Genomic DNA, 459,430 nt, shown 5'->3' with positions numbered 1-459,430 from the left:
CGCGGTCCACTGCGCGCGGTGAGCTCACCGACCAGCGCGCGCAGACCGTCCTGGTCGCCGCTCTCGTGCGTGGCCCGCAGGAGCTCGTTCCACAGCCGCTCGTCCGACGGGGAGCTCGCGAGGGCGGTGCGCAGCACACCGATGGCCTTGCCCGGCGTCTCCTGTTCTCGGTGGTGGGCACAGAGCGCGAGTGCCACATCGGCCACCAGGAGCGGGAGTTGGGTGTCGATGATCTCGTGGCCGAGCCAGCCGTAGCGGCCCTCGGCCCGGTCGGCCAGCAGCGGGCCGCGCACCAGGCCGAGCGCGTCGGTGAGCAGCCGTTCGCGCACCGAGGCGCGCCGGGCGCCCCGTCCCTCGGTCGCCTCGTAGTGCAACGAGCGCAGCACGTCGAGGTCGGAGACGACGGAGGGGGCCAGGGTGAGCCGGCCCCGGGCGTCGGTACGCAGCCGGGGCGAGCCGTCCTCGTCGGTGCCGAGCCAGTCGCGCAGCCGCCCGAGCAGGGCGTCGCGCACCTCGTCGGTCACCCCGCGCGGCCACATGGCGGAGGCGAGGACGAGCGGGTGCACGCCCTCGCGGTGCAGGAGCAGCAGGGCAAGCGCCTCGTGCAGCAGGGCGCTCCGCTCGTCGTCCGGCGCGTCGAGCCCGATGATCTCGTACGTTCCGACCAGGCGGGCGTAGACGGCGGGGCGGCCCCGCTCGGTGATGTCCACGAGGAAGGCGTGAGTGGCGGGGGCCGGGTCGTCGCCGTCCGGGCCGGGCATGGTGTCGGCGGTGGCGAAGAGGCGTACGACCGCGTCGTGCACCTCGGCGGGGAGCAGTTGCGCGGTGAGTTCGAGGCCGAGCAGGGGCGCGGTCAGCCGGCCCTCCCCGGTGACCTCCAGGTCCCAGGCGGCGCCCAGCTCCGGCGCCGCCGCGTCGACGCCGACCAGGCAGCCGATGCCAAGACGCCCGGCCCCCGCGGTCAGTTCGGCGAGCGCGGCCGCCTCGGCCTGGGTCGGGGTCTCGGCGATCATCACCAGGTGCGGGGCCCAGCGGGTGTGCTGGGCCGGTCCGGTGCGCCCGGTGAGGACCGAGTCGTGACCGGCCGCGCCGAGTGCGGACCGGCGCTGCTGGATCTCCGCGCCGAGGTCTTCGATGAGCACCGCCACGGATTCGAGGTGGCGCAGCCGGGTCGGGGCGAGGGCACCCAGTTCGCGGCCGAACCCGACGACGGTGACGGTCATGCGGTCGGACCAGCCGCTGGTGGCGAGTTCGGCCGCGACCGATGAGAGCACCGCGGCGCGCGCACCGGCCGGGCCGCTGAGCGAGACCGGGCCGGGGGCGGCCTCCAGGTTGAGGAGGAGCCGGGCGCCGTCGAGCGTGCCGAGGCTGACCAGGCCGGGGTAGGGCGCCGCCGCGGTCTCGGGCGTCATGTCCTGATAGCCGGAGGCCGCGGTGCGCTCAAGGCGCCACACGGTGGCGTCGCGGCCCTGCTGCCAGGGGGCGGGCGGCTCACCGGACGGCTGGGCCAGCTGGAGGTGCAGCTCGGTGGCCGTGAACCAGGCCGCGTACACCACGGGCAGCGCACGGCCGGCCTCGTCGAGGGACGCGGCGAGGCCGCGAAGCGCCAGGTCGAGGAAGCGTACGGCCTCCGGGTCGGCGCCGATCAGCAGGGCGTCGTGGACGTCGGCGTCGGCGCCACTGGGCACCGGGGGCTCCATGCCGCGCCGTCCCGCTACGGCCGTCATCGCGGACTGCCACAGCGCCATGCGGCGGCGCCGGCCGAGCGCTCCGAGCACGCCCGCGGCGAGCAGCGGCGCCCCGATGAGCGCGTCGGCGAGCCCGAACCCGCTGTCCGACGAGGACGCGGTGGTGTCCTCGTGGGCCTGTTCCGCCGCCGGGGCGGGCGTGGGGGCCGCGACGGCCGGGGCCTGCTGTTCCGGTACGGCGCCGGGGGGTGCGGGCGTCTCGGCCGGCCGCGCCCCGACTGCCTGGCCGGCGGGCTGCGCGTGGCCACCGGACTTCGCGTACTCGGCTATCTGCCGCTGGAGTTGGGGCGAGGCCTTGGGCGCCTGGACCGGCATCTCGACCAGGTCGCCGCCGTGGGCGTCGGCCGGCATCTCCATGATCCAGCCCGGCCGGATGAGGCTGGCCTCGGACAGTTTGGTGCCGTCGGGCTGCACCCGGTCCTTGTTGAGCTGGTAGATCTCGTGGTAGCGCCGCCCGTCCCCGAGGTGGCGCTCGGCGACCTCCCACAGCGAGTCGTGGTGGCGTCCCTCGGGCGGCTGGATCCGGTAGAACTTGGTGGCTCCTTCGGCCGCCGCCCCGTCCTGCGTCTCGGCCGCGTGGTGCGCCTGCGCCGCCGCCTGCTTCTGCATCGCCTCCGCGACGGTGGCCGCCTGGTGCTGTCCCGGCAGTTGCTGGGCCGCTGCGACGGTCGGCCTGCTGGTGTGCTCGATCTGCTGGCCGTGCCCGAGCCCCGGCGTGAAGCTGGCGGCGGTGGCCGTGATGAGCAGCACCGCCGCGATCAGCTGACGCGCGAGCAGTTGACTGGGGCCCGCGCCCGGCACCCGCGAGGGCAGCCCGACCCCGGACACGGCGGCCTTGACCTCCACGAGCACGCACGCGGCGAACTGCGCCCAGGCCAGCCACACGACCAGCGTGAGGATCTTCACGAACACGTTCACGGAGATCTGCTGGCGCACCATGTCGAGCGAGGGCATCCGGTGCGGCAGCGGCCACCCCACGCTCGCCACGAGCGCCGCGGGCACACCCACCACGAGCCCGAGCAGCGCGACGAAGGCGAGGAACGCCTTGGCGAAGTCACCGGGCGTACGCCGGCGCGGCAACGGCTGCGGCGTCCGGTTCGCCGGACCCGCGGGGCGGGAGGGGGTGCGTGCCATGGGGTGGGTTCCTGAGGGTGAGTACGGGCCCTGCGGGCCGGTCCGGCAACGGGGCCGGGGGCTCGATGGCCCCCAACTCCCCTGAATCTGCTAGCGGTTGATGGACTGGATTTCCTGGACGGTGACGGGTTGGGGCGGGGCGGTGTAAACGCTGTCGGGCAGCGCGCTGCCGTCACCCGTCGAGGCCGACCAACTGATCTTCCAAGTGACGCTGGCCATCAGCCGATACGTGCCGGCCCGCTGGTAGGTGACACCGCAGGACGGCGTTTGTCCGGCCATCCCGGCCGCGAACGGGGTCCCGATGCTGCCGTCGGCATTGATGGGACAGGTCCCCGAGCCCGGGAACATCGTGGCGTCCGGCGACCCCGGGTCGAGATGCAGGGCGACCGGCTTGGCGGTGGCCGTCGCGGTGATGCCGGCCACGGAGGCGGATGCGTGCTTCTCCTTGAAGCCGTTGCCGGGTGTCCAGACCCAGGTCGGCAGATTCACGGTGGACGTGGCACTCGGCGCCATGGTGATCTCGGTGGGCGTCAGCTCGACCGTGCCCGCCGCGGCCTCCCCGAGGACCCGGGGGCTCACGGCCAGGGGCTCCTGCGGCGTCTGGCCGTTGTCCACCCAGAAGGGCGGCTTGTCGCACAGGTTCGCCTCGGGGTCGTTCTCGCGGTCGGGGTTCTTCACCGCCGCCCAGAACATCCCCTTGCCCTCCTTGTCGAGGTTGTAGTCCTTGTACCCGCCGTCCTTCGGGTCCCCGCTCTTGTACTTGCTGTCGTACAGATTGCCGATGAGGTCGCCTATGCCGAAGATCTTGATGTCACGCCATCCCTTGACCATGGCCTCCATCTCCTTCGGCGAGTACGTCGGTTCGTACCAGCAGGCGGGCGGCGTCCAGGTGCCGTCGACCGACTTCAGGTCGCCGGTCGCCTGCGTCCCCTTGCGCTTCGTGTCGCCGGAATACTGCACCTTGGAGACGCCCACGGTCACCTGCTTGCCGTCCGTCGCGGCGCTCGCCGAACCCTGGGCGGCTCCCTTGGGCCCCACCTTTGCCTGGGCCGGGCTTGCCTGGAGGGCGAGGATCGCTCCCACGGCGACCGCCACGGCTGCGCTCCTCCAGTTCCTCACCGCTGACACTTCTTGTCCCCCCGCACCGAAGAGAGTTTGGTGGTCTGCCATACGCCCTTGTCGTTCTTGCGCAACACCAGGGCGTACGAGACGTAGGAATCGCTGTCGGGCGGAGTGACGTCGACCTTGCCGGTCTTACGGTCCTTGGTGAACCCCTTGGTCTCGTCACCGCAGTAGGTGAGCATCGCCGCGCCGTCCTGACGGACGGTCACCTGCCGGTCGAAGTAGTCGATCGTCCCGGTGATCGAGACGTTCTGCTTGGTGATCAGGCCAATCCACTGCATGGCGCCCACCAGGGCGTCGTCCTTGGCGTAGAACGCCACCTTCGGCGCCTTGAGGTCCTGATTGTCAATCGCCTCATCGACGGCACGCACGTACTCCGCGTTGTCCCTGAGCACCGCGTCCTTGACCGGGTCACCGGTCGTTTCCGGGTGGAAGGTCAGAACCTCATCCGCCGGCAGCGTGATCTTCGGCCGGTCGGCGGCGTCCGCGGCCGCCGACGCGGAGGCCGAAGGCGTGGCCGACGCGGACGGCCCGGAGTCCGCGCCCGCGATCTTCTTCGAGTCACCCCCCTTTGTCCCGCCCCCACCGCACCCGGTGAGCAACAGCACGCCCGCGGCCAGGGCAGCCGCGGCCGTCGTGGTTTTGTGGTGACGCATCAAGGGTCCTACCTCCGTGAGAAAAATGGGATGCACCGCGGTCCCGCGCCGCTTCACCGCTGACACTTCGCGTCCCCGCGCACCGAAGTCACCCGGGTGGTCTGCCACACGCCCTGGGTGTTCTCGCGCAACTGGGTCACGTACGAGACGTACGAGTCCCTGTCGGGCGGAGTGACGTTGACTCTGCCTGTCCTGCGGTCCTTGGTGAAGCCCTTGGTCTCGTCACCGCAGTACGTGAGCCGGGCGGTCCCGTCCGTGCCGAGCGTGACCTGACGGTCGAAGAGGCGCGTCGTCCCGGTCACCGTGGTGCCGTCCTTGGCGAACCCGCCGATCCACTGGGCGTCACCGATCAGATTCTGGCCGACCGAGTAGTACGCGACGCTCTTGGACGCCGGGTCCTGCTGGTCGATCGCTTCCTCGATGGCCCGCAGATAGTCCGCGTTGTCGGCGAGAACGGCGTCCTTGACCGGGTCCCCGACCCGTTCCGGCTCGAAGATCAACTCATCTCCCGCAGGCAGCGTCACCTTCGGCCGGTTCGTGGCATCGGCGGGCGCGGGCGCGAACACCGGCGGGGTGGCCGAGGCCGGGGCGGAGGGTCTGTCGTGCGAGGGGGTCGCCTTCTTGGCTTCCCCCGCTCCCCCGCCGCAGCCGGCGAGCACAAGCACACCCGCCGTCGCCAGAACAGTCACGGCCGCAGCTGTCACGCGCACTTGTCGGCTCCAGGTCCCGAGGTCACATCGAAGGACTGCCACACACCGTTGTCGTTCTTCCGCAGTCGCTCGGTGAAGAACGTGTAATCGGACGCCGATCCGGGCACGGACCGGTCCACCTTGCCGGTCCTGCGGTCCTTCGGATAGGTCTGGGTCGCGTCGGCGCAGTAGGTCAGCGTCGCCGTTCCCCCGCCCACCGTGACGTCGCGCCGGTAGTAGCGGGTCGTCCCGACGAAGCTCCGGTTCTCCGCGTAGTAGGACTCGATGTAGTCGGCCACCGCGAGCAGGGCCTTGTCCTTGTTGTAGAACCGCAGGGCCGGCTCGGTGGACGCCCGGTCCCCGGTGATCGCCGTGTCGATGGCTTCGAGGTTGCGCGCGTTGTCCGCCAGGACGGCGTCCTTGACCGGGTCGCCGGTCCGGCCGCCCTCGTACACGTGCCGCACATCCGCGGGCATGACGACCTTCGGCCGGTCCGTCGCGGCCGCCGCAGCGGAGGACGACGGCGTGGAGGATGACGGCGCGGACGACGGGGTCCCGTCGCTCACCCCCGCGCTCTCCTTGGGCGCCGCGTCCTTCGAACCGGCGCCACCGCACCCCGTGAGGACAAGCGCGCCCAGGAGCGTCAGAGTGACGCCGCCCGCCGCGAGCTGGTGATGACGCCTGCGCATCGGGGAAGCGGACCTCCGTCGTCGAGGGGAAGGGTGGGGGAAGTGCGGGGAACAAGCCATCTCAGCCCACCTCGTTCTTGGCCACGGACCGGCCGTGCACCACGACCTCACCGCCGTAGAAAAACCCGGTGAACACGGGCTTGTACGTCAACTGGATCTCCACCTCGACCTGTTGGGCGTTGCCGGCCACGCAGCGGGACGCCGCGATGTCCGCGCCGGAGAGGCCGGACGCCCGGGCGAACGCCTTCACGCGGGCGCCGCAGTTCTCGTAGCGGATGGGCGCCCCGGCGCCGGAGCCGTCGTACAGCGCTTCCTTGTCGATGTCCTGCGCCGCGTAGCGCGCCGCCTGTTCGGCGATGTCCGCGGCGCGCTCCCGCTTGGAGATGGAGAGGCCTCCGTCGATGACGAACGCGGCCAGGCCGAGGAAGAGCAGCGCGAAGATGATGACGGCGGCGGCGCCCGAGCCCCGGTCGTCGAGCCGGTCACGCCGGGCCCGGAACCAGGCGTACGGGAGCCGGGCGTACGAGAACCGGGCGTACGGAACACGGGCCCGGGCGGTGTCGCGCGCTCCGCTCATGCCGTCTTCCTTTTGAACGGGTCGAGCGGGGACGTCGACGTACCGGTCAGAGTCTTCGGGATGTCGAGTCCGAGCATCGAAAGGCCCCGGACGCGGCAGCTGACCTCGACCGTGAAGAAGTCCGCGTCGGTCCAGCCCGCGCTGGTCTGCCGCACGCTCACCGGCCCCGAGCAGACGTCCGCGAGATCGGCGTCGGCCGCTGCCTGGGCCTCGGACAGCGCCACGCCGTGGTCCTTCTGGATGGAGCCGGCCCGCGCCGCGTCCCGCGCCGCGCTGTCCACCGCGCCCCGCCCGTCGACGAGTTGCCCGAACGCCACCAGGACCAGGATGAACAGGATCATCACCGGGGCGAGGATGACCACCTCGATGGTGGAGAGCCCCCGGTCCCGTGCCGCCGCGGTCCGACGGGACACGGCGGCGGCGATCCGGTGGCATGCGGCGTCGAGAATCCGGTGGCGTACGACGACGGTCCGGGCCGCCACGCCGTGTGCCGGCTGCGTGCCCATCAGTTCGCTCCCTCACGTACGAATCGCTCGACCGGCCCCTGCGATCGCGCGTGCACCGTCAGCCGCAGGCCGGGAAAGACGGTCGGCACCTTGGCCGTGATCTCCACGCCCACCGTGTTGGCCTTGGGCTCCACCGCCCGGACGTCGGGGGCGAGCACGAGCCGGGGGCCGAGCTGGGCGATGTAGCTGGACGCCTGGTCCCGTGCCTCGCCTCGCCAGGCGCCGGGCTGTTCGTCGGCCATGGCACGTGCCTTGCGGGCGCCCGCCTGGGCGGCGGCCTGTGCCACGTGGTCCGCGAAGAAGTACAGGCCGAACTGCACGGTCGCGAAGATCATGAAGAACAACACCGGGGTCAGCAGCACGAACTCGATCGCGGTCATGCCGGAGTCGCCGCGGGTGGAGGCTGCCTCCACCCGCCGGCGTACGAGAGCCCGGAGTCTGTCGCGCAAAGTAGCCGCGCCTCAGCAGGTCTTGTCGGCGCTCGCGCCCTTGATGCAGTCGCCGACCTTGGTGGCGCCGCTCTTCAGGGCCTGGTTGATGACCGCGGCGACCACGCCGACGATCGCCACGACGACGGCGGAGATGATGACCCACTCGACCGCGGACGCCCCCCGGTCGAGCTCGCCGGAACGGGCCCGCTGGATGCGGCCCTGAAGGAAGGTGACCAGGAAGTCGACGGCCGGGTGGCTGTTCCTGGGGAACTGCGGGCGGTTCATGACGGTTGGTTTCCTCTCAACGGAAGTGGGGGGCGCGTGCTCAGACCTGGAAGACACGCATGGCGGCGGGGAAGATCAGAAAGACCAGGAAGCCTGCGCAGAGCAGCAACTGGGCGACGAGCATCGACTGGGACTTCTCACCCGCCGCGCCCTCGATCTCGGCCATCTCCCGGTGCCGCATCGTTTCGGCGCGGGACGCCAGGGACTCGCGTACCTTCGCGCCGTCGTCCGCCACCAGGGCGAGCGAGGAGGACAGGTCTTTGAGCTCCTCGACGCCCAGTTCCTCACCGAGCCGCCCGAGGGCGAGCCACTGGCTTGTGCCGGTGATCCTGGCGTCGGCGAGGGTGTTGCGCAGCCGGCGCAGGGCCCATCCGTCGCTGACCTCTGCGGCCGCCATCAGCGCCTCGGGCAGCCCTCGCCCGCCCGCCAGGTTCATCGCCACCAGGTCCAGATAGGCGCCGATGACCCGGCGCAGATCACGGCGCTTGTCCGTGGCGTCCCGGCGGATCTCCAGATCGGGCAGGAAGAAGAAGACCGCTCCGCACACGAGCGCGAGCCAGACCGGGATGATCGGGCTCTTGCTGAAACCGAGTACCGCGACGATGACGAAGAGCAGCGGGCCGAAGACTAGGCCGGCGACGCCGAGCAGCACCTTGGTGGCCAGGAACCGCTCCCAGCTCCGCTCCAGCACGGCCAGATCGGCGCGCATCGAGCGCTGCTCCCAGCCCTGCTTGAGGTACAGCTCCGCGACCCTGGCGCCGATCCCCGCCCGCAGCCCCGCGAGCCCACCCGAGGCCCGTGCCTCGGAGGGCGGGGTGTACACGCTGCCCGACGAGCGCAACGCGTCGATCCGCGCCACCTGCGAGACCGCCGAACGCCTCGTCCGCGTCAGCGCTCTGATCAGGACGTAGACGCCGAGACCCAGAACCGCGCCGATCAGTACCGGCCCGGTGATGATGTCGCTCACCGCGCTCCCTCCCCAGCGGTGACAGGACGCGCGCCGTCCCCGTCCTGGTTCCCGGCCCGGCCCGTGGGGGCGTCGGGGCGCACGAAGCGGGTCTCGGGTTCGCTCCGCACCAGGAAGCGGTCCGGCGTCTCGATCACCGACAGCTTGCGCAGCCACCAGAAACCGAGCGCGAACAGACCGCAGACACAGGCGAGCACGAGCTGGCCGACCGCCGAGTTGTACGGCTCGACGAAGTCACGGTTGAAGACGGAGAGCCCGAGGACGAACGCGATCGACACGCCGACCACGATCTGCACACTGCGCCGGGTGGAGGAGCGCTGCGCCATCACGCGGTGGCGCATGTCGATCTCCTCGCGGGCCGACTTGGCGAGCGCCCCCAGCACCTGGCGCAGGCCGGGGCCGCGCAGCCGCGCGTTGAGGATGAGCGCCGCGACGATGATGTCCGCGGACGCGTCGTCGATCTCGTCGGCGAGCAGTTGCAGCGCGTCGGGCAGCGGCGTGCGGGCCCGCAACCGGTCGACCAGCGCGTCGAGATGGGGTCGAAGCGCGGGTGCGGCGGCCCGGGCCGACGCGGGGATGGCCTGTTCGAGGCCGACCGCGCCGGCGATGGTGTCCCGCAGCGACTCGGTCCAGGCTGCCAGCGCCTCGACCCGCTTCATCGCGGCCTTCTCCTGCGCGGCGCCGCCGAAGAGCCGGTCCCAGAAGAAAACGAGCAGGCCGGTGGCGACACCGGCCACCGTCCACCGGGTGAGCAGCAGCACCAGTAGGGCGACGCCGACGGCCACCGAGCCGCGCTTGCCCACGAACTGCGCCAGTTCACCGACGCGTTCGCGCCGGCGGTCCTGGCCGCCCGGCTTCGCCTCGACGCCGCGGATCGCGACGACGAGCAGGGCGAGCCCGCAGCCGACCGCGAGACCCGCCGCGAGAGCGAAGAGCGTCTGGGCCTCGAAGAGACCGCCCATGGAGGGAATGTTGTTCATGCGGCCCCGCTCACCCCCAGGCCCCGGAAGGCCGGTAGCCGTGCACGGCAAGGTCCTCGACGCAGGAGACGGGGGCGTGCGGAACGACCCGCCCGTCCGGCGTCTCGGCGAAGACCTCGCTGGACAGGACGCGGCCGTCGCAGCCGTTCACCTCGCGGACCGAGGTGACCATGCGCTGAAGACGGCCGCCGCTCTCGTAGTTGTTGCGCCGCTCCACGAACACGACGAAGTTCACCGCGCCCGCGATCAGCATCTGGCTGGCCTCGATGGGCAGCCGCTCGGCCGCCTGGAGGGCGTAGGTGGAAATACGGTTGAAGACCTCGGCGGAGCTGTTGGCGTGGATCGTGGAGAGCGAACCGTCGTTGCCCTGCGACATGGCGTTCAGCATGGTGACGATCTCGTCGCCGAGTACTTCGCCGACGATGACGCGCGAGGGGTTCATACGCAGCGAACGGCGCACCAGGTCCGCCATCGGGATCATGCCGAGCCCTTCGGAGTTGGGCAGCCGCTCCTCGAACGCCACGACATTGGGGTGCAGTTCGGGGAACTGGTCGAGTCCGAGCTCCAGGGCCCGCTCCACCGTGATCAGCCGCTCCTGCTGGGGGATCTCATTGGCGAGCGCCCGCAGCAGCGTGGTCTTTCCCGCGTTCGTCGCGCCCGCGATCATGATGTTCTTGCGGGCGCGGACCGCACAGGCCAAGAAGTGCGCGACCTCCGGCGTGAGCGTGCCGTTGCCCACCAGGTCCGCCATGAAGACCTTGCCCATGCGGGCCCGGCGGATGGACAGGGCGGGCCGGCGGGCGACCTCCATGACGGCCGACAGACGCGAACCGTCCGGCAGCCGCAGGTCCAGCTGCGGGTTGGCCGAGTCGAAGGGGCGCGAGGAGAGACCGGAGTAGGCACCGAGCACCTGAATGAGCTCGATCAGTTCCTCGTCGGTCTCGGCGACCGGGTCCGCCCGGGCCTCGCGGCCGTCCGCGTACCCGACGAAGACCTGGTCGCAGCCGTTGATGTCGATGTTCTCGACCTCGGGGTCATCGAGCAGCGGCTGGAGCCGGCCCACGCCGAAGAGCGCGGCGTGCACGGCGGCGGCGTACTGCTCCTCGGTCTCCGCGTCGAGTGGAGTACGCCCGGAGTTGATCTCCGTACGGGCGTACTCCTCCAGTATCTGGGCGATGACGGCGCGCGCGTACTGGCGCTCGTCCTCGCTGGACATGGCGGCGACGCCGCGCACCTGGTCGAGGCGTCGCTGTTCGGCGATCCGGTCGCCGGCCTCCTGGCGGAACCGTTTGACCAGCGCGTGGTCGACCACGCTCATCGGGCCGCCCCGGCCCAGGCGGCGCCGAACTGCTGGTAGAGGTCGGTTGAGACCTTCCGCGCGCTGCGGATGAGCAGGGACTTGTCGAGGCGCCCGCGGCCGCGGCCGGCGAGCAGGGCGGCGCCCGAGGGGTCGTGTGCGAGGGTGCCGACGACGCGTGCCCCCACCTGGCCGGCCACCAGCATGTCGTTGACCTGGTGGGCGAGTTTGACGGACGCACCGGCATCGGCGATGAGGATCACGCCGATGAACGGCGTCGCGAGCGCGTTGCCGCGCGGGCCCCCGTGCAGATGGGTGGAGAGCGCCGCGGCCCGGTCCCGTACGCGGGCCAGATGTTCGGGCTCGGTACGCGAGACGAGCAGAGCCAGCGCGGCGTGCGGCAGCAGGTCGAGGGCGGGCGAGCCCCCGCTGATCCGGCCGATGTCGGCGATGACGTCGGCCGGGGCGTGCGGGGACTCCCCGAGCGAGGCGAAAGCCCGGCCGAGCGTGGGCCAGCTGCCGGCGAGGCCCGCGGCCTGCTCGGCGGTGCCGAGCCCGACGAGCAGTTCGAGGCCGCCGGCCATCGGCTGGGCGTGGTCCCACAGCTGGTCGGCGGCGAGCCCGCGACGGGCGGCCGCGGCCAGCGAGAGCAGCCCGGTGTTCGGGTTGAGGGGACCGCCGTGGGTGGCCGTGCAGCGGTACACCAGATCACCGCCGGCCGGGTCCGTCTCGGCGAGCAGCACGCGACGGGGCCATACGGCGGCCACGGCGAGCGCCGCGGTGGTGACACCGGGAGAGCCCTTGTCGGATGCGAGTGCGATGAGCGCCATGTCTTCCGCGTCTTCTGTCTTGGCCGGATCGCCGCGTCGCCGCGCGACTCAGCCGTTGCCCGCGACGCGCACGACGGCGACCTCGCCGGCGGACGCGGCCTGGGCGAGGGCGGCGGCGTCGGCGGTGTTCACGGTCAGGGTGAGCGCGAGGTTGCCGCTGCCGAAGGACTTGTCCTGGGCGGCGGTGTCGCTGACCACGGCACGCTGGACCAGCGGTGAACCGCCGCCGGTGGAACCGGAGTTGGCGGCGCCACCGGACGTCCCCTTGCCCGAACCACTGGAACCACTGGAACCACTCGAAGCACTGGACCCGCCCGACCCGGCGGAGTTGCCGACGCGGTAGACGGCGACCGTCTCGCCGTCCTTGAGGTTGGTCGGGTACTGGCCTTCCTTGAGCGAGACACCGACTGCGGCCTGACCGGCCTGGAGGCCCCCGTCCGGCGCGAACATCTGGCCCACGAGGACGGAGCCCGCGTAGAGGTTGGACTTGGCCCGAAGCTTGGTCAGGGCGTTGTACTGGCTGGGCGAGATGTAGTCGACGCCGTTGTCGGCGGCCACCATCACGGTGGTGAGCTGGCCCTTGGACACGGAGTGCCCGGCGGCGACATCGCCCTTGAGCTTGTAGACCTCGACCCGGTCGCCGGCCCGCAGCACCAGAACGGTCGCCCCGAGGGCGCCGATCAGGATGAGCAGAACAGCGAGCGCCGCGAGGGCGGGCTTGCGTTCGCGCGGCGGCGCCGGAAGCCGCTCGCCGACCCCCTGGCCGGGCGCCGCCCCCCGGTGCGTCCCCGCCCCGCCGCGCTCCTGGACCTTCACGTCGCTTCTCCCCGTGGTCATTCTTTTGCGACAGCGTCGAGTTGAACAAAATCGGCCATACCCCGCAGGGGACCGATACGAGCCACTTCAGGCCATTACGACTTGAACCGGTCCGGCCGCCCCGGCCCTTCGAGCCGTTCGCGGAGCCGTGACCACACTGTCAGATCACATGATCGCACCGTAGCAGCAGCCCATAGTCACCTCAAGGCGAGTTAAAGATCGCGAACATCGCACGCCCCATCAACACCGCCACAACCCGGACGGAAAGGCCCTCCCATGACCGCGCCGCCGTGACCTGTTATCACTATGCAACCTACGAGACCGGGCGCGACGTCCGGCCCCGTGACCAGCGCCCACGCCGCCTGCGCCGGCCGCCGAGCCCGTCCGCCGCCGGCCCCGGGAGCGGCCCGAAGGGCACGGCCCTGTTCAGCGGCCCCGCACCCCACGCACCCCGCCCAACCGGGCATATCCGGCCAACGCGAACGCGGCGACCGGATGCCACCACCCTCGGCGCCGACCGCCTTTCTGTCCTGAGTACCCGTACTCATTCGTCGGTCTTGCGGACGCCTCGGCCACGACAAGGTCAAGGATCAACGTTCGTTTGCCAAAGGAAGCGGAGTAAATCCCCTCACACCGTACGATCGCGGGCCGTTGCCCGCCGGGCGGACGCCGGGCCGCACCGCATATCGTGGAACAGGCCGAAGGTCCACGGGGCGTCAGGGGGCATCGCGCGCGGCGAGTCAGGGAGCCCGACACGGCCGGCATCGCCCGCCAAAGCCGCGTCCCGGGACGTCGTGCCGCCGTAACAACAGCGAAGTGAAAGGCATTGTCCTCATGGGGGATTACGTCGGCGTCGATCCGGTGCGGGTACGCAAACTCGCGGACCGCCTCCAGGACTTGGAGGGCGCGCTGTCCAAACACGGGGCGCTGATCCGGAAGAACTTCACGTCCTGGGAAAGCGGCCTCGACCTGTCCCTGCTCGGCCAGCAGACGCAGGCCGTGGGCGACGACGCCCGCAGCATGTCCAAGCGCGCCGATCTGGCTCGCAGCCTGCTCCTCGAAGGCGACGCCTCCGGCCTCTGCACGCCGGACGGGAACATCATCAACATCCCGTGGGACATGACGGACGTCAACGCCCAGAGCGCCAAGGAGGCCAAGCAGGAGGCCGCCACGCTCAAGAAGGCGCTGGACAACCCCAAGGACGCGAGCTCCCGCGAGGACATCGAGGCCATCGCCCGCTCCCTCGCCGACCACCAGGACGACCCCACCTACCTGGCCGCTTTCGCCAACGCGGGCGGTGTCGTCGACGCGGCCCGCGTCCCCCGCGCGCTGCACGAGGAGGACGGAACGCACGGCGGCGACGTCCTCAGCAAGGACTCGCAGAACGTCGTCGCCCAGTACGCCACGGGCATCAACCGCATCTTCACCCTCCAGACCGCAGGCAAGATCCCCCCGAACCCCGAGTACGCGAAGGCCCTCACCAACCCGCCCGGCGACGACATGTGGTCCGTCGGCATGCTCTTCAAATACGGGCCCAAGGGCGACGCGTGGGACACGGACGTGCTGACCAAGGTCGGCGGGGCGATGCTGGACTGGCGCAAGGCCCATCCGATGCGACCGAGGTATTTCAAGGGTCAGGTCACCATGGCCGGCTACACGGGAGCCGCGTTCGTGGATCCCAAACACGCTTGGTACGACTCGATCGGACTGTCGGGCAGCCCCAATAACGAGAACTTTTTCGACGCACAGAAGCGCGTCGCGGCCATCGAAGCCAACGACCCGACTCTGGCCGTCATCAACCGTCTCGGAGAGAACGCGGATGCCTCGCGGCACCTGCTGGGGAACAACGATTCCGGGAAGCGCTTCGCCGAGGAACTGGTCGACTTCCGGTGGCAGACGCCCGGATCGATGTCGGACGACGATTCGGACGGCGTGCGCCGGGTGCTCACACTTGCGGCAACCGATCAGACGCCGGGGCACATCGACGAGTCCGGGATGGCTGCCGCCAATGTCATTGCCGCAGCGGCGAAGCAGAAGGACCTCTTCGACGCACGCTCGGGCAGCGACAAGGAGGAATACCCGAAGTTCCCCAATGGCACCGCTGTCGCTCTGGCCGGCATCACGGCGACCTGGGCCGACGACCTGGGGGGCACCGGGATGTCCACCGAGGGCGGCACCGCTGGCTACTCCACCAGATATCACTCCCTGATCGGCAACAACGCGGACACGGTCAAAGTCATGCGGCTGTTCGCCAAGGACAACCCGGGCGCGGCGGCGATGTTCGACGTGGCGCTGCACGAGAAGGTCTCGGAGGCCGCCGCAAGCAAGGACCCGAAAAAGGCACTGACCGCCATCGGCAATACCGCGGGAATGCTCACGAAGGCGAAGGTGAAGGAGAGCTACACCGAGGCACAGCAGATCGACGAGGAGCACAAGACCAACAAGATCATCCTCGACACCGCAGGAACCTTGTTCGGCTTTTTGCCCGCCCCCAACCTCGGCGAAGCCGCGTCGAAGATCAGCCAGAAGATTGCCGAGAAGAGCCTCAAGTACTCCCAGAACCTGGCGGTCATCGGAAGGACGATCGTCGCTCCCCAGACGGACCCCTTTTCTACGGACAATGCTGGGAAGCAAGAAGCACTGAACGTGGACAGCGCAAAGGATCAGAAGGTTGCCTTCACCTCTTCGATTGCCCAGGGATTGATCAGGTCGGGCGCGGTTCCTCCGCCCACGGGAGCATCCTGGTACGACCCACAGACAGGAACCGTCGCCGCTAATGCCATCAAAGACACCGACTTCCAGGGCTGGTGGAATCGTCTGCCGTCTTCAGCGGGCAACGATTACCAGGGCGCCTTCTATGGAGGCTTCGACCACGCCGAGGTGTCGCCTGATGGTAAATAAGAATCACACTCGGGGAATGCTCGCGGCCGCCATGGCCGGTGCGCTCGCGCTGTTCTTGGGTTCCTGTTCGGCCGACAAGACCGAGAACGGCCCCAAAATTCCCGTGGCAGAGCCCGGAAAGGTGGCCAGTTTCGCGCTGAGCGACGTGAGCACGGAGTACGACCTGAACCGCGCCTCCTCCATCACCAGCGGCCATGTCGCCTCGGACGGGAAGGGGAATGTGTTTCTGGCCGACGGCTTCAAAAGCCCTGACATGCCCATTCTGCGCATGACATCGGACGGCAGAGTCACCCAGTTCGCGAAGGTGGCGACGCGCAGCGCCGACTCCGGATTCGCCGTCGCCCCGGACGGCTCCCTGGTGACCGGCGGACGCGACGGGCTCTCGCGGGTCCGTCCCGGCGGCGCCGCGACCCCCCTCCCGTCTACGCACACGTTCACCCGTCCCGAGCCGATCGGGGTACGACCGGACGGCGCTGTCATCGTCACCGACAACTACAGCGTGTGGTCCGTCAAGGACGGCAAGGCGGACGAGATCTTCGCCTTCCCTACCGAGCGAGGACTATCGCGCGGAACCGTGACGGCGAATGGAACGGTCTACGCGACCAACGGCCTGGTCTCTGGCCTTCACGTGCTCGCTCCGGGCCGCCCACCGTCGGCCGTGACGGTGCACGGCAGCCTGCCGGGGGCCTCCACGCCACTTTCCGACATGGCGTTCGAGGGCATGACCCCGGCTGGTGACGGCGGTCTTTATGCGCGCGTGCTGAGGGATCCGCAGAAGGGCCCCGCCGATTTCGTGTACCTCGTGCACATCGACCCTTCCGGCGGCCTGACCGCCATGGCACGAGGTTTCGGCAAGGCCAAGTCCTGCTCGGCGGGGCAGCAGTACCCCGCGCTGGACAACCCGTGCCAACTGCCCTGGTTCCTCGCGCGCAGCGGCGACCAACTGCTTGCTCTGGGTTCTGTGGTGGACCTGGAACACGTGCCGCCGCCGGCTCTCGCGATCCGGGCCACCTACAAGTGAGCGACCGGCCGTCGGCCGCGCATGGATTGCCGGAGAGCGGGATGACGCCAGCGAACCCTGCCAACAGTCAACAAGGGAAATGAAATGGGCATACCGCAGGAAGACCGCCTGGATTACAACTGCCGTAAGGACATGAACGCCATAGAGACCGCCGTGGGCGAGATCCGCACGGCCATCAGGAACGTCGAGTCCATGATGCCGAAGACGTGGATAGGCAAGAAGGCCGACAATTGGCGCACCGACCACGACGGCCGCATGAAACGGCTGAAGACGCTCTTCGACTCGTTCCCGGCCGAGGAGAACCGGTTGGTGGAGAAAGCCCGTCAGGACCAGTCGAAGATGGACCAGAAGATGCACGGCGGAGGCTGAACTTCCCTTCTGTTCCGGCCCCCGAGCGTGGACTGCGACCCGGTCCACGCCTCCGAGGGGAAGATCACGTCACATTTCCCGCCCCACCCGCCCCAATTGTGCTGTTTCCTGCTGGAGTTCGCTCTGGTGAACCAGGCGGCGTCTCGCTAGCGTCGGCCTCTCAGACCACACCAGCCTCACCGGGAGCTCCAGTGAACCGTCGCACCTGGCCGGCCGCCGCCGCACTCACGGCGACGGCCACCCTCCTACTGACCGCGTGCGGTGGCGGCAACTCCGGCCCCAAGAACGCGGACAAGATCGCCGGGGCGGACCAGGGAAGCGCCAAACCGTCCGCGTCCGCGAGCGCGTCGGCCTCGGCGGCCGCGAACGGCCGGCCAACAATCGAGTTGCCTGCGGACCTCACCATGAAGTTCGAGGCCACGAACACCGGCGACCCCGTCAAAGACGCCGTGTTGGCGGACGGCGCGGAACGCATGCGTGCGGTCAACAGCGCCGTCACAGGAACCGACCCGAAGTACGTCGCGCTGAATTACTACAACACCGGAAAGGCCCTGGAAGCGGCCTCGACCTGGGTTGAGCAGTTCAAGAAGGACGGGCTGTCCATGACCGGCTCGGTGAGCTATTTCGACCGCCAAGTCAGCCTGAATGCCGACAAGTCGGCGTCTCTCACTTTCTGCGCCGACGAGAGCAAGGGCTACACCAAGGACCTCAAGTCCGGCAAAGTCAACGTCACCGCCCCGTCGAAGAACGACTTCATCCTCTACAGCACCAGGCTGGAGAAGAACGCCGCAGGGGTGTGGCAGACCACTCGGATCGTTTCCACTGCGGGGGCAGCGAAATGCGTGAAGTGAGCCGGGGAAAACTCGGGGCGCTGATGGCGTCCCTGATACTTACCGTCGTAAGCACACCGCCCGCCTGGGCCACCTTCACGCCCCCGGGCGGACAGCGAGAAACTGATACGCCGTCACCCCACGGCAGCTCAAACCCCGACGGCACCCTCTCCGCCACAGCCGGCGGCGTGGTCTACGACCGTTCCAAGAACGGCTCCGGCCCCACCGCCGGGCCGGTCGCTCCCATCGGCAACTGGACACCCCCCGCCTGCTGGTACGCCCCCAAGTACACCCCCGCCGAGTTCAAGGCGTACGTCGAGCCGATCTGGAACGCCGACTCCACCGGAGCCTCCTGGGACGCCGCGCAGCGCGACCGGTACGTGAACGGAAAGCCGTACACCGACTTCAACCTGGACAAGGCCGACCAGGGCTACTGGTGGGACTCGTACGTCAACAAGAGCTTCCCGCCCGGCTGGGACGCCTGTGACAAGCCCTACTTCTGGGTCGACAAGGGCGCACCCCCGCCGGCCGACGTACCCGAGGCGATCACACCCGAAATCCTCGCCAAGCTGGCATACGCCGAGATCCGCGTGCCGACCACCCAGGTCACCCTGAAGCCCGACGGCGCCTCCAAGGTGAACCTGCCGACCTGGGCCTGGCTGGACAAGGCCGACTTCCACCCGGTCTCGGTCACCGCCTCCGTCCCGGTACTGAACATCTCGGCGACGACGACCGCCACCCCGGTCTCCCTCAAACTGGAGCCCGGCACCGGCGACGCCACTCTCTTCCCCGCTTCCGGGGAGTGCCCCATCAACGCGGACGGCTCCATCGGCGCCCCCTACCAGGCGGGCAACGCCGACCAGACACCGCCATGCGGCGTCACCTACCTCCGCGCCACCTCCGGCACCCCCTACAACCTCAAAGCCACCATCACCTGGAAGATCCACTGGACCGGAACCGGAACCGCTGGCGGCGACCTCCCCGACGGCACCTTCGGACATGACCAACAAGTAACCGTCCAGGAAATCCAATCCGTCAACCGCTGACCAATGGCTCACGCATTTCCGCCCGCTCCACGGGCGCAGAACTTTTGAAGGGGAGCAACAACCGTGTCCTTTAGGGGAATGAAGAGCGATCTGGCACGGGACCTTGCCGCCGCCGTCTCGGTCGCGGGCGGCGCCCTTTCCGTCCAGGGTAATCTCATCAGCAGCCTCCTCACTCAGTGGAACGGCGTGCCGGGGAAGCTCTCCGAGTTCGGCAAGAGGGCGTCTTGGGCGGCGGACCAGGCCAAGGACATCAGGCGTCGGCTCGGCATTCTGGATGCGGACCCCGAGGCCGAACTGCTCTATGCGAGCCTCGCCGGTGTCCTGGACGACTGGAAGGAATACAAGGACTTCGTCGACGGGCTCAAGACCAGCGACGATTACAAGAATTACCAGGATGCCAAAAAGACCCTCAAGGCCATGACCATACCCACGGCGGTCGAGGCATCCCTTAGTCTGTACGATCGTTGGCAGCAGGGACAGAACGTCGCCGGCGCACGAGCGGTGTTCGAGCTCAATAAGTACTTCGGCGTCGAAGGCGAAAAACTCAAGGCCAGTCGCGGCGAGCTGCTGAAGGAGCTGCTTGAGGACCAGCGGCTGCGCAACGCGTACAAAGAGCCGTGGAAATGGCAGCAGGCGGTGCAGAAGGTCGGCGCCAAGCTGCGTATCCCGGCCGTCGGAAGGATTCCGAAGGTCGGCCAGTACCTGGAGCGCCCACTGGCCAATATTTTCGGCAAGGCGCCAGGAACCGGCTTCCTCGCCACCCGTGTTCTCCTTCCCCTCAACATCGTGACGGGCGTGAAGGAAATGGCCCTGCCGGATCACGCGGGCCCGCAGGGCTGGGTGGACCGGGGAATGGGTGGCGTTCAGGCCGCCGGCGCCGTTGCCGTCCTGGGCGGCACCAGCATGGGGGGCCTCTTGTTCGGGGCCGGCACCGCGGCGGCCGCCGCGGTCCCCGTCGTCGGCTGGGTGGCCCTCGGCGTCGCCGGTACTTATTTCCTGGGAAGTATGGTCTGGGACAGGTACGGCGACGACATCAAGAAGGGCGCGAGCAAGGCCTGGAACGCCACGAAGAAGTGGGGCGGCAAGACACTCAAGAAGCTCAAATTCTGGTGAGAGTCCGGCCTTGGTGGGGCCACTTGACGGCGGCGTGCAGAAATAGAGGATGAATACCATGGCGCAGCAAGAACTTGACATGGAGCTGGACAAGTTCCGCTCCTTCATCGGCGAAGCCCTCGCCGAAGGCGGAACACAGCACCTCATCAACTTCACCGATGAGGAGCTGGCCGTACTCGACCCCGATTCCCTGGTAGAGGTCGTGGCCCCCACTCCTCATTTGGACGCGATGTCGGACACGGAGCGGGAGTGGGTGCTCGCGACCGCGCTCCGCTCCCTCGTCGCACGCGACCTGGTGGAGGTCCAGAACATCGAGGAGCTGGACGCGGTACTGAACGCCTCCTCGCAAGACGGCGCCGAACCCGGGGCCGAGCAGGCCGAAGGCCCCGGCACCGCGTCGGGCGCGACGTTGAAGATGAAGACCTCCCCGGAGGTGGACCTCGCGCTGGTTCTCCGGCGCACGGCCGGACACATCGTCGTGGCGGAGCAGCAGACCGTACGCGGCAGCATCCACGCTCTCGTGTACGTACATGCCCGCGACCTCCTGCTCGTCGAGCGCATCACGGGCGGCGGCATGCACATCTTCACGCTGGCCAGCTCGGCCACCGACGCGGCCGAGATGCTTCACTCCCTTACGGATCCGTTCGGGGTGGCCGACGAGGACGGTCCGGTTCGCCGGCTCGACCCGCAGGCCCTCGACGGCGCGGGCGTGGGCGAAGCTCTGAACAACGCCATCGAAAACGCTCTCGTGGTGACCCAGCTCGTCGTGCTCTCGGACCCGCCGGGTTCCCTACTGACCACCTACGCCACGGAGAACGCGGTCTGGACCGTCCTCGTCGACAAGCCGCATGACCCCAAGGGCATTACGGCCCGATCCGTCGGCACTCGTTCATTGAACCGCAGCATCAGGGACCTGATCCTCGCCAAGGGCGAGTAGCACGGGGGAAAGACATGAGCCGAGAAGAAGACTGCCTGGCCGACGTCCGTCGCATCAAGCGCTATGCCGACGAGATCGAACGGACCCTGGACAGCGTCGAAGCCCTTAAAGGTGAGAAGACTTGGCAAGGGCCGGCCGGAAACAATTTCCGAAACGATTGGAAGGGCCACAACCAGGCCATCCGTGACGCTCTCTCCGCGGCCAGGGCCGAAGCCGACAGGGTGTACAAGCAGGTCCAGGAAGAAGAGGGAAAGAAGAAGGCCGCGGCCAAATAGAGGGCCGTATCGGCGGAGCGGCGGGGGCGGGGGTCACACGCGTCGGGCATTGTGCCTCGACGTGACGTGAGTTCCCCTCCTGGGTAGGGTCCTTGTATGCCTGACTCGATCCCTCCCGTGTACGAGACCTATCTCCCGCGCACCCCCATCCAACTCCTTGGTGGTGTCGGCTGGAAGCGCCTGGTCGCCTTCCGGGTCGACGAACGAGGCGTGACCTTGGGAGGCGCGCCGCTGCGCTACAAAGCCCACACCACCCTTGTCCCGTGGGCGGACATTACGGAATTGTCCTTGTGGCAACTGCATTCGGCGGGGGCCACGTTGGACCATGTGGGCATGCGCAGGCGCCCGGGACTGCCCGCGCTGCCCGGTCCCAACGAGGGGCGGCTGACGCCGGAGAAAGCGGCCAAACTGGCGCCGCACGTCGACTACGAAGTCGTCATGTCGAGCCGCGCCATCACCTTCTGGAAGCTCGACCCGGCCCGACTCCAGGCGGCCGTCGACGCGTTTGCACCCAATGTCCCCGTCATCGTCTATCAGGCGCACTGACACCGCGCCCATACAGCACGACGCCAACTGCCGTGCCCGGCAAGCGGGTTCGAGCTGTCACGCTTTGCCACGTCGACGGCCCTTTACAGGTGGTGCGGGCGGTGCGATAGCGTCGCTTGGTATCAGATAGGTTTTCTGATTACTCAGTAAGAAGTGACACGGGGAGGAACCCTATGGAACGCGGTGCAAGTCTCAAGGAACTCAGGGACCTTGCGAAGCTGTTCGGTCGCAGCGCGCACGACCTGCAGACGATCATCACCAACCTGAACTCGTCCACGTCCGGCAGCACCGGCTACTGGAAGGGCCCCAAGGCCGACCAGTTCCGCAAGGACTGGGAAGACGCCCGTGCGACGTTCTCGAAGTGGGTCGACACGCTGAACGACGCGCAGAAGTCCGCGTCCACCAACGCCGACAACATCGAGCGCGCGACCTGATCCGTACCCTCGCGGTCGGATCAAGGGCATCGCAGGGGCGTCCACCACGGGTGGGCGCCCCTTCGGCTTGCCCTGCCGGGGCGTGAAGCGGGCGTCGGCCCCACCCGCAAGCCGCGGCGCCGCCTCAGGCCCCCGCTCACCCCCGCAACACCCCCTGCACCGGCCGGAACGCCCCGCCCGAGACAAGGAGTCCGCCGCCCGGCCTGCCGCCGCCGGTGTTCGCGGGCAGGCGGATGCTGAACAGCTCGCCCTCCTGGGAGTTCTGGGGGTTGAGGAGCAGGCCGTTGCGGGTCTTGCGGGCGGCGGTCACGAAGCCCCGGTACTGGGAGGCCAGACTGTCCGTCGTGCCCGCCGCAATCAGGCCGAGGCCACCATCGACGCCCTTGCGCAGGATCGCCTCAAGCGCCTCGTCGAGCCTGGTGTCGTAGAGCAGTTCGGCGTCGTCCGCGATGATCACGTAGGGGCGGCCCTCCGCCTTCTCCGCCAACTCCTCCAGATCGTCCTCCCTGGCCTCCCCGTCGAGGACGCCCAGAACCCCTTCGCGGCCCTCCAGGTCGCGCAGCGGGGAGCGCCGGGGGGTGACCAGGACCAGCGGCGTGCCCTGGGCGAGCAACGAATCGGCCGCGCACATCAGGGCCGTGGAGCGGCCCGACTTCGGCGGCCCGCCGATGACGAAGCCGGGGCCCGACTCCTCCAAGTCGATCCCGACGGGCGCCAGTTCGTCCCCGCCGACGGCGAGCAGCGCCCACAGCTTGGACGGCACCGCGAAGTCGGGATCGAGCGCCATCGCCTCACTGGCCGTGATCCGGGCGGGAAGCGCGTCCACGCGCATCGGACGCAACCGGGCCGGCGTACGGCCGTGGTCCTTCCGCGCCTGCTCGGCGATCTCGCGGAGCGTCCGCACCTGGGCCTGGCCGCTCGGGTCCTCGTCGAGGAGAGCGATCTGCGTCTCCTCCGTGCCGGTGTCGGTGATGCGCAGAGCGCGGCCGGGCGGCATGTTCTTGGGTACTTCGCGTGGTTGCAGGCCCGCCATCGAATAGTCGTTGGGGTCGGCGAACCGCAGGATCAGACGGTCCTGGAAGGCCGAGGCGACCATGCCGCTCAGGCCGCTGCGGTCGGACGTCATGACGACCTTCAGGCCGACCGCGGAGCCTTCGCGGAAGATGCGCTGGGCCTGCTCGATGAGCTGGCCGTAATTGTAGTTCTCGAACGTGGAGAAGTAGCCCTCCCAGCTGTCGAGCAGCAGCACCATCCAGGGCAGCTTGTCCTCGGGCGCGGCCGAGGCCCGCTGTTCGGCCGCGCTGGACGCGCCCTGCATCGCGAGGAGTTGCTGGCGCCGGCTGATCTCGCCGAGCAGCCGGTCGAGGAGCCGGCGCACGCGGTCGGGTTCGTCCCGGTTGACCACCGCGCCCACGTGCGGCAGACGCACCAGCGGGAGCAGGGCATTGGAGCCGCAGTCGATGGCGTAGACGTGGACGTCACGCGGCGAGGCGGTCCTGGCGAGCGAGCCGGCCAGGGTGCGCAGGGCGGTCGAACGGCCCGAGCGGGCGCCGCCGGCCAGCATCGTGTGTTCGCCCGCGACGAGGTCGAGCGCGAAGGGCTTGCGGGCCTGCTGGGCCGGCAGGTCGGTGAGGGCGAACCCGATGGGCGGGACGTCGCCGTGGGCGGGGGCGGAGCCCGCCGCGGCCGTGAGCGCTTCGAGCGTGACGTGCTCGGGCAGCGGGGGCAGCCAGGGACTGCGGGGCGGCGGGAACCCCATGGTGTCGGAGCCGCCCCTGATCGCGTCGACGAGTACGGCCAGGTCGGTGACCATCGTGCCGTCGTCCTCCGACTCCGCCGATCTCGGCAGCGGACGACTGAACGCGGTCCAGGGCAACGGCGAGAGCACCGCCTTGGGCCCGCTCTTGCCTGTGGCCGGACGGCGGCCACCGATGCGGGCGGACTGGACACCGACCAGGGACTGCGCGCCGGAGCGTACGTAGGCGCGGCCCGGGGTGGACTTGGCGATGGCGCCCGCGTCCGCGGCGTCGATGACGTCCATGGACTCACTGCCGTCCGTCACGCGCAGCGCGATGCGCAGGTTGGTGTTGGCCCGGATGTCGGCGCTGACGACACCGGCCGGACGCTGGGTCGCCAGCACCAGATGCACGCCGAGTGAACGGCCGCGGCGGGCGATGTCGACGAGGCCCGCGATGAAGTCGGGAAGTTCGGCGACCAGCGAGGCGAACTCGTCGATGACCAGGACGAGCCGCGGCATCGGCTCCAGTTCGGGGCGGAATTTACGGGTGTCGTTGTAGTCCTCGATGTCCTTGGTGCCGGTGTTGAAGAGGATCGTCTCGCGACGGTGCAGTTCTGCCGCGAGCGAGGCGAGGGCCCGCTCGGTGAGGTGGGCGTCGAGGTCGCTGACCATGCCGACGGTGTGCGGAAGCCGGGCGCAGTCCATGAAGGCGCTGCCGCCCTTGTAGTCGATGAGGACGAAGTTGAGGGCGTCGGGCCGGTTGGCGACGGCCAGCGAGGCGATGATCGTCTGGAGGAGTTCGGACTTGCCGGCGCCGGTCGTACCCGCCACCAGCGCGTGCGGGCCGTCCCTGCGGATGTCCAGGGTGAAGACGCCGTCGGCCGCGATTCCGATGGGAGCCGCCGTGGTCGAGCCCCCGGCCCGCCAGATCCGTTCGATGTCGGCGCCGCTCGGGTCGGGCATGTCGAGCAGGCTGAGCAGCCGGGCGGCGGTGGGCAGAGCTCCGCCCGCGTCGTCCCGGCTGACGTCGCGGACGGGGGCGAGGGAGCGGGCGAGCAGATCGCACCAGTCGGGGCCGACCTGATCGGCCAGCACATCGCCGACCGATTCCAGGCCCGAGCCCCGCAACTGCACATGGGTCGGCGACCGCGGCGTCCAGCACACGACGGCCTTGCACTCCTCGGGGAGCAGCCGGTCGTCCTCGTCCAGGCAGAGCGCGAAGATCCCGTGCCGCGGCCCCTCCTGGAGGAGCTGCGGTACGCCGGGCATGCGGCGCAGCAGCCGTGCTCCGTCCAGGACGAGCAGAATGTGTGGCTCGTCCCCCGGGGCGCCGCTCATCATGGCGCCCGAACTCTCCTGGGCGGCCTTGCGCCGGGCCAGCTCGTTGAGGAGTTCGTTCACGCGTCGCGCGATCGCCTCGCTGTCGCAGCCGACCAGGGCGACACAGTCCTGACCCTGCTGCGGCGCGGCGTGCGGCAGCCAGTGCGCCCAGTTCCAGTCCGCTCCGGCCTGGGCGGAGGCCGCCAGGAAGACTATGGAGAGCTCACGGGGGCTGTGCAGCACGGCGGCCTGGACCGCGAGCCAGTGCGCGGTGGCGAGCGCTCGCGGACGGTCGCCGGAGACACCGACGACGCCGAGCCCGGGGAACGACAGGGTGACCGGCAGGTGGGACAGGAGCGGCGGTTCGGGCTGCTCCTCTCCGTAGGCCGCGCCTTGTCCGTGGACGAGTTCGATGTCGGCGTACAGCGTGCCCACGCCGACCCGCAGCCGCATGACGTCGACGTCGGTACGGCGTCGCTCCCACAGCCGGCGGCGGGGACCGGTGGCGAAGAGCAGCACCTCCGCGGGGTCGGGGTTGTCGGCCCTGCGGTTGCGCTGGTCCTCCTTGCCCAGACGGGCCAACTCGGCTTCGTAGGCGGCGAGTTCGCCCCTGTACTGCTTGAGCGACTTCTTGTTCCGCTGCTTGCCGTCGCGATTGTCGCTGATCCACTGGCCCAGCATCATCACCGGGGACATCGCGCAGAACAGCAGCATGTAGACCTGTCTGGTCACGAAGTACATGACCAGGCCGAAGATCATCGGGGTGAGCGCGGAGATCGTCTGGAAGCGGGTGCGCTCGGTTTTGGACGGCTCGACGGGCACGGAGAGCCGGGGACGGGGCCGCACCGGGGAGAGCCGCGGCGGCCGGTTGTAGGCGAGACCTCCCTCACCGGTCGCGGACAGGTGGGCGTCCGGTTCACCTACCCGGTCCAGGACGAACAGCGAGTCCCCCGCTCGTACGACGCCGCCGAGCGGCCAGTCCTGGGCGGCCTCGACCGGCTCGTCGTCCAGGAGCAGCGTGGAGCCGTGCTGCGGGGTGAGACTCGCTCCGCCCCGGACGTCGACGGTGATCTGTCCGGCGACGGGCGCCAGCACGGGGTCGGGGGCCGCCAGGGTGCAGGTCGTGGCCGACCCGAACGTCGCGGTGCCGACCGCGAGCCGGGCGATCCGCCCCGCACCGGGGCCGCCGGCGACGCGCAGTTCGTACCAGCCCACGGGCTCGCCCTTGCGCAGCAGCGGGCCTATGGAGTCGTCGACCGAGACCCGCATGCCGTCCCGGAGGATCCGGCCGGCCGGGGTGTCCGGATCACAGCGATGCCCGTCCGCCCACAGGACCGGCTCGGCGCTCCGGCCCCCGTACCGCTGATCGAGAACGGTCCCGGGCAGCGCCACGACCACCTGCGACGGGCGTTCGGCCTGCCACGGCCCCGCGCCCGACGCGGCCAGCGCCTGCGCCACGTCCCGGGCGACCGCGTCGTCGTCGGCGTTGACCATGACGTCGTACGGAGGTGCACCCTCCTGTACGACGGTCACCAGGACTCGCATGGTCGTCTTCCTCCCCCGCCGGCCACCCGGCCCTTCGCCCTGCTCTGGCCCACCCGAGGCTAATGGCTGCCCCGGGCGCGGAAGGACCGAGGGTGCGGGGCCGGGGCCCGGGCGGCCCCGGCCCCCGGTGTCCCGTCCCCGGCACACCCCTTCACCCCCCCACGTGCGCGGGATCACGTCCGGATGGGGCGGGTGGAGGGGGAGGGTGGCGAACCGAATGGCGTATTCCGCACTCTTGACTGGTGTAGTTCATGCTGAATCGCCCCTACCTTCGCGCGGGCCCGCCCGGACGCCCCGCCGCCTCTCCCTTCCCGTCGTCCGCTGTCCCCGATCCCAGATGCACGGAGCCCCCGAAATGAACCGTCGCCGTCCCGCCGCTCTGATAGGGGCCGCCGTCATCGGCTCGGTCGTGCTGGTCACCGGCTGCTCGGACGAGGGCAAGCCGGTCAGCTTCGACTCGGGGACGAGCGGCCCGTCGGCCCGGGCCTCCGCCCAGGCGCCGGCGCAGAGCGGGGAGAAGAACGGCGACGCCTCCGCCAAGGACGGCGCGGCCGCGCAGACGCTGCTGCCGACCGGCCCCACGGCCGAGTTCACCACGCAGAGCACCCTGGGCGACGGCACCAAGATCGGCGTGACCACGCTCAAGGGCGCGAAGTCGGGGTTCACGGGCAAGGTGTGGGTGTGGGCGCCCAAGCAGTACTTCGACCCCCAGTACCAGAACAGCGGCTTCCCGGTGCTCATCGCGCTGCCGGGAGGAAACGGTTACCCCAAGAACTACTGGATGGGTACCGACCTCAAGCTCCAGAGCAGCATCAGCGCCTGGTCCAAGACCGGCAAGAGCCTGCCGTTCATCGTCGTCATGCCGGTCCTCAACCCGGACGCCAAGCACTACTACGACGGCAGCGACATCCCGGGACAGCCCAAGATGGGCACCTGGATGACCGAGGACGTGCCGGACCTGGTGCGGGCCAACTTCCGCACCTTCAAGTCCCGCGACGGCTGGGCCTTCATGGGCTCCTCGTCCGGCGGGTTCGTCGGCCTGAAGTCCGTGCTCGAACGGCCCGACCTGTTCAAGGCCGCGATCGCCTCGGGCCCGGACATCGTGCCCGACTCCCCGCTGTGGGCCGGCCACGACGCCGAGAAGCAGGCCAACAACCCGCAGAAGCTGGCCCAGGACCTGATCGACAAGAAGGGCCCCGAGGTCGCGCTCGCCTTCCAGGTCGGCACCAAGGAGACCACGGTCATACCCAAGGTGAAGCAGTTCATCGAGACGTACGGCAAGGGCCCGGTGAAGACCCGACTCCAGATGATCCAGAACGGCACGCACAACGCCCACACCTACGTGGAGGGCATGGGCGAAGGCACCATGGAGTGGATCAGCAAGCAGATGCTGGCCCCGGCCCCGTCCTCCTGAACCGCGTCCCGTGACGACCGCTTCCGCTCACGGCGCGTCCCTCACGGCGCGAGCAGTTCCACGCTCACGTCTGCGGGAAACCCGGTCGTCGGGCCGGTGCGGCGGGCGAACTCCCGTACGCCGTCGAGCTGTTGGGCCCCGAAGCGGAAGTCGAGCGTCGTGAAGTAGCGCTCCAGGAGTTCGGCGTCGAAGACCTCCCAGCGGGCCGCCTGCTCGGCCACCTTCGTGACCTCTTCGAGGGAGAGGTCACGCGAGGCGAGGAACGCCTCGTGCACCTGCTGGACAAGGCCGGGCTCGCGGGCCAGATAGTCCTTGCGGGCCGCCCACACGGCGAAGACGAACGGCAGTCCCGTCCACTCCTTCCACATCGCGCCCAGGTCGTGGACCTGGAGCCCGAGCCGGGGGGCGTCGTGCAGCGAGGCGCGCAGGGCCGCGTCTCCGATGAGCACGGCGGCGTCCGCCTCGCGCATCATCAGGCCGAGGTCGGGCGGGCACGTGTAGTACTCGGGGGCCACCTGGTAGCGCTCGGCGAGCAGGAGCTGCGCCAGGCGTACGGAGGTCCGCGAGGTGGACCCGAGCGCGACGCGGGCGCCGTCCAGCTCTTCGAGGGGACGCTGCGAGACGATCACGCAGGACATGACCGGCCCGTCGCAGCCGACCGCGATGTCGGGGAAGGCGACCAGGTCCTCGGCGTTGCGCAGGAACTCGACGAGGGTGATCGGCGCGATGTCGAGGTCGCCGTTCACCAGCTGCTCGCTGAGCTTTTCCGGGGTGTCCTTGGTCAGCTCCAGGTCGAGCAGGGTGCCCGTTCTGGCCAGGCCCCAGTACAGGGGCAGGCAGTTGAGGAACTGGATGTGGCCGACGCGGGGCCGGTCGCCGTGCTGCTGGGGGCTGGTTGAATTGTCCACATGCCGAGGCTAGACCCGTCCCACTTCGTGGACCGCGCCGGGCCTGGCGGGGCGTCGCCCGAAGACGGCGGGCGGGGTGGTTCGCGGGGGCGTGGGCGGGGTCCCGGGCCTGCTCAGGGGGCGGACAAACGTCCGAGCCGAGTGATCTTTCCCTCTACCGCCGGGCCCGAGCCGCGTGCTACGCTCAGCGCAAGTTGCAGTTTGGTTTCCCTTGCAGTACAGAGCCTGCGGAGCATGTAACCCGCAGGCTTTTGTAGTTTTCAGACTTGTTTGCAGGTTCTGGAGCAGGGCAACCCTTTGGCCCAAGGAGGGCTTATGGCTACCGGAACCGTGAAGTGGTTCAACGCTGAAAAGGGCTTCGGCTTCATCGCCCAGGACGGCGGCGGCCCGGATGTCTTCGTCCACTACTCCGCGATCAACGCGTCTGGTTTCCGCTCCCTGGAGGAGAACCAGGTCGTGAACTTCGACGTCACTCAGGGTCCGAAGGGCCCGCAGGCGGAGAATGTCACCCCGGCCTAACCTTCTCCGGGTTGGCGATCGCTGACTTAGCAGTACCCAAGGAGCCCCGTCCGCTTGGACGGGGCTCCTGCCTTTTGCCTCACGGGTGCGGATGCCTTCCGGCGCGGCCCGGGGTGCGGATGCCTTCCGGCGCGGCCCGGGGTGCGTTGTGCGCAGTTCCCCGCGCCCCTGGGGTGGGTCAGGTGTGCGTTCGCCCGCTGGCCGTGCTGGGTTGCCCGCGCAGTTCCCCGCGCCCCTGTAGGGCACCCCGGGCCGCTGGAGTCCCGCCGCACCCCAGTACCGCCAGGGGCGCGAGGAACTGCGCGAGCAACCCCGCACGGACCGCACCCGAAGACCCACGTGGCGCACCCAGGGGCGCGAGGAACCGCGCGAGCAACCCCGCACGGACCGCACCCGAAGACCCACGTGGCGCACCCAGGGGCGCGAGGAACCGCGCGAGCAACCCCGCACGGACCGCACCCGAAGACCCACGTGGCGCACCCAAGGGCGCGAGGAACTGCGCGGGCAACCCCGCACGGACCGCACCCGAAAACGCACGTGGTGCACCCCCAGGGGCGCGGGGAACCGCGCGGGCGGGGTCGGTGGTGGCCCGGGTCAGGGGTACAGCGTGTTGATCTCGGCCCCGTACCGCTCCAGGATCACCGCCCTGCGTACCTTCAACGTCGGCGTGAGCTCACCCGCCTCCACCGAGAAGTCCCGCGCCAGCACCGCGAAGTCCCGGATCCGCGCGGGGCGGGAGACGCGCGCGTTGGCCGCCGCCACCGCCTCCCCCACCAGCGCCCGCACCTCCTCCTCGTCCCGGCCGGCCACCTCCTCCGCGGCCACCGTGATCAGGGCGACCGGGTAGGGGCGGCGGTCGCCCACCATCACCGCGTGCGAGACGAAGCGGGACCGTTCGATGGCCAGCTCCACGTGCGAGGGCGTCAGGTTCTTGCCGGCGGACGTGATGATCAGGTCCTTCTTGCGGCCCGTGATCGTCAGGAAGCCGTCCGCGCCGACCGCGCCGAGGTCCCCCGTGCGCAGCCACCCCTCCGCGTCCAGCGCCTGCGCGGTGCCCCGGGCGTTGGCGTGGTACCCGGGGAAGATCATCGGCCCCCGGGCCAGCACCTCCCCATCGGCCGCGATCCGCACCTCGCACCCCGGCACCGGCCGCCCCACCGAGCCGTACCGCACCGCGCCGGGGTGGTTGAGCGAGATCACCCCGGCCGACTCGGTCATCCCGTACCCCTCGAAGATTCCGATCCTTGAGGCCCGCAGGAAGTCGAGTACCGCCGGGTCGATCGGGGCGCCGCCGGTGAAAGCCCACCGGAGGCGGCCGCCGAAGGCCGCTCTGACCAGGCTGAACAGCGAGGCGTCCGCGGCTTCGTACGCGGACTTCCGCTCCGCCGGAAGCCGTCCGTCCGCCGCGAGGACACCGAGCTCGACCGCCGCGTCGAACCGCTCGGCGCCGCCCTCACGCGCCTCGGCGAGCGAACGCGCCGCCGCGTACACCTTCTCGAACAGGCGCGGTACGGACGGCAGATGGGTCGGCTGCGTTTGGGCCAGCTCGCCCAGCACGTCCTCGATCCGGCCGCCGAAGTAACACAGCTCCCCGCCGTTCAGGAGCGTGGAGAACTGGATCAGCTGGGCGAACAGGTGGGCGAGGGGCAGATAGAGGTAGGTGCGGTCGCCCGGGCCGCCGTCGATGAGGTGCAGGGTCGCGTCCTGCACGGCGCCCAGGTTGCCGTGGGTGAGCCGGCAGCCCTTGGGCGGCCCGGTGGTACCGGAGGTGTAGACGAGCTCGGCGTCGTCCTCGGGCCGCACCGCGCGGGACCGGGCCAGCAGGTCGTCGACCGGGACGGCGGACCCGTCCGGCCCGCCGGGACCCGTCAGCGGCAGCACGTGGGCGAGCGCGGGCAGCTCCGGGCGCAGCCGCGCCACGCGGTCCGCCGCATCGGGCCCCTCGCAGAAGACCGCCCTCGCCCCGGAGTCGGCCAGCACCCACGCCGTCTCCTCGTCGCCCGCCGTCGGATACACCGGCACCACCACCGCGCCGACCGCGAGAGCGGCGAAGTGCGTGTACGTCCACTCGGGCCGGGTCTCCGCGAGGATCGCCACCCGCTCACCTGGTCCGATGCCGAGCGCGAGCAGCCCGCGCGCGGTGCGGCGTACGGTCTCGCGCAGCTCGGCGTAGGTCACGACGGCCCACCCGCCGCCCGCGTCACGGAACCGCAGGGCCGGCTCGCGGGGATGGCGCTCGGCGGTCCACTCGGTGAACACGGCGAGCGTACGGGGGCGCGGGGACGGCTCCTGGTGCGGGCTGCGGAGGGTCATGACCCGACGGTAGGTACGGGTCCCGGCCGCGCGGGATGACGGGAAACGTCACCCCGGCTGACCTCAACGCTCAACCCCGCTAGGGTCGTTGACCGTGGCGGAGCCGACGATCAGCGTGCACCATGTGCGGGCCGTGCTGCGCGGCGCCGAGCGGCACGGCATCGACACCGTGCCCCTGCTCCAGGCGTCCGGCATCCCGCCGCTGCTGCTCGGGGACGACCGGGCGCGGGTCACCCCGGCCCAGTTCGCCCGCCTCTTCCGCGCCCTGTACCGGGCGACGGGGGACGAGTTCCTCGGCCTCGGCGGCGCCCCCAGCAGGCCCGGCACCTTCGCGATGATGTGCCACGCCGTGCTGGGCTGCCGCGACCTCGGCGCGGCGGTGCGCCGGGGCACCGCCTTCTACGGCCTGTTCGCGCACGGCCCCGATCTCGCCCTCGAAGTCAGCGGCCCCGACGCCGTGTTCGCGGTCCTTGGCGATCTCGCGGGCCGGGACGAGGACCGCTTTCTGACCGAATGCCTCGTGATCATCTGGCACCGGCTGTGCAGCTGGCTCGTGGGCCGCAGGATCCCGCTGGCCCGCGCCGCCTTCGGCTATCCGGCGCCTTCGCACCAGGGGGAGTACGAGTCGCTGTTCGGCTGCCCGGTCAGGTTCGGCGGCGCCCGCACGGAGGCCGTGTTCGACGCGCGCCTGCTGACCGCGCCGCTCATCCGGGACGAGGCCGCGCTCGGGCGGATGTTGCGCCGCTCGCCGTTCGAACTGCTCAGCCGGCACCCCTACGGCTCGACGGTGGGCGAGCAGGTGGGCCGCGCGCTCGCGGGCTCGCTGCGCTCCTCGCCCCGCCTGCCCACCCTGGAGGAGACGGCGGCCGGGCTCGCCATGTCGCCGGCCACCCTGCGCCGGCGCCTGGGCCGGGAGGGCACGTCCTTCCAGCAGCTCAAGGACGCGGTGCGGCGCGACGCGGCGATCGCGGGGCTCGCCGCGGGGCGCGAGCCGATCGCGGAGATCGCGGCGCGCCTCGGCTTCTCGGAGGACACCAGCTTCCACCGCGCCTTCCGCCGCTGGACGGGGACGACACCGGGCGCCTACCGCCTGGAGCACTGAGGGACGGGGGCGGCACAGCAGCGCGCGGATGGGGGGCACGGGGACGGCGCCGCGCCATGCGGATGGGCACAGGGGCGGCCCCGCGACATGCGGATGGGCACGGGAGCGACCCCGCGCCATGCGGATGGACACCGGGGCGACCCCGCGCCATGCGGATGGTTCCCGCGTCTGTGAGGCCCGGTCAGTGAAGGTGAGCGGTACGGTCAGCTCCGGGGGCGCCCGACAGTCATTACCTTCTCCTCAACTGCCAAGCCCCATCGGACCGTTGGGAGAGCCGCATGCACATCCGTACCCGAGTCGCCGGTGTCGTGGCCGCCGTACTCCTCCTCTCGGCAGCCACCCCCACCGCATTCGCCCAGAGCCCCGCGTCCCCGGTGTCCCCGGTGTCCCCGGCGTCCCCGTCATCCCTCACACCCGGCGACATCGTCACCCAGTCCCCCACCGCCTTCCACCCGCTGCCGGGCCAGTGGACCAACACCCGTGCCTGGCACGTCACTTACCGCTCCACCAGCGCCACGGGCGCCCCGAACGTCGTCTCCGGCACGGTCATCGTGCCCGCCGACGGCCACACCGGCCCCCGCCCCCTGGTGACGTACGCCGTCGGCACGGTCGGGCTCGCCGACTCGTGCGCGCCGAGCGCCAACTTCCCCCAAGGAACGGCCGTCGAGGCCACCCTGATCAACCAGGTGGTGCAGAAGGGCTGGGCGGTCGCGGTCACCGACTACGAAGGGCTCGGCACGCCCGGCGACCACACCTACACCGTCGGCCGCGCCGAGGGCACCGCCGTCCTGGACGCGGCCCGCGCCGCCGAACACCTCGGCGTCCCCGGCGTCGACGCGGCCTCCCCCGTCGGGATCATGGGCTACTCGCAGGGCGGCCAGGCCGCCGCCTGGGCCGCCGAGCTGCACCGGACCTACGCGCCCGACCTCTTGGTGAAGGGCACCGCGACCGGCGGCGTCCCGGCCGATCTGATGAAGGTCGCCGCCGCCAACGACGGCGGCCTCGGCTCCGGCCTCATCCTCATGGCGGCGGCCGGCCAGGACGCGGCCTTTCCCGAGCTGAGGCTCGACACGTATCTGAACCCGGCGGGCAAGGCGCTCGTGGACTACTTCAGGAACAACTGCGTGGCCGTCGACACCACGGTGGGCTCCTTCAAGCACATCACCGACCTGACCGTGCGCAACCCGCTCCAACAGCCGGACTGGCAGGCCGCGTTGGAGCGGTCCCGGCTCGGCACGGAACGTCCGGACGCGCCGGTGTACCTGTACCACGCCACCCTCGACGAGCTGATCCCGTACGCGGTGGGCCAGGGGCTCCGCTCGGACTGGTGCGCCCGTGGCGCGGACGTGGAGTGGCACGCGCTGGCGCTGCTCGGCCACATCGGCGGCGTGACGGTGGGCGGCGTACCGGCCGCGAACTGGCTTGCCGACCGTTTCGCGGACCGGTCCACCCACGCCAACTGCTGATCGCCGCAGGGGCGTTGGGGCCGACTGCCACCGGACGCCGCACGCGATGACCACCGCGCCCGCCCGGGCCGCCCGGGGCGGGCGCGCACCCCGCACCAAATCGAACGCACGGGGTATGTACTAGCGTGCAGGAAGAACCCAGGTCATCGCACTCGTACACAGCGCCATCCCCGAACCGACCGGAACGGCCGCGACCGGCTCCGGCTAGGATCCCCGCCTTGTCAGACACAGCTCTGCGTTCCACGCTCCCCCGCCCGCGCACTCCCCAGGCGCTCCCCCAGGCCCCGGCCGCCAAGGCCGGACCGCCGCGGCTCTACGTACTGGACGGGCTGCGACTGATCGCGGCGCTGATGGTGGTGGCGTTCCACTTCCTCGGCTACGACCGGTACGGCGACCGGGGGGCCTGGGGCCGGAGCACGGCCGAGCTCTTCCCGCTCGCCCACAGCGTCGCCGGATACGGCTGGCTCGGCGTCGAGCTGTTCTTCATGATCAGCGGGTTCGTCATCTGCATGAGCTGCTGGGGACGGACCCCGCGCGACTTCTTCGTCAGCCGCGTGGTGCGGCTGTACCCGGCGTTCTGGGTCTGCGTCCTGACCACCGCCGCCGTCCTGTGGTGCGCCGGCGACCGGACGATCACGCTCTCGCGCGTCCTGACCAACCTCACGATGGTCCACGAACCCCTGGGCGTGGCCCATGTGGACCCCTCGTACTGGTCGCTCTGGGCGGAGATGCGCTTCTATCTGCTCTTCGCGGTCGTCGCGTACGGCGGCCTGACCTACCGGCGCGTGGTGGCCTTCTGCGGCCTGTGGCTGCTGGGCGCCATCCTCGCGCCGAGCTCGGGCATCCCGCTCATGACCGTCGTCTTCCAGCCACAGTTCGCCCCCTTCTTCGTCGGCGGCATCGTGCTGTACCTCATGCACCGCTTCCGGCCCGCGCCGGTCCTGTGGCTGCTCCTCGGTGCCTCGTGGCTGCTGGCACAGCACCGGCTGACCGGGCTCGTCCACGACGAGAACTGGGTGGGGCTGCGCCCCTCCTGGACGGTAGCCCTGGCCGTCGTCACCGCCTTCTACGGGATCCTGCTCGCCGTCGCGCTCGGAAAACTGGACTTCCTCAACTGGCGCCGCCTCACCACCGCCGGCGCCCTGACCTACCCGCTCTACCTCCTGCACGAGTCCATAGGCTGGGCCGTGATCGAACGCCTCCACACGCGGGTACCGGCCCATCTGCTGCTGGCCGGCCTCGTCGCGGTGCTGCTCGCGGCGGCCTGGGCGGTGCACCGGGGCGTGGAGCGCCCCGTCGGCCGCCGCCTCAAACGCTGGCTGACCGGCGTCACCATCACGCCCCGCACCACCCCCGCGACGACGCGCCTGGACGGGACGCCGCCGCCCCGGTGACGTCCCGGGCCGCGGCGGGACCACCCGCACAGCCCGACGCCCGCGCCCCCGGCAGGCGGGGCGCGGGCGTCGTGGGAGGAAGGGCCGGGGTCAGGCGGCGACCGGGACCGGGGCGTGCTCCTGGGCGGGGGCGGGCTCCTCGACCGGGGAGGCGGAGGCCCGGTTGAAGGCGTCCAGGTCCAGGATCTTCTCCCGGGCCGACACGATGACCGGGACCAGCGCCTGGCCCGCCACGTTCGTGGCCGTACGCATCATGTCGAGGACCGGGTCGATGGCCATGAGCAGGCCGACGCCCTCCAGGGGCAGGCCCAGGGTGGAGAGGGTCAGCGTCAGCATGACCGTGGCGCCGGTCAGGCCGGCCGTGGCGGCGGAGCCGATGACCGACACGAAGGCGATCAGGAGGTAGTCGCCGACACCGAGGTGCACGTCGAAGATCTGGGCGATGAAGATCGCCGCGAGCGCCGGATAGATCGCGGCGCAGCCGTCCATCTTGGTGGTCGAGCCGAAGGGCACCGCGAAGGAGGCGTACTCCTTGGGGACGCCGAGGCGTTCGGTGACCTTCTGGGTCAGCGGCATCGTGCCCACCGAGGAGCGGGAGACGAACGCGAGCTGGATCGCGGGCCAGGCGCCCTTGAAGAACTGGAGCGGGTTGACCTTGGCGACGGTGGCGAGCAGCAGCGGGTAGACGCCGAACATCACCAGGGCGCAGCCGATGTAGACGTCGGCGGTGAAGGTGGCGTACTTGCCGATGAGGTCCCAGCCGTAGTCGGCGATGGCGAAGCCGATGAGGCCGAGGGTGCCGAGCGGGGCGAGCCGGATGACCCACCACAGGGCCTTCTGGAGGAGTTCGAGCACGGCCTCGCTGAGCGTGAGGATCGGCTTGGCCTTCTCACCGAGCTGGAGCAGGGCGATGCCGGCGACGGCGGCCATGAACACGATCTGGAGGACGTTGAGTTCGGTGAACGGCGTCACGACGTCGGTCGGGATGATGCCGGTCAGGAAGTCGAGCCAGCTGCCCGTGTGCTTGGGGAGCTTGCCGTCCTTGGGGGTCAGGCCCGTGCCCGAGCCCGGGTTGGTGAGCAGCCCGATGGCGAGGCCGATGGCCACCGCGATCAGCGAGGTGATCATGAACCAGAGCAGGGTGCGCGAGGCGAGCCGCGCGGCGTTGTTGACCTTGCGCAGGTTGGTGATCGACACCAGGATCGCGAAGAAGACGAGCGGCGCGACGGCCAGCTTCAGGAGCTGGACGAAGGTGTCGCCGATCTGCTCGAGCGTGGACTTGAGCCAGCTGATGTCCTGGCTCCGGGCGAGCCAGCCGAGCAGGCCGCCGAGGACGAGGCCCGCGATGATCTGGGCCCAGAACGGGAACTTGGCGGATATGGAGAAGCCGGACTTGGGCTGCTCCGGGGCGGTCGCGGAGGACACGAAAGGACTCCCTGGTGGGCAAGGGCGGGGATTTGTCGACGTTCAGAGATGAGCGCGGCGCCCGTACACGAGGGACTGGCCGGTGAGGACCGTCACGTAAGGCTGGGGACACCGCCGCATGGTGCCGGGATCAGACGTCGCGGCAACAGACCGCGGACATGCAGCGGCAGAGGTCGACGTGCAGACGCGCCACGAGCGGAACGGCTCCGCCGGTGGGGTGCTGGTGCACAGCTGCTGTCGTCATGTCGGACACGTTAACACTTGAACTTTGGGAACCCCAAAGCACTTCTTTTACTCCGCGATGGCCGACGCCCCGCCGCAGGGCCCCGCCAGGCACCCACGACGAAGGCCCAGCCCCGAAGCGGTGAGCTTCGGGGCCGGGCCGTGAAGGGTTGGGTGCGGGGCCTCACGCGGCGCCCGCGCAGGGCCTCACGCGGCGCCGCGCGGGCGCCGGCGCGCGCTACTGGATGACGCCGTCCTCCTGCGAACGGTTCGCCTCCAGCTTCGCCTTGGCGTTCTCCACCTTGCTGACGATCTGGGCGGACATCGCGTCGCGCTGCTTGCGCAGGAGCACGTAGCTGAGCGGCGCCGAGATGACGAGCGCGAGCAGGATGACCCAGATGAGGTTCGAGTTGCCGTTGCCCTTGGGCACGATGCCGAACTGGACCAGCAGGGCCACGAAGACCAGGCTGCCGATGAAGATCCCCACGCGCAGCATGGTGTACCAGATGGTGGCGCTCGGCTTTGCGGCGTTCACGATCGACCTTCTCTCTACGGTGGCACCTGCCCGACTAGTGAAGCACGCCCACAAATGGATCAGTTCAGCGGGAGCAGCATGATGACGTCGTCCCGGTCGTCCCCCTCGGCCACCCGGATCGCGCCCGGCACCCGTCCGACCTCCTTGTAGCCGCACGCGGCGTAGAAGCGGTCGGCGCCGGTGCCGCCCCGGCAGGTGAGCCGGATCGCCTCGATGCCGTCGAGGGTCCGTACGGCGTCGGCGACGGCCGCCATCAGGTCCCGGCCGTACCCCTTGCCCTGGTGGGCCGGGTGCACCATGACCGTGTAGAGCCACACCCAGTGGGTCATGAGGCGATGGGTGTTGTACGCGACGAACGCGGTGGCGGCGATTCGCCCCCGCCCGTCGAACCCCGCGAGCAGCCGCATCCGCCCCTCGGCCATGGCCGCGAAGTGCTTGACCAGCTCGGGCCTTACGTCCTCCACGGTGACCGGCGGTACGAAGCCGACCGCGCCGCCCGCGTCGGACACCTCGGCCCACAGGGCGAGGAGTCCGTCACGCAGGGCGGGGGTGACCGGCGGGTCGAGCCGGAACGTCAGAGCCACGGGGCCGCTCTCAGAAGCGCATCGGCTGCGGGCTCTCGCGCAGCTCCGGGTCCGGGCCCGGGTACTCGCGGATGATCTCGTAGCGCGTGTTGCGCTCGACCGGACGGAAGCCGGCCTCACGGATGAGGTCGAGCAGGTCGTCGCGGGTCAGCTTGTTGGGCGTGCCGTAGTTGTCCGCGTCGTGCGTGATCTTGTACTCGACGACCGAGCCGTCCATGTCGTCCGCGCCGTGCTGGAGGGCGAGCTGGGTGGTCTGGAGGCCGTGCATGACCCAGAAGCACTTCACGTGCGGCACGTTGTCGAACAGCAGGCGCGAGACGGCGAACGTCTTCAGCGCCTCGGCGCCGGTCGCCATGGTGGTGCGCGCCTGGAGCCGGTTGCGGATCTTGCCGTCCTTCATGTCCACGAAGTCGTGCTGGTAGCGCAGCGGGATGAAGACCTGGAAGCCGCCGGTCTCGTCCTGGAGCTCGCGCAGGCGCAGCACGTGGTCCACGCGGTGGCGCGGCTCCTCGATGTGCCCGTACAGCATGGTCGAGGGGGTCTTGAGGCCCTTCTCGTGGGCCAGGCGGTGGATGCGCGACCAGTCTTCCCAGTGGGTCTTGTGGTCGACGATGTGCTGGCGCACTTCCCAGTCGAAGATCTCGGCGCCGCCGCCGGTCAGCGATTCGAGACCGGCCTCGATGAGCTCGTCCAGGATCTCGCTCGCGCTGAGCCCGGAGATCGTCTCGAAGTGGTGGATCTCGGTCGCCGTGAACGCCTTGAGCCCGACGTTCGGCAGCGCCTCCTTGAGGGCCTTGAGCGAGCGCGGGTAGTAGCGCCAGGGCAGCGTCGGGTGGAGCCCGTTGACGATGTGCAGCTCGGTGAGGTTGTCGTTCTCCATCGCCTTGGCGAGGCGGACGGCCTCCTCGATGCGCATCGTGTACGCGTCCTTCTCGCCCGGCTTGCGCTGGAAGGAGCAGTACGCGCACGACGCCGTGCACACGTTGGTCATGTTGAGGTGACGGTTGACGTTGAAGTGGACGACGTCGCCGTTCTTGCGGGTGCGCACCTCGTGGGCGAGGCCGCCGAGCCAGGCCAGGTCGTCCGACGCGTACAGCGCGATGCCGTCCTCGCGGCTGAGCCGCTCACCGGCCCGGACCTTCTGCTCCAGCTCGCGCTTGAGTCCCGCGTCCATCAAGGCCGCCTCCCATATGTGTGTCTTTCAGGCCCCACCCACGGTACGCCCCGCCCTACTCGGGAAGTTCCCCGACCCGGTTCTCCCACTTCGTGGAGAGCACGATCGTGGTACGGGTGCGCGAGACGCCCTTGGTGGAGCCGAGGCGGCGGATCGTCTTCTCCAGGCCGTCCACGTCACCGGCGCGGATCTTGAGCATGTAGGAGTCGTCGCCCGCGATGAACCAGCAGTCCTCGATCTCGGCCAGATCGCGCAGGCGGCGGGCCACGTCCTCGTGGTCGGCGGCGTCGGACAGGGAGATGCCGATCAGCGCGGTGACGCCGAGGCCGAGCGAGGCGGAGTCCACCGTGGCGCGGTATCCGGTGATGACACCGGCCGCCTCCAGACGGTTGATGCGGTCGGTGACGCTGGGGCCCGAGAGGCCGACGAGCCGGCCCAGTTCCGCGTACGAGGCCCTGCCGTTCTCCCGCAGTGCCTGGATGAGCTGCCTATCGACGGCGTCCATATGCCTGAAGCCTTCCATTGTTCAGCGATACCGCGAGTTTACGTGTAGAATCTAAGGCATGCAGGGGCGACACCCTGCGAATCATTCAGCTGTGTGGATACTTTTCCAGCAGATCAAAGACGATCTTTCAGGAGTTGTCACCGTGTACACGATCGAGATGGCCTACGCCCGGATGCGCGAGCTTCAGGACCTGGCCAACCGGTCCCGTGCTCACAAGCCCGCGCCGAAGGACCGCGCCCCCAAGCGCGCCGCCAAGAAGCGCTAACCCCTCCCTGAGCCTCCTTCGAGGTCGCGGCCCCGCTCACCTGGGGCGTGCCCCGAGCCGAGCTCTCCCTCCCAGCGGCGGTACAGGCCGTGCGGCACCCCTGCCGCGTCCAGCACCCGCCCCGCGACGAAGTCCACCAGATCCTGGATGTGCGTCGCCCCCGCGTAGAACGCCGGAGAGGCGGGCAGCACCACGGCGCCCGCCTCGTCCAGTGTCACCAGATGCTTGAGCGTCTGTCCGTTCAACGGCGTCTCGCGCACCGCGAGGACCAGTCGGCGCCGCTCCTTGAGCGTCACGCTCGCGGCCCGCTGCAACAGGTCCTTCGAAAGCCCGAGCGCCACCCCGGCCACACACGCCGTCGACGCCGGCACGATCAGCATCCCCTTGACGGGATACGAGCCCGACGACGGCCCCGCCGCCAGATCCCCGGCCGCCCAGTGCCGTACGCCCGACACGTCCACAGCGCCGAAGGCGTCCGGCTTGCCGTCCGCGCCCCGCGCCAGCCACGCCCGCAGATCGTCGCGCCAGTGCGCGTCACGGAACGCGATGCCCGTCTCGTCGAGCAGGGTCAGGCGCGAGGCCCGCGAGACCACCAGGTCCACGCTCTGCCCCGCCGCGATCAGCGCGCGCAGCACCGCCGCCGCGTACGGCGTCCCCGAGGCACCCGACACCCCGACGATCCAGGGCGTGCGCTGCTGACTGTGTACGTTCACGTGCTCCACGTGTCCGAGCCTATCCGCCGCGCCGTGCCCCGGGCGGCGCCAGGTGCTAGACCGTCAGGCCCCGCACCAGCAGGTCGAGCAGCGCGCAGAGGAAGAGTGCGATCCCGATGAAGCCGTTGACCTGGAAGAACGCCCGGTTCAGCCGCGAGAGGTCATGCGGCTTGACCAGCGTGTGCTCGTAGAGGAAGGCGCCGAGCACGATGAGCAGACCCAGCCAGAAGAAGACACCGGCGCCGGTCGCGAGCGCGTACCAGACGAGCAGGGCCATCGTGACGGTGTGGCAGCCACGGGCGCCGTGGATTGCGGCCGGGATGCCGAAGCGGGCCGGCACCGACTTCACGCCGTGGCCCCGGTCGGCCTCCACGTCCTGGCAGGCGTAGATCAGGTCGAAGCCGCCGATCCAGATGCCGATGGCCAGGCCCAGGATCACCGCGTCCCACGACCACGAGCCGGTGATCGCGATCCACGCGCCGACCGGACCCATCGCCTGCGCGATGCCGAGGATGGCCTGCGGGAAGTTGGTGAACCGCTTCCCGTACGGATAGACCACCATCGGCACCACCGCGACGGGCGCGAGCGCCAGACACAGCGGGTTAAGGGCGGCGGCGGCGCCGAGGAAGACGACGAGCGCGATGAGCGCGCCGGTCCACGCCGAGCGCACCGACACCGCGCCGGTCACCAGCTCGCGGCCGGCGGTGCGGGGGTTACGGGCGTCGATCTCGCGGTCGATGATCCGGTTGCACGCCATCGCGAAGGTCCGCAGCCCCACCATGGCGAGCGTGACCAGGAGCAGGCGCCCCCAGTGGATGTTCCTGTCCAGCTGGAACATCGCGGTGAGCGCGGCGGTGTAGGCGAAGGGCAGCGCGAAGACCGAGTGCTCGATCATGACCAGGCGCAGGAAGGCCGGAACGCCCCCGCCGCGGCGGGGATCACGCTTCGCGCTGCCACCGCCCAGAATGGCTTCACCGCTCACAGCCCGTACTCCTTCCAACGCTTCGTCACTCGCTCGGCCGTCTCCGCGTCCGACTCGACCATCGCCGGCCAGCCGCCGTCGCGGGTGTAGCCCTCCTCGGGCCACTTCGCGGTCGCGTCGATGCCCGCCTTGCCGCCCCAGAACTGCTGGTAGGAGGCGTGGTCGAGGTGGTCGACCGGGCCTTCGACGACGGTCAGGTCGCGGGCGTAGTCGGTGTTGCCGAAGGCCCGCCAGGACACTTCGTGCAGGTTGTGCACGTCGCAGTCGGCGTCCACGATCACGATCAGCTTGGTCAGCGACATCATGTGCGCGCCCCAGATCGCGTGCATCACCTTCTGCGCGTGCTTGGGGTACTTCTTGTCGATCGAGACGATCGCGCAGTTGTGGAAGCCGCCCGACTCCGGCAGGTGGTAGTCCACGATGTCCGGCACGATGATCTTGAGGAGCGGCAGGAAGAAACGCTCCGTCGCGCGGCCGAGCGGCCCGTCCTCGGTGGGCGGACGGCCGACCACGATGGACTGGAGCAGCGGGCGCCTGCGCATCGTCACGCAGTCGATCGTCAGCGCGGGGAACGGTTCCTGCGGGGTGTAGAACCCGGTGTGGTCGCCGAACGGGCCCTCCGGCAGCATCTCGCCCGGCTCGAGCCAGCCCTCGATGACGACCTCGGCGTTGGCCGGGACCTGGAGCGGCACGGTCTTGCAGTCCACCATCTCGATCCGCTTGCCCTGGATGAAGCCGGCGAAAAGGTACTCGTCGATGTCACCCGGCAGCGGCGCGGTCGAGGCGTACGTGACGGCGGGCGGGCAGCCGAAGGCGATCGCGACCGGCAGCCGCTCGCCGCGCCTGGCGGCGACCGCGTAGTGGTTGCGGCTGTCCTTGTGGATCTGCCAGTGCATGCCGATGGTGCGCTTGTCGTGGCGCTGGAGGCGGTACAGGCCGAGGTTGCGTACGCCCGTCTCGGGGTGCTTGGTGTGGGTGAGGCCCAGGTTGAAGAACGAGCCGCCGTCCTCGGGCCAGGTGAACAGCGCGGGCAGCTGGTCGAGATCCACGTCGTCGCCCTTGAGGACGACCTCCTGCACCGGGGCCGCCTCCTGCTTCACCTTCTTCGGCGGCACGTGCACCATCGAGCCGAGCTTGCCGAAGGCCTCGCGGATGCCGACGAAGCCCTGGGGCAGTTCGGGCTTGAGCAGCCCGCCGATCTTGTCGCTGATCTCCTCGTACGAGGCGAGGCCGAGCGCCTTGAGCAGGCGGCGGTCGGTGCCGTACACGTTCATGGCCAGGGGCATGGACGCGCCCTTGACGTTCTCGAAGAGGAGGGCCGGGCCGCCGGCCTTGTTGACCCGGTCGACGATCTCGCCGACTTCCAGATACGGGTCGACCTCGGCCTTGATGCGCTTGAGGTCGCCCTCGCGCTCCAGCGCCCTGAGCAGCGATCGGAGATCGTCATAAGCCATGGGGTCCAGTATCGGGCACCCGATACCCTGGGCCGGTCACCGGGGCCGAGGCACGGCCCGAAACCGTTCCCGGGGGGACCGTTAGAACATGCTCAGGTATCTGCCGTTCCTGCTGGTCCTGGCCGTGTGGGTCTACGCGTTCATCGACTGCCTCAACACCCCCGAGGAGGACGTCAAGGGCCTGCCCAAGGTGGTGTGGATCATCGTGGTGCTGCTCTTCGGCGAGGTGCTGGTCGGGCCGCTCGCGTGGCTGATCGCGGGCAAGGTCCGCCGGGCGCCGGCGCGCTGGACGGCGCCGGACGACAACCCGGAGTTTCTGGCGTCCCTGGAGGACCGCAAGCGGGACCTCGGCGAGGAGGCGTAGCCTCCTCGCCTCCGAGGTGCTGCTGGGGCTCCACCCCGGGCCCACGCCGGACGGGCTGACTATGCCCATGCAGGCCGGCACCGGTCCCGTCAGGGGCGCGGGGAACTGCGCGACGAGCCACCCACGGTCCGCAGCCGAACTCGCGTCCAGCCCTCCCGCCCCCGGAGGGTTTCGGGAAGGGGCGGGGCGGTGCAAACCGGGGTCGCTGGGGCGGAGCCCCAGCGACCCCGGCCGCCTTTCGGGTGCGGACCGTGCTGGGGCACCCGCGCAGTTCCCCGCGCCCCCGTAGGGCCTCCGGCATGCCAAGCCGCCCGCGCCCACCGCGGCGGAGCCGGCAGGGCGCCCGGAGTTGAGAGCGGCCCCGGGTCAGACGCCCGCGTAGGAGTGCTTGCCGTTGACGAAGATGTTGACGCCGTAGTAGTTGAACAGCCAGCAGCCGAACGCGATCAGCGCCAGCGTCGCCGCCTTGCGGCCCTTCCAGCCGGCCGTGGCGCGCGCGTGCAGGTAGCAGGCGTACGCGACCCACGTGATGAAGGACCAGACCTCCTTGGGGTCCCAGCCCCAGTAGCGGCCCCACGCGTCCCCCGCCCAGATCGCGCCCGCGATGATCGTGAACGTCCACAGCGGGAACACCGCGGCGTTCACGCGGTAGGCGAACTTGTCGAGCGAGGACGCGGCCGGAAGGCGCTCCATGACCGAAGTCGCGAAGGTGCCCGGAGTGCCGCCCTCGGCGAGCTTGGACTCGTACCGGTCGCGGAAGAGGTACAGGATCGTGGCGACCGCGCCCACGTAGAAGACCGCGCCGCAGAAGATCGCGGTGGAGACGTGGATCCACAGCCAGTAGGAGTGCAGCGCCGGTACGAGCTGGTCGCTCGCGGTGTAGAGGACCGTGACGGCGAGGCCCAGGTCGAGCAGGACCGTGGTGACCAGCGGGAGGCCGAGCCAGCCGACGTTCTTCTTGAGGGCCAGCAGCGTCAGGTACACGCCGACCGCGACCGTGGAGAAGGTCAGGTTGAACTCGTACATGTTGCCCCACGGCGCCCGCTGCACGGACAGCGCGCGGGTGAGCACACCGGAGAACTCGATGAGGAAGGCGAGCACCGTCAGGGAGATGGCGATGCGACCGTAGAGGTCGCCCTTCTCGTCCCCGCCGGAGGCGCCCGGCCCGTCCGGCACGTCACGGGTGCCGGAGACGGAGCGCGTCACGACCTTGGGGCGCTCCAGGACCGCGGTGCCGCCGTTCTTGGTGGCGACCTCGACCTTGACGGTGCCCGCGTCCACGGCGTCCTGCCCGGCGCCGGTCAGCGCGGCCGCCGTGCGGGCGACCTTGCTGCGGCTGCCGAAGAGCCATTCGGCCATGTTGGCGAAGAAGGCCAGCAGATACACGGCCATCGACGAGTAGATGAGGTAGTTGCTGGTGTGCGCCAGGCTCTCATTGGTGGTGGCGGCGAGATTCACTTCTCAGCCCCTTCGGCAGGAACTTCTGAGGGTTGGGGTTCTGGATCCGGCGCGGTCGGCGCCTGCGGGATGAGCGTGACCGCGAGATCGGCCAGCTCCTCGGGAAGCTTCGCGGACTCACTGCGGCCGAGCCCGGCCATCTCGACGACGGTCACCCCGTCGTCGCCCCTGACGGCCCGGACCCAGACCCGGCGCCGCTGGATGAACAGCGAGCCGGCGAGCCCCGCGATGGCACCGATCGCGCCGGTGAGGGCGAGACCGCTGCCGGGCTGGTGGGAGATCTGGAAGCTCGCCCACTGCTTGATGGGGCCCTTGTCGAAGGTGATCGACCCGGCGCCGTCCGGCAGTTGGAGGCTCTCGCCGGGCAGCAGCAGCTTCTTGAGGATGGTGCCGTTGGCGTCCTTGAACGGCTTGATGGACCGGCTCGCCGTGTCCAGCTGGTAGACGTTCTTGGGCAGACCCGAGTTGACGCCGAGGTCGCCGTGGTAGGCGCCGACGTTGAGCACCGGGAAGTCGGGCGCGGGGAACTTGGAGAACATCTGGGTGGCGCCGGTGCCCTTGCCGCCGAACGTCGGCACGAAGAACGCGGCGAAGCCCAGCTGGTCCTTGTCGCCCTGGGCGTCGCGGTAGCCGTCGAGCACCTTGATGGCGCCGCTGGACGTGAGGTTGTTGTCCATCGGCAGCAGCGGCACCGCGCCGTGGAAGACGACGTCGCCCTTGCCGTCCTTGACGGTGACCGAGGGCGCGTAGCCGTGCGAGAGCAGGTAGACCTTGGAGCCGTCCACCACCAGCGGCTTGTTGACCTCGATGGTCTTCTGCTGCGGCTTGCCCTCGGCGCCCTCGGAGTAGGTGACGTGCGCCTTGAACTCGCGGGCCGTGCCGAGTTCGGGCCCCGAGCGCTCGTACGTCGCGTCGAAGCGGTCCAGGGTGAAGCTGAACGGCGCCAGGTCCTCGCTGTTGAACATCGAGCCCGACTTGAAGTCGTCGTACTGGGTGAGCGTGTTGGAGAACCCGTCGCCCTGGACGATCAGCTTGCCGCCCTCGGACTTGAAGAGCTGTCCGGTGGCGAACGCCACCAGGATCACGATCAGCGAGACGTGGAAGATCAGGTTGCCGGCCTCGCGCAGATAGCCCTTCTCGGCGGCGACGGCGTCCCCGCTGATCCGGGAGCGGAAGCGGCGCTTCTTGAGCAGGGCGAGCGCGGCCTCGGTGACCTGCTCGGGCTCGGCGTCCGTACGCCAGGTCGTGTAGGCGGGCAGCCGGGTCAGACGGCCCGGCGCGGCCGGCGGCTGTCCGCGCAGCTGGCCGACGAACTGCCAGGTGCGGGGCACGATGCAGCCGATGAGCGAGACGAAAAGCAGGATGTAGATCGCGGAGAACCACACCGAGCTGTAGACGTGGAACAGGCCGAGCTTCTCGTAGATCGGCGAGATGGTGTCGTGCCGCTTCTGGAAGTCGGCGACCTTCATCTCATCGACGGCGGTCTGCGGGATCAGCGAGCCGGGGATGGCGCCGAGCGACAGCAGGAACAGCAGGATGAGCGCGACCCGCATCGAGGTCAGCTGCCGCCAGAACCAGCGGATCCAGCCGATCACGCCGATGCCGACGGGGCCGTTGGAGCGTTCCTCGGTGGGGGCGGTGGAGAGCTGTGCCCCGGCCTCGCCGAGGTCGGGCTCCGGAGTCGGTTCGGTTTGGTCGATCTTGCTCATGCGTCAGACACCCACCTGAAAGCCTTGGGACCAGCCCTGTACCTGCTGGACGAGCTCCGCCCAAGCGCCGGTGAGCAGCAGCACGCCGGTCACGATCATCATGCCGCCGCCGATCCGCATCACCCATACGTAGTGCTTCTTCACCCAGCCGAAGGCGCCGAGCGCCTTGCGGAAGGCGACCGCCGCGAGCACGAACGGCAGCCCGAGGCCGAGACAGTACGCGACCGTCAGTATCGCCCCGCGCCCGGCGCTCGCCTGGTCCATCGCGAGCGCGTTGACCGAGGTGAGCGTGGGCCCCAGGCACGGCGTCCAGCCGATGCCGAAGAGCGCGCCGAGCAGCGGCGCCCCGGCGAGCCCGGTCACGGGCCGCTTGTGGAAGCGGAACTCCCGCTGGGTCATCCACGGCATGAGGCCCATGAAGAAGACGCCCATGAGGATCATCAGGACGCCGAGGACCTTGGAGAGCGTGTCGCCGTAGTCCTGGAGGTTCTTGCCGAAGTAGCCGAACAGCGCGCCGCCGGAGACGAACACGGCGGTGAAGCCGAGCACGAACAGGCTGGCGCCCGCGACCATGCGTCCGCGCTTCGCCTCGGCCAAGTCGGTGCCGGTGACCCCGGTGACGTACGAGAGATAACCGGGGACCAGGGGCAGTACGCAGGGCGAGAAGAACGAGACGAGGCCGCCGAGCACGGCGACCGGCAGAGCCACGAGAAGGGCCCCGCTGAAGACCGTCTCGTTCATCGAGCCGACGGCGGCCAGTGCCATCACGCGATCACTTCTCCGCGATCAGCGGGTCGATCATCTGGTGCAGCTTGGTGTCGTCCAACGCCATCAGGGCGCGCGCGGCGATCTTTCCGTTCCGGTCGAGAACGATCGTCGACGGAATGGCCTGCGGATTCAGGCTGCCCTTGGGGAAACGCAGAATGAGCTTGCCGATCGGGTCGTACAGACTCGGATAGTCGACGCCGAATTCCTTCTCGAACTGCTGGGCCGGGCCCTTGTCCGTGTCGCGCGTATTGATCCCCACGAACTCGACGCCCTTGGCCCGCGTCTCCTTGGAGACCTTGGCCAGATACGGCGCTTCGGCCCGGCAGGGCGCGCACCAGGAGCCCCATACGTTCAGGACGACGATCTTGCCCTTGAGCGAGGCGACGTCGAGCTGCTTGCCGTCGACGGTCGCACCGGAAAGCTCGGGTGCCTTCTGCCGGTCCCCCTTGGCCACGGTGGCGATGCCGCCGGTGCCGGTGACGAACTTGGTGTCACCGGAACCACCGGACGTGCCACCGGAACCGCAGGCCGTCAGGGTCAGCGCGCCGGCGGCCGCGGCGGCCGCGGCCAGCGTCAGGGTGCGACGGCGTCGGAAAGCAGGACTCACGGACATGTGAAAAGTTTCGCATGGCGGTTTCGGGGATCTTGCGCGCCCCCCTGACTGCCCGTAAAGCCCCTTGTCAGGAACGCCTAAACGGTCTTCAGGAACGTGTTCCAGCCACCTGCGGGCGCCTGTCCCACCCCGAGCGTACGGAGCTTGGCGAGCACCTTCGGGTCCTGGACGTCGAGCCAGTCGCAGTACTGCTTGAAGGAGACGAGCCTCACATCCTTCTTGGCGTCCCGCTGCGCGGCGATGCCCTTGAAGGCCTCTTCGACGGCGTCCATGTAGATGCCGCCGTTCCACTGTTCGAAGTGGTTTCCGATGTAGAACGGCGCGCGATTGGTTTCGTAGGCGCGCTTGAATCCGGCGAGGTAGGCCTCGGTGGCCTGCTTGCGCCAGCCGGGATAGTTGGCCGGCGGGGCCTTGGTCGAATTCTTCGACTGGTTGGCCAGGATGTTGTAGTCCATGGACAGGACCTGGAAGGAGTGGCCGGGGAAGGGTATTTGCTGGAGCGGCAGGTCCCACAGCCCGTGCCGCTTGACCGGCCACACCTGGGTGCCGCCGGGCGACGAGGCGTCGTAGCGCCAGCCCAGCTTCTGCGCGGTGGGCAGCAGGTTGTCCTGGCCGAGCAGGCAGGGGGTGCGGCCGCCGGCGAGCTCGCGCCGGTAGTCGAAGGGCAGTGGGTCCTCGTCCGTCCACCCGGTGTTGGTCTTCCACTTGGTGACGAAGTCGATCGCCTGGTCTATCTCGCTCTGCCACTGAGCCGGGGTCCAGTGCTCGACGGTGCCGCGCCCCGAGCAGAAGTGGCCGTTGAAGTGGGTGCCTATCTCATGGCCGTCGGTCCACGCCTGGCGGACGTACTTCAGCGTCTCCTTGAGGTGCGGGTCGGAGAGGTAGCCGATGTCGGAGGCGCCGACGGGGTTGTTCGGCGGGCGGTAGAGGCGCTTCTTGTCCTCGGGCAGCAGATACAGACCGGAGAGGAAGAACGTCATGCCCGCGCCGTGGTCCTTGGCGAGCTGAAGGAAGCGCGGGAAGAGACCGTTGCCGACCTCGCCGGCGCCGTCCCAGGAGAAGACCACGAACTGGGGCGGGGTCTGGCCGGGTTCCAGGGGGACGGGCTTGTCGGGCTGGTGGGGCTGCTTGCCGGTGTCGGCGGTGGAACCGTCGCCTATGAGTTTGGCGTCGGCCTTCTTGCCGGCCGCGTCACCGCCCTTGTCGCCGTTGCCGCTCTTCGCGCCATGGCCCCCGTCCGCGCTGCCGCAGCCGGCGAGACCGGCCGCCGCGGCCGCCCCCAGACCCAGTCCCAGCATGCCCCTCCGGCTGAAATTCCGTCCGTTCTCCCTCATGAACCCGTCCGTTCCCATCGCGTCGCACCGTCGTCTCGTCGTCCGCACGCCCAAGTGCGTCACCGCAGTTGGGCAAGGTGTGAGATGCCGGGTGAAACCGGGATGGTTCCCCACAGCTCGCACAAACCTTCGTAAACCGTACGAGATGGGGAGTGCGGGTCGCGGGGTCGGGGGGTGGGGATCGCGTGAACGGTACGGGGCGGGGGGCGGACCTCGCGGGCCCGCGGGGCGGGGGCGGACCTCGCGGGCCGGCGGGGCGGGGGCGGACCTCGCGGGCCGGCGGGGCGGGGGCGGACCTCGCGGGCCGGCGGGGCGGGGGCGGACCTCGCGGGCCGGGCGTCGGCACCCGGGCCCGGGCTGGCTGTGGTGCCGGGCCTGGGTGGTCCGGGCCGTGGTGGCCGGGCCTGGGTGGTCCGGGCCGTGGTGGCCGGGCCTGGGTGGTCCGGGCCTAGGTGGTCCAGACCCGGGCCTGGGTGGCGGTCCGGCCCGGGGCCGGGTGATCCGTGCCGGACCGGCCCAGGTGGCCCGCCCGGGCCCGGGCGATCCGCGCCGGGGCCGGGTGGTCCGCGCCCGGGCCTCCGCGTCAGGCGCCGAAGGCCTTCGACTTCCCCTTGACCGGCTTGGCGCCGGCCAGCAGATGCGCCGGAACGAGATCGCGCGCGGGCTCGCTGTAGCCCACCGAGACGATCTTGTCGCCCTGGTAGGTGAAGCTGGTCAGCGAGGCCAGCGTGCACTGCCGCTTGCGCGGGTCGTGCCACAGACGCCGCTTCTCGACGAAGCTGCGCACGATCCAGATCGGCAGCTGGTGGCTGACGCAGACCGCCTCATGACCGCGTGCCGCGTCCCGCGCCGCATCCAGCGCGCCCATCATCCGCACGACCTGCTCGACGTACGGCTCGCCCCAGGACGGGCGGAACGGGTTGGTCAGGTGCTTCCAGTTGGCGGGCTTGCGCAGGGCGCCGTCCCCGACTCCGAAGGTCTTGCCCTCGAAGACGTTGCCCGCCTCGATCAGGCGTGGGTCGGTCGCGAGGTCGAGTCCGTGCGCCTTGGCGATCGGGGTCGCCGTCTCCTGGGCGCGCTCCAGCGGCGAGGCGACGACATGGGTGACGTCACGGCCCGCCAGGTGCTCGGCGACCCGGTCGGCCATCTGGCGGCCGAGTTCGGACAGGTGGTAGCCGGGGCGGCGCCCGTAGAGCACCCCGTCCGGGTTGTGCACCTCGCCGTGGCGCATCAGGTGTACGACGGTGAGCTCGTTCCCGCTCGGCCGGTTCTGCTCGCTCATGCCGTGGCCTCCGCTGCGGCGCGGGCGGCGGCGGGCAGCGCGGCCGCGATGCGCTCGATGGCGCGCTCGTCGTGGGCGGTCGACACGAACCAGGACTCGAACGCCGAGGGCGGCAGGTAGACGCCCTGCGACAGCATCGAGTGGAAGAACGCGTTGAAGCGGAAGGCTTCCTGCTTCTTCGCGTCGTCGTAGTCGGTGACCTCGTCCGGCGTGAAGAAGACGGAGAACATGTTGCTCGCCGTCTGCACCCGGTGAGCCACGCCCTCCTTGCCGAGCGCGCCGGTGACGAGCCCCTGGATCTCGGCGGACACGGCGTCGACCTTGGCGTACGCCGCGTCGTCGAGCAGCCGCAGCTGGGCGAGGCCTGCGGCGGTGGCGACCGGATTGCCGGACAGGGTGCCCGCCTGGTAGACGGGGCCGGCCGGGGCGAGGTGGCCCATCACGTCGGCGCGGCCGCCGAACGCCGCGGCCGGGAAGCCTCCGCCCATGACCTTGCCGAACGTCATGAGGTCCGGCTTGACGCCATCGACGCCGAACCAGCCCGCCTTTGACGTACGGAACCCGGTCATCACCTCGTCGGAGATGTAGAGCGCGCCGTTCTTGGCGCACGCCGCCTTCAGACCGGCGTTGAACCCCTCGGCGGGCGGGACGACGCCCATGTTGCCGGGCGACGCCTCGGTGATCACACAGGCGATCTCGCCCGGGTGGGCGTGGAACGCCGCGTGCACCGCGTCCAGATCGTTGTACGGGAGCACGATCGTGTCGCCGGCCTGGGCGCCGGTGACGCCGGGGGTGTCGGGAAGGCCGAAGGTGGCGACCCCGGAGCCGGCGGCGGCCAGCAGCGCGTCCACGTGCCCGTGGTAGCAGCCGGCGAACTTGATCACCTTGGCGCGGCCGGTGAAGCCACGGGCCAGACGGATCGCGGACATGGTCGCCTCGGTGCCGGAGGACACCAGGCGGACCTGCTCGACCGGCTCGACACGGGCCACGATCTCCTCGGCGAGCGCGACCTCACCCTCGCCGGGCGTACCGAAGGAGGTGCCGCGGCCGACGGCCTCCCGCACGGCCGCGACGACCTCGGGGTGCGCGTGTCCGAGGATCATCGGGCCCCACGAGCACACCAGGTCGACGTACTCACGGCCGTCGGCGTCGGTCAGGTAGGGCCCCGTACCGGACACCATGAACCGGGGCGTACCGCCCACGGCCCGGAAGGCACGGACGGGGGAGTTCACACCGCCGGGCGTCACGGCGGACGCGCGGTCGAAGAGGTTCTGCGAAACTGGGGCGTCGTATTCGTACGGATAGCTCACACACGCCATGGTGGCAGAGGCCCGGACGTTCTTGCGGACTGGTGTTTCACCGCACCCGCGCGGGGGAGGTCAGTGACACGATGATCCGCAGATGATCGAGTTGCATCGACGGATGATCGGGTTGCGCGGCGGGGCGCGCGCCGTCTACAAAGCAGTCGGGCTACAAGCAGTCGGGTGAAGGATATGCATCGCGGTGGCGGACTGGGCGAGGGGACCGATGACCGGGGCCCCGAGCGCGCCCACCGTCGGGGACGGCACCGGCGACGTGACGGCCAGGACCGGATCGACCGGATCGAGCAGGTCGCGGGTGGCGCGGGGGCGGGGAACGGAAGTGGCCGGATGGGGGTGACCTACAAGTACTTCGGCGCGCCCGACGGCGCGACGGCTGCCCGGGTGCCCGTCACCATGCGCCCCGAAGAGCTCGGCGGTGACGAACTGGGCATGGGCGGCATGTTCACCAAGATCAAGCCGGAGACGATGGCCGCGATGGTCCTCACCGGTATCCAGGGCATACCGCTGCACAAGGTCCCGCCGCTGGAGCTCGTGGTCCTGCACCCCGATTACGCGGTGGTCAAGCTCCCCATGACCGTCGTCGATCCGCTGCGCGGCGTCGGCGAGGAGACGGTCGGCGCCGCCGCCTTCATCTGGTCCACGGTCCCCGACCGCGGCGGCCCGCGCGACGCGTTCAACGTCTACCAACTGCTGCACGAATGGCAGGACTTCAGCCACCGGTTGCATGAGGCGGGGCATCAGCCGTACTGCTTGGTGTGGCCCTGAGAGGGCTGCTCTGAGGGGGTGGCTCTGAGGGGATGGCTCTGAGGGGGGCGTTGGGCGGCCCGAGGGGGATTTGAACCGGCCGTCATACGAGGGCGGGCGCGGGGGCTGGGGCGGCCGCGGGGGCTGGGGCGGGCGCAGGGGCTGGGGCGGGCGCGGGGGCTGGGGCGGGCGCAGGGGCTGGGGCGGGCGCAGGGGCTGGGGCGGGCGCAGGGGCTGGGGCGGGCGCAGGGGCCGGGGCGGGCGCAGGGGCCGGGACTGGGCGTGCGTGGGGTGTGTGCCGGGGCTCTACGAGGGCGTTCCGGCGGCTTGGAGCTTCGCCCATGCGGCCGCGCAGCTGCGGCGTATGTTCCGACGGAACCTTTGTGCATGCGGCGCGAAGGCGCCTATCTTGTCGCACATGCAGTCCTACACCATCGGCCAGGCAGCGCGTCTGCTCGGCGTCAGTCCCGACACCGTGCGCCGCTGGGCCGACGGCGGCCGCGTCACGACCCATCGTGACGAAGGCAGCCGCCGACTCATCGACGGGCGGGATCTGGCCGCGTTCTCCATCGAGGTCGGCCAGTCCTCCCAAGGCGAGGACGAGGTGCCCTACACCTCCGCCCGCAACGCCTTCCCCGGCATCGTCACCGCAGTCAAACTCGGTGATGTCGCCGCCCAGGTCGAGATCCAGGCCGGCCCGCACCGCCTGGTCTCCCTCCTGACCCGGGAGGCCGTCGAAGAGCTGGGCCTCGAGGTGGGCATGCAGGCCACCGCGCGGGTGAAGTCCACCAGCGTGCACATCGACCGCGCCTAGGCCGGTCCCGGGCCGTCGATCCCAGGCCACTCCCGTACGTCCCCGCGGCGTCGCCCTTCTTCTGCCTCCCACGCATCCGGCAACGGAGGTCCAGCAGCGGAAGCCCTCATCTCCCGGCGCGGCTCGACACGCATCCGAAGGAGCTCCACCCATGTCTGTCATGGCCCTCAGCACCCAGCGCCGCCGCACCGCCACGGCCGCCGTCTGTGCCGCCCTGCTCATCCCGCTCGCCGCGGCCTGCGGCGGCGGCAAGGACAGCGGGGACGGCGCGTCCGCCTCGCCGTCCGCCGGGACCGGTTCCGCCAAGGCCGCCAAGCTGACCGTCCTCGCCGCGTCCTCGCTCACCGACGTCTTCAAGACGGCCGGCGCGGCCTATGAGAAGGAGCACCCCGGCACCAAGGTCACGTTCTCCTTCGCCGGTTCGCAGGAGCTGGCCGCGCAGGTCAAGCAGGGCGCGCCGGCCGACGCCCTGGTGACCGCCGACACCAAGACCATGGACGGCCTCAAGTCCGATGTGAACGACCCCTCGGTCATCGCCAAGAACCGCCTGGTCATCGCCACCGACAAGGGCAACCCGAAGAAGGTCGAAGGCCTCAAGAACCTGTCCGAGCCGAACCTGAAGGTGGTCCTGGCCGCCCCCGAGGTGCCGGTCGGCCGCTACAGCAAGCAGGTTCTGGACGCCCAGAAGATCACGGTCAAGCCGGTCTCCCAGGAGCCCAATGTGCGCGCCGTGCTCAGCAAGGTGGAGCTGGGCGAGGCCGACGCCGGCATCGTCTACAAGACCGACGCCGCCTCCGCGAAGGGCAAGGTCGACACCGTCGACATCCCGGACGCGCAGAACGCCGTGGCCCAGTACCCCGCCGCCACGCTCAAGACGTCCAAGAACGCCGACGCCGCCGCCTCGTTCGTAAGGTGGCTGTCCTCTCCCGAGGCGCGGAAGATCCTCACGGACGCGGGCTTCCAGCAGCCGTAACCCGACCGCGTCATCTCCCTTGCGGGGCCTGCCTGTCCGGCCTTGTCCGTCCGGCCTTGTCCGTCCGGCCTTGTCCGTCCGGCCTTGTCCGTCCGGCCTTGTCCGTCCACGGCGGGCGGGCCCCGCACCCTCAGGACACCCGGGGAACCTCATGCCTCGCAGCCGCTTCCGCACCCGCCGGCGCCCGCCCCTCGCCCTGGCGCTGCCCGCGCTGCTCGCCATCGCCTTCCTCGCCATGCCGCTGCTCGGCATCCTGGCCCGCACTTCATGGGGCGACCTCGGCACGCATCTGACCAGCCCCGACGTCACCGAGGCGCTGCGGCTCTCGCTGGTCGTCTCGCTCTGGGCACTCGTTCTCTCCCTCCTGCTCGGTGTGCCCCTCGCCTGGCTGCTGGCCCGGGTCGACTTCCCCGGCAAGGCCCTGGTGCGCTCACTCGTGCTGCTCCCGATGGTGCTGCCGCCCACCGTCGGCGGCGTCGCCCTGCTGCTCGGCTTCGGGCGGCGGGGGCTGCTGGGGCCCTGGCTGGAGGACACCTTCAAGATCACGCTGCCCTTCCACACCTCGGGCGCCGTGGTGGCGGCCACGTTCGTCGCGATGCCGTTCCTCGTGATCAGCCTGGAGGGGGCGCTCGGCGGACTGCGGCCCCGCTACGAGGAGACCGCGGCCTCGCTCGGCGCCTCCCCCTTCCGCGTCTTCCTCACCGTGACCCTGCCGATGGTCGCGCCGGGCCTCGCGGCGGGAGCGGCGCTCACCTGGGCGCGCGCGCTCGGCGAGTTCGGCGCCACCATCACCTTCGCCGGCAACCTTCCGGGCACCACCCAGACCCTCCCGCTCCAGGTCTATCTGCTCCTCCAGGACTCCCCGCAGGCCGCGACCTCCGTCTCCCTGCTGCTGCTCGCCATCGCCATGGCCGTCCTCGTGGCCCTGCGCGGCCGCTGGACCGGTGGCGCCTCCCCCCGCGGCGCCGCGCCCCACGCCACCCTCGGGGACCCCGGCCCCGCCGCTCCCCAGACGGACCCGTCCCCGGCCGACTCGGTACCAGCCGATCGGGTACCAGCCGACCCGGCATCGGCCGACCCGGCGCGGCTCGCGAAGGGTGCCAACTCGCCCAGCTCCGCGCCGAGTTGGGCCCTGCACGCCGACGTGTCCGGGTTCAACGAGCTCACTCTCGACGCCGAGCCCGGCACCACGATCGCGATCGTCGGTGAGAACGGCGCGGGCAAGACCACCCTGCTGCGGGCACTGCTCGGCCTCACCCCGCGCGCCCACGCCGAACTGCGCCTGGGTCATCTCGACGTCACCGGCCTGCCCCCGCACCAGCGCGGGGTTGCCTGGGTCCCCCAGGACGGCGCGCTGTTCCCGCATCTGAGCGCGCTCGCCAACACCGCGTACGGGCTGCGCGCCCAGGGCGTCGGGCGCGGCGAGGCCCGCGCCTCGGCCCAGCGGTGGCTCGACCGCCTCGGCGTCGGCCCACTGGCCCACCGCAAGCCGGCCCAGCTCTCCGGAGGTCAGGCCCAACGCGTCGCCCTGGCGAGGGCGTTGGCGGCCAGGCCCCGGCTTCTGCTCCTCGACGAACCTCTAGCCGCGCTCGACCAGACGACCCGGGCCCAGGTCCGCCACACCCTGCGGACGCATCTGGCCGGGTTCTCCGGGGTGTGTCTGATCGTGACGCACGACCCGGTCGAGGCCGTCTCCCTGGCCGACCGCGTCCTCGTCCTGGAGGCCGGGCGCGCGCTCCAGGACGCGCCGCCCGCCGAGGTCACCCGCCATCCGCGCTCGCCCTGGGTCGCCCGGATGCTGGGCCGCAACGCGTGGGCGGGGCAGGCGCGCGGCGACGGGCTGGCGCTGGCCGGCGGAGGGCGGATCGTGGCGGCCGAGCAACTTCCCGAAGGCAGCAGGGCGTTGGCGATCATCGCGCCGGAGTCGGTGTCCGTGCACCGCAGGCGTCCCGACGGCAGCCCGCGCAACGTCTGGCCCGGCACCGTGCGCGAGATCACGGCGAGCGGGAGCAGACTGCGGGTGCTCATCGGATCGGCCGAGTCGCCCGACCTGATCGCGGAGGTCACCCCGGGCGCGGCGGCCGAGCTGGGACTGGTGGAGGGCGCGGCCGTATGGTCGAGCGTGAAGGCGACCGAGGTGACTCTCGTGTCCCTGTGAGCCGCCGCCCCTAGACTGGCTGCCCGGGAGCGACAGGAACGGTCATGCCACAGCGACGGGAGACGACGGTGACGACGAGCAGCGCCGACCCGTCGGCCGACGTACTCGGCGAGGCAGCGGGCGTCTTCGGACTCCTCGCCTCGCCCGCGCGCCTGCACATCATGTGGATGCTGAGCCATGGCGAGTCCGATGTGTCGGGGCTTGCCGAGAGGGTCGGCGGTGCGCTACCGGCCGTCAGTCAGCACCTGGCGAAGCTGAAGCTCGCGGGACTCGTCCGCTCCCGGCGGGAGGGGCGGCGGGTCGTCTATCTCGTCGACGATCCCGATGTGGCTCAGATGGTGCGCTGGCTGGTGGACCGGCTCGGCGGGGGCGTGAAGCTGCCGGGACCTTCAGGACTCGTCCGTGACCTGGGCGCCTGAGCGGGTCTCCACTCTGCAGTTGTCAAAGAGCACTCCTCTGCAATTGCTGCGTGCGCTCGACTCCGGCCCCCGGGGGCTCGTGGACTCCGACGCCGAGGCACGACTCGCGCGATATGGGGAAAACGTCCTTCCCGCCCGCCGAGTTCCCGCCCTGCCGATCGTTTTCCTACGCAGCCTGCGCGACCCGTTCACCGCCGTGCTCGCCGGGCTCGCGCTGGTCTCCGCACTGGTGGCCGCCTGGGCCACGGCCTCGGTCATCGTGGTGCTGGTGGTGGTGAGTTGCGCGCTGCGGGCCGCGGGCGAGCACCGCGCCGACCGTTCGGCCGCCCGGCTGCGGCACCTGGTGGCGAGCACCGCGACCGTGCTGCGCAGGGCGGATGAGGACGCGGCGCCGGTGGCGCGTGAGGTCCCGGTCGACCAGGTGGTGCCCGGTGACGTGGTGCGCCTCGCGCCCGGCGATCTCGTACCGGCGGATCTACGGCTGCTGCGCGCCAGCGGCCTGACGATGCATCAGGCGGCGCTGACCGGCGAGTCCGCGCCGGTCGCCAAGTATCCGGTGGACGAGCCGGCGCGGACGCCGCCGCCGGCCGGGGGGCGGGCGGACGAGACGCGGACGGGGGCGGGGGCGGCCAACGCGTCGCCGTCCGGGGCGCGGGCGCCCGCGCTGGGCGACGAGGACTTCGACCGGCCCGAGGTCTGCTTCCAGGGCAGCAGCGTGGCGTCCGGCAGCGGCACGGGCGTGGTGATGGCGACCGGCGTGGACACCCGGTTCGCGGCGGCCGACAGGGCGCCGCGCGACGACCGGCGCACGACCGCGTTCGACCGCTCGGTCTACGGCATCTCCTGGATCCTGATCCGCTTCATGCTGCTCACTCCGCCACTCGTCCTGATGGCCAACGCGGCACTGCGCGGCCGGGGCCTTGAGACCCTGCCGTTCGCGGTGGCGGTCGCCGTCGGGCTCACCCCGGAGATGCTGCCGGTCATCGTGACGACGACCCTCGCGCGGGGCGCGTCCGCGCTGGCCCGCACCCACCAGGTGATCGTCAAGCGGCTGCCCGCCCTGCACGACCTGGGCGCCGTCGATGTCGTCTGCCTGGACAAGACGGGCACTCTGACGCAGGACCGGCCGGTCCTGGACTGCGCGCTCGACATCTCGGGCGCCCCCGACGACGCCGTGCTGCGCTGGGCCGCCGTCAACAGCCTGTGGACGCTTCGGCTCGCCGACATGCCGTGCCCCGACGCGCTGGACGAGGCCCTGCTCGACGCCGTGGAGGAACGTCTCACCACGGGGCTCGCGGCCCTGGAGTACGACGCGGTCGCCGCCCTCCCCTTCGACCCGGTGCGCCGCCTGTCCACCGCCGTCATCGCCACCCCGGGCCGGCTCGGACACCACACCCTGGTGGTCAAGGGCGCCGCAGAGGACGTCCTGGAACGGTGCGAACTCACCGAGGAGGAGCGCGGGCGGGCGCGCGCCCTCGCGGACCACCTGGCCGCCGATGGACTGCGCGTCCTCGCGGTGGCCCTGGCGGAACGTCCCGCCACCGCGCGCCCGTACGGCGCCGCCGACGAGCACGGGCTGACCTTCAGGGGTCTTGTCGGGCTGCGGGACGCGGCGGACGAGTCGGCCGCGTCCGCGCTCGCCGCGCTGTCCCACCGGGGCGTCGCGGTCAAGGTGCTGACCGGTGACCACCCCGGCACGGCCGCACGGGCCTGCCGCGAGCTCGGCCTGGACCCGGGCGACGTCGTCGCGGCCGCCTCCTCCGACGCCCTCAGCGACGCCGAACTCGGCGAACTCGCCGCCAGTACTACTGTCTTCGCTCGCTGCTCCCCCGCCCACAAGGCGCGGCTCGTCCGCGTCCTGCGCGAGCGCGGACATGTCACCGGATTCCTCGGCGACGGCGTCAACGACCTGCCCGCGCTGCGCGCCTGCGACGTCGGCATCTGCCCGCCGGGCGCCGTGGACGTGGTTCGCGAGACGGCGGACGTCGTGCTCGCCGCGAAGGATCTGACCTCGCTCGACCACGCCATCGCGGCGGGACGCGCGGGCGGCGCCACCATCGCGAGCTATTTGCGGATCACTCTGTCCTCAAACCTCGGCAACGTCATCGCGATGCTGACCGCCGGACTGCTGCTGCCGTTCCTGCCCATGCTGCCCTCCCAGGTCCTGGTCCAGAACCTGTGCTTCGACGCCGCCCAGTTGGCCTTCGCCCACGAGCGCCCCCAGGCGGCGGCGCTGCGCCGGCCCCTCAAGCTGCGCCCGCGCGAAGTCCTCTTCTCCGTCACCGGGTTCGGCGTGCTCAACGCCGCCGCCGACCTCGCGACGTTCGCGGTGCTCGTGTGGGCACTGAGCGGCACCCGGGCCCAAACGCCGTTCCACGCGGGCTGGTTCACCGAGAACCTGCTGACCCAGGCGCTGGTGATGGTGCTGCTGCGCACCGGGCGCGGCGGCGGCATCCCGGCCACCGCCGGGGTGCTCGCGCTGACCGGCCTGCTGCTCCCGCTCTCGCCGCTGGGGCCGCTCATCGGCATGGGCGCGCTGCCCCTGGCGTACTACCCGCTCCTCGCGATCGTGCTCGCCCTGTACGCGGGCGCGCTGCACTGGCGCACGCGCGGAGCCCGCTGGCCGGTGCCCCCTGCTTGAGGACCGGCCCACCGAGCGGCCCCGGATGCCTTCGCCCCTGGTCAGGGCCATTGTCAGACCCGGCGCCTACCGTGGGGGACATGAACGACACAGCCCGTGAAGTTCCCTTGCGCGTCCGGCTCGAAGCGTGGTCGGACGACGACCTCGACCTGCTCCGCGCGGCCAACGCGCCGGAGATGACCGACCACCTCGGCGGCCCGGAGTCCGAGGAGAAGGTGCTGTCCCGGCACCGCGAGTACACAGCCATGAGCGCCGGTCCCGCCGACGAGGGACGCATGTTCAAGGTCCTCGTCGCCGGGACGGACGAGGTGGTCGGGACGGTCGGTTACTGGCGGCGCGTATGGCAGGGCGAGCCGGTGTACGAGACGGGGTACGGCATCCTGCCCGCCCACCGGGGCCGAGGCCTGGCCGTCGCCGCGCTGCGGGCGGTGGTGGCCGAGGCACGCGCGGCGGGCGGCCCGCGCACGCTGCACGCCTATCCGTCCGTGGACCACGCGGCCTCCAACGCCACCTGCCGGGCGGCGGGGTTCACCTGGGCCGGCGAGGTGGCGTTCGAGTACCCGCCGGGCACCCGGCTGCGCTCCAACGACTGGCGTGCGGACCTGGCGGAGGGGGTCAGTCCAGGTGCTTGTTGAAGTTGAAGGCCGTCACGGCCATGCGCTCACGGAAGTAGAAGCGGTGCGCGTCGGTGCGGTGCGTGCCGGAGTCGAGGTTCAAGGAGGTGCAGCCCGCAGCCCTTGCGTGGGCTTCGAGGTGGGCGAGGAGGGCGTGGCCCACGCCGGTGGAGCGGGCGGTCGCGGCGGTGACCAGGTCGTCGACGTACAGCTTGCGGCCGGCGACGGTGTTGACCACGACGCGCCAGCCGGCCGCGCCCACGCAGGACCCGTCGTCGGCGTAGGCGGCGGTGAAGCGCAGGCCCTGGGCGTGCCCCTCCCCGTAGATCCCGGCGAACAGGTCCTCGGTGAGGTGCGGGCGGAGTTCGAGGAGCACCGGCAGCAGGTCGGCCGCCAGACGCGGGTCGCCGGGCTCAAGGTCAATGATCTTCATGCGGCGAAGAGTAGAGCGCACGGGGCGCTACCGGCCACCGCGATAGTCGCCCCGGCGACCGCCCCCACCTCACGGTGACACACCCACGGTGACCACTGGCATCGTGACCACGCCCACGGTCACCACCGGCACCATGGCCACCGGCACCGTAACCACCTCGACCCGGTGCCCACGCCCACCGTGGCCACCGGCACCGCGACCGCCGGGGGCACCGTGACCACCTCGACCCGGTGCCCACGCCCACCGTGGCCACCGACACCGCGACCGCCGGGGGCACCGTGACCACCTCGACCCGGTGCCCACGCCCACCGTAGCCACCGACACCGTGACCGCCGGGGGCACCGTGACCACCTCGACCTTGACCAGCGCTGTGGTCGCCCCCCAGGCCGTCCCTTTCCCTGCCCGTCCCCTCCCCTGCCCGCCCCCTTCCCGTCCCCCGTCCCCGTCGCCACCCCTGGCCCGTCTCAGTCCCCCGTCCCCGAAACGCGTTTGACGGCTCCCCGTCCGGCGGGGATATTTATCTGCGTGTCGCAGATATTGCCTGACGCAGGTTATCGCTCACCGTCCGACAGGCAGGGCGCATCGCCATGCGTCACCGTGCCCGTGGCCGACCGCGACGTAGGCTCGGTCTTCGTACGTGAACGTGAACGAACAATGCCGCACGCCTCAACTTCCTTCACCCGGAGGGCATTCGCCTCATGACGGTCCTGATCACCGGCAGCCGCGGCAAGGTCGCCACCATCCTCATCGGGCTGCTGCGAGAGCACGGCCTCGCCGTGCGCGCCGCCTCTGCGAGCCCGGACAAGCTGACCGTTCCCGACGGCGTGGAGCGCGTCGTCTGCGACCTCGACGACCCGGCGACGTTCCCGGCCGCCCTGGCCGGCGTCGAGTCGGTCTTCCTCTACGCCAACCCGCAGCACATCGAAGCGTTCCTCACCGAGGCGAAGGCGGCCGGGGTCCAGCACATAGCGCTGCTCTCCTCCAGTTCCGTCCTGGAGCCCGGCGCCGACACCAACGCCATCGCGGCGATGCACAGCGCCGTCGAACGCGGCCTGGCGAACTCCGGAATCCAGTCGACGTTCCTGCAACCCGGCGCCTTCGCGGGCAACGCGCTGGGCTGGTCCTGGGCCGCGAAGTCCGCCGGCACCGTGGACCTGCCCTACCCCGGGACCCAGGCCAGCCCCATCCACGAGGCCGACATCGCCGAGGCCGCCCTCGCCGTCCTCACCCGGCCCGAACTGCGCGGCCGCTCCTACCACTTGACGGGCCCCGCCTCCCTCAGCGCGGCCGAGCGGGTGGCGATCGTCGGCGAGGCGTCGGGGCGTCCGCTGACTGTCAACACCGTGAGCGGCGCGGCCTGGAAGGAGTCGGTGGCCGAGTTCATGCCGGAAAGTGTCGCGGACGCGCTGCTCGGATACTTCGCCTCACACGACGGCCGCCCAGATGCTGTCACATCGGCCGTCGAGGAGCTGACCGGTCACCCGGCCCGCACGTTCGCGTCCTGGGCGCGGGAGCACGCGGATGCCTTCCGGCCCTGAAAAGCGCTTCCCGAACATCCGGCCCGGGGAGCGCACCGGGGCGCGCGCCTGAAATACCTGGCCCGTACCCCCGTCCCAATGCGATCCTGGCGGCGTGAACGGACCGGAGATCCAGATCGACTTCGCCCCTGAGCTGCGGCTCTTCGTTCCGACGAAGCGCCGTGACGGCCGCAGCACCGTGGTGACCGACGGCGTGTCCACCCTGGGCCACGTCGTCGAGTCGCTGGGCGTCCCCCTGACCGAGGCCGGCCGGCTGCTCGCGGACGGCCGCGAGGTCCCGGTCTCGCACATCCCGGTGGCGGGCGAGTTCATCGAGGTGCGCGCGGTCGAGCGCCCTCAGCGGGTTCCGGGCGCCCCGCTCCGGTTCCTGCTCGACGTCCATCTCGGCACACTCGCGCGGCGGTTGCGGCTGCTCGGCGTCGACGCCGCGTACGAGAACGAGGACATCGGCGACCCGGCGCTCGCCGCGCTCTCGGCGCGGGAGCGGCGTGTGCTGCTCTCGCGGGACCGGGGTCTGCTGCACCGCAGGGAGTTGTGGGCGGGGGCGTACGTCTACAGCCACCGCACCGAGGACCAACTGCGGGACGTACTGGGCCGGTTCGCGCCCGAGCTCGCGCCCTGGAGCCGCTGCACCGCCTGCAACGCGCCGCTGCGCGAGGCGGACAAGGAGTCGGTGGGCGACCGCCTGGAGCACGGCACGCGCACCGCGTACGACGTCTTCGCCGAGTGCGGCTCCTGCGAACGGGTCTACTGGCGCGGGGCGCACCACGCGAGCCTTGAGGCCATCGTCGACGACGCCGTCCGCGAGTTCGGCCACGTGAACGCGGCCGCCCACCGCCCGGAATGACCAGCCCGGGCCGCGCCTCCACCTCGGTCAGACCAGGCCGCCCCTGAGGCGTTCGGCCTGGGACGCGCTGAGGTCGATCGTGCGGCGCATGTGCGTGGCGATGAGCGCGATCTCGTCGTCCTCGTACGCCTCGAACATTTCCCACCACGCGCCGTTGAGCCGGCCCCAGACCGCGCCCAGCTCCGCCATCCGCGCGGGCACCACCTCGACGAGCACCTTGCGGCGGTCCGCGGTGTCGCGGCGCCGCGTCACATACCCGGACTTCTCCAGGCGGTCGACGAGCCGGGTGGCGGAGCCGGTGGTGAGGCCGGTCAGCTCGGCGATCCGCCCCGTGGTGACGGGCCCGGGTTCGAGGCCCAGCAGGTTGAGGCACTGCAAGTCCGTCGGATGCAGGCCCAGATGGTCGGCGAGCGCCTGGTTGAAGAGCGCGTACGACGCCATGTAGCGCCGGGCGACGGCCCCGAGGTCACGCATCAGATCGCCGCGCGGGCCGGGGCCGGACACGCCGCCGACGCTCCTCTTCTGTGGCATGCGGAGAGTGTACGGCGCAGGGATCGGCGCCAGGGGGAGGCCGTCGGGCAGGCGGCGGCGACCAGCCCGGGCCCGGCCCGCCCTCAGCATCCGTCGCCCCCAGCACCCGTCGCCCCGGCACCCCTCGCCCGCCGCGCCCTCAGGCCCTCTCCACCCTCAGGCCCGCTCCACCCTCAGGCCCGCTCCGCCGTCAGGCCCGCTCCGCCGTCAGATAGCGCTGCACTGTCGGGCCGAGCCATGCGATCATCTCGTCGCGGGGCATCGCGGCCGTGGGCGGGAACCGCAACACATAGCGGGTCAGGGCCATGCCCAGGATCTGCGAGGACACCAGGGCGGCCCGGCGCGGGGCGTCGTCCGGGTCCGGGCAGACGGCGGCGGCGAGCGGCACCATCTGCTCGGCGAAGACGGCCCGCACCCGCTCGGCGCCGGTCGCGTTGGTGACGCCGACCCTGAGCAGGGCGGTCAGCACGTCGTCACCCTCCCAGCGGTCGAAGAAGTGGGCGACGAGCGCCGCGCCGAGCCCGTCGGCGGGCAGCTCCGCCGGGTCCGGGAAGCCCAGCTCGATCTCGGAGGCGGCCGCGAACAGGCCCTCCTTGTTGCCGTAGTACCGCATCACCATCGACGGGTCGATCCCCGCGTCCCGGGCGATGGCCCGGATGGTCGCGCGCTCGTAGCCGTCGGCCGCGAACCGCTCGCGGGCGGCTTCGAGGATCGCGGTCTTGGTGGCTCCGGAGGTGCGGCGGGGGCCGTCGGCGGCGGCTTCGGTCGTCATGCCAACAAATGTAGGCCAACACCTGTTGACACGCCAGCGACGCCGGTTCTACATTTCCCACACAGGCCAACAAGCGTTGACCAACACGCGTCGACCCGCACTCCCGCACGCATCGACCCGCACGCATCGACCCGCACGCGTTGGCCAACACGCGTTGTCCCGCACTCCCGCACGTATTGCCCCGCACGTATTGCCCCGCACGCATTGCCCCGCACGCATTGCCCCGCACGCGTTGACCCCCACGTATCGACCCGCACGCGTCGACCAACACGGCCGGCACCAGGAGGCAGTCATGAACGACTCCACCCGCGCACTCGACGCCGCGTTGACCGCCGACGTCCTCGTCATCGGCTCAGGCCCCACCGGACTGCTTCTCGCCGGCGATCTGGCCGCGACCGGCCTGAGCGTCACCGTCGTCGAACGCCGCCCGCACGGCATCAGCAACCTGACCCGCGCCTTCGGCGTCCACGCGCGCACCCTGGAAATGCTCGATGCCCGGGGCCTGGCGGAGGAATTGATCAAGGGCGGCACAGCCGTCGACCACATGGACATGTTCGGCCGGGTCACCCTCGACCTGACCCGGCTGCGTTCGCGCTTCCCGTTCCTCCTGGTCACCCCGCAGTACGAGATGGAACGGATCCTGGAGCGGCGCGCACTGGCCGAGGGCGTCCAATTCCGTTACGCCACCGCGCTGCTGACGCTCCATCAGGATGGCAACGGCGTCACGGCCACCCTGCGCGACGCCGAGGACGGGCGGCACCTGACGGCGCGGGCCCGCTACCTCGTCGGCGCCGACGGCTCGCGCAGCGGCGTGCGCGAAGCGCTTGGACTGCCCTTCCCCGGCGCGGCGGTGATCCGTTCGATCGTCCTGGCGGACGTGCGCCTGGAGCGGGAGCCGGACACCATGCTCACGGTCACCGGCTCAGGCGACTCCTTCGCCGTCGTCGCCCCGTTCGGCGACGGGTACTTCCGGGTCATGGGCTGGAACCGCAAGCGCCAGGTTCCCGACACCGAACCCGTGGACCTGGAGGAGATCCGCGCCATCGCCCGGGAGGCCCTGGGCGCCGACCACGGTCTGCACGACCCGCGCTGGCTCTCCCGCTTCCACAGCGACGAACGCCAGGCGCCGTCCTATCGCGTCGGCCGCGTCTTCCTCGCCGGGGACGCCGCGCACGTCCACTCCCCCGCCGGCGGCCAGGGCATGAACACCGGCCTCCAGGACGCCGCGAACCTCTCGTGGAAGCTCGCCGCCGTGCTGCGCGGCCGGGTCGGCGACCCCGAGGCGCTGCTCGACAGCTACCAGGCGGAACGCCATCCGGTCGGCGCGTCGGTGCTGCGCAGCAGCGGGGTGCTGGTCCGGCTCGCGATGGCCCACAACCCCCTTCAGCGCGCGGTCCGTTCGCTGGCCGTCTCGATCCTCAAGACCGTACGCCCCGCCGCCGACAAGGCGCTCGCGATGATCAGCGGCGTCGGCATCGCCTACCGGGCCGAGCGCGGCGCGCACCCGCTCACCGGAAAGCGCGCACCGGATTTGGAGCTCGCGCGGGGGCGTCTGTACGAGGCGCTGCGGCAGGGCAGGTTCGTCCTGGTGACACCCGAGAACGCCCCGCTCGTGGCGCCCGGGGAGGTGGTCGGCGCGCACTGGAGGAGCGGGCGCGCGGGCTCGCTGCTCGTGCGGCCGGACGGTTACGTGGCGTGGGCGAGCGACGGCCCCGACCCGGCCGGGCTGCACACCGCGCTCCAACGCTGGACGGGACACGCCTAGGAGCAAAGACGCCCAGCACAACCCGTGCCCCACACCCAGCACCCAGGGCACAACCCGTGCCACCCTGAACCCCATGCTCGTCGCACGCTCCGCGCTCCTGTTCGTCCTGGCCGCCCTGTTCGAGATCGGCGGGGCCTGGCTCGTCTGGCAGGGGGTCAGGGAGCACCGGGGCTGGGTGTGGATCGGCGCGGGGGTCCTCGCGCTCGGCGTCTACGGTTTCGTGGCGACGCTCCAGCCCGACGCCGAGTTCGGCCGGATCCTCGCCGCGTACGGCGGTGTCTTCGTGGCGGGCTCGATCGTCTGGGGCATGGTCGCGGACGGCTACCGCCCGGACCGCTGGGACATCACCGGCGCGCTGGTCTGCCTGGCCGGGATGGCCGTGATCATGTACGCCCCGCGCGGCCGCTGAGACCGGGACCGGACCGGCCCGGCCGGGTGTCGTACGCCCCGCCTATCCTGGCGGCGTACTCACCACACGCGCGCGAGGAGCACGAATGACTGCCGCCGGGACCCCGATCGCCGTCGTCACCGGAGCGAGCAGCGGGATCGGTGCCGCCACCGCCCGCGGCCTCGCCGCCGCCGGTTACCGCGTGGTGCTGACCGCCCGCCGCAAGGACCGCGTCGAGGCGCTGGCCGCCGAGATCAACGAGGCGGGCCACCAGGCGACCGCGTACCCGCTCGATGTGACCGACCGCGCCGCCGTCGACGAGTTCGCCACCGCGTTCCGCACCATCGGGGTGCTGGTCAACAACGCGGGCGGCGCGCTGGGCGCGGACCCGGTCGCGACCGGCGATCCGGCGGACTGGCGCCAGATGTACGAGACGAACGTCATCGGCACGCTCAACGTCACCCAGGCCCTGCTGCCCGCGCTGGAAGCCTCCGGCGACGGCACGGTCGTCATCCTGTCCTCGACGGCGGGCCACGCCACCTACGAGGGCGGCGGCGGTTACGTGGCCGCGAAGAACGGCGCGCGCGTGCTGGCCGAGACGCTGCGGCTCGAGATCGTGGGCCGTCCGGTGCGGGTCGTGGAGATCGCGCCCGGCATGGTGAAGACGGAGGAGTTCGCCACCACCCGCTTCCGCGGCGACACCGAGAAGGCCGCCAAGGTGTACGCGGGCGTGGCCGAGCCGCTGAGCGCCGAGGACGTCGCGGACACCATCACCTGGGCGGTCACCCGTCCCAGCCACGTCAACATCGACCTGCTCGTCGTCCGCCCGAGGGCCCAGGCCTCCAACACGAAGGTCCACCGCGAGCTGTAGCGGACCCGGAGCGCGCGGCCCCCGGCACCAGCTTCGGCCCGGCCCGGGCACCGGCCCCCGCCCCGGCCCCCGGCGTCGGCCCCGGCCCCAACTTCCGCCCGGCCCGGGCGCCGGCCCCACCCCGCCCTACTCCACGGCCGCCCGCAGCATCGGCATCCGCGTGTGGCGGCGCTTCTCGCCCGGGTGGAAGACCAGGATGATCAGGCGGGCGCCCGGCGCGGCCATCGGCTGGGCGGCGCACATCGTCACCCAGCCCGGGCCGCGCGAGGCGTGGTTGAGGGGGCGCTCGTCGCCGTCGAGGTGCAGGTAGGCGCTGGCCCGGTTGTAGATCCGGGAGGCGAGCGGGTCCTCAAGGACCTCCTTCTCGATCTGCGCCAGCGTCTGGTCGGTGGGGTCGGCGGCCAGCGCGGCCCGCAGCTGAGGCAGCACGAGCGGCGCCCAGGAGTGCTCCCAGTCGGCCAGGGTCTCCCGGGCGCCCGGGTCGAGCGCCATCCACCGCATGGTGTTCCTCGGCACGCGCCGGTCGGGGAACATCTCCTCCCAGCACGCGTTGTGCGCCAGCAGGTTCCACGAGCGGTCGTTGACGTACGCCATGTGTCCGATGCCGTCGACCGCCTCCTGCCACACCCCGGGGATCTCCTCTCCCGACTGCGAGTGCAGGGGGAAGGGCGGATCCTGGCCGAGGCAGTAGCGCCAGAGCGCGATCCACTCCTGCTCGTTCATGCCGAGCAGCCGGGCCACGTCCTGGAGCAGGTCGGCGGGCGGGTTGGGGTAGCGGCCGGACTCCAGGCGTCCGTAGGTGTCGGGGGCGCGGTGCAGGATCTGGTCGATCTGGGCCTGCGAGAGGCCGGGCGCCCGCCGGCCCTGCCGGGTCGGTCTGCTCAGCCCATGACTCTCGGGCGTGATCAGCGCGCGGCGCTCGCGCAGCAGAGAGCGCAGAGCGGGCTTGTCCATCTGTGGTTCTCCCCCGGTGACGGGCGGCCGGCGACGTCTGCGTCGGCCGCGCGGTTGGAACAGCCGCTCCCGGTGCGCGGCCCCGACTCTGCCATCGGACCCGGGCCGGGTGGCCGGCGCCGGCCGGGTGGCCGGCGCGCGTCCTCTCGTCGGCGTACGTTCCATTGTCGGTGTACGCCCCATTGTGGGAGCCGATCGCCTCTCCCGCGCACGCCGGGTGACCCCGGGGCGCGGGCCGGCCGTCGTAAACCGGCGTCGGCGCGGCCCTTTCGGCAGCACGACGGCCCCGGGCGCGGGCGTCGGGGCAGGGGGAGCGGGACCGAGGGCACGGCGGGGACGGTGGCCGTCACGACCGGGGCGTGGGCCGGGGGGCGGTTGGCGAGGCGTGCCCTTTCATGGAACGGGTCGGGGTGGGGGCGTCCTCCGGGCACCGCTCTGGCGGCCGAGCCGTGGCCGGTCGCCGAGGCACCCCCGGGAGAGACCCCACAGGTACGCTGGCTGATGGGGCATGCACGGATCAAGCGGTAGCGGATGCGCACGTACGCAGGGCGCACACACGCACCGGCGCTACGGGGGCAGACATGGGCGAAAGGGACAGTCGGGCGGCCGATGCCGATGCCCGGGCGCTGTCGCCCGAGGCCGTCGAACTCTACGGCCGGGTCACCCGTCATGAGCACATCGATCCGCACCGTGACGCCGACGCGCTCGCCGAGCTCACCGAGTGGGGCCTCGTCAGCACCGATCCGCACCTGCCCCACCTGGTCATCGCGCTCGACCCCCAGGAGGCCGGCCGACGCCGCCTGGACGACGAGCTGCGGCACCTGGCCGCGCGGGCCGCGCTCGCGACGCGCATCCCCCAGCTCACCGACGAGCTCGGCCTGCACTTCGAGCGCGCCAAGTGGCGCTCGGGCCGGGGCTCGGAATTCCTCGGCGAGCCCGAACTGGTCAACGCCCGGATCGACCAGGCCGTGGGCCGGGCCCGCGCGGAACTGCTCACCGCGCAGCCCTGCGGCCCGCGTGACCAGGGCCGCAGGGAGGCTGTCGAAGCCAGGGACAGCGCGGCGCTCACCCGGGGCGTCCACATCCGCAGCCTCTGTCTCGACACCGGCCGCGACGACGCGGTGACCCGCGCCCACGTGGCCACGATGACGGCGCGCGGAGCCCAGTTCCGTACCCAGGTCACCCAGTTCCAGCGCTGCGTGATCATCGACCGGCGGCAGGCGTTCATCTCCGACCACATCGTCAATTCCGCGCCCGGACATGCCTTCTGGCACGTGCGGGACCGGGCCGTGGTGGCCTTCATCGCCGAGGTCTTCGAGGAGGGCTGGCGGCGCGCGGACCCCTGGGACGGCGATCCCCACAGCGGCACGTCCGGCGCGGCCGGCGGCTGCGCCACGCGGACGACGCCGCTCCAGCGCGAGATCCTGCGCGACATGGCGCGCGGCATCGAGCAGCGGCTCACCGCGCAGCGCCTGGGCATCGGACTGCGCAGCCTTTCCAAGGAGGTACATGACTTGCGGGAGCTGTTCGGGGCGTCCACGCTTCAGGAACTCACCTATCAGTGGGCCCTGTCGGACGAGCGTCTGATCGACGACCGCCCGCCCGCTCAGGGTCAGGCCACGGCCTGACCCGCCGCGGTCCCCGCGGTCCGCGCGGCCTCGCGGTCCGCGCCGGGCGTCTCGGCCACCGGACCGCCGCTATCCCGCCCACCGGGCCGGATCTTTTCCCATTGCACTTTTCAGCGGATAAATCTTCAGCGGAAAACCGGGCGCCCGTCCTGCATCCTGGTGGAGGACGATCACTGGTTCCCCCCGTACCGGGAGGAACCGGCCGTCCAAACGTCCGTAGTCACGAGGACGTTGTCCGCGTACGCCAGAACCGGCAGTGCAGGGCATGGGCAGACGATGCCCTGCCGGGCGTCCCGCGGACACCGAGCGGCTTCTGCCAGTGCCGCCCGGACGAAAACCGGACCCCCTCCCCGGTACGTCCTCGTGATACGGGCAGTGCTCGGCAGGCCACGGCTCGCCGATGGCACAGCCGTGCGCCACACCGGCGCTTTCCCGGCATGCGGGCCGGGAAGAGGCGGCGGCCGGGGGCCCAGGCCCCCGGCCCGGCCGCGCCCCCCAGGCCCGTGACGCCGATCACCGCTCGCCCGTGACCCTGATCACCGCTCAGCCCGTGACGCCGACCCGAGCCCCCTCGGCCCGCCGTCACGCCGGTCACCGCTCAGCCCTTGACGCAGATGACCTGCTTGAGTTTCGCCACGACCTCCACCAGATCGCGCTGCTGGTCCATGACCTGCTCGATCGGCTTGTAGGCGGCCGGGATCTCGTCCACCACACCCGCGTCCTTGCGGCACTCCACGCCCCGCGTCTGCTCGGCCAGGTCCCGCGCGGTGAACGCCCGCTTGGCGGCGCTGCGGCTCATCCTGCGGCCCGCGCCGTGCGATGCGGAGTTGAAGGACGCCGCGTTGCCGAGGCCCTTGACGATGTACGAGCCCGTGCCCATCGACCCGGGGATGATCCCGAGGTCCCCCGCGCCGGCCCGGATCGCTCCCTTGCGGGTGACCAGCAGGTCCATGCCGTCGTACCGCTCCTCCGCCACGTAGTTGTGGTGACAGGAGATGACCGGCTCGAAGGTGACCCGGGCTTTCTTGAACTCCTTGCGGACCACGTCCTGGAAGAGCGCCATCATGATCGCGCGGTTGTACTGGGCGTACTCCTGGGCCCAGAACAGGTCGTTGCGGTACGCCGCCATCTGCGGGGTGTCCGCGACGAAGACGGCGAGGTCGCGGTCGACCAGGCCCTGGTTGTGCGGCAGTTTCTGGGCCTGCCCGATGTGGAAGTCGGCGAGTTCCTTGCCGATGTTGCGGGACCCGGAGTGCAGCATCAGCCAGACCGCGCCCGACTCGTCGAGACAGAATTCGACGAAGTGGTTGCCCGAGCCCAGCGTCCCCATCTGCTGGGCGGCGCGCTCGGCACGGAATTTCACCGCGTCCGCGATCCCCTCGAACCGCTCCCAGAAGCCGCTCCACCCCGCCAGCGGGAAGCCGTGCAGCCGGCCCGGTTCCACCGGTGAGGCATGCAGGCCGCGCCCCACCGGGATGGCCTGCTCGATCTTCGTGCGGAGCCGGGAGAGGTCGCCGGGCAGGTCGTTGGCGGTCAGGGAGGTCTTGACGGCGGACATGCCGCAGCCGATGTCGACGCCGACCGCCGCAGGGCAGACCGCGCCGTGCATGGCGATCACGGAGCCGACCGTGGCGCCCTTGCCGTAATGGACGTCGGGCATCACCGCGAGTCCCTTGATCCACGGCAAAGTGGCGACATTGTGCAGCTGCCGCATCGCGCCGTCGTCGACCGACGCCGGGTCGGCCCACATCCTGATGGGCACCCGCGCCCCGGCCAATTGCGTGTACGACATAATTCTTCGATCCCCCGTGAGTGAAACCTGTAAGCGAAAAACGGCACCAAGGCCCTGAACCGCACGTATGGCAAAAACCGCCGCCAAAACCCACAACCAGGACAGTGGACCGGCGTTCACAGGTGCACGTGCGATACACATTGTGTCCGGCCGCCGCCCAGCGGCGGCAACCGTTTTTCCCACCGTCGTCCTGCTGGAAGGAGCCTTCGCACCGTGCAGCGCAAGGCGTACGTGCCCGGTCTCGCCCTCCTGGTGGCGCTCGCCTCCGGCTGTTCCTCAGGGTCGGGACCCGCTGGTTCCAGCGCCGACGCCAAGGGCGGTACGACCAGGGCGGCGCCCGCGCCGCCCGGCAAGTACCGCACTCTGCCCGAGCCCTGCCACGCCGTGAGCAAGAGCGTGCTCAAGGACATGCTGCCGGGCGCCGCGTCGCTGGCCGACGCGGACGCCGCCAAGGAGTACGCGGGCGTCGCCGACCTGACCTACGACACCGACCGCCGGGTCGGCTGCCGCTGGAAGGACGAGACGCCCGAGGGGGTGCGCAGACTCTCGGTCGACTTCGAGCGCGTCGTGTCGTACGACCCCGCGGTGAGCGACGACGACCAGACCAAGGAGCTGTACGGCAAGAAGGAGACGGCGGCGAATCTGCCCGCCCCCGCGAGCTCGGCGCCCGCCGTACCCGTGTCGCCCTCCCCCTCCGCGACGCCCTCCCCCGCCGGATCCCCCGCCACCGGCACCCGCGCCGCCTCCGGCGCACCCGCGCCCGGCACCTCGCCCTCCGGCGGTCCGAGCGGCGCACCGGCCGGCGCCACCCCCGGCGCGCCGAACCCGTCGGGCAGCGCCGACACCGGTCTCCAGCCGCGCCGGCTCAGCGGCCTCGGTGACGCCGCGTTCCTCAACGACGTGGCCTCCCCGGCCGGCACCGGCGGCGCCACGGGCGCCGGACAACGTACCGTCACAGTGATCTTCCGTACGTCCAACGTCATCGTGACCATCGAGTACGCCGCCCAGGCCATGGCAGCCGCCGCGGTCCCCGACAGCAAGGAGCTGCAAGGGCAGGCCCAGGCTCTGGCCGGCCGGCTCGTCGAGCAGTTCAGCGAATAGCGCGCCAGCGCGAAGAACGAAGAGCGAAGGAATCATGCACCGATCAGCCCCGGCCACCCCCCAAAAGGCACCCGCCCCGGCCCAGCGCATCCGGCTCGCCCGCGTCCTCGCCTGTGCCGCCGTCCCTGTGATGCTCGTCGCAGTGGGGTGCTCGTCCGACTCGGGCGCCAAGAAGAAGACCGACACCTCTTCGGCGTCGTCCTCGTCCTCGTCCGCCTCCTCCTCGGCCTCCGGCGGCAAGCAGGCGTCGGCCTCGCCCTCCCTGGCCCCGGCGAAGTTCGCCAAGCTGCCCGAGGCGTGCCAGTCGGTCAGCGAGAAGACCATCGACACCTACGTTCCCAAGGCGAAGACGAAGGCGGGCGAGGTCGGCAAGACCGCGGACCCGCAGTCCCAGGCGAGCTGCACCTGGAACGGCCTGGACGACAAGGGCGTCGACGGCTCGCAGTACCGCTGGCTCGACGTGGACCTCAAGCGCTACGACTCGACGCCCGGCCTGGGCAGCGGCGAGGCGCTGGCGCAGAAGCAGTTCGACCACGCGGTCTCGTCGGCCCGCTCCACGAGCGACGCCACCAATGTGAAGACCGCCCCGGTCTCCGGTCTCGGCGACCAGGCCACCGCGATCGTCTTCAACCTGAAGAAGAGCGACGCGGACTTCAGTTACGCCGTCGTCGTGGTGCGCACCGCCAACGCCGTGGTCACCCTCGACTACAACGGCGCCGGGTTCCAGGGCGCCGACGGCCCGGACACGGGTGACGTCCTGAAGGGCGCCACCGATGCGGCCAAGGAGGCCGTCGCGGCGGTGGCCACCGCCAACAACAAGTAGCGCTCGCACGACCGTACGGAGTCCGGCCCTCCCCTGTGGGCCGGACTCCGTACGTATGTGCCAGGCTGTGCCCGCCAATTGCTTGACAAGGGGAGGGGACGCGGGTGGCCGCGACTCAGCTGACACGGACGCACCGCATCCTGATCGGGGTGGTGGTCGCGGGTGCCGTGGTGATCGCCGGGATCGGTTTCGCGGGTTCGTACGCCGCGGTCCGCGAGCTCGCGCTGCACAAGGGCTTCGGAAACTTCTCCTACGTCTTCCCCATCGGCGTCGACGCGGGCATCTGTGTGCTGCTCGCTCTCGATCTGCTCCTGACCTGGATGCGGATCCCTTTCCCGCTGCTCCGCCAGACCGCGTGGCTGCTCACGGCCGCCACGATCGCCTTCAACGGCGCCGCGGCCTGGCCGGACCCGCTGGGCGTGGGCATGCACGCCGTCATCCCGGTCCTGTTCGTGGTCTCCGTCGAAGCGGCCCGGCACGCGGTCGGCCGGATCGCGGACATCACCGCCGACAAGCACATGGAGGGCGTCCGCCTCACCCGCTGGCTGCTCTCGCCCATCCCCACCTTCCGGCTGTGGCGCCGGATGAAGCTGTGGGAGCTGCGCAGCTACGAGCAGGTCATCAAGCTCGAACAGGACCGCCTGGTCTACCGGGCGCGCCTCCAGGCCGTGTACGGCCGCGCCTGGCGCCGCAAGGCTCCCGTGGAGTCCTTGATGCCGCTGCGGCTCGCCAAGTTCGGCGTGCCGCTGGCCGAGACCGCCCCGGCCGGTCTCGCCGCCGCCGGCATCGAGCCGGTCCTGCTGCCGCCCGGGCCGCCGGCCGCCCGCCCCGAGGCACAGCCCGAACTGGCCCCGGCCCAGGCCGCGCCCGAGGCCGCCGCGCCCGAGGCCCCCGCGCCCGAGGCCCCCGCACGCCAGGACCCGGCCCCCGCGCCGCAGGAGTACGCCGGCCCCGAGCAGCCCACCACGCACGAGAGCCCGTGGTTCGCCGCACAGCACGTCTCGCCCGAGGTGTACGAGGGCACGTACGACCCGGCCTTCGCCGAGGGCGCACCTCAGCAGCACGGGCCCCAGCAGGACCCGGGGCAGGACCCGCGGCAGGGCCCGCAGCAGGAGCCGGTCATGGTCCCCTCGGGTCCCGGCCGCGAACGCCCCCTCGGCGTCCCGACGGCGCGCGCGGCGGACCCGGGGCCCGCGCCGGTACCGACGGAGGACGAGTTCGCCCAGTTCGCGGAGCTCGCCTATGAGGTCTTCCGTCAGCACGAACGCACCGAGGGCGCCTACCCCACCGTCGAGACGCTGGACATAAAGCTCACGGACGAGCACGGTGTGCGCTATCCCGACAGCGCCGTCGTGCTGCGCAAGCTGTACCCGCAGTTCAAGGCGCACTTCGAAGCGAACCAGGACGTCGAGGACTACATCGCCTGACGGTACGTCAACAACCGCACGCACGCGCCCACTTGGGCCGGTGAGAAAACGCCGAGGGCCGTCACCCGCACCGGGTGACGGCCCTCGGTCGTTGTTCGACGATCAGGCGGCGAGCAGCTTGCGCACCCGGTCGGCGCCCACGGCGAGCAGCAGCGTGGGCAGACGCGGACCCGTCTCCCGGCTCACCAGGAGCGTGTAGAGCAGCGCGAAGAACGAACGCTGGGCGACCTTCAGCTCCGGCGTCGGCTTGGCGTCCGGCTCCAAGCCCGCCATCACCTTCGGCACGCCGTAGACCAGCGTGGTGAGCCCGTCGAGCGACCAGTGCGAGTCCAGGCCCTCCACGAGCAGGCGCAGCGATTCGCGGGCCTGCTCGTCGAGCGAGGCAAGCAGCTCGGTGTCGGGCTCCTCGCGGACCAGCGTGCGCTGGTCGGCCGGGACCTGGGTGGTGATCCAGTTCTCGGCGCGGTCAAGACGCGGGCGCACCTCGTCCAGCGAGGTCACCGGGTTGGCCGGGTCGAGCTCGCTCAGGATGCGCAGGGTCTGGTCCTCGTGGCCCGCCGTCACGTCCACCACGGAGGCCAGCGTGCGGTAGGGCAACGGGCGGGCGGTGCGCGGGAGTTCACCGGCGGCCGTGCGGGCCGCCCGGGAGTGGGCGGCGGCGTCGGCGGGCAGCGCCGTGCCGTCGGCGACCTTCGCCTCCAGCTTGTCCCACTCGTCGTAGAGCCGCTGGATCTCCTGGTCGAAGGCGATCTTGAAGGACTGGTTGGGCCTGCGGCGCGCGTACAGCCAGCGCAGGAGCTGCGGCTCCATGATCTTCAGCGCGTCGGCCGGCGTCGGGACCCCGCCCTTGGAGGAGGACATCTTGGCCATGCCGCTGATGCCCACGAACGCGTACATCGGGCCGATCGGCTGGACGCCGCCGAAGATCGACACGATCTGGCCGCCGACCTGGAAGGAGGAGCCGGGCGAGGAGTGGTCCACGCCGGAGGGCTCGAAGACCACGCCCTCGTACGCCCAGCGCATCGGCCAGTCGACCTTCCACACCAGCTTGCCCCGGTGGAACTCGCTGAGCAGGACGGTCTCCGAGAAGGCGCACGCGGAGCAGGTGTAGGTCAGCTCCGTGGTGTCGTCGTCGTAGGCGGTGACGACCGTGAGGTCCTTGCCGCAGCCGCCGCAGTACGGCTTGTACGGGAAGTAGCCGGTGGAGCCGGTGCCGTCGTCCTCGGCCGCCGCGCCCGAGCCCTCGGCGGCCTCAAGCTCGGCTTCGTCGAGGGGCTTCTGCGACTTCTTGCCCGGGGCCTTCTTGGTCCGGTACTGCTCCAGGATCGCGTCGATGTCACCGCGGTGCTTCATCGCGTGCAGCACCTGGTCGCGGTAGACGCCCGAGGTGTACTGCTCGGTCTGGCTGATGCCGTCGTACTCGACGCCGAGCTCGGCGAGCGCCTGGCCCATCGCGGCCTTGAAGTGCTCCGCCCAGTTCGGGTACGCCGAGCCGACCGGCGCGGGGACCGAGGTCAGCGGGCGGCCGATGTGCTCGTTCCACGACTCGTCCACGCCGGGCACGCCGCTGGGCACCTTGCGGTAGCGGTCGTAGTCGTCCCAGGAGATGAGGTGGCGCACCCGGTAGCCGCGGCGGCGGATCTCGTCCGCGACCAGGTGCGGGGTCATGACCTCGCGCAGGTTGCCCAGGTGGATCGGGCCGGAGGGCGAGAGACCGGACGCGACGACGATCACCGGGGCCTCGGCGGGCGATTTCGCGGCGTCAGGCGCACGTCGCTCCGACTCGGCGATGACATCGTCCGCGAAACGGGAGACCCAGTCGGTCTCGGTGCTGCTCTGAGCCACGGTCGGCACGTCCTTCTTTCTCGTAATGCCCTCGTCATGCCCTCGCCGGCCTGGCAGGGCCGGCCCGCCCATTCTCCCAGACGGAAGGAGCCCCTCCGGGGTTGCCCACAACTCAGGAGAAACGGCCCCGGGCCGCGTGGGAGAATCGGAGGGCAATCGTCCTCACTCCCGACAGGAACGGCACCTCATGGCCTCGGTCCATTCCCTCGCTTCCACTGTCCAGCAGCGCCTGGCGGACGCCCTCACGGCTGCCCTGCCGGAGGCCGGCTCCACCGACCCGCTGCTGCGCCGAAGCGACCGGGCCGACTTCCAGGCCAACGGGATCCTCGCCCTGGCCAAGAAACTCAAGGGCAACCCGCGTGAGCTCGCGACCCAGGTCGTCGAGCGGGTCGAGGGCGACACGATCAAGGACATCGAGGTCTCAGGCCCCGGCTTCCTCAACATCACGCTGGCCGACCGGGCGATCATCGACACCCTCGCCGCGCGCGCCGCCGACGACCGGCTCGGCGTGCCGCTGAAGGAGAACCCGGGCGTCACCGTCATCGACTACGCCCAGCCCAACGTGGCCAAGGAGATGCACGTCGGCCACCTGCGCTCGGCGGTGATCGGCGACGCGCTGCGCGCCATGCTCGACTTCACCGGCGAGCAGACGATCGGCCGCCACCACATCGGCGACTGGGGCACCCAGTTCGGCATGCTCATCCAGTACCTCATCGAGAACCCGGGCCAGCTGGCCCCGGCCGACGAGGTCGACGGCGAGCAGGCCATGTCGAACCTGAACCGGGTCTACAAGGCCTCGCGCGCGGTCTTCGACGCGGACGAGGAGTTCAAGGAGCGGGCCCGCAAGCGGGTCGTCGCGCTCCAGTCCGGCGACCGGGAGACCCTGGACCTGTGGCAGCAGTTCGTGGACGAGTCGAAGGTGTACTTCAACTCGGTCTTCGGCAAGCTCGACATGGAGGTGCGGGACGAGGAGATCGTCGGCGAGTCGGCGTACAACGACCTGATGCCGGAGACCGCCCGCCTCCTTGAGGAGTCCGGCGTCGCGGTGCGCTCCGAGGGCGCGCTCGTCGTGTTCTTCGACGACATCCGGGGCAAGGACGACCAGCCGGTCCCGCTGATCGTGCAGAAGGCCGACGGCGGCTTCGGCTACGCGGCCTCCGACCTCTCCGCGATCCGGAACCGCGTCGGCGAGCTGCACGCCACCTCGTTGATCTACGTCGTGGACGTGCGGCAGTCGCTGCACTTCAAGATGGTCTTCGAGACGGCGCGCAGGGCGGGCTGGCTCGGCGACGAGGTCACCGCGCACAACATGGGCTACGGCACCGTGCTCGGCGCCGACGGCAAGCCGTTCAAGACCCGCGAGGGCGAGACGGTCAAGCTGGAGGACCTGCTCGACGAGGCCGCCGAGCGGGCCACCGCCGTCGTGCGCGAGAAGGCCGAGAAGGTGGGCCTGAGCGAGGAGGAGATCGTCGAGAACGGCCGCTACGTCGGCATCGGCGCCGTGAAGTACGCGGACCTGTCGACCTCGGCGAACCGGGACTACAAGTTCGACCTGGACCAGATGGTGTCGCTCAACGGTGACACCTCGGTGTACCTCCAGTACGCCTACGCCCGGATCAAGTCGATCCTGCGGAAGGCCGGCGCCACCGTGCCCACCGCCCGTCCCGAGCTCGAACTCGCCCCGGCGGAGCGGGCGCTCGGCCTGCACCTCGACGCGTTCGGCGACACGGTCTTCGAGGCGTCGGCCGAGTACGCGCCGCACAAGGTGGCCGCGTACCTCTTCCAGCTGGCGTCGCTGTTCACGACCTTCTACGACCAGTGCCCGGTCCTCAAGGCCGACACCGAGGCGCAGGTCGAGAACCGGCTGTTCCTGTGCGACCTGACCGCGCGGACGCTGAACCGGGGCATGGCCCTGCTCGGCATCCGCACGCCCGAGCGCCTGTGACCCCGGCCCCGGCCTGACCCGGGGTCAACTCCCGCGTGGGGCAAGCCGGTTCATTCCTGAGTCAGCTTGTCCCACGCGTTGGTGTCCGTGTTGTACTCGAACGCCGGCCGGCCCTTGACCGCGCTGGTGCGGAACGGCTTGCCGCCGTCGTTCACGGTGACCTTGCCGGAGCGCTCGCCGCTGCTCCAGCCGACCTCCAGATACCAGCTGACGTCGTGCCCCTCGGTGTGCACGTCCAGGTCGAAGACCTCGGGGTCGTGCGTGGAGACCTTGAAGGGGAAGTCCTTCGCCGGCACGGCCGCGTCGCCCTGGTGACCGGCGACCGGCTTGCTGACGGGCTGCGGCGCGTCCAGGTCGATGTCGAAGGACTGCGGCACGACACCGCCGCCGCACCCCGAACCCATCGAGTACGCCGACCAGTTCAGCGGCGCCTCGCGCCCCACCACCCGCACGTTGATCCCGGTGATCACCACCGCGTCCTCGCCCTTGCCGGTCGCGGTCAGCTCCAGCTTGAGGTTGCCGCCGTCGATCCCGCCGAGCGCCCGCGACCAGGAGCGCCGGTCCTGCTCGTTGGGCGGGGGCGGCGGCACGGCGGTGGGCTTCTGGTCGAGCAGGTAGAACTTGCCGCACGGCGTGTCCCAGTCGTACGAGCTCACGCCCACGCTGACCGGGGTGCCCGCCGCCGGGGGGTGCTGGGACCGGCTCATGGCGGACGGGGTCGCGGACGAGGACGAGGACGAGGAGGACGACGCGGAGGCGGAGGGTGCGCCGGACGGGCTCGCGCTCCTGCCCGCGCCCGGGCTCGCGGTCTCGGGCGTACGCGCGCCGCCGGTGGCCGGGGACGCGGAGGTCCTGGCATCGGCGACGGTCTCGCTCGCGTCGGGCCTGCCGGTTAGCGCCGCGACTGCCGTGACCGGCACGGCGACGGCGACGACGGCCGCCCCGATGAGCACGAGCCGGGTCCGCCGGGCCAGGGGCCGCCCGGGAACGAGCCGCCCCAGCCACCCGCCCCGCGCGTCGGCCGCCCCGGCGCGCTCCACGACGGGCAACTCGTCACCGGCGGCGTCGGCGTCCGGCCGGGCGGAGAAGGCGGATGCGGAGGCAGGAGCGGAAGCGGAAGCGGAAGCGTTCGCGGACGCGGGACCGGGCGTACGAGTGGCCCCGGAACCGGCACCGGTTCCGTCACCCGGGTCGGTCCCCGTGCCGGGGCGGCCCGGCCCGCCCGCCGGACGCGCCTCCGGCACGGCGCTGGAGGGGTTCGCCGCGTTCGCCGCGTTCGCGACGTGCGGCGCATTCACCGCGTCGGCCGCACCCGGAGCGTCCGTCACGCCTGCCGCGTCCGTCACGCCCGGCGCGCTCACCGCACCCGGCGCACTCGCCGCATCGGGCGTGTTCGTTCCCTCCGGCGCACTCGCCGCACCCGCCGCGCCCGCCGCGCTGGTCGCCCCTGGCGCACTCGGCGCACTCGCCGCACTCGCCGGCTGGCCCGCGCCCCGGGCCCGGCGTCGCGCCTCGTCCGCGACGATCCAGCGCCGGTGCAGTTCGACGGACTCCTCGGGGCTCGCGCCGCACAGCCGGGCGAGCCGGTCCACGGGCGCGTACTCGGTGGGGACCGCGTCCCCGTTGCAGTACCGGTGGAGCGTGGACGTACTCATGTGGAGTCTGCCCGCGAGGACTCCGTAGCTGCGCCCCGAGCGGTCCTTCAACTCCCGCAGCAGCACCGCGAACTGCTCGGACTCAGTTGTCGCCATGCCCCGGTACCCTCCCCATCCATCCCAGGAACGCATTCCAGGGACAGGTCGTTTCCCCAGGTCAGTGGGTGTTCCAGCGTTCCAGCTTCCCCCATTGTCCCTTGCTCGTTGCCGGGTCGTCGGACCGGCCCGCAAGGTAGGTGCAGCAAGCAGCCGAACCGCTCGCTCCGGGGAGCACGACATGCGATTGCGCATCCGGTTCAACGTGGCGGACTCCCTGGCCGTGGTCGTCCTGGCCGCGTCCATCGCCACCCTCATCACCCTGATCCACCACTACCACCGCTGACGCGATCACGCCGTCGAGCCGGCCCACTCACTCACTCACACGGGGAGCACCAGTCATCATGCGTACCAACTTCCGTATCGCCGCCGCCGCGGCCACCACCCTCGTCGCCGCCCTCGCCCTGACCGCCTGCAACGGCTCGGACGACGCGGCGGCGGGCGACAAGCCGGCGGCCGCCGCCTCCGTCCCGGCCACGGGCGCCCCGCAGACACCGGCGCCGGGCGACACGTCCGGCAGCACGGCGGGCAGCGGCAAGGGCTCGGGGTCGGGCTCGGGGTCGGGCTCCGGCAGGGGGACGGGCCCTGGCTCTGCCAAGCACACCGGCACCGGCACCGGCGGCAGCTCGGGCGGCAAGTCCGCCAACAAGCCGGGGTCCGGCGGCAGTTCGGCCGACGCGCCCTGCACCGGCGCGGACGTGAAGCTGACCGCGACCCCGGTGACCCGCCCCCTCAACCACGTCCTCCTGACGGTCACCAACACCGGCAAGACCCTGTGCAACGCCTACTACGCGCCGGCGGTTTCCTTCTCCGACGACCAGCAGTCCCCGATCGCGGTGGACAAGGACACCACCCCGCAGGCCGTGGTCTCGCTGTCGCCCGGCGCCTCCGCGTACGCGATGGTCCGCACCCTGGGCGAGGACGACGGCAGCGAGCCGCAGAAGTCCGCGCACATCACGGTGTACTTCACCGGAAAGGACGACAAGGGCTCCACGGGCCCCGCCGCGTACGCCTCGCTCGCCAAGCCCGTGGCCGTCGTGAACAGCCAGGCCAGGGTCACCTACTGGCAGTCGGACCTGTCGTCGATCGACGCGTGGTAGTCACGGCGAACGGCAAGGAGCGTTGCCACTTCCGGGACGTTCGGGATGGAATGTCCGCATGGCGCGCATGGAACACCCCAGGCCCGAAAACGCCCGTCCCGGCGACCCCTCGCCCGCCGGGCCCGCACCCGCCGAGCCCTCGCCCCACCAGGCCGTACTGGACGAGGTCGGCCCCCGGCTCAGGCGGCTGCGGGCCCGGCGCGGGCTGAGTCTGTCCGGCCTCTCCGCGCGGACCGGCATCTCCAAGAGCACCCTGTCCCGCCTCGAATCGGGCCAGCGCCGCCCGAGCCTCGAACTCCTGCTCCCGCTCGCCACCGCGTACGGGGTGCCGCTGGACGATCTGGTGGGCGCGCCCGAGGTCGGCGACCCCCGCGTACGCCTGAGCCCGCGCCCCTCGCGGGACGGCGGCACGTTCGTCCCGCTGACCAGGGCGCCGGGCCCCCTCCAGGCGTACAAGCTCCTCATCCCCGACCGGGGAAGCGAGCCGGACCTGCGCTCGCACGAGGGGTATGAGTGGCTGTACGTCCTGGACGGCAGGCTGCGGCTCGTCCTCGGGGAGCACGACCTGATGCTCGGCCCCGGCGAGGTCGCGGAGTGGGACACCAAGGTGCCGCACTGGTTCAGCAGCGCGAACGGCCGCCCGGTGGAGGTGCTGAGCCTGTTCGGACGACAGGGCGAGCGCATGCACGTACGGGCGAAGCCGAGGGCTTGACGCACGGGCGATGGCGGGTTGCCGCGCTACGAGCGGGCGGGTGCATACGTCGCCTTGTGCCGCGTTCCTGGGGTCACTGTCCGATGATCCTGCCGTCGGGGGTCAGGGCGATGCGGGTCCCGTCCATCTCCGTCGTGGCACTGGCGCGCGTGCCGTACGCCTTCAGGGTGAAGTCCTCCGCTTTGCCCATGTGCACATACGCTTCAGCGGCGTTGCCCCACGAGTTGACCCGCACCCGCACTCCCCACTGGTTCACTTGCGGCTTCTCCCGCCACGGCCCCCAGCTGCTCTGCGGAAGCAGCCCGGCGCCTCGGCCCGAGAACACGTACCAGCTCGCGAGGCCGAGCAGGAGCACAGCGACGGCGAGCGCGAACGCGCTCGGCCGGCGACCGATGCGCGAGGAGAGAGCCACGTGATGGGTTCCTTCACGGTTCGGGGAGGGCTTCGCGCACTCCAAGACGGTCACCGGCCGGGCCGCGTTCCCGACCGCCTCGGCGGGTCCCTCACCCCTTGAGGGCCTGGCCGAGCCGGGTGAGCCCTTCGCGGATCTCGTCCGGCGCCGAGGTGGCGAAACACAGGCGCAGGGCGGCGGGGTCGGGGGTCCCGGCGAAGAACGGCGCGCCCGGGACGTACGCGACGTCGTACTCGACCACCTTGCGCAGCAGGTCAGTCGCGTCGAGGCCGTCCGGGAGCTGGACCCACAGGAACATGCCGCCCTCGGGCCGGTTCCAGGTGGAGCCGTCGGGCAGGGCGTCGGGGAGGCCGGCGAGCATGGCGTCCCTGCGCTCACCGTAGGCGGTCCGCAGCCGGGCGAGGTGGGCGTCGAGATCGCGGTCGACGAGATAGCGGGCGGCGGCGAGCTGGTTGACGGTCGGGGTGTGCAGGTCGGAGGCCTGCTTGGCTATGACGCAGGCGCGCAGCAGGTCGTGCGGGGCGCGCATCCAGCCGATGCGCAGGCCGGGCGCCATGATCTTGGAGTAGCTGCCGAGCAGGACGGTACGGTCGGCGGCGGCCTCGTACGCGGAGATCCACGGCACGTGCGCGCCCTCGTACCGCAGTTCGCCGTACGGATCGTCCTCGACGATCCACAGCCCGCGCCGCGCGGCGACGTCGGCGACGGCCCGGCGCCGCTCGACGGTCATGGTGTGGCCGGTGGGGTTCTGGAAGGTGGGCACGGAGTAGAAGAGCTTGGGCCGCTCGCGGACGACGAGGGCGTCGAGGGCGTCCGGGTCGGGCCCTTCCTCGTCGCAGGGCACGGCGACGACGCGGGCCCCGGCGAAGCCGAAGACCTGCAACGCGGCGAGGTAGCAGGGGTTTTCGACCAGGACGACGTCACCGGGTTCGAGCAGGGCGGCGGCGAGGAGGGTGAGCCCCTGCTGCGAGCCGGACGTGATCAGCAGGTCGTCGGGTTCCGTGGCAAGCCCGCGCCCCACGAGCCGCGCGGCAGTGGCGGCGCGCAGCGCGGGGCTTCCCTCGGTCGTGGAGTACTGGAGCGCGGTGGCCGCCTGCTCCTCCATGACCGCGCGGAACGCGGCGGCCAGGCCCGCGCCGTCGAACAGCTCGGGCGCGGGAAGTCCGCCGGCGAAGGAGATCACTTCGGGCCGGGCGGTCAGCGCCAGGATCTCCCGTACCGGGGAGGCTCCGACGGACGTGGCGCGGGCGGCGAGCGGGGGCACGGGGGCGGCGGGCATGGGGCGGGGCTCCTGTCGGTTGCTCGGACGTCCTACTACCCGGCACCCTACGCAGCGGCCCGCCGACGGCATCCGGCCATTTCAGCATGCGGTCCCTCGTCTCATTCTGGACCGTTGTCGGCGGGGCTCACTCCTGGGCCCGCTCCTGGGCCCGCCCCTGGTCCCGGACAGACGAACTCACACCACACCGACTTGCCCGGGTCCCGCTCCCCCACGCCCCACTTGTCGGCCAACGCCTCGACGAGCAGCAGCCCGCGCCCGCCCTCGTCGGCCATGTCCGCGCCCCCGTCCGCGACCCGGGGGATACCGCCCCCGCTGTCCTGCACCTCGACCCGCAGCACGGCCCCGTCGCACAACGCCACCCGCAGCAGAAAACCCCGCCCGGGCGGCACCCCGTGCAGCAGCGCGTTGGTGGCCAGCTCACTGACACAGAGCAGCACGTCGTCCCGCCGGTGCGCGAACCCCCAGTCGGACACGGCCCACTCGGCGAACTCCCGCGCCCCGGGCACGGATTGGCGCCGCGTGGGGTAGAAGCGTTCGCGGATTTCGTTCTCGTTCATGGGGGGAGGGTTGCGGAGGGGAGGCCGCCGGGGGCAGTGCGCCGACCCGTACAGCTTTTTTGTACGGGTCCGTCGTGCATGACTTGCCGTCAGTGGTGGGGAGTTGGGGGCCATGGCCACCCGAAAAAACACGTCGGCGATGCGCATGCTGGGCGCCCAGCTCGCCTGCTTCCGCCGCGCAGCCGGTTACACCCAGCGAACTCTGGCCGAGGCGGTGTGCGCGGACCTGGAGACGATCGCCTCGATCGAGCAGGGACGCCGGGTCCTGAAGCCCGAACTGGCCCGAACCTTTGACCGGTTGCTGGACACCAAGGGTGCGCTGGAGGTGGCGGTCGAAAACATGCCGGAGGTGGACAAGTACCCGCTGTGGGCCGAGAAGTACATGGATGAGGAGCGGGTGGCCATCGCCCTCTGCTTCTACGCGAACCAAGTCCTACCGGGCCTGCTCCAGAACGAGGAGTACGCCCGCGCGGTGTTCAGCAGTCGCGTACCGCCATACAGCGAGGACGAGATCGCCTTCCACCTCAGCAACCGCCTCGATCGGCAGGCCATACTGCACCGCAGCGAGCCACCGACACTGAGCTTCGTGCTCTCGGAGGTGATCGTCCGCGACCGGCTCGGCGGCCAGACCGTATACCGGGGAATGCTCCAGCACCTCACGGAGTGCGCCCGTCTCCCTGGGCTCGCCCTCCAGATCATGCCACTGGGGCGCGAGACCCACGCTGCCCTCGCCGGCGCCTTCATCCTCTTGGAAACCCCGCGATTCCAGCACCTCGCCTATACGGAAACTCAGCGTGGCAGCCAGTTCGTGGCCGACCCCGATGAGGTAAGCATTCTGGCGCGCAAGTATGCGATGCTGCGAACACAGGCCCTCAACACCGAAGAGTCGATGGCCCTGTTGGAGCGGCTGCTAGGAGAGCAATGAGCAACGCACTGGAGTGGTTCAAGTCCAGCTACAGCAGCGACGAGGGCGGCGAGTGCGTCGAAATCGCCTGCGCCTGGCGCAAGTCGAGTTACAGCGGAAGCGAGGGCGGTGAGTGCGTCGAGGTGGCAGCCCACCCGTCCGCGATCCACATCCGGGACTCGAAGAACCCGAAGGGCCCGACCCTCACCCTGAACCCCACCGCCTGGCAGGGGTTCCTGAGCACCCTCTGACGGGAAGGCTCGTGACACCCGGCTTCAAGGAGGGACATGAACACCCAACGCGCGTGGTTCAAGTCCAGCTACAGCAGCGACGAGGGCGACGCTTGCATCGAGATCGCTCACGCCTGGCGCAAGTCGAGCTACAGCGGCGATGAGGGCGGCGCCTGCGTCGAGGTGGCGACCCACCCCTCGGCGATCCACGTCCGGGACTCCAAGGACCCCGAGGGCCCGACCCTCACCCTGAACCCCACCACGTGGCAGGGCTTCCTGCATACCCTCTGACCACGGCGACGCACGTCAGTTGGTGTTGTGCGTGGGGTAGACCTGCACGTCGGCGTAGGAGCCCTTGACCTGGCCCGCACCGGACGGCCAGTCCAGGGTGATGGTGTGGGTCTCGTTCGGCGGCGTCACCAGGATGTTGGTGGGGTGCGAGAGGCTGTTGCCGCTGGAGTCAATCGTGTACGCGAGGTCGAAGACGGCGGCGTCACCGGGCTTGAGCGTGGTGACGCGCGGCTGGGCCTGACCCCGGGCTATGGGGTTGGAGGTGTGGTCGGCGTCCTTGATGTCGACGCCGGCGAACCCGGTCGCGGAGCAGGTCGTGGAACCCCGGTTGATCATGGTGATGTTGACGCGGCCGGAGGTCTTGTCGGGCGCGGCGTTCTGCGCGTCGATGGCGAGGTCCGCGGTCTTGCAGAACGTGGTCTTGCCGTCGCCCTTCGCCGTACCGTTCACGGCACCGTTCGCGGCACCCTTGCCGGAGCCGGACTTGCCCTTGCCGGCGGACGATCCGCCGCCCGAGGAGGCCGAGCCGCCGTTGGAGGACGTCGAGCCGCCGCCCGAGTCATTCGAGCCGCCGTCCGGGGCCGCGGCGGAGGGGGCGGAGGCGGCCGAGGAGCCGGTGGCGGCGGAGCCCGACGCGGAGTCGTCACCGTTGCAGGCGGTCAGGGAGAACGTGGCGGCGACACCGAGCGCGGCGACTGCGGCGATGCGGGTGAGCTTCATGGTCTTCCCCTTGGAGAGGCGTTCGTTCGTTCGGACAGAACTATTTGTAGCCCGCAGCGAGTTACGAGCGGTCTCCCACGACGTCTTCGTTCTGTCACAGGCGTCTCATATGAACGGTGTTGAGGGGCAGTCATTTGCCGGGCCGGGCGGTCGCGCAACTGCCGCGCGCACTCGGCCAGTTGGGGACGTCCCCCGCGCTGCCGTCCACGACAACGATCAGAAAGGCTGCCCCAACCGGGGTGACAAGTGATGCGACCGGGGCCGGAGCGCGGCCCATGCGCGGTGTTGCCCCCACCTGTGATGATCACTAAAGTCGGCCGGGTGACTGCCGGGTCGGCCATGGGCCACGCACGAGTGAGGTTCCCGGCCTCGGCGTGAGCCCGAGGCGGGCAAGAGGCCCGCCCCCCTTTCTTCGAGTCTCAGCTCCCGGCGCCCCGCATCCGGCGCGCCGTTCCAGCGGATCCCAAGACCGGAGATACCCCACCGATGTCCCATGACCAGCAGTACCCGCATGGCTCTGCCCTGCCGACCACCGGCGTCCACTTGAACCACACGGCCATCTACGCGAGCGACCGACACCTGTCAGCCGAGTTCCTTGCCGTGGTCCTTGGTCTGAAGGTCGCCGCTCCGTTCGGGCCGTTCCTGCCCGTCGACCTGGGCAACGGCGTGACCCTCGATTACTACGAGAAGAGGGACGAGCCGATCCAGTCGCAGCACTACGCCTTCCTCGTCCCCGACGAGCAGTTCGACGGTGTGATCGCCCGTCTGGAGGCGGTGGGGGTCACCTACTACGCCGACCCCAGCCATACCGAACCCGGGCGGATCAACCGCCTGTTCGGGGGTCGCGGCGCCTACTTCGACGACCCGGACGGTCACAACATGGAGGTCATGACCCGGCCCTACGCCCGCCCCTAGGGGCACGCCAGGCCCGTAACCAGGGCGCGCCTCGGGCGAGGCCGGCGGCCCGGGACCTTGTCGCACGGGTCCCGGGTCCGGCCGGTGTGGCAGCGGATGGAGCGTCGCACGGACACGCGCAGCTTGGGCTGCTTGCCATTCAGTTTGCCCTTGCGCTTGGCGATGGCCATGCCCTCGCGGGTGCGCAGGTGGTTGAGGTTGGCCTCGAACTCGGCGACCATCGCCAGGGTTTGCAGGAACAGCCGGCCGAACGGGTCGTCCCAGCCGTAGACCGAGGCGCCCAGGCCGAACAGCACACCGCGGCCGCCTTGGTGACCGTGAAGACGGTGCCGTCCCACACCGCGGTCAGCGCCTGGTCCACTCCGGTGCGGTTGGTGCGGGTGGTGCCGGAGAAGCCGCGGTCGATATAGATGCGGTCCGGCTCGACCCCGAGCGCGAGTAGCTGCTCGGTCTGCACGAGCACGTCCTGCTCGTCGGTGGAGCACGGTCTGCGCGAGCGGCACGACGAGTCCGTGGCGAAGGAGGGTGTGTTCGACGAGCGCGCGTACCCGACTCGCGTCCCGTTCACCCTGCCGGTGTTCCGGATAACCGCCCATCACCGGAATGACACGCGGAACACTCTTACGGAACACCCCCATCAACGCGCGTGATCATCCACACCGGTGTTCCGGTAGACGATCGCCCTACGGAACACCGCACGATGCACGGATTGGTCCAGTCAAGGTCCCATGACGATGGCGCCATCGCAGTGCGTTCGGCTAACGGAGGAATCCTGTACCACTGCTACTCGCACCCGTCTCTTAAACCGGCCATAAATGGCATGTTCATGGCCTGGTGCTCTGCGTGGCCCGACACGATCCTGAGCCCAACACCCGAGTCGACCTCGCCCGGCGGTGTCGGCATCCGGTGCTCCGCGTGGATGTTGAGGAGGGGCCATGGTTTCGGGGGGTCGGGGTAGCACTGGGGCGCGTGCGCGGGGGTGGTCGCGTGCACGGGTGACCGCGGCGGCGTTGACGGTGGTGTTGGTGGCGTCGCTGACGCAGGTGGTGGCCTCACCACTGGTGGCGTCGGCGTCGGCGTCGGCGTCGGCGTCGGTGGTGCGGCGGGATCTGCCGTTGATGACGTCGGCACCGGCGCCGGCGAGTGACCTGAAGCGTGCCGAACCCCCGCAGCCGAAGGCCGATTTCGCGCCGCTGGCGGGCAAGCCCGCGTCGAAGGAGCAGGTGCGGGCGGGGGAGGCGGCGCCGGAGACCAGCTGGTCGGTCCGGTCGATGAGAGTGTGGTGTCCACGGAGACGCCGACGTTGAAGGTTCGTGACCTCGGCCAGGGGGTGTTGTACTGCTTCAAGGTGTCGACCGGGTTCGACGGCCGGTCCGGCAGTGTCGCTGATTCGGGATGCCTGTCCACGCCGGAGTGGACGGTGCCCTGGCATGTGCTGAACGACGGCGGCAGGTATACCTGGGCGGCCGCCACGACTTTGGCAGCGGACAAGCCGGTGACCTCGCCGTCGTGGGTCGGGCATTTCACGGTCAACCAGCGGGTGGGTGATCCGGGGCCGGCCCCGTCCGACACGTCGGGGCCGGTGGCCGTCAACCTGTTCAACGGCAATGCCCAGTACAAGAATGCCGGTCCAGCGTTCGAGGCGGTGGGTGGCTCGGCCGGGGTGACGTTCGGCTTCAACTCCCGGCAGGGCGGTGAGGCGCATGGGGTGCGGGCGTCGTACTTTAACGATTCGCGGCACAACGGCACCCCCGACGATGCTCCGGTGCTGGTGCGCAACGAGCCGGCGGTGAACCTGAACACGATCCGGGATTCGTTGCCGGACAATCCGTGGTTCGACCCGTTCCCGGCCGCGTTGGACAAGAAGAATTACGTCATCCGGTGGGAGGGGCAGTTCACGGCTCCGGTGAGCGGGGACTTCCAGTTCGCCGGTGTCCATGCCGATGGCGCGAAGATCTGGGTGAACGGCCGACTGGTCTATGACAACCCCAACTCCGCGGGCATCAGTTTCGAGTTCCTGAACGACGCAGGTCCCAAGACCGACCGGGACACGACGCTGACCGCAGGTCAGCGGGTGCCGGTCAAGGTCGAGTTGTACCACCATTCGGATGACAAGCCGCAGATGGTGTTGTGGGCCAAGGGCATTGGCGCTGACTATGCGGGCCGGCGCTTCCGCAACTGGATGCCGCAGTTCGTGTCGACCGAGCGGTTGTATGCCCAGGACCCGCCGCCGCTGCCGGCCGGCTGGACCCTCGGACTGGCGGGCAGCGCCTACACCAAGGCCGAGATGCTGGACGGGTCGGTGGTGCTCACCGACGGCTCCGGCCGCAAGCACACCTGGGGCAAGGCCTCCAACGGTGGCTACAGGCCGCCGCCCGACGAAGACGGCGTGCTCGCCTTCGACACCGGCGGCCGGATCTCGGTGACCCAGACCGACACGGTGTCGGTGTTCAACGTCGACGGCACCCTGGCCACGGTCGCGTCGGTGCTGGACAGCAAGAAACCGGCCGCGCTGCAGTATCACTACAGCGGCACGGTCCCGCGGTTGGCCGAGATCACCGATCCTGTGTCGGGCCGGTCGCACCAGCTGCTCTACAACACCGACAACAGTGACAGCTGCTATGGCGGGACGGCCAAGCCGCCGGGCGCTGACCCGGCACCGGCGAACATGCTGTGCCGCATCAGGTATTGGGACGGGACCGAGACCCGGCTGTGGTACCTGTTCGGCACCCTGGCCCGGATCGAGAACCCCGGCGCGTCGATCTCCGACTACGACTACCTGGACCGGTCGGCCAACCAAACGGAGTACAACAAGTCCGGAACCAGCGAGCAGGACAAGGAGAGACTGAAGGAGAGCGTCGGGCCGATCACCGTGATCCGTGATCCGCTGGCCTATGACTGGCTGGTCCGGCAGACCTCGGGGGTCTTCGCTGAGCGCACCGTGATCCGCTACCAGGCCGGTTACGAACCCGAAGCCCGCCAGACACTGTTGCGGGCGGTCCAGGTGGCGCTGCCGTGGGCGAATGGCAGACCCGGGATCGGGTTCCCCGGCGGGCATTCCTACTCCTACGACCTGGCGGGCAAGAGCGCCTCTGTGGATGTGAGTGGGCTGAACGATCCCCTCCATCCAGGCCACAACCGCACCGTCACCTACGACGACGCCGGCCGCGCGTTGAGGTCGACCGACGCCGACGGGGTCACCACCGCGCAGGAATGGAACGCCAAGGACAAGCCCATCGCGAGCGTCGACGCGAGAGGGAAACGCAGCACCATCATCTACGACCACGCCGACCGTCCCACCGACGATTTCGGGCCCGCCCCGGCGTCGTGCTTCGATGGCCAGGCCCCGACCGCCGCGTGCGCGGGGACGATCCCGCACAGCCATGTCGGCTATGACGAGGGCATGACGGGGTTGCAGGCCGCGTTGTACGGCAACCCGGGCTTGTCGGGTGTGCCCGCGGTGTGGCAGACCGGGGTCGGCGCCAGCGATGGTTCCCTGGCCGGCACCTGGGGCGGCAACCCGCCGGTGGCGAACACTGACGGCTGGTCGGGGCGGTTCACCGGCGAGATCCAGTTCCCCGCCGCCGGCGAGTACCAGCTCGGGTTCACCGTCGTCGACGGGGTCCGGCTGTGGATCGACGACGTGCTGACCGTGGACAGCTGGACCGACAAACCCAGCACCACCGCCCCCGGCACCTACAAGAACACCACCGCCGGCAGCTGGCACCGGGTCCGCGTCGACTACTACAACCGTGCCGGCACGACCGGTGCCCTGAACTTCACCTGGACACCTCCCGGCGCGGGTGCCGCCGTGACCGTGCCGGGGACGAACTTGGCGCCCCGCTACGGGAACCAGACCAGCAACGTCACCGACAGCACCTCCGGGGGCAATGTCGAACGCGCGCCCTCGACGAGCGCCGCGACCGGCTACTCCGATCCCACGGCGGGGATTGATCCGGTGTTCGGGCTGGTGGTGTCCAAGACGGGCGACCCGGGCGGCCTCAACCTGACCCGGCGCAACAGTTTCGAGAAACCCGGTACCGGGTTCCTGCGTCAACTGGCCACAGCTTTGCCGGCCGGGGACATCACCGATCCGGGCAAGCGCGGCACAACCGCCTATTACGGCGACACCGAAACCCGCGCCAACCCCTGCGACCCACACTCGCAAGCGGTCCACCAAGGCGGCATGGCCAAAACCATCACGGCCGCCCGTAGCGCCGACGGGTCAGCCAACACAGCCGAACAGGTCTACGACGTCGCAGGCCGGGTCATCGCCTCCCGGATCAACACCCAGCCCTGGTCCTGTATCAGCTACGACACTCGCGGCCGGGTCACCCGGAAGTCGTTCCCGGCGATGGACGGCCAACCCGCCCGCACCATCAGCTACGACCACGCGGTCGGCGGCGACCCACTCACCGGCAAGGTCAGCGACGAGTCCGGATCGACCACCACCGTGATCGACCTGCTCGGCCACGTGGTGTCCTACACCGACGCCAGCGGCGTGACCACCACCAACACCTACGACGTCGCCGGCCGCAAGACCAGTGAGACCGCAACGGTCAAAGGCGCCTCGACGACCCTGGCCTACCGGTGGACCAAAGCGTCCCGCCTGAGTGGCCTCGACCTGGACGGGACCACGGTGGCCACCCCTGCCTACGACGCGGGATTCCTGCAGGGCGTGGCCAACGGCAACCAATCGAACCTCGCGATCACCTACAACGACGCCGAAACACCGACCGCGCTGACCTGGCAGACCCCGGCCTCGACGGTCACCGACACCGTCACCCGCTCCCGTGACAACCGGGTCACCGACGACACCATCGCCGACACCGCCACCCCCGACACCAAATACACCTCCGGGTACACCTACGACGGCGTCGGCCGGCTGGTCGCCGCCACCGTGCCACACCACCAGCTCACCTACGCCTACGCCGCGGACGGCGGCTGCGGCCCGAACACGAAAGCCGGGCAGAACAGCAACCGCACCACGTCCACCGACAGCCTCAACGGCGCGGCCCCGACCAGCACCCTCTACTGCTACGACCAGGCCGACCGGCTGACCTCCACCAGCGGCGGACTCGCGCTGTCGTTCGGCTACGACGCCTACGGCAACGCGACCAAGATCGGCACCGACACCCTCGGTTATGACTCCACCCGCCGACACATCACCACCAGCTCTGCCGGGCGGACCGTGCGATACACCCGCGACGTCACCGGTCGCATCACCGCACGAACGGTCACCGAAGGCGGCAAACCCGCGCAGGTCACCCGCTACGGCTTCACCAGCGGCTCCGGCGGCCCGGACATCATTCTCGACAGCGGCGGAAACCTCCGGCAGCGCGTACTAGGGCTGCCCGGCGGGGTCGTGCTCACCAAGACCTACACCCAGAACCCGACCACCAACTGGGCCTATCCCAACATCCACGGCGACATCCTGTTCACCACCGATGGCGCTGGCGCGCGCACCGGCGCCATCCATCTGTACGACCCGTTCGGGCAGGACATCGATCCCGCCACCGGCGCCATCGGTGACATCCCCATCCCCGCCACCGCCGAGGGCGGCATGGACTTCGGGTACCTCGGCCAGCACACCGTCCCCATCGAACACGTCGCCAACCAGCAAGCACTCGAAATGGGAGCCCGTACCTACCTCCCCGCCCTCGGCCGCTTCCTGCAAACCGACCCCATCGCCGCAGGCTCCGCCAACGACTACGACTACACCAACGCCGACCCCGTCAACAACCACGACCTCACCGGCGAATACCCCAAACGTGCGGATCCGGATGATTGGGATGTATACGATCCCAACGCTCCGCCGAGTCGCACTATCTCAGCCAGAGCCGCATTCCTGGGTGTTCTATTGCCTCTGGCTGTGGCCGGGTACATTATTCTCGATTCAGGCAGGCTCGCGCATGAAAACGACGTGAAAAACGGCGTTCCGATAAAAACAACTCAAGATGAAATTAACCGTGCCGGGCCCCCGCGCGATCCCGGTCGCCCTTGCGGAGAGGCATGTGTGAAGGTGTTCCCTGACCCCACACTGGACGCGCCAAGTGGTCAGGGCGAACCGGTGCCAGTAAGTAAACCAGAGCCAGTTCGCGAGCCCGACGGGCGAATCCACTGCGGCTGCCGGAATTCGACAGGAGGCCCAAGCTTCTGAGATTGCGACCCGGTGTCAGCGGATATCGAGAAGATGAGGAGGCCGCACTGCCGACCGGGGTTCCGGGGGTTCGTTTCCTTCCCCGGCCCCGGAACAGACTGAGCACAGACGCGTTCCTCGATCGCTTGCAGTCATACCCGGCCAAGTACCAGTGCCCAGCAGTAGTGGCAGGGGCCGCCAGTGGTTCTGCTCACCCCGATGGTCCGGTATCCGCAGTCTCCGGCTGCGGTCCGGCCGGATAGGGGGTCGAGGCTGTGTTCGGCGGTCTCGGTGGACGCGGCTACTGCCATTGCGGTCTGTGTAGGAGCCAGCGTCTCGTACGTCGGTGGCCAGGTCGTCGCCGGTAGGTCCGGTGAAGGCGATGTAGTCGTGGCCATGTCTTTGCTGTGGTGGGCGGTCCCGTGAGTCAGCCGGGTGTCGGTGGTTAACGGGGGGCAGCCGTTGCCGGTCCGGCGCTGGACCCCCCGCAGGGCCGGCTAACCGCCCCGGCCTTTGACCCCGTCGCCGGGACCTTGCCGCTGCCGCTGCCGCTGCCGTCACCCATACAAACCCTCCCCCACGGCCGCCGTGCCCTGCGGGGGCCCGCGCCGGTCGCTGTGCGGCGCAACGCGAACCCCCTTGTGCAGGCGGCCAGTTGGAGCCCCCGCACGCCAGGGCGAGCCCGCACGCCCCGGGCAACCGACGCCGGGCCGACGGCAGACCCCGCTCAGAGACCCCGCGCGACCTCGGTCGCCCAGTACGTGAGGATCATGCTCGCGCCGGCCCGCTTGATGCCGGTCAGGGTTTCCAGGATGGCCCGGTCGCGGTCGATCCAGCCCTTCTCGGCGGCGGCCTCGATCATCGCGTACTCGCCGCTGATCTGGTACGCCGCGACCGGCACGTCCACCGACTCGGCGACCTTGGCCAGGATGTCGAGGTAGGGACCGGCCGGCTTCACCATGACCATGTCCGCGCCCTCGGCCAGGTCCAGCGCCAACTCCCGCATGGATTCACGGGTGTTGGCGGGGTCCTGCTGGTACGTCTTGCGGTCACCGCGCAGGGAGGAGCCGACGGCCTCGCGGAACGGGCCGTAGAAGGCGGAGGAGTACTTGGCGGTGTAGGCCAGGATCGACACGTCCTCGTGCCCGGTCTGGTCCAACGCGTCCCGGATGACGCCGACTTGGCCGTCCATCATGCCGGAGGGGCCCACGACGTGGACGCCCGCGTCGGCCTGGACCTGGGCCATCTCCGCGTAGCGCTCCAGGGTGGCGTCGTTGTCGACGCGGCCGTCCGCGTCGAGCACGCCGCAGTGGCCGTGGTCGGTGTACTCGTCCAGGCACAGGTCCGACATGATCACCAGGTCGTCGCCGACCTCTTCGCGCACGGCGCGGATGGCGACCTGGAGGATGCCGTCGGGGTCGGTGCCCGCGGTACCGGCCGCGTCCTTCTTCTCGTCCTGCGGCACGCCGAAGAGCATGATCCCGGCGACACCCGCGCCGACCGCCTCCGCGGCGGCCTTCCGCAGGGTGTCCAGGGTGTGCTGGGCCACGCCCGGCATGGCCTGGATCGGAACGGGTTCGGTGATCCCTTCCCGTACGAAGGCGGGGAGGATGAGGTCGGCGGGGTGCAGCTGGGTCTCCGCGACCATGCGGCGCATGGCGGGGGTGGTGCGCAGCCGACGGGGCCGGGCCCCGGGGAAGGATCCGTACACAGTCATGCCGTACACGCTACGCCGCCGCGCGGGTGGCTCTCCCCCACCCCGCCCCTTCCCGAAACCCGCCGGGGGTTGAAGGAAGACCCTCGGGCTCCGCCCCAGACCCGGTTCGCGCCTTCAAGGGCGCTCGTCCTCACGCCGGACAGGCTGAGTTGCCGATACGGGCCGGCACGGCCCCGCCAGGGGCGCGGGGAACTGCGCGAGAAGCGAGCACGGCCCGCAGAGCGGGTTCACTCTCGGGCAGCGGAGCCCCAGCGCAGGGGCCGGGGCTCCGGGTAACCCGAACTACGTCGTGCGGCGGCGCCTCGCGCCCGGGCGGCGTTCGCTGGGGCGGGTCACGTGCTCGCCCGCCGACATCGCCGCGTCCCGCCGGGCCGCCCCGAAGTCCGCCAGCGCCTGCGCCAGCTTGTGCACGGACGGCTCGGGAGCCATGACGTCCACCCGCAGCCCGTGCTCCTCGGCCGTCTTCGCCGTGGCCGGGCCGATGCACGCGATCACCGTGACGTTGTGCGGCTTGCCCGCGATGCCCACGAGGTTGCGCACCGTGGAGGACGACGTGAAGAGCACCGCGTCGAAGCCGCCGCCCTTGATCGCCTCACGGGTGTCGGCCGGCGGCGGCGAGGCCCGCACCGTCCGGTAGGCCGTGACGTCGTCGACCTCCCAGCCCAGCTCGATCAGACCCGCCACCAGTGTCTCGGTGGCGATGTCGGCGCGCGGCAGGAACACCCGGTCGATCGGGTCGAAGACCGGGTCGTAGGGCGGCCAGTCCTCCAGGAGACCGGCGGCCGACTGCTCGCCGCTGGGCACCAGGTCCGGCTTGACGCCGAACTCGATCAGTGAGGCGGCCGTCTGCTCGCCGACCGCGGCGACCTTGATACCGGCGAACGCGCGCGCGTCGAGCCCGTACTCCTCGAACTTCTCGCGCACCGCCTTCACCGCGTTGACGCTGGTGAACGCGATCCACTCGTAGCGGCCCGTCACCAGGCCCTTGACCGCGCGCTCCATCTGCTGGGGCGTGCGCGGCGGCTCGACGGCGATCGTCGGCACCTCGTGCGGCACGGCCCCGTACGACCTGAGCTGGTCGGAGAGCGAGGCGGACTGCTCCTTGGTACGCGGTACGAGCACGCGCCAGCCGAACAGCGGCTTGGACTCGAACCACGAGAGCTGATCACGCTGAGCGGGTGCGCTGCGCTCGCCGACCACGGCTATCACGGCCTGGTGCCCGTCCGGCGAGGGCAGCACCTTCGCCTGCTTGAGCACCTGGGCGACCGAGCCGAGCGTCGCGGACCAGGTCCGCTGGCGCGTGGTGGTGCCCGCGATCGTCACGGTCATCGGGGTGTCGGGCTTGCGGCCCGCCGAGACCAGCTCGCCGGCGGCGGCCGCGACGGTCTCCAGCGTGGTGGAGACCACCACCGTGCCGTCGCTCGCGCCGACCTCCGCCCAGCACCGCTCGGAGGCGGTACGGGCGTCGACGAAGCGGACGTCGGCGCCGCTCGCGCCGCTCAGCGGGACACCGGCGTACGCGGGTACGCCGACCGCGGCGGCCACGCCGGGCACCACCTCGAAGGGGATGCCCGCCGAGGCGCAGGCCTGCATCTCCCCCGCGGCGTCGCCGTCGAGACCCGGGTCACCGGCGACGGCACGGACGACCCGCCTGCCGGAGCGCGCGGCCTCCATGACAAGATTGGCGGCATCCCGCAACACGGGGATCCCGGCGGTTGTTGACGCCTCGTCAATGACCGTCAGCTGGGGTGTGTCCACACCCGCCCGCGCATGCGCGCGAACAACGTCGAGCACAGCGGGCTCGGCGATCAGGACGTCCGCCGAAGCCAGCGCCTCAACGGCGCGCAGTGTCAGCAGCCCGGGGTCACCGGGACCGGCACCGAGGAAGGTGACGTTTCCGGCTGCGGTGGGGTGGGTCGTGGGGCTCAAAGTGCTCGCTCCCCCATAAGACCGGCCGCACCCTTGGCGAGCATCTCGTCCGCGAGTTCGCGTCCGAGGGCCATCGCTTCGTCGTGCGACGTGGGTACGGGACCGGTGGTGGACAGTTGCACCAGCGAGGAACCGTCGGTGGTACCGACAACTCCGCGCAGGCGCATCTCATGAACAGCCTGCCCGTCGGCCATTGGGGTCTCCCCTGCTCGAGCGAAGTCGAGAGCTTGGGGAAGGTCGGCCAGCGCACCAACAGGTGCACTGCAACCGGCCTCCAGGGCGGCGAGCAGGGAACGCTCGGCGGTCACGGCGGCCCGCGTGAACGGGTCGTCGAGCTCGGCGAGCACGGCGGCGAGGTCGGCGTTGGCCGCCGCGCACTCGATCGCCAGGGCCCCCTGGCCGGGGGCGGGCAAAACGGTGTCGACCGACAGGAGCTCGGTCACGACGTCGCCGCGTCCGATGCGGTTGAGCCCGGCGGCGGCCAGGACCACCGCGTCGAGCTCACCCTTGGTGACGTAGCCGACGCGGGTGTCGATGTTGCCGCGGATCGGCACCGTCTCGATCGTCATCCCGTGACTGCGGGCGTACGCGTTGAGCTGCGCCATCCGCCGGGGCGAGCCGGTGCCCACGCGGGCGCCGGCGGGCAGCTCGGCGAAGGTCAGCCCGTCACGGGCGACCAGCACATCGCGCGGGTCCTCGCGGACCGGCACGGCGGCCAGCACGAGATCGGGGTGCTGGGCGGTGGGCAGGTCCTTGAGGGAGTGCACCGCGAAGTCGACCTCGCCGCGCAGCAGCGCCTCGCGCAGGGCCACGACGAACACACCGGTGCCGCCGATCTGCGCCAGGTGCTCGCGGGAGGTGTCCCCGTACGTGGTGATCTCCACAAGGTCCACCTGACGGCCCGTCAACTGCCGTACGGCGTCGGCCACATGGCCCGACTGGGCCATGGCGAGCTTGCTGCGCCTGGTCCCGAGTCGGAGTGCTTTCTCGGTCATGACCGCCCTCGGTTCTTGACATCGGCGTCGTTCACATCGGCCCGGGAGACGGCGGCCACCGCGTCCGGGTCGAGGTCGAAGAGAGTGCGCAGCGCGTCCGCGTACCCGGCGCCACCGGGCTCCGCCGCGAGCTGCTTGATCCGCACGGTCGGCGCGTGCAGAAGCTTGTCCACGACGCGGCGCACGGTCTGGGTGACCTCGGAGCGCTGCTTGTCGTCGAGGTCCGGCAGCCGGCCCTCAAGACGCGCGACCTCGCCGGCCACCACCTCGGCCGCCATGGCGCGCAGCGCGACCACGGTGGGCGTGATGTGCGCGGCCCGCTGGGCGGCGCCGAAGGCGGCGACCTCGTCCGAGACGATGGCGCGCACCTGGTCCACGTCGGCGGCCATCGGCGCGTCGGCGGACGCCTCGGCGAGCGATTCGATGTCCACGAGACGCACCCCGGGCACCCGGTGCACGGCGGCGTCGATGTCGCGCGGCATGGCGAGGTCGAGCAGCGCCAGCTTCACGGGCCCGGCCGGTACGGGGATGTCCTTGCGCTCCCGGGCGATCCTGCGCTCGGTGTTCTCGGCCCAACTCCCGTGCAGCTCAAGGGAGTCGGCGTCGGGGGCAGCGGCGGCGTCCGGGGCGGCGGCGGTCGCGCCGTCGGCCCGCAGCGCCTCGTCGACCAGGCCGAACCCGGCCATCGCGGCGCCCGCGGCGGCGGTGGCGGGGAAGGCGACCGGGCAGCCCTCGGCGATGGCGGCATCGGCGGACGCGGCATCGGCGGGCGCGGCCGGGGCCGACAGGCTCTCGCCGACGGCCAGGGCGACGGCCTCGCCGGTCAGTACGAGGCCGGTGGCGCCGGTGCAGGAGACCGCGATGTCGACTCGTGTCAGTTCGCGTGCGACATCGGCCATCGCGATCGCCCGCGCGGCCGTGCCCGACTCGCCAAGGATCTCCACAAGCCGCTCGGCGCGGGCGTGCGTGCGGTTGGCGACGACGATCTCGTCGATCCCGGTCCGGCCCAGCGTCGCGGCGGCGAGCGAGGACATCGAACCCGCGCCGATGACCAGCGCCCGCTTGCCCTTGGCCCAGTCACCGACGGGCGCGCCTGCGGCCAGCTGCTCGAGACCGAAGGTGACGAGCGACTGCCCGGCCCGGTCGATCCCGGTCTCGCTGTGGGCGCGCTTGCCGACCCTGAGCGCCTGCTGGAACAAATCGTTCAACAGCCGCCCGGCGGTGTGCAGTTCCTGCCCGAGCGCGAGAGTGTCCTTGATCTGGCCGAGGATCTGGCCCTCGCCGACCACCATCGAGTCCAGACCGCAGGCCACCGAGAAGAGGTGGTGGACGGCCCGGTCCTCGTAGTGCACGTACAGATAAGGGGTGAGCTCTTCGAGGCCCACGCCGCTGTGCTGGGCGAGCAGCGTGGAGAGCTCGGCGACACCGGCGTGGAACTTGTCCACGTCCGCGTACAGCTCGATGCGGTTGCAGGTGGCGAGCACCGCGGCCTCGGCGGCGGGCTCGGCGGCGAGGGTGTCGTGGAGCAGCTTGGCCTGCGCGTCCGCGGACAGGGAGGCCCGCTCCAGGACGCTGACGGGGGCGCTGCGGTGGCTGAGGCCGACGACCAGGAGGCTCATGCCGGCATCACGGCGGGCAGATCCCCGTCCGGTCCCTTCCGGCCGGGGCCGGTGGCGCGCACCGGCGGCACCACGGCGGCGGCCGCGGCGCCCGCCTCGGCGACGGCGGCTTCCTCGCCGGCCTTGCGCTGCTCGTGGAAGGCGAGGATCTGGAGCTCGATGGAGAGGTCGACCTTGCGGACGTCGACGCCCTCGGGGACCGAGAGCACGGTCGGCGCGAAGTTGAGGATGGAGGTCACCCCGGCCGCGACCAGCCGGTCGCAGACCTGCTGAGCGGCGCCCGCCGGGGTCGCGATGACCCCGATCGAGACGCCGTTGTCGCTGATGATCTTCTCCAGGTCGTCGGTGTGCCGCACCGGCATCCCGGCGACCGGCTTCCCGGCCATGGCGGGGTCGGCGTCTATCAGGGCCGCGACCCGGAAGCCGCGCGAGGCGAAGCCGCCGTAGTTGGCGAGCGCGGCGCCGAGGTTGCCGATACCGACGATCACAACCGGCCAGTCCTGGGTCAGACCCAGCTCACGGGAGATCTGGTAGACGAGATACTCGACGTCGTAACCGACTCCCCGGGTGCCGTAGGAGCCCAGGTACGAGAAGTCCTTGCGCAGCTTCGCGGAGTTGACCCCAGCGGCGGCCGCCAGCTCCTCGGAGGAGACCGTGGGCACGGAGCGCTCCGAAAGGCCGGTGAGCGCACGCAGATACAGCGGAAGCCTGGCGACGGTGGCCTCGGGGATTCCTCGGCTTCGGGTCGCCGGTCGGTGAGTTCGGCCAGTTGCCACGGTGCTCCTGCGGGATGAGCGGGGCTGTAGGCGGCCACACGTTCCAGGGCCGCCCCGTCGGATGCAGGCTATGTCTTTGTGAACGCGTGCACAAAGATGGTGTCCGCTTTGTCCGAGCAAAGTGACCGGGCTCACGCGAGTCGGGGAGGAAATCGCGGAACCACCGAGGGGTTCGGTCCGTTCAGGACCCAAAGGGGGCAAAGCCGCACACTCTCCTCACAGCGATACCCCCGAATCACAGCAAAACGACCATGATGGTAACCGCAACCATCGCGATCGCCCTCATTTCGCTGCTCAGCGGCCCCTGCCGGAAGGTGCCCCGGGACGGCGCGCCCGGCGCCGCCCGGGCCGGCGGTGGGGCGCGCCGTCCCGGACCTCAGTCGGTCAGGGCGCTCCTGAGGCGAGCCGGGTCCACCCGCCAGAAGGTGTGCTGCGCGCCGTCGATCAGGACCACCGGAATCTGCTCCCAGTACTCCTTGTGCAGCGCCTCGTCCCGCGTGATGTCCTTCTTCTCCCAGACCGCACCCGTCTCGGCGCACACGGCCTCGATCACCTCCTGGGCGTCGTCGCACAGATGGCACCCGGGCTTCCCGATCAGCGTGACCACCCGCTCGGCGGGGTTGCCGCCCGGCTTCTTCGTACGTCGCAGAAAGGGACTCATGCCGTCCATTCTCCCGCCACGGGCCGCCCATGGGACCCATAAGTCCGGAACATCCGTTTAACGTGCCCGCCGCGCAGAGTTCACGTCATGGCACCCCGGCGCGTCCGGGCCCCTGGAAGGGACTGGCTATGCTCACGACATGGCCGTACTGGGATGGTTCACCCGTCGTGGGCGCTCGGCGACAGCACGCAGTGTGCTGGCCGGCGAGGCCGCAGCCGAGGCCGCCCGCAAGACCTCGCGTGAGCTGGCGGAACTGGCGCAACCGGCCGGGCAGGCCGCAGGGCGGGCCGGGCAGGCCGCAGGGCGGGCCGGGCAGGCCGGGACCGAGGCGGACGGGAAGCCGTCCGAGCCGGAGTTCCCCGTCGTCGGCGACAACCTGGCCGCCGCCTTCTTCGACCTCGACAACACCGTGATGCAGGGCGCCGCTCTCTTCCACTTCGGGCGCGGCCTGTACAAACGGCAGTTCTTCCAGCGCCGCGAACTGGCGCGCTTCGCCTGGCAGCAGGCCTGGTTCCGGCTGGCCGGGGTCGAGGACCCCGAGCACATGCAGGACGCCCGTGACAGCGCGCTGTCCATCGTCAAGGGCCACCGCGTCTCCGAGCTGATGTCGATCGGCGAGGAGATCTACGACGAGTACATGGCCGACCGCATCTGGCCCGGCACCCGCGCCCTCGCCCAGGCCCACCTCGACGCGGGCCAGAAGGTGTGGCTGGTGACGGCCGCCCCGGTCGAGACCGCCACGATCATCGCCCGCCGGCTCGGCCTGACGGGCGCGCTCGGCACGGTCGCCGAATCCGTGGACGGTGTCTATACGGGACGCCTGGTGGGCGAGCCGCTGCACGGGCCCGCCAAGGCGGAGGCGGTACGGGCGCTCGCCGCCGCCGAAGGGCTCGACCTGAACCGGTGTGCCGCCTACAGCGACTCGCACAACGACATCCCCATGCTCTCGCTGGTCGGCCACCCCTATGCGATCAACCCGGACGCGAAACTGCGCAGGCACGCGCGGGACCGGGAGTGGCGGCTGCGGGACTACCGGACCGGCCGCAAGGCCGCGAAGGTGGGCATTCCGGCGGCGGCCGGCGTCGGCGCCCTGGCCGGCGGCACTGCGGCCGCGGTCGCACTCCACCGCCGCCGCCGCTGAGACCCGGGCGGACGCGTCTTCCGCGGGCCGCGAGGTGCCGGTTCGCCTTCACGCCTGCGGGCCGTGCGCGATCGCTCGACACCGGATTCCGTCTTGACGCCCTGCGGGGCCGTGCGTGGCTGGTCGCGCAGCTCCCCGCGCCCCTGGGCATCCGGCGCCGGTCCGCACGGGCGTCTTCAGCCCGCCCCGGGGTCTCCCCCGGCCCTTGACGCCTCGGGCGAGTTCGAGGACGAGCGCCCTTGTGGCGCGAACGGGGTCCGGCGCCCGGCCCTTCATCACCCGGAGGGTTCAGGGAAGGGCGGGGAGGGGCCCACCTGGGTTCGGGGCGGAGCCCCCGGGCCCGCGTCCGGCGCGGCGACCCGCCGCCACTGTCCGTCACGCGGGCCCGCCCGGCGCCGGGATTTTCGATTGCGGGGGTTTCGCCCCGCCCCCCATGGCCCGCCAGCCCCGTTGCCCCTGCTCGGGCACAACAGATCCCCCGCGCGGGCAGATCCGAAAGCAACTCGATCAACTTCTGGTCACCTTGCGTGCCTTGAACAGCCGCATAGACGTAACAGAAGCGACGTAATCGACGATTTGAGCAACTGGGTGTAGCGCTCCCTGTACGAAGCGTTATTCTCCTCAGACGCAATCCGGAACCCGTACATCGCCACGATGGGTGAACGGTTCCGCACTGCACGTGATGGAAGCTCTGCCTCTGGGAGTCCCGTGTACCCACACGTCGGGGTTGACGCCTCGGGCCTGGCTACGCTGCGCGGGGCGGTCGTCGACCGCCTGCGCGTCTTCGTCCCCACCGCGTACGCCGGCGCCCCTGCCTTCGCCACCGCAACACCCGTCGGGCCCTGCTACGCCCTGGCCGACGGTGGTGCCGCAGTCGGTAGACGGAGCGGCGGCCGCAGCACGGGCACGTCCGCGACGCCCACCGCCCGCCGGCCCACCGCCGACAGCGACAGCGCCCGCATGATGGACCTCGTCGAGCGCGCGCAGGCCGGCGAGGCCGACGCCTTCGGCCGGCTCTACAACCAGTACAGCGACACGGTCTACCGCTACATCTACTACCGCGTCGGCGGCAAGGCGACGGCCGAGGACCTCACCAGCGAGACGTTCCTGCGCGCCCTGCGCCGGATCTCCACCTTCACCTGGCAGGGCCGCGACTTCGGAGCCTGGCTGGTCACGATCGCGCGCAACCTGGTCGCCGACCACTTCAAGTCGAGCCGGTTCCGGCTCGAAGTGACCACCGGCGAAATGCTCGACGCCAACGAGGTCGAGCGCTCACCCGAGGACTCCGTCCTGGAGTCGCTGTCCAACGCGGCCCTGCTCGAAGCCGTACGCAAGCTCAATCCGCAGCAGCAGGAGTGCGTGACCCTGCGCTTCCTCCAGGGCCTCTCGGTCGCCGAGACCGCCCGTGTCATGGGCAAGAACGAGGGCGCGATCAAGACCCTCCAGTACCGGGCCGTGCGCACGCTCGCGCGGCTCCTGCCGGAAGACGCCCGCTGACCGTCCGGCGCCGCCGGTCCACATACGCCGGCCCGCCGGCCCGCTCACCCGCCCACTCGTCGAAGGCGGGTCCAACTCACCGTCCGCGAGCACTCCATGACGCTCTGGTCCGATCATCTTTCGTCTCATCTTTCGTCCGTAACCCAAGTGCCGCGTCCGTCGTTGTGCGGGATGAAGGCTCCCTGTGGTCACGCCATGCCCATGGCCACTCACTCGATCGTGTGGATGGGCTCAAGGCGTGCAACCTTCCAGGCCCCTTGGGGAGTCGACCGTGATGACGAGAGGAGGTGCCGCCAGTGATCGCGAACGTATCGGCGCACCGGCGGGCGAACGCCTTCGCCCAGGCCCTGGAAGAAGCCTCGGCGGCCGACCAGGAGACACCCGAGACCGGCGCGGCCGAACAGGCCGAGACCGGCAGGCTGTTGACCCTGGCGGGTGGGCTCGGCGAACTGCCGAAACCGGAGATGGACCCGCAGGTCAAGGTCGAGCAGCGGGCGCTGCTCATGGCCGAGATGGAGCGGATGTTCGCCGGCGGCGGTGCCGCCGACCCTCAGGTGCCCGAACAGCGGACCGGCCGCGGCGCCCACCGGGCGACGTCGCTCCGGAAATTGCGCCCCCGCTCCCGCTGGTCCAAGGGCATCGCGGCGGGCGGCCTGAGCATCGGTGTGGCCGCTGGAGCGTTCAGCGGCGTGGCCGCTGCCAGTTCCGACGCCCTGCCCGGTGATTCCCTGTACGGGCTCAAACGCGGCATGGAGGACCTCAAGCTCGGCATGGCCGACGACGACGCCGCCCGGGGCGAGATCTACCTCGACCAGGCATCGACCCGGCTCTCCGAGGCGCGCCGCCTCATGGAGCGGGTCCGGGCGGGCGACCTCGACCATGAACAGCTCGGCGAGGTCAGACGGGCGCTCAGCGGCATGGAGCACGACGCAGCGGAGGCCCACCGCCTGCTGCACCAGGCCTATGCGAAGGACGGCTCGCTCGGCCCCATCGCCGCGCTGAACTCCTTCTCGCAGGCGCACCGCGAGAGCTGGAGCAAGCTGCGCGGCAAACTGCCCCCGCAGCTGTCGGACGTGGGCGACAAGGTGAGTTCGGTCTTTGCCGCCATAGACCAAGAGGTCGGGCCGCTCCAGTCGCTGCTGCCCAAGTCGACGTCCACGACCCACACCCGGCAGGGGCAGAACACCTCGCACCCCGCCGGCACTCCGGGCGCGACCCGCCCGTCCACGCCGTTCGCGCCCTCATCGGGCTCCGCCTCCCGGCACGGCGCCCCCGCCACCAGCGGAAAGCCGCAGCAGCCCTCCGGCACGCCCTCCAACGAGGGGCTGCTCGGCGGCAACACGGGCGGCCTGTTCGAGCCGGGCACGGGCAGCACCACGCCCGCGCCCTCCGGCAAGACGGCCAAACCCCCGGTCCCGGACGTCACCTTGCCCCCGCTCCTGCCCGGTCTGCTCCCGGGCCTGGGCATCGACGCGGACAAGGCGGAGTAGCGCCAGGAGGACACCCGTAACGCACGCGGGAAGGGAGGGGCCGGGACAGTCCGGCCCCTCCCTTCCCGCACGCATCCCCTTCCGTACGAAGATGAACGATTCCGGCCGGCCCCGAGGAGAACCGCTCAGAAGAACACGGACCGCCGCTGCACAAGCAGCTTGTACAGCGTGTGCTGGATCTGCTCCCGCACCTGGTCGGTGAGGTTGAACATCAGCATCGGATCCTCCGCCGCCTCCGGCGGGTACCCGTCCGTCGGGATCGGCTCGCCGAACTGGATGGTCCACTTCGTCGGCAGCGGCACCAGGCCCGCGGGCCCGAGCCAGGGGAACGTCGGCGTGATCGGGAAGTACGGGACGCCGAGCAGCCGGGCGAGCGTCCTGGAGTTCCCGATCATCGGGTAGATCTCCTCGGCCCCCACGATCGAGCACGGCACGATGGGCGTACCGGCCTTCAGCGCGGTCGACACGAAACCGCCCCGGCCGAACCGCTGGAGCTTGTAGCGCTCGCCGAACGGCTTGCCGATGCCCTTGAACCCCTCGGGCATCACCCCGACCACCTCGCCCCGCTCAAGCAGCGCCTGCGCGTCCTCGGAACAGGCCAGCGTGTGCCCGGCCTTGCGGGCCAGCTCGTTGACGACCGGCAGCATGAACACCAGATCGGCCGCGAGCAGCCGCAGATGGCGCCCGGCGGGATGATGGTCGTGCACCGCCACCTGCATCATCAGACCGTCGAGCGGCAGCGTCCCCGAATGGTTGGCGACGACCAGCGCCCCGCCGTCGGCGGGGATGTTCTCGACGCCCTTGACCTCCACCCGGAAGTACTTGTCGAAGAACGGCCGCAGGATCGACATCAGGACCTGGTCGGTCAGTTCCGCGTCGTAGCCGAACTCGTCGACGTCGTACTCGCCGGTGATCCGCCGCCGCAGGAACGACAGGCCGCCCGCGATCCGCCGGTCCCAGTCGCCCCCGCGCCGCTCCTCCGGGGCCCCGGAGGCCTCGGCCGCCGCGTTCACCCTGTCCCCGGGCCCCCGGCCGCCGGAAGGCCGCTCTCCGGGCCCCTGTGCGCCCGGCAGAGCGCTGACCGGCGCGGCGGGGGACGGGACCTGCGCGGCGCCGGTCTCGGCCGTGCGGCGGCCCGCGGGGCGCCTGCGGCCGGCGCGCTGCGCGCCCTGGCGCGAGCGGTCGTCGTCGAACGGGATGACCTTGGCGTCCGCCATCGTTGGTGCGCTCCTCATTCCGCGTGCGAAGGGGTGGTGGCTCCGGCGAGGTCCTTGCCGGGGAAAGGCGCGAACGGCAGCCCCGCCACCCGGTCGACCGCCCTGGCCAGCGCGTCCGGCGGCAGCAGCCCCGGTCCCCTGCTGCGGGCGAAGTCCGCGAACGCCTCGGCGGTCGTGTACGTGGGCTCGTAGGCCAGTGTCTCGCGCATCTCGGTGGTGCTGACCACCCTGCCGTGGGTGAGCAAACGAATCTGCTCGGGTGAGAAGTCCGTCACCCCGACCGTCCTGAGCGCGCTGCCCACCCAGCGGACCGCCGGAAGCAGCACCGGCACGGTGGGCCGCCCCAGCCGCCGCGAACACTGCGAAAGCAACAGCACGCCCTCCCCGGCGACGTTGAAGGTCCCGCTGTTGAGCGTGCCACGCCGGGGCTCGCCCGAAGCGATCCGCAGCACGTCGATCACATCGTCCTCGTGCACGAACTGCAACCGCGGGTCATAGCCAAGCACCGTGGGAAGCACCGGCAGCGAGAAGTACTCCGCGAGCGGCGAGTCGGCGCTCGGCCCCAGGATGTTGGCGAAGCGCAGCACGCACACCGCGACGTCGGGCCGGCGCCGCGCGAAGCCGCGCACATAGCCCTCGACCTCGACGGCGTCCTTTGCGAAGCCGCCGCTGGGCAGTGACTTGGGGGGCGTGGTCTCGGTGAACACGGCGGGATCGCGCGGCGCGGACCCGTACACGCTCGTACTCGACTTCACGACGAGCCGCTTGACCGTCGGCGACTTCTGGCAGGCACCGAGCAGCTGCATGGTGCCGATGACGTTGGTCTCCTTGACCGCGGTGCGCCCGCCGCCGGAGCTCAGCGGCGTCCCGGTCACATCCATGTGCACGACGGTGTCCACGCCGTATTCCGCGAGCACCTTGGCGATCGCCGGGTGGCGGATGTCGGCCGCCACGAAATCGGCGTCCCCCAACGAGTGCTCCGGCCGGACCACGTCGACCCCGATCACGCGGTCGACCTCGGGATCCCGCTGGATCCGCCGCACGAGACGGCCCCCCAGTTGCCGGGCCACTCCAGTGACGAGCACGACCTTCCCCAAGATCAGCGCCTTCCTTCGGCCTCGGTACGCCCCTGCGCCCGCTGCCCGCAACCGTAGCGGCTGGTGGCCGCGCGGCGGCGACCACGGGCGCGTCCATGGCCGAGAAACCGCGTCCGGACACGCCACAGCCCTCCCGCCGATGATCCGGCGGGAGGGCTGTGTCTCACGAACCGCGTTCGCTTACTTCTTGTTGCGACGCTGAACGCGCGTGCGCTTGAGCAGCTTGCGGTGCTTCTTCTTGGCCATCCGCTTGCGCCGCTTCTTGATAACAGAGCCCACGACTACCCTCGCTCACTTCTTCTCACTCGGTGCGGGGCGTCTGGGCCCACACGACCTACGTCGGCCTAGCCTACCTGCCGCCGAGTGAGGGACGTAATCCGAGGGGAACGCGTGGCTCCCTCAGGCCGTCTCCACCCCCACGAAGGACTCGCGGAGATACTCGTGAACTGCTTGCTCCGGCACCCGGAAGGACCTGCCCACCCGGATCGCCGGCAGATGACCGCTGTGCACCAAGCGGTACACGGTCATCTTGGACACTCGCATCACCGAGGCGACTTCCGCCACGGTCAGGAACTTGACCTCGTTGAGAGGCCTGTCACTCCCAGCAGTCATGACCCACCTGTACCTTCCGCACCGAACGCGCACCGGCTTCCCCTCCGGTGACTCAACGTCGCTGTGCGCTCACTCCCCAGACTAGGGGCGGGTGGTGCGAGTGGGGAAGAGGAGCCCCGACCGGCCGCCTACTGTGACAGACACGCTCGATTGAGTACATAGCGAGTAAGCGGCCGGTAGTAATCCGACCGCACGCCGTCATCAACCGGAACGGCCACCGCCACTCGCCCCTCGGCCTCGCCGACGAACAGCGCCGGGTCGTCGGTGTCGGCCAGGCCCACCGCTTCAATGCCCAGCTGACCTGCCCCGCAGACCCATCCGTGGTCCCCGATCACAAGATCGGGAACTCGCCCCGAAGCCCCCGCCGCGGCCCCCAGGGCCAGCCGAACCGGGAGCGGGGAATGGCTGTGCGCGCCGGTCTCGTTCCCGGCGACCCGTGCGCCGGGTTCCCGCACCAACGCGACTCCCCGTACGTAGTCAAGGTTGTACGTGCGTACGCCGAACCGGGTCGTTATGTCGACAGAGCTACCCTGCGCCGGGGTGAGGACAGGGCATCCCGCCGCCGACAAAGCGTCCGCGAGGGCGGCGTAGAAACCGAGCAGGCGGTGCGGATGCCCCGTGCCGATGAGCACCGCGCCGCGTCGAGCGGCCACGGCGCCGAGCCGCGCCGCGAACGCGTCGAGCCCCGCCAGGGTCCGCTCGGGATCAATGACATCGGGCCCGCTCACATGCCCCGGGTCGTCGCTCACCCCGCACTTGTCCGCCATGAGCCGCAGCAAGTCCCGCTCGCCCCAGCCCCATTCGGGGTCGAGGCCCAGCGTGACGCGTGGGTCCCGCGCCGCGAACAGCCGGTAGCTGCGCAGGCTTTCCTCGCGCGGGGTGGCCACCGGCCCCGCCAGTCTGGCCGCCAGAAGGTGCGCCCGCAGCGCCCCGATGCTCACCACCCCACGATGCTCCCGCACCCCCCACCCGCTCGGGCCAATTCCCGCCCGCCACCCCACACTTGGCCTAACGCCCGACCCGGATGGGCCGGAACCCCGACTATTTGGCACCGCCCATCACAGGCAACCCCAGCCCCAGAGGCCCGGCCCCGGCGCCCCCTTGCGGCAGCAACCCCCTACGGCAGCAACCCCCGCAGAGGAAACGCCGCGCGCCGCGTCGCGAGCACCGCCTGGTCGAGCCGGTCCGCCGGGTCATACCCCTCGTCCCACCCCCGCCAGGACACCGCCCGCCCATCAGTCATCCGCCCCGGCCCCAACTCCCGTGTACGCGCGAATACTTCGTCCCGCCAGGACGAAGGAATCACCGACGCGGGATCGACGGGCGCATGCGCGGCGATGCCCACCAGATGCGTCCAGGACCGCGGCACCACGTCCACCACCGCGTACCCCCCGCCCCCGAGCGCGACCCATTTCGCCCCCTCGACGTACTCGTGCGCCAGGGAGTGGCAGGCCGCCTGCACCTCCCGTTGCGCGTCCAGCGAGACCGCCAGATGCGCCAGCGGATCCTCGAAGTGCGTGTCGGCCCCGTGCTGTGTGACCAGCACCTGCGGCCGGAAGTCGGCGACGAGCTCCGGCACCACCGCGTGGAACGCCCGCAGCCACCCCGCGTCCCCCGTCCCGGCCGGCAGCGCGAGATTGACCGCGGAGCCCTCGCCGGGCCCGTCCGCCCCGGTCTCCTCGGGCCACCCCGTCCCGGGGAACAGCAGGCGGGGATGCTCGTGCAGCGAGACCGTCAGGACCCGGGGGTCCTCCCAGAACGCCGCCTGCACCCCGTCCCCGTGGTGCACATCGACATCGACGTACGCGACTCGCTCGACGCCGAGCTCAAGAAGGCGCGCGATCGCGAGCGCCGCGTCGTTGTAGACGCAGAACCCGGCCGCCCCGCCCGGCATCGCGTGGTGGAGCCCGCCCGCGAAGTTGACCGCGTGGGAGGCCTCACCCGCCCACACCGCCTCGGCCGCCGCCACCGACTGGCCCGCGATCAGCGCGGACGCCTCGTGCATCCCCGCGAACGCGGGATCGTCCACCGTCCCGAGCCCGTAGGAGGTGTCGGCGGCACGCGGGTCGGCCGAAGCGGCCCGTACCGCGTCGATGTAGTCCTGCCGGTGCACCAGCCGCAGCGTGGAGTCCCCCGCCGCCCGCCCGGCCACGACATCGACCTGCCGGTCGAGACCGTACGCCCGCACCAGACCCATGGTCAGCGCGAGCCGTACCGGATCCATCGGGTGGCTGGACCCGAAGTCGTAACGCGTGACAGCTTCATCCCACATCAACAGTGCGCGGCCGCTCATGCCCGCCACCGTATCGGGCGCCCGCCGAGCCGAACGAACGGGCGTACACGAGCGTGAGCAGCACCAACGCCATCGGCACGAGCATCGCCCCGCGATAGCTCCAGGCGTCGCCCAGCGCCCCCACGAGCGGCGAGCCGACGAGGAACCCCACGTAGTTGAAGATGTTCAGCCGGGCGACCGCCGCGTCGCTGCTGTCCGGAAACAGCCGCCCCGCCGCGGCGAACGTCTGCGGCACGATCACGCAGAGCCCGAACCCGAGCAGCGTGAACCCGGCCATGCCCACCCAGGGCCCGGGCGCCACCGCCACCACCCCGAACCCGGCCGCCGCCAGCACCGTCCCGAACCGCACCACGGCCGCCGCCCCGAACCGCCGCACCCCGAAGTCCCCCGCAGTGCGCCCGAGCAGCGTGGTCACCATGTAGACGTTGTACGGAACGGTCGACAGCTGCTCGGAACTGCCCAGTGTGTCCTGGAGGTACTTGGCACTCCAGTTGGAGACGGTCGAGTCCCCGATGTACGCGAAGCTCATCACCAGGCACAGCGGCAGCAGCAACCGGAAGACGACCGGCTTGGCCCCGACCGCGCCCGGTCCCACCGCGCCGGCGGCCCGCTCCCCGTCCACGTACCACCGGCTGACCACCAGACACACCGGCACCAGCGCGGCCACGACCGGCAGATACGAGGCGAGCAGCGACAGATGCCAGTGCGCCCCCGCCCACGCCAGCGAGGCACCCCCGATCCCGCCGAGGCTGTACGACGCGTGGAACCCGAGCATGATGCTGCGCCCGTACGTGCGCTGGAGGCTGACCCCCAGCATGTTCATGGACGCGTCGAGCGCCCCCACCGAGAGCCCGAATGCGCCGAGCGACAGCGCGGCCTGCCACATCCGCCCGCCCGCACCGGCCCCGAGCAGCGCCAGGAGCACGGCGGGCTGCGCGAACCGCAGCACCACACTGGGCCGGACTCGCCTGACCAGCTGCTCGGTGCAGACGCTGCCGGCGCCGGCGAGGATGGGCACGGCCGCGAGGAAGACGGGCAGCAGCCCGTCGGACATCCCGTACTGGTCCTGGATCGCCGGTATCCGGGTCACCAGGAGGGCAAAGGCCATCCCCTGGGCGAAGAAGCTCACCGCCAGGGACGCCCTGCCGTGCCGCAGGCGCGCGTCTGTCATGGCCGCACAGCCTAGGGCCGTCACCTACCCCTGGGTAGATGGATCACCCGAGCAATCCGAGCAGCTGCCCCATGTCGTCGAAGTACCCATTGGCCCCGGCAAGCCGCTCGGCCGGCGTCATCGCCGTGAACCCGTACACGTCCATCCCCGCCGCCCGCGCCGCTTCCACCCCCAGCCGGCTGTCCTCGATGACGACACACCGCTCGGGCGCGACGCCCATGCGCTCGGCCGCGTGCAGGAACAGGTCCGGCGCCGGCTTGCCCCGGCCTACGTCCTCGGCGGAGAACACCCACTCGTCCTCGAACCACTCGTCCAGCCCGGTCCTGAGGTGCCCCACCCTGATCCGCTCATGCGTCCCGGACGAGGCGACGCAGTACGGCACCCCGTCCGCCACGAGCTTTCCGAGTACGTCCGTGACGCCCGCGACCGGCTGCAATTCCCGCTCGAACGCGGCGAAGATCCGGGCGTGCAGGGTCTCGTCGAAATCCGCCGGCAGGGAGCGACCGGTCCGCTCCTCGATGAGGTCGTGGACGCGGTGGACAGCGGCGCCCATGTAGTCGCGGAGGGAATCCTCGTACGAGGTCGCGTGGCCGAGCTCGGTGAGATAGCCGGAGAGGATGGTGTTGGAGATGGGCTCACTGTCGACGAGCACGCCGTCGTTGTCGAAGATGATGAGGTCGTAGCGCATGGTTCGACCTTAAACGCAGAAAAGCCCCGCACCGGGACCCTGAAGGGTCTGGTGCGGGGCTTTCCCCAAAATTTGTTCGGCGGCGTCCTACTCTCCCACAGGGTCCCCCCTGCAGTACCATCGGCGCTGAAAGGCTTAGCTTCCGGGTTCGGAATGTAACCGGGCGTTTCCCTAACGCTATGACCACCGAAACACTATGAAGTTGAACTCGACCGGCACACACCCCAGAGGGCATGCGGGAGTTCATTGCTTCAGAACAAACACAGTGGACGCGAGCAACTGAGGACAAGCCCTCGGCCTATTAGTACCAGTCAGCTCCACCCGTTACCGGGCTTCCACATCTGGCCTATCAACCCAGTCGTCTACTGGGAGCCTTACCCTCTCAAGGAGGTGGGAACACTCATCTCGAAGCAGGCTTCCCGCTTAGATGCTTTCAGCGGTTATCCTTTCCGAACGTAGCCAACCAGCCATGCCCTTGGCAGGACAACTGGCACACCAGAGGTTCGTCCGTCCCGGTCCTCTCGTACTAGGGACAGCCCTTCTCAATGTTCCTGCGCGCGCAGCGGATAGGGACCGAACTGTCTCACGACGTTCTAAACCCAGCTCGCGTACCGCTTTAATGGGCGAACAGCCCAACCCTTGGGACCGACTCCAGCCCCAGGATGCGACGAGCCGACATCGAGGTGCCAAACCATCCCGTCGATATGGACTCTTGGGGAAGATCAGCCTGTTATCCCCGGGGTACCTTTTATCCGTTGAGCGACGGCGCTTCCACAAGCCACCGCCGGATCACTAGTCCCGACTTTCGTCCCTGCTCGACCCGTCGGTCTCACAGTCAAGCTCCCTTGTGCACTTACACTCAACACCTGATTGCCAACCAGGCTGAGGGAACCTTTGGGCGCCTCCGTTACTCTTTAGGAGGCAACCGCCCCAGTTAAACTACCCATCAGACACTGTCCCTGATCCGGATCACGGACCGAGGTTAGACATCCAGCACGACCAGAGTGGTATTTCAACGACGACTCCACAACCACTGGCGTGGCCGCTTCAAAGTCTCCCACCTATCCTACACAAGCCGAACCGAACACCAATATCAAACTGTAGTAAAGGTCCCGGGGTCTTTCCGTCCTGCTGCGCGAAACGAGCATCTTTACTCGTAGTGCAATTTCACCGGGCCTATGGTTGAGACAGTCGAGAAGTCGTTACGCCATTCGTGCAGGTCGGAACTTACCCGACAAGGAATTTCGCTACCTTAGGATGGTTATAGTTACCACCGCCGTTTACTGGCGCTTAAGTTCTCAGCTTCGCAACCCCGAAAGGTCACTAACCGGTCCCCTTAACGTTCCAGCACCGGGCAGGCGTCAGTCCGTATACATCGCCTTACGGCTTCGCACGGACCTGTGTTTTTAGTAAACAGTCGCTTCTCGCTGGTCTCTGCGGCCACCCCCAGCTCAGAGAGTAAATCTCATCACCGGTGATGGCCCCCCTTCTCCCGAAGTTACGGGGGCATTTTGCCGAGTTCCTTAACCATAGTTCACCCGAACGCCTCGGTATTCTCTACCTGACCACCTGAGTCGGTTTAGGGTACGGGCCGCCATGAAACTCGCTAGAGGCTTTTCTCGACAGCATAGGATCATCCACTTCACCACAATCGGCTCGGCATCAGGTCTCAGACTATGTGTGCGACGGATTTGCCTACCGCACGTCCTACACCCTTACCCCGGGACAACCACCGCCCGGGCTGGACTACCTTCCTGCGTCACCCCATCGCTTACCTACTACCACCTTGGGTCAGCGGCTCCACCACTCCCCTCAACTCCGAAGAGATCAGGGCGGCTTCACGGCCTTAGCATTAATGGATTCGATACTGGGCGTTTCAAAGCGGGTACCGGAATATCAACCGGTTGTCCATCGACTACGCCTGTCGGCCTCGCCTTAGGTCCCGACTTACCCTGGGCAGATCAGCTTGACCCAGGAACCCTTAGTCAATCGGCGCACACGTTTCTCACGTGTGTATCGCTACTCATGCCTGCATTCTCACTCGTGAACCGTCCACCACTAGCTTCCGCTGCGGCTTCACCCGGCACACGACGCTCCCCTACCCATCCCAGCAGGCGTTGGCCCTATATGCTGGAATGACACGACTTCGGCGGTACGCTTGAGCCCCGCTACATTGTCGGCGCGGAATCACTTGACCAGTGAGCTATTACGCACTCTTTCAAGGGTGGCTGCTTCTAAGCCAACCTCCTGGTTGTCTCTGCGACTCCACATCCTTTCCCACTTAGCGTACGCTTAGGGGCCTTAGTCGATGCTCTGGGCTGTTTCCCTCTCGACCATGGAGCTTATCCCCCACAGTCTCACTGCCGCGCTCTCACTTACCGGCATTCGGAGTTTGGCTAAGGTCAGTAACCCGGTAGGGCCCATCGCCTATCCAGTGCTCTACCTCCGGCAAGAAACACACGACGCTGCACCTAAATGCATTTCGGGGAGAACCAGCTATCACGGAGTTTGATTGGCCTTTCACCCCTAACCACAGGTCATCCCCCAGGTTTTCAACCCTGGTGGGTTCGGTCCTCCACGACCTCTTACAGCCGCTTCAACCTGCCCATGGCTAGATCACTCCGCTTCGGGTCTAGAGCGTGCAACTCAATCGCCCTATTCGGACTCGCTTTCGCTACGGCTTCCCCACACGGGTTAACCTCGCTACACACCGCTAACTCGCAGGCTCATTCTTCAAAAGGCACGCAGTCACGACTGTATGTGCAAGCACATACAGCGACGCTCCCACGGCTTGTAGGCACACGGTTTCAGGTACTATTTCACTCCGCTCCCGCGGTACTTTTCACCATTCCCTCACGGTACTATCCGCTATCGGTCACCAGGGAATATTTAGGCTTAGCGGGTGGTCCCGCCAGATTCACACGGGATTTCTCGGGCCCCGTGCTACTTGGGTGTCTCTCAAACGAGCCGTTGATGTTTCAGCTACGGGGGTCTTACCCTCTACGCCGGACCTTTCGCATGTCCTTCGCCTACACCAACGGTTTCTGACTCGCCTCACAGCCGGCAGACTGTGAAAGAGAGATCCCACAACCCCGCATGCGCAACCCCTGCCGGGTATCACACGCATACGGTTTGGCCTCATCCGGTTTCGCTCGCCACTACTCCCGGAATCACGGTTGTTTTCTCTTCCTGAGGGTACTGAGATGTTTCACTTCCCCTCGTTCCCTCCACATACCCTATGTGTTCAGGTATGGGTGACAGCCCATGACGACTGCCGGGTTTCCCCATTCGGAAACCCCCGGATCAAAGCCTGGTTGACGGCTCCCCGGGGACTATCGTGGCCTCCCACGTCCTTCATCGGTTCCTGGTGCCAAGGCATCCACCGTGCGCCCTTAAAAACTTGGCCACAGATGCTCGCGTCCACTGTGCAGTTCTCAAACAACGACCAACCACCCATCACCCCACCAGAACCTGGTGAGTGCACTGGGGCCGGCGACCGAAGACCAGCGGGCAAAAAGCCCGTGCCTTCAGATACCCAACAGCGTGCCCGGCCCTCCCCATCGCCCCGTGTCGCGTTCCACGCTCCGAAGAGCAGTACTAGCGGCCCGAGTCGACCGGAAGTGCCGAATAGTCAACGTTCCACCCATGAGCTGACCGTGCAGAACATGTGTCTGCAATCGGTACTGTGCTCCTTAGAAAGGAGGTGATCCAGCCGCACCTTCCGGTACGGCTACCTTGTTACGACTTCGTCCCAATCGCCAGTCCCACCTTCGACAGCTCCCTCCCACAAGGGGTTGGGCCACCGGCTTCGGGTGTTACCGACTTTCGTGACGTGACGGGCGGTGTGTACAAGGCCCGGGAACGTATTCACCGCAGCAATGCTGATCTGCGATTACTAGCAACTCCGACTTCATGGGGTCGAGTTGCAGACCCCAATCCGAACTGAGACCGGCTTTTTGAGATTCGCTCCGCCTCACGGCATCGCAGCTCTTTGTACCGGCCATTGTAGCACGTGTGCAGCCCAAGACATAAGGGGCATGATGACTTGACGTCGTCCCCACCTTCCTCCGAGTTGACCCCGGCAGTCTCCTGTGAGTCCCCATCACCCCGAAGGGCATGCTGGCAACACAGAACAAGGGTTGCGCTCGTTGCGGGACTTAACCCAACATCTCACGACACGAGCTGACGACAGCCATGCACCACCTGTATACCGACCACAAGGGGGCGACTATCTCTAGCCGTTTCCGGTATATGTCAAGCCTTGGTAAGGTTCTTCGCGTTGCGTCGAATTAAGCCACATGCTCCGCTGCTTGTGCGGGCCCCCGTCAATTCCTTTGAGTTTTAGCCTTGCGGCCGTACTCCCCAGGCGGGGAACTTAATGCGTTAGCTGCGGCACCGACGACGTGGAATGTCGCCAACACCTAGTTCCCAACGTTTACGGCGTGGACTACCAGGGTATCTAATCCTGTTCGCTCCCCACGCTTTCGCTCCTCAGCGTCAGTAATGGCCCAGAGATCCGCCTTCGCCACCGGTGTTCCTCCTGATATCTGCGCATTTCACCGCTACACCAGGAATTCCGATCTCCCCTACCACACTCTAGCTAGCCCGTATCGAATGCAGACCCGGGGTTAAGCCCCGGGCTTTCACATCCGACGTGACAAGCCGCCTACGAGCTCTTTACGCCCAATAATTCCGGACAACGCTTGCGCCCTACGTATTACCGCGGCTGCTGGCACGTAGTTAGCCGGCGCTTCTTCTGCAGGTACCGTCACTTTCGCTTCTTCCCTGCTGAAAGAGGTTTACAACCCGAAGGCCGTCATCCCTCACGCGGCGTCGCTGCATCAGGCTTTCGCCCATTGTGCAATATTCCCCACTGCTGCCTCCCGTAGGAGTCTGGGCCGTGTCTCAGTCCCAGTGTGGCCGGTCGCCCTCTCAGGCCGGCTACCCGTCGTCGCCTTGGTAGGCCATCACCCCACCAACAAGCTGATAGGCCGCGGGCTCATCCTTCACCGCCGGAGCTTTTAACCCCTCAAGATGCCCTGAGGAGTGTTATCCGGTATTAGACCCCGTTTCCAGGGCTTGTCCCAGAGTGAAGGGCAGATTGCCCACGTGTTACTCACCCGTTCGCCACTAATCCACCCCGAAGGGCTTCATCGTTCGACTTGCATGTGTTAAGCACGCCGCCAGCGTTCGTCCTGAGCCAGGATCAAACTCTCCATGAATGTTTACCCGTAATCGGGTGCACACATCACGTAAGAGCGGGACGGAACCACCGGAATAAGGCGGCCCGTCCACAGCGTCCTCGCTGTGTCATTGCCTGACGACCACGAGGGTCGGCAGGACTTTTCAAAGGAACCTCGTCCCACCGAAGTGGAGACGGGGTTGTCAATCTGGCGTTGACTTTTGGCACGCTGTTGAGTTCTCAAGGAACGGACGCTTCCTTTGTACTCACCCTCTCGGGCTTTCCTCCGGGCGCTTCCCTTCGGTATTTCGTGTTTCCGACTCTATCAGACTCTTTCGTGTCCGATTTCCTCGGTGCCTTTCAGGTCCTCCCTCACGGGTTTCCCTTTCCGGCAGCTCCGACTCTATCAGATCCTTTCGGGCCCGATTCCCGGTCTCCCGGGGTCAAGTCGGCTTGTCTTCCCGGCTGTTGGGCCGTTCCGACGAGTGAGACATTAGCGGAATCCTGGCCCCCGACGCCAATCGGGGCGCGTCCTCGAACGCGGATTCCTCATTTCGCAAAAGCGCACGAAAAATGAGACGACGAGGTGTCGTTCATGAGAAGTGGTTGGTGCGGAATGGCTGTCCGGGGACCGACCGGGGTCGGCGCTCACGTCGGACAACTCGGAGAACATTACGTACCGGGGATGGCCGTGTCAACCCTCGGCCAGGCCCCGCCCGAGGGCCATGGGCCCCTGCCGGGACAGCTGCCCCGCGCGGCGCTGACCTCGGGCTTTGGCCGGGTGGGGCGCGCGGGGCCCGGACGTCAGCCGGTGCCGGAGGCCAGCTCGCGGCTGCGGTCGCGGGCGGCCTCCAGGGCGGCGATCAGGGCGGCCCGTACACCGTGGTTCTCCAGTTCGCGGATCGCGCTGATCGTCGTGCCCGCCGGGGACATGACGGCCTCCCGGAGCTTCACGGGATGCTCGCCGCTGTCGCGGAGCATCACGGCCGCTCCGATCGCGGACTGCACGATCAGGTCGTACGCCTGGGCACGGGGCAGGCCGAGGAGGATGCCGGCGTCCGTCATCGCCTCGACCAGGTAGTAGAAGTACGCCGGGCCCGAGCCGGAGAGGGCGGTCGCCGCGTCCTGCTGGGATTCCGGTACGCGCAGAGTTTTGCCGACGCCGCCGAAGATCTCCTCCGTATGGGCGAGGTGGTCCTGGGTCGCGTGGCTGCCGCCGCTGATCACGGACATGCCCTCGTCCACCAGGACCGGGGTGTTCGGCATGACGCGGACGACCGGAGTGCCGGAGGCGAGGCGGGCCTCGATGAACGAGCTGGGGATGCCCGCCGCCGCGCTGACCACCAGGCGGTCGCTCGCCAAGTGAGGGGCGAGTTCGTCCAGGAGGCTGCCCATGTCCTGGGGCTTCACGGCGAGGATCAGGGTGTCGGCGCGCTGGGCGGCCTCGGCGTTGGTGACCGCGTCGACGCCGTAGCGGGTGTGGAGTTCCTTGGCGCGTTCCGGGCGGCGGGCGGTCACGAGGAGGTGTGCCGGGTGCCAGCCGGCCCGGATCATTCCGCTGAGCAGAGCCTCGCCGATCTTGCCGGTGCCGAGGACTGCGACGGTCTGGGTCATGCGGTCACCCTCCAGGTGGTGCGGGGTTCGTGACGTCATCCTCGCACCGGGGCGGTGGGGCAGGCGGGGGCGTCCGAAGGGCGGTATGGGTGGCTCTTCTTCGGTCAGGCCTGGGGGCGTTCAGTTCAGGGCCAGGCGCAGATGCACCACGTACCGCTCCTCGACCATGCCGTCCGGGAACAGCTCGCTCAGCAGGGCCCGCTCCCTGGTCATGAACGCGTTCGTCCGCTCCTCGCCGAGGACCAGGAACGCCGAGTGGCTGCCCAGGTTCGCCAGGTGGGTGGCGAGCGGGACCGTGCGGGAGTGCGGGATGCGGCGTTCCGTGAAGGTCAGGCCAGGGAGGTCGACCCAGGGGTGCTCGCCGCGTTCGGTGGGGCCGCTGCCGTTCCCGGCGGCGACCGCGCGCTGCTCCGCCGAGACGTCGACGCCGAGGTGGTCCCGGATGCGGGCGTCCTGGTCGGCGAGCCACGGCGCCGTGTGGTCGGTGATGTTCCACCAGAGGGCGAGCGCGCCGCCGGGGCGCAGCACGCGACGGGCCTCCGGGGCCGCCTTCGCCGGGTCGGTCCAGTGCCAGGCCTGGGCGTAGGTGAGGAAGTCGGCGGACGCGGTGGCCAGGGGGAGGCGGTCGCCGTCGCCGCGCACGAGGGGGATGCCGGGGTGGCTCGCGCGGAACTGGGCGGCCATGCCCCCGCCCGGCTCCACCGCCGTGACCCGCGCGCCCCGGGCGTGCAGCAGGGCGCTCGCGATGCCGGTGCCTGCCCCGATGTCGGCGACCCGGGCGTCCTTCAAGGGACGCCCGGCCAGTTCCTCCAGGGTGTCCAGGAGGAGCTGGGGGTAGGAGGGGCGGTTCGCGGCGTACTGGGCCGCCGCGGCGTTGAAGGAGTGGGCGCGGGTGGGCGGCGCGGGAGACGTCATGGGGCCGAGTCTGCCGCGCGGGGTGCGGGCGGCGGGCATATTTTCGCCGCGTGCGTCCTGCATTCGCGCGACTGCTCCCGCGACCGCTCCCTCTCCCGCCCGCTTTCGCCCCCGTCCCGCCCGATTTCGCTCCGTTTTCGCGTGCCTCCGGTTCCGCATTACTTCCGCTTCCGCGGCACTTCCGCTTCCCCGTTACTTCCGCTTCCGCGGCACTTCCGCTTCCGCGTTACTTCCGCTTCGGCTTCTTGCGGGTCGACGGGTTGCCGGTCCGGGTGGCGCGGCGGCGCTCGTACTGGGCGCGGGAGGTCTCGTACTCCGCGCGGCGCAGGCCCTCGCCCGGGGCCTCGGTGAAGGTGCGGAAGAAGTAGGCGAGCAGGGAGCCGATGAAGCCGATCGCCTTGAGACCCTGGAGGGAGCGGTCCGCGTCCGGGTCGGCGGGGCGGGCGGAGAAGCCCTCCCACGTCTTGCGGAAGGCCAGCGCGCTACAGATCGCGAACATCACCACGACCAGGACGTTCACGAACGTGCCGGTGTCGGCGAGTTGCAGCCCCTCGTAGGCGAAGCGCAGTACGAAGCACGCCGCCACCGCCGCCGCGAGCGAGCCGGCCGCCGTGCCGATCCGGCGCAGTCCGTATCCGCCGTCGTGGTCGACCCAGGTCGTGCCGTAGAAACGGATGGGCTCGGGCCGGGGACCCGCGGCTCCCGCCCCGGCGTCCCCGCCCCGCTTGCCGGCGTCGGCGCTCTCGCCCGTGTGCTCGCTCATGCTGCCGATTATCCCCGGGCGCTCCCTGGCCGGGCGCACCCCGCGCCCCGGGCGGGATCCAGGATGCTAGCCGCAGCGCTGCGCCACGTAGCCGTCACTGCCCGTCTTCACATACGCGTCCGAGACGTAGCGGCCGTTGCCGATGTTGTCCCAGATGTTCGAGGTGCCGTACGGGCCGGAGACGCGCGTGCCCGGCGTCTGGCAGTTCACCGGGACCGAGGCGCCCAGGTCCAGGGTGTCGACGATCGTGTAGTCCGTGCCGGGGCCGCTGCGTACATTCAGTTCGACGCCCGGGGCCACCGGGTAGCGGCGCGCCCCCAGCGACGCCGAGGCAGTGTTTTCGGCCGATTCCGCGGTCATGGTTGTCTCCCCCATTGGCTTCACTCTGTGTGCAACACGCAGGCTAGCAAGCCCCATCGGGACCACACCCGTCATCGACTAGGCTCCGTCGACGCGTGCGTACAACGGACACACGGGGGTCGGCCATGGCGTCGCCGCGCAGTATCGGGTTCGGGGCGCCCGGCGCCGATGATCCGGAATCCGTCGGGGCGTACCGGCTGGAATCCGTCCTCGGCTCCGGGGGCATGGGCGTGGTGCATCTGGCCACGTCTCCCTCCGGCATGCGGCTCGCCGTCAAGGTCGTACACGCCCAGCACGCCGCCGATCCGGAATTCCGGGCGCGGTTCCGCCAGGAGGTGTCGGCGGCCCGGCGGGTCAGCGGCGCCTTCACCGCGTCCGTCGTGGACGCCGACCCCGACGCCGAGCGGCCCTGGATGGCCACCGTGCACATTCCGGGGCCCACGCTCGCCCAACGGGTCAAGGACAGCGGCCCGTTGCCGGCCACCGAGGTACGCCGGCTCGGTGCCGGGCTCGCCGAGGCGCTGCGCGACATCCACCGGGCCGGGGTCGTGCACCGCGACCTGAAGCCCAGCAATGTGCTGCTCGCGGCCGACGGGCCCAAGGTCATCGACTTCGGGATCTCGCGTCCGTACGACAGTGATCTGCGGACCGAGACCGGCAAGTTGATCGGCACTCCGCCGTTCATGGCGCCCGAGCAGTTCCAGCGACCTCGGGATGTCGGGCCCGCCGCCGACGTGTTCGCGATGGGCGCGGTGCTCGTGCACGCCGCGACCGGCCGGGGGCCCTTCGACTCCGAGTCGCATTACATCGTCGCCTATCAAGTGGTGCACAACGAGCCGGACTTGGCCGGGGTGCCCGAGGATCTGGTGTCCGTCCTGCGCGGCTGTCTCGCCAAGGAACCCGGCGACCGGCCCACCCCGGACGAGCTGATGTCGGCGCTGCGGTCGGCGGCGTACGGCTCCGAGGCGTCCATCCCCACCCAGGTGTTCCGCAATCCCGTTCCGTCGGAGGGCGGGGGCGGGGGCGGGGGTGAGCGTGGAGGCGGGGGTGGTGGCGTGGGTGATGGCGGGGGCGGAACCGGCGTCGAGGGGGCCGGCGCGTTTGCGGCGGCCGCCCCCGGCTCGTCCGGACGCGTCCGGTCCAGAGGGATCCTGTCCGGCGGCGTCCTGTCCGGCGGCGTCCCCTTTTCCGGCCGGTTCCCCGGCCGGTTCCCCCGCCGCGCGCGCTGGGCCGCCGCGTCGATCGCGCTCGTCGGTGTGCTCGGCGCGGGCGCGGCCGCCGTCCGCGCGATGCCCGACGGCACGGGGACGCTGGCCGCGCCCGAACAGCACGACGCGGCCCGGTTCCGTCCCTGGCAGACCCGGCTGGAGCCGGGCGGTGCCGGCGACGGCGAGGACCGTACGGCGTTCTGCTCGGGCGGCGAGGGCGGTGGGGGCGGCGGCGCGCTGTTCTGCTCCGCGCCCGGGGTCGCGCTGGCCCGGCTCGATGCCGTCAGCGGGAAGGCGGTGTGGTCGGTGCCGGGGGCGGGCGGCCGGTCCCTTTCGGACGAGTACGCCCCGGCGGTGGCGGGCGGCGTCGTGCTGGCGCGGGCCCCGCGTCAGCCGTTGCGCGCGTACGACGCGGCGACCGGCAAGCAGGTGTGGTCCTTCGACGTGTCGGCGTACTCGGGGGTGCGTCCCGCGGGCGCGGTCGTGCTGCTCACCACGGCGGACGGGCACATCACCGCACTCAACTCCCTCACAGGCAAGGAGAAATGGCGCGCCCCGGCGGGCGGCGCGCGGTCCCAGTGGGTGGTGTCGGGGGACGGTGGCGTTGCCTATGCCGTGACGCCTTCCGCCGACGGCGCCTCGACGTCGGTGACCGCTGTCGATCCCGCGACCGGTGCCGTGCGCGGGCAGGCCCGGGCGCAGGGTCGGCTGCGGCCCGTCTCGGCGAGCGGCGGTGCGGTGTTCCTGCTGGCGACCGACGCCGGCGGCTTCACCACGGCCGTCGTGCGCCTCGACGCCGCCACGCACTCCGTCCGGCGCACCGCGCTGACGACCCCGCTCGACCAGGCGCAGGCAGGCGTCGACCAGGACACCGTCTATCTCTTCGGCGCGGGCGGGACGCTGGTGGCGGTCGACTCGGTGCGCGGCGGCGAGGCGTGGCGGCTCGACACGGGACTGGCCCGCGCGTCGCGGCCGGTCGCCTCGGGGGGCCGGGTGTATCTGACGGGTGCGGACGGACGGCTGCTCGTCTTCGACGCGCACAAGGGCGCGCTGGCCGGGCAGACCAACCCCCGGATGAACATGGGCCGTTACACCTTCACCCCGGCGCTCGCCGCGCCGCTCGCGGCCGGGGGCCGGGTGTACGCCACCTCTCCCGACGGGTCGGTCTTCGCGGTCGATCCGGGGGATGTGGGGAGTTGGTGACGCCCCGACGGAGATGACGCCCCGTCAGGACCGATCCTGACGGGCGTCATGTTCAGGTGCGCGGCAAGCGGCGGCGTCAGCCCAGCTTGGACACGTCGCGGACCGCGCCGCGGTCGGCGCTGGTGGCCATCGCGGCGTAGGCGCGCAGCGCGGCGGACACCTTGCGCTCGCGGTTCTTCGGGGCGTACACCCCGTTCAGCGCCTCACGTCGGCTCGCCAATTCGGCCTCGGGGACCAGGAGTTCGATCGTACGGTTGGGGATGTCGATCCGGACGCGGTCGCCGTCCTCGACGAGCGCGATGGTGCCGCCGGACGCGGCCTCGGGCGAGGCGTGGCCGATGGACAGGCCCGAGGTGCCGCCGGAGAAGCGGCCGTCGGTGACCAGCGCGCAGGTCTTGCCGAGGCCACGGCCCTTGAGGAACGACGTCGGGTACAGCATCTCCTGCATGCCGGGGCCGCCCTTGGGACCCTCGTAACGGATCACCACGACATCGCCGTGCGTGATCTGCTTCGTGAGGATCTTGTCGACGGCTTCTTCCTGCGACTCGCAGACGACGGCCGGGCCCTCGAAGGTCCAGATCGACTCGTCGACGCCGGCCGTCTTCACGACGCAGCCGTCCTCGGCGAGGTTGCCGCGCAGGACCGCGAGGCCGCCGTCCTTGCTGTACGCGTGCGCCGCGTCGCGGATGCAGCCTTCGGCGGCGTCGGTGTCCAGGGTGTCCCAGCGCTCGGACTGCGAGAAGGCGGTCGCCGAGCGGACGCAGCCGGGGGCCGCGTGCCACAGTTCGACGGCCTCGGGGGACGGGGAGCCTCCCCGCACGTCCCAGGCGTCCAGCCATTCCTTGATGGAGCGGGAGTGGACGGTGTGGACGTCCTCGTTGAGCAGGCCCGCGCGGTACAGCTCGCCGAGGATGGCGGGGATGCCGCCGGCGCGGTGCACGTCCTCCATGTAGTACGTACGGTTCTTGGCGACGTTCGGGGCGACCTTGGCCAGGCAGGGGACGCGGCGGCTGACGGCGTCCATGTCGCTCAGGCCGTAGTCGAGGTCGGCCTCCTGGGCGGCGGCCAGCAGGTGCAGGATCGTGTTGGTGGAGCCGCCCATCGCGATGTCCAGCGCCATGGCGTTCTCGAACGCGGCGCGGGTGGCGATGGAGCGGGGCAGGACGGAGTGGTCGTCCTGCTCGTAGTGGCGCTTGGTGATCTCGACGACCGTGCGGGCGGCGTTCTCGTACAGGGCGCGGCGGGCGGTGTGGGTGGCCAGGACCGAACCGTTGCCGGGGAGGCTCAGGCCGATCGCCTCGGTCAGGCAGTTCATGGAGTTGGCCGTGAACATGCCGGAACAGGAGCCGCAGGTCGGGCAGGCGTTCTCCTCGATACGGAGGATGTCCGCGTCGGAGATCTTGTCGTTGACCGCGTCCGAGATGGCGTCGACCAGGTCGAGCGTACGGACCGTGCCGTCGACCAGGGTCGCCTTGCCGGACTCCATCGGGCCGCCGGAGACGAAGACGGTGGGGATGTTGAGGCGCAGGGCTGCCATCAGCATGCCCGGGGTGATCTTGTCGCAGTTGGAGATGCAGATCAGGGCGTCGGCGCAGTGGGCTTCGACCATGTACTCCACGCTGTCCGCGATGAGGTCGCGGGAGGGGAGGCTGTAGAGCATGCCGCCGTGGCCCATCGCGATGCCGTCGTCCACGGCGATGGTGTTGAACTCGCGGGGCACGGCGCCGGCCTTCTGGATCGCCTCGGAGACGATCCTTCCCACGGGGGCGAGGTGGGTGTGGCCCGGCACGAACTCGGTGAAGCTGTTCGCCACGGCGATGATCGGCTTGCCGATGTCCTCGCTCGCTACACCGGAGGCTCGCATCAGGGCGCGAGCGCCTGCCATGTTGCGGCCGTGGGTGACTGTGCGGGACCTCAGCTCGGGCATCGTCGCTCGTCTCCTAGGTATGAGGGTGCTCTGGTGCTCTGGTGTGAGCCTACGCCGGGCTCCAGGATCTGGACGGGTTGTCCGGATGGCGGGACGGGGGGTTCGGCATGTGGCCCCACTGGCGGGGCGCGGGGGCGCGGGGGCGGGGCCGCTGGGGCTCCGCCCCAGACCCCGGTTCTTGGCCCCTCCCCGCCCCTTCCCCAAACCCTCCGGGGGAGAGGGAGGGATCGGGGTTGCCCGTCACCTGCGGGCCGGCTCGTGGCTGGGCGCGCAGTTCCTCGCGCCCCTTGACCACTCGGCGCGGGCCCGGGTGGCGCGGAGTCAGGGGATCAGGTTGCCCCCTGCCTGCGGGCCGGCTCGTGGCTCGGCGCGCAGTTCCTCGCGCCCCTTGACCACTCGGCGCGGGCCCGGGTGGCGCGGAGTCAGGGGATCAGGTTGCCCCCTGCCTGCGGGCCGGCTCGTGGCTCGGCGCGCAGTTCCTCGCGCCCCCGAGTATCCGGGGCCGGCCCGTGCGGGGTAGGTCAGGTTCGGTGGGCCGGTGCCGAGGCCAGGTGTAGGCGGGTGAAGGCCAGGGCCTCCGACAGGTCGGCCTCGCGTTCGGCGGCGGACATGGCGCGGCGCGTGTTGACCTCGATGACGACGTGTCCGTCGAAGCCGGTCAGGGCCAGCCGCTCCAGCAGTTCCGCGCAGGGCTGGGTGCCGCGGCCCGGCACCAGGTGCTCGTCCTTGGCCGAGCCGCGCCCGTCCGCGAGGTGGACGTGGGCGAGCCGGTCGCCCATGCGGTCGACCATGGCCATCGCGTCGGTACGGGAGGTCGCGGCGTGCGACAGGTCGACGGTGAAGTGCCGGTAGTCGTCCTTCGTCACGTCCCAGTCGGGTGCGTACGCGAGCATTTCGCGGTCCCGGTAGCGCCACGGGTACATGTTCTCAACGGCGAATCTGACGTCCGTCTCGTCGTGCATCCGCCAGATCCCGTTGACGAAGTCGCGAGAGTACTGACGCTGCCAGCGGAAGGGCGGGTGGACCACCACCGCCGACGCGCCCAGCTTCTCCGCCGCCGCCCTCGCCCTCTGGAGCTTCACCCAGGGATCGGTGGACCAGACCCGCTGGGTGATCAGCAGACACGGCGCGTGGACGGCCAGGATCGGCACCCGGTGATAGTCGGAGAGCCGCCGCAGGGCTTCGATGTCCTGGCTGACGGGGTCGGTCCAGACCATGACCTCGACGCCGTCGTAGCCCAGGCGTGCGGCGATCTCGAAGGCCGTCGCTGTCGACTCCGGATAGACCGACGCCGTGGACAGGGCGACCTTCGCATCCGGGATGCGCACCACTGGTTCTGCCACGCAGACAGCGTACGGGCCCCCGCCGCCGGGAGGGGAGGCGGTCCTGCGAGACCGACGAACGTCACACTCGCCGGTAACTCCGGGCCCGGCCCGCCCCGTGCTCGGGCAGCCCCCCGCTCACCCCGCCGGCAGATGGTCCAGGTGCCGCAGGATCACGCCCTCGCGCAGCGCCCAGGGGCAGACCTCCAGTTCGTCGACCGCGAACAGGTCCATCGCGCCCTCCGCCACCAGCGCCCCCGCGAGCAGCTGCGGCGCCCGGCCCACCGAGACTCCGGGGAGCCTGGCGCGCTGCTCGCTGGTCATGGCGGCGAGCTTGGGCACCCACTCCTCGAGGGAGGCCCGGCTCAGGGTCCGCTGCACATAGGCGCCCTCGCTGGAACGCGCGGCCCCCGCGATCCGCGCGAGCTGCTTGAACGTCTTGGACGTGGCGACCACGTGGTCGGGGCGACCCGAGCGAGCGAACTCCCCCACCGTGCCGGCGATTTGAGCCCGTACGTGCCGGCGAAGGGCCCGCACGTCGGCGGGGTCGGGCGGGTCGCCGGGCAGCCAGCCGCCGGTCAGCCGCCCCGCGCCGAGCGGCAGCGAGACCGCCGCGTCGGGCTCCTCGTCGATGCCGTACGCCACTTCGAGCGAGCCCCCGCCGATGTCGAGCAGCAGCAGCTTCCCGGCCGACCAGCCGTACCAGCGGCGCGCCGCGAGGAAGGTGAGCCGCGCCTCCTCCTCGCCGGACAGCACGCCCAGATCCACGCCGGTCTCCTCGCGGACGCGGGCGGTGACGAGGTCGGCGTTGCTGGCCTCGCGCACGGCGGAGGTCGCGAAGGGGAGCAGTTCCTGGACGCCCTTGTCCTCGGCGGCGAGCAGGGCCTCGCCGATCGTGGCGACGAGCCGGTCGATGCCCTCGGGTCCGATGGCGCCGCCCTCGTCGAGGAGTTCGGCCAGGCGCAGCTCGGCCTTGTGCGAGTGCGCGGGCAGCGGCGCGGCACCGGCGTGCGCGTCCACCACCAGCAGATGAACCGTGTTCGACCCCACATCGAGGACTCCGAGTCTCATGGACCGAACGCTACTGCGCCTGCACGGACGCCCTCGGACATACGCTTGAGGGGTGCCAGAGACGAAAAAGGCGAAGCCGGGCAAAGCCAAAGCCCCGAAGAACCCCGCGAAGCTGTCGCGGGGCGAGCAGATGAGGGCCCAGGACGAGCAGGGACTGGACTTCCCGCGTGCCTGGGTCGAATTCCCCGACCCCGCCGACGACGAGCAGGTCTTCCGCTGCGACCTGACGTGGCTCACCTCACGGTGGACCTGCGTCTTCGGCAGCGGCTGCCAGGGCATCGAGGCGGGCCGGGCCGACGACGGCTGCTGCACGCTCGGCGCCCACTTCTCCGACGAGGACGACGAGAAGCGCGTGGCCGGGCATGTGGCGCGGCTCACTCCCGAGCTGTGGCAGTTCCACGGCATCGGCACCGAGACGGGCTGGATCCAGACCGACGAGGACGGCGACCGCCAGACCCGCCGCTGGCAGGGCTCGTGCATCTTCCAGAACCGGCCGGGGTTCGCGGGCGGCATGGGCTGCTCGCTGCACATCCTCGCCCTCAAGGAGGGCAAGGAGCCGCTGGAGACCAAGCCGGACGTCTGCTGGCAGCTGCCGGTGCGCAGGACGTACGACTGGATCGAGCGGCCCGACGACACCAAGGTGCTCCAGGTCTCCATCGGCGAGTACGACCGGCGCGGCTGGGGTCCCGGCGGTCACGACCTGCACTGGTGGTGCACGTCGGCGACGTCGGCCCATGGCGCGGGCGAGCCGGTGTACGTCACGTACCGCCCGGAGCTGACCGAGCTGATGGGCCCTGCGGCGTACGCCGTCCTGGTCGAGCAGTGCGAGGCGCGGCTCGCCTCGCAGCTTCCGCTGGTCGCGCCGCACCCGGCTGACCCCAAGCGGTAACTCCCGTTCGAGGCAGGCCCGTTCAGCTGCTCGGTGTGGCTGACGGCGGGGTCTGGGTGGGGGTGGCCGAGGGCGGAGCCTTGGTGGGGGTGGGGGTGGGGCTCGGTGGTGTCGCGGTCGGCGTGGGGGTCGGGCTGCCCGTCCCTGTGGGGTGGGTGGGGGGCGCGCTGGATCCGGGCGGGCCGGGGTGGCCGGTGCTGCCCGGGTCGCCGGGGCCGCCCGGGTCGGGCGAGGACGGTGTCACGACGGGCGTGCCGTCGCCGCTGATGCGGACCGTCGCGCCCGTGGGGGCCACTTCGACCCGCGCCGACCAGGCGTGGTGCGGTTCGCTGCCGCGATCGACGCGGATGTAGACGGTGACGGTTGCGCCCGGGGCCAGCCTGCCCGCGCTCTGGCTGAACACGAGCCAGCCCGCCCGGGCGCGCAGCGACCAGTCGACCGGCGCGCCGCCCGTCGAGGTCAGGGTCAGGACGGTGGTGTCGCCCGCCGAACTCGCCGCGACCGCGAGTCTGGCCGGGCCATCGGGGGCGGTGGTGGGGCTGATGACCTCGACCGAGACGTCGGGGGTGCGGCTGCCGGCGGTGAAGCGGGTGTCGGGGGCGTTGCGCGCGTTGCCCGCGTTCTCGTAGCGGTCGGCGGGGCGGCCGGTGAGCCCGGCGGGGTTGTCGGCCTCGCTGGCGGTGACCTTCGCGCCGCCCTCCGGTTCGCCGGTCGAGGGGGCGCCCCGGTAGGCGGCCCAGAGCGCGAAGACGGGGGCCGCGACGACGGTCGCTACGACGGTGGTGGTCACCGCCCGCGCCCGCAGCCGGTCGCGCCGGGCGGCCCGGTCCTTGGGGTCCATCGGGAACCCGGCGCGGTCGAAGCGCGGGGCGCCGCCGCGCGCCCGTGGCACGTGCAGCATCGCGGCCTGTGCGGCGGCCCTGGGCGCCTCGGCCAGCGGCAGCGCGGCCGGCGTGACCGTCGAGCCGGGCCAGGGTCCGTCGGCGCCCGCGCGTTCGGCGGCGCGGCGGCAGCGGGGGCAGTCGTCGACGTGGCGCACCAGTTCGCGGCGGAGCGCGGCCGACAGCAACACCTCGTGGTCCCCGGTGAGTTGGGCGACGGCGGGGCAGCCGCCCATCTCGACGACGGCGAGGGCGGCCCGGGTCCGCTCGACCTCGCAGGCGCCCGCCGCGAGCAGTTCGCGCGCGGCCGGGTAGTTCATGCCGAGCACCGAGGCGACCTCGCGGGCGCCGAGCTGGTGGCGGACCGCGAGTTCCAGTGCTTCTCGCTGCTCGGGCGTGGTGCCGGCCGCCTCGGGCCAGGCGAGCAGGGCCAGTTCACGGCGGCGGCGCTCCCGCTCCTGCTCGGGGACCTCCACGGCCGGCGTCTCCTCGGTGGTGCGGCCGGTGTGGGCGCCCTGCCGATTGCGCCTGCGCTCTGTGAGCTTGCGCAGACAGGCCCAGCGGGCGAGCGCGTACAGCCACGCCCGGCGCTCGGCCTCGCCCGCCGGGCAACGCGCGTACTGGCGCTCGGAGACGGCCAGCAGGTCACCGAGGGCGGCGGTCGCCTCGTCGTGGTCGCACAGGACAGAGAGGCAGTACGTGAACAGACCGTCGAGGTAGGCCTCGTACCGCGCGGGCGGGCGCTGGGCCAACGTACGGGGCGCACGGCGCTGCGCCCGGTTTGCGCCGGTGTTGTGCGCTGGTTGATCCAGTCTGCTGCTCGTCACGCGTGCGACCGTAGGGGCAGCATGAAGGGTTCTTCGTACCGGTTGAGCACTTTTAATCCTTACGGGTGAACGTATCCCTCAAAAGGGGACAGGAATCGGGAATTCCGCAGCATTTGGCGGCAGATCCCTCACGCAGGGCGCAAACGAGCGCAGGCGGGCGGGGTGACGCTCCCCCGGCCCGTGCGACGGCCCCCGCGGCCGCCCCGGCTGCGTTGGCTGCGTTGGCTGCGTTGGCTGCGTTGGCTGCGTTGGCTGCGTTGGCTGCGTTGTCAGTGGGTCCCTATACGGTGACGCCATGGCTGCCCGTACGAAATCCGCGAAGGACCGGCCGTCCTACCGCTGCACCGAATGCGGCTGGACCACCGCCAAGTGGCTCGGCCGTTGCCCCGAGTGCCAGGCGTGGGGGACGGTCGAGGAGTACGGCGCGCCCGCGGTGCGCACCACGGCGGCCGGCCGGGTCTCCACGGCCGCGCTCCCCATCGGACAGGTGGACGGCCGCCAGGCGACCGCACGCAGCACCGGTGTGGACGAGCTCGACCGGGTGCTCGGCGGCGGTCTCGTGCCCGGCGCGGTCGTGCTGCTCGCGGGCGAGCCCGGCGTCGGCAAGTCCACGCTGCTGCTTGACGTGGCGGCCAAGGCGGCGAGCGAGGACCACCGCACGCTCTACATCACGGGCGAGGAGTCGGCGAGCCAGGTCAGGATGCGCGCCGACCGCATCAAGGCCATCGACGACCACCTCTATCTGGCCGCCGAGACCGACCTGTCCGCCGTGCTCGGCCACCTCGACGCGGTCAAGCCCTCCCTGCTCGTGCTCGACTCCGTGCAGACCGTCGCCTCACCCGAGATCGATGGCGCGCCCGGCGGGATGGCCCAGGTCCGCGAGGTCGCGGGCGCGCTGATCCGCGCCTCCAAGGAGCGCGGCATGTCCACGCTCCTGGTCGGCCATGTCACCAAGGACGGCGCGATCGCGGGCCCCCGCCTGCTGGAGCACCTGGTGGACGTGGTGCTGTCCTTCGAAGGCGACCGGCACGCGCGCCTGCGTCTGGTGCGGGGGGTCAAGAACCGCTACGGCGCGACGGACGAGGTCGGCTGCTTCGAGCTGCACGACGAGGGCATCATCGGACTCGCCGACCCCAGCGGCCTGTTCCTGACCCGGCGCGACGTGGCGGTGCCGGGCACCTGTCTGACCGTCACCCTGGAAGGCCGGCGCCCGCTGGTCGCCGAGGTGCAGGCGCTCACAGTCGACTCCCAGATCCCCTCACCGCGCCGCACGACCTCGGGTCTTGAGACTTCACGCGTCTCGATGATGCTGGCCGTGCTCGAACAGCGCGGCCGCATCACCGCGCTCGGCAAGCGCGACATCTACAGCGCGACGGTGGGCGGGGTGAAGCTCTCCGAGCCCGCCGCCGACCTCGCGATCGCGCTGGCGCTGGCGTCGGCCGCGAGCGACACCCCGCTGCCGAAGAATCTGGTCGCGATCGGCGAGGTGGGCCTCGCGGGCGAGGTCAGAAGGGTCACCGGCGTCCAGCGCAGACTGGCCGAGGCGCACCGGCTCGGCTTCACGCACGCCCTGGTGCCGAGCGACCCGGGCAGGGTCCCCGCCGGTATGAAGGTCACGGAAGTCGCCGACATGGGGGACGCGCTGCGGGTGCTCCCCCGTGGACGTCGCGCACAGGCCCCACGGGAGGAGTAGCCGCGCCGGTAGACTTTGCCCTGGTCTCGCCCGTCCGTACGAGCAGTACGCGAGCAGTACGCGCCGTATGAGCAACACCGGAGGAGTGCAGTGGCAGCCAACGACCGGGCATCATCACCCGGAAAGTCCGGCGCGGGCTCCGGTAACGAAGGACTGATGCGCGCCGCGCTCAGTGCCGTCGCGCCCGGCACCGCGCTCCGCGACGGCCTGGAGCGCATCCTGCGCGGCAACACCGGCGGTCTCATCGTGCTCGGCCTCGACAAGACCGTCGACTCGATGTGCACGGGCGGTTTCGTCCTGGACGTCGAGTTCGCGGCGACGCGGCTGCGCGAGCTGTGCAAGCTCGATGGCGCGCTGGTCCTTGACAAGGACATCACCAAGATCCACCGGGCCGGTGTGCAGCTCGTGCCGGACGCGGACATCCCCACCGATGAGACCGGCACCCGGCACCGCACGGCGGACCGGGTCTCCAAGCAGTGCAACTACCCCGTGGTGTCGGTCAGCCAGTCCATGCGGCTGATCGCGCTGTACGTAAACGGGGAGCGCCGGGTCCTGGAGGAGTCGGCGGCGATCCTGTCCCGCGCGAACCAGGCGCTGGCGACCCTGGAGCGGTACAAGCTCCGCCTGGACGAGGTGGCCGGCACGCTCTCCGCGCTGGAGATCGAGGACCTGGTGACGGTCCGGGACGTGACGGCGGTGGCCCAGCGTCTGGAGATGGTGCGGCGCATCGCGACCGAGATCGCGGAGTACGTGGTGGAGCTCGGCACGGACGGGCGGCTGCTCTCGCTCCAGCTGGACGAACTGATCGCCGGGGTCGAGCCCGAGCGGGAGCTGGTCGTACGGGACTACGTGCCCGAGCCCACGCCCAAGCGGTCGCGGACGGTGGACGAGGCGCTGCGCGAGCTCAACGACCTCACGCACGCGGAACTGCTCGAACTGCCCATAGTTGCACGGGCGTTGGGCTACAGCGGCTCGCCCGAGACGCTGGACTCTGCGGTGTCCCCGCGGGGGTACCGGCTGCTCGCGAAGGTGCCGCGGCTGCCGGGGGCGATCATCGAGCGGCTGGTCGAGCACTTCGGGGGGTTGCAGAAGCTGCTGGCCGCGTCCGTGGACGATCTTCAGACCGTCGACGGGGTCGGGGAGGCGCGGGCCCGGAGCGTCCGGGAAGGCCTGTCCCGCCTGGCCGAATCCTCCATCCTGGAGCGCTACGTATAGCTCCGCAGGGGAGGCGCGCATTGACCACCCGGGCCAACACCAGCCCCGCCAGGGGCGCCGGGAACTGCGCGCCCAGCCACCCACGGCCCGCAGCCGGGACTCCTGGGGCTCCGCCCCAGACCCCGTTCGGCCTTAAGGGCCCCTCGTCCTCAATCGCCGGACAGGCTGAGGTTGCCCGTGCAGGCCAGCACAAGCCCCGCCAGGGGCGCGGGGAACTGCGCGCTCAGCCACGCACGGCCCGCAGCCAGGGCCCCTGGGGCTCCGCCCCAGACCCCGATCGCGCTGAACGCGCTCGTCCTCAAACGCCGGACAGGCTGAGGATGCCTCAGTATGAGCCCCGCCAAGGGGCGCGGGGAACTGCGCGACCAGCCACGCGCGGTCCGCAGCCGGGGTTCCCGGGGGCATCCCGGATGGGCTGAGGATGCCCGTGCGGGCCAGCGCCGGGTAGTCAGGGGCGCGGGGAACTGCGCACCCGCACCCGGCCCGCGCCCCGGGGCTAGTCCTTGGCCAGGGCGAAGGAGGCTCGGGCTACGGGGAGGCCGGGGACGTGGGCCTCCACCAGGTACGTGCCGGGCCCCACCACCCCACCGGAGGGCGTCGCACAGCCCGGCACGGACGTGGACCGGTCCCACTCGACCGTATGCGTGATCGACGCGGCACCCGGCACCTGGAAGAACGCCCCGGAGTCACCCGCCGCACAGTCCTGCGTGGACCACACCCGGTCGTTGCCGGCGGACGTCACCGTCACCACCGCCTCCTTGGGCCCGAGATCCGCCTTGCACGCCGACGACGCGTTGTTCTTGAGCACGACCTCGATGCGCGGCTTCTCCCCCGGCTCGTAGGACGTCTTGGTGCTGCGCAGGGTCAAGGTCAGCGCCCCCGGCGCACAGGTCGGCACACTCGACCCGGCCGGCACCCGGACCCCCGCACCGCCGCCGCCTCCGCCCGAACTCCCGCCGCCAGAACCGGAGTCGGACCCCGGCGCGCCGCCCGAACCCGTACCCGCACCGCCGTCAGCGGAGTTGCCGCCACCGGAACCGCCCGAACCGCCCGAGCCCCCGGAACCGCCGGAGCCGCCCGAACCGCTCGACTGGTCGCGGCCACCCGGCGCGGTGCTGATGGCGGGGCCCGAGCCCGAGGGGCCCGGGGTGATCGAATGCGTGGGATCGGGGCCCTTGTTGGTGCCGCTCCCCTTGTTCCCGCTGCCGCCCCCGGAGGTGACGGCCCACAGCACAAGGACGGCGAGCAACGCGATCAAGGACAGCGCGACTGCCCTCCGTCGCCAGTAGATGGAGGAGGGAAGCGGCCCGACCGGATTGCGCAGTGATCCCACGCACCGAACCTTACGAGAGATCGGCGCCAACTCCGGCCCCACCCGCCGCCACTGTGGGCAAGTTTTGCGGATCATCATCCCGGAGGAGGGTTTCCGCAACCCGGGGGCGGTTAGCTCGCGCTTCCCGGGCGGCGGCAGCGGCCGTCCGCGCGGCACCTTCCGGCCGCCCACCGGTCATCGAGTGGTCGGCTCGCGGTCGCCCCTCCGTCATCATTCATACTGTCCGTCACCATGGATAGTGAGCTCTACCGCAACATCACCGACTTCGCCCACGACATGCCGTCCTGGGTGCGGAGCTTCGTCGAGGTCTGGACGGAGCTCGGCCTGCTGCTGTTCGGCGTGCTGTTCGTCTGCGCCTGGTGGCGGGCGCGGCGCCGGGACACCACGTCGTTCGCCCTGGCCCTGCTGGCGCCGCTCGCGACGGCGGCCGCCTACCTGTGCAGCGAGGTGATGAAGTCGCTGATCGACGAGGAGCGGCCCTGCCGGGCCGTGGCGGGCGCGGCGACCTCGCTGATCGCCTGCCCCGCCCACGGCGACTGGTCCTTCCCCTCCAACCACGCCACCATCGCCGGCGCCGCCGCCGTCGCCCTCGCGCTCGCCTGGTCGCGGATCTGGCTGCTCACCGTGCCGATGGCGCTCGCGATGGCGTTCTCACGGGTCTTCGTCGGGGTGCACTACCCGCACGACGTGGCGGCCGGTCTCGTGCTCGGCTCCCTCATCGCGCTGCTCGTCGTGAAGGCGGGCGCGCGCCCGGCGCGGGCCCTGGCCGAGTCGATGCGTACGAGTGACATCGCGGCGGCCGCCTGGTTCACGGGCCCCGGCGCACGCCCGCATGCCCGGCAGCACGCACGCCGCTGAGGAACGCCGCGCGCCCCCTTTACCGGCCGGTCGTGCCAGGATCGGATCTGCGATGAACATTCTGCCGACGACGCCCCCCGTGTCCACCGTGTCCGCGAACGAGACGACCGAGCCCGCCGTCCTCCACGAATCCGTCATCGGATGGTTCGGCGAGCACGCTCGCGACCTGCCCTGGCGACGCCCCGAAGCGGGCGCCTGGGGCGTGATGGTCAGCGAGTTCATGCTCCAGCAGACCCCCGTCAGCCGGGTCCTGCCGGTGTACGAGCAGTGGCTGGCGCGCTGGCCGCGCCCGGCCGACCTGGCCGCAGAGGCTCCCGGCGAGGCGGTGCGCGCCTGGGGCCGGCTCGGCTACCCGCGCCGCGCGCTGCGCCTGCACGGCGCCGCCCTCGCCATAACGGAACGCCACGGCGGCGACGTACCGGCCGATCACGGCCAGCTCCTCGCGCTGCCCGGCATCGGCGAGTACACGGCGGCCGCGGTCGCCTCCTTCGCGTACGGCCAGCGCCACCCCGTCCTTGACACCAACGTGCGCCGGGTCTTCGCGCGCGCGGTGACCGGCACGCAGTACCCGCCGACCGCGACCACCGCGGCCGAGCGCCGCCTGGCCCGGGCGCTGCTGCCCGAGGACGACGTCACCGCGGCGCGCTGGGCGGCCGCGTCCATGGAGCTGGGCGCGCTGGTGTGCACGGCCAAGAACGAGACGTGCGGGCGCTGCCCGATCGCCGACCGGTGCGCCTGGCGGCTGGCCGGCAAACCCGCGCACCAGGGCCCGGCGCGGCGCGGCCAGACGTACGCGGGCACGGACCGTCAGGTGCGCGGCCGCCTCCTCGCGGTCCTGCGGGATGCCACCGCCCGTGTGCCGCAGGCGGCGCTGGACGCGGTGTGGCCCGAGCCGGTCCAGCGGGCCCGCGCGCTGGACGGCCTGGTCTCCGACGGTCTCGTGGAGCCCCTTGAGGGCGGCTTCTACCGGCTGCCGCAGTCCTGAACCCCCGCTCCCCGGGCTCGTGTTGGGCGCCGGCCGGCCCCGCCCGTACGGCGTCGGCGCCCGGCGCCGTACGGGCGGCCGCAGGCCTCGACACCGTTGTCGACAGCGTTGTCCATATGCACCTCTAAGACCCAGAAGAGCCGCGTTACCCCTGGAAAGCGGCGGTAAACCTCCGCTGTTACACAACCGATGGCTCTCCGTGCGTCGGCCGACGGCTGCTCCGCACAGGCCCGTGACAGACGCTCCGTAGCTTCATTCCCGTAAGCGACCAGCAGGACGAGCGGGACCAGCTCACGGGGACGACGGAGGCGGTTGGGTATGGCGCAGGGCGAGGTGCTTGAGTTCGAGGAGTACGTACGCACCCGGCAGGACGCGCTGCTGCGCAGTGCCCGGCGGCTGGTTCCCGACCCGGTGGACGCGCAGGACCTCCTCCAGACCGCGCTGGCCCGCACCTACGGGCGCTGGGACGGCATCGCGGACAAGACCCTGGCCGACGCCTATCTGCGCCGCGTCATGATCAACACGCGGACCGAGTGGTGGCGGGCCCGCAAGCTCGAAGAGGTCCCGACCGAGCAGCTGCCCGACGCCCGCGTCGAGGACGGTTCCGAGCAGCGCGCCGACCGCGCCCTCCTCATGGACGTCCTGAAGGTCCTCGCCCCCAAGCAGCGCAGCGTCGTCGTGCTGCGACACTGGGAGCAGATGAGCACCGAGGAGACGGCCGCGGCGCTCGGCATGTCGGCCGGCACGGTCAAGAGCACGCTGCACCGGGCGCTGGCCCGGCTCCGCCAGGAGCTGGAGAGCCGCGAGCTCGACTTCCGCGCCCTTGAGCACGGCGGCGCGGGCGAGGTAAAGGGGCGGGAGCGGTGCGCGGCCTGAACAGGCACAGGGGGAGCGCTCTTTCGGCGGGGACCACGGCACTGGCCGGGATCTCCGCCCTCGGGCTGTTCATGACCGGCTGTTCCACGGGCGGCACCGGCACCCGCGACGAGGGTGAGGCCGCCCAGCCCGACAAGGCCGCCCACGCCACGCCGTCACCGACCGCGTCCTCGCCCGCCCCGTTCAAGAAGGTCGACCCGGTGCGGCTCCTGAAGGCCGACCCGAAGGTCAGCGCCCGGGTGAAGGCGCAGCTCAAGCCCTGCACCAAGGACGAGTACCCCATCGACGTGACCTACGGGCACCTGACGGGGCCGACCGGGCAGGACGTCATCGTCAACGTCATGAACTGCGCCGACGCGGTGGGCCTCGGCGCCTATGTGTACCGGGCGTCGGGCACCGCCTACGACAACATCTTCACCGCCGAGGAGACCCCCGTGTACGCCGAGATCGACCGGGGCGACCTGGTGGTGACCCGGCAGATGTACGCGCCGGGTGACAAGCCGGCGTTCGCGTCGAGCGAGGTCGTCACCACATATCACTGGTCGGGCGGCGTGAGCGGTAAGTTCGCCCAGCAGAGCCAGGTGGAGAACGACTACAGCAAGGCGGTCGACGGGAACGGGACCAGCGCGCCCGTGCCCGCCTCCCCCTGACCGGGCGGGCGGCGCCGGCCGGTGAGCGGCGCGGCCGGCATACCGCAGACTGGGTAGGGCGCCCGGGCCCGGCCCGGGTGCCGCACGAGACCGCCGGAGATCGGGGAGAGCAGCGCGATGGCCGAGACCCATGTCCTGTTCGTCGAGGACGACGACGTCATCCGTGAGGCCACCCAGCTCGCCCTTGAACGGGACGGCTTCACCGTGACCGCCATGCCCGACGGGCTCCTTGGCCTTGAGGCCTTCCGCGCCGACCGGCCGGACATCGCGCTGCTCGACGTGATGCTGCCGGGTCTTGACGGGGTCAGCCTGTGCCGCCGGATCCGTGACGAGTCGACCGTGCCGGTCATCATGCTCTCCGCGCGCGCCGACTCCATCGACGTGGTGCTCGGCCTGGAGGCCGGCGCGGACGACTACGTCACCAAACCCTTCGACGGCGCGGTCCTGGTCGCCCGGATCCGGGCCGTGCTGCGCCGCTTCGGCCACGCGGGCGGGCCCGGATCCGCCGCCGAGACCTCGGACACCGAGTCCGACGGCGGGGTACTCGCGTTCGGCGACATCGAGATCGACACCGAGGGCATGGAGGTCCGCAAGCGCGGTGAGACCGTCGCCCTGACGCCGACCGAGATGCGGCTGCTGCTGGAGTTCTCCTCGGCGCCCGGCACGGTCCTGTCCCGCGACAAGCTCCTTGAGCGGGTGTGGGACTACGGCTGGGGCGGCGACACCCGGGTCGTGGACGTGCACGTACAGCGGCTGCGGACCAAGATCGGGCAGGACCGGATCGAGACCGTCCGTGGCTTCGGCTACAAGTTGAAGGCATGAGGGACAGATGAGGCGCCCCGCCCCGCGCACCGGCGTTCGCGCGCAGTGTCCCCCGGGGGACGACCCCCGGATCCCCGGCCGCCGCCACGCCGAAGCCGAACAGGACCACGTCGTATGAGGCGCCCCGCCCTGCGCACCGGCGTCCGCTGGAAGATCAGCATCGCCATCACCGCGGTCGGCGCGCTCACCGTGATGGCGCTGAGCCTCGTCGTGCACAACGCCGCCCGTGTCTCGATGCTCGACAACGCCCGCGACGTGCAGATGGAACGGCTCAACTTCGCGCAGAACTACTACGAGACCAGCAACAAGCGGGTCCGCTTCGGCACCAAGCTGAACGATCCCGGGCTCCCGCCCGCCCTGAAGACCAAGGCCCTCCAGGGGCGCAAGGTCTCCTCGGTGCAGGAGCGCGGCAGCGGGCCGCCCGACATCTGGGCGGCCGTCCCGGTGGGCAACGGCGACGTCCTGTCGCTGCACTCCACGTTCACCGACCGCAGCTCCAACGTGATGGCCGACCTCGACCGCGCCCTCGTCATCGGTTCGGTCGCGGTCGTCTTCGGCGGCTGCGCGCTGGGCATCCTGATCGGCGGCCAGATCTCCCGCCGCCTGCGCAAGGCGGCCGACGCCGCGGGCAAGGTCGCCGAGGGCAACACCGAGGTACGGGTGCGGGACGCCATCGGCGGTTTCGTACGCGACGAGACGGACGAACTCGCCCGCGCCGTGGACGCGTTGACCGACGCCCTCCAGGAGCGCATCGAGGCCGAGCGCCGGGTCACCGCGGACATCGCGCACGAGCTGCGCACCCCCGTCACCGGCCTGCTGACCGCCGCCGAGCTGCTGCCGCCCGGGCGCCCCACCGAACTGGTGCGCAACCGGGCGCAGGCCATGCGCACCCTGGTCGAGGACGTCCTTGAGGTCGCCCGGCTCGACAGCGCTTCCGAGCGGGCTGAGTTGCAGGACATCGCGCTCGGTGAGTTCGTCAGCAGGCGCGTCGCCGCGTTCGATCCCGAGGCGCGGGTCACTGTCGTGCACGAGTCGTGGGTCAGCACCGACCCGCGCCGCCTCGAACGCATCCTGGGCAACCTCCTGGGCAACGCGGCCAAGCACGGCGGGGGTCCGGTCGAGGTCACCGTCGAGGGCCGGGTCGTACGCGTCCGCGATCACGGGCCCGGGTTTCCCGAGGCGCTGCTGCGGGACGGGCCGAGCCGGTTCCGCACCGGGTCGAGCGACCGGTCGGGCAACGGGCACGGCCTGGGTCTGACGATCGCGGCGGGCCAGGCGAAGGTGCTCGGCGCCCGGCTGACCTTCCGCAACGTGGCCCCCGACGGTGCCGCCGGGGGCGCGGGCGGGGCGATCGCGGTGCTCTGGCTCCCCGAACACGCGCCGACCAACACGGGCTCCTTCCCCATCCAGCCCCCGACCAGGGGCGCACGCCGGACGTAGGCCCCGCCGGCCTTGGCCGAACGGCGTCAGCCCGCGCGGCCCGGAAGCATGGCCAGGGCCCGGGAGCGCTGGGCGACGAGGTCGTCGTAGGTGCCCTCGCGCTCGGCCCAGCGGTGCGTCAGGACCTTCTCCACCAGGATCTCGCGGGGGGTGGGGTCCTGCGCGAGCAGCCGCATGACCTCGGTGGCGAAGGCGTCGAGCGGCAGCGCGTGCGGGTTCACCTGTTCCTGTCCTGCCGTGGCGACGGCCGGGGGGACGAGCTCGACGACGCCGACGCCGGTGCCGTCGAGCTGCGCGCGCAGCGCCTCCGAGTAGGCGTGTACGGCGGCCTTCGACGCGGCGTAGCTGGGCATGGGCGGGAACGGCAGGAAGGCGATTCCCGAGGTGACGGTGATGAAGGTGCCGGCGCCCCGCTGGATGAGGTGGGGGGTGAAGGCGTCGATGACCCGGATGGTGCCGAGCAGGTTGGTGTCGATCGTCGCCGCCGCCGCCCCGAAGTGCGCGGGGTCGCGCAGGTCCTCCAGCGGCATGACCCCGGCCATGGTCACCACGGTGTCGAGCTCGGGGTGGCGGGCGAGGACGGCGTCGCGGAAGGACGCGACGGAGGCGCTGTCCGTGACGTCGACATCGAAGGTGGTCAGACCTTCCGCGGCGAGTTCCGCGAGCGCCTCCGGGTTGCGCCCGCCCGCGGACACGACGCTGCCGGCCGCGGCGAACCGGCGGGCCAGCTCCCGCCCGATACCCGAGGTCGCGCCGACGATGAGAACGGTGCGGTGGGAGAGATCCATGAGATCTGCCCTTCAGTCCAGGGCGCCGACGGCGATCGAGCCACGGCGCGGACAAGGATGTCCGCTGTCTCTTGCGGCAGCAGACAGCGGTTGTCCTCTGTCCCTCGCACGCCAGACAGCGAGATCCTCTGTCCCTTGCGAAACGGTGTCACCGCAGTCTTGACGGCAGGCGCGCGGCGAGGCAGGGCCCTCGTCTTCCCTGGTCCTGCCAGGGCCCCCTTGGCGCCCCGGGCGCCGGATTACTGTGTCGGCATGAAGGCTGAGGAATCCGGCAACCCGCTCGGCGGCTACCTCCGTGCCCGGCGGGCGCTGGTCTCCCCGGCACAGGCGGGGCTCCCGCCCGGCGGCAACCGCCGCGTGCCCGGGCTGCGCCGTGAGGAAGTCGCCTTGCTGGCCGGGATCAGTCCCGACTACTACCTGCGTCTGGAGCGGGGCCGCGACAAGAACCCCTCGGCCCAGGTGCTCGCCTCGCTCGCGCGTGTCCTGCGGCTCGACGACGTCGAGCGCACGTATCTGCTGGGACTCGCGGCGGCCCGCCCCAGGGCGCCACGCCGCAAGCGGCCCGAGCACGTGCCGGCGCGGGTGCACGAACTGCTCGCCCACCTTCAGCTCCCCGCGTTCGTCGAGGGGCGCGCGTTCGATGTCCTGGCCTCCAACCCCCTGGCCGTCGCGCTCTCCCCCCGGCTGCGGCCCGGCTTCAACCGGCTGCGCTCCCTCCTCCTCGACCCCGAGGAGCAGGCCTTCCACCAGGACTGGACCAGGGCGACCGCCGATTTCGTCGCCGCCCTGCGCACCACCATCGGGGACGACACCGACAACCCACGGTTCGTCGAACTCGTCGGAGAACTCGCCCTGTCCAGTCAGCGCTTCCGCACCCTGTGGGCCCGCCATGACGTGCGGAGTCTCGACGGAGGCACGGTCACGGTGCATCACCCCGTCGTCGGGGAACTGCGCCTGCACCGCGACAAACTCCCCATCGACGACGTCATCCTTGTCCTTTACTACCCGGACAAGGGCAGCGACAGCGACGAGAAGCTGCGCCTCCTGGCCGCGCTCGTGCCCTCCGAGCCCACGGGCGTGGCCGACGACCGGGTCACCGACGCCCCGCCCCCGAAGGCACCCTGACCAACCCGCGCCGTCCCTGGGCCCGGGCGGCCGCGAGACCGGGCCGCCGCGAGACCGGGCGGCGAAAACACCCCCGCCCCCGACCGCGTCGCGCGGAAGGGGGCGGGGGTGTCCGGGCAGCCGGCCGGGTCAGAGAGCCGGCTCCGCGAGAGGAGCGTCGCCCTGGTCCTTGGCCGGCGTCGGCGCGGCGCCCCGCAGCGGCACCTCCTTGACGAAGAGCGCCATCACGAACAGCGCCACCGCGACGATCGAACCGACCAGGAACGTGCCGTGCGTGCCGGAGGAGACGGCGTACTGGTACGCCTCGCGGACCGGCGCCGGCAGCTTCAGCAGGCTCGCGTGGTCCAGCTGCGCGGAGGCCAGGTTCCCGGCCCCCGAGGACGCCGCCGCACCGAGCCGGTGCTTCATCTCGTCCCCCACCCGGTTGGTGAAGATCGCGCCCATGATCGAGACGCCGAAGGACGAGCCGAGCGTACGGAAGAGGGTCGTGGAGGACGAGGCGACGCCCATGTCCTTCATCTCGACGCTGTTCTGCGCGACCAGCATCGTGATCTGCATCAGGAAGCCCATGCCCGCGCCGAGCACCGCCATGTAGACGCCGGACATGAGCCGGGTCGTGGTGGTGTCCATCGTGGAGAGGAGGAACAGGCCGATCACGACGAGCGCGCCGCCCAGAATCGGGAAGATCTTGTACTTGCCGCTGCTGGTGGTGACCCGGCCCGCGATCAGCGAGACGGCCATCATCGAGAGCAGCATCGGCAGCAGCAGCAGACCGGAGTTGGTGGCGGAGGCACCCTGCACGGACTGCTGGTACAGCGGCAGGAAGAGCATCGCGCCGAACATCACGAAGCCGGTGAGGAAGCCGATCGAGGACATCAGCGAGAAGTTGCGGTTGCGGAAGATGTGCAGCGGCACGATCGGCTCGGCGGCGTGCTTCTCGACGAAGAGGAAGCCGATGATGGCGGCCACGCCGAGCGCGATGAGCTCCATGATGATCGCGGAGTCCCAGGCGTACTGCTGGCCGCCCCAGGTGGTGACCAGGACGATCGAGGTGATGCCGACGGTCAGCAGGAGGGTGCCGAGGTAGTCGATCCGGCCGCGGGAGCGCTTCTTGGGCAGGTGCAGCACGGCGGTGACCATGGCGAGCGCGACCGCGCCCAGCGGGATGTTGATGTAGAAGGTCCAGCGCCAGCCGAGGTGGTCGGTGATGGCGCCGCCGACCAGCGGACCGCCGATCATGGCGAGCGCCATGACGCCGGCCATCATGCCCTGGTACTTGCCGCGCTCGCGGGGCGGGATGAGGTCACCGATGATCGCCATGACGCCGACCATGAGGCCGCCGGCGCCCAGGCCCTGGATCGCGCGGAAGCCGATGAGCTGGGTCATGTCCTGGGACATGCCGCTGAGCGCGGAGCCGGCCAGGAAGATCACTATGGACGTGAGGAACGCGCCCTTGCGCCCGTACATGTCGCCGAGCTTGCCCCAGATCGGGGTGGAGGCTGCGGTGGCCAGGGTGTAGGCGGTCACCACCCAGGACAGATGCTCCAGGCCGCCGAGTTCGCCCACGATCGTCGGCATCGCCGTGTTCACGATCATGTTGTCGAGCATCGCGAGCAGCATCGCGATCATGAGCGCGAGCAGCACGACCCGTACGCTGCGCGGCTGTGGTCCTTCGGGCGCCTCCGCCTCCGCCACCCGCTCCTGAGATATCCCCGTCGCCATCGTCCCCAACTCCCTGAAGCCTGCTGTCCACCGTGCGGGTCACTTACTTGCCGCCCGGCTAGTTCCCACTACACTGGGGAAGGTAGACCCTAACTAGCCGGGCGTCAAGCAAGTTAATGATGAACCGGCACGGCCACCGGGGGACGGCGGCCGGACGCATTCGGGAGAGCGGCATGGCCAGAGGAAACACCCGCCAGCGGATCCAGGACGTTGCCCTGGAGCTCTTCGGCGAGCAGGGGTACGAGAAGACCTCGCTGCGCGAGATCGCCGAGCGCCTGGATGTGACGAAGGCCGCGCTCTACTACCACTTCAAGACCAAGGAAGACATCATCATCAGCCTCTTCCAGGACCTCACCAGGCCCATGGACGAGCTGATCGAATGGGGCAAGGAACAGCCGCACACCCTGGAGGTCAAGCAGGAGATCCTGCGGCGCTACAGCCAGGCCCTGTTCGGGGCGGAACCGCTGTTCCGGTTCATGCAGGAGAACCAGGCGACCATGCGCGAGCTGAGCATCGGCGAGATGTTCAAGGAGCGGATGCACGCGATGGTCGACCTGCTGAAGGATCCGGACGCCGCGATGTCGGACCGCATCCGCTGCTTCACCGCCCTGCTGTCGATGCACGCGGGCCTGTTCATCCTCAAGGACGTGGAGGGCGACCCCGAGGAGAAGCGCGCCAGCATCCTCGAGGTCGCCAACGAGCTCGTCGTCCAGGCCCATCACAATTCCGGCGGCGGCCGCCCATAGCGCCGCGTCAGACGGTGACGCCGACCCCGCGCAGGAACGCGACCGGGTTGACGGCCGAGCCGTAATGCGGCGTCCTGCGGATCTCGAAGTGCAGGTGGGGGCCGCTGGAGTTGCCGGTGTTGCCGGACAGCGCGATCCGCTCGCCGGTGCCCACGCGCTGGCCGACGCGCACAGTGATCCGGGACAGATGGGCGTACTGCGAGTACGTGTTGTCGGCGTGCCGGATCACGATGGCGTTGCCGTACGCGGGGCCGTCACCGGCGCCGACCGGGCCCGCCTTGACGACGGTCCCGGTGTGCGCGGCCACGACGGGGGTGCCGCTGGGCACCGCGAAGTCCTGCCCGGAGTGCTTGTGCGACCACATCGAGCCGCCGAGCCCGAAGGCGGCGCTCAGCGTGTACTGCCGCACCGGGTGCACCCAGGAGGCGGCCTTGGCCGCGGCCGCCCGCTGCGCCGTGGCGGCGGCCCTCGCCTGCGCCTGGGCCTGGCCCGCGACCGCGTTGGCGGGGGCGGCAACCTTGGCCTGGTCGGCGCTGGCGACGCCACCACCGAGCAGCGAGACGGCGCCCACCCCGGTCGCGACGGCGGCGACGGCCGCGGCACGCAGCGGGGACAGGGACGGACGGGCGGCAAGGGACGCGGTGCGCCGAAGCATGCGGGATCTCTTCCGGTACGGGGGCGGGGGCGCCGCAGGGACGCGGCGTGAGCGGGGTCCTGACGGCGTGCCGTACGGACACGGCGTGAGCGGGGTCCGTACGGCCTGCGCGGACCCGGCACACAGAGCGGCACACCGAGTCGGCCCCACCTTGGTAACCCGAACCCCCAACTCCACTCAAAACGCCCATCTACTACCGAAAGCCGTAATGATCAGCCCGGGAATACCTCCCGCGCCCGCCGAACGCCCCCTATCCCCCCTAGTAGGCCGCCCGCGCGCTGTGCGCCTTGTCACCGCCCCCGGGCCACCCGGCCCGCGCCGTTCGGGACCAACGGCCCGCCCGTTCTGGCTAGGCTGACGCACCGTGGATCCCGCGCAGATAGGCCTCAAACTCGCGGTGGGCGTCGTCGGCCCCCTGGTGAAGAAGCTCTTCGTGTCCGAGGGCCCGGGCGCGGGCCTCACCGACCACCCCGTGCGTCTGTCGTCCCGTATCTCCTTCCGGGGCGAGAAGCGCACCCTGACCGAGTCGGACCTGCACAGACTCGCGGCCGCCCTGGTGCGCGAGGGCTTACGCAGCGGCGAGCGGGCCGTGCCGCCCGACGAGGAGCAGGCCGTCATCGACGCGCTCAGCGCCACGCTGTACGCACTCGGCGAGCTGGACCTCACCGACGTGGACGCCGTCGCGCTCGGCCACGAAGGACTCGCCCGCGCGCTGCGCCGCGCGAGCCGGGCACCCGAGCGCCACCTGTCCGCCGACGCCACGTACTTCTACGAGCGCCTGTTGGCCGCCACCTGTCTGCACATCCTGCACTTCTTCACCCAGCGCGCCACCTTCGTCCCGGCCTCCCTCGTCCACCAGACCAGAGGACACGCCCAACTCGACGCCAAAATGGACGAGTTGATCGCGCGCACCCCCCGCCCCGACGGACACGACGCCGCCTTCGAGCGCCGCTATCTCACCCAGATCGCCCGCAAGCACGGCACGTTGACGATCTACGGCATCGACCTCACCAACTCCCCCGGCAGCTGGCCCCTTGACGCGGCCTATCTGAGCCTGGAAGCGACCGCCGCGCTCCCCCGGGCCGAGCTCTCCGAGCAGCTGCGCGCCTCCGCCGCCCGCCACGAGCGGCATCCGGGCCTGCTCGCGGCCCGCATCGACCGCTTCCCCGAGGGGACACCCGGACCGGCCTCGCCCTGTCTGCCGATGCCCGCCGACCAGGCCCTGGCCGACCGTGAGCGGGTCCTGCTGCGCGGCGAGGCGGGCTCCGGCAAGACCACCCTGGTGCAGTGGCTCGCCGTCAGCGCGGCCCGCATGGGCGCCGGGGACCACGACGACCGGATGACGTATCTGCGCGACCGCATCCCCTTCGTGCTGCCCCTGCGCACCCTGACCCGGCACGGCGAGCGCCTGCCCGCGCCGAAGGACTTCCTCGCGGCCGTCGGCTCCCCGCTGGCCGGTGAGCAGCCGCCGGGCTGGGAGTCCCGGGTCCTTTCGGCGGGCCGCGCCCTGGTCCTCGTGGACGGCATCGACGAGATCCCCGACGCCGAGCGCTCCCGCACCCGCTCCTGGCTCGGCGACCTCATCGCCGCCTTCCCCGGCAACCGCTGGCTCGTCACCTCCCGCCCCTCGGCCGTGCGCGAGGACTGGCTGGGCGACGAGGACTTCGCGGAGCTGACCCTGTCGACCATGAGCCCGTCGGACGTGGCCGCCTTCGTCCGCCGCTGGCACGAGGCCGCCCGCTCCCGCGCCGAGGACGAGGCGAGCCTCGCCGCGTACGAGGCCCAGCTCCTCGACTCCGTACGCGCCAAACCCGACCTCGGCCGGCTCGCCACCAACCCGCTGATGTGCGGCCTGATCTGCGCCCTGCACCGCGACCGCCGAGGTTTCCTGCCGTACGGCCGCAAGGACCTCTACGACGCCGCCCTCACCATGCTCCTGACCCGCCGCGACCGCGAGCGCAGCATGAGCGGCCTGCCCGAGCTGCGCGAGGAGCCCCAGCTCCAGCTGCTCCAGCGCATCGCCTACTGGCTGATCCGCAACGGCCGTACGGAGATGGACCGTTCACGCGCCGAGCAGATCATCGACGACCTGCTCCCCGCCGTCCCGGAGATCGCCCGCATCGGTGACGCGGCGGCCGTCTACACCCACTTCCTGCACCGCAGCGGACTGCTCCGCGAGCCGGGCCCCGGCGCCGTCGAATTCGTGCACCGCACCTTCCAGGACTTCCTCGGCGCGCGGGCCGCCGTCGAGGAGGGGGCGTGGGGCGAGCTGGTGCGGCACGCCGCCGACGACCAGTGGGAGGACGTCATCCGGATGGCCGTCGCGCACGCCCGGCCGCGGGAACGACGCGAGATCTTCAGCGAGTTGCTGTCCTTCGGAGACGACCACGCCTCGGCGGCCGTCCGCATGCGGGTGCACATGCTGGCCGCGACGTGCCTTGAGCACGCGGCGGAGCTCGATCCCGCGCTGCGGTCGCGGGTCGAGCGGCGCACGGCCGGCTTCATCCCCCCGGCGAGCCCCGCCGCCGCCCGCGTCCTGGCCAAGGCGGGCCCGCTGATCCTTGACCTGCTGCCGGGGCCGGAGGGGCTGGACCCCCTGAGCGCCGCACATGTGGTGATCGCCGCGTCGCACACCGGATCCGAGCGCGCGATCCCGTTCATGGCGCGGTTCGCCCGGTGCCAGGACCTCGGCGTGCGCGCCCAACTGTCGTGGTCCTGGAACCAGTTCGACACCCGGCAGTACGCGGACGAGGTCATCGCCCGCCTCGACCCCACCGGCCTGTACTTCTGTGTGACCTCCGAGGAGCAGCTGGCGGCCCTGCGCGAGCTGGGCACCCGGCCGCTCCTCGATGCCCGCAACGGCCTGTCGCCGGACGCGCTGCGCGCCTACACGGAGCGGGCGCGGCTGACCGGGCTGCGCCTCCAGGAGAACCCGGAGCTGCGGAACCTGGCGTTCCTCGCCGGTCAGGACGCGCTGGCCGATCTGACCCTGAGCGGCTGCGGACGCCTCAGGGACCTCACCCGGCTGACCCGGCTGCCGCTGCGGACCCTGGCCCTGGAGGCGGGCCCCGATCTCGACCCGTTCGCCCTCGCGGGCCTCGACCAGCTCGAAAGCCTGGCCCTGGACGAGCACGGCTGGGGGTGGCGGCTCTCCGACCTGCCGAGGGGAGCGCCGTTGCGGACGCTGAACCTGCGGGGGGCCGGGCGGCCCGCCGACGGTCTGCGCGGCCTGACACGTTTCACCTCGCTCACCACGCTGCGCCTGGGGCCGCGCAACAGCCCGCGCGACGCGTCCGACTGGACCGTGCTGGCCTGGCTGCCCGATCTGCGCACCCTGGCCGTGACCGGGCCATCCACGGACACGGCGCCGCCATCGGCCCGGCTCGACCGGATCCGGACCCTCCTCCTGGAGGGGCCCTCCCAGACGGCCCTCGACCGGATTCCCTCGCTCTTCCCATGCGTCCGGGACCTGATCGTCATCGGCGGCCGCCGGATCGCGGCCGCACTGGACGTGAGCGCGCTCGCCGCCTGCCCCGACCTGAGGACGGTGGAGCTCCCGCCGGTCGCGCTGTCCGGGACGGAAGCGCTCGCCCCGGGCGTGGGCCTGACCCACCGGGGAGCTCTCGTTGGCCGCGATCGGTGACACCCCGGCCCTCCAGCCCGCGCGACCCCATCCGTTCCCACCCCTGTTCCAACTCCCTTGTGCGGCGCGAGAATTGATGCAGAGGCGAGGGGGCGCATCATGACCGACGAGGGTGCGGCGTTCGAAGGGTTTGACGGGATCGAGCTGGCCGACGCCATCGAGTCCGTACGGGATCAGCTCACCGACGCCGCCGCGCGGGCGAGCGGACGGGCGCTGGTCTTCGAACTCGGCGACATCCACATGGAGTTCACGCTCGAACTCCGCAAGGAGATCAAGGGCGGCGCCAAGGTGCGGGCCTGGGTGGTGGACGCCGGGGCGGACGCCGGGCGGACCACCGCGCGCACCCACAAGGTGTCCTTCACGCTCACACCGCACGCCGCCGGAGACGGCTCGGCGTGGCGGGTCGGCAACGACCGGCCCGGCCGGTTCGAGGCCGGCCCGCGATGAGCACAGGACCGCCCACGACCGCCGACCGGGTCGTGGCCGTCCTGTCCGACGGCTGCCAGGGCAGCGGCGTCATCGTCTCGCCCTGGCTGGTGCTGACCTGCGCGCACAACCTGGCCGGCGCCGCGCCCGTCCGGCTCGCCCACCCCGCCATCGGAGAGGTGAGCGCCCAAGCCCTGTGGCGGGACGAGGAGTTGGACGCCGCGCTGCTCTACAGCGACGAGGAGCTGCTGCCGGGAACGCTGCGGCTCGGCGCCGTCGACACCGCACAGTCACTGCCCGGCTGCGAGATCATCGGCTTCCCCGACATCCAGCGCTACGGCGCCGACCACCACCTCGACTACGACCAGTTCGTCGGCGCCGTCCTGCCGGTCGCGGGGTGCCGGCGCGGCGACCTGGTCTGCGAACTGCACCGGCCACCGGCCGCCGAGCGCGCCGACGGACGCTCGCCGCTCGCGGGCCTCTCGGGTGCGCCGCTGTTCGCGGGGGCCACCCTGCTCGGCCTGGTCAAGGAGATCCCGCGCGGACGGGCGCACCGCCGCGTGGTGTGCGTGCCGCTGCGCGCCGTCTTCGAGGCGGAGGGCCTGCGCGCCGCGTTCGCCACCCTGGCCGCCGTGCCGGTCCTGGAACCGGTCACCGGCGTACCCCTGGAGGACCAGCTCTACGAGCGGGAGTACGCGGAGGCCATCGGCGCCTCGTACCGCAAGACGAAGATCTTCGGTCTGGACGAGCTGAACAAGCGGGACTCCGAGTGGGACCTGGACACCGCCTACCTCAGTCTGGAGGCGAGACCCAAGGCCAGTGAGCCGCCCCAGGCAGGCCGGGCCCTGATGGACAGCGCGCCCCAGCGCATCGACGCGCTGCTCGCCTCGCGCCCGAGGGTCCTCATCCGTGGCGAGGCGGGCGCGGGCAAGACCACCCTGGTGTGGTGGCTCGCGGCCCACGCGGCGGCGGGCCGGCTCGGCCCCGGACTCGCCGACCTCAACGCACTCGTCCCGTTCGTGGTCCCGCTGCGCAGCCTGCGCGCCCAGGGCGCCACCTTCCCACTGCCCGCCCAACTCCCCAGCGCCGCCCGCCTGGTGGTGGACGCGGCGCCCGAGGGCTGGGCCGGGCGCGTGCTGCGGACCGGGCAGGCGCTGCTCCTGGTGGACGGCCTGGACGAGGTGCCGCAGGAGGACCGCGAGGAGGCCCACCGCTGGCTCGCCGCGCTCCTTGACCGCTATCCGCGCACCCGCTGCGTGGTGACGGTACGCCCCATGGCGGTCGAGCCCGACTGGCTGAAGTACGCCGGCTTCGAGGAGCTGCGGCTGCTTTTGATGAACGACGAGGACATCACCGCGTTCATCGCCGCCTGGCACAGCGCGGCCCGGCTCGACAGCGGCCCGCACGAGGACCTGGACGAGCTGGAACGCGAACTGTCCGAGCAGTTCAAGCAGAACAGCACCCTGCGCGGCCTGGCCCGCACCCCGTTGCTGTGCGCCGTCATCTGCGCCCTGCACCGGCTGCGCCAGGGCTTCCTGCCCGACACCCGCTGGAAACTGTACGAGGCGGCCCTGCGGATGCTGCTCGGCAACCGGGACCAGCAGCGCAAGGTGGAGGCACCCGAAGGCCTGGAGGTCAGTGCGGAGGAATGCACCGAACTGCTCCAGCGGATCGCGGTGTGGCTGGTGCGCGAGGGCCAGTCGGAGTTCACCCGCGACCAGGCGCTGCGCCGGCTGGAGCGGGCGCTGTCCGGCATGGCGAACGTACGCGCCCAGGGCACCCCCGAGGACGTGCTGCGACATCTGCTCAACCGCAGCGGACTGCTCCAGGAACGCGCCGACAACGTCTTCCAGTTCACCCACCGCACCTTCCAGGACTTCCTGGCCGCCAAGGAGTTCGTCGAGGACGGCCACCTCGGCGAGCTCCTGCGGCACGCGGCGGAGGAACAGCAGTGGCAGGACGTGATCCTGCTCGCCGCCGGGCACTGCGGCCGCCGCGACCGGGCCGTCCTGGTCAACGGGCTCCTGGACGCGGGAACCCGCAGGCGCGGCCACCAGGACCGGGCGAAGATCCAGGTGCTCGCGGCCCGCTGCGCCCAGCACGCCGCCTACCTCGACGAGACCACCGCGCGCCGCGTCGGCGAGCACATCGAGGCGCTGCTGCCGCCGCGCGACCTGGAGACCGTCACCCTGCTCGCGCGCCTGGGCCCCTCGGTCCTGACCCACCTGCCGGCGCCGGACCGGGCGGCCCCAGAGGCGCTGGCCCATGTGGTGGGGCTCATCAACCGGGTCGGCGGCGCGGAGGGCGTCGAGCACGCCCGGGCCTGGGCGGCCGCGCACCCGGGCGCGGCCGACCTGTTCGCCGCCGAGTGGTCGCGCTACCCCGCCGAGCGGTACGCCCGTGACGTCCTGGCCATTCTCGATCTGAGTGCGGCCCGGCTGCATCTGGAGACCCGCCGGCAGCTGGCCCAGCTCCCGCACGTCCCCGGCGCCCACCGGCTGTGGATCACCCTGCCCCCCGACCTCACGGCGGCGGAACTGGGCGGCGCTCTGCGCGGGCGCACCGTGACGGCGCTGCGCCTGAACGGCACCGAACGCCTGGAAGGCCTCGGCTTCCTGGGCGACAGCGCGGACTGTCTCGCGGACCTGGAAGTACTGCGCGGCTCGGGCCTGCGCGACCTGTCCCAGCTCGCCCGGCTGCCGAGACTGTCCTCGCTCGCACTGCTCGACATGGCGGCCCAGGAGGTCGACCTCTCCCCGCTCGGCGCCGCGCCCGCCCTGCGCACCCTGCTGTTCGGCAGCAGCACCGATCTGTACCTGTCCCAGCTGCCCGTCCTGACCGGCGTCACCACCTTGCACCTGGAGGCCGACCAGGTCGCCGGGTTCGACGCGCTGAGCCGCTGGCCCGCCCTGACCCACCTGGAACTCGCCCCGTCCTCGTCGGCCACCACCCGGCGGCTGCTGGCGTATGTGCGCGGGCGCCCCGGCATCACCAGGCTCGGGGTGGCGCTGAGCTCGGTGGCCGCCCTGACCGGCGTCGCGCCGTTGCCCGGCGTCCGCCATCTCGACCTGTGGCTCGCCAACTCCGACGGCGACCTCGGCGCGGTCCTCACGGTGTTCCCCGCGCTGACGACGGTGGACCTCGCGGTCGGCACCGTGCAGGCCGGCTCCTGGAACCCGGCCGCCCTGCTGCGCCGCCCGGGCCTGTCGGTCACCGTCAACGGCGGCCCACCGCCCCCGTAGACGCGCAGGGCCCACGGAAGAAGGGGCCGGCCCGGCTCGTACGGTGCGTACGAGCCGGGCCGGCCCCTTCAGGCGAGACCTCCGGGGAGGACTACGCCTCCTTGCTCAGGTTCGGACCGCCGCCGGCGGCCGCGTCCTCGATCGGGGGGACGTCGGGCAGCGCCGACTTCTCCTCGCCGCGGAAGGTGAACTTCTTCTCCTCACCCTCGCCCTCGGTGCCGATGACCACGATGTGACCGGGGCGCAGCTCACCGAAGAGGATCTTCTCGGAGAGGATGTCCTCGATCTCCCGCTGGATCGTCCGGCGCAGCGGCCGGGCACCCATGATCGGGTCGTAGCCCTTCTTGGCGAGCAGCGACTTGGCCTCGGCATTGAGCTCGATGCCCATGTCGCGGTCCTTCAGGCGCTCGTCCACCTTGTCGATCATGAGGTCGACGATCTGGATGATGTCTTCCTCGGTCAGCTGGTGGAAGACCACGGTGTCGTCGACACGGTTCAGGAACTCGGGGCGGAAGTGCTGCTTCAGCTCCTCGTTGACCTTGGCCTTCATCCGGTCGTACCCGGTCTTGACATCACCCTGCGCCGCGAAGCCCAGGTTGAAGCCCTTGGAGATGTCCCGGGTCCCGAGGTTGGTCGTCATGATGATGACCGTGTTCTTGAAGTCCACGACCCGGCCCTGGGAGTCGGTCAGGCGACCGTCTTCCAGAATCTGGAGCAGGGAATTGAAGATATCGGGGTGGGCCTTCTCGACCTCGTCGAACAGAACGACGGAGAACGGCTTGCGGCGCACCTTCTCGGTGAGCTGGCCGCCCTCTTCGTAACCCACGTAACCGGGGGGCGAACCGAAGAGGCGGGAAACCGTGTGCTTCTCGCTGAACTCCGACATGTCGAGGGAGATCAGCGCGTCCTCGTCGCCGAAGAGGAATTCCGCCAGCGTCTTGGAGAGCTCGGTCTTACCGACACCGGACGGGCCGGCGAAGATGAACGAGCCGCCGGGGCGCTTGGGGTCCTTCAGACCGGCACGCGTACGACGGATGGCCTGCGAGAGCGCCTTGATGGCGTCCTTCTGGCCGATGACGCGCTTGTGGAGCTCGTCCTCCATGCGCAGCAGCCGCGAGGACTCCTCCTCGGTGAGCTTGAAGACCGGGATGCCCGTGGCCGTGGCCAGGACCTCGGCGATGAGCTCGCCGTCGACCTCGGCGACGACGTCCATGTCGCCGGCCTTCCACTCCTTCTCGCGCTTGGCCTTCGCCGCCAGCAGTTGCTTCTCCTTGTCGCGGAGCGAAGCTGCCTTCTCGAAGTCCTGGGAGTCGATGGCCGACTCCTTGTCGCGGCGCACGTCCGCGATCTTCTCGTCGAACTCGCGCAGGTCCGGCGGCGCGGTCATCCGGCGGATGCGCATCCGGGAGCCGGCCTCGTCGATCAGGTCGATCGCCTTGTCCGGCAGGAAGCGGTCCGAGATGTACCGGTCGGCCAGCGTCGCGGCCTGGACCAGCGCCTCGTCCGTGATGGAGACGCGGTGGTGGGCCTCGTAGCGGTCGCGCAGCCCCTTGAGGATCTCGATGGTGTGCGGCAGCGACGGCTCGGCGACCTGGATGGGCTGGAAACGGCGCTCGAGGGCCGCGTCCTTCTCCAGGTGCTTGCGGTACTCATCCAGCGTGGTGGCGCCGATGGTCTGGAGCTCACCTCGGGCCAGCATCGGCTTGAGGATGCTCGCCGCGTCGATCGCGCCCTCGGCGGCGCCCGCACCCACCAGGGTGTGGAGCTCGTCGATGAACAGGATGATGTCGCCGCGGGTGCGGATCTCCTTGAGGACCTTCTTCAGGCGCTCCTCGAAGTCACCGCGGTAGCGGGAGCCGGCGACCAGGGCGCCGAGGTCCAGCGTGTAGAGGTGCTTGTCCTTCAGCGTCTCGGGCACTTCGCCCTTGACGATCGCCTGGGCCAGACCCTCGACGACGGCGGTCTTGCCGACGCCGGGCTCGCCGATGAGCACCGGGTTGTTCTTGGTGCGGCGCGACAGCACCTGCATGACGCGCTCGATCTCCTTCTCGCGCCCGATGACCGGGTCGAGCTTGGATTCGCGAGCGGCCTGCGTCAGGTTGCGGCCGAACTGGTCGAGCACCAGGGACGTGGAGGGGGTGCCCTCCGCAGGGCCGCCGGCGGTGGCGGCTTCCTTGCCCTGGTAGCCGGAGAGCAGCTGGATGACCTGCTGCCGCACCCGGTTGAGATCGGCGCCCAGCTTCACGAGGACCTGGGCGGCGACGCCCTCGCCCTCGCGGATCAGGCCGAGCAGGATGTGCTCGGTGCCGATGTAGTTGTGGCCGAGCTGGAGGGCCTCGCGGAGCGAAAGCTCCAGGACCTTCTTGGCGCGAGGGGTGAAGGGAATGTGCCCGGACGGGGCCTGCTGGCCCTGACCGATGATCTCCTCCACCTGCTGGCGGACCGCCTCGAGCGAAATCCCGAGGCTCTCCAGGGCCTTAGCGGCGACACCCTCACCCTCGTGGATCAGTCCCAGGAGGATGTGCTCGGTGCCGATGTAGTTGTGGTTGAGCATCCGGGCTTCTTCCTGAGCCAGGACGACAACCCGCCGCGCGCGGTCGGTGAACCTCTCGAACATCGTTAATCGCTCCTCAGAGCGGTCGGGCAGTAAGGGGGCGGTCCCCTCCCTGTCCTTCCGCATGCTAGTCCCGCAGGGCGGGACAGCTCATTCCAACTGCCGACACCCGTTCCATGCCTCCCGGCCCGAACAGCCGACAACTGCTCCAACCCGATGGTGCGAGACGATGTTCCCGCAGGCCAGACAGATACCCTTGTCTCCACTACGCCGATGGCGAACGTGAAAGCGTCTGGCGAGCGTGTCGCCCCTCCCCACTAGGAATGTCTTACCCGTCCGGACCGACAGTCCATGCGGCGGACCCCGGTTCCCTAAGCTACGGGCGAACAGCCTTGCGGCTCCCCGAGCCCCCGGGCGCCCCGAATCCGGCGACGCAGCGCATCCGGACGGGAACCAAGCGTAACTCGGCGCCGTTTCTCCAGTTGCTCCGGGCATGGCCCTCACCGTGCCGGCGCCCCGCGCCCCCCTGGATGGTCCGCTCGCGCAGTGGTACGAGCGCGAGCTGGGCTGGGCCGTCGCGGCCGGTCCCCCCGTCCAGCTGCTGACCGGGCTCCGCTTCGACGTACTCGAACTGCCGGCCACCGCGGGATTCGCGGTCCTTGAGCGATACGAGAACACCGGTCCCGTAGCCCTCGCGGGACGGCGGATGCGGCTGCTGGTGGCGGCCGGGAGCGCCGAAGAGCTGCCGGGGCTGCTCGACTGGCTGGAGTGGAGCGGCGTCGGCCTCGATCTGACGGCGATCGGCGCCGGCGGCCGCATTCCCGCCCCCGTGCGGCCCGGCCGCTCCGGCTCGCGGGGGGCCGCCGTGTGGCTGCGGCCCCCCGAGCCGGGGTGCGAGGTGGAGGCGCGGCTTCCGTCCTTCACCGGGGTCGCCCAGTGCGGTGGCGCCGGCGGGGAGGGCATGTGCGGCGGCCCGGGAACCGCCCCGGCGGGCGGCCTGGCCACGGGCCTGAGCCTCGTGCGCCTCGTGGCCGCGGCGGCGACGGAATGCCACCGGGCCCGGTTGATTCACACGCGGTCCCCCGGTGGTGCGGGGAACGCGGGAACTCAGCCGTTCTGCTTCTCGTAGGCCTCACGGATTTCCGCCGGGACGCGGCCGCGGTCGTTCACGTTGTAACCCTGCTCCTTGGCCCACTTGCGGATCTCGGCGGTGTTCTGGTTGCCGGATCCGAGCAGCGCGCCACGCGTCTTGCCGCGGCCGCCCGCAGCGCGGCCACCGGTGCGCCGGCCGCTCTTCACGTAGGGCTCAAGAAGACCGCGGAGCTTGTCCGCGTTGGCGGTGGTGAGGTCGATCTCGAAGCTCTTCCCGTCAAGAGCGAACGTCACCGTCTCGTCAGCCTCGCCACCGTCGAGGTCATCGACAAGAAGGACCTGAACCTTCTGTGCCACCGGATTTCCTTTCATCGAAAATGCAGTACGCGGAAAGGAAACCGCTTTTGCCGGGAAAACACAAACCCCCAGGAGAGGTTCAGGATCCCCGCTCCACGGGAAACATACGCGATTCGGACATAGGGATCCGACAGCTTCCCGCCGCTTCCCCGATCACAGGTGCAGAAGCATCCGGGTGTTGCCCAAGGTGTTCGGCTTCACTCGTTCGAGACCGAGGAACTCCGCGACGCCCTCGTCATAGGAGCGCAGCAGCTCGCTGTAGACATCTGTGTCCACGGTATCGACGGGAGTCTCCCCGATCTCCGTGAACCCGTGCTTGGCGAAGAAGGCGACTTCGAACGTCAGGCAGAAAACCCGCCGCACTCCGAGCCAACGCGCGGTCTGGAGCAGCTTGCCGAGCACCAGATGTCCGATGCCGGAGCCCTGGAACTCGGGATCCACCGCGAGAGTACGCACTTCGGCGAGGTCTTCCCACATCACGTGCAGCGCCCCGCAGCCCACCACCCGGGCGTCGGAGTCCCGTTCGGCCACCCAGAACTCCTGGATGGACTCGTAAAGCGTGACGGTCGCTTTGTCGAGCAGGATCCCGTCGCCGACGTACGCGTCGAGAAGGCTTCGCACGGCTCGCACATCGCCGGTCCTGGCCCGGCGGACGGTGACCGCATTCGCGGCGGGATAAGACATGTCCGGACGCTATCGTCCCGCGCTGTCGCCGGACACATCGCCCTCTTCGGATCCCTGTTCGGGTTCTGGTTCGCGGGGCTGTTCGGGTTCCGGCTCCTGCACCATGCGTACGGCATCGCGGAGTGCTTCGCGCTCCTCGGGGGACATCATGCCGAAGAAGGCGACGAGCGCGGCCGCCCGGTTGTCGCTGCGGGACCAGGCTTCGTTCATCAGGGCGGCGGCGTACGCGGCCCGTGTGGAGACCGCCGTATATCGATAGGCCCGCCCGTCGACTTCCCTGCGGACCCAGCCCTTCTGATGGAGATTGTCCATTACGGTCATGACCGTGGTGTAGGCGATCGACCGTTCCCGCTGGAGGTCTTCGAGGACTTCCCGGACGGTGACCGGACGGTTCCACTGCCAGACGCGGGTCATGACGGCGTCTTCCAGCTCTCCCAATTGACGGGGCACATCTGCACCATAGTGGGAGATGTCGCGAATGGCTGGTTATTTGCAGTCCGGACGCAGCAAAAAGGGCGCACGTCGGGAAATACCCCGTGCGCCCCCGGCCTCCTCGGCCCGCCCGACCGGTGGGGTCAGGAGGCTGCGGGCTTCTGCTGGGCGGCCTCGGCGCGCGCGAGCGCGCTGTCCACGGCCGCGTCCTCCTTGCCCTTGTTGGGACCGCCCTGGCTCTTCACGATCGTCACGACGAGCGCGGTGAAGAAGATGGCCATCACCACGGGGGGCAGAAGCGCGGAAACGTAGTCCATGGGGACAGAGTAGCTAGCCCGCCCGCCGTTCCTCCGGTGGGGGCACGGGACGGCGGCGTGGCGGGAACGCCTCGGAGGGCTTGGGCACGGGGCGGCCGGGCAGGGGCCTCGCGGGCGCGGGGCGGGCCGGGGCGCTCGGCCGTGGCTCGGTGTCCCCTCGCTTGTCGTCGTCCGCGTGGTCGCCCACCAGGGTGAGCAGCCGGGTGCGCGGGGCGGGCGCGGTGGCGGCCCGGCCGGCCAGGCGGGCCCGTACGGAACGTTCCGCCAGCACCCGGCAGCGCTCGAGGAGGGCCGCGCAGACCGGGTTGGCGCGCAGGGCGCGCAGGGCGGCCAAGTCGTCGGGCCCGGGGTCGTAGCCGGTCGCCAGGGCGTCCTGCAACAGCTCCGTGTAGCCGGGCAGCGAGCCGGGAAGCGCGTCACGGTAGCGGGCGAGATCGGCCAGCAGGAAGGCCCGCAGCCGCTCGGCCTCGCGGACGGCCTCGTCCACGGAACCGGCCAGGCGCAGGCAGTCCTGGATGTCCTCGTCCTGGGCGGTGGCGGGGTGCAGGGCGATGGCAAGAGCGCGACGGAGCACACGCAGCTCGTCCGCGCCGAACGCCATGCCGCCTCGGGATCCGTATGGCGTGGGCATGCGGTGACGATACGTGCTACAGGGACAAAATCGGCTTAATGGTGCGACACCGGGCGCGTCTCCCACATGCCCAGCCACGGGGGGTGGACGCATGGCCGGGGGCGGGGCCGAGTGGGCGGGCCCCGACGCGCGGGGCCGGATGCGGGCGCCCCATACGCGGGCCCCGATGCGCGCGGCCGGATGCGCGGCCGGATGCGGGGAGGCCCGACGCGCCGGGTCCGATGTAAGGGGCCCGCTGGAGGGCCGGATGCGGAGGCTCATACGCCGGGCCCGATGCTCGGGGCCCGATGCGGGGAGGCCTCACACGGGGCCGGACGCGGAGGCCCGATACGGGGGCCCGATGCGCCCGGCCGGATGGGCGGGCCCGATACGCGGCGTCCGACGCGCGCGGCCGGATGCAGGGAGGCCCGATGCGCCCGGCCGGATGGGCGGGCCCGATACGCGGCGTCCGACGCGCGCGGCCGGATGGGCGGGGCCCGATACGCGGCGTCCCATACGCGGGGTCCGGCGCGGGCGGTGTCTCCCGGCCTGCGGGGACCGAACGGGGGGCGCCCCGGTCCCCGGGGCGGCGTGCCGGGCCGAACGGGGGGCGCCCCCGTCCGATCAGGAGCGCGGCACGTTGCGTTCGTACACGAGGCGTAGGCCGATCAGGGTCAGCCAGGGCTCGTGTTCGTCGATCTCTTCGGCCTCGCCCAGCACCGTCGGGGCCAGGCCGCCGGTCGCGATCACCGTCACGTCGTCCGGGTCGCCGTCGGGGCCGACCAGTTCGCGCTTCATGCGCCGTACGACGCCGTCCACCTGGCCCGCGAACCCGTACACGATGCCGGACTGCATGGCCTCGACGGTGTTCTTGCCGATCACCGACCGGGGCCGGGCCACCTCGATCTTGTGGAGCTGGGCGCCGCGCAGGCCGAGCGCGTCGACCGAGATCTCGATGCCGGGGGCGATCACGCCGCCCGTGTACTCGCCGCGCGCGGTCACCGCGTCGAACGTCGTGCCCGTGCCGAAGTCGACGACGATCGCGGGGCCGCCGTACAGCTCGACGGCCGCGACCGAGTTGACGATGCGGTCGGCGCCGACCTCCTTGGGGTGGTCGGTCAGGACCGGCACGCCCGTCTTGATGCCCGGCTCCACCAGGATCGCCGGGACGTCGCCGTAGTAGCGCCGGGTCACCTCGCGCAGCTCGTGCAGGACGGAGGGGACGGTCGCGCAGATCGCGATGCCCTCGATGCCGTCGCCGAGCTCCGCGCCGAGCATGGGGTGGGTGCCCATCAGGCCGTTCAGGAGGACTGCCAGTTCGTCGGCGGTGCGGCGCGGGTCCGTGGAGACGCGCCAGTGCTCGACGACCTCCTCGCCGTCGAAGAGGCCGAGGACGGTGTGGGTGTTGCCGACGTCGATGGTGAGCAGCATCAGGCCGAGCCCTCTCCGGCCTCGCGCAGGTCCAGGCCGATGTCCAGGATCGGCGAGGAGTGCGTGAGGGCGCCCACCGCCAGATAGTCCACGCCCGTCGCCGCGTACTCCCGGGCGTTGGCCAGGGTCAGGCGGCCCGAGGACTCCAGCATCGCGCGGCCCGCGACCAGGTCGACCGCCTCGGCGGTCCCGGCCGGGGTGAAGTTGTCGAGCAGGATCAAGTCGGCCCCGGCGTCCAGGACTTCGGTGACCTGCGCCAGGGTGTCGACCTCGACCTCGATGGCGAGACCCGGGAAGCGGTCGCGTACGGCCTTGAACGCCTCGGCCACGCCGCCGGCCGCGACCACGTGGTTGTCCTTGACCAGCGCCGCGTCCGACAGGGACATGCGGTGGTTGACGCCGCCGCCGCAGCGCACCGCGTACTTCTCCAGGGCGCGCAGACCCGGCGTGGTCTTGCGGGTGTCGCGGACCTTGGCACCCGTGCCCTCAAGGGCGTCGGCCCAGGCACGGGTGGCGGTGGCGATGCCGGACAGGCGGCACAGCAGGTTGAGCGCGCTGCGCTCGCCGGTCAGCAGGTCGCGGGTGCGGGTGGTGACGCTGAGCAGCTTCTGGCCGGCCTCGACGCGGTCGCCGTCGGCGACGTGCCGCTCGACCTCGAACTCCTCGGTGCACACGATCGACAGGATCGCCTCGGCGACGCGCAGACCCGCCACCGTGCCGGCCTCGCGCGCGGTGAAGTCGCCGGTGGCGACGGCGTCCTGCGGGACGGTGGCGGCGGACGTCACGTCGACGCCGCCGTCCAGGTCCTCCTCGATGGCGAGGTGGGCGATGTCCTCGACCTGGACGGGGTCGAGGCCCGACTCGGCGAGCAGCGCGGCGAGCGCGGGGTCGAGGCCGCACTCGTACACCTCGTCACCACCGCAGCCGCAGTCGTCGCCGCAGCCGCCGCCCTGGGCGGGCGCACCGATCTGGATCAGGGGGACGTCCACCGGCTGGGGACGAAATTCCTCGGGCGTGCTCACGGTGACGGCTCCAGGGGGGTGGCGAGGGTCGGGGGGAAGGTGGCGGCCGGGGTGGGACGGATGTCCAGGGACCGCTCGGGGGTGAGGCGGACGACGAGGTGGCGCTGCCAGTCCGCGTCGTCGCGGTCGGGCCGGTCCTCGCGCCAGTGGCAGCCGCGGGTCTCGGGGCGGGCGGCGGCCGCCGCGACCAGGACGCGCGCGACGAGCAGCAGATTTGTGGTCTCCCACGCCTCGACGCCCGGCACGGCGGCCTTGTGCTCGTCGGCGCCGATCGCCTCGAGGCGGACGGCCGCCTCGGCGAGGCTGTCGGCGGAGCGCAGCACTCCGGCGCCTCTGGTCATGGTCCGCTGGATCTGGATGCGGGCGGCCGGGTCGAGCAGCGGCACCGGCTCGCCGTGCCAGCCGGAGTCAACGGCCGTGCCCGGTACGGGAGTTGACGCGGCCCCCGTGGATCCGGCGGCGCCGTTCGCCACGATGTCCGCCGCGATGTTCTCCGCGAAGACCAGGCCTTCGAGCAGGGAGTTGGAGGCGAGCCGGTTGGCGCCGTGCACACCGGTGCAGGCGACCTCGCCGCACGCGTACAGGCCGGGCACGGTGGTGCGGCCGCGCAGGTCGGTGCGGATGCCGCCGGAGGCGTAGTGCGCGGCGGGGGCGACCGGAATGGGCTCGGTCACCGGGTCGATGCCGTGCGCGCGGCAGGCGGCCAGGATGGTGGGGAAGCGGTGCTCCCACATCTCGGCGCCGAAGTGGCGGGCGTCCAGATACATGTGCTCGGCGTCCTGGGCCCGCATCTGGCGGGTGATGGCCTTGGCGACGATGTCGCGCGGGGCGAGCTCGGCCAGCTCGTGCTGCCCGAGCATGAAGCGGGTGCCCGCCGCGTCCACGAGGTGGGCGCCCTCGCCGCGTACGGCCTCGGAGACCAGCGGCTGCTGGCCCTCGGCGTCGGCGCCGAGGAAGAGGACGGTGGGGTGGAACTGGACGAATTCGAGGTCGGAGATCTCGGCGCCGGCCCGCAGCGCGAGGGCCACACCGTCGCCGGTGGACACCGACGGGTTGCTGGTGGCCGCGAACACCTGGCCCATGCCACCGGTGGCGAGCACCACCGCCGGCGCGCGCACCGCGCCGACGCCGTCGTGCTGGCCCTCCCCCATGACGTGCAGGGTGATGCCGGCGGTACGTCCTTCGGCGTCCTTGAGGAGGTCGAGCACCAGCGCGTTCTCGATGGTGCGCACCGCCCGGGTGCGGACCGCCTCGACGAGCGCGCGGGAGACCTCCGCGCCCGTCGCGTCGCCGCCCGCGTGCACGATGCGGCGGCGGTGGTGGCCGCCCTCACGGGTCAGCGAGATCGCGCCGGACTCGTCGGTGTCGAAGTGGGCGCCGGTGTCGATCAACCGCCGTACCGCGCCGGGGCCTTCGGTGACCAGCAGGCGCACCGCGTCCACGTCGCACAGGCCGACCCCGGCCACCAGGGTGTCGTCCAGGTGCTGCTCGGGGGTGTCGCCCTCGCCGAGCGCGGCCGCTATGCCGCCCTGCGCCCAGCGCGTGGAACCGTCGTCCAGGCGGGCCTTGGTGACGACGACCGTGGCCAGACCCGCGGCGGTGCAGCGCAGGGCCGCGGTCAGGCCCGCGACGCCGGAGCCGACGACCACGACGTCCGCGTCGATGGACCAGCCCGCGGCGGGCGCGTCGAGCCGTATACCTGGGGCGGGCGCCTCGGTGCCCGTCGTGCCGGTGGTGGTCATGCCAGTGCTCCGAACGTGAGCGGGATGTTGTCGATGAGGCGCGTGGTGCCGACGCGCGCGGCGACCGCGAGGACCGCCTCACCGGCGAACCCCTCGGGTGCCTCGCGGAAGGTCGCCGGGTCGACCAGCGCCAAGTAGTCGGCGACGACCGGGGGTTCGGCCTTGGCCGCGTCGTCGAGCACGCCCTGGGCGACGGCCCTGATCGCGGCGGGGGACGGCGCGGCGGCGGCCACCGCGTGCGCGTCGGCGGCGGCGCGGGCCTCGCCCATCGCGGTCAGCGCGCCGGCCCTGCCGAGGCCGGTGCCGCCGGCGGCGGCCCGCGCGAGCAAGGCGTGCTCGGCGGCGAGCCGGTCGCGGGCCGCGAACAGGGCGCGCGAGAGCGCGAGGGCGGCGGTGCGCTCGGCGGGCGCGAGGTAGCGGTTGCGGCTGGACAGGGCGAGCCCGTCCTCCTCCCGCACCGTCGGTACGCCGACGATCTCCACCGGGAAGTTCAGATCGCGCACCATCCGCCGGATCAGGGCCAGTTGCTGGGCGTCCTTCTGGCCGAACAGGGCGAGGTCGGGCGCGGTCAGGTGGAGCAGCTTGGCGACGACGGTCAGCATGCCGTCGAAGTGGCCGGGGCGCGCGGCGCCCTCAAGGAGCTCGCCCATGGGGCCCGCCGTGACGCGCACCTGGGGCTCGCCGCCGGGGTAGACCTCCTCGACGCCGGGCGCGAACACCGCGTCGGCGCCCTCGCGTTCGGCGATCGCGCGGTCGGCGTCCAGGGTGCGCGGGTAGCGGTCAAGGTCCTCGCCCGCGCCGAACTGGAGCGGGTTGACGAACACGGTGACCACGACCTGGCCCCCGGGGCCCGCCAGCCGGCGCGCGGTGCGGATCAAGGTGGCGTGGCCCTCGTGCAGCGCGCCCATGGTCATGACCACGGCGCGGCGCCCGGTCCGGCGAAGGGCCGCGAGCTCGGCGCCCGTACGCACCAGGGCGGTGGCCCCGGACTCGGCCTCCTGGGCGGTCCGCGCGTTCATCGGGCATCTCCTTCCGCGAGCACCCCGAGCAGGTCCTGGGCGAGCTCGGGCTTGAGCAGTCCGTGCGCGAGCGCGCGATCGGCGGTCGTACGGGCCATGGCGAGGTATCCGGCGACCGTGCCCGGCGCGTGCTTGCGCAACTCCGCCACGTGGGCGGCGACCGTACCGGCGTCGCCGCGCGCGACCGGGCCGGTCAGCGCCGCGTCACCCGAGCGCAGCGCGTTGTCCAGGGCCGCGCCGAGCAGCGGGCCGAGCATCCGGTCGGGGGCGCCGACACCGGCCTTGCGCAGCAGCTCCATCGACTGGGCGACCAGTGTGACCAGGTGGTTCGCACCGAGCGCGAGGGCCGCGTGGTAGAGCGGGCGGGCCTCCTCCTCGATCCACTCGGGCTCGCCGCCCATCTCGATGACCAGCGCCTCCGCCGCAAGCCGCAGCTCCTGGGGCGCGGTCACGCCGAAGGAGCAGCCCGCGAGGCGCTGGACGTCCACGGCGGTCCCGGTGAACGTCATCGCCGGGTGCAGGGCGAGCGGCAGCGCGCCGGCCCGGCGCGCGGGGTCGAGGACGGCCGTGCCGAAGCGGCCCGAGGTGTGCACCAGGAGCTGCCCGGGCCGGACCGCGCCGGTCTCCGCGAGGCCCTGGACCAGGCCCGGCAGGGCGTCGTCGGGGACGGTGAGCAGGACGAGGTCGGCGCGCTCCATGACCTCGGCGGGCGGGAGCAGCGGCACGTCGGGCAGCAGGGCGGCGGCCCTGCGCACCGAGGCGTCGGAGACGCCCGAGACGGCGACCGGGCGGTGGCCCGCGAGCTGGAGCGCGGCGGCGAGCGCGGGACCGACCCGGCCCGCGCCGACGACGCCCACGGCGAGGCGGGCGGGGCGGTCCGCCGGGCTGTTCTCGTGACGGTGCTCTGGTGGTGCGTTCACGTGGTGGGGCCTTCCGTTCCAGTCCGCGAGGGGTACCGGACGCCAAACCAAAATCAATCGGCCCCGTCATGCTACGCCCAGGCCCCGGAAACCCCCTTGGTTGTCCACAGGCTGTGGGCGATCATCGCGCCATGGCAGAAAACGAACACGCCCCTCTGGCCGACACGGCCCCCGCCACCCCGGACGATCAGCCCGAGCAGACCCCGGAAGCGGCTCGCAGGCACCGTATCGCCGTCCACCGCGGCGCCCGGCGCAGGCTGGCGGACTCAGCCGTCGACCAGAGCGTCGGGGAGCGTCTTACGGCCCTGGTGGCGGACGCGGGCGAGGTCTACGACCTGAACGAGCCCTCCGACATCTACGGCGACGGTCCCGTGGCCGAGCTGGAGCGCCGCGCCGCCAAGGAACTCGGTTTCCCGGCCGCCGCCTTCTTCCCCAGCGGCACGATGGCCCAGCAGGTCGCGCTGCGCTGCTGGGCGGCCCGTACCGGCGACCCCACGGTCGCCCTGCACCCCATGTCCCACCCCGAAATCCATGAGCGCGACGCGTTCAGCCAGGTCAGCGGGTTGCGTACGGTGCATCCGACCGATGCGCCGAGGCTGCCGGACGCGGCGGAGATACGCGGCTTCGACGAGCCCTTCGGCATCCTGATGCTGGAGCTCCCGCTGCGCGACGCCGGGTTTGTGCTCCCCACCTGGCAGGAGCTGGTGGCCGTGGTCGACGCGGCCCGCGAGCGGGACGCGGTGGTGCACTTCGACGGCGCCAGGATCTGGGAGACGGCCACCCACTTCGGGCGCCCGCTCAGCGAGATCGCGAGCCTCGCGGACAGCGTCTACGTCTCGTTCTACAAGTCGCTCGGCGGCCTCTCCGGCGCGGTCCTCGCGGGCCCGGAGTCGCTGATCGCCCAGGCGCGCACCTGGCGCCACCGCTACGGCGGCCAGATCTTCCAGCAGTTCCCCGCCGCCTTCGCGGCCCTGTCCGGCCTGCGCCGGGTGCTGCCCGAACTGCCGTCGTACGTGGCGCACGCCAAGATCGTGGCCAAGGCGCTCGCGGAGGGCTTCACCGAGGCCGGCGTGGCGTGGTTCCGGGTCAACCCCGAGGTGCCGCACACCCATGAGTTCCAGGTGTGGCTGCCCTACGACGCCGACGTGCTGAGCGCGGCCGCGCTCCGGCAGACCGAGGAGAGCGGGGTGTGCCTGTTCCGGCGCTGGTTCGCGGCGCCGGCCGGCCCGCCCGGGCTCTCCTTCACGGAGGTCACGGTCAACGCGCCGGGTCTGGAGTGGACCGCCGAGGACGTGCGCGCGGCCGTGGCGGACTTCGTACGCCGGATCGTGTGAGCAGCGGGGCGGGGCCGGACGCGGACGGCCGGTGACCGCGCCCGCCGCGCCCGCCGCACCCGCACCCGCCGCGCCCGCTCAGCGGCAGGCGGGCGGGCTGCGGTGCCCGCCAGGGCGTGGCGGGGCGAACAGATGGGCCAGGGCCGCCCGTAGCCGCCCGGTGGCGAGCCGGCCCGCGAGGACCGCCTCGAAGCGGCGGTAGTCCCGCAACTCCTTGAGGACCGCCACGTCGTGGGTGCCGGGGAGCGGCGGGGCGGGCTCCCCGAGCCGGGCCGCGCGGTAGGCGTCGATCATGTGCTGCTGCATCGCGTCCATGCCTCAACGGTGCGCCCGCCCGGGCCTCCTGTCGCGCCGATTGACGGGCGCCGTCAAACGGCGCGCGGTGCGGGCGCCGGATTGACCAGGAGCGTCAATCGACGAAGGCGCTGTCAGTGGTCCGGTGCACCATGGGCGCATGAGCGTGACCATCGACATCACGGGCCTGGCGCCCGAACGCATCGGCTTCGCGGTCTCCCCGCTGGCCGAGCTGGGCCTGGCCCTGCACGCGCTCTCCGAGCCCGGCCACCACCCCGGTCTGCACGGCTGGGCCACCGCGACCGCGGCCGCGCTGCCGCCCGACCTCGCCGACCGGCTGCACGAGGCGGAGTTCCTGTGGCGGCACACCTTCTCCGACGTGTTCATGCCCTTCGCGGGCATACCCGGCCAGGGCGGCACCCCCGGCTCGACGCTCGCCGAGGACCTGGACCTGCTCGACCGGCTGTCCGACGAGCGGTTCACCTCCGCCGCCCTGGAGATCACCTGCAACCTGTACAGCGTGAAGACGCCCTCGCCGCTGTGCGACCCGGCGATGCGGACGCGCGCCCTTGAGCTCGCGGCCAACCGGGGCCCTCGGCAGGTGGACTTCACGCGCCGGCTGCTGGACGATCCCGGTTCCGTGCGGGCCTGGCTGCGGCGTCTCCTGGAGGACTGCGACCAGGCGTTCTTCGCGGACACCTGGCAGCGGATCCGGGTCCAACTGGCCGCCGACGCACGGCACAAGGCGGAGCTGCTGCGCCGCAAGGGGCTCGACGAGGCCGTGCACGCGGTGTCGGCGGCCCTCAGCCTCGATGCGAGCGGCACCCGCATCGAGGTGGACAAGCTGTCCGAGGGCCACACCACCGCCACCGACCCCGAGCCCGGCGCCGGGCTCACCTTCGTACCCACGTCGTTCGGCTGGCCCCATCTGATGGTGCTGCACGCGCCGGGCTGGCGGCCGGTGATCCACTACCCGGTGCACGGGCCCGAACTGCCGTCGCCCGCCTCGGTGGACCTGCTCAAGCTGCGCATGGAAGCCCTCGCGCACCCGATGCGGATGCGCCTGTGCCGCAACCTGGCGCGCTCGCCCAACACCACGGGAGAGCTCGCCGAACAGCACGGGATCACCGCACCCGAGGTCTCCCGCCATCTGGCCGTCCTGAAGCGGGCCGGCCTCCTCACCACCCGGCGCCGGGGCCGCTATGTGCTGCACCAGCTGGACCTGACGGTGGTGGCCCGCCTGGGCAGCGACTTCCTGGAGGGGGTGCTGCGCTAGCGCCCCGGCCGGGCGGCTCCTCAGCCGGCCTTCAGCAGGAGCTTCCCCGTCGATGTCCGGCTCTCCATCAACCGGTGGGCGGAGGCGGCCTCTTCGAGGGCGAACTCGGCGGTGACCGGCAGCTCCACCTCCCCGCCGATGGCGAGGGACAGGGCGCGGTCCGCGATCGCGCGCAGGGCGGCGGGGTCGTCGGCCGCCAGGCCCAGGATGGAGAAGCCGGACACCGAACGGGCGCGTGGATACAGCTCGTTCTGGCCCACCTGCCAGGCCGCGTCGCCGCTCGCGTTGCCGTACGAGACGAGACGGCCGAACAGGGCGAGCGCTTCGAGGCCGTGGCGCAGGGTCTCGCCGCCGACGGGGTCGAGCACCAGGTCCACGCCCCGGCCGCCGGTGGCGCGCAGGACGTCCGTCGCGAAGGTGTCGGTCAGGAAGGCGTCGTCATAGCCGTGCGCGCGGGCGTACTCCGCCTTGGCCTGGCTGGAGACCACCCCGTAGACCGCGCCGGCCCCGGCGAGCCGGGCGAGCTGCCCGGCGACGGTGCCGACTCCCCCCGCGGCGCCCTGCACCAGGACGCTCTCGCCCGGTTGCAGCCGGCCCACCTCGTGGATCAGGGCGTGCGCGGTGGGCAGCACGGTGGGCAGGGTCGCGGCGGTGCGCAGGCTCATCCCGGCGGGCAGCGAGAAGACGGTGGCGGCCGGGGCGACGGCCACGTCCGCGTAGGCGCCGCCCTCGGTCATCGCGGCGACCTCCTGGCCGACCGCGATCCCCGCCACCCCGTCGCCGACGGCCCGCACGCGCCCGGAGAGTTCGAGCCCGGGCACGAAGGGCAGCGAGCCCACCCGGTACCCCGCCGAACGCGCCTTGAGATCCGCGAAGTTGACGCCGACGTACGCGACGTCGACGCTCACCTCGCCCGGCCCCGGCTCCGGCACCTTCGCCTCCACGAGCCGCAGCACCTCGGGACCGCCGAACTCGTCGAACCTGATCGCACGCATGACGCCACTTCCCCCTGGCTCGGCCGCGCCGGCTCGGTCACATTGGCCGGGCCACGCCGCATGGTTCCGTACGCGACGATAGTACGACGCTCGTCGTACTATGCCAACAGGCGGCGGCGTAAGGGTGGTTCAGGCGGAGCCGCCCGCCCGGACCAGACCCGTCTCGTACGCCAGGACCACCACCTGGACGCGGTCGCGCAGCCCCAGCTTGGTCAGGATGCGGCCCACATGTGTCTTGACCGTGGCCTCCGACAGGACCAGGCGCGCGGCGATCTCCCCGTTGGACAGCCCCTGGGCCACCAGGAGCATGACCTCGCGCTCGCGGTCGGTGAGCCTGCCCAGCTGCTTGTGCTCCGGCTCCTTGCCGCTCGCGGGGAGCATCGGGGCGAACCGGTCGAGCAGCCGCCGGGTGGTGGACGGCGCGACCACCGCGTCGCCGCTGTGCACCGAGCGGATGGCGGCGAGCAGTTCGGCGGGCGGCACATCCTTCAGCATGAACCCGCTGGCGCCCGCCTTCAGGCCGGAGAAGGCGTACTCGTCGAGGTCGAAGGTGGTCAGGATCAGCACCTTCGGCGGGTTCGGCTGCTCGCAGATGCGCCGGGTCGCCTCCACCCCGTCCAGCCTCGGCATGCGCACATCCATCAGGACCACGTCCACGGCGGACGCGCGCAGGATGTCGATCGCCTCCGCGCCGTCGCCCGCCTCCGCGACGACCTCCATGTCCGGCTGGGCGGCGAGCACCATCCGGAACCCGGTGCGCAGCAGCACCTGGTCGTCGACGAGCATCACGCGGATCGTCATCGTTCCCTCTCCATCACGCCGTACCGAACCATCACGTACGTCATTGCCGTACGAGCCGTACAGAAAGTCGCGGGCGCCGGGGCCCGCCGGGCGCGCGGGCGCGGCCGGGGTGCTCGTGGCCCGGGCGGCTCGTGGCCGGGCCATCAGCGGGCCGGTTTCAGCGGCAGCAGGGCGCTGATGCGGAAGCCGCCGCCGGGGCGCGGGCCCGCGTCGAGAGTGCCGCCCACCATGCCGATCCGCTCCCGCATGCCGATCAGGCCGTGGCCCTGGCCGTCCGCGCCGCCGTCCTCATACATCTCGTGGGCCGCTCCCCTGCCGTCGTCCTCGACCAGAAGGCCGAGCCCGTCGTCGAAGTAGACCAGCCGCACGCTCGCCCCCGCGTCGGGGCCGCCGTGCTTGCGGGTGTTGGTCAGGGCCTCCTGCACGATGCGGTACGCCGTGAGCTCGACACCGCTGGGCAGGGCGCGCGGGGTGCCCTCGACCTTGAAGTCGACGGTGAGGCCGGCACCCCTGACCGTCTCGACCAGGTCCTCGATCTGGCGCACGTCCGGCTGCGGCACGTACTCCCCCGCCTCCTCGTGCTCGCCCGTCCGCAGCACACCGAGCAGCCGGCGCATCTCGGCGAGCGCCTGGCGCCCGGTCATCGAGATCGTCTCAAGGGCCGTCCTCGCCTGGTCGGGCGAGGTGTCCATCACGTACGCCGCGCCGTCGGCCTGCACCACCATCACCGACACGTTGTGCGCCACCACGTCGTGCAGCTCGCGGGCGATCCGGGCCCGCTCGGCGGCGACCGCGACCTTGGCCTGCGCCTCCCGCTCCCGCTCCAGGCGCGAGGCCCGCTCCTCCAGCTGCGCGAAGTACGCCTTGCGCGTGCGCATCGAGTCTCCGAGCACCCACGCGAGGACGAAGGGGACGGTCATGATGATGACGAAGAACACCTTCTCCGGCCCGCTGTTCGCGTCCCCCGTCTGCATCCAGCGCACATGGGCGAGCGGCGCCGCGCACAGCGTCGCCACGAGCGCCACCCGTGAGGCCCAGCGCCGGCCCGCCGACGCCACCGTGTAGACGATGACCAGCATCGCGAAGTCCTGGACCTGGGGCGGCACGTTCAGCGCGAGCTGGCCCACGCCCAGGGCGATCACCAGGAGCAGCATCCGCTCGGGAACCCTGCGGCGCAGCGCCACGGCGGTGGCCATACCGGCCGCGAGCGCGATCTGGATGGCCGCGGCCGCCTGCCGGGTGCTCTCCGCCGCCGCCACGATCTGGAGGCAGGAGAACCCGAACAGGATGACGGCCCAGAAGGTGTCGACCCCGGTCGGGTGTCTGCGGATGAAATCGTAGAGGCGTTGCACGTAACCCAGCGTAGGGAAGCCGGATAGGTGCAGGGGTCAACCGCCGGGGCGATCCTGGCTCCGTCGGCGTACTCCGCAAGGTGGAGACTGGCCCCGTGACGGATGAGACGTGTCAGCACTCCCCCGAAGGCTCTGGCTCCGGGCTCCTCAGGCCGGGGCTCCTCGGGCCGGGGCTCCTCGGGCCGGGGCTCGTCGGATGGCGGGAGGCGACCGAGCGGGCGCTCTACGGCGAGGGCGGGTTCTATCTGCGGCCCGAGGGCCCCGCCGGGCACTTCCGCACCTCGGTGCACGCCTCGCCGCTCTTCGCCGGAGCCGTCGCCCGCCTCCTCACGGAGGTCGCGGCCCGGCTCGGCCCTGGCCCCGTCGACCTGGTCGACGTCGGCGCCGGGCGCGGGGAGCTGCTGACCGGGGTGCTGGCCGCGCTGCCCGAAGACTTCCCCGTGCGCGCGTACGCCGTCGAACGGGCGGCGCGTCCGGCCGGGCTCGACGAGCGCGTCGAGTGGCGCGCCGCCGTGCCCGGGCGCGTACGGGGCCTGCTGTTCGCCAACGAGTGGCTGGACAACGTGGCCGTGGACGTGGCGGAGGCCGACGAGGACGGGGTGGCCAGGCTCGTCCTCGTACGCCCCGACGGCACGGAGGTGCTGGGTGAGCCAGTGTCGGGCGCGGACGCGGCGTGGCTCGCGCGCTGGTGGCCGCTGAGCGAGCCGGGTGCGCGCGCCGAGATCGGATGGCCTCGGGACCGGGCGTGGGCGGGTGCGGTCGGCGCCCTGGAGGCGGGGCTCGCGGTGGCGGTCGACTACGCGCATACGCGGCAGACCAGGCCGCCGTTCGGGACGCTGAGCGGGTTTTGGGGCGGGCGGGAGGTCGCGCCCGTGCCGGACGGGTCGTGCGACATCACCGCGCATGTCGCGCTGGACGCCTGCGCGCTGCCGGGGGCGGAGCTGGTGACGCAGCGGGAGGCCCTGGCCGGCCTCGGCGTCTCGGGCGGGCGGCCCCCGCTGTCCCTCGCGACGTCGGACCCGGCGGCGTACGTGCGGGCGCTGGCCCGGGCGGGTGAGGCCGCCGAGCTGACCTCGCGAGGCGGGCTCGGCGACTTCCTGTGGCTGCGCCAACGCGTCTGAGCACCCGCCCGCCGGGGTCGGGGATACTGGGGCGCATGACGGAGACCACGGTCGGCATCGGCGGCGGGGCGGAAAGCACCGACATGGTGCTCAACATCGGCCCCCAGCACCCCTCCACCCACGGAGTGCTGCGCCTGAAGCTCGTCCTCGACGGCGAGCGGATCCAGCGGGCCGAGCCGGTCATCGGCTACATGCACCGCGGCGCGGAGAAGCTGTTCGAGGCGCGCGACTACCGCCAGATCGTGATGCTGGCCAACCGCCACGACTGGCTCTCCGCGTTCTCCAACGAACTCGGCGTCGTCATGGCGGTGGAGCGGATGCTCGGCATGGAGGTCCCCGAGCGCGCCGTGTGGACCCGCACGCTGCTCGCCGAGCTGAACCGGGTCCTCAACCACCTGATGTTCCTCGGCTCCTACCCGCTGGAGCTCGGCGGCATCACCCCCATCTTCCACGCGTTCCGCGAACGCGAGGAGTTGCAGACGGTGATGGAGGAGGTCTCCGGCGGCCGCATGCACTACATGTTCAACCGCGTCGGCGGCCTCAAGGAGGACCTGCCGCTCGGCTGGCTCGGCCGGGTGCGCCACGCCGTCGCCTCGGTGCGCTCCCGCATGGACGTGTACGACCGCCTCGTCCTCGGCAACGAGATCTTCCGCGGACGCACGCGCGGGGTGGGCGCGTTGTCGGCCGAGGCCGTGCACGCGTACGGCGTGAGCGGACCCATCGCCCGCGCCTCCGGCGTCGATTTCGACCTGCGCCGCGACGAGCCCTACCTCGCCTATGGGCAGCTCCAGGACACCCTGAAGGTCGTCACCCGAACCGAGGGCGACTGCCTCGCGCGCTTCGAGTGCCTGCTGGAGCAGACGCACAACGCGCTCGACCTGGCGGACGCGTGCCTGGATACGCTGGCCGAGCTCCCGCCCGGGCCCATCAACCAGCGGCTGCCCAAGGTGCTCAAGGCGCCCGAGGGCCAGACGTACGCCTGGACCGAGAACCCGCTCGGCATCAACGGCTACTACCTCGTCAGCAAGGGCGAGAAGACCCCGTACCGGCTGAAGCTGCGTTCGGCCTCGTACAACAACATCCAGGCCCTGGCGGTGCTGCTGCCGGGGACGCTGGTGGCCGACATGGTGGCCATCCTCGGGTCGCTGTTCTTCGTCGTGGGCGACATCGACAAGTGACATCGACAAATGACCGCGAAGTGAGCGAAGTGGTCCGCGCGTAGCCGAAGTCGCCCGCCGGCCGGGCCTGTTCGCCGCCGACGGTTCACGAGGACCAGTGGCCGCGTGCCGCCGCCAGGACGAAACCCGGACCGAACCCGATGAGCAGGCCCCTCGCGCCGTCGGCCGGCGGGTCCTCGAACGTACGGGACAGGACGTCCAGGACCGCCGAGCCGCCGAGGTTTCCGTTGCCGGCGAGGCTGTCCCAGGCGTGCCGCAGCGCCTTCTCTTCGAGGCCGAGGCCGGCGGCCGCGTCGTCGAGGATGCGCGGGCCGCCGGGGTGGACCACCGCGAAGTCCAGCGGGGCCTCCTGGGGGCGGAGCCAGGCGCGCAGGGCCGGGAGACTGTCGTTGAAGGAGTCGGTGGCCGCCCGCGTGGAGTCGAAGTGCAGCCCTGCGCCGCTCAGCCGCCCCCGGTAGCGCTCCGCGCTGTCGGGCAGCAGGTACTCGAAGGTGTCCGCCACGACGAAGGCCGGCCCGTCCCACGCGGGGCGCCCCGAGACGACGGCGGCGGCCGCGCCGTCCCCGAACAGCACCTTGTAGACCATGGATTCGAGACTGCTGTCCTCGTGGTTGTACGTGGCGGCCGACAGGCATTCCGAGGTGACGACCAGGACGTTGGCGCCGGGGTTGGCGGCGATGTCCTGGCTGGCGCGGACCACGCCCTGGGCGCCGCCCACGCAGCCCGCCGTACCCAGGGGGTGGCGGCGCACATCGGGCCGCAGGCCGAGCACGCCGATCAGATGGACGTCCAGCGAGGGCACGGTCCACGATGTGGTGTGGCTCGTGACGAGGGCATCCACGTCCTCGGGCCGCAGTTCCGCCCTCGCGAGGGCCCCCCGCGCCGCGTCGGCCGCGAGGGCCGACGCGTCTGCGTACGCGGCCCGGTTGCGCTCCTCCAGCAATGCGTTTCCGGCCACCGTCGGCGCGTTCAGGGGGCGGGTGAAGTAGCGGGTGCGCACCGTGGTGGCCCCGGCGATCCGCAACATCGCCTCCAGGCGCGGCAGACCGGCGTGGGCCTGCCGGATGTCGGCGAAGATCTCGTCGGTGGTCACAGCATGCCCCGGCAGGACGACACAGGGAGGGGCTATGTGAGCGGGCACGGACGATCTCCCTCGAGAATCGAAAAGGGCGGATCATCAACGTACGTCAGCTGGCCTGAATTGATCCCGGAAAAGTCAAAAGTGGGTCAACTGAAGTGACGGTATGTCAGGTGCTTGTCAAATGCGGTGCGGTGGGGCGCACAGGAGGGCCCCCGACGCTTGGGGGGGAGCGTCACCCGTAGCGGGGGCGGTCACCGGGGGCGGCCACGGAGCGCGGAACGGCGGCCGTGGCCATGCTCTGCACCCGTGCCCCCTGGTAAGTCGGCGGACGCTTGAACACCATGGTGCCGCGGGCCCGCTCGGGGGGAGGGAGCCCGCCCGGATGCCGGCTGCCCCGCGCATCCGGACTCTGCGTCCGGTACCGACACCCGCCGACAGCGGCCCCGGCGCCGGACGCAGACCCCTGCCCACCTCGTCGCACGGCCCGGCGCGGGGGCGCCCGGCGCGGGGGCGCCCGGCGCGGGGGCGCCCGGCGCGGGGGCGCCCGGCGCGGGGGCGCCCGGCGCGGGGGCGCCGAGAACGGGGGCGCCGAGAACGGGTGGGGCTGAGAACGGATGCTGGTGCCCCGAACGCGCGCGGCGCCGAGGCCGCGTGCCGTCCGGCGAACGGGCGCGGCGCCGAGGCGGCGTGCCGTGCCGTGCCGCGAACGGGTGTTACGAGATCGCGGTGCGCAGCCGCACCACGTCAAGCTGCTCCGTCTCGTCGTGCGCGGTCAGGTCGATGACCTCGCCCACGACCTTCTCGGGCCCCTGCTGCGCCCGGCTCGCCAGCACCTCGGCGCCCACCACATCGGCAAGGTCCTCGTCCTGCACGGCCTCGATCGCGGCGGCCACCGCCTGCCGGGCGTCCGGGACCTGCCGGGCGTCCGCGACGGGCTCGGCCGTCTCGTCGGCATCCGCCGGCTGGGCCTCCCCGGACCGCTGGGGGTCCTGCGCGCCACCCGTGCCGAAGAAGTCGAAGCTGCCCTCGGGGCGCACGGCGCGGCGGGCCGGATGGGGCACCACGGCCGACGCCACCGGCGCGGGCGCCGCGGGGAGTTCGGCCTGGCGGGGCTTGGCGGTGAGGGCGGTCGCCGGGCGGGTGTGCTCCCCGCTGCCGAGGACCGCCGAGGGCTTCCCCCGGGATTCCTCCGCCTCCCGGGCGCCGGCCCCGGACCGCGCCGGGTCGTCACCGGACCGCGCCGCGCCGGCCTGCGCGCGGGCCTTCGCCTGGCGTTCGGCGCTCAGCGAGAGGCGTTCCAGGGCGCGGGCGGCCGCCAGATAGGACTCCGGCGTGGGCGTACTGCCCGAGCGCGCAAGGGCCTTGGGCCCGCCCGCTTCGAGGGCGAGCTGACGCCGGCCCTCCAGCGCGCTGGCCCGCTCGGTCTCGGCGTTGGCGTAGCGCCGCAGCAGGGCGGCGTGCTCGCCGCGCAGCCCGGCCAGCTCCTTGCGCTTGGCGCGCAGCTTGGCGTCGAGGCGGCCGCGCAGCTCGCGCGACTCCTCCAACTCGCCCTCGAGCTCGGCGATCCGCTCCTCGGTGCGCCACTGGTCGGCCGCGCGCGAGCGGGTCAGCTCGGCGACGCGGCGGCCGGCGGCCCGGTCCCAGGAGCGCATCAGGACGGAGCCGGTGACACAGGCCGCGGCGGCCGCGGCGGCCAGCGCCCTGAGCACCGCCGGTTGATCGAAGAGCCAGGCGCCACCGGCGCAGATGACCGAGACGCCGGCGACGGCCGACGGCTGAAGGAGCCGGTGCAGCGGAGGGGAATGACGGTGGCGTCCACGTGGCATGGCCTGAAATTTACCGTGTGTAGACGCCATATGGACCCTCGCCTGCCAATCTGTTTCCCTGCGGTTACTCCGATCGCCAAATTCGGCTACTTCTTGATCAGTCCCTTCGACTGGAGATACTGCTTGGCGACATCGGCCGGCTTGGCCCGCTCGGCGTCGACCTTGCGGTTGAGGCCGACCAGATCGTCGGTCGTCAGCGCCTTGGTCAGCTTGCCGAGCGCGTCGGCTATCTCCTGGCTGCCCGCTTCCTTGGCATTGACGACCGGCAGCACGTTGTCGGCGTTCTGGAGCTTCTTGTCGTCCTGGAGCAGCACGAGGCCGTAGGTGTCCAGGGTGGCGTCGGTCGTGGTGGTCAGCACCAGCTGGTCCACTCCGTCCTTGACCGCCTGCTTGGCGCCGGGGGTGCCGACGCCCTTGGGGTCGATGCCGGTGACGTCGATGCCGTACTTGGCGGTCAGGCCCGGCGCGCAGAAGGGCCGCACCTTGCACTCGTCACCGGCGGCGACCTTCACCCCGATCTTCGAAGCGCCCAGGTCCGAAAGAGTCTTGAGGTGGTTCTTGGCGGCGAATTCCTTGGTGACCGCGAACGCGTTCTGGTCGACCGCGCCGCCGGCCGGGAGAACCTTCAGGCCCCGGGGCTCCGCGAGCTTGGTCAGTTCGCCCAGCGTGGCGGTGACATCGCTGGAGGCCAGCGGCTTGTCCTTCGCCTTGTCGCCGTTCACCTTGGCATTGAGGAATTCGGTGAGCGTGGCCGCGTATTCCGGTACGACGTCGATCTCGCCCTTCTCCAGGGCGGGTTCGTACAGTTCCCGGTTCTTCACGGTGGTGATCGAGGTCGCATACCCGGCGTCAGCCAGGACCTGGGAGTACAGCTCCGCCAGGACCGACGACTCGGTGAAGCCGCCCGCGCCGATCACCAGCGAGCCCTTCTTGCCGCCGCCCGTACTGCTGGACCCGCCGGACGTGCTTGAAGCGCTTTTGTCCTTGCTCTTCTCCAGGCTGTCGCCGCCGCACGCGGCGAGCGTGCCGGCCAGGGCGAGGGTGCCGAGCACCGCACCGGTCGTGCGCAGGATCTTGCTCATCAGGGTTCACCAATCGGAAGGCGTCGCGTGATCAGGGGTGTCGCGGACAACTGAGGGGGCGTAAGGGATCGGAGAGACACAAGGAGGGGGCGGGCACGGCCGGGGCCTGGGTCACGAGCGCTTGCGCAGCGGGCTGAAGAGGCGGTCGAGCGCCACCAGAGCGCCCTCCACGAGCAGCGCGAGCCCCGCCACCAGCAGGGCCCCCGCCACCACCTGCGGGGTGTCGTACACCGCGAACCCCTCCGTGACGATCCGCCCGAGCCCTCCGAGCCCCGCCATCGCGGCGATCGTCGCCGTGGCGATGATCTGCACCGCGGCGGAGCGCAGCCCGGTCATGATGAGCGGGTAGGCCAGCGGCAGCTCGACCTGGAGGAAGACCTGACGCCCCGACATCCCCATGCCGCGCGCCGCCTCCACCGCCGCCCGGTCCACCCCGCGCATGCCGACATAGGCGTTGGTCAGCAGCGGCGGCACCGCGAACAGCACCAGGGCGATCACGGTGGGCAGATAACCCGCGTTGCGCAGCGGCGTCACCATGAACAGGGCCAGCACCGCGAAGACGGGTATCGCGCGGCCCACATTGGAGATGTTGACGGCGAGCGCCCCGCCCTTGCCGATGTGCCCGAGCCAGAGCGCGAGCGGCAGGGCCACCAGGCAGGACACGGCCAGGGCGAGCGCGCTGACGTAGACGTGCTCGCCCAGGCGGTGCCAGGCGCCGTCCTGGCCCGACCAGTTGGCGCCGGTGGTCAGCCACGTCCACGCCTGGGTGAAGACTCCCATCAGACCGCCTTCGCCGTACGGATACGCGTCCACGGGGTGAGCAGCCACTGGACGCCGAGGAGCAGCAGGTCGGCGGCGACGGCGAGCACCACGCACAGCACCGAGGCGGTGAGGATCTGCGCCTTGAAGAAGGTGGGCAGGCCCTGCTCGATGAGGTTGCCGAGGCCGCCGTGGTCGACCAGGGAACCGATCGTGGTCAGCGCGACCGTGGCGACCGTGGCGATCCTGAGCCCGGCCATCAGGGCGGGCAGCGCGAGCGGCAGCTCGACCTCGAAGAGCAGGCGTATACGTCCGTATCCCATGCCCCGGGCCGCTTCCAGCGCGTCGGCGGGCACCGATTCGAGCCCGGCCAGGATGTTGCGCACGAGGATCGTCAGCGAATAGAGCACGAGGCCCGTGATCACCAGGCCGGCCGAGAGGCCGAACACCGGGAGCAGCAGGGCGAACATGGCGAGCGAGGGCACCGTGTAGAGCACGGTCGTGAAGCCGAGGACGGTGGCCGCGACGCCCTTGCGCCCGCGTGCGAGCAGCGCGAGCGGGAAGGCGACGAGCAGCCCGATCACCACCGAGACGGCGGTGATCCAGATGTGCTGGACCGTCGCGTCGGTCAGCTCCTGGCTGCGGGAGCTGACGTACTCCCAGCAGATCCAGTCGTTCGCCGCCAGACAGCCGGCCGCCATTCCCCCACCTCCCTCGCACCGCACCCGGTGCCGATACCCGTGCTCTGATACCCGGCCCGGCCCCCCTGAATCCCGGCATGGATCCTGGCCTGCGTCCCGGCTCTCCGAACGTACGTACCAAACCCTATCCCCGGGCACTGACAATCGCCGTGAGCCTTCGGGGTACCGCAACATGGGCTTCACACAAGCGCGCCCGCCAGCCTTCACAATGGGGACCCATGATCCGGTTCGAGCACGTCACCAAGCGGTACGCCGACGGCACCATCGCCGTGGACGATCTCTCCTTCGAGGTGGCCGAGGGTGAACTGGTCACCCTGGTCGGCCCGTCGGGGTGCGGCAAGACCACCACGATGAAGATGGTCAACCGTCTCATCGAGCCCACCGAGGGGCGGATATGGGTGGACGGCGAGGACATAGCGTCCGTCGACCCCGTCCAGTTGCGGCGCCGCATCGGCTATGTGATCCAGCAGGTCGGGCTCTTCCCGCACAAGACGGTCCTGGAGAACACCGCGACCGTCCCGCATCTGCTCGGCGTCAAGAAGGCCGCGGCCCACCGGCGCGCCGCCGAACTCCTCGACCTGGTCGGCCTCGACCCCAAGACGTACGGCTCGCGCCATCCCGAGCAGCTGTCCGGCGGCCAGCGCCAACGGGTGGGCGTGGCAAGGGCGTTGGCGGCCGATCCGCCGGTCCTGCTGATGGACGAGCCGTTCGGCGCGGTCGACCCGGTGGTGCGCGAGCGGTTGCAGAACGAATTCCTCAAGCTCCAGTCGCAGGTGCGCAAGACGGTCCTGTTCGTCACCCACGACATCGAGGAGGCGGTCCGCCTCGGCGATCGCATCGCCGTCTACGGGCAGGGCTCCATCGAGCAGTTCGACGCCCCCGCCGCCGTGCTCGGCGCCCCCGCCACCAACTACGTGGCGGACTTCGTCGGCGCGGACCGGGGCCTCAAGCGGCTCTCGGTGACACCCATCGAGGAGAGCGACCTGGAGCAGCCGCCCGTGGTCCATCTCGACGATCCGCTTCCCGCCGACATCGCGCGCTGGGCCGTCGTCCTGGACAGCGACGACAACCTGCACGGCTGGATCTCGGGCGAGCAGGCCCGGCTCGGCACGGGCACGGTGCGCGAGCACGCCCGGCGGATGGAGGCCTGGCTGCCGGTCGGCGCCTCCCTCAAGCAGGCGTTCGCCACGATGCTCCAGCACGACGCGGGCTGGATCGCGGTGATCGACCGCGAGGAGCGCGGCCGCTTCCTCGGCGTCCTGACCCCCGCCCGGCTCCACGAGGCGCTGCGCCGCTCCATCGACGCGGACGCGAACGCGGTGCCGCGCACCGAGGTGCGGGTCGAATCGGTGGAGTCGGTCAGCTCGCGCTGAGCCGTCCGCTGATCCACTCCAGGGTCGGCGGGATCTCGCGCCGCCAGGTGTTGAAGTTGTGCCCGCCGCTGTCGAGCGTGATGGAGGACACGCGGCCGGGCGCCTTCACCTTCTTGATGAAGGACTGCGTCGGCTTGTAGTTGTCCTCGCCCGAGAGGGAGCTGGTGACCAGGAAGGACGACGTGCCCGTCGGCAGGTGGTCCAGGCTCCACAGCAGGTTGGCCCGGTTCTTCTCCTGCTCGTTGCCGTGGAAGAGGTCACCGGTGGTCGGGTCGTCGGCCGCCTTGTAGTACGCGGACAGGCCCGCGCTCGCGGCGAACTGCTCGGGGTGGTGCATGCCGATCTTCAGGGCGCAGTAGCCGCCGGTCGAATTGCCGATGAAGCCCCAGTTCCGCGGCTTGGTGCCGACGCGGTAGTGCGCGGAGATCGCGCCCGGAACGTCCTTGGCGAAGAACGTCTCGGTCTGCGGCCCGTTCGGTATGTCCACGCACTCGGTGTCGCGCTGGCCGGCCACCGTGGGGCGCATCATGACCAGGATCATCGGCTGCGACTTCTTCTGCTTGGCCTGCGCCCAGGCCGTCTTCGGATACCGCAGGCCCTTGAGCAGGTTCTCGGCGGTGCCCGGGTAGCCCGTCAGCACGATCGAGGCGGGGAAGGTCTTGTTCTCGTACGCCTTCTGGAAATACTCGGGCGGCAGATAGACATAGGCCGGGCTCGTTATCTTCGACTTCTCACCCACCAGGGCGATCTTCTGGATCTCTCCCCCCACCTGCGGCTTTCCCGCGCCCGGAGTGTCCGGCTTCTGCTGGGAGAGCACCTGGACGTTCTTGCCGCCCGCCGAGTGGTCCACGACCTTGCCCATGCCCTGCTCCTGGCCGAACAGGTCGGCCCAGGATCCGTAGAACAGGAACGAGTTGTTCGCCGCCAGACCGACCGAGGCGAAGATCGCCAGCTGGGTCGCGAGCAGCAGCCCGATCCGGCCCGTCACGGCTTTCCAGCTGCGGCGCGCCAGGCGCGGCCACAACCAGATGGTGACCCCGAACAGCACCACCGCGAGGAACACGGCGAGTGCCAGGACCTTGTTGCTCGTGAGACCCATGAGTCGATGAAACTTTCTGGCTGAGATTTTCCTGAAACCGAGGGAACCCGCCCCTCACAAGTCCCGTCCTAGAGGGCGCACATTGACCGGCTGGACGGCATGGACGCCGCCCCCGGCCAACTGAATCTCTCGCGGAGTCACGGGAAGCGATGTCTGTCAGGATAGATGGGGACAAAAACGGATCGGTTCCGACTCGTGTACGAAAGGTCCTCCGCGGGCCGCGCCCCGAGTCGGTTCCCAAGGTGGTCGGTACGGCCTGCTCTGTCGTAGGCCTCCTGGACGTGGCGGCCGGAGTCTTCGATCGCGTCCGGCACAGTCGGTTCCACACCGTCAGCGAAGTGCTGCCGGGCACCTTCGGCCCCTTCGCGGCGGCCGTGGCGCTCTGCGCCGGCATCCTGCTGCTGCTCCTCGCGCACGGCCTGAAGCGCCGCAAGCGGCGGGCCTGGCGGGCCGCCGTGGTGCTGCTACCGATCGGGGCGCTGGCCCAGTTCTGGTACCGGCACTCCGTCGTCGGAGTACTGATCTCATTGGTACTTCTCACGCTGCTGGTCCGCCACCGGAGCGAGTTCACCGCGCTGCCCGACCCGCGCAGCCGCTGGAAGGCGGTGGCGAACTTCTTCCTGATGGGCGCGGGATCACTGGGCCTCGGCCTGGTCATCGTGAGCGTGCACCCCAACCGCACGGTCGGCAATCCGAGCATCGTGGACCGCATCCAGCACGTGATGTTCGGCCTCTTCGGCTTCGAGGGCCCGGTCGAGTACCAGGGCAAGACCAGCTGGACCGTCGGCTACTCGCTCGGCGCGCTCGGTCTGCTCACCGCGGTCACCACGATCTACCTGGCCTTCCGGCCCGAGCACCCCGCCGCCCGCCTCACCGAGGACGACGAGCACAAGCTGCGCGACCTGCTCGCCAAGCACGGCGCACGGGACTCGCTCGGCCACTTCGCGCTCCGCCGCGACAAGGCCGTCGTCTTCTCGCCCAGCGGCAAGGCGGCCGTCACCTACCGCGTCGTCTCCGGCGTGATGCTCGCGTCGGGCGACCCGATCGGCGACGTCGAGGCCTGGCCCGGCGCGATCGAGCGCTTCATGGACGAGGCCAAGGCGCACTCCTGGACGCCGGCGGTCGTCGGCTGCTCCGAGACCGGCGGCGAGGTCTGGACCCGCGAGACCGGACTCGACGCCCTGGAACTGGGTGACGAGGCGGTGGTGGACGTCGCGGATTTCTCCCTGGCCGGACGCGCCATGCGGAACGTACGCCAGATGGTCAAGCGCATCGAGCGCAATGGCTACGAAACCCGCGTGCGGCGCGTTCGTGACCTGTCCGAGGGGGAGCTGGAACGTATCCGCCGGGCCGCCGAGGACTGGCGCGGCACCGACACCGAGCGCGGCTTCTCGATGGCGCTCGGCCGCATCGGCGACCCCAACGACGGCGACTGTGTGATCGCGACGGCCCACAAGGCCGACGAGGAGGGCGAGACCCCGACCCCTTACGGCGACCTGAAGGCCATCCTTCACTTCGTCCCGTGGGGCAAGGACGGCATGTCCCTGGAGATGATGCGCCGCGACCGCTCGGCCGACCCCGGCATGAACGAGCTCCTGATTGTGGCGTCGCTTCAGGCGTGCGAGAAGATCGGCGTCAAGCAGGTCTCGTTGAACTTCGCGATGTTCCGCTCGGCGCTGGCGCGCGGCGAGAAGATCGGGGCGGGGCCCGTGCTCCGGATGTGGCGCGGGCTGCTGGTCTTCCTGTCCCGCTGGTTCCAGATCGAGTCGCTGTACAAGTTCAACGCGAAGTTCCAGCCGCGGTGGGAGCCGCGCTTCATGGTGTACCGGGCCCATGCCGACCTCCCCCGCATCGGTTTCGCCGTGATGCAGGCGGAGGGCTTCGTGAACCTGGGCCTTCCGGGGCCCCTGGCCCGCCTCACGCGCGCGGCACGGCGGGAACGGGCATGCGCGCACGTGCCGCCGAAGGAACAGACCCCCCACGCGGCCTGACCCTGCGGGCCCTCGGCCCCCGACCCCGGTCCCGGCAAACGCCGAGGCCGGGGTTTGCCGTTGCCCGGGCCCGCACGTGGCGCCCCTGAGCATCCGGTACCGGCCAGGGCGGCACCCGCAACCCGCCCTTCGCGCAGTTCCCCGCGCCCCTGGGCATCCGATGCCGGCCCGCACCGGCCGCCTCAGCCCGTCGTGGGGCCCCCTGGCCCTTACGGCCTTGAGGGAGATTGAGGAGCGAGGCCGTTCAGGCCGGACGGGGTCTGGGGCGGAGCCCCAGGGTCCCTTCACCCCCGGAGGGTTCAGGGAAGGGGCGGGGAGGGGCCAGAAACCGGGGTCGGGGCGGAGCCCCGGGGCGTCGCATCCCGACCCCGGCCCACCTCAGGCCCGCTCGAGCGACGGCGCAGCCGCCCCCGCCCCCGCCTCCACGTCTGCCGAAGAGGAAACCACTTCCGCCTCGACCCGCCGCCGCCGATCGGCGGAGAGCCCCACCAGCGCAACCGCGATGACCAGCACGAACGCACCCCCGGCCAACGCGAAGGACAGCGTGAACTGACTCTCCGCGGGAAGCGGAGGCACCCCCTTCGGCAACCCGGACAGCACCTTCGACGCCAGCAACGAAGTGATCACCGCACTGGCGATCGCCGACCCCACGGACCGCGAGATGGAGTTGATCCCGTTGGCGATCCCGGTCTGGTGGTGCGGAACACTCGCCACGATGAGCGCCGGCATCGCCGCGTACCCGAAACTGATGGCCGCACCGATCAGCATGCCCGCGAGGATCACGGACGCCGTCGAGTCGTGCGCCCCGGTCAGCCAGGCGAAGCCGAGCACACCGAAGGCCGCGCCCGCCGCGAGCGTGAACCGCGCCCCGATCCGCCCCACGAGCTGCCCGCCGAGCGGCGCCGCGATCAGCGAGACGAGGGTGGTCGGCAACAGGTACTCGACGGAGGCGCGCAGGACGGTCGCCGAGAACCCGTACCCGGTCAGCTTGTCCGGCATCTGCACCAGGTAGGAGACGCCGATGAACTGGGAGAACATCGCGAAGCCGAGCAGCAGCCCGGCCAGGTTGGTGAAGAGCACCGGCCGGTGCGCGAACATCCGCATGTCGACCATGGGCGCGGCGACCAGGCGCTCGACCAGGACCCAGACCCCGGCCATGACCACGGCGCCGACGAAGAAGCCGATCGTACGGCCGGAGGACCAGCCCCATTCGTGGCCCTGCGAGATGGGCAGCAGGAGCAGGACGAGGAAGGCCGCGAGGGTGGCCGCGCCCAGCCAGTCGGTGCGTCCGCCGGTCTTGTTGCGGGAGGCGGGCACGACGACGATGACCGCGACCAGGGCGAGCACCGCGAGGATCACGGCGAGCCAGAACACCCGGTGGTAGTCGGGGTGCGAGCCCTGCGTGAGCAGACCCGCACCGACCAGCGCGAGCCCGCTGCCGAACGCCAGCGTGCCGCTGACCAGCGCCATCGCCCCGTGCAGCTTCTGCTGCGGTATCTCCTCGCGCAGGACGGAGAGCGCCAGCGGGAAGATCGCGGTGGCCGCGCCCTGAAGCACCCGGCCCACGATCAGGAGGGTGAGGGAGCTGGTGGTGGCGGCGAGCACGGAGCCCGCGACCATGACCACGAGCACACCGATCAGCGTCGGCTTCTTGCCGTGCATGTCGCCGAAGCGCCCGAGCAACGGGGTGAAGACGGCTGCGGAGAGCAGGGTCGCGGTGGTGACCCAGCTGACACCGGACGTGGAGGTGCCGAGGTCGTTCTGGATGATGCCGAGGATCGGCACGACCAGGGTCTGCATCATCGAGACGACCATGGCGGCGAGGCCGAGGACCAGGACGAGCCCGGTGCCGCCGCTGGGACGTTGGTTAGTGGTCACTGTTTCTTCCGTACGGCTGGAGAGGTACTTGAGCAGAGCGAAGCTTGATTACCTCAAGCAACTTAATGAAGGTAAAGCTCAAAGGTTGAGGTAGTCAAGTTTCGGCCGGACCGGGGGTTACAGTGGACGCCATGCCCCCTGGAACCAGCCGCCCCGCCGCCGGCAACCTCACGCTCATGGACGCCATCTGGGACGCACTGGCCGGCTTCTACGGCGACTTCACCTCGGCGGCCGCCGACGAGGGCCTCACCTCCAGCCAGGCCAAGACCCTCACCGTGCTGCGCCGGGGCCCCGCCTCCATGCGCTCCCTGGCCACGACCCTGCACTGCGACGCCTCCAACGTCACCGGGATCGTCGACCGCCTGGAGGCCCGCGCCCTGGTGCGCCGCGAGCCGAGCCCCACCGACCGCCGCGTCAAGAACGTCGTCCTCACCGAGGAGGGCACGCGCACCGTGGAGACGGTCAGGACCGGCATGCTCGCCACCCACGCCGCGCTCGACTCGCTGCCCGACGCCGACCGCGTGGCCCTGCACGATCTCCTCCAGCGCCTCTTCCCCGCCCCCGGGCATGGTCCGGGAACCCCCGCCTGACGCCTACGCTTGACGCATGCGTACGTTGAACGGACGGCCGGCCGGACGGGGGGCAGTCGAAGGCCTGCCCGAGTGGGACCGCTGCGCGGTCATGGGCGTGGTCAATGTGACGCCCGACTCCTTCTCCGACGGCGGCCGGTGGTTCGACACCTCGATCGCCGTCAAGCACGGCCTCGACCTCGTCACCGAAGGGGCCGACCTCGTGGACGTCGGCGGGGAGTCCACCCGCCCCGGCGCCTCCCGGGTGGACGAGGACGAGGAGCTGCGCCGGGTCCTGCCCGTCGTGCGGGGCCTGGTCTCCGAAGGCGTCACCGTCTCCGTCGACACCATGCGCGCCCGCGTCGCCGAACAGGCGGTAGCGGCGGGCGCGGTCCTGGTCAACGACGTCAGCGGCGGCCTCGCCGACCCCGCGATGATCCCCGCCGTCGCCGCCACCGGCGCCCCCTTCGTCGTCATGCACTGGCGCGGTTTCAGCCACGACATGAACAGCCGCGCGGTGTACGGGGACGTGGTGGCCGAGGTCGTCGCGGAACTCCGCGCGCGCCTGGAGGCCGTCGTCGAGGGCGGCATCGCCCCCGGGCGCCTGGTCGTCGACCCCGGCCTCGGCTTCGCCAAGCAGGCCGGCCACGACCTCGCGCTGGTCGCCCACCTCGCCGAGCTGCGCGCGCTCGGCCACCCCGTCCTGGTCGCCGCGTCCCGCAAGCGGTTCCTCGGCCGCGTCCTGGCCGGCGACGAGGGCGCACCGCCACCCGCCCGCGAACGCGACGCCGCCACCGCCGCCGTCTCCGCCATAGCCGCCCACGAGGGCGCCTGGGCGGTACGCGTCCACGAGGTGCGGGCCACCGCCGACGCCGTCCGCGTGGCGCGCGCCGTAGAGGGAGCCCGGTGAGCCCGCACGCCGAGAGCGAAGCGGTCGAGCGCGCCAACACCGCGTTCTACGAGACCCTGGAGCGGGGCGACTTCGACGAGCTGTCCGACCTCTGGCTCGACGCCACCGAGGCCGGCGACACCGGGATCTCCTGCGTCCACCCGGGCTGGCCCGTGCTCTCCGGGCGCGGCGAGGTACTGCGCTCGTACGCGCTGATCATGGCGAACACGGAGTACATCCAGTTCTTCCTGACCGACGTGAAGGTCGTCATCCTGGGCGACACCGCGCTGGTGACCTGCACCGAGAACATCCTCAGCGGCGGCCCCGCCGAGGAGAGCGGCGAACTGGGGCCGCTGGTGGGCCAGCTCGTGGTCGCCACCAATGTGTTCCGCCGCACATCCGATGGCTGGCGGCTGTGGTCCCACCACGGCTCGCCGGTGCTCTCCGAATCGGGTGGCGAGGAGCCGGAACCGGACGAGGGCTGAAACCGGGCACGTTCGGGGGGTTTCGAGGGTTGAACGCGAAGCCATCGGGTAGGGGCGGCTACCAGGCCTGTCAGGATCTGTCCATAGCCCCCATGGGCGAGCACTGTCAGTGCCCGCGGGTAGATTCGATGGCGGGCACGTGCCGCCCGCACGCGGCCGCATGTCCGTCTGACCAACGACAGCAGGAGTGATTCGCGTGGATCGTGTCGCGCTGCGCGGCCTCAAGGCCCGTGGGCACCATGGCGTCTTCCCCCGGGAGCGCGAGGAGGGCCAGACCTTCATCGTGGACCTGGTGCTCGGCCTCGACACCCGCCCCGCGGCGGCCGACGACGACCTGGCGAAGACCGTGCACTACGGCGTGGTGGCCGAGGAAGTGGTCGACGTCGTCCAGGGCGAGCCCGTCGATCTGATCGAGACGCTGGCGGAGCGGATCGCCCAGCAGTGCCTCAAGCACGAAGGCGTCCAGGAAGTTGAGGTGGTCGTCCACAAGCCCGACGCGCCGATCACCGTCCCGTTCGACGACGTGACCATCACCATCACCCGGAGCCGAGGATGAGCGTGTATTCGCAAGGGGCCGCCCAGAGCGACCCGACCGTACAGCCCGTGCCCGCCTCCGTGGTCGAGCAGGTCGACGCGGCCGATGTGACGCTGTCCAACCCGCGCCGCGCGGTCATCGCCCTCGGCTCGAACCTGGGCAACCGCCTGGAGACGTTGCAGGGCGCCATCGACGCGCTGGAGGACACGCCGGGTCTGCGCGTCAAAGCGGTGTCACGGGTGTACGAGACCGAGCCCTGGGGCGTCGATCCCGGCTCCCAGCCCTCGTACTTCAACGCGGTCGTCGTCGTGAAGACCACTCTGCCCCCGGCCTCGCTCCTGGAGCGCGGCCACGCCATCGAGGAGGCCTTCGACCGGGTCCGCGACGAGCGCTGGGGCCCGCGCACCATCGACGTGGACATCGTGGCCTACGCCGACATCGTCTCCGACGACCCGCTCCTGACGCTCCCCCACCCGCGCGCCCACCAGCGGGCCTTCGTGCTCGCCCCCTGGCACGACGTGGAGCCCGAGGCGCAGCTGCCCGGCCGGGGCCCGGTGGCCGATCTCCTGAACGGCGTCGGCCACGAAGGCGTACTGCCACGCGCCGACCTGGAACTTCGTCTGCCCGAGTAGTCGTTACGCTTCCGAAGGCCGGCCACCCCAGGGCGCGGCGGGACGTGGGGCCGCCCCCGCGTCCCCGGGGCCTCGACGGCGCACCGGCCTCGACAAGACCACCGAGAGACGCGAAGGGCACTACTCCGTGAAGCAACTGCGGCTTGGCGTACTGGCCGGACTGTTCGTCATCGCCGGAGTGCTCTCCTGGGCCGGCGCCCGGCTGTGGGACTCGGTCGCCACCCTGCCGAGCGTCCCGATCGCCGCGCCCATCGTCCTCGCCGTGATCGCCGCGATCCTGCTGGCGACCGCCCTGTCCATCCGCTCCCGGCTGCGCGCCCAGCGCGAGCGCCGGCCGGGCGCCAAGGGCGTCGAGCCCCTGATGGCCGCGCGCGCGGTGGTCTTCGGCCAGGCGAGCGCCCTGGTGGCGGCCCTGGTGTGCGGGATGTACGGCGGGACCGGCGTCTATCTCCTGAGCTATCTCGACGTGCCGTCCCGCCGCGACCAGGCGATCTACGCCGGGTTCTCGGTCCTGGCCGGCATCGCCGTGGTGGCCGCGGCGTTCTTCCTCGAGCGCGTGTGCAAGCTGCCCGACGACGAGGACGACACCAAGGCCCCCGCCACCTGACCCCGGGGTGCGGCCGCCCCCTGCCACGGCCTGCGGTCAACCGACAGGCCGCCCAGGGGAGTTGGGCCGCCTCAGCGGGCCATGATCAGGCTCATCGCCTCGCTGCGCGTCGCCGGGTCGCGCAGCTGCCCGCGCACCGCAGACGTCATGGTCTTCGCGCCCGGCTTGCGGATGCCGCGTACGGACATGCACATGTGCTCGGCCTCGATCACCACGATCGCGCCACGCGCGTCGAGGATCCGCATCAGCGAGTCGGCGACCTGCGTGGTCAGGCGCTCCTGCACCTGGGGCCTGCGGGCGTAGACGTCCACCAGCCGGGCCAGCTTCGACAGACCGGTGATCTTGCCGGACTCGGCCGGGATGTAGCCGACGTGGGCCACTCCGTGGAACGGGAGAAGGTGATGTTCACATACCGAGACGATCTCGATGTCCTTCACCAGGACCATCTCGTCGTGCCCCAGATCGAACGTCGTCGTCAGAACGTCCTCGGGCTCCTGCCGCAGACCCGCCAGGATCTCCTTGTACGCCCGTGCCACCCGCGCCGGCGTCTCGCGAAGGCCCTCGCGGTCCGGGTCCTCGCCGACCGCTATGAGGAGTTCGCGCACGGCGTTCTCGGCCCGCTGCTCGTCGAAATCGCCGATCTTGGCCTCGCCGTCCAGCGTCACCGGGTCGGTCATCTGTGCCTCGTTCCTCGACTGTCGTTCAGGGCGGGTGGCGCGTGGCCGGAAAACACCCGCGCCCCCACAGGCTAAAACCTGGGGGGCGCGACCTGCATTCCGGGTCCGTCGAGGAACCCTCGGGCTCAGGCCTCCGGACGGTCCTCGGGGGCCGGCAGGGCCTCCGTGGGGGTCTCCAGAGGCGCCGAGCCGTTGGCGCTCGTGGTGGCACCGTTGGTCAGGGCCAGCTCCTTGGGCGAGAGCACCGGCGGCCTCGTCGACGGCGTACGCCGCGAGGAGCCGGTCCAGGCCGGACGGGCCGGGCGCTTGACGATGCCGGAGAAGACCTCGGCGATCTGCTCCTTGCTCAGGGTCTCCTTCTCCAGGAGCTCCAGAACCAGCTTGTCGAGGATGTCGCGGTTCTCGACCAGGATCTCCCAGGCCTCGTTGTGCGCCGTCTCGATGAGCTTCTTGACCTCTTCGTCGACGAGCGCCGCGACCTCTTCCGAGTAGTCGCGCTGGTGCGCCATCTCACGGCCGAGGAACGGCTCGGTGTTGTCGCCGCCGAACTTGATCGCGCCAAGACGCTCGGTCATGCCGTACTGCGTGACCATCGCGCGAGCGGTGGCCGTGGCCTTCTCGATGTCGTTGGCCGCGCCCGTCGTCGGGTCGTGGAAGACCAGCTCCTCGGCCGCGCGCCCGCCCAGCATGTACGCCAGCTGGTCGAGCATTTCGTTGCGCGTGGTCGAGTACTTGTCCTCGTCGGGCAGGACCATGGTGTAGCCCAGGGCCCGGCCGCGCGACAGGATCGTGATCTTGTGGACCGGGTCCGAGTTGGGGGAGGCCGCGGCGACCAGGGCATGACCGCCCTCGTGGTACGCGGTGATCTTCTTTTCCTTCTCGGACATGATCCGCGTGCGCTTCTGCGGACCCGCCACCACGCGGTCGATCGCCTCGTCGAGCGCGTTGTTGTCGACCAGCTTGCGGTCGCTGCGCGCGGTCAGGAGCGCCGCCTCGTTCAGCACGTTCGCCAGGTCCGCGCCGGTGAAGCCCGGCGTGCGCCGCGCGACGGCCGACAGGTCGACGTCCGGGGCGACCGGCTTGCCCTTCTGGTGGACCTTCAGGATCTCCAGACGGCCCTGCATGTCCGGGCGGTCGACCGCGATCTGGCGGTCGAAGCGGCCGGGGCGCAGCAGCGCAGGGTCGAGGATGTCGGGCCGGTTGGTGGCGGCGATCAGGATGACGCCGCCCTTCACGTCGAAGCCGTCCATCTCGACGAGCAGCTGGTTGAGGGTCTGCTCGCGCTCGTCGTGACCGCCGCCGAGGCCCGCGCCGCGGTGGCGTCCCACGGCGTCGATCTCGTCGACGAAGACGATCGCCGGGGCGTTCGCCTTGGCCTGCTCGAAGAGGTCGCGGACCCGGGAGGCGCCGACACCGACGAACATCTCGACGAAGTCGGAACCGGAGATCGAGTAGAACGGGACGCCGGCCTCACCCGCGACGGCGCGCGCGAGGAGCGTCTTGCCCGTGCCGGGCGGGCCGTACAGCAGTACGCCCTTGGGGATCTTGGCGCCGACGGCCTGGAACTTCGCCGGCTCCTGGAGGAACTCCTTGATCTCGTGGAGCTCCTCCACCGCCTCGTCGGACCCCGCCACGTCGGCGAAAGTCGTCTTCGGGGTGTCCTTGGTGATGAGCTTGGCCTTGGACTTCCCGAAGTTCATGACTCGGGAGCCGCCGCCCTGCATCTGGTTCATCAGGAACAGGAAGACCACGACGATGAGGACGAAGGGGAGCAGCGAGAGCAGGATCCCGACGAAGGCGTTCTGCTTGTCGGGCGAGACGGTGTAGCCCTTGGGGATGTCACCGGCCTTGACGCTGCCCTGGAGCTGGTCGGCCAGCGAGCTCGCCTGAATGTCCCCGATGTAGTTCGCCTGGACCTTGCTGCTGCCCTTGACCTTCTGGCCGCTCTTCAGGTCGATCTTGATGACCTGACTGTCACCTGTGGTGATCTTGGCCTGTTCGACCTGCTTGTTGCTGATCGCCTGAACGACATCGGATGTGTCGACCGTCTTGTAGCCGCCACCCGAGCCGACGACCTGCATCAGCACGACCACGGCGAGGACGGCCAGCACGATCCACATGACCGGCCCACGGAAGTATCGCTTCACGTCCATCCATACGGAGCGAGAACGCCCCGTCCCTCCTGCCCGTAGGTAAATGCTGCTGTGACTATGACTGAGTAAGGCTGACTAAGACTCTGCGTAAAGACTGTTCTTCGGACGGTACCCCAGCATTGTCACCCGTGGTCGCACGGTACGGCTGACAAAGGGCCCCTCCCATGCTCCAACGGCGCGAGGCGGGCTGTGGTTCCCCGAAACGGAGCGGGTTGTGTCAGCCGCCGTACACGTGCGGGGCGAGCGTCCCGACAAAGGGGAGATTGCGGTACTTCTCGGCGTAGTCGAGGCCGTAGCCCACGACGAATTCATTCGGAATGTCGAAGCCGATCCACTTCACGTCGATCGCGACCTTTGCGGCATCCGGCTTACGGAGCAGCGTGCACACCTCGAGGGAGGCGGGCTCGCGCGATCCGAGGTTGGACAGGAGCCAGGACAGGGTCAGGCCCGAGTCGATGATGTCCTCGACGATCAGGACGTGCTTGCCCTTGATGTCGGTGTCGAGGTCCTTGAGGATCCGCACGACGCCGGAGGACTGGGTGCCCGCACCGTACGAGGAGACGGCCATCCAGTCCATGGTGACCGGGGTGGACAGCGCGCGGGCCAGATCCGCCATGACCATGACGGCGCCCTTGAGGACGCCGACGAGGAGCAGGTCCTTGCCCGCGTACTCCGCGTCGATCTTCCCGGCCAGCTCCGCCAGCTTCGCGTCGATCTCTTCCTTGGTGATGAGCACCGACTGGAGGTCGGTGCCCATGTCCTTCTCGTTCACCCGGGCCGCTTTCTTGGGGGGTTCGGTTGTCCGTGCGCGAGCCGAGTTCCGTGCGGGGGCTCAGCTCTGCCGAATGACCAGTCTGCCACCCTGCCGACGCGCGACGACGCGGCCCGGGAGATTGATGGCCCGTTGGCCGCGCCAGCTGGTGATCAGCCGGTCGACCTCCTCCACGTGGCGGGCGAAGAGCGAACCGGCGGGCGAGCCCGCCTCGATGACCGCGCGGCGCACGATGCGGCGCCGGACGGCGGGCGGCAGCGCGAAGAGCTTCGCGCACTCCAGGAGTCCCGCGTCGTCCCGTACGGTCGCGTCGGCCTCCAAGGCCCAGGCGTCCAGGGCGTCGGCGTCGTCACGGGAGAGCTGGGCGGTGCGGGCCAGCGCCTCGACGACGCCTTTGCCGAGCGCCTTCTCCAGGGCGGGCAGGCCCTCCTGGCGCAGCCGGGAGCGGGTGTAGGCGGGGTCGGCGTTGTGCGGGTCGTCCCAGACCGGCAGCGCCTGGACCATGCAGGCCTTGCGGGCGGTCTGGCGGTCGAGCTCCAGGAAGGGGCGCCGGTAGCGGCCCGCCGCCCCCGAGACGGCGGCCATGCCGGACAGGGAGCGCGTGCCCGAGCCACGGGCGAGGCCGAGCAGTACGGTCTCTGCCTGGTCGTCGCGGGTGTGGCCGAGCAGGATCGCGGCGGCGCCGTGGCGTTCGGCCGCGGCGTCCAGGGCGGCGTAGCGGGCGTCCCTGGCGGCGGCCTCGGGGCCCCCCTCGCGGCCCACCCGCACGGTGATCGCCTCGGCGGGCTCGAGGCCGAGGGCCGTCATGCGGGAGACGACCTCGGCGGCGCGCAGGTCCGAGCCGTACTGGAGGCCGTGGTCGACGGTGATGCCGCCGGCGCGCAGCGAGAGCTTGCGGGACTCGAAGGCGAGGGCGGAGGCGAGCGCCATGGAGTCGGCGCCGCCGGAGCAGGCCACGAGCACCAGGGGCTCGGGCGCGGAAAACGGCGCGGGCTCGGCGGGAGCCCCCGCACGCGCGGCCGGGGTGATGGGGTGGTGGTCGCGGGAGTGTTCGGTCAGGACGTCGTGGAGTACGCGGCGAACCGCCAGGCGTATCGCTGCGACCGCAGGATGGGGACCCATGTCCGGTGCCCTTCGGTGAAGTTGGGGGTGCCTCGTGCGCGGAGCGGGGGCGGGGGGAAGCGGGGGGAACAGAGGGAACAAGAGGTACGTTCAGTCACACAGAGTGCGTAGATGGTGACAGAACAGAGCCGTTACCCGAGCATTGCACGCCTACCCATGCGCCACGGTCCCTCGGATGGGTGATTCCCGCGTTGACACCCCGCCACCGGCGGCCTCCGCCCCCGGTCGGGCCTCCACCCCCGGTCGGGCCTCCACCCCGGTCAGGACTCCGCGGTGCGGTGCACCCGCGCGATCCAGTCGGCCGGCTTGGCGATCTCCGCCTTCGTGGGAAGCGTGTTCGGCGAGGTCCACACCCGGTTGAAGCCGTCCATGCCCACCTCGTCCACCACGGCCCGCGCGAACCGCTCGCCGTCGCGGTACTGGCGCAGCTTCGCGTCGAGCCCGAGGAGCTTGCGCAGCGCAAGATCGAGCCGGGAGGCCCCCTTGGCCCTGCGCTGCTGGAACTTCTCGCGGATCTCGGCGACCGAGGGCACGACCTGGGGCCCGACCCCGTCCATCACGTAGTCCGCGTGGCCCTCCAGGAGGGACATCACGGCGGTGAGCCGGCCCAGGATCTCGCGCTGCGCCGGCGTCTGCACCAGTTCGACCAGGGAGCGCCCGCCGTCGTCCTCCTCGCCCTCGGGCCGCCCGCCCGCCAGGGACTGGGCGGCCTCGCGCAGCCGCTCCAGGACGGTCATCGGGTCGACCTCGGTGGCGTCAAGGAAGGCCTGGATCTCGCTCTCCAGGTGGTCGCGGAGCCACGGTACGGCTGTGAACTGGGTGCGGTGGGTCTCCTCGTGCAGGCAGACCCAGAGCCGGAAGTCGTGCGGGTCGACCTCCAGTTCCCGCTCGACGTGCACGATGTTGGGCGCCACCAGGAGGAGGCGGCCTCCGCCGCCGGGCGCGGCGGGAAGGTCACGGCTCGCGGGCGCGAACGTCTCGTACTGGCCGAGGACGCGCGAGGACAGGAAGCTCAGCAGCATGCCGAGCTCGACGCCGGTGACCTTGCCGCCGACCGCGCCGAACACGGCGCCCGCGGCCGTGCCGCTCCGGCGCTCCTGCATCTTGTCGAGCAGCGGCCGCAGGACCTCGCGGAAGCCCGCCACATTGGCCTTGACCCATCCGGCCCGGTCCACGACCAGGACCGGGGTGTCCCGCGGTTCGGCGCCCTCCGGGATCATCCGGGTGAACGCCCGTACGTGTTCTTCGGCGGCCTTGGCGTGCCGACGGAGCTCGGCGACGATCTCTCGCGCCTCGTCACGGCTCACGTCGGGGCCCGGCCGCACCAGTCGGGTCGCGGTCGCCACCGCGAGGTTCCAGTCGACCATCCCAGAGGTACCTGCACCGCCGATGCCAGTCATGCGTCAACCGTACGTGGTCGGCCCCGCGAGGGAACCCGCTCGGCGAAGCTCAGTGCGCGGTGAGCCGGGTGGCGAGCCGGTCGAGTGCCTTCTGGGTGGGGGCGGGGTCGGCGCCGGGCGTCCCGGCCGTCAGGAAGGCGAACGCCAGGAGGCGCCCGCTCGCGTCCACGGCGGTGCCCGCGAGGGTGTTGACCCCGGCGCCGCCCAGCGTGCCGGTCTTCGCGCGGACGAGGCCGGTGGCCGCCGACGTCGTGCCGTAGCGGGCGCTGAGGGTGCCGGTGAAGCCGGCCACGGGCAGGCCGGTGAGGATCGGGCGCAGTTCGGGGTGGGCGGCTCCCGCCGCCAGCGCCAGCATCCGCGTGAGCAGCCCCGCGGTGACCTTGTCGGCCCGGGCCAGGCCGCTGCCGTCCGTGAACACGCTTGCGGCCAGCGGCAGTTGGAGCTTGGCGAGTTGGGCGGACACGGCCTCGGCGCCGCCCTGGAAGGTCGCGGGCCTGCCGGTGGCGAGCGCGCTCTGACGGTTCAGGGCCTCGGCGATGTCGTTGTCGCTCGTGGTCAGCATCCGCTCGACGATGTCGGTCAGCGGCGCGGAGAGCGTGCTCGCCAGCGGCTTGGCGCCGGCCGGCGCGGCGCCCGGAGCCGGCTGCTCCACCCGTACCCCGTGCCCGCGCAGCAGCGCGGCGAAGGCATGCGCGGTGTCGCCCGCCGGGTCGGCCGTGCGCGTGCCGGGCCCGCTGTCGGGACCGCTGTCGGGGCCGCTGTCGAGACCCTCCTGCGCGCCGCCGGCGGCGACGGCCGTGCGCCCCTCGTCGGTCATGAGGGCGACGACAGGCGCCAGGTTCTCGTTCGGTCCGATCGGGTGCACCGGGTTCCCGGCGAACAGGGAGGCGTCGTACGTGAGCCGTACCCGGTCGACGGAGCGGGCGCTCAGGGCGCGGGCCGTGTCGTCGGCCAGGGCGCCAAGGCGTGCCCGGTCGAGGGTGGGGTCGCCGCCCCCGACGAGGGTGAGCCGTGCGCCGTCGGCGTCGGCCACCACGGACGTGCCGAAGCGGTGGCCGGGCGGGAGCGCGGTGAGGACGGCGGTCGCGGTCGCGATCTTGACGGTGGATGCGGGTGTCATGGCCGCGTCCGCGCGCGAGGCGTACAGCTCCTGGCCGGTGGCGGTGTCGATGACCGATGCGGCCGGACGGGGGCCGAGCGCGGGGTCGGCGAGCAGCGGGGCGAGGGCGGAGGGCAGGACGGTGGCGACGGGCGCGCGGCCCGGCGTCCCGAGCGCCGCGAGCACGGGGGCCGCGCTGGGAGCCGGAGCCGGAGCGTCCGGATCCGCGCGCTGGTGATGTGCGCCACCCCGGGCCTGTGCCGATGCGGCACGCGCGCGCTCGGCCGTACGCTGACCTGAGTCCCACGGTCCCGCAAGGGCCACGGCCCCGGCCGCGAGTGCCAGGCCGAACGCCGTCGCACCAGCCGTGAGCTGCCATGTCTTGGGTCCCGGCACCGAGGACCAGCCCCTTTCGCGATCACACACCTGCGTGAGGGACACTTAATCACCAGAACTGCGTTCTGCCGCGAACATGGCAGCCCGACGCAGCCCCGTCAGATGCATGTGCTGATCATGGAGGAGAGCCACCCGTGGAGTTCGACGTCACCATCGAGATCCCGAAGGGGTCGCGGAACAAGTACGAGGTCGACCACGAGACCGGCCGGATCCGTCTGGACCGTCGACTCTTCACCTCGACCAGCTACCCGGCCGACTACGGCTTCGTCGAGGACACCCTCGGCGAGGACGGCGACCCGCTGGACGCCCTGGTCCTGCTGGACGAGCCGACCTTCCCCGGCTGCGTCATCAAGTGCCGCGCGATCGGCATGTTCCGCATGACCGACGAGGCCGGCGGCGACGACAAGCTGCTGTGCGTCCCGGCGTCGGACCCGCGCGTGGAGCACCTGCGCGACATCCACCACGTCTCCGAGTTCGACCGCCTGGAGATCCAGCACTTCTTCGAGGTCTACAAGGACCTGGAGCCCGGCAAGTCCGTCGAGGGCGCCAACTGGGTCGGCCGTGTCGAGGCCGAGGCCGAGGTCGAGGCCTCCTACAAGCGCCTCGAGGCGCAGGGCGGCGCGCACTGACCCGCGTACTTCCGTGATGCACGGGCGGCGCACCCCAGGGGGTGCGCCGCCCGTCGTCGTACCGGGACCTCACCCGTCGTGACGTGCGCCTTCCCCTTGGACCGCCCCTTGTCGTGCCGCGTCATGACGACCCACATACTGGGCACACGCACCCGGAGTGGCCGGAGGGAGGCACGGGACCAGTGGTGACCGAGCAGCACAACACGGTCGAGGACCGCAAACCGCAGTCGGACGAGGCACGCAGCGCCTTCGCGCCCCCCGAGGGCGTCGAGCAGCCGCAGGTGCCCGAGGAGGACTCCCCGACGAGCGAGTTCGCGCTGCCCGCCGGACTCGCCACCCCGGTGATCGAGACGCCCGCCGATCAGCCGGCCTCCGCGTTCACCACCCCGAGCTCCTACACCGCGCGCGACCCCTCCCACCCCTTCAACCCGTCGACCACCACCGGGAGCCTGCCCCTGGTGCGCCTGTCCAAGGACGCGCCCTGGCAGGACCGGATGCGCACCATGCTGCGGATGCCGGTGGGCGACCGGCCGGTGGCCGAGCCGGTGCAGAAGCACGACGACGCCGGCCCCGCCGTGCCCCGCGTGCTCGACCTGACGCTGCGTATCGGCGAGCTGCTGCTCGCGGGCGGCGAGGGCGCCGAGGACGTCGAGGCCGCGATGTTCGCGATCTGCCGCAGCTACGGCCTCGACCGCAGCGAGCCCACGGTCACCTTCACCATGCTCGGCATCACCTACCAGCCGTCCCTGGTGGACGACCCGGTGACGGCCAACCGCACGGTACGCAGGCGCGGCACCGACTACACCCGGCTCGCGGCCGTGCACCGGCTCGTCACGGACATGACCAGCGAGGACCACGAGGTCTCCCTCGAAGAGGCCTACCGGCGCCTCGCGGAGATCCGCCGCAACCGCCACCCCTACCCCGGCTGGGTCCTCACCACCGCCTGCGGAATCCTGGCGGGAGCGGCCTCGGTGCTGCTCGGCGGCGGCGTCACGGTCTTCCTGGTGGCGGCGGTCGGCGCGGTGCTGGGCGACCGGCTCGCCTGGCTGTGCGCGGCCCGCGGGCTGCCGGAGTTCTACCAGTTCGTGGTGGCCGCGATGCCGCCCGCCGCGATGGGCGTCGCGCTCAGCCTGCTCTCCTGGAACCTGCGGCCGTCGGCGGTGATCACCGGTGGGCTCTTCGCCCTGATCCCGGGGCGGGCCCTGGTGGCGGCCGTGCAGGACGGCCTCACCGGCTTCTACGTCACGGCGTCGGCGCGGCTGCTCGAAGTGGGGTACTTCTTCGTCGCGATCGTCGTCGGCGTCCTGAGCGTCCTGTACGGCGGGCTCCAGATCCACGCCGAGCTCAATCCGGAGGGCGCCTTCCAGCCCATCGACCGGCCGATCGTGCAGATCCTCGCGTCGATGGTGCTCTGTCTGACCTTCGCGATCCTGCTCCAGCAGGACCGTTCCACCGTCCTGATCGTGTCCGTCAACGGCGGCGTCGCCTGGGTGGTGTACGCCGCCATCGCGGTCACCGCGAAGGGCTCGCCGATCATGGCGACGGCGGTCGCGGCCGGTCTTGTGGGTCTGTTCGGCCAGCTGCTCGCGCGCTACTGGAACACCTCGGCGCTGCTGTACGTGACCGCCGCGATCGGCCCGCTGCTGCCCGGTAGCGCCACCTACTTCGGGGTGCTCTCGATCGCCCAGAACCACCTCAACACGGGCGTCGCCTCGCTCGCCAAGGCGACGGCGCTCGCCCTGGCCATCGCGATCGGCGTGAACCTCGGCAACGAGGTCGCCCGGCTCTTCCTGCGGGCGCCGGGCGCGGGCCGCGCGGCGGCGAAGCGGACCCGGGGCTTCTGAGCGGCCCCGCGCGGGTTGGCTCAGCGGCGCTCGGCGCGGCCGCTTTCAGCGCTTGGCGTGGCGGCCGCCACGCTGCGGCGCCTGGCCCGCGCCGCCCTGGGCCGCCGCCGGGTTCTTCTTCGCCTTGGCGCGGGCCCGCAGGAACTCGATGGCGATCGGGACCACCGAGACGAGCACGATCGCGACGAGGATCAGCTCGATGTGCTGGTGCACGAACGAGACGTTGCCCAGGGCCGCGCCCAGCAGCGTCACACCCGCGCCCCACAGGGTGCCGCCGATGACGTTGAAGGTGAGGAACGAGCGGTAGTTCATGCCCGAGACGCCCGCGATGATCGGCGTGAAGGTGCGCACGATCGGCACGAAGCGGGCCAGAACCAGCGATTTGGGCCCGTACTTCTCGAAGAACTCGTGGGCCTTCTCCACGTTCTCCTGCTTGAACAGCTTCGAATCGGGCCGCCTGAACAACGCCGGCCCGACCTTTCTGCCGAACAGGAAGCCCGCCTGGTCGCCGAGGCCCGCCGCGAGCACCACCAGGACGCACACCAGCCACAGCGGGGTGTCCAGCTTGCCCGTGGTCACCAGCAGACCCGTGGTGAACAGCAGCGAGTCACCCGGCAGGAAGAAGCCGATGAGCAGGCCGGACTCGGCGAACACGATGATCAGCAGGCCGACGAGCCCGAACGTATGGAGCAGATAGTCGGGATCCAGCCAGCTCGGTCCGAGGGCAAGGGTTGTCACGGGTACCGGGCTCCTGGTGTGGGTGTCGGGCGGGCTGTCTGCCGTCGGCAGCCAAAGTTATCAACGTAACGCGCGAAAGCGTGGTTCCAGGGGCAGGCTTGAGAGGACCGACGAGGGCGCACGGAAGGCGGATCGCATGGGCATCGAGGAGTACGGCGGCGGACAGGGCCCGCAGTCGGACGTGCTGGTCGTGACCACGAACGACGTACCGGGGCACACGGTGCAGCAGGTCATCGGGGAGGTGTTCGGCCTGACCGTACGCTCGCGCCACCTGGGCAGCCAGATCGGCGCCGGGCTCAAGTCCATGATCGGCGGCGAGCTCAAGGGGCTCACCAAGACGCTGGTGGAGACCCGCAACCAGGCGATGGAACGGCTGGTGGCCCAGGCGAAGGCGCGGGGCGCCAACGCGGTCCTGATGATGCGGTTCGACGTGACCGAGGCCGCGGACGTGGGTACGGAGGTCTGCGCGTACGGGACCGCGGTGGTCCTGACCCGCAACTGAGACACCACGCCCATCCCCCCACCCCTCCCCCACCGCACCAACCTCCCTTCAGCGAAAGGTTGTTGACCCTACATGGCACTGCACCGCGGCGGCAGCGAGAAGGACCACGTCGTAGCAGGAGACGAGAAGGAGTACGGGCGGCTCGCACTCAACCCCTTCTTCGGCGAGGCGGACCCGGTCGGCTCGATGACCTCCGCGCCGCCCCGCCACCGGCTGCCCGACCGGCCGCTGCCCCCGGACACCGCGTACCAGGTGGTCCACGACGAGCTGATGCTCGACGGCAACGCCCGGCTCAACCTGGCGACGTTCGTCACCACGTGGATGGAGCCGCAGGCCGGTGTCCTGATGGCCGAGTGCCGCGACAAGAACATGATCGACAAGGACGAGTACCCGCGCACCGCCGAGCTGGAGCGGCGGTGCGTGGCCATGCTCGCCGACCTGTGGCACGCGCCCGACCCGGACGCCGCGGTGGGCTGCTCGACCACCGGGTCGAGTGAGGCCTGCATGCTGGCCGGGATGGCGCTCAAGCGGCGCTGGATGAAGCGCAACGCGGACCGCTACCCCTCGCGCGATGCCCGGCCCAACCTCGTCATGGGCGTGAACGTGCAGGTCTGCTGGGAGAAGTTCTGCACGTTCTGGGAGATCGAGGCGCGCCAAGTGCCCATGGAGGGCGACCGGTTCCACCTCGACCCGGCGGCCGCCGCCGCGCTCTGCGACGAGAACACGATCGGCGTGGTCGGGGTGCTGGGCTCGACCTTCGACGGGTCCTACGAGCCGATCGCCGAGCTCTGCGCCGCGCTGGACGACCTCCAGGAGCGTACGGGGCTCGACATCCCCGTCCATGTCGACGGCGCGTCCGGGGCCATGGTCGCGCCCTTCCTCGACGAGGACCTGGTGTGGGACTTCCGGCTGCCCCGGGTGTCCTCCATCAACACCTCGGGGCACAAGTACGGGCTCGTCTACCCCGGCGTGGGCTGGGCGCTGTGGCGCACGGCCGAGGAGCTGCCCGAGGAGCTGGTCTTCCGGGTGAACTACCTCGGCGGCGACATGCCGACCTTCGCGCTCAACTTCTCCCGGCCAGGAGCACAGGTGGTGGCGCAGTACTACACGTTCCTGCGGCTCGGGCGGGACGGGTACCGGGCGGTGCAGCAGGCCGCGCGGGACGTGGCGCGGGGGCTGGCGGAGCGGATCGAGTCGTTCGGCGACTTCCGACTCCTCACCCGGGGGAACGAGTTGCCGGTGTTCGCCTTCACCACGACGCCGGAGGTGGACCGGTACGACGTGTTCGACGTGTCGCGGCGTCTTCGCGAGCGGGGGTGGCTGGTGCCGGCGTACACCTTCCCGGCGAACCGGGAGGACTTGTCGGTCCTGCGGGTGGTGTGCCGCAACGGGTTCTCCTCGGACCTGGCGGGTCTGCTCATCGAGGACCTGGGCCGCCTCCTGCCGGAACTGCGCCGCCAGCCCGGCCCGTTGCGCCGCGACGAGTCAGAATCCACCGCCTTCCACCACTGACCCTGCCGGGGGCGCGGGCTGAAGTCGCCTGTGCGGGCCGGCGCGACCTACGCAGGGGCGCGGGGAACTGCGCGACCAGCCACCCACGGCCCGCAGCCGGGGTTCCTGGGGCTCCGCCCCAGACCCCGTTCGCGCCTGTAGGGCGCTCGTCCTCAAACGCCGGACAGGCTGAGATTGCCGACGCAGGCCAGCACGACCTGCTCAGGGGCGCGGGGAACTGCGCGACCGGCACGTACGGGGCCCGCGGCTCAGGGGTGGGCGGGGGCGGCCTCGGGCAGGACGCCCACGAACGGCTCACCCTCACCGGCGAAAACGTACGCCCCATCCTCGATCCGAGCGACAAGCCCCCGCGTCCACTCCGCCTCCGCCTCCGCCGAGTGAAGCCACATGTTCATGATCTCGCCGATGTGGCCGAGCTCGCCGGGCCCCCCTTCGGGCAGGTAGTACTCCGTCACCGACCCCCGCCAGGCCGCCAGCTTCGCCAGCCGCTCCCGCAGCAGCGCGACCGCCTCCGCGCGCGGCAGGTCGACGATGAAGCCGAGGGCCGCGGACAGCACGTCCGTCTTCTGGCCGTAGGAGGCCAGCGCCTCCCGCAGCAGCCGGAAGTACTCCTCGCGGCCCACATCCGTCAGCTCGTACTCCGTGCGCGGCGGCCCGCCCACCGTGCTGGGCGCCACCTCGTGGGCCAGGAGCACGCCCTGCTTCGCCATCTGTTTCAGCGCGTGGTAGATCGAACCCGGCTTGGCGTTCGACCACTCGTGGGCGCCCCAGTACTCCAGGTCGTTGCGCACCTGGTAGCCATGGGCCCGCCCGTGCTGGCGTACCGCGCCCAGAACGAGGAGACGGATAGTTGACATGGGCGCCAGCCTATGCCCTCACTTGTTCGCGAGTGCCACCAGCTCGAACGCCGTCTTCCCGTCCAGCGACTCGCGGATGATGTCCGCGTGCCCCGCGTGCCGGGCGAACTCCTCGACCAGGTGCAGCATCAGCCACCGCATCGAGACCCGGGCATCCTTGGGGAACCACGGCGCGTCGGGCAGCGGGAAGGTGTCGTCGAGCGAGGGCACCGCACGGATGAACTGCTCCGTCTCGCCCGCCACTTGGTCCCAGAAGTCGAGCACCCCCTCGACGCTCTCGTCGCCCACAAGCCGGAAGCTCTCGTGCCAGTCCGCCTGGTCGCGCTGCTTCTCTCCCCCAGCGCTGCCGCTGGGAGGTGCCCCCAGCTTCTCCTGCGCCATCCTCAGCCAGTTCAGCTCGCACTCGGCGGCATGCTTGAGCAGCCCGGACAGGGACAGCTCGCTCGCGCTCGGCCGCCCGGCGGCCTGCTCGTCGGTGAGGCCGAGGACGGCGCGCCGCAGCGCACCCCGCTGGGCCTCCACGAAGCGCAGGAGCGCCCCGCGCTCGTCACCGTGGGCCTCTGAGGGAACATGCGTAACCATGATCAAATCGCCTTCGTTCGCGTCCTGCCCGCTGACACGTTCACCGTAGGCGGGCAACAGGTCAGAACCTGTCCCCTTGAAGGGGCCCGACAACGAGCGACCGGCGGGTGATCAGCGGGACGGGACGGCTAGAACGGGAACGGGCTCCGCTCGTGCTGGACCGAGATCCACTTCTGCGTGGTGAACGCCTCGACCGCCGAATCGCCGTTCAGACGCCCGAGCCCGGAGTACTTCTCGCCGCCGAAGGCGACCAGCGGCTCGTCCTGGATCGTCGAGTCGTTGACGTGCATCATCCCGGTCTCGATCCGCTTGGCGAACCGCACCCCGCGCTCCACATTGGCGGTGTGCACGGCCCCGCTGAGTCCGTAGGGCGTGTCGTTGGCCAGGCGTACGGCCTCCTCCTCCCCGTCGAAGGGGATGAGCAGCGCCACCGGGCCGAAGATCTCCTGGCGCAGCACAGAGGAGTCGGCGGGCAGATCCGTGAGCACCGTGGGCTCCACCAGATTGCCCCGGGTACGGCCTCGCACCAGTGCCGTCGCGCCCTCGGCCAGCGCCTGCTCGACCAGTGACGTCAGCGCCTCCGCCTGGAAGTTGTTGATGACCGGGCCGATGTCGGTGGCGGGGTCGGCCGGGTCGCCGGTCTTCAGCGCGTTCACCTTCGCCAGGAACTTGGCCGTGAACTCCTCGCGCACCGAGTCGTCGACCAGGATCCGGTTGGCGGCCATGCAGACCTGACCCTGGTAGGCGAAGCGGCTGAAAACCGCCGCCTCCACCGCGTAGTCGAGATCGGCGTCGTCGAGGACGACCAGGGCGCTGTTGCCGCTCAGCTCCAGGATGACGCGTTTGAAGTGGCTGCCCGCGACCGAGGCGACGTGCCGGCCGGTGCGGTCGGAGCCCGCGAAGGAGATCACCTTCGGCACGGGGTGCTCTATCAGCGCGTCGCCGATCTCGGCGATGTCGGTGACCAGGACGTTCAGGAGGCCCGCCGACAGCCCCGCGTCCTGGAAGATCTTCGCGATCAGGCCGCCGCCGACGACCGGCGCGTTCTGGTTCGGCTTGATGACGACCGCGTTGCCGAGCGCGAGGGCGGGGGCGATGGACTTGAGGGTGACGAGGAAGGGGAAGTTGAACGGGCTGATCACGCCGATCACACCGACCGGCAGCCGGTAGACCCGGTTCTCCTTGCCGTCGACCGGCGACGGCAGGATGCGCCCCTCTGGTCGCAGCGCCAGCTGGATGGCCTCGCGCAGGAACTCCTTGGCCAGGTGGACCTCGTACACCGCCTTGAGCCGCGTGCCGCCCAGCTCGGTGACGATGGCCTCGACGATCTCGGCCTCGCGCTCCTCGGTCAGGCGCAGGGCGCGCTCGAAGACCAGCCGGCGGGTGTACGGATTGGTCGCGGCCCAGGTGCGCTGGGCACGCTCGGCCGCCCGGTAGGCCTCGTCGACCTCTTCGACGGTGGCCACGGTGATGGCGGCCAGTTTCTCCCCGTTGTAGGGATCGAAGTCGATGATGTCCCACGACCCGCTGCCGGTGCGCCACTGGCCGGCTATGAACTGGTGGGCGAGGTCGGTGAAGAAGGACATGTCATCCCCTACTGCTGTGTCCGCCGGCGCCGCGCGGTCAACCGCGTCACTGGCCTGATGTGACGTCATCCTACTGATGAGTCAGCTGAGTTGAAGGAGTCCGCGCAGAAGATCGCGGCTTTCCTCGGGACCGGGGCTGTCCCGCTGGAGCCGCGTCATCGCCCGTTCGTACTGTGCGACCTCTTCCGCCTTGTCCAAGTACAGGGCAGAGGTGAGCTGTTCGAGATAGACGATGTCCGACAGGTCCGACTCGGGGAAGCGCAGCATCGTGAAGGCGCCGCTCTCCCCCGCGTGCCCGCCGAAGCTGAACGGCATCACCTGGAGGTTGATGTTGGGCTGCTCCGACATCTCTATGAGATGCTTCAACTGCCCGCGCATGACGTCGCGTTCGCCGTAGGGGCGGCGCAGGGCGGCTTCGTCCAGGACCGCGTGGAACTGCGGGGCCCGCTCCGACACCAGGGTCTTCTGGCGCTCCAGGCGCAGCGCGACGCGCTTGTCCACCTCGGCGGCCGGCGCACCGTGCATGCCGCGCGAGACCACCGCGTGGGCGTACGCCTCGGTCTGCAACAGGCCGTGCACGAACTGCACTTCATAGATACGGATGAGCGAGGCGGCGCCCTCCAGACCGATGTAGGTCTGGAACCAGCCCGGCAGCACATCGCCGAAGCTGTGCCACCACCCGGCGATGTTGGCCTCCTTGGCGAGGCCGAGCAGCGCCATCCGCTCGGATTCGTCGCCTACGCCGTACAGCGTGAGCAGGTCCTCGACATCCCTGGCCTTGAAGCTCACGCGCCCCAACTCCATACGACTGATCTTGGACTCGGACGCCCGGATCGAATAGCCGGCGGCCTCGCGCGTGATGCCGCGCGACTCCCGCAGGCGTCTGAGCTGAGAGCCCAGCAGAATGCGCCGGACCACCGAACCTCCGCCGGCCTCGACCGCGCTCGGCCGGGGGGATCCCCATGCCTCCCCTGCGCTCACTTCGCCGTCCTCCCCATCCAATGGTGCGGTGCAGTCTGCCATCAAAACGCTTCACCCCGTACCCGCGCGATTACGGAAATGGTCAAGGACCGAAATCAGCCGGAGGAACTTCTGGGGAAGAAATGAGCAAGAAACGGCACGGGCACGGACAGGTCGGTCGCGTGCACGTGCATCTGCCCTTGCATCGGGCCGACGCATTCGGAACCATGGTCCCCGCGCACCTGCGTGCTCAACTGCGTCTAGTCGCTTGCGTCCTGTACCGCCACGGCCGCGAACCCGGGAGTGCCTCGCATGGGGACGAATGGATCGACCATGCTGGAGCCTTATGAGCCACTGAGGCAGGCGCTTGCCCCCTTCGACCCCTCGACCGTGGCGGGATCCGCGTCCTGCGCGCTGCCCGCCCGCTTCGAAGCGGTGGGCGGAGCACGGAAGTTCACCAGATCCACCCTCACGCAGTGGGGCCTCGGCGAGTGTTTCGACGACGTCGCCCTGGTCGTCTCCGAACTCGTCACCAACGCCCTGCGCCACGCGCTGCCCGCCGACACCCCGCGCGAGACCGACGTACCGGTCCGGCTGCATCTGATGCGCTGGACCAGCCGGCTGGTGTGCGCGGTGCGCGACCCCAGCGACGACAGCCCGGTGGAGCGCGAGCGCGACGACTTCGGCGCGGAGTCCGGGCGCGGCCTGTTCCTGGTGGAGTCCTTCGCCGACAGCTGGGGATGGCACCCGCTCGCGGGGGCCATCGGCGGCAAGGTCGTGTGGGCGCTGTTCCGCCTCCAGCCCGCCGACTGAACCGGACGGGAGCGACGGGAGCGACCGGACCGGACGGTCCAGACCGAACGGACGGAACGGAACCGGGCAGGACCGACCGGGCAGGACCGGGGGGGCCGGGCGCGCGGTCCGCTGTGGGCCGGCCGTCAGTCCGCTATCAGGTGGTCGAACTCCCCGTCCTTGATCCCGAGCAGCATCGCCTCGATCTCCGCTCTGGTGTAGACCAGTGCGGGCCCCTCGGGATGGCGTGAGTTGCGTACCGCCACCCCTCCGCCGGGCAGTTTGGCGAACTCGACGCAGGACCCCTGCGAATTGCTGTGCCGGCTCTTCTGCCAGGCGGCACCCTGAAGCTCCGCTGCCGCCATGCCGTTGTACGCGTGGTGCAAGGTCGCTCCCGGGATGTGCGGACGTGCAACTGTGAATGGTCAACTGCCCCGGATCATAGCTGTGTTCATGTGCGCCTGCATGGGAGGATGCACGTGCACGCGGGGTGCCCGGGCGGTTACAGCTGCCCGGCCGCCCGGATCGGGCGCTTCACGCACGGGGAAGCGCACACCTCACGCATGCGGGATCGCACTCGCACGCCGTACACATGAGGAAGAGACGCCAACGCGGCCCTTCTGGTTCAAGCGCCGGGCCGATCGCCCGGCCCGGCGGAGCGCCGCGTCCCGGCTGGTAACTTGTCGCGGTCCCGGAGGCCGTCCAGCGGTCTCCACCGACCCCAGGGGGAAGACGCACCGTGCACAGCCTCATACGTACCGCCGGTTTCATACGTACCGCCGGATTCGCCGCCGCCGGGCTCTCCATCGCGCTCGTGGTGACCGGCTGCGGCAGCGGCGAGAAGAAGACCGCGCCGGCCACCAAGTTCCCGGCCGGATCGAGCGCGCCCTCCGCCGCGGCGCCGGACGGCGGCGGAAGCACCGCCAAGGGCAGCGATCTGCAAGGCAGCTGGACCGCCACCAGCGGCGGCAAGACCGTCACCATGGCCGTCGCGGACAAGGGCGTGGGTCTGCTCACCCCGCACGTCTGCTCCGGCACGGTCGACGAGAGCGCGGGCATGACCATGCTCGTCCTGAAGTGCGCGGACGGCGACACCGAACGCACGCGTGGCATGGCCACGCTCCAGGGCGACACCCTCCAGGTGAAGTGGCAGGGCGGCGGCACGGATTCCTTCACCCGGGGCCGGACGGGCGCGCTCCCGTCCGGCCTGCCGAGCAAACTGCCCACCCGGTAACGCGCGCGGCCCGTGGCGGTCCCGGGTTACGGACGGGGGGCGTCCGGCACGGAGAGCGCGTCGGTCAGGTCGTCGAGGCAGTGCAGGACCAGGCCGGCCCCGCCGCGCACCACCCGGTCCGGTACGCCCTCGCCGTCCCACGCCTCCAGGGCGCGCTCGACCTCGGTCCACTCCGGAACCCGCCGCTCGCGTACCGCCCTCGCGCCCTGCTCGGTCGCCTCGCGCAGCGCCTCGGCGAGCTTCGCGGCGGCCGGCACCGGCACGGCGTCCCGCTCCGGAAGATGCGCCTCCATCAGCATGGCCGTACGCCCCAACTGGCCCAGCGCGTGTGCTGCTTCACCGGCCGAGGTGTGCGAGAGCCCCCGGTGGCGCACCGGTTCGTGGGTGGCCTTGTCGAGCGCTTCCTGCCAGGCGATGCGGGCCGCCCGGGTGTCGAGCAGGGCCTGGCGCACCTCGCCCGACGCGCGGTCGGGGTCGGCGTAGTGGGCGACGACGGCGGAGGCGTAACGCCCGCTCGCGGCTAGCCAGTCGGCCAGACGCGTGCGCAGACGCGGCGTCTCCCAGGCCGGGAAGACGGCGTACGACACCATCGCGAGCGCCCCGCCGACCAGCGTCAGGATGACCCGGTCGGGCACGGTCTGGGTCCACTGGAGGCCGCCCATGCCGAGCAGGAACACGACGTACGCCGAGACGCAGCCGCTCAGCACCGCATAACCCGTGCGCATCAGCAGATACGCCAGGAACGCCGAGGCCACCGCGATGGCGGCCGAAAGAGCGGTGTCGGGGTGGGTCAGCTGCACGATGCCGGTGGCGAGCGCGACGCCCACCAGGGTGCCGCCGAACCGGGCGACCGCGCGGGCGTAGGTGAGCGAGAAGTCCGGGCGCATCACCATCACCGAGGCCATCGGGGCCCAGTAGCCGTGACCGAACGGCAGGACGTGGCCGAGCAGATAGCCGGCCGTCGCCACCGCGCAGACCCGGACGGCGTGCCGGAACACCGGGGAGTGACGGTTGGTCGCCTCGGTGCGCATGGTGCGCAGGGCGAGCGGCACCAGACGCGGCAGGGTCGGCCTGAGCAGCGGCTCCGCGCCCGCGCCCGAGCCGCCGCCCTGGGCGGTTTCGACGACGTCGGCGAGCAGCGCGATGAGCCGGGCGGCGGCGCGGCGGGCGGGGCCGGTGAGGATGGCGCCGGTGTCGGGGGTGGCGAGCGCGGCCTCGGCGGCGGGCGGGATGACGGGGGCCTGGCCGTGCCGGATCGCGCGGGCCGCGGCGTCCAGGACGGTGGCCGCGGCGGCGAGCAGCTCCCTGACCCGGTCGCGTTCGACGCCCTCGTCCGGGACGCCGAGCGCCGGGTCGGCGAGGGAGGCGAGCACCGGGCGGATGCGCTCGGCGACGCCCCGGGCGCCGTGCAGCTCCGAGGGACGGCGGCGAGCCTCGCGCGGGGTGACGGCGGCGGCGAGCCGGGCGGTCATGAGGGGCTCGGGGTCGAACGGCGCGACCGGGTCGTGACGCAGCCGCCGCGCGTAGTCGGCCTCGGCGGCCAGCGCGTCGGCGAGCGCGTCGCGCTGCGCGCCCCAGCGGCGGATGGGGAACAGGACGACGAGAGCGGCCTGGACGACGCCGCCGAACGCGATCATCGCGGCATGGCCCGCCGCCTCGGCCAGGGAGCTGGGCAGGGTGACGGTGATCAGCATGATCGCCACGTTGGACGAGGCGATCACGCCGACGGTCGGGCCGACCGCCCACGCCAGGCCGGCCAGGAACGTCCACAGCGCGAGCAGCACCAGGAAGAAGGGGGAGTGCGTGCCGACGAGGTAGCCGAGGAAGGTGGACAGGGCGAGGGAGAGCCCCGAGGCGAGGGCCAGCACGGGGCGCGGGCGCCAGCTGCGCTGATACGTGGCGATGGCGCCCTGGAACGCGCCGAACGCGGAGCTCGCGGCGACGGAGGGGCCGAAGAGGGTGAGGCTGACGCCGACGACGACGGCGAGCCCGGCCGCGCCGCGCAGGGCGACGAGGGGTTCGAGGCGTCGCGGCTCCACCTTCAGCCCCGAACGGGCGGTCTCCTTCAACGCCCTGCCCCAACTCATGATCCCGAGCGTAACCTCTGCGGCCCCCGCGCGGCGCGGTGCCGTGTGCGGTTGCCGGTGCGGCCGTCCGGCGCCGGCCGGTATCGGTGGCTTCGGCTGGGCTGGACCACCGCGCGGCCGTCCATACACCCACCACTCCGCAGGACGTGACCGCACCCTGAGCGTCACCGCATGTCGGCAACCTGTCCGCGAACGCCGTCCAGGCGGTACTCGATGGGCGGCATCCCATAGGTGGCCCGGAAGGCGCGGGTGAAGTCAGCGGCGCGCGGGTACCCCCAGCGGGCAGCGATGGCACGGATGGGGATGCCGTGCTGGGCGGGATCGGCCAGATCCCGGCGCGCTGCTTCCAGGCGCAGGCGCCGGATGTAGCCCGCCGCCGTGACGCCCTCCTGCTGGAACAGACGATGCACGTAGCCGCGCGAAAGGTGCAACGCCGCGGCGACCCGACTGGGTGTCAGGTCATGTTCGGCCAGGTGGTGGTGTATGAACGACTGGATCTGGAGGAGCAGCCCGTGGCCGTGTGTCTCGGACGGTAGGAGTGGTTCGGCGGCGAGGGTGTGGGCAAAGAGAGCCACGACCAGATCGGTGAGGACGGCCCCCAAGCGCGGGGCGTCCTCCGGATGGTATGGGCCGGCATCGTCGGTCACATGAGTGAGGAACTGCCTGAGCAGCGCCCCTACGCCCTCCCGCCCGGACACCTGCTGCCCGATTGCTCGGTCTGCCTGGTCGCACGGAAATGGCAGCGCGGCTCGCGGAATCTCGACGCCGACGATCCTTGCCGGCGACCGCCCACCCCACACCTCGAACGGCAGGGAGGTGGAGACGATGTGGAAGTCGAGCGGCCGGTAGGCAGCCGCGTGCCTGTCCCATGCCGTCCCGCCTTCTCCGCTCAGGAGGACCGAGATGTTGTAGGCCTCCGGGTCGGACTGGCGGATCAGCCGCGACGTACGCCGGAAGGTCGCCTGCTGGAACGTCGTCCGGTATGCGGTCGCCTTGCCGAGCGGAATGCACCGGAGGTGAGCCCGGAAGTCCGCCGTGGACTCGCTGGTCATTTTCATGGGCGCCGGCAAGCGGCCCATGATCTCGCACCAGGCGTCGAACCGGCCGGCATCCGGCAGGTCCTCGCTGTGGAAGACGGTCTGCGTCAGCATTTCGGGCGGTTGCGGGAGACGCTTGCCATGGCGGGCAGGGACTTCATGTGCTTCACAACCGGGGGCCGGCGGGTCGTGGCCGAGGCCGGCGGCGCGATCTGGATCCCCGCGCTGGTCGCCGTCGAGGGAATGGCGATCATGGCAAGCGGCTGGATCCAGGCATGGTGGCCTGGCGCGCCGATTCCGCCCGCCCGTGACCGGGTGAAGGGGACACCTGGCTGTCTTACATGGTGCTCGGCATGACACGAGACAGTGTGACGCTGCATGATGACGAACGTCCTTTGTGTGGCTGCTGGAACAGGCGAAGCCCTGTGGACTTCGGGGTTCTGGCGAGAACCTGACTATCGCGCTGGTCAGCTTTGGGGCGCGCGGAGGGACAGGCGCCTCCGCAGGGCCCGGCAGGCCTTGCCCACGTCTTCAAAGTGCCTGGCACCCGTTAGCGCCCCGAGGCGTGCCGGGCTGGATCCTGTCGTGCGAAAGGCTGTAGTGCGACGTCGGCACCGCAGGCTGTTCTACGTGGCCGACACAGCGACAGCCGGCTCAGGGCGGTGCCTGCCGGACTTCCCCGGCAGGCACTTCCCCCGTGCGAGAGGGCAGGAAGTCCGGCCAAAACCCTTGTGGCCAACAGCAACTGATGGTGCGTCAGCTTGTGCCGGCACCCTCTCGTGAGCCCCCGTTTCACGCCAATAACCATAGGCCTCTCGAATGCCCGGTTGCAACAGGTTGCCACTGCGGTGCAATATGATGCACCAAGGAGGTGTGCGGTGGAGCAGCAGCACGAACCCGACGTGTCCCGTTCGCGGCCCTTGGCGGACCATGTCCACGCGGCGAAGGCCGATATCGCCGCGCGACTTCGCCACATCCGCAGGAGCCACCCCGAAGGACCTTTCAGCCTGGCGGGGCTCGCCGACCGCGCCGGGGTGTCCAAACGCACCTTGGCGTCGGTCGAGTCCGCCGAGGGCGCCAACCTCACCATTGAGACGCTGGTGAAAGTGGCTCACAGCCTCGGCATCCAGCGGTGCGCCTACTTCCTCGATGACGAGGTCTTTCAGCAGGTCAATAAAGAACTCGCACTCCTCAGGGAGTTGAGGGAGAGTAAAGCCGCGGGACTTGCCCTGCGAACGTCACATGCCCAGCCCGTCGCCACGACGACCGACCAGGTCTCTCGGCTCCTGTCCGGGATCATCGACGCTGCGGCGCAGGCCCGCGATTCGCTGCACGGCGTACTGCCGGCCGGAGACGAGGGGCGGCACACGTCCGGTCGACAACCTCCCACCAACACGTGACACCGAAACCGCACCCGAAGTCATGCTCCGCCCGGGCCTGCGGCTACCCGATCCCAGCCGGAAGCAGACCGACTCAGGGCTGCGAGGTGTAGCCATACGCCACGCACGTGACGGCGGATTCCAACGATGTCCGATCGAAGAGCGGGGCGACACCATGACCACACGGCAGGTTCGCAAACGGTGCAAGGCGCTCGTCGGCGCGCTCGACATCCCGAGCCCGTTCTCCGTCGACGCTTTCGTGCACGAGCTGTCGGTGCGGCGAGGCCGGCCAATCCGGATCCGTACTGCGCCGATCGGCTCTGCCATCAGCGCCTGCGGGCTGTGGATCGCCGCCGAGAGCCACGACATCATCTACGTCGAGGAAAAGGCCACGAAGTTCCATCAGGAACATATCGCTCTCCACGAGGTCGGGCACATCCTGTGGGACCACCGCATCACTGACCAGGAGTCACATGGCGCGCTCTCCACGCTGTTACCGAGCATCAGCCCCGACATGATCAGCCGAGTCCTGGCCCGCACCAACTACTCCACCGAGCAGGAGCGGGAAGCCGAACTCCTCGCCAGCCTGATCCATTCCACCGCGAGTACGCGCGCTGCCTCGCCGTCGGCAGGTGTGCGCGGCGCGCTCGAGAGCGCCCTCGGAATCCGCGGCTAGAGACCATGGACTTACGGTGGATCCACGATCTGGGGTATCGGGCAGAGCTCCTGGGCGCACTGGCACTGTGGCTGGTGATCATCCTGCGGCTGCCCACAGCACGCCGCTCTCACCAGCAGAAAATGCTGCTGCTCGCCATAATCGGCATGGCGGGGTCAATCACCGTCTACCTTGACCCTGTCTCCGCCGCTCTGAACCGCACGTTCGCCTTCGCCCAAAGCTGCGGCCTGTTCATGAATGTGTGGGGTGTCCTCAGCTCGGCCCTCATCCTCGACTTCGTCCTGGCGGCCACGGCGCGGCGCCATCCCTGGCTGATCTACGGACCGATGATCGCGACAATCGGCGCCCTGATCGCGCTCGACTACACGATCGATCCGCATGCCGGTTGCGTCAACGCGCAAGCCGTCCCCTGGTACAGCCCCTTCTGGTGGCTGCTCGTCGCCGCTCATCTCGTCGGCACGATCCCGTGCACTGTGCTGTGTGTGCGCTACGGCCGCCAGGTCCGTGACGACCGGCCCCTGCGCACCGGCCTGCTCCTGCTCGCCGCCGCCTTCCTGTCCTCCAGCGTGTTCTGGTGCGTCGTTCTGGCCTTCCTTCTCACTCGGCCTGCCTGGCTGGGCGAACTGTTCCCCGACAACATCGGACTCACGGCCTGGCTGATGACCACGGGGGCCGGTCTGCCACTCGCCCTTACCGCCCATCGCGCGGTCCGCGGCGCGCACATCATGTGGCGCTTGTATCCGCTGTGGCACGACCTCGTCGAAGCCGTCCCGAACATCGCCCTCGACAAACCGCGCGGCCGGATCCGCCAAGTGCTGGGCAGCCCGCGCACGATCCGCCTCCGGCTCTACCGCCAGGTCATCGAGATCCGCGACGCCCTGCTCATCCTCCAGGACTATGTGACTCCCCAGACCATGGAACACGCCCGCCGCCATGTCACCGCCCACGGCCTTCCCCAGGAGCACGTGGAGGCGGCGGTCACCGCGAGCTGGCTGCACGCCGCTCTCCAGGCCAAAACCGCCGCGAGCACGCCCCGGCCGAACCCACTCGCCACCGCACACCCCAGCGAAGACTGCCTGCGCAGCGAGGCCTGCTTCCTGCTCGCCGTTCTCCGAGCCCGCGCCCTCCCTGCCGTACGCTCCTTCGCTCCACAGGCCACTGTCGGTTCCGCCACGACGGACCACAGCGATCGGCAGGTCCGCACCATTTCCCAGAACTCCCACGAATAGGCGACACCGTGACCCAGCGCTCCGCCACCACCCCGTACAGCACCGGCATGCTGAGCAACGGCGCTCCCCGCGAACGTGACCGCTTGGAGTCCATCCAAGGCAGCGTCGACACCGTCACCACGGGCATTCTGGATCACCTCGGCGTCCAGCCATCCTGGAACTGCCTGGAACTTGGTGCAGGCGCCGGCTCCATCGCCTACTGGCTCGCCGCACGCTGCCCGGACGGCCGAGTCGTCGCGGTCGACCTGGACACGCGCCACCTCGACGCCGACCGCGCCACGAACCTGGAAATCCAGCGAGCCGATATCACGCAAGAGGGCTACGCGCCCGGCACCTTCGATCTCGTCCACGCACGCTATCTGTTCTGCCACCTTCCCAACCGTGACGAGATGATCACCCGAGCCGCCGGTTGGCTCTCTCCGGGCGGCTGGCTGATCGTCGAAGAGCCCTACGACCTGCCGGCCGCTCACTCCCCCTTTCCCCTTGTCCAGCGCATCCTCGCCGCCTACCAGCACACCTACCGAGAAGCAGGCGCCGACATGTCCTGGGCCCGCAGCCTCCCCTCGCTCCTCGCCCGGAACGTACTCGACGAGGTGAGCTACTCCGGAAACCTGGGTCGCATGGGCGGGCTCGAGAAGGACCGCTGGGCTCCACTCATCGACCGGGCTGCCCCCGCCCTCCTGGCCAGTGGCCTCATCACCGACACCGACCTCACCGAATTCGGCAGGCTGCTGAAAGATCCGGAAGTCATCGACATTCCCCAAATGACCATCTCGGCGTGGGGCCGACGCCCGTTGGTGGCCCGATCCCACTGACGCGGCACTTCGGGTCCGGCCGAACGTCACCGTGCCGCACCGGCCCGCCTGGGGATCGTCGGCCGCCGCGAGCCGTGCGTCTCACGTATTGGCCAGTCCGCTCTCATAGGCGGCGATGACGAGTTGGGCCCGGTCCCTGGCTCCCAGTTTGGTCAGGAGACGACTGACGTGGGTCTTGACCGTGCCAACGGTCAGATACAGCTCGGCTGCGATTTCGTGGTTGGACAGACCGCGTGCGATGAGACCCAGCACGTCATGCTCGCGGCCTGTCACCCCGTCCAGCGTGCGGGTGACGGGGCCGGGGTAGCCGGGGCGGCGGACGTAGGTCTCGATCAGCCTGCGGGTGACGCCGGGTGACAGCAGCGACTCCCCGGCGGCTGTCACCCGCACGGCGTCGATCAGACGTGCGGGCGGAGTGTCCTTGAGGAGGAAGCCCGCGGCGCCCGCGCGGAGTGCCTCGAAGACGTACTCGTCCAGGTCGAAGGTGGTGAGCACCAAGACGTGGACGGGCACCGGAGCTGGGCCGCCGAGCAGTGCGCGGATGGCCTCGATGCCGTTGAGCCCGGGCATGCGGATGTCCATCAGGGCCACATCGGGGCGCAGTTCGCGGATCAACCGGACCGCCTGGGCACCGTCGGCCGCCTCGCCGACGACCTGGAGATCGTCTTCCGACTCGAGCAGCACCCGGAACCCGGCACGCACCAGGGTCTCGTCGTCCACTACGACGACCCGCACGGTCATGCGCCCTCCAGATCGGCGCCCACGGGGAGCTGGGATGTTCGCTCGTCCGTGGCGTACGGCAGCCGGACGGAGACGCGGAAGCCGTGCGGCGAGAGCGGGCCCGCGTGGGCCTCGCCCCCGTAGAGGGCGGCGCGTTCTCTCATGCCGGTCAGGCCGTGGCCCTCGGTGATCGGGGTGGACGTGCGGCCGGCTCCGGCATCGACGACCGTGAGGGCGACCTCGCCCGGCGCGTAGGCGACCGTCGCCCTGGCATGGCTGGTGTGGGCATGCTTGACGACGTTGGTCAGGGCTTCCTGCACGATGCGGTAGGCGGCGCGGTCCAGCCCTCGGGGCAGGGTGCGCGAGCGCCCCTCGGTCGTCAACTCGACCTGGACACCCGCTCGTCGGGTCTGTTCGAGGAGCGTGCCGAGGTCGTCCAGGCCGCCGGGCAGCCATTCGGCACCGTCGTCGTCACGCAGGACACCCAACAGCGAACGCAGCTCTCCCAGGGCGTCCCTGCTCGTCGTCTCGATCGCGGCCAGGGACTTCGCGGCCTCGTCGGGCCGACTGCCGATGACGTGGTGGCCGACGCCCGCCTGGACCGCGACGATGCTCAGACTGTGCGCGACGACATCGTGCAACTCCCTTGCGATGCGCATGCGTTCCTCGACCAGGAGGAGCTGTGCCCGCTCTTCGGCCTGCTCGACCAGGCCTCGGGAGTAAGCGCGGCCCCGTCTCGTGGACCATCCGATCGCCCAGGCGGCGGCCTCGACGAAGAGGCTTTGGAGCATCCCCGGCCACGCCCAGTAGTCGTGCCCTGTTATGCCCCGCAGGGGGCCCATCAAGGCGATTTGTACGGCGCCTGCGACCGCGCACGCATACGCCGCGACAAGCGGCGGGCGAGCGACCGCCACCTCGTACACCAACAAGGCGGTCGCCAGCACACCCATCAAGCTGGGCCCGCCGTCGGTGGCCATCGCCACCGACGCCACCACCAGTGCGGGCAGTGGCACCAGCCGCCGGACGGCGACGGCCACGCCCAACGAGCCGGTCAGTACGGTCTGCCACGCCGGCCAGCCCGTGCGATGCGTGCCGAGCATCCACCACAAGACGTTCGACGCCATCAAGGCCGTGGCCAAAAAAGCATCTAGGCCGACCAGTTGACGCTCCGTCAACCGTCCCTTGTGATACGCCTGTTCTCGCCTCGCCACCATGCCTCGCATGCGTCCGACCTTAGCCGGGAGGGCGGTCATGCGCGTCTGTCCAGAGATAGAGATCAGCCGGTCATCCCGTGGGCAGATCCGCAGGCCGGGCAACCCCTGCCAGGGTCGGCTCCATGGATCTCTCCCGGACGCCCGGCCGCCGATGGCTCTCGCCCGTGCCCTGGAGCTTCGCTCTGCTCGCCGCTGCGGCGTCCCTGACGTACGGCGGTAATCACGCGGTGGCCGCCTGGGCATCGACCAACCTGGCCAATATGGGTGATCATCCTGTGGAAGCGCTCATCGCCTCCACCTTCCTGTTCGGCGCCGATCCCTGGGCCTGCCTGCGCGGCATCGCCCTCACCGGGGTGGTACTGGCGTTCCTCGTCATCCGGTTCGGCAACCTGCGGGCGATCGCGCTGATCGCAGCCGGTCAAGTCCTTGGCACGCTGGTGAGCGAAGGGCTGCTGGCGGCACGGATCGCGGCGGGCCGAGCAGACCCGGCGCTGCGTGCGACGCTGGATGTCGGCCCGTCCTACGTGATGATCTCGGCCCTGGCCGCCGTAGTGGCAGTCGGGGCCCGGCCCTGGCACCGGTGGGTCGCGCTCGCCGCGCTGGCTGTGCGGGCGCCGCACCTTACGACCGGTTTGGGCACCATGGGTGTAGCTGCTGTCGGTCACCTGACAGCGCTGTCCAGCGGCGTGCTGCTGGCTTGGGGACTGCGGTCGTTCGGCGTCCGCCACCGTCACCCGCACCGCCTGACGTTATGCGCAGCGCCGCTTCTGACGGAGGGGCGCGCGGCCTGGCACGGCCAACTTTGGCTGGTGGTCGCGGGGTTGGGGCGATCGCGGGGTTTGTTGATCGCCGGTGAGGGCCGGCTGTGGGTGCCGGGACGGCGGTGTCGCGCGGAAGGGGCGGAACGCGAAGGCTGTGAAGCGGTACGTGGCCAGGCCCACGAAGTAACGGTGCCGCCGCATTTCTGACGTCGCCGTACCACGGACATGCTCACCACGGCCTGAGCCACAGGCGACCCGGGGCGGACGGGATCGCGGACGGGATCGCCGCAACGTTGGAAGCCATGACCGACTGGTCGGGCTCCTGTGCATCACAGCCCTGCTCCTCGGCCTCGCCCAACGTCGCGCGACGTGACCTCCCTGAAGTCCATGGAGGTTTCGCATTGCGTAGAAGCAGTGGACTCTCCGCTAATGACGCGGGGGTGGGTTCGCCGCGATCATTCTGGTGTTGCGCAACTCAAGGCCGAGTTGTTTCCCGGGCAGGTGAGCACAGAACTCACCAGCCAGGGTCGGCCGTCCGGGCCGACGACGTACATGCGATACGCCGCCGGCCGGGCAATGCACATGCCCTTTCGACACCGAAGGATGGATGGAAATGGCGAAGTCACTTGACGCGTCGGATGTCGTGGTCACCCACGGCAGCGGGATTGTCGCGAGCCCCTTCGACTGCAGCCCGAGCAACACGAGGGACGACAACGACTCCCGCGACACCGGCGGCCACGACGGCTGGGCCGGGGACGACAGCGACCGCTGCTAGCGGCCACTGATATTCGCTGAAAGGGGTTCCTGGTCCGAGCAATGCACGGGCCAGGAACCCCCACGGACCGAGTTCAGTAGAAAATGTCAAAAGCCCGCACAAGGGAAGAGGGAAAATGACGATTGTCTCGGCTGGTGCACCCGCTATCCCATTCATGGTTTCCACTCCCGAGCTCGAACGACTGCTTCGGCCTGTTTCAGTAGGTAGTTTCTTCAAGGAGCACTGGGAGCAGCAGCCCTTGGTAGTTCATCGAAACGACCCGGGGCACTTCGAGGATCTGCTGACCTTGGACGGCATCGATCACGCGTTGTCCCTCGCGGGCATAGGACTGGACAACATCCGAGTGGTGGTGGACGGCAAAGAGACTCCGGTATCGGAGCTCGGGGCGGGTGGGGGCCGCAACAGCGGGACGAACGCCCTGGAGGCTCTCTACGCGCGCTACCGCGGCGGATCGACGATCGTGGTGAACTCGTTGCAGGACCGACGGGAGTCGTTGCAGCGGGTGGCGTCGGCGCTGGGGCACGAGCTGGGCGCGCGGGTGCAGATGAACATCTATCTGACGCCGCCGGGCTCGCAGGGTTTCGCACCGCACTACGACATGCACGATGTGTTCATCGCCCAGGTCTATGGCAGCAAGGTCTGGCGCCTGGCCGACGAACCGTACGAGCTGCCGCTCGCGAACCGGCCGTACGACAAGTCGCGGCCGGCCCCGGATCCGACGCGAGAGTTCGAGCTGCGGGCCGGGGATCTGCTGTACATGCCGCGCGGGACGATCCACTCCGGCGCCGCCAACGAAACCGCTTCGCTGCACGTGACGCTCGGAATCCACCCGGTGCTGTGGATACAGGCGTTTCAGGACGCGCTCACCGAGCTGGCCGCTGAGGATGTGCGGTTCCGCCGTTCGCTGCCGGTCGGGTTCGACCGGGACGCGGCCGTGCGCCAGCGGACGGAGACGGAGTTCACTGAGCTGCTGGACGCGCTGCGGGAGCAGTTGTCACCGGCGGAGATGACTGCCCGGGCGGCGGAGCGGGTGACCTCCGTGTCCTCCCCGCTGCTGCGGGGTCATCTGCTGGACCTGGAGGAGCTGCCGCGCACCGGTCCGGACACCCGGCTCCGCCGTCGTCCCGGCGTCCAGTGGCAGCTCACGGAGGCACCCGGGGTGGTGCGGCTGCACTTCCACAACAAGACCGTGCAGTTTCCCGACGCGGTCGCGGAGGAGGTGCGCCACGTTGCTCAGCACGGCACGGAGTGGTTCACCGCGCAGACGATCCCCGGGGACCTGGACGAAGTCGGCCGGTTGACGCTGGTGCGCACCTTGCTGGGCGAGGGCTTCCTCACCCTGCGCTGACAGCTGTGGACGCACACGGGACGGAGAGAGACGCTATGGGCGCGCCGAAGTCGGATCCGGACGCCGTGCCGAAGGTGCCGTTACGGCGGATCCTGGGGCTGCTGCGGCCCTATCGGGGCCGGTTGGGGGTGATGCTGGTCCTGGTCGCGGCGTCTTCCGCCCTCGCCATGGTGCCGCCCTTCCTGCTGCGGGCCATCCTGGACGTGGCGTTGCCGCACGGGCGGCCCGGACTGCTGAGCGCACTGGCGGCCGGCATGCTGGTGGTGGTGCTGGTCTCCAGCGGGGTGGGCGTAGGCCAGGCGTACCTGTCACTCGCGGTCGGCGAACGCATGATGAACGATCTGAGGATCGCCGTGTACGCACGGTTGCAACGCATGCCGCTGGCCTTCTTCACCCGCACGCGCACCGGAGAGATGCAGTCCCGACTCGCCAACGACATCGGCGGAATGGGCTCGGTCATCACCACGCTGTCCGGCAGCATCGTCGGCAATATCACCACGGTGGTATCCAGCCTGATCGCCATGCTCGCCCTGGACTGGCAGCTGACAGTCATCTCGCTGCTCATGGTGCCGGTCTTCGCGCTGATCAGCCGGAACGTCGGCAGCCAGCGGCGGACCGTCACCCGCGAGCGCCAGAAGCAGATGGCCGTGCTGTCGGTCATGGTGGAGGAGACGCTGTCGGTGAGCGGTTTCCTGCTGGGCCGTGTCATGGGCCGCACCCCCACGCTCATCGAGCAGTTCTCCCAGCAGTCCGGGCGCCTCACGGAGCTGACGGTCAATTCAGCCATGATGGGGCGATGGCGCGCGGCATCGATGCAGATCATCATGGCCGCGATGCCCATCGCCATCTACTGGACGGCCGGGGTGACGGGGCATGACGGCCGTCCGGCGATCTCCATCGGCACACTGGTGGCGTTCACCACCTTGCAGCAGGGGCTCTTCGGGCCGACGGTATCGCTGCTCGGGGTCGGTATCACCCTGCAAAGTTCACTCGCCCTGTTCGAGCGCATCTTCGAGTACCTGGACCTGCCCGTCGAGATGGCGGAGCCCCAGCGCCCGGTACGGCTGCGTCATCCGCGCGGCCACGTCCGGCTGGAGAACGTCGGCTTCTCCTACGGCAGCAAGCCGGTGGTGCGGGACGTCACCCTGGACGTACCCGCCGGCAGCCGCCTGGCCATAGTAGGAGCGACCGGCGCGGGAAAGACGACCCTGGGCTACCTGATCCCCCGGCTGTACGACGCCACATCCGGCCGGGTCACCATCGACGGTGTCGACGTCCGCGACCTGGACTTCGCCTCACTGGCCTCCATCGTCGGCGTCGTCTCCCAGGAGACCTTCCTGTTCCACACCACGGTTGGGGACAACCTGCGCTTCGCCAACCCCCAAGCCACGGCCGAGGAAGTCATCACCGCGGCGAAAGCCGCCCGCATCCACGAGCTGATAGAAAACCTGCCGGACGGCTACGACACAGTTGTCGGCGAACGTGGTTTCCGGTTCTCCGGCGGCGAGAGGCAGCGCCTCGCCATCGCCCGCACCATGCTCCGCAATCCACGCGTGCTGGTGCTCGACGAAGCGACCAGCTCCTTGGACACCCGCACCGAGCATCTCGTCCAACAGGCCCTCGACCAGCTGTCGAAGGGCCGGACCACCATCACCATCGCCCACCGCCTGTCCACCGTCCGGAACGCCGATCAGATCGTCGCGCTCGACCAGGGCCGTGTCGTCGAACAGGGCACCCACGCCGAACTCCAGGCACGCGGTGGGCTCTACGCCTCGTTGCTCGCCAAGGACCACGCCCAGCGCCCCGCGCTCCGGCCGGTTCGCGTCACGGAGAAGTACCGATGACCACAACAACGCCCGTACGCTTCCTGCTCGCCTACGACGCCACCTGCGGAACCTGTCGGAAGATCTCCCGCGAGGTCGCCCGTGCCTCCGGCGACCGGCTCGCAGTCGTACCGCTCGACCGGCCCGACGTCCGGGAGCGGCGGGCACAGGCACTCGGCGCACACGCGCCCTGGGCACCTACGTTGCTGCGGGCCAGGGGCGATGAGACCCGGGCCTGGACGGGCTTCGCGATGGCGGTGCCGCTGATGCGCACGCTCGGACCGCGGCGCACCATCAGCGTCGTGTGCGTGCTCGGCCGGATGCGCTACGACGAATCCGCGCCCCAGGCTGCCCACTCCGGCATTCCTTCCCTGCGGGTGCTGTGGAGCGGAACCCTGACCGCGGCGCGGATGCTGCTCACCGGTAAACCGCCCACGATCGCCGCCGAGGAGAACAATGTCGCGGCCCACTGGGTCTCGGCCCACCGCGACGAACTCCCGCGCTCCTACGACGAGGTGACGGCGCACCCGGTCGCCTACCAGCGCGCGATCTTCGATGCTTCCCCGCCGGAGGTGCGTAGCCGTCTGTGGATCGAGGCGTTGGAGAGGGATCTCGCCACTCGAACCGGCGTGACCAGTCCACAGGCAGCCCTCTTCGCCAGGGCCATCGAGCTCGCCCGCGATCAGCGTCTCTTCCGGACCGGACGGGAACTGGACTCGGATCTCTGCCAGCGCCTGAGCGAACTGCGGCAGGACGCTCTGCATGAATTCGAGCGGGCCGCGGACCGTCGCCTGCTGCTGGCCCTCGGTGCCACCAAACCGCGGCAGAGCTGAGGCGTCTCATCTGCTTCGGGAACCCGGCTGGCACCGGGCCGAAACGGAGTCCGGGGCGAAGCCCCAGGCACCCCGGCTGCGGACCGTGCGTGGCCGGTCGCGCAGTTCCCCGCGCCCCTGAGCATCTGACGCTGGCCCGCACCGGCAACCTCAGCCCGTCCGGCGATTGAGGACGAGGCCCTTCAGGCCGAATGGGGTCTGGGGCGAAGCCCCAGGGACCCCGGCTGCGGGCCATGCGTGGCTGGGCGCGCAGTTCCCCGCGCCCCTGAGCATCTGACGCTGGCCCGCACCGGCAACCTCAGCCCGTCCGGCGATTGAGGACGAGGCCCTTCAGGCCGAATGGGGTCTGGGGCGAAGCCCCAGGGACCCCGGCTGCGGGCCGCGCGTGGCCGGTCGCGCAGTTCCCCGCGCCCCTGGCGGGGTCGGTGCCGGCCCGCGCGCATCCCTGCACTCCTGGCGGGGTGCGGGTCGGCGCGCGTGCGTCCCCGCGCCCCCCGGCGGGGACCGGGGCGGTCAGGGGAGGAGACCCGGGTGGGGGCGGTGGGCGCGGTCGGCTGCCGCGCGGCCGTCACGCCAGCCGGATTCGTCGGACGCACCCCGTACCCGCGTCGCCACCGTCCGCGGAAACATCTCCTCCGCCCGCCCCGCCACCGCCACCGCCCGCGACGCCAGCACCGGCAGCGCCTCGCCCCCGAACTCCTCCTCCACATGCCGCGCCGCGACGGACAGCAGATCGCCGAGCCGCCCCGCGTACGCCAGCAGGAACGACTGCCGGAACGTCTTCGTGCGCTTGCGCCCGCCCGCCCGCTGTGCCGCCTCCGCCTTCGTCATCGCCGCCGTCCCCTGTACGAGCAGCGAGGTGTAAAGGATCTCGACCGCCTCCAGGTCGCCCTCGAACCCGACCACCGTCGAGAAGCCGAACGCCGAGTTCCACACCGCCCGGCAGTGATTCGCGGACGCAACCGCGTCGAGCAGGATCGCCTTGGCCGTCTCGTACGGCGCGTCCACCCCGATCCGGCACGCCCCCGGCACCTCCCCGCCCGGCCCGCGCCCCGCGAGCAGCGCCTCGTCCACGCTGTGCCGGGCCATCAGCTCCTGCGCCTTGGCGGTCAGCGCCTCCGCCTCCTCGGGGAACCCCGTTCCCTCCGCCTTGGCCAGCAGCGCCCGGATCCGGCCCAGCGTCTTGGGTTCGCCGTGCGCCGGCGGCCCGAGCAAGGACGCACCGGGCACGGGCCCGGCCGGCTCGATGGCGGGCAGCGCGAGCAGCAGCCGGTAGAGCTCGAGCACGACGGTGGCGTACGAGAAGCGGTCGGCCCGCCACTCCTCGCGCACCAGCTCGTCCACCTGCCCCTGCCACCGCGCGGGCAGCCGTTCGTAGCGGGCGAGTTCGGCGCGGATCAGGCCGGCCAGGACGCGGAGGTGCGGCTCGTCCAGGTCCCGCCGTACGATCCGTACGACATCGGCGGGCTGCCACCCCCGCTCCCAGGCGCGCCGCACGAACTCCCGTCCGCGCAGGGCGAGTTCACCGTCGGCGTCGGGCGCGGCAGCGAGCAGCGAGGCGCCGGTGTCCAGGGCCGCGTCACCCTCGATGTACAGAGCCGCCGCGAACGCGCGGTCCACCGCGTCCATCACCGCACCCCGCGTCCGCGCGACCGGATCACCGCGCCTTGCCCCACCGACATGGACGTCTCTCCTCACGCATCCGCCGAGCGACCCTCGCGCTCCGGACCCGATCGTCCCAGCAATCGAACGGAACCACGACCCGCAGACCACACAGGCTCCGCAGACCACAGAGGCACCGCAGATCACCCGGACCCACGCAGGTCACACGGACCACCCGCCCCGGCGGCGCGTCGGTACGGCCGGGGCGGGCGCGCGGTGAAACCGTCTGGCGGTGCGGCACGTCCCAGAGATGCCCCACCGCACGCGAGAGACAGCCGGACGTCCACGCGGCGCCCCCGCAAAGGACGGCCACCGACCGCGAACGAAAGGAAACGCCATGTCGCGCCCGCGCACCCTCCCCCTGGCCGCGATCGCCGTCCTCACCGCCGGCCTGACCCTGACCGCCTGCGGAGGCGGCTCGGGCCAGTCCGTCATCGGCGTCTCCAGCAGCACCGGCACCGGAGCCGGCACCGCCACCGCGCCCCCCGGCGTGAACGGCGGCCGCAGCATGGCCCCCTCCGGCGGCACCACCGGCGGCGGCACGAACGCGGGCACCGGGCCCGGCACCGGACTCGGCACAGGGACCGGATCCGGCGGCACGCACTGCTCGACCTCCCAGCTCGCCTTCGCCGTCGCCCCCGGCAGCGGCGTCCGGGCGGGAGGTTCCCAGGGCGCCATGACCATCACGCTCACCAACAAGGGCGCCAGGTCCTGCGTGATGAAGGGCTATCCGGGCGTCGATCTGGTGGGCGGCGCCACCCGCTGGTCCCTGGCGCGCGGCACCGCCGAGAACCCCGCGACGGTCACCGTGCGGCCCGCCGCGACGACCACCTTCACCCTCTTCTACCTGCCCTTCCACCAGGGCGAAGGACGCGAGTTCAAGCCGACGGGCATCGTGGTCACCCCGCCGGACGAGACGCACTCCCACACCCTGTCCTGGCCCGGCTCCTCGGTCCTGCTCCAGGACGGCGCGACCCACCCGGGCACCTACATCGGCCCCGTGGGCTCCCAGTGACGCGGCGGCCGAGCGGGCCGGGGCTCATATGCTCGCGCCCGTGAGGCGGTTCGCGAAGGTGGACAGCGTGTAGGTGCCGATGCCGAGGACCACTTCGAGTGCGTTCTGCTCGGTGTATCCGTAGGAGAGGAAGTCCTTCACCGCTTCCTCCTCGACGCCGCCCGCCTTCGCCAGGACCGCGAGGGCGAAGCGGCGTACGGCTTCCAGCTCCGGGACGGCGAGTGCGCGCCGCTCCCGCAGCGCGGCCACCATCTCATCGTCCGCGCCCAGCTCGTGCAGCCGGCCGGCGTGCATCGCCACGCAGACGTGGCACTCATTGGTGGCCGCCACCGTCATGACGACGACCTCGCGCGGCACCGGCGCGAGGGTGCTCTGCTCGAAGAGGGCGTTCAGCTTGAGGAAGCCGTCCAGGAGGTGCGGGGACGTGGCCAGCCTGGCGACCGGCGAGGTGAGCCGGCCGAGGTGGCGGATGGTGGCCTCCATCGACTTGCGCGAGGCGGCGGGGGCGGATTCCAGGGTGTGCTCGGTGAACATGGTGAAGCCCTGCTTCCATATGGCCGGGAACCCGCGCCTGCGCCGGAACCCGGAACTAAGATGGACAACGTGGTTGACGAAAAAAAGGTAAACCAGGTTGTCGATCCGCGCAAGGGCGAGCCTCGGGGGGCCGGTGCGGGCAAGGCCGATGCGCCGGATGCCGATGCGCGCAGGGCCGATGCGCCGGATGCCGGTGCGGGCAAAGCCGAGGCGCCGGATGCCGGTGCGGGCAAAGCCGCGGCGCGGGATGCCAGCGCGCGCGGTGCCGGTGCGGGCAAAGCCGAGGCGCGGGACGCCAGTGCGCGCGGTGCCGGTGCGGGCAAAGCCGAGGCGCGGGATGCCAGCGCGCGCGGTGCCGGTGCGGGCAAAGCCGAGGCGCGGGATGCTGGTCCACGCACCGCCGCTGGCCGGGACGCCAATGCCCGAAACCCCGATCCACGCACCGCCGCCGGCCAGGACGCCAAGTCGCCCGGCACCGAGCCCACCGACGCCGCACCCACCCCGGCCGCACCCCCGCGCCCCGCCGCACCCCCCGCCGCGCCACGCCCCGCCGCGTCGCCTCCCGACACTCCCGGATACGAGCTCCCCCTGCTCCTCCTCGCCGGATTCCGTTCCCTCATCGACCGGCTGCACGCCGAACTCGCCCGTCAGGGGCACCCCGACCTGCGGCCCGCGCACGGTTTCGCCCTTCAGGCCATCGGGCTTCCCGGCTCGACCGCCGGCGAGATCGGGCGACGGCTCGGCGTCTCCAAGCAGGCCGCCGGCAAGGCCGTGGACCGCCTCATCGCCCTGGGCTACGCCGAGCGCGCCGACGACCCGGGGGACGCCCGCCGCAAACTGGTCCGGCTCACCCCCCGAGGTGTGGACGCGCTCGCGCGTTCGGCGGCCGTCTTCGCCGATCTGCGCGCGAGTTGGGCCCAGACCCTGGGCCTCGACCGGCTGCGCGACCTTGAGGCGTCGCTGCGTACCGCCGTCCCGCCGGAGGCCTTCCGTCTCGACGCGTCGAGCTGGCTGGGGAGTTGACCGCGAAGGCGGACCGTCAGGGCTTGCTTCGAGCGCACACGAGCAGGCTTTGATGGCCGTATGAAGTACACACAGCTCGGACGCACCGGACTCCAGGCCAGCCGTCTCGTCCTCGGCACGATGAACTTCGGCCTCGAAGCGGACCAGGACACCAGCCACGCCATCATGGACGCGGCACTCGACGCGGGCGTCAACTTCTTCGACACCGCCAACATCTACGGTCCCGACGACGACAGCAAGGGCCGCGCCGAGGAGATCCTGGGCTCCTGGTTCGCGGGCGGCGCCCACCGCCGCGACAAGGTCGTCCTTGCCACCAAGGTGTACGGGGACATGACGCCCGGCTCGACCTGGCGCAAGGCGGCCTGGCCCAACCACAACAAGCTGTCGGCGGTCAACATCCGCCGTGCCGTGGACGCTTCGCTCAAGCGGCTCCGCACCGACCACATCGACATCTACCAGTTCCACCACGTCGACCGGGCCACCCCGTTCGAGGAGATCTGGCAGGCCATCGACGTCCTGATCACCCAGGGCAAGATCCTCTACGCCGGCTCCTCCAACTTCCCCGGCTACAAGATCGCGCAGGCCAACGAGGTCGCCGCCCGCACCGGACGGCTCGGCCTCGTCAGCGAGCAGTGCCTCTACAACCTCGCCGAACGCCGCGCCGAGATGGAGATCATCCCGGCCGCCCAGGAGTACGGACTCGGCGTCATCCCCTGGTCACCCCTGAACATGGGGCTGCTCGGCGGCGCGCTGCGCAAGGAGCGCGAAGGCACCGGCTCGCGCACGGTCAAGCCCGGCCGCTCGGCCACGGGCCTGGCCGACCCGGTCGTGCGGGCCCGGGTCGAGGCGTACGAGAACCTGCTCACCCAACACCGCCTGGAACCGGGCGAGGTGGCGCTGGCCTGGCTGCTCACCCGGCCCGGCGTGACCGGCCCGATCGTCGGCCCGCGCACCCGGGAACACTTCGAATCGGCGCTGCGCGCCCTGGAGTTGGAGCTGAGTGGGGAACTGCTCGGCGCCCTCGACGAGATCTTCCCCGGCCCGGGCCCGTCCCCGGAGGCCTTCGCCTGGTAGGTCGCGTACCCACGCGAAAGGACCGGTACGGCCCCTTGCCTTGAGCGCGCTCGAAGACGTTGGCTTGTGGCCCATGAAGTACACGCAGCTCGGACGCACGGGTCTCCAGGTCAGCAGGATCGTCCTGGGGACGATGAACTTCGGACCGCAGACCGACGAGGCGACAAGCCACGCGATCATGGACGCCGCGCTCGACACCGGCATCAACTTCTTCGACACCGCCAACGTGTACGGCTGGGGCGAGAACAAGGGCCGTACCGAGGAGATCATCGGCAGCTGGTTCGCCCAGGGCGGCGACCGGCGCGACAAGACCGTCCTCGCCACCAAGCTCAACGGCAACATGGCCGCGGGCGAACCCTGGCCCAACCACCACAAGCTCTCGGCGGTCAACATCCGCCGCTCGGTGGAGGGTTCGCTCAGGCGGCTCCGCACCGACCACATCGACATCTACCAGTTCCACCACGTCGACCGGGCCACCCCGTTCGAGGAGATCTGGCAGGCCATCGACGTCCTGATCACCCAGGGCAAGATCCTCTACGCCGGCTCCTCCAACTTCCCCGGCTACAAGATCGCCCAGGCCAACGAGCTGGCCACCCGCACCGGACGGCTCGGCCTCGTCAGCGAGCAGTGCCTCTACAACCTCGCCGAACGCCGCGCCGAGATGGAGATCATCCCGGCCGCCCAGGAGTACGGACTCGGCGTCATCCCCTGGTCGCCGCTGCACGGCGGCATGCTGGGCGGCATCCTGCGCAAGGAGCGCGAGGGGACGGCGGGCCGCTCCCAGGGCGGTCTCGCGGCGGCGGCCGTGGCGGACCCGGCGGTACGGGGACGGGTGCAGGCGTACGAGGAGCTGGCGGCCAAGCACGACCTCGACCCCGCCGAGGTGGCGCTCGCCTGGCTGCTCACCCGGCCCGGCGTCGCGGGTCCGATCGTGGGGCCGCGTACGGCTGAGCAGCTGGACTCGGCGGTGCGGGCGGTCGAACTCGACCTGCCCGAGGGGTTCCTGACCGCGCTCGACGACATCTTCCCGGGCCCCGGGCCCTCCCCCGAGGCCTTCGCCTGGTAGCGCCTCTACGCACCGGTCCGGTCCGGAACCTCGAATTCCGGACCGGTCAGCGGGAGGGCTCGATCAGCTGGAGATCCACGTGACCCGAGCGGGGGTTGGCCTCCGACGGTTCGCCGACACCCGGGTCGATCACGGTCAACTTCCAGAGCCGGCCCGCGAATTCGAGGGTGTCCCCGACGCGGGCGTCCGGGTAGACGGCGCCCCCGCCGGCGCGGGTAGTGACCGCGATGTCGGCGCGATCCGGACCGGCGGCGATGTCTTCGAGTACGGCGCTGATCGCGCCGTGCTCGTCCGTGTCCGGGACGTGGAAGCGCAGACGCAGACGGCCGTCCGTCAGGGCCGGCCAGTCCGGGTCGGCGGCCGGGGACGCGGACGGCGGGGCCGGCGCGGCCTTGTCCTTCGGGGTGAGGACGACCCGGTAGGCGCAGATCTGGGAGACGGTGAAGGCCCGGCCGCTGACCGTAAGGGTCTGCCCGGGGCGCACGGGCCAGGACGCGGTGCCCGCCCACGCGGCGCCCGTCCCCGTGCCGTTGGTCAGGGTGGCCGCCCGGTGCGTACCGTCCGAGCCGCCCTCCTTGTACAACACCGAGCCGGCCCCGCCGGGCAGCTCGGCCGAGCCGCCGCGCAGGACGTGCAGGCCGTCGGCGGTCGGGGCGCCCTCGCACTCGGGGCCCCGGTCGGCCGGGGGAACGGGAGTGCGCGAGGGCGGAGAGGGCGAAGAGGGCGGCCGCGAGGCGTCGGCGCCGGACGCTCCCCCGCAGCCCGCCGCCACCATCAGCACGCACCCCGCCAGCACGCCGACGCGTACGGCACGTACGGCACGCACGACACGTACGGCACGTACGGCACGCACGACACGTACGGCACGCACGACACGTACGGCACGTACGGCACGTACGGCACGCACGACGGTTGCCACTCGGGCACCTCCAGGGCCTGCGGATCGGACGGTACGTACCGGACGGCGACGCCAGGCCACGGCGCGAGGGCGGTCACGGAGAGCGGTCAGCGGGCGGCGGTCAGCGAGTGGCGTCAGCGAGTGGCGGCCGCCACCGCCACCACGACGAACATCAGCACGAGCACACTGGCCATGATCCGGTTCCTGGTCTTCGGGTCCACCCCTTGAGCCTAACCGGCCGGGCCGAGCGCCCAGCGGCCGACCGGCTCGTGCCGGGGTCCCTCACCGGGGACGCCGCCGCCCGGCAGAAAGCCGCGGACCAGGGTCAACTCCGTGACCGGCCAGGGGCTCCCCTCAAACGCGCCGAGCCCGGCGACGTACGGCCGCAGGTCGACCGGGGTGCGCGAGCGGGCCGGCGTGAGGTGCGGCACATGGCGGCGGTGCCGCTCCATCGGGATGCCTGAGCGACGGGCCGCGGCGACCGCGCGTTCGGCGAGCAGCCGCAGTTCGTCGAGGCCGTCGGCGACCGGGGTCCACGGGGCGCGCCCGTCGAAGCGGCCGCCGCCGTGCAGGCGCAGGGTGAACGGATTGGTGCGGCGGGCCGCCCGGGCGAGCCGCGCGTGCAGCTCGGCCAGGACCGGCTCGTCGACCTCGCCGAGGAAGGCGAGGGTGAGGTGCCGGGCCTCCCGCTCCGTCCAGCGCAGTGCGCCGGCCCCGGGCAGTGTCGCCAACTCCCGTGCCGCGCGCCCGAGTTCGTCCAGAGCCTCCGGGGGCGCGAGCACGGCGGCGAAGAGGTGCATGGGGACAGTCGACCAAGCCCGGCCCGCCGTGTCGCGACACGGCGGGCCGGGCGTCGTCGTCGGACGGGCGCGCCCGTCGGACGACGACGCACCCCTCAGGCGGCGCTTCCGTCAGGCGGGGCTCCCATCAGGCGGGGCTCCCGTCAGGCGGTTCGCCCGTCAGGCGGCGGCCACCAGCGCCGGGTTCCTCGGGACGAACTCGAGGTGGCGGTGGCCGGGGCGTACGTCGACCTTCAGGCGCAGGTTGGCCGCTCGGGCCAGCATCAGGCCCACGCCGACGGCCGCCACACCGCAGATCAGACCGCCGAGCGCGAGGCTGACGCGGACGCCGTAGACATCGGTCAGCCAGCCGAAGAGCGGGCCGCCGAACGGGGTGCCGCCGGTGAAGACCATCATGAACAGGCTCATCACGCGGCCGCGCATCTCGGGGTCGGTGGCCATCTGCACGGAGGCGTTCGCGGTCACGTTGACCGTGAGGCCGAGGATGCCGACCGGGATGAGGAGCGCCATGAACACGCCGATGTCGGGCGACCCGGACGCGGCGAGCTCCAGGACCGCGAACAGGACGGCGGCGGCCACCAGCATCCGCAGCCGGGTGGTGGCGCGGCGGGCCGCGAGCAGCGCACCGACGAGCGAACCGATCGCCATCAGGCTGTTGAACATGCCGTACATGCCCGAGTCGCCGTGGAAGACGTCGGAGGCGAACGCGCTCAGCCAGATCGGGAAGTTGAACCCGAAGGTGCCGACGAAGCCGACCAGCACGATCGGCCAGATCAGCTCGGGCCGCTCCGAGACGTAGGCGAGCCCTTCCTTCAGCTGGCCCTTGCCGCGCGGGGCGAGCCTGGTCGGCTGGAGGTCCTTGGTGCGCATCAGCGACAGCATGAGCAGCGGCGCCGTGAACGACAGGCCGTTGGCGAGGAACGCCCAGCCCGGTCCGACGGCAGCCATCACGAGACCGGCGACGGCGGGGCCGACGAGCCGGGCGGACTGGAAGTTCGCCGAGTTCAGGCTGACCGCGTTGCGCACCCGGTCGGGTCCGACCATCTCCGAGACGAAGGACTGCCGGGTCGGGTTGTCCACGACGGTGACCAGGCCGGTGAAGAAGGCCGTCAGATAGACGTGCCACACCTGGACGTGCCCGGACAGGGTCATCACGGCGAGGAAGAGACCGCCGAGGCCCATCGCGGCCTGCGTCACGAACAGGATGTTCCGCTTGGCGAACCGGTCGGCTATGACGCCGCCGTACAGACCGAACAGGAGCATCGGCAGGAACTGCATGGCGGTGGTGATGCCGACCGCCGCCGAGGATCCGGTGATGGTCAGGACCAGCCAGTCCTGGGTGATCCGGGCCATCCAGGTGCCTATGTTGGACACGATGGCGCCGGAGAAGAACAGCCGGTAGTTACGGACGCCGAGTGAGGAGAACGTCCCCCCACCGCGCTTGTTGTAGGTAGGGGTAGGTGCGGGGGCGGAGTCTGCTCCGGATCCCGTACTCAAAAGGGCTCGCCTCCTTGCGATGCGCGTTTATAGATGTGCGAGCTTCTCCAGGACCGGGGCGGCCGCGCGCAGCTTCGCCCATTCGTCCTCGTCAAGACCCTCCGCGAGGGAAGCCAGCCAGACGTTGCGCTTGCGGCGGCTCTCTTCGAGCATCGCCACGGCCTCTTCGGTCTGGCTGACCACCTTCTGGCGGCGGTCATCGGGGTGCGGCTCCAGCCTGACCAGGCCCTTTGCCTCAAGCAGCGCGACGATTCGGGTCATCGACGGCGGCTGTACGTGCTCCTTGCGGGCCAGCTCACCGGGGGTGGCCGAGCCGCAGCGGAACAGGGTGCCGAGCACCGACATCTCGGTCGGGCTGAGCGATTCGTCGACGCGCTGGTGCTTGAGGCGCCGGCTCAGCCGCATGACGGCGGAGCGCAGGGAGTTCACGGCGTCGGCGTTGTCGTCGCCGGTGCCGTGGGACAGGTCAGACATGTTTGTTAGCGTAACTCATTACTCTGGCTAAATACCACCGGGTTACGCGGAGGTGTCCAGCGCCACACGGGGCGCTCGGGGCGCGGGGGTTACCGGCCCTATCACCCGAACGAGTGAGTACGCGGGCGAAACGTGGGCGCGGGGGTGTGGCGGGCGGTCACGCTCGCTCCATGGGGACCAGCGTGCTCAGTCTGCGCATAGATGGTGAGCTGCATGAACGGCTCAAGCGGCGCGCCGCGAAACGGGGAATGAGCGTCCAGGACTATGTGGTCCGGACGCTCATGCGGGACGACTTCGACGAGCGCCTCGAGGCGGCGGTGGACGAAGTCCAACGCTTCTACGGCGCGGCCTAGCCCCACCCGGGCCCGCCTTCGCACGCGGGCCCGGGTGCGTGGGTGCCCGGCCCCCTGGGGCAGCGCTGGTGCCGGCCCCAGCCCCAGCTGCCGATCGTGCCGGCCTCGTCGCGCAGTTCCCCGCGCCCCTGGCAGCGCTGGTGCCGGCCCGCACGCACCCCCGCCGCCCTGGGAGGGCTGGTGCCGGCCCGCACGGGTATACCTGAGCCCGTCATGGGGGTCCCCCCTGGCCCTCAAGGCCTTGGGGGAGATTGAGGACGAGGCCGTCCAGGCCGAACGGGGTCTGGGGCGGAGCCCCGGGGACCCCGGCTGCGGACCGTGCGTGGCTGGTCGCGCAGTTCCCCGCGCCCCTGGGGGGTGCGTGCCGGCCCGCGCGCATCCCTGCACCCCTGGCGGGGGCCATGCTGGCCCACATCGACACCCTCAGCCTGTCCGGCATTTGAGGACGAGCGCGTTCAGCGCGAACGGGGTCTGGGGCGGAGCCCCGGGGGCCCCGGCTGCGGACCGTGCGTGGCTGGTCGCGCAGTTCCCCGCGCCCCTGGCAGGGCCGGTGCCGGCCCGCGCACACAGTCCAACCCGCCCGCCCCTGGCAGGGTCGGTGCTAACCCGCGCATACAGTCCAGCCCGCCCGCCCCCGGCAGGGCCCGTGCCGGCCAGCGTGCTCAATTCGGCCCGTGCGGCGGGCGTCAGGTCAGGCCGAGGGATGGCATGACGTAGTAGAAGGCGAACACCGCCGACACGACGTACATCGCGACAGGCACCTCCCGCGCCCGCCCGGCCACGAGCCGCAGCACCGTGAAGCTGATGAACCCCATACCGATGCCATTGGTGATCGAGTACGTGAACGGCATCATCAGCATCGTGACGAACGCCGGAATCGCGATCGTCCAGTCCGCCCAGTCGATCTCCCGGATCGACCCGGACAGAATCAGGAACCCCACCGCGAGCAACGCGGGCGTGGCCGCCTGCGACGGCACCATCGTGGCGATCGGCGTGAGGAAGAGCGCCACGGTGAACAGCCCACCCGTGACCACGTTCGCGAGCCCGGTCCTGGCCCCCTCGCCGACCCCGGCCGTGGACTCCACGAAACAGGTCGTGGCGGAGGAGGACGACGCCCCGCCCACCGCGACCGCGATGCCGTCGACGAACAGCACCCGGTTCATGCCGGGCATGTTGCCCTCGGCGTCGGTGAGCCCCGCCTCGTCGCTGATGCCCATGATCGTGCCCATCGCGTCGAAGAAGCACGACAGCAGCACGGTGAAGACGAACAGGATGCCGGTCAGGACGCCGACCCGGGAGAACCCGCCGAACAGGCTGACCTGCCCGACCAGCCCGAAGTCCGGGGTGTCGACGGGGTTGCCCGGCCACTTCGGGGCGGTCAGACCCCACGACGGCACCTTCGCCACCGCGTTGATGACCATCGCGAGGACGGTCATCGCGACGATGGAGATCAGGATCGCGCCCGGCACCTTGCGGACCATGAGCGCGAGCGTGAGCAGCACGCCGAGGACGAAGACCAGCACCGGCCAGCCGAGCAGATGCCCGTTGCCGCCGAGCTGGAGCGGGACGGTGGTGTGCGCGGCGTCCGGCATGCGCGAGACGAACCCGGAGTCGACCAGGCCGATCAGCATGATGAACAGGCCGATGCCGATGGCGATGCCCTTGCGCAGGCCGAGCGGCACCGCGTTCATGACCCGCTCACGCAGCCCGGTGGCGACCAGGAGCATCACGACGAAGCCCGCGAGGACGACCATGCCCATGGCGTCGGGCCAGCTCATTCGGGGCGCGAGCTGGAGCGCGACCACGGTGTTGACGCCGAGCCCCGCCGCGAGCGCGATCGGCACATTGCCGATGACACCCATGAGCAGCGTGGTGAACGCGGCGGTCAGGACGGTGGCGGTGACCAGCTGTCCGCCGTCGAGCTGATGCCCGTACATGTCCTTCGCGCTGCCCAGAATGATCGGGTTGAGCACGATGATGTACGCCATCGCGAAGAAGGTCGCGAACCCGCCACGAATCTCGCGGGCGACGGTGGAACCCCGCTCGGAGATCTTGAAGTAGCGGTCGAGGCCGTTGGCCGGCTTGCTGGGCACCGGCGGCTGAGCCGCGGCGTCGACCATGTCGGGGGCCGAGGGGGGCATACGGATCCTCAGTCGTGAAGGGGCAGGAAAACGGCACGTACCCGAACTACTTTGGATGTTCTACCGAACAGAATGAGTCAGCCGTAAGCGGTTTCAGTATGAATACATAAGTCGAAGATCACCATCTCCGCGCGTAGACCCAAGGGGCGCCCGGCCCGGCCGCCGACACGATTCGGCTCCGGCCCCGCGCCCTACACTGATCGCATGGCGAAGTGGACACCAGCACATGAGGCGCCGGAGCCCCTTGAGGGTCCCGTGGTCGCCACCATCACCGGCGGCACGATCATCTGGTTCGTCCTCTTCCTCGTCCAGCTCCCGTTCTACGGCTGGTTCGACGACCACGGCCATGTGTGGTGGGTGTGGACGTGCCTGGCCGGCGGCGGCCTCGGCCTCATCGGCATCTGGTACGTCCGTGGCCGCGACGCGGCCCTCAAGCGGCACGCGGCGCGGCAGGCGCTCGAGGAGAGCGACGCGAGCGGCGCAAGGGCCGAAGGACCGTAACCTCCGGGATCCTTGTACGGCCCGAGGACCATCCGTCTCCTCCCCGGGTCGGATGTTCGGCCGCTCCAGCAGGTGAAGCGCCCCCTCCACCCGTACCGTCGAAACCATGACGCAGCGCGCCAACATCGACGCCGGGGCGGAACTCGACCCCGTCCACCCCATGCGGCTGCCCGAGCGGGAGCGGCGATCCGGCGGTCTGACGACGGCCGAGGTCGCCGAGCGGGTGGCGCGCGGCGAGGTCAACGACGTTCCCGTACGCAGCAGCCGCTCCACCGCCGAGATCGTCCGGGGCAACGTCTTCACCCGGTTCAACGCGATCATCGGCGTGCTCTGGGCGGTCATGCTCGTCGTGGCGCCCATCCAGGACAGCCTCTTCGGCTTCGTGATCATCGCCAACACCGGTATCGGCATCATCCAGGAGATGCGCGCCAAGAAGACCCTGGACAGCCTCGCGGTCATCGGCGAGGCGCGGCCCACGGTGCGGCGTGACGGGGCCGCCGTGGAGATCCCCACCTCCGAGATCGTGCTCGGCGACGTCATCGAACTCGGGCCCGGCGACAAGATCGTGGTGGACGGCGAGGCGGTCGAGACCGACGGCCTGGAGGTCGACGAATCCCTCCTGACCGGCGAGGCCGACCCGGTCCTGAAGAAGCCCGGCGACAAGATGATGTCCGGCGCCTTCGTGGTCGCCGGCGGCGGCGCGTTCACCGCGACCCGGGTGGGGCGCGAGGCGTACGCGGCCCAACTGGCCGAGGAGGCGAGCCGGTTCACGCTCGTCCACTCCGAACTGCGCAGCGGCATCTCCACCATCCTCAAGTACGTCACGTGGATGATGGTCCCCACCGCGCTCGGCCTGGTCATCAGCCAGCTGGTGGTCAAGGACAGCAACGTCAAGGACTCCATCGCCCGCACCGTGGGCGGCATCGTCCCGATGATCCCCGAAGGGCTCGTGCTGCTGACCTCGGTCGCCTTCGCGATCGGCGTCATCCGGCTCGGCCGCAAGCAGTGCCTGGTGCAGGAGCTGCCCGCGATCGAGGGCCTGGCCCGCGTCGACGTGGTGTGCCTCGACAAGACGGGCACGCTCACCGAGGGCGGCATGGACGTCACCGAGCTGCGCCCCCTGAACGGCGCGGACGAGACGTACGTACGCAAGGTGCTCGGCGCGCTCGGCGAATCCGACCCCCGGCCCAACGCCTCCCTCCAGGCGATCATCGACGCCTACCCGGACAGCGAGGAGTGGCGCTGCACGGAGTCCCTGCCGTTTTCCTCGGCCCGCAAGTACAGCGGCGCCGCGTTCAGCGAGGGCGACGGCGAGAACAACACCTGGCTGCTGGGCGCGCCGGACGTGCTCCTGAAGCAGGGCGACCCCGCGCTCTCCGAGATCGACGCGCTCAACGAGAAGGGCCTGCGCGTCCTGCTGCTCGCCCGAGCCTCCCGCGAACTCGACGACCCCGCCATCGCATCCGACGCCGAACCCACCGCCCTGGTCGTCCTCGAGCAGCGCCTGCGGCCCGACGCGGCGGACACCCTGCGCTACTTCGCCGAGCAGCACGTCCAGGCGAAGGTCATCTCCGGCGACAACGCGGTCTCGGTGGGTGCGGTCGCCGGAAAGCTCGGCCTGACCGGCGCGGCCGACACCGTCGACGCGCGCCAACTCCCCACCGACCAGGGCGAGATGGCCGACGTCCTCGATGCCAACTCGGTCTTCGGCCGGGTCACCCCGCAGCAGAAGCGCGACATGGTGGCGGCCCTCCAGTCACGCGGGCACACCGTCGCGATGACGGGCGACGGCGTCAACGACGTGCTCGCGCTCAAGGACGCGGACATCGGCGTGAGCATGGGCTCGGGCTCCGAGGCGACCCGGGCGGTCGCCCAGATCGTCCTTTTGAACAACAGCTTCGCCACCCTGCCGTCGGTGGTGGCGGAGGGGCGGCGCGTCATCGGCAACATCACGCGGGTGGCGACGCTGTTCCTGACCAAGACGGTGTACTCCGTGCTGCTCGCCGTCCTGGTGGTGTGCTCGCAAGTGGAGTACCCCTTCCTCCCCCGCCACCTGACCCTGCTCTCCACCTTCACCATCGGCATCCCTGCGTTCTTCCTGGCCCTGGCGCCCAACAAGGAGCGCGCCAGACCGCACTTCGTGCGCAGGGTGATGCGGTACGCGATTCCCAGCGGCGCCATCGCGGGGGTGGCCACGTTCGTGACGTACATGATCGCGCGGGCGTACTACAGCGGCCCGGGCGAGCTGGACGCGGAGACCAGCGTCACGACGCTGACCCTGTTCCTGGTCTCGATGTGGGTCCTGGCCATCATCGCGCGCCCGTACACGTGGTGGCGGATCGTGCTGGTCGCGTCCATGGGCGTGGCGTTCCTGCTGGTGCTCGCGGTGCCGTGGTTGCAGCACTTCTTCGCGCTGAAGCTGGTGGGCGCGGTGCTGCCGTGGACGGCCGTAGGCATCGCGGTGGTGGGTTCCGCCGCCCTGGAAGTGACCTGGCGCTGGGTAACCCGCCGCTGGCCCGACTGACCGCCGGGGGCTCGCCCCGGCCCCCCGGTGTGCCCCTCCCCGCCCCTTCCCCAAACCCTCGGGGTGGCACAGTCCCTGGGACGCCGCCCCAGACCCCGTATCGGGCCTGAAGGGCGCTCGTCCTCAAGCGCCCGACGGGCTGGGATGCCGGTGCGGGCCAGCACCAACCCCGTCAGGGGCGCGGGAACTGCGCGACCGGGCGCGCAGTGTCCGCAAAGGTCGTCCATCTCCCCCGACGGGTTCAGGGGAGGGGCGGGATGGGGCCAGAACCGGGGCTGGGGCGGAGCCCCAGGACGCGGCCGCTAGTCGAACCAGCGGTCCCGGGACAGTTCGGTCGTGCGGGACGGGTCCTCCAGGAGGGCTGCCACCTCGAAGCGGCGCGGCCACTGCGCGGCGGCCCAGGCGAGGCCCGCCGCCACGCCCTCCAGGGTCGACGCGTGGACCACGCCGTCGCCCGAGCGGCGCCAGTCCAGTTCGATCCCGCCCGCCATCAGCTCCTCGTGCTCGACGTAGGTAGCCGGCGCCAGGGGCCCGAGCAGCGCCCGCACCGCCTCCGGCACCTCGTGCTCGACCCCCGCGGACGTCACCTCCGCGTCCGCCGTCTCACTGAGCCGCCCCACCTGAAGCAGCTCCGCGAGCTCCGCCGCGCGCGCCGGCGCGACCGGCAGCAGGGCGCGCCCGGCCGCCAGCGGCAGCAGATCGGGCGCGTCCGCCACGACCGCGTCCGCCGCGTCGACCACCCGCGCCTCTCCGTCCACCACGGCCCGCAGCTCGTCCGGCAGTGTGACCTGCTCGGGGTCGAGGTCGGCCAACGCGCTGTACAGGGCGTGGAGTTGGGAGGCGGACACGGTCAGGTCCGGGTCGGCGAGGCGGGTGAGGAGTTCCGCCGCGCCGCCCGGCTCGTCGAGCAGCGCCGCCACCGAGGTGCGTACCCCAAGGGCCCGCAGGACCTGCGCGTCGTCGAACCCGGTCGCGTCCACGGACTCGTACAGACCGGACAGCAGCGGATCGGAGCCCGCCGCGCGCAGTCCGGCGGGGCGACGGCCGTCGAGCACGGGGTGGTCGCGCAGCCACCACGCGGTGTAGGGGCGTACGGACTCGGTGGTGCCGTCGGGCAGCAGGACCCGTACCGGCTGGATCAGGGCGTCCCGCAGGGGCGGCTTGGCGAGCAGGGCGAGCGCCCGGGGCCAGGCGTCGTCGTCGACGAGGTCGAGGTCGCGGACGGCGACGATCTCGGTCGCGACGGGCGGGACCGGCGACTCGGGCAGCCGGTCCAGGACGTCCTCGCACCACACGTCCACCGCGTCGAGCAGTCCCGCGTCGTCGGGCTCGGCGAAGTCGCTCTCGCGCGCGTCGAGTTCGTCGGGGTCGAGAACGACATCGGTGGCGCGTACGAGGGCGAACGTGGCGAGCACCCCGCACGCGGTGAGCGGCTGCTCGCCCCAGCGCTCGGCCAACTCATGGTCGACCTCGGCCAGTTCACCTTCACGGATGACGGCGGCGAAGGGCGATCCGGGCAGGACGAGTTCACCCGCCGGGGCGAGTTCGCCGTCCTCGTCGGGCAGGGCGAGTGCGCCGAGCCAGGGCTCGTCGCCGGGTTCCAGGTTCGCCTCGCGCACCAACGTCAGTACGGTGTCGGCGAGTTCGTCGGCGTCGAGCGCGTCCTCGTCCCAGATCTCACCGCTGTCGAGCGACGCGGCGACGGCGGCCCGCACCTGAGGGGTCGTCAGGACAGCGCGCGGCGTCGCGGGCAGCGCGCCAAGCTTTTCCAGGAGCGGGTGCGCGGCGTCGGGGTGGGCGACCTTCAGGCCGAGCCGCCCCAGGTCGGCGGGGGTGTCGGTGAGGGGAAGCAGGATCTGGCGCGGCCCGATGGCGGTGCGGCCGCCCGCGAGTGGCACGGGAAGCCCGGAGAGCCGGTCGGGGTCGACCCCGGCCAGGGTGTCGTAGAGGCGGTGCCACCACGCGGGGGCGCGTTCGGCGCCCGCGATCCGCTCGATGGCGTCGCCGAGCGAGAGGCGCCCGACCTCCAACGCCCGCAGTTCCGGGCGGCGTTCAAGGCCGGCGGGCAGCAGTGTGGGCAGGACTTCGGCGAGGACGCGTACGGTGTCGGCGCCCGCGCCCTCGACCACCTCGGCCTCGAAGGGGCGCAGCGCGAGCAGGTCCTCGGTGGGGGCGGCGGGCGCGAGGAAGGCGACGCGCGGCAGCCGGTCCAGGACCGCCGCGCGCAGCGCGCCGTCCAACGCGCCCCGCCCCAGCGGGCCCGGCACCAGGTCGACGGTGGCGGTGGTCACCGGGTGCCAGGCGCCGAGGAGTTCGGCGTAGGCGTCGGCGGCGCGCTGGACCAGGAAGTCGGTGAGGGCGCCCGGCGCGGGGTGGCGGCGCGCGGTGTCGAGCGGGAACGAGGCGATCAGCAGCGCGGGGATGCCGAGGGGTTCGTCGGTGGGGGTGGGCGCGTGCACGACGGCGGCGGTGCGGGGGCGCTCGGGCGCGCCGTCCTCGTCCACCGGGACCGCCCAGGTCACCGTCCAGTGCGGGCGCAGTCGTTCCTCGACGGGACGGTCGGCGAGCAGGTCCGCGCCGAGGGCGCCGTGGCGGCTGATGGTCCGCCAGCGGTGGACGGATTGGTCCCGGCTGTCGTCGATGTGGACGTACGCGTCGTGCGTGGAGCGCCGCAGTACCCGGGTGGTGTCCGGGGTCTCGACGACGATCTCGGTCAGGCCCGGCAGAGTCAGGAGCAGGGCGTCGTCGATGCCGTCGAGCAGACGGCGCACCAGGTCCTCTGCCGTGCCGTCGCGCAGCGGCAGCACCACGACGGTGTCGTATCCCTCGGGGGCGGCGCCCTCGGCGGGCAGCGGCAGCCTGAGCAGCGGTACGTGGCCCGCACGGCGGCGCAGTTCGTCACCGAGGCCGGGGCTGGCGAGGGCGGCCTGGGCGGCCAGTTCGCGGGCCTCGGCGAGCGACCAGCGCACGCCGCCGGTGCGGCCCACCACTGCGGGCTCGTCGCTGACGGCCAGCACGGCGGCGAATCCGACGCCGAAGCGGCCCACGGCCACCTCGGTGTCGGCGCGCTTGGCGCTGGCGCGCAGGGTGGAAAGGGACTCGACGCCGGTCGCGTCCAGGGGGGCGCCGGTGTTGGCGGCGGCAAGCACGGCGGGGTTGCCCTGGCCTGCGGGGTGCAGGGTCAGGCGGAGCCGGCCCGTGGTGTTCGCCCTGGCCGCGGCGTCGGCGGCGTTCTGGGCGAGCTCCACGACGAGGCGGTCGCGGTAGCCGCCGAGGGCGAGGTCTTCCTCGGCGTTGGCGTCCTCACGGAATCTGGCCGGGCCCGCGCCCCAGGCGTTCAGGACTCCGCGCCGCAGCCGCGCCGTGCCGAAGGGGTCGGTCCCTTCGGTCGCCATCGCCTTGACGATCACGCCGTACTCCGCTCTGTCCTGCCCCGCGTTCCGGGACTGCGGCCCGAAGGTACCGCGCACGGCCTCCGCCGGGTGCGGGGGGCTCCGCCGGGTGCGGGGGGCTGGGGGCGGGGCCCAACAACCCCGCGCAGTGGCGGGGCCCAACCCCGCGCACTTCCCCGCGCCCCTAAAAACTCCGGTCAGCCGCGGACCTGGCTCGCTTCTCGCGCAGCTCCCCGCGCCCCTGTGCATCCGATCCCGGCCCGTATGGGCATACCTGGGCGGAGCCCCAGGGGTCAGGAGTGGCCCAGGTCGTCCGTGGGGTCCGGGGTGTCGGGGACGGAGCCCGCACGGTCGATGCCGCGGATCAGCACATCCGCCTCCACCGTGTCGAGCACCGGCGCAGCCGGCCGCAGCGGCTTAGGCATGACCGCCGCCTCGGAGTGCCCCCCGCACCCGTAGTCGAGCGCCACGACATGCCCGTCCGCAGGACCGAACTCGTTGGCGCAGATACCGAAGGCCTGCGAGAGGGACCCCGCGATGGGCACCAGGAACGCGCAGGACACACACGAGGCCGGCGCCGCCTGAGCCATCGCGGTCTTGCCGCCGAAGGACTCCTCCCACCGGTCGGCCGCCGCGTGCAGCCCGTACCGCGAAAGCACCCGCGCCCGGCGCATGCCGAGCTCGTCGGCGACGGACGCGATGGACCCGCGCGCCGTCCCCGCCGGCACGTCCCGGTCGGCCAGCTCGGCGTCCTCCGCCTCGACCCGCTCGGCCATCTCCTCGGAGACCACCGCGTTGGGCGGCGGCGCGTCCTCACCGGTGTAGCCGGGTTCAAGGCGCAGGTCGTCGGCCTCGGTGGGCAGCAGATCGCCGGGTCCCATGTCGCCGGGCCGCAGCCGCTCGCTCCACGGCACCCACTCGGGCGCCCGGAGCGCGTCGGGCCCGGGCAGCAGGACCGTCTCGTCGAGGGTGACCAGCTTGGCCCGGGAGGCCCGGGCGACGGTGACCGCCCAGCGCCAGCCCCGGTAGCCGGGCTCCTTGCACTCGAAGAAGTGCGTGACAACCCGGTCACCCTCCGAGACCAGGGCCACATGCTCGCCGACCACACCGGGCGCGGCGGCTTCCTCCGCCGCCTCGCGGGCTAGCTCGACCGCCTCGGCGCACAGGCGGTCAGGGGTACGGCTTCGCGTCGTCGCAGCACTCACAGGTCTCGCTTCTCTCCTACGCCGTCTCACGGGTGCGCCGGGGAGCCGAATGCGTACGGGTGGCGGGCGGAGCGGACCAGGGGGCCGCGTCAACGTCCGCGCCCGGGCGATCAACTGCCCAGCGGCTGTCCAGTTCACTGACCAAGGGGGTCCCCCCTGCTCCGTATGAGCGTGGAGGCGCACCTTCTGCGACCCATTCTGCGGGATCACGGAGAGGCGCGCGGCCTTGGGCAGCCGCGGGCGGCGCGCCTGTCACGCTACCCCCTTCGGGGCGCCCGGCCCACCTGCGCGTCCGAATCCTGGTTCGGGTCGGACGGGGTTGGGGCACTATGGCGGGGTGGCCACCGCGAGGTCGTCAAGGAATTGGGACGGGTCCGGCCGCCTGCGCAGGGCGGGACGGGCGGTCGGTCATGCCCTGCGTCTGCCCTTCTCGGGAACGGCGCGTTCGATCAGAAAAGCCACCCACGCGCACGGCGCCGGTGAGTCGGGCCTCGGCAAACTGATCGAGCTGCACGCGGTGAACGGCGCGGGCGACGTGCTGATCACCGTGGCGCTCGCCTCCACCGTCTTCTTCTCCGTGCCGACCGACCAGGCGCGCGGCCGTGTCGCCCTCTATCTGGCGATCACGATGGCGCCCTTCACTCTTCTGGCGCCCGTGATCGGCCCCCTGCTCGACCGGATGCCGCACGGCCGGCGCGCCGCGATGGCCGGCGCGATGCTGGCCCGGGCCGTGCTGGCGCTCACCATGTCCGGCGCGGTCGCCACCGGCGGCCTCGAGCTCTATCCCGCGGCGCTCGGCGTGCTGGTGGCCTCCAAGGCGTACGGCGTGGTCAGAAGCGCCGTCGTGCCGCGCCTGCTGCCGCCGCGCTTCTCCCTGGTGAAGGCCAATTCGCGGGTCACCCTCGCGGGGCTGCTCGCCACCGGCGCGGCCGCCCCGATCGGCGCCGCGCTCTCGCGCGTGGGACCGCAGTGGCCGCTGTACGCGGCGTTCTGCGTCTTCTCCGGGGGTACCTTCCTGGCCTTCACACTGCCCCCCAAGGTCGACTCGGCGAAGGGCGAGACCAAGGCCCGCCTCTCCGACCGCGAGGGCCGCAAGCCCAGCCTGCGGACGGTCGGCGTGTCCGTGCAGAACGGTCTGTACGCCAACGCCGCGCTGCGCGCGCTCTCCGGGTTCCTGATCTTCTTCCTCGCCTTCCTGCTCCGCGAACACCCCCTGTCGGGGCAGAGCGCGGCCGTCTCGCTCGGCATCGTGGGCGTGTCGGCGGGCGTCGGCAACGCGCTGGGCACCGCCGTCGGCTCACTCCTCAAGGCGCGCGGGCCCGAGGTCCTGATCGTGACGATGCTGAGCATCGCGCTCGGCGCCGCCGTGCTGTCGGCGGCGCTCTTCAGCGGCGTGATGGTGGCCGTGCTCGGCGCGACGGCGGGGCTCACCCAGGCCCTGGCCAAGCTGGCGCTCGACGCGATGATCCAGCGCGACGTGCCCGAGGAGGTCCGCACCTCCGCCTTCGCCCGTTCGGAGACACTGCTCCAGGTGGCGTGGGTGCTCGGCGGGGCGATCGGCATAGCGCTGCCGCTCAACGGCGTCCTCGGCATGTCGGTGGCCGCCGCCCTGCTCACGCTCGGCGCCGTCGTCTCCGTACGGGGCCTGCTGCGGGCCGCGCACCACGGCACGCCGCGCCCCCGGGTCGCCTGAGCCGGGCCGGCCCGAGCCGGGGCGACCGGGCAACACCGACGCGGCACGCCACACCCCCGCGCGGCTTGGCCCAGGGCGACCGATAGCCTTCGCTCCATGACCGTTGCGCTCACTTCCGGCAGGACCCGCCGGGCCGGCCTCGCACTCGCCGCCGCCTCCGCCGGACTCCTCGTCCTCTCCGCCTGCGACAAGCCGACGCCTCTCGCGACCGTGACGGTCGGCACCGACTCCGTCCACACCGAGGCGTCCTGCCGCGGCGACGGCAAGCCGCTCGCCGAGGACAAGCTCACCAGCTGCCTCAGCGGCGTCAAGGACGCCAAGTCGATCGACTACGCGCCCGGCTCGACCCTGCGTCTCGGCGTCGACCCGAAGGTCGTCGAGAACGGCAGCAAGTGGATCGCGCTGCTCGACGGCAGCCCGATCACCGAGGCGTCCGACCAGACGTACCGCAGCTTCCCCGGCGCCGACGTCTTCTCCACCGGCGGGCAGGGCGCCGCGCCGAAGGAGAAGAAGGTGAGCATCATCCAGCTCAACAAGGACAGCAAGCCGGAGTCGGTCTGGAGCTTCACCCTCAAGCGCACCAGCTCCTGACGCGTGGGCCGCGCCTGATGCGTGTACTGGTCGCGACCGCGGTGGCGGCGGAGGCGGACTCCGTCGCCGCCGGCCTCGCCGTAGCCGGATACGCGCGCCTGGGCCAGGAGAGCGTCCGGCGCGCCCTGTCCGACGGACCGGGGCCGGCCCCTTCGCCGCTGGTGCGCCACGGCCGCGCGGGGCACGAGATCGAGGTGTACGCGGTGGGCGTGGGCCCCGCGGCGGCCGCCGCCGGCACCGCCCTTGCCCTCGGCCGGCGCCCCGGCTACGACCTGGTGCTCTCGGCGGGCATCGGCGGCGGCTTCCCCGGCGCCGCGCCGCTCGGCTCGCTCGTCGTGTCCTCGTCGATCATCGCAGCGGACCTGGGCGCCGGCTCACCCGAGGGCTTCATCCCCGTCACGGAGCTCGGCTTCGGGCGCCACGAGGTGGACGTGCACGACGCTCTCGCCCGCCACGCGGCGCGCGCGCTGGGCGCCGCGCGCGGCCCGGTCCTCACCGTGACCACCGCCACCGGCACCGCCGGGCGCGCCGCCGAGCTGCTGGCCCGCCACCCGGGCGCCCTGGCCGAGGCGATGGAGGGCTTCGGCGTCGCCGAGGCCGCCGACCAGTACGGCCTGCCGGTCCTGGAGATCCGCGCGATCTCCAACGCGATCGGCCCGCGCGACCGTTCGGCCTGGCGGATCGGCGACGCGCTCGCCGCCCTCACCGGCGCGTTCGAGAAGCTGCCCGCCGTACTGGAGAGTTGGACGACCGCATGGGAGCGTGGAACGACGTATGGGCACTGAACCGGCGCTGAAGATCGCGTTCTCCCCCTGCCCGAACGACACCTTCGTCTTCGACGCGTGGGCGCACGGCCGGGTGCCGGGCGCGCCCGCCCTCGACGTGACGTTCGCGGACATCGACATCACCAACGGCATGGCCGAGCGCGGCGAATTCGACGTGCTCAAGGTGTCGTACGCGGTGCTGCCGTGGATCCTCGACGAGTACGCGCTGCTGCCGTGCGGCGGCGCGCTCGGCCGGGGCTGCGGCCCGCTGGTGCTGACCCGCGAGCCCGCGACGGACTTGACGGGCAAGGTGGTCGCCGTGCCGAGCGAGAAGTCGACGGCGTACCTGCTGTTCCGGCTGTGGGCCGCGGACGTCCTGCCGGGCGGGGTCGGCGAGGTCGTCGTCATGCCGTTCCACGAGATCATGCCGGCGGTGCGCGACGGCAAGGTGGATGCCGGGCTCGTCATCCACGAGGCCCGGTTCACCTATCAGAACTACGGGCTGCACTGCCTGGCCGACATGGGTGAGTACTGGGAGACGGCCACCGGTCTTCCCATCCCGCTCGGCGCGATCATCGCCAAGCGCTCGCTGGGCGCGGACACGCTGCGCCGGCTCGCCGAGTCCGCCCGCGCCTCCGTGCGGCTCGCCTGGGACGACCCGGAGGCGTCCAGGCCCTATGTGCACGAGCACGCCCAGGAGATGGACCCGGCCGTGGCCGACCGCCACATCGGGCTCTACGTCAACGAGTTCACCGCCGACCTCGGCGAGGACGGCTACGCGGCGGTACGCGGCCTGCTCACCCGCGCCGCGGCCGAAGGGCTCGTACCCGCCCTCGGCCCCGACGCGCTGTCATTCGGCTAGGGGGTGTCCGGTGGATCAGGGTCGGTCAGGGCGCGGCGTCCGGTGCGGTGCGTCGCAAGGCGCCGGAGCGTCTCGATGGCGGAGCTGTCGGGGCGATTCGGCAACGCCGCGAGGTGCCGTGCCAGACGCCGCACCGCCGGCCATGGTCCACCAGACGCCCCCTAGCGCGCGGCGCCACCCGGGCGCCGCGCGGCCGGCTCAGACGTCCAGCTGGTCGGCGACCGCCCGCAGCAGGCCGCCGATCTTCTTGCCCGCCGCCTTGTCGGGGTAGCGGCCCTTCTCCAGCATCGGTGTGATGTTCTCCAGAAGGGTCGTCAAGTCCTGCACGATGGAGGCCAGTTCGTCGGGCTTGCGGCGCTGGGCGGCGGCCACCGAGGGCGCCGGGTCGAGGACCGTGACGGACAGCGCCTGGTCACCGCGCTGCCCGGCGACGACGCCGAACTCGACGCGCTGCCCGGGCTTCAGGGCCTCGACTCCGGTGGGAAGCACGGAGGAGTGCACGAAGACGTCGCCGCCGTCGTCACGGGAGAGAAAGCCGAAGCCCTTCTCGCTGTTGAACCACTTGACCTTGCCGGTAGGCACGTCTGTCCTCGTCCTCGTACTCGTCGTTGGGTGCGGGGCGCCGAAAGAAACGCTCTCGATAGCACTGCGGCGAGCCTCCTGCCGGCCCGCCCGCACCAAGGCTAATGGCCCAGGAGCCGCTGACAAGACCGTTCGGGGCTGTCCTCAGCAGCAGGGAACTACCCTGGACGGGTGAGTACCGAAACCCAGCCCAGGACCGACCGCGACGCCCCCACCACCGGTGATCGGCTGGTTCGCGTCGGCGTCGTGGTGTTCTTCGTCGGCGCGCTCGCCACGCTGGTCACGGTGGCGCCGCTGTTCCTGGACATCCACCCGTTCCCGTCCTACGCCTATCTGATCTGCATGCTGATGGGCGTCGGCTTCCTGATCGCGGGGGCGGGCGTGCTGCTGACCATCGCCGAGCAGCGCCGCGCGGCCCGCGGCTGAGGCGCCCCGCGTCGGCGCGAACCCGGCCGGTCCGCGCGGGGGCGGGCGCCCGCGCTGTCAAGCGGCTTCGGTGACGTACGCCTTCAACCAGGCCGGAAATGACGTCAGATCGTCAAGGACGACGTCCGCGCCGGCCTCGCGCAGGTCGGTCGCGCTGATCGGACCGGTCGGCACCGCCACCGAAAGGGCGCCCGCCGCGCGCGCCCCGAGCACATCACCGAGATGGTCGCCGACGTATATCGCCGCGCCGTGCTCGCGCAGCGCGACCGCCTTCGCCTCGGCCCACAGGCCCCCGACCACCTCGTCCGGCGCGATGCCCAGGTGGTCCAGGTGCAGCCTGGCCTGCGGCGCGTTCTTCGCGGTGACCACGACGGCCCGGCCGCCGAGCTCCTGGACCGCGCGGACGGCGTCGGCCGCGCCCGGCAGCGCGGGCGTGGGCAGGATCGCGCGTGTGGGGTAGATCTCACGGTATTTGAGGACCATCGCGGCGATGTGCTCCTCGGCGAACCAGTGCCGCAGTTCCCAGTCGAGCGGCGGCCCGAGCCTGCTGACGGCCTGGTCGGCGTCGATGTAGGTGCCGGTCGCGGCGGAAAGCTCCTGGTAGACGGCGTGAATGCCGGGCCGGGAGTCGATGAGTGTCATGTCGAGGTCGAAGCCGACCGTGGGCGCGTCGAGAGGCATGGAGGCCATTGTGCCCAGGTGGGCGGGGTGGCCGGGCGCTTGGCCCGGCCACGGCCACCGGCCGCGCCGGCGCTGGTGGCAGCCACCCTGCCGGCGTCGGCCGCACTGGCGGCCGCATGCTCCTCCGGCGCCCCAACTCCCGGCCACCGAGCGGCGGTTACCACCCGGTGAAGGGCGTCGACGCTCTCCGCCCACACCGACGCGCCGCGCTGGACGGTGGCGGCGGTCTACGCGGTCAACAGCGGGGTATGCGTCCTGTCGCAGAGCAGGGTGGGCGCGGGTGAAAACGCCGCGCCAGGGCGGCCGGGCGTTCCGCGTCGCCGGGTTGTTCTTCCTGGTCAGCTGCCCCTTGATGGCCCTGACGGCGGACGTGCCGGCCTGGCTCGCGCCAGGGCTCGCGGTGCTCGCCGTCTGCGCGCACAGCCTCGGCGAGGTGTGGGAGTCGTCGGCCGGCTACGCCCTCGGCTTCGGGCTGGCTCCCGATCACGCGCAGGGCCAGTACCAGGGCTTCTTCGGCATCGGTTTCGACGCCGGGCAGGCCGTGGCGCCGCTGGTCCTCACGGGGGCGGTCCTGGGCCTCGGGCACGCGGGCTGGCTGCTGCTGGGCGTGTTCTTCGCGGCGCTGGGGGCGGCGGCCCCACCGCTGGCGGCCTGGGCGGAACGCACCCGCCCCGCCGCCGCGCGGAGCGGCACGGCACTGCTGGACGCGGAGTGAGCACGGGCGCGCCGGGTCCCGCCTGGGCCGCTGGTTCCCGCCCGGGCCGCGTCGCGTCGTGCCTGGGCCGCGTCGCGTCGTGCCCGGGCCGCGTCGCGTCCTGCCTGGGCCGCGAGCCTCGCTCGCCCCACCGGGCCCCCGGCGCGCCGCCGGGCCCCGGGCGCGCCGCGCCGAGTTCCGCCCGGGCCACCCGGCCCTGCCCGGGCCGCCGGGTCCCGCCCGGGCCGAACTGGGGCTACGCTCCGGCCCGGCGGGCGCGCCATACCAGGAACGCCGCCGACGACACCGCCGCGATCCTGATCAGCCACGGCCACATCCCGGTCAGCGCGTCCCCCATCGCGCCCTGCGCGATCGGGGTGCCCCACCGGCCGTTCTGGCGACCCCAGAGCCACACCAGGCCGCCGAGCAGCGTCAGGCCGGGCATTCCGAACACCGCCCATTTGGACTCCGCGCGGCTCAGCCTGCGGGAGGCGTACGCGAGGAGCCAGCCCGCGCCCAGCGCGAGCCACAGGCCGAACAGCGCGCCGGCCACCAGCAGCGCGGCCGCGAGAAGCAGGAAGGGGTTGCGCGGGCCCGGCCGCGCCCCGCCCTCGCGGCGCCGGCCCGGACGCGGGAGCAGGCGCCTGCGCGGGGCGACGTCGACGCCGATGTCCTCCTCCGACGCGCCGGCCCCCGCCTCCGCGTCCCGGGCCTCGTCCCCCGCCTCCTCCTCGTCGACCGGTGGCGGCTTCAGTATTTCGGGGATCTCGACACCGCCCACGAACCCGGGCACGAAGTCCCCGCCGAGCGGTTCGGCGGGTCCGAGCCGCCACCAGTCGGGTTCGACGCCCTGCGTGCCGAGCTCGTCCAGGCCGGCGAGGTGCGGCGGGGCCGGGACGACGGGGGGTGTCTCGTCCGTCCGGCGCGGACGGGGAACGCGTTTGTTCCGGCCGGGGAAGAGCCGGTCGCGCTGCACCGGCACGCTCGGCCCGGTGGCGTCACCGCCACCGGGCCCGTCACTGCCTCCGGAGGCGAATCGGGCCCGCCCGGAGGCGAAACGGGAGGCACCTTCGGAGCGGGAGCCGGAGCCGTGACGGTTGCCAACTCCGGACCCGGGTTCGGAGTTGCCACCCAAACCGGCACCAGCACCGGACCCCGAGCCGGACCCGACCCCGGAGACCGGTTCAGCGGCACCAGCCTCGGCACCGGCCCCACCACCCGAACCCGCACCCGCCCCCGAGCCACCCGCCCCCGCGTCGACGCCCGACCCGCTCCCGGACCTGCGCGACCCCGACTTCCCAGTCCCCCGACCCCGGCCAAGCCCCCACCCCGCACCGGCCCCACCACCCGAACCCGGGCCCGCCCCCGAGCCACCCGCCCCCGCGTCGACGCCCGACCCGCTCCCGGACCCACGCGACCCCGGCTTCCCAGTCCCCCGACCCCGGCCAAGCCCCCACCCCGCACCGGCATCCACACCCGCGTCCGGGGCACCCGCACCCGCACCCGCACCCAGCGGACCCCCTCCCGCCCCCGACGGCCCCGTCGCCGCCTCCACTACCTTCTCCGGCGTGCCGAAGCGGGCCAGTACGCGGCGGACCGTGGCCGGGGTTTCGTTGGTGGTTTTCGCCCGCTGCTTGTCGATCTCCTCGCGCAGTGACGACACCAGGCGCATCCGGTCCCCGGAGGGCAGTTGCCGCCGCTGGGCCAGGTCGCCGACCCGGCTCAGGTAGTCGTAGACCAGCTGGTCGCTCTCGATCCCCACGCGCTTCCCCTCCGCGAGCCCGCCCGGCAGCCGCCCAAAGAGCCGCCGTCCGCCGGTCCGGACACGTTTCGGACACCGGCTCCGGGTCCTGACGGTAGCGCGCACGGGCTACCGTGGGGCGGATGGGGACCGGCGAGCGCAATCAGGAGGCGCACGTGTCCGAAGGAACGACCGGCGCGACGAGCGGGGCCGACTCGGCGTCCCGTACGACGGGTTCGGCATCCCGCACGACGGCCTCGGCGCCCCGCGCCGCCGCCCCGGCACCCCGTACCCTCGCCGAGTCCCTGCGCGCCCGCCCCGACGACTCCCTCGCCGCGCTGCTGCGGGCCCGCCCCGACCTGCTCTCCCCCGTGCCGGGCGACCTCACCCAGCTGGCCACCCGGGCCGGCACCAGGGCCTCGGTGGTACGGGCCCTGGAACGGCTCGACACGTTCGCCCTCCAGACCGCCCAGGCCCTTGCGGTGGCGCCCGAACCGGCCCCGTACGAGGCGGTGCGCGCCCTGCTCGCCGGGGACGACGGCGACGCGGAGGTCGAGCGGGCCCTGCCCGGCGCGCTCGCGGCGCTGCGCGAGCAGGCCCTGGTGTGGGGCGGCGACGACCGGCTGCGGCTGGTGCGCACCGCGCGTGAACTGCTCGCCCCCTCCCCCACGCACCCCTCGCCCACCGGCCTCGGCCCGACCGTCGCGGAGGCGACGGCGGGGATGTCGCCGGGCCGCGTCCAGGAGATCCTTCAGACCGCCGGGCTCCCGGCCACGCACGACCCGGTCTCCGCCGTCGCCGCGCTGACCTCGCTGTTCACCGACCGGGAACGCATGGCGGCGCTTCTTGACACCGCGCCGTCCGACGCCCTGACCGTCCTCGACCGGCTGGTGTGGGGGCCGCCGTACGGCGAGGTGTCGGCCGATCCGCCGCCGCCGGTGCGCTGGTTGCGCGATCACGGCCTGCTGCTTCCGGCGTCCGCGCGCACCGTGGTGCTGCCGCGCGAGGTGGCCCTGCATCTGCGCGCCGGGCGCGCGCACCGCACCACCGCGCCGGTGGCGCCCGCCGTCGCGCCGCTGCGCGAGTACCGTCCACAGGTTGTGGACGCGGCGGCGGCCGGCCAGGCGTTCACCGCCCTGACCACCGTCGAGGACCTGCTCGCGGAGTGGAACGAGGGCGGCCCCGCCGTGCTGCGCGCCGGCGGCCTGTCCGTACGCGACCTCAAGCGCACCGCGACCGCTCTCGACGTCTCCGAGCCGATCGCCGCGTTCTGGCTCGAACTCGCTTACGCGGCAGGCCTGTTGGCGTCCGACGGCGAGGCGGACGAGCGGTACGCGCCGACGCCCGAGTACGACGAATGGCTCGACCTGCCGCCCGCCGAGCGCTGGGCACGGCTCGCGGTGGCCTGGCTCGCCGCCACCCGCACCGCCGGGCTCGTCGGCGAGCAGGACAGCAAGGGGCGTACGCTCTCCGCGCTCGGCCCCGACCTCGACCGGTCCGCCGCGCCCGAGGTGCGCCACTGCGTCCTCGCCCTGCTCGACACGCTGCCCGAGGCGACGTCGCCCGAGCCCCAGTCGCTCCTGGCCCGGCTGCGCTGGGAGCGCCCGGCCCGCAGCGGACCCGACGACCTGCGCTCACGGCTGGCCGGGTGGGCGCTGTCCGAGGCGGAGTTGCTGGGCGTGACCGGCCGGGGCGCACTCACCACGCACGGCCGCGCGCTGCTCGCCGCGACGTCCGGCGCCGCCGAACGCGAAAGCGGACGCGAAAGCGGACGCGAAAGTGGACGCGAAGGCCCCGCGGCGGCGGCCGGGCTCGCGGCGGGGGCGCTCGCGCCGCATCTGCCCGAGCCCGTCGACCACGTCCTGCTCCAGGCGGACCTCACGGCCGTCGCGCCGGGTCCGCTGCGGCGGCCGCTCGCGGCGATGCTCGGGGTGCTCGCGGACATCGAGTCCAAGGGCGGCGCCACGGTCTACCGCTTCACCGCCCAGTCGGTGCGCCGTGCCCTCGACGCCGGCCGGACCGCGTCCGACCTCCAGGCCTTCCTCACCGAGCACAGCCGCACACCGGTGCCGCAGCCGCTCAGCTATCTCATCGACGACGTGGCCCGCAGGCACGGCCACCTGCGGGTGGGCGCGGCTTCGGCGTACGTACGCTGTGACGACGAGGCGATGCTCGGCGAGATCCTGGCCGACCGGCGCAGCCAGGCCCTCCGGCTGCGCCGCCTCGCGCCGACCGTCCTGGCCACCACCGCCGAGCCCGCCGCACTGCTCGACGGGCTGCGCTCCATGGGGTACGCCCCGGCCGCCGAGTCCGCCGAGGGCGACGTCCTGATCACCCGCGCCGACGCCCGCCGCACGCCGCGCCGGACCGCGCCCGTGCCCGTGCCGGACGGCCCACCGCTGCCGGACCGCACGCTGCTGGACGCGGCGGTGCGGGCGATCCGGGCGGGGGACACGGCGGCCACGGTCGTCCGCAAGGACAAGCCCGAGGCGGCCCGCGCGGACGGATCCCTGCCGCGTACGTCGTCGGCGGAGACGCTGGCGACGGTGCAGGCGGCGGTGATGACGGGGTCGGCGGTGTGGATCGGGTACGTCAACGCCGAGGGGGCGGCGAGCCAGCGGGTCATCGCGCCGGTGCGGGTGGAAGGGGGTTTCGTGACGGGCTACGACCACACGGCCGACGAGATCCGCACGTACCCCCTCCACCGCATCACCGGCGTATCCGAACTGGCCTGACCCCCACCGTCAGCCCCGCTCGGCCGCGGCGGCCACGGCGGCCGCGGTCAGAACTGGTTGCCCAAGTCGTGGACCTGCTCCATGGTGGCCCTGCTGCTCGCCTGCGAGAGCGTGGTTGTGGCCTGGTCCAGAGCCTTGTCACGGGCATCCCTGAGTTTCGCGTAGGTCTCGGGGCTGGCGTCTTCGACCTGCTTGAGGACGTCCGCGACCTGGCCGGCCTTCTGCGCCGTCGCCACACCTCCGAGGACCGTCGAAGTAACCTTGGCCGCCACCTTGACGCCAGGATGCGGGATGACATTCGCAGCCGCGCCGATGGCCGCGCCCGCCGCCCCGGAGCCGACGACAGTCCCCTCCAATTCCCGCTTCTTCGCCTCCAGCGAATCATTGAATTGACTCATGAGCTTCTTTCCCTCCTCCGGGCTCACATGGCGCGCGGCATCCTCCACCTTCCGGCGCACGGTGTCTTCACCCTCAAGCATCACCCAGGCACCCCAACGGGCCACTTCCGACAAGTTGTCCACACTCGGAAGAGGCTGGGTGAGTGCGCCGACACGGCCGGTGACCGCCGATTGCACGCCGTCCCCGAGCCCCTTCAGGAACGGGCTTTCCGGCGTCCTTTCGGCCATTTCCTGCCGGGCGAACTTCGACAGCGGGTCCCCGGCGAACCCGCGCCCCGGGCCGCCCGACGCCAGCCCGCCCCCCGGACCGGCCAGGGACTGTCCGAAATTGCCAACACTCGGCTGCCGCTGGTTCATCTGCCGCAGCATCTCGGTCGGCGTAGGACGAGCGGACTGCCCCTTCACCCCCGAGATGGATTGGAGGACCCGCATACAGATGACGTTGGCCAATTCCGCCGCGCCGACTTTGCTGTCCTCGTAGGAAAGTTCTGTTTCACTGTCCACGAGTTTCGTGATCACGTCGGTGGCCGCGAACTCCACCTTGGCCGACGCCATCAGACTGAGAGTGTCACCCAAAATGGTTTCGGCGGTTTTTGTTATCGAGACGCCGTACTTCCCGAGGAAATCCCGGACGCTCTGCTGGTTGCCCAAATCCCGCTTGCTCTCCGGATCCTGCGCGTCCCGGACACTCACCGCCCGCTGGATCGCGCCCTCGACCGGGCCCGCGCCGCTTTCGGCGGGTGCCTCGGCGTGCTGCGGCAGCGACGTGCTGCTGCGCATCACCCGTGTCGCGTTGGCCTCCGCTTCGCGCTCGAAACGGTCGCCGGGGTCGCTGACGGAGAGCCCCTGACCGTTGTCGGTCCCCGCGACCGGGCCCCGGCGCTGCTGGATGACGTGGGTGAGTTCATGAGCCAGGGTGTGCTTGTCGCCCCCGCCCTCACCGATGACGACGTGGTTCCCACTGGTGTAGGCCCGGGCGCCGACTTCGGCGGCGGAGGCTCTGGCGGCGCTGTCGTTGTGGATGCGGACGTCGGAGAAGTCGGCGCCGAGCCGGCCTTCCATGTCCGCGCGTGTCGCGTCGTCCAGGGTCTGCCCGCCGGAGCGCAGGACATCGTGGACCGCGGAGCGCTGCACGGAGGGCTGCTGATGCCCGCAGCCTGCGCCGTGCTGGTGCTGCTCCGGCTGGGCCCAGGCGTGACCGGCCGCCCGGAGCATCTGGACGACGGCCGCGTTACCGGCGGTGCCGTGCAGGGTGAGGAGCCCGGCAGCTGCGCCGCTGCCACGGCCGGGAACCCTGGCGGCGGAGCGGGCGGGCGTCTTGCCCACGGGAGTCTGGGTCTGGTCGTTGGCGCGCATGGGGTCCTCTCGCGGGCTGCCGCTCGCGGTGCTGGGCCCGGGGAACCGAGCCGACCGGCAGCGGCGGGGCTCCATGGGGGAACGTGGAACGGGGGAACACACGAGTGTTCCACCCACCACCAACGTTCCCCTAACCCCTCCAAGCGCCCCGCGTTAGCAAACGTTGAGCCCACCCCCCGCGCCCCTCAAGGGGCGCGGGGAACTGCGCGAGAAGCGACCACAGCCCGCACCCGCAAACCAACCAGCCGCCCCCAGGGGCGCGGGGAACCGCGCGAACGGCCACCCCAACCCGCACCCGAAATCCAAGCAAGGCCTTTCAGGGGCGCGGGGAACTGCGCAAAAGCACGCCGGCCCACGTTCAGAGCCCCGGCCGCGCCCGAACCGCGCAAATGCATGCCGGCCCGCGTTCATAGCCCGCCCCGCACCCCGCCCAAGGGGCTAGTCGAGGTCCACCCGCCCGTCCTCGGCCCGCCCCGCCTTGCCGGACAGCAGCCCCGGCAGGGAGAGCTGAGCCCCGCTCTTGGAGTCCGAGCCGGACCCGGACCCCGACCCGGACAGGTTCTGCCGGACGGAGTCCAGAATCGTCAGCCCCTGCCCCACGAGCCCCGCCGCGATCTCGCCCAACCCGTCCGCCCCGTTGAGCACGTTGACGTTCGCCCCGGCCAGCCCGCCCGCCGCCTCCTTGACGATCTGCGGCAGCTGGTCGATGAGCATGCGGTCGAGCGCGACGCGGTCGTACGACGCCGCCGCCTCCGCCTGGATCTTCATCCGCTCGGCCTCGGCGATCGCCAGCACCTTGATGCGCTCGGCCTCGGCCTGCGCCGGCTTGACGATCTCGGCGACCAGCTGCTGCTGGCGGAGCTCGGCCGCGCGCTGCGCCAGTTCGGTCTGCGCGGCCAGCACCTCCTGCTGCGCGTGCGCCTGGGCGAGCGGCCCGGCCTGAGCGGCTTGCGCCTGCGCCCGGTCGATCTCGGCCGAGTACTCGGCCTTCACGACCGCCGTCTGCCGCGCGTACTCCGCCTGGTTGCGCGCCGCGACCTGCTCGGCCTCGACCGACGCCTGCGTGGCCTGCGCCTGGGCGATCTGCGCGGCCCGCTGAATGGCCGCCTTGTGCGGCGCGGACATCGCGTCGATGTAGCCGACGTCACCGTCGTCGATGGACTGGATCTGGAGCGAGTCCACGATCAGGCCGATCTTGGCCATCTCCGTCTTCGACGTCTCAAGCACCTCGGCCGCGAGCTTCTGCCGTTCGGTGACGATCTCCTCGACGGTCATCGAGCCGATGATGGACCGCAGGTGACCGGCGAAGATCCGCCCGGTCAGCACCGACATCTGGTCCTGGTCGGACAGGAAGCGCTGGCCGGCGTTGACGATCGACTCGTTGTCGTTGCCGACCTTGAACGCGATGACGGCCCGCACGTGCAGCGCGATGCCCTGCTTGGTCACGCACGTCTCGGTGACCTCCGCCTCGCACATCGAGAGCGTCAGGAAGCGGGTCTTGCGGAAAATGGGCAGGACGAACTTGCCGTGGCCGGTCACGACGCGGAACGGGGCTCCCCCGAGACCACGCCTGCCACCGGAGATCAGCATCGCCTCGTCTGGGGCGGGCACCCGGTAACCGAACATCCTCTGTCTCCTTAGAAACGGCGTCTCAGCCAGCGTCGGCGGGAAGATCGCCCAACGCGTCCAACGGATCGGCCCACTCGATGACGTCCACCTGGCGCGTGCCACGGGATCCGATCACGAGCACGGTCGCCCCCTTCGGCAGGGGCTCCTGGGACCAGGCGAGGAAGGCCTCCGTGCCGCCTCTGACGCTCACCACGACCTCGCCGGGACCGGCGGTTCCTCGGGTGGCGACGAGCAGCACTCCGGGGCAGCCGACAACGGCATCGTCCTGTTCCACGGCCTGGCGCCCCCCATCGTTCTGGTCCTGGATTCCAGACCTTAGACCCGCCGGGATCATCCGCCTATCCTCGGGCCCCCTTGTCGTGGAAGCCCCCTCCCGGCCCGGCCCGTGTCCGGACTTCTGGCCGTCTCGCGGGGCGCCGCCGCACCGCCCGCGCCGCCTCTATCCAGAGTAGTTCTGGCCGAGCAGCGTGCCCAGGAAGCCTGTGATCAGGAGTATGCCCAGGGCGATGATCCTTGCGGCGACGTAGGCCAGAACGACCCCGCCCACCCCGAGCCAGACCCGCGCGGTCCGCAGGCGACGGCGGTGCGGGAGCAGCCACGCGGCGAGGACGAGCCCGGCCGGGGGCAGATACGTCAGCACGAAGAACTCCGGGTCGAAGAGCCCGGGCCACAGCGGACTGCGCGGCCCCGTCGCGAGGTCGATCCCCGCGAGCACGAGCAGACCGAGCGTGCAGGCAGCGGGCGCCACCCACCAGCGCGCGTCCGGCTCGTCCGCCCTCGGCCAGGACCCCGCCGGCCCCGGCCCCCCGTAGGAGGCATGCCCGGGCCCCGGCCCCCCGTAAGGGGCACCACCAGGACCCGACCACCCCCGCTGAGCACGACCCGGACCCGTCCACCCCCGCTGAGCACGACCCGGACCCGTCCACCCCTGCTGGGCGTGAGCGTTCCACCGCGTCGGTTGCTTCGTCATGCCCCCCATCCCAGCGCTCGCCCCGCCCCGCCGACACCGTCCGCGTACTCATCGGTACTCAACACGTACTCACCGCACGCCCCCATCCCGTACGCGGCCGTACTCAGCCGCAGGCACCCCGTGCGCGGCCGGGCGCCCCGCACGGGCGCGGGATGCGGCAGACTGGAAGTTTGCCCGCCCTCCCCGGGTGGCCATCCGTCGGAAGGACACGCCCCAGGTGACCGGACCACTCATCGTCCAGAGCGACAAGACCCTGCTCCTGGAGGTCGACCACGACCAGGCCGACGCCTGCCGTCGTGCCATCGCGCCCTTCGCCGAGCTGGAGCGCGCGCCCGAGCACATCCACACCTACCGTGTGACGCCGCTGGGCCTGTGGAACGCGCGGGCCGCCGGGCACGACGCGGAGCAGGTCGTCGACGCGCTGGTGGAGTACTCGCGCTACCCGGTCCCGCACGCCCTGCTCGTCGACATCGCCGAGACGATGGCCCGCTACGGTCGCCTGACCCTCTCCAAGCACCCCACCCACGGCCTGGTCCTGACCTCGACCGACCGGCCCGTGCTGGAGGAGATCCTGCGCTCGAAGAAGGTCACGCCGCTGGTCGGCGCCCGCATCGACCCGGACACGGTCGCCGTGCACCCCTCCGAGCGCGGCCAGATCAAGCAGACCCTGCTCAAGCTCGGCTGGCCCGCCGAGGACCTGGCCGGATACGTCGACGGCGAGGCGCACCCCATCGACCTCGCGGAGGACGGCTGGGCGCTGCGCCCGTACCAGAAGCAGGCCGTCGAGGGGTTCTGGCACGGCGGCAGCGGCGTGGTCGTGCTGCCGTGCGGCGCGGGCAAGACGCTGGTCGGCGCGGGCGCGATGGCCGAGGCGAAGGCGACCACGCTGATCCTGGTCACCAACACCGTCTCGGCCCGCCAGTGGAAGCACGAGCTGGTCAAGCGCACCAGCCTGACCGAGGACGAGATCGGCGAGTACAGCGGCACGAAGAAGGAGATCCGCCCGGTCACCATCGCCACGTACCAGGTGCTGACCACCCGCCGTAAGGGCGTCTACGCGCACCTGGAGCTGTTCGACTCGCGCGACTGGGGCCTGATCGTCTACGACGAGGTCCACCTGCTGCCCGCGCCGGTCTTCAAGTTCACCGCCGACCTCCAGGCCCGCCGCCGCCTCGGCCTGACCGCGACGCTGGTGCGCGAGGACGGCCGCGAGTCGGACGTGTTCTCCCTCATCGGCCCGAAGCGCTTCGACGCGCCGTGGAAGGAGATCGAGGCGCAGGGCTACATCGCGCCCGCCGACTGCGTCGAGGTCCGCGTCAACCTCACCGACGCCGAGCGTCTGGCGTACGCGACGGCCGAGACGGAGGAGAAGTACCGCTTCTGTGCGACGACCGCGACGAAGCGGAAGGTCACCGAGGCGCTGGTACGGAAGTTCGCGGGCCAGCAGATCCTCGTGATCGGCCAGTACATCGACCAACTCGACGAGCTGGGCGAGCACTTGAACGCGCCGGTCATCAAGGGCGAGACGTCCAACGCCCAGCGCGAGAAGCTGTTCGGCGCGTTCCGCGAGGGCGAGATCAGCGTGCTCGTGGTGTCGAAGGTGGCGAACTTCTCGATCGACCTGCCGGAGGCGACGGTCGCCATCCAGGTGTCGGGCACGTTCGGCTCCCGCCAGGAGGAGGCCCAGCGCCTGGGCCGTGTGCTGCGCCCGAAGGCGGACGGCCACCAGGCGCACTTCTACTCGGTGGTGGCCCGCGACACCATCGACCAGGACTTCGCCGCCCACCGCCAGCGCTTCCTGGCCGAACAGGGCTACGCCTACCGGATCATGGACGCGGACGAACTCCTCGCGGGCAACTGAGCGGCGGCGCCCCGGCGGGTCCGCACCGCCCGGGCGCCGGCCCACCCCACCACCGCGAGCGCGACCAGCGGGTAGGGCGATGCCAACGGCTGCTGCCACAGCGGCAGTTGGAGGTCGAGTTCGCCCGCGTGCGGTACGAGCCACAGGGTGCGGGCGGTGAAGACGGCGGCGAGCAGGACGGCCGTACGCGTCCGCCCCTCAGCCGCCGTCAGCGCGATCAGCGGGACGCACCACACCCAGTGGTGCGACCAGCTGATGGGGCAGACGAGCAGCGCGGTGAACGCGCTCGCCAACAGCGCCCACCGCTCGTCGGCACGCCGGGCGGCCCACAGCCCGACGCCCCCCACGACCACCGCGCCCGCGGCCCACACCGCCCCCGGCGTGGGTGTGTGCAGCAGCCGCGCGAGCAGCCCCCGCAACGACTGGTTGTCGACGATCCAGACCTTGCCGACGCGGCCGGTCTCGAACAGGCGCCGGGTGAAGAACTCGACGGTGGCGCCCGGCCGTACGAGCGCGCCGGTCAGCACGGTCGCGGCGAACCCCGCGAGCGCGACGGCGGCCTCCCTGCGCTGCCCGCGCACGAGCAGATGCAGCACGAAGAAGAGCGGCGTGATCTTGATCCCGGCGGCGACGCCGACCGCGAACCCCCTGCCGCGGGCGCCCTCGGGACGGGAGAGATCGCCGAGCACGAGGCAGGCGAGCGCGAGGTTGATCTGCCCGAAGAGCAGGGTCTGGAAGACGGGTTCGAGCCACAGGGCGAGCGCGGTGGCGGCGATGACGTACGCGCTCCGGGGTCTCGCGCCCGCGAACCGGCAGGAGAGCAGCACGAGGACGGCGGTCAACGCGGCATTGCCGACGACGAAGGCGACTTTGAGCGGGGCGGTCGGCGCATACGCGGCGGGTACGAACAGCAGCGCGGCGAACGGCGGGTAGGTGGCGGGCAGTTGCCACGCGGTGACGGTGAACCCGTACAGAGAGGTGCCGTGCGCGACGGCGGCGCCTTCCGCCCGGTAGACCAGGGCGTCCGCCATGGGGACGCGCAGTGCGACGCAGAGCGCGGCGAGCGCGGCCAGTGAGAGCGCGAGGAGCATGAGCGCGGCGGCGCGCGGTGAACGGTCGGTCACACGAGGTGACCCTAGCGGCGCGGCCGGTCAGGACGGGCGTCGCGCGCCCGGGCGGCCGGGGCGGGCCGGAGCGGACATCAGCGCGAACGCCTGCGCACCCCGGCGTCCTCGGCGAACTCGCCCATGACGACGACGCTGAACGCGGCGCCGGCCAGGACCTTGGCGGCCCGGACCGCGTCGCCGATCTTGTGGGTACGGTGGGGGGCGGCGGAGCTGACGGAGGGGGCCGGGGCCTGGGGGAAGGTCGCTGTAGTCATACCTCCATGATGGATTTCGGACATCCCAGGCACATCACCCCCGGGGCTGAGCCTCCTGGCCGGACTCGTAGTCCTCTGGTCCGACCCCGTCCCCTACGGGTATGAGCCGCCGTCTCCACCTCGCAGATCACATCACCGCCCGCTACCGGGCGACGGAGGAACGGAAGCGATGACAGCCGAACAGTTCGCCCAGCGCTTCGAGGAGCACCGGGGGCATCTGCGCGCGGTGGCGTACCGGATGCTCGGTTCGCTCAGCGAGGCCGATGACGCGGTCCAGGAGGGCTGGCTGCGGGCCGGCCGCGCCGACAGCGACGCGGTCGACAACGTGGGCGGCTGGCTGACCACGATCGTCGCGCGGATCTGCCTCAACATGCTGCGGTCCCGGGCCGCCCGGCGCGAGGCGGCCCTCGACGTGGAGGAGTACGAATACGTCCACGTCCCCGATCCGCTCCTGGGCCCGGTCGACGGGCCCGACCCCGAGCGGGAGGCGCTGCTCGCGGATTCGGTGGGGCTCGCGATGATGGTGGTCCTGGAGACTTTGACGCCCGCCGAGCGGCTGGCCTTCGTGCTGCACGACATGTTCGCGGTGCCGTTCGAGGAGATCGCGACGATCGTCGGCCGGACGCCGGCGGCGACCCGCCAGCTGGCCAGCCGGGCGCGCCGCCGGGTCCGGGACCAGGCGCCGGCGCCCGCGCCCTCCCTCGACCGCGCGCGCCGCCGCGAGGTGGTGGACGCGTTCATCGCGGCGGCGCGGGGCGGCGACTTCGAGGCGCTGCTTGCGCTGCTCGATCCCGATGTGGTGCTGCGGGCGGACGCGGGTGCGGTCCCGGCGACGAAGGTCGTACGGGGTGCGCGGGCGGTTGCCGAACAGGCCTTCCTGTTCCGCCGGTTCGCCCTCCTCAGCCGTCCGGCCCTGGTCAACGGCGAGCCCGGCCTCGTGGCGACGTCCCAGGGCCGGCCGATCTCGGTCCTGGCCTTCACCCTCTCCCCCGAAGCCCGAATCACCACCCTGACCATCCTGGCCGACCCGGCCCGCCTGTCCCTCCAGAACGCGACCTTCTGAACCCGGCCCCCGCCCTGCCCCTCCCCTGAACCCGCCGGGGGTTCCTCCGGCCGCAGACCGTGCGTGGTTGCTCTCGCAGTTCCCCGCGCCCCTAGTGCTCTGACCGCATAGGTTCACCGGGTTGGCGGTGGTCGCGGTTGGACGAGCGCGGTCGACCGATTCGACTGCTGGAGGTGCTGTGGTGGCCGAGCCTGTCCGTCTGCGCAGATTGACCGACCAGGAAGGGCAGAAGCTGCAGCAGATCGTGCGCCGGGGAAGTACCAGTTCGGTGCGGTTTTGGCGCGCGACGCTGCTGGCTCCGCTGGCGGGAACCGGGGGCCGTTGATCGTCCAGCTGGTGCAGGCCGACGAGGGCAGCGCGGCGACAGCCCTATGAACACCTCGCAGAGGCAAGGGGGTCAGTTGGCCGGCAGTTGGTTGTTCTCCCGGCGGAAGGCTGTGCCGAGCACTGTACGTGCGACGTCTTCGAGTGATCCGAGCAGCGGGTTGGGGTCGTCAGCGCGCGTGACGAGCACGACTTCGCAGGGATCGATGTCGATGACGGGCACCAGGGCGATGTCCTCACGCACAGCGGCGCGTCGATCGCTGGCAGGGAAGATCGCGACACAGTGGCCGGTGGCGATGAGTTCCAGTTTGTCCTCGTAGCTGTCGTCGATTGCGGGCGGGGGTGGTGCCGGTCGGTCGCCGACCGGCTTGGGCGTGCTCCAGACGACCGGAGTGCTGACGCAGGTCACCAGTTCCTCGTCCGACAGAGCCCGCAGGCTGACGCGTTTCTCGTTCGCCAGATGATGGCTCGCCGACGTAACGAGCACCCGCGGCTCCTCATGGAGCGTGGTCACCTGGAGGCCGTCCGTGGGCAAGGGCAGGGGTTTGTATGCGACGAGGGCGTCGACCCGACGCTCGGCGAGGGCGTGCGTGTCCCGCCAGTCGAGGTGCCGGGTGCGGACTTGGCTGTCGGGGTGCCGGCGGCGCAGTTCCTGCACACAGGCGGTGATGATCAGTCCTTCGGCGCAGCCGACAGTGATGGTACGGGGCTGGACGGCGGCTCTGGCCGTGTAAGCGGCTTGCTCGGCCTCGTGGAGCAGTATCCGGGCTCTGGGAAGGAAGGCCTGACCGGCGTCGGTGAGGCTGCTGCCTTGCGGCGAGCGATCGAAAAGCCGGACACCGAGCTGAGCTTCCAGTCGCTGGATCTGGCGGCTCAGCGACGGCTGCGCCAGGTGCAGCTTGGTGGCGGCCCGACCGAAGTTGCCGTACTCCGCCACGACCGTGAAATAGCGCACGAGCCGCAGATCGACGTCCATTCGCTCAGGGTACGCCGCGCGCCGTCATACCACTGGGGCATCACGGCATACGGAACAGGTCTTGGACATGGTGGGCGGGTGGGTATTTGGCTTGAGGGCATGACCACTTATGACGGCAAGAAGATCGTGATCACGGGCGGAAGCAGCGGTATCGGCCTGGCTACGGCCCAATTGTTCGCGGACGGTGGGGCGCATGTACTGATCACGGGCCGTACCCGCTCTTCCCTGGACAGCGCGTTGGAACAGTTGGGGAACAAGGCAATCGCCGTCCGTAGCGACGCTGCGTCCCTGAAGGACATCAAGGCGCTGGCCGACACGGTCCAGGAGCGGTTCGGCGCAGTGGACGCGCTGTTCGTCAACGCCGGCGTCACTGGGTCCGCGCCGTTCGACTCGACGACGGAGGAGATGTACGACGAGCTGTTCGGCATCAACGCCAAGGGACCGTACTTCACGGTGCAGGCGTTGGCGCCGCTGTTGCGCGAGGGTAGCGGCGTGGTTCTCACCACGTCGGTGGTGAACGTCCTGGGCCTCGACGCGCTCAGTGTCTACTCGGCGAGCAAGGCAGCCCTGCGGTCGATGACGCGCACCCTGGCCCGCGAGCTGCTGCCGCGCAAGGTGCGCGTCAATGCCGTGAGCCCCGGCCCGATCGACTCGGGCATCCTGGATCGCTCCTCGCTGCCCGCCGATGTCGTCGAGGCGACGAAGGACGCCTACCGGAGCACCATCCCGATGCAGCGGCTGGGGTCGTCCGAGGAGGTGGCTGCCGCGGTGGCGTACTTGGCGTTCGGCGCGACCTTCTCGACGGGAACGGAGTTCCCTGTCGACGGAGGGGCTTCGCAACTCTAGTTTTTTGACCGCGTAGGTTCGCCGTGTTGGTGCTCGTGGTCCTTGGGCCGGTTGGATGTGACGGCATGTCCGATCGGTGCGGGAGGCGGGATGGCGGACCTGGTCACGGTCCGTACGTTGACTGAGCAGCAGGGGCAGAGGCTGCAGCGGATCGTGCGTCGGGGCAGTACGAGCACGGTGCGGTTCCGCAGAGCGATGATGCTGCTGGCGTCGGCGGGCGGGAACAGCGTCCCGGTGATCGCGCGGCTCGTCCAGGCGGACGAGGACACCGTCCGCGACGTGATCCACCGCTTCAACGAGATCGGGCTGGCCTGCCTGGACCCTCAGTGGGCGGGAGGCCGTCCCCGCCTGCTCAATCGTGACGACGAGGACTTCGTCATCCAGACGGCCACCACCCGCCCGGCCAAGCTCGGCAAGCCCTTCAGCCGCTGGTCGATCCGCAAGCTCGCCGAGCACCTGCGGCGCAACCTCGCCCGTCCGGTACGGATCGGCCGCGAGGCCCTGCGCTGCTTACTGCTGCGCCGCGGGATCACCTTCCAACGGACCAAGACGTGGAAGGAGTCCACCGACCCGAACTTCGACGCCAAGCTGGACCGGATCGAATACGCGCTCCACGAGCGCCCGGACCGGACCTTCGCCTTCGACGAGTTCGGGCCGCTGGGCATCCGCCCGACGGCTGGGGTCTGCTGGGCCGAGCAGGGAAAGCCGGACCGGTTGCCGGCGACCTACCACCGCACCCACGGCACCCGATACTTCCATGGCTGCTACTCGGTCGGCGACGACACCCTCTGGGGCGTCAACCGGCGCCGCAAGGGCATCTCCCCGAGCTGGGCCGCGCTCAAGAGCATCCGTGCGGCCCGCCCGGACGGCGCCCCCATCTACGTGATCCTGGACAACCTGTCCGCCCACAAGAACTGGCGCATCAGACGGTGGGCGGCGCGGAACAAAGTCGAGCTGTGCTTCACACCCACGAACGCGTCCTGGGCCAACCCGATCGAGGCGCACTTCGGGCCGCTGCGGCAGTTCACCTTGGCCAACTCGAATCACCCCAACCACATCGTCCAGACGCGGGAGTTGCATCGCTACCTGGGCCGGCGCAACCAGAACGCACGGCATCCCGACGTCCTGGCCGCCCAGCGCCGTGAGCGCGCCCGCGTCCGTAGCGAGAAGGGCCTCCGCTGGGGAGCACGGGCACTGGCCACCGCTGCCTGACCAGATATTACCGATGGGAAGCAGAAGGAAGCCGTACTGGCGCACGTTCGGGACTCCGAAGACGCTCGTCCTACACCGCACGCCAGACCAGTGGCGGTTCGCCCTGCACTTCGAAGCACCGGGCGGCACCGCCGACGGTGCGCTCGATCATCCCGCTCCCTCATGCGAGCCCGAGACAGCACAGGCCGCACTCCACCGCAGGGCCGAAGAGCTGACCCACCGAGAGCTGGAAGTCTCGTGGCAGCCCACCGATCAACCGGACTGGTGGACCGGAGTTGTCACCAAGGCCGGACCGCTCACCGATACCGATCGCTGAGCCGCTCTCGACAGGCACGCAGCAACCCGGTGAACCTATGCGGTCACAGCACTAGCGGGCCTTGTGCCGGCCCGCGCCCCTTCCCTAAACCCGCCGGCGGTTCCTCCGGCCGCAGACCGTGCGTGGTTGCTCGCGCAGTTCCCCGCGCCCCTGACAGCGCCCATGCCGGCCCGCACCGGCATCCTCAGCCTGTCATGGGGGTCCCCCTGGCCCTTAAGGCCTTGGGGGAGATTGAGGACGAGGCCGCTCAGGCGGAAGGGGTCTGGGGCGGAGCCCCAGGGTCTTTCACCCCCGGAGGGTTCAGGGAAGGGGCGGGGTGGGGCCAGAACCGGGGTCTGGGGCAGAGCCCCAGGGCCGCCGCGCCCCGCACGGGCCCGCACCCGCACCCGCACGGGCCGCCGCCCCCGCCCGGGGAAAACCATTCGCCCCGCGAAAACCCCGTGGCTAGAATCCCCACCCCCCGCCTCCCCCAGGGAGCGCCGCCCCCCGGCCGGAAACCGGAAGGGCAGCCAGTACGGCACGTACAAACCCACCGAACCCCCGCCGGAGGCCCCCCGTGCAGACGCACGACCCCGACCCCACCACCACCCCCCTCCACCAGGAACGCACGCACCTCAGCGCCTCCCGATCCGCCCTCCGCGCGATGCGCCAGGACGTCGAAGCCCTGGACATCAAGGACGTCACCGCGAACTGGGTGAACGCCGCCGTCCTGCGCCGCCAGATGGACGACCGCATCAAGGCCCTCGCCGACCTCGCCCACACCCCCTCTTCTTCGGCCGCCTCGACTACCTGCACGCCCCGGGCGTGGAGCTCGCCGAAGGAGCCGAGGGCGAGCGGTTCTACATCGGCCGCCGGCACGTCCACGACGCCGACGGCGACCCGATGGTGATCGACTGGCGCGCCCCCGTCTCGCAGCCCTTCTACCGCGCGTCGAAGAAGGACCCGCTGGACGTGTCCCTGCGCCGCCGATTCGGTTACACGGGCGGGGAGTTGACGGCGTACGAGGACGAACACCTCATGGACCCGGCAGAGGCCGCCGGGACCAGCAAACTGCTCCAGGCGGAGATCGAGCGGCCCCGCGTGGGCCCGATGCGCGACATCGTGGCCACGATCCAGCCCGAACAGGACGAGATCGTACGGTCGGGCCTGAGCGGCAGCGTGTGCGTGCAGGGCGGCCCCGGCACCGGCAAGACGGCCGTCGGCCTGCACCGGGTCGCGTACCTCCTCTACGCCCACCGCGAGCGCCTGGCCCGTACCGGGACCCTGGTCATCGGGCCGAACCGGTCGTTCCTGCACTACATCGAGCAAGTCCTGCCCGCCCTGGGCGAGTTGGAGGTCAAGCAGGCGACGGTGGACGATCTGGTGGCCAAGGACATCGAGGTGCGCGGCGCGGACCCGGCCGCCTCCGCCGTGGTCAAGGGCGACGCCCGCATGGCCGAGGTGCTGCGCCGGGCGGTGTGGTCCCATGTGACGACACCGGCCGAGCCCCTGGTGGTGGTACGGGGTTCACGCCGCTGGCGGGTACCGGCATACGAACTCGCGGAGATCGTCGAGCAGTTGACGGGCCGTGACATCCGCTACGGCGCCGCCCGCGAGGCCCTGCCGCAGCGGATCGCGCACACCGTCCTGGTACGGATGGAACAGGCGGGCGAGGCCCCCGACGACCGGGTGCAGGACGCGGTGGCCCGCAACAGCGCGGTGAAGGCGGCCGTCAAGGCGATCTGGCCGCCGGTGGACCCGGCGAAACTGGTGCTGCGCCTGCTCAACGAGCCGGAGTTCCTGGCCGCGCACGCGAAGGGCATCCTCACCGACGACGAGCAGCGGGCGATCCTCTCCCCCAAGCCGGCCCGGAGTGTGAAGTCGGCGAAGTGGTCGGCGGCGGACGCCGTCCTCATCGACGAGGCGAACGACCTGGTGGCGCGCACCCACTCGCTCGGCCATGTCGTACTGGACGAGGCGCAGGACCTCTCCCCCATGCAGTACCGCGCGGTGGGCCGGCGCTGCTCGACGGGTTCGGCGACCGTGCTCGGCGACCTGGCGCAGGGCACCACGCCCTGGGCGACGGCGAGTTGGGCCGATGCGCTGCGCCACCTCGGCAAGGAGGAGGCGGTGGTCGAGGAGCTGACGGCCGGTTTCCGCGTGCCGCGCGAGGTCATCGCGTACGCCTCGAAGCTGCTGCCCGCGATCTCACCGGGCCTGACGGCGGTGGAGTCGGTGCGTGAGACGCCGGGCTCGCTCGCCGTGCGGGAGTCGGCGGATCTGGACGCGGACGTGGTGGCCGCGTGTGTGGCGTCCCTGGCGCACGAGGGATCGATCGGCCTGATCGCCGCCGACGCCCGTATTCCCGTTCTGGGCAAGGCACTTGAGGCCGAGGGCCTGCCCTACTTGGCGCCGGGTGAGGAGACGACGTCCCTGTCCCGCCTGACCCTGGTGCCGGCCTCGCTCGCCAAGGGCCTTGAGTACGACTACGTGGTGCTCGACGAGCCGGCCGCCGTGGTCGAGGGCGAGCCGGACGAACGCACGGGCCTGCGCCGCCTGTACGTGGCCCTGACCCGCGCGGTCTCGGGCCTGACCGTCCTGCACGCGTCCCCGCTTCCACCTCAACTCGCTTGAGTGTCAGGCGCCTTGGGCCCTGCTATGGCAGGGCCTTGATCAGCGCGTCCAGGAGACCGGGGAAGCGGGCGTCCAGGTCCGCCCGGCGCAGCTGGACATAGCGACCGCGGCCGACGACGCGCGTCGCGGTGACCCCGGCCTCGCGCATGATCCGCATGTGGTGCGAGACGGTCGACTTGTGCAGGTGGGCGAGGCCGAGCACGTCGGGGGCGCAGCTGTACTGCTCGCCGTCCGCGTACACCTTGAGCAGCCGAAGCCGTACGGGATCGCCGAGCGCGTGCAGCACCTTGACGAGCTCGATGTCGTCGACGTCGGGCTGCGCGAGCCAGTGCTCACCGTCGCCGTCGCCGGGACGCGCGGCCCGCTCGCTGTCGCCGCCGCCCTCGCTCCCGCCCTCGTGATCCCGAGGCCTGTCCTCCACCATGCCCGCACTCTCCCCTCCGTCCAAACTGTTTGACAACCATCAAACGACCTCTAGGATGCGAGTGCTTAGTTTGACGTGTGTCAAACCATTCTCTCGTTTCGCGCGTGCGCCGCTCCCCCGATGGAGCCGCGCACCGCCCCGCGCTGCCCGTGGAAGGGGACCACCCATGCGCCTCCGCCTGCTCCTGCTCGCCCTCGGCACCTTCGCCGTCGGCACGGACGGGATGGTGATCGCCGGAATTCTCGGCCTCGTCGCCCATGACCTGGACGTATCCGTCGCCGCCGCCGGACAGATGATCACCGTGTTCGCGCTCGCTTACGCGGTCCTCGCGCCGGTCCTCGCGACGCTCACCGCGAAGTGGCCCAGGCGCCGCACCCTGCTGCTCGCCCTCACCGTCTTCACCGTGGCCAACGCTCTGTCCGCACTCGCGCCCGGCTTCGGCACGCTCCTGCTCACCCGCGTCCTGGCCGCCGTCGGCGCCGCGCTCTACACCCCGACGGCCAACGCCGCCGCCACCACGCTCGTGCCACCGGAGCGCCGGGGCCGGGCCATCGCCACCGTCATGGGCGGCATGACGGTCGCCACCGCGCTCGGCGTGCCGCTCGGCACCTGGGTCGGCCGCAGCGACTGGCGGCTCACGATGTGGGTGGTCACCGCGCTCGGCGCGGCGGCCTTCGCGGGCCTGGCCCTGCTGCTGCGCGACCTGCCGGCCCCCGCACCCGCCGTCTCGCTGCGCACCCGCCTTGCCCCGCTCACCGACCGCCGGGTCCTGGGCGCGACGGGCACGACGTTCCTGGTCTTCCTCGCCTACCAGAGCGTGTTCATCTACTACACGGTCGCGGCCGCCCCCGCGACCGGCGGCGACCAGTCCCGCCTCACCCTGCTCCTGCTGGTCTCCGGCGTCTTCTCGGTGGTGGGGAGCAACGTGGGCGGGCGGGTCGTGGACGCGTGGGGCCCGCGCGTGGTGATGCTCACGGCGGGCGCGGTCTCGGCGGCCGTCACGCTCGCGCTGCCCTGGCTGATGCAGTCCATGACGACGGCGCTCATCGCCTCCGCGATCAACCCGCTCGCGGGCTGGGCGGTGGCGGTCGCCCTGCCCGCCCGCCTCGTGGCGCTCGACCCCCCGAACGCCCCCCTGCTCCTCTCCCTGAACTCCACCGCGCTGTACCTGGGCATAGCGGCGGCGGGCGGCACGGGCAGCGCGGCCGTCACCGTCCTGGGCGGCCGCTGGTTCCCGCTGGCCTCAACGGCCTTGACGATGCTGGCCGTTGTGGTGGCACACCTCACCACGCGCGAACCCCGACCCCGAAGCCGCCGGGCCACCGGCTCGCTAGAGTCGATCTCTGGCAAGTGACGTGACGGATCTTCCAACAAGTGCCATGGGGGACGAATGAGTTGGGGACATCGGCGGCGCATATCGGTCTGCGCCGCACTGGCCGGCGTCGTCGTCGCGGCATCAGGGTGCACGAGCGGGGCGCGGCCGTCCGACGACGGCATGACACCAGCGGCACGGACGTACTTGACCAAGGCGCTGGACATCATGCGGGACGGATCCATATTCCGGCACACGGTCGACTGGGACACCCTGCGCAGGAAGGCGTTCGCCCAGGCGCACGGGGCGCAAAAGCCGGCGGACACCTACGGAGCGATCGAAGTGGCGCTGGCTTCGCTGGGTGACCATCACAGCAGGTTCGAGGATCCGGAGGAGGCCAAACAGACCATGGGCGCCTCCGCCACCTCCGTCGACGGTCCGGAGGGCCGTTCCCTGAAGCACGGGATCGGGTACGTCTCCCTGCCCGGGGTGAAGGGCTCCCAGCAGATGTACGACGCCTACGTACGGCAGGGCAGGGCCGCCGTGGCCGAGGCGGACGGGACGGAAGGCAAGGGAGCCTGCGGTTGGGTCGTGGACCTGAGGGCGGAGACAGGCGGCGGCATGGACCCGGTGCTCGCCACAGTCGGCCCGATCCTGGGTGACGGCGCGGTGGGCGCGTTCGTGGACGCGGACGGGAAGAAATCGCTCTGGTCGATCAAGGGCGGCGCTCCGTACGTGGACGGCAAGTCCAACGGCTGGAACACCGATGTTCCGCCCATCGGCAGGAGCAATCCGCCGGTCGCCGTACTGACCGGCCCCCGGACAGCCAGCGCGGGCGAGGCGGTGGTGGTGGCCTTCCACGGCCGCCCCGACACCCGGTTCTTCGGCGGTAAGACCGATGGCGTGCCCACGGGAAACGAGTCGCACCCGCTGTCGGACGGCGCCGAGCTGATCCTTACGGGGGCCAAGGAAGCCGACCGCACCGGCCACATCTACGACGGGCCGATCGCACCGGACGAGGAGTACCCCCAGGACCGGAACCCGGCCCCCGGCGCCGACGACACGGCCCTTGCGGCGGCCCAGAAGTGGCTGCTCGGGCAGGCCGCCTGCCGGTGAGCACCGGGGTGGGGGTGGACCCGGGTTCGCCCCCCGGGTGGAGGCCCGCGCGCCGTTGATCTCCACCCCGGGCTCCACCCCTGGGACCAGGTGTGAAAGGCCTGGTGAGGCCAGTCTTGAGGCATGACAACGACCGACTGGCTCACCGACATCGCACTCGTCCTCGTCGTCTTCCGCCAGCTGCGGGAAGGCCGACTCGACCTCAAGACCTTCCTGATCCCGCTCGGGATCGTGGCCTTCGTGGCCCACAGCTACCTGCACTCCATCCCGACCGCCGGCAACGACCTCGTCCTCATCGGCGCGCTCGTGGCCGCAGGCGCCGCGCTCGGCGTCGCGGGTGGCGTCTACACCCGGATCCGCGTCTCCGGGGAGCACCTGCTGATCAAGGCGGGCGCCGTCTCGGCCGCCCTGTGGGTGCTCGGCATGGGCGCCAGGATGGGCTTCCAGGTCTGGGTGGACCACGGCGGCGCGTCCCACGTGGCGCAGTTCAGCATCGCCCACCAGATCACCACGGATCAGGCCTGGGTCGCGGCGTTCGTCCTGATGGCGCTCACCGAGGTGGTCACGCGGCTCGCCACGATCTTCATCCGGGGCCGCGTGGTGGCCGCCCGCCGGCAGCCGCCCACGCAGATCCACCCCGTCCGCACCCTCGACCGTACGGTCTGACCGTGCGCCCGCACCGCGCCACCCGGCCCGTGCCCCCGGCCCCCCAGGCCCCGGTCACGGGCCTTCGCCCGCTGACGCCGCCCCCCGGCGACCGACCCCACGCCCCGGCCACGGACCCCCGCCCGGAGAGGCCGGCCCAGGGCGCCCGCCCCCACGCCCCGGCCACGCACCCCCGCACGCAGGGCCCCACCCATGGCACCCGGCCCCACGCCACGGACCCGGGCACCCGGCCCCACGCCACCGCCCCAGGCAGCGGGCTCCGAGCGACGGGCAAGGCGCCCCAAGCGCCCGCCCCCACCCGCGACTTGCTCACGACCTGGGCCACCCGCCTGGACCGGGGCCTGCGTGTCCTCGCCCGCGCCCTCGGCTATGGTCACGCCGTGCCCGAAGCCCAGCCCGATTCCCCGGGCGCCCCGCCCCACGGTTCAAGACCGCGGACCGTGCCAGGTCAGGACCCGCGTACGCAGTGGATCCCGACGATCTTCCTCGTGGCGTCCGCGCTCTGGACCGTCGAGCCGCAGGGCCTCAGCGGCCGGGGTCTGGCCTGCACCGTCCTGATCGTGGTCAACTCCCTTGTGCTGGCGACCCGGCACGTGCCGGAAGACAGGATTCCGCCGCGCCTCACCGTGGCCTGGCTGACCTTCGGCGTCCTTGCCGCCGCCGCCCTGATCGGCGTGAGCACCGGCGGCGCGAGCTACCTCTTCGCGTACTTCATCGTCGGACACATCGGCTTCCGCCTGGAACCCCGCACCGCCCTCACCCTGGCAGGACTGTGCGCCGTGCTGTGCACCGTGGTGCTGTACTTCCGCCTCGGCACCGGCCACGACCTGCTGCCCTGGACACTCGGCTTCACCACCGGCGGCCCCGTCCTGATCGGCATGCTCAACCGCAGCCGCCACCGCGCGGTCGTGGCCGCGCTGTCGGCGGCCGAGTCCGCCGAGCGCGCCGCCCGCGCCGAGGCCCAGGCCGCCGTCCTGAGCGAACGCGGCAGGATAGCCCGCGACGTGCACGACGTCCTGGCCCACTCCCTCGCGGGCATCAACATGCAGCTGGAGCTGGCCGACGCCCTCATCGACACCGGCGATCTGGAGAAGGTCCGCGAGGCCAACCAGAAGGCGCACAGCATGGTCAAGGAGAGCCTGAAGCAGGCCCAGTGGACCGTGCACGCGCTGCGCGAGGACTCCCTGCCGCTGGTGGAGAGCCTGACCGCGATGCTGGACTCCTCGGGCCACCGCGACGCCCTGACCGTGACCGGGACCGTACGCGACGTCCCGTCCCGGGTCACCCAGAACCTCCTGCGCATCGCCCAGGAGGCCCTGACCAACGCGGCCCGGCACGCCCCAGGCGGCCCGGTCCAGGTGGAGCTGACGTACGCCGATACGTCCATGACCCTTGCCGTACGCAACGGACCCGCCACCCGTAGGGTGAACGCCGGTGTCGGCAGCGGAATGGGCCTGATCGGCATGCGGGAACGCGTCGCCCTCCTGAACGGAACGATCACGGCGGGCCCGGTCGTCACCGGCCCGCACGAGGGCGGTTGGCAGGTCGAGGCGGTGATCCCCGGATGAGCGACCAGGCACATGAGGGAGTGGGCGACACGGTGAGTGAACCGACGCGGAACGTAAGCAAGTTGAGGGTGGTCGTCGCCGACGACCAGGCCGCCGTACGCGAACCGCTGGCCGCCGTCCTCGGCCTGTCCGACGACATCGAGGTCGTCGCGGCCGCCGCCGACGGCACCGAGGTCCTGGCCGCGGTCGCCGCAGGCCCGGTGGACGTGGTCCTCATGGACCTGCGCATGCCGGTGATGGACGGCACGGAGGCGACGCGCCGGCTGACCGAGGAGCACCCGGAGGTGGCCGTGGTCGTCCTGACCACCTTCGCCGACGACGACTCGATCCTGGCCGCGTTGAGCGCGGGCGCGCGCGGTTACCTGACCAAGAACGCGGGCCGCCAGGACATCGCCCGGGCGATCCGTGCGGCGGCGGCCGGCCAGTCGGTCCTGGACCGCGAAGTCCAGGCCCGCCTCCTTGCCACCGCACGCGTGGGCCCCGCTGCCACCCCGGCCCCGTCCCAGTCGCTGCCCGGCGACATCACCCCGCGCGAACGCGAAGTACTGGCCCTGATCGGCCAGGGCCTGCCGAACCGGGCGATCGCCCAGCAGCTCTTCATCAGCGAGGCGACGGTGAAGACGCACATCAACAACCTGTTCGCCAAGGCCGACATCCGCGACCGCGCGGACGCGGTACGCCGCGCGATCGCGGCAGGCCTGGCCTGACGAACCCGGGTCAGCCCCGCGCCCCTTGCTTGGCGTACGCCACGAACTCGCCCCAGGCGGCGGGGTTCAGTGCGAGCTGGGGCCCGGCCTTGTCCTTGGAGTCCCGGATGTGGATGGCACGCGGGCAGGCGGCGACCTCGACGCAGCTGTCGCCCTGGGCGCTGCTGTAGCTGGACTTGCCCCAGCATTCGGCAACTTCGACGCAGTCGCCGCTGGAGTCGCCGCTGTAGCTGGCCTTCCGCCAGGAGTGGGCGACCTCTACGCAGCTGTCGCCGTCGCCGCTGCTGTACGTCGACTTGTGCCAGTCGAGGGCGACTTCGACGCAGTCGTCCCCCGAGCCGCTGCTGTAGCTGCTCTTGAACCAGCCCAGTTCGGTTCTGCTCATGGCGCTCCTCGCAGTAGCTCCAGTCGCCCCACCGATTGCTCGGGCGTGAGGGCTTGTGACCGCAGTTTCGCATACCGCATATGGAGGGTGCTGATCAGTTTGGCATCGGAAACGAACAGGCCGCTTTCTTGCCCTTCGCAGTAGCCGAACCATCGATTGGACGGAGCCTCCGCAAGTCGTATCGGCCCAGCGAGGCCAGCGTGAACTCCCCTGTCCATCGGCAGGATTTGAAGCTCCACGTTCCTCGGGGACACGCTCTCCAACACGTAATCGATCAGCTCGCGCGTCACGTCCGGGCCACCGGTACGCCGAGCGAAGACGTACTCGTCGATGATGAAGCTGTACGCGGTGTTGGGACGTCCGGCGAGCAACCGCTGCCGCTCCATCCTGGCCTTCAACTTGGCCTCGATCTGCTCGTCAGCGAGGGGTGGCAACTGCTCCCGGAACAGAATCCGGGCGTACGCTTCCGTCTGGAGCAGCCCCGGGACCAGCCGAGACTCGTACGTGTACAGACTGATGGCGGACTTCTCCAGGCGGGCCCACTTGCGGAACCACGTAGCCAGCCCGTCCTGCCGGTTGAGGTACTGAGCAGAATTACGCAGCGCCCCCGTGTTACCCAGCACAGGCTCCGCCCGCTCGACGAAGTCGGGGTCGGGCATACGGCGCCCCAACTCCACCGACGCAACCGTGTGTTTGGAGTAACCGACCAGGACGGCGAACTGGGCGCGGCTGAGGCCGGCGTGTTCGCGCAGGGCCTGGACGACCGCCCCGAAGGTCTTCAGACTGTCGGAGGGACCGGGCTCCCCGTCTCGCCCTTGTCCCGGGGACTTCTCGCGCGCACGTGCCATCGGCGGCCGCCTCTCGGTGAACAGTTCGCCCCGCGTTCGCAACTCACCCAGCGTTACGGATGGACGTGCGTACCGTCTACAGGACGTGCGCGTACGCTCGCGGAGCGTACACAGGGGATGGGTGGCGGAGGGGGTCGCGGGCGGGCCACGCTGGCGCCATGCACCTCGAAACAGAACCCGGCGCTGCCCAACTGCCGGTTACCGTACGTGTGTTCAGGAAGCGGTTCGCGTCGACGCGGCGGGCGGCGGGACTGGCGCAGGGCCAGTTGGACGCGTGGGGCGTGCCGCACGGGAGCGAGGCGTCGGACACGGCGGCGCTCTTGGTGGCGGAGCTGACGGCGAACGCGGTGCTGCACGCGTACGTGTCGGGCCGGGGCTTCGAGTTGGGGCTGCTGCTGCGGGAGGACGGCGTACTACGCATCGAGGTGACGGACACGAGGGCGGACAGGCCGTTGCCGGTGGTGGCACAGGTCGCCCCCGAGGACGCGGAGTCGGGCCGGGGCCTGCTCCTGATCCAGACGCTGGCAGACCACTGGGGCACGACGGAGGGCCCACCCCCGCAGAAAACGGTATGGGCACAGCTGGCCATGCTCTCCACGGCCGGATCGGATTGTCGGCCGACGCGCCCGCAGGTGGGCACGCACCCCCGCCAGTAGGCTTGGCCGACCCGCCCGGCGAGCTTCCGGAGACCGTATGTTGACCCGCCTCGAAGTCCACGGGTTCAAGAACCTCCTGGACCTGTCCATCGACTTCGGCCCCTTCACCTGCATCGCGGGGGAGAACGGCACGGGCAAGTCGAATGTCTTCGACGCCATCCAGTTCCTCTCGCTGCTCGCCGACCAGTCGATGATGGAGGCGGCGCAGGAGGTCCGTGGCGTATATGGCGAGCGGCACGGGGACCCGCGTGACCTTTTCTGGAAGGGCTTCGCCCCCGGCAGTCACCGGATGAGGTTCGCCGCTGAAATGGTGGTTCCGCTGCGCACGGAGGACGACTTCGGGCGGGCGGCGGAGGCCACCACCACCTTCCTGCGCTATGAACTGGAAGTCGGGTACCAGGAGCCGTCCGGGCTCGACCGCTTCGGCCGCCTGACCCTCCTCCACGAAACCCTCGGGCACATCACGAAGGGCAAGGCGCCGCGGCACCTCCTGTTCCCCCACAGTGCGAAGAACTTCCGCAACAACGTCATTCAGGGCCACCGCAGCGGCGCACCTTTCATTTCGACGACGACCGAGTCCGGCGAGTCCATCGTCAAGATCCACCAGGACGGTGGCAGCCGGGGACAGCCGAAGCCGGCTGCGGCGTCCAGGGCGCCCGCGACGGTCGTATCCACCATCACCAGCAGCGACGACCCGACCATCCTCGCGGCCCGCCGCGAAATGCAGTCCTGGCGGCGGCTCGCCCTGGAGCCGTCCGCCCTGCGCAGGTCCGACCGCTATGTCGACCCGCAGACGATGGGAGCCGACGGTTCCCATCTGCCCGCGACACTGTTCCGCGTCGCTCACGACACTCCCGGCGCGGACGCCGCCCAGGTGTACGCGAGGGTGGCCGGCCGCCTCTCGGACCTGACGGGGGTCCACATTCGCGATCTGGAGGTGGATCAGGACGAGGTGCGGCAACTTCTCACCGTCAATGTGCGGGAGGTGGCCGGCATGACGCTGCCCGCACGCAGCCTCTCCGAAGGGACTCTGCGCTTCCTGGCCCTGTGCGTCCTGCTGGAAGATCCTTCCGTGCGCGGCCTGATCTGCATGGAAGAACCCGAGAACGGCATTCATCCCGCGAACCTGAACGCCATGGTGGCTCTGGTCCAGGACTTGGCCGTCGACCCGTCGGACGAGCCCGGGACCGACAACCCCTCCCGGCAGGTACTGATCAACACCCACTCGCCCGGTGTGGTGCAGCTCGTCTCACCCGATGATCTCTTGTTCGCAGACACGGCCGTCTACAAGGCTGAGGATGGCTCGCTGAACCGGACGTTGCGGCTGCGTCCCCTCGCCGGTACCTGGCGGGCGGCACCCGCCGAGGGCGCGTTCGTGACCAAAGCCGACATTCTTCCGTATCTCACAACGCCGGCGGGGGCGCAGCTCACCCTGGGGTGGGGGGCGGCGTGACCCTTCGCGTTCTTTTCATCGGCGAGGGCAGCAGCGACAACGGTCTCGTTCCTCATGTCGAGTCCCTTGCGGTCCGCAAGGGACTGCGCGTCTCCGTCACCGTCCCCGATTTCGGCCTGCTTGCGTTGCCCACCGGCCACTCGGTTCCGGAAAAGCTCCTCGCGGCCCGTCGGCTCGGTGGCGATTACGACTTGGCCGTAGTGCAACGGGACGCCGGCCGGGGTCCCGCCCAGGATCGCCGGGACGAGATCCGGGCGGCGGTCAGCACCGAGTGGCCCGGGCTCCGCCACGTCGCGGTGGTGCCTGTTCGCATGCTCGAAGCCTGGTTGTTGCTCGACGAGGTTTGTCTGCGCCAGGTCGCCGAGAATCCTCGCGGCCGTGTCAGTCTCGATCTCCCCAGGGGCGTCGCGGCTGAGAAGACAGCCGACCCCAACAGCTGCTGAAGGATTCGCTCGCGCGGGCAAGCGAATACAAGGGGCGCCGCCTCGCCCAGTTCCAGAAGCGCTTCTCCCCGCACCGGCTGCGCCTGCTCGAACTCCTGGACCCGGAGGGCCCGGTGGCCTGCCTCCCCTCCTGGCAAGCCTTCGTGAACGATCTCGACACGGCGTTCAACGCGCTCGGTGGTCGCTGACCGGGGGTTCCTCCGGCCGCGGATCGTGCGTGGCCGCTCGCGCAGTTCCCCGCGCCCCCGGCGGGTCTTGTGCCGGCCCGCACGGGCATAGTCAGCCCGTCATGAGGGTCCCCCCCCCCGGCCCTTGAGGCCTTGGGGAAGATTGCGGACGAGGCCGTCCAGGCCCGAACGGGGTCTGGGGCGGAGCCCCAGGGCCTTTCGCCCCCGGAGGGTTTAGGGAAGGGGCGGGGAGGGGCCGGACCCCGAGGTCCGGGGCAGAGCCCCAGCGCGCCGCACCCCGGCCCGCCCGCCACACCCGGCTCAGCGCTCCACCGCACCCCGGCCCGGGCCGACAAGCACGCCCCGCCCCCCCACCCGCTACGCGTCCAGCGCGTTGCGCCACTCGGCGACGGCCGCCGAGGAGACCGGGGCGGACCAGCCGCCCGGGCGCGCCGCGCCGCCGATGTGCACCGCGTCGATCCCGGCCCCCAGCAACGCCGGCAGGTGTTCCAGCGCAAGCCCGCCGCCCACCAGCAGCCTCGGCTCATACCCGGGCTCGTCCCGCCGCCCCGCCTCGGCCACGAGGACACCGAGCCCGTCCTCGACCCCCGACGACGACCCCGCCGTGAGGTACGTGTCGAGTCCGGGCACCCCGGCCAGCTCCTTGCGCAGGGCGTCCCGGGACGCCGCCCGGTCGATGGCCCGGTGGAAGGTCCAGCGGCATCCCGACAGGGCGGAGGCGAGGGCCCGTACCGCCACCAGGTCGGGACCGCCGGTCTCGTCGAGGAAGCCCAGCACGAACTCCTCCGCGCCCTCACCCCGCAGCGCCTCCGCGTCCCGTACGAGCCGGTCGACGTCCCCCGCCGCGAACCCGTCCGCCGCGCGCAGCATCACCCGCAGCGGGATGTCGACGGCCGCGCGGATGGCCGCGAAGGTCTTGAGGGGCGGGGTCAGCCCGTCCGCCGCCATGTCGGTGACCAGCTCAAGCCGGTCCGCCCCGCCGGCCTGGGCCGCGACGGCGTCCTGCGCGTCGAGCGCGATCACCTCAAGCAGTGCGCGGTTGCTCATCTGACCCCATTCCTCCGTAACCCGGGCCCGGCTCGGCCCAAATAGGTCTAGTCCATTGACCAGCCTACGCGGCGAAATGCCCACGCGCGCGGACGGTAAACACGCGCCGGCCGGGACCTTCGCACGCCACCGCCTTGGTGCCGCGCACCCCGGACGGCGGGGGATCAGCGGATCCCCCTTGCGCCACATACACCCGGGGGGTATACCTGTGGTCACCGCGAAAGATACCCCCGAGGGGTATAATCGTCAGCGGCGCCCACACGAGACCGCACGAGACGCACCCCGCCCTCCGCCCAAGGAGACCGCACCCCATGACCCCCACCGGCACCAGCAGGAGCGCCAGCACCGGCGCCCAGACCGGCAGCAGCTCCGCCGTAGAACTCGTCATCGGCGGCATGACCTGCGCCTCGTGCGCGGCCAGGGTCGAGAAGAAGCTGAACCGCATGGACGGCGTTGAGGCCACGGTCAACTACGCCACCGAGAAGGCCAAGGTCACCTTCGCCCCGGCCGTCTCGGTGGCCGAGCTGATCGCCACCGTCGAGGCCACGGGCTACACCGCCGAAGAGCCGGCTCCCGCCCGGACCGGGACGCGGACCGGGACCGAGGCCGGGACGGAACCGGAGGCATCCGGCGCCGCCCCGGACGCCGAGCCGTCCGAAGGGCCGCACCCGCTGCGCACCCTGCGCCGCCGCCTCTTGACCGCGATCGTCCTCGCCGTCCCGGTGATCGCGATGTCCATGGTCCCGGCGTTGCAGTTCGCGTACTGGCAGTGGCTCTCGCTCGCCCTGACCGTGCCGGTCGTGACGTACGCCGCCTGGCCCTTTCACCGCGCCGCCTGGACCAACGCCCGGCACGGCGCGGCCACCATGGACACCCTGATCTCGGTCGGCACCTCGGCCGCGTTCCTGTGGTCCGTGTGGGCGCTGTGCTTCGGGACCGCCGGGATGATCGGCATGACGCACCCCTTCGAGCTGACCATCGGCCGCTCGGACGGCGCGGGCAACATCTATCTGGAAGCCTCGGCGGGAGTCACCGCGTTCCTCCTGGCGGGCCGCTACTTCGAGGCCCGCTCCAAGCGGAAGGCGGGCGCGGCCCTGCGCGCGCTGCTGGAACTCGGCGCCAAGAGCGTCACCGTGCTGCGCCCGGACGGCAGCGAACACACCGTCCCCACTGCGGAGTTGGCGGTGGGCGACCGCTTCCTGGTGCGGCCCGGCGAGAAGATCGCCACCGACGGCACGGTCGTGGAGGGCACGTCCGCCGTGGACGCCTCCATGCTCACCGGCGAGTCCGTACCCGTCGAGGTCGCCCCGGGCGACACCGTCACCGGCGCCACCCTCAACGCGGGCGGCCGGCTCGTCGTCGAGGCCACCCGGATCGGCGCGGACACCCAGCTCGCCCGGATGGCCCGGCTCGTGGAGGACGCCCAGAACGGCAAGGCCTCCGCCCAGCGCCTCGCCGACCGCATCTCGGCCGTCTTCGTGCCGGCCGTCATCCTGCTCGCCCTGGCCACGCTCGGCGCCTGGCTGGCCACCGGGTCTGGCATCACCGCCGCGTTCACCGCCGCGGTGGCCGTACTGATCATCGCCTGCCCCTGCGCCCTCGGCCTCGCCACGCCGACCGCGCTCATGGTGGGTACGGGCCGTGGCGCCCAGCTCGGCATCCTGATCAAGGGTCCGGAGGTCCTGGAGACCACGCGCGAGGTCGACACGATCGTCCTGGACAAGACCGGTACGGTCACCACGGGCCGCATGACGCTGCTCGCGACGCACACGGCCACCACCACCGAGGTTGCCGAAGTCCTGCGCCTGGCGGGCGCGTTGGAGCACGCCTCCGAGCACCCCATCGCGCGCGCGGTCGCCGAGGGGGCCGCGGCCGAGGTCGGGACCCTGCCCACGCCCGAGGACTTCGCGAACGTCGCGGGGCTCGGCGTGCGGGGCGTCGTCGAGGGCCACGCGGTCCTGGTGGGGCGCGAAAAGCTGCTGGCCCAGTGGTCCATCGGCCTCACCCCCGAGCTGAAGAAGGCCAAGGAGGAGGCCGAGACTGCGGGGCGCACTGTCATCGCGGTCGCGTGGGACGGCGAGGCACGCGCGGTCCTCGAAGTGGCCGACGCGGTGAAGGAGACCAGCCCGGAGGCGATCAGGCGACTGCGCGCCCTCGGCCTGACCCCGATCCTGCTGACCGGCGACAACCGGGCCGTCGCGGAGGCGGTCGCGGCCGAGGTCGGCATCGAGAAGGTGTACGCGGAGGTCATGCCCGAGGACAAGGTCGCCGTCATCAAGTCCCTTCAGGAGGAGGGGCGTTCGGTGGCCATGGTCGGCGACGGGGTCAACGACGCGGCCGCGCTGGCCCAGGCCGACCTGGGTCTCGCCATGGGCACGGGCACGGACGCCGCGATCGAGGCGGGGGACCTCACGCTCGTACGGGGCGACCTGCGCGCGGCGGCGGACGCGATCCGCCTCTCCCGCAAGACCCTGGGCACGATCAAGTCGAACCTGTTCTGGGCCTTCGCCTACAACGTGGCCGCGCTTCCGCTGGCCGCCTCGGGCCTCCTGAACCCGATGATCGCGGGCGCGGCGATGGCCTTCTCGTCGGTGTTCGTGGTGGCCAACTCCCTACGGTTGCGCGGCTTCAAGGCAACCTAGGCCGGCGCCCAGCGCCGACCCACGCGGGCAGCGTCAGCCCCCCGCCCGGCAACGAAGGACGAGCCGGCACTGGCCCACATGGGCAGCCAGCCTGTCCGGCAACGAAGGACGAGCCGGCGCCGCCTCACGCGGGCAGCGTCAGGCGGCCCGGCAACGGAGGACGAGCCCGGCGCCGGCCCACGCGGCCAGCGTCAGCCCCCCGCCCGCAACGGAGGACGAGCCGGCGCTGGCCCACATGGGCAGCCAGCCTGTCCGGCAACGAAGGACGTGCCGCCGCCGCCTCACGCGGGCAGCGTCAGCCCCCCGCCCGGCAACGAAGGACGAGCCGGCACTGGCCCACATGGGTAACCTCAGCCTGTCCGGCATTTGAGGACGAGCGCCCTTAAGGCGCGAACGGGGTCTGGGGCAGAGCCCCAGAAGCAGCCCCCCGAAGGGCCCCCTCCCTTGCCACCCCCGGAGGGTTTGGGGAAGGGGCGGGCAGGGGCATCCCCCGGGGCCTGGGGCGAAGCCCCAGCGACGCCCCATCCGCTTTCGGGTGCGGACCGCCCGTGGCTGGTCGCGCAGTTTCCCGCGCCCCTGAAAGGGCACCCAGCACCAACCGACCAAGCCCACCACCGCGCATCCACACCCAGCACCACGAGCCAAACCAACCACCGCGCACCCGCACCCAGCACCACGAGCCAAACCCGCCTCAGCGCATCCACACCCAGCGGCCGGCACCCGGCACCCGGCGGCCACGCCAACCCCGGCACCTCCCCGCTACCCTCAGCCGCATGCCCGACGCCCCCCTCCGCACCCGCTGGCACACCACCCTCCTGGCCGCCCGCCCCAAGGGCCCCGCCCCCGACCCCGCCCCCTACGCCGACAACCTCCTCACCCGCTGGGCGGAACCGCAGCGCCGCTACCACACCACCGCCCACCTCACCGCGGTCCTGGACCACATCGACGTACTGGAGCGGTACGCCGACGACCCCGACCTCGTACGCCTCGCCGCGTGGTTCCACGACGCCGTGTACCTGCCGGACCGTTCGGAGAACGAGGAACGTTCCGCCCGCCTCGCCGAACGCGCCCTGTCCGAGGCCGGGTTGACCCCGCAGGCGACGGCGGAGGTCGCGCGCCTGGTGCGGCTGACCGTCACCCACGCCCCCGAGGACGGCGACGCCAACGGCGCGGTCCTGTGCGACGCGGACCTCGCGATCCTGGCCGCCGCCCCACCGGCGTACGCCGCGTACGCCGCCGCCGTACGCGAGGAGTACGCGTTCGTGCCGGACGAGGCGTTCCGATCCGGCCGCGCGGCCGTACTGCGCCAACTGCTCGCCCTGCCAAGGCTGTTCCACACCCCGCACGGCGAACGCACCTGGCAGGGCCCGGCCCGGGCGAATCTGGAGGCGGAACTGGTCCTGCTCACCGCATAATCGGCGCGAGCCCACCCCTCGCCACGCGCCGACGGAAAGCAGGTACCCCGCGTGCTCACCGTGACAGTCACAGCCGAACGCGTCGTCCTCCACGAACTGACCCGCGCGTCGGCCGCGGAGCTCAGGGACGGCGGGACGGGCGGCTGGGAGTGGGCGCCGGGCGGCCCGGACGAGGGCAGCCGGTACGCCGCGGCGAAGATGGTGTCGGCGCTGGATGTCGGCCGGCACCGGACGGGCTGGGGCGCGTACGTCATAGTGCGCGCCCGGGACGGCCGGGCCATCGGCGGCATCGGCTTCCACGGCCCGCCGGAGGACGGCCGCGTCGAGATCGGGTACGACCTGGCGGAGTCGGTACGGGGCCATGGGTACGCCACCGAGTCCCTGCGCGCGCTGACCGCGTGGGCACTGGTCCAGCCGGACGTGGAGACGGTGTACGCCACGACGGACGAGGACAACGCGGCGTCGCAGCGCGTCCTGACCCGGGCGGGCTACCACCGCGTGGGCGACACCCCCCGCCCCATCGGCGGCCGCCCCGCCCAACACCTCTACGAAACAGGTTGAGCCCCCGGCCCGGGTCGGCACCAGCCCCGCCAGGGGCGCGGGGAACTGCGCGCCCAGCCACCCAGGCGCGGGGAACTGTGCGCCCAGCCACCCACGACCCGCACGTGCAAGCCGGGCCGCCGGGGCTCCGCCCCAGACCCCGGGACGCCCCTCCCCGCCCCTTCCCCAAACCCTCCGGGGGTAGAAAAAAAGCCCCCGGGGCTCCGCCCCAGACCCCGTCCGGGCCCAAAGGGCCCTCGTCCTCAATCTCCCCCAAGGCCTTAAGCGCCAGGAGGAACCCCCATTACGGGCTGACCATGCTCGCGCGACCCAGGACCGGATACGCAGGGGCGCAGGGAACTGCGCGACCAGCCGACCCCGTCCCGCAGACGCAAACGAACCAAGGGGCGCGAGGAACTGCGCGAAAAGCGACCCCGTCCCGCAGACGCAAACGGGCTCAGGGGCGCGGGGAACTGCGCGAAAAGCCGACGCCGGGCCGCCGGCACACCCGGGCCCCCCGCAACCCGGGGAATACCACCCCGCCCCACCCCGTTGGCACCGGATATGCCCGCCGAGCCCACACCCAAGCCCGCGCCCGCACCCACCCCACGCAGCACCCCGCGCAGCACCCCGCACCCCACCCCCCTGCCCCCCGCCCAAGGGGCCCGCATGCCCCTAGCCGTCTACATCCTCGGCCTCTCCGTCTTCGCACTCGGCACGAGCGAATTCATGCTCACCGGCCTGCTCCCGTCCATCGCCGACGACATGGACGTGTCCATCCCCCAGGCCGGCCTCCTCATATCCGCCTTCGCCATCGGCATGGTCGTGGGCGCCCCACTCCTCGCCGTGGCCACCCTGCGCCTGCCCCGCCGCACCACCCTGGTCGCCCTGATCACCACGTTCGGCCTGGGCCAGGTCGCCGGCGCGCTGGCCCCGAACTACGCCCTGCTCTTCGCCTCGCGCATCGTGTCCGCCCTGGCCTGCGCCGGGTTCTGGGCGGTCGGCGCCGCCGTCGCCATCGCGATGGTGCCGGCGAACGCGCGGGCCCGCGCGATGGCCGTCATGATCGGCGGCCTGTCCATCGCCAACGTCCTCGGCGTACCGCTCGGCGCCCTGCTCGGTGACGGCCTCGGCTGGCGCTCGGCGTTCTGGGCGGTGGGCGCGGCCTCCGCGATCGCCCTCGTCGGCATCCTGACCCGCATCCCGCGCATCCCGCTCCCCGCCGAGAAGCCGCAGCTCGGCCGGGAACTGCGGATCTACCGTGACCCGCAGGTGCTGTTCTCGATGGCGATCACCGCGCTCGCGGCGGGTGGCGTGTTCTGCGCGTTCAGCTACCTCAAGCCGCTGCTCACGGACGTGGCCCACGTGGACGCCGGCTGGGTCCCGGCCGTGCTGGGCCTGTTCGGCGTGGGCGCGCTCATCGGCACGACCATCGGCGGCCGGGTCGCCGACGCGCACCTCTTCGGCGTGCTGCTCAGCGGCATCACCGCCTCGACCGTGTTCCTGGTCGCGCTGGCCCTGTTCGCCTCGACCCCGGCGGTCGCGATCACCCTGTCGTTCCTGCTGGGCTGCTCGGCGTTCTTCACCGCGCCCGCGCTCAACGCCCGGATCTTCAACGTGGGCGGCGCGGCCCCGACGCTGGCCGGCGCGACGACGACGTCCTCGTTCAACCTGGGCAACACCGCGGGGCCCTGGCTCGGCGGCGTGGTGATCAGCGCAAACCTCGGGTACGCCGCAACGGCGTGGGCCGGCGCCGCGATGACCGTCACGGCCCTGGCCCTGGTCGCGGCCTCCCTGCGCCTGCACAAGTCGCACTCACGCGTGGTGGCCCGCTCATCGGATGCCCGCTCCTCGCAGGCCCGCTCATCGGACCTGACCTCGGCGGCCACCGCGTCGCCCGTGGACGTGTGAGGCCGTACGTAGGCCGTACGTGGGCCGTACGTGGGCCGTACGTGGGCCGTACGTAGGCCGTACGTGGGCCGTACGTAGGCCATACAGAGCCCCACGCCCATCCGCCCCGCACGCGTCCATCCGCCCCGCACGGCAAAGCGCCCCACACCCGTCCTCGGGTGCGGGGCGCTTCCGCGTCGTCCGGCCACCAGGGCCGGGGTCGGCGATCAGGCGGGGGTGACGTTCTCCGCCTGCGGGCCCTTCGGGCCCTGGGTCACGTCGAAGTTGACCTGCTGGTTCTCCTGGAGCTCACGGAAGCCGGTGGAGTTGATCGCGGAGTAGTGGACGAAGACGTCCGGGCCACCGCCGTCCTGCGCGATGAAACCGAAGCCCTTTTCGGCGTTGAACCACTTCACGGTGCCGGTTGCCATGTGTTTCCCCTGTCGAGGATCGCGGGGTACTGGCTTGTCAGTACCCCTGGGTGAGGTGATCGCCCTGGTCCTCGGACATTGCTGCACAGCAAACGCCCACGGCGTAAACCGCGGGCGTTGAGACTTCGGAACCACGACTACTGGCAAGGAAGTTAGCCGATCCGCGATCGTCTGGCTACGGGCCGCAGCCGAACCGGGGACAAGTTCCGGCCAAGCAGGTGTTTCCGGGGCTCCTTCCGGGGGCGTCACCGGCGCGTTCCCTGGGCCACCGGCGCGTTCCCCGGGCCACCAGAACGGTGTCAGGCAGGCCGCCCCTTGGGCCGCCGCAGCCCCGCCCCCGTCAGACGGCGTACGAGCTCCTTCGAACCGACCTCCACCGCCCCCGCCCGCACCGCGTCCTCGTACCGATGGGACGGCACGTCGTAGTGATCGCGTTCGAAGGCGCGCGGCGGGCAGCCGATGGACGCGGCGAAGGCGTGCAGCTCCTCGTACGAGGCGTCGCTGACCAGATGCGACCACATGCGGCCGTGTCCGGGCCAGGTCGGCGGGTCGATGTACAGCGTCATCCGCCGAGCCCGCCCGAGGCCCCCCGGCCGAGCGCCCCGACCGGCGCGACCACGACGCCCGCCTTGCCGCAGACCCAGTGCGGATCGGGCCCGAGCTCCGGCTCCACGTCGAGTGCGTGCGGATCGCCCACGTCGCACACCGGGCACAGCGGCCAGCGACCGTACCGCTCAAGGAGCGCGTCCTGGACGTCCTGGGCGACGAGCCCGGCGACGTACTCCGTGCCCTCGGGCCACTGCTCGACCCACCAGCGCCGGTGGGTCACCGCGTCCTCGACCAGGGAGACGACGTCCGCGTGCGCCACGTCGCGCGCCGCCAGATCGGCGAGGACCAGGGCGCGTGCGGCATGCAGGGCTTGCTCGAGGGGTTGTACGTCGTCCATGCCCTCCATTGTCCCCCGAGCCGCCCCACGCGGTAGCGGACCGGGCCGGCCCCCGCTCGCGGCCCCGATCACAGCCCCCGCAGCCCCCGATCGCGCCCCCCGTCGCGGCCCCCGCTCACAGCCCCCGGAGGGGTTGACCGGAGAACACTCCGAAAATATCTTTCAAGCGTGACCCGAGACGTGAAGGAAAGTTTCAGCGAGGGCTCACCCCCCGCGCCGGCGGCCCTCGCCGCCAAGGTGCGCACACTCGCGCCGTCCATGACCCGCTCCATGCAGCGGGTCGCGGAGGCCGTCGCCGGCGACCCGGCCGGCTGCGCGGCCCTCACCGTCACGGGCCTGGCCGCCCTCACCGGCACCAGCGAGGCCACCGTCGTCCGCACCGCCCGCATCCTGGGCTACCCCGGCTACCGCGACCTGCGCCTGGCGCTGGCCGGCCTCGCCGCCCAGCAGCAGTCGGGCCGGGCCCCCTCGGTGACCGCCGACATAGCGGTGGACGACCCGATCGCGGACGTCGTCGCGAAACTGGCCTACGACGAGCAGCAGACCCTGGCCGACACGGCGGCCGCCCTCGACACCACCCAACTGGGCGCCGCAGTCGGCGCGTTGGCGGCCGCGCGGCGCATCGACGTGTACGGCGTGGGAGCGTCCTGCCTGGTGGGCCAGGACCTGGCGCAGAAGCTGCTGCGGATCGGGCTCATCGCCCACGCCCACACCGACCCGCACCTGGCCGTCACCAACGCGGTGCAGCTGCGCTCGGGCGACGCGGCGGTGGCGATCACCCACTCCGGCTCGACGGGCGACGTCATCGAGCCGCTGCGGGTGGCCTTCGACCACGGCGCGACCACGATCGCGATCACCGGCCGCCCCGACGGCCCGGTCTCGCAGTACGCCGATCACGTCCTGACCACGTCCACGGCCCGCGAGAGCGAGCTGCGCCCGGCCGCGATGTCGTCCCGTACGAGCCAACTCCTGGTCGTGGACTGCCTGTTCATCGGCGTTGCCCAGCGCACGTACGAGACGGCGGCCCCCGCGCTCGCAGCCTCGTACGAGGCCCTGGCCCACCGCCACACCCCCCGGGACCGCACACGCTGACCCCGGCCCCCCAGGCACCCGTACGGCCCCGCACACGGGCTCAGGGCCCCGCACACGAGAAAGAGCCGCAGCCACGATGACCACCCAGAACCAGGCCAAGGACCAGAGCCAGGATCACGGAAGCGGAAGCGGAAGCGGAAGCAGCCAGGACCACAGCGGTGACCGCAGCCAGGACCACGGAAGCGGGCGCAGCCAGGACCACGGCCAGACCTACTCCGATCTCAGGGCCCAGCTGGCGGGCCTCACCACGGAGGCGTTCCGGCCGGAACTCGCGGAGATCGACCGGCTGCCGACCGCCGAGATCGCCCGGATCATGAACGGGGAGGACGCCACCGTCCCCGCCGCCGTGGCCGACCGCCTCCCGGCCATCGCGGCCGCGATCGACGCGACGGCGGAGCGGATGGCGCGCGGGGGCCGCCTGATCTACGCGGGCGCGGGCACGGCCGGGCGGCTCGGCGTACTGGACGCGAGCGAGTGCCCGCCGACGTTCAACACCGACCCGTCGCAGGTGGTGGGGCTGATCGCGGGCGGTCCATCGGCGATGGTGAAGGCGGTCGAAGGGGCGGAGGACTCACGGCAGTTGGCGGCGGAGGACCTGGCGGCGCTCCACCTCACCGGCGCGGACACGGTGGTCGGCATCTCGGCCTCGGGCCGCACGCCGTACGCGATCGGCGCGGTGGAGCACGCCAGGCGCGGGGGGGCCCTGACGATCGGCCTGTCGTGCAACGCGGACAGCGAGCTGGCGGGGGCGGCCGAGCACGGCATCGAGGTCGTGGTGGGCCCGGAACTCCTCACCGGCTCCACCCGCCTGAAGTCGGGCACGGCCCAGAAGCTGGTCCTCAACATGATCTCGACGATCACGATGATCCGCCTGGGCAAGACGTACGGAAACCTGATGGTCGACGTACGCGCCTCCAACGAGAAACTCCGCGCCCGCTCCCGCCACATCGTGTCCCTGGCGACGGGCGCGAGCGACCCGGAGATCGAGGCGGCCCTGGCGGCGACGGACGGCGAGGTGAAGAACGCGATCCTGGTCATCCTGGGCGGAGTGGAGGCGGCGACGGCCGCCAAACTCCTCGCGGAATCAGGCGGCCACCTCCGCGCGGCGCTAGCCGCGAACAACTGACACGGGTTCGCCGAGCCCTGGCCCACCTCCCAACGTCCAGCTCCCAGCGTCCAGAGCCCGGTGGCCTGCCCCCGCACCCACCGCGCGAACGCCCGCCCGGACGACACCGTCCAGACCCCGTCCAGAACTCAACCCCGAGCGCCCCCACCCCTCCCAGTCCTCCCACTCTTGCGCCCCCCGGCCCATACCCGGGCCGGGGCCCCTCTGCCTGACGTCGTACGGGGCGGCGAGGGGCCATATGGCGGCCTGACTTCGACGAAGAACCTACGAAGGCGGCAACCCCCCTCCCCCGTCCGTACGTCCACGACAACTTCCGGTCTGCCCCCACCCCGCCACCCGGCGCGCCCGCGACCCGACCCAGCCGGGGCCGGCGGAGTGGGAGCCCATTGCTGTGGCCCGGGCCAAGACGCCACCAGCTAGGTCTTTACCGACCGGAGTCGAGCGGCGCCTGGAACTCCTCCACCACACCCCGCAACCGCCACGGCGGATCCTTGAGGAACATGGCGCACATCTCGGCGACCGGCACCACCGCCGGGAGGTAGTCGTCGTCCTCGTACAGGTCCTCGTGGTGCGGGTCCTCCATCGGGTCCCCCGGTACGCCGACGAAAGGACCTTCCCACGCCGTGAAGTCCGCAGCCGGGTTCACCTTCCACACCGCCCCCGCCGCCCGCACGCACACCTCACCGAGGTACCACGCGGGCGCGGTCACCCGGGGCGTGTGCCGCACCGCCCGCACCTCTTCCCACTCCGCGCCGGCGAAGTCCCCCCGCACCGCCGCCTCAAGCGCGTCGATCGAGGCCACCGAGAAGTCCCACTTGCCCGGGTGCGACGCCGCCCACGCCCCGAACGCCGCTTCCTGCTCCGCCAGCCACGCGCTCAGTCGAGGATGCTCCGTCCACGACGGAAGACGCCGCTCATGGCTCACCTCACGCCTGTCGCCCATGCCGCCGAGCGTACGAGACTCGGCCCGTCAGACGTGCTGGTGACCGGCACAGCCACACGCGCAGGTGCCACCACCCGACGCGTCCGCCTCCGGCCCGTACGTCTTCGCGAGTACCGCGACGAGCCGCAGCGCCATGTCCAGGTTGCAGCGCCCGAGGTCCACCAGCGGATAGAGCACATGCCCCGCACACGTCAGCGGGTCGATCCGCAACGACGGCAGCACCACGCCGACCCGCGCCAGCCCCTCCCGCAACTGCTCGACGGCATCCTCCGTCGCCCGCACCCTCTCCTCAGCCGTCAGTGCCATGTCCTCGCGTCCTTCCCTGCGTTACGTACCGACTGTGCCGTTCCCCTCACCCAGAGTGTCCGCCCGGAGCTACCCTGACTACCGTCGGCGATCCAACAACCCCGCGTGTCCCAGAGGGAGTTGCGCATGCCCGCACCGAAGGACCTCGACCCCTCCGCCTCCCCCCGCGCCCTCCTCGGCGCCGAGCTCCGCCACGCCCGCGAAAAGGCGGGCCTCAGCCAGGAGGCCCTGGGCGCCCCCCTCTTCGTCTCCTCGTCCTTCATCGGCCAACTCGAAGCGGGCATCCGCCGCATGCACCTGGAGTACGCCCGCCAGTTCGACAAGATCCTCGGCACGGACGGCTTCTTCACGCGCAACTGCGTCGCGGCGGCGGAGTCCAAGTACCCGGACCACTTCGCCGAGGCGGCGGAGGCGGAGGCGATCGCGACGACGATCCGGGAGTACGCGCCGCTACTCATCCCGGGCCTGTTGCAGACGGAGGCGTACGCACGCGCCGTGTGCCGCGCGTACCAGCCAACGGCCCCCGACTCCGCTATCGAGGACGTGGTGACCGGCCGTCTTGAGCGTGCGCGACTCCTCGGCAGTCCAACAACTCCTCTTGTCTGGGCAGTGCTTGACGAGGCCGTACTGCGTCGAGAGGCAGGAGGCCGGGCGGTGATGGCAGAGGCCCTTGCACATGTCGCGTCGCTCGGCTTTCGACACCGGATCATCGTGCAAGTGTTGCCGTTTGCGGCCGGAGCCCACGCGGCGCTGGACGGAGGCCTCAAGCTCATGGCTTTCGCCGATGCGCCGCCGCTCGCGTACGTCGATGGCCTTGGAACTGGCTGGTTGCTGGACGATGCCGCCACGGTCGCGCGCCATGAACTGACATACGATTTGATCCGGGCCAGCGCACTCTCACCCCAACAATCCCTGGCCTTGATCGAATCAGTGGCGGAGGATTACGCCCATGAGGATCAGCCCTAAGTACGACTTGAGCAAGGCCAGTTGGCATAAGTCCAGCTACAGCGGCGGGGACGGCGGCAACTGCCTCGAAATCGCCCGCTGGCAGAAGTCGAGCTACAGCGGCGGGGAGGGCGGCGACTGCCTGGAGGTCGCGCGCTGGCGCACGTCCACCCACAGCGACGGCAGCGGCGGCAACTGCCTGGAGGTGGCGGACGACTTCCCCGGCATCGTCCCCGTCCGGGACTCGAAGTCCGCCCCGCACGGCCCGGCGCTCGTGTTCCGAGCGGCGGCGTGGTCGGCGTTCGTCGCCGGGGTGAAGGAGTCCAACAAAACGAGCTGACGCACCCATTCGGGCGCTACGAGCCGGCCGGCGTTGTTGACGGGGCCGGCTCGTGGCGTACGCGGCGAAGCTCACGCGTCGAGCTTCGAGCGGTGCTTGAAATCGAATGGGAGTGGGTCTCAACCCACCCGCCCACCCCGCCAGTTGGGCGGAAACGAACCCGCCGGACACTTTCCGCGTTCGGCTTGCCACAGAGGGTGACTAGCCTTTAGCGTCCAGACAGCAACAGGACCCAGGACACCAATCAGCCCCCGCCAGGTGCACCAACACCTGCGGGGGCCTGACCACCAAGATCAACCACACGTTAAGGAAACACTGATCCGATGGCTGACAGCCACTTTAGTGCCGCACCCGCCGCAGCGCACCCCGACCACCACCCGATGGCCAATCCGGGCTACGGAAAGCGTTCGACGCCGGACCAACCGCCGCCCACCGCGTACGACTTCGCGCCCCGAGAGGCGGCGGTGGCGGGCTACCTGGACCGGCTCCCGGACGGCGCGGACATCTCCGTGAAAACGCTGGCGAAGGTGCTGCCGTACGGGCAGTGCGCGTTACGTACCGCACTCCAACGCCTCGTAAGTGCCGGCCACTTGAGACGCGGACGCGAGCATCTGCGCGGCTCGGACAGCGCGCGGTGGGTGACCAGGACGTGGTTCTCGCGAACGCCGCGGGAAGACGCGTGGTGGGCGGAATTCACCCGTGGGGGCGTCAACGAGGCGACTCCGGCACCGCCACGGCCACCCGGGCCGGCCGCGTCGGCGCCGCAACAGCCTACGCGCAGCAGGGCGTTCATACTCCTGGCCGCGCTGGGACGTACCGCGCCGGCGCTGTCCCTGTCGGCGCGGGACTGCACGGAACTGGAACCGTTGGCGGCGGCGTGGTTCGAGCGCGGCGCGACGGAGCAGGACATCCTGCGCGCCCTGACCTCGGGCCTGCCGGTCCCGGTCCACAGCCCGGCCGGCCTCACCCGTACTCGCCTCCTCGCCAAACTCCCCCCGGACCAGCCCCCGCCCCCGACGCGCCCAGCCCTACGCATCCTGGAATGCGCGAAGTGCGGCGCCCCGGGCCTCCCAGAAGCCCTCCCAGGCGGCACCTGCGCCCCCTGCCAGGGCAAACCCCGACCCCACCCCCCAACCCTCCCCCCGGGAGAAGTCCGCTCCCACGCGGCCAGGGCCCGAGCCGCAGCAACCGCCCCCCGCCCCAGCCCCCGCCCCACGAAGACCCCCGCATGACCGCGCGTCCCACCCCGGCCTACTTGGTGCAGCCGTATTTCCTTGCCTCACGCGGCACCAGGTCTTCAACGAACACCTGAATCTTTCTGAGATTGTCAGGGGCGTGCTCCACAGGGCTTCCCGTGGCATCGACAGAGACGCTTAGATAAGAATTCGGGACATCGCAAGACGCGTAGACAAGGGCACCATTGGTACCTACGTAGGTTTCACCGGGGAACGTCGCCGTTATTTTACCGGCATTTTTGACGTTGACCCTCAGAACGGTCAGGTCGACCGGCTCCGGAACTCGGTCCTTGAAGTACTGCACGTTGGCAGACAGCACGTGCTTCTTGTCGACACTGATACTGCACGACATGCCAGCGGTCGCCTGAAAGGCGGCGCTCCAGTTCTTCAGTGATCCATCGTTCGGCAAGAACGGTTTCAGGCTTTCGCCCTTCACCGGAACGCCACAGAACTCCGTGGGTACGACGACGCCTTTAGTAGCACATCCGCCGACGCACAACGCAAGGGCCAAGATAGGAACGGTAACTGCCATCCGCGTCCGCATCCCCACCACCATGCCCATCATTGCGCCCCGGCCAGACCGCGGGCACTGACGTTTCCGTCATTGGCCCATCCGGCGATCTGCTTGTATATGCCGTCACCCTCGCGTGCGGAGTACCCCGGATGAGAATCAGCCCAGCTCGCATTGGCCGCATACCACTGATCAGCGAGCGCATTGAGCTCGCCCCGCCGGTGATCATAGGTCGCCTGGCTGTCGCCAGTAAGTTTTTCCGCCTGCCGGTGCTGCTCATCCATGATCCAGGCCGTCGTCACGGCATCGACTCCTCGCTGTGCCGCGTCCCCTATGCCGGGGATGAGCGTGACGGGTGCGCCCAATGTGTGGTAGCTCCACGTCTTGTCCCATGTGAAGTCATGCTGATCGCCCTTCAAAGCCAGATACCGGGCCTGCTCCATGAAGCCGACTGCGTATCCGGCAGAGCTCAAGGTATCCTCCGGATTGCGACTCACGTCGTAAAAGCCAGCAACCATGGAATGGTGCATGCCCTCGGTGAGCATCCCGTAGGAGTGCTCACTTCTTGAGACCTGCTTGGTCACTTCCAGTACCTGATGCTGGTCCAAGCCTGCATAGTGCTGGTTGACCCGGCCCATCGCCCCATACACCTCATGCCCGTGATTGCTCATGGCCGTGGCCATGCTGTCGCGCAACGCGGCCGGCATGTCATCGCCCTGCTGCGCCAGAACGTCAAGCGCACGATTGAACACACGGTCATTGGCCTCCGAGTGCGACGTCGGACTGAGGTGCGGCCCCCGAGAGGGATCCGTACCCGTCGCCGCCGCGGTCAGCGCCGCGCTCAATCCGTTCCGGTCGTCGCCGTCGAGAACTCTCCCCGCGTCGTACTCGACATTCCCACCCGGACCGCCCCAGCGCGTGGTGTTGGCAACGTTCCAGTCGCGGCTGCCGTCACCGTGACCCAACAAGTAATCGAAGCGCTCTTTGCCGGCCGGCGTGCCGGGGTCAAGGTAATGGGCAGCCCCGGTCGGGTTCCGGGACATCACACCGAGCGTGGCATCAACAGGATCGTTGGCGAACCAGCCCCCACCGCTCTTTCTGTCGAACTTCCCGTACAGATTCCAAATATGCGCACCCTTCTTCTCCGCCGATATCATGTCATCGGTCATGTCCGATACGAACTGCGGCGAGAATCCCCCGTGGCCCTGCTGCATCAATGTGGCCAGGGTCTGATAACCCCGCACCTGCTGATCGTGCCCCTTGGCGCCTGTGGCGGTCTGGTCCGTGGCCACTTCCAAGTCGTACTTTTTGACGCCGAGTTCCCGTAACGCATTCCGCCAACGGGTGTAGAAGTCCGGACTTGTCTGCCGCTTGCCGTCCTCGGCGAGCATTCAGTCGTATTCAGGCGTCCCGAAGGGGATCTGCCGGTCCTGACTGTCCACGAAGTACTCGGGAACCTTCATGGCCGATGACAAGGAGTCGGAAAGACCACCCGCGATCTTCAGGAAGGCGTCCTTGTTCTTGGTGTCGTCGAAGTACGCCAAGTCGTCGATCTTGTTGGACAGTTTCAACAACTTGTCCGGGCCGAGCGAGTCGAGCAGGGTCTGGCTGAAGACCTGGTCGCTGGAGTTGTCCCGCATGAGGCGCTGCCACTCGTCCAGGTCTTCCGGCTTCTGGCCCGCCAGCAGTTGGTCCGCATAGCGCTTGGCTTCTTGCGCCTCGTAAAGTTCGATGTCGCCCAGCGCGTCGCCGTTGAAGGGGCGGCCAAGACCCAGCACCTCATCCGGAATGCGCTGGAAAATGTCCTTGATACCCGCCGCTTCGTGCAGGGCCAGTCTTACGCCCTGATCCGCGTCGTCCACGGCTCGCACCGCGTCCGCGATGCTCTTCGTCCACTCCTCGGCCGCCGCATTGCCCTTTTTCACGGTCGCGTCGCAATCCGTCCTGAACGGACTCAACTGACCGACGTCGTAGACGGCCTGCCCCTGCGCGTTGATGTGCATTCCATTGTGCTGCGCCTGCTCGACCAGATCCTTCACCTGACCTATGAGCCGCACGAACTGCCCATGTGCGTCCAGCAGAATCGAACCGATGGCTCGCGACTCGACCTGTGCGTGGGCGAACTGCTTGCGCGTCGCGGCGAATCGCAGGGAGGCGGCTCCGGCGCTGACACCGACCCAGCCTCCGTCGTCCGCGACGCCTTGCACCTGCCCCTCGTACAAACTCTGCGGCCCGGTGAACATATCGGCCATGTCGTTCCAGGCCTGGGCGACATCAACCAGCGCACCGATTTTCGCGGTGGCAACGTCCTGATATGTAAACATTGCCCCCTCCTCCCGCCCCTGCTCGCTAGACGTCCCGCGCGGGGGCGGGCTCGGTCACGATGCCCGTCAGCCGGCCCTTCACCGCGTGATCGACTTCCTGGAAATCCTGTTTGGTCTGCTCCAGCGACGTCTGTTCACTGGCGAGGCGGCCCATCAGGTTGTCGACCTGCAATTCCCACTCACTTTGAACGTCCCCCAGAGCAGGACCGAACGCCCAGGCCGAAAAAGCCCGCGCCATCGCAGCGGAGGACTCAGCGGTGTGGTGGCCTGCCTTGGCCGTGTCGGGGCGTATCTGCTCATGCAGTGCCTTTGCCGCTGCGGCTTTCCCCGACCCGTTGGTCTTCAAGTCCACCGCACCGCGGGACGCGCCGCCCGCCGCGCCGCTGGGCACGCCGTCGAGACTCATACCGGCTTCGCGGCGCAGCAGTGCGTCGGACTTCAGCTGCTCCCATCGTCCCACGCCACCTCAGTACCTCCCCGTACGGTCTGGATGCTGCTGCTCCGGCCACCCCGGACCGGGCCCCCAACTACCGGGCGGGGCCGAGGCGATGACGGCCCGCTGCCGATTACGCCTACGCCAGGCCCAGACCCCGGCAAGGCCACCCACGACTCCCACCCCCGCCGCGATGCCGAGAGGAAGGAGCAAACTTGGCCGATTCCCGGCAGCCTTCTCCGCTCGGGGCGCGGCGTCCTTGGCCGGGGCGGGCGAGGGCGGCGCGGCCGACGCGGCCGACGCCGGAGGATCCGGCAACGGGTAGACATCCGCCGGACCCGGATCACCCGGATTCACCAGGGCCACGCGGGGGCGGACGATCCCGTACCCAATCGAATCGTTCCGCTTGGCCCCATCCGTGGGACCACCGATCGTGTTCAGCATGACCCGAAGAACCTGGTTGTTCGTCCACTCCGGATGCTTGGACCAGATCAGCGCGGCGGAGGCGGACGCTAGGGCGGTGGCGTCGCTGGTGCCGTGGGATCTGCACAGGCCAGTCTCGCTCTTGCAGGGGTGCACCATGTCGTCACCGGGCGCGGAAAGGTCTACCTGGCGGCCGTATTCTGATTCGTCGGTCTTGTGCAGGTTCCTTCCTACAGCCCCTACACCGATCACTCCAGGTGTCGCAGCGGGATACTCGACCGCGTTGTCCACATTGCCACTGTTCCCTACTGCCGCAAAGATCAGGGAGCCCTTGTCCGAGGCGTACTTCACTGCCTCGGTCAATTGGGGCGAGCCTTCGTCCACACCCATGGAGATATTGATGACTCTTGCGTGCTGGTCGGCTGCGTAGTGAATCGCCTGGGGAGCGACCGTGTTGAACTGCTTGTTACCTTCAGCCTGGTTGGCAGTGTCAGTTGCTTTAGGCATGCGGACAGGGAGGATCTTCACACCTGGGGCGAGGCCGAATGCGCCGTCGCCGCCCCCGCTGGTCCCCGTTCCAGCGATGAGACCCGCAATGCCGGTGCCGTGGCCCAGATAGTCGGTGTGTTCATCCCCCGGCTGGCCCTGTGCGAAGTCCTTACCTCGTAGGACTTGCCCTGTCAGGTCGGGGTTGCTCGGGTCGACGCCTGTGTCGATCACTGCGATGGTGATGCCTTTGCCCGTGCTGGTCCGCCACATTTCGTCGGCCTTCATGGCGTCCAGGAACCACTGCTTCTCGCGCGTCGACTCCGCTCGGGCTGGCGCACCCGCAACCCCCACCAACAACAGGCCGCACAAAGCCGGTACCGCAGCGGACCTGCATCGGCGTCGAACACTGCTTCCGGGCATGAACTTTCCTCGCGCCTTTCGTGCGCTCATCAGTCGATGACCGGTGGCACAACGCGCGGGTCACCCTGCAACCACGTCTCATCGTCCTCGACGAGATAGCCGGGGACTCCCCCACCCGACTCGCGCTGGGGGCGCCCCTTTTTAGAGTTTCGGGGCGTCTGCGCACCATGGGCTGCGCCGCCCGGGTTTCCAGCCACCTGCCGTCCGCCCGAGATTCCTCCTCGTTCAGCACTTGCAGCGCTCGACACAGATCGGGCACCTGCGGATGGTCCCGCCTTCTGTGCGTTTCCACCACTCACGCCGCCGCGCGTAGGCAGCCCACCACGGCCGGGCATCGCTCCCGGCCGGCCCACCGTCTGTCCCGGCGAGCCCACCCCTGTGAACGGCCTGGACGCACCACGGCCTTCTGGCTCTCCCGTCCCAACGACGGTCCCCTTGAGAATGCCGCTATTGGAGCGACCCTGCGGAGCTGGGACGGGGCGGCCGCCCGTGATCCCGGGGCTCCCTTCAGGCATACGCACGGAACCCACCGTGCCCTTCCCCGGCCCGGTCGCAGATCGCCCTCCTGCTACTGGCCGTCCCGGACCAGCCGGGACCGCAGGCACGCTCAACCCTGCGCCGAATACCGGCGGTGGCACCCGTACTCCTGCCGTCGCACCTCCAGTAACCGATTCCGGCGGACTCCCAGCGGACCCTGGTGCATGGACAGGTGGCAACGTGGCGACCGAATCGACACCCATCTGTGTCGACGGCTGTGCATCCCGCAAATTTGGACGCTCAGGCTGGGTGAAGTGGGCCTGGCGTGTCGGATCGGGAGCAACAGGAGAAGCAGTTGGCATTCGCTCCCCGTTACCCGACGTGGCGTGGCTCGATGAAAAGGAACCCTGTCCCGTGCCCCTTGCGCGGTGCTCGGTCACCTCTGCGTATCGCGCGCCTTCGTCCGTTGGCGCAATCGCCTGCGGCGGTGGCGGAAACTTGGGTCGCTCCAACCCGTTCATTTGCGTCGACGCCTGCTCATACGCCTGGCCCAGCTTCCGCATCTGGGCCACCGCCTCCTGGCGGACCTTCTCCTTGTCCGCCTCCAGCGCCGCCAACTCCGACGCCGACTTACGGGCTATCGCCGACGCATCCGGATCATTGTGGGCAGAACGAGCCGCATCCAGATTCGCCTGCGCACTACCCGCATCACGAGGAATGGACGCCTGCGCCGACGCGATCGCGTTCGACGCATGACCCAGCCACGTCGCGGAACCCTCACTGAAGTCACCCAGACGCAACGTCGCGTTCGCCAGATCCGCGCTCCACGTCCGGAACGCGTCCGCCCCCGCCCCCTTCCACTCCACCCACTGAGGACGCACCTTCAAATCCTCCGCGATCGCACGGATCTCCTTGGCCGCCGCCGCAAGACGGTCAGCGGCGCCCCGCACCGTCCCACTGTTCGCCTGATCCAGCCACGCCAGCATCGCCTCGTGACTCATCCCCTCGAACGGCGTACCACCGCCCATCAGAACGCCCCTCCCGTATCGCCCGCCGACATTCCGGTCCGTACCCCGTCAAGGCGCCCGTGGCGGTCACGGCGGAGCAGTGCGTCGGACTCCAGCTGCTCCCCTTCGTCCCGCGCCACCTCAGTACCTCCTCGTACGGTCGTGGTGCTGCTGCTCCGGCCAGCCTGGCCCTGGTCCCCAACTGCCGCCGTATGGCATTTGGGCGGCGGCTCGACGGTTTCGGCGCGTGCGGAGGACGAACCAGAGGCCGAGGAGGGCGCCGACCAGCCCCAGGGCTCCGAGGCCCCACGGCAGCAGACGAGTTGGCTGGTTGCCCGCGGGCTTCTCCGCCGCCTTGGACGCGGCACGTCCCGGGGTCGGTTTCGCCGGCGCGGCCGACGCCCCGGACGCCGGGGGGTCCGGCAACGGGTACACGTCCGCCGGGCCCGGGTCGCCCGGATTCACCAGGGCCACGCGGGGGCGGACGATCCCGTACCCGATCGAATCGTTCCGCTTGGCCCCGTCCGTGGGACCACCGATCGTGTTCAACATGACCCGCAGAACCTGGTTGTTCGTCCACTCCGGATGCTTGGACCAAATCAGAGCGGCGGAGGCGGACGCGAGGGCGGTGGCGTCGCTGGTGCCGTGGGATGTGCATAGGCCGGTCTCACTTTTGCAGGCGTGCACCATGTCGTCACCGGGCGCAGCCACATCTACCTGGGGGCCGTACTCAGACTCCGACGTCTTGTGAAGGTCCTTGCCCACCGCCCCGACTCCGACGACACCCGGAGTGGCGGCTGGGTACTCAACCTCGTTGTCCACATTGGCGTAGTTGCCGACGGCTGCAAAGACCAACGATCCCTTGTCCAAGGCGTACTTTACGGCCGCCGTCAACATTGGAGAGCCTTCGGTGATCCCCGTTCCCAAGGAGATGTTGATGACCCGTGCGTGTTGGTCGGCCGCATAACGGATGGCCTGGGGAGCAATCGTGTTGAACTGCTTGTTTCCCTCGGCCTGGTTCGGGGCCTTGGTTGAATCGGGCATGCGGAGTGGCAGGATTTTCGTACCGGGGGCAAGGCCCAGAGCACCGTTTCCGCCATGCGCGGCTCCCGTCCCAGCGATCAACCCGGCCATGCTGGTCCCGTGGCCGTCATAGTCGTTGTGCGCGCCGCCCGACTGGTTCTGGGCGAAATCCTTGCCAGCCAGAACCTGCCCCGCCAGATCTTCATTGTCCGGATCCACGCCCGTGTCGATCACGGCAACAGTGATGCCTTTACCCGTGCTCGTACGCCACATCTCCTCCGCCTTCATGACGTCGAGATGCCACTGATCGTCGCGCGTCCGATTCGCCAGGGCAGGTGAAGCTGCGACGCCCACCAGCAGTAGGCCACAGAACGCCGATGTCGCAGCCGGCCCACACCTGCGCCGAACCTTGCTCGATGGCATGAGCTTCCCTCGCGCCTTCCTTGAACGCATCAGTCGATGACCGGCGGCACAACGCGAGGATCGTCCCGCAGCCACGTCTCATCGTCCTCAACGAGGTAACCGGGGCTACCCTCCCTCGCCTCGCGCCGCTCACGTCCCTTTTGAGGGCCCCGCGTCGCCCGTCCGCCATGGGTTCCGCCGCCAGCATTGCCAACGACCGGCCTCCCGCCGGAGACGCCTCCGCGTTCCGCGTCTGCGCCAGTGGATACAGAACGGGGACCGGCAGGCCGCCCCGACTGCTGCGCGCTTCCACCGCTCACCCCGCCGCGCGGAGGCATCGAACCACGCCCAGGCATCGCTCCCGGTCGGCCCGCTGCCTGACCCACCGGGCCTCCCCCCACGGCTGTCCTAGCCGCACCATGCCCGTTGGTGTCTTCCGCCCCGACGACGGTTCCCCTCGGGACGCTGCCATTTGGCCGGTTCGGGCTCGCTGGAACAGGGCGACCACCGACGATCCCGGGGCTGCTACCCGGTACGCGCGCGGCGCTCCCTTGCCTGGTCCGTGCCGGGGGGCCCTCTTCGGCGGTAACCCGTCCCGCGCCAAAGGGGCTTGTCGGCACGCTCAGTCCCCCGCCGAAAGCCGACGGCGGCAACCGCACTGCCGACGTCTCAGCCCCATGGGTCGCGCTCGGGCTCGGTCCGCTCCCCGGGGACGTCGGCGGCGGTGCTGTCTGTGGCAGCGTGGCCACCGAGTCGACGTCCAGCCGAGTCGGCTGTAGAGCACTCCCCAATGTGGGGTGCGCTGGCGAGGTGAGTTCCGAGTGCGTTCCCGGACTGGGACCTCCAGCAGCAGCATCGTGGACTTGAGCCGAATGCCTCGGGGAGTCGCCGCCGGACGATGAGCCTCCCTCAGCCGTACCCTCGGGGAACGCCCGCGTGCTTTCCGCATTGGACTTGCTCCCGATCACCGGCGCAATGGACGCCGGCGGTGGCGGAAACTTAGGTCGCTCCAACCCGTTCATCTGCGTCGACGCCTGCTCATACGCCTGGCCCAGCTTCCGCATCTGGGCCACCGCCTCCTGGCGGACCTTCTCCTTGTCCGCCTCCAGCGCCGCCAACTCCGACGCCGACTTACGGGCTATCGCCGACGCATCCGGATCATTGTGGGCAGAACGAGCCGCATCCAGATTCGCCTGCGCACTACCCGCATCACGAGGAATGGACGCCTGCGCCGACGCGATCGCGTTCGAGGCATGGCCCAGCCACGTCGCGGAACCCTCACTGAAGTCACCCAGACGCAGCGTCGCATTGGCCAGATCCGCGCTCCACGTCCGGAACGCGTCCGCCCCCGCCCCCTTCCACTCCACCCACTGAGGACGGACCTTCAAATCCTCCGCGATCGCACGGATCTCCTTGGCCGCCGCCGCAAGACGGTCAGCGGCGCCCCGCACCGTGCCGCTGTTCGCCTGGTCCAGCCACGCCAGCATCGCCTCGTGACTCATCCCCTCGAACGGCGTACCACCGCCCATCAGAACGCCCCTCCCGTGTCGCCGCCCGACGACTTCGGATCGCTCTTCGGCTTCGACTGCTCGGGGTGGTAGTCGCCCCCGTAGTGCTTCTTCGTTTCGACGCTGATCGCTGCCATCCGCTTGCGGACGTCCGCGTCGATGTTCTGGTAGCCCTGGTGCGAGGCGAGGACCGCGATGCCCATGCCCTCGATGGAGTCCGACAGCAGGCGGGACAGGGTTTCCAGCTCGGTGATCACTGTTGCGTACGAAGTGAACAGGCCGGCGGCCTCCGTCCACGCGCCCTCGCCGCCGCCGAACTGCTCGCGCACGAGGCGTTCTTGGCCGACCTTGCTCGGGTCGGCGGGCGAGCCCTTGAGGTTGCGGATCAGCTCGTCGACGCGTCGCTGGAACGTCGTGAAAGACGACAGTTCCGTGACCATGTCGTTCGCGGCCGCCTGCGCCACGCCGAGCACGTCGAAGGCCCAGGGCGGCGACTGTGACGCGCCCTTGTCCTTGTTTGATGCCATGACCATCTCCCCCGTACACCCCGTGCAAACCCCTGATCGCAGCGCAACTCTAACCAGGGCCCTTGCGGTTCACAGTTGGACCGTCGCTGAGAGCGACTGGAACTGGCCATCGGGGGAGCACAATGGGCGCGGAGCGGGCCTATTTGGCGGTCTTCAGCGTTATGCCGCCGTTGTCTGTTGTCAGGTTCAGGCGGTGGCCGGCGGCGGGGTCGTCCCGTATACCGAGGTGCTTGCTGCCGTTCTGGGTCTGGGCCACTACGTGGTACGGGGCGGGCGGGGCGGTCACGGTGATGCTGCCGTTGGCGGTCTGGGCCGTGACGTCCTGCGCGGTGTCGGGGGCGAGGGTGACCGAGCCGTTGGAGGCGTGCGCCGTGACCTTCTCGCCCTTGAGGCGCTTCGCTTCGATCGAGCCATTGGTGGTGCGCAGGTCGACCGGGCCTGTCGCGCCGTTCACCACGATCCGGCCGTCGGTGGCGGACACCTTCACCGCGCCGACCGTCGAGAAGTTCAGACCGCCCGCCGTGGTGGAGCCGGTGACCGGGATGCCGGCGGGGACGTCGACCGTGTAGTCCACCGAGCAGTGGCCCGGGCAGCCTCCGAGCACCAGGACGTTGTTCTCCACGCGGTATGTCGGGGTATCCGGCTTGGACTTGTCCCGGTAGGTGACCTCACGGTGCACCGTCGCGGCGGTCAGGTGCTGTTTGCCGCGGACCCGGAAGCCGTCCGACTTTCCCTCGATACGGACCGCGGTGACCGCGGTCTTGACGGTCGCGTCGTCCTTGAACGTCTTGTTCTCCATCGGCCCGCACGCGCCGAGCGCGCCCACCGCGAACACGGTGAGGGCCGCGGCCGCGCACGCGCGGGCCCGCCACCGGGAGGTGGAGGACTGGGCAGCAGCCGGCTTGGTGGTGGTGCTGGTGGTGGTGGACTCGGTGGTGGACTGGGTGGTGCTCATCGACTCTCCTGCGCGGACGCCCGTCGGGGCGGCCCCCGTGCCGGCCCCTCTGCCCGTCAAGCATGCCCGCCCCCCGTACCCCCGCACCATGGGGCCAGCACCCCTGCCGAAGTTCGGTTTCCCGTACCCCGGGCTCCGTGCCCCCGGGCTTCCCGCCCCCGGCCCCACCTGAAACGGCCGAGGGCGGCACCCCCGTGCTGGGAGTGCCGCCCTCGGCGTACAACGTGCGGCAGTGAACTGCCTGGAGCTACCGATCCGTTGGGATCAGAAGTCCATGTCACCGCCCGGCATGCCGCCCGGGGCACCGCCGGCGGCGGCCTTCTCCGGCTTGTCGGCGATGACGGCCTCGGTGGTGAGGAAGAGCGCCGCGATGGAGGCGGCGTTCTGGAGCGCGGAGCGCGTGACCTTCGCCGGGTCGATGATGCCCTCGGCGATCATGTCGACGTACTCACCGGTCGCGGCGTTCAGGCCGTGGCCGACGGGCAGGTTGCGCACCTTCTCGACGATGACGCCACCCTCGAGACCACCGTTGACGGCGATCTGCTTGAGCGGGGCCTCCAGGGCCAGCTTCACGGCCTTGGCGCCGGTCGCCTCGTCGCCCTCGAGCTCCAGCTTCTCGAACACCGCGGAGGCCTGGAGCAGGGCCACGCCACCACCGGCGACGATGCCCTCCTCGACGGCCGCCTTCGCGTTGCGAACGGCGTCCTCGATGCGGTGCTTGCGCTCCTTGAGCTCGACCTCGGTGGCCGCGCCCGCCTTGATGACGGCCACGCCGCCGGCGAGCTTGGCGAGGCGCTCCTGGAGCTTCTCGCGGTCGTAGTCCGAGTCGCTGTTCTCGATCTCGGCGCGGATCTGGTTGACGCGGCCCTGGACCTGGTCGCTGTCACCGGAGCCGTCGACGATGGTCGTCTCGTCCTTGGTGATGACGACCTTGCGGGCGCGGCCGAGCAGGTCGAGACCGGCGTTCTCCAGCTTGAGGCCGACCTCCTCGGAGATGACGGTGCCGCCCGTGAGGATGGCGATGTCACCGAGCATGGCCTTGCGGCGGTCGCCGAAGCCCGGGGCCTTGACGGCGACGGACTTGAAGGTGCCGCGGATCTTGTTGACGACCAGGGTCGACAGGGCCTCGCCCTCGACGTCCTCGGCGATGATCAGCAGGGGCTTGCCCGACTGCATGACCTTCTCGAGGAGCGGCAGCAGGTCCTTGACCGAGCTGATCTTCGAGTTGACGATCAGGATGTACGGGTCGTCGAGCGACGCCTCCATACGCTCCATGTCGGTGGCGAAGTACGCCGAGATGTAGCCCTTGTCGAAGCGCATGCCCTCGGTGAGCTCAAGCTCGAGCCCGAAGGTCTGCGACTCCTCGACGGTGATGACGCCTTCCTTGCCGACCTTGTCCATCGCCTCGGCGATGAGCTCGCCGATCTGGGTGTCGGCGGCGGAGATGGAGGCCGTCGAAGCGATCTGCTCCTTGGTCTCCACGTCCTTGGCCTGCTCCAGGAGGGCGGCGGAGACGGCCTCGACGGCCTTCTCGATGCCGCGCTTCAGGGCCATCGGGTTGGCGCCGGCGGCCACGTTGCGCAGACCCTCGCGCACCAGGGCCTGGGCGAGGACGGTCGCGGTGGTCGTTCCGTCACCGGCGACGTCGTCCGTCTTCTTGGCGACTTCCTTGACCAGCTCGGCGCCGATCTTCTCGTACGGGTCCTCGAGCTCGATCTCCTTGGCGATGGAAACACCATCGTTGGTGATCGTGGGGGCGCCCCACTTCTTCTCGAGGACGACGTTGCGGCCCTTGGGGCCGAGGGTGACCTTGACGGCGTCGGCGAGCTGGTTCATCCCGCGCTCGAGACCGCGCCGTGCCTCCTCGTCGAACGCGATGATCTTGGCCATGTGAAGTGGTCCTCCCGGACAGGGGTGGCGTTCTTCGTGGACCGTGTCGGTGCCCGCGACGGACGGCCTGCATCCCTTGTGGTTCCTTGCCCCACTCGGGTTGCGGGCCTCACTGACCCGATCCAAGTTCTGTCACTCTCACTGGGAGAGTGCTAAGCCCAATGATTAGCACTCGGCACCTGCGAGTGCAAGCGAGTCTCTTGAACCGGGGGGCGCCGCTTGCCGGGGTTGGCCGGTCCTCCGGGGTTGGGTGGGGGCTCTGCCCCCACGCCCCCGGCGCGTCTTCAGGCGCGGCCCGCCTGCGCAGTTCCCCGCGCCCCTGGCGTGCCGTTGCCCTGCGGGCCGTGCTCGCTTCTCGCGCAGTTCCCCGCGCCCCTGACTCCCGCTCACGCCTGCGGGCCGTGCCCGCCTCCCGCGCGGTTCCCCGCACCCCCCAAACCCGCTCACACCTGCGGGCCGTGCCCGCCTCCCGCGCAGTTCCCCGCACCCCTGAAGGGCTCGGTGGCGGGGAATGCGTGAAGGGGGCCGCCCGGTGGGTGGTCCCCTTCATGCGTTTGTGCGTCGGTGGCCGATCGCGTCTCTATCAGACGGCGAGCTTGACCATGTCCGCCTGCGGACCCTTCTGGCCCTGCGAGATCTCGAACTCGACTCGCTGACCTTCTTCAAGGGTGCGGTAACCGTCCATCTGGATCGCGCTGTAGTGGACGAAAACATCCGCACCACCGTCGACCGCGATGAAGCCGTACCCCTTCTCCGCGTTGAACCACTTGACGGTGCCCTGAGCCATGCCTAACTCCCCTATTACTGGCCCTTGCACGGGGCCGCACTTCGCGGACCCGGGTCAGACCTGCACCCTCCGACAGGAGAGGGTGTGCGCCGGAACGCGTCGACCGCGGCTGAATGTATCTGCCCAACTGCCCTCTGCAACAGGTCAATCGGACGAGAATTCCGGGCACGCATGGGGAGCGGAATGCCATTTATTCTGCATTCCGGGGCAAGTCGGGCCGGGCAAAGCGCACTTAAGGCGCAAATGGCTCACACACTTTGACCCCATGTTGTCGCGTTCTCATATGCGCGTGGCACTCGGAGCGAGGGGGTTTCCCCAACTGTACCCCGCTCAATCATGTTGAATTGCCCCCTCCGCTTCTCGTGCGGAGGGGGCAATTCCGAAAGTGGTGGGCGCGGTTCAGCCGCCGGCGACCGCGGGGATGATCGAGACGCCCGCGCCGTCCGGCGTCGCCGTCTCCAGGCCCTGCTCGAAGCGGACGTCATCGTCGTTGACGTACACGTTGACGAAGCGGCGCAGCTTGCCCTGGTCGTCCAGGACGCGCGCGGCGATCCCGGTGTGGTTCTTCTCCAGGTCGGCGATGACGTCGGCCAGGGTCGTCCCCTCGGCCGTGACCTCGGCCTTGCCGCCGGTGTAGGTGCGCAGGATCGTGGGGATGCGGACGTTCACGCTCATGGTTCGGTGCTCCTAGTCGATCAGGATCGGCGGTGGCTCAGCGCGCGAGGCCCGCGTCGCGGAAGGCGTCCAGGCTCGGGCGGATGGTGGCGGTCGCCTGGGAGGTGGCGGCCACCGCGTCCAGGGTCTTGAGTCCGTCACCGGTGTTGAGCACGACCGTGGTGAGCGAGGGGTCGATGAGACCGGCGTCGATGAGCTTCTTCGTGACGCCGACCGTCACACCGCCCGCGGTCTCCGCGAAGATGCCCTCGGTGCGGGCGAGGAGCTTGATGGCGTCGACGATCTGTTCGTCGTTCACGTCCTCCACCGCACCGCCCGTGCGGCGCGCGATGTCCAGGACGTAGGGGCCGTCCGCCGGGTTGCCGATGGCGAGCGACTTGGCGATGGTGTCGGGCTTCTGGGGGCGTACGACGTCGTGTCCGGCCTTGAAGGCGGTCGACACCGGCGAGCAGCCCTCGGCCTGGGCGCCGAAGATCTTGTACGGCTTGTCCTCGACCAGGCCGAGCTTGATCAGCTCCTGGAGCCCCTTGTCGATCTTGGTGAGCTGGGAGCCCGAGGCGATCGGGATGACCAGCTGGTCGGGGAGGCGCCAGCCCAGCTGTTCGCAGATCTCGTACGCCAGCGTCTTGGAACCCTCGCCGTAGTACGGACGCAGATTGACGTTGACGAAGCCCCAGCCCTCGCCGAGCGGGTCGCCGATGAGCTCGGAGCAGAAGCGGTTCACGTCGTCGTAGTTGCCCTCGATGCCGACGAGCTCGCCGCCGTACACCGCGGCCATGACGACCTTGCCCTGTTCCAGGTCGTGCGGGATGAACACGCAGGAGCGGAAGCCGGCCCGCGCGGCGGCGGCGCCGACCGCTCCGGCGAGGTTTCCGGTGGAGGAGCAGGAGAGCGTGGTGAAGCCGAAGGCGCGGGCGGCCTCGAGGGCCTGGGCGACGACGCGGTCCTTGAAGGAGTGCGTCGGATTGCCGGAGTCGTCCTTGACGAACAGCTTGCCGGGCTCGACGCCCAGCTCGCGCGCCAGGTTGTCGGCCTTGACGAGCTTGGTGAAGCCGGGATTCAGGTTCGGCTTGTCGGCGACGTCGGCCGGGACCGGCAGCAGCGGGGCGTAGCGCCAGATGTTCTCGGGGCCCGCCTCGATCCGCTCGCGCAGCGCCTCGGGGTCGCCGAGCGGCAGGTCATAGGCGACTTCGAGCGGTCCGAAACACAGTTCGCAGGCGAAAATCGGGCCAAGTTCGAAACGCTGGCCGCACTCGCGGCAGGAGAGGCCGGATGCCGGGCCGAGATCAACGGGGGTGCCGGACGCGTTCTCGGCGGAGGTACCGCTCTCGGCGGAGGTGCGGGTTTCAGCGGTCTGTACAGACATGGAGGGGAGGCCCTTTCTCCTCATCTTCCTCAGGGCGAACTTCGCCATGAGACGGATTTGGCACCTTCCCTAGCCGGTGGCCCCGTGTCCTGACCGACGTGTGAACGTGGTCGACGAGAACCGACTGGAGGGTTGCCGGGGCTTCAACGGGCCGTTTCCCTCTGCCCCTCTGGATGAGCGGTATTCGATTGTCGGCGTGGGGACCCCGGCATGCGGTGGTCCCTCGCGTTGTTCAAGACTGTAACCGAAGCTCCGGACGGTTGAGATAGTCGTCCGAACCGCGAGATGGATCACACGAGGAGGCCGACGGCCGTGCTGGAAGAGGTGGAACGCTGGCTGAGCAGGCGTTCCTGGTCGACGGCCGAGCGGCCGCTGGAGCGGATGCTGGCCGCGAAACACCGTACGGGTACGACCGTCAGCGTGGTGCTGCCCGCGCTCGACGAGGAGGCCACGGTCGGTGAGATCGTGGCCACGATCCGGCGCGAGCTGATGACCGCCTCCGTGCCGCTCGTCGACGAGCTGGTCGTGGTCGACTCCGGCTCCCGCGACCGTACGGCCGAGGTCGCGGCCGCCGCCGGCGCCCGGGTCGTCCACCGCGACACGATCCTGCCGAGGCTGCCCGCGCTGCCCGGCAAGGGCGAGGTGCTGTGGCGCTCGCTGCTCGTGACCAGCGGGGACGTGGTCTGCTTCGTCGACGCCGACCTCAAGGACTTCGACGCCGCGTTCGTCTCCGGCATCGTCGGGCCGCTCCTGACCGACCCGGAGGTGGACTTCGTCAAGGCCATGTACGACCGGCCGCTCGGTGCGACGGCCGGCCAGGGCGGCCGGGTCACCGAGCTCGTGGCGCGTCCCCTGCTCAACCTCCACTGGCCCCAACTGGCCGGCGTGGTACAGCCGTTGGGCGGTGAGTACGCGGCCAGGCGCTCGCTCCTGGAACGGCTGCCGTTCCCCGTCGGGTACGGCGTCGAGCTCGCGCTGCTCGTGGACGCGCTGCACACGGTGGGTCTTGACGCGCTGGCCCAGGTCGACGTGGGCGTACGCAAGCACCGTCACCAGGACGGGCAGGCGCTCGGCCGGATGGCTGCCGCGATCTACCGCACCGCCCAGCTGCGGCTGTCCCGCGGCCACCTCGTACGCCCCGAGCTGACCCAGTTCGAGCGCGGCGACCATGGTTTCGTGCCGCGCACGTACGCGGTGGACACCGAGGAGCGGCCGCCGATGCGGGAGATCGAGGAGTACCAGGTGCACCGGGCGGCGTGAGGGCCCGGTGCGGGGGGCGTGAACGCCCGGCGCGGGAGGTGCGAAGGCCCGGCGCGGGGGGCGCGAGGAGGGCTGGGGAGCGCCAGGGGGTGAAACGGGGAGAAAGGGGTGGCCTGATTCCGTCCACGGGGTCGGGCGTACGGGTGTTTGAGGTATTGCGGTGCGGGCTAGGTTCCGCAACATGGTCACCGCGCACACATCTCCCCCGGCCCAGGTCCTCGTCGCGTCCAACCGCGGCCCCGTCTCGTACGCCCTCAAGGAGGACGGCTCCCTGGAGTCCAGGCGGGGCGGGGGCGGCGTCGTCTCCGGGCTCAGCGCGATCGGCTCCGACGTGGAGTCGGTGTGGGTGTGCGCGGCGCTCGGCGAGGGCGACCGCGAGGCGGTGCGGCGGGGCGTGGGTGAGCAGGGCGTCCGGATGCTGGACATCGACGCGGACGTCTTCGCGGACGCGTACAACGGCATCGCGAACTCGGTGCTGTGGTTCGTCCAGCACATGCTGTACCAGACGCCGCTCGAGCCGGTCTTCGACGCGGAGTTCCGGCGGCAGTGGGCGTCCTACGAGACGTACAACCGGGCCTTCGCCGAGGCGCTGGCGGCGGAGGCGGCGGACGGGGCGCGCGTCCTGGTGCAGGACTACCACCTGGCGCTGGTGCCCGGCATGCTCCGCGAACTCCGTCCCGATCTCCGCATCGGGCACTTCTCGCACACGCCGTGGGCGCCGGTGGACTACTTCCGGATGCTCCCCGACGACATCGCGCGCCGGCTGCTGCGCGGGATGCTCGGGGCGGACCGGCTCGGCTTCCTCACCTGGCGGTGGGCGTCCGCATTCACGGACTCCGTCGTGGTCACCCTCGAGGGCGAGGCGGACCTGATCACTCCGGCCGGTGACGGGCGGCGCCGCTTCCGGCACGGCGCGCCCGGGCAGCCGGTGCGCGAGACGGACATCGCGGTGTACCCGCTGGGCGCGGACGGCGACTTTCTGCGCCGGCGCGCGCACGAGGCGGACGTCGAGGAGCGGATCGTCGCGCTGCGCGAGCAGATCGGGCCCGGCCGCAAGACGATCGTGCGGGTCGACCGCACCGAGCTGTCCAAGAACATCGTGCGGGGGCTGTACGCCTACCGGCATCTGCTGGAGACCCGGCCCGAGTGGCGCGAACGGGTCGTGCACGTGGCGTTCGCCTACCCCTCGCGGCAGGACCTCGCGGTGTACCGGGACTACACGGCGAAGGTCGCCCGGGTGGCCGAGGAGATCAACTCGGCGTACGGGACGCCGGGTTGGACCCCGGTCGTGCTGCACGTCCAGGACGACTTCGCCCGCTCCCTCGCGGCGTACCGGATCGCGGACGTCGCCCTGGTCAACCCCGTGCGCGACGGCATGAACCTGGTCGCCAAGGAGGTGCCGGTGGTGTCCGACGCGGGGTGCGCGCTGGTGCTTTCGCGGGAGGCGGGGGCGTACGAGGAGCTGGGCGAGGACGCGATCGTCGTGAACCCGTACGACGTGACGGGGACGGCGGACGCGTTGCACGCGGGGCTGTCCATGGGGGAGGGGGAGCGGGCGGAGCGGACGAAGCGGTTGGCTGTGGCGGGGACGGGGTTGGTGCCGCGGCGGTGGTTCTTGGAGCAGTTGGAGGGGTTGGGGTAGGGGGTTTTCCCACCCGCCCGCCCGTGCGGCGGGGTTGGGTGGGCTGAGCCCTGGGGCTGCGCCCCGACCCCGGGGGTTTGCAGGCGCCCGGCCGAAAGGTGCCGGGCCTGCCACTGGGGCTGCGCCCCGGACCCCGGGGGTTTGCCCACCCGCCCGCCCGTGCGGCGGGGTTGGGTGGGCTGAGCCCTGGGGCTGCGCCCCAGACCCCCTGAGGGGCGCTGCCCCTCGGACCCCGGCGGGGGCTTCGCCCCCTGCACCCCCAGGGGGCGAGGCCCTGGACCCCCAGGAGGCAGGGTTCTGGCCTCCCAGGAGGGAGGGCCCTGGTACCTCCAGGAGGCAGGGCCCTGGTACCTCCAGGAGGCAGGGCCCCGGGCCCCCAGGGGGTGGACCCTGGACCCCCAGGGGGTAGGACCCTGGCCCCCTGGACCCCCAGGGGGTAGGACCCTGGCCCCCTGGACCTCCGAGGGCGTGTTCCCGGGCCCCCGAGGGGGGCGCCTCCCGCTGACTACATGTGCGTGGCCAGGGCCTTGAGGAAGGCCGTTACCGACTCGGGGCCGTTCAGGCGGAGGTCTGCTCGGTCGGACAGGTCCTCTATGACCGTGTCCGCGGCCACCAGGAGGCCCGGCGTGCCGTCCGAGCGGAGTTTTTCCACGGCGGCGAACGCGGGCAGGTCGCCCAGGTCGTCGCCCGCGTACAGGATCGACTCCGCGCCCACCTCGCGTACATACGCTGCCAGCGCCACGCCCTTGTCCATGCCGGGGGGCCTCAACTCCAGGACCATCCGGCCGGGTTCGAGGACGAGGCCGTGACGGGTCGCGAGGTCGGCGAGGGGTTCGCGCAGGGCCTCGTAGGCGGCCTCGGGGTCGCGCGCCCTGCGGGTGTGGACCGCGACGGCCTGGCCCTTCTCCTCGATCCAGGTGCCGCGCCAGGCGCCGTGCGTCTCCAGGACTCCGGGGAGTTCCGCGCGGGCGGCGGCGACGCCGGGGTGGGGAGCGGGGGTGTGGACGGTGCCGGTGACGGCGTCCCAGCGTTCGGCGCCGTAGTGGCCGAGGACCACCAGGTGCTCAAGGCCTGGTACACCCGCGAAGCCTCCGTAGCGGACCGCGACCCCGGCCGGGCGGCCGGTGACCACGGCGACGGATGCCACATGCGGGGCCAGTGCGGCCAGGGCCGGCACGGCGTCGGGGTGGGCTCTGGCCTGCTCGGGGTCGGCGACGATCTGGGCGAGCGTGCCGTCGAAATCGAGCGCGACGACAGCGCGGCCGGGCCTCGCGAGGATGGCGGCAAGCCCCTCGCGGCCGGACTGGGTGGCGGGGGTCGGCAGGGTTTCCGGTTGGCTTCCCATGCGCTTGACCTTATAGGGGCCGGGGCGAGCGGGGGCGGGGGGCACGTATGGCGCAACGGCGCGTGGGTCAGCGACGGTCGCGGTGTGCCGCGCGCAGGCGGCGCAGACGGTTGACCGTGACGGGGTCGTGAGCGAGGGCGCGGGGGTCGTCGAGGAGGGTGTTGAGCAGCTGGTAGTAGCGGGTGGGGGACATCCCGAGCTCTTCGCGGATGGCCCGTTCCTTGGCGCCGGGGGTGGGCCAGGAGCGGGATTCCATGTGGAGGGTGGCGCGGGAGCGGGGGTCCAGGGGGGTGCGGGTGCGGGCGTTCAGGGGGGTGGGAGTGGGGGCGTCCAGGGTGGGGTTGGCTTCGGTGTTCGGCGGGGTGGGGCTGGTCCTGGCGGCCCCGGTGTTCGGCGGGGTGGGGGTGGCCTCGGCTGCGGTGTTCGGCGGGGTGGGGGTGGCCTCGGCTGCGGTGTTCGGCGGGGTGGGGCTGGCCTCGGCTGCGGTGTTCGGCGGGGTGGGGGCGGCCTCGGCCCCGGTGTTCGGCGGGGTGGTCATGGACTCGGTGTCCGGCGGGGTCCGGGTGGTCCCGGTGTCCGGCGGGGTGGGGGTGGCATCGGTGTCCGGCGGGGCGGGGCGGGTCCCGGCGCGCTGCGGAGTGGGGGCAGTCCCGCTGTCCTGCGGACCGGGGGTGGTCCTGGCCCCGGTGTCCTGCGCGGGGGTGTGCGCGAGGTCTTCCTGCGCGCCGGGCGCGGGGCTGTGCGGGGTCGTGTCGTCCGGAATGACGGTTCGGGTCACGTCCGCAGCGGCGGCCGGGGTTGTGCCGTCCGGGATGGCGGGCCGGGTCACGTCCGCAGCGGCGGCCAGGGGCGAGCCATCCGGGATCGCGGACCGCGTCCCATCCGCAGCAGCGGCCAGAGGCGAGCTATCCGGGATCGCGGGCCGCGTCGCATCCGCAGCAGCGGCCAGAGGCGAGCCATCCGGAATGGCGGCCCGAGTCGCATCCGCAGCAGCGGCCAAGGGCGAGCCATCCGGGATCGCGGGCCGGGTCACGTCCTCGGCGGTGGCCGGGGCGGGGTTTCGGGCCGGGCCCAGCGCGTTCGCCGGGGTGGCGCCGGGGGCGCTGGCCGGGGGGGCGGTTCTGGGCTCTTCGGTCATGTGGTCCACGGTAGCTTCCCCTCCCGTTCCTACCCCCTCCCCCGAACCCTCCGGGGTGGGATGGGGGTGCGGCGCGCTGGGGGCACGATCAGCCATCTACCCGTTGCACGTGACGTGGTACTCGTTTCCGGCGGGATCGCGGAACTCGCCCGGCTCCCGGTCGGGATGAGCCACCTCCAGGCGCAGCCTGTTCCGTGCCGCCTTCGGCGCCGCAGGCGGCCCCATCACCAGCGCGACCGCGCTCGTGGGGCTCCGACGCAGCCGGACGCCCCACTCGTGGGACTCGGCCGCGTGCCAGTCGGCCTCGGACTGCCAGAAGGCCGACTGCGCGAAGCGGTCCTCCTCGGCGACGTCGAGGCAGATCGCGACCAGGCCGGAGTCGGCCAGCACGCCGGGGTGGCCGGGACGCAATACGCAGAACTCGTTTCCCTCCGGATCGGCCAGCACGTCCCATGGGACATCTCCCTGGCCGATGTCGGCCCGCGTCGCACCGAGTGTGCGCAGGCGCGCCACCTCGTCCTGCCAGTTCGGGCCGCCGGCCAGGTCGAGGTGGAGTCGGTTCTTGTGGGCCGGCTTCTGCCTCGCGGTCGGCTCGAACCGCAGGCGCAGGCCGCCGGTGCGGCCCTGTGTGGCGTCCAGCCAGAAGCGCTCCATGCGCGGGACATCCACCGCGTCGATCACGACCCCGGTCAGCATTTCTGGCCCCCCAGCCGTCGAACCCGTCGAACCCGTCGATGCGCGTTGGCGCTGCCGCTGCCGGAGCGAGGGCGTGCGGGCTCGCGCCCCTGACATCGCCTTCGGCCTCGGACCGTGCGTGGGGCTGGTCGCGCAGTTCCCCGCGCCCCCAAAATACGCCGCCGACCCCGACCGAACGCCATTCCCGCACAGCTGCCCGCGCCCCTGGCACCGTCCTCAACCCCGGACCGTGCGTGGCTGGTCGCGCAGTTCCCCGCGCCCCCCAAAAAACCAGCGGCCGTCCCGAACGGGGCGCGGTTGCCTGCCGCACGCTCCCCGCACCCGGGAAGAGCGCCGGGCCCGTGGCGGAGCCCAGGGGACGGGGACCCGCCCCGCCGCACGGGCAACCCGGGAACCCGCCCCCAGGGTCAGGGGCCCTACGCATCCGCCCCGCCGCACGGGTGGGCCGGGCGGGCAAACCCCCAGGACCGGGGACCAACCCATACACCCGCCGCACGGGCGGCCGGGCAGGCAACCCTCCGGGGTTGGGCGTCAACCCATCCACCCGGCCACACGGGAGGCCGGGCACGCAAGCCTCCAGGACCGGGGACCAACCCATCCACCCCGCCGCACGGACGGGCGGGCAAACCCCCAGGGTCGAGGGCCACCCCACCCAACCCCGCCGCACGGGCGGGCGGGTGGGCAAACCCCCCACCCCCCACCTACCTACTCCGCATTGTCCGCATCCGTAGCCACCTTCGCGATGTCCTGCAACACCGCCCTCGGCGAACCCCCCGGCATCAGCGCCGTGCCGATCTTCTTCTTGACCGTTTCGCTCACCTTCGGCCACGACGTCTTGCCCACGGGCGGCAGCTCCGACGTGGGCAGCGCGGCCAGGAACGGCTTGAGTTCCTTGTGGCCTGCGTCGGCCGCCATCGCCGTGGACCCCGACACCGTGGACGGCAGCAGGTCGTACTGGTCGGCGAACTTGAGCACGTTGGCGTCGGAGAACGTGAAGTCCAGGAACTTCCCGATCTGCGCCCGGTGCCCGCCCTGCTTGAAGCCCATGATCCAGTCGGCGACACCCATCGTCGCCTTGGCCTGCCCGTTCTGGCCGGGCAACGGAACCATGCCGAACTTGATGCCCTTCTTCTTGGCCGCCTCCATCAGGGAGGGGTGGCCGTTGAGCATGCCCACCTCACCCTTGGCGAACGCGTCGAAAGCGTCCTGCCGGTTGAGCTTGCCGGGTGCGACCGGGCCGGTCAGCTCGGTGTCGACCAGGTTGGCCTTCAGCCACTCGAAGGTCTGGATGTTCTCGGGCGAGTCGATGTCGTAGCCGTCGACGGTGTTGGTGTAGCCGCCGTTGCCGCTGAGCATCCACATCATGGTCTCGGCCTGCGCCTCCTCACTGCCCAGCGGCAGCGCGAAGGGGGTCTTCACCCCCTTGGCCTTGAGCGCCTTGGCGTCGGACGCGAGCTCCGCCCAGGTGGTGGGCGGCTTGATGTGCGCCTCGTCGAACAGCGTCTGGTTGTAGAAGAGCAGGCGCGTGGAGGCCACGAACGGCATGCCGTACTGGACGCGTCGCACGTTGCCCGCGTCGGCCAGCGGGGCCAGGAAGTTGGCCTCGACGGGGATGGAGAGCAGCTGGTCGGCGCTGTAGAGCTTGCCGGTCGCCGCGTAGTCGGAGTACGCGCCGATCTGCGCGATGTCGGGGGCGTGGCCGGCCTTGACCATCTCGGCGACCTTGGCGTCCACCACGTCCCAGGAGAAGATCTGGACGTCGACCTTGATGCCCGGGTTCTTCTTCTCGAACTCCGCGACCACGTTGTGCCAGTACGTCTTCGTCGTGTTGCCGCCGGCTATGTCGTAGTCGGCGGCCACCAGCTTGAGGGTGACGTCACCGGACCCGCTCTGGCCGCCGCACCCCGAGAGCACTGCCGTCATACCGAATGCGGCAACCGCCGCGGTCAAGCCCAAGAAGCGCCTGCGCACGCGCTATCCCACCCTCGTTGGTGATCCTCGCGGATCCAGTCGGTCCCCCGTGACGTCCTGTTTGTGAGCTGCGATTTTTCCTCATACGGGGGGATGAGGTCTACACCAGTCGCATATCGCTTCCGCAACGCCCGGTGCAAGGGTACATTGGGAAACTTTGGGCACGGAAAGCGCTTTCTACCTCATCCGGCGAGTGGACTAGACCTTTAGTGGGTGTTGGCGCGAGACTGGGTACCGTGAGACACGTCATCGCCCTGGATGTGGGCGGCACCGGGATGAAAGCCGCCCTGGTCGGGGCGGAAACCGCGCTGCCCGGGGGACAACCCCCCGGCCCTCCCCCGCTCCTGTACGAGGCGCGCAGGGCCACCGGCAGGGAGCGCGGGCCCGACGCTGTTGTCGAGTCGATCCTCGACTTCGCCGGTGAACTGCTGGCGTACGGCGAGCGCCACTTCGGCGAGAGCGCCGTCGCGGCCGGCGTCGCCGTACCCGGCATCGTGGACGCCGAGCACGGCATCGCCACGTACGCGGCCAATCTCGGCTGGCGCGATGTGCCCATGCGCCGGCTGCTCAGCGAGCGGCTGCGCGGCGTGCCGGTCGCGCTCGGCCATGACGTACGCACCGGCGGTCTCGCCGAGGGCCGCATCGGCGCGGGCAACGGCACCGACCGCTTCCTGTTCGTGCCGCTGGGCACCGGGATCGCGGGCGCCATCGGCATCGACGGCCGCGTCGAGCCGGGCGCGCACGGTTTCGCCGGGGAGATCGGCCACATCGTCGTACGCCCCGGCGGCGTCGAGTGCCCCTGCGGACAGCGGGGCTGTCTGGAACGGCTGGCCTCCGCCTCCGCGGTGTCGCTGGCCTGGGCCGAGGCGAGCGGCGACCCGGAGGCGGACGCCGCCGACTGTGCCAAGGCCGTCGAATCCGGCGATGCCCGCGCGCTCGCCGTGTGGCACGAGGCGATCGACGCGCTCGCGGACGGCCTGGTCACCGCGCTCACCCTGCTCGACCCCCGAGTGCTGATCATCGGTGGCGGACTCGCCGAAGCCGGGGAAACCTTGTTCGTACCGCTGCGGGCCGCCGTCCAGGAGCGGGTGACGTTCCAGAAGCTGCCCGAGATCGTTCCGGCGGCCCTCGGGGACACCGCCGGATGTCTGGGCGCGGGCCTGCTCGCCTGGGACCTGGTCACCGGGACCTCGCACGCCACGACCACGCACGCCACCGAGACGGCCAAGGCAGCCAAGCCAACGAAGACCACTCGGACCACCAACCCCACAGAGTCCCCCGCCTCCGGCCCCAGCCACTCCAACCGCTCCGACCACTCCGGCCACCCCAACCACCCCGACCACCCCGACCACCCCCACTCCAGTGAGGTATCCGCCTGATGGCCGCATCGCTAGTTCTCTCGGGCGCCCGTGTCGTCCTCCCGACCGGGGTCGTCGAGAACGGACGCGTGGTCATCGACGGCACCACCATCTCCGGAGCGGCCCCCGCCGACGCGCCCGCGCTCGACCTGTCGGGCCACTGGATCGTGCCGGGCTTCGTCGACACGCACAACCACGGCGGCGGCGGTGCCTCCTTCACCAACGGCAGCGTCGAGGACGTCCTCAAAGGCGTGCGCACCCACCGCCTGCACGGCACCACCACCGTGGTCGCCTCCACGGTGACCGGCGAGATGGACGCGCTCGCCCAGCGCGCCGGCCTGCTGTCCGAGCTGGTCGAGCAGGGCGACCTGGCCGGCATCCACTTCGAGGGCCCGTTCATCTCGCCCTGCCGCAAGGGCGCCCACAGCGAGAGCCTGCTGCGCGATCCCGACCCGGCCGAGGTGCGCAAGCTGCTGGACGCCGCGCGCGGCACCGCGAAGATGGTCACGCTCGCCACCGAGCTGCCCGGCGGCCTCGACTCCGTACGCCTGCTGGCCGAGCACGGCGTCATCGCCGCGATCGGCCACACCGACGCCTCGTACGAGCAGACGGTGGAGGCCATCGAGGCGGGCGCCACCGTCGCCACCCACCTCTTCAACGCGATGCCCCCGCTCGGCCACCGCGAGCCGGGTCCGATCGCGGCGCTCCTGGAGGACGAGCGGGTCACCGTCGAGCTGATCAACGACGGTACGCATCTGCACCCCGCCGCCCTCGAACTGGCCTTCCGGCACAAGGGCGCCGCCCGTGTCGCGTTCATCACCGACGCCATGGACGCGGCCGGGTTCGGCGACGGGCTCTACCACCTGGGCCCGCTGGAGGTCGAGGTCAAACAGGGGGTGGCGCGCCTGGTGGAGGGCGGCTCCATCGCGGGCTCCACGCTCACCCTGGACCGCGCCTTCCAGCGGTCGGTGACGGTCGACGGCCTGAGCGTCGAGGACACCGTGCGGGCGATCTCCGCCAACCCGGCCCGGCTGCTCGGCCTCGACGACAAGGTCGGCTCGCTCGAACCCGGCAAGGACGCCGACCTGGTGGTCCTGGACGGCGACTTCGCGGTCAAGGGCGTTCTGCGCAAGGGCAGTTGGGTCGTCGAGCCCTCGCGCGCCTGAGAGCAGCCGGCTTCTCACGCGGCCGGCGGCGGGTTCGGGTCTGGGCCTGCCGCCGTCCGTTTGGCATGATCACCCCGTGATTGTGACCGTCACGCTGAACACCGCACTGGACCTCACCTACCGCGTGCCCGCTCTCGTACCGCACGCGAGCCACCGCGTGGAGGAGGTCACCGAGCGCCCCGGCGGCAAGGGCCTCAACGTCGCCCGGGTGCTCGCCGCGCTCGGCCACGAGACCGTGGTGACGGGCTTCGCGGGCGGCCCGAGCGGCGAGGTGCTGCGCGCGCTGCTCGGCGAGCTCGCGCCCCTCGACGCGCTCGTGCCCATCGCGGGCGCCACCCGCCGCACGATCGCCGTCGTCGACGCGGCCACCGGCGACACGACCCAGCTCAACGAGCCGGGCCCGCTCATCTCGCCCGCCGAGTGGGACGCGTTCTTGACCACGTACACGCGGCTGCTCGACGGGGCCGACGCGGTCGCTTTGTGCGGGAGTCTGCCGCCGGGGCTGCCCGTGGGGACGTACGCCCAGCTGGTGCGCCAGGCCCGGGGCGCGAAGGTGCCGGTGCTGCTCGACACCAGTGGCGAGGCCCTGCGGCGCGGCATCGCCGCCCGGCCCGACCTGGTCAAGCCCAACGCCGACGAACTGGCCCAGCTCACCGGGTCGCGCGAGCCGCTGCGGGCGACCCGTGACGCGCGCAGGCGCGGGGCCCACACTGTGGTCGCCTCGCTCGGCGCTCAGGGTCTGCTCGCCGCCTCGCCCGAAGGCCTGTGGCAGGCGGCCCCGCCGGCCGTGGTGCGCGGCAACCCGACGGGAGCGGGCGACTCGGCGGTGGCGGGACTGCTGTCGGGCCTGGTGGAGGGCCTTGACTGGCCCGGGCGGCTGCGGCGCGCGGTGGCCCTGTCGGCGGCGACCGTCCTCGCGCCCGCTGCGGGCGAGTTCGACGCGGAGGCGTACGAGAAGACGCTCGGCTCGGTGCGCGTGAGCGAACTCGCGCACTGAGCCGGCGGGGTCATGCAGATCAAGCGGGGCCGTACGGGGTCATGCGGGGTCGTACGGGATCGTGCGGGGCGGCGCTCGGCTAGGAGGCGACGAGCCACAGCTGGTCGAGATTGGCGTTGCACTGGTTGCCCTGCTCGCAGGACAGCTTGATCTCGTTGACGCCCTTGGTGAGCTCCACGTTGGCGTACGTGGTGGCCCAGCCCTTGGCCCAGTCGCCGGCGGCGGCGTGCGCGAAGTTCTTCATGTTCATCGGGCGCGACTCGGGCTTGCCGTTGAGCGTTATCGTCGCGTTCGCGTCCGTGCCGGGGACGCCGAAGCGCAGGTACAGCTTGTACGAGCCGGCCTTGGGCACATTGGCCTTCCAGGTGACCGAGGCGCCCACGGTGTTGAAGTTGCCGACGAACGCGCCGCCCGTGCCCTTGGCGCCCGGCACATTGGTGCCGACCTGCGCGGAGCCGCCGAGCGTCAGCGTCGCCGCGTCGCCCTTGGGCAGCGGCGCCGGAGCGGAGTCCGACGGCGAGGGGCTGGTGCTGGGCGTCGAGGGCTGCCCGGACGTGGAGCTGCCGGGCTTGGCGGCGTCGTCCTTCTTGTCCTTGCCGTCGTTGTTGCTGGCCAGGGCGACCGCGATGCCGATGACGACGGCCGCGACGACCGCGACCGCGCCGATGAGCAGCCCCTTGGTGTTGGGTCCCCGGCCACCGCCGCCGTTCTGCTGCGGGGGCGGACCCTGCCGGGGCGGGACGCCCCCGGGGTAGTTCTCGGGCGCCGCGTACTGCGCGGCCGGCTGGCCGTAGGGCTGCTGCGCGGGCCCCTGCTGCGGCCCCTGGTACTGCTGGGGCGGCCCCTGGTACTGCTGCTGGTGCGGGATCGGGTTGTACTTGCGCTCACCGACCGTGCGCACCTGGTTGTACGACGTCCTGGGGACACCGGGCTGCTGCCCCACCGTCGGACCCGGGTAGCCGTAGCCGCCGCCGGTGCGGGGCGGGGTGGCACCTGCTGCCTGCCCGTCCTCGTACAGGTAGCCGAACGGATCGTCGTCCTCGGGGGTGTTCGCGCCGTCGTTGCCGGGCGTCGTCATCCGGGGTCACTCCTCACTGTCCGCCAGCCGTCGCCGACCGGCCGAGCCTACCCCGAACGGACCGCTGCCCGATTGGGCCCCGGTCACACCTGAGCGGCGGCCGGTGCCTCAGCCCGCCCGGCGGTGGACCTTGGAGCGGGAGCGCTTCTCGATGTACATCCGCTGGTCCGCCGAGCGCAGGACCTCTTCGACCGACATTCCGCAGCTGGCCCAGCCGATGCCGAAGCTGGCCCCGACCCGGACCGCCCTGCCGTCCACCCGGATGGGCGGGATGATCGCGTTACGGAGACGGACGGCCAGGTCGGCGGCGTCGGCCGCGCCGAGCCCGTCGGCCAGGACGACGAACTCGTCGCCGCCGAGCCGGGCCACGGTGTCGCCGTCGCGCACGCCGGTGGTCAGGCGGCGGGCGACCTCGATGAGGACGGCGTCGCCGGTGTGGTGGCCGAACCTGTCGTTGATCGACTTGAAGCCGTCGAGGTCGCAGAAGAGCACCGCGAGCCCCTTCGTGCCGTCGTCGATCTCACTGCCGGGGGCCACGGTGTGGACGTGGTGGTCGTAGGGTCCGCCGCCGGGCAGCGCGTCGAAGTCGAAGCCGTCCGCGCGGAAGGCGTGGCCATGCGCCTCCGAATCGGCGCCCGAGGGGCCGCCGTAGGCCGCGTCCAGACTCTCGGCCGCACCCGCGGGACCTACGGAGTGCGGCCTCGGACAGAGCCGGGCCGACAGTCTCGCGCGCAGCTCGGCGCTGTTGGGCAGTCCGGTCAGGGCGTCGTGGGAGGCGCGGTGGGCGAGCTGGAGCTCGTGCCGCTTGCGGTCCTCGATGTCCTCGACGTGGGTGAGCAGGAAGCGGGGTCCGTCGGCGGTGTCGGCGACCACGGAGTTGCGCAGCGACACCCACACGTACGTGCCGTCGCGCCGCCCGAGCCGCAGCTCGGCCCGGCCGCCCTCGGCGGAGGTGCGCAGGAGCGTTCCTATGTCCTCGGGGTGCACGAGGTCGGCGAAGGAGTAGCGCCGCATGACGGACGCGGGCCGGCCCAGCAGCCGGCACAGCGCGTCGTTGGTGCGCAGCAGGCGCCCGTGCTGGTCGCCGCCCATCTCGGCGATGGCCATGCCCGAGGGCGCGTACTCGAAGGCCTGCCGGAAGCTTTCCTCGCTGGCGCGCAGGGCCTGCTGCTCACGTTCGAGGCGGACGAGGGCGCGCTGCATGTTTGCGCGCAGCCGCGCGTTGCTGATCGCAATCGCGGCCTGGGACGCATACATCTGGAGCGCTTCACGCCCCCAGGCGCCGGGCTTGCGTCCGTTGCGGGGTTTGTCGACAGAGATGACGCCGAGGAGTTCCTGGGTGCCGCCCGAGGAGTACATCGGGGCGTACAGCCGGTCCTGCGGGTGCCACTCGTCCTCGAAGCGGGGATCGGGGCCCTCGGTGTACCACTGGGGGACGTCGTCCTCCAGGAGCACCCAGCCCTCGGTGTACGGAATGAAGCGCAGCCCGTCCCAGTCCTCACCCATCGCCAGGCGCCGCTCCCATGAGGTGCGCGAGCCGACCCGGCCGGTGATCAGCGCTTCCGCCGCCGCGTTGCCGGCGAAGGCCGCGACGACCAGGTCACCGTCGGGGCGTACGAGATTGACGCAGGCCAGCTCGTAGCCGAGCCCGGCGATGACGCCGTCCGCGACGGTCTGCAACGTGTCCGCAAGACTGCGGGCCGTATTGAGCTCCCCGACCACCTGGTGCAGCTGCCTCAGGGTCGCAAGACGGACGTAGGGCTCCGACTCGGTCTCCATTGCTCGCTCTCCCCGAGACCTCGACAGCAACTCCTGGCTTCAGATCGGCATTCCTTTTCGCACTGTCCCGCCACTGAATCACAGCGAGCTGTCTAGCCGGTACACAGGGTCAACAATTACTGCCCTCTGTGACTCAAGTCACAGCAGATGATGGGGGGTTGGCCGTTCTTTCCGCCTTTGCCCCCTACCTTTCCTGAACGCAAACTGAGAACGAGCGGACAGTGAGCCGGGAATGACAGACCCCGGGGCGCCCCGGAGCGCCGACGCGCCTTTCGGCGGCGGCCCGGATCGGCCCGGAGACCTAGGTCCCGGCTGGTCCCGGGGCCCGATGTGGCCCGCGGTGGCAGGAGACTAGCGTTCCGCTTGTGTTCCAGACACCCCTCACCGCCGCCGTTTCCGCACTTGCCCCAGGGACCCCTCATCCTGTGGGGGTGAGCAATGACGATTTCCGCGCCGCTATGTCCCGCCTCGCCGCGGGCGTGGTCCTGGTGACCGCGCACGACGCCGACCACGGGCCGCGGGGCGAAGACGTCGGCATGACCGCGACGGCCTTCCTCTCGGTCTCCCTCGACCCGCCCCTCGTCCTGGTCTCGCTGCGCAACGGTTCGCGGATGGACGACCTCCTGGCGGAGCAGCCGCTGTGGGCGGTCTCCCTGCTGTCCGAGAGCCAGCGCCACATCGCGGGCCGGTTCGCGATGAAGGGCCGGATCAGCGACCGGCTGCTCTTCGAGGACATTCCCTACCGCAGGGGCGAGGCGAGCGGCGCCCCGCTGGTCGGCGGCGCGCTGGCGACCCTTGAGTGCCGGACCGAACAGCGCGTCGAGGCGGGCGACCACACGCTGGCCATCGGCCGCGTCCTCACCACGGACCTGCCGAGCATGGAGGGCGGCCCGCTGACCTACTTCCGGGGCAAATACCGGCAGTTGGGCTAGGGGGTGTCTGGTGGATCAGGGTCGCACCCCCGGCCATGGTCCACCAGACACCCCCTGGTCCTGGGCTACCAGTCCTGGCCCGAGCGGCCCTTCTTCGTCTGGGCGCGCTGCTTCTTCTCCCGCAGGCGGCGCTCGTTGATGCCGCGCGGGATCTTCGTGGCGCGGCGCGGCTTGGGCGGCGGCGCGGTCGCCTCGGCGAGCAGCGAGGCGAGCCGCACGGCGGCGGTCTCGCGGTTGCGCCACTGCGAGCGGTGCTCGGATGCGCGTACGGACACGACGCCGCCCACGAGGCGGCTCGCGAGCCGGTCCAGCGCGCGGGTCTTCCAGACCTCGGGCAGCGCCTCGGTGCGCGCCAGGTCGAAGCGGAGCTCCACCTGGGAGTCGCTGGTGTTGACGTGCTGGCCGCCGGGCCCTGACGACCTGGAGAAACGCCAGATCAGCTCGGCCTCCGGGAGGGAGACGGAGCCACGGATGACATAGGGCCCGGACATGACATCCATGGTGACGGCTGCCCGGCACCGCGTCACCCTCTTTTCCCCCGGTCGGCCTGCGGCTTCGCCCTTGACGGACCCTTGGCAAAGAAAGCAAAGCGGGATGGAACCTCTCGGTCCCCTGCCGACGTTAGGAGGAGTGACGGTAGCTTCGGGACGGCTCGAAGCCCGCACCACACGACCACCAGACGACGCAGACGCAGAAGACGAAGGGGACATCCCATGGCTGTAAGCCTGTCCAAGGGCGGCAACGTCTCGCTCACCAAGGAGGCCCCGGGCCTGACCGCCGTCACGGTCGGCCTCGGCTGGGACGTCCGCACCACCACCGGCACGGACTTCGACCTCGACGCGTCGGCCATCGCCGTGACCACGACGGGCAAGGTCTACTCCGACGGCCACTTCGTGTTCTTCAACAACAAGTCCACGCCGGACCAGACCATCGTCCACACCGGCGACAACACCACCGGCCAGGGCGAGGGCGACGACGAGGCCATCAACGTCAACCTCGCGGGCCTGCCCGCCGACGTCGACAAGATCGTCTTCCCGGTCTCCATCTACGACGCCGAGTCCCGCTCGCAGAACTTCGGCCAGGTGCGCAACGCCTACATCCGCATCGTCAACCAGGCCGGCGGCGCCGAGATCGCCCGCTACGACCTGAGCGAGGACGCCGCGACCGAGACCGCGATGGTCTTCGGCGAGCTGTACCGCAACGGCGCGGAGTGGAAGTTCCGCGCCGTGGGCCAGGGGTACGCCTCGGGCCTGGCCGGCATCGCGCAGGACTTCGGCGTCAGCGTCTGAGACCCCGCGACTGAGGTGCCCCCGGCGTTCGCGCGCCGGGGGCACCTTCTTGTGCGCGCGCAGGGCGCCGGTTGCGGGGTGCGGGGCACCGGCACCGGCACCGGGCCCCGACCCGGCACCGGGCAACCGTGCCCGCACCCGCACCCCGCAACCGGCACCTCGCAAAGCCCCTCCACCCGGGCCGCCCCACGTGTCCACCTGTGCACATCCGGTGCACGCGTGTCGATGAAACCGTCACACACCATCCGGATTCTGACGCTCAACTCGCTTGCCCGAGGCCGGATTTGATCGGTGAGCGAACACCGTCGACCCCCTTTCGGACACGATCCGGTCAAATACTTGTCGCGTCACTGTCAAGAAGTGGTCATCGACTGGCAGTCTCCAACTCGCCCCCACAGAACGAGTGAAGGAGACCACCGAGTGCGAACCACTCTGCGTGCCGCCGCTCTTGCCGCATCCGCCGCCATGGTCGTCGTCGGCGTACAGGCCGGCTCCACCGCCGGCGCCGCCGACCGCGTCACCGGCGCGACGGCTCTCGACCTCAGCACCGCCCAGCGCGCCGACGCCCTGCGTACGGCCCAGGACGCGGCGCCCGCCGCCGCCCACGAGCTCGGGCTCGGCGCGAAGGAACAGCTCGTCGTCCGCGACGTGATCAAGGACGCCGACGGCACCGTTCACACCCGTTACGAGCGCACCTACGACGGCATGCCCGTCCTCGGTGGTGACCTCGTCGTTCACACCGCGAAGACCGGCGCCGTCAAGGGCGTCGACAAGGCGACCGACGCGAAGATATCCGTCGCCACCACCGCCTCGCTCAAGGCCGCCCCCACCGGCTCGCGCAAGGTCGTATGGGCCGCCTCGGGCGAGCCCGTCCTGGCCTACGAGCGCACCGTCACGGGCACCCAGCCCGACGGCACGCCGAGCCGCCGCGACATCGTCACCGACGCCACCACCGGCGCCCAGCTCTACTCCCACGAGGAGATCGAGACGGGCATCGGCACCAGCGAGTACTCCGGCAAGGTCACCCTCGGCACCACCAAGAGCGGTTCGACCTACAGCCTCAACGACGCCGCGCGCGGCGGACACAAGACGTACGACCTCAAGGGCGGCAGCTCCGGCACGGGCACGCTGTTCACCAAGTCCACCGACACGTGGGGCAACGGCTCACCGTCCAACCGCGAGACGGCCGCCGTCGACGCGCACTACGGCGCCGCCGAGACGTGGGACTTCTACAAGACCGAGCTGAACCGCAACGGCATCGCGGGCAACGGCAAGGCCGCCTACTCCCGGGTCCACTACGGCAACGCGTACGTCAACGCGTTCTGGGACGACAGCTGCTTCTGCATGACGTACGGCGACGGCGAGGGCAACAAGAAGCCGCTCACCGCGCTCGACGTGGCCGGCCACGAGATGAGCCACGGCCTGACCGCCGCCACCGCCAAGCTGAACTACAGCGGGGAGTCCGGCGGCCTGAACGAGGCCACCAGCGACATGTTCGGCACCTCGGTCGAGTTCTTCGCCAACAACGCCACCGACAAGGGCGACTACCTCATCGGCGAGAAGATCGACATCAACGGCAACGGCACGCCGCTGCGGTACATGGACAAGCCGAGCAAGGACGGCGCGTCGGCCGACTACTGGTCGAGCGGCGTCGGCAACAAGGACGTGCACTACTCGTCCGGCCCGGCCAACCACTTCTTCTACCTGCTGTCCGAGGGCAGCGGCGCGAAGACGATCAACGGCGTGAGCTACAACTCGCCGACGTACGACGGCTCCAAGGTCACCGGGATCGGCCGGGTCAAGGCGTACAAGATCTGGTACAAGGCGCTCTCGACCTACATGACCTCGACCACCAACTACAAGGCCGCGCGCACCGCGACCCTGAAGGCGGCGGGTGACCTGTACGGCACGACCAGCACCGAGTACAAGACGGTGGCCGCCGCCTGGACCGCCATCAACGTGAAGTAACACCCGCTCGACCCACACAACATGCTCAACCCGCTCAACCCGCTCAACCCGCTCAACCCGCTCAACCCGCTCAACCCGCTCAACCCGCTCAGCCCGCTCAACCCGCCTGGTTCTACGGGGAGTTGCGGGAAGTCAGGCACCGTCCGGCTTCCCGTCCCCGTAGAGCCAGGTTTTCCATACCTCCGTGAGCCGCTTCCCCGCCTCCTCGTCCACGAAGCGGATGAAGTCCTTGGTCGAGGCGTTGGCGTGCCGGCGCACCCGGGGCCAGTCCTTGAGCAGCGCGAAGAACTTCTCGTCGCCGACGGCCTCCCGGATCTTGTGGACGACCATGGCGCCGCGCACATACACCGGGCGGCCCGACACGTCGGCGGCGGTCGGCGGGGACGCGGGCGGATACGCCCAGATCTCGTCGCCGTCGTCCTTGGCGTACTCCGTGTCGAAGCGCTCCCGCGCGCTCGGGCCGCCGTGCTGCTCGCTCCACAGCCACTCCGAGTACTGCGCGAACCCCTCGTTCAGCCACATGTCGCGCCAGGTGGCCGGGGTGACGGAATCGCCGAACCACTGGTGGGCCAGCTCGTGCACCAGGGTGCTGACGTCGAACTGGTCGAGCGGCATCACCGGCCGGTTCTGCGTCTCCAGGGCGTAGCCGGCGGACTTCGTGGGTGCGACGACCACGCCGGTGGAGGAGAACGGGTAGGGCCCGAAACGCTCCTCCTCCCACGTGAGGATGTCCGGCAGCTGGGCGAGCACCCCGGCGGCGCGCTCCTTGGCCGCCGGGTCGATCGCGGCGTAGACGGGGATGCCGGACTTGGTGGTCTTCTTGTCGTCGATCTCGTACGGGCCGATCGCGACCATCGCCAGATAGGTGGCCATGGGCTCCTTGACCCGCCAACTGAACGCCGTGCGGCCCCCGTTGTGGACCGTGGACGCCAACTCGCCGTTGGACACCGCGCGCAGCCCGTCGGGGACGGTCACCTTGATGTCGTACGTGGCCTTGTCGCTCGGGTGGTTGTTGGACGGGAACCACGCCATCGAGCCGGTGGGCTCGCCCAGCGCGAGCACGCCGCCGCCGGGCTGGGTCAGCCAGCCCTCCTTGGAGCCGTCGGCGTCCGTGATGGTCCTCGGCCTGCCCGAGTAGCGCACCCGCGCCGTGAACGTCTCGCCCCGGGTCAGGTCCTCGTGGGGACGCAGGGTCAGCTCGTCGCCGGCCCGGCTGACGGCGGCGGGCTCGTCGTCGACGGTGGCGTCGCGCACCCGCATGCCGGCGAAGTCGAGGTCGAACGCGCTGAGGTCCTTGGTGGCCCGGGCCACGATCGTGGCCCCGCCGGTGAGGATCCCGGACGCCGGGTCGTAGTCCAGGTCGAGGCTGTAGTGCTCGACGTCGTAACCGTCGTTGCCGAGCCGGGGGAAGAGCGGGTCCCGGGTGCCGAAGGCGCCCGGGGTGCCGCTCACGCCGCCTGTGCAGGACGTGACGGCGAGGGCGGCGAGCAGCGCGGCGGCGAGGCGTCCGCGACGGCCGCGGCGGGCCCCTGGCCCCTTCGGCGCGGTCCGCCGCTCCGGTCGTTTGTCCACGTCCGTGATCCTACGGGCGTCCCGGTGCCGCGCTGGTGAGCACCGGAATTTCCCCCCCGCGCGGCCGGGACTGCTTCCGCAGCGCGGCGACGCCGGCTCGCGCGAACGTCTCGTCGAGGACGCCTCTGGACGCGCCGGCCACGCCGGGTTCCGGGCCGGGTGCCGGTTCCGCGCCGGGTGCCGGTTCCGCGCCGGGTGCCGGTTCCGCTTCCGGGCCCGGCCCGGGCCCGGTGTGCGGGGGCACGCGCCGGCTGCCATGCGGGCGCGGGGACCCGCGCGAACCGGGGCGGCACCCGTACACACGGGTGCACCCGTACGCGGGGCGGCGCCCATACGCGGGGGTGGCACCCGTACGCGGGGCCGGGGGAGCCGCCATGACACCATCGACCCGTGCTCGACATCGGCTACTCCCTATCCCGCCGCTTCCCCGACCCCACTCGCATCGACTACCGAACCGCGGACGTTTACACCCTGCGCCACGACCTCTTCTGCGGAGACGTCTACCTCGCCGACACCAAGGCGGACCGCGAGGTGTCCACAGCCTGGGGATGGGTGCCGGTGCTCGACTTCGCGTGGGCGCTGTGCGACACCGTCGAGCTCCTTGACCGGGACCCCCTGGGCTCCCGCGCCGCCCGGCCCCAGTACGCCGAGATCGACTTCACCGAGTCCTCCGACCGCATGCTCTTCGCGCGCCGCTTCGGCTGGGTGGACGTCGAGGCCGACTGGATGCCCGGCGACGAGGAACCCCTCACGTTCTCGCACACCGAACTGCGCCGCGAGGCAAGGGACTTCCTGCACGATCTGATCGCCGACCTGACCGATCTGCACGAGGACCTGGGCGAGAACCCGGTCATCTGGGACCTCCAGGCCCGCTTCCCACGCGTCGACTGACGGGCCGGGGGCCGGCCCGGGCCACGCCACCCCTGCGGCCCCCACCCTCACGCCTCCACCCGCACCCCCACCTGCGCCGCGAACGCCGGGGCCAGATCGAGGAGTTGGGCCGGGCTGATGACCGCGCCGGCCAGGCGTTCCACCCCGCGCGCGATGTCGAGCAGGGTCGCCCCGCGCAGATCGACCTGCGTCATCCGCACGCCCGTGAAGTCCGCCCCGCGCAGTTCGCAGCCACGGAACTCCACCCGGGTCAGCTTGGCGCCGCCGAAGTCCGGCTCGGCCAGCACGCACCCGTCGAAGACGACATCGCGCAGCTCGGCCTCGCGCAGATTCAGATAGTCGATCTTGCCGCCCTTGACCAGCACCCGCTCCAGTACCGATCCGTGCAGCTGCACTCCGCCCATCCGGACGTCCCGCACCTCCACGTCGCGCAGCTTGGCCCGCGCCATGTCCGTGCCCACACCGCGGATCCCGGAGAGCACCGAGTCGATGAATCGGGCTCCACTCAGTTTCGTATCGTCCAGGACGCAACCGTAGATGCCGCAGTCGAGGAAGCGCGCGCTGGGCGCCTGCTGGCGCGCCAGGTCGAGATCCCTGAACTCAAGCCCGTCATAATCACCCTCCGGCTCCAGCTCACCCGCGCCGAACGGCGCCAATGGTGGCAGGCGCACCTCTGCCCTGCGGGCACCCGCGCCGGCCGCCGTCTTCTTCGCACTCCGTGCCGCTGCCATGTCCCCATGCTGGACCATGACACTGACAATCACCCCTGCTCGCGACCGGGGGAACCCCTCACTCCGGACATTTCTGCCCCGGACATGTCACATTCTCGCCACGCGGCCCGAGCGGCGGCACGGCGCCCGCCGAAGCGACAGCTACCCCAATCCGCCGGTCGCTTGACCACCGAGCCCGCTCAGCGCGCCGTCCGTAAGGCGGTACACCGTCCACTCGTCCTGCGGCCGCGCGCCCAGCGACTCGTAGAAGGCGATCGTGGGGGCGTTCCAGTTCAGGACGGACCACTCCAGCCGCTCGTAGCCCCGGGCCACGCAGATGCGGGCCAGCTCCGCCAGGAGGGCGCGTCCGTGGCCGCCGCCACGCGCCTCGGGGCGTACGTACAGGTCCTCCAGATAGACGCCGTGCGTCCCGCGCCATGTGGAGAAGTTCAGGAACCAGATCGAGAAGCCGACCGGGGCGCCCGTCGCGTCCTCGGCGAGGTGCGCGAAGGCCGCGGGGCGCTCGCCGAACAGGGCCTCACGCAGCTGGGCCTGGGTGGCCCGGGCCTCGTCCGGGCACTTCTCGTAGGTGGCGAGCTCACGGATCATCGCGTGGAGCACGGGTACGTCTGCGGGGGTCGCGTCGCGGATCATGCCCGCACACTAAGGCGCCCGGGCCCGGCGCCACCGGCGCGTTCCGCCCAGCGGACAGCGCCCTTCCGTTCACGCGGCCTCCGCCCCGGATGTCGGTCCCGGCGACCGCCCCGCCCGCGTGCGTGAATCGGGGCATGAGGCTCCGCTCCCCGGGCACGCGGCCGGCCCGTGCCGTCCTGGGCTATGTGCGCAGCGCGCCCGGCACCTACCTCTGGCTGGCCGCGCTGTTCGTCACCACCATCGCCCTGCGTCACATGTCACCGGAGTTCGAGGCGGACTTCCTGCGCCAGCGCTCCACCAACATCCACGAGCTGTCGGCCAACCCGCGCCGGGTCCTGATCGCCAGCGCGTTCTGGATCGACGGGGGCAGCTGGCTGCCGTACGCCGTCCTGTACACCCTCTTCCACGCCCCGGCCGAGCGCTGGCTGCGCACCTGGCGCTGGCTGGTTGTCGCCTTCGGTACGCACGTGGCCGCCACCTTCGTCAGCGAGGGTGCCCTGCTGTGGGCGATCCGGCACGACTACGCGCCGCACACGGCCGTCAACACCCTTGATGTCGGCGTCAGTCACGCCCTGGCCGGAGTCGTCGCGATTCTGACGTACCGGATCGCGCGACCGTACCGGTACCTCTATCTGCTCGCCGTCCTCGCCCTCTACGGCGCCCCGCTGCTCGACGGGCGCACCTTCACCGATCTCGGCCACTTCGCGTCCGTACTCATCGGTCTCGCCTGCTATCCGCTGACCCGGGGGCGGGGCGGCGCGCCCTGGGACCCGGCCGACAGCGCCCGCGCGGCCGCGGGGTGGGCCCGGGGGCGGTCCGCGCGGCGGCCGACATCGCGCCGCCGCCCTCGAAACGCACGCGCAACGGACAGCGCGGGTCTCCGTACGCGGAAAGGTCGTCGGCGTTTCCGGCGCGCCCACGACGGTTTCCGCACCCTCCACAAGGGCGGCGACTCGGCGGCGTCCGGCGCGGTGCGGGCCCGCGACCCGCCCCTCACCTGCGGATTCCATGGGTGGACAGGGCCGGGGGGCGGGTGTACGAACAGGGGCCATGAGCGCGATCAACGGCGGAATCTCCTTCTGGTACGCGACCGACGGCCTGCCCACGCCCCGAGAGCCGCTGTCCGGCGACGCCGGCGCCGACGTGGTGATCGTCGGCGGCGGATACACCGGCCTGTGGACGGCGTACTACCTGAAGAAGGCGGCGCCCTTCCTCGACATCGCCGTCCTCGAATCCCGTTTCTGCGGCTACGGGGCGTCCGGGCGCAACGGCGGCTGGCTCTACAACGGCATCGCGGGCCGCGACCGGTACGCCGCGCTGCACGGCCGGGACAGCGCGGTGCGCCTCCAGGAGGCGATGAACGACACCGTGGACGAGGTGGTGCGGGTGGCGGCGGCGGAGTCCATCGACGCCGACATCCACCAGGGCGGGGTGCTCGAAGTGGCTTACACACCGGCCCAGTTGGCGCGGCTCAGAGCCTTCCACGCCGCCGAGACCGCCTTCGGCGAGAAGGACCGGCTGCTGCTCGGCGCGCGCGAGACGGCCGAGCGGATCCGGGTCGCGGGGGCCGTCGGCTCGACGTGGACGCCGCACGGGGCGCGCGTCCACCCCGTGAAGCTGGTCAAGGGGCTGGCGTCGGTGGTGGAGGCGCTGGGGGTGCGGGTGTACGAGTCGACGCCGGTCACCGAGATCCGGCCCGGTCACGCCGTCACGCCGTACGGGACCGTCCGCGCGCTCTATGTGCTGCGCTGCACGGAGGGTTTCACCGCCTCCCTCAAGGGGCAGCGGCGGGCCTGGCTGCCCATGAACTCCTCGATGATCGCGACGGAGCCGCTGGGGCCCGAGGTGTGGGAGGCGATCGGCTGGGCGGGGCGCGAGACGTTGGGCGACATGGCGCACGCGTACATGTACGCGCAGCGCACCGCGGACGACCGGATCGCGCTGGGCGGGCGGGGGGTGCCGTACCGGTTCGGGTCGCGCACCGACAACGACGGCCGCACCCAGGAGGCGACGGTGACCGCCCTGCGCGAGATCCTGGTCCGCTTCTTCCCGCAACTGGCCGGGGTAGCGATCAGCCATGCCTGGTCGGGGGTGCTCGGCGTGCCGCGCGACTGGTGCGCCTCGGTCGCCCTGGACCGTACGACGGGGCTCGGCTGGGCGGGAGGTTACGTCGGCTCGGGCGTGGCCACGGCGAACCTCGCGGCGCGGACCCTGCGGGATCTGGTGCGGCGGGACTCGGGCGAGGGGGAGACCGACCTGACGACCCTCCCGTGGGTCGGCCACCGGGTACGGATGTGGGAGCCGGAGCCGTTGCGGTGGCTCGGGGTGCGCGGCATGTACGCGGCGTACCGCGGGGCGGACCGCCGTGAGCTGGCGCGCGCCCGCGCCACGACGGATCCGGTTGCGACGCTGGCAAATCGTGTGGCGGGGCGCCGTTGAGAGGGGGTGCGGGTGCCGGGTGCGGGGTGCCGGGTGCGGGGTGCGGGGTGCCGGGTGCGAGGTGCGGGGTGCGAGGTGCGGGGTGCCGGGTTTCCGCCGACCCGGGCCGAGCGTGTTGCGCAGTTCCCCGCGCCCCTGACAGGGCTGGTGCGGGTCCGCATGGGCATAGTCAGCCTGTCATGGGGGTCCCCCCTGGCCCTCAAGGCCTTGGGGGAGTTTGAGGACGAGGCCCTTCAGGCCGGTCGGGGTCTGGGGCAGAGCCCCAGGAGCCCCGGCTGCGGACCGTGCGTGGCTGAGCGCGCAGTTCCCCGCGCCCCTGACAGGGCTGGTGCGGGTCCGCATGGGCATAGTCAGCCTGTCATGGGGGTCCCCCCTGGCCCTCAAGGCCTTGGGGGAGTTTGAGGACGAGGCCCTTCAGGCCGAACGGGGTCTGGGGCGGAGCCCCAGGGATCCCGGCTGCGGACCGTGCGTGGCTGAGCGCGCAGTTCCCCGCGCCCCTGGGCATCCGACGCCGGCCCGCACCAAACCGCACCCCGCACTCCCCCCTCAGGCCACCGCCACCCCGTACTCCCCCACCAACTCCCCCAGCCCACCCCGATACCCCTTCCCGCCCGGCACGAAGTCCCAGTCCCCACCCGCCCGTCGCCGGAACGACCCCAGGACCAGGGCCGTTTCCCCGGGGCGCCCGTCCGAGACGGGGAGCCGGTCCAGCTCGCCCCCCGTCCCGTCCCGAAGGCAGATCGCCGCCTCGGTGAAGCCCGCCAGATCCTGGCCGGGGTTCACCTCCGGATCCACCGCCGCCACCAGCACCAGCCGGTCCGCGCCTTCCGGCAACGCGTCGAAGACGACCCGCACCGCCGCCCGGTCACCCCCGGCCCCCGGCACCATCTGGACCGAACTCCCGGGGTTCTCAGGGTTGTTGAAGAACACGAAGTGCTCCTCGCCCAGCACTCGCGCCCCCCGGCACACCAGCGCGCACACGTCGAGCTCGACCGCCCCGGCCCACGTCATACCGAGCACATTGAAATCCTCGGCGCCCCCGGACTCGCCCCCCGCCGGCCCCGCCGGCCCCACCGGCCCCGCCGACCCCGCCGACCCCGCCGGCTGGGCGGAACCACTCGCCGCCCCCGCACCCCCCGGCCCCCCGAGCCGCCCCCGCAACCCGTGCTGACGCAGCAGCTCCACCAGCTCCTCCCCGGACACCAGCGTCAGCGGCTTGGCCTCGGCGAAGCGGTACGACCCGGGCCCGAAGCCCGACGTGGTCACCAGGACACCCTTGTTGGCCCCGGCCCCCTGCACGGTCCCGTACAGATCGCGTACGGCGGTCGGCGGCACCGTATGGCGGTAGCGCTTGACCTGCACGATGATCCGCCCGCCGCTGATCGGGTCCGGGTCGAGCGCTTCGACGTCGACGCCGCCGTCGTTGGAGCGCTGCGTGGTGAGCGCCTGCATGCCGCGCGCACGGAACAACTCGGCGACCAGGCCCTCGAATGCGATGGGGTCCATCGTGAACAGGTCCGGCTCGTCCCCACCGCCGTACGACACCACCCCGCTGCCCACGTCGGCGGGCCGACGTCCGGGGCGTACGGCGGCGCGCTGGTCGGGCTTGGCGGACAGCTGCCCGCGCACCGCGTCCACCAGGCAGTCCACCGCGCTGACCTGCCCGAGATTGAGCCGTGCGAACGTGGCACGCGGCACGCTCACCGCGGCCAGAAAGATCTCGGCGCGGCGCCCGATGGCCGGATCGACATCGTCGACGAACCCGTTGAGCACGACCGATTCGAGCACCCCGAACTCATCGGCCGCGAACAGGTCGCGCAGCACGAGCAGCACACACTGCGCGAGCGCGTCCCGGTAGAGCGCGCGCCGCTGCGTGACGGGCCGCGCGGTCTCCTTCTCGGTGTCCGAACTCGCCACGTACCGTACGGACTTGACCTCCGGCACGACCTCGATGCCGGGCAGCTCCCAGTCGAGCACGAGCTGGCGCGCACCCCGGTCGAAGGCCGCGCTCACCTGGCGCGGGAACCCCTCGGGCCAGGCACCCGACGCGTACAGGGCGGCCGTGAAGTAGTCGACGGCCGCCTCAGGTTCGCCGGCCCGCAGCGCGTCCACCAGCTGGGCGAGCCCGGCGTTGTGGGCGCGTACCTCGGCGAGCTGCCCGGCGGCCCAGGCGTCGTACTGCGCCCGGTAGGCGGCGAGTTGGCGTACGCGATGCGTCTCGGCGGCCTGCGCGGCGTCCCAGTCCTGCCGGTATCTGGCCTGCGCCTCCTGCTGCGCCTGCGCCCGCCGCCCGGCCGTCCAGCCACCCTGGGCCTGATAGAGCGCGGGGTCGGGCATCGCCACAGGCTGCGCGAGCTGCCCCGGCTCGAACGGCGCGACGGCCTCCGGTCGCGTCAGTGCCGCGACCCGGAACGGCGCCGCCCGGCACCCCTGCGCCAACAGCGCGCCCAGCTCCGCGACTTGCTGCTCCAGTTCCTGCGTCCGCAGCCGGGCATCCGCCTCCCGCCCCTGCCGGTACGCCGCCTGCTGCTCGCGCTGCGTCCGCGCGAGGTCACGCTCGTACGCCCGCTGCCGCCGCTCCTCCTGCACCGCCGCCCGCTGCTGCGCCTCCCGCTGCCGCTGCTGCTGCCGCTGCGCCTCGGCCCACACCCCGACCAGCCCACTGGACCGACGACTCATATCCAACTGCCCCTCTCCCCGCCCCCGCCCCGAAAACACAAGTGTCCCGGACCTGGAGGGTCCGGGACGATCTCTCACGCTTCCTGGCGGTAGTCCCCCAACCCACGCCCACGAACCAAGTTCTACCAGGTCGGCGCGGGCGGCGGTCCAGCCCGCACAACCCCTGCGCCGATCTGCGGAGCGCCGTCCCCGTCGGCCGGGCGCGCGCAGGGGCCACCGTCACGTTCAGGCGCCGTCACGCGGAAACGTGCCCACCCCGCGCAGAAGCTCGTACAGCTGCGAAATCGAATGAGTGGCACCATTTCCCCCGGCGGCGACGATTTCCGCCGCCCTTTCCGCCTGGCGCGTCGAGGCATAGATGAAAATGGGCACGCCGAGTCCCTGGCCTCGAAGCTCACGAATCAAATCGATTCCGGCATTCGCGTTGTACGTCCCATTCTCGTTCCTCCCCATGTCGGAGACAATGACATCGAACGACTCCGGGTGCCGACGCATGGCGCGCTGGGCCTCAGCGGTGGACTTCGCGATCTCCACCGAGACTCCCAGGCTGCGCAGTTGCTCGGCTTCATACGCGTTGTTCTCCGGATGGTCGTCGACCCAGAGAACCTTCCGCAGGGTCCGGGTCCCCACGCCTGCCTCCGGCTCTTGGCGCGGTTGCTCGGCCGCGACATCGGCCAGCCTGCTCTGCATGTCGGCCGTGGTCCGAAGAACGCGTTCCGATAACTCCTGAACCGTCAGCTCCGCCTGTCCGACCTTCACGGTAAAGCCACGTGAACGGATGATCTCCTTGAGCACGGGAAACAGTCGCCAGACAACAAGACCGAAAATGGCAGGCCACGCCAGGCCTGTGAGCGCCTCCACCAAAGCCGTCGCGTCCTTCATTCCCATCCCCCGTATGCGATGACAAAGAGGCGGTGATCATTCCATGGCGCCCGCCCCACGAGACGGCGCTTGGCGCATACGCGATGGCTACTGACCGAATCACACCCACCGAGGCCGCAGCGAACCCGGCCCCCGCGCCCCAACACGAAAGGCCCCCAGCCAACCTCGGCCGGGGGCCTTCGCCCACGAGCCCCCTGTCGGGTTCGAACCGACGACCCCCGCTTTACAAGTTCGATCAGGCTACTCGCGTCGACGGCCTAACTGACGCACGGGTGCCGCTGGCGGCTGCCAAGGTACGGCGCTGATCGAGGCCGTTGATGTCAGCGTTGGATGTCAGCGAAACAGCCCCGGCATGGGGCAAGCTTCCAACGGCTCGTGCGGCCGATCGGTCCAACCCCACCAGACGTGCCGACTGGGGCACTTCCAGAGGGCTCGGCAGATCCGCTGACCGTCATCCTCCCGCCGGGAGAGCACGAGGCCGCCGGATTCAGTGAGTTGACCGCACTCGGGGCAAGGTGGGGTCTCGTCGATCATGCGCCGCACCTTAACCGAGGAGTTCTTCTCAGTCTCCAAGCACCCTGCGTTGGGTCCAACCTCCTCAGATCTACTGGCGCTCACCTGCACTGATGGCCCATCGCCAACCCATCTGTCCCACGATCCAAGCGATGACGGCTCGCAGGGGACCGCTTGTCACCAAGTGCGCCGCTACTGCCGGTTGATCGGCACCTCATAGACGATCTCGCACAGAGCAACCGGCACGACGATGTCGGCCGTCTCCACGGGGCGCCCCTGATCGCTGTAGTACGTCCGCCGAATGTGTGTGACGAGCGCGCCTTTCTGGATGCCGAGCAGTGACGCCTCTTCGGCGGTCGCGTGTCGCGGCTCCGGCTGCTCCACGGCATGGCCGACCGTGATCCCGATCTCGGCCATACGGTTCACGACGCCCTCTCCGGCATGGGGCCCTCCCTCGGGAAGGACGACGATCGTCCCCGCGGTGAGGTCGTAGGGCTCCCAGCTCGTGGAGAGCTGCACAGGCCGGCCGTCGGCGAGGAACTCGTACACGGTGCGGACGCAGAGATCGCCTACCGCGATGCCCAGCCGCGACGCGATCTCACTCGGCGCCGGAACCTTCGCATCGGTCCGGCTCTCCCAGCCGCCTTGCCTCCCCAGGGCTCGCATGTCCGAGCGGAACGGGGAGCCCTCGGGCTGCTCGCGGGCCGCGGAGCGAACCACGCGCACGCGCTCACGCGGCTCGGCGACGTACGTTCCGGACCCGGCCCGCCCCTCCAACACCCCTTGCGAGATGAGCAGTTCCTGCGCCCGGCGGATCACGTTCTCGCCGACACCGCACTCCTGGGCGATCTGAGCGCGGGAGGGCAGCCGATCGCCCGGTGTCCACTCGCGATCCGCGATGCGCCGCCGGAGGACATCAGCGATGCGGAGATAAGGCGGCTGCTCAGGCATATGGAAAATCTAGTCCACTAGCTCTAATCTAGTTAACTAGCTTCACTGAAAGTGATCAGCGGTGACGGAGGCTGCCCTGTGCCTGCTTCAGAAGTGAGCGCGGGGGCCATCGCTGCCCGGCTGTCCGCCCTCGGACTCGCCACACGCGTGGAGGAGCACGCACGGCAGACCGCGATCGAGGCGGAGGTACCCGACTGCCTCCCCGCCGAGACCTGGCAGGAGGCCCTAGACGTGGTCGCCCAGGCCGACCGCTTCGGCCTCCTGGCCACCAGCCTGGGCGGCCGCACGTTATGGGCCGCCGTACGCAAGCCGGCCCCGGCACCGGACCGATCGCCGGGACCTGGCCAACAGCGATAGGAGCACCATCGTGTTCAACCGCATCCGCCGCGCCGCATCGCGGTTCAGCGAACGGCTCTCAGAAAGGCGCCGGCAACGCCAGCGTCCCCCAACTGCCGTTTGCACCACGGCCAATCACCCGGCTGGTAGCGATCGCGGGGTGGAGCAGATTCCTGGGCAGCCGCAGAAGCACACTGAGGTGCTGATCGGGGAGGAGACGGCCCTAATCCGCCCGTACCTGCTGGCATCCGAGCAACGAGCACAGCAGCGCGCCACGATGCTCGCCCTTCACGCTCTGGTCGAGACGCCTTACTGCTCGGCAGAGGTCCTCTGATGCCATATCGCCGCCTCCAGTCTCGTGCAGCGCAGCGAAATCTCGAAGCCCCCTACCATTCGAGCTCGTGCCGGGTCGGCCAGCACCGCGAGTGCGCGCATTCTGTGCCGACAGCAGCGCCGAGCGACGTCCCCGTGATCTACGAGGCCTGCACGTGCTCGTGCCACACGGTGCCCGACCGGGATACGACTGCAGGGGTGTCCCCGTGAAGAACTGGACCTCCGGCCGTTCCCTGACGGCCCCTGTCGAAATCACCTCGACCAACGTGCGATGCGGCGACGTCATCCTGACCGGCGCCCGCCCGTGCCGAGTGACGTACCTCGGCCAACTCCCTGGTGGAGCCAAACGGCTCCTCTTCGAGTCAGGCGAACAGTTGACGATGTACGTCCGCACTCAATTGATCACATCGAGGGGGCCGTCAAGGTGGTGACCCGGCCCGCCCCGCCCCTCCCGTACGCGATCGCCGACGACCTACGCGCCCGGATCATCACAGGCCGCCTCAAGCCCGACGAACGCCTCCCCTCAGAGACTCAGCTCGCCACGCACTACAGGGTCAGCACGCCGACCCTGCGAAACGCCTTGGCGGTCCTCCAGGGCGAAGGGCTCATCGAGAAGATCCACGGTAAAGGCAACTTCGTGCGCCGCCGTCTTCATCAGGTCACCTACGTCGGCGGCGGACACATGGCCATCGACCGGGATGCCGCAAGGGTGACCCTCCGCGTCACGGTCCGCACCACCAAGATCTGGGCGCGAGGTGACTTGGCCTCGCTGCTGAAGGTGCCGCTCCACAGCCCGTTGACCGAACTGCGCTGCGTCGGCTACGAGGGCGATTCGCCACACAGCCTCATCCGCTTCTACGTCCCGCGCGACCTGGCGCCGGTCAACCCACGAGCAGAGCTGTCCTGTTGGGGGTCGGTCGAGGCGACCCTGGCGGAGGCGCGTCCAGCACTCGCCGACACTCAGGAGACAGTCAACGCCCGCCTTCCGACCCGGAGCGAAGCCGCCACCCTGCGCATCAGCACGGCACTGGCCATCCTGGCAATCACCCGGGTCTCGACCGACATCAAGGGCCGCGTGGCCGAAGCGGCCCACCTCGTCCTACCCGGCGACCGCGCCAACGCCCTCTTCACCACTCATCGCATGACGGCGGGGAGGCGTGCGCAACGATGACACCACACGATGAACTCCGCCTCCTGCCCTGGTCGAGCCCGGACGGCAAGCCGTGCTTCCTGAGCACCGACGACCCGGCCGGCCGCCTGTCCCGCCTAGCGGACGAGATGGAAGTACACCAACTGGACAGCGCATCAGCCCTGGTAGCGCAAGGCTTGAAGATGATCAGCGACGACGAAACGGAGCGACCGGCGCTCGAAGGCTTGACGACGGCCCTGATCAAAGCCCTGCAGGCCACGCTTCGCGTAGCAACAAGCCGGGGCCACCGCTTAGCGGCCGCGGACCTCATGCCCCTGGAACGCTGTGACCCTCCTCAGAGACCCATGAGCAGGATCGACTAGCAGTTACTCATAGTCGATACGCGAAGAGGCCCGGATCTCGATCCGGGCCTCTTCGCGTCGCCGAAGACAGCCTGGAACCTCTGAGCACTGGACTTCTTCGTCCCGAAGCAACTTTGGCGGCGGCCGTGCCTTGGGCCAGTGCGCCCGTCACCTGCGCTGCTGGTCCGCTGGCGTCCGTGCTCGTCCGTCGGTGTGCGTCGGCGTTGTCACGCAGTTAGTCACTAACCCGGAGAGGGCCCGGCGCTTAGAAGATGCGGGCACGCCGGGGTGGGCAGCCCTGATGTGTTCTTGCCGCTGCCGCTCAGGGCTGCCGGGCACTGCTGCCGTCCATCTTCGTTGCCGTCACGGTTGCCGTCACTGTCGTACTTCGGTGCCGTACTGGTTGCCCGCCGCGGCCTGGGATGCACAGGGCCACCTACTAGTGACTAGTAGGTGGCCCTCTGGCCAGGTGGCAGCAGTTGAACCCAGGACGCTTCTGACGTCAGGTGCTCGGAGGACCAGGCTCAGGTGGCGCGGCCACGCTCGGCACGCTCCTGCTGTTTCCGCCGGCTAGCTCGTGGAAGAAGCCAGGTACGCCGAGGATGATTGCGGGGACTGCGAGCACCCACCACCACAAGTAATTTCCTCCCTGGAGAGCGGCCCAGGTACCGAGGCTGATGCCGCCGCCGCCCAGAATGATGCCCAAGCTAACACCCACAGCGTCTCGCTTGAATGAGTCTTCGCGCTCGCACGTTTGCCTGTACTTCTGGGCCGTTGCATCCAACTGTGAAGTAAGTGTGGCCTTGGCTGCTGTGCCCTCTGCAAGAGATTCGGCCGCCGCGATCTCTGCCGTTAACCGAACCATGATCTTGTCTGATCTGGATCGGCGACTTGCGCGGGCAGCGAAAAACCCTGTGAGCACTGCGATTACCACTGGGGAAAACGCAGTTACCGTTTGCGCAAGGGAGGTAACTTGCAACGCAATTCCGATCTAATCGTTCGCCTGCTCGGCTTCGCTTGACGTCGCCTGATTTAGGGTCTCACGCCGCCTCTCGTACCAGCCATTCCGGAACGCTTCCCTGATTTCTTCACTCCTACCCTTATAGAAGATCGAATCTTCTAGTTCGATTAGCTCGACGACCGTTTGTTGTGCCCTCTGCGCCTCCAGCTTGGTGCGGTTAATCGATTCTCTGTGTGTCTCTTCATCCTCGCTGGGCCACTTGTAGTGGACAAATGCGTTCCGAGACTCCATTACGCGAGTTATTTGCCGGGCGAGCTCCTTGGGGAACCTCGGGTTGTCCAAGCTCGTCCATATTCTCCCCATCTTGAGCTCGATTCGTGAGCTTCTGATGAGTGCCGTAGCTAGCTCCGGGTGCGTCCCCTTGCCGGTTGCGCGCAACAGGATGATTCGGTTTAGCCAGTGCTCAATCCAAGTTGCGTAAAACAGTATCGCGAACTCGTGTTTTCCCTCGTCCAGGAACTTGTCCCCTTGGTTCTTCAGCTCCCGTTCATGGTTTCCGGACCACTGGACCTGGCTTGCCTTCCCGGCTCTTTTGCTCTCGCTAAGCTCTTCGTCGGGGTCAATGTCGAAATGATCGAGGTGTAGCGAAATAGCTTCAATAATAACCTCATCGGCACTGAGAGTGTCGAGGTCCACCTCGTCAAACATGACGGCGTTTTCCACTGCGCTCCAGGTGACCGCTTCCCAGACGGGGAGAAATCTTTCGCTGGTGATCATTTTCATCGCTGGGTCTGGCACGGTATCGCTCCTTCATCGGAGATTTTCAGGTTACTGGTCCACCTTCTAACTCGCAGGCGGTTTATGCATACGGCCTCCGCCTGTCGCACGAGGTCGGCGGAGCGGGTTTGGGCGGGAGCTGCTTTGGCGCGAGTGATCATGGCCCCGTAAGCTTCCGGCGCGTCGGGCAGGTTGTGGACCTGCCCGGTAAAGCACGACGTTGGGGCCATGATCTTCGAGGCTCGCGCCAAAGTGGCTGCCTAAAGCCGTGGAGCCGGCCGCCCCAGCCACGGAGGGTGTCTCCCACTTCCAGCCCGCAGTCGCGAGCGCGCCGCCGGGCGCGGCCAGCCGGGGCGGAGACAGGAGGCAGGCCGCGCCGCAGAGGCGGCGCGCGCCCGCGCCGTGCGCGGGCCCTTGATGAAGTAGGGAAAGTTCTATCGCGCGGGCGTCAGGCGCTTGCCGTCGTGGCTGCGGACGTGCGGGCCCGCTCCGTCCAGCGCGTCCAGGAGGCGGATCGCGTAGACCTCCGACATCCACTCCGCGACCTCTTCCGGCGTAAGCCAGTCGACGGCCGTTGATTCGCTCGATGTGCGCTCGACGCCGCCCGCCGGCTTGCAGCGGAAGACCAGGGCCACGATGCCTCGGGTCGTGTTCTTGTAGACCCCAGTCAGCTCGTCGACCTCGACGTGGATGCCCGTCTCTTCCCGGACTTCGCGACGAACACCTTCCTCCGGGGACTCGTCGAGTTCGAGTACGCCGCCCGGAAGTTCCCAAGTGCCGTTGTCAGCGCGTCGGATGGCGAGGAGCCGACCATCGTCACGGACTACCACCCCGGCCACGGACACGGAGTGGAGCGGCGTTGACTGGCCTTCCTGCGCGCTGTTACTCATGTACAGGAGCATAGGAGGATGAGAAGGACTATGGGAACAGCAGTAGGAGGTGGGAAGGCCGTACCCCGGTACGTGCAGATCGCCGACGAAATCGTTCAGCAGATTCGGGCCGGCGTTCTCAAGCCCGGCGAGCTGGTGCCGAGCGAATCCGAGCTCGTGGACCGCTACGGCGTTGCCGGCGGAACCGTGCGCAAGGCCATGGCCGAGGTCCGGGCCAGTGGGCTCGTGGAGACCCGGCACGGCAAGGGCTCCATCGTGAAGGACCGGCCGCCCGTACGGCACCGCTCCTCCGACCGCTTCCGGCGATCGCATCGACAGGGGGGCAAAGCCGCGTACCTGGCCGAGTCGGCCCAGTCGGGAGCGACCGCGAAGGTGAGCGTCCTCTACATCGGCCCGGTGGAAGCCACCGAGGACATTGCCGCGCGCCTGGACGTCGAGGCTGGCACCCAGGTGCTCGCCCGGCGGCGGCTCTATTTCCGCAACGGCACGCCCGTCGAGACGGCGACCTCCTACCTCCCTTGGGACGTGGTGAAGGACATCCCCGAGCTCTTCGCCGAGAACCCCGGCGGGGGCGGCATCTACGCCCGACTCGAAGACCACGGACACGAGTTCGCGGAGTTCGTCGAGACGCTCCAAGCCCGCCCGGCGTCCAAGGCCGAGACGTCCGAGCTGGCGCTGAGCCCCGGAGCTCCGGTGGTTCACCTCGTGCGTGAGGCCGTGACAACGGCCGGTCGCGTGGTCGAGGTCTGCGACACCCTCATGGCCGCTGACCAGTTCGTCTTCAGCTACCGGATTCCCGCAGCCGACTGACGCGCGCTCAACTCCCCACAGCCCGCCGCGACTTCTTCGTCTCGGCGGGTTGACTCATGTATAGGAGTGCTGCACTCTTCTTCATGTCACTCATGTACATGAGTGGTGGAGCTCAGCATCTATAGAGGAGTGATCAGCCGTGCGTCAGATCCCTGTGGACACTTCCGCCGCGACCGTCATGGTCGCCAAGGCACCGCAGCCCAAGGTCAAGGACCGCCGTACCGGTGAGCTCGCCGTGGACGCCGAGACCGGAGCCGCTCTGATGACCGTGGACGTGATGTTCGCGGCCAACGACGAAGTCGAGATCCTGTCCGTCACCATCCCCAAGCCCGGTCTCTCCGACGACTTGGCCATGGGGACCCCGGTCGCGCTGACGGGGCTCATCGCGCGGCCGTGGGAGAACGAGTTCAACGGCCAGAAGCGGCATGGCATCGCTTACCGCGCGGTCGCCCTCACCTCCCTCGGCGTCGGTGCTACGCAGCCCAAGGCAGCCTGACCATGACCACCTTCACGGTCGGGTTGACGCTGGTCGTCGCCTCCGCAGTGATCCTGCGGTGGCGGCGCCCCGCCTGGTACTGGGTCTGCTTCGGCGCCGCGCTCGCCTCATTACGGCTTCTGGTCCGGTACGCCTCGGTCATGGAGGCCTGCGGGCTCACCGTGCCACCCGCGCGCTGGCAGCTCGCCCTCGCCCGGATGGCCGGCCGATCCGTACCCGAGTCCCGCTCGCCCCGCGTCCTGCGGTTACGGCCGACGCGCACGGGCCTGGTCCTGCGGCTCAAGCTCCGCCCCGGTCAGGACGCCTTCGACTTCTCCGCCGCCACGGACCGGCTGCGCCACTCCTTCGGGATGTACGGCGTCAGCTCTCGCGAACTGCGTTCAGGAGTCGTGGAGTTGCGCATGACCGGCTACGACGTGCTCAGGCGGGTTCGGATGCCCGCCGAGAAGGCCGGTGACGCTGCTCCGATGCGCATCCCCGTCGCCCTGCGCGAGGACGGGGCCGTGCACTACCGCGACTTCCGGGCCGTGCCCCACGGGCTCACGCTGGGAGCCACCGAGTCCGGTAAGTCCGTGTACCTGCGCAGCCTCGTCTGCGGGCTGGCTCCGCTCGACGTCGCCCTGGTCGGGATCGACTGCAAGCAGGGCGTCGAACTCTTCCCCCTGGCCCGCCGCTTCTCCGCCCTCGCGGACGACCAGGAGACCGCGCTCGATCTCCTGGACGCGCTCGTCTCGCACATGGCGGACGTCTACCGGCTCATCCGTGCCCAGCAGCGCATCAGCGTCGCCATACCGGACGCGGAGATCGCCGCCGACATCTGGGACCTGCCCGTCGGCCTCCGTCCCGTCCCGGTCGTCGTCCTGGTCGACGAGGTCGCCGAACTCGCGCTCTTCGCGAACAAGGACGAGGAGAAGCGCCGCGATCGCATCGTCACCGATCTGGTCCGGCTCGCCCAACTCGGCCGCGCCGCAGGCATTTACCTGGAGATCTGTGGTCAGCGCTTCGGCTCCGAACTGGGCAAGGGCATCACGATGCTCCGCGCTCAGCTCACCGGCCGCACGGCCCACCGCGTCAACGACGAGACCAGCGCCAACATGGCCTTCGGCGACATCTCCCCGGACGCCGTCCTCGCCGCCATCCAGATCTCGCCCGACACCCCGGGCCTGGCTGTCGCCGGTGACTCGACCGGAGGCTGGGCCCGCATCCGAGCCCCGCACATCTCGCTGCGCGACGCCGTGAATCACTGCAACGCCTACGCCGACCGCGCCCCGGACCTGCCGGCACTCGCCGTCTTCCGGCCCGCCGTCGCTCTGCCTTCCAAGGCCCTCGTGCCGCTCAAGGCCCGTCCCGCCACGGCCTGACGTTCTCCTCCCCTGCCGGTCGGCGCGACCCATCGCGCCAGCTCCCTACCCCTCCATGCCGAACGCCGAATCGCCGAATTGGTGGAGCTCCATGAACCGCTCGATCCGCCTGGACGCCGTTCTCGTACAAGCCGTGATCGCCGGAGCGCTCTCCTTCGCTCACCTCCATGACCTCGCCCTCGCCGCCGGGCAGGGCGGCTGGAAGGCCTGGGCCTATCCGGTCAGCGTCGACCTGCTCCTGGTCGCCTCCTGGCGGCGGCTACGCAGCGCGGGACCCTCTCGGCTCGCCTGGTCCTGGTTCCTGATCGCCCTGTCCGCTTCGCTCGGTGCCAATGTCGCGACCGCCGGGCTGCTCGACCTCCAACACCCGCCCGTCTGGCTGAGGTTCGGCATCGCTGGGTGGCCCGCACTCGCCTTCCTCGGCGGCACCCTCCTCGCCCACACCGCGAGCGGCGCGATGCACGAGCCGCTCCCGAACCCGCCGGCAGATTCGGCCGCCGAGCCTCACGCCCCGGGGCCCGCCCCCGATCCGGAGCCCGCCGATCAACCCGTACGAACAGACCCGCCTGATCTGCCCATCGCGCCGCCCGTCCCCGCCGCCCTCGTCGACCACGCCCGCAAGCTCACCGACGACCACCACGCGCGTACGGGCTCCGCACTCGACGCCGACGCCTTGCGCGCCCGTCTCGGAGTTCCGGCCCAGCTCGCCGAAGCCATCGCCGCTCAACTCGCCTGATGAGAAGCGAAGTTCGGCGTGGCTGCCAGCACTGGGACGACCCGCCCGAAAGGACTGACCGACATGCCCGCTCGTGACCACTTCCACTCCGTGATGCGGATCGGCCCCGTGCAGATCGGCACCTATCGCGACCACCGCGGCCGGACCAAGCACGCGGCCGTGTGCACCAACGACCGCTGCGGCTGGTCCGCCGACTACTCCAGCCGCAGCGCGGCCCAGCTCGCCGCCCGCACCCACCGCTGCACCGCCCGATAGGAGCCCACCGTGGACGTCCCGCTCTGGCTCGCCCTGGTCGTCGTCGGCTACCTCGGCATCAAGCTCGTCCGCCCGCCCTGGTGGCTCGTGGCGGTGCTCCTCGTCGGCGGCTACCTCCTCGCCGACAGCTTGCTGTCCCCCGTCATCGACACAGCGATCAAGTAGTCAGCCGCGAAAGGGGATTCACCATGTTCCGTCCCAAGGTCCCGACCATGCCGCAGCCGACGGGCCGCACCGTCCCGTCCGCGGTCATCGCCGAACGGGCCGCCATCGTGCAGCAGCACCCCGTGCAGGCCGTCGTACCGAGTCCTGCACCCGCCCGGCCCACCGTCCAGATCACCCCCGGCGCCGTCATCGCCCTCATCGGCGGCGGGACGGCCGTGGTCCTGGTGCTCGGCGCTGTCCTGGTCTCGATGCTGCTCGCGGTCGCCCTCACCGGGACATCGCTCGCCATCTGCGCCCTGGTCGTCCGTTCCCTGATGAGCACCGGCACGAAGCACCGCTGACCGGCCCCCGGGCGGCCTCGATACCGCCAAGCATCCGCCGCCCGGGAGCCGTACGCCCTCCGATCCGAGAACCGAAGGAACCTCCAGCATGGCTCACCCCGCCGCACCCGACCGACGCCTCCGCACACGGGAGTCGCCCGTAACTGCACCGCCCCTCGACCCGATCACCCTCGGAGACCTGTTGAGAGTGGCCTCCGCCCCCGACTTCGACCGCTGGCAGGACCAGGTCCGTCGCACCGGCGGCTGCTCCGACCCCGTACACCTAACCGGCTGGACCCTCACCAAGGACAGGACCACCGGGGAGACCCTGCACTCCTACTCCACCAGCACGGAACCGGGCGGCCGACTCCGCGTCGCCTGCGGCAACCGCCGCGCCTCCCGCTGCCCGTCGTGTGCCTGGACGTACGCGGGAGACACCTACCAGCTCATCCGCGCCGGGCTCGCCGGGGACGACCGCCGAGACGTTCCCGGCTCGGTCCGGGACCATCCGCGCGTCTTCGCCACCCTCACGGCCCCGTCCTTCGGTCCGGTCCACAACCGCCCTGGCCGAGGACTCTGCCGCTGCGGCGCTGCCCATGCCACGGACGACCCCGCACTGGGCACGGCCCTCGACCCGACGACGTACGACTACGCGGCGGCGGTGCTCTTCAACAACCACGCAGGCGGCCTGTGGATGCGCTTCACGACCCGACTGCGCCGAGAGCTGGCCGCACGCGCAGGGGTAACGCAACGCGAGTTGAAAGAATCGGCCCGCGTCTCGTACGGCAAGGTCGCGGAGTTCCAGAAGCGAGGTGCCGTGCACTTCCACGCCGTGATCCGCGTCGACGGCCCGGACGGCCCCGGAACGCCGCCGCCGTCCTGGGCCACCGTGGAGCTGCTCACCGATGCCATCTACTCTGCCTCAGCACACGGCTACACGTCCGTCTCCGTACCGGCGGCCGCCGGGCAACCGGCCCGTACCTTCCGCTGGGGCACGCAGCTCGACGTACGCCCGATCAAGGCCTTCGGCGACGGGTCGGACATCACGGAACAGGCCGTGGCCTCCTACGTCGCCAAGTACGCCACCAAGGCCGCCGAGAACACCGGCACGCTGGACCGCCGCATCGGCGAGCCGGCCGAGCTCGCCCGTCACGACCTCCCCGAGCACGCCCGGCGCCTGATCGAAGCCTGCAAGCTCCTCGATCCGCTCTACCCCGACCGCCGTCTCTGGGCGTGGGCTCACATGCTCGGGTTCCGGGGCCACTTCTCCTCGAAGTCGCGCCGTTACTCGACCACGCTGGGCGAACTCCGGGCTGCGCGAGCCGACTTCCGCGCCGCACAAGAGCGCGAAGCCCTCGGCCTGGAGGACCGCGAGCCGGACAGCGTCCTCGTCCTGCGCGACTGGCAGTACGCGGGCCACGGCCACACTCCCGGCGAGTCGGCCCTCGCCGCGACGATCGCCCGCGCGCTCCAGCTCAACCGCGAGACCGCGCGCGAGGAACTGCCCGCCCAACTCGCCCTGGAAGGAGCCGCAGCATGACCACCGCGACCACCACCGCCGAGCTGCTGACCGTCACCGAAGTCATGACGCGGCTCAAGCTCGGGCGCTCCAAGGTCTACGACCTCATCCGGTCGCACCGCCTGGTCTCGATCAAGATTGACGGTGCGCGCCGCATCCCGCTCGACTCCGTCAGCGCCTTCATCCTCGGCCAGATCGAGGAGGCTTCCTGATGGCCACCACCCAGCGCAAGCGCAACCCCAACGGCGCCGGCACGATCACCAAGCGCAAGGACGGCCGCTACCAGTGTGCGGTCTACGTCCTCCAGCCGGACGGCACCCGTGCCCGCAAGTTCGCCTACGGCAAGACCTGGGAGGAGTGCGACGCCAAGCGCCGTGAACTCCTCGACAAGGTCGCGAGCGGCACCCCCGTGCCCACCCGATCGGCCAAGCTCTCCGAGTGGCTGACGTTCTGGTTGGAGAGCGTCGTGAAGCCGCGCCGCAAGCTGAGCACGTACGACAAGTACGAGGCGCACGTCCGCCTCTACCTCGCCCCGATGATCGGCGGGAAGCGGCTGGAGTCTCTTGGCACCGCCGACGTCCGGCGCTTCCTTCTCCAGTTGGAGAAGAAGACCACGGCAGCCACCGCGAAGGAGTCGCACCGGGTCCTGCGCTCGGCTCTTTCCGCCGCCTGCAGGGAGGAATTGATCACGCGCAACGTGGCCACGCTCGTCGAGCCTCCGCGCCCGAAGCCGCGTGAATTGAGCCCGTGGTCCCTCGACGAGACCCTGACCTTCCTCGCCGCCGCCCGACTCGATCCGCTCTACGCCGCCTTCGTGCTCGCCATCGCCATGGGCCTGCGCCGGGGAGAACTCGTCGGTCTGCGCTGGTCCGACATCGACCTGGAGCAAAGGACGTTGACCGTACGGCAGCAGCTCCAGCGCCGACGCGGCGTGCTCTACAACGACGAGACGAAGGGGCGTCGCAGCCGGGCGCTCCCACTCCCCGCCATGTGCGTCGCTCCCCTGCGCTGGCACCGCATGCGCCAGGCCGCCGCCCGCGAAAGTGCTGGTACGGCCTGGCAGGAGACCGGCTACGTCTTCACCACCCGGACCGGTCGGCCGGTCGAGCCGCGCAATGTGCACAGGTCCTTCGTCCGGGTCTCCGCGGCCGCCGGCCTCCGCGTCGTCCGGCTGCATGACGCCCGGCACGGGTGCGCGACCCTGCTCACCGCGGCCGGAGTCGCACCCCGCGTCGTGATGGAGATCCTCGGCCACTCACAGATCAGTCTGACCATGGACGTGTACACGCACGTCGTCCAGGACACCCAGCGCGAGGCCATCAGCCACATGGACCGGCTGCTCAGGCGTCGCCCGGTGCGGGACGGGTCATCCGGGAGTGATCAGCCGCGTTGATGTCAGACGTGGATGTCAAAGGCCCCCAGCCATGATCGGCTGGGGGCCTTTTCCCTGGAGCCCCCTGTCGGGTTCGAACCGACGACCCCCGCTTTACAAGAGCGGTGCTCTGGCCAACTGAGCTAAGGAGGCAACGCGTGAAGTGTAACCAACGCTCGGCCGGGCGGGGCGGCGGATTTCGTGGGCGGGGTCCTGGGCGGGCCACGGACTCGGGCGGGGCGCCGACTCCGGGGCGTCCAGGGCGCGGGACGCCCGCCGGCTCCGGGGCATCCAGGGCCCCGGGCGCCCGCCGACTCCGGGGCATCCAGGGCCCGGGGCGTCGCCGGCTCCGGGGCATCCAGGGCCCGGGGCGTCGCCGGCTCGGGGCGGCCGGGGGCCGGGACCCCGGGGCCGGGCGGCCGGGGGCCGGGACCCCGGGGCCCGGCCTCCGGGGCCCCGGGTCGGGAAGTTCGTGGGCCTGGAGTGCTGACAACGCGGACATCCGCCGGGTAGCGTCCTGACCCAGTCCACCCCGGTGGACTACACCACTTCTCCCTCTACTCGGATCGTCCGGCACGTTCCTGCCGGTGAAGGGACACATCAGTCATGGCCACTGTCACGTTCGACAAGGCGACCCGGATCTACCCGGGCTCCACCAAGCCCGCCGTCGACGGGCTCGAGATCGCGATCGAGGACGGCGAATTCCTCGTCCTCGTCGGCCCCTCCGGCTGCGGAAAGTCCACCTCCCTGCGCATGCTCGCGGGCCTGGAGGACGTCAACGGCGGAGCCATCCGCATCGGCGAGCGTGACGTCACGCACCTGCCGCCCAAGGACCGGGACATCGCGATGGTGTTCCAGAACTACGCGCTGTACCCGCACATGACGGTCGCCGACAACATGGGCTTCGCGCTCAAGATCGCCGGCGTGAACAAGGCGGAGATCCGCAAGAAGGTGGAGGAGGCGGCTAAGATCCTCGACCTCTCCGAGTACCTGGACCGCAAGCCCAAGGCGCTCTCCGGCGGTCAGCGCCAGCGCGTGGCGATGGGGCGCGCCATCGTGCGCGAGCCGCAGGTCTTCCTCATGGACGAGCCGCTGTCCAACCTCGACGCCAAGCTCCGCGTCTCCACGCGTACGCAGATCGCCTCGCTCCAGCGCCGCCTCGGCATCACCACCGTGTACGTCACGCACGACCAGGTCGAGGCCATGACGATGGGCGACCGCGTGGCCGTCCTCAAGGACGGGCTGCTCCAGCAGGTCGACTCGCCGCGCAACATGTACGACCGCCCGGCCAACCTGTTCGTCGCCGGCTTCATCGGCTCGCCCGCGATGAACCTGGTCGAGGTCCCGATCACCGACGGCGGCGTGAAGTTCGGCAACAGCGTGGTGCCGGTCAGCCGCGAGGCGCTGAGCGCGGCGGCCGACCGGGGCGACCGTACGGTCACCGTCGGCGTGCGTCCCGAGCACTTCGACATCGTCGAGCAGGGCGGCGCCGCCGCCACGTCCCTCACCAAGGAGTCCGCCGAGGCCCCGGCCGGCCTCGCCGTCACCGTCAACGTCGTCGAGGAACTGGGCGCCGACGGCTATGTGTACGGTTCCGCCGAGGTCGGCGGCGAGACGAAGGACCTCGTGGTCCGCGTGGACGGCCGTTCGGTGCCGGAGAAGGGCACACAGCTCCACGTCGTCCCGCGTCCGGGTGAGATCCACGTGTTCTCCACCTCCACGGGCGAGCGCCTTACAGACTGATACCGGCAGACTGATACCGGTACGCGGCCGCCACCCCAAGGGGTCTCCGGTCGAGCGGCTCCGCACGCGCGTGCGGGGCCGCCGCCGTTCTCCGGGCGGGTGTCGACAAATACCCCGGCACATCGGGCAATTCGAATGGTGTTCGTCAACACGCCTCTGAGAAAACGGCGGCGAACCGTCCCCCGGCAGAGTGACTAAATGTCGCCAAATCATCACTCCCCGCTACGCTCGCCTCCGTGACGCACACAGCCCGCCGAATCGGCCGAACCCTCGCCCTCGTCCTGCCCGTCGTCCTCGTGCTCTCCGGCACGCTCGCGGTCACCCGGGTCAACTGGGCAGGCAGCAACGGATCCCAGATCCTCACCGCCTCCTCCGAGAACGTCTCCGTACGTGCCAAGTCCCGCGCCCCGCAGGACGTACTGCGGGACGCGCTCCTGACCGAGCTCCAGGAGAAGGACCCCGGCACCGCGCTGACCCACCTCCAGCGCGAGGTCGAGCACCGCCCCTCGCTCGCCCGGCACTGCATGTCGATCGCCCGCGCGCTCGGCAGGGCCGCCGTGGAGCACTACGGCCCCGTGAAGGCCCAGACGTACTCCCGCCCCGTCTGCGACACCTCCTTCGCCTCCGGCGTGGCCCAGGAGCGGTGACGTCCCCCTGCGGGGACGCCTATCGTTCACCGCATGACTGCGCGCACCACCGCGACATTTCCGACACAGGCCGTGATCCTGGCGGGCGGCCAGGGCTCACGACTCCGTCCGTACACCGACGACCGCCCCAAGCCGATGGTCGAGATCCCGGGCACCGGGGTTCCGATCATCGGCCATCAGCTTGCCTGGCTGGCCGCCGAGGGCGTCACTGACGCCGTCGTCTCCTGCGGCCACCTCGCCGACGTCCTGAAGGACTGGCTGGCCAAGGCCGAACTTCCCCTGCGGGTCACCACGGTCGTCGAGGACGAACCGCTGGGCCGTGGCGGCGGCCTCAAGTACGCGGCCGCGTCGCTGCCCCACCCCGACCGGCCCTGGTACGCCACCAACGGCGACATCTGGACGCGCTTCTCCCTGCGCGAGATGGCCTCCTTCCACGGCGAACGCGACGCGACCGCCACGCTGGCCCTGGCCCGCCCCCGCATCCCCTGGGGAGCCGTCGAGACCGATGCCTTCGGCCACATCACCGACTTCATCGAGTCGCCGCCCTCGCCGTACCTCATCAACGCGGGCGTGTACGTCTTCTCCGCGGCCTTCACGGCGATGCTGCCAGACGTCGGCGACCACGAGCGCACCACGTTCCCCCGGCTCGCCCGCGAGCGGCGCCTCGCCGGGTTCCCGTTGCCGCACGGGGCGTACTGGCGGGCCATCGACACGGCGAAGGACCTCACGGAGGCCGCCAAGGAGCTTGCGGCGCATCGCATGTGACTCCGGCCCCGGCTGCCCGGGGCTCCGCCCCGGACCCCGTTCGCGCCTGAAGGGCGCTCGTCCTCAAATTCCCCCAAGGCCTTGAGGGCCAGGGGGCCCCATGACGGGCTGACCACGCCCACACGGACCAGGATCGGATGCTCCAGGGGCGCGGGGACTGCGGCACCGAGCCCGCGGGCGGAATCGGGGGGGGCGGCGGCACGGCGAAGGGGCCGGAATGGTCCGGCCCCTCGCTCGCGGTGCGGACCTCGCCGCTAGCCCAGCAGCCCCCCGATGGGGTTGCGGTTGCCGTGGCCGCCCGCGCCGCCACCGCCGCCGCCCGTGCTTCCGGCGCCGCCCGTCGAGCCGGTGCCGCCGGTCGACGTCGGGCCCGCGCTGGTGGACGGCGGGGCCTTCGGCGTGGTGCGGTGGTGCGAGGGGGCAAGGCCCCCGGTGCCGGCGGAATGGCTCGGCTGGCCGGTGGTGCCCGCCGTGACGGTCTGGTGCGCCTTCGGCTTCTTGGACGCCGACGGGGAGGAGCTGGGCGACGTCTTCGCCTTGGGCGAGGGCTTGACGGCCTTCGGCGTCGTCCGGGGGGCGAGCGCGGGGCCTGTCTCGCTCGGCAGCGGGGTGCCGGGCAGGTAGTTGGTCGGGTCGTCGTCGGGGCCCGGCACGGTCACCACGGTGGTGGAGCGGACCGCGCCGCCGAGCAGCGCGCCGGTCGTCAGGGTCAGGCCGACCACGACGGTCGTCATGACCAGACCGCGCCGCAGCACCCTGCGCCGCAGCTCCCACAGTTCGGAGCGCGGGCCCAGCTTGCGCCAGGCCTCACCCGCGAGGCGCGCGTCCAGCGAGTACACCGGGGCGCCCGCGATGATCAGCGGGGACCAGGCGGCCAGCAGGATGATGTCCGGCGCGTCGTTGGCCCGTACCGTCTGCCAGCTCACCGTCACGAGCAGGGCCGCCGAGAGCAGCGCGCCGAACACGGCGGCCACCCGCTGCCACAGGCCGAGCATCGTCAGTACGCCGACGACGACTTGGAGGAAGGCCACGGTCAGCCCGGCCCCCACGGGGTGCGAGAGCGCGAAGTCGCGCAGGGGCTCGGCGAGCGCCCAAGGGTGCATCGAGTGCAGCCACTTGACCATCGAGCCGCGCTCGCCGCCGTCGAAGTACACCGGGTCGCACAGTTTGCCCAGGCCGGCGTATACGGAGATGAAACCGAGGAAGACGCGCAGCGGGAGCAGCACGACGCCGAGGTTCATCCGGCGGCCCGGGTAGTAGGCGTGGCGGACCGGCTCGGTGCCGCGCCGCTTGGCGGGCGAGCCGTCGTCCGCGTCGCCTTCGAACTCCTCGCGTTCGTCCAACGCGTCGAAGTCCTCGAACTGGCTGCGCCGGTACGGCTGTTGGCCGTAGGGCGTGCGCATCTGAGGGAGGAGCGCGGTCTCCGGGCCCGGGCCGGATCCGGGGACCAGCGGCGTCGGCATCGTGTCGTCGACGGCGACGCGCGGGATGGTCTGCGTCGCGCCGGTGTCATAGCCCGCGCCGGCGCCGCCGGCGGAGGTGGCGCGGACGGCCTGGAGCAGTCCGCTCGCCCCGGGCGCCGACTTCCCGCTCCACACCACGGGCGCCCTGCGGCGCACCGCGGTGCTCGAAATGATGGGCTTCGGCCGCGACTTGGGCGCAAGCTGCACCCGGAAACTCGCGTGGTTGACGATGACCTGCGCGGGGTCGCAGTCCACCTTGGCCATGCTCAGGGCAGGCTGGTCGTCGAACCCGGGCCGGGGCGTTCTGGTGTCCACACTCATCTAACCGAGTGATGGGTGCTTAGGACACTGCTTGACGGGCCCGAATCTGTCCGAGACCCGTCAAGATCACCCAGCTCAGGCGCGTCGGCGGGCCGCTTCGTAGAGCACGATGCCCGCCGCGACACCCGCGTTGAGGGATTCGGCGCCGCCCGGCATCGAGATCCGCACCCGGTAGTCGCAGGTCTCGCCGACGAGCCGGCCAAGTCCCTTGCCCTCGCTGCCGATCACGATGACGACGGGGCCGCCGATCTGGTCCAGCTCCTCGACCGTGTGCTCGCCGTCGGCGGCGAGGCCCACGATCGTGAGGCCTTCCTTCTTGTACGCCTCAAGGGCGCGCGTCAGGTTGGTGACACGCGAGACCGGCGTACGCGCCGCGGTGCCCGCGGAGGACTTCCAGGCGCCCGCCGTCATGCCGGCCGCGCGCCGCTCGGGCACGACCACGCCGTGGCCGCCGAACGCGGACGTGGAGCGGACGATGGCGCCCAGGTTGCGCGGGTCGGTCACGCCGTCGAGGGCGACGATCAGCGGGTCCTCGCCGTTGTCGTACGCGAAGGCCGTGAGGTCCTGCGGGTCCGCGTACTCGTACGGCGGGACCTGGAGGACCAGGCCCTGGTGGTTGAGCCCGTTGGTCATGCGGTCCAGCTCGACGCGCGGGGCCTCCATCAGGTTGATGTTGCCGCGCTCACCGGCGAGCTGGAGCGCCTCGCGCACGCGCTCGTCGTTGTCGATGTACTGCTGGACGTAGAGCGTGGTGGCGGGCACGCCGTCGCGCAGCGCCTCGAAGACCGGGTTACGGCCCACGACCATCTCGGACGTGCCCTTGACGCCGCCGCGCCGGGGCGCGGGGCGACGGGTCGCGGCCTGCTTGGCCTTGGCGGTCGCGATGCGGTTCTTCTTGTGCTTCTTGCGGTCCTCGGCCTTGGGAGTGGGGCCCTTGCCCTCCAGGCCACGGCGCCGCTGGCCTCCGCTGCCGACCGTGGCGCCCTTCTTGTTGGACGTGCGGCGGTTCCTGCGCTGGCTGTTCCCGGCCATGACCTACCTATTTCCTCAGTGAATCCGCGATCCACATGCGGATGCAGACCGTGTACGTACGTATATGAAGTGTGCCGCCCGATCGCCCGGGCGGCACATCGCGAGCGCTCAGCGCGGGCCGAGGGTCCAGCGGGGGCCGCTGGGGCTGTCCTCGATGACCAGGCCCGACTGGGTCAGCTGGTCGCGGATCGCGTCCGCGGTCGCCCAGTCCTTGCGGGTCCTGGCGGCCTCGCGCTGCTCAAGGACGAGGCGTACGAGCGTGTCGACGGCCCCGTGCAGGTCGTCGCCCCGGTCGCTCTCCTCGGCCCACCGCGGGTCGAGCGGGTCGAGGCCGAGCACGCCGAGCATGGCCCGCACCTCGGCCAGGCGCTGGGTGGCCGCTTCCTTGTCGTCGGCGGCCAGCGCGCTGTTGCCCTGGCGCACGGTGGTGTGGACGATCGCGAGGGCCCCGGGCACGCCGAGGTCGTCGTCCATCGCCTCCGCGAAGGCCGGCGGCACCTCGGCGGCGGGCTCGACGACGCCCCCCGCCTTCTCCACCACGCGCTGGATGAACCCCTCGATGCGCGCGAACGCCGACTCGGCCTCGCGCAGGGCCTCCTCGCTGTACTCGATCATCGAGCGGTAGTGCGGGGTGCCCAGGTAGTAGCGCAGCACGATCGGGCGCCAGCGCTTGACCATCTCGGAGACGAGCACGCTGTTGCCGAGCGACTTCGACATCTTCTCGCCGGACATCGTCACCCAGGCGTTGTGCGCCCAGTACGAGGCGAAGGCGTCGCCGAAGGCCTGGGCCTGGGCGATCTCGTTCTCGTGGTGCGGGAAGATCAGGTCGATGCCGCCGCCGTGGATGTCGAAGGCGCTGCCCAGGTACTTGTGGGCCATCGCCGAGCACTCCAGGTGCCAGCCGGGCCGGCCGCGCCCCCACGGCGTCTCCCAGTCGGGCTCGCCCGGCTTGGACGCCTTCCACATCGCGAAGTCCCTGGGGTCGCGCTTGCCCGCGACACCCTCGTCGGGCTGGCGCAGGTCGTCGACGTCCTGGTTGGAGAGCTGGAGGTAGCCGGGGAAGGAGCGCACGTCGAAGTAGACGCTGCCGTCCGCCTCATAGGCGTGGCCGCGCTCGATGAGGCCGCGCATCATCTCGATCATCTCGGTGATGTGGCCGGTGGCACGCGGCTCGTAGGTGGGCGGCAGGCAGCCGAGCGCGGTGTAGCCGTCGTTGAAGGCCCGCTCGTTCTCGTACCCGATCGACCACCACGGGCGGCCCTGCTCGGCTGCCTTCTTGATGATCTTGTCGTCGATGTCGGTGACGTTGCGGATGAACGTGACGTCGTAACCGCGGTAGGTGAACCAGCGGCGCATGATGTCGAAGTTGAGCCCCGAGCGGATGTGGCCGATGTGCGGGGCCGCCTGGACGGTGGCGCCACACAGGTAGATCGAGACACAACCCTGCGTGAGCGGGACGAAGTCACGAATCTGCCGGGCGCTGGTGTCGTACAGGCGAATGGTCACCCCACCAGGGTAGTGGCCCGATAGCAGTGCCCCGCGACCCTTTGCGGGGCTCGGGGCACACAATTTGACGACTGTGGGGCGCCGACGCCGCCGGACGATCTTCGTCGCCGCCCGTGACGGTCACCCGTGGGCGCCGGGGCCCGGTCCGCCGGGCGCCGCCCGCCCCTACGGCGCCCGGTACACCAGCGCCGTGGCCACCGCCGCGAGCCCTTCGGCGCGACCGGTCAGGCCGAGGCCGTCGGTGGTGGTCCCGGACACCGCGACCGGCGCGCCGGCGGCCGCCGACAGCGCCTTCTGCGCCTCTTCGCGCCGCTTGCCGATCTTCGGGCGTACGCCGATGACCTGCACCGCGATGTTGCCGATCTCGAATCCCTCGGCGCGCACGACCCGCGCGGCCTCCGCGAGCAGGGCGGTGCCCGACGCGCCGGACCACTCGGGGCGGTCGGTGCCGAAGTGGGCGCCGAGGTCGCCGATGCCGGCCGCCGAGAAGATCGCGTCGCAGGCCGCGTGGGCGGCGACGTCGCCGTCGGAGTGGCCGGCCAGGCCGTACTCGGTGTCCTGGGGGCCGTCCCACAGCAGCCCGGCGCACCACAGCTCGCGCCCGCGCTCGAAGGCGTGGACGTCGGTGCCGATGCCGACCAGCGGGATCAGGGGCGCGGACGCGGGGTGCTCAGAAGCCATCGTTGGCCCTCCGTCGTGCGAGTACGGCCTCGGCGAGGACGAGGTCCAGCGGCCGGGTCACCTTGAACGCCTCTTCGTGCCCGGGCACCACCACAACCGGCAGACCCAGCTGCTCGATCATGCCGGCGTCGTCGGTGACGGTGCCGGTGACCGTCGCGTGGGCGCGTACGAGCGTGTCGTGGTCGAAGCCCTGCGGCGTCTGCACCGCGCGCAGCCTGGACCGCTCGGGGGTCGCCACGACCCGCTCGGGCGAGCCGTCCTCGCTCGGCTCGACCTGCTTGACGGTGTCGGCGAGCGGCAGCGCTGGCACCACGGCGGGCGCGCCGTCGCGTACGGCCTCGATCACCGCGTCCACGGTGTCGACGGGGACCAGCGGACGGGCCGCGTCGTGGACCAGGACGGCGTCGAAGCCGGGCGGCAGCGCGTCGAGGCCGAGCTTCACGGACTCCTGGCGGCTCGCACCGCCGGGCACCACGAGGAAGTCCGTCCGGTCGGGCAGGGCGTGCTCGGCCAGGAGGTTCTTCACCTCGGTGGCGCCGTCCGGCGGGGCCACCACCACGACGAGCGAGACGGCGCGCGAGGCGGCCATCGCCCGGACGGCGTGCACGAGCATGGGCGTCCCGCTCAGCGTCCGCAGCGCCTTGGGGGCGCCCGGGCCGAGCCGTACGCCGCGTCCGGCCGCTGGAACCACCGCGGCCGCGCGGAAGGGGCGCGATTCGTCAGACAAGGTTTGTGTCCTCAAACGACGTGGGTATGGCCTGGGGGTACCCCCTGCTTCCGGAGCGGGGGAGTGCGGGGCGCGAGGCCGTGACCGGCCCTTCCGTGACGACCGGTCAGGCAGGCGCCCGGGGGGTACGCGAACCGGGGGGTACGACCCGGGGCGCGGGGCACCCGGGGGATTTGAACATACGGGGATACGAACATGCCGCAGCGCCCGGCGACACAGCATTTCTCTCTGCTGGTCAGCGGGCACCGCGGCAATGCCGGGCATCCGGGGCGCGCCCCGGAATCAGGGCCTGTCCCGGACAGGCCCAGCGGCGTCAGGACGCGAGAACCTCGTCGAGCAGGGCCTCGGCCTTGTCTTCGTTGGTGTTCTCCGCGAGGGCCAGCTCGCTCACCAGGATCTGGCGCGCCTTGGCGAGCATGCGCTTCTCACCCGCGGACAGTCCGCGCTCGCGCTCACGACGCCACAGGTCACGCACCACTTCGGCGACCTTGATGACGTCGCCGGAGGCGAGCTTCTCCAGGTTTGCCTTGTAACGACGGGACCAGTTCGTGGGCTCCTCCGCGTACGGCGCGCGCAGCACCTCGAAGACCCGGTCCAGCCCGTCCTGCCCAACTACATCGCGAACGCCGACGAACTCCGCATTGTCAGCGGGCACGCGCACAGTCAAGTCGCCCTGGGCGACCTTGAGCACCAAGTAGGTCTTGTCCACGCCTTTGATCTGGCGAGTTTCGATAGCCTCGATCAGCGCGGCCCCGTGATGGGGATAGACCACGGTGTCGCCAACCTTGAACGTCATGTGACAGGTACCCCTTCCGTGGCTATCCAGGGTAACACGGATACGGCGTCTTCTGAATGGCGTTTTCGCAGGTCAGGGCATATCTCGGGGCTTGACAACTGCGCCAGGATCGTGCTGCGGAGGGCTTCCGGAGGGCGGTATTCGCAGGTCGGAGCGGCTGCGAAGGAGCTGCGAAACGCCTGCGCCGGGCGCCCGCGAACCCGCCTCCGACATGCCGAACGTCCCGTTTTGCCGGGTTCCGGACGGTGAACTTCATCTACTCCGTTCGGCGCTCGTTCACCCGTTCGGCTGAGCGCCATTCATTCTGCTCATTCCCCGAATTGATCAACGAACGGTCCGGCCGGACCGTCTCGCGGATTTTCCGTAAGGAATGTGTGGCGGCACCGGGAATTGATCACCCGCCCTATGCGAACGGCGCCCGAAAGGAGGGCCGGGGCGTGTGATCCACTCAAGTTGGCCGGGCCCGTCGTCCGTAGGGGCGGGTCGGGTGCGGGGCGGGTGGGGCGGCTCGGTAATCTAGGCCCGCTGACACACCCTTAGCCGGCCCTCAGGCATGCGGCCGGCTGACCCGTAGCCCCGTCCGAAGCCCGTCTCGTACGTCCAAGGAGTTGCCGCCGCCGTGAGCCGCAGCCTTCGACGCGGCGCCCTCGCCGCTTCTGCCATCGCGTTCTCGCTCGCTTCCCTCTCCGCCTGTGCGGCGGGCAACGGAGCGCAGACGCTCGGAGTCAAGGCGGACAACGCCTACGTCACCGTCGGCGACATCAAGGTCCAGAACGCGACGGTCGTCACCCAGCCGAAGCCCGACGCCGAGGGCCCGGCCGTCGTCGCCGCGACGCTGTTCAACAACGGCAAGGACCCGCAGACCCTGGACTCCGTCCAGGTCGGCAGCGCCACCGTCAAGCTCTCCCCCGGCAAGGGCACGGGTCCCATCACCGTCCCCGCGCACGGCTCGGTCGTGCTCGGCGGCAAGGGCAACGCCTCCGCGGTCATCGACAACGGCCGCGAGGCCGCCAAGAACGGTGACGCCCAGAAGGTCACCTTCCAGTTCAGCCAGACCGGCGCCGTGAGCCTGGCCGCCTACGTGGTCCCGGCCACCAGCTACTTCGAGGGTGTCGGCCCCAGCGAGCTCCCGAAGCCCAAGACCTCCGCGTCGGGCACGCCGTCGGGCGCGCCCTCGGGCACCCCGTCCGGCGCGGCCACGCCGAACACGCCGGGCGTCGGCGGCAGCAGCGGCAAGCCCGCGGGCTCCGGCGCGGCGACGCACAGCGCCACCACCACCGGGCACTGACCGGGCACTGACCGGGCACTGACCAGGACACCGGCCGGACACCATCCGGATCTGACCGAATCTGTCCGAATCTGACCGGACACCGGCCGGCCCGGACGCGCGAGGGGCCGGGCGGTACCGCCGGGACAACGCGTGAAGGGCGCCCCACCGACCACGGTGGGGCGCCCTTCACGCATCCGCGAGCGGCGTGAGTGGCCCCTGACACGAGGCCACGCGGCCTACGGCTCGAACTTGTACCCGAGGCCGCGGACCGTGACCAGATAGCGCGGCGCGCCCGGGTCCGGCTCGATCTTGGCGCGCAGGCGCTTGACGTGGACGTCGAGGGTCTTGGTGTCGCCCACGTAGTCCGCGCCCCACACCCGGTCGATGAGCTGCATGCGCGTCAGCACGCGGCCCGCGTTGCGCAGCAGCATCTCCAGGAGGTCGAACTCCTTCAGCGGCAGGTCGACCTTGGCGCCGGAGACGGTCACCACGTGCCGGTCGACGTCCATCCGGACCAGGCCCGCCTCAAGGGCCGCCGGGGTGACCTCCTCCGGTTCGCCGCGGCGGCGCAGGACGGCGCGGATGCGGGCCACCAGCTCGCGCGAGGAGAACGGCTTGGTGACGTAGTCGTCAGCGCCTATCTCAAGGCCCACGACCTTGTCGATCTCGCTGTCCTTGGCCGTCACCATGATGACCGGCACGTTGGAGCGGCCGCGCAGCTGGCGGCAGACCTCGGTGCCGGGCAGCCCCGGCAGCATCAGGTCGAGCAGCACGAGGTCGGCGCCGTTGCGCTCGAACTCGTCAAGGCCGTCGGGCCCGGTGGCCGCCACCGCGACCTCGAAGCCCTCCTTGCGGAGCATGTAGGACAGGGCGTCGCTGAAGGATTCCTCATCCTCGACGACGAGCACTCGGGTCACGGAAGGACCTCCGGGGCAGGAACTATGGCTTGGGAAACAGGCACAGCGGAACTGAAGGTCTCGTACGGAACGTCCGGAACGTCGTCGTCCTCGTCGACCGTGACCGGGTCGCGCCGGGAGGCGCGATCCCGAACGGCGCCGGCTTCCGGCAGCCGCAGGGTGAAGGTGGAGCCTTGTCCCTCGGAGCTCCACACCGTGACCTCCCCGCCGTGCGAGGCGGCCACGTGTTTGACGATGGCGAGCCCGAGGCCCGTGCCGCCGGTGGCACGGGAGCGGGCCGGGTCGACCCGGTAGAAGCGCTCGAAGACGCGCTCGCGGTCCTTCTCGGAGATCCCTATGCCCTGGTCGGTCACGGCGATCTCGATCATGTCACCCCCGGGCGCCGCGATGCGCCGGGCGGCGATGCCGACCCGGGTCCTGGCCGGCGAGTAGTTCACGGCGTTCTCGACGAGGTTGCCGAGCGCGGCCGCGAGCTGGCCCCGGTTGCCCCAGACATGCAGGTCGGCGGTGCCGCCGGCGGCCATGGTGATCTGCTTGGTTGACGCGGGGTGGCGCGAGCGGTCCATGGCCTCGGCGACGAGCTCGTCCACGCGGACCGGCTCGGCGTCCTCAAGGGGGTCGTCATTCTGGACCCGGGAGAGGTCGATGAGCTCCTGGACGAGGTTGGTCAGCCGGGTCGCCTCGATCTGCATCCGGCCGGCGAAGCGGGTGACCGCCTCGGGGTCGTCCGACGCGTCCATCACGGCCTCGGAGAGCAGCGAGAGCGCCCCCGTCGGGGTCTTGAGCTCATGGCTGACGTTGGCCACGAAGTCACGCCGTACGGCCTCGATGCGGCGGGCCTCCGTCAAGTCCTCCACCAGGAGCAGCACGAGGCGGGAGCCGAGCGGGGCGACCCGGGCGGAGACCGCGAGGGCTTCGCCCCGGCCGGTGCCGCGCCGGGGCAGGTCGAGCTCGACCTGCCGTATCTCGCCGTCGCGCCGGGTGTCGCGCGCCATGTGCAGCATGGGCTCGACGGCCAGCTTGCCGCCCCTGACCAGGCCGAGCGCGTACGCCGCCGAGCTGGCCTTGACCACCGAATCGCCCTCGTCGAGCACGACGGCGGACGAGCGCAGCACGGACAGGACGGTGTCCACGCCCGGGGGCAGGACCGCGTCGGTGTGCAGCGACGACCGGGTGGGCCGTGCCTGGTCCCGCTCGCTCCAGCGGAACGCCAGCATGGCGATCACGCCGGTGCACACCCCGGCGATCGCTGCCAATGCGGCGACCGCCGCGTTCACGTCCATGCGTCCAGGTTATGCGGCCCCACTGACACTCTCCCAGCCAAAAGAGCGCCTGCTCGAACGTTCGTCGCCCAGAGTTCACCGAGGTGACGGGGACGGTTCACTTCTTGTGGCCGAACCGGACGCGTACGGAACGGACCGTGGGAACGTGAGGGTCACAGGCTCCCCCTCCCCCCGGCTCCGGAGACCGTCGAGGCCCACCGAGAACCGCCGAGACCCCTCGAGACCCCTCGAGACCCCTGCGAACCCCTGAGAACCCTTGAGAGAGGCACACCCATGCGTGACGCGTACCACGAGGAACTTGACTCGATCGGCGAGGGCCTGGTCGAGATGGCCCGGCTCGTCGGGTCGGCGATCGGGCGCGCCACCACGGCCATGCTCGACGCGGACCTGAAGCTCGCCGAGAACGTGATCGCCGCCGACCAGAAGGTCGACGACCTCCAGCACGACCTGGAGGCCCGCGCCATAGCCCTGCTCGCGCGCCAGCAGCCGGTCGCCACCGACCTGCGCATCGTCGTGACCTCGCTGCGGATGAGCGCCGACTTGGAGCGCGCCGGCGACCTCGCCCAGCACGTGGCCAAGCTGACCCGGCTGCGCTACCCCGAGCGTGCCGTCCCCAACGACCTGCACGCCACCATCCTGGAGATGGGCCAGCTCGCCCAGCGCCTGATGGCCAAGGCCGCCGAGGTCATCATCACCAAGGACGTCGACCTGGCCCTCCAACTGGAGCAGGACGACGACGAGATGGACCTGCTGCACCGCACGCTCTTCCAGCACCTGATGGACGACCGCTGGAAGCACGGCATCGAGACCGCCGTGGACGTCACGCTGCTGGGCCGCTACTACGAGCGGTACGCGGACCACGCGGTGTCGGTCGCCAAGCGCGTCGTCTACCTGGTCACCGGCGAACACGCCGACGAGCTCCAGTCCCCCACGCAGGGCGAGAGCACCTGACCGGCGCCTGACCGGTGGGGCGCGCGGGGCGGACGTACGGGACGGGCGTGAGGGGCGGGCGTGAGGGGCGGGCGTGAGGGGCGCGCGATACTGCGCCCCAACTCGTCCGCGCGGATGCGCCGTTGACGCGCCCGCCTGCGTGGGCATGCAATGGGGGAAGGCCCGTTGTTCTGCCTACCCCGGGAGGGACCCATGGCTGAAACACCCGCGACCGAACCACGGCAGGACGCATCCGTCACACCCGTCGAAGTGACCCGGCTGCCACTGGCCGGCGCCTGCGGCTGCGGTTCGAGCTGCGGATGCGGCTGCCAGTCGGGGGCGCCCTGCCAGTGCGGCGGCTGCTCCGGCTGATCCTGACGCGCGCGAGGGGGCCCCGTCGATGGTCGGCGGGGCCCCCTCGCCGTGCCACGCTCAGCGCGACGGCCGCTCGGGCAACGGGCACGCAGGGCACGGCGGGGCCCCCTCGCCGTGCCGCGCTCAGCGCGACGGCCGCTCGGGCAACGGGCACGCAGGGCTGGTCACTTGACGGTGACGGTGACCGTCGGCGAGGTGCCGTTGTCGGCCTTGACGCGCAGTTCCTGCTTGCCCTTGTCGTTGAGCTTGGCGTCGAAGGAGTAGCTGCTGCCCTTCTTGACGGTGGTGCCGGCCTGAAGGGTCGTCCACTTGCTGCCCTTCTTGTGCTGGAGCACCAGCTTGCTGCCTATGGGCATGCCCTTGGTGCGTCCCGTGAACGTCACCTTGCCACCGGCCTTCACCGAGCCGGGCGTGGCCTTCACGGTGATGGATCCGGTCGCCTTGGTGGCGGACACGGACGGGCTGGGCTTGGCGCTGGTACCGGCCGAGGCGAAGGCGTCGGCGCCACCGGCGACCAGCAGGACGGCGGACAGCGCACCGGCGGCGGACGCCCGGGCGCAGCGGCTGAGCAGGGTGGTTTTCACGTCGAACTCCTGTCGTGGCGAACCCCCCGGACCGAGGTGCGATGCGCCGGGACGAGACGGAAGGGGATGCCCGTCACCGACGACACGCGCCTACGAGGCTATCCGGGGCCCGCCGGGTCCGCGACCGGAGCGGATGCGCACGGCTACGGCGAGTAAGCGGCACCAGTACGCCGACAAGAACGGAACCCGCTCTACGACTTCTCCCGCCCCGCCCCGTGGCCGCGAGCCCCGGGCGACCATGGAACGCGCAAGCGCCACGCGCGCCCACCACCCTGCGCACGCCATCGCCGTACCGGCCGGCGTCACCGCCGAACCCGCCACCGCACCCCCGTCCCCCCGTCCCGGAGGTTCCCGATGTCCAGTCCCGCCACACCGAGCCGGCCCGCCCACACCGTCGAGCCCGTCCTGAGGGACGAAGCGACCCCGGCCCCTCCGGTACGCCTGGCCGATCACCTCGGCAGCCGGGCCTCGGCGTCGGCCGTCTGCGGCGAACCGGTCACCGTAGACGGCACGACCGTCATCCCGGTCGCGGACATCGGCTTCGCGTTCACCGGGGGCGCGGGTTCCGCGGCGGCCCGGGGCGAAGGAGCGGCCGGGGGCGGCGCCCGCCTGCGCGGCTACCTCCAGATCAAGAACGGCACCGTCACGTACACACCCCTACGGCCTTCCTGGCTGGACATCGCCGTCCCCCTGGCCGCCCTGCTGGCACGAGCCGCCACCCCCACCCTCATACGCCGCCTCACCAGACACCGCCCCCGCTGACCAACCCCGGGCCGGCCAGCGGCCCCGCGCACGAAAACGCCTCCCGCCCGCGCTGTTCACGCGGACGGGAGGCGCTGCCGGAGAGGCCGGAGGGCTACTTCTTCTTGCCCTGGTTCTTCACGGCCTCGATCGCGGCCGCCGCCGCGTCCGGGTCCAGGTAGGTGCCGCCCGGCTTGACCGGCTTGAAGTCGGCGTCCAGTTCGTACACCAGCGGGATGCCGGTCGGGATGTTCAGGCCCGCGATGTCGGCGTCGGAGATGCCGTCGAGGTGCTTGACCAGGGCGCGCAGCGAGTTGCCGTGGGCGGCGACCAGGACCGTGCGGCCCGCCAGCAGGTCCGGGACGATGCCGTCGTACCAGTACGGCAGCATGCGCGTGACGACGTCCTTCAGGCACTCGGTCTGCGGGCGCAGCTCCGGCGGGATCGTCGCGTAGCGGGCGTCGTCGCTCTGCGAGAACTCCGTGCCGTCCTCGAGCGGCGGCGGCGGGGTGTCGTAGGAGCGGCGCCACAGCATGAACTGCTCCTCGCCGAACTCGGCGAGCGTCTGCGCCTTGTCCTTGCCCTGGAGCGCGCCGTAGTGCCGCTCGTTCAGGCGCCAGCTGCGGTGCACCGGGATCCAGTGGCGGTCCGCGGACTCCAGCGCGAGCTGGGCGGTGCGGATGGCGCGCTTCTGGAGGGAGGTGTGCAGCACGTCGGGGAGCAGGCCGGCGTCCTTGAGCAGCTCACCGCCGCGCGCCGCCTCCTCCTCGCCCTTCGGCGTGAGGTTGACGTCCACCCACCCGGTGAACAGGTTCTTCTCGTTCCACTCGCTCTCGCCGTGGCGGAGCAGGATCAGCTTGTACGGTGCGTCGGCCATGCGTCCGAGCCTAATCGACGTCCCGGGGCCGTCGCGCGCGCGGGGACCGAGGCCGGGGAGGCGTCTCGATTGACGGACGCCGTCAATTCAGTGGCCCCTCCAAGCGGCCCCTTGTAACTTGCGATCGTCCAGCGCACCGCTTACACAGCGCCGTTTACGCGGCAGCGCTCACACCGCACAGGTCGCACGCACAGTTCCGGGGGAAGCCGCATGTCCGTAGCCAGTCTGAGACGCGCCGCACGAGAATCCGTCTCCGGGCTGCCCCCGGCGTTCTGGTGGCTGTGGACCAGCACCCTGATCAACCGTCTCGGGGCGTTCGTCGCCACCTTCATGGCGCTCTACCTCACCCTCGACCGCGGCTACTCGGCCTCCTACGCGGGTCTCGTCGCCTCCCTGCACGGGCTCGGCGGGGTCGTGTCGTCCATCGGCGCGGGCATCATGACCGACCGCGTCGGCCGCCGCCCCACCCTCGTCATCGCCCAGACCTCGACGGCCTTCGCGGTCGCGCTGCTCGGCTTCATGACCGACCCGGTCGCGATCGCGGGCGTCGCCTTCCTCGTCGGCATGGCGAGCAACGCCTCCCGTCCGGCCGTGCAGGCGATGATGGCGGACATCGTCAAGCCCGAGGACCGTGTCCGCGCGTTCTCCATCAACTACTGGGCGATCAACATGGGTTTCGCGGTCTCCTCCATGACCGCCGGCTTCATCGCGCAGTACAGCTACCTGGCCGGCTTTCTCGGCGAGGCGACGCTGACCCTGGTCTGCGCGGTCGTGGTGTTCCTCAAGCTGCCGGAGTCGCGTCCGCAGCGCAGCGCCGCGGAGCGGGCGGCGGAGCCGGAGATCGGCATGGGTACGGTGCTGCGGGACGGCCGCTTCATGGGTGTGGTCGGCCTGTCCTTCCTCATCTCCCTTATTTTCCAGCAGGGTTACGTGGGTCTGCCGGTCGCGATGGGCACGGACGGCTTCTCCAGCTCCGACTTCGGCCTGGCCATCGCCGTCAACGGCGTCCTCATCGTCGCGGTGCAGATCCCCCTCACCCGCTACCTCCAGCACCGCGACCCGCGCCGTCTGCTGATCCTCTCGTCGCTGCTCGCCGGGTACGGCTTCGGCCTGACGGCGTTCGCGGGCTCGGTCGCGGTGTACGCCCTGACGATCTGCGTCTGGACCGTGGCCGAGATCGTCAACGCCCCGACCCAGACCGGTCTGATCGTCCGCCTCTCCCCCCTCCACGGCCGGGGCCGCTACCAGGGCGTCTACACGATGTCCTGGTCGGTGGCGGCCCTGGTCGCCCCGCTCATGTCGGGTTACGTCATCGACCACTTCGGGGCGCGGTGGCTGTGGGGCGCGTGCGCGGTGCTGGGGACGGTGGCGGCGGGGGGTTACTGGGCCCTGATGCGGGGGCTGCCTTCGCAGGCCCCGGCGGCTGCGGCGCCGGTCGCGAGTAAGCCGGCGGCCGCTCCGGCGGGCGCGCCGGCGGAGGGGTGCGCGGGGTCGGTGGCCTGAGGCCGAGGGGACCTGGGGCGGACCCACAAGGGGCCGGGCCCCGGGCCGTTCGAGGACGGGCGAGGGCGAACCCCCTCAGCCCGTCTCCCCCGTGAGCCGTCCGAACGCCTCGAGGTTCCGCGTCGATTCACCCCGCGACACCCGCCAGGCGTACTCCCGCCGGATGGCGGACGCGAACCCCAGCTCGAGCAGCGTGTTGAAGGACCCGTCCGCCTCCTCCAGGACCACCCCGAGCAGCCGGTCGAGCTCGTCCGGGGTGACCGAGGACAGCGGAAGCTTGCCCGCCAGGTACACGTCCCCGAGCTGGTCGATCGCGTAACTCACCCCGTACAGACGGAGGTTGCGTTCAAGGAGCCAGCGGTGGACGGCCGGTTCGTTCTCGTCTGGGTGGCGCACCACGAAGGCGTTCACGGAGAGGGAGTGCCGCCCGACCCGCAGCGAGCAGGTCGTGGAGAGCTTGCGCGTGCCGGGCAGCGTCACCACGTACGCGCCGGGCCCGGGGGACTCCCACGAGAGCTCCGCGTCCTTGAGAGCCGCTTCGATGACCTGCCGCACGTCAGCCATGCCGCGAGCCTACGCGAACCCCCGCGCGCCGAGCCGGGCAGAGCGCGCCCGAGCGGCCCGAGCCGGGCAGGGCGCGCCCGTGCGCCGGTCTCACCCGTGGTGCGACCGCACCCGCCGCCGGTGCTCCTGCGTCGCCGCCGCGTACACGTCCGCCGTCGCCGACGCCGCCGTGTCCCACCCGAAGGACCGCGCGTGCCGGGCGGCCGCGTCGCCCATGCGCCCCACCAGCGCGGGGTCGGCCGCGAACCGGTGCAGCGCGGCCGCGTAGTCCTTGGGGTCGTGGCCCCGCACCAAGAACCCCGTCGAGCCGTCCCGCACCGCCACGGGCAGGCCACCGACCGAGGCCGCCACCACCGGCGTGCCCGCCGCCTGCGCCTCGATGGCGACCAGGCCGAACGATTCGCTGTAGGAGGGCATGACCAGGACGGACGCCGCTCGGAACCAGTCCGCGAGCCGGTCCTGGCCGACGGGCGGTTTGAACCGTACGACGTCGCAGATGCCGAGCTTGGCCGCCAGTTTCTGCAATCCCTCAGGCTTCGCGAGGCCGCTGCCGGACGGTCCGCCGACGATCGGCACGATCATGCGGGAGCGCAGCGAGGGGTCGAGGTCAAGGAGCTCGGCCGCCGCCCGCAGCAGGATGTCGGGCGCTTTGAGCGGCTGTATGCGGCCCGCGAAGAGCGGAACGAAGGCGTCCTGGGGCAGCCCGAGCCGGTCGCGCGCCGCGCTCCTGCCGTCCGCCGGACGGAAACGGTCGAGGTTCACGCCGGGGTGGACCACGGCGACCTTGCCGGGGTCGGCGTCGTAGAAGCGGACGAGTTCGTCGGCCTCCTCGGCGGTGTTGGCGATGAGCCGGTCCGCCGCGTCGACGATCTGCGTCTCACCGATGACCCGCGCGGCCGGCTCGGGGGTGTCGCCCTCGGCGAGCGCCGCGTTCTTGACCTTGGCCATGGTGTGCATGGCGTGCACCAGGGGCACACCCCAGCGCTGCGCGGCCAGCCAGCCGACGTGCCCGGAGAGCCAGTAGTGGGAGTGGACCAGGTCGTAATAGCCGGGTCTGTGGTGCGCCCAGGCCTGCATCACGCCGTGCGTGAAGGCACAGAGCTGAGCGGGCAGCTCCTCCTTGGCCAGGCCTTCGTAGGGGCCCGCGTCGACGTGCCGGACCAGCACCCCGGGCGCCATCTCCACGGTGGGCGCGAGGCCGCCCGTGGTGGCCCGGGTGAAGATCTCGACCTCGATGTTGATCGCGGCGAGGCGCTTGGCGAGCTCGACGATGTACACGTTCATGCCGCCCGCGTCCCCCGTGCCCGGCTGGTGCAGCGGGGAGGTGTGCACGCTGAGCATGGCGACGCGGCGCGGCTTGCGGTGGCCGCCGGGCAGCCGGAGCCGTGGCTGCCCCGCCAGGGTGCCGGCGAACCGGGACACGTACTGGCTCACGTCGGGGCCCTCCTCGGCTCGGGGCACTGCCTTCGGTCGCGGAGCGGGCAGCGGACACGCCCCTCCAAAGCCCCGAACATCGGCGTCGGCTCTTTCATTTCCACTTTGCCAAAAAGTTGCCGGACACGCCGCGCGAGGTGGGGCGCCTCTACGGACGACGCCCGGGCGAGGCCCCGCGTGCGGGGCGGAACGCCGGGGTCCGAGGGCCGCCTACTCTCGTCCTATGGCTCCACCCGCCCCACCCGCCAAGCGCCCGGTCGGCACCGTCACCCGTGGCACCACCAACCCGAACCGGCTGCGCCGCATGGACCGCTGGATCGCCGACGCGCACGGGGCGGCGCTGCGCCGCGCGGACGCCCCCGTCGCGGTCGACCTCGGGTACGGGGCCGCCCCCTGGACCGCGCTGGAACTGCTCCAGCGGCTGCGCGTGGCCGCGCCCGCCGTGTCGGTGGTCGGCATCGAGATCGAGCCCGCGCGGGTCGCCGCCGCCGAGCCGTACGAGCGCGAAGGCCTCACCTTCCGCCACGGCGGCTTCGAGGTGCCGCTCGCCGAACCGCCGGCTCTGATCCGCGCGGCGAACGTGCTGCGTCAGTACGACGAGGGGGAAGTGGCCGCCGTATGGGCCCGGCTGTGCGCGCGGCTCGCGCCCGGCGGGCTGCTCGTGGAGGGCACCTGCGACGAGATCGGACGCCGTCACGTCTGGGTCGCGCTCGACCGCTCCGGCCCGCGCACGGTGACCTTCGCGACCCGGCTCGGCTCCCTGGTGCGCCCCTCCGACCTGGCCGAACGCCTGCCGAAGGCGCTGATCCACCGCAATGTGCCGGGTGAGCCGGTGCACGCGTTCCTGCGCGACTTCGACCGGGCGTGGGCGGCGGCCGCGCCGTACGCCGCGCTGGGCGCGCGCCAGCGGTGGATCACGTCCGTACGGGATCTGTCGGCCGACTGGCCGGTCGTGGACGGCGTACGGCGCTGGCGGCAGGGCGAGGTGACCGTGGACTGGGCGGCGCTCGCGCCCCGTTGAGGCCGCGCGGGGTTGTCCGCCGGGGTGCGGCTGCCTGCCGGTCTGCCCGCCCGCCGGGGCCGACGTGTCTGCCGGTCTGCCCGCCCGCCGGGGCCGGCCTGCCTGCCGGTCTGCCTGTCGATGACGTCGTACGGGTGAACTCCCGTGGCCGGCGGAACGCGTGGCGCGCGGCGTTCGTAGGACGGGTGAGGGCGCGGGGTGCGGGCAGCGAGTGGGTTCCTTCCCTGCCCTTGCGCCTCTGTCGTTTTGCGACGGGGCGTGGCAGCATCGCGCACGTCGGCGATATGTTACTGACGGTTAATCAGGTTCAGGGGTCCGGTGGGGGAACCGGGTGGTCTCAAGGGGGAGTTCTCAGTGCCGAAGCAGCGCCGTTTGGCAGCCGCGATCGCCTTGGTGTGCGCCATGACCGCGTGGGCCGCACCGGGGACGGCGTTCGCCGACCCGAAGCCGACACCGTCGGCCACCGCGTCCGGCGCGGCGTCGGCGCCCGGGGCGCTGGAGGAGGTCAGCCGGCAGATAGACGACCTGTACCGGCAGGCGGCCGCGGCCACCGACGCGTACAACCTGGCCGTGGAGCAGACCGCGCAGCAGTCCGCGCGGATCGTCAAGCTGGCTCAGGAGATCGTGAAGGGCCAGGAGAAGATCAAGGCCCTCAAGGACCAGGCGGGCGCCACCGCGCGGATGCAGTACCGCAACGGCGGCCTGCCGCCGGGCGCACAGCTGATGCTCAGCGGCAACCCCGACACCTTCCTCGACGCCGCCGGTTCCCTGCGCCAGGGCGAACAGGCCGCCCAGGGCCTGTTGTCCGAACTCACCAGGACACAGGACGACTTGGCGGCGTACAGCAAGGACGCCACGGCCCAGTGGAAGGACCTGGAGGCCAACCGGGTCAAGAAGGAAGCCGCGAAGAAGGACATAACGGAGAAGATCGCGGCGGCCGAGAAGATCCAGGCCGACATGAAGGAGCAGGAGCGCCGGCGCCTGGCCGACCTTGAGGCGAAGAAGGCGTCCGACGCGCAGACGGCCTGGCTGAACACGGGCGTCCTGAAGGACGCCGGCACGGGGGCGAGCGAGCAGGGCACGAAGGCCGTGAAGTTCGCCACCGACCAGATCGGCAAGCGGTACGTGTGGGGCGCGGCCGGGCCCGACACCTTCGACTGCTCGGGGCTGACCTCCCAGGCCTGGCTCGCCGCCGGCCACCCCATTCCGCGCACCTCACAGGAGCAGTGGGCCCAGCTGCCCCACGTGGCCATCAAGGACATGCGCCCCGGCGACCTGGTCATCTATTTCGCCGACGCCACCCACGTGGGCATGTACATCGGGAACGGCGCGATCGTGCACGCCCCGCGTCCCGGCCGGACGGTGACGATCACGGGAGCGGGTTCGATGCCGATCCTGGGGGTGGTGCGGCCGGGCTAGTAGGGGGCGCCCCGCTCCGGCGGCCCCGCTCGGGCAGCCCGGGTGGGTCCGCGTCCGGGCGGGCAACGCGGGCGGGTCCGGGAGGGCAGGCGCGGACGTCCGCCGGGGCCCGGCCCCTACCGGCGGTACGGGCACCGCGCAACTTCCTGGGGCTCCGACAAATCAGGCATGTGGCATATGCCAGCCGGATCACCGTGATGAACCACCCATCGGCATTCCGCCGCGCGGGTGATGACGCTAGGGTCCCGGCTGGTGGGGCGCTGACCGGCGCTCCGCCGCGCCCTCGGGGGAGGGAAGGAATCCGGAACCGACGATGCCCGCATCCCAGCACGTACCCGTACCGCACCAGCGAGCCGCCCCGGAGGCCCAGCCGGGCGGCGCCGACGGCCCGCTCAACCTGCTGGTCATCGAGGACGACCCGGCCGGCACGTTCACCGTCGACGAACTCCTCGACGAGGCCGGCACCCGGGTCCGCATCCGTACCGCCCGCAACCTCACCGAGGCCGAGCGGCTGCTCACCGACGACGTCCACTGCATCCTGCTCGACCTCGCGCTGCCCGGCCGCGACCCCGACGACGAGCTCGCGGCCCTGCGCCACGTGCTGCTCCTGGCCCCGCGCCACGCCGTCCTCGCCCTGACGCCGTCCACGCACGCGGAGCGCGCGGCGGAGGCGGTCCGGGTGGGCGCGCAGGACTACCTCTTCCGCGACGAGCTGGACGGCAGGCTGCTCAGCCGCGCCATCCGGTACGCGGTGGAGCGCAAGCGCGCGGACACGGCGCAGTACAAGCTGGCGGAGTCCCGGCTGCGCGCGCAGGAGAACGCCCGCCTCGAGCGCGGCCTCCTGCCCACCCCGCTGCTCCAGGGCTCGGACCTGCGCTTCGCGGCCCGCTACCGCCCCGGCCGCTCCCGCGCGCTGCTCGGCGGCGACTTCTACGACACGGTGCGTACGCCCGACGGCACCGTCCACGCGATGATCGGCGACGTCTGCGGGCACGGCCCGGACGAGGCGGCGCTCGGGGTCGAACTGCGCATCGCCTGGCGGGCGTTGACCCTCGCGGGCCTGTGCGGCGACGAACTCCTTTCCACCCTGCAACAGGTACTTGAGCACGAGCGCGACAGCGAGGAGATCTTCGCGACGCTGTGCACGGTCGACATCTCGCCCGACGGCCGCAGCGCCGGCCTCTGCCTGGCCGGCCACCCCTCACCGCTGATCGTCCTCGGCGGCCGTGCGCAGCTGCTCCCGTACGAGAACGGCGGCCCCGCGCTCGGCCTGCTACCGCGCGCACGCTGGCCGCGCCGCCAGGTCGAACTCGGCCGGGAGTGGGGCCTGTTGATGTACACCGACGGCCTGATCGAGGGCCGCACCGGCGACGGCAGCCAGCGGCTCGGGCAGGACGGCATGCTGGAGATGATCAACGCTCAGCTGGCGTCCGGGCTTCGGGGCGAGGCGCTGCTCGAAGCGGCGGTGACCCGGGCCCGCGAACTCAACGGCGGCGAACTGACGGACGACGTGGCGCTACTGCTCCTGGAACGCAAGCGGCCCTAGGGTCCCGCCTTCGGATCAGGCTGGACCGGGAAACCGGGGGCGCACTCGGCGCACCGTCGGCCGGCCCGGTGTCAACGCCGGCCGTTGTAGGGACCGTACGGCCCGTCACTGCTGGAGCCGCCGCCGCGCCGGCCGCCCCGGCCGCCGCCGGAGATCTGCCGGATCGCGGGACGTACGTCGACCATGAACACGATCGAGGCGACCAGACCCGCGAGCTGGAGGAACAGATACGGCACGAACAGGTTCACCAGGACCGTGAGGCCGAGGATGATCAGCCAGAACGGCTTGGTCTGCTTGTCGGCGGCGCGGTAGGCGTCCTCACGGCCGAGGGCGGCGAAGACCAGCGCGACCACGGCGACGACGAACATCGCGAGATAGGCCAGCATCTGGAGAAAGCTGAATCCCGTGAGCAACATGCCGTGCACCGCCTAATAAGTCCTGGTCGTGAAGTCCGCTTGCTGAGCCGAGTGAGCGCGGGCGGGTGCCCGCGGCCAAGGTACTAGGACAACGGGGCGGACGCCGCGAAGGTGCCCGCCCCGTGCCCGCCGTCCGCCCGAGTGGGGCGAAGGGATCATGCCCCGGATCGCGGGAAGATCACTCCGAGTGCACTCCAAGGCTCACTTTGAGGTCACTCCCCGACCTTGGGAGCGGCCTTCTTCACCGGGGTCTTGCGCGGGGCGGTCTTCTTGGCGACGGGCTTGTCGGCGCTGGGCGTCGTGTCGAAACCGGCGGGCGCATTGCCGCCCTGGGCCACGAGCCGGTCGGCGACGGTGACGTCGTCCGCGCCCAGGGCGTCGCCCTTGGCCGGGGCGTCGTCCTTGGCCGGGGCCGCGCCGGCGGAGGTGTCGCTCTTGGCCGGGGACTCGCTCGTGGGCTCGACGGCGCCGGCGATCTCGACGATCTCGTCGGCGGCCTCGCCGCGCCACTGCTTGACGACCTCCTGGCCGTGCTCGGCGACGGCGTCGTAGCCCTCGCGCGCCTTGACGGCGTACTCGGCGAGGACGCCGACCCCGCGCAGCGCCAGGTCCTGAGCGCTCTCACCCAGCTTCTTGAAGTCGCCGTCGATGGCGCCGATGAGGCCGGTGGCCCGGTTGGTGACGGCGGCCTGGACCTCCTTGACGCGAGCGGCGGCCTTCTCCTGCACGGCCTTGGGGTCGGTGCGGCGCACGGCCTCGATGCGCTCGGGCGCCTCGGACTGGATCTTCTCGATCAGGGCCGGAACCTTCTTGGCCTGCTGCCCCGCGAGGTCCGCCGTCCCGGCGAGGAAGTAGAGGGGGGTGGGGTCGGTGAGGGTCTTGCGCAGGTCATCGGTGATGGCCATGACTGTCCTCCCGGATCAGTGCTCAGTTGCTCGCTTGAGGGTGGTCGGCATCGCTGCCGTCGGCGGCGCTTTCGGTGTCCGTGCCGGTGTCGAGCCCGTTCTCCTTGCGGAAGGACTCGTAGATCTGGAGCAGAACCTGCTTCTGCCGCTCGTTGAGCGAGGGGTCGGCGAGGATGACGCTGCGCGTCCCCGCGGCCTCGGGAGACCGCTCGTCGAGGATGCCGGCCTGCACGTACAGCGTCTCGGCGGAGATCCGCAGCGCCTTGGCGAGCTGCTGCAAAATGTCCGCACTCGGCTTACGCAGCCCGCGCTCGATCTGGCTCAGATACGGATTGGACACCCCGGCGGCATCGGCGAGCTGCCGCAACGACAGCTGCGCGGTGCGCCGCTGTTCGCGCAGGTATGCGCCGAGATTGCCGACGTTGAGCGATGCCATACCCCGAGGGTGCACCACCCCCGCTAACTTTTGCAAGCACCCGCTTGCAAAAGTGTGCGGCGCCACGTTGGGATACCGCGGCGCGTTCAAGGTGTGGCCCCCTCGGCGGGAGGGATGGCCTCGTGCGGCGACGACCCGTGGCGGCAAGGCGCAAAAGTCCAGGGCGAACAGAGACCAGGGCGATCAGTGGCCTCAGCGTTCCACGGAGGAAAAGTAGTGACTCAGCACATCGCGGGTGTCCGGAGTGAACAGTTTCTCCCGCATCGATCCGCGGAGCTCCGGCTCCGACAGCCAGCCGTTCCACGTCACTTCGTCGGGGTCAGGGCGCGGCCGGCCGGACAGGACGGCCTCGTGCACGGCGAGCCAATGGGGGCTGATTCCGGCGCGGTTGAGGAACTTCACGATGAAGCGGACCGGCACACGGACACCCAGTTCCTCGGCTAGTTCGCGCGATGCGGCTTCCTCATAGGACTCCCCCGGGGCGACGGCGCCACCTGCCGCCACCTCGTAGTGCCCGGGGAACCGATCGACGTGCTCGGCGCGACGGTGCACGAGGATCCGGCCCTGCCGGTCGCGGCATACCGTCACGGCGATCCGGTGCGGCCAGCCACGGCGAACGGCCTCGCGCCGGGCAACCACCGCCAAGACCCGGTCCTGCTCGTCCACCCGCTCGACCAGCTCATCCACGCGTCCCACCCAGGTCCGCAGCGGCACGATCGCCGGCACCCGCCCGCTGCTGATCGAGCTTCTTCAGGACCCGGTCGCGGAGCAGGGCGTACTCCTCACGGAGCCTGCGCCACTCGGTCACGGGCGGGCGGGGGACCACGACACCGCCCGTGACGGTCTCCTCAGGGCCGAACTGCTCACGCGTGAGATCGACTTCGATGCCCCCGCCCAACCGGTTCCACCAGTGGAAGTCCACACGCTCTCCGTCCACGTGGACCTCCCCACGGAGCAGTTCACCCCCCAGCAGGTCATGGACCACCATCGCGGTCACTCCGCACTGGTCCCGGGCCGGGTTGTCCTCGGTCCAGCGCGATCGGAACTCGGGCGTGCATGTCTCGGCACTCCAGCTGCCGCGCACGGCTCGCTCGATGTCGGAAAGAAGCAAGGGCGTCATGCCCGTGATCCTGCCCCGCCCCACTGACAACGGCCTGCGGCACCGGGCGAGTTGGCATCCGGGCCGCCGCCCGCGACGCCGACACCCTGTGCGCGGCCAGTCGGTCTGCCCCACCCTGTAGCCCAACGCCAGTGACCAGAACGCGGCCAGCTTCGCCGGGTGCGCGCAGTCGATCGTCAAGCCCCACTCGGTCGCCATGAGCCCTCCCCAGTCGGAGGAACGGACTGTAGCGCGCGCCTACGACAACCCCTGCCCGCCGCGTCACGCGGGCCCTGCGGCTCCCACGGGAGCACCCGGCGGTTCAGCTGTCGGCGGACCCGCTGGCTGCCGCCGTCGTGGCCCGGCCAGGATGGCCGTATGGGGAAGCACATGGCGGTGCGCCGACTGGATCTGGGGTACTTCGTCCGACCCGCAGCGGAGACAGGAGGGACCCGGCCCAGGGTCGAACCCGCTCTTGCCTACCTGGTGCGGCACCCCGACGGGCTCATCCTCTTCGACACCGGTATCGGCGCAGGGGACCCCGAAACCGAAGCGCACTACCGGCCCCGGCGCCGCGCGTTGCAGGACGTCCTGTCCGCGTCCGGGGTCGCGCTCGACGACATCTCCCTGGTCGTGAACTGCCATCTGCACTTCGACCACTGCGGCGGTAACCCCCTTCTGGGCGGTACGCCCATCGTGGTTCAGGACGTCGAGCTGGCCGCGGCCCGTCGGGGCGATTACACCTTCGCCGAGCTGATCGACTTCCCCGGCGCGACCTACGAGGAGATCGTCGGCGAGACCGAGATCCGGCCAGAGGTCTGGATCATTCCGACGCCCGGGCACACTCCGGGGCACCAGTCGCTGGTCCTGCGGCAGGGCGACGGCACCGTGGTCCTGGCCGGCCAGGCGCACGACTTCGCCTCGGACTTCGCGTCCGAGCACCTGGCCCGCCACGCGGCCCTGCACGGCGTGGAGCAACCGCTTCCGCCCTATCGGCACTGGCTGGACCGGCTCTTCGACTTCGACCCGCGCCGTGTGCTCTTCGCCCACGACTGCTCGGTCTGGGAACCGCCGCGCGACATCCCCAGCCGGCACACCCCCACCAGGACGAAGCCCACCGGGGCGCCCTGAGCCCGGGCCACGGGATTGTCACGTCGGCAAGTCGGCACGTCGGCACGTCGGCACGTCGTCATGGAGCGTCCGTACTCACGTCCGCGTCCGCGCCCGCATCCGTGTCCGCATCCGCATCCGTGTCCGCATCCGCATCCGTGCAGGTCAGGCCCGATGCCAACGCGCGGGCCGCGGTCGCGAAGAACTGTTCGTCGGCGGCGGGGGCCAGGCCCAGCGGGATGCCCTGGCCCAGGCCCACGAACAGGGCTCTGAGGGCGGTTGCCAGGCGTTGGGCCTGAGGTCGCGTCACCACGGTGCCGTTGTGCGCCCGCCCAGTGAACAGCGCGACCAGGTGCTCCTCCTGCGCCCGGACGGACGTGGCGAGGCGGGTCCCGAGGTCCGGGTCGTGCAGCGCCATGTCGAGCAGCGTGATCTGGAGCGACAGATGGGGCAGCGCGTCCGGGGCATCGCAGGTGCGGCGGTAGTGGCGGGCGAAGGCGTCGGCCGCCTCCAGCAGGTCGAGGCCGGAGGGGACCGCCCGCTCGATCTCCTCGTAGTACGGCCTCAGGTGGTCGGCGACGGTGGCGACCACCAGAGCGTTCTTGCTGCCGAACAGCGAGTAGATGGCCCCCGTGGTCACCTCCGCGCGCTCCGCGATCTCCTCGAGCCTGGCTCGCTGCCCGTCCCGCGAGACGACCTGGAACGCGGCGTCCAGCAACGCTCGCCGGTTCCGCTCCCGCGCTTCCGCTCTTGTCATCCTCATAGGTTCATTATTACCGTAATCTCATTATGCGAATGCTGGAGAGACGCAGGCCGATGCTCAGGGAGGGGTGCTCATGACGCGAACCGTGGTGCATACGGCGGCACGCCGGACACGGGCCGGGATTGTCGGCGATGGCGTCTTCAAGGTGGTGCTGGCCGCTGTCTACCTCGTCGGCGCGGTCCCGCTCGGCCGTCTGCTGGGGGTGTCCGGCTGGCTGATGGCCGTGTCCGGGGTCGCCCTGCTGGCGTGCGGCGGTATCGAGATCCGCCATGCGCGCGACCGGTCCGCGCGCACCTGCCTACGGCTCATGGCCGCCTACGACATCGGCTGGGTCGTGACCGCCGCCGTCGGACTCCTGCTGGCCCGGCAGAGCAGTACCGCCGGGGGCGAGGTGTGGGTCGGGTACCAGGCGGCCGCCGCCGTGGCCTTCGCCGCGCTGCTGCTCGCCGCCGACCCAGCGCCGACGCCCCCCACGCCCCGCTGATCCGTTCCCGCCCCGCCGGCCGCACCCCCTAGCCGTACGCCCCCGACCCCCGCCCCCACCGGCTTCCCGCCTGCTTGACCGTTCTGATCACCGGGGCCGATTCCAGGTGGGTGATGGAGGGGAGGGCGGACACCCGGGTGGTCAGGTAGTGGTACAGGGCGCGCTGGTCCGCGCAGACCACGCTCGCGTACAGGTTGGCCGGGCCCGTCGTGGCGGCCGCGAAGGCCACTTCCGGGTGGGCGGCCAGGGCGTGGCCCGCCTCCTCCAGGTGGGCCGGGGCGACCGAGAGCCACAGCAAAGTCCTGGTGCGTACGCCGAACATGCGCCAGTCCACGTCGATGTCGAGGTAGAGCACCCCGTGCGCGCGCAGTTGCGCCACCCGGCGCCGGACCGTCGTCGGCGACCAGCCGGTCGCGCCGGCCAGCTCCTCGTACCCGGCCCGGCCGTCGGCGGCGAGCACGGCGATCAGCGCGCGGTCGGCGTCGTCGAGCCGGATCCGTCCCGCCGCACGCGGCGCTCGCGGCGGACGCAACCGCTCCGCCTCCTCCTCGTCCAGTGATCCGAGCTTTCCGACCACGTTGTCCGGGCCGCCGTAGAACGCGTGCAGCACCGAGTGCGCGGTCACGCCCTCCACACGCGGGGTGCCCGGCAGTTTCGCGAGCAGCAGCGCCTCGCTGTCCGCCTCGCTCTCGGTACGGACCGCGCACGTGACCTCGGTGCCGCCCGAACTCAGGCTCACCCAGGACGTGTCGGCTCGCCGGGCCAGCGCCTCGGCAACCGGCACGGACGCCGCCGGCGCGCACCGCACCCGCAGCAGCCACACATCGGCGCCCAGCGCGGTCGCGTCGACCCCGCCGAGCACCCGTACCGCCCCGGTCGCCCGCAGCCGGGCGTACCGGCGGGCGACCGTACGGTCCGACACCCCCAGTACGGCGGCGATGACGCTGAACGGGGCGCGGCCGTCGATTTGCAGGGCGTGTACGAGCCGCCGGTCGAGGTCGTCGAAGTCGGATTCCACCGGGCCGAGGCTAGCCGGTGTCAAGTCGCGCCGGAATCGGGGTGGTTGAGGGGCGGTCGGGGGCGGCACGCGGAGGGTTGGTCCTGCCCCGCTCGACGGAGCCAGGGCGTCGGAAACCCCGCGCACGGGACGCGGAGCACGCATCGCGGAGCGCGCATCGCGGAGCACGGAGCACGGAGCACGGAGCACGGATCCCCGGCTGCCGGAACCGGTCATCGGCCGCCGGGGCCGGGCACCGGCACCACCCACCGCGCACCACCCACCACCCCCCGACCACCGCGCACCACCCACCACCCCCCGACCACCGCGCACCACCCACCACCCCCCGACCACCGCGCACCACCCACCACCCCCGACCACCGCGCACCGCGCACCGCGCACCACCCACCACCCCCCGACCGCCACCCACCACCCCATCAACCACCCGAGGAGACCCCATGGACGCCGACCCCGGCACCCACCCCCACCCCGGCACCAACATCCCCGCCCACTCCCCAACCCCCACCCCCACCCCCACCGACGTCCTCGTCGTCGGCGCGGGACCCACCGGGCTGGCGCTCGCCAACGAACTGCTCACGGCCGGCGTCTCGGCCGTCCTCGTCGACAGGCTGCCGCGCCGCAGCGACCTGTCCAAGGCCGGCGGCGTGCAGCCCCGCACCCTGGAGGCGTTCGACCAGCGGGGGCTGCTGGAACCGCTCCTCGCCACCGGGGACCATCCCACCGCCTCCGGCCACTTCGCCGGGATACCGCTTCCCTTCGCCGCCCACCGGCTGCCCTGGCGGTCCGTGCCGCAGGTGGTGATCGAGGGGTTCTTCGAGCGCCATCTCGCCGCGCGCGGCCTGCACGTCCGGCGGGCACATGAGCTGACCGGGCTCACTCAGGACGAGTCCGGGGTCACCGCCGCCTTCGCCAACGGCGCCGCCCTGCGCTGCCGTTACCTCGTCGCGGCCGACGGCGCCCACAGCACCGTACGGTCGCTGCTGGGTGCCGCGTTCCCCGGCGAGCCCGGTACGTCGACGACCACGGCCGCCGACGTACGCCTCGACGGCGCCGACGCGGTCGCCTCGCACACCTGGAACGAGGACGGACACTTCGCGGCGCTCTTCCCGCTCGGCACCGACGACCGGGGCAGGCCGATGCGCCGGCTGGTGCTCGGCGGGCCGGGCCAGTCGTCGCTGCCGAGGGACACACCGGTGACCGAGGACGACGTACGCCGTGGTCTGAGCACCGTGTTCGGCGCCCGGGTGCGGCTGCTCGAACTGCGCTACGCGCGCCGCATCACCAACGCGTCGCGGCAGGCCGAGCGCTACCGGCACGGGCGGGTGTTCCTCGCGGGCGACGCCGCCCACGTCCACCTCCCGCTCGGGGCACAGGGCATGAACACCGGGCTCCAGGACGCGTACAACCTCGGCTGGAAGCTCGGCGCGGCCGTGCACGGGTGGGCGCCCGAGGGCCTGCTCGACACCTACCACGCGGAACGCCATCCCGCCGGCGCCGCCGTCCTGCGCAACGTACGGGCCCAGAGCCTCCTGATGGACTGGGCCGGCACCCGCGACCCGGGTGTGCTGGCCGCCCGGGAGATCTTCACGGAGCTCGCCCAACTCCCGGACGTGCAGCGCCATTTGGGCGGTCTGATGTCCGGGATGGCCCTGCGCTACCCGATGCCGGACCTCGACGGCGGCCACCCGCTGACCGGCCGCCCCGTACCGGACCTGGACCTCGGCACGACCCGGACGCACGAACTCCTGCGGTCCGGCCGGGGCGTCCTGCTCGACCCGGACGACGCGTTCGCCAAGGCCGCCGAGCCCTGGTCGGACCGGGTGGACGTCGCGGGCCGGGGCGCCGCCACCGAGCCGATGCTCATCCGGCCCGACGGCTATGTGTGCTGGGCCGGCACGGTCGGCCTCGAAGCGGCGCTCGGCCACTGGTTCGGCGATCCCCGCTGACTGGTTCGGCGAACCCCGCCGACTGACTCGGCGACCCTCGCTGGGGCGGCCGCCGTCCCGGTACGTCGCGGTACGTCTCCGCCCGCGACGACCACGACCGCCGCCGCTCAGCGACCACCCCCGCTCAGCGGAACGCCGCCACATTGCGGGCCGCCCACTCGGCGAACGGGCGCGGCGGCCGGCCGAGGACGCGCTCGACGTCCGGGCTGACGCGCAGTTCGGCCGGGTTCGGGGAGCCGATGATGTCCAGCGTGTCGTCGGCGAGTTCCCCCGGCATCGTGGCGGTCATGCCCGCCTTGGCCTCCTCGCGGGTGAGCTCGTGGAACCGTACGGGCTCGCCCAGCGCGGCGGCGATGGCCTCGGCCTGGCCGCGCGGGGTGATGACCGCCGGTCCGGTCAGCTCGTACACGCCACCGGCGTGCCGGTCCTCGACGAGGCACGCCGCCGCGACCTCGGCGATGTCCACCGGGTCGACGACCGGCACCCCGATGTCTCCGAAGGGCGCGGCCACCATCCGGCGCGTACGGACGGACTCGGCCCACCACAGCGCGTTCGAGGCGAAGCCGCCCGGTCGCAGGACGGCCCACTCGAGGCCGCTCTCCCGCAGCGTGTCCTCAAGGGCGCGCATCGCGATCCGCGTCGGTCCGTACGGCCTGGTCGATACACCGAGCGTGGACAGCAGGACCACGCGGCGCACTCCTGCGGCCGCCGCCTCGCCGATGATGTCGGCGGGTTCGGCCCCGGCGGCGTGCAGATCGCCGGAGAGCAGCACGAACAGGGCCCGCGCGCCTTCGAGCGCGGGCTTGAGTCCGGCCGGGTCGCTCAGGTCGGCCACCACGTGGCGCACCCCGTCGGGCACCTCGGCCGGGCGCCGTGACACCGCCGTCACCGGCTGCCCCGCCTCGGCAAGCGCCCGCGTCAACGGCCGGCCAATGTTTCCGGTGGCCCCGGTCACCACGATCATGAAAGCTCCTTCTCTCTGCGATGCGCGCGACGCGTGGGACGCCTGGGACGCCTGGGACGCCTGTGACGCGTGCGGTAGGTGCGGTAGGTGCGACGCGTGCGGTGTGCTCCCGCGCCGCGTCGATCTCCGTGGTCCGCACGTTAGGAGTTCGGGCTAACTATCCGTAAGGGCGTACCTCTGGGTAAGCTCCTGCCATGACGGAAGGCGCGCAGCTCACCCCGGTCGCTCCCGAGCGGCGGTATGACGTGTTTCACACCGACTGCCCCGCGCGGGTCGTCGTCGACCACGTGACCAGCAGATGGGGCATCTGGGTCCTGATCGCGCTGCGGCGCAATGACCTCCGGTTCTACGAGCTGCGCGAGAGCATCCAGGGCATCAGCGAGAAGATGCTCGCCCAGACGCTGCGCGCGCTCGTCGAGGACGATCTGGTCTGGCGCAAGGTCGAGCCGACCACACCGCCTCAAGTCACCTATGGCCTCACCGAGTTCGGCCGCGAGCTCGGTGACCCGCTGGAGGACCTTTTCGACCGGATCACCCAGCGACTGGCCCCGGATGACGCGCGCTACCCCAACGGATGGGCCGCACAGCCCACACGCGACCCCGCCCCCGCCCGAGCCGGCCGACCCCGCCCCGCCCGAGCCGGCAGACCCGAACAGGCCTGAGCCGGCCGACCCCGCCCCGCATGAGCCAGGCAGGGCTCGCCTCCCCCTCCCGCCGGGCAGGGCCCAAACACACCCGAGCCGGCCGACTCCGCGCCGCCCGAGCCAGGCAGGGCTCGCCCCCGCCCGCCGGGCAAGGTGCGCCCCCTCCCGCCGGGCCGTACGCCCACAGACCCCCCCTCCCCCGCCTCCCCCGCACGGGGGAAGCGCCCCCCTCCTCGCCGACGATGTGCGGCGCCCCGCGCGCCCGCACGATGGACGCATGTTGAAGATCGACGCCCTGCCCGACGTGCCGCGTTGGGCCGTCGTCGCCGCGCACGCGGTGCCCCTTGTCACGCTGCCCTCGGGCCTGTGGCGGATCGCCCAGATCGCCGGGTTGCCGGTGGCCGAGCAGTCGGGGCGCGACGGGCGCGAGGTGGTGCTCGCCGTGTCGCTCGCCGTGATCTCCGAAGCGCTCGCCCTGCTCACCCTCGGACTCGTGCGGCCCTGGGGCGAAGTGGCGCCCCGGCGGCTGCCGTTGATCGGGGGCCGCCCGGTGCGGACGCTCGCGGCGGTGGTGCCGACGCTGCTCGGCTCGGCGGTGCTGTGCGCGCTCGCGGGCTGGTTCGCCGTCACCCAGGTGCCCGATCTGATCGACCGCGTCACGCGGACACCGGCCCAGCAGGTGCTCCTCCTGGCCTGCTACGCCCCGCTGCCGGCCTGGGCGCCCCTGCTCGCGGCCACGACGATCGCCTACTACCGGCGCAGGTCGGCCGCGGCCTGACCACCCGCCACGCGCCCACCCGCCACGCGCCCGCCCGCCACGCGCGCACCCGCCATACGACCGCCCGCGCCCCGGTCGCGGCGGCCGGTCAGAACATGTCCGGGCACCACGGGCGGCGGGCCGTGCGGAACAGGGCGTCCGCGCGCAGGGCCGCGCCCGCCCGGGCCTCGGTGACCCGGCCGAGCCCGAGCAGCCGCGAGGCCGACTCGTCGCCCAGGTACAGGGACGCCAACTCCCTTACGTCGAGGACCAGTTCGGCCTCCCGCGTGGTGGGCGCACAGCGGGCGCCGCTGCGGTCCGCCTCCAGCAGGAAGCGGCCCGCCGTCAGGCCCGTGGCGTCCTCGACCTCAAGGACGATGTTGCCGCCGCCCTCGGCGTCGTACGCGCGGGCCTCAAGGGCGGCGGCGACATCGAGCAGCCGCAGCCACAGAGAGTCGCTGTGGGTCACGATCCTGGCGGCGCGCGGGTTCGGGAAGAACAGCGGCAGCAGGTCGTCGGGGGCGCGGTAGCCGGTGCGTACGGTGCGGATCCAGTCGATGGAGCACAGGTAGTGCCACAGGGCGCGGTCCGCCTGCGGGGTGAGGCCGATCAGGCTCCGCACGGTCGCGGTGTTCTCGGGCAGCTTGGCGTCGCTCCAGCGCTCGTCGGCGGTGTACGTGACGATCCCGGCCGGGTCGCCGTCGGCCGTGCGGTACACCGCGAAGAAGGGCTCGGTCCAGGAGGCGTCGCGGCGGTTGACTCCGGTGGCCCGGTCCCACCAGCGCCGGTCGCGGTTGATCGCGCCGGGCTGGAATGGCCGGAAACGTTCGAACACCTCGGTGCCGAGCTTGGCCGCGTCGGCCGGGTCCACCAGATCCACCCGGCCGCCGCACTCCGGGCGCGACCAGTGCGGGTCGAGGCCCGTGCGGGCCGTGTCGATCTCCCACTCGGTGAGCCAGGTGGCGGGCCCGTACCCGTACCGGCCGTAAATGGGGTACTCGGCGGCGATCAGCGTGGACGCGAGCTCGCCGCGCTCCCGGGCCCCGGCGAGGTCGGCCGCCATCATCCGGGACAGCAGCCCGCGTCTGCGGTGCGTGGGCGCCACGGTGACCGCGCTGACCGCGCTCACCGGCAGCGCGGCCCCGCCCGGCACGGTCAGCTCCTGGGCGAAAGAGCGGAACGTGGCCACGCACCGGCCGCCGTCGAAGGCTCCGCGCACCCGGCCGAGGTCGGTGTGGGCCATCAGATCCCGCGTGTAGTCCTCGCTCGGCGGCGCCGCCTTCAGAAAACCCGTGCTCATCGCCTTCATCCAGGCGACGAACTCGGATTCGGCGACGGTACGGACCTCGATGTCGGACCTGGCCGGGGTGCTCATGGCCGCCACGCTAAGCCGCCCGGGTTCAGAATGTCGCGCGGATTTCGCCCACCTCGGCGGCCCCGCCGAACAGCGGCGCCCGGCCGATCCGCTCCACCACCGGAGCGTCCACGCCCATCAGGCGCAGGGCCCGCGCCAGGATCGGGCCGAGCGAGCGGATGGCGCCGTCGTCGACCTTGAAGGCGAGCGCGCGGCCGTCGGCGAGCGCGAAGGCCTGCACGGCCTCGGCGCCCATCTTCGACAGCGCGCCCGGCACCTCGCGCATCAGCCAGGTGTCGGGCCTGCGGGTACCGGCGACGTACTCGGGGTGAGCGCGCATCGCCTCGGCGACGCGGCCTTCGACGGTGTCAGGGGCGGCCGTGGCGAAGGTACGGAAGGCGCGGGCGAGGCCGGTGAGGCTGATCGCCATCAGGGGAGCGCCGCAGCCGTCGGTGCCGACCGAGGCGACGGGCTCGCCGGCGGCCGCCTCGACGCTGTCGTGGGCCAGGCGCTGGAGGGGGTGCGCCGGGTCGAGGTAGGTGCCCAGGTCCCAGCCGTTGAGCTTGCAGGCGGCGAGCATCGCCGCGTGCTTGCCGGAGCAGTTCATGGTGAGCCGGTCGCGGACGTGCCCCGCCGCCAGGTACGTCTCGGCCTCTGCGGCGTCCAGCGGCAGGTCGGGCGGGGTCTGGAGGTCGTCCGGGCTCAGTCCGTGCTCGGCCAGCATCGTCCGGACCAGATCGAGGTGGAAGCCCTCGCCCGAGTGGCTTGCGGCGGCGATCGCCAGGCGCTGCCCGGACAGGTCGAGTCCGGCCCGCAGCACGGCGGCGGCCTGCATCGGCTTGTTGGAGGAGCGGGGGAAGACGGGAGCCGCCGGGTCGCCGAGCGCGAACTCGACGCTGCCGTCGGCGGCCAGGACCACGAGCGAGCCCCGGTGATGGCCCTCGACGAACCCCGAACGGACGACCTCGGCGAGGACCGGGGGTATCGGGGACGCGACCTGGGATATCGGGGACGTCGGGGACACGGCGGTCATGGGGCGGCCTTCCGGGGCAGATGACCCGCCCCGGAAGGATCGCTTCCGGTCGGTGGGTCAGATGAGCAGATCGTCTACTTGCGCTTCCCCATCACGGTACCTGCGGGCGATCTCCGCGCTGCAATCGTCGGCGGTGCGCTGGAGCTCCTGGCGGCGCCGGGAGACCTGCTGCTCGTAGCGGATCAGGCGGCCGGTCGCGGTGTGCAGCTCGTCGTCCGTACGGGCGGCCAGGTCGGAGAGCTCGACCTCGGCGTCCATCTCGGCGGCCAGGATCCGGTACTCCTCGTTGCGCGGCGCGGAGAGCGTGACGTGGCGGGCCGAGGCCCGGTGCGAGGAGGGCGCGTCGGTCAGGATCTCGGCAAGCCGCTCCACCACCGGCGCCTGCGGCCCGGTGCGCCGGGCGAGCTCGGCCCGCAGGATGTCGATCCGGCCGTGCAGGAGCCGCCGCACATAGCTGAGGTCGGCCTCGTCGCGCTGCGACTGGCGGCGCAGCGCGCGCAGTTCGGCCAGCCGGAGCCCGGCCAGGTCGTGGTCGCGCTGGATCGGCAGGGCGCCGCCGGCCCATCGCATGGGGGATCGCACGGCGGTACGCGGGCTGGTCCGGGTCAGCGATACGGGACCGGACGATCGCCCGGCGCCTGGTGTACTCATGCGTCTTTCCGTCCCCTCGACCGGTGCATGGGGTCTCCCTGAGCCCGAAGGACCCGGGGAAGCACCGCCTGTACGCATCGTGCCACTCCGGGTACGGCACGTGCAGGCGCACTGCACCCGTTCAGCCGCTCGGAATCCGGACGCGCCGGTGGCATAGGTTGAGCCACATGCGAGCGGTGGTGCAGAGAGTCGACGGCGCGAAGGTCGTCGTGGCGGGCGAGACGGTCGGCGAGATCACGGGCGAGGGCCTGTGTGTCCTGGTCGGCGTGACACACGAGGACAATCCGGACAAGGCGGCGCAGCTCGCCCGCAAGCTGTGGTCGGTTCGCATCCTTGAGGGCGAGAAATCCTGCTCCGACGTGAATGCGCCCTTGCTGGTGATTTCGCAGTTCACTCTCTACGGGGACGCCCGCAAGGGCCGCCGCCCCACCTGGAACGCGGCGGCGCCCGGCGCCGTGGCGGAACCACTGGTCGACGAGGTCGTGGACCGGCTGCGGGCGCTCGGCGCCCACGTGGAGACGGGCCGCTTCGGCGCGGACATGCGGGTGTCCCTCACCAACCACGGCCCGTTCACGGTCATCGTCGAGGTCTGACCCCGCGCTGCCCGTTCACGGCCATCGTCGACGTCTGAGCCCCCGGCGGAACCCGGCTACGGCTCGACCACGACTTCCTGGGCCGCCGCCGTGTTCCCCGCGAGCAGTTCCGCGTCCACCGGCACGTTCCGCTTGACCAGGGCCAGCGCGATCGGGCCCAGCTCGTGGTGACGGGCCGAGCTCGTGATGAAACCGATCTGGCGTCCCTCGGCGCCGTCGGCCGCGAGCCGCACCGGCGTCCCGGGGCCGGGCAGCAGCACCTCGCTGCCGTCCAGGTGCAGAAAGACCAGGCGGCGCGGGGGCTTGCCCAGGTTGTGGACGCGTGCGACCGTCTCCTGGCCCCGGTAGCAGCCCTTCTGGAGGTGCACGGCCGAGCCGATCCAGCCCACCTCGTGCGGAATCGTGCGGTGGTCGGTCTCGAAGCCGAGCCGGGGCCGGTGCGCCTCGACCCGCAGCGCCTCGTACGCCAGGATCCCGACGAGCGGGCCCGCCGCGTCCGCGTACTTCTCCAGATCGGCGCGGGGCAGGAACAGATCGCGGCCGTACGCCGTCTCACGCACGGCCACCCCGTCGGGCACCTCGGCGATGGAGCCCGCCGGCAGGTGGACGACCGCGAACTCGCCGGTGCGGTCGGCCACTTCGACCCGGTAGAAGAACTTCATCGACTCCAGGTAGGCGATCAGGTCGCCCTGGGTGCCGGGCTCGACGTGGATCCACACCGTGGCGCCGTCGTCCACCAGATACAGGGCGTGCTCGACGTGTCCGTTCGCGGACAGGATCAGCGCCTCGGTGGCCTGCCCGGCGGGCAGGTCGCTCACGTGCTGGGTGAGCAGCAGATGCAGCCAGCTCAGCCGGTCGTCGCCGGTGACGGTGAGGACCCCGCGGTGCGAGAGGTCCACGAGTCCGGTACCGCCGGCGAGCGCACGCTGCTCGCGGAACAGGTCGCCGTAGTGCGCCGCGACACCGTCGTCGCGCCCTTCGGCGGGGACGGCGCCGGCCTGGGACAGCAGAGGGCTCTTCATGCCGGCAAGCCTACGACTCGGCGCCCGCGGCCTTCTTGGCGCACTCGGCGCAGCGCCCGAAGATCGCGAAGTGCTTCATGTCCGTCTCGAAGCCGAAGGTGTCCCTGAGCTTCGCCGTGAAGTCGGCGGCCACCGACACGTCCGCCTCGATCACCTCGGTGCAGTCGCGGCACACCAGGTGGAGGTGGTGGTGCCGGTCGGCGAGGTGGTAGGTGGGGGCGCCGTGGCCCAGATGGGCGTGCGAGACCAGACCCAGCTCCTCCAGGAGCTCCAGGGTCCGGTACACGGTGGAGATGTTCACGCCGCCCGCCGTCTTCCGCACCTGGGTGAGGATGTCGTCGGGCGTCGCGTGTTCCAGCACGTCCACGGCCTCCAGGACGAGCTGTCGCTGGGGCGTCAGGCGGTAGCCGCGCCTGCGGAGGTCGCTCTGCCAGTCGGTGGTCACCACGCCCCCAGCGTAAGACCTACTTGTAAAAGGAGACCTACTTGAAGAAGGCGATCCCGTCATCGGGAAGATCGCCGAGTCCGCGCGCCATCTCCGCGACCTGCTCCGGCGTGACGACCTTCTTCAGGTGCGCCGACATGTACGGACGGAGCTCGACGTCGGGCGTCGCCTTCTCGCCGACCCACATCAGGTCGCTCTTGACGTAGCCGTAGAGGCGCTTGCCGCCGGTGTAGGGGCCGGAGGCGGCGGTGCGCGCCACGGCGTCCGTCACGATGTCGATCTGCGGCTTCTGGTGGGCGAGCTCGCCGTACCAGACCTCGACGATGCCCTGGTCACGGACCATGACGACCTCGACCTTGCGGTCCTTGTCGATGCGCCAGTAGCCCGACTCGGACTCCAGCGGCTTCACCTTGTTGCCCTCGGCGTCCAGGATCCAGGAGTGCGAGACGTACTCCAGGAAGTCACGGCCGTCGTGGGAGAAGGTCACGGACTGCCCGAAGTTCGCCTTCTCGGCACCCGGGAAGTCGGTGACGCCCGCTCCCTCCCACGTACCGAGGAGGAAGACCAGGGGGACCAGGTCGGGGTGGAGGTCGGACGGAATCTCGATCATGAGGCTGCGATCTCTTCGTTAACGACGGAGGGGGGTCAGCGCTGGCCCTGGTACAGCTTCTTCACGGTCAGACCGGCGAAGGCGAGGACGCCGACGCAGACCAGGACAAGGAGGGTGGAGAAAACAGCCTCAAGCACGGGGGGCTCCTCGCAGCAGCGGGTTCGGGGCGGACAGGGCCGGCCCCCAGCCTAATGGGTGGGAGCCCGGCCCTCTCTGTGAGGTACGCCGCCGGTGGCACGGCCCGCGCGCGGCGGGCCCGCGTGTACCGGGTACATCCGCACATCGGCCCAGACGCACTTGCCGGGAGTGCGTGGGACGACGCCCCAGCAGGAGGACAGAGAGGCGACGAGGAGCAGGCCGCGCCCCGATTCCCAGTCTTCGGGATCCGGCGGTCGAGGCAGCCGTTCGCCCCGGGTGTCGGTGACCTCCAGACGGAGGGTATACGCGTACGGCGTCCCGGAGGCCGCTGCCGCCTCGGTCAGCCTCAGGTGGAAGTCCCGCCCGGGTACGTGCCCGTGCCGCACGGCGTTCGCCACCAGTTCGGCCGCGATGAGCGTGACGGCTTCGTTGACGGCATCACCGTAGGGATGACCCCAATCGTCAAGGCGGTGCGAGACGAGACGCCGGGCGAGCCGGGCGCCGCGCGGAGTGGAGGTGAACCGCATGGCGAACTCCTGCGTGTGCGCGGGCAGTTGGGGCATCTCACTGCCCAGGCAAGTTGCTGACTTCATGCCCTTACGCTCCCGTGCCGCGCGTAGCGTTGACCACCGATGACACCGTGACCGTCACCCGTTGTACGCGTACGGGTGCGGGCTGTAAGCCCGTGACCGTTGGTGGCGCGAGGGCAATGGGGTGGGCATGAGCGAAGAAGCTGAGACGGAAGAGCCGGAGACGGGGACGGAGCCGGGGACAGAGCCGGAGGAGGGGGCCGAGTCGGGTTCGGGCGTACCGCACATCTTCGGGCGGCAGCTGAAGCGGTTCCGGTTGCGGGCGGGCATGGACCGCGCCCAACTCGGCTCCCGCACCGGGTACTCGGCGTCGACCATCGCCTCGTACGAACAGGGCAGACGTATCCCGTCGGGGCAGTTCATCACGCTGGTTGACCAAGTGCTCGGCGCGGGTGAGGTGCTGACCGAGCTGATCGAAGAGATGGAGAAGGCGCAGTATCCGGCGTTCTTCCAGGACGCGGCGGCGTTGGAGAAGGAGGCGGTCGCGCTGCATGTGTTCGCCGTGCAGGCGGTCCCCGGCCTGTTGCAGACGGAGGACTATGCGCGGGCGGTGTTCACCATGCGGCGTCCCCTCCTGGATGAGGCCACGATCGAGCAGCGCGTGGCCGCGCGCTTGAGCAGGCAGGCGATCTTCGAACGGAAGCCGGTGCCCACGATCAGCTTCGTGATGGAGGAGGCGATGCTGCGCAGGCGGCTAGGCGGACGGGAGGTCATGCGGGGCCAGTTGGGGCAGATCCTACTTATTGGCCAGCGGCGCAATGTAGAGGTCCAGGTCATGCCGAACAACCGTGAGGAGCACGCTGCGCTCTCGGGTCCTTTCACCTTGATCGAGACGGTGAAAGGGCGCAGGATCGCCTACGTGGAGGCGCATCGGCACAGTCGCCTCTTTACCGACCGCAAGACGGTCAGGGAACTGGAGGAGCAGTACGGCATCCTGCGCGCCCAGGCCCTGTCGCCGCGCGAATCACTGGCCCTCGTAGAGAAGTTGCTGGGAGAGACATGAACGTCGAAGAGTCGACCGAGCCGATGTGGTTCAAGAGCAGCTACAGCAGTGGCGAGGGCGGCGAGTGCGTCGAGGTCGCCCTCACCTGGCGCAAGTCCAGCTACAGCACCGGCCAGAGCGGCGAGTGCATCGAGGTTGCCGCCTCCTGGTCCAAGTCCAGCTACAGCAGCGGCGAAGGCGGGCAGTGCGTCGAGGTCGCCCTCCCCTGGCGCAAGTCCAGCTACAGCACTGGCGACGGCGGCGAATGCGTAGAGGTCGCCGCCTGCCCCACCACCATCCACATCCGCGACTCCAAGCAGCCCCCCGCCACCGCCCCCACCCTCTCGGTGCCCGCCGCCGCCTGGGAGACGTTCCTCGCGTTCGCCATCCGGGCGTGACCCCGCACCGGCGCACACAGCACTGCTGCTGAGCGCGCGGTTGTTGTTGCCCGGCATACAGTTCGGCACATGCCGAACCAGAAACTCGTCATCAAGGTGACCGCCGGGGCCGACGCGCCCGAGCGGTGTTCGCAGGCCTTCACCGTGGCTGCGGTGGCCGTGGCAAGCGGGGTGGAGGTGTCGCTGTGGCTGACCGGTGAATCGTCCTGGTTCGCCCTGCCGGGCCGGGCCGCCGAATTCGAGCTCCCCCATGCCGCGCCGCTGCCCGATCTCATCGAGTCGGTCCAGGCGGGCGGGCGGATCACCCTGTGCACGCAGTGCGCGACCCGGCGCGGGATCACGGAGGAGGACGTCCTGGAGGGCGTACGGATCGCGGGGGCGCAGGTGTTCGTGCAGGAGATCATGGCGGACGGCGTGCAGGCGCTGGTGTACTGAGCGCCGGTCCGCCGCGTACGGATCGCATACGGCTCGCGCAGGGCTACGGGCGGCGCTTCTTGCCGTCCAGCTCGTCCCACCACTCGTCCGACTTCGGGTCGCCCGAAGGGTCGTCCCACCAGCGGTCGTCGGGCCCGCGCCGGTTGGCGATCATCGCGGCGACCGGCGGGATGACCATCGCCACGACGCACATTCCGACGGCCGCCGGGACGGACCACAGGCGCACGAAGCCCCAGGCGGACACGAAGAGCAGAATGCAGCCGCCCATCATCCAGAAATAGCCGCGCCGACGCCGGGCCAACATGCATCCAGCGTACGACCAAGGGGCCCGGCCCGATACGCCGAAGTACGAGGTGGCCCGGCCCCGCACGGCACGAAGGGCCGCACCCCATTCCAAGGCGTCCAACCCCCGGGGTGCGGCCCTTCGGCCGGTTATTGCGGTACTGCGGTACTGCTGCCGTCGGTCAGACGGCGATGGCGACCTCGGCGAGGCCACCGGTCTGGGCGACGACCGTACGGTCCGCGCTGCCGCCCGGCACCAGGGCGCGCACGGTCCACGTGCCCTCGGCCGCGTAGAAGCGGAACTGTCCGGTGGCCGAGGTCGGGACCTCGGCGGTGAACTCACCGGTCGAGTCGAGCAGGCGCACGTAACCGGTGACGGGCTCGCCGTCGCGGGTCACCTGGCCCTGGATCGTGGTCTCACCGGGCTTGATCGTCGAGGCGTCGGGGCCGCCGGCCTTCGCTCCACACATGGGTTCTTCCTTACGGTCTCTGCTGGTCTGGGGGCTGGGGGCTGAGCGGGCTGTGCGGGGTTACTTGGCGGGGCCGAGCTCGATCGGCACGCCGACCAGCGAGCCGTACTCGGTCCACGAGCCGTCGTAGTTCTTGACGTTCTCCTGGCCAAGCAGCTCGTGCAGCACGAACCAGGTCAGGGCCGAACGCTCACCGATGCGGCAGTACGCGATGGTGTCCTTCGCCAGATCGACCTGCTCGGCCTCGTACAGGGCCTTGAGCTCGTCGTCCGACTTGAAGGTGCCGTCGTCGTTGGCGTTCTTCGACCACGGGATGTTGCGGGCGGACGGGACGTGGCCCGGGCGCTGCGACTGCTCCTGCGGGAGGTGGGCCGGGGCGAGCAGCTTGCCGGAGAACTCGTCGGGCGAGCGCACGTCGACGAGGTTCTTGGTGCCGATCGCGTTCACGACGTCGTCGCGGAAGGCGCGGATCGAGGCGTCCTGGGGCTTGGCCTTGTAGTCCGTCGCGGGGCGGCTGGGGATCTGGTCGCCGTCCACGAGGTCGCGGGAGTCCAGCTCCCACTTCTTGCGGCCGCCGTCGAGGAGCTTGACGTCCTGGTGACCGTAGAGCTTGAAGTACCAGAAGGCGTAGGACGCGAACCAGTTGTTGTTGCCGCCGTACAGGACGACCGTGGTGTCGTTGGCGATGCCCTTGGCCGAGAGGAGCTTCTCGAAGCCCTCCTGGTCGATGAAGTCGCGGCGGACCGGGTCCTGGAGGTCCTTGGTCCAGTCGATCCGGATCGCGTTCTTGATGTGGTTCTTCTCGTAGGCCGAGGTGTCCTCGTCGACCTCGACGATGGCGACCTTCGGGTCGTCGATGTGGGCCTCGACCCAGTCGGCGTCTACCAGGACGTCGCTGCGGCTCATGTTGATCTCCTCCGGGGCAGTCTGCGGGGGCGGCGATGCGTCGATGCAGGTGTGCGGGTACGCGGCTACGGCTCGCGTACGCGGCACGGGGCGGGCCTGGGCGGCCGTCGGGCGGCCAAGTGGCCCGGGGAACGCGGGAGTTGAGCGTCCCGCTCAGAAGGGGCGACAGAGCATGGCGGCGACGCGGCACAGGTCTACTGCCCGCCGCTTCGTGAGGTCCGCCTGTCGCTTCATGCGTCCGATCGTAGGGACGCGTGCGGGGTGTGTCACCGGTGTGTCGCATGTTGAGACTCGATCATCCGCATATTGATACGTGCCGGTGTCTCCCGGGGCGTCCGGGGCCCGCCCCGGCCCGGGCCCGCGCGTACGCATCTGCCCTACGGACCTCCACGTCTCACCATCCGGTCATTCGCGCCCGTGCGGGCGGGACGGGCTCTCGGCCCGGCTCCGGCACCGTTTCGGACAAAGCCGGGACAGTTACGCTCGGTGCCCATGCGCCGGCTCTAGAGTGACGGGCCCGCAGCGGCACACCGAGGGGCACGGGGCCCGGTCGGCAGCGGCGCACGGGGGGAGGACCACGCGTGTGATCACAGCACTTCCGTTGACGGCCGGCGCGTTCCAGGTGCAGCCCTACACCCGCCACTGCCAGGTCATCCACGACGAGGGCGCGCATGCCGTCATCGGCGTCTCGCCCGGCAACAGCTACTTCTCCGCCCGGCGCCTGCACGAGCTCGCCGCCTGGGGCCTGGAGCACTACGAGCGGGTCGACTTCGTCTACACCGACCTCTACGTGGCCGAGATGTACGAGGCGTGCGGGTACCGCCCCGACGACGCCCGCAGAAAGGCGACGAAAAACCTGCGGAGCGTCCGGGCGAAGGTCCGTGACGCCGTGACGACGGCCGATCCGGGGCAGACGCGGCTGCGCTGGCGGCCCATGTCCGACTTCCGGGCCAACACCGACTACCTGGAGATGCACCGACAGCTGACCCGCCGCCTGGAGACGGACGCCGACCTGCGCGCGGTCTGCGACGCCCTGGTGAGCCGGTTCCTGGCCGCACGGGGGCAGGAACCCACCGAGCGGCAGCGCGCCGTGTGCCTGGAGTACGTGTGCGCCGAGGCGCCGCTGTTCCTCGACACCCCCGCGATCATCGGCGTGCCGTCCTCGCTCAACTGCTACCACCAACTCCTGCCGCTCGCAGAACTCCTGTACGCCCGGGGCGCCGGCCTGCGCGCCTCCCGCAACCAGGGCCACGCCATCGTCACCCCACCGAAGGAGCCCCCCGCATGAGCACGACGACCCCGGCCGGGCCCTCGGCCGTCGCCCGCTCCGACCTGCTCGACTTCCCGTTCTCCCGGGACGGCACCCGGCTCCCCGACGGGCTCGCACATCTGCGCGCGGCCACCCCGGTGCGGCGGGTGCGCACGATCGCCGGGGACGAGGCCTGGCTGGTGTCCTCCTACCGGCTGTGCGAGCAGGTCCTGACGGACGAGCGGTTCTCGCTCAAGGACACCTCGGCGCCGGGCGTGCCCCGCCAGTACGCCCTGACGATCCCGCCCGAGGTCGTCAACAACATGGGCAACATCACCGGCGCCGGGCTCCGTCGCGCGGTGATGAAGGCGCTGAACCCGAAAGCGCCGGGTCTGGCGCGGTGGCTGCGCGAGGAGGCGGCGCGGCTCGTCGACGGGCTCGTCGAGGACGGCCCCACGGCTGATCTGCGGGGCGCGTTCTGCGAGCCGTACTCCGCGGGTCTGCACTGCCGCGTCCTCGGGATCCCGGGGAGCGAGGGCCGCGCGTTCCTGCGCAGCCTCGACATCGCGTTCATGAACTCGGCCTGCCCGGTCGCCGGCGCGAAGATCAACTGGGACCGCGACATCACCCGCATGACCGTCCTCCTCGACGACCCCGCCACGTCGGGCCTGGTGGGGGAGCTCGCCGCCCTGCGCGAGGACCCGGACTACGCGCATCTGACCGACGAGATGCTGGCCACCGTCGGCGTCACCATGTTCGGCGCCGGCACGGTCTCCACCTCCGGCTTCCTCACCATGGCCCTGGTGTACCTCCTCACCCACCGCGACGCCTGGGAGCTCCTGCGCAAGCGTCCCGACGCGGTCGAGGCGGGCGTGGAGGAACTGCTGCGAATGAACCTGTCCATCGGGGACGCGCTGCCCCGGATCGCACGCGCCGACGTGCGGCTCGGGGATGTCGAGGTCAAGCGGGGGGAGTTGGTCCTGGTGCTGGTCGAGGGCGCGAACTTCGACCCGGAGGCCTTCCCCGACCCGGAGCGCTTCACCCTTGACCGCGTCAACGCCGCCGGTCACCTCTCCTTCGGCGGCGGTTCCCACTACTGCCCCGCCACGGCACTCGGGCGCGTCCACGCCCGGGTCGCCCTGGAGACCCTGCTCGACCGGCTGCCCACCCTCGAACTTGCCGTCCCCGTCGACCAGTTGGTCTGGCGCACGGGCTTCATGAAACGGATCCCCGAACGGCTCCCGGCAACGTGGTAACCGGCCCACCCCGGCCGGTCTGCCCCTGCGGAGGCGAGAGGGAGGGCAGCTGACTCCCGGGGCTCCGGCCCGACCCGGCGGGGTTGCCCACTCACCGTGCGGGGGACGAGAAGCGGCCGCCGCCCAAGAACGGGACGGGGCCAAAAAGGAGCGGGGCGCACCCCGAGAGCAAGCGGGGCGCACCGCGAGGGGGTGTGGGCGTCAGCCCGCGAGGGGGACGTCCGTGCCCTTGCCCGAGAAGCGCAGACCCGACTCCGACGCCGTCACCTTGTCGAGCTTGATGCTCGACGGCATCCCGTCGATCTTCAGCTCGTAGTCGACCGCCTTGCGCAACCGCTGCTCGAACCCCGGCACCGGCAACGTCGGCAGCGACTCCGCCCGCAGCCGCACCATCCCCGACCCGTTCAGGGACACCGTGCTGTACGCCGACACCGTCTGCCCCCGCAGCAGCGCCTTGACGGGGGCCGGCAGCGTCACGCCCTGGCCCTCCAGCAGATCGGTGAGCGGCCCGTCCACCTTGACCTGGCCCTTCGCCGCGCGCTCCGCCCCCGCGTACCCCACCGTCGCCCCCTTGGGCGCGGCCTTGGAGAGGTCGGCGTACGAGATCTGCGCCGCCCCCTCGGCTCGCCCGGCGACCGCCGAGGAGAAGGAACTGTTGATCCGCACCGCGTACAGCTGCGCCGTCACCTCGGTGACGTTGACCGAGCGGCCGCCCGCCGTCGCGGTCACGCCGGACAACGAGACGTCCACCTCGTCCAGCTCCTTGGCGGCGACCTGGGTCAGGAAGGGGAAGCCCTTGATGTTCACGTCAGGCGTCGAGCCGAGGTGCTGGCTGCTCTTGATCTTGTCCGCCGCCTTCGACTCGGCGAGGTTCACCGCGATGCGGTCCGCCGCGACGAAGATGCCGCCGAGCACGATCACGATGATCAGAATGATTCGCAGTGCGCGCATTGCCTACGTGTCCCCCACCAGTCGGCCACCACTCGGCCTTCGACGTTCGTGTGTCGTTTGTCGCGTGTCGTGTGTCGTTTTCGCGTGCCGCTTCTCGCGTGTCGCTCGTCGCCTGTTGCCGTTGGCGCGCACCGTCGGTACGCGTACCCCGCACCGCGTACCGGGCCCCGGCGGTCACTTCCCCCGGCGCCCGGCTCCCCTGACCAACCCCCCAAAACGACGATCGCGAGCCTAACCCCGGTTCCCTAGGCCACGGCGCGCCCGATGAGATACAGCACAGGCACGGCCGCCGTGAGCGGCAGCGCCACGCCCGCCGTCATGTGGACGAACCGGGACGGATAGTCGTACGAGGCGACCCGCAGGCCGATCAGCGCGCAGGCCCCGGCCGCGAGGCCGAGCAGGGCACCGGCCGCGCCGATGCCCGTCAGGCCGCCGACCGCGATGCCCGCGCCGGCCGCCGCGAGCAGCGCGACCGCCACCGAGGCCGCCGACGGCAGCGGCAGCGCCCGGGCCAGCGCCGCCACGGCCACGGCCGCCGCGCCGACGGACACGGCGTGCGGCGGCGCCGCGAGGTAACCGCCGGCCAGGATCGCGAGCGCCGCCGAGGCGACCGTTGCCATCAGGCCGTACATCCGCTCGTCGGGGTCCGCGTGCGAGCGGAGCTGGATCACGAGGGTGAGCAGCACCCAGACGCCCAGCGTGCCCAGGATCGCGGCGGGCGCGTGCTCACGGCCGAGCGCGAGCAGCGCGACATCGGCGACGAGCGCGCCCGCGAAGGCCAGCGCGATGCCCTGCCGTGCGGGCCACATCCCGTTGAGGCGGAACCAGCCGGCGGCGGTCACCGCCTGGAGGGCGACGAGGGGGACGACAAGGGCGTACGGGCCGACCGGCGCCGCCACCGCGAGGAGCAGGCCGAGCACGGCGGTCAGCGCGGCGGGCCGCATGCCGGGCGCGATGATGGGCGAACGCCCCTCCGCACGGGCCCGCTGGGCGTCGGTGACGCGCGCGTTGCCGACCGTGGTGGGCGGACTGTAGGCGGGCCCGCCAGCACCGGCACCAGCACCGGCCGCCGCGGCCCCTGCGCCGCCCCCGGCACGATGCACTCCGGACCCGGCCTGGTCCGCGCCGGCCCCCTCGGAAGCAATGGACACGCCGGGCACACCCGACGTGCCGGACACGCCGGACGCACCGTCCCCGGCCACCCCCGGCCCGGGACCCGGGGCCTCGGCCACGCCCGCGTCCCCGGACGCACCCGGCGCCGCGTGCGCACCCGGGCGCGCGGCGGCCTCGTACACCGGCGCCCGACCCGGCCCGGACGCCGCCATCGGCACCTCGGGCGGCAGCGGCACGGACGTGGTCCCCGCCCCGGCGTACCCCGCACCCGTGCCGTCCTGCCCGCTCTCCTGCCACGGCTGCGCATGTCGCGGCCGGTACGGTGCGGGGTCCTCCTGCTGCGGCGCGGGCGGGATCGTGGGCTGGTACTGGGTGTCCCAGGTCTGGCCCTCCCACGTCTGCGTGTACTGCTGGTGGTCGGGCTGGGGCTCGTACGGGAACGGCGGCTGCGGCACGGGCTGCCCGTACTGGTCGTAATGCCCGTACTGGTCGTACTGGTCATACGAGGGCTGGGGCTGGGGCTGAGCCTGCTGTTGCGGCTGCTGCTGCTGATACGGGTACTGGTCGCTCATGACGTGGGGGTCACCCTCCTGCGAACGGCGGGAGCACCTCGACCGTGCCGCCCTCGGCAAGCCGTACGGTCTCATGGTTCCGCTTCCCGACGGGGTCGCCGTCGACCAGGAAGGAGCACCGCTGGAGTACCCGCGTGAGCTCTCCGGGGTGCCGATCGCGGACCGCGTCGAGGGCTTCGGCCAGCGTGCCGGCCGCGTACGGTTCCTCGGCGACACCGGCGGCGGACTTGGCCGCGGCCCAGAAGCGGATGGTTCCCGCTGCCATGGTCAGGCTCCTTTCGTCGCCCTCCATGATGGGCTACGCGGCGGGCCGGGCGGTGATCAGCCAGTCCCCGATCCGCTCAAGCAGCTCGTCGCCGGCCGCGTTCTCCGCGTGGCCCATGCCCCGCTCCAGCCACAACCGCGCAGGTCCGGCCGCCGCAAGGAGCTGGGGGTGGTCGACGGGGAAGTACGGGTCGCGGTCGCCGTGCACGATGAGCAGCGGGGTCGGCGCGATCAGCGGGACGGCCTCGACGGGCGAGAGCGGGACCGGATCCCAGTCCTCGGTGTGGATGCGGGTCGCGAAGCCGAGCCGGCCGACCAGGCGGCCCGCGCGCCGCGTCACGAGCCAGTGCACCCGGCGCATCGCGGGCGTACCCCGGTAGTACCAGCGGGCGGGCGCGCTGACCGCCGCCACTGCTTCCGTGCGCCCCCGAGCGCTCCCCCGGCAGATCGCGGCGTGCCGCAGCACCACCGAGCCGCCCATCGAGAAGCCGACGGTCACCACCCGCGCGTACCCGAGTGATCTCGCCCACTCGACGGCCGCCGTCAGGTCGAGCACTTCGCGGTCGCCCACGGTCGAGCGGCCGCCGGACCTTCCGTGGCCCCGGAAGGAGAACGTGATCACGGCCGCGTACTGCGCGAAAACCCCCGCCGCCCGGCGCACGGCGGGCCGGTCGGCCGATCCGGTGAAGCCGTGCGCGACGACGATCGCGGTGTCGCCGGGCCCCTTGGCGCAGGGCTCGTAAACCGCCTCGATCCGGACACCGTCGGACGTACGCAGGGTGGCGCGCCGGGGGCCTGGAGTGATCGACGAAACAGCCGGAGTGTGAAATCGGCCCTCTGCCTCGGCATTCATGTGGGCTATTCTCCTGGGCAGAGGATCCGGGCAACGCAGCCCCCGGGTCCTTTTGTGTTTCCCCGTCGTTGTTACGGGCGGGTCAACGAATGCTCACAACTGGGCCCGAACGGCCCGGAACATCACGGAAGTACGGAAAAGTACGAAGCAGTGCCGCACCGCCCCCGGGGCTCCGCGAGAGCTGAGGGGGACCCCCTCCGCAGGGACCGAGGAGGAAACGACGTCATGGGCGAACCAACCGCACACGATAAGAAGCGGATCATCCGGGTAGGAGGAGAGCGATGAGCTCCTTGCTGCTCCTGACCAATGCCCTTCAGCCGTCGACGGAGGTGCTTCCCGCCCTCGGCCTGCTCCTGCACAGTGTGCGCGTGGCCCCCGCCGAGGGCCCGGCCCTCGTCGACACCCCGGGTGCCGACGTCATTCTGATCGACGGCCGCCGCGACCTGCCGCACGTGCGCTCGCTGTGCCAGCTGCTGCGCTCCACGGGGCCCGGCTGTCCGCTGATCCTGGTCGTGACCGAGGGCGGGCTCGCCGCCGTCACCGCCGACTGGGGCATCGACGACGTGCTGCTCGACACGGCGGGTCCCGCCGAGGTCGAGGCCCGTCTGCGGCTGGCCACCGGCCGCGCGCAGGCCACGTCCGACGACTCCCCGATGGAGATCCGCAACGGCGATCTGTCGGTGGACGAGGCGACGTACAGCGCCAAACTGAAGGGCCGGGTCCTGGACCTGACCTTCAAGGAGTTCGAACTGCTCAAGTACCTGGCCCAGCACCCGGGCCGGGTCTTCACGCGCGCCCAGTTGCTCCAGGAGGTCTGGGGCTACGACTACTTCGGCGGCACCCGCACGGTCGACGTGCACGTGCGGCGGCTGCGGGCCAAACTCGGTCCCGAGCACGAGTCGCTGATCGGCACCGTACGAAACGTCGGCTACCGCTTCGTGACGCCCGAGAAGCCCGAGCGCGCCTCCGAGGACGCCAAGGCGAAGGCCGTCGTGGACGCGGCGACCGCCGAGGCGAAGGAAGCCGCCGCCCGCGCCAAGCGGTAGGGGCACGCGAGCCGAGCGGCAGGGGAAAGCGACAGAGCTCTTCCGGGCGCCGCGCGGGGAGAAGCCCCGCCGCCCGGACGGGAAAAGCTCCGGTCGGGCCCTAGGTCACACCTGGGGTACGACCTGCGATAAGGCCTGCCCAGCGGGAGGTCACCCCGCGTAGACTGCCGCGCGTGGCCAAGGTGACGCGGGACGACGTGGCACGACTTGCGGGTACTTCGACCGCCGTCGTCAGCTATGTCATCAACAACGGACCCCGGCCGGTCGCCCCGGCCACGCGCGAGCGTGTCCTCGCCGCGATCAAGGAGCTGGGGTACCGGCCGGACCGGGTCGCCCAGGCGATGGCGTCGCGGCGCACCGACCTCATAGGAATGATCGTCCCGGACGCGCGCCAGCCGTTCTTCGCGGAGATGGCGCACGCCGTCGAACAGGCCGCGTCCGAGCGCGGAAAAATGGTCCTGGTCGGCAACTCCGACTACGTGGACGAGCGCGAGGTCCACTATCTGCGGGCCTTCCTCGGCATGCGGGTCGCCGGCCTCATCCTGGTGAGCCAGGGCCCGAGCGAGCGGGCCGCCGCCGAGATCGACGCGTGGGACGCCCGGGTGGTGCTGCTGCACGAGCGGCCCGAGGCGATCGACGACGTGGCGGTGGTGACCGACGACATCGGCGGCGCCCAGCTCGCCACCCGCCACCTGCTCGAACACGGCCACGAGTACGTCGCCTGCCTCGGTGGCATCGAGTCGACCCCGGCCGTCGGTGACCCGGTGGCCGACCACGTCGAGGGCTGGCGCCGGGCCATGCTGGAGTCCGGCCGCTCCCTGGAGGGCCGTCTCTTCCAGGCTCCGTACAACCGGTACGACGCCTACAAGGTGGCCCTGGAGATCCTGGCCGGGCCCGAGCGGCCGCCGGCCATCTTCTGCGCCACCGACGACCAGGCGATCGGCGTGCTGCGGGCCGCCCGCGAGCTGCGCATCGACGTGCCGGGCGAGCTCGCGGTCGCGGGCTTCGACGACGTCAAGGAAGCGGCCCTGACCGATCCGCCGCTGACCACGATCGCCTCCGACCGGCCCGCCATGGCGCGGGCCGCGGTGGACCTGGTCCTCGACGACGGGCTGCGGGTCGCGGGCTCGCGCCGCGAACGTCTCAAGCAGTTCCCCTCCCGGCTCGTCGTCCGCCGCTCCTGCGGCTGCGGCTGAACCCCTCGAAGGCGCCCGGACCCGACCGAACTCGCCGTACCCGGACGCCGCCGGGCGTCCTTATACCGGGCAAACACGGTTCTGCCGGGCTTCTTACCCGGTCCTCAGACTGCTCTCATCAACGGTGGCGAAGGTCATAGACATGACCGAGAGCCCCCGCCACAGCGGCGAACCCGAGCAGCAGCCTCAGCACTCCGACCTCACAGACGAGTCCCGGCAGCGAGCCAAGGACGACGCCAGGCGACAGGCCGAGGCCTACTCGGCGGCCTATCCGCCGCCTCCCCCCTTCCAGCCGGCCACGCCTGTGACCACGGGCCCGGGCACCAGCGTGTGGCCGGGCGCCGGCGCCGGGTTCCACGACGGCGGCCACGGCGGCGGCGCCCACCGCTCGGGCGGCGAGGCGGACGCGCCCGGGCCCCGCCGCGCCAAGCGCTCGGTCGGGCTCCTCGCCGCCGTCGCCATCATCGCGGCGGCGATAGGCGGCGGCACCGCGAGCGTGGTCGAGCACTACGTCGGCAACGACAGCGCCTCCGTCAGCGCGGGAGTGAGCGGCACCAACGCCTCCCACAGCACCAACGGCACCGTCTCCGGGGTCGCCAAGGCCGTCATGCCGAGCATCGTCGAGATCAACGCGACGTCCGGTTCGGGCGAGTCGACCGGCGCCGGCGTGATCATCACCTCCAGCGGCGAGATCATCACCAACAACCACGTCATCGCGGGCGCCACCTCGGTGAAGGTGAAGCTCAGCGACGGCAAGAGCTACACCGCCAAGGTGGTGGGCACCGACCCCGACAAGGACCTCGCCCTGATCAAGCTGAACGGGGCGAGCGGCCTCAAGCCCGCCTCGCTCGGCGACTCCAGCAAGATCGCGGTCGGCGACCAGGTGGTCGCGATCGGCTCCCCCGAGGGCCTGACCGGCACCGTCACCAGCGGCATCGTCTCGGCGCTCGACCGCGACGTCACCGTCGCCAAGGAGGACGGCGGCCAGGGCCAGAGCCAGGGGCAGGGCCGCGGGCGCGGCAGCGGCGGGGGCGGCTGGCCGTTCGAGTTCGGCGGGCAGCAGTTCAACGGCGACACCGGCTCGTCCAAGACCACGTACAAGGCGCTCCAGACCGACGCCTCGCTCAACCCGGGCAACTCCGGCGGCGCGCTCATCGACATGAACGGCGACATCATCGGGATCAACTCCGCGATGTACTCGCCCAGTTCGGCCGGGCAGACCGGTTCGACGGCCGGCAGCGTCGGGCTCGGCTTCGCCATCCCGGTCAACACCGTCAAGTCCGACCTGTCCAGCCTGCGCGCCGGCGGCAGCGGCGGCGCGAGCACCGGCGGCGGCGACCAGGGCGGCGACGGCTCGGGCGGCGCCTTCAGCGGCAGCTACTGACCCCGTCCCGGCGCGGGGCGGTGAGCCGCCCCGCGCCACCCCGTCCCATGCGAGGCTGATGGTCCGAGCCGGCAGAGAGACAGAAGAAGGAACCCGCTCATGAGCCCCGCCGAGGACGAACCGCAGCGCATCCTGATCGTCGACGACGAACCCGCCGTCCGCGAGGCGTTGCAGCGCAGTCTGGCCTTCGAGGGATACGGCACCGAGGTCGCCGTGGACGGCCTCGACGCCCTGGCCAAGACGGAGGCGTACCGGCCCGAGCTGATCGTCCTGGACATCCAGATGCCCCGGATGGACGGGCTCACCGCGGCCCGCCGGCTGCGCGCGGCCGGGTCCACCACCCCCATCCTCATGCTGACCGCGCGCGACACGGTCGGCGACCGGGTCACCGGGCTCGACGCGGGCGCCGACGACTACCTGGTCAAGCCGTTCGAACTCGACGAACTGTTCGCCCGCATCCGGGCGTTGCTGCGCCGCAGCTCCTACGCGGTGGACGCGGGCGCGGCCGGACAGGACGCCAGGAACGTGCTGACCTTCGCCGACCTCAGGATGGACCTGTCCACGCGCGAGGTCACCCGGGGCAGCCGCGTGGTGGAGCTGACCCGCACCGAGTTCACCCTCCTGGAGATGTTCCTCACCCACCCCCGCCAGGTCCTGACCCGTGAGCAGATCCTCAAGGCGGTATGGGGCTTCGACTTCGAGCCCTCCTCCAACTCCCTCGACGTGTACGTGATGTACCTGCGCCGCAAGACGGAGGCAGGCGGCGAGCCCCGGCTCGTGCACACGGTGCGGGGCGTGGGGTACGCGCTCCGGCCGGGCGGCGCGGAGTGAACCGTCTGGCCCGCCGCTACCGCGCGATGCCGCTCCGCTCCCGCCTCGCCATGCTGGTCGCCACGGCGGTCGCGGTCGCGGTCGCGGCGGTCGCGGTCACGTGCTGGCTGCTCACCCGGGCCCAGCTGCGCGGCGAACTCGACACCACGCTGCGCAACACCGGCGCGCCCAGCGCCCTGGTGGTCTCCGCGCTCCAGTCCTGCACCGCGCAGGGCAATCTGCCCACCGGGCAGAAGCCGTTCGCCTACATCCAGGTGGTGCTCCCCGACGGCACCCGCTGCGTGGCCCTCGACTCACCTCCCGTGCGCGTCACCGCCCAGGACATCGCCGTGGCCCGCGACCTCAAGCCGGAGACGCTGCACAGCAGCACCACCGACAGCGGGATGGACGTGCGGGTGCACACTACGCGTCAGGAGTTCGCCGGGCGCTGGGCCACCGTCTCGCTGTCCCGCCCGCTCACCGAGATCGACTCCTCCCTCAACCGCCTGGCGCTTCTGCTGACCGGGCTCGCGGGCATCGGGGTCGTCGCGGCCGGGGCGTCCGGACTGTGGGTGGCCCGGGCGGGGCTTCGGCCCGTGGACAAGCTCACCGGGGCCGTCGAGCACGTGGCGCGCACCGAGGATCTGACCGTACGCATCCCCGTCGAGGGCGAGGACGAGATCGCCCGGCTCTCGCGCTCCTTCAACGCGATGACCGCCGCGCTCGCCTCCTCGCGGGACCGGCAGGCGCAGCTCATCGCCGACGCCGGGCACGAGCTGCGCACCCCGCTCACCTCGCTGCGCACCAACATCGAACTGCTCGCGCGCAGCGACGAGACCGGGCGGGCCATTCCGCCGGCCGACCGCGTCGCCCTGATGGCGTCCGTCAAGGCCCAGATGTCCGAACTGGCCTCCCTCATCGGGGACTTGCAGGAGCTGTCGCGGCCCGACGCGGTGCGCGAGGGGCCCCTGGAGGTGGTGGGCCTGCACGACATCACCCGGGTCGCGCTCGACCGGGCCCGGCTGCGGGGGCCCGAGCTGACCATCACGGCGGAGCTCGCGCCCTGGTATGTGCGGGCCGAGCCTGCGGCGTTGCAGCGGGCGGTGGTGAACGTGCTGGACAACGCGGTGAAGTTCAGTCCGCCGCGCGGGGCGGTCACCGTCACGCTGGACCGGGGTGTGCTCACGGTGCGGGACCAGGGGCCCGGCATCCCCGCGGAGGATCTGCCGCATGTCTTCGAGCGGTTCTGGCGGTCGCCCTCGGCGCGGGCGTTGCCGGGGTCGGGGCTCGGGCTCTCCATCGTGGCGCGTACGGTGCGGCACGCGGGCGGGGAGGTTTCGCTGGCCCCCGCCCCCACGGGCGGCACCCTGGCCACGATCACCCTCCCGGGCGCCCCGACCCCGCCGCCGGACACGCCGTGACCGGGGCCTGCCCCCAACCCCCCGGGGCTCCGCCCCGGACCCCGGACGCTCCTCCCCGCCCCTTCCCTAAACCCTCCGGGGGTGAAGTGAAAGACCCTGGGGCTCCGCCCCAGACCCCGTTCGGGCCTGAACGGCCCTCGTCCTCAAGTGCCGGACAGGCTGACGATGCCGATGCGGACCAGCACCAGCCCCGCCAGGGGCGCGGGGAACTGCGCGAGAAGCGACCACGACCCGCAGGTGGAAGCGGGGTTCAGGGGCGCGGGGAACTGCGCGAGGAGCGACCACGGCCCGCACCCGGAGCACCCAGCCCGCAAAGGGACTACCTGAGCACCGTGATCCGTCCCGGAGCCGGCGGAGCAAGCGGGGTTGAAGGGGTCGAGTTCGCCGACAGGTACGCGTCGAACACGTCCAAGTCCGACGCCCCGACCACCTTGTCCGTGCCGACCAGCGCCGGGAACCCGTCACCCCCGCCCGCGAGGAACTCGTTCATGGCCACGCGATACGTGGCGGCGGGATCGATCGCCGCCCCGTTCAGCCGCACCGTGCCGTCCACCACCCGCGCCGCCCCCGACTTCGTCAGGTCGAGCGTGTAGGTCAGCCCCGACGAGACCTGGAGGATCTTCGGGTCCGCCTCGTTGACGCCGCTGACCTGCTGCTTCAGCGCCGCGAGCAGCTGCGCCCCGGTCAGGCCGACCACGTTCATCATGTTGGTGAACGGCTGGACGGTGAACGCCTCGCCATACGTCACGACCCCGTCCCCCTCGCCGCCGCTCGCCTTGTACACGAGGTCGGAACGGATACCGCCGGGGTTCATGAGGGCGAGCTGGGCGCCGCCCTTGTCGGGCGCGGACAGGCCCGCGAGCTGCGCGTCCGCGATGAGGTCGCCGAGCGGCTTCTCGGGCGTGTCCGAGCCCCGGCCGTTGATGTCGGCGGAGATGTAGCCCTGCGGACGGCCGGCGACCGGCGCCGCCAACTTGCCCCAGCGAGCGATGAGTTGCGTCATGTCGGCCGCCTTGGGCTGGTCCCGGCTGACGATGTGGTTGGCCGACTTGGGTGACAGGGGCGACTTCACCGCCGTCCGCACGATGTCCTTGGTGCGCCGGTCGTAGGTCAGCGTCGTGTCCGTGTACAGCTTGCCGAACGACGCCGCCGAGGTGACCAGGCGCGGGTTGCCCGCCGGGTCGGGGATGGTGCAGACGTACGCCTGGTGGGTGTGGCCGGTGATCAGCGCGTCCACCTTGGGCGTGATGCCCTTGGCGATGTCGACGATCGGCCCGGATATCCCGCTTCCGGGGCCCTGGCTGTCGCAGCTGTCGTTGTAGGCGTTGGAGGACGGCATTCCGCCCTCGTGGATGAGGGCGACGATGGACTTGACGCCCTGGCGGTCGAGTTCCTTGGCGTACTTGTTGATCGTCTCGATCTCGTCCGCGAACTTGAGGCCCTTGACGCCGGCGGCGGTCACCACGTTCGGGGTGCCTTCGAGCGTCACGCCGATGAAGCCGATCTTGACGCCGTTCTTCTCCCACACCGTGTACGGCTTGAGGATCGGCCGGCCGGTCTTCTCGCTGGTCACATTGGCCGCGAGGTAGGGGAAGTCCGCGCCGGGGAACTTCCTGCCCTTCTCGTAGCAGCCGTCGGTGGGGTGGCAGCCGCCGTTCTGCATGCGGGCCAGCTCGGTGGCGCCCTCGTCGAACTCGTGGTTGCCCACGGCCGTGACGTCCAGCTTGAGTTTGTTCAGCGCCTCGATGGTCGGCTCGTCGTGGAAGAGCCCGGACAGCAGCGGGCTCGCGCCGATCATGTCGCCACCCGCTGCGGTGATCGAATAGGGGTGGCCCGCGCGGGCCGCGCGCAGCGAGCCGGCCAGGTATTCCATGCCGCCGGCCGGCACGGACTTGGTGGTCCCATCGGCCTGACGCTCCATCACCGTTCCGGCGGAGCCGGCCGGTGGCTCCAGGTTGCCGTGCAGGTCGTTGAAGGAGAGCAGCTGCACGTCGACGGTGCGGCCCGGCTTCGGATGGTGTCCGTGGCCCCGGTCGTGCGCGTGGGCGGGCATCGCGGCGACGAGCGCCCCGATGGTGGCGAGTCCGGCGGCCCCGGCCCACAGTCGTGTGGCGGCACGGTTCATGTGGCGTCTGGCTGGCATGTGTTGTTCGGATCCCCTGTGCGTCGCGTGTGCGTTCCTTGTGGATTCCCGGCGCAGCCTAAGGTCAACGCGCGTAGCGCAACAGGGGGTCGCGGGTTACGGGCTGGTTGCCGTTGGCCGGGCTCGCGAGGTGGGCCGCCGTACCCTCGTACCCATGACAGACGCAGCCGCCCCCACCCCCTCCACCCGCGAGATCCAGACCCTCGACGAGCTCACGCACCCCCAGGCGCAGGCCGTGCTCGGCCTCATCGCCGAAGCCGCCCGCACCGACGGGCAGCAGGCCGTTTCCGAGCAGGGCCGGCTCCAGTTGCGCGGCGGCCACCGCGCGGGCGTGCGGCATTTTCTACTGACCGTGGGCGACACGCTCGTCGGGTACGCCCAGCTCGAGGACACCGACCCCGTCGAGGCGCCCGCCGCCGAGCTCGTCGTGCACCCCGCGCACCGGGGGCAGGGCCACGGCCGCGCCCTGGGCAGCGCGCTGCTCGGGGCGACCGGCAAGCGGCTGCGGGTGTGGGCGCACGGCGGCCACTCGACGGCCCGCCACCTCGGGCAGGTGCTCGGGCTCACCCTCTTTCGCGAACTGCGCCAGCTGCGGCGCCCGTTGAGCCCGCTCGACATCGCCGAGCCCATCTGGCCCGCCGGCGTCACCGTGCGCACCTTCACGCCGGGCGAGGACGACGCGGCCTGGCTCGCGGTCAACGCCGCCGCCTTCGCCCACCACCCCGAGCAGGGCTCGCTCACCCAGCGCGACCTCGACGACCGCAAGGCCGAGCCGTGGTTCGACCCGAAGGGGTTCTTCCTCGCGGAGAAGGACGGCGAGCTCGTCGGCTTCCACTGGACCAAGGTGCACGCAGAGGAGCGCCTCGGCGAGGTGTACGTGGTGGGGATCCGGCCGGACGCCCAGGGCGGCGGCCTCGGCAAGGCGCTCACCGCGACCGGCCTGCGCCACCTCGCGGCCGAGGGCCTGCCCACCGCGATGCTGTACGTGGACGCCGACAACACCGCGGCCCTCACGGTCTACGAACGCCTCGGCTTCACCACGCACGAGGTGGACCTGATGTACCGCGCGGAGTCCTGACCCGCCGCCGCGCGGCGCCGCCCCGGCCCCCGGCCCGCCCCCGGGGGCCCGGGTCCGCTCTCCCGGACGCCATGTCCTCGTAACCGGGTATTCAGACACGCTTGCGACGCTCACGCAATGAAGCCGCCGGCGCCCCCCACCCGGAACGGACCCGTTCCCCCGTCCACAGCCCCCAGAGCGCTCACTCCCGCCCGCTCCGACGCGCTGGACCGGGCCGTCGCGCGGAACAATGGGGACATGAGCCAGCAGCCCAGCTCCGAAGTCTCCCTCAAGCCCGCCCAGCCGTCCGTGGCCTCCATAGCCGCGCACCGCCCGCACACCCTGGCGGCAGTGTCCCCCGAGCTCTCGACTTCGTTCGAGCAGGGAGGGGCCCCCATCGACCTCGGACCGGACATCGACGCGGATCTGGACGCCTACGAGGACGAGAGCGAGGGCGACGAGCTGCCCTCGGGGCGCTTCCTGGACCGCGAGCGCAGCTGGCTCGCGTTCAACGAACGTGTCCTCGAACTCGCCGAGGACCCGGCCACCCCGCTCCTGGAGCGGGCCAACTTCCTGGCGATCTTCGCCTCGAACCTGGACGAGTTCTTCATGGTCCGGGTCGCCGGACTCAAGCGCCGCATCGCCACCGGCGTGGCCACCCGCTCCGCCTCCGGCCTCCAGCCCCGCGAAGTCCTCGACCTGATCTGGACCCGCTCGCGCGAGCTCATGGCCCGCCACGCCGCCTGCTACCAGCAGGACGTCGCCCCCGCGCTCGCCGACGAGAACATCCATCTCATCCGCTGGCCCGAGCTCACCGAGAAGGAGCAGGCCCGCCTCTTCACGCTGTTCCGGCAGCAGATCTTCCCGGTGCTGACGCCGCTGGCCGTGGACCCCGCGCACCCCTTCCCGTACATCTCGGGACTCTCGCTCAACCTGGCCGTGGTGGTGCGCAACCCCGTCTCGGGCCACCGTCACTTCGCCCGTGTGAAGGTGCCGCCGCTGCTCTCGCGCTTCCTGGAGGCGTCCCCGCAGCGCTATGTGCCGCTTGAGGACGTCATCGCCGCGCACCTGGAGGAGCTGTTCCCCGGCATGGAGGTGCTGGCGCACCACATGTTCCGGGTCACCCGCAACGAAGACCTCGAAGTCGAGGAGGACGACACGGAGAACCTGCTCCAGGCCCTGGAGAAGGAGCTCATGCGGCGCCGCTTCGGACCGCCGGTGCGCCTGGAGGTCGAGGAGTCCATCGACCCGTACGTACTGGACCTGCTGGTACGGGAGTTGAAGATCTCCGACGCCGAGGTCTACCCGCTGCCCGGGCCGCTCGACCTGACCGGCCTGTTCGGGATCGCCGCGCTCGACCGGCCGGAGCTGAAGTTCCCCAAGTTCATCGCCGGCACCCACCGCGACCTGGCCGAGGTCGAATCCGCCTCCGCGCCCGACATCTTCGCCGCGCTGCGCGAGCGCGACGTGCTCCTGCACCACCCCTACGACTCCTTCTCCACCTCGGTGCAGGCCTTCCTCGAACAGGCCGCGTCCGACCCGGACGTGCTCGCCATCAAGCAGACCCTGTACCGCACCTCGGGCGACTCGCCGATCGTGGACGCCCTGATAGACGCCGCCGAGTCGGGCAAGCAGGTGCTGGTCCTGGTGGAGATCAAGGCGCGCTTCGACGAGCAGGCCAACATCAAGTGGGCCCGCAAGCTGGAGGAGGCGGGCTGCCACGTCGTGTACGGCCTGGTCGGGCTCAAGACGCACTGCAAGCTGTCCCTCGTGGTGCGCCAGGAGAACGACACCCTGCGCCGCTACTCCCACGTCGGCACCGGCAACTACCACCCCAAGACCGCCCGCCTCTACGAGGACCTGGGGCTGCTCACCGCCGACCCGCAGGTCGGCGCCGACCTGTCCGACCTCTTCAACCGCCTTTCGGGATACTCCCGCCGCGAGACCTACCGGCGCCTCCTGGTCGCCCCCAAGTCCCTGCGCGACGGCCTGATATCACGGATCAACAAGGAGGTCGCCCACCACCGCGCCGGGCGGCCCGCCTACGTCCGCATCAAGGTCAACTCGATGGTGGACGAAGCCGTCATCGACGCCTGCTACCGGGCCTCGCAGGCGGGCGTGCCCGTCGACATCTGGGTGCGCGGCATCTGCGCCGTCCGCCCGGGCGTGGCCGGGCTCTCGGAGAACATCCGGGTACGTTCCGTCCTCGGCCGCTTCCTCGAACACTCCCGGATCTTCGCCTTCGGCAACGGCGGCGAGCCCGAAGTCTGGTTCGGCAGCGCCGACATGATGCACCGCAACCTCGACCGACGCATCGAGGCACTGGTCAGGGTCGCCGATCCGGCCCACCGCGCGGTTCTCGGCCGGCTCCTGGAGACCGGGATGGCGCCGACCACCGCCTCCTGGCACCTGGGCGCCGACGGGAACTGGACCCGGCACGCGGCCGACGCCGACGGACTGCCGCTGCGCCATGTGCAGGAGATGCTCATAGACGCCCGGAGGCGCCGGCGTGCAACGCCTTGAGAACATCACAGGACAGGACCCAGCGGGCGACATACTCGCCCGCTACCTCCACCTGCGGGCGGGGGAATTCCTGCGCGGACTGCGCCTGCACCGCGAGGCGGGACCCGACGGGCACGTGGCCGACGAGGCCGCCCGCGCGCTGCGCGCGACCGCCCGCCGCATCGGCGCCACGCTGGGCACCTTCCGGCCACTGCTCGACGCCGCCTGGGCCGACCAGCTGCGTACCGAACTGGCCTGGCTGGGCGTCACGTTGGGCGGCGAGCACGCCTGCGCCGCGCGCCTGAGCCGGCTCATCGACGCCCTGCACCGGCTGTCCGGCGGCAGCGGAGCGCCGGCGCGCGGCGAGGCGGGAGCGCTCACGGTCGGCGCGGCGCGCGCGGGCGCGCTGCTCGACCGCCAGCTGACGCCGGCCCGCACCCGGGCCCACTCGGCGGCGCTCCAGGCGCTCGGTTCCTCCCGCTTCCACGCGGTGGCGGACGCGGTCGCGCTGCTGGCCAGCGAGGTGCCGCTGGCGCCCGCGGCCGCCGCCCGCGCGGAGGAGGTCCTGATCCCCTCGGCGCTGGCCGCCCAGGAGCGCCTGGAGCGGGCGGTCGCCGCGCTGCCCCTGGCCCGCGCCGCCCGGCCCTACAACGCGGAGGCGCTTGTCCAGGAGAGCGAGGGCCAGGACAGCCCCTGGCACCAGGTGCGGCGGCTGCTGCGACTGCACCGGTACGCCCAGGAACTGCTGCACGCGGGCGCCCCGGACCCCGGACCCGGCGCCTTGGCACTCGACGGCCTCGCGCCCGTGGCCGCGCACGCGTGCGACCCCCACCTCTGCGGCCCGCGCCGCGACATCTCCCCGCCTCGCGCCACGGCGCCCGACCCCGCGCCCGGCGGCCGGGTCCCGCGCGATCAACTGCCCTGCGCCGCCAGGGCACTCGACCGCCACCGCGAGGCCGCCGAGGCCGCGGCCGCCGCGCAGGCCGCCGCCCGCACCCCCCGCATCGCCCCGGCGACCGCGTACGCGCTCGGCGTGCTCCACGCCGATCAGCGGCACGAGGTGGAGGCGGCCCGTTTTGCCTTCCAGCGGATCTGGCAGCCTGTGGCGGTGACGACAGCACCAGCGGCGACCACGGCCGCGCCATGAGCACCGCACCCGGAAAAACCGTCCTCGCGGCGGGCTGCGTCCTGTGGCGCCGCCCGCCCCAGGACGGCGCGCCCGTCTTTCGCGACGCCGCCCGTACCCGCCCGAACGCCATCGAGGTCTGCCTCGTACACCGGCCGAAATACGACGACTGGTCCCACCCCAAGGGCAAGTTGCGCCGGGGGGAGGACGCGCTCGCGGGGGCGCTGCGCGAGGTGCTTGAGGAGACCGGGTACACCTGCGTGCCGGGCGAACGCCTGCCCACCGCGTACTACACGGACCCGCAGGGCCGACCCAAACGCGTCGAGTACTGGGCCGCCGAGGCGGGCGGGGGCCATTTCACGCCCAGCGCGGAGGTCGACCGGCTGCTCTGGCTGCCCCCGGGCGCCGCCCACCAGCGCCTCACCGAGCCCCGCGACCGCCAGTTGCTGCTCGCGCTGCTCGACCTGCCGCGCCCCGCCTGACCCGTGCGCCGCCCCCGCCCCGGGGGGCCACAGGTGCGGAATCGGTTCTGTACGCCTCCTGAACACGAACCGGTAACGGTCGGCACCGCACTGCCCGCCACGGTTCACCTGCCGTTAACTCTCCCCCGCCGACCGCTTCACCTGTTCTGCCTAATTTCGGCCTTACACGGTGCACGGCATCCCGCCCTCACCGCCCATCCACGCACGCCGCCGTAGAACGAACGGAACCCCGGCGGCTCCCGGAAGGAACACCCGACAGTGAAGCTTCAGCGCAAGAACCGGCTCCGCGCCACCGCCCTCGGCGTCATCGCCGTGTCCAGCGCCCTGGCCCTCACGGCGTGCGGCAGCGACAACAACAGCGGCGGCGGGAGCACGGGCGGTACGGGTGGCACGGCGTCGGGCGCCGCCTCGAACGTGAAGTGCGACGGCGCCAAGGGCCAGGTCCTGGCCTCCGGCTCCTCCGCCCAGAAGAACGCCATGGACCTGTGGGTCAAGAACTACATGGCGGCCTGCAAGGACGCGCAGATCAACTACAAGTCCTCCTCCTCCGGTGAGGGCATCGTCGCGTTCACCCAGGGCACGGTCGCCTTCGCCGGCTCCGACTCGCCGCTCAACCCGCAGCAGGCGGCGGACTCCAAGAAGGTCTGCACCGGCGGCCAGGGCATCAACCTGCCGATGGTCGGCGGTCCGATCGCGATCGGCTTCCACGTCGAGGGCGTCGACAGCCTCGTCCTGGACGCGCCGACCCTCGCCAAGATCTTCAACGGCAAGATCACCAAGTGGAACGACGAGGCGATCGCCAAGCTGAACCAGGGCGCCAAGCTCCCCGACCTCGCGATCCAGGCGTTCCACCGCTCCGAGGACTCCGGCACCACCGAGAACCTGACCAAGTACCTCAGCGCCACGGCCAAGTCCGACTGGACCTACGCCCCGGCCAAGAAGTGGGCCGCCCCCGGCGGCCAGGCCGCCTCCGGCTCCGCGGGCGTGGCCGCCCAGGTCAAGCAGACCAACGGCGCCATCGGCTACTTCGAGCTCTCCTACGCCTCCGCCCAGTCGATCAAGACCGTCGACATCAACACCGGCGCCTCCGCCCCGGTCAAGGCCAGCTCCGCGAACGCCTCCACCGCCATCGCCGCCGCGAAGATCGCCGGCACCGGCAAGGACCTCGCCCTGAAGCTGGACTACACGACCAAGGCCGACAACGCCTACCCGATCGTCCTGGTGACGTACGAGGTCGCCTGCGACAAGGGCAACAAGGCCGCCACCCTCCCCGCGGTCAAGTCCTTCCTCTCCTACGCCGCGAGCACCGACGGGCAGAAGCTGCTCACCGACGCCAGCTACGCGCCGATCCCGTCCGAGATCAACTCCAAGGTCATCGAGACGATCAACTCGCTCTCGTAGAACCGCAGTTGGGCGGCCGGGCCGAAGACCCTGCCGCTCGCGTGGGGCGGGGGCCCCGATCCGGCCCCCGCCGCACACCATCCGGTGCACCGCCGCCAGGGGATCCCCCGGATCCCCGCCCACAGACCGGAAAGATCATGGCCTCTTCTCTCGTCACGGACACACCTCCGCCACCCGCTCCCGCCCCGGCAGCACGCCGCAAGCAGTCCACCGGCCGCGCGGGCGACACCATCTTCCTCGGGCTCTCCCGGGGCTCGGGCGTTCTGCTCCTGGTCGTCATGGCGGCCATCGCCATCTTCCTGAGCATCCGGGCCGGCATCGCGATATCGAAGGACCAGGGCAACTTTCTGACCACCTTCGACTGGAACCCGGCCGGCACCCCGCCGGCGTTCGGCATCGCGGTCCTGCTCTTCGGCACCATCGTCAGCTCGGTCATCGCGATGGCCATCGCGGTCCCGGTCGCCGTCGGCATCGCCCTGTTCATCTCGCACTACGCGCCGCGCAAGCTGGCCGCGCCCCTCGCGTACGTCGTCGACCTGCTCGCCGCCGTGCCCTCGATCGTCTACGGCATCTGGGGCGCCCTGTTCCTCGTGCCCTACCTCGGCGGCCTCAACGAGTGGCTCGACACCTACCTCGGCTGGACGTTCCTCTTCGAGAAGACCGAAGTCGGCGTCGCCCGCTCCATCTTCACCGTCGGCATCCTGCTCGCGATCATGATCCTGCCGATCGTGACCAGCGTCAGCCGCGAGGTCTTCCTCCAGGTCCCGCGCATGAACGAAGAGGCCGCCCTGGCCCTCGGCGCGACCCGCTGGGAGGTCATCCGCCTCTCGGTGCTGCCGTTCGGCCGCTCCGGCGTCATCTCCGCCTCGATGCTGGGCCTCGGCCGCGCGCTCGGCGAGACGATGGCCGTCGCCACGGTCCTCTCACCCAGCTACGTCCTCTCGCTGCACCTGCTCAACCCGGGCGGCGGCACCTTCGCGCAGAACATCGCCGCGAAGTTCGACGAGGCCAACCAGCTCGGCCGCGACGCCCTGATCGCCTCCGGCCTTGTCCTCTTCGTCCTCACCCTGCTGGTCAACGGCGGCGCCCGCATGATCATCGCCCGCCGCAAGGAGTACTCGGGGGCCAACGCATGACCCGCGCCACGCCCCGCGACCTCCGCACCCCGGCCCGCCGGGGCCGGCCCTGCCAAGCCCTCACCCCCGCAGCCGCAGGGAGCCCCGCATGAGTCACGTAGCCGTACAGGACGCCCGGCCGGCCGCCACGGCGCCTCACAAGGGCAGCCTCAGCCACCGCTCGCTGCCCCGCTGGGCCGGCGCCGGCTTCGCGGTCGCCGCGATCGCGCTCGCCGTGGGCATCGGCCTCGCCTTCGACCTGCGCAGCACGGTCCAGTGGGGCCTGATCGCGGCCCTGCTGTTCATCCTCATCTCCTACGCGGTCACCACGGCCGTCGAGAACAAGCGGCAGGCCAAGGACCGGGTGGCGACCTCCCTGGTCTGGGTCTGCTTCATCCTCGCCGTCATCCCGCTCTTCTCCCTCCTGTGGACGACGATCAGCCGCGGCACCAAGGTGCTCAACGGGTACTTCCTGACCCACTCGATGGCCGGCGTGCCCGCCTTCGAGCAGGGCGGCGGCATCTACCACGCGCTGATCGGCACCCTGGAGCAGATCGGCATCGCCACCCTGATCTCCGCGCCGCTCGGCCTGCTGACCGCGGTCTACCTCGTGGAGTACGGCAAGGGCGCGCTCGCCAAGGCCGTCACCTTCTTCGTCGACGTCATGACGGGCATCCCGTCCATCGTCGCGGGCCTGTTCATCCTCACCCTGATGCTGATGTTCGACCTCCAGCCATCGGGTTTCATGGGCTCGCTGGCCCTGTCGATCCTGATGATGCCGGTCGTGGTCCGCTCCACCGAGGAAATGCTCAAGCTCGTACCGAACGAGCTGCGCGAGGCGGCGCTTGCCCTCGGCGTACCGAAGTGGCGCACCATCCTGAAGGTGGTCATCCCCACCGCGATCGGCGGCATCACCACGGGCTTCATGCTCGCGGTCGCCCGCATCGCCGGCGAGACCGCCCCGATCATGCTGCTCGTCTTCGGCAGCCAGCTGATCAACACCAACCCCTTCGAAGGCGCTCAGTCCTCGCTCCCCTTCTACATCTGGGAGCAGTACCGGGTCGGCAGCGACGCCTCGTACGACCGCGCGTGGGCCGCCGCCCTCGTCCTGATCGCCTTCGTCATGATCCTCAATCTGGTGGCTCGCGGCATCGCCCGCTGGAAGGCCCCCAAGACCGGTCGCTGACGCGGCCCCTGCTCAGCGACCAGTCCTCCACAAAGACAGTGAGTCACCCATGGCCAAGCGAATCGACGTATCCGGCCTCTCCGCCTACTACGGCGCCCACAAGGCGATCGACGACATCTCCATGACCGTCGAGCCGCGCTCCGTGACCGCCTTCATCGGGCCGTCCGGCTGCGGCAAGTCCACCTTCCTGCGCACCCTCAACCGCATGCACGAGGTGACCCCCGGCGGCCGCGTCGAGGGCAAGGTGCTGCTCGACGACGAGAACCTGTACGGGGCCGCGGTCGACCCGGTCGCGGTGCGCCGCACGGTCGGCATGGTCTTCCAGCGCCCCAACCCGTTCCCCACCATGTCGATCTTCGACAACGTGGCGGCGGGGCTGCGTCTGAACGGTACGGTCAAGAAGAGCGAGCTGGCCGGCGTCGTCGAGAAGTCCCTCAAGGGCGCGAACCTCTGGAACGAGGTGAAGGACCGCCTCAACAAGCCGGGTTCCGGTCTGTCGGGCGGCCAGCAGCAGCGGCTGTGCATAGCGCGGGCCATCGCGGTGGAACCGGACGTCCTGCTCATGGACGAGCCCTGCTCGGCGCTCGACCCGATCTCCACGCTCGCGATCGAGGACCTGATCGGGGAGCTGAAGGAGCGCTTCACGATCGTGATCGTGACCCACAACATGCAGCAGGCGGCGCGGGTCTCGGACCGTACGGCGTTCTTCAACCTCGCGGCGGTCGGGCAGCCCGGCAAGCTGATCGAGATCGACGAGACCGAGCGGATCTTCTCCAACCCGTCCGTGCAGGCCACGGAGGACTACATCTCGGGCCGCTTCGGCTAGGCCCGACCCCCCAGACCGTCTGCGGTGCTGCATGGCGGTGCCACCGCAAGACGAAGGGCCCGGCCCCGGTCCTCCACACCGGGCCGGGCCCACCCCTACACCCACCCCGGGGCCCGCCCCAAACCCCGTCCGCCCTGAAGGCGCTCGTCCTCAATCTCCCCCAAGGCCTTAAGGGCCAGGGGGGACCCCGTGACGGGCTGAGGATGCCGACGCGGACCAGCAACCAGCCCCGCCAGGGGCGCGAGGAACTGCGCGCTCAGCCACCCACGATCCGCAGCCTGGACTCCTGGGGCTCGGCCCCGGACCCCATCCGGCCTGAACGGCCTCGTCCTCGAACTCCCCCAAGGCCGCAAGGGCCAGGGGCCCCCATGACGGGCTGGGGTGTGCTTGCGGGCCGGCGCCAGCCTCGTCAAGGGCGCGGGGAACTGCGCGGGCACCCCCACCGCACCCCGTACGGGCAGACGGTCGGCGTCAGCCGAAGCAGAGCTGAACCACGAGATAGCTGACCGCAGCGACCGCCCCCGCAGCCGGCATCGTGATGAACCACCCCAGGATGATGTTCTTCGCGACCCCCCACCGCACCGCGTTGACCCGCTTGGTCGCCCCCACACCCATGATCGCCGACGTGATCACATGCGTCGTGGAGATCGGCGCCTGGAACAGGAACGACGACCCGAACATGATCGACGCCCCGGTGGCCTCCGCCGCGAACCCCTGCGGCGGATCCAACTCGATGATCTTCCGCCCCAGCGTCCGCATGATCCGCCAGCCACCCGCGTACGTACCGAGCGACAGCATCGCCGCACACGCGAACTTGACCCAGATCGGGATCTCGTCCCCGGCGGACTGCACATCGGCGATGGTCAGCGCCATCACCACGATGCCCATGGTCTTCTGCGCGTCCTGGAGGCCGTGCCCGAGCGCCATGCCGGCCGCCGAGACGGTCTGCGCGATACGGAATCCACGCTTGGCCTTGTGCGGGTTCGACTTGCGGAACAGCCACAGGATCGCGCACATCACCAGGTAACCGACGATCAGGCCGATCACCGGCGAGATGAACATCGGGATGACGATCTTGTCGAGCACGCCGGACCAGTACACGGTGGTCCCGCCGGCCAGCGCCGCTCCCACCATCCCGCCGAACAGGGCGTGCGAGGAGGAGGACGGCAGCCCGAAGTACCAGGTGACCAGGTTCCAGATGATCGCGCCGACCAGCGCCGCGAACAGGATGCCCATCCCCTTGTTGCCCTCGGGCGTGGAGATCAGCCCCTCGCTCACGGTCTTGGCCACGCCGCTGCCGAGGAAGGCGCCGGCGAGGTTCATGACCGCGGCCATCGCGAGGGCGGCCCTCGGGGTCAGCGCCCGCGTCGAGACCGAGGTGGCGATGGCGTTCGCCGAGTCGTGAAAGCCGTTCGTGTACGTGAATCCGAGCGCGACGCCAATGGTCACGATCAACGCAAAGGTGTCCATGACTGGGTCAGGACTCCTTGACGGCGATGGTCTCCACCGTGTTCGCCACGTGCTCGAACGCGTCCGCCGCCTCTTCGAGCACGTCCACGATCTGCTTGAGCTTCAGCACCTCGATGGCGTCGTACTTGCCGTTGAAGAGGTGGGCGAGCAGCTTGCGGTGGATCTGGTCGGCCTGGTTCTCCAGGCGGTTGACCTCGATCCAGTACTCGGTCAGATTGGACATCGTGCGCAGGTTGGGCATGGCCTCGGCGGTCAGCACGGCCGCCCGGCTCAGGACCTCGATCTGCTGCTCGACGCCCTTGGGCAGTTCCTCCACGTTGTAGAGGACGACCAGGTCGACGGCCTCCTCCATGAAGTCCATGATGTCGTCGAGGCACGAGGCGAGGTTGTAGATGTCCTCGCGGTCGAACGGCGTGATGAAGGAGGAGTTCAGCTGGTGGAAGATCGCGTGGGTGGCATCGTCCCCCGCGTGCTCCGCTGCCCGCATGCGCTCCGCGATCTCGGCCCGGGACGCGGAATCCGCTCCGAGCAGTTCCATGAGGAGCTTCGAGCCCGTGACGATGTTGTCCGCGGATGCGGAGAACATGTCGTAGAAGCTCGTCTCCCTGGGGGTCAGACGAAAGCGCACGTGGGGTCCTCGGAGTGCTTGGGATTCGGTCAGGCTGATGCTAGGCGCATCATCCGGCCACGGCTAACCGGCGTTCTTCAGTGTCGCCCATCAGGCACAGTGATCAGCACGGACCCCCGTCCGGGGGACGAAATTCGTTACCATATACCCATGAGGGGTATCCACTCCCCTTGCCTCACAAGGCGAGCCAAGCCACCACCTTGGCGCATGGCAGGAGACAACGGGAGGACGCGATGACGACCACCGAGGCGGCCGGCCCCCCGGCCGAGCCCCCTGTGACCGATCACGACCGCGGCGTGCACGGCTACCACGACCAGAAGGACGAGCACCTCAAGCGGTTGCGCCGGATCGAGGGCCAGATCCGCGGCCTGCAACGGATGGTCGACGAGGACGTCTACTGCATCGACATACTCACCCAGGTCTCGGCGTCGACCAAGGCGTTGCAGTCCTTCGCACTCCAACTCCTCGAGGAGCACCTGCGGCACTGCGTCGCGGACGCGGCGGTGAAGGGCGGGGACGAGATCGACGCGAAGGTGGAAGAGGCGACGAAGGCGATCGCCCGCATGCTGCGAACGTGACACGCGGGGGCCCGTCGGCCCCCACTACTCGGCGCCGGCCAGCACAGGCATACCCAGCCCGTCCGGCGTTTGAGGACAAGGCCCTTCAGGCCGGGCGGGGTCTGGGGCGGAGCCCCAGTGACCCCGGCTGCGGACCGTGCGTGGCTGGCCGCGCAGTTCCCCGCGCCCCTGACTACTCGGCGCCAGCCAGCATGCGCATAGTCAGCCCGTCATGGGGGGTCCCCCCTGGCCCTTAAGGCCTTGGGGGAGATTGAGGACGAGGCCGTTCAGGCCGAACGGGGTCTGGGGCGGAGCCCCAGGGTTTTCCTTTCACCCCCGGAGGGTTTAGGGAAGGGGCGGGGAGGGGCCTCCCCGGGTCTGGGGCGGAGCCCAGGGTCAGTCTGGTGCGGGGCAGCCGGGATGCCGTTCGCCCCGCACCACATTCAGAACCTCGTCGATCAGATCGGGACTGAGCCGGTCCCCCTCCGTGGCGGACGCCGCGATCATCAATTCCCCGCACAGCTCTATCTCGACGAGGGCCACGTGGTCCTGGACGGTCACCCCGCGAAGCGAAGCCACGCACATCACCCCTTCCTCGACCTCTTCTCCCCGTCGTCGGCTTCCCAGCGTAAAGAGGGCGGCACACACCGCGCATGGCACGGACGGACCATTTCCGCCACCACCGCCCCACCTGAGGGAGCCATTCTGGCCGATTACGGTTTGATCGCGCCGTCGTAGATGTCCCCCGCCGCCGGCAACCGTACCGACGCGCCCGCCCCGAACTCGTACAGCAGCGTCGTGGAGGCCACCGCCACGGACCGCCCCCGGTTGACGTAACTGAACTGGTGCCGCACCTTGCACAGGCGCCCCGCCGCGTCGACGTACGCGTCGAACGGCACCGCCCCCTTGGAGAACCCTTTCGCCACCGTCGCGGGCAGCGCCGCGCTCCCCCGGTAGTGCCGCACCTTCACCCCGGCAAGGTCCTCCTCCCCGACGTACGTCACACCCTGCGCGTCACGCAGCAGCCCGGCGGCCGCGTAGGGATCGGTGGCCCCGCCGGTGACCAGGTTGCCGTCGGCCAGCGAGGCGGTGTCGATCCGCACCCACTTGTCGGCGGGCACCCCCGCGCCCCGGTTCTTCATGTAGAGCGCGCCCGGTGCGAGGAGCTCGGTGATCGGCTGCTTCTGCCGCGCCCCGGTGGCGTCCGGCGGCAGCAGCACCACCAACTGCCCGGTCCTGCCCCGGAAGTCGTACGTCCCCTCGCCCCGGATCGTGACACGGGTGCCCCCGGTGGCCATCTCCATGGAGGTCGTGACCCGGGACGTACCCGCCGCCACCAGCCGGTCGGCGGCCGAGCGCACGAGCGTCCCCGGGTCGGCCGGGGCGCCGCTCGCGCTCTCGGCACTGTTCGCGCCGCACCCGGCGACGGCCGCGAGCACCCCACCGGCCACCCCGCCGACCACCGCGGCGGCCACCATCGCGCCCGCTCGCCCGGCTCCGTTCCGCCGCACCACCATCGCCGCCAAACCCCCAACGCCCTCTGGCCTAGCCCATATCCCCTAACGACCGCGACCGCGCCCCCGTCACGCACGCCCGCAGTACCGTGGTGCGGTGCCCCACCAGACCACCGTCACGGAACGCGGCAGCTTCGCGATCGCCCGCTGCGGATGCGGCTGGACCGGCCCGGCCCGCCGCAGTCGCGACAGGGCCCGCGCCGACGCCGACACCCACCACACCGACCTCCCCCACACCACACCCGCCACCCCGGCCCCGCCGGCCCCCTCCACCACCTGAGCACCCGCGCGGCCACCCGGTTCGGGGGGCGCCCCCACGGGGAAGGAGCCCGCACAGCGCCCCACACGCCCCCGGGAGCCACCATGCGCCGCCGCACTCTCCTCACCGCAGCCGCCGGCTCCGCCGCGACCGCACTGGCCACCACCGGCTGCGGCCCCGCCGCGCACCCCGGCCCCGCGCCGGCCACCATCCCGCCCACCCGCTCCCCGTCCCCGAGCTCCCCGGCCACCGCGCAGGCCCCGGCCGACTGGAACGCCCTGGCCCACTCCCTCGAAGGCAGACTCGTCCGCCCCGGTGACGCCGACTACGCCGCCGCCCGCCAGCTCTACAACACCCGCTTCGACAGCCAGAAACCCGACGCCGTCGCCTACGTGGCGCACGAGGCGGACGTACAGGAATGCCTGGCCTACGCCCGCACCCACCACACCCCCGTCTCGATCCGCAGCGGCGGCCACGACTACGCGGGCTGGTCGTCCGGAACCGGACGTCTCGTCATCGACGTGTCGCGGCTCGCCTCCGTGTCGTCCGACGGCACGATCGGCGCGGGCGCCCGGCTCCTGGACGTCTACACCGGCCTCGCCAAGAACGGCCGCACCATCCCCGGCGGCTCCTGCCCCACCGTCGCCGTCTCGGGCCTGACCCTGGGCGGCGGCCACGGCGTCACGGCCCGCGCGTACGGGCTCGCCTGCGACAGCCTGACCACCGTCGACCTCATCACCGCCGACGGCCGCAAACTGCGCGCGAGCGAGCAGCAGAACCCGGACCTCTTCTGGGCGCTGCGCGGCGCGGGCAACGGCAACTTCGGCGTGGTCACCGGCCTCACCTTCCGTACCCACGACGCGCCGCGCGGCGTGACGGCGTATCTGACCTGGCCCTGGCGGCAGGCGCAAGCGGTGATCGGCGCCTGGCAGGAGTGGGGCCCCGACCAGCCCGACGAGATCTGGAGCGCCGCGCATCTGGCCGGCGGAGCCGGCGGCGCCAACCCGACCCTGACCATCGCCGCGTTCTCCCTCGGCACGTACGGCGATCTACAGAACGCCCTGGACCGCCTCGCCGACCGCGCGGGCGCGTCCGCCTCCTCGGTGTCCCTGCACCGCACCGGCTTCCAGGACGCGATGCTCCTGTACGGGGGCTGCTCCACCTACAGCCAGGCCCAGTGCCATCTGCCCGGCACCACTGCGGGCCGCGCCCCGCAGGGCGTGCTCCAACGCGAGACGTACGCCGCGAAGTCCGACTTCTACACCAAGGCGCTGCCCTCGGCCGGCATACGCCAACTCCTCGGCGGCGCCGAGGAGTTCACCCGCATCCCCGCCGCCGACAACGGGGGCGGCGGCACCATCGTGCTCACCGCGCTCGGCGGCGCGATCAACCGGGTTGCACCCGACGCCACCGCCTTCACCCACCGCACCTCACGGGTGCTCGCCCAGTACATCGCCTCCTGGCGCCCCGGCACCTCGGGCGCGACCCAGCAGTCCTGGCTGGCCCGCACCCACGACGCGATGCGCCCGTACGCCTCGGGCGCGGCCTACCAGAACTACCCCGACCCCGCGCTCACCGATTGGCGCACGGCCTACTACGGCACGGCCGCGCCGCGGCTGGCGCGGCTGAAGAAGCAGTACGACCCGGGCAGACTCTTCGACTTCCCCCAGGCGCTCTGACCCGTACCGCCGCTGGCTGGCCCCTACCGGCCCTGTCCGTACCGCAGCTGGCCCGTGCCGGCCCTGCCCGTACCGCCGCTGAGCCGGCGTCAGGCCGCCAGATCGCGCTCGGTGGAGCCCGGCCGCTCGATCGCGCCGCCGGCCGCCGCCGGGACCACCGTGAGGGTGCGCCGCGAGTGCACGAGGAGCCCGAGCCGCCGCGAGCGGGCGACGGCCGCGACCACCGGGGTGAGCAGCAGTTGGGCGAGCGGGGCGAGCAGCAGCGTGACGGCGGTGCCGAGCGCGAAGCCGCCCACGACGTCGGTCGGGTAGTGGACGCCCATGTAGACCCGGCAGAACCCTTCGAGCAGGGCGAGCCCCAGCGCGATCAGGCCGAACTTGCGGTGGGCGACGAAGAGCCCGGCACCGATCGCCATGGCGAGGGTGGCGTGGTCGCTGACGAAGGAGAAGTCGGCCTTGCCGCCGACCAGGACGTCGAGCCCCTTGTGGTCGAGGAAGGGCCTCGGCCGCTCCACGAAGTCCCGGATGGGGATGTTGACCAGGACGGCGATCCCGGCGGCCAGCGGCGCCCACACGATCCCGGCGACCGAGACGACCGCGGACTGCCGGTCCTCCGCGCGCCGCACGCTCCACCAGCACCACAGCACGACAAGCACGAGGCCGAGCAGGATCCCGTACTCGCCGACGAAGGCCACGGCTTGGTCGAGCCAGGAAGGGGCGTCCTTGGCGAGTCCGTTGATGTCGTAGAGCAGGCTGACATCGGGATTCGCTCCATCGAATGCGAGTCCAGCCATGCTGCGGCCCCTTGCCTTGATCCGTCCTGCTACCAACCCCCGTGGTCAGTACGTACATCAGTCACTGTCCAGGAAACGCCCATCACGGCCGCCGCGTTCCACTCTCCACTGAATGATCACCTCGACGTTATCGAAGAGAGATTCATCGTCGCAGCTCAGGGCCTTGGCTTCACGGAGAGTTCAAGCCACCGGAGGGCCTGGTTCAAGCCCCCGGTTTGAGCGTCGGCAGCGCGGCCGCGCCGTCCTTGGTGACCCGGGTCGCGCCGAAGTAGTCCGGCGCGTCGATCTTGTCGAAGCGGATGACGGCGCCGGTGTAGGGCGCGTTGATCATGTACCCGCCACCCACGTAGAGCCCCACGTGGTGAATGGCCCGGGAGTTGCCGAGGTCGGTCGAGAAGAAGACGAGGTCCCCCGGAAGCAGTTCGTCCCGCGCGGGGTGCGGGCCGGCGTTGTACTGGTCGTTGGCGACGCGCGGCAAAGTGATCCCGACGCTCTGGTACGCGGCCTGCGTCAGCCCGGAACAGTCGAACCGTCCCCCTTGCTCGGGCGTCCCCTCCCCACCCCACAGATAGGGCGTCCCCAGCTTCTGCTGCGCGTAGTAGATGGCGCCGGCCGCCTGCTGGGAGGGCTGCACACGCCCGACGGGGGCGGCGAAGCTCTTCTCCAGGGAGCGAATGGTCTTCACGTAACCCTGGGTCTCGCTGTAGGGCGGAACACCCTTGTAGTGGATGACGGCATAGGCGCCCGCGTTGTAGGCGGCGAGCATGTTGTCGCTCGCGTCCCCGGGTACGCCCTTGACATATTTGGCCAATTCACAGTCGTACGAGGCCGCTGACGGAATGGCATCCGCCGGGTCCCAGATGTCCCGTTTGCCGTCACCGTTGCCGTCGATACCGTGGGTCGCCCAGGTGTCGGGCATGAACTGGGCGATGCCCTGGGCGTTGACCGGGCTGACGGCGTTGGTCTTCCAGCCGCTCTCCGAGTAGAGCTGGGCCGCGAGCATGGCCGGGTTGAGGCTGGCGCAGTAGGTGCCCCACCTCTGCACCAGCGGCTGATAGGCGGCCGGTACGGCCCCCTTGGCCAGGCCGACCGCGCCGCCCGCCGAGGAGGCCAGGCCCGCCGCGGCCGAATACGTACCGACAACGAGCAGCGTGATGAAGCTCAGGCACACCCCGAACCCGATCCCGGCGACCATCCAGACTCTGCGCACCCCTCAACCCTCCCCCATCGAGGCGCGGTTCACCGCCACTTCATCCGCACTCGTGTCGCACGGGCGCGCATTCGGCCAGGGAGCTCGGCGCCCCGGCGCGAGACCCGTACGCGTCACCACCACGCTCCCCTCCCCTCCCCTCCCCTCCCCGGCGCGCCCGAATCCCCGGCGCTCCCGAAACGGTCAGCGGCCCACCTCAGCCGGCCGGCCGCCTCAGGGCAACAGGCACGCGCACACCAGCGGCTGATTTTCCGTCACCGCAGCGGTTTCCGCCGCCCGCGCCGTCGCGTGCGCCACCGGCTCCGGGTCGCCCGCCGACTCCGCCAGCTTGTACAGCGACTTGGTGACCGGCCCGAAGACGACGCTGTACGAGACGTCGGGGTCGTCACCGCCGAACTCGTACCCGCCGATCACTCCCGCGACCGCCCCGCCCGCGGTGACCCAGGGGCTGCCGCTGGTGCCACCGGGGAAGTCGGGGCAGTCGACGCGCTGCTGGGTGGCGCCGTAGGCCGTCGCCGTGTTCGTGCAGACCTGCGGGACCTCGGTGTCCGAGGGATACCCGGTGACGGTCACCGGCCCGCCCGTCGCGCGGCCGGTGAACAGCGGGGCCGCGCCCACCACGTCCTCGATCTGCTTGCCGCCCTGCGAGCCGGGCCCGAGCACCGCGAAGGCGACGTCGCTGTCCTGGTCCCCGTCCTCGTTCCAGCTGTCGTCCGCGTACACCGACTCCACCGGCCATGTCCCGTACGGCGCCGAACCGTCCCGGTAGGCGGGTGCGAACACCGTCCTGCCGCCCTCCGACTCGTCGCCCGACATGCAGTGCGCGGCCGTCACGATGAGATCGTGTCCCGAGCTGTGAACGACCGACGCGGTGCAGTAGTGCCCGCCGTCGAGATCCCCCTTGAACAGCGCGCCCACCCGCGCGTCGGCCGCCGTGGCCGGAGCGGTCGTGGTCAGGCTCCTGGCCACCGTGTCGTGGTCGCCGTACGTCGGTATGACCAGCAGCACCGCCGCCGCCGACAGCGCGCCGAACCTCCCGCGCCTGGGGGCGAACTTCCTCCCGGAGATGCCAGTGCGCTTCATACGTGCGGCTCCTGGTGGTCGGCGGCCTGCTTGCTGACTGCGAACACTCTGACTCTCGCTGCCCCCGCTGAGAACGACCATGAGGCTTTTCTTAGAAGTTTCTATGAAGCGGCCCCGCCACCGTGACCAGCCACGTCGTCCTCCGACACGACGAACGGCCCAAGGGTGTAACAACGACAGTCATTGCCCGGAGTCACGCCCCGTGATACACAGAGTGACCATGCGCGTTTCCGCATACACCGGTTCACCGCAGGTCAGGGCGGTGAACCGGTACTGCCGTGCGGGTACGGGTAAAGAGAGGCGCGAAGGCGTGCTACTCCGGCGGTTTCATCAGCGAAGATAGAACCTGACCCATGCCGCGCGGCAAGGGCTTCGAACTACCCGACAGGGGCGGTGAGTTACATGTACCTGGCAGCCGGAAAAGGCGACATCACCACCATCATCGGCGGAATCGCCCCCAACTGGGGGCCGTTCGGGACGCTCGGCAACGAGGCCCGCATCATGGTCGAGGTGGTGATGGCGGTCGCCATCCTCCTCTGCCTCGGCATCGCGGTATGGGGTGCGGCCAAACAGCGGATCGGGGCGACGGCGCTGCGCGACACCTTCAGCGCCGAACAGGGCAAGGGCCTGATCGTGGCCGGCCTGACCGGAGTCTTCATCATCGGATCGCTCGGCACGCTCTTCACCATCGTGTACGGAATGGCCGTCTGACCCCCTGTCAGCCAGGCCTCGCGTCCCTCCCGTCCCCCTCACACCATCCGTCCGTCGTGCCCACCGGCAGAGGTTGCGTCCCCCTGATGTCGAGTCACCACACCGCGCCCGCGCGGGAACCAGCACGGCTACCGTCGTACTACGCGGAACCGCACACGGTCGAGGGGGCGCAGGCATGAGTTTCGACGACGAGCCGGGCCACGGCGGGGCCGGACCCGGCCACGGCGACGACCGCTTCAGCACGCTCGGCGGCACCCGCCAGACCCGTACGCGCCTGCCCGAGCCAGCCGGCGACAGCTACGGCGCGGGCCGCCGACCGCCCCGGACGTCCCGCTCCCTGGTGATGGTGGTCGGCGTCGTGGTCCTTTTGATCGCGGCGATCGCCTTCGCGAACCGGGGCGGCGACGACACGGGCACGACCCCGGACACCACCGCGAGGCCCGGCGCCGCGGGGTCGACGGCGGCGACGGGCACGAAGCCGGTGACGGGCAAGAACGGCTCGATCCCGGCGGGCTTCCCCCAGACCGAGGAGGGGGCGCAGTCGGCTGCGGCGAATTACGCGGTGGCGTTGGGGTCCACGGGCATGTTCAACAAGGACACCCGGCACCAGATCCTCGATGCCGTGTACACCACCGCGGCCGCGGCCAAGCTCAAGGCACCACAGGACGCGGCGTACTCCGCGGACTTTCTGAAGAGGCTCGGGCTGGACGCCGAAGGCCGGACGCCGCCAGGCAATACGTTCGTCTCCCGCACCATCCCCGTGGGCACCAAGGTGCAGGACTACGGCACGGGCAGCGCGAAGGTCTCCGTCTGGTACACCGGCCTCATCGGAATGTCGGGGCCTGGTTCCACCGACCCAGTACGCACGGCGTGGAAGACGTGGACGTTCGACCTCCAGTGGTCCGACAACGACTGGAAGATCGCCGACGACACCCAGACCGACGGCCCTGCGCCCGTCCCCGGCGACATCGCGGCTTCCAGCGCCGACGCCATCAGCAAGGCCGTCGGGGAGTACGGAGGCTTCACCTATGCCCGGTAAGCCGACCCGCGTCGCCCTCTCGATCACCGGCACGTTCACAGCTGTGCAAGCTTCGGCCGTCCTGTTGGCGAGCAGGGCCTACGCAGCTCCGACCCCCACGCCCGCCCCGAGTGGTTCGCCGGGGGCCAGTCCGAGCCCCAGCGCGAGCAGTGACCCGTGTGACCTTCTGATCGGCCCCGCCAAGCAGTACTGCACCAGCGGATCGGGCGGCACCAGCAAGAGCGGCAGCATCCCCCCCACCGACGGCGGCGCAGCCGACCCCCTCACCTCGCTCTCCAAGGGCTGCGCCGACGCCGCCGTCTGGGTCGTCGACACGCTCTCCAAGTTCGTGAAGACCGCCGCCAAGGTGGACTTCACCGACCCCGCCTTCCTCAGCCGCTACGCCATCGTCTTCGCCGCCGCCACGATCCTCACCCTCGTCCTGTGGCTCCTCGCCGTCGCCAAGCGCGCCATCCGCGGCGTGCCGCTGTCGACCGCCATCTCGGAAGCCGTCGGCTTCCTGTGGCTGACGGTGCTCGCCTCCGCGTTCACCCCGCTGGTCCTCTACACCGTGGTCAACGCCACCGACGCCGTCACCGACGTCATCGCCGCCGGCACCGGCGACCAAACCGGCGTCTTCTTCGGCTCCTTCTCGGACGCGCTCAAGAAGGGCACATCCATCGGCGGCGGCCCGATCATGCTGATCGTCGTCTCCCTGGTCACCATCGTCGCCGCCGGCGTCCTCTTCCTTGAGCTCTACATCCGCGCCCTCCTGCTGTACGTGGGCGCGCTGCTCGGCGTCATCGTGTACTCGGGACTCGTCGACAAGAACATGTGGGGCCACGTCCGGCGCTGGGCCGGGATCATGATCGCGATCATCATGGTCAAACCCATCATCGTGATCGTCCTGAGCCTCGCCGGCGCGCTCTCCTCCGGCAAGGGCCCCGACTCCTTCTCGGCCGTCGTCTCCGGCCTCGCCATCATCCTGCTCGCGATCTTCGCCTCGGCGATGATCTACCGCTTCGTCCCCGGCTTCGGCGACGAGATCGCCTCCGCCCGCTCCAACCGCAAACAGGCCACCAGCGGCGCCCAGGCCGCCGCCCTCGTCTCCTCGCCCGCCGCCCTGGTCTCCCAGGGCATCAAGGCCCACAGCAGCCGGGGCAACCAGGGCGGCGGCGGCGCCGCCCAGGCGCGCCCCGCCAACCCCCTGTCCGGTGGCGTGGCCGCCCACAGCAGCCGGGGCTCCGGCGGTGGAACGGGCGGCGGAGCCGGCGGCGGAACTGTCCCCTCCGCCGCCCCTCCGCCGCGCAGCGGCAACAGCCCGACGTCCGGCACGCCGCACTCCCACCGCCGCGACACCGGCGGTACCGCAGGTAACAAGAACACTGGAGGTGGAGGGCGTTGACGACCCAGTCCCAGCCGGTCACGCCCCGCCGTACGTATCTGATCGGCCGCGCCAGGCCGTCGGCCGTCGTCGGCAAGAACCGGGAGACCGGCGAGATCGCACTGATCATCGGCGGTGCCTTCCTCGGCATGGTGTGCGGGCTGCTCGTCCCGGTCCTGTCCCTGCGCATCGTGCTCCTGATGGGTTTCCCCTTCCTGGCGCTCGCCGCGGTGTACGTGCCGTACAAGCACCGCACCTTCTACAAGTGGTTTGAAATCAACCGCAGTTATAAGCGTTCGCTGCGCCGGGGCACCGCCTACCGTTCGGGTTCACCCGAGGCGGGCGTACGCCTCGACGGGCGCGAGGTCGAGGTCGGACCGCCACCCGGCATCGGCCACATCACCTGGCTCGCCGCGCCCTTCGGCCCCGACGAGATCGCCGTCCTGCTGCATGCCGACCGGCGTACCGTCACCGCCGCCATCGAGATCGAGGGCCCCGGCGTCGGCCTGCGCGACAGCGAGGACCAGGAAGCTCTGGTCGACCGGTTCGGCACGCTGCTCAAGCACGTCGCCAACGGCGACGGCTTCGTGACCCGGCTCCAGATGCTGGCCCGCACCCTGCCCGCCGACCCCGACGCCCACGCCAAGGACGTCGCCCAGCGCGGCGACACCAAGGCGCCCGACTGGCTCCAGGAGTCCTACGACCAGCTCCAGTCCATGGTGTCCACCTCCAGCGAGCAGCACCGCGCCTACCTCGTCGCGTGCATGCAGTACAGCCGCGAACTCGCCGCCGAGGCCAACGCGATGGCCCGCGCCGCCAACCCGCACGGCCGCAAACTCGACCGCGACGCGGGCCTGGCCGTCGTCATGGCACGCGAACTGACCGACATCTGCGCCCGGCTGGCCGAGGCCGACATCCGCGTACGCCAGCCGCTCGGACAGAGCCGGCTCTCCTCCCTCGTGCACTCCATGTACGACCCGGACCACCCCATCGACCACATCCAGGCCATGACCAAGCGCAACGCCTGGCCGGCCGAGCTCGACGCGGTGGAGCCCACCTACCTCCAGGCCAAGACCCGCGAGTCCTCCACGCGGGCCCCCTGGTGCCACGCCACTGCCTGGGTCAAGGAGTGGCCGATGACCCCGGTCGGCGTCAACTTCCTCGCGCCGCTGCTCGTCCACACCCCTGATGTGATCCGCACGGTCGCCGTCTGCATGGACCTGGAGCCGACCGAAGTCGCCATCGAGCGCATGCTCACGGAGAAGACCAACGACGAGGCGGAAGCCTCCCGCGCGGCCAAGATGAACCGCACGGTCGACCCCCGCGACATCGCCGCCCACGGCCGTCTCGACCAGCGCGGCGAAGACCTCGCGAGCGGCGCCGCCGGCGTCAACCTGGTCGGCTACATCACGGTGTCCTCGCGTTCGCCCGAAGCCCTGGCCCGCGACAAGCGGACCATCAGAGCCTCCGCCGGCAAGTCCTATCTGAAGCTGGAGTGGTGCGACCGCGAGCACCACCGCGCCTTCGTCAACACCTTGCCGTTCGCGACCGGAATCCGCCGCTAGTTGAGAGGCAGTACCCGCCATGCGAGATCCGCTGTCTCTCCTCTCCGACGCCTTCACCTCCCTGCTCTTCGGCAAGGTGGAGACCACCCGGCTGCCCGTCCGCACCTCCACGGGCCAGGCCCAGGCCGTCTACCTGCCGACCGCCGCCCCCGGCCTCGGCGACTCCGGCGTGATCATCGGGCGCGAGGTGTACAGCGGCAAGGGATACATCTACGACCCCTTCCAGCTGTACGGCCAACAGCTCCCGGCCCCGCACTGGCTGGTGCTCGGCGAGTCCGGCAACGGCAAGTCGGCCCTGGAGAAGACGTACGTCCTGCGGCAGTTGCGCTTCCGCGACCGCCAGGTCGTCGTGCTGGACGCGCAGGGCGAGGACGGCGTCGGCGAATGGAACCTCATCGCGCGCGAGCTGGGGATAACCCCCATCCGGCTCGACCCGATGACCGCGATGGACGGCGGCATCCGGCTCAACCCCCTGGACCCGGCGATCACGACCACCGGCCAGCTCGCCCTGCTTCGAACGATCATCGAAGTTGCGATGGGACACGGCCTGGACGAACGATCGGGTTTCGCTCTCAAGGTGGCGCACGCCTACGTCAACGCCACGATCACGGACCGTCAGCCGGTCCTGACCGACATCGTGGAACAACTGCGCCACCCCGAGGCGGAGTCGGCCGAGGCGATGAACGTCGACATAGACGATGTACGGGCCTGGGGACTCGACGTCGCCCTGGTGCTCGACCGCCTGGTCGACGGCGACCTGCGCGGCATGTTCGACGGCCCGACGACCGTCGGCATCGACCTGGACGCACCTCTGATCGTCTTCGATCTTTCGCACATCGATCGAAATTCGATCGCGATGCCGATCCTCATGGCGATCGTGGGCGTCTGGCTGGAGCACACCTGGATCCGCCCCGACCGGAAGAAGCGCATCTTCCTGGTCGAGGAGGCCTGGCACATCATCAACAGCCCCTTCGTCGCCCAGCTCTTCCAACGCCTGCTCAAGTTCGGCCGCCGGCTCGGCCTGTCGTTCGTGGCGGTGGTCCACCACCTGAGCGACGTCGTGGACGGCGCGGCCGCGCGGGAGGCCGCCGCGATCCTGAAAATGGCCTCGACCAGGACCATCTACGCCCAGAAGGCGGACGAGGCACGGGCCACGGGCCGGGTACTAGGCCTGCCACGCTGGGCGGTGGAGATCATCCCGACGCTCACCCCCGGCATCGCGGTGTGGGACGTGAACGGCAACGTCCAAGTGGTCAAACACCTGATCACCGAGCGAGAACGCCCCCTGGTCTTCACCGACCGCGCCATGACCGAATCGGCGGCCACGGACGACATCCTCGCCTCGGAGCTGGACTCCCGGCTCGAATCGGAGACGGAACGCCGAGCGGCCCTCAGGGAACAGCATCTGTCCGCCGCACCCGACTCCTCCGAGTCCACGGTGGCCTGACATGAGCGGACCGGCGGCACCGAGAGAGACCCCACGCGGCATCCCGGACTCGCTCCTGGTCGGCCTGCTGGCCTTCCTGCTGGGTCTGACCGTACTGGTGTGGACGGCCACGGGCCTGGGTGGCCTCCTCACCCAGGGCGCGTGGCCGCCAGGCGTATCGTTCACGCAGAGCCCGATGGCCCTGCGCTCCCTGGTCACCGCCCCGCACGACCTCCCGTCGGCCTGGCCGGACACCCCGCCCCACGCCCTCTCGGGCTACGGCCTGTTCTGGGGCCTGCTGATCGGCGAACTGCTCATCGTGATCGTCCTGACGATCTTCGCGCTCGGGACGTTCACACGATGGCGGGCGGTACGAGCGAGAACAAAGCAGCAAGCCCTCCCTCCCAGAACCCACCCCCTCAACCCAGCCCCTACCAACGGAACCGGCCCTGCGATCCCGACTCCGGCCGCTACCAGCCCCGCGACGCCAGTCGGGAGTGACGCTTCCCTCACCGCCCCCGCTGTGGACAATCGTTTCGCAGGGCGGAACGGGTGGGCACAGCCAACGCCGGTGGCAGACACCCCGGCCGCCGCCACGGACCCCGCGCTGCCGTCGGCGCCCGCACAGGGACTGGCCGGCACACCAGACCCCGTAAACCCCGCAGGGGGCCCGGAGGTACCCACTCCCAGAGTCGAACGACCGGACACCCGGCTCCACTTCGGCCCCCCGGCCGCCCGGCGGCCCCACGCCCTCCAGGCGATCCAGGGCGCGGAGGGCGCGGCCCTGATCGTCACCTCGGACCCGACCCTGTGGGCCGAGACGAAAGACGCCCGGGCCAAACTCGGCCCCGTACACGTCTACGACCCCACCCACCGCTGCGACACCCCCGCCCGCCTGCACTGGTCCCCCACCGCGGGCTGCGAGGACCCCGACACGGCGGCCGCGCGGGCCACCGCGCTCCTGGCCCCCGTACGCCCCCAGGCCCGCGTGGACGCCGCGATGGCCGACACCGCGGAAACCCTGCTGCGCTGCTGGCTGCACGCCGCCGCCCTGGAGAGCCGCGACGGCAAGGCGACGAAGCAGTTGCACCGCTGGGCCCAGGGAACGGCCGCCCACGAAGCCGTACGGATCCTGCGCACCCACCCCAAGGCCCAGAACGGCGGCGCGGGCCTCCTGGAGTCCGCGCTCACCGCGTACCCCGAACGCCGGGAGATCGCCCAGGCGTTGACCGCCCGCGCTCTCGCATGCCTCGCCTCGATCCACATCCGCGACGCCTGCACACCGAACCGAGCGGATTCGCTCGCTCTGGAATCTTTCGTGAACGAAGGGGGCACCCTCTATGTGGTGGGCGAAGCGATCGAGGATCCCCGGTCCGACCCCGCCGCGATGCCCCTCCTGACGGCGCTCGCCTCAGACGTGGTCGAGCGCGGCCGCCGCATGGCCGAACGGTCATCTGACGGTCGCCTCGACCCACCAATGACGCTCGTCCTGGACGACGTCGCGGCAGTGGCCCCCCTTCCCCGCCTTCCGGAGCTGCTGTCGACCGGTCAGGACCAGGGCCTGCCGCCCCTGGTCCTGCTCCGCTCCCCCGAACAGGCCCGCGCGCGCTGGACCGAAGCGCTGACCTGAGAGCGCCGGCCGCGGGCCGAGCCCGCTCGTACGGTCAGGCTCGCACTGTCAGGTCCGTACGATCAGGTTCGTACGATCAGGTTCGTACGAGCTCCATCTCCAAGTCCACGCCGCCGGCCTTCCCCACCACGGGCGCGCACTGCCCCGTCGCCACGAAACCGAACTTGCGGTAGAAGCCCTGAGCGCGCGGGTTGTCCTCGTGGACGTAGAGCCTTACGCGCTCGACGGGCGGCGTCTCCAGCGCCCAAGCCCACTCGACGGCGGCCTCGAAAAGCCGCTCGGTCAGGCCCACCCCTCGGTACTCGTCACGCACGAAGACGCCCACCAAGTGCGCCTGCGGGGCAGTGATCTCCGCGCCGAAGATGTCTTTCGCTCCGACCTCCTCGACCAGCACGACGACCGTGCCCACCAGTTCCCCGTCCGGCGTCTCGGCGACGAACTGCCGGGCGGACGTGCCGCGCGTGACACCCGCCGTCCGCTCCTGCCAGAACGAATCCGGGCGGGCCAGAGCCTGTTCCGGGGTCTCCAGGAACGCGACCGGAGCCACCGGATCGGCCAGCGCGACCAGGCGCAATTCCTTCATCCGCAGCCATTCGTCGGCGCGGACCGGGCGAATCAGATAGTCCATGCGTTCATGCTGGCCACAGCCCCGACCACCCGCAACGTGTTTTGCCGCACCCAGAACGCGAAAAAGCCCCGCACCGTCGACCGTATTCCTACGATCGGGTGCGGGGCTTTCCCCAAAATTTGTTCGGCGGCGTCCTACTCTCCCACAGGGTCCCCCCTGCAGTACCATCGGCGCTGAAAGGCTTAGCTTCCGGGTTCGGAATGTAACCGGGCGTTTCCCTAACGCTATGACCACCGAAACACTATGAAGTTGAACTCGACCGGCACACACCCCAAGGGGCATGCGGGAGTTCATTGCTTCAGAACAAACACAGTGGACGCGAGCAACTGAGGACAAGCCCTCGGCCTATTAGTACCAGTCAGCTCCACCCGTTACCGGGCTTCCACATCTGGCCTATCAACCCAGTCGTCTACTGGGAGCCTTACCCTCTCAAGGAGGTGGGAACACTCATCTCGAAGCAGGCTTCCCGCTTAGATGCTTTCAGCGGTTATCCTTTCCGAACGTAGCCAACCAGCCATGCCCTTGGCAGGACAACTGGCACACCAGAGGTTCGTCCGTCCCGGTCCTCTCGTACTAGGGACAGCCCTTCTCAATGTTCCTGCGCGCGCAGCGGATAGGGACCGAACTGTCTCACGACGTTCTAAACCCAGCTCGCGTACCGCTTTAATGGGCGAACAGCCCAACCCTTGGGACCGACTCCAGCCCCAGGATGCGACGAGCCGACATCGAGGTGCCAAACCATCCCGTCGATATGGACTCTTGGGGAAGATCAGCCTGTTATCCCCGGGGTACCTTTTATCCGTTGAGCGACGGCGCTTCCACAAGCCACCGCCGGATCACTAGTCCCGACTTTCGTCCCTGCTCGACCCGTCGGTCTCACAGTCAAGCTCCCTTGTGCACTTACACTCAACACCTGATTGCCAACCAGGCTGAGGGAACCTTTGGGCGCCTCCGTTACTCTTTAGGAGGCAACCGCCCCAGTTAAACTACCCATCAGACACTGTCCCTGATCCGGATCACGGACCGAGGTTAGACATCCAGCACGACCAGAGTGGTATTTCAACGACGACTCCACAACCACTGGCGTGGCCGCTTCAAAGTCTCCCACCTATCCTACACAAGCCGAACCGAACACCAATATCAAACTGTAGTAAAGGTCCCGGGGTCTTTCCGTCCTGCTGCGCGAAACGAGCATCTTTACTCGTAGTGCAATTTCACCGGGCCTATGGTTGAGACAGTCGAGAAGTCGTTACGCCATTCGTGCAGGTCGGAACTTACCCGACAAGGAATTTCGCTACCTTAGGATGGTTATAGTTACCACCGCCGTTTACTGGCGCTTAAGTTCTCAGCTTCGCAACCCCGAAAGGTCACTAACCGGTCCCCTTAACGTTCCAGCACCGGGCAGGCGTCAGTCCGTATACATCGCCTTACGGCTTCGCACGGACCTGTGTTTTTAGTAAACAGTCGCTTCTCGCTGGTCTCTGCGGCCACCCCCAGCTCAGAGAGTAAATCTCATCACCGGTGATGGCCCCCCTTCTCCCGAAGTTACGGGGGCATTTTGCCGAGTTCCTTAACCATAGTTCACCCGAACGCCTCGGTATTCTCTACCTGACCACCTGAGTCGGTTTAGGGTACGGGCCGCCATGAAACTCGCTAGAGGCTTTTCTCGACAGCATAGGATCATCCACTTCACCACAATCGGCTCGGCATCAGGTCTCAGACTATATGTGCGACGGATTTGCCTACCGCACGTCCTACACCCTTACCCCGGGACAACCACCGCCCGGGCTGGACTACCTTCCTGCGTCACCCCATCGCTTACCTACTACCACCTTGGGTCAGCGGCTCCACCACTCCCCTCAACTCCGAAGAGATCAGGGCGGCTTCACGGCCTTAGCATTAATGGATTCGATACTGGGCGTTTCAAAGCGGGTACCGGAATATCAACCGGTTGTCCATCGACTACGCCTGTCGGCCTCGCCTTAGGTCCCGACTTACCCTGGGCAGATCAGCTTGACCCAGGAACCCTTAGTCAATCGGCGCACACGTTTCTCACGTGTGTATCGCTACTCATGCCTGCATTCTCACTCGTGAACCGTCCACCACTAGCTTCCGCTGCGGCTTCACCCGGCACACGACGCTCCCCTACCCATCCCAGCAGGCGTTGGCCCTATATGCTGGAATGACACGACTTCGGCGGTACGCTTGAGCCCCGCTACATTGTCGGCGCGGAATCACTTGACCAGTGAGCTATTACGCACTCTTTCAAGGGTGGCTGCTTCTAAGCCAACCTCCTGGTTGTCTCTGCGACTCCACATCCTTTCCCACTTAGCGTACGCTTAGGGGCCTTAGTCGATGCTCTGGGCTGTTTCCCTCTCGACCATGGAGCTTATCCCCCACAGTCTCACTGCCGCGCTCTCACTTACCGGCATTCGGAGTTTGGCTAAGGTCAGTAACCCGGTAGGGCCCATCGCCTATCCAGTGCTCTACCTCCGGCAAGAAACACACGACGCTGCACCTAAATGCATTTCGGGGAGAACCAGCTATCACGGAGTTTGATTGGCCTTTCACCCCTAACCACAGGTCATCCCCCAGGTTTTCAACCCTGGTGGGTTCGGTCCTCCACGACCTCTTACAGCCGCTTCAACCTGCCCATGGCTAGATCACTCCGCTTCGGGTCTAGAGCGTGCAACTCAATCGCCCTGTTCGGACTCGCTTTCGCTACGGCTTCCCCACACGGGTTAACCTCGCTACACACCGCTAACTCGCAGGCTCATTCTTCAAAAGGCACGCAGTCACGACGCACTGAGTAAACTCAGCGCGCGACGCTCCCACGGCTTGTAGGCACACGGTTTCAGGTACTATTTCACTCCGCTCCCGCGGTACTTTTCACCATTCCCTCACGGTACTATCCGCTATCGGTCACCAGGGAATATTTAGGCTTAGCGGGTGGTCCCGCCAGATTCACACGGGATTTCTCGGGCCCCGTGCTACTTGGGTGTCTCTCAAACGAGCCGTTGATGTTTCAGCTACGGGGGTCTTACCCTCTACGCCGGACCTTTCGCATGTCCTTCGCCTACACCAACGGTTTCTGACTCGCCTCACAGCCGGCAGACTGTGAAAGAGAGATCCCACAACCCCGCATGCGCAACCCCTGCCGGGTATCACACGCATACGGTTTGGCCTCATCCGGTTTCGCTCGCCACTACTCCCGGAATCACGGTTGTTTTCTCTTCCTGAGGGTACTGAGATGTTTCACTTCCCCTCGTTCCCTCCACATACCCTATGTGTTCAGGTATGGGTGACAGCCCATGACGACTGCCGGGTTTCCCCATTCGGAAACCCCCGGATCAAAGCCTGGTTGACGGCTCCCCGGGGACTATCGTGGCCTCCCACGTCCTTCATCGGTTCCTGGTGCCAAGGCATCCACCGTGCGCCCTTAAAAACTTGGCCACAGATGCTCGCGTCCACTGTGCAGTTCTCAAACAACGACCAACCACCCATCACCCCACCAGAACCTGGTGAGTGCACTGGGGCCGGCGACCGAAGACACAACCTTGACGGCCGTACCTTCAGATACCCAACAGCGTGCCCGGCCCGGTCCTCTCTGGTTCACTTTCCACGCCGAAGCAGTACTAGTGACCTTCAAGAACCGTGCCGAATAGTCAACGTTCCACCCATGAGCTGACCGTGCAGAACATGTGTCTGCAATCGGTACTGTGCTCCTTAGAAAGGAGGTGATCCAGCCGCACCTTCCGGTACGGCTACCTTGTTACGACTTCGTCCCAATCGCCAGTCCCACCTTCGACAGCTCCCTCCCACAAGGGGTTGGGCCACCGGCTTCGGGTGTTACCGACTTTCGTGACGTGACGGGCGGTGTGTACAAGGCCCGGGAACGTATTCACCGCAGCAATGCTGATCTGCGATTACTAGCAACTCCGACTTCATGGGGTCGAGTTGCAGACCCCAATCCGAACTGAGACCGGCTTTTTGAGATTCGCTCCGCCTCACGGCATCGCAGCTCTTTGTACCGGCCATTGTAGCACGTGTGCAGCCCAAGACATAAGGGGCATGATGACTTGACGTCGTCCCCACCTTCCTCCGAGTTGACCCCGGCAGTCTCCTGTGAGTCCCCATCACCCCGAAGGGCATGCTGGCAACACAGAACAAGGGTTGCGCTCGTTGCGGGACTTAACCCAACATCTCACGACACGAGCTGACGACAGCCATGCACCACCTGTATACCGACCACAAGGGGGCGACTATCTCTAGCCGTTTCCGGTATATGTCAAGCCTTGGTAAGGTTCTTCGCGTTGCGTCGAATTAAGCCACATGCTCCGCTGCTTGTGCGGGCCCCCGTCAATTCCTTTGAGTTTTAGCCTTGCGGCCGTACTCCCCAGGCGGGGAACTTAATGCGTTAGCTGCGGCACCGACGACGTGGAATGTCGCCAACACCTAGTTCCCAACGTTTACGGCGTGGACTACCAGGGTATCTAATCCTGTTCGCTCCCCACGCTTTCGCTCCTCAGCGTCAGTAATGGCCCAGAGATCCGCCTTCGCCACCGGTGTTCCTCCTGATATCTGCGCATTTCACCGCTACACCAGGAATTCCGATCTCCCCTACCACACTCTAGCTAGCCCGTATCGAATGCAGACCCGGGGTTAAGCCCCGGGCTTTCACATCCGACGTGACAAGCCGCCTACGAGCTCTTTACGCCCAATAATTCCGGACAACGCTTGCGCCCTACGTATTACCGCGGCTGCTGGCACGTAGTTAGCCGGCGCTTCTTCTGCAGGTACCGTCACTTTCGCTTCTTCCCTGCTGAAAGAGGTTTACAACCCGAAGGCCGTCATCCCTCACGCGGCGTCGCTGCATCAGGCTTTCGCCCATTGTGCAATATTCCCCACTGCTGCCTCCCGTAGGAGTCTGGGCCGTGTCTCAGTCCCAGTGTGGCCGGTCGCCCTCTCAGGCCGGCTACCCGTCGTCGCCTTGGTAGGCCATCACCCCACCAACAAGCTGATAGGCCGCGGGCTCATCCTTCACCGCCGGAGCTTTTAACCCCTCAAGATGCCCTGAGGAGTGTTATCCGGTATTAGACCCCGTTTCCAGGGCTTGTCCCAGAGTGAAGGGCAGATTGCCCACGTGTTACTCACCCGTTCGCCACTAATCCACCCCGAAGGGCTTCATCGTTCGACTTGCATGTGTTAAGCACGCCGCCAGCGTTCGTCCTGAGCCAGGATCAAACTCTCCATGAATGTTTACCCGTAATCGGGTGCACACATCACGTAAGAGCGGGACGGAACCACCGGAATAAGGCGGCCCGTCCACAGCGTCCTCGCTGTGTAATCGCCTGACGACCACATGGGCCGACAGGACTTTTCAAAGGAACCTCGTCCCACCGAAGTGGAGACGGGGTTGTCAATCTGGCGTTGACTTTTGGCACGCTGTTGAGTTCTCAAGGAACGGACGCTTCCTTTGTACTCACCCTCTCGGGCTTTCCTCCGGGCGCTTCCCTTCGGTATTTCGTGTTTCCGACTCTATCAGACTCTTTCGTGTCCGATTTCCTCGGTGCCTTTCAGGTCCTCCCTCGCGGGTTTCCCTTTCCGGCGGCTCCGACTCTATCAGATCCTTTCGGGCCCGATTCCCGGTCTCCCGGGGCCAAGTCGGCTTGTCTTCCCGGCTGTTGGGCCGTTCCGACTCCCGAACTCTAGCGGACTTTCCCGGCAACCCGTAATCGGGGTTTCCGGACCCGATCGAAATGAAATCGGCATGCCGAAAACATTCCCGGTCGGGAGATCGTGCTGAGTTGGGTGGCCGCAGAACCTGCGGCGGATGGTTGGCGCAGAACCACGTGGGCTCCGCACAACTCGAAGAACCTTACGGACCGGGCGGGGGCGTGTCAACCCCGGCCCTGGCTCCTGTCCACTGGTTTTTCAACCGTGCCGCTCAGTCCAGGTACTGCTCAGTCCAGGTCCGTGAGGCGGCCGCCCGCGTCCGGCTGGGCGTGCTCCACCCGGCGCAGCAGGCGGATCAGCAGCTCGCCGAGGACTCCGCGCTCCTGCGGGGAGAGATCCTGGAGGAGGTCTTCCTCGAAGTCGCTGGCCATCCGCATTGCCTCGAGCCACTTCGTACGTCCCTCGTCGGTCAGCTCGACGATGACGCGCACCCGGTTGTTCTCGTCGCGGTCCCGCGTGACCAGGCCCTCGCCGGCCATGCGGTCGATGCGGTGCGTCATGGCGGCCGGGGTGAGGCCGAGGCGCTTGGCGAGTTCGCCGGGGCCCAGCCGGTAGGGCTCGCCCGCAAGGAGCAGGGTCTTCAGGACCTCCCACTCGGCGTTGCTGATGCCGAGTGCCGCGACCTGGCGGCCGTACGCCACGTTCATCCGGCGGTTCAGGCGGCCGAGGGCCGAGACGACCTTCTCCACCTGGGGGTCGAGGTCGCGGTACTCCCGCTGGTAGGCGGCGATCTGTTCGTCGAGGGTCGGCTCCTGGGGGCCGTCGGGCTCGCTGGGCTCCGTGGTCTCAGCCATGGCGCGAGTATGGCACGGCATCCGTTGGCATCTAAGTCCTTGAGTGTGTATTGTTAAGGATCTAATTTTAGTGTTGAAGTCTTCAGCCCTGAGCCCTTCACGTTCGAGCCCTCCGGCTCCGTGCCCTGCTCGGGGCCTCGAACTTCCAGGACTCAAGGTGGTGAGTGTGACCAAGGCGATGGGTGCTGCGATGCGCCGGATCCAGGCGGGCAACGCGCTGAGCGCGTTCGGGCTCGGGTTCACCGTTCCGTACCTCTATGTGTACGTGGCCCAGGTGCGGGATCTGGGTGCGACCACGGCTGGTGTCGTGCTCGCCGTCTTCGCCATGGCCGCGCTGCTCGTGCTGCCGTTCACCGGACGCGTCATCGACCGGCGGGGGCCGCTTCCGGTGCTGGTCGGCGCCGCGCTGCTGGCCGCTGCCGGCGCGCTGAGCATGGGCTTCGCCTCCAGCGTGCCCGCCGCCGTGGCGTCCGCCGCGCTGCTGGGCGCCGGCACCGCCGTCATGCAGCCTGCGCTCGCGACGATGATCGTCTGGTGCTCCGGGCCCGCTACCCGCACCCGCGCCTTCGCCCTCCAGTTCTTCCTCCAGAACCTCGGCCTCGGCATCGGCGGGCTCATCGGCGGCCAGATCGTCGACGAGAACCGCCCCTCCAGCTTCACCCTGCTGTTCTCCGTCGAAGCGGTGATGTTCCTGGTGCTGGCCGCTGTCGCGGGGTCCGCCAGGATGCCGCGCCCGGTGGCGCTCTCGGACGCACGTCCCAAGGGTGAGCATGGCGTCGGCGGCGGAATCCGGGCGCTCCTCGGCCACCGCGCGATGGTGCAGCTGTGCGTGCTCGGGTTCGTGCTGTTCTTCGCCTGTTACGGGCAGTTCGAGTCGGGGCTCGCCGCGTACGGCACCGAGGCCGCCGGGATCAAGCCCGCCACGCTCGGCATCGCGCTCGCCGCCAACACGGCCGTCATCGTGGCCGCCCAGTTCCTGGTGCTGAAGTTCGTGGAGCGCCGCCGGCGCAGCAGTGTCATCGCGTCCGTCGGCCTGCTGTGGGCCGTGGCGTGGATCGTGGCCGGATACGCCGGCCTCGGGCACGGCAGCCAGGCGATGGCGACGGCCGCGTTCGTCTCGACGTACGCGCTGTTCGGGCTCGGTGAGGCGATGCTGTCGCCGACCGTGGCGCCGCTGGTGGCCGATCTGGCCCCCGAGTCGATGGTCGGGCAGTACAACTCGGCGTTCGCCCTGGTCAAGCAGCTCGCGCTGGCGGTCGGGCCGGCTGTGGGCGGGCCCATGGGGGCCGCGCTGCACGGCCCGTACATCGTGACGTTCGTCCTGTTCTCGCTCGGGATCACCGTCCTCGCGCTCCGCCTCGGCAAGAAGCTGACGCTCGCGCAGGACCACCCGATGCTCGCGGCCAGGACGCGCGTGGTCGCGGTGCACCTGCCCGAGCAGGCGTCCGCCCACGCGTGAGCGCCCGGCGCGCGAGGACGTGCCCGAGAGGGTGCTCCCCTCGGGCACGCGGCCCGCGCTAGTGCGGCAGCGCGAACTCGCACCACACCGCCTTGCCGCCGCCCGGTGTGCGGCGCGAACCCCAGGACGAGGCGATCGTCGCGACGATCGAGATGCCTCGTCCTGCTTCGTCCCCGGGGTCGGCGCGGCGGCGGCGCGGCAGATGTTCGTCCCCGTCGGTCACCTCGATGATCAGGCGGCGGTCGGTGCGCCGCAGCCGCAGGCGCATCGGCGGGGTGCCGTGCTGGAGCGAGTTGGCGACCAGCTCGCTCGCGGCCAGGACGCCGAGGTCGCGCAGTTCCATCGGGAAGCGCCAGGAGGCGAGGACGCCGGAGGCGAAGGCCCGGGCGCGCGGGGCCGCTTCGATGCCGCCGAGCAGATCGAGCGCCGCGTTGTGGAAGAGCTCGGCGGACGGGCCGGTGCGGGCGGGATGCTGGCAGACCAGGACCGCCACGTCGTCGTCGTGTTCGGCGGTCACGCCGAGCGAGCGCAGCAGCCGGCCGCACACCACTTGCGGGGTGCCGACCGCGCCGGACAGCGCCCGCGCGAGCGCGGCCACGCCCTCGTCGATGTCCTCCCTGCGGCGCTCCACCAGGCCGTCCGTATAGAGGACGGCGGTGGCGCCGGGCGGCAGGTCGATGGCGCCCGATGTGTGCAGCCAGCCGCCGGTGCCGAGCGGCGGGCCCGTGGGGTCGCCGGCCTGGTGGACGGTGCCGTCCTCATGGCGTACGAGGATGGGCAGGTGGCCCGCCGACGCGTACACCAGGCGGCCCTCGTTGGGGTCGTGCACCGCGTAGACGCAGGTGGCGATCTGGCTGGCGTCGATCTCGGCGGCCAGGCCGTCCAGGAGCTGAAGCACCTCGTGCGGGGGCAGGTCGAGGCGGGCGTACGCCCTTACGGCGGTGCGGAGTTGGCCCATGACGGCGGCGGCGCGCACGCCCCGGCCCATCACGTCGCCGATGACGAGCGCGGTGCGGCCGGCGCCCAGGGTGATCACGTCGTACCAGTCGCCGCCGACCGCCGCGTCGGTGCCGCCGGGCTGGTAGGTGGCGGCGACGCGCAGGTCGTCGGGTTGTTCCAGTTCCTGCGGGAGCAGGGAGCGCTGGAGGGTGACGGCCGTTTCGCGGTGGCGGCGCTCGCTCGCGCGCAGCCTTTCGGTGGCCTCCGCGTGGTCGGTGACGTCGGCGGCGAAGACGAGCACCCCGCCCTCCGCCTGGCCGGGGACCTCCACCGGGCTGCACGTCACCGTGTAGGAGCCGGCGCCCTGGATCCTGCGGGACTTCACGGTGCGGGACGTGCCGCTGCGCAGCACCTGGTCCATCAGCGGGAGCAGGCCGAGCTCGGCCAGTTCGGGCGAGACCTTGGCGGCGGGCGCGCCGAGCGGGCGCGCGCCGAAGGCCGCCACGTACGCGTCGTTGACGTACGCGACGCGGTGTTCGGGCCCGGTCACCAGCGCCACCAGGGCGGGGAGCTGGCCCAGGATGTCGCGCACCGAGAGGTCGTCGAGGGAGGGGGGCTCGGTCACATCGTCCGGCCAGGGCTCCGGTCGCGGCCCGGACGCGCCGCGGGCCGCGGGCACGGAGCCCCGGTCGGAGCGGTCGGTCCGTGCTGCGGCGCGGCGTTGCGTACCGGGGAGCCGGGCGCTCCAGCGCGTGAAGTTCACGGTGTTCCAAGCCTCGTGTGTTGCTGCGGGTGCGGTGCTGCCGGTGCTGGTGCGGTCATGGGTCGCGGGATCACTCTGTGCAGGTATGGGCCCACCTATGGTCACACGCCCAGTGTGACGGACGGCACTGACAACCGTCAGTTGTCGTGGGGGGCGGGCCCCTTGGCGGGCGGCCCGCCACCGGCGGCGATCTCGAACTCGGCGCGGGGGTGTTCCAGTGAGCCGAGCGAGACGATCTCGCGCTTGAAGAGCCCGGCGAGCGTCCATTCGGCGAGCACGCGGGCCTTGCGGTTGAAGGTGGGGACGCGGCTCAGGTGATAGGCGCGGTGCATGAACCAGGCCGGGTAGCCCTTGAGCTTGCGGCCGTAGACGTGGGCGACGCCCTGGTGCAGGCCGAGTGAGGCGACCGAGCCGGCGTTCTTGTGCCGGTAGCGCTTGACGTCCTGGCCCCGCACGGACGCCGCGACGTTCTCGGCGAGCACCTTGGCCTGGCGCACGGCGTGCTGCGCGTTGGGCGCGCACTCCGCGTCCTTGTGCTCGGCGCTCAGGTCGGGGACGGCGGCCGCGTCGCCGGCCGCCCAGGCGTGCTGGACGCCCTCGACGCGCAGCTCGGCGGTGCAGCGCAGCCGCCCGCGTCCGGTCAGCGGCAGATCGGTGGCGGCGAGCAGCGGGGCGGGTTTGACGCCGGCGGTCCACACGACGGTGCGGGTGGGGAAGCGGGCGCCGTCACTGAGGACGGCGACGCGGTTCTCACAGCTGTCGAGCCGGGTTTCCAGGCGTACATCGATGTTGCGGGCGCGCAGCTCGCGGATCGCGTACGTGCCCATCTCCTCGCCCACTTCCGGCAGGATCCGGTCGCTTGCCTCGACGAGGATCCACTTCAAATCCTGGGGCTTGATGTTGTGGTAGTACCGCGCCGTGTAGCGGGCCATGTCCTCCAGCTCGGCGAGCGCTTCGACGCCCGCGTAGCCGCCGCCGACGAAGACGAAGGTGAGGGCGGCGTCGCGGACGGCCGGGTCGCGGGTCGAGGAGGCGATGTCCATCTGCTCGATGACGTGGTTGCGCAGGCCGATGGCCTCTTCGACGGTCTTGAAGCCGATGGCGTGGTCGGCGAGGCCGGGGACGGGCAGGGTGCGCGAGACCGAGCCGGGTGCGATGACGAGCTCGTCGTAGGACAGGCAAAGGGCGCCGGTGCCGTCCTCGGGCGACGCGAGGGTGGTGACGGTGGCGGTGCGCCCGGCGTGGTCGACGCGGTCGGCCTCGCCGATGACGATCCGGCACTTGTCCAGGACCCGGCGCAGCGGGACGACCACGTGGCGCGGCGAGATGCTTCCGGCCGCCGCTTCGGGCAGGAACGGCTGGTACGTCATGTACGGGTCGGGGGACACCACGGTGATCTCGGCCGTGCCCTCGCGCAGCTCGGACTTGAGCCGCCGTTGCAGACGCAGCGCCGTGTACATCCCGACGTATCCGCCGCCGATCACGAGAATGCGCACAGGTTCTGTCACCTCCCCATGACGCAACGGGCTCCGGGCTTTGTCCACAGGCCTGACAAATTGTGTGACTGGAGGGCGGTCCTGAGGCGGTCGGCCCCTTCCGTGCCCCTTGATGGCAAAGTCGCAGGTCAGCCAGTGGGTGACACGTGTGGGCCGGGGTCCGATTCGGTCAGGTTTCGGTCCTTGGTCCGATCGGGGGCCACGCCGCGCGGAGGAACCTCTTCTGAATTGACTCCGGCTCAACTATGTTCGTATCCCGTCGGGGTGCCGGGTGAGGGACCCGTCCCCGGCTGTCAGGGCGGGGAGTCTCCGGGGGGAGACATTAATACCGGGGGATCAATGCACATGCAGGACTCTCATTGGCAGACCGCCGTCGTCGCGGCATCCGACGGAAACGGCCGAGTGAGCACGGACATGGGTGTCGGGGGTGCGCGTTCCGCGCCGCTGCGGGTGGACGCCCAGCGCAATCTTGAGCATGTACTGCGCGCGGCGCGCGAGGTGTTCGGCGAGCTCGGTTACGGGGCGCCGATGGAGGACGTGGCGCGTCGGGCCAGAGTGGGCGTGGGCACCGTCTACCGGAGGTTCCCGAGCAAGGACGTCCTGGTGCGCCGGATAGCCGAGGAGGAGACTTCGCGGCTGACCGACCAGGCGCGTACGGCGCTCGGTCAGGAGGACGAGCCCTGGTCCGCGCTCTCCCGTTTCCTGCGCACATCGGTGGCATCGGGGGCGGGACGGCTGCTTCCGCCGCAGGTGCTGCGGGTGGGTGTGGACGCCGAGGAGGGCGCGGGGGCCGGCGTGGCCGGGGAGGCCGAGGGCGTACGTCCGGAAGGCGCACGCTCCGAGGGGATGCGCTCCGAAAGCGTGCGGGACGGGCTCGACGAGGCGCGGGTGCCGCAGCAGCGTCAGGTCGGCGCGGCCGAACGGGGTCCCGGCTGGGGACGGGTGATCGAGCAGCGGTCGGCTCCCCAGCAGGAGCTGGACGGCACGGGCACCGGCACCGGCACCGGCACCGGCACGGCCGAACTTCTCGCGGTTGTCGGGCAGTTGGTCGACCGGGCCAGGGCGGCGGGTGCGCTGCGCCGCGATGTGACCGTCGCGGACGTGCTCCTGGTGATAGCCACGGCGGCGCCGTCGTTGCCGGATGCCACTCAGCAGGCCGCCGCTTCGGCGCGGCTGTTGGACATCCTGCTCGAAGGGCTTCGCTCCCGTCCGGCCTGAGGGTCAAACGCCGCTCGGATCGCGGTAGTTGCGTGCCGCCGGGCGCCGACGGCGGATCTTCCAGGCTTCCCCTAAAGGGTGACGGCTAGTGCTCGGGTGCGGTAAGTCTCCCCGGATGAGTGGTTGCCGGGCTTGAGGCTCGGCTCCGCTTGCGCTCTGTGGCACGCTTGCCCGGTGGTCGGGTCTGAGCGTGCTTACGGGAGCTTCCGCGATGGGCGTTGAAGAGCGGGACGAGTCGCGCTCGGGCGACGGCGGCCCGGAATCCGGCGGCCCCGGCGGGTCCGACGGGGCGCGTCCGCCCCGCCAGGTGCCGAATCAGGGCGGCCCCCTGAGCGGCCCCGGAAGCGGTGCGTTCGGCGGGCCGATGGCCGTTCCCGGCCAGGTCGGCGCGGATTCCGCCTCCGACGCGTCGGAGGCGCGGGGCCTGAGCGGCGGCACCGTGCTGCCCGGGCCCTGGGGACCCATGGACGGCATCGGCGATCCCGGCACCAGCGTGCCGCCGCAGCGCGAGGGCGGGCTGCGCGAGGGCATGGCCCTGGAGCTCGCCGAGGCGGGGCAGTCCGACGCCGATCTGATCCACGCGATGCGCACCGGCGACGACAGCGCGTACGAGGAACTGTTCCGGCGCCACTCGGGCGCGGTGCGCCGCTATGCCCGCAGCTGCTGCCGGGACGCGCACACCGCCGACGACCTGACGGCGGAGGTCTTCGCGCGGACCCTTCAGGCGGTGCGCGGCGGCGCCGGTCCCGAACAGGCCGTGCGCGCCTACCTGATGACCACCGTGCGGCGGGTCGCCGCGTCCTGGACACGGACCGCCAAGCGGGAGCACCTGGTCGACGACTTCGCGGTCTTCGCGCAGGAGGCGGCGCGTTCGTCCGAGGTGTCCGACGACGACACCATCGACCTCGGCGCCGATGTGCGCGCCATGCACGAGGCCGAACAGACACTGGCCATGCGGGCGTTCCGCTCGCTGCCCGAGCGGTGGCAGGCCGTGCTGTGGCACACCACCGTCGAGGAGGAGTCGCCGAGCGAGATCGCGCCGCTGTTCGGGCTCACCGCCAACGCGACCGCCGTCCTGGCCAGCCGGGCGCGCGAAGGCCTCAAGCAGGCCTACCTCCAGGCGCACGTCTCCAGCGCGCTGACCTCAGGCGGGGACTGCGCGCGGTACGCCGACCGGCTCGGCGCGTACGCGCGGGGCGGGCTTCGGATGCGGGCCGAGCGCGGGCTCAGCAAGCACTTGGAGGAGTGCGCCAGGTGCCGGGTCGCCGTCGTGGAGCTCAAGGACGTCAACGCCGGGATTCCCGCGCTGCTCCCGGTCGCGGTCATCGGCTGGTTCGCCGCCGGGTTCTCGCTCAAGGCGGCCGGGGTCGTGGCGGGCGGTGCGGCCGGAGCGGCGGGCGCGGGCGCCGCGGCCGCCGCGACGGGCGGTGGTTCGTCCGGCGGCGCGGCCGGGACCGCCGCCGTGTCGGAAGGGCTCGGCGCTCCCGCCAAGGCGGGGATCGCGGCGGCGGTGGCCCTCGCGGTGGCGGCCGGCGTCGTGTTCGCGCTCGCCGGCAACGACTCACCGCCGCCCAAGCCCGACGCGAAACCGCCCGCCGTCGCCCCCGTCGTACCGCCCAAGCAGCCGCCTCCTGCGTCCCCCGAGCCGCCCCCGCCCCCGCCCCCCGCGCCCGCGCCGCCGCCGAGGCCCGCGCCGAAGAAGCCGGTGGCCAGGCCCGCGCCGCCGCCACCGGCCCGGCCCAGGCCCACGCCGCCTCGGCCATCGCCACCGCCCGCCCCCGCCCCCGCTCCGCCCGAGCCGGCGCCCATGCCTCCCCCGCCACCGCCCGCCCCGGCCGTCTACCAGGTCAACCGCCTCCAGTACGGCCTCCTCGGCGACGGCACCAAGCCCGAGGTACGGCTCGCCGATTCGAGCTGGCTGTGGCAGCGCTCCGGCCTGCGCATCGGTGACCGGCGCTATCCGCACGGGGTGACCGTGCACGGCCGCTCCTCGGTGACCATCGACCTCAACCGCCAGTGCCGCGCCTACGACGCGTACGCCGGCCTCGACCATCTGTCGCTGGGGCTCGGCGTGGTGCGCTTCTCGGTCTACGGCGACGGGGCCCTGCTGTGGCGCTCGCCCGTCCTGCGGGGCGGGGACCCGGCGGTGCCGGTGCACGCCGACCTCGCGGGGCGCGGGACGATCCGGCTCGTGGTCGAGCCGGAGGGCCCGTTCGGCTCGGCGGCGCTCGCCGACTGGGCGCGGTCGCAGATCAGCTGCGCCTAGCGGGCGCTTAGCTCCCGGCGCCCAAGCTCGGCGGGCGCTCAGCTCCCCGCACCCGGCTCGGCAGGCGCTCAGCTCCGCCCGGCGGCCGGCTCGGCGCCGGTCAGCGGGTCGGTCAGCGGCGGGATCGCGGCCGGGGTCAGGTCCGTGCCGGCCGCGCGCGCGGCCTCGTACTCCTCGGGCGTCAGTGCGCGCAGTGCCCGTGCCGTGATGGACTCCGCGGTCTCCGTCTCCGGGACGGAACGCGGGATGCCGGCGCGCCAGGCGGTGGCCGCCGCCAGGACCCGTACCGCGCGGGCGTGTTCGCCGAGGTCGCCGAGGAACTGGGCCACGCGTTCGGCGAGATGGGCCAGGACGAGTTCGGTGCAGTGGCTGTCCGCCGCCTTGCGCAGCGCCCGCGTCATGCTCCGCAGACCCGCGAGGGGGCCCGACTCCAGGGCCGCGACCCGGGCGTCGAGTGCGTCGAGCAGCGCGACGAAGTGCGGGGGCGAGTGCGGCGGGCCCGTCGTGGCGAAGTCGATGGCCTGGTCGCGCAGGGCGAGCGCCGCCTCGATGTCGCCCCGGTCGAGGGCGATGGTGGCGAGCAGCGAGTGGACGTAGGGCATGGCCTCGGCTGTCCGGCAGCGCCGGGCCTCCGTCGCCGCCTCCGACAGGGCCTTCTCGGCGCCGTCCAAGTCGCCCTCGCGGTAGCACAGTTCACCGACCCGGGCGGTCAGGAACGGGGTCTCCTGGTAGGCGCCGACCTCGCGGGAGAGTTGCAGCGCCTCCTCGTAGGCGGAGCGGGCGAGCGCGGGCATGCCCCGGGTCATCGCGGCCTCGGCGGTGGCGCCCGCCACCTGGGCGCGCATCCAGCGGTCGCCGACCCGGCGGCCCAGTTCGCGCAGCTCGGCCAGGTCGTCGTCGACGCCGTCGAAGCCGCCGGGCATGTCGATGGCCATGTGGGTGCGGAACATCAGGCCCACCGCGACCGCCCAGTCGTCGCCGTGGCGGCGGCAGTTGGCGACGACCGCGTCGATGGAGTCGCGCATCATGCCGGGCGGGTCGGTGTTGAAGGAGGAGAAGGGCCAGAGCAGCCCGGGGAAGCGGGCCGCCTCGGGGCCTCCCGGCTCGAACGCCCGCCGGATCCGGTTGAGACGGTCCTTGACCGCCGGGTCGGCGAACCCCTGGTCGCGGTCGGTGTCGGAGAGCAGGAAGAAGCGGAGCAGATCGAGGTGGAGCCGGGACCAGTACCGGGGGTCGGACTCGTCGGCGGGGACGGGCGAGAGGGAGGCCACGGACCCGGCCCACGCGGCGCCCTCGGAGCGGTAGTTGCGCAGCCACCAGAACCAGCCCATGTCGAGCGCGATCGCGCAGGCGGCTTCCTCGTCGGCGCCGGGCGGGGTCGTGGTGCGGCGCAGCACGGCCCGGATGTTGTCGAGCTCGGTCTCCAGGCGGCGGATCCAGGGGAGCTGTTCGTGGGAGCGTACGAGGGGTTCGGCGCGGCGGACCAGGTCGCGGTAGTACGCGGTGTGGGCGTCGGCCGCCGCGCGCAGCACCTCGGGGGTCTCGGCGGCGCGCTCGACTGCGTACTCGTGGATGGTCTCCAGCATGCGGTAGCGCATGCCGCTGCCGTCGTCCGCGGGGACCGCGATGACCAGGGACTTCTCGACGAGGGCGGCGAGGTCGTCGGTGGCGCCGCACACCGCTTGGGCGGCCGTGAGGTCCCAGCCGCCGGCGAAGACGGAGGCGCGGCGCAGCACGTCGCGTTCGGCGTCGTCGAGCAGGCCCCAGGACCAGTCCACGACGGCCCGCAGGGTCTGCTGGCGCGGAAGGACGGTGCGGCTGCCGCTGGTCAGGAGGCGGAAGCGGTCGTCGAGGCGGTCGGCGATCTGGCGCGGGGTCAGCAACCGCAGGCGGGCGGCGGCCAGTTCGATGGCGAGCGGCAGACCGTCGAGGCGGCGGCAGATCTCGGCGACGGCTTCGGGGTCGGCGCCGGGGTCGAAGTCGGGGCGCACCGTGCGGGCGCGCTCCGCGAACAGGCGGTGGGCCGGCAGCGGCGGCAGCGGCTCGACCGGGCGGACCGCCTCGCCGGGCACGCCGAGCGGTTCACGGCTGGTGGCCAGGACGCGGAGCCCCGGGCAGCGGGTGAGGAGGGTTTCGGCGAGCTCGGCGGCGGCGCCGATGACGTGCTCGCAGTTGTCGAGGACGAGCAGGGTGTCCGGCCACTGTGAGAGGTCGTCGACCAGGCGGGCGGTCGGGTCGGTGTGGGCGGGCTGGCCCTCGCGCGTGAGCAGGGCCGTCTCGCGCAGGCCGAGCGCGGAGATCACGGCGCCGGGCACGGCATCGGGTTCGTCGAGCGGGGCGAGCTCCACGAGCCAGGCCGGCGTGTCCGACGCGGCCGCCGCCTGCTCCGCGAGGCGGGTCTTGCCGGTGCCGCCGGGGCCGGTGAGGGTGACCAGGCGGGAGGAGGCCAAGTCGGCCCGGATCGCCGCGAGTTCGGGCTCGCGGCCCACGAACGAGGTCAGCCGGGGACGCAGGTTGCCCTCGGCGGGCCCGGCCGGATCGGGCTCCTCGCGCAACAACTCGGCGTGCAGCGCGGCCAGTTCGGGCCCCGGGTCGGCGCCGAGGGAATCGGCCAGGGTACGGCGGGCCTTGTCGTAGGCGGCGAGCGCGTCGGCCCTGCGGCCCTGGGCGCGCAGCGTCCGGATGAGCTGGGCGTGCAGCGTCTCGTCGTAGGGGTGGGCGGCGAGCAGTTCCGCGAGTTCGGGCAGCAGTCCGTCGGTGGCGCCGCGCCGCAGGTCGGCCTCGATGCGGTGGCGCAGCGCGACCAGGCGCCGCGCCTCGGGACGCACTGCGGCGTGGCGGTCGGGCAGGTCGGCGAGGGCGGGGCCGCGCCACAGGGCGAGGGCGGCGCGCAGGGTGGTGGCGGCGGCTTCGGGGTCGCCCGCGGCGAGCTGGGCCGCGCCCTGGGCGGCGCGCTCCTCGAACGCGTACAGGTCGACGGCGTCCGGCGGCGCGGCGAGGCGGTAGCCGGCCGGGCCGGACTCCACGGCCTCCTTGCCGATCGCGCGGCGCAGCCGGCCGACCAGGGCCTGGAGCGCGGCGGGCGCGTCCTGGGGCGGGTCGTCGGCCCATACGTCGTCGATGAGGGCCGGTACGGGAACGGCGCGGCCGGGGCGCAGGGCGAGCGCGGTCAGGAGCGTACGCACACGGGGCCCGCCCAGGGGTATGGCGGTGCCGGTGTCGTCGTGCGCCTCCGTGGCGCCCAGGATCAGGTACCGCACGGGTTCATTATGGCGGGGCGGCCCGCGCGCGCCGCGCCCACGCTTCGGGGGAGGCGGCGCGGACCCGGCTCACGCCCGCAGCGTCGGGCGCCTTGGCGGGGTCACGCCGCCCGCCACCGCGCGCTGTTTCGGCGCCGCCGTGCCCGTCCAGCACGTTCCCCTGCGGGCCAGCAGGCGGCGCAGCCACAGCTCGGTGGAGACCAGGTCGGCCAGGCCGTCAAGGGGCAGGGGCTCGCCCGCGGCGGCGGCCCGCAGCGCCTTGCGGACCGTGCGGGCCTCGATCAGGCCCGCGTCGGCGAGCAGCGGCGCCTCGAAGAGGGAGACCAGCGGGTCGGCGTACTGGCGCAGACCCGCGCGGGCGGCGGCCGTGGAGGGCGCGTGGGAGGGCGCGCCCCAGCCGGGGGGCAGGTCGCGCACCCCGGACGCCGACAGCACCGTACGCAGGATGGTGGCGCGGGCGCCCGGCTGGACGCGCAGGGATTCGGGCAGGGCCCGGCAGGCGCGGACGACCTGATTGTCGAGGAAGGGCGCGTGCAGACGCTGGCCCCGGACCTCCGCGGCCTGTTCGAGGACGCGGTGGTCCGATGCGTAGCGCGCGAGGGCGGCTGACGCGCGGGCCTCGCCGGGGCGCTGGCTCGGCGCGGGCCGGGTCGCCGACGCCATGAGGCGAACCGATACTTCCGCCAGCGCCTCGCCGGTGAGCCAGCGGGCAGCGGGGCCCGGCCGGGTCCACGACAGGGCGGCCAGGGAGACCGACAGCGGGCTCGCCTCGTCGTCGAAGCGGGGCTCGCGCAGGGCGTCCGCCGCCGATTCGATGCCGGTGCGGTAGGGGGTGCGGGCCAGGCGGCGGGCCGCGCGGTAGACGGTGAGCGGGACGAAGAGGGAGTGGGCCGAGGGGCCGCCCGTCTTGGCGAGGGCCGTCGCCGGACGGAGCAGATGCCGACGCTGACGGTCCATCAGAAGGTCGGCGAGGCGCGCCGGATGGGCGTCGAGTACCTGGCGTGCGCCGCTGCCGGTGAAGTGGTCGGCGCTGCCCGACAGGAGGCGTGCGCGGTGGCGGGGGGCCGTGATGAGGCAGGGGCCCGGTTCGTCCGTGAGGGGGCCTTCGAGGTCGGCGTAGGGCAGGGCTTCATCGCCGCCCGTCACCACCACGTGGTGCAGGCGGGGGTTGGCGGCCATCGCGCCGGCCCGTTCCAGTTCGGCCTGCCCGCCCGGCACGGTGAGGTCGTTGAAGGTGACGGCGAGCAGGCGCTCGCCCGCGCCGGTGCCGTGGCCGAGCACCGTGCCGGGCGCCCCGGGCAGGCCGGCGGCGAGCAGGGCGAGGGTGGCGGAGGCGGGCCCTCCGGAGAGGTCGGAGCCGATGCCGGGCGCCGGGCCCCCGCGTGCCGCGCGCCGCTCGGCGGGGCCCATGCCGGGGACCGGGCCCGGGTCGGGCGGCGGGGTCTCGGGGGCGTGCCGGGGCGCGGTGAGCCGGGCCCGCACCGCGCGGACCAGGGCGTCGCGCACGCCGTCCACGGCCTCGGCGGGCGCCCGCTGGGGCGCGGCCACCGCGAGCGAGGCGAACGGTTCGTACCCGGTGATCTCACGCGAGCCCTCGCGCAGGACGAGTGCGTGCCCGGGCGGGATGCGGCGCACGCCCGCGTACGGAGTGGAGTCACCCAGCGCCTCCGGTACGTCGGGGCAGGCGAGCAGGGCCGCGAGGTGGCCGATGTCGAGCTGGGCCTCGATGAGGTCGGCGAGCGGAAGTGCCGCCGTGGCGTAGGCGGTTCCGCCGGCCCAGGGGGTGTGGAAGACGGGCCGGGCGCCCGCCAGGTCGCCCACCACCGTGATGCGGCGGGCGACCTGGGCGACGGCGGTGTAGCTGCCGGGCCACGCGGACAGGTGGCGCAGCGCGCCGCCGCGCGCGGCGAACAGGCCGAGGCGCAGCTCCTCATCGGTGGCGGCGCAGCAGCCGAGGACGGCGAGGCGGGTGTCGGCGCCCACGCTGACCAGGCGGATCTCGTCGGGCCGCCAGTCCCCCACGGCCCACAGCGGATCCGGGTCGCCCCACAGGAGCTGGGCGCCCACGGGGTGGACCGTGCGGCCCTCGTCCGGCTCGCCGACCGCGCCGGCGGTGCGGCCCTGGCCGTCGGGAGCGCCGTACGCGCCAGTTCCGTACGCGCCCGCTCCGTACGTAGTCGTTCCGTACGCGGTCGTTCCGTACGTGGTCGCGCGGAAGCTTGCGGCGACGCTGCTCCACCCCACCAACCATCGCATCGCGCCTCCACAGGCTGTGGACAACTCGTGGACAACCCCGGGCCGGCCGCCTTCTGACGTTACGTCAGATGCAGCCGGGACGACTTCCCGTCAGGGCGCTCCACGGGGGCCCGAGGAGGCCGGAACCCCATGCTGCCACGACAACCGCGCCCGAGAGGGGCTACCGGCCGCGCGCAAACCAAGTGAACACACGCCGGGGGATGGCCGATTGACGCCGTTCCCGGGACGCACGGGACAGGCCGGGCGGGATCGGCGAGATGCCGTCGGCCGCTCCGGCGAGGGGCGACATCCAGCCATTCTTGGCCGCCGTGACCGTCGCCCCGCGCGTCTCTGAAGGCCCACAACACACAGTCCGGGAGGCGCCGTTCGCCTCCCGGACCGGTCCGCCGCCCGCGGGGATTGAGGCGGCGGTGTCCCCCAGCCCGCCGTATCCATGCGGCGGGCCGACCCACGCACCACACATGGAAGCGTCCCCCTGGGGGCCCTGCGAGAGCGCACGGCCGGGCGCACGGCCACACGTCGGGAGCGCGGCGGCGGCCGGCGCCGCCTCACCCCCGGCGCAACGCGTCCGCGCCCGCGCCGGCGCCGGGGGCGTCGGCGGGCGACCGTACGGAAAACAATCTCGCCATACGGAAGACCGCCCCTTAACGGTCGGGATGCGGCGAACTACGCTGTGTTTACTGCTGTTCCTCACGGGTGGCATATTCCCGAGGGCACGGCCACATGCTTTTGCGGCCGACGAACCGGACACCACACCACCCGGGGAACGCCGTCTGTGTCGAGGGGTGGCGCATGTCCAGGGAGCAACGCGGGCCCAACGAGAAGCTCGGCACCGTTCTCGCCCTCGCGGGAATCAGCAACGCGGGCCTCGCCCGCCGGGTCAACGACCTCGGCGCGCAGCGGGGCCTGACCCTTCGCTACGACAAGACGTCCGTGGCGCGGTGGGTCTCCAAGGGCATGGTGCCCCAGGGCGCCGCGCCGCATCTCATAGCCGCGGCCATCGGCGCCAAGCTGGGCCGGCCCGTCCCGCTGCACGAAATCGGCCTCGCGGACGCGGACCCGGCCCCCGAGGTCGGGCTCGCCTTCCCGCGCGACGTTTCGGAGGCGGTGCGCTCGGCGACCGATCTGTACCGGCTGGATCTGGCCGGACGGCGCGCGGGCGGCGGCATCTGGCAGTCCCTCGCGGGCTCCTTCGCGGTCAGCGCCTACGCCACCCCCGCCTCCCGCTGGCTCATCACCCCGGCCGACTCCTCGGTGGCCCGCAGCACCGACCTGACCGACCTGCCACCGCTGAAGGTCGGCCACAGCGACGTGGCCAAACTGCGCGAGGCCGCCGAGGACGCGCGCCGCTGGGACTCCAAGTACGGCGGCGGCGACTGGCGTTCGTCCATGGTGCCCGAGTGCTTACGGGTGGATGCCGCCCCGCTGCTGCTCGGCTCCTACAGCGACGAGGTGGGGCGGGCGCTGTTCGGCGCGACCGCCGAGCTGACCCGGCTCGCCGGGTGGATGGCCTTCGACACCGGCCAGCAGGAGGCCGCCCAGCGCTACTACATCCAGGCCCTGCGCCTCGCGCGCGCCGCCGCCGACGTACCGCTCGGCGGCTATGTGCTCGCCTCTATGTCGCTCCAGGCCACCTACCGGGGCTTCGCCGACGAGGGCGTCGACCTCGCGCAGGCCGCCGTCGAACGCAACCGAGGCCTGGCCACCGCCCGCACCATGTCCTTCTTCCGCCTGGTGGAGGCCCGCGCCCACGCCAAGGCCGGCGACGGGCACCCCGCGGAGGCCGCCCTCAAGGCCGCCGAGTCCTGGCTCGAGCGCTCGCGCGAGGGCGACTGCGACCCCTCCTGGCTCGGCTTCTACTCCTACGACCGCTTCGCGGCGGACGCGGCCGAGTGCTACCGCGACCTGAAGGCGCCCCGCCAGGTGCGCCGCTTCACCGAGCAGGCCCTGTCGCGGCCCACCGAGGAGTTCGTCCGCTCGCACGGCCTGCGCCTGGTGGTCAGCGCCGTGGCCGAGCTGGAATCGGGCAATCTGGACGCGGCGTGCGCGGCCGGCACCCGGGCCGTCGAGGTCGCGGGCCGCATCTCCTCGGCGCGCACCACCGAGTACGTCCGC

General features: G+C 71.0%; 404 protein-coding genes, 1 tRNA gene, 6 rRNA genes, 6 pseudogenes and 1 riboswitch (2 of these 418 only partly in view). Of the genes and pseudogenes, 197 read left to right on the top strand and 220 right to left on the bottom strand.

Translation table 11 applies throughout. The features are described 5' to 3' along the window. The 14 genes from ABR738_RS24065 to ABR738_RS24000 all read right to left on the bottom strand — a co-directional run. Positions 1–2,882, bottom strand: partial view of an AfsR/SARP family transcriptional regulator gene (locus tag ABR738_RS24065; protein WP_350232055.1) — the 5' portion only. It extends 91 nt beyond the left edge of the window; 2,882 of the gene's 2,973 nt are visible here — the first part of the coding sequence; it begins with the start codon at positions 2,880–2,882; its stop codon lies off the left edge, out of view. Between the two features lie 90 nt (positions 2,883–2,972). After that, on the bottom strand, positions 2,973–3,977 hold the full coding sequence (locus tag ABR738_RS24060) for a hypothetical protein (protein ID WP_350232054.1): 1,005 nt from the start codon (positions 3,975–3,977) through the stop codon (positions 2,973–2,975). A 20-nt stretch (positions 3,978–3,997) separates the two neighbouring features. Next, the gene (locus ABR738_RS24055) at positions 3,998–4,660 is read right to left on the bottom strand and encodes a hypothetical protein (protein ID WP_350232053.1); all 663 of its coding nucleotides are present in this window, start codon (positions 4,658–4,660) and stop codon (positions 3,998–4,000) included. A 53-nt stretch (positions 4,661–4,713) separates the two neighbouring features. Next, on the bottom strand, positions 4,714–5,349 hold the full coding sequence (locus ABR738_RS24050) for a hypothetical protein (protein WP_350232052.1): 636 nt from the start codon (positions 5,347–5,349) through the stop codon (positions 4,714–4,716). 11 nt (positions 5,350–5,360) lie between these two features. Next, positions 5,361–6,038: a hypothetical protein gene (locus tag ABR738_RS24045; RefSeq protein ID WP_350232051.1), complete on the bottom strand. Its 678-nt coding sequence runs from the start codon at positions 6,036–6,038 to the stop codon at positions 5,361–5,363. A gap of 61 nt (positions 6,039–6,099) precedes the next feature. Then, a complete protein-coding gene (locus tag ABR738_RS24040; protein WP_350232050.1) occupies positions 6,100–6,615 on the bottom strand; it encodes a pilus assembly protein TadG-related protein in 516 nt (171 codons plus the stop codon). Next, positions 6,612–7,124, bottom strand: a complete 513-nt coding sequence (locus ABR738_RS24035; RefSeq protein WP_350234706.1) for a TadE/TadG family type IV pilus assembly protein — start codon at positions 7,122–7,124, stop codon at positions 6,612–6,614. The genes ABR738_RS24040 and ABR738_RS24035 overlap by 4 nt, the downstream gene beginning before the upstream one ends. Beyond that, the gene (locus ABR738_RS24030; protein WP_388458606.1) at positions 7,121–7,501 is read right to left on the bottom strand and encodes a TadE family protein; all 381 of its coding nucleotides are present in this window, start codon (positions 7,499–7,501) and stop codon (positions 7,121–7,123) included. Before ABR738_RS24030 ends, ABR738_RS24035 begins: the two co-directional genes overlap by 4 nt. Positions 7,502–7,582: 81 nt before the next feature. After that, entirely contained in the window at positions 7,583–7,837 is a 255-nt protein-coding gene (locus ABR738_RS24025) for a hypothetical protein (RefSeq protein WP_350232048.1), read from the bottom strand. Between the two features lie 40 nt (positions 7,838–7,877). Further along, on the bottom strand, positions 7,878–8,804 hold the full coding sequence (locus ABR738_RS24020; RefSeq protein WP_350232047.1) for a type II secretion system F family protein: 927 nt from the start codon (positions 8,802–8,804) through the stop codon (positions 7,878–7,880). After that, positions 8,801–9,784: a type II secretion system F family protein gene (locus ABR738_RS24015; protein WP_350232046.1), complete on the bottom strand. Its 984-nt coding sequence runs from the start codon at positions 9,782–9,784 to the stop codon at positions 8,801–8,803. The genes ABR738_RS24020 and ABR738_RS24015 overlap by 4 nt, the downstream gene beginning before the upstream one ends. Positions 9,785–9,794: 10 nt before the next feature. Continuing rightward, the gene (locus tag ABR738_RS24010; RefSeq protein WP_350232045.1) at positions 9,795–11,102 is read right to left on the bottom strand and encodes a TadA family conjugal transfer-associated ATPase; all 1,308 of its coding nucleotides are present in this window, start codon (positions 11,100–11,102) and stop codon (positions 9,795–9,797) included. After that, positions 11,099–11,911 (bottom strand): hypothetical protein, encoded by an 813-nt coding sequence (locus tag ABR738_RS24005; RefSeq protein ID WP_350232044.1) that lies wholly within the window; start codon positions 11,909–11,911, stop codon positions 11,099–11,101. The genes ABR738_RS24010 and ABR738_RS24005 overlap by 4 nt, the downstream gene beginning before the upstream one ends. Positions 11,912–11,959: 48 nt before the next feature. Then, the gene (locus tag ABR738_RS24000; RefSeq protein WP_350234705.1) at positions 11,960–12,727 is read right to left on the bottom strand and encodes a hypothetical protein; all 768 of its coding nucleotides are present in this window, start codon (positions 12,725–12,727) and stop codon (positions 11,960–11,962) included. A gap of 834 nt (positions 12,728–13,561) precedes the next feature. On the opposite strand from ABR738_RS24000, the gene ABR738_RS23995 reads away from it, so the two are divergent. From ABR738_RS23995 to ABR738_RS23950, 10 genes are all read left to right on the top strand, one after another. Continuing rightward, on the top strand, positions 13,562–15,628 hold the full coding sequence (locus ABR738_RS23995; protein WP_350232043.1) for a hypothetical protein: 2,067 nt from the start codon (positions 13,562–13,564) through the stop codon (positions 15,626–15,628). A gap of 16 nt (positions 15,629–15,644) precedes the next feature. Next, positions 15,645–16,649, top strand: a complete 1,005-nt coding sequence (locus tag ABR738_RS23990; protein WP_350232042.1) for an NHL repeat-containing protein — start codon at positions 15,645–15,647, stop codon at positions 16,647–16,649. A gap of 132 nt (positions 16,650–16,781) precedes the next feature. Beyond that, positions 16,782–17,018 carry a hypothetical protein gene (locus tag ABR738_RS23985; protein ID WP_350232041.1) on the top strand — a complete coding sequence of 79 codons (237 nt, stop codon included), beginning with the start codon at positions 16,782–16,784 and terminating at the stop codon, positions 17,016–17,018. Positions 17,019–17,209: 191 nt separating this feature from the next. Continuing rightward, positions 17,210–17,869, top strand: coding sequence for a hypothetical protein (locus ABR738_RS23980; protein ID WP_350232040.1), 660 nt, complete (start codon positions 17,210–17,212; stop codon positions 17,867–17,869). After that, positions 17,857–18,894, top strand: a complete 1,038-nt coding sequence (locus ABR738_RS23975; RefSeq protein WP_350232039.1) for a hypothetical protein — start codon at positions 17,857–17,859, stop codon at positions 18,892–18,894. The genes ABR738_RS23980 and ABR738_RS23975 overlap by 13 nt, the downstream gene beginning before the upstream one ends. 78 nt (positions 18,895–18,972) lie before the next feature. Beyond that, on the top strand, positions 18,973–20,007 hold the full coding sequence (locus tag ABR738_RS23970) for a hypothetical protein (RefSeq protein WP_350232038.1): 1,035 nt from the start codon (positions 18,973–18,975) through the stop codon (positions 20,005–20,007). 58 nt (positions 20,008–20,065) lie between these two features. Continuing rightward, complete coding sequence (locus ABR738_RS23965; RefSeq protein ID WP_350232037.1) at positions 20,066–20,944, top strand: hypothetical protein; 879 nt, start codon at positions 20,066–20,068, stop codon at positions 20,942–20,944. 14 nt (positions 20,945–20,958) lie between these two features. Then, entirely contained in the window at positions 20,959–21,219 is a 261-nt protein-coding gene (locus ABR738_RS23960) for a hypothetical protein (RefSeq protein WP_350232036.1), read from the top strand. 96 nt (positions 21,220–21,315) lie between these two features. Then, a complete protein-coding gene (locus tag ABR738_RS23955) occupies positions 21,316–21,765 on the top strand; it encodes a hypothetical protein (protein WP_350232035.1) in 450 nt (149 codons plus the stop codon). A gap of 173 nt (positions 21,766–21,938) precedes the next feature. Continuing rightward, positions 21,939–22,199, top strand: coding sequence for a WXG100 family type VII secretion target (locus tag ABR738_RS23950; protein WP_350232034.1), 261 nt, complete (start codon positions 21,939–21,941; stop codon positions 22,197–22,199). Positions 22,200–22,335: 136 nt separating this feature from the next. On the opposite strand, the gene ABR738_RS23945 is transcribed toward ABR738_RS23950, so the two are convergent. Continuing rightward, a complete protein-coding gene (locus tag ABR738_RS23945; protein WP_350232033.1) occupies positions 22,336–26,802 on the bottom strand; it encodes a type VII secretion EssC family protein in 4,467 nt (1,488 codons plus the stop codon). Positions 26,803–27,157: 355 nt separating this feature from the next. Here ABR738_RS23945 and ABR738_RS23940 point away from each other — a divergent pair, with 355 nt between their 5' ends. Beyond that, positions 27,158–28,216, top strand: coding sequence for an alpha/beta hydrolase (locus ABR738_RS23940; RefSeq protein WP_350232032.1), 1,059 nt, complete (start codon positions 27,158–27,160; stop codon positions 28,214–28,216). A 41-nt stretch (positions 28,217–28,257) separates the two neighbouring features. On the opposite strand, the gene ABR738_RS23935 is transcribed toward ABR738_RS23940, so the two are convergent. Beyond that, positions 28,258–29,124 (bottom strand): menaquinone biosynthetic enzyme MqnA/MqnD family protein, encoded by an 867-nt coding sequence (locus tag ABR738_RS23935; RefSeq protein ID WP_350232031.1) that lies wholly within the window; start codon positions 29,122–29,124, stop codon positions 28,258–28,260. Positions 29,125–29,439: 315 nt separating this feature from the next. Here ABR738_RS23935 and ABR738_RS23930 point away from each other — a divergent pair, with 315 nt between their 5' ends. Next, positions 29,440–29,643, top strand: a complete 204-nt coding sequence (locus ABR738_RS23930) for a cold-shock protein (protein WP_003967102.1) — start codon at positions 29,440–29,442, stop codon at positions 29,641–29,643. Positions 29,644–30,237: 594 nt separating this feature from the next. Here the strand turns inward: ABR738_RS23930 and ABR738_RS23925 are convergent. Continuing rightward, entirely contained in the window at positions 30,238–31,956 is a 1,719-nt protein-coding gene (locus tag ABR738_RS23925; protein ID WP_350232030.1) for an AMP-dependent synthetase/ligase, read from the bottom strand. A gap of 94 nt (positions 31,957–32,050) precedes the next feature. Between ABR738_RS23925 and ABR738_RS23920 the strand changes: the two genes are divergently transcribed. From ABR738_RS23920 to ABR738_RS23910, 3 genes are all read left to right on the top strand, one after another. Then, positions 32,051–33,058 carry an AraC family transcriptional regulator gene (locus ABR738_RS23920; RefSeq protein WP_350232029.1) on the top strand — a complete coding sequence of 336 codons (1,008 nt, stop codon included), beginning with the start codon at positions 32,051–32,053 and terminating at the stop codon, positions 33,056–33,058. 278 nt (positions 33,059–33,336) lie between these two features. Then, a complete protein-coding gene (locus tag ABR738_RS23915; protein WP_350232028.1) occupies positions 33,337–34,524 on the top strand; it encodes an alpha/beta fold hydrolase in 1,188 nt (395 codons plus the stop codon). A 218-nt stretch (positions 34,525–34,742) separates the two neighbouring features. Continuing rightward, positions 34,743–35,918, top strand: a complete 1,176-nt coding sequence (locus ABR738_RS23910; protein ID WP_350232027.1) for an acyltransferase family protein — start codon at positions 34,743–34,745, stop codon at positions 35,916–35,918. Between the two features lie 90 nt (positions 35,919–36,008). Here ABR738_RS23910 and ABR738_RS23905 read toward each other — a convergent pair whose 3' ends face one another. The 5 genes from ABR738_RS23905 to ABR738_RS23885 all read right to left on the bottom strand — a co-directional run bounded on the left by ABR738_RS23905 (position 36,009) and on the right by ABR738_RS23885 (position 40,363). Further along, the gene (locus ABR738_RS23905; protein WP_350232026.1) at positions 36,009–37,343 is read right to left on the bottom strand and encodes a dicarboxylate/amino acid:cation symporter; all 1,335 of its coding nucleotides are present in this window, start codon (positions 37,341–37,343) and stop codon (positions 36,009–36,011) included. A gap of 460 nt (positions 37,344–37,803) precedes the next feature. Next, positions 37,804–38,100 carry a DUF4229 domain-containing protein gene (locus ABR738_RS23900; protein WP_350232025.1) on the bottom strand — a complete coding sequence of 99 codons (297 nt, stop codon included), beginning with the start codon at positions 38,098–38,100 and terminating at the stop codon, positions 37,804–37,806. 59 nt (positions 38,101–38,159) lie between these two features. After that, positions 38,160–38,684, bottom strand: coding sequence for a GNAT family N-acetyltransferase (locus ABR738_RS23895; protein WP_350232024.1), 525 nt, complete (start codon positions 38,682–38,684; stop codon positions 38,160–38,162). 10 nt (positions 38,685–38,694) lie between these two features. After that, positions 38,695–39,858 (bottom strand): aminofutalosine synthase MqnE, encoded by a 1,164-nt coding sequence (mqnE, locus tag ABR738_RS23890; protein ID WP_350232023.1) that lies wholly within the window; start codon positions 39,856–39,858, stop codon positions 38,695–38,697. A 55-nt stretch (positions 39,859–39,913) separates the two neighbouring features. Next, a complete protein-coding gene (locus ABR738_RS23885) occupies positions 39,914–40,363 on the bottom strand; it encodes an Lrp/AsnC family transcriptional regulator (RefSeq protein WP_100578735.1) in 450 nt (149 codons plus the stop codon). A 142-nt stretch (positions 40,364–40,505) separates the two neighbouring features. Between ABR738_RS23885 and ABR738_RS23880 the strand changes: the two genes are divergently transcribed. After that, positions 40,506–40,628 (top strand): hypothetical protein, encoded by a 123-nt coding sequence (locus ABR738_RS23880; protein WP_350234904.1) that lies wholly within the window; start codon positions 40,506–40,508, stop codon positions 40,626–40,628. On the opposite strand, the gene ABR738_RS23875 is transcribed toward ABR738_RS23880, so the two are convergent. The 3 genes from ABR738_RS23875 to ABR738_RS23865 are packed head-to-tail and all read right to left on the bottom strand — an operon-like array spanning position 40,625 to position 43,777. Further along, positions 40,625–41,341 carry a UbiX family flavin prenyltransferase gene (locus ABR738_RS23875; RefSeq protein ID WP_350234704.1) on the bottom strand — a complete coding sequence of 239 codons (717 nt, stop codon included), beginning with the start codon at positions 41,339–41,341 and terminating at the stop codon, positions 40,625–40,627. The two genes, ABR738_RS23880 and ABR738_RS23875, sit on opposite strands and share 4 nt — an antisense overlap. A gap of 55 nt (positions 41,342–41,396) precedes the next feature. Next, on the bottom strand, positions 41,397–42,305 hold the full coding sequence (mqnP, locus tag ABR738_RS23870; protein ID WP_350234703.1) for a menaquinone biosynthesis prenyltransferase MqnP: 909 nt from the start codon (positions 42,303–42,305) through the stop codon (positions 41,397–41,399). A 14-nt stretch (positions 42,306–42,319) separates the two neighbouring features. Then, positions 42,320–43,777, bottom strand: coding sequence for a menaquinone biosynthesis decarboxylase (locus ABR738_RS23865; protein ID WP_350232022.1), 1,458 nt, complete (start codon positions 43,775–43,777; stop codon positions 42,320–42,322). 88 nt (positions 43,778–43,865) lie between these two features. On the opposite strand from ABR738_RS23865, the gene ABR738_RS23860 reads away from it, so the two are divergent. Beyond that, positions 43,866–44,141, top strand: a complete 276-nt coding sequence (locus ABR738_RS23860) for a PLD nuclease N-terminal domain-containing protein (RefSeq protein WP_350232021.1) — start codon at positions 43,866–43,868, stop codon at positions 44,139–44,141. Positions 44,142–44,507: 366 nt separating this feature from the next. Here ABR738_RS23860 and ccsB read toward each other — a convergent pair whose 3' ends face one another. The 7 genes from ccsB to hemL all read right to left on the bottom strand — a co-directional run bounded on the left by ccsB (position 44,508) and on the right by hemL (position 52,624). Continuing rightward, a complete protein-coding gene (ccsB, locus tag ABR738_RS23855; protein ID WP_350232020.1) occupies positions 44,508–45,599 on the bottom strand; it encodes a c-type cytochrome biogenesis protein CcsB in 1,092 nt (363 codons plus the stop codon). Continuing rightward, positions 45,596–47,308 (bottom strand): cytochrome c biogenesis protein ResB, encoded by a 1,713-nt coding sequence (resB, locus tag ABR738_RS23850; protein WP_350232019.1) that lies wholly within the window; start codon positions 47,306–47,308, stop codon positions 45,596–45,598. The genes ccsB and resB overlap by 4 nt, the downstream gene beginning before the upstream one ends. A gap of 3 nt (positions 47,309–47,311) precedes the next feature. Then, positions 47,312–48,073, bottom strand: coding sequence for a cytochrome c biogenesis CcdA family protein (locus ABR738_RS23845; protein WP_388458565.1), 762 nt, complete (start codon positions 48,071–48,073; stop codon positions 47,312–47,314). 7 nt (positions 48,074–48,080) lie between these two features. Then, entirely contained in the window at positions 48,081–48,689 is a 609-nt protein-coding gene (locus ABR738_RS23840) for a TlpA family protein disulfide reductase (protein ID WP_350232018.1), read from the bottom strand. A 77-nt stretch (positions 48,690–48,766) separates the two neighbouring features. Continuing rightward, positions 48,767–49,987 (bottom strand): polysaccharide deacetylase family protein, encoded by a 1,221-nt coding sequence (locus tag ABR738_RS23835; protein WP_350232017.1) that lies wholly within the window; start codon positions 49,985–49,987, stop codon positions 48,767–48,769. A 619-nt stretch (positions 49,988–50,606) separates the two neighbouring features. Then, complete coding sequence (locus ABR738_RS23830) at positions 50,607–51,305, bottom strand: histidine phosphatase family protein (protein WP_350232016.1); 699 nt, start codon at positions 51,303–51,305, stop codon at positions 50,607–50,609. Continuing rightward, positions 51,302–52,624: a glutamate-1-semialdehyde 2,1-aminomutase gene (gene hemL, locus ABR738_RS23825; RefSeq protein ID WP_350232015.1), complete on the bottom strand. Its 1,323-nt coding sequence runs from the start codon at positions 52,622–52,624 to the stop codon at positions 51,302–51,304. The genes ABR738_RS23830 and hemL overlap by 4 nt, the downstream gene beginning before the upstream one ends. A 174-nt stretch (positions 52,625–52,798) precedes the next feature. On the opposite strand from hemL, the gene ABR738_RS23820 reads away from it, so the two are divergent. The 7 genes from ABR738_RS23820 to ABR738_RS23790 all read left to right on the top strand — a co-directional run bounded on the left by ABR738_RS23820 (position 52,799) and on the right by ABR738_RS23790 (position 61,011). Then, positions 52,799–53,392 carry a hypothetical protein gene (locus tag ABR738_RS23820; protein ID WP_350234701.1) on the top strand — a complete coding sequence of 198 codons (594 nt, stop codon included), beginning with the start codon at positions 52,799–52,801 and terminating at the stop codon, positions 53,390–53,392. Between the two features lie 397 nt (positions 53,393–53,789). Next, positions 53,790–54,185 (top strand): TOBE domain-containing protein, encoded by a 396-nt coding sequence (locus ABR738_RS23815; RefSeq protein ID WP_350232014.1) that lies wholly within the window; start codon positions 53,790–53,792, stop codon positions 54,183–54,185. Positions 54,186–54,345: 160 nt separating this feature from the next. Then, complete coding sequence (modA, locus tag ABR738_RS23810; protein ID WP_350234700.1) at positions 54,346–55,158, top strand: molybdate ABC transporter substrate-binding protein; 813 nt, start codon at positions 54,346–54,348, stop codon at positions 55,156–55,158. Positions 55,159–55,309: 151 nt separating this feature from the next. Then, the gene (locus tag ABR738_RS23805; RefSeq protein ID WP_350232013.1) at positions 55,310–57,316 is read left to right on the top strand and encodes an ABC transporter permease; all 2,007 of its coding nucleotides are present in this window, start codon (positions 55,310–55,312) and stop codon (positions 57,314–57,316) included. A 44-nt stretch (positions 57,317–57,360) separates the two neighbouring features. Then, a complete protein-coding gene (locus tag ABR738_RS23800) occupies positions 57,361–57,735 on the top strand; it encodes an ArsR/SmtB family transcription factor (protein ID WP_350232012.1) in 375 nt (124 codons plus the stop codon). Next, on the top strand, positions 57,719–60,376 hold the full coding sequence (mgtA, locus tag ABR738_RS23795; RefSeq protein WP_350232011.1) for a magnesium-translocating P-type ATPase: 2,658 nt from the start codon (positions 57,719–57,721) through the stop codon (positions 60,374–60,376). Before ABR738_RS23800 ends, mgtA begins: the two co-directional genes overlap by 17 nt. Before the next feature lie 80 nt (positions 60,377–60,456). Beyond that, positions 60,457–61,011 carry a GNAT family N-acetyltransferase gene (locus tag ABR738_RS23790; protein WP_350232010.1) on the top strand — a complete coding sequence of 185 codons (555 nt, stop codon included), beginning with the start codon at positions 60,457–60,459 and terminating at the stop codon, positions 61,009–61,011. Here the strand turns inward: ABR738_RS23790 and ABR738_RS23785 are convergent. Next, complete coding sequence (locus ABR738_RS23785) at positions 60,992–61,423, bottom strand: GNAT family N-acetyltransferase (protein WP_350232009.1); 432 nt, start codon at positions 61,421–61,423, stop codon at positions 60,992–60,994. The genes ABR738_RS23790 and ABR738_RS23785 overlap by 20 nt on opposite strands. A 698-nt stretch (positions 61,424–62,121) precedes the next feature. Here ABR738_RS23785 and ABR738_RS23780 point away from each other — a divergent pair. Together ABR738_RS23780 and ABR738_RS23775 are read left to right on the top strand one after the other, a co-directional pair. Next, positions 62,122–62,961, top strand: coding sequence for an NAD(P)H-binding protein (locus ABR738_RS23780; protein WP_350232008.1), 840 nt, complete (start codon positions 62,122–62,124; stop codon positions 62,959–62,961). 94 nt (positions 62,962–63,055) lie between these two features. Then, entirely contained in the window at positions 63,056–63,808 is a 753-nt protein-coding gene (locus ABR738_RS23775) for a Mut7-C RNAse domain-containing protein (RefSeq protein WP_350232007.1), read from the top strand. A gap of 27 nt (positions 63,809–63,835) precedes the next feature. On the opposite strand, the gene ABR738_RS23770 is transcribed toward ABR738_RS23775, so the two are convergent. Both ABR738_RS23770 and ABR738_RS23765 read right to left on the bottom strand, forming a co-directional pair. After that, the gene (locus ABR738_RS23770; RefSeq protein WP_502964238.1) at positions 63,836–64,282 is read right to left on the bottom strand and encodes a MarR family winged helix-turn-helix transcriptional regulator; all 447 of its coding nucleotides are present in this window, start codon (positions 64,280–64,282) and stop codon (positions 63,836–63,838) included. 247 nt (positions 64,283–64,529) lie between these two features. Further along, positions 64,530–65,111, bottom strand: a complete 582-nt coding sequence (locus tag ABR738_RS23765; protein ID WP_350232005.1) for a TetR/AcrR family transcriptional regulator — start codon at positions 65,109–65,111, stop codon at positions 64,530–64,532. 292 nt (positions 65,112–65,403) lie between these two features. On the opposite strand from ABR738_RS23765, the gene ABR738_RS23760 reads away from it, so the two are divergent. The 3 genes from ABR738_RS23760 (at position 65,404) to ABR738_RS23750 (ending at position 68,135) form a co-directional block, all read left to right on the top strand. Then, the gene (locus ABR738_RS23760; RefSeq protein ID WP_350232004.1) at positions 65,404–66,876 is read left to right on the top strand and encodes an FAD-dependent monooxygenase; all 1,473 of its coding nucleotides are present in this window, start codon (positions 65,404–65,406) and stop codon (positions 66,874–66,876) included. 73 nt (positions 66,877–66,949) lie between these two features. Beyond that, positions 66,950–67,285, top strand: a complete 336-nt coding sequence (locus ABR738_RS23755) for a YnfA family protein (RefSeq protein ID WP_350232003.1) — start codon at positions 66,950–66,952, stop codon at positions 67,283–67,285. A gap of 85 nt (positions 67,286–67,370) precedes the next feature. Beyond that, complete coding sequence (locus tag ABR738_RS23750) at positions 67,371–68,135, top strand: SDR family NAD(P)-dependent oxidoreductase (RefSeq protein ID WP_350232002.1); 765 nt, start codon at positions 67,371–67,373, stop codon at positions 68,133–68,135. Between the two features lie 126 nt (positions 68,136–68,261). On the opposite strand, the gene ABR738_RS23745 is transcribed toward ABR738_RS23750, so the two are convergent. Then, entirely contained in the window at positions 68,262–69,089 is an 828-nt protein-coding gene (locus ABR738_RS23745) for an MmyB family transcriptional regulator (RefSeq protein ID WP_350232001.1), read from the bottom strand. A 581-nt stretch (positions 69,090–69,670) separates the two neighbouring features. Between ABR738_RS23745 and ABR738_RS23740 the strand changes: the two genes are divergently transcribed. Further along, a complete protein-coding gene (locus ABR738_RS23740) occupies positions 69,671–70,717 on the top strand; it encodes a hypothetical protein (RefSeq protein ID WP_350232000.1) in 1,047 nt (348 codons plus the stop codon). 598 nt (positions 70,718–71,315) lie between these two features. On the opposite strand, the gene ABR738_RS23735 is transcribed toward ABR738_RS23740, so the two are convergent. Then, positions 71,316–72,509: an RtcB family protein gene (locus ABR738_RS23735; RefSeq protein WP_350231999.1), complete on the bottom strand. Its 1,194-nt coding sequence runs from the start codon at positions 72,507–72,509 to the stop codon at positions 71,316–71,318. 213 nt (positions 72,510–72,722) lie between these two features. Here ABR738_RS23735 and ABR738_RS23730 point away from each other — a divergent pair, with 213 nt between their 5' ends. The 3 genes from ABR738_RS23730 to ABR738_RS23720 all read left to right on the top strand — a co-directional run bounded on the left by ABR738_RS23730 (position 72,723) and on the right by ABR738_RS23720 (position 75,860). Next, positions 72,723–73,610: a DUF3558 domain-containing protein gene (locus ABR738_RS23730; protein ID WP_350231998.1), complete on the top strand. Its 888-nt coding sequence runs from the start codon at positions 72,723–72,725 to the stop codon at positions 73,608–73,610. Between the two features lie 34 nt (positions 73,611–73,644). After that, positions 73,645–74,433, top strand: a complete 789-nt coding sequence (locus ABR738_RS23725; protein ID WP_350231997.1) for a DUF3558 domain-containing protein — start codon at positions 73,645–73,647, stop codon at positions 74,431–74,433. Positions 74,434–74,537: 104 nt separating this feature from the next. Next, positions 74,538–75,860, top strand: a complete 1,323-nt coding sequence (locus ABR738_RS23720) for a DUF2637 domain-containing protein (RefSeq protein WP_350231996.1) — start codon at positions 74,538–74,540, stop codon at positions 75,858–75,860. Positions 75,861–75,962: 102 nt separating this feature from the next. Here the strand turns inward: ABR738_RS23720 and lysS are convergent, their stop codons facing one another. Continuing rightward, positions 75,963–77,705 carry a lysine--tRNA ligase gene (gene lysS, locus ABR738_RS23715; protein WP_350231995.1) on the bottom strand — a complete coding sequence of 581 codons (1,743 nt, stop codon included), beginning with the start codon at positions 77,703–77,705 and terminating at the stop codon, positions 75,963–75,965. 187 nt (positions 77,706–77,892) lie between these two features. Between lysS and argS the strand changes: the two genes are divergently transcribed. Then, on the top strand, positions 77,893–79,650 hold the full coding sequence (gene argS / locus ABR738_RS23710) for an arginine--tRNA ligase (protein ID WP_350231994.1): 1,758 nt from the start codon (positions 77,893–77,895) through the stop codon (positions 79,648–79,650). Between the two features lie 50 nt (positions 79,651–79,700). On the opposite strand, the gene ABR738_RS23705 is transcribed toward argS, so the two are convergent. Next, positions 79,701–81,401 carry a helix-turn-helix domain-containing protein gene (locus ABR738_RS23705; protein ID WP_350231992.1) on the bottom strand — a complete coding sequence of 567 codons (1,701 nt, stop codon included), beginning with the start codon at positions 81,399–81,401 and terminating at the stop codon, positions 79,701–79,703. 344 nt (positions 81,402–81,745) lie between these two features. Between ABR738_RS23705 and ABR738_RS23700 the strand changes: the two genes are divergently transcribed. Next, the gene (locus ABR738_RS23700; RefSeq protein WP_350231991.1) at positions 81,746–82,501 is read left to right on the top strand and encodes a DUF4232 domain-containing protein; all 756 of its coding nucleotides are present in this window, start codon (positions 81,746–81,748) and stop codon (positions 82,499–82,501) included. Between the two features lie 58 nt (positions 82,502–82,559). Continuing rightward, on the top strand, positions 82,560–83,213 hold the full coding sequence (locus tag ABR738_RS23695) for a helix-turn-helix domain-containing protein (RefSeq protein WP_350231990.1): 654 nt from the start codon (positions 82,560–82,562) through the stop codon (positions 83,211–83,213). A 73-nt stretch (positions 83,214–83,286) separates the two neighbouring features. On the opposite strand, the gene ABR738_RS23690 is transcribed toward ABR738_RS23695, so the two are convergent. From ABR738_RS23690 to ABR738_RS23680, 3 genes are all read right to left on the bottom strand, one after another. Beyond that, positions 83,287–83,625 carry a hypothetical protein gene (locus ABR738_RS23690; protein WP_350231989.1) on the bottom strand — a complete coding sequence of 113 codons (339 nt, stop codon included), beginning with the start codon at positions 83,623–83,625 and terminating at the stop codon, positions 83,287–83,289. A gap of 91 nt (positions 83,626–83,716) precedes the next feature. After that, positions 83,717–84,904, bottom strand: a complete 1,188-nt coding sequence (locus ABR738_RS23685; RefSeq protein WP_350231988.1) for an aminotransferase-like domain-containing protein — start codon at positions 84,902–84,904, stop codon at positions 83,717–83,719. 101 nt (positions 84,905–85,005) lie between these two features. Then, complete coding sequence (locus tag ABR738_RS23680; RefSeq protein ID WP_350231987.1) at positions 85,006–85,464, bottom strand: ATP-binding protein; 459 nt, start codon at positions 85,462–85,464, stop codon at positions 85,006–85,008. 112 nt (positions 85,465–85,576) lie between these two features. On the opposite strand from ABR738_RS23680, the gene ABR738_RS23675 reads away from it, so the two are divergent. Genes ABR738_RS23675 through ABR738_RS23665 form a run of 3 tightly spaced genes read left to right on the top strand, consistent with a single transcriptional unit; the run spans position 85,577 to position 86,889 of the window. Beyond that, on the top strand, positions 85,577–86,389 hold the full coding sequence (locus ABR738_RS23675; protein WP_350231986.1) for a helix-turn-helix domain-containing protein: 813 nt from the start codon (positions 85,577–85,579) through the stop codon (positions 86,387–86,389). Further along, a complete protein-coding gene (locus tag ABR738_RS23670; protein WP_350231985.1) occupies positions 86,386–86,619 on the top strand; it encodes a DUF397 domain-containing protein in 234 nt (77 codons plus the stop codon). Before ABR738_RS23675 ends, ABR738_RS23670 begins: the two co-directional genes overlap by 4 nt. 36 nt (positions 86,620–86,655) lie before the next feature. After that, a complete protein-coding gene (locus tag ABR738_RS23665; RefSeq protein WP_350231984.1) occupies positions 86,656–86,889 on the top strand; it encodes a DUF397 domain-containing protein in 234 nt (77 codons plus the stop codon). 15 nt (positions 86,890–86,904) lie between these two features. Here ABR738_RS23665 and ABR738_RS23660 read toward each other — a convergent pair whose 3' ends face one another. Then, positions 86,905–87,609 (bottom strand): DUF4232 domain-containing protein, encoded by a 705-nt coding sequence (locus tag ABR738_RS23660; RefSeq protein WP_350231983.1) that lies wholly within the window; start codon positions 87,607–87,609, stop codon positions 86,905–86,907. A 486-nt stretch (positions 87,610–88,095) separates the two neighbouring features. Between ABR738_RS23660 and ABR738_RS23655 the strand changes: the two genes are divergently transcribed. Then, on the top strand, positions 88,096–88,524 hold the full coding sequence (locus ABR738_RS23655) for a VOC family protein (RefSeq protein ID WP_350231982.1): 429 nt from the start codon (positions 88,096–88,098) through the stop codon (positions 88,522–88,524). Here the strand turns inward: ABR738_RS23655 and ABR738_RS23650 are convergent. Together ABR738_RS23650 and ABR738_RS23645 are read right to left on the bottom strand one after the other, a co-directional pair. Further along, complete coding sequence (locus tag ABR738_RS23650) at positions 88,521–88,820, bottom strand: recombinase family protein (RefSeq protein WP_350231981.1); 300 nt, start codon at positions 88,818–88,820, stop codon at positions 88,521–88,523. The two genes, ABR738_RS23655 and ABR738_RS23650, sit on opposite strands and share 4 nt — an antisense overlap. Before the next feature lie 23 nt (positions 88,821–88,843). Then, positions 88,844–89,092, bottom strand: a pseudogene (locus tag ABR738_RS23645) (recombinase family protein); the annotation flags it as partial. Positions 89,093–89,519: 427 nt separating this feature from the next. Between ABR738_RS23645 and ABR738_RS23640 the strand changes: the two are divergent. Both ABR738_RS23640 and ABR738_RS23635 read left to right on the top strand, forming a co-directional pair. Next, positions 89,520–89,831 carry a hypothetical protein gene (locus tag ABR738_RS23640; protein ID WP_350231980.1) on the top strand — a complete coding sequence of 104 codons (312 nt, stop codon included), beginning with the start codon at positions 89,520–89,522 and terminating at the stop codon, positions 89,829–89,831. Next, positions 89,807–94,684, top strand: coding sequence for a PA14 domain-containing protein (locus tag ABR738_RS23635; RefSeq protein WP_350231979.1), 4,878 nt, complete (start codon positions 89,807–89,809; stop codon positions 94,682–94,684). Before ABR738_RS23640 ends, ABR738_RS23635 begins: the two co-directional genes overlap by 25 nt. A 706-nt stretch (positions 94,685–95,390) precedes the next feature. Here the strand turns inward: ABR738_RS23635 and hemB are convergent. The 6 genes from hemB to ABR738_RS23605 form a co-directional block, all read right to left on the bottom strand. Then, positions 95,391–96,380 carry a porphobilinogen synthase gene (gene hemB / locus ABR738_RS23630; RefSeq protein WP_350231978.1) on the bottom strand — a complete coding sequence of 330 codons (990 nt, stop codon included), beginning with the start codon at positions 96,378–96,380 and terminating at the stop codon, positions 95,391–95,393. A gap of 282 nt (positions 96,381–96,662) precedes the next feature. Next, positions 96,663–98,309 carry a bifunctional uroporphyrinogen-III C-methyltransferase/uroporphyrinogen-III synthase gene (locus tag ABR738_RS23625; protein ID WP_350231977.1) on the bottom strand — a complete coding sequence of 549 codons (1,647 nt, stop codon included), beginning with the start codon at positions 98,307–98,309 and terminating at the stop codon, positions 96,663–96,665. Further along, positions 98,306–99,304: a hydroxymethylbilane synthase gene (gene hemC, locus ABR738_RS23620; protein ID WP_350231976.1), complete on the bottom strand. Its 999-nt coding sequence runs from the start codon at positions 99,302–99,304 to the stop codon at positions 98,306–98,308. The genes ABR738_RS23625 and hemC overlap by 4 nt, the downstream gene beginning before the upstream one ends. Further along, entirely contained in the window at positions 99,301–100,923 is a 1,623-nt protein-coding gene (locus ABR738_RS23615; RefSeq protein WP_350231975.1) for a glutamyl-tRNA reductase, read from the bottom strand. Before ABR738_RS23615 ends, hemC begins: the two co-directional genes overlap by 4 nt. Continuing rightward, positions 100,920–101,699, bottom strand: coding sequence for a redox-sensing transcriptional repressor Rex (locus ABR738_RS23610; protein ID WP_350231974.1), 780 nt, complete (start codon positions 101,697–101,699; stop codon positions 100,920–100,922). Before ABR738_RS23610 ends, ABR738_RS23615 begins: the two co-directional genes overlap by 4 nt. A gap of 376 nt (positions 101,700–102,075) precedes the next feature. Further along, the gene (locus tag ABR738_RS23605; RefSeq protein ID WP_350231973.1) at positions 102,076–102,360 is read right to left on the bottom strand and encodes a glutaredoxin family protein; all 285 of its coding nucleotides are present in this window, start codon (positions 102,358–102,360) and stop codon (positions 102,076–102,078) included. A gap of 139 nt (positions 102,361–102,499) precedes the next feature. On the opposite strand from ABR738_RS23605, the gene ABR738_RS23600 reads away from it, so the two are divergent. The 3 genes from ABR738_RS23600 (at position 102,500) to ABR738_RS23590 (ending at position 106,488) form a co-directional block, all read left to right on the top strand. After that, positions 102,500–103,501: an HAD family hydrolase gene (locus ABR738_RS23600; protein WP_350231971.1), complete on the top strand. Its 1,002-nt coding sequence runs from the start codon at positions 102,500–102,502 to the stop codon at positions 103,499–103,501. A 708-nt stretch (positions 103,502–104,209) separates the two neighbouring features. Next, complete coding sequence (locus ABR738_RS23595; protein WP_350231970.1) at positions 104,210–104,998, top strand: ECF subfamily RNA polymerase sigma factor, BldN family; 789 nt, start codon at positions 104,210–104,212, stop codon at positions 104,996–104,998. A 296-nt stretch (positions 104,999–105,294) separates the two neighbouring features. After that, positions 105,295–106,488, top strand: coding sequence for a DUF5667 domain-containing protein (locus tag ABR738_RS23590; RefSeq protein WP_350231969.1), 1,194 nt, complete (start codon positions 105,295–105,297; stop codon positions 106,486–106,488). A gap of 125 nt (positions 106,489–106,613) precedes the next feature. Here ABR738_RS23590 and ABR738_RS23585 read toward each other — a convergent pair whose 3' ends face one another. The 15 genes from ABR738_RS23585 to ABR738_RS23515 all read right to left on the bottom strand — a co-directional run bounded on the left by ABR738_RS23585 (position 106,614) and on the right by ABR738_RS23515 (position 122,400). Beyond that, positions 106,614–107,705 (bottom strand): lysophospholipid acyltransferase family protein, encoded by a 1,092-nt coding sequence (locus ABR738_RS23585; RefSeq protein WP_350231968.1) that lies wholly within the window; start codon positions 107,703–107,705, stop codon positions 106,614–106,616. Positions 107,706–107,719: 14 nt separating this feature from the next. Further along, positions 107,720–108,802 (bottom strand): NAD-dependent epimerase/dehydratase family protein, encoded by a 1,083-nt coding sequence (locus ABR738_RS23580; RefSeq protein ID WP_350231967.1) that lies wholly within the window; start codon positions 108,800–108,802, stop codon positions 107,720–107,722. A 180-nt stretch (positions 108,803–108,982) separates the two neighbouring features. Continuing rightward, entirely contained in the window at positions 108,983–109,081 is a 99-nt protein-coding gene (locus ABR738_RS23575; RefSeq protein WP_003948845.1) for a 30S ribosomal protein bS22, read from the bottom strand. Between the two features lie 120 nt (positions 109,082–109,201). After that, positions 109,202–109,414: a helix-turn-helix domain-containing protein gene (locus ABR738_RS23570; RefSeq protein WP_162952545.1), complete on the bottom strand. Its 213-nt coding sequence runs from the start codon at positions 109,412–109,414 to the stop codon at positions 109,202–109,204. 128 nt (positions 109,415–109,542) lie between these two features. After that, positions 109,543–110,358 (bottom strand): phosphatase, encoded by an 816-nt coding sequence (locus tag ABR738_RS23565; protein WP_350231966.1) that lies wholly within the window; start codon positions 110,356–110,358, stop codon positions 109,543–109,545. 173 nt (positions 110,359–110,531) lie between these two features. Continuing rightward, complete coding sequence (locus ABR738_RS23560; RefSeq protein ID WP_350231965.1) at positions 110,532–111,707, bottom strand: acetoin utilization protein AcuC; 1,176 nt, start codon at positions 111,705–111,707, stop codon at positions 110,532–110,534. Continuing rightward, entirely contained in the window at positions 111,676–112,878 is a 1,203-nt protein-coding gene (locus ABR738_RS23555; protein ID WP_350231964.1) for an MFS transporter, read from the bottom strand. Before ABR738_RS23555 ends, ABR738_RS23560 begins: the two co-directional genes overlap by 32 nt. 43 nt (positions 112,879–112,921) lie before the next feature. Beyond that, positions 112,922–113,566, bottom strand: coding sequence for an HAD family hydrolase (locus ABR738_RS23550; protein ID WP_350231963.1), 645 nt, complete (start codon positions 113,564–113,566; stop codon positions 112,922–112,924). A gap of 74 nt (positions 113,567–113,640) precedes the next feature. Beyond that, positions 113,641–113,757: ribosomal RNA gene (gene rrf / locus ABR738_RS23545) — 5S ribosomal RNA — on the bottom strand. 90 nt (positions 113,758–113,847) lie between these two features. Continuing rightward, positions 113,848–116,972, bottom strand: a 23S ribosomal RNA gene (locus ABR738_RS23540). Between the two features lie 290 nt (positions 116,973–117,262). Next, positions 117,263–118,788: ribosomal RNA gene (locus tag ABR738_RS23535) — 16S ribosomal RNA — on the bottom strand. The 16S, 23S and 5S rRNA genes sit together here, the layout of an rRNA operon. A gap of 764 nt (positions 118,789–119,552) precedes the next feature. Beyond that, a complete protein-coding gene (gene proC, locus ABR738_RS23530; RefSeq protein WP_350231962.1) occupies positions 119,553–120,362 on the bottom strand; it encodes a pyrroline-5-carboxylate reductase in 810 nt (269 codons plus the stop codon). Positions 120,363–120,482: 120 nt separating this feature from the next. Then, positions 120,483–121,277 carry a class I SAM-dependent methyltransferase gene (locus ABR738_RS23525; protein ID WP_350231961.1) on the bottom strand — a complete coding sequence of 265 codons (795 nt, stop codon included), beginning with the start codon at positions 121,275–121,277 and terminating at the stop codon, positions 120,483–120,485. 226 nt (positions 121,278–121,503) lie between these two features. Beyond that, on the bottom strand, positions 121,504–122,040 hold the full coding sequence (locus tag ABR738_RS23520) for a hypothetical protein (protein WP_350231960.1): 537 nt from the start codon (positions 122,038–122,040) through the stop codon (positions 121,504–121,506). Between the two features lie 66 nt (positions 122,041–122,106). Continuing rightward, positions 122,107–122,400, bottom strand: a complete 294-nt coding sequence (locus tag ABR738_RS23515; RefSeq protein ID WP_350231959.1) for a peptidase — start codon at positions 122,398–122,400, stop codon at positions 122,107–122,109. Between the two features lie 125 nt (positions 122,401–122,525). Between ABR738_RS23515 and ABR738_RS23510 the strand changes: the two genes are divergently transcribed. Next, entirely contained in the window at positions 122,526–124,811 is a 2,286-nt protein-coding gene (locus tag ABR738_RS23510) for a protein kinase domain-containing protein (RefSeq protein ID WP_350231958.1), read from the top strand. A 76-nt stretch (positions 124,812–124,887) separates the two neighbouring features. On the opposite strand, the gene ilvD is transcribed toward ABR738_RS23510, so the two are convergent. From ilvD to ABR738_RS23495, 3 genes are all read right to left on the bottom strand, one after another. Then, the gene (gene ilvD / locus ABR738_RS23505; RefSeq protein WP_350231957.1) at positions 124,888–126,738 is read right to left on the bottom strand and encodes a dihydroxy-acid dehydratase; all 1,851 of its coding nucleotides are present in this window, start codon (positions 126,736–126,738) and stop codon (positions 124,888–124,890) included. A 521-nt stretch (positions 126,739–127,259) separates the two neighbouring features. Beyond that, positions 127,260–128,081 (bottom strand): sugar phosphate isomerase/epimerase family protein, encoded by an 822-nt coding sequence (locus ABR738_RS23500; RefSeq protein WP_350231956.1) that lies wholly within the window; start codon positions 128,079–128,081, stop codon positions 127,260–127,262. Positions 128,082–128,198: 117 nt separating this feature from the next. Then, positions 128,199–129,131, bottom strand: a complete 933-nt coding sequence (locus tag ABR738_RS23495; RefSeq protein ID WP_350231955.1) for a Ppx/GppA family phosphatase — start codon at positions 129,129–129,131, stop codon at positions 128,199–128,201. A 52-nt stretch (positions 129,132–129,183) separates the two neighbouring features. Between ABR738_RS23495 and ABR738_RS23490 the strand changes: the two genes are divergently transcribed. Further along, complete coding sequence (locus tag ABR738_RS23490; protein WP_502964128.1) at positions 129,184–130,020, top strand: DUF3109 family protein; 837 nt, start codon at positions 129,184–129,186, stop codon at positions 130,018–130,020. Between the two features lie 22 nt (positions 130,021–130,042). On the opposite strand, the gene ABR738_RS23485 is transcribed toward ABR738_RS23490, so the two are convergent. Further along, on the bottom strand, positions 130,043–131,728 hold the full coding sequence (locus tag ABR738_RS23485; protein ID WP_350231954.1) for a BACON domain-containing protein: 1,686 nt from the start codon (positions 131,726–131,728) through the stop codon (positions 130,043–130,045). 295 nt (positions 131,729–132,023) lie between these two features. On the opposite strand from ABR738_RS23485, the gene radA reads away from it, so the two are divergent. Both radA and disA read left to right on the top strand, forming a co-directional pair. Next, positions 132,024–133,421 (top strand): DNA repair protein RadA, encoded by a 1,398-nt coding sequence (radA, locus tag ABR738_RS23480; protein WP_350231953.1) that lies wholly within the window; start codon positions 132,024–132,026, stop codon positions 133,419–133,421. A 90-nt stretch (positions 133,422–133,511) separates the two neighbouring features. Continuing rightward, a complete protein-coding gene (gene disA, locus ABR738_RS23475; protein ID WP_350231952.1) occupies positions 133,512–134,636 on the top strand; it encodes a DNA integrity scanning diadenylate cyclase DisA in 1,125 nt (374 codons plus the stop codon). 496 nt (positions 134,637–135,132) lie between these two features. Here disA and ABR738_RS23470 read toward each other — a convergent pair whose 3' ends face one another. Continuing rightward, entirely contained in the window at positions 135,133–135,969 is an 837-nt protein-coding gene (locus tag ABR738_RS23470; RefSeq protein WP_350231951.1) for a hypothetical protein, read from the bottom strand. Positions 135,970–136,200: 231 nt separating this feature from the next. On the opposite strand from ABR738_RS23470, the gene ABR738_RS23465 reads away from it, so the two are divergent. From ABR738_RS23465 to cseC, 6 genes are all read left to right on the top strand, one after another. After that, positions 136,201–136,827 (top strand): phosphatase PAP2 family protein, encoded by a 627-nt coding sequence (locus tag ABR738_RS23465; protein WP_350231950.1) that lies wholly within the window; start codon positions 136,201–136,203, stop codon positions 136,825–136,827. A gap of 52 nt (positions 136,828–136,879) precedes the next feature. Continuing rightward, a complete protein-coding gene (locus tag ABR738_RS23460) occupies positions 136,880–137,812 on the top strand; it encodes an iron-sulfur binding domain-containing protein (protein ID WP_350231949.1) in 933 nt (310 codons plus the stop codon). Positions 137,813–138,130: 318 nt separating this feature from the next. Beyond that, complete coding sequence (locus ABR738_RS23455) at positions 138,131–138,688, top strand: SigE family RNA polymerase sigma factor (RefSeq protein WP_350231948.1); 558 nt, start codon at positions 138,131–138,133, stop codon at positions 138,686–138,688. Further along, positions 138,676–139,338, top strand: a complete 663-nt coding sequence (locus ABR738_RS23450) for a hypothetical protein (protein ID WP_350231947.1) — start codon at positions 138,676–138,678, stop codon at positions 139,336–139,338. Before ABR738_RS23455 ends, ABR738_RS23450 begins: the two co-directional genes overlap by 13 nt. A 117-nt stretch (positions 139,339–139,455) precedes the next feature. Continuing rightward, a complete protein-coding gene (cseB, locus tag ABR738_RS23445) occupies positions 139,456–140,160 on the top strand; it encodes a two-component system response regulator CseB (RefSeq protein ID WP_350231946.1) in 705 nt (234 codons plus the stop codon). A 114-nt stretch (positions 140,161–140,274) separates the two neighbouring features. Beyond that, on the top strand, positions 140,275–141,600 hold the full coding sequence (gene cseC / locus ABR738_RS23440) for a two-component system sensor histidine kinase CseC (protein ID WP_350231945.1): 1,326 nt from the start codon (positions 140,275–140,277) through the stop codon (positions 141,598–141,600). Positions 141,601–141,626: 26 nt separating this feature from the next. Here cseC and ABR738_RS23435 read toward each other — a convergent pair whose 3' ends face one another. Then, positions 141,627–142,388 (bottom strand): SDR family oxidoreductase, encoded by a 762-nt coding sequence (locus ABR738_RS23435; protein WP_350231944.1) that lies wholly within the window; start codon positions 142,386–142,388, stop codon positions 141,627–141,629. Between the two features lie 252 nt (positions 142,389–142,640). Here ABR738_RS23435 and ABR738_RS23430 point away from each other — a divergent pair, with 252 nt between their 5' ends. Then, positions 142,641–143,513, top strand: coding sequence for a helix-turn-helix domain-containing protein (locus tag ABR738_RS23430; RefSeq protein WP_350231943.1), 873 nt, complete (start codon positions 142,641–142,643; stop codon positions 143,511–143,513). 129 nt (positions 143,514–143,642) lie between these two features. Here ABR738_RS23430 and ABR738_RS23425 read toward each other — a convergent pair whose 3' ends face one another. Then, positions 143,643–145,235: an MDR family MFS transporter gene (locus ABR738_RS23425; RefSeq protein WP_350231942.1), complete on the bottom strand. Its 1,593-nt coding sequence runs from the start codon at positions 145,233–145,235 to the stop codon at positions 143,643–143,645. Positions 145,236–145,408: 173 nt separating this feature from the next. On the opposite strand from ABR738_RS23425, the gene ABR738_RS23420 reads away from it, so the two are divergent. After that, a complete protein-coding gene (locus tag ABR738_RS23420; protein ID WP_350231941.1) occupies positions 145,409–145,981 on the top strand; it encodes a TetR/AcrR family transcriptional regulator in 573 nt (190 codons plus the stop codon). A 7-nt stretch (positions 145,982–145,988) separates the two neighbouring features. Here ABR738_RS23420 and ABR738_RS23415 read toward each other — a convergent pair whose 3' ends face one another. Then, positions 145,989–146,636 carry a M23 family metallopeptidase gene (locus ABR738_RS23415; RefSeq protein ID WP_350231940.1) on the bottom strand — a complete coding sequence of 216 codons (648 nt, stop codon included), beginning with the start codon at positions 146,634–146,636 and terminating at the stop codon, positions 145,989–145,991. 364 nt (positions 146,637–147,000) lie between these two features. Here ABR738_RS23415 and ABR738_RS23410 point away from each other — a divergent pair, with 364 nt between their 5' ends. From ABR738_RS23410 to ABR738_RS23400, 3 genes are all read left to right on the top strand, one after another. Beyond that, a complete protein-coding gene (locus tag ABR738_RS23410) occupies positions 147,001–150,279 on the top strand; it encodes an NACHT domain-containing protein (protein ID WP_350231939.1) in 3,279 nt (1,092 codons plus the stop codon). Positions 150,280–150,378: 99 nt separating this feature from the next. Then, complete coding sequence (locus ABR738_RS23405; RefSeq protein WP_350231938.1) at positions 150,379–150,726, top strand: trypco2 family protein; 348 nt, start codon at positions 150,379–150,381, stop codon at positions 150,724–150,726. Next, complete coding sequence (locus ABR738_RS23400) at positions 150,723–153,947, top strand: NACHT domain-containing protein (protein WP_350231937.1); 3,225 nt, start codon at positions 150,723–150,725, stop codon at positions 153,945–153,947. The genes ABR738_RS23405 and ABR738_RS23400 overlap by 4 nt, the downstream gene beginning before the upstream one ends. Positions 153,948–154,038: 91 nt before the next feature. Here ABR738_RS23400 and ABR738_RS23395 read toward each other — a convergent pair whose 3' ends face one another. After that, positions 154,039–156,564: an ATP-dependent Clp protease ATP-binding subunit gene (locus ABR738_RS23395; RefSeq protein WP_350231936.1), complete on the bottom strand. Its 2,526-nt coding sequence runs from the start codon at positions 156,562–156,564 to the stop codon at positions 154,039–154,041. A gap of 430 nt (positions 156,565–156,994) precedes the next feature. Here ABR738_RS23395 and ABR738_RS23390 point away from each other — a divergent pair, with 430 nt between their 5' ends. Further along, positions 156,995–157,630 carry an SCO3374 family protein gene (locus ABR738_RS23390; protein WP_350231935.1) on the top strand — a complete coding sequence of 212 codons (636 nt, stop codon included), beginning with the start codon at positions 156,995–156,997 and terminating at the stop codon, positions 157,628–157,630. On the opposite strand, the gene ABR738_RS23385 is transcribed toward ABR738_RS23390, so the two are convergent. From ABR738_RS23385 to ABR738_RS23340, 10 genes are all read right to left on the bottom strand, one after another. Next, positions 157,609–157,950, bottom strand: a complete 342-nt coding sequence (locus tag ABR738_RS23385) for a histone-like nucleoid-structuring protein Lsr2 (RefSeq protein ID WP_350231934.1) — start codon at positions 157,948–157,950, stop codon at positions 157,609–157,611. The two genes, ABR738_RS23390 and ABR738_RS23385, sit on opposite strands and share 22 nt — an antisense overlap. A gap of 153 nt (positions 157,951–158,103) precedes the next feature. Then, positions 158,104–158,634 (bottom strand): amino-acid N-acetyltransferase, encoded by a 531-nt coding sequence (locus tag ABR738_RS23380; RefSeq protein ID WP_350231933.1) that lies wholly within the window; start codon positions 158,632–158,634, stop codon positions 158,104–158,106. A gap of 9 nt (positions 158,635–158,643) precedes the next feature. Further along, complete coding sequence (locus ABR738_RS23375) at positions 158,644–159,084, bottom strand: BlaI/MecI/CopY family transcriptional regulator (protein ID WP_350231932.1); 441 nt, start codon at positions 159,082–159,084, stop codon at positions 158,644–158,646. 125 nt (positions 159,085–159,209) lie between these two features. Then, on the bottom strand, positions 159,210–159,383 hold the full coding sequence (locus ABR738_RS23370) for a hypothetical protein (RefSeq protein ID WP_267058684.1): 174 nt from the start codon (positions 159,381–159,383) through the stop codon (positions 159,210–159,212). Between the two features lie 13 nt (positions 159,384–159,396). Beyond that, positions 159,397–159,984 carry a hypothetical protein gene (locus ABR738_RS23365; protein WP_350234698.1) on the bottom strand — a complete coding sequence of 196 codons (588 nt, stop codon included), beginning with the start codon at positions 159,982–159,984 and terminating at the stop codon, positions 159,397–159,399. Positions 159,985–160,617: 633 nt separating this feature from the next. Then, positions 160,618–161,424 carry a type III pantothenate kinase gene (locus ABR738_RS23360; protein ID WP_350231931.1) on the bottom strand — a complete coding sequence of 269 codons (807 nt, stop codon included), beginning with the start codon at positions 161,422–161,424 and terminating at the stop codon, positions 160,618–160,620. Next, positions 161,424–162,446, bottom strand: coding sequence for a carboxylating nicotinate-nucleotide diphosphorylase (gene nadC, locus ABR738_RS23355; protein WP_350231930.1), 1,023 nt, complete (start codon positions 162,444–162,446; stop codon positions 161,424–161,426). Before nadC ends, ABR738_RS23360 begins: the two co-directional genes overlap by 1 nt. Then, complete coding sequence (locus tag ABR738_RS23350; RefSeq protein WP_350231929.1) at positions 162,443–164,188, bottom strand: L-aspartate oxidase; 1,746 nt, start codon at positions 164,186–164,188, stop codon at positions 162,443–162,445. The genes nadC and ABR738_RS23350 overlap by 4 nt, the downstream gene beginning before the upstream one ends. Further along, on the bottom strand, positions 164,185–165,207 hold the full coding sequence (panC, locus tag ABR738_RS23345; protein WP_350231928.1) for a pantoate--beta-alanine ligase: 1,023 nt from the start codon (positions 165,205–165,207) through the stop codon (positions 164,185–164,187). Before panC ends, ABR738_RS23350 begins: the two co-directional genes overlap by 4 nt. Then, a complete protein-coding gene (locus ABR738_RS23340; RefSeq protein ID WP_350231927.1) occupies positions 165,204–166,127 on the bottom strand; it encodes a Rossmann-like and DUF2520 domain-containing protein in 924 nt (307 codons plus the stop codon). Before ABR738_RS23340 ends, panC begins: the two co-directional genes overlap by 4 nt. Positions 166,128–166,258: 131 nt before the next feature. On the opposite strand from ABR738_RS23340, the gene ABR738_RS23335 reads away from it, so the two are divergent. After that, entirely contained in the window at positions 166,259–167,461 is a 1,203-nt protein-coding gene (locus ABR738_RS23335; RefSeq protein WP_350231926.1) for a threonine aldolase family protein, read from the top strand. Between the two features lie 78 nt (positions 167,462–167,539). Here the strand turns inward: ABR738_RS23335 and ABR738_RS23330 are convergent, their stop codons facing one another. Then, the gene (locus ABR738_RS23330) at positions 167,540–167,776 is read right to left on the bottom strand and encodes a hypothetical protein (protein WP_350231925.1); all 237 of its coding nucleotides are present in this window, start codon (positions 167,774–167,776) and stop codon (positions 167,540–167,542) included. Positions 167,777–167,921: 145 nt separating this feature from the next. Here ABR738_RS23330 and ABR738_RS23325 point away from each other — a divergent pair, with 145 nt between their 5' ends. Further along, positions 167,922–169,031, top strand: coding sequence for a DUF5937 family protein (locus ABR738_RS23325; RefSeq protein ID WP_350234697.1), 1,110 nt, complete (start codon positions 167,922–167,924; stop codon positions 169,029–169,031). 20 nt (positions 169,032–169,051) lie between these two features. Here the strand turns inward: ABR738_RS23325 and ABR738_RS23320 are convergent, their stop codons facing one another. From ABR738_RS23320 to ABR738_RS23310, 3 genes are all read right to left on the bottom strand, one after another. After that, on the bottom strand, positions 169,052–170,026 hold the full coding sequence (locus ABR738_RS23320) for a quinone oxidoreductase family protein (protein WP_350231924.1): 975 nt from the start codon (positions 170,024–170,026) through the stop codon (positions 169,052–169,054). A gap of 129 nt (positions 170,027–170,155) precedes the next feature. Then, on the bottom strand, positions 170,156–170,827 hold the full coding sequence (locus ABR738_RS23315) for a response regulator transcription factor (protein WP_350231923.1): 672 nt from the start codon (positions 170,825–170,827) through the stop codon (positions 170,156–170,158). A gap of 143 nt (positions 170,828–170,970) precedes the next feature. Next, entirely contained in the window at positions 170,971–172,179 is a 1,209-nt protein-coding gene (locus tag ABR738_RS23310) for a sensor histidine kinase (RefSeq protein WP_350231922.1), read from the bottom strand. Positions 172,180–172,274: 95 nt separating this feature from the next. On the opposite strand from ABR738_RS23310, the gene ABR738_RS23305 reads away from it, so the two are divergent. After that, a complete protein-coding gene (locus tag ABR738_RS23305; protein WP_350231921.1) occupies positions 172,275–173,300 on the top strand; it encodes an SAM-dependent methyltransferase in 1,026 nt (341 codons plus the stop codon). A gap of 35 nt (positions 173,301–173,335) precedes the next feature. Beyond that, positions 173,336–174,478, top strand: coding sequence for an NADH-quinone oxidoreductase subunit D (locus ABR738_RS23300; RefSeq protein WP_350231920.1), 1,143 nt, complete (start codon positions 173,336–173,338; stop codon positions 174,476–174,478). A gap of 85 nt (positions 174,479–174,563) precedes the next feature. Here ABR738_RS23300 and ABR738_RS23295 read toward each other — a convergent pair whose 3' ends face one another. The 5 genes from ABR738_RS23295 to ABR738_RS23275 form a co-directional block, all read right to left on the bottom strand. After that, complete coding sequence (locus tag ABR738_RS23295; protein ID WP_350231919.1) at positions 174,564–175,619, bottom strand: PhlD; 1,056 nt, start codon at positions 175,617–175,619, stop codon at positions 174,564–174,566. Positions 175,620–176,272: 653 nt separating this feature from the next. Then, positions 176,273–177,385 (bottom strand): serine/threonine-protein kinase, encoded by a 1,113-nt coding sequence (locus ABR738_RS23290; protein ID WP_350231918.1) that lies wholly within the window; start codon positions 177,383–177,385, stop codon positions 176,273–176,275. 86 nt (positions 177,386–177,471) lie between these two features. Beyond that, entirely contained in the window at positions 177,472–178,467 is a 996-nt protein-coding gene (locus ABR738_RS23285; protein ID WP_350231917.1) for an ABC transporter substrate-binding protein, read from the bottom strand. Between the two features lie 111 nt (positions 178,468–178,578). Continuing rightward, a complete protein-coding gene (locus tag ABR738_RS23280) occupies positions 178,579–179,247 on the bottom strand; it encodes an ABC transporter permease (RefSeq protein ID WP_350231916.1) in 669 nt (222 codons plus the stop codon). Continuing rightward, positions 179,247–179,927, bottom strand: coding sequence for an ABC transporter permease (locus ABR738_RS23275; protein ID WP_350231915.1), 681 nt, complete (start codon positions 179,925–179,927; stop codon positions 179,247–179,249). Before ABR738_RS23275 ends, ABR738_RS23280 begins: the two co-directional genes overlap by 1 nt. A 218-nt stretch (positions 179,928–180,145) precedes the next feature. On the opposite strand from ABR738_RS23275, the gene ABR738_RS23270 reads away from it, so the two are divergent. Further along, on the top strand, positions 180,146–181,300 hold the full coding sequence (locus ABR738_RS23270; RefSeq protein WP_350231914.1) for an ABC transporter ATP-binding protein: 1,155 nt from the start codon (positions 180,146–180,148) through the stop codon (positions 181,298–181,300). Here the strand turns inward: ABR738_RS23270 and ABR738_RS23265 are convergent. Beyond that, positions 181,287–182,399 (bottom strand): alpha/beta hydrolase, encoded by a 1,113-nt coding sequence (locus ABR738_RS23265; RefSeq protein WP_350231913.1) that lies wholly within the window; start codon positions 182,397–182,399, stop codon positions 181,287–181,289. The two genes, ABR738_RS23270 and ABR738_RS23265, sit on opposite strands and share 14 nt — an antisense overlap. 149 nt (positions 182,400–182,548) lie before the next feature. Here ABR738_RS23265 and ABR738_RS23260 point away from each other — a divergent pair, with 149 nt between their 5' ends. Continuing rightward, entirely contained in the window at positions 182,549–184,390 is a 1,842-nt protein-coding gene (locus ABR738_RS23260) for a phosphatidylglycerol lysyltransferase domain-containing protein (RefSeq protein WP_350231912.1), read from the top strand. 378 nt (positions 184,391–184,768) lie between these two features. On the opposite strand, the gene ABR738_RS23255 is transcribed toward ABR738_RS23260, so the two are convergent. Beyond that, on the bottom strand, positions 184,769–186,268 hold the full coding sequence (locus ABR738_RS23255; RefSeq protein ID WP_350231911.1) for an MFS transporter: 1,500 nt from the start codon (positions 186,266–186,268) through the stop codon (positions 184,769–184,771). A 131-nt stretch (positions 186,269–186,399) separates the two neighbouring features. On the opposite strand from ABR738_RS23255, the gene ABR738_RS23250 reads away from it, so the two are divergent. From ABR738_RS23250 to ABR738_RS23225, 6 genes are all read left to right on the top strand, one after another. Beyond that, complete coding sequence (locus tag ABR738_RS23250; RefSeq protein ID WP_350231910.1) at positions 186,400–186,858, top strand: MarR family winged helix-turn-helix transcriptional regulator; 459 nt, start codon at positions 186,400–186,402, stop codon at positions 186,856–186,858. 16 nt (positions 186,859–186,874) lie between these two features. Then, a complete protein-coding gene (gene folP, locus ABR738_RS23245; RefSeq protein ID WP_350231909.1) occupies positions 186,875–187,747 on the top strand; it encodes a dihydropteroate synthase in 873 nt (290 codons plus the stop codon). After that, positions 187,744–188,211, top strand: coding sequence for a nuclear transport factor 2 family protein (locus ABR738_RS23240; protein WP_350231908.1), 468 nt, complete (start codon positions 187,744–187,746; stop codon positions 188,209–188,211). Before folP ends, ABR738_RS23240 begins: the two co-directional genes overlap by 4 nt. A gap of 196 nt (positions 188,212–188,407) precedes the next feature. Next, positions 188,408–188,767: a dihydroneopterin aldolase gene (gene folB, locus ABR738_RS23235; protein ID WP_350231907.1), complete on the top strand. Its 360-nt coding sequence runs from the start codon at positions 188,408–188,410 to the stop codon at positions 188,765–188,767. Next, on the top strand, positions 188,764–189,378 hold the full coding sequence (gene folK / locus ABR738_RS23230; protein WP_350231906.1) for a 2-amino-4-hydroxy-6-hydroxymethyldihydropteridine diphosphokinase: 615 nt from the start codon (positions 188,764–188,766) through the stop codon (positions 189,376–189,378). The genes folB and folK overlap by 4 nt, the downstream gene beginning before the upstream one ends. 127 nt (positions 189,379–189,505) lie before the next feature. Beyond that, the gene (locus tag ABR738_RS23225; protein ID WP_350231905.1) at positions 189,506–189,985 is read left to right on the top strand and encodes a DUF3180 domain-containing protein; all 480 of its coding nucleotides are present in this window, start codon (positions 189,506–189,508) and stop codon (positions 189,983–189,985) included. A gap of 71 nt (positions 189,986–190,056) precedes the next feature. On the opposite strand, the gene folE is transcribed toward ABR738_RS23225, so the two are convergent. The 6 genes from folE to dacB form a co-directional block, all read right to left on the bottom strand. Then, positions 190,057–190,662, bottom strand: a complete 606-nt coding sequence (folE, locus tag ABR738_RS23220) for a GTP cyclohydrolase I FolE (RefSeq protein ID WP_350231904.1) — start codon at positions 190,660–190,662, stop codon at positions 190,057–190,059. A gap of 125 nt (positions 190,663–190,787) precedes the next feature. Next, positions 190,788–192,815: an ATP-dependent zinc metalloprotease FtsH gene (ftsH, locus tag ABR738_RS23215; RefSeq protein ID WP_350231903.1), complete on the bottom strand. Its 2,028-nt coding sequence runs from the start codon at positions 192,813–192,815 to the stop codon at positions 190,788–190,790. Between the two features lie 217 nt (positions 192,816–193,032). Then, entirely contained in the window at positions 193,033–193,572 is a 540-nt protein-coding gene (gene hpt / locus ABR738_RS23210; RefSeq protein WP_120727895.1) for a hypoxanthine phosphoribosyltransferase, read from the bottom strand. Positions 193,573–193,647: 75 nt separating this feature from the next. Beyond that, on the bottom strand, positions 193,648–194,709 hold the full coding sequence (tilS, locus tag ABR738_RS23205; protein ID WP_350231902.1) for a tRNA lysidine(34) synthetase TilS: 1,062 nt from the start codon (positions 194,707–194,709) through the stop codon (positions 193,648–193,650). Between the two features lie 260 nt (positions 194,710–194,969). Further along, positions 194,970–196,109, bottom strand: a complete 1,140-nt coding sequence (locus ABR738_RS23200; protein ID WP_350231901.1) for an Rv3626c family coenzyme F420 biosynthesis-associated protein — start codon at positions 196,107–196,109, stop codon at positions 194,970–194,972. 49 nt (positions 196,110–196,158) lie between these two features. Next, a complete protein-coding gene (gene dacB / locus ABR738_RS23195) occupies positions 196,159–197,604 on the bottom strand; it encodes a D-alanyl-D-alanine carboxypeptidase/D-alanyl-D-alanine endopeptidase (protein WP_350231900.1) in 1,446 nt (481 codons plus the stop codon). A 134-nt stretch (positions 197,605–197,738) separates the two neighbouring features. Here dacB and ABR738_RS23190 point away from each other — a divergent pair, with 134 nt between their 5' ends. Then, a complete protein-coding gene (locus ABR738_RS23190; protein ID WP_053731216.1) occupies positions 197,739–198,233 on the top strand; it encodes an inorganic diphosphatase in 495 nt (164 codons plus the stop codon). Positions 198,234–198,418: 185 nt separating this feature from the next. Next, on the top strand, positions 198,419–200,077 hold the full coding sequence (locus ABR738_RS23185) for a threonine/serine exporter family protein (protein WP_350231899.1): 1,659 nt from the start codon (positions 198,419–198,421) through the stop codon (positions 200,075–200,077). A 45-nt stretch (positions 200,078–200,122) separates the two neighbouring features. Here the strand turns inward: ABR738_RS23185 and ABR738_RS23180 are convergent, their stop codons facing one another. Next, positions 200,123–200,815 (bottom strand): DedA family protein, encoded by a 693-nt coding sequence (locus ABR738_RS23180; protein ID WP_350231898.1) that lies wholly within the window; start codon positions 200,813–200,815, stop codon positions 200,123–200,125. A gap of 136 nt (positions 200,816–200,951) precedes the next feature. Here ABR738_RS23180 and ABR738_RS23175 point away from each other — a divergent pair, with 136 nt between their 5' ends. After that, entirely contained in the window at positions 200,952–201,317 is a 366-nt protein-coding gene (locus ABR738_RS23175; protein WP_350231897.1) for a YbjQ family protein, read from the top strand. 72 nt (positions 201,318–201,389) lie between these two features. Beyond that, on the top strand, positions 201,390–202,829 hold the full coding sequence (gene gad, locus ABR738_RS23170; RefSeq protein ID WP_350231896.1) for a glutamate decarboxylase: 1,440 nt from the start codon (positions 201,390–201,392) through the stop codon (positions 202,827–202,829). Between the two features lie 248 nt (positions 202,830–203,077). Here gad and ABR738_RS23165 read toward each other — a convergent pair whose 3' ends face one another. From ABR738_RS23165 to ABR738_RS23150, 4 genes are all read right to left on the bottom strand, one after another. After that, positions 203,078–203,686, bottom strand: coding sequence for a PadR family transcriptional regulator (locus ABR738_RS23165; protein WP_350231895.1), 609 nt, complete (start codon positions 203,684–203,686; stop codon positions 203,078–203,080). Positions 203,687–203,704: 18 nt separating this feature from the next. After that, on the bottom strand, positions 203,705–204,268 hold the full coding sequence (locus ABR738_RS23160; protein WP_350231894.1) for a DinB family protein: 564 nt from the start codon (positions 204,266–204,268) through the stop codon (positions 203,705–203,707). Between the two features lie 128 nt (positions 204,269–204,396). After that, the gene (locus ABR738_RS23155) at positions 204,397–205,854 is read right to left on the bottom strand and encodes an aldehyde dehydrogenase family protein (RefSeq protein WP_350231893.1); all 1,458 of its coding nucleotides are present in this window, start codon (positions 205,852–205,854) and stop codon (positions 204,397–204,399) included. Positions 205,855–205,935: 81 nt separating this feature from the next. Beyond that, positions 205,936–206,835, bottom strand: a complete 900-nt coding sequence (locus ABR738_RS23150) for a Sco1979 family transcriptional regulator (RefSeq protein ID WP_350231892.1) — start codon at positions 206,833–206,835, stop codon at positions 205,936–205,938. 291 nt (positions 206,836–207,126) lie between these two features. Here ABR738_RS23150 and ABR738_RS23145 point away from each other — a divergent pair, with 291 nt between their 5' ends. Beyond that, positions 207,127–207,627 carry an ATP-binding protein gene (locus ABR738_RS23145; RefSeq protein WP_350231891.1) on the top strand — a complete coding sequence of 167 codons (501 nt, stop codon included), beginning with the start codon at positions 207,127–207,129 and terminating at the stop codon, positions 207,625–207,627. A gap of 125 nt (positions 207,628–207,752) precedes the next feature. Here ABR738_RS23145 and ABR738_RS23140 read toward each other — a convergent pair whose 3' ends face one another. Further along, positions 207,753–207,992 (bottom strand): DUF397 domain-containing protein, encoded by a 240-nt coding sequence (locus ABR738_RS23140; RefSeq protein ID WP_261714179.1) that lies wholly within the window; start codon positions 207,990–207,992, stop codon positions 207,753–207,755. Positions 207,993–208,345: 353 nt separating this feature from the next. Here ABR738_RS23140 and ABR738_RS23135 point away from each other — a divergent pair, with 353 nt between their 5' ends. Beyond that, complete coding sequence (locus ABR738_RS23135; protein WP_350231890.1) at positions 208,346–208,840, top strand: hypothetical protein; 495 nt, start codon at positions 208,346–208,348, stop codon at positions 208,838–208,840. A gap of 26 nt (positions 208,841–208,866) precedes the next feature. Here ABR738_RS23135 and ABR738_RS23130 read toward each other — a convergent pair whose 3' ends face one another. Next, the gene (locus ABR738_RS23130; RefSeq protein ID WP_350231889.1) at positions 208,867–210,927 is read right to left on the bottom strand and encodes an FUSC family protein; all 2,061 of its coding nucleotides are present in this window, start codon (positions 210,925–210,927) and stop codon (positions 208,867–208,869) included. Positions 210,928–211,091: 164 nt separating this feature from the next. Then, positions 211,092–212,078: an AraC family transcriptional regulator gene (locus ABR738_RS23125; RefSeq protein WP_350231888.1), complete on the bottom strand. Its 987-nt coding sequence runs from the start codon at positions 212,076–212,078 to the stop codon at positions 211,092–211,094. 764 nt (positions 212,079–212,842) lie between these two features. Between ABR738_RS23125 and ABR738_RS23120 the strand changes: the two genes are divergently transcribed. The 4 genes from ABR738_RS23120 to ABR738_RS23105 all read left to right on the top strand — a co-directional run bounded on the left by ABR738_RS23120 (position 212,843) and on the right by ABR738_RS23105 (position 216,063). Continuing rightward, the gene (locus tag ABR738_RS23120) at positions 212,843–213,364 is read left to right on the top strand and encodes a helix-turn-helix domain-containing protein (protein WP_350231887.1); all 522 of its coding nucleotides are present in this window, start codon (positions 212,843–212,845) and stop codon (positions 213,362–213,364) included. A gap of 154 nt (positions 213,365–213,518) precedes the next feature. Then, positions 213,519–214,019, top strand: a complete 501-nt coding sequence (locus ABR738_RS23115; RefSeq protein ID WP_350231886.1) for a hypothetical protein — start codon at positions 213,519–213,521, stop codon at positions 214,017–214,019. A gap of 5 nt (positions 214,020–214,024) precedes the next feature. Beyond that, the gene (locus ABR738_RS23110) at positions 214,025–215,248 is read left to right on the top strand and encodes an MAB_1171c family putative transporter (RefSeq protein WP_350231885.1); all 1,224 of its coding nucleotides are present in this window, start codon (positions 214,025–214,027) and stop codon (positions 215,246–215,248) included. Between the two features lie 8 nt (positions 215,249–215,256). Beyond that, positions 215,257–216,063, top strand: coding sequence for a class I SAM-dependent methyltransferase (locus ABR738_RS23105; RefSeq protein ID WP_350231884.1), 807 nt, complete (start codon positions 215,257–215,259; stop codon positions 216,061–216,063). A gap of 81 nt (positions 216,064–216,144) precedes the next feature. On the opposite strand, the gene ABR738_RS23100 is transcribed toward ABR738_RS23105, so the two are convergent. Further along, complete coding sequence (locus ABR738_RS23100) at positions 216,145–216,804, bottom strand: response regulator (protein WP_350231883.1); 660 nt, start codon at positions 216,802–216,804, stop codon at positions 216,145–216,147. Then, positions 216,801–217,907 carry a sensor histidine kinase gene (locus ABR738_RS23095; protein ID WP_350231882.1) on the bottom strand — a complete coding sequence of 369 codons (1,107 nt, stop codon included), beginning with the start codon at positions 217,905–217,907 and terminating at the stop codon, positions 216,801–216,803. The genes ABR738_RS23100 and ABR738_RS23095 overlap by 4 nt, the downstream gene beginning before the upstream one ends. A 212-nt stretch (positions 217,908–218,119) precedes the next feature. Here ABR738_RS23095 and ABR738_RS23090 point away from each other — a divergent pair, with 212 nt between their 5' ends. From ABR738_RS23090 to ABR738_RS23070, 5 genes are all read left to right on the top strand, one after another. Beyond that, positions 218,120–218,965 carry a rhomboid-like protein gene (locus ABR738_RS23090; protein ID WP_350231881.1) on the top strand — a complete coding sequence of 282 codons (846 nt, stop codon included), beginning with the start codon at positions 218,120–218,122 and terminating at the stop codon, positions 218,963–218,965. A gap of 406 nt (positions 218,966–219,371) precedes the next feature. Beyond that, a complete protein-coding gene (locus tag ABR738_RS23085; protein WP_350231880.1) occupies positions 219,372–219,533 on the top strand; it encodes a hypothetical protein in 162 nt (53 codons plus the stop codon). Positions 219,534–219,687: 154 nt separating this feature from the next. Then, positions 219,688–220,881: a cupin domain-containing protein gene (locus ABR738_RS23080; RefSeq protein ID WP_350231879.1), complete on the top strand. Its 1,194-nt coding sequence runs from the start codon at positions 219,688–219,690 to the stop codon at positions 220,879–220,881. 35 nt (positions 220,882–220,916) lie between these two features. Then, positions 220,917–222,725, top strand: a complete 1,809-nt coding sequence (locus tag ABR738_RS23075; RefSeq protein WP_350231878.1) for an ABC transporter ATP-binding protein — start codon at positions 220,917–220,919, stop codon at positions 222,723–222,725. Continuing rightward, entirely contained in the window at positions 222,722–223,537 is an 816-nt protein-coding gene (locus ABR738_RS23070) for a hypothetical protein (protein ID WP_350231877.1), read from the top strand. The genes ABR738_RS23075 and ABR738_RS23070 overlap by 4 nt, the downstream gene beginning before the upstream one ends. A 513-nt stretch (positions 223,538–224,050) precedes the next feature. On the opposite strand, the gene ABR738_RS23065 is transcribed toward ABR738_RS23070, so the two are convergent. After that, positions 224,051–225,166: a DUF2786 domain-containing protein gene (locus ABR738_RS23065; RefSeq protein ID WP_350231876.1), complete on the bottom strand. Its 1,116-nt coding sequence runs from the start codon at positions 225,164–225,166 to the stop codon at positions 224,051–224,053. Between the two features lie 370 nt (positions 225,167–225,536). On the opposite strand from ABR738_RS23065, the gene ABR738_RS23060 reads away from it, so the two are divergent. Beyond that, a complete protein-coding gene (locus ABR738_RS23060) occupies positions 225,537–226,214 on the top strand; it encodes a DUF4232 domain-containing protein (RefSeq protein WP_350231875.1) in 678 nt (225 codons plus the stop codon). A 24-nt stretch (positions 226,215–226,238) separates the two neighbouring features. On the opposite strand, the gene ABR738_RS23055 is transcribed toward ABR738_RS23060, so the two are convergent. Next, on the bottom strand, positions 226,239–226,748 hold the full coding sequence (locus ABR738_RS23055) for a carboxymuconolactone decarboxylase family protein (protein ID WP_350231874.1): 510 nt from the start codon (positions 226,746–226,748) through the stop codon (positions 226,239–226,241). 588 nt (positions 226,749–227,336) lie between these two features. Between ABR738_RS23055 and ABR738_RS23050 the strand changes: the two genes are divergently transcribed. The 3 genes from ABR738_RS23050 to ABR738_RS23040 all read left to right on the top strand — a co-directional run bounded on the left by ABR738_RS23050 (position 227,337) and on the right by ABR738_RS23040 (position 229,911). After that, complete coding sequence (locus tag ABR738_RS23050) at positions 227,337–227,771, top strand: MarR family winged helix-turn-helix transcriptional regulator (RefSeq protein WP_350234696.1); 435 nt, start codon at positions 227,337–227,339, stop codon at positions 227,769–227,771. 60 nt (positions 227,772–227,831) lie between these two features. Continuing rightward, a complete protein-coding gene (locus ABR738_RS23045; protein WP_350231873.1) occupies positions 227,832–228,845 on the top strand; it encodes an aldo/keto reductase in 1,014 nt (337 codons plus the stop codon). A 73-nt stretch (positions 228,846–228,918) separates the two neighbouring features. Further along, entirely contained in the window at positions 228,919–229,911 is a 993-nt protein-coding gene (locus ABR738_RS23040; protein WP_350231872.1) for an aldo/keto reductase, read from the top strand. A 46-nt stretch (positions 229,912–229,957) separates the two neighbouring features. Here the strand turns inward: ABR738_RS23040 and ABR738_RS23035 are convergent, their stop codons facing one another. The 4 genes from ABR738_RS23035 to ABR738_RS23020 all read right to left on the bottom strand — a co-directional run bounded on the left by ABR738_RS23035 (position 229,958) and on the right by ABR738_RS23020 (position 233,580). Beyond that, positions 229,958–230,737 (bottom strand): hypothetical protein, encoded by a 780-nt coding sequence (locus ABR738_RS23035; RefSeq protein WP_350231871.1) that lies wholly within the window; start codon positions 230,735–230,737, stop codon positions 229,958–229,960. 302 nt (positions 230,738–231,039) lie between these two features. After that, positions 231,040–231,609, bottom strand: a complete 570-nt coding sequence (gene thpR / locus ABR738_RS23030) for an RNA 2',3'-cyclic phosphodiesterase (protein WP_350231870.1) — start codon at positions 231,607–231,609, stop codon at positions 231,040–231,042. Positions 231,610–231,768: 159 nt separating this feature from the next. Then, positions 231,769–233,106, bottom strand: a complete 1,338-nt coding sequence (locus tag ABR738_RS23025; protein WP_350231869.1) for an MFS transporter — start codon at positions 233,104–233,106, stop codon at positions 231,769–231,771. A gap of 27 nt (positions 233,107–233,133) precedes the next feature. Further along, positions 233,134–233,580: a MarR family winged helix-turn-helix transcriptional regulator gene (locus ABR738_RS23020; RefSeq protein ID WP_350231868.1), complete on the bottom strand. Its 447-nt coding sequence runs from the start codon at positions 233,578–233,580 to the stop codon at positions 233,134–233,136. A gap of 170 nt (positions 233,581–233,750) precedes the next feature. On the opposite strand from ABR738_RS23020, the gene ABR738_RS23015 reads away from it, so the two are divergent. Next, positions 233,751–233,933 (top strand): plasmid mobilization protein, encoded by a 183-nt coding sequence (locus ABR738_RS23015; RefSeq protein ID WP_350231867.1) that lies wholly within the window; start codon positions 233,751–233,753, stop codon positions 233,931–233,933. 686 nt (positions 233,934–234,619) lie between these two features. Here ABR738_RS23015 and ABR738_RS23010 read toward each other — a convergent pair. After that, a complete protein-coding gene (locus ABR738_RS23010) occupies positions 234,620–236,074 on the bottom strand; it encodes an NCS2 family permease (protein ID WP_502964127.1) in 1,455 nt (484 codons plus the stop codon). Positions 236,075–236,278: 204 nt separating this feature from the next. On the opposite strand from ABR738_RS23010, the gene ABR738_RS23005 reads away from it, so the two are divergent. Both ABR738_RS23005 and ABR738_RS23000 read left to right on the top strand, forming a co-directional pair. After that, a complete protein-coding gene (locus tag ABR738_RS23005; protein WP_350231866.1) occupies positions 236,279–236,575 on the top strand; it encodes a DUF2530 domain-containing protein in 297 nt (98 codons plus the stop codon). A gap of 106 nt (positions 236,576–236,681) precedes the next feature. Continuing rightward, positions 236,682–239,099 (top strand): cation-translocating P-type ATPase, encoded by a 2,418-nt coding sequence (locus tag ABR738_RS23000; RefSeq protein WP_350231865.1) that lies wholly within the window; start codon positions 236,682–236,684, stop codon positions 239,097–239,099. Positions 239,100–239,401: 302 nt separating this feature from the next. Here ABR738_RS23000 and ABR738_RS22995 read toward each other — a convergent pair whose 3' ends face one another. Together ABR738_RS22995 and ABR738_RS22990 are read right to left on the bottom strand one after the other, a co-directional pair. Next, positions 239,402–242,494 (bottom strand): sacsin N-terminal ATP-binding-like domain-containing protein, encoded by a 3,093-nt coding sequence (locus tag ABR738_RS22995; RefSeq protein ID WP_350231864.1) that lies wholly within the window; start codon positions 242,492–242,494, stop codon positions 239,402–239,404. Between the two features lie 290 nt (positions 242,495–242,784). Beyond that, the gene (locus ABR738_RS22990; RefSeq protein ID WP_350231863.1) at positions 242,785–243,696 is read right to left on the bottom strand and encodes a DUF3027 domain-containing protein; all 912 of its coding nucleotides are present in this window, start codon (positions 243,694–243,696) and stop codon (positions 242,785–242,787) included. 337 nt (positions 243,697–244,033) lie between these two features. On the opposite strand from ABR738_RS22990, the gene ABR738_RS22985 reads away from it, so the two are divergent. From ABR738_RS22985 to ABR738_RS22970, 4 genes are all read left to right on the top strand, one after another. Then, the gene (locus ABR738_RS22985) at positions 244,034–245,389 is read left to right on the top strand and encodes an MFS transporter (protein ID WP_350231862.1); all 1,356 of its coding nucleotides are present in this window, start codon (positions 244,034–244,036) and stop codon (positions 245,387–245,389) included. A 96-nt stretch (positions 245,390–245,485) separates the two neighbouring features. Continuing rightward, positions 245,486–245,980 (top strand): DUF2771 domain-containing protein, encoded by a 495-nt coding sequence (locus ABR738_RS22980; protein WP_350231861.1) that lies wholly within the window; start codon positions 245,486–245,488, stop codon positions 245,978–245,980. Positions 245,981–245,997: 17 nt separating this feature from the next. After that, positions 245,998–246,765, top strand: coding sequence for a futalosine hydrolase (locus ABR738_RS22975; protein ID WP_350231860.1), 768 nt, complete (start codon positions 245,998–246,000; stop codon positions 246,763–246,765). Further along, a complete protein-coding gene (locus tag ABR738_RS22970) occupies positions 246,755–247,606 on the top strand; it encodes a 1,4-dihydroxy-6-naphtoate synthase (RefSeq protein WP_350231859.1) in 852 nt (283 codons plus the stop codon). The genes ABR738_RS22975 and ABR738_RS22970 overlap by 11 nt, the downstream gene beginning before the upstream one ends. 198 nt (positions 247,607–247,804) lie before the next feature. Here ABR738_RS22970 and ABR738_RS22965 read toward each other — a convergent pair whose 3' ends face one another. Continuing rightward, positions 247,805–248,188 carry a cold-shock protein gene (locus ABR738_RS22965; RefSeq protein WP_350231858.1) on the bottom strand — a complete coding sequence of 128 codons (384 nt, stop codon included), beginning with the start codon at positions 248,186–248,188 and terminating at the stop codon, positions 247,805–247,807. A gap of 171 nt (positions 248,189–248,359) precedes the next feature. On the opposite strand from ABR738_RS22965, the gene ABR738_RS22960 reads away from it, so the two are divergent. Next, the gene (locus ABR738_RS22960) at positions 248,360–248,614 is read left to right on the top strand and encodes a hypothetical protein (protein WP_350231857.1); all 255 of its coding nucleotides are present in this window, start codon (positions 248,360–248,362) and stop codon (positions 248,612–248,614) included. 57 nt (positions 248,615–248,671) lie between these two features. Here ABR738_RS22960 and ABR738_RS22955 read toward each other — a convergent pair whose 3' ends face one another. Then, positions 248,672–249,304, bottom strand: a complete 633-nt coding sequence (locus ABR738_RS22955) for an HAD family hydrolase (RefSeq protein WP_350231856.1) — start codon at positions 249,302–249,304, stop codon at positions 248,672–248,674. A gap of 271 nt (positions 249,305–249,575) precedes the next feature. On the opposite strand from ABR738_RS22955, the gene ABR738_RS22950 reads away from it, so the two are divergent. Beyond that, a complete protein-coding gene (locus tag ABR738_RS22950; protein WP_350231855.1) occupies positions 249,576–250,010 on the top strand; it encodes an MFS transporter in 435 nt (144 codons plus the stop codon). 235 nt (positions 250,011–250,245) lie between these two features. Here the strand turns inward: ABR738_RS22950 and ABR738_RS22945 are convergent, their stop codons facing one another. Beyond that, a complete protein-coding gene (locus tag ABR738_RS22945; RefSeq protein ID WP_350234903.1) occupies positions 250,246–250,971 on the bottom strand; it encodes a hypothetical protein in 726 nt (241 codons plus the stop codon). Positions 250,972–251,873: 902 nt separating this feature from the next. Between ABR738_RS22945 and ABR738_RS22935 the strand changes: the two genes are divergently transcribed. Further along, entirely contained in the window at positions 251,874–254,465 is a 2,592-nt protein-coding gene (locus tag ABR738_RS22935; RefSeq protein ID WP_350231854.1) for a helicase-associated domain-containing protein, read from the top strand. A gap of 47 nt (positions 254,466–254,512) precedes the next feature. Here the strand turns inward: ABR738_RS22935 and ABR738_RS22930 are convergent, their stop codons facing one another. The 4 genes from ABR738_RS22930 to ABR738_RS22915 all read right to left on the bottom strand — a co-directional run bounded on the left by ABR738_RS22930 (position 254,513) and on the right by ABR738_RS22915 (position 258,596). After that, the gene (locus ABR738_RS22930; RefSeq protein ID WP_350231853.1) at positions 254,513–256,219 is read right to left on the bottom strand and encodes an eCIS core domain-containing protein; all 1,707 of its coding nucleotides are present in this window, start codon (positions 256,217–256,219) and stop codon (positions 254,513–254,515) included. Positions 256,220–256,657: 438 nt separating this feature from the next. Beyond that, the gene (locus ABR738_RS22925; RefSeq protein ID WP_350231852.1) at positions 256,658–257,845 is read right to left on the bottom strand and encodes an SPFH domain-containing protein; all 1,188 of its coding nucleotides are present in this window, start codon (positions 257,843–257,845) and stop codon (positions 256,658–256,660) included. A 25-nt stretch (positions 257,846–257,870) separates the two neighbouring features. Further along, on the bottom strand, positions 257,871–258,122 hold the full coding sequence (locus ABR738_RS22920) for an NfeD C-terminal domain-containing protein (RefSeq protein ID WP_350231851.1): 252 nt from the start codon (positions 258,120–258,122) through the stop codon (positions 257,871–257,873). Between the two features lie 165 nt (positions 258,123–258,287). Beyond that, positions 258,288–258,596: a hypothetical protein gene (locus ABR738_RS22915; protein WP_350231850.1), complete on the bottom strand. Its 309-nt coding sequence runs from the start codon at positions 258,594–258,596 to the stop codon at positions 258,288–258,290. A 439-nt stretch (positions 258,597–259,035) separates the two neighbouring features. Between ABR738_RS22915 and ABR738_RS22910 the strand changes: the two genes are divergently transcribed. After that, positions 259,036–260,679 carry a DNA repair helicase XPB gene (locus ABR738_RS22910; RefSeq protein ID WP_350231849.1) on the top strand — a complete coding sequence of 548 codons (1,644 nt, stop codon included), beginning with the start codon at positions 259,036–259,038 and terminating at the stop codon, positions 260,677–260,679. Here the strand turns inward: ABR738_RS22910 and ABR738_RS22905 are convergent. After that, positions 260,637–261,803, bottom strand: coding sequence for a glycosyltransferase 87 family protein (locus ABR738_RS22905; protein ID WP_350231848.1), 1,167 nt, complete (start codon positions 261,801–261,803; stop codon positions 260,637–260,639). The two genes, ABR738_RS22910 and ABR738_RS22905, sit on opposite strands and share 43 nt — an antisense overlap. Positions 261,804–261,880: 77 nt before the next feature. Then, positions 261,881–262,060: a hypothetical protein gene (locus ABR738_RS22900; protein ID WP_350231847.1), complete on the bottom strand. Its 180-nt coding sequence runs from the start codon at positions 262,058–262,060 to the stop codon at positions 261,881–261,883. A 169-nt stretch (positions 262,061–262,229) separates the two neighbouring features. On the opposite strand from ABR738_RS22900, the gene ABR738_RS22895 reads away from it, so the two are divergent. Together ABR738_RS22895 and ABR738_RS22890 are read left to right on the top strand one after the other, a co-directional pair. Continuing rightward, positions 262,230–263,123, top strand: coding sequence for a sigma-70 family RNA polymerase sigma factor (locus ABR738_RS22895; protein WP_350231846.1), 894 nt, complete (start codon positions 262,230–262,232; stop codon positions 263,121–263,123). A gap of 181 nt (positions 263,124–263,304) precedes the next feature. Then, positions 263,305–263,474, top strand: a pseudogene (locus ABR738_RS22890) (IS630 family transposase); the annotation flags it as partial. Positions 263,475–263,520: 46 nt separating this feature from the next. On the opposite strand, the gene ABR738_RS22885 reads toward ABR738_RS22890, so the two are convergent. Then, a complete protein-coding gene (locus ABR738_RS22885) occupies positions 263,521–264,423 on the bottom strand; it encodes a LysR family transcriptional regulator (RefSeq protein WP_350231845.1) in 903 nt (300 codons plus the stop codon). Between the two features lie 99 nt (positions 264,424–264,522). Between ABR738_RS22885 and ABR738_RS22880 the strand changes: the two genes are divergently transcribed. The 4 genes and pseudogenes from ABR738_RS22880 (at position 264,523) to ABR738_RS22865 (ending at position 269,410) form a co-directional block, all read left to right on the top strand. Then, complete coding sequence (locus tag ABR738_RS22880; RefSeq protein ID WP_350231844.1) at positions 264,523–265,269, top strand: SDR family oxidoreductase; 747 nt, start codon at positions 264,523–264,525, stop codon at positions 265,267–265,269. 90 nt (positions 265,270–265,359) lie between these two features. Continuing rightward, positions 265,360–266,481: an IS630 family transposase gene (locus tag ABR738_RS22875; protein ID WP_350231843.1), complete on the top strand. Its 1,122-nt coding sequence runs from the start codon at positions 265,360–265,362 to the stop codon at positions 266,479–266,481. A gap of 13 nt (positions 266,482–266,494) precedes the next feature. Next, entirely contained in the window at positions 266,495–266,797 is a 303-nt protein-coding gene (locus ABR738_RS22870; RefSeq protein ID WP_350231842.1) for a hypothetical protein, read from the top strand. 643 nt (positions 266,798–267,440) lie between these two features. After that, a pseudogene (locus ABR738_RS22865) lies at positions 267,441–269,410 on the top strand (HelD family protein). 22 nt (positions 269,411–269,432) lie between these two features. Here the strand turns inward: ABR738_RS22865 and ABR738_RS22860 are convergent. After that, positions 269,433–269,834, bottom strand: coding sequence for an ArsR/SmtB family transcription factor (locus ABR738_RS22860; protein WP_350231841.1), 402 nt, complete (start codon positions 269,832–269,834; stop codon positions 269,433–269,435). 166 nt (positions 269,835–270,000) lie between these two features. Here ABR738_RS22860 and ABR738_RS22855 point away from each other — a divergent pair, with 166 nt between their 5' ends. The 5 genes from ABR738_RS22855 (at position 270,001) to ABR738_RS22835 (ending at position 275,203) form a co-directional block, all read left to right on the top strand. Further along, a complete protein-coding gene (locus ABR738_RS22855; RefSeq protein ID WP_350231840.1) occupies positions 270,001–271,188 on the top strand; it encodes an MFS transporter in 1,188 nt (395 codons plus the stop codon). A gap of 36 nt (positions 271,189–271,224) precedes the next feature. Next, a complete protein-coding gene (locus ABR738_RS22850) occupies positions 271,225–272,262 on the top strand; it encodes a S41 family peptidase (protein WP_350231839.1) in 1,038 nt (345 codons plus the stop codon). 123 nt (positions 272,263–272,385) lie between these two features. Then, entirely contained in the window at positions 272,386–272,928 is a 543-nt protein-coding gene (locus ABR738_RS22845) for a hypothetical protein (protein ID WP_350231838.1), read from the top strand. Positions 272,929–273,368: 440 nt separating this feature from the next. Next, on the top strand, positions 273,369–274,496 hold the full coding sequence (locus ABR738_RS22840) for a sensor histidine kinase (RefSeq protein WP_350231837.1): 1,128 nt from the start codon (positions 273,369–273,371) through the stop codon (positions 274,494–274,496). 32 nt (positions 274,497–274,528) lie between these two features. After that, on the top strand, positions 274,529–275,203 hold the full coding sequence (locus tag ABR738_RS22835; RefSeq protein WP_350231836.1) for a response regulator transcription factor: 675 nt from the start codon (positions 274,529–274,531) through the stop codon (positions 275,201–275,203). 10 nt (positions 275,204–275,213) lie between these two features. On the opposite strand, the gene ABR738_RS22830 is transcribed toward ABR738_RS22835, so the two are convergent. Next, a complete protein-coding gene (locus ABR738_RS22830; protein ID WP_350231835.1) occupies positions 275,214–275,588 on the bottom strand; it encodes a DUF397 domain-containing protein in 375 nt (124 codons plus the stop codon). Continuing rightward, complete coding sequence (locus ABR738_RS22825; protein WP_350231834.1) at positions 275,585–276,436, bottom strand: helix-turn-helix domain-containing protein; 852 nt, start codon at positions 276,434–276,436, stop codon at positions 275,585–275,587. The genes ABR738_RS22830 and ABR738_RS22825 overlap by 4 nt, the downstream gene beginning before the upstream one ends. A 158-nt stretch (positions 276,437–276,594) precedes the next feature. Between ABR738_RS22825 and ABR738_RS22820 the strand changes: the two genes are divergently transcribed. From ABR738_RS22820 to ABR738_RS22810, 3 genes are read left to right on the top strand one after another with little or no spacing between them, the layout of a single operon-like run. Then, the gene (locus ABR738_RS22820) at positions 276,595–277,092 is read left to right on the top strand and encodes an ATP-binding protein (RefSeq protein WP_350231833.1); all 498 of its coding nucleotides are present in this window, start codon (positions 276,595–276,597) and stop codon (positions 277,090–277,092) included. Positions 277,093–277,129: 37 nt separating this feature from the next. Beyond that, the gene (locus tag ABR738_RS22815; protein WP_350231832.1) at positions 277,130–278,545 is read left to right on the top strand and encodes an AAA family ATPase; all 1,416 of its coding nucleotides are present in this window, start codon (positions 277,130–277,132) and stop codon (positions 278,543–278,545) included. Continuing rightward, on the top strand, positions 278,542–278,988 hold the full coding sequence (locus tag ABR738_RS22810) for a hypothetical protein (protein WP_350231831.1): 447 nt from the start codon (positions 278,542–278,544) through the stop codon (positions 278,986–278,988). The genes ABR738_RS22815 and ABR738_RS22810 overlap by 4 nt, the downstream gene beginning before the upstream one ends. A gap of 545 nt (positions 278,989–279,533) precedes the next feature. On the opposite strand, the gene ABR738_RS22805 is transcribed toward ABR738_RS22810, so the two are convergent. Continuing rightward, positions 279,534–280,223, bottom strand: a complete 690-nt coding sequence (locus ABR738_RS22805; protein WP_350231830.1) for a copper homeostasis protein CutC — start codon at positions 280,221–280,223, stop codon at positions 279,534–279,536. Positions 280,224–280,534: 311 nt separating this feature from the next. On the opposite strand from ABR738_RS22805, the gene ABR738_RS22800 reads away from it, so the two are divergent. The 4 genes from ABR738_RS22800 (at position 280,535) to ABR738_RS22785 (ending at position 286,731) form a co-directional block, all read left to right on the top strand. Then, the gene (locus ABR738_RS22800; RefSeq protein ID WP_350231829.1) at positions 280,535–282,865 is read left to right on the top strand and encodes a heavy metal translocating P-type ATPase; all 2,331 of its coding nucleotides are present in this window, start codon (positions 280,535–280,537) and stop codon (positions 282,863–282,865) included. Between the two features lie 773 nt (positions 282,866–283,638). Further along, positions 283,639–284,280 (top strand): HD domain-containing protein, encoded by a 642-nt coding sequence (locus ABR738_RS22795; RefSeq protein ID WP_350231828.1) that lies wholly within the window; start codon positions 283,639–283,641, stop codon positions 284,278–284,280. A 51-nt stretch (positions 284,281–284,331) separates the two neighbouring features. Continuing rightward, positions 284,332–284,841, top strand: a complete 510-nt coding sequence (locus tag ABR738_RS22790; protein ID WP_350231827.1) for a GNAT family N-acetyltransferase — start codon at positions 284,332–284,334, stop codon at positions 284,839–284,841. 648 nt (positions 284,842–285,489) lie between these two features. Beyond that, positions 285,490–286,731 (top strand): Cmx/CmrA family chloramphenicol efflux MFS transporter, encoded by a 1,242-nt coding sequence (locus tag ABR738_RS22785; RefSeq protein WP_350231826.1) that lies wholly within the window; start codon positions 285,490–285,492, stop codon positions 286,729–286,731. A gap of 206 nt (positions 286,732–286,937) precedes the next feature. On the opposite strand, the gene ABR738_RS22780 is transcribed toward ABR738_RS22785, so the two are convergent. The 3 genes from ABR738_RS22780 to ABR738_RS22770 form a co-directional block, all read right to left on the bottom strand. Further along, a complete protein-coding gene (locus tag ABR738_RS22780) occupies positions 286,938–287,141 on the bottom strand; it encodes a cold-shock protein (protein ID WP_053724154.1) in 204 nt (67 codons plus the stop codon). Positions 287,142–287,440: 299 nt separating this feature from the next. Continuing rightward, positions 287,441–287,707 carry a DUF4031 domain-containing protein gene (locus ABR738_RS22775; RefSeq protein WP_350231825.1) on the bottom strand — a complete coding sequence of 89 codons (267 nt, stop codon included), beginning with the start codon at positions 287,705–287,707 and terminating at the stop codon, positions 287,441–287,443. Beyond that, positions 287,704–288,087: a DUF8819 family protein gene (locus ABR738_RS22770; protein ID WP_350231824.1), complete on the bottom strand. Its 384-nt coding sequence runs from the start codon at positions 288,085–288,087 to the stop codon at positions 287,704–287,706. The genes ABR738_RS22775 and ABR738_RS22770 overlap by 4 nt, the downstream gene beginning before the upstream one ends. Positions 288,088–288,255: 168 nt before the next feature. Between ABR738_RS22770 and ABR738_RS22765 the strand changes: the two genes are divergently transcribed. Next, positions 288,256–289,179 (top strand): MurR/RpiR family transcriptional regulator, encoded by a 924-nt coding sequence (locus ABR738_RS22765; protein ID WP_350231823.1) that lies wholly within the window; start codon positions 288,256–288,258, stop codon positions 289,177–289,179. Between the two features lie 76 nt (positions 289,180–289,255). Continuing rightward, on the top strand, positions 289,256–290,305 hold the full coding sequence (murQ, locus tag ABR738_RS22760; protein WP_350231822.1) for an N-acetylmuramic acid 6-phosphate etherase: 1,050 nt from the start codon (positions 289,256–289,258) through the stop codon (positions 290,303–290,305). A gap of 424 nt (positions 290,306–290,729) precedes the next feature. Here murQ and ABR738_RS22755 read toward each other — a convergent pair whose 3' ends face one another. Together ABR738_RS22755 and ABR738_RS22750 are read right to left on the bottom strand one after the other, a co-directional pair. Further along, a complete protein-coding gene (locus ABR738_RS22755) occupies positions 290,730–291,248 on the bottom strand; it encodes a hypothetical protein (protein ID WP_350231821.1) in 519 nt (172 codons plus the stop codon). A gap of 27 nt (positions 291,249–291,275) precedes the next feature. After that, on the bottom strand, positions 291,276–291,554 hold the full coding sequence (locus ABR738_RS22750) for a hypothetical protein (protein ID WP_350231820.1): 279 nt from the start codon (positions 291,552–291,554) through the stop codon (positions 291,276–291,278). Between the two features lie 126 nt (positions 291,555–291,680). On the opposite strand from ABR738_RS22750, the gene ABR738_RS22745 reads away from it, so the two are divergent. The 3 genes from ABR738_RS22745 (at position 291,681) to ABR738_RS22735 (ending at position 294,071) form a co-directional block, all read left to right on the top strand. Continuing rightward, positions 291,681–292,520, top strand: a complete 840-nt coding sequence (locus ABR738_RS22745) for a helix-turn-helix domain-containing protein (protein WP_350231819.1) — start codon at positions 291,681–291,683, stop codon at positions 292,518–292,520. Next, a complete protein-coding gene (locus ABR738_RS22740; RefSeq protein ID WP_350231818.1) occupies positions 292,504–292,839 on the top strand; it encodes a DUF397 domain-containing protein in 336 nt (111 codons plus the stop codon). The genes ABR738_RS22745 and ABR738_RS22740 overlap by 17 nt, the downstream gene beginning before the upstream one ends. 323 nt (positions 292,840–293,162) lie before the next feature. Next, on the top strand, positions 293,163–294,071 hold the full coding sequence (locus ABR738_RS22735; RefSeq protein ID WP_350231817.1) for a hypothetical protein: 909 nt from the start codon (positions 293,163–293,165) through the stop codon (positions 294,069–294,071). A 19-nt stretch (positions 294,072–294,090) separates the two neighbouring features. On the opposite strand, the gene ABR738_RS22730 is transcribed toward ABR738_RS22735, so the two are convergent. From ABR738_RS22730 to thrC, 12 genes are all read right to left on the bottom strand, one after another. Further along, positions 294,091–294,585: a hypothetical protein gene (locus ABR738_RS22730; RefSeq protein WP_350231816.1), complete on the bottom strand. Its 495-nt coding sequence runs from the start codon at positions 294,583–294,585 to the stop codon at positions 294,091–294,093. Positions 294,586–294,635: 50 nt separating this feature from the next. Further along, positions 294,636–295,976, bottom strand: coding sequence for a hypothetical protein (locus ABR738_RS22725; protein ID WP_350231815.1), 1,341 nt, complete (start codon positions 295,974–295,976; stop codon positions 294,636–294,638). Beyond that, positions 295,977–296,909, bottom strand: a complete 933-nt coding sequence (locus tag ABR738_RS22720) for a hypothetical protein (protein ID WP_350231814.1) — start codon at positions 296,907–296,909, stop codon at positions 295,977–295,979. Positions 296,910–296,934: 25 nt separating this feature from the next. Continuing rightward, the gene (locus ABR738_RS22715; protein WP_350231813.1) at positions 296,935–297,369 is read right to left on the bottom strand and encodes a hypothetical protein; all 435 of its coding nucleotides are present in this window, start codon (positions 297,367–297,369) and stop codon (positions 296,935–296,937) included. A 6-nt stretch (positions 297,370–297,375) separates the two neighbouring features. After that, positions 297,376–298,539, bottom strand: a complete 1,164-nt coding sequence (gene mycP / locus ABR738_RS22710) for a type VII secretion-associated serine protease mycosin (protein ID WP_350231812.1) — start codon at positions 298,537–298,539, stop codon at positions 297,376–297,378. Positions 298,540–300,299: 1,760 nt separating this feature from the next. After that, positions 300,300–301,535 carry a type VII secretion-associated serine protease mycosin gene (gene mycP / locus ABR738_RS22705; protein WP_350231811.1) on the bottom strand — a complete coding sequence of 412 codons (1,236 nt, stop codon included), beginning with the start codon at positions 301,533–301,535 and terminating at the stop codon, positions 300,300–300,302. A gap of 1,576 nt (positions 301,536–303,111) precedes the next feature. Next, on the bottom strand, positions 303,112–303,618 hold the full coding sequence (locus tag ABR738_RS22700; RefSeq protein WP_350231810.1) for a DUF2563 family protein: 507 nt from the start codon (positions 303,616–303,618) through the stop codon (positions 303,112–303,114). Positions 303,619–303,757: 139 nt separating this feature from the next. After that, positions 303,758–304,573, bottom strand: a complete 816-nt coding sequence (locus ABR738_RS22695; protein WP_350231809.1) for a DUF4097 family beta strand repeat-containing protein — start codon at positions 304,571–304,573, stop codon at positions 303,758–303,760. A gap of 264 nt (positions 304,574–304,837) precedes the next feature. After that, the gene (groL, locus tag ABR738_RS22690) at positions 304,838–306,463 is read right to left on the bottom strand and encodes a chaperonin GroEL (RefSeq protein WP_350231808.1); all 1,626 of its coding nucleotides are present in this window, start codon (positions 306,461–306,463) and stop codon (positions 304,838–304,840) included. A 583-nt stretch (positions 306,464–307,046) separates the two neighbouring features. Continuing rightward, positions 307,047–307,250: a cold-shock protein gene (locus tag ABR738_RS22685; RefSeq protein WP_005315736.1), complete on the bottom strand. Its 204-nt coding sequence runs from the start codon at positions 307,248–307,250 to the stop codon at positions 307,047–307,049. Between the two features lie 399 nt (positions 307,251–307,649). Further along, positions 307,650–307,925, bottom strand: coding sequence for a ubiquitin-like small modifier protein 1 (locus ABR738_RS22680; protein WP_350231807.1), 276 nt, complete (start codon positions 307,923–307,925; stop codon positions 307,650–307,652). A gap of 37 nt (positions 307,926–307,962) precedes the next feature. Then, on the bottom strand, positions 307,963–309,291 hold the full coding sequence (thrC, locus tag ABR738_RS22675; RefSeq protein ID WP_350231806.1) for a threonine synthase: 1,329 nt from the start codon (positions 309,289–309,291) through the stop codon (positions 307,963–307,965). A gap of 17 nt (positions 309,292–309,308) precedes the next feature. After that, positions 309,309–309,471: riboswitch (SAM riboswitch) on the bottom strand. Between the two features lie 132 nt (positions 309,472–309,603). On the opposite strand from thrC, the gene ABR738_RS22670 reads away from it, so the two are divergent. Together ABR738_RS22670 and ABR738_RS22665 are read left to right on the top strand one after the other, a co-directional pair. Continuing rightward, positions 309,604–310,551 carry a glucosyl-3-phosphoglycerate synthase gene (locus ABR738_RS22670; protein ID WP_350231805.1) on the top strand — a complete coding sequence of 316 codons (948 nt, stop codon included), beginning with the start codon at positions 309,604–309,606 and terminating at the stop codon, positions 310,549–310,551. 181 nt (positions 310,552–310,732) lie between these two features. After that, positions 310,733–312,193: an alpha,alpha-trehalose-phosphate synthase (UDP-forming) gene (locus tag ABR738_RS22665; protein WP_350231804.1), complete on the top strand. Its 1,461-nt coding sequence runs from the start codon at positions 310,733–310,735 to the stop codon at positions 312,191–312,193. A gap of 505 nt (positions 312,194–312,698) precedes the next feature. On the opposite strand, the gene otsB is transcribed toward ABR738_RS22665, so the two are convergent. The 4 genes from otsB to ABR738_RS22645 form a co-directional block, all read right to left on the bottom strand. Next, entirely contained in the window at positions 312,699–313,538 is an 840-nt protein-coding gene (gene otsB / locus ABR738_RS22660) for a trehalose-phosphatase (RefSeq protein ID WP_350231803.1), read from the bottom strand. Positions 313,539–313,605: 67 nt separating this feature from the next. Continuing rightward, entirely contained in the window at positions 313,606–313,848 is a 243-nt protein-coding gene (locus tag ABR738_RS22655; RefSeq protein WP_502964237.1) for a DUF3263 domain-containing protein, read from the bottom strand. 924 nt (positions 313,849–314,772) lie between these two features. Then, positions 314,773–315,372, bottom strand: a complete 600-nt coding sequence (locus ABR738_RS22650) for a VOC family protein (RefSeq protein WP_350231802.1) — start codon at positions 315,370–315,372, stop codon at positions 314,773–314,775. A gap of 705 nt (positions 315,373–316,077) precedes the next feature. Continuing rightward, positions 316,078–317,295 carry an extracellular solute-binding protein gene (locus tag ABR738_RS22645; RefSeq protein WP_350231801.1) on the bottom strand — a complete coding sequence of 406 codons (1,218 nt, stop codon included), beginning with the start codon at positions 317,293–317,295 and terminating at the stop codon, positions 316,078–316,080. A gap of 284 nt (positions 317,296–317,579) precedes the next feature. On the opposite strand from ABR738_RS22645, the gene ABR738_RS22640 reads away from it, so the two are divergent. The 3 genes from ABR738_RS22640 (at position 317,580) to ABR738_RS22630 (ending at position 320,864) form a co-directional block, all read left to right on the top strand. Continuing rightward, entirely contained in the window at positions 317,580–318,722 is a 1,143-nt protein-coding gene (locus ABR738_RS22640) for an ROK family protein (protein ID WP_350231800.1), read from the top strand. Further along, positions 318,722–319,867, top strand: coding sequence for an N-acetylglucosamine-6-phosphate deacetylase (gene nagA, locus ABR738_RS22635; RefSeq protein ID WP_350231799.1), 1,146 nt, complete (start codon positions 318,722–318,724; stop codon positions 319,865–319,867). Before ABR738_RS22640 ends, nagA begins: the two co-directional genes overlap by 1 nt. Before the next feature lie 76 nt (positions 319,868–319,943). Continuing rightward, positions 319,944–320,864, top strand: a complete 921-nt coding sequence (locus tag ABR738_RS22630) for a 1-phosphofructokinase family hexose kinase (protein WP_350231798.1) — start codon at positions 319,944–319,946, stop codon at positions 320,862–320,864. A 79-nt stretch (positions 320,865–320,943) separates the two neighbouring features. Here ABR738_RS22630 and ABR738_RS22625 read toward each other — a convergent pair whose 3' ends face one another. Together ABR738_RS22625 and cdgB are read right to left on the bottom strand one after the other, a co-directional pair. Then, positions 320,944–321,942, bottom strand: coding sequence for a CBM35 domain-containing protein (locus ABR738_RS22625; RefSeq protein WP_350231797.1), 999 nt, complete (start codon positions 321,940–321,942; stop codon positions 320,944–320,946). A gap of 108 nt (positions 321,943–322,050) precedes the next feature. Beyond that, entirely contained in the window at positions 322,051–323,721 is a 1,671-nt protein-coding gene (gene cdgB, locus ABR738_RS22620; protein WP_350231796.1) for a diguanylate cyclase CdgB, read from the bottom strand. A gap of 458 nt (positions 323,722–324,179) precedes the next feature. Here cdgB and ABR738_RS22615 point away from each other — a divergent pair, with 458 nt between their 5' ends. Continuing rightward, complete coding sequence (locus ABR738_RS22615; RefSeq protein ID WP_502964236.1) at positions 324,180–324,653, top strand: flavin reductase family protein; 474 nt, start codon at positions 324,180–324,182, stop codon at positions 324,651–324,653. Positions 324,654–324,718: 65 nt separating this feature from the next. On the opposite strand, the gene arfB is transcribed toward ABR738_RS22615, so the two are convergent. Next, positions 324,719–325,153 carry an alternative ribosome rescue aminoacyl-tRNA hydrolase ArfB gene (arfB, locus tag ABR738_RS22610; protein WP_350231794.1) on the bottom strand — a complete coding sequence of 145 codons (435 nt, stop codon included), beginning with the start codon at positions 325,151–325,153 and terminating at the stop codon, positions 324,719–324,721. A 213-nt stretch (positions 325,154–325,366) separates the two neighbouring features. Here arfB and ABR738_RS22605 point away from each other — a divergent pair, with 213 nt between their 5' ends. Further along, entirely contained in the window at positions 325,367–325,942 is a 576-nt protein-coding gene (locus ABR738_RS22605) for a TerD family protein (protein WP_350231793.1), read from the top strand. Positions 325,943–326,407: 465 nt separating this feature from the next. Next, positions 326,408–327,910: a M4 family metallopeptidase gene (locus tag ABR738_RS22600; RefSeq protein ID WP_350234692.1), complete on the top strand. Its 1,503-nt coding sequence runs from the start codon at positions 326,408–326,410 to the stop codon at positions 327,908–327,910. A gap of 132 nt (positions 327,911–328,042) precedes the next feature. On the opposite strand, the gene ABR738_RS22595 is transcribed toward ABR738_RS22600, so the two are convergent. Beyond that, positions 328,043–329,482, bottom strand: a complete 1,440-nt coding sequence (locus tag ABR738_RS22595) for a M1 family metallopeptidase (protein WP_502964126.1) — start codon at positions 329,480–329,482, stop codon at positions 328,043–328,045. A 390-nt stretch (positions 329,483–329,872) separates the two neighbouring features. Here ABR738_RS22595 and ABR738_RS22590 point away from each other — a divergent pair, with 390 nt between their 5' ends. Then, a complete protein-coding gene (locus tag ABR738_RS22590) occupies positions 329,873–330,373 on the top strand; it encodes a hypothetical protein (protein ID WP_350231792.1) in 501 nt (166 codons plus the stop codon). 47 nt (positions 330,374–330,420) lie between these two features. Here the strand turns inward: ABR738_RS22590 and ABR738_RS22585 are convergent, their stop codons facing one another. After that, positions 330,421–331,104: a pentapeptide repeat-containing protein gene (locus ABR738_RS22585; RefSeq protein WP_350231791.1), complete on the bottom strand. Its 684-nt coding sequence runs from the start codon at positions 331,102–331,104 to the stop codon at positions 330,421–330,423. Positions 331,105–331,245: 141 nt separating this feature from the next. Beyond that, positions 331,246–331,737 (bottom strand): GNAT family N-acetyltransferase, encoded by a 492-nt coding sequence (locus ABR738_RS22580; protein ID WP_350231790.1) that lies wholly within the window; start codon positions 331,735–331,737, stop codon positions 331,246–331,248. A gap of 134 nt (positions 331,738–331,871) precedes the next feature. On the opposite strand from ABR738_RS22580, the pseudogene ABR738_RS22575 reads away from it, so the two are divergent. Together ABR738_RS22575 and ABR738_RS22570 are read left to right on the top strand one after the other, a co-directional pair. Continuing rightward, positions 331,872–332,519 (top strand): annotated as a pseudogene (locus ABR738_RS22575) (rhomboid-like protein); the annotation flags it as partial. A gap of 268 nt (positions 332,520–332,787) precedes the next feature. After that, positions 332,788–334,176, top strand: coding sequence for an NAD(P)/FAD-dependent oxidoreductase (locus ABR738_RS22570; RefSeq protein ID WP_350231789.1), 1,389 nt, complete (start codon positions 332,788–332,790; stop codon positions 334,174–334,176). 546 nt (positions 334,177–334,722) lie between these two features. On the opposite strand, the gene ABR738_RS22565 is transcribed toward ABR738_RS22570, so the two are convergent. From ABR738_RS22565 to ABR738_RS22555, 3 genes are all read right to left on the bottom strand, one after another. Further along, entirely contained in the window at positions 334,723–336,855 is a 2,133-nt protein-coding gene (locus ABR738_RS22565; RefSeq protein WP_350231788.1) for a restriction endonuclease, read from the bottom strand. Between the two features lie 225 nt (positions 336,856–337,080). Continuing rightward, positions 337,081–337,743, bottom strand: coding sequence for a response regulator (locus tag ABR738_RS22560; protein ID WP_350231787.1), 663 nt, complete (start codon positions 337,741–337,743; stop codon positions 337,081–337,083). 699 nt (positions 337,744–338,442) lie between these two features. Beyond that, on the bottom strand, positions 338,443–339,201 hold the full coding sequence (locus ABR738_RS22555) for a GntR family transcriptional regulator (RefSeq protein ID WP_350231786.1): 759 nt from the start codon (positions 339,199–339,201) through the stop codon (positions 338,443–338,445). A 78-nt stretch (positions 339,202–339,279) separates the two neighbouring features. Here ABR738_RS22555 and ABR738_RS22550 point away from each other — a divergent pair, with 78 nt between their 5' ends. From ABR738_RS22550 to ABR738_RS22540, 3 genes are all read left to right on the top strand, one after another. Continuing rightward, on the top strand, positions 339,280–339,558 hold the full coding sequence (locus tag ABR738_RS22550) for a hypothetical protein (RefSeq protein ID WP_350231785.1): 279 nt from the start codon (positions 339,280–339,282) through the stop codon (positions 339,556–339,558). 10 nt (positions 339,559–339,568) lie between these two features. Beyond that, positions 339,569–339,871, top strand: a complete 303-nt coding sequence (locus ABR738_RS22545; protein WP_350231784.1) for a hypothetical protein — start codon at positions 339,569–339,571, stop codon at positions 339,869–339,871. Positions 339,872–340,297: 426 nt separating this feature from the next. Further along, entirely contained in the window at positions 340,298–341,041 is a 744-nt protein-coding gene (locus ABR738_RS22540) for a GntR family transcriptional regulator (RefSeq protein ID WP_350231783.1), read from the top strand. Positions 341,042–342,352: 1,311 nt separating this feature from the next. Here ABR738_RS22540 and ABR738_RS22535 read toward each other — a convergent pair. Together ABR738_RS22535 and ABR738_RS22530 are read right to left on the bottom strand one after the other, a co-directional pair. Then, positions 342,353–343,120, bottom strand: a complete 768-nt coding sequence (locus tag ABR738_RS22535; protein ID WP_350231782.1) for a hypothetical protein — start codon at positions 343,118–343,120, stop codon at positions 342,353–342,355. A 413-nt stretch (positions 343,121–343,533) separates the two neighbouring features. After that, positions 343,534–344,001 carry an NUDIX hydrolase gene (locus ABR738_RS22530; protein ID WP_350231781.1) on the bottom strand — a complete coding sequence of 156 codons (468 nt, stop codon included), beginning with the start codon at positions 343,999–344,001 and terminating at the stop codon, positions 343,534–343,536. An 18-nt stretch (positions 344,002–344,019) separates the two neighbouring features. Between ABR738_RS22530 and ABR738_RS22525 the strand changes: the two genes are divergently transcribed. From ABR738_RS22525 to ABR738_RS22480, 10 genes are all read left to right on the top strand, one after another. After that, the gene (locus ABR738_RS22525) at positions 344,020–344,799 is read left to right on the top strand and encodes a GntR family transcriptional regulator (protein WP_350231780.1); all 780 of its coding nucleotides are present in this window, start codon (positions 344,020–344,022) and stop codon (positions 344,797–344,799) included. Between the two features lie 139 nt (positions 344,800–344,938). Then, positions 344,939–345,295, top strand: coding sequence for an SCO3933 family regulatory protein (locus ABR738_RS22520; RefSeq protein WP_167159221.1), 357 nt, complete (start codon positions 344,939–344,941; stop codon positions 345,293–345,295). A 2-nt stretch (positions 345,296–345,297) separates the two neighbouring features. Beyond that, positions 345,298–346,656 carry an FtsK/SpoIIIE domain-containing protein gene (locus ABR738_RS22515; RefSeq protein ID WP_350231779.1) on the top strand — a complete coding sequence of 453 codons (1,359 nt, stop codon included), beginning with the start codon at positions 345,298–345,300 and terminating at the stop codon, positions 346,654–346,656. A 91-nt stretch (positions 346,657–346,747) separates the two neighbouring features. Further along, positions 346,748–347,392, top strand: coding sequence for a DUF2637 domain-containing protein (locus tag ABR738_RS22510; protein WP_350231778.1), 645 nt, complete (start codon positions 346,748–346,750; stop codon positions 347,390–347,392). A 63-nt stretch (positions 347,393–347,455) separates the two neighbouring features. Next, positions 347,456–347,647: a mobile element transfer protein gene (locus ABR738_RS22505; RefSeq protein WP_350231777.1), complete on the top strand. Its 192-nt coding sequence runs from the start codon at positions 347,456–347,458 to the stop codon at positions 347,645–347,647. 9 nt (positions 347,648–347,656) lie between these two features. Next, positions 347,657–347,812, top strand: a complete 156-nt coding sequence (locus ABR738_RS22500) for a DUF4175 domain-containing protein (protein ID WP_167159228.1) — start codon at positions 347,657–347,659, stop codon at positions 347,810–347,812. Between the two features lie 23 nt (positions 347,813–347,835). Then, entirely contained in the window at positions 347,836–348,153 is a 318-nt protein-coding gene (locus tag ABR738_RS22495) for a SpdD-like protein (protein WP_350231776.1), read from the top strand. Positions 348,154–348,241: 88 nt separating this feature from the next. Then, positions 348,242–349,672 (top strand): replication initiator protein RepSA, encoded by a 1,431-nt coding sequence (repSA, locus tag ABR738_RS22490; protein ID WP_350231775.1) that lies wholly within the window; start codon positions 348,242–348,244, stop codon positions 349,670–349,672. Next, a complete protein-coding gene (locus ABR738_RS22485; RefSeq protein WP_350231774.1) occupies positions 349,669–349,863 on the top strand; it encodes a helix-turn-helix domain-containing protein in 195 nt (64 codons plus the stop codon). The genes repSA and ABR738_RS22485 overlap by 4 nt, the downstream gene beginning before the upstream one ends. Then, positions 349,863–351,044, top strand: coding sequence for a tyrosine-type recombinase/integrase (locus tag ABR738_RS22480; protein WP_350231773.1), 1,182 nt, complete (start codon positions 349,863–349,865; stop codon positions 351,042–351,044). The genes ABR738_RS22485 and ABR738_RS22480 overlap by 1 nt, the downstream gene beginning before the upstream one ends. 55 nt (positions 351,045–351,099) lie before the next feature. Here ABR738_RS22480 and ABR738_RS22475 read toward each other — a convergent pair. Beyond that, a tRNA-Thr gene (locus ABR738_RS22475) sits at positions 351,100–351,176 on the bottom strand. Between the two features lie 453 nt (positions 351,177–351,629). Between ABR738_RS22475 and ABR738_RS22470 the strand changes: the two genes are divergently transcribed. The 3 genes from ABR738_RS22470 (at position 351,630) to ABR738_RS22460 (ending at position 354,178) form a co-directional block, all read left to right on the top strand. Then, on the top strand, positions 351,630–352,766 hold the full coding sequence (locus ABR738_RS22470; protein ID WP_350231772.1) for an ABC transporter ATP-binding protein: 1,137 nt from the start codon (positions 351,630–351,632) through the stop codon (positions 352,764–352,766). Between the two features lie 236 nt (positions 352,767–353,002). Then, the gene (locus ABR738_RS22465; protein WP_350231771.1) at positions 353,003–353,413 is read left to right on the top strand and encodes a hypothetical protein; all 411 of its coding nucleotides are present in this window, start codon (positions 353,003–353,005) and stop codon (positions 353,411–353,413) included. Positions 353,414–353,446: 33 nt separating this feature from the next. After that, entirely contained in the window at positions 353,447–354,178 is a 732-nt protein-coding gene (locus tag ABR738_RS22460; protein ID WP_350231770.1) for a nucleotidyltransferase family protein, read from the top strand. Between the two features lie 254 nt (positions 354,179–354,432). Here the strand turns inward: ABR738_RS22460 and ABR738_RS22455 are convergent, their stop codons facing one another. From ABR738_RS22455 to ABR738_RS22430, 6 genes are all read right to left on the bottom strand, one after another. Then, positions 354,433–355,962 carry a DoxX family protein gene (locus tag ABR738_RS22455; RefSeq protein ID WP_350231769.1) on the bottom strand — a complete coding sequence of 510 codons (1,530 nt, stop codon included), beginning with the start codon at positions 355,960–355,962 and terminating at the stop codon, positions 354,433–354,435. A gap of 75 nt (positions 355,963–356,037) precedes the next feature. Continuing rightward, positions 356,038–356,994 (bottom strand): 23S rRNA (guanosine(2251)-2'-O)-methyltransferase RlmB, encoded by a 957-nt coding sequence (gene rlmB, locus ABR738_RS22450; RefSeq protein ID WP_350231768.1) that lies wholly within the window; start codon positions 356,992–356,994, stop codon positions 356,038–356,040. Between the two features lie 108 nt (positions 356,995–357,102). Continuing rightward, on the bottom strand, positions 357,103–358,500 hold the full coding sequence (gene cysS / locus ABR738_RS22445; RefSeq protein ID WP_350231767.1) for a cysteine--tRNA ligase: 1,398 nt from the start codon (positions 358,498–358,500) through the stop codon (positions 357,103–357,105). Positions 358,501–358,665: 165 nt separating this feature from the next. Further along, positions 358,666–359,181 (bottom strand): 2-C-methyl-D-erythritol 2,4-cyclodiphosphate synthase, encoded by a 516-nt coding sequence (gene ispF / locus ABR738_RS22440; protein ID WP_350231766.1) that lies wholly within the window; start codon positions 359,179–359,181, stop codon positions 358,666–358,668. Beyond that, positions 359,171–359,908 carry a 2-C-methyl-D-erythritol 4-phosphate cytidylyltransferase gene (ispD, locus tag ABR738_RS22435; protein ID WP_350231765.1) on the bottom strand — a complete coding sequence of 246 codons (738 nt, stop codon included), beginning with the start codon at positions 359,906–359,908 and terminating at the stop codon, positions 359,171–359,173. The genes ispF and ispD overlap by 11 nt, the downstream gene beginning before the upstream one ends. A gap of 313 nt (positions 359,909–360,221) precedes the next feature. Beyond that, on the bottom strand, positions 360,222–360,704 hold the full coding sequence (locus ABR738_RS22430; protein ID WP_003953493.1) for a CarD family transcriptional regulator: 483 nt from the start codon (positions 360,702–360,704) through the stop codon (positions 360,222–360,224). 619 nt (positions 360,705–361,323) lie between these two features. On the opposite strand from ABR738_RS22430, the gene ABR738_RS22425 reads away from it, so the two are divergent. Further along, the gene (locus tag ABR738_RS22425) at positions 361,324–361,992 is read left to right on the top strand and encodes a copper chaperone PCu(A)C domain-containing protein (RefSeq protein ID WP_350231764.1); all 669 of its coding nucleotides are present in this window, start codon (positions 361,324–361,326) and stop codon (positions 361,990–361,992) included. A 218-nt stretch (positions 361,993–362,210) separates the two neighbouring features. Here ABR738_RS22425 and phoP read toward each other — a convergent pair whose 3' ends face one another. Both phoP and phoR read right to left on the bottom strand, forming a co-directional pair. Beyond that, positions 362,211–362,882: a two-component system response regulator PhoP gene (phoP, locus tag ABR738_RS22420; protein ID WP_469481306.1), complete on the bottom strand. Its 672-nt coding sequence runs from the start codon at positions 362,880–362,882 to the stop codon at positions 362,211–362,213. 5 nt (positions 362,883–362,887) lie between these two features. Then, positions 362,888–364,174 (bottom strand): two-component system sensor histidine kinase PhoR, encoded by a 1,287-nt coding sequence (gene phoR, locus ABR738_RS22415; RefSeq protein ID WP_350231763.1) that lies wholly within the window; start codon positions 364,172–364,174, stop codon positions 362,888–362,890. Positions 364,175–364,447: 273 nt separating this feature from the next. Here phoR and phoU point away from each other — a divergent pair, with 273 nt between their 5' ends. Next, positions 364,448–365,125, top strand: coding sequence for a phosphate signaling complex protein PhoU (phoU, locus tag ABR738_RS22410; RefSeq protein ID WP_350231762.1), 678 nt, complete (start codon positions 364,448–364,450; stop codon positions 365,123–365,125). A 518-nt stretch (positions 365,126–365,643) separates the two neighbouring features. On the opposite strand, the gene ABR738_RS22405 is transcribed toward phoU, so the two are convergent. Next, positions 365,644–366,063: a hypothetical protein gene (locus ABR738_RS22405; RefSeq protein WP_350231761.1), complete on the bottom strand. Its 420-nt coding sequence runs from the start codon at positions 366,061–366,063 to the stop codon at positions 365,644–365,646. 354 nt (positions 366,064–366,417) lie between these two features. Between ABR738_RS22405 and ABR738_RS22400 the strand changes: the two genes are divergently transcribed. Then, positions 366,418–366,825 carry a spore germination protein GerW family protein gene (locus tag ABR738_RS22400; RefSeq protein WP_350231760.1) on the top strand — a complete coding sequence of 136 codons (408 nt, stop codon included), beginning with the start codon at positions 366,418–366,420 and terminating at the stop codon, positions 366,823–366,825. A gap of 94 nt (positions 366,826–366,919) precedes the next feature. Here ABR738_RS22400 and ABR738_RS22395 read toward each other — a convergent pair whose 3' ends face one another. Beyond that, complete coding sequence (locus ABR738_RS22395; RefSeq protein ID WP_350231759.1) at positions 366,920–367,681, bottom strand: phosphoglyceromutase; 762 nt, start codon at positions 367,679–367,681, stop codon at positions 366,920–366,922. Between the two features lie 210 nt (positions 367,682–367,891). Here ABR738_RS22395 and ABR738_RS22390 point away from each other — a divergent pair, with 210 nt between their 5' ends. Beyond that, entirely contained in the window at positions 367,892–369,184 is a 1,293-nt protein-coding gene (locus ABR738_RS22390; RefSeq protein WP_350231758.1) for an MDR family MFS transporter, read from the top strand. A 75-nt stretch (positions 369,185–369,259) separates the two neighbouring features. On the opposite strand, the gene ABR738_RS22385 is transcribed toward ABR738_RS22390, so the two are convergent. Both ABR738_RS22385 and mshA read right to left on the bottom strand, forming a co-directional pair. Further along, the gene (locus tag ABR738_RS22385; RefSeq protein WP_350231757.1) at positions 369,260–369,748 is read right to left on the bottom strand and encodes a type III secretion system chaperone family protein; all 489 of its coding nucleotides are present in this window, start codon (positions 369,746–369,748) and stop codon (positions 369,260–369,262) included. A gap of 90 nt (positions 369,749–369,838) precedes the next feature. Further along, on the bottom strand, positions 369,839–371,182 hold the full coding sequence (gene mshA / locus ABR738_RS22380) for a D-inositol-3-phosphate glycosyltransferase (RefSeq protein ID WP_350231756.1): 1,344 nt from the start codon (positions 371,180–371,182) through the stop codon (positions 369,839–369,841). 223 nt (positions 371,183–371,405) lie between these two features. Between mshA and ABR738_RS22375 the strand changes: the two genes are divergently transcribed. The 3 genes from ABR738_RS22375 to ABR738_RS22365 all read left to right on the top strand — a co-directional run bounded on the left by ABR738_RS22375 (position 371,406) and on the right by ABR738_RS22365 (position 375,168). Continuing rightward, positions 371,406–372,203, top strand: coding sequence for a class I SAM-dependent methyltransferase (locus ABR738_RS22375; protein ID WP_350231755.1), 798 nt, complete (start codon positions 371,406–371,408; stop codon positions 372,201–372,203). Positions 372,204–372,605: 402 nt separating this feature from the next. After that, positions 372,606–373,622, top strand: coding sequence for a C40 family peptidase (locus tag ABR738_RS22370; RefSeq protein ID WP_350234690.1), 1,017 nt, complete (start codon positions 372,606–372,608; stop codon positions 373,620–373,622). Between the two features lie 313 nt (positions 373,623–373,935). Beyond that, positions 373,936–375,168, top strand: coding sequence for a PP2C family protein-serine/threonine phosphatase (locus ABR738_RS22365; RefSeq protein WP_350231754.1), 1,233 nt, complete (start codon positions 373,936–373,938; stop codon positions 375,166–375,168). A 71-nt stretch (positions 375,169–375,239) separates the two neighbouring features. Here the strand turns inward: ABR738_RS22365 and ABR738_RS22360 are convergent, their stop codons facing one another. The 6 genes and pseudogenes from ABR738_RS22360 to ABR738_RS22335 form a co-directional block, all read right to left on the bottom strand. Then, positions 375,240–375,584: a DUF2516 family protein gene (locus tag ABR738_RS22360; protein ID WP_350231753.1), complete on the bottom strand. Its 345-nt coding sequence runs from the start codon at positions 375,582–375,584 to the stop codon at positions 375,240–375,242. 212 nt (positions 375,585–375,796) lie between these two features. Beyond that, entirely contained in the window at positions 375,797–376,489 is a 693-nt protein-coding gene (locus ABR738_RS22355) for a hypothetical protein (protein ID WP_350231752.1), read from the bottom strand. A gap of 22 nt (positions 376,490–376,511) precedes the next feature. Then, positions 376,512–376,925 (bottom strand): helix-turn-helix domain-containing protein, encoded by a 414-nt coding sequence (locus ABR738_RS22350; RefSeq protein WP_350231751.1) that lies wholly within the window; start codon positions 376,923–376,925, stop codon positions 376,512–376,514. 192 nt (positions 376,926–377,117) lie between these two features. Further along, a complete protein-coding gene (locus ABR738_RS22345) occupies positions 377,118–377,612 on the bottom strand; it encodes an NUDIX hydrolase (protein ID WP_350231750.1) in 495 nt (164 codons plus the stop codon). After that, positions 377,605–378,045, bottom strand: a complete 441-nt coding sequence (locus ABR738_RS22340; protein ID WP_350234688.1) for a YunG family protein — start codon at positions 378,043–378,045, stop codon at positions 377,605–377,607. Before ABR738_RS22340 ends, ABR738_RS22345 begins: the two co-directional genes overlap by 8 nt. 57 nt (positions 378,046–378,102) lie before the next feature. Further along, positions 378,103–378,243: pseudogene (locus ABR738_RS22335) on the bottom strand (VOC family protein); the annotation flags it as partial. A 159-nt stretch (positions 378,244–378,402) separates the two neighbouring features. On the opposite strand from ABR738_RS22335, the gene ABR738_RS22330 reads away from it, so the two are divergent. Next, a complete protein-coding gene (locus ABR738_RS22330; RefSeq protein ID WP_350231749.1) occupies positions 378,403–379,155 on the top strand; it encodes an N-acyl homoserine lactonase family protein in 753 nt (250 codons plus the stop codon). 58 nt (positions 379,156–379,213) lie between these two features. Here the strand turns inward: ABR738_RS22330 and ABR738_RS22325 are convergent, their stop codons facing one another. Then, positions 379,214–379,891 (bottom strand): TetR/AcrR family transcriptional regulator, encoded by a 678-nt coding sequence (locus ABR738_RS22325; RefSeq protein WP_350231748.1) that lies wholly within the window; start codon positions 379,889–379,891, stop codon positions 379,214–379,216. 79 nt (positions 379,892–379,970) lie between these two features. On the opposite strand from ABR738_RS22325, the gene ABR738_RS22320 reads away from it, so the two are divergent. Next, positions 379,971–380,381 carry a hypothetical protein gene (locus tag ABR738_RS22320; protein WP_350231747.1) on the top strand — a complete coding sequence of 137 codons (411 nt, stop codon included), beginning with the start codon at positions 379,971–379,973 and terminating at the stop codon, positions 380,379–380,381. A gap of 28 nt (positions 380,382–380,409) precedes the next feature. Here ABR738_RS22320 and ABR738_RS22315 read toward each other — a convergent pair whose 3' ends face one another. Then, a complete protein-coding gene (locus ABR738_RS22315; protein WP_350231746.1) occupies positions 380,410–381,399 on the bottom strand; it encodes an Lrp/AsnC family transcriptional regulator in 990 nt (329 codons plus the stop codon). A gap of 437 nt (positions 381,400–381,836) precedes the next feature. On the opposite strand from ABR738_RS22315, the gene ABR738_RS22310 reads away from it, so the two are divergent. Then, entirely contained in the window at positions 381,837–383,345 is a 1,509-nt protein-coding gene (locus ABR738_RS22310) for an FAD-dependent monooxygenase (protein WP_350231745.1), read from the top strand. Positions 383,346–383,469: 124 nt separating this feature from the next. Here ABR738_RS22310 and ABR738_RS22305 read toward each other — a convergent pair whose 3' ends face one another. Next, positions 383,470–384,309, bottom strand: coding sequence for an SDR family oxidoreductase (locus ABR738_RS22305; protein WP_350231744.1), 840 nt, complete (start codon positions 384,307–384,309; stop codon positions 383,470–383,472). A 194-nt stretch (positions 384,310–384,503) separates the two neighbouring features. Here ABR738_RS22305 and ABR738_RS22300 point away from each other — a divergent pair. Further along, positions 384,504–384,866: pseudogene (locus ABR738_RS22300) on the top strand (winged helix-turn-helix transcriptional regulator); the annotation flags it as partial. A gap of 364 nt (positions 384,867–385,230) precedes the next feature. Beyond that, positions 385,231–385,731 (top strand): hypothetical protein, encoded by a 501-nt coding sequence (locus tag ABR738_RS22295; protein WP_350231743.1) that lies wholly within the window; start codon positions 385,231–385,233, stop codon positions 385,729–385,731. Positions 385,732–385,819: 88 nt separating this feature from the next. Here the strand turns inward: ABR738_RS22295 and ABR738_RS22290 are convergent, their stop codons facing one another. The 3 genes from ABR738_RS22290 to ABR738_RS22280 are packed head-to-tail and all read right to left on the bottom strand — an operon-like array spanning position 385,820 to position 388,748. Then, a complete protein-coding gene (locus ABR738_RS22290) occupies positions 385,820–387,085 on the bottom strand; it encodes a GNAT family N-acetyltransferase (protein WP_350231742.1) in 1,266 nt (421 codons plus the stop codon). Positions 387,086–387,110: 25 nt separating this feature from the next. Beyond that, positions 387,111–388,097 carry an asparaginase gene (locus tag ABR738_RS22285; RefSeq protein ID WP_350231741.1) on the bottom strand — a complete coding sequence of 329 codons (987 nt, stop codon included), beginning with the start codon at positions 388,095–388,097 and terminating at the stop codon, positions 387,111–387,113. 57 nt (positions 388,098–388,154) lie between these two features. Next, positions 388,155–388,748: an RsiG family protein gene (locus tag ABR738_RS22280; protein ID WP_350231740.1), complete on the bottom strand. Its 594-nt coding sequence runs from the start codon at positions 388,746–388,748 to the stop codon at positions 388,155–388,157. Between the two features lie 167 nt (positions 388,749–388,915). On the opposite strand from ABR738_RS22280, the gene dtd reads away from it, so the two are divergent. Then, the gene (dtd, locus tag ABR738_RS22275) at positions 388,916–389,341 is read left to right on the top strand and encodes a D-aminoacyl-tRNA deacylase (protein WP_350231739.1); all 426 of its coding nucleotides are present in this window, start codon (positions 388,916–388,918) and stop codon (positions 389,339–389,341) included. A 56-nt stretch (positions 389,342–389,397) separates the two neighbouring features. On the opposite strand, the gene ygfZ is transcribed toward dtd, so the two are convergent. The 4 genes from ygfZ to ABR738_RS22255 all read right to left on the bottom strand — a co-directional run bounded on the left by ygfZ (position 389,398) and on the right by ABR738_RS22255 (position 392,149). Then, the gene (ygfZ, locus tag ABR738_RS22270; protein WP_350231738.1) at positions 389,398–390,363 is read right to left on the bottom strand and encodes a CAF17-like 4Fe-4S cluster assembly/insertion protein YgfZ; all 966 of its coding nucleotides are present in this window, start codon (positions 390,361–390,363) and stop codon (positions 389,398–389,400) included. A 10-nt stretch (positions 390,364–390,373) separates the two neighbouring features. Beyond that, complete coding sequence (locus ABR738_RS22265; RefSeq protein WP_350231737.1) at positions 390,374–390,811, bottom strand: Fur family transcriptional regulator; 438 nt, start codon at positions 390,809–390,811, stop codon at positions 390,374–390,376. Positions 390,812–390,845: 34 nt separating this feature from the next. Next, complete coding sequence (locus tag ABR738_RS22260) at positions 390,846–391,418, bottom strand: heme-binding beta-barrel domain-containing protein (RefSeq protein ID WP_350231736.1); 573 nt, start codon at positions 391,416–391,418, stop codon at positions 390,846–390,848. Positions 391,419–391,606: 188 nt separating this feature from the next. Next, positions 391,607–392,149, bottom strand: a complete 543-nt coding sequence (locus tag ABR738_RS22255; protein WP_350231735.1) for an ATP-binding protein — start codon at positions 392,147–392,149, stop codon at positions 391,607–391,609. Positions 392,150–392,276: 127 nt separating this feature from the next. Between ABR738_RS22255 and ABR738_RS22250 the strand changes: the two genes are divergently transcribed. From ABR738_RS22250 to ABR738_RS22240, 3 genes are all read left to right on the top strand, one after another. Continuing rightward, a complete protein-coding gene (locus ABR738_RS22250; protein WP_350231734.1) occupies positions 392,277–393,149 on the top strand; it encodes a helix-turn-helix domain-containing protein in 873 nt (290 codons plus the stop codon). Further along, positions 393,146–393,526 carry a DUF397 domain-containing protein gene (locus ABR738_RS22245; protein WP_502964125.1) on the top strand — a complete coding sequence of 127 codons (381 nt, stop codon included), beginning with the start codon at positions 393,146–393,148 and terminating at the stop codon, positions 393,524–393,526. Before ABR738_RS22250 ends, ABR738_RS22245 begins: the two co-directional genes overlap by 4 nt. A 69-nt stretch (positions 393,527–393,595) precedes the next feature. Further along, entirely contained in the window at positions 393,596–393,961 is a 366-nt protein-coding gene (locus tag ABR738_RS22240) for a DsrE family protein (protein WP_350231733.1), read from the top strand. Positions 393,962–394,004: 43 nt separating this feature from the next. On the opposite strand, the gene ABR738_RS22235 is transcribed toward ABR738_RS22240, so the two are convergent. From ABR738_RS22235 to ABR738_RS22225, 3 genes are all read right to left on the bottom strand, one after another. After that, positions 394,005–394,265 (bottom strand): DUF3099 domain-containing protein, encoded by a 261-nt coding sequence (locus ABR738_RS22235; protein WP_350231732.1) that lies wholly within the window; start codon positions 394,263–394,265, stop codon positions 394,005–394,007. Positions 394,266–394,425: 160 nt separating this feature from the next. After that, the gene (locus ABR738_RS22230; RefSeq protein WP_030362227.1) at positions 394,426–394,713 is read right to left on the bottom strand and encodes a DUF1416 domain-containing protein; all 288 of its coding nucleotides are present in this window, start codon (positions 394,711–394,713) and stop codon (positions 394,426–394,428) included. Between the two features lie 60 nt (positions 394,714–394,773). Beyond that, positions 394,774–395,619, bottom strand: a complete 846-nt coding sequence (locus tag ABR738_RS22225; RefSeq protein ID WP_350231731.1) for a sulfurtransferase — start codon at positions 395,617–395,619, stop codon at positions 394,774–394,776. 583 nt (positions 395,620–396,202) lie between these two features. Here ABR738_RS22225 and ABR738_RS22220 point away from each other — a divergent pair. Further along, positions 396,203–396,907, top strand: coding sequence for a cyclodityrosine synthase (locus tag ABR738_RS22220; protein WP_350231730.1), 705 nt, complete (start codon positions 396,203–396,205; stop codon positions 396,905–396,907). Further along, positions 396,904–398,124 (top strand): cytochrome P450, encoded by a 1,221-nt coding sequence (locus ABR738_RS22215; RefSeq protein ID WP_350231729.1) that lies wholly within the window; start codon positions 396,904–396,906, stop codon positions 398,122–398,124. Before ABR738_RS22220 ends, ABR738_RS22215 begins: the two co-directional genes overlap by 4 nt. Positions 398,125–398,325: 201 nt before the next feature. Here the strand turns inward: ABR738_RS22215 and ABR738_RS22210 are convergent, their stop codons facing one another. From ABR738_RS22210 to ABR738_RS22195, 4 genes are all read right to left on the bottom strand, one after another. Next, positions 398,326–399,075, bottom strand: coding sequence for an LmeA family phospholipid-binding protein (locus ABR738_RS22210; RefSeq protein WP_350231728.1), 750 nt, complete (start codon positions 399,073–399,075; stop codon positions 398,326–398,328). Between the two features lie 245 nt (positions 399,076–399,320). After that, a complete protein-coding gene (locus ABR738_RS22205) occupies positions 399,321–400,760 on the bottom strand; it encodes a hypothetical protein (RefSeq protein ID WP_350231727.1) in 1,440 nt (479 codons plus the stop codon). Between the two features lie 10 nt (positions 400,761–400,770). Next, positions 400,771–401,025, bottom strand: coding sequence for a MoaD/ThiS family protein (locus ABR738_RS22200; RefSeq protein WP_350231726.1), 255 nt, complete (start codon positions 401,023–401,025; stop codon positions 400,771–400,773). Positions 401,026–401,058: 33 nt separating this feature from the next. Beyond that, a complete protein-coding gene (locus tag ABR738_RS22195; protein WP_350231725.1) occupies positions 401,059–401,877 on the bottom strand; it encodes an alpha/beta hydrolase in 819 nt (272 codons plus the stop codon). Between the two features lie 281 nt (positions 401,878–402,158). Between ABR738_RS22195 and ABR738_RS22190 the strand changes: the two genes are divergently transcribed. The 5 genes from ABR738_RS22190 to ABR738_RS22170 all read left to right on the top strand — a co-directional run bounded on the left by ABR738_RS22190 (position 402,159) and on the right by ABR738_RS22170 (position 407,734). Further along, on the top strand, positions 402,159–402,923 hold the full coding sequence (locus tag ABR738_RS22190) for a response regulator transcription factor (RefSeq protein ID WP_350231724.1): 765 nt from the start codon (positions 402,159–402,161) through the stop codon (positions 402,921–402,923). A 173-nt stretch (positions 402,924–403,096) separates the two neighbouring features. Then, positions 403,097–404,119 (top strand): LacI family DNA-binding transcriptional regulator, encoded by a 1,023-nt coding sequence (locus ABR738_RS22185; protein ID WP_350231723.1) that lies wholly within the window; start codon positions 403,097–403,099, stop codon positions 404,117–404,119. A 142-nt stretch (positions 404,120–404,261) separates the two neighbouring features. After that, positions 404,262–405,503 (top strand): S1C family serine protease, encoded by a 1,242-nt coding sequence (locus ABR738_RS22180; RefSeq protein WP_350231722.1) that lies wholly within the window; start codon positions 404,262–404,264, stop codon positions 405,501–405,503. Between the two features lie 99 nt (positions 405,504–405,602). Further along, positions 405,603–406,334, top strand: coding sequence for a response regulator transcription factor (locus ABR738_RS22175; RefSeq protein WP_350231721.1), 732 nt, complete (start codon positions 405,603–405,605; stop codon positions 406,332–406,334). Between the two features lie 5 nt (positions 406,335–406,339). Continuing rightward, positions 406,340–407,734 carry a sensor histidine kinase gene (locus ABR738_RS22170; RefSeq protein WP_502964235.1) on the top strand — a complete coding sequence of 465 codons (1,395 nt, stop codon included), beginning with the start codon at positions 406,340–406,342 and terminating at the stop codon, positions 407,732–407,734. Between the two features lie 319 nt (positions 407,735–408,053). Here ABR738_RS22170 and ABR738_RS22165 read toward each other — a convergent pair whose 3' ends face one another. Further along, the gene (locus ABR738_RS22165; protein ID WP_502964124.1) at positions 408,054–409,877 is read right to left on the bottom strand and encodes a bifunctional metallophosphatase/5'-nucleotidase; all 1,824 of its coding nucleotides are present in this window, start codon (positions 409,875–409,877) and stop codon (positions 408,054–408,056) included. A gap of 154 nt (positions 409,878–410,031) precedes the next feature. On the opposite strand from ABR738_RS22165, the gene mshD reads away from it, so the two are divergent. The 8 genes from mshD (at position 410,032) to pstB (ending at position 419,572) form a co-directional block, all read left to right on the top strand. Then, complete coding sequence (gene mshD, locus ABR738_RS22160; RefSeq protein ID WP_350231719.1) at positions 410,032–410,955, top strand: mycothiol synthase; 924 nt, start codon at positions 410,032–410,034, stop codon at positions 410,953–410,955. 237 nt (positions 410,956–411,192) lie between these two features. Next, complete coding sequence (locus tag ABR738_RS22155; protein WP_350231718.1) at positions 411,193–413,457, top strand: RNA degradosome polyphosphate kinase; 2,265 nt, start codon at positions 411,193–411,195, stop codon at positions 413,455–413,457. Continuing rightward, positions 413,444–414,583 (top strand): CHAD domain-containing protein, encoded by a 1,140-nt coding sequence (locus ABR738_RS22150; protein ID WP_350231717.1) that lies wholly within the window; start codon positions 413,444–413,446, stop codon positions 414,581–414,583. The genes ABR738_RS22155 and ABR738_RS22150 overlap by 14 nt, the downstream gene beginning before the upstream one ends. Continuing rightward, positions 414,580–415,044, top strand: coding sequence for an NUDIX hydrolase (locus ABR738_RS22145; protein ID WP_350231716.1), 465 nt, complete (start codon positions 414,580–414,582; stop codon positions 415,042–415,044). The genes ABR738_RS22150 and ABR738_RS22145 overlap by 4 nt, the downstream gene beginning before the upstream one ends. Positions 415,045–415,302: 258 nt before the next feature. After that, positions 415,303–416,445 (top strand): phosphate ABC transporter substrate-binding protein PstS, encoded by a 1,143-nt coding sequence (gene pstS, locus ABR738_RS22140; protein WP_350231715.1) that lies wholly within the window; start codon positions 415,303–415,305, stop codon positions 416,443–416,445. A gap of 137 nt (positions 416,446–416,582) precedes the next feature. Beyond that, positions 416,583–417,581 carry a phosphate ABC transporter permease subunit PstC gene (pstC, locus tag ABR738_RS22135; protein ID WP_350231714.1) on the top strand — a complete coding sequence of 333 codons (999 nt, stop codon included), beginning with the start codon at positions 416,583–416,585 and terminating at the stop codon, positions 417,579–417,581. A gap of 88 nt (positions 417,582–417,669) precedes the next feature. Beyond that, positions 417,670–418,746, top strand: a complete 1,077-nt coding sequence (gene pstA, locus ABR738_RS22130) for a phosphate ABC transporter permease PstA (protein ID WP_350231713.1) — start codon at positions 417,670–417,672, stop codon at positions 418,744–418,746. A 49-nt stretch (positions 418,747–418,795) separates the two neighbouring features. Beyond that, entirely contained in the window at positions 418,796–419,572 is a 777-nt protein-coding gene (pstB, locus tag ABR738_RS22125) for a phosphate ABC transporter ATP-binding protein PstB (protein ID WP_350231712.1), read from the top strand. Positions 419,573–420,043: 471 nt separating this feature from the next. Here the strand turns inward: pstB and ABR738_RS22120 are convergent, their stop codons facing one another. Together ABR738_RS22120 and ABR738_RS22115 are read right to left on the bottom strand one after the other, a co-directional pair. Continuing rightward, positions 420,044–421,042, bottom strand: a complete 999-nt coding sequence (locus tag ABR738_RS22120; RefSeq protein ID WP_350231711.1) for an inorganic phosphate transporter — start codon at positions 421,040–421,042, stop codon at positions 420,044–420,046. Positions 421,043–421,049: 7 nt separating this feature from the next. Then, complete coding sequence (locus tag ABR738_RS22115; protein ID WP_350231710.1) at positions 421,050–421,670, bottom strand: DUF47 domain-containing protein; 621 nt, start codon at positions 421,668–421,670, stop codon at positions 421,050–421,052. A 233-nt stretch (positions 421,671–421,903) separates the two neighbouring features. Between ABR738_RS22115 and ABR738_RS22110 the strand changes: the two genes are divergently transcribed. Continuing rightward, entirely contained in the window at positions 421,904–422,248 is a 345-nt protein-coding gene (locus ABR738_RS22110) for a metal-sensitive transcriptional regulator (protein ID WP_350231709.1), read from the top strand. Between the two features lie 375 nt (positions 422,249–422,623). On the opposite strand, the gene ABR738_RS22105 is transcribed toward ABR738_RS22110, so the two are convergent. Both ABR738_RS22105 and ABR738_RS22100 read right to left on the bottom strand, forming a co-directional pair. Then, complete coding sequence (locus tag ABR738_RS22105; RefSeq protein ID WP_350231708.1) at positions 422,624–422,812, bottom strand: hypothetical protein; 189 nt, start codon at positions 422,810–422,812, stop codon at positions 422,624–422,626. A 128-nt stretch (positions 422,813–422,940) separates the two neighbouring features. Continuing rightward, complete coding sequence (locus ABR738_RS22100; RefSeq protein ID WP_350231707.1) at positions 422,941–423,744, bottom strand: SCO4651 family lipoprotein; 804 nt, start codon at positions 423,742–423,744, stop codon at positions 422,941–422,943. A gap of 94 nt (positions 423,745–423,838) precedes the next feature. On the opposite strand from ABR738_RS22100, the gene ABR738_RS22095 reads away from it, so the two are divergent. Further along, positions 423,839–424,021 carry a hypothetical protein gene (locus tag ABR738_RS22095; RefSeq protein WP_350231706.1) on the top strand — a complete coding sequence of 61 codons (183 nt, stop codon included), beginning with the start codon at positions 423,839–423,841 and terminating at the stop codon, positions 424,019–424,021. A gap of 83 nt (positions 424,022–424,104) precedes the next feature. Beyond that, positions 424,105–425,679 (top strand): FAD-binding oxidoreductase, encoded by a 1,575-nt coding sequence (locus ABR738_RS22090; protein ID WP_350231705.1) that lies wholly within the window; start codon positions 424,105–424,107, stop codon positions 425,677–425,679. Between the two features lie 89 nt (positions 425,680–425,768). Here ABR738_RS22090 and ABR738_RS22085 read toward each other — a convergent pair whose 3' ends face one another. From ABR738_RS22085 to ABR738_RS22075, 3 genes are all read right to left on the bottom strand, one after another. Continuing rightward, positions 425,769–426,473, bottom strand: a complete 705-nt coding sequence (locus tag ABR738_RS22085) for a phosphatase PAP2 family protein (protein ID WP_350231704.1) — start codon at positions 426,471–426,473, stop codon at positions 425,769–425,771. A 202-nt stretch (positions 426,474–426,675) separates the two neighbouring features. Next, complete coding sequence (locus ABR738_RS22080) at positions 426,676–427,668, bottom strand: bifunctional lytic transglycosylase/C40 family peptidase (RefSeq protein ID WP_350234683.1); 993 nt, start codon at positions 427,666–427,668, stop codon at positions 426,676–426,678. Between the two features lie 228 nt (positions 427,669–427,896). Beyond that, on the bottom strand, positions 427,897–428,766 hold the full coding sequence (locus ABR738_RS22075) for a trypsin-like serine peptidase (protein ID WP_350231703.1): 870 nt from the start codon (positions 428,764–428,766) through the stop codon (positions 427,897–427,899). A 402-nt stretch (positions 428,767–429,168) separates the two neighbouring features. On the opposite strand from ABR738_RS22075, the gene ABR738_RS22070 reads away from it, so the two are divergent. The 6 genes from ABR738_RS22070 to ABR738_RS22045 all read left to right on the top strand — a co-directional run bounded on the left by ABR738_RS22070 (position 429,169) and on the right by ABR738_RS22045 (position 436,500). Beyond that, complete coding sequence (locus ABR738_RS22070) at positions 429,169–429,477, top strand: DUF8827 family protein (protein ID WP_053729027.1); 309 nt, start codon at positions 429,169–429,171, stop codon at positions 429,475–429,477. A 175-nt stretch (positions 429,478–429,652) separates the two neighbouring features. Next, the gene (locus tag ABR738_RS22065) at positions 429,653–430,516 is read left to right on the top strand and encodes a hypothetical protein (RefSeq protein ID WP_350231702.1); all 864 of its coding nucleotides are present in this window, start codon (positions 429,653–429,655) and stop codon (positions 430,514–430,516) included. Then, on the top strand, positions 430,506–431,900 hold the full coding sequence (locus ABR738_RS22060; protein ID WP_350231701.1) for a hypothetical protein: 1,395 nt from the start codon (positions 430,506–430,508) through the stop codon (positions 431,898–431,900). The genes ABR738_RS22065 and ABR738_RS22060 overlap by 11 nt, the downstream gene beginning before the upstream one ends. Further along, positions 431,897–433,444: an SCO6880 family protein gene (locus ABR738_RS22055; RefSeq protein WP_350231700.1), complete on the top strand. Its 1,548-nt coding sequence runs from the start codon at positions 431,897–431,899 to the stop codon at positions 433,442–433,444. The genes ABR738_RS22060 and ABR738_RS22055 overlap by 4 nt, the downstream gene beginning before the upstream one ends. Before the next feature lie 19 nt (positions 433,445–433,463). Next, on the top strand, positions 433,464–434,891 hold the full coding sequence (locus ABR738_RS22050; RefSeq protein ID WP_350231699.1) for an ATP-binding protein: 1,428 nt from the start codon (positions 433,464–433,466) through the stop codon (positions 434,889–434,891). A gap of 1 nt (position 434,892) precedes the next feature. Continuing rightward, positions 434,893–436,500: a type VI secretion protein gene (locus tag ABR738_RS22045; RefSeq protein ID WP_350231698.1), complete on the top strand. Its 1,608-nt coding sequence runs from the start codon at positions 434,893–434,895 to the stop codon at positions 436,498–436,500. Between the two features lie 76 nt (positions 436,501–436,576). Here the strand turns inward: ABR738_RS22045 and ABR738_RS22040 are convergent, their stop codons facing one another. The 5 genes from ABR738_RS22040 to ABR738_RS22020 all read right to left on the bottom strand — a co-directional run bounded on the left by ABR738_RS22040 (position 436,577) and on the right by ABR738_RS22020 (position 443,658). After that, positions 436,577–437,128: a GNAT family N-acetyltransferase gene (locus ABR738_RS22040; protein WP_350231697.1), complete on the bottom strand. Its 552-nt coding sequence runs from the start codon at positions 437,126–437,128 to the stop codon at positions 436,577–436,579. A gap of 121 nt (positions 437,129–437,249) precedes the next feature. Then, positions 437,250–437,366, bottom strand: a 5S ribosomal RNA gene (gene rrf, locus ABR738_RS22035). A 90-nt stretch (positions 437,367–437,456) separates the two neighbouring features. After that, a 23S ribosomal RNA gene (locus ABR738_RS22030) occupies positions 437,457–440,581 on the bottom strand. A gap of 277 nt (positions 440,582–440,858) precedes the next feature. Next, positions 440,859–442,384, bottom strand: a 16S ribosomal RNA gene (locus ABR738_RS22025). 707 nt (positions 442,385–443,091) lie between these two features. Beyond that, entirely contained in the window at positions 443,092–443,658 is a 567-nt protein-coding gene (locus tag ABR738_RS22020) for a MarR family winged helix-turn-helix transcriptional regulator (protein WP_350231696.1), read from the bottom strand. A 178-nt stretch (positions 443,659–443,836) separates the two neighbouring features. Here ABR738_RS22020 and ABR738_RS22015 point away from each other — a divergent pair, with 178 nt between their 5' ends. Further along, the gene (locus ABR738_RS22015) at positions 443,837–445,117 is read left to right on the top strand and encodes an MFS transporter (RefSeq protein WP_350234682.1); all 1,281 of its coding nucleotides are present in this window, start codon (positions 443,837–443,839) and stop codon (positions 445,115–445,117) included. Between the two features lie 58 nt (positions 445,118–445,175). Here the strand turns inward: ABR738_RS22015 and ABR738_RS22010 are convergent, their stop codons facing one another. Continuing rightward, positions 445,176–446,819 (bottom strand): ATP-binding SpoIIE family protein phosphatase, encoded by a 1,644-nt coding sequence (locus ABR738_RS22010; protein ID WP_350231695.1) that lies wholly within the window; start codon positions 446,817–446,819, stop codon positions 445,176–445,178. A gap of 137 nt (positions 446,820–446,956) precedes the next feature. Next, positions 446,957–448,315, bottom strand: a complete 1,359-nt coding sequence (locus ABR738_RS22005; RefSeq protein WP_350231694.1) for an NAD(P)/FAD-dependent oxidoreductase — start codon at positions 448,313–448,315, stop codon at positions 446,957–446,959. Between the two features lie 339 nt (positions 448,316–448,654). On the opposite strand from ABR738_RS22005, the gene ABR738_RS22000 reads away from it, so the two are divergent. Both ABR738_RS22000 and ABR738_RS21995 read left to right on the top strand, forming a co-directional pair. Next, entirely contained in the window at positions 448,655–449,533 is an 879-nt protein-coding gene (locus ABR738_RS22000) for a TetR/AcrR family transcriptional regulator (protein ID WP_350231693.1), read from the top strand. 211 nt (positions 449,534–449,744) lie between these two features. Then, positions 449,745–451,799 (top strand): sigma-70 family RNA polymerase sigma factor, encoded by a 2,055-nt coding sequence (locus tag ABR738_RS21995; RefSeq protein ID WP_350231692.1) that lies wholly within the window; start codon positions 449,745–449,747, stop codon positions 451,797–451,799. A gap of 68 nt (positions 451,800–451,867) precedes the next feature. Here the strand turns inward: ABR738_RS21995 and ABR738_RS21990 are convergent, their stop codons facing one another. Both ABR738_RS21990 and ABR738_RS21985 read right to left on the bottom strand, forming a co-directional pair. Further along, positions 451,868–455,059 (bottom strand): AfsR/SARP family transcriptional regulator, encoded by a 3,192-nt coding sequence (locus ABR738_RS21990; RefSeq protein ID WP_350231691.1) that lies wholly within the window; start codon positions 455,057–455,059, stop codon positions 451,868–451,870. A gap of 69 nt (positions 455,060–455,128) precedes the next feature. Next, positions 455,129–457,315 carry an asparagine synthase-related protein gene (locus tag ABR738_RS21985; RefSeq protein WP_350231690.1) on the bottom strand — a complete coding sequence of 729 codons (2,187 nt, stop codon included), beginning with the start codon at positions 457,313–457,315 and terminating at the stop codon, positions 455,129–455,131. A 792-nt stretch (positions 457,316–458,107) separates the two neighbouring features. Here ABR738_RS21985 and ABR738_RS21980 point away from each other — a divergent pair. Beyond that, positions 458,108–459,430, top strand: the 5' portion of a protein-coding gene (locus ABR738_RS21980; RefSeq protein ID WP_350231689.1) for an NsdA family TPR-like regulatory protein. The gene runs 93 nt beyond the window's last position; only the first 1,323 of its 1,416 coding nucleotides appear in the window; it begins with the start codon at positions 458,108–458,110; its stop codon lies off the right edge, out of view.

Origin of the sequence: Streptomyces sp. Edi4, from assembly GCF_040253615.1 — a bacterium.
In the GTDB taxonomy this organism is placed as follows: Bacteria; Actinomycetota; Actinomycetes; order Streptomycetales; family Streptomycetaceae; genus Streptomyces.
The sequence above is the reverse complement of the archived record's forward strand: the minus strand, read 5'-3'. Positions and strand labels throughout refer to the sequence as shown.

Coding starts and splice junctions, on each gene's coding strand:
- ABR738_RS24055 (WP_350232053.1), bottom strand. CDS start 4,660: ATGCGTCACCACAAAACCACGACGGCCGCGGCTGCCCTGGCCGCGGGC.
- ABR738_RS24045 (WP_350232051.1), bottom strand. CDS start 6,038: ATGCGCAGGCGTCATCACCAGCTCGCGGCGGGCGGCGTCACTCTGACG.
- ABR738_RS24040 (WP_350232050.1), bottom strand. CDS start 6,615: ATGAGCGGAGCGCGCGACACCGCCCGGGCCCGTGTTCCGTACGCCCGG.
- ABR738_RS24030 (WP_388458606.1), bottom strand. CDS start 7,501: ATGACCGCGATCGAGTTCGTGCTGCTGACCCCGGTGTTGTTCTTCATG.
- ABR738_RS24025 (WP_350232048.1), bottom strand. CDS start 7,837: ATGAACCGCCCGCAGTTCCCCAGGAACAGCCACCCGGCCGTCGACTTC.
- ABR738_RS24015 (WP_350232046.1), bottom strand. CDS start 9,784: ATGAACAACATTCCCTCCATGGGCGGTCTCTTCGAGGCCCAGACGCTC.
- ABR738_RS24010 (WP_350232045.1), bottom strand. CDS start 11,102: ATGAGCGTGGTCGACCACGCGCTGGTCAAACGGTTCCGCCAGGAGGCC.
- ABR738_RS24005 (WP_350232044.1), bottom strand. CDS start 11,911: ATGGCGCTCATCGCACTCGCATCCGACAAGGGCTCTCCCGGTGTCACC.
- ABR738_RS23995 (WP_350232043.1), top strand. CDS start 13,562: ATGGGGGATTACGTCGGCGTCGATCCGGTGCGGGTACGCAAACTCGCG.
- ABR738_RS23990 (WP_350232042.1), top strand. CDS start 15,645: ATGCTCGCGGCCGCCATGGCCGGTGCGCTCGCGCTGTTCTTGGGTTCC.
- ABR738_RS23985 (WP_350232041.1), top strand. CDS start 16,782: ATGAACGCCATAGAGACCGCCGTGGGCGAGATCCGCACGGCCATCAGG.
- ABR738_RS23975 (WP_350232039.1), top strand. CDS start 17,857: ATGCGTGAAGTGAGCCGGGGAAAACTCGGGGCGCTGATGGCGTCCCTG.
- ABR738_RS23970 (WP_350232038.1), top strand. CDS start 18,973: ATGAAGAGCGATCTGGCACGGGACCTTGCCGCCGCCGTCTCGGTCGCG.
- ABR738_RS23965 (WP_350232037.1), top strand. CDS start 20,066: ATGGCGCAGCAAGAACTTGACATGGAGCTGGACAAGTTCCGCTCCTTC.
- ABR738_RS23960 (WP_350232036.1), top strand. CDS start 20,959: ATGAGCCGAGAAGAAGACTGCCTGGCCGACGTCCGTCGCATCAAGCGC.
- ABR738_RS23955 (WP_350232035.1), top strand. CDS start 21,316: ATGCCTGACTCGATCCCTCCCGTGTACGAGACCTATCTCCCGCGCACC.
- ABR738_RS23950 (WP_350232034.1), top strand. CDS start 21,939: ATGGAACGCGGTGCAAGTCTCAAGGAACTCAGGGACCTTGCGAAGCTG.
- ABR738_RS23945 (WP_350232033.1), bottom strand. CDS start 26,802: ATGCGAGTCCTGGTGACCGTCGTACAGGAGGGTGCACCTCCGTACGAC.
- ABR738_RS23940 (WP_350232032.1), top strand. CDS start 27,158: ATGAACCGTCGCCGTCCCGCCGCTCTGATAGGGGCCGCCGTCATCGGC.
- ABR738_RS23930 (WP_003967102.1), top strand. CDS start 29,440: ATGGCTACCGGAACCGTGAAGTGGTTCAACGCTGAAAAGGGCTTCGGC.
- ABR738_RS23925 (WP_350232030.1), bottom strand. CDS start 31,956: ATGACCCTCCGCAGCCCGCACCAGGAGCCGTCCCCGCGCCCCCGTACG.
- ABR738_RS23915 (WP_350232028.1), top strand. CDS start 33,337: ATGCACATCCGTACCCGAGTCGCCGGTGTCGTGGCCGCCGTACTCCTC.
- mqnE (WP_350232023.1), bottom strand. CDS start 39,858: ATGGACGCGGGACTCAAGCGCGAGCTGGAGCAGAAGGTCCGGGCCGGT.
- ABR738_RS23885 (WP_100578735.1), bottom strand. CDS start 40,363: ATGGACGCCGTCGATAGGCAGCTCATCCAGGCACTGCGGGAGAACGGC.
- ABR738_RS23865 (WP_350232022.1), bottom strand. CDS start 43,777: ATGGCTTATGACGATCTCCGATCGCTGCTCAGGGCGCTGGAGCGCGAG.
- ABR738_RS23860 (WP_350232021.1), top strand. CDS start 43,866: ATGCTCAGGTATCTGCCGTTCCTGCTGGTCCTGGCCGTGTGGGTCTAC.
- resB (WP_350232019.1), bottom strand. CDS start 47,308: ATGAGCAAGATCGACCAAACCGAACCGACTCCGGAGCCCGACCTCGGC.
- ABR738_RS23845 (WP_388458565.1), bottom strand. CDS start 48,073: ATGGCACTGGCCGCCGTCGGCTCGATGAACGAGACGGTCTTCAGCGGG.
- ABR738_RS23840 (WP_350232018.1), bottom strand. CDS start 48,689: ATGTCCGTGAGTCCTGCTTTCCGACGCCGTCGCACCCTGACGCTGGCC.
- ABR738_RS23835 (WP_350232017.1), bottom strand. CDS start 49,987: ATGCTGGGACTGGGTCTGGGGGCGGCCGCGGCGGCCGGTCTCGCCGGC.
- ABR738_RS23830 (WP_350232016.1), bottom strand. CDS start 51,305: ATGAGCGAGCAGAACCGGCCGAGCGGGAACGAGCTCACCGTCGTACAC.
- hemL (WP_350232015.1), bottom strand. CDS start 52,624: ATGGCGTGTGTGAGCTATCCGTACGAATACGACGCCCCAGTTTCGCAG.
- ABR738_RS23820 (WP_350234701.1), top strand. CDS start 52,799: ATGCATCGCGGTGGCGGACTGGGCGAGGGGACCGATGACCGGGGCCCC.
- ABR738_RS23815 (WP_350232014.1), top strand. CDS start 53,790: ATGCAGTCCTACACCATCGGCCAGGCAGCGCGTCTGCTCGGCGTCAGT.
- modA (WP_350234700.1), top strand. CDS start 54,346: ATGGCCCTCAGCACCCAGCGCCGCCGCACCGCCACGGCCGCCGTCTGT.
- ABR738_RS23805 (WP_350232013.1), top strand. CDS start 55,310: ATGCCTCGCAGCCGCTTCCGCACCCGCCGGCGCCCGCCCCTCGCCCTG.
- ABR738_RS23800 (WP_350232012.1), top strand. CDS start 57,361: ATGCCACAGCGACGGGAGACGACGGTGACGACGAGCAGCGCCGACCCG.
- ABR738_RS23790 (WP_350232010.1), top strand. CDS start 60,457: ATGAACGACACAGCCCGTGAAGTTCCCTTGCGCGTCCGGCTCGAAGCG.
- ABR738_RS23785 (WP_350232009.1), bottom strand. CDS start 61,423: ATGAAGATCATTGACCTTGAGCCCGGCGACCCGCGTCTGGCGGCCGAC.
- ABR738_RS23780 (WP_350232008.1), top strand. CDS start 62,122: ATGACGGTCCTGATCACCGGCAGCCGCGGCAAGGTCGCCACCATCCTC.
- ABR738_RS23770 (WP_502964238.1), bottom strand. CDS start 64,282: ATGCGTGACCTCGGGGCCGTCGCCCGGCGCTACATGGCGTCGTACGCG.
- ABR738_RS23765 (WP_350232005.1), bottom strand. CDS start 65,111: ATGACGACCGAAGCCGCCGCCGACGGCCCCCGCCGCACCTCCGGAGCC.
- ABR738_RS23760 (WP_350232004.1), top strand. CDS start 65,404: ATGAACGACTCCACCCGCGCACTCGACGCCGCGTTGACCGCCGACGTC.
- ABR738_RS23755 (WP_350232003.1), top strand. CDS start 66,950: ATGCTCGTCGCACGCTCCGCGCTCCTGTTCGTCCTGGCCGCCCTGTTC.
- ABR738_RS23750 (WP_350232002.1), top strand. CDS start 67,371: ATGACTGCCGCCGGGACCCCGATCGCCGTCGTCACCGGAGCGAGCAGC.
- ABR738_RS23745 (WP_350232001.1), bottom strand. CDS start 69,089: ATGGACAAGCCCGCTCTGCGCTCTCTGCTGCGCGAGCGCCGCGCGCTG.
- ABR738_RS23740 (WP_350232000.1), top strand. CDS start 69,671: ATGGGCGAAAGGGACAGTCGGGCGGCCGATGCCGATGCCCGGGCGCTG.
- ABR738_RS23735 (WP_350231999.1), bottom strand. CDS start 72,509: ATGTCGTACACGCAATTGGCCGGGGCGCGGGTGCCCATCAGGATGTGG.
- ABR738_RS23725 (WP_350231997.1), top strand. CDS start 73,645: ATGCACCGATCAGCCCCGGCCACCCCCCAAAAGGCACCCGCCCCGGCC.
- argS (WP_350231994.1), top strand. CDS start 77,893: ATGGCCTCGGTCCATTCCCTCGCTTCCACTGTCCAGCAGCGCCTGGCG.
- ABR738_RS23705 (WP_350231992.1), bottom strand. CDS start 81,401: ATGGCGACAACTGAGTCCGAGCAGTTCGCGGTGCTGCTGCGGGAGTTG.
- ABR738_RS23700 (WP_350231991.1), top strand. CDS start 81,746: ATGCGTACCAACTTCCGTATCGCCGCCGCCGCGGCCACCACCCTCGTC.
- ABR738_RS23695 (WP_350231990.1), top strand. CDS start 82,560: ATGGCGCGCATGGAACACCCCAGGCCCGAAAACGCCCGTCCCGGCGAC.
- ABR738_RS23685 (WP_350231988.1), bottom strand. CDS start 84,904: ATGCCCGCCGCCCCCGTGCCCCCGCTCGCCGCCCGCGCCACGTCCGTC.
- ABR738_RS23680 (WP_350231987.1), bottom strand. CDS start 85,464: ATGAACGAGAACGAAATCCGCGAACGCTTCTACCCCACGCGGCGCCAA.
- ABR738_RS23675 (WP_350231986.1), top strand. CDS start 85,577: ATGGCCACCCGAAAAAACACGTCGGCGATGCGCATGCTGGGCGCCCAG.
- ABR738_RS23670 (WP_350231985.1), top strand. CDS start 86,386: ATGAGCAACGCACTGGAGTGGTTCAAGTCCAGCTACAGCAGCGACGAG.
- ABR738_RS23665 (WP_350231984.1), top strand. CDS start 86,656: ATGAACACCCAACGCGCGTGGTTCAAGTCCAGCTACAGCAGCGACGAG.
- ABR738_RS23660 (WP_350231983.1), bottom strand. CDS start 87,609: ATGAAGCTCACCCGCATCGCCGCAGTCGCCGCGCTCGGTGTCGCCGCC.
- ABR738_RS23655 (WP_350231982.1), top strand. CDS start 88,096: ATGTCCCATGACCAGCAGTACCCGCATGGCTCTGCCCTGCCGACCACC.
- hemB (WP_350231978.1), bottom strand. CDS start 96,380: ATGACTGTGTACGGATCCTTCCCCGGGGCCCGGCCCCGTCGGCTGCGC.
- hemC (WP_350231976.1), bottom strand. CDS start 99,304: ATGACCGAGAAAGCACTCCGACTCGGGACCAGGCGCAGCAAGCTCGCC.
- ABR738_RS23615 (WP_350231975.1), bottom strand. CDS start 100,923: ATGAGCCTCCTGGTCGTCGGCCTCAGCCACCGCAGCGCCCCCGTCAGC.
- ABR738_RS23605 (WP_350231973.1), bottom strand. CDS start 102,360: ATGAGTCCCTTTCTGCGACGTACGAAGAAGCCGGGCGGCAACCCCGCC.
- ABR738_RS23600 (WP_350231971.1), top strand. CDS start 102,500: ATGGCCGTACTGGGATGGTTCACCCGTCGTGGGCGCTCGGCGACAGCA.
- ABR738_RS23585 (WP_350231968.1), bottom strand. CDS start 107,705: ATGGCGGACGCCAAGGTCATCCCGTTCGACGACGACCGCTCGCGCCAG.
- ABR738_RS23570 (WP_162952545.1), bottom strand. CDS start 109,414: ATGACTGCTGGGAGTGACAGGCCTCTCAACGAGGTCAAGTTCCTGACC.
- ABR738_RS23560 (WP_350231965.1), bottom strand. CDS start 111,707: ATGAGCGGCCGCGCACTGTTGATGTGGGATGAAGCTGTCACGCGTTAC.
- ABR738_RS23555 (WP_350231964.1), bottom strand. CDS start 112,878: ATGACAGACGCGCGCCTGCGGCACGGCAGGGCGTCCCTGGCGGTGAGC.
- ABR738_RS23550 (WP_350231963.1), bottom strand. CDS start 113,566: ATGCGCTACGACCTCATCATCTTCGACAACGACGGCGTGCTCGTCGAC.
- proC (WP_350231962.1), bottom strand. CDS start 120,362: ATGACCCAGACCGTCGCAGTCCTCGGCACCGGCAAGATCGGCGAGGCT.
- ABR738_RS23525 (WP_350231961.1), bottom strand. CDS start 121,277: ATGACGTCTCCCGCGCCGCCCACCCGCGCCCACTCCTTCAACGCCGCG.
- ABR738_RS23520 (WP_350231960.1), bottom strand. CDS start 122,040: ATGAGCGAGCACACGGGCGAGAGCGCCGACGCCGGCAAGCGGGGCGGG.
- ABR738_RS23515 (WP_350231959.1), bottom strand. CDS start 122,400: ATGACCGCGGAATCGGCCGAAAACACTGCCTCGGCGTCGCTGGGGGCG.
- ABR738_RS23510 (WP_350231958.1), top strand. CDS start 122,526: ATGGCGTCGCCGCGCAGTATCGGGTTCGGGGCGCCCGGCGCCGATGAT.
- ilvD (WP_350231957.1), bottom strand. CDS start 126,738: ATGCCCGAGCTGAGGTCCCGCACAGTCACCCACGGCCGCAACATGGCA.
- ABR738_RS23495 (WP_350231955.1), bottom strand. CDS start 129,131: ATGAGACTCGGAGTCCTCGATGTGGGGTCGAACACGGTTCATCTGCTG.
- radA (WP_350231953.1), top strand. CDS start 132,024: ATGGCTGCCCGTACGAAATCCGCGAAGGACCGGCCGTCCTACCGCTGC.
- ABR738_RS23465 (WP_350231950.1), top strand. CDS start 136,201: ATGGATAGTGAGCTCTACCGCAACATCACCGACTTCGCCCACGACATG.
- ABR738_RS23460 (WP_350231949.1), top strand. CDS start 136,880: ATGAACATTCTGCCGACGACGCCCCCCGTGTCCACCGTGTCCGCGAAC.
- ABR738_RS23455 (WP_350231948.1), top strand. CDS start 138,131: ATGGCGCAGGGCGAGGTGCTTGAGTTCGAGGAGTACGTACGCACCCGG.
- cseB (WP_350231946.1), top strand. CDS start 139,456: ATGGCCGAGACCCATGTCCTGTTCGTCGAGGACGACGACGTCATCCGT.
- cseC (WP_350231945.1), top strand. CDS start 140,275: ATGAGGCGCCCCGCCCTGCGCACCGGCGTCCGCTGGAAGATCAGCATC.
- ABR738_RS23435 (WP_350231944.1), bottom strand. CDS start 142,388: ATGGATCTCTCCCACCGCACCGTTCTCATCGTCGGCGCGACCTCGGGT.
- ABR738_RS23430 (WP_350231943.1), top strand. CDS start 142,641: ATGAAGGCTGAGGAATCCGGCAACCCGCTCGGCGGCTACCTCCGTGCC.
- ABR738_RS23425 (WP_350231942.1), bottom strand. CDS start 145,235: ATGGCGACGGGGATATCTCAGGAGCGGGTGGCGGAGGCGGAGGCGCCC.
- ABR738_RS23420 (WP_350231941.1), top strand. CDS start 145,409: ATGGCCAGAGGAAACACCCGCCAGCGGATCCAGGACGTTGCCCTGGAG.
- ABR738_RS23415 (WP_350231940.1), bottom strand. CDS start 146,636: ATGCTTCGGCGCACCGCGTCCCTTGCCGCCCGTCCGTCCCTGTCCCCG.
- ABR738_RS23405 (WP_350231938.1), top strand. CDS start 150,379: ATGACCGACGAGGGTGCGGCGTTCGAAGGGTTTGACGGGATCGAGCTG.
- ABR738_RS23400 (WP_350231937.1), top strand. CDS start 150,723: ATGAGCACAGGACCGCCCACGACCGCCGACCGGGTCGTGGCCGTCCTG.
- ABR738_RS23395 (WP_350231936.1), bottom strand. CDS start 156,564: ATGTTCGAGAGGTTCACCGACCGCGCGCGGCGGGTTGTCGTCCTGGCT.
- ABR738_RS23390 (WP_350231935.1), top strand. CDS start 156,995: ATGGCCCTCACCGTGCCGGCGCCCCGCGCCCCCCTGGATGGTCCGCTC.
- ABR738_RS23380 (WP_350231933.1), bottom strand. CDS start 158,634: ATGTCTTATCCCGCCGCGAATGCGGTCACCGTCCGCCGGGCCAGGACC.
- ABR738_RS23370 (WP_267058684.1), bottom strand. CDS start 159,383: ATGGACTACGTTTCCGCGCTTCTGCCCCCCGTGGTGATGGCCATCTTC.
- ABR738_RS23365 (WP_350234698.1), bottom strand. CDS start 159,984: ATGGCGTTCGGCGCGGACGAGCTGCGTGTGCTCCGTCGCGCTCTTGCC.
- ABR738_RS23360 (WP_350231931.1), bottom strand. CDS start 161,424: ATGCTGCTCACCATCGACGTCGGCAACACCCACACCGTCCTCGGCCTC.
- ABR738_RS23350 (WP_350231929.1), bottom strand. CDS start 164,188: ATGACCACCACCGGCACGACGGGCACCGAGGCGCCCGCCCCAGGTATA.
- panC (WP_350231928.1), bottom strand. CDS start 165,207: ATGAACGCGCGGACCGCCCAGGAGGCCGAGTCCGGGGCCACCGCCCTG.
- ABR738_RS23335 (WP_350231926.1), top strand. CDS start 166,259: ATGGCAGAAAACGAACACGCCCCTCTGGCCGACACGGCCCCCGCCACC.
- ABR738_RS23330 (WP_350231925.1), bottom strand. CDS start 167,776: ATGGACGCGATGCAGCAGCACATGATCGACGCCTACCGCGCGGCCCGG.
- ABR738_RS23320 (WP_350231924.1), bottom strand. CDS start 170,026: ATGCGTGCGATCAGGTTCGACGAGTTCGGCGGTCCCGAGGTGCTGCGG.
- ABR738_RS23315 (WP_350231923.1), bottom strand. CDS start 170,827: ATGACGATCCGCGTGATGCTCGTCGACGACCAGGTGCTGCTGCGCACC.
- ABR738_RS23300 (WP_350231920.1), top strand. CDS start 173,336: ATGACGGAGACCACGGTCGGCATCGGCGGCGGGGCGGAAAGCACCGAC.
- ABR738_RS23290 (WP_350231918.1), bottom strand. CDS start 177,385: ATGCCACGTGGACGCCACCGTCATTCCCCTCCGCTGCACCGGCTCCTT.
- ABR738_RS23285 (WP_350231917.1), bottom strand. CDS start 178,467: ATGAGCAAGATCCTGCGCACGACCGGTGCGGTGCTCGGCACCCTCGCC.
- ABR738_RS23280 (WP_350231916.1), bottom strand. CDS start 179,247: ATGGGAGTCTTCACCCAGGCGTGGACGTGGCTGACCACCGGCGCCAAC.
- ABR738_RS23275 (WP_350231915.1), bottom strand. CDS start 179,927: ATGGCGGCCGGCTGTCTGGCGGCGAACGACTGGATCTGCTGGGAGTAC.
- ABR738_RS23270 (WP_350231914.1), top strand. CDS start 180,146: ATGATCCGGTTCGAGCACGTCACCAAGCGGTACGCCGACGGCACCATC.
- ABR738_RS23265 (WP_350231913.1), bottom strand. CDS start 182,399: ATGGGTCTCACGAGCAACAAGGTCCTGGCACTCGCCGTGTTCCTCGCG.
- ABR738_RS23260 (WP_350231912.1), top strand. CDS start 182,549: ATGTCTGTCAGGATAGATGGGGACAAAAACGGATCGGTTCCGACTCGT.
- ABR738_RS23250 (WP_350231910.1), top strand. CDS start 186,400: ATGCCCCCTGGAACCAGCCGCCCCGCCGCCGGCAACCTCACGCTCATG.
- folP (WP_350231909.1), top strand. CDS start 186,875: ATGCGTACGTTGAACGGACGGCCGGCCGGACGGGGGGCAGTCGAAGGC.
- folK (WP_350231906.1), top strand. CDS start 188,764: ATGAGCGTGTATTCGCAAGGGGCCGCCCAGAGCGACCCGACCGTACAG.
- folE (WP_350231904.1), bottom strand. CDS start 190,662: ATGACCGACCCGGTGACGCTGGACGGCGAGGCCAAGATCGGCGATTTC.
- ftsH (WP_350231903.1), bottom strand. CDS start 192,815: ATGGACGTGAAGCGATACTTCCGTGGGCCGGTCATGTGGATCGTGCTG.
- hpt (WP_120727895.1), bottom strand. CDS start 193,572: ATGGGCACCGACCTCCAGTCGGTGCTCATCACCAAGGAAGAGATCGAC.
- tilS (WP_350231902.1), bottom strand. CDS start 194,709: ATGGGTCCCCATCCTGCGGTCGCAGCGATACGCCTGGCGGTTCGCCGC.
- ABR738_RS23200 (WP_350231901.1), bottom strand. CDS start 196,109: ATGACTGGCATCGGCGGTGCAGGTACCTCTGGGATGGTCGACTGGAAC.
- ABR738_RS23175 (WP_350231897.1), top strand. CDS start 200,952: ATGGGCATCGAGGAGTACGGCGGCGGACAGGGCCCGCAGTCGGACGTG.
- gad (WP_350231896.1), top strand. CDS start 201,390: ATGGCACTGCACCGCGGCGGCAGCGAGAAGGACCACGTCGTAGCAGGA.
- ABR738_RS23165 (WP_350231895.1), bottom strand. CDS start 203,686: ATGTCAACTATCCGTCTCCTCGTTCTGGGCGCGGTACGCCAGCACGGG.
- ABR738_RS23160 (WP_350231894.1), bottom strand. CDS start 204,268: ATGGTTACGCATGTTCCCTCAGAGGCCCACGGTGACGAGCGCGGGGCG.
- ABR738_RS23155 (WP_350231893.1), bottom strand. CDS start 205,854: ATGTCCTTCTTCACCGACCTCGCCCACCAGTTCATAGCCGGCCAGTGG.
- ABR738_RS23145 (WP_350231891.1), top strand. CDS start 207,127: ATGGGGACGAATGGATCGACCATGCTGGAGCCTTATGAGCCACTGAGG.
- ABR738_RS23130 (WP_350231889.1), bottom strand. CDS start 210,927: ATGAGTTGGGGCAGGGCGTTGAAGGAGACCGCCCGTTCGGGGCTGAAG.
- ABR738_RS23125 (WP_350231888.1), bottom strand. CDS start 212,078: ATGCTGACGCAGACCGTCTTCCACAGCGAGGACCTGCCGGATGCCGGC.
- ABR738_RS23115 (WP_350231886.1), top strand. CDS start 213,519: ATGACCACACGGCAGGTTCGCAAACGGTGCAAGGCGCTCGTCGGCGCG.
- ABR738_RS23110 (WP_350231885.1), top strand. CDS start 214,025: ATGGACTTACGGTGGATCCACGATCTGGGGTATCGGGCAGAGCTCCTG.
- ABR738_RS23100 (WP_350231883.1), bottom strand. CDS start 216,804: ATGACCGTGCGGGTCGTCGTAGTGGACGACGAGACCCTGGTGCGTGCC.
- ABR738_RS23095 (WP_350231882.1), bottom strand. CDS start 217,907: ATGGCGTCGAACGTCTTGTGGTGGATGCTCGGCACGCATCGCACGGGC.
- ABR738_RS23090 (WP_350231881.1), top strand. CDS start 218,120: ATGGATCTCTCCCGGACGCCCGGCCGCCGATGGCTCTCGCCCGTGCCC.
- ABR738_RS23085 (WP_350231880.1), top strand. CDS start 219,372: ATGGCGAAGTCACTTGACGCGTCGGATGTCGTGGTCACCCACGGCAGC.
- ABR738_RS23080 (WP_350231879.1), top strand. CDS start 219,688: ATGGTTTCCACTCCCGAGCTCGAACGACTGCTTCGGCCTGTTTCAGTA.
- ABR738_RS23075 (WP_350231878.1), top strand. CDS start 220,917: ATGGGCGCGCCGAAGTCGGATCCGGACGCCGTGCCGAAGGTGCCGTTA.
- ABR738_RS23070 (WP_350231877.1), top strand. CDS start 222,722: ATGACCACAACAACGCCCGTACGCTTCCTGCTCGCCTACGACGCCACC.
- ABR738_RS23065 (WP_350231876.1), bottom strand. CDS start 225,166: ATGGACGCGGTGGACCGCGCGTTCGCGGCGGCTCTGTACATCGAGGGT.
- ABR738_RS23060 (WP_350231875.1), top strand. CDS start 225,537: ATGTCGCGCCCGCGCACCCTCCCCCTGGCCGCGATCGCCGTCCTCACC.
- ABR738_RS23055 (WP_350231874.1), bottom strand. CDS start 226,748: ATGTTCACCGAGCACACCCTGGAATCCGCCCCCGCCGCCTCGCGCAAG.
- ABR738_RS23045 (WP_350231873.1), top strand. CDS start 227,832: ATGAAGTACACACAGCTCGGACGCACCGGACTCCAGGCCAGCCGTCTC.
- ABR738_RS23040 (WP_350231872.1), top strand. CDS start 228,919: ATGAAGTACACGCAGCTCGGACGCACGGGTCTCCAGGTCAGCAGGATC.
- thpR (WP_350231870.1), bottom strand. CDS start 231,609: ATGCACCTCTTCGCCGCCGTGCTCGCGCCCCCGGAGGCTCTGGACGAA.
- ABR738_RS23020 (WP_350231868.1), bottom strand. CDS start 233,580: ATGTCTGACCTGTCCCACGGCACCGGCGACGACAACGCCGACGCCGTG.
- ABR738_RS23015 (WP_350231867.1), top strand. CDS start 233,751: ATGGGGACCAGCGTGCTCAGTCTGCGCATAGATGGTGAGCTGCATGAA.
- ABR738_RS23010 (WP_502964127.1), bottom strand. CDS start 236,074: ATGCCCCCCTCGGCCCCCGACATGGTCGACGCCGCGGCTCAGCCGCCG.
- ABR738_RS23005 (WP_350231866.1), top strand. CDS start 236,279: ATGGCGAAGTGGACACCAGCACATGAGGCGCCGGAGCCCCTTGAGGGT.
- ABR738_RS23000 (WP_350231865.1), top strand. CDS start 236,682: ATGACGCAGCGCGCCAACATCGACGCCGGGGCGGAACTCGACCCCGTC.
- ABR738_RS22995 (WP_350231864.1), bottom strand. CDS start 242,494: ATGGCGACCGAAGGGACCGACCCCTTCGGCACGGCGCGGCTGCGGCGC.
- ABR738_RS22980 (WP_350231861.1), top strand. CDS start 245,486: ATGACCGTTGCGCTCACTTCCGGCAGGACCCGCCGGGCCGGCCTCGCA.
- ABR738_RS22975 (WP_350231860.1), top strand. CDS start 245,998: ATGCGTGTACTGGTCGCGACCGCGGTGGCGGCGGAGGCGGACTCCGTC.
- ABR738_RS22970 (WP_350231859.1), top strand. CDS start 246,755: ATGGGCACTGAACCGGCGCTGAAGATCGCGTTCTCCCCCTGCCCGAAC.
- ABR738_RS22955 (WP_350231856.1), bottom strand. CDS start 249,304: ATGGCCTCCATGCCTCTCGACGCGCCCACGGTCGGCTTCGACCTCGAC.
- ABR738_RS22935 (WP_350231854.1), top strand. CDS start 251,874: ATGGGGACCGGCGAGCGCAATCAGGAGGCGCACGTGTCCGAAGGAACG.
- ABR738_RS22930 (WP_350231853.1), bottom strand. CDS start 256,219: ATGCGCGCCAACGACCAGACCCAGACTCCCGTGGGCAAGACGCCCGCC.
- ABR738_RS22925 (WP_350231852.1), bottom strand. CDS start 257,845: ATGTTCGGTTACCGGGTGCCCGCCCCAGACGAGGCGATGCTGATCTCC.
- ABR738_RS22900 (WP_350231847.1), bottom strand. CDS start 262,060: ATGACTACAGCGACCTTCCCCCAGGCCCCGGCCCCCTCCGTCAGCTCC.
- ABR738_RS22895 (WP_350231846.1), top strand. CDS start 262,230: ATGACAGCCGAACAGTTCGCCCAGCGCTTCGAGGAGCACCGGGGGCAT.
- ABR738_RS22885 (WP_350231845.1), bottom strand. CDS start 264,423: ATGGACGTCGATCTGCGGCTCGTGCGCTATTTCACGGTCGTGGCGGAG.
- ABR738_RS22880 (WP_350231844.1), top strand. CDS start 264,523: ATGACCACTTATGACGGCAAGAAGATCGTGATCACGGGCGGAAGCAGC.
- ABR738_RS22875 (WP_350231843.1), top strand. CDS start 265,360: ATGGCGGACCTGGTCACGGTCCGTACGTTGACTGAGCAGCAGGGGCAG.
- ABR738_RS22870 (WP_350231842.1), top strand. CDS start 266,495: ATGGGAAGCAGAAGGAAGCCGTACTGGCGCACGTTCGGGACTCCGAAG.
- ABR738_RS22860 (WP_350231841.1), bottom strand. CDS start 269,834: ATGGTGGAGGACAGGCCTCGGGATCACGAGGGCGGGAGCGAGGGCGGC.
- ABR738_RS22855 (WP_350231840.1), top strand. CDS start 270,001: ATGCGCCTCCGCCTGCTCCTGCTCGCCCTCGGCACCTTCGCCGTCGGC.
- ABR738_RS22850 (WP_350231839.1), top strand. CDS start 271,225: ATGAGTTGGGGACATCGGCGGCGCATATCGGTCTGCGCCGCACTGGCC.
- ABR738_RS22845 (WP_350231838.1), top strand. CDS start 272,386: ATGACAACGACCGACTGGCTCACCGACATCGCACTCGTCCTCGTCGTC.
- ABR738_RS22830 (WP_350231835.1), bottom strand. CDS start 275,588: ATGAGCAGAACCGAACTGGGCTGGTTCAAGAGCAGCTACAGCAGCGGC.
- ABR738_RS22825 (WP_350231834.1), bottom strand. CDS start 276,436: ATGGCACGTGCGCGCGAGAAGTCCCCGGGACAAGGGCGAGACGGGGAG.
- ABR738_RS22820 (WP_350231833.1), top strand. CDS start 276,595: ATGCACCTCGAAACAGAACCCGGCGCTGCCCAACTGCCGGTTACCGTA.
- ABR738_RS22815 (WP_350231832.1), top strand. CDS start 277,130: ATGTTGACCCGCCTCGAAGTCCACGGGTTCAAGAACCTCCTGGACCTG.
- ABR738_RS22805 (WP_350231830.1), bottom strand. CDS start 280,223: ATGAGCAACCGCGCACTGCTTGAGGTGATCGCGCTCGACGCGCAGGAC.
- ABR738_RS22800 (WP_350231829.1), top strand. CDS start 280,535: ATGACCCCCACCGGCACCAGCAGGAGCGCCAGCACCGGCGCCCAGACC.
- ABR738_RS22795 (WP_350231828.1), top strand. CDS start 283,639: ATGCCCGACGCCCCCCTCCGCACCCGCTGGCACACCACCCTCCTGGCC.
- ABR738_RS22785 (WP_350231826.1), top strand. CDS start 285,490: ATGCCCCTAGCCGTCTACATCCTCGGCCTCTCCGTCTTCGCACTCGGC.
- ABR738_RS22780 (WP_053724154.1), bottom strand. CDS start 287,141: ATGGCAACCGGCACCGTGAAGTGGTTCAACGCCGAAAAGGGCTTCGGT.
- ABR738_RS22775 (WP_350231825.1), bottom strand. CDS start 287,707: ATGACGCTGTACATCGACCCGCCGACCTGGCCCGGACACGGCCGCATG.
- ABR738_RS22770 (WP_350231824.1), bottom strand. CDS start 288,087: ATGGACGACGTACAACCCCTCGAGCAAGCCCTGCATGCCGCACGCGCC.
- murQ (WP_350231822.1), top strand. CDS start 289,256: ATGACCACCCAGAACCAGGCCAAGGACCAGAGCCAGGATCACGGAAGC.
- ABR738_RS22755 (WP_350231821.1), bottom strand. CDS start 291,248: ATGGGCGACAGGCGTGAGGTGAGCCATGAGCGGCGTCTTCCGTCGTGG.
- ABR738_RS22750 (WP_350231820.1), bottom strand. CDS start 291,554: ATGGCACTGACGGCTGAGGAGAGGGTGCGGGCGACGGAGGATGCCGTC.
- ABR738_RS22745 (WP_350231819.1), top strand. CDS start 291,681: ATGCCCGCACCGAAGGACCTCGACCCCTCCGCCTCCCCCCGCGCCCTC.
- ABR738_RS22740 (WP_350231818.1), top strand. CDS start 292,504: ATGAGGATCAGCCCTAAGTACGACTTGAGCAAGGCCAGTTGGCATAAG.
- ABR738_RS22735 (WP_350231817.1), top strand. CDS start 293,163: ATGGCTGACAGCCACTTTAGTGCCGCACCCGCCGCAGCGCACCCCGAC.
- ABR738_RS22725 (WP_350231815.1), bottom strand. CDS start 295,976: ATGCTCGCCGAGGACGGCAAGCGGCAGACAAGTCCGGACTTCTACACC.
- ABR738_RS22720 (WP_350231814.1), bottom strand. CDS start 296,909: ATGTTTACATATCAGGACGTTGCCACCGCGAAAATCGGTGCGCTGGTT.
- mycP (WP_350231812.1), bottom strand. CDS start 298,539: ATGAAGGCCGACGAAATGTGGCGGACCAGCACGGGCAAAGGCATCACC.
- ABR738_RS22700 (WP_350231810.1), bottom strand. CDS start 303,618: ATGGCATCAAACAAGGACAAGGGCGCGTCACAGTCGCCGCCCTGGGCC.
- ABR738_RS22695 (WP_350231809.1), bottom strand. CDS start 304,573: ATGAGCACCACCCAGTCCACCACCGAGTCCACCACCACCAGCACCACC.
- groL (WP_350231808.1), bottom strand. CDS start 306,463: ATGGCCAAGATCATCGCGTTCGACGAGGAGGCACGGCGCGGTCTCGAG.
- ABR738_RS22685 (WP_005315736.1), bottom strand. CDS start 307,250: ATGGCTCAGGGCACCGTCAAGTGGTTCAACGCGGAGAAGGGGTACGGC.
- ABR738_RS22680 (WP_350231807.1), bottom strand. CDS start 307,925: ATGAGCGTGAACGTCCGCATCCCCACGATCCTGCGCACCTACACCGGC.
- thrC (WP_350231806.1), bottom strand. CDS start 309,291: ATGTCTGTACAGACCGCTGAAACCCGCACCTCCGCCGAGAGCGGTACC.
- ABR738_RS22665 (WP_350231804.1), top strand. CDS start 310,733: ATGGTCACCGCGCACACATCTCCCCCGGCCCAGGTCCTCGTCGCGTCC.
- otsB (WP_350231803.1), bottom strand. CDS start 313,538: ATGGGAAGCCAACCGGAAACCCTGCCGACCCCCGCCACCCAGTCCGGC.
- ABR738_RS22650 (WP_350231802.1), bottom strand. CDS start 315,372: ATGCTGACCGGGGTCGTGATCGACGCGGTGGATGTCCCGCGCATGGAG.
- ABR738_RS22645 (WP_350231801.1), bottom strand. CDS start 317,295: ATGACGGCAGTGCTCTCGGGGTGCGGCGGCCAGAGCGGGTCCGGTGAC.
- nagA (WP_350231799.1), top strand. CDS start 318,722: ATGGCCGCATCGCTAGTTCTCTCGGGCGCCCGTGTCGTCCTCCCGACC.
- ABR738_RS22625 (WP_350231797.1), bottom strand. CDS start 321,942: ATGACGACGCCCGGCAACGACGGCGCGAACACCCCCGAGGACGACGAT.
- cdgB (WP_350231796.1), bottom strand. CDS start 323,721: ATGGAGACCGAGTCGGAGCCCTACGTCCGTCTTGCGACCCTGAGGCAG.
- ABR738_RS22615 (WP_502964236.1), top strand. CDS start 324,180: ATGTCCCGCCTCGCCGCGGGCGTGGTCCTGGTGACCGCGCACGACGCC.
- arfB (WP_350231794.1), bottom strand. CDS start 325,153: ATGGATGTCATGTCCGGGCCCTATGTCATCCGTGGCTCCGTCTCCCTC.
- ABR738_RS22605 (WP_350231793.1), top strand. CDS start 325,367: ATGGCTGTAAGCCTGTCCAAGGGCGGCAACGTCTCGCTCACCAAGGAG.
- ABR738_RS22600 (WP_350234692.1), top strand. CDS start 326,408: ATGGTCGTCGTCGGCGTACAGGCCGGCTCCACCGCCGGCGCCGCCGAC.
- ABR738_RS22585 (WP_350231791.1), bottom strand. CDS start 331,104: ATGGCAGCGGCACGGAGTGCGAAGAAGACGGCGGCCGGCGCGGGTGCC.
- ABR738_RS22580 (WP_350231790.1), bottom strand. CDS start 331,737: ATGATCCGCGACGCGACCCCCGCAGACGTACCCGTGCTCCACGCGATG.
- ABR738_RS22570 (WP_350231789.1), top strand. CDS start 332,788: ATGAGCGCGATCAACGGCGGAATCTCCTTCTGGTACGCGACCGACGGC.
- ABR738_RS22565 (WP_350231788.1), bottom strand. CDS start 336,855: ATGAGTCGTCGGTCCAGTGGGCTGGTCGGGGTGTGGGCCGAGGCGCAG.
- ABR738_RS22560 (WP_350231787.1), bottom strand. CDS start 337,743: ATGGGAATGAAGGACGCGACGGCTTTGGTGGAGGCGCTCACAGGCCTG.
- ABR738_RS22555 (WP_350231786.1), bottom strand. CDS start 339,201: ATGCCTGAGCAGCCGCCTTATCTCCGCATCGCTGATGTCCTCCGGCGG.
- ABR738_RS22530 (WP_350231781.1), bottom strand. CDS start 344,001: ATGCTCCTGTACATGAGTAACAGCGCGCAGGAAGGCCAGTCAACGCCG.
- ABR738_RS22525 (WP_350231780.1), top strand. CDS start 344,020: ATGGGAACAGCAGTAGGAGGTGGGAAGGCCGTACCCCGGTACGTGCAG.
- ABR738_RS22515 (WP_350231779.1), top strand. CDS start 345,298: ATGACCACCTTCACGGTCGGGTTGACGCTGGTCGTCGCCTCCGCAGTG.
- ABR738_RS22510 (WP_350231778.1), top strand. CDS start 346,748: ATGAACCGCTCGATCCGCCTGGACGCCGTTCTCGTACAAGCCGTGATC.
- ABR738_RS22505 (WP_350231777.1), top strand. CDS start 347,456: ATGCCCGCTCGTGACCACTTCCACTCCGTGATGCGGATCGGCCCCGTG.
- ABR738_RS22495 (WP_350231776.1), top strand. CDS start 347,836: ATGTTCCGTCCCAAGGTCCCGACCATGCCGCAGCCGACGGGCCGCACC.
- repSA (WP_350231775.1), top strand. CDS start 348,242: ATGGCTCACCCCGCCGCACCCGACCGACGCCTCCGCACACGGGAGTCG.
- ABR738_RS22485 (WP_350231774.1), top strand. CDS start 349,669: ATGACCACCGCGACCACCACCGCCGAGCTGCTGACCGTCACCGAAGTC.
- ABR738_RS22480 (WP_350231773.1), top strand. CDS start 349,863: ATGGCCACCACCCAGCGCAAGCGCAACCCCAACGGCGCCGGCACGATC.
- ABR738_RS22470 (WP_350231772.1), top strand. CDS start 351,630: ATGGCCACTGTCACGTTCGACAAGGCGACCCGGATCTACCCGGGCTCC.
- ABR738_RS22460 (WP_350231770.1), top strand. CDS start 353,447: ATGACTGCGCGCACCACCGCGACATTTCCGACACAGGCCGTGATCCTG.
- ABR738_RS22455 (WP_350231769.1), bottom strand. CDS start 355,962: ATGAGTGTGGACACCAGAACGCCCCGGCCCGGGTTCGACGACCAGCCT.
- rlmB (WP_350231768.1), bottom strand. CDS start 356,994: ATGGCCGGGAACAGCCAGCGCAGGAACCGCCGCACGTCCAACAAGAAG.
- ispF (WP_350231766.1), bottom strand. CDS start 359,181: ATGGCTTCTGAGCACCCCGCGTCCGCGCCCCTGATCCCGCTGGTCGGC.
- ABR738_RS22430 (WP_003953493.1), bottom strand. CDS start 360,704: ATGACGTTCAAGGTTGGCGACACCGTGGTCTATCCCCATCACGGGGCC.
- phoR (WP_350231763.1), bottom strand. CDS start 364,174: ATGGACGTGAACGCGGCGGTCGCCGCATTGGCAGCGATCGCCGGGGTG.
- phoU (WP_350231762.1), top strand. CDS start 364,448: ATGCGTGACGCGTACCACGAGGAACTTGACTCGATCGGCGAGGGCCTG.
- ABR738_RS22400 (WP_350231760.1), top strand. CDS start 366,418: ATGTCCAGTCCCGCCACACCGAGCCGGCCCGCCCACACCGTCGAGCCC.
- ABR738_RS22395 (WP_350231759.1), bottom strand. CDS start 367,681: ATGGCCGACGCACCGTACAAGCTGATCCTGCTCCGCCACGGCGAGAGC.
- ABR738_RS22390 (WP_350231758.1), top strand. CDS start 367,892: ATGTCCGTAGCCAGTCTGAGACGCGCCGCACGAGAATCCGTCTCCGGG.
- ABR738_RS22385 (WP_350231757.1), bottom strand. CDS start 369,748: ATGGCTGACGTGCGGCAGGTCATCGAAGCGGCTCTCAAGGACGCGGAG.
- ABR738_RS22375 (WP_350231755.1), top strand. CDS start 371,406: ATGGCTCCACCCGCCCCACCCGCCAAGCGCCCGGTCGGCACCGTCACC.
- ABR738_RS22370 (WP_350234690.1), top strand. CDS start 372,606: ATGACCGCGTGGGCCGCACCGGGGACGGCGTTCGCCGACCCGAAGCCG.
- ABR738_RS22365 (WP_350231754.1), top strand. CDS start 373,936: ATGCCCGCATCCCAGCACGTACCCGTACCGCACCAGCGAGCCGCCCCG.
- ABR738_RS22360 (WP_350231753.1), bottom strand. CDS start 375,584: ATGTTGCTCACGGGATTCAGCTTTCTCCAGATGCTGGCCTATCTCGCG.
- ABR738_RS22355 (WP_350231752.1), bottom strand. CDS start 376,489: ATGGCCATCACCGATGACCTGCGCAAGACCCTCACCGACCCCACCCCC.
- ABR738_RS22350 (WP_350231751.1), bottom strand. CDS start 376,925: ATGGCATCGCTCAACGTCGGCAATCTCGGCGCATACCTGCGCGAACAG.
- ABR738_RS22340 (WP_350234688.1), bottom strand. CDS start 378,045: ATGACGCCCTTGCTTCTTTCCGACATCGAGCGAGCCGTGCGCGGCAGC.
- ABR738_RS22330 (WP_350231749.1), top strand. CDS start 378,403: ATGGGGAAGCACATGGCGGTGCGCCGACTGGATCTGGGGTACTTCGTC.
- ABR738_RS22325 (WP_350231748.1), bottom strand. CDS start 379,891: ATGACAAGAGCGGAAGCGCGGGAGCGGAACCGGCGAGCGTTGCTGGAC.
- ABR738_RS22320 (WP_350231747.1), top strand. CDS start 379,971: ATGACGCGAACCGTGGTGCATACGGCGGCACGCCGGACACGGGCCGGG.
- ABR738_RS22310 (WP_350231745.1), top strand. CDS start 381,837: ATGGACGCCGACCCCGGCACCCACCCCCACCCCGGCACCAACATCCCC.
- ABR738_RS22305 (WP_350231744.1), bottom strand. CDS start 384,309: ATGATCGTGGTGACCGGGGCCACCGGAAACATTGGCCGGCCGTTGACG.
- ABR738_RS22295 (WP_350231743.1), top strand. CDS start 385,231: ATGTTGAAGATCGACGCCCTGCCCGACGTGCCGCGTTGGGCCGTCGTC.
- ABR738_RS22290 (WP_350231742.1), bottom strand. CDS start 387,085: ATGAGCACCCCGGCCAGGTCCGACATCGAGGTCCGTACCGTCGCCGAA.
- ABR738_RS22285 (WP_350231741.1), bottom strand. CDS start 388,097: ATGACCGCCGTGTCCCCGACGTCCCCGATATCCCAGGTCGCGTCCCCG.
- ABR738_RS22280 (WP_350231740.1), bottom strand. CDS start 388,748: ATGAGTACACCAGGCGCCGGGCGATCGTCCGGTCCCGTATCGCTGACC.
- dtd (WP_350231739.1), top strand. CDS start 388,916: ATGCGAGCGGTGGTGCAGAGAGTCGACGGCGCGAAGGTCGTCGTGGCG.
- ygfZ (WP_350231738.1), bottom strand. CDS start 390,363: ATGAAGAGCCCTCTGCTGTCCCAGGCCGGCGCCGTCCCCGCCGAAGGG.
- ABR738_RS22260 (WP_350231736.1), bottom strand. CDS start 391,418: ATGATCGAGATTCCGTCCGACCTCCACCCCGACCTGGTCCCCCTGGTC.
- ABR738_RS22255 (WP_350231735.1), bottom strand. CDS start 392,149: ATGAAGTCAGCAACTTGCCTGGGCAGTGAGATGCCCCAACTGCCCGCG.
- ABR738_RS22250 (WP_350231734.1), top strand. CDS start 392,277: ATGAGCGAAGAAGCTGAGACGGAAGAGCCGGAGACGGGGACGGAGCCG.
- ABR738_RS22245 (WP_502964125.1), top strand. CDS start 393,146: ATGAACGTCGAAGAGTCGACCGAGCCGATGTGGTTCAAGAGCAGCTAC.
- ABR738_RS22240 (WP_350231733.1), top strand. CDS start 393,596: ATGCCGAACCAGAAACTCGTCATCAAGGTGACCGCCGGGGCCGACGCG.
- ABR738_RS22235 (WP_350231732.1), bottom strand. CDS start 394,265: ATGTTGGCCCGGCGTCGGCGCGGCTATTTCTGGATGATGGGCGGCTGC.
- ABR738_RS22230 (WP_030362227.1), bottom strand. CDS start 394,713: ATGTGTGGAGCGAAGGCCGGCGGCCCCGACGCCTCGACGATCAAGCCC.
- ABR738_RS22225 (WP_350231731.1), bottom strand. CDS start 395,619: ATGAGCCGCAGCGACGTCCTGGTAGACGCCGACTGGGTCGAGGCCCAC.
- ABR738_RS22215 (WP_350231729.1), top strand. CDS start 396,904: ATGAGCACGACGACCCCGGCCGGGCCCTCGGCCGTCGCCCGCTCCGAC.
- ABR738_RS22210 (WP_350231728.1), bottom strand. CDS start 399,075: ATGCGCGCACTGCGAATCATTCTGATCATCGTGATCGTGCTCGGCGGC.
- ABR738_RS22205 (WP_350231727.1), bottom strand. CDS start 400,760: ATGAGCGACCAGTACCCGTATCAGCAGCAGCAGCCGCAACAGCAGGCT.
- ABR738_RS22200 (WP_350231726.1), bottom strand. CDS start 401,025: ATGGCAGCGGGAACCATCCGCTTCTGGGCCGCGGCCAAGTCCGCCGCC.
- ABR738_RS22195 (WP_350231725.1), bottom strand. CDS start 401,877: ATGAATGCCGAGGCAGAGGGCCGATTTCACACTCCGGCTGTTTCGTCG.
- ABR738_RS22190 (WP_350231724.1), top strand. CDS start 402,159: ATGAGCTCCTTGCTGCTCCTGACCAATGCCCTTCAGCCGTCGACGGAG.
- ABR738_RS22180 (WP_350231722.1), top strand. CDS start 404,262: ATGACCGAGAGCCCCCGCCACAGCGGCGAACCCGAGCAGCAGCCTCAG.
- ABR738_RS22175 (WP_350231721.1), top strand. CDS start 405,603: ATGAGCCCCGCCGAGGACGAACCGCAGCGCATCCTGATCGTCGACGAC.
- ABR738_RS22165 (WP_502964124.1), bottom strand. CDS start 409,877: ATGCCAGCCAGACGCCACATGAACCGTGCCGCCACACGACTGTGGGCC.
- mshD (WP_350231719.1), top strand. CDS start 410,032: ATGACAGACGCAGCCGCCCCCACCCCCTCCACCCGCGAGATCCAGACC.
- ABR738_RS22155 (WP_350231718.1), top strand. CDS start 411,193: ATGAGCCAGCAGCCCAGCTCCGAAGTCTCCCTCAAGCCCGCCCAGCCG.
- ABR738_RS22145 (WP_350231716.1), top strand. CDS start 414,580: ATGAGCACCGCACCCGGAAAAACCGTCCTCGCGGCGGGCTGCGTCCTG.
- pstC (WP_350231714.1), top strand. CDS start 416,583: ATGGCCTCTTCTCTCGTCACGGACACACCTCCGCCACCCGCTCCCGCC.
- pstA (WP_350231713.1), top strand. CDS start 417,670: ATGAGTCACGTAGCCGTACAGGACGCCCGGCCGGCCGCCACGGCGCCT.
- pstB (WP_350231712.1), top strand. CDS start 418,796: ATGGCCAAGCGAATCGACGTATCCGGCCTCTCCGCCTACTACGGCGCC.
- ABR738_RS22120 (WP_350231711.1), bottom strand. CDS start 421,042: ATGGACACCTTTGCGTTGATCGTGACCATTGGCGTCGCGCTCGGATTC.
- ABR738_RS22110 (WP_350231709.1), top strand. CDS start 421,904: ATGACGACCACCGAGGCGGCCGGCCCCCCGGCCGAGCCCCCTGTGACC.
- ABR738_RS22105 (WP_350231708.1), bottom strand. CDS start 422,812: ATGTGCGTGGCTTCGCTTCGCGGGGTGACCGTCCAGGACCACGTGGCC.
- ABR738_RS22100 (WP_350231707.1), bottom strand. CDS start 423,744: ATGGTGGTGCGGCGGAACGGAGCCGGGCGAGCGGGCGCGATGGTGGCC.
- ABR738_RS22090 (WP_350231705.1), top strand. CDS start 424,105: ATGCGCCGCCGCACTCTCCTCACCGCAGCCGCCGGCTCCGCCGCGACC.
- ABR738_RS22085 (WP_350231704.1), bottom strand. CDS start 426,473: ATGGCTGGACTCGCATTCGATGGAGCGAATCCCGATGTCAGCCTGCTC.
- ABR738_RS22080 (WP_350234683.1), bottom strand. CDS start 427,668: ATGGTCGCCGGGATCGGGTTCGGGGTGTGCCTGAGCTTCATCACGCTG.
- ABR738_RS22075 (WP_350231703.1), bottom strand. CDS start 428,766: ATGAAGCGCACTGGCATCTCCGGGAGGAAGTTCGCCCCCAGGCGCGGG.
- ABR738_RS22070 (WP_053729027.1), top strand. CDS start 429,169: ATGTACCTGGCAGCCGGAAAAGGCGACATCACCACCATCATCGGCGGA.
- ABR738_RS22065 (WP_350231702.1), top strand. CDS start 429,653: ATGAGTTTCGACGACGAGCCGGGCCACGGCGGGGCCGGACCCGGCCAC.
- ABR738_RS22060 (WP_350231701.1), top strand. CDS start 430,506: ATGCCCGGTAAGCCGACCCGCGTCGCCCTCTCGATCACCGGCACGTTC.
- ABR738_RS22050 (WP_350231699.1), top strand. CDS start 433,464: ATGCGAGATCCGCTGTCTCTCCTCTCCGACGCCTTCACCTCCCTGCTC.
- ABR738_RS22045 (WP_350231698.1), top strand. CDS start 434,893: ATGAGCGGACCGGCGGCACCGAGAGAGACCCCACGCGGCATCCCGGAC.
- ABR738_RS22040 (WP_350231697.1), bottom strand. CDS start 437,128: ATGGACTATCTGATTCGCCCGGTCCGCGCCGACGAATGGCTGCGGATG.
- ABR738_RS22020 (WP_350231696.1), bottom strand. CDS start 443,658: ATGGCTGAGACCACGGAGCCCAGCGAGCCCGACGGCCCCCAGGAGCCG.
- ABR738_RS22015 (WP_350234682.1), top strand. CDS start 443,837: ATGGGTGCTGCGATGCGCCGGATCCAGGCGGGCAACGCGCTGAGCGCG.
- ABR738_RS22000 (WP_350231693.1), top strand. CDS start 448,655: ATGCACATGCAGGACTCTCATTGGCAGACCGCCGTCGTCGCGGCATCC.
- ABR738_RS21995 (WP_350231692.1), top strand. CDS start 449,745: ATGGGCGTTGAAGAGCGGGACGAGTCGCGCTCGGGCGACGGCGGCCCG.
- ABR738_RS21985 (WP_350231690.1), bottom strand. CDS start 457,315: ATGCGATGGTTGGTGGGGTGGAGCAGCGTCGCCGCAAGCTTCCGCGCG.